This is a genomic window from Streptomyces sp. NBC_00829 (genome assembly GCF_045161795.1).
Taxonomy (GTDB): Bacteria; Actinomycetota; Actinomycetes; order Streptomycetales; family Streptomycetaceae; genus Streptomyces.
Map to the genome: position 1 here is coordinate 4,577,034 of NZ_CP108867.1, position 461,373 is coordinate 5,038,406.

A 461,373-nucleotide genomic window follows, 5' to 3' on the forward strand; every position below is an offset into this window, starting at 1 on the left:
GTCGGCGACTTCGTCAACGACAACGTGATGGTGACGTCCACCGCGGTCTGCGCGCCGACGCACGAGGAAGCGGTCCGCATCGCGGCGGGCGGCGGACTGCACTATCTGCAGTCGCTCGTCTTCCGCTACCACGACACCTTCCCGCGGCCCGAGGGCTTCCCGGTATGGCCGGAGACCCTGCCCGAGTTCAACGAGGAGATCATCGAGCTGCTCATCGCGGAGGAGCTTCTGATCTGCGGCGACCCGGACGAGGTCCTGACCCAGTGCAAGAGGTGGGAGCAGGCGGGGGCGGACCAGCTGTCGTTCGGGCTTCCGATCGGGATCTCGCGTGAGGACACGCTGCAATCGATCCGCCTGATCGGTGAACACGTGGTCCCGAAGATCGACACGGACCCGGTCCACCGCACGACCCGCGCGCGCCAGTCCGCGGGATCGTAGACCGGCGCCACCAGCCTCGCGGGCGTCCGAGGCGCGGTCGTGGTGAGCCCAGGGCCCGGACCTGGCACAACCACCCCGCCGGCGCTTGAGGCGCAGGCGTCCGCGGCGGAGCCCCGGGGGAAACCGGGGACACCCCGGCCACAGAACGGCGGCGGCTTCCCGGACCGCCGTCCCCAGGCTCCGGCCGGGGCGCACGCACGGCAGCGGCCTGCCACGCGCACCCCCGGCCGGAGCCATGAACTGTCAGCGCGCAGAAGGGACACGTCATGCTCGACCACCTCATTCGCTCGGCGACCGTCGTGGACGGCACGGGCGCGCCCGCGTACACCGCCGACGTCGGGATACGGGACGGCCGCATCGCCGCCATCGCCGCCCCCGGAACCCTCGACGAGGAGGCCAGGACCAGCGAGGACGCGTCCGGCCTCATCCTCACGCCCGGGTTCGTCGACCCGCACACGCACTACGACGCGCAGCTGTTCTGGGACCCGTACGCCACCCCCTCCATGAACCACGGCGTCACCACGGTCGCCGGCGGCAACTGCGGCTTCACCCTCGCGCCCCTGAACCCCGACCGCCCCGAGGACGCCGACTACACGCGCCGCATGATGTCCAAGGTCGAGGGCATGTCCCTGGTCGCCCTGGAAGAGGGTGCCCCCTGGAACTGGCACACGTTCGGCGAGTACCTCGACGCCCTGGAGGGCCGGATCGCCGTCAACGCGGGTTTCATGGTCGGCCATTGCGCGCTGCGACGTCATGTCATGGGCCCGGACGCGGTCGGCGGTCAGCCGACCGCCGAACAGCTGGACGCGATGCTCCGGCTCTTCCACGACGCCATGGACGCGGGCGCCTGGGGACTCTCCACCACCCAGTCCTCCACCCACTCCGACGGGGACGGCAAACCGGTCGCCTCCCGCCACGCGAAGCCCGAAGAACTGCTCGCCCTCTCCCGGGCCGTCGCCGAACACGAGGGCACCCAGCTCGAAGCGATCGTCGCGGGCTGCCTGGACCAGTTCGCCGACGAGGAGATCGACCTGTTCGTCGAGATGAGCGCCGCCGCCGGACGGCCGCTCAACTGGAACGTGCTCACCATCGACGCCTCCGTGCCCGAGCGCGTGCCGCGCCAGCTCGTCGCGAGCGAGCGCGCCCGCAAGGCCGGTGGCCGCGTCGTCGCCCTCACCATGCCGATCCTCACCCCGATGAACATGTCGCTGGGCACGTTCTGCGCGCTCAACCTCATCCCCGGCTGGGGCGAGATCCTCTCCCTTCCCGTCCCCGAGCGGATCGAGAAGCTGCGGGACGCGGTCGTACGGGAGGAGATGCTGCGCCGGGCCGACAGCAAGGAAGCCGGAGTCTTCCGCCGCCTCGCGAACTTCGGCCGGTATGTCATCGGCGACACGTACTCCAAGGAGAACGAAGGCCTCGGCGGGCGTGTCGTCAAGGACATCGCCGCCGAGCGCGGCCAGGACGCCTTCCACTGCCTCGTCGAGATCTGCGCCAACGACGGGCTGCGTACGGTCCTGTGGCCCATGCCCACCGACAACGATCCCGCCTCCTGGGAGCTGCGCCAGCAGACCTGGCAGCACGAGGACGTCATGCTCGGCGGCTCCGACGCGGGCGCGCACCTGGACCGGATGTGCGGGGCCCCGTACACCACCCGCTTCCTCGGCGACTGTCTGCGTGGGCGCAGGCTCGTGGGCCTGGAGGAGGCGGTGAAGATGCTGACCGACGACCCGGCGCACCTCTTCGGCCTGCGCGAACGCGGCCGGATCCAGGAGGGCTTCCACGCCGACCTGGTGCTTTTCGACCCGGAGCGGATCGAGGCCGGCCCGGCCACGCTCGTCCACGACCTGCCGGGCGACAGTCCCCGCCTGGACGCGAAGGCGATCGGGATCGTGTCGGTCCGCGTCAACGGCGTCGAGACGATACGGAACGACCAGGTGACGGGCGCCGTGCCGGGCACCGTGCTGCGTTCGGGCCGCGACACGAGGACGGTGAGTACGAAGTGACAGCGCCGCAGCCCCAGAAGCCGCCGCAGAGGCTGTTCATCGGCGGCGAGTGGGTCGAACCCGAGCGCGGGCACTACGAGGTGATCAACCCGGCCACCGAGGAGGTCGTGGGACTCGCGCCCGAGGCGAGCCGCGGCCAGGTGCTCGCGGCGGCGGTCGCCGCCCGTGAAGCCTTCGTGTCCTGGTCCCGTACCGCGCCCGTGGAGCGCGCCCGGATCCTCGACGCCGCCGCCGGCATCATCCAGCGCGAGGCCGAGCCGTATGCCGCGCTGGCCCGCGCCGAGAGCGGTGCGACCATCGCCACCGCGCGCGGCATGCAGGTCGCGGTCGGCGCGGCCCGTTTCCGCCGGTACGCACAGGGCGCGCTGGAACCCGTCGAACAAGGGCTGCCCCCGCAGATCAACCCGGCGGGCCCGATGGGCAGGGCGGGCGTCTTCGGCGCGCTCGCGGTACGCCGGCCGGTCGGTGTCGTCACCTGCATCACCTCGTACAACAATCCCTGGGCCAACCCGGCCGGCAAGGTCGCGCCGGCGCTCGCCATGGGCAACACGGTGGTCGTGAAGCCCGCCCCGCAGGACCCCCTCTCCGTCTACCGGATGGCCGAGGCCCTCGCGGAGGCGGGCGCCCCGCCCGGTGTCGTGAACGTGGTGACCGGCTCGGAACCGGCTGTCGGCGAGGCGGCCGTCGACTCACCGGATGTCGACATGGTCAGCTTCACCGGCTCGACGGCGGTCGGGCAGCGCATCGCCGAGTGCTGCGGGCGCGGGATGAAACGCCAGCTGATGGAGCTGGGCGGGAAGGGCGCGGCGCTCGTCTTCGACGACGCGGACGTGGACTCGGCGGTGAGGGGCATCGGCACCACGTTCTCGTTCTACAGCGGCCAGATCTGTACGGCGCCGACGCGGGTGATCGCGCAGCGCGGCATCTACCCGCGGCTGGTCGAGAAGCTGGCGGCCTATCTGTCGTATCTGAAGGTCGGCGACCCGGCCGAACAGGGCACGGTGGTCGGCCCGGTGATCTCGGCGGCGCACCGGGACCGGGTCGAGTCGTACATCGAACTGGGCAGGAAGGAAGGCGCCCGCCTGGTCGCGGGTGGCGAACGCCCCCCGCTCGACCGCGGCTTCTATGTGGCTCCGACGCTCTTCGCGGACTGCACGAACGACATGCGGATCGTCCGGGAGGAGATCTTCGGCCCCGTGGTTGTGGTGGTGCCCTTCGACGACGAGGAGGAGGGCATCGCGCTGGCGAACGACAGCGACTACGGCCTCATCGACTACGTGTGGTCGGGGGACGTGGCACGGGCGTTCCGGGTCGCCGGTGAGCTGCGCGCCGGCGGTGTCGGCGTGAACACGATCGGCAGGAACATGGAGGCGCCGTTCGGCGGCTTCAAGAAGAGCGGTGTGGGGCGGGACGTGGGCTCGTACGCGCTGCAGGCGTACAGCGAGCTCCAGGCGGTGGTGTGGCCGGGCTGAGCCGGGCCGCCGTGGCGGCACGCCGGTCCGTCTCCGTCGGGACCATCAGCACCTCCCGGGTGAGCGGACGCGTCACCCGGACCGGAGCCGAACCGGCGACTGGTTCCCGCGACTTCCGCGACCCTAACGGTCGCCGAGGAAAACGGGGTTGGTGAAGGCCGCCAGTGGTCCAGGCAGCCCCGGCACCACCGGCGCGCGCCGCACCTCCGCCCGGACATACGTCGCGTACTGGGGCCTCGTCGTCCACTCGATCGTCCCGGCCCCCGACGCCGGCAGCTCCGCCGTGCGCAGCACGCCCTGGTCGGTGACGAAGCGCGCCGAACAGCCCGGCGCGCCGGACACCTCCAGCCGTACCGTCACCGGGGCGTCCTCGTCGACGCGCAGCCGTTCGCCGATCCCCGCGTGTCTGCCGCGCCCGCCGGCCGCCGAGAAGGACAGCGACACCGCCTTCGACTCGGCGACGTAACTCCGTCCCGCCCGGATGCCCTCCAGGATCGCCTCACGGGTCAGATCGTCCGCGAGGACGACGGTCTGCGGGGTGCCGATCGGGTCGGGGTCGCGGTGCGCGTCACTGTTGCCCATCGCAGGGGTCCAGCGCCGCCCGGAACGCGCGGCTGCGACCAGCGTGTTGTCCCAGGCCGCCAGCGAGACCTCGTCATCGGGGGTGTACGCGCCGTTCCACACCTCCACCGCGTCGGCCTCGCCGAAGCCGAACTTCCAGTTGCAGCCGATGCAGGTGGCGTGCGGATGGGCGGGCACGACGAGACCGCCCGCCCGCCGGATCTCGCGTGCGAAGTGCCCGAAACGGTTGTCGCGGGCCCGGTAGCGCCAGTCGACGAACGTCCCCGGGTCGGTCCCGAGCGCGAGGACGTGGCCGTTGCGTGTGGTGACCTCCTCGCCCGTGAGGATCAGCAGGTCGTCGCCCGCCTGATCGGCCCAGTGGGGGTGCGCGGAGTGCGTGTTGTGCTCGGAGCTGTTGATGAAGTCGAGCCCGGCGGCGCGCGCGAGCGCCGCGATCTCGGCGGGCGTGCGCTTCCCGTCGGAGTACCAGGAGTGCAGATGGCAGTCCCCGCGGTACCAGGCACGCCCGCGGCCCTTGGCACGCTCCGGCGGATAGAGGGGCTCGGGGGTGCTGCCGGGCGCGCCGTACCGCAGGGTGACGGTCACCTCGTAGGCGAGCCCCTGCGGCGAGACCGTGTAGGGCCCCAGTGCGATGTGCCACGTACCGGCCTTCACCGGACCCGGGATGTAGCCGGGCGTCGCCTCGTCCGCGCGGATGAAGAACTCCGTGCGCGCCCCGCCCGACCACCCGCGAAAGCCCTTCCCGCCGAGCCCGGTACCACGCTGGTCGAAGATGCCGATGTCGAGTGCGTTGCCGAGGGTGCCGGGCGGGACGACGGGCCGCTCATAGGTGTACGCGACGTGGATCTCGCGAACCCCGCCGGGGACGTCGACCGGCAGATACACGAAGTCGGGCGAGCCGGGCGGCAGCGTGCCGCGCACGACCTTGCCGGGTTCGCCGCTGGTCGGCGCGCCGCCGGCGGGCGCGGCGTTCGCGAAGCTCACGGTGCCCAACGTAATCGCCGCCGCGGCTCCCGTCACGATCAGTCCGCGGCGGTCCATCGCGTGTCGAGGGTGTTCGTCGTCGCACATGCCGTCGGCTCCCCAGGGGTGGTGAGAGGGACAGAAGTGGTGCACTCAAACCCTGGTATTGAGCCGTGAACGGCCGTGCAAGGGAAGGGGGTCGGCGGGTGTCGGCCGACTTGCGGGGGAGGTTTCAGCCGGTCCGCTTCCGCCGCTGCACGATGAGCACGATGACGACGATCAGCGCGACGAGGACGAGCAGCCCGATGACCGCTCCCGCGCCGAAGCCCTTCTTCTTCTTTTTCTTCTTCTTGCTCTTCTTACGGTCCTTGCTGACCGTGGAGGCGTGGGCGGCGGCCTGGGTGTCGGCCTGTGCGGCAGCCTGTGCGAGGGCCGACGACCCTGCTCCCGCCGCCGCGCCGGACGTACGGACGGTCACAGCCGCTGTGGGAGAGGCCGTCGCCTCGGCGGCGGGCGCGCCCGCGAGCAGCGCTCCGGACAGCACCAGTGCGGTGGTGGCGATGCGCAGACGCATCATGGCGTGGAACCTCCCCGTTGTGGCCGAGCCCGGGGGTGCCGGGCTCTCGGCATCTGGCACCGTACGGCATACGTTTGGGCCGCCACCAGAGACGATGACGGAGGTTTCCGTATGCGGATCTCGACCACGATCTTCCTCACGGACGAGACGATCACGCCGGTGCGACTCGCGCGTGAGCTGGAGGAGCGCGGATTCGGCGGGCTCTATCTGCCGGAACACACCCACATCCCGGTGGAGCGCACGACCCCGTACCCCGCGGGCGGCGAACTCCCGCCCGAGTACGGTCGCACTCTCGACCCGTTCGTCGCCCTTGGCCAGGCCGCCGCTGTCACCTCGCGGCTCGGCCTCGGCACGGGCATCACACTCGTCGCCCAGCACGACCCGATCGACCTGGCCAAGCAGATCGCGACCCTCGACCACCTGTCGGGCGGGCGCTTCACGCTGGGCATCGGCTTCGGCTGGAACAAGGAGGAGGCGGCGGACCACGGCGTGGAGTGGACGACGCGCCGCGAACTGGGCCGGGACACCATGGGACTGATGCGCGCGCTGTGGGCGCCGGAACCGACCGGGTACAAGGGCGAGTTCGCCTCCGTGCGGGCGTCCTGCGCCTACCCGAAGCCGGGCGGCGGAGCGCCGCGCACCCTCATCGGAGGCGCGGCGGGCCCGAAGCTCTTCTCCCACATCGCGGAGTACGCGGACGGCTGGCTCCCGATCGGCGGACGGGGACTTACGGAGTCGGTCCCGGCGCTGCGGGCCGCGTGGGAGGCGGCGGGCCGCGACCTTGGTGCGCTGCAGGTGGTGCCGTACGCGGTCCTGCCGACGCCGGGGAAGCTGGCCCACTACGCGGAACTGGGGGTGGAGGAGGTGGTGCTGCAGTTGCCGCCGGGGGACGAGCCGGAGGTGCTGAGGGCGCTGGACGAGTACGGGCAGTACCTGTAGCCGTCGGGCGCGGCGGGCGCCTGAACGGTACGCGCCCCGCCGGCAGGCATCAGCGCGGCGACGGACAGGGCGGCGAGTGCGATGAGGCGTGGCGTCTTCATGTCCCCCGAGCCTGTCGAGGTGCGGGGGCGTGAGGGGGGAGGCACGCGCGAGGCTAGCCCAGAGGGAGGACGCGGGCGCGAGGCTAGCCCAGGGGGAGGACGCGGGCATAGGAGACGGTCAGGGCGGCACCGGCCCGGCACGGTCATGGACGCCGTGACCTCTCTCTGGTCGCGACGCGCTTGGCCGTCGTGGGCGCATGAACAGGCCGGGCGCCTGGTCGACAAGGAAATCGTGGGCGGCGCGCCGGCCGGGCCAGGCACGGTCGCGTCGGGGCCGGGTTCGGACTTGCCGCGGAGGGTGCTTGACGAGTACGGGCAGTCCGTACCGATTGACTTCGGAATACGTTCCGAAGTATGGTCGGGTCATGCTGACGCCTACGGTCACGTTCTCCGAGCTCTCCAAGAATTCGAAGCATGTCGCCGAGAAGCTCGACGAGGCTCACCGGCTGCACATCACGCGCCGGGACGGCGAGGACCTGTACCTCACGACGGCCCGGCACGACCGCGAACGCGAGGAGACCGCCGACATCACGGCCCGTCTCTTCGCCGCTCTGATCGGCTCGGACGGCGGGGCGCGGGCCATACTGCTCGCGCTGCCGTCGGTCTTTCCCTGGGCGCGCCACCTGTCGGACGATGAGATACGGCAATTCGTGCAGGAACTCGTCGACGCGACGAATGACGCCGTCCACCTCGACGTCCATGCCAACCTTCACCGTGTCATCGTCGAATGGCGTGCGACGGCCCGGATTCTGGCCGACCCCGAACTGACCGCGCAGCTCACGCGTCGTCTGCCGGACGAGGACCACGGCGAGGTGGTGGCTCCGTGAGCCCCGAGCGCGGCGATGATGTGGCCCCACCCGCGGCCAAGGGATGGCGCCGGCGGGCGCAGCAGCGGCGGCGGTCAGTACGGCGATCGCGATCAGCCGGTGTGTGGTCATGGTCCTCGAACCTGCCGAAGAGGACGGGCCCGCGCCCGGGAGACGCGCGAGGCTAGCCCAGAGGGAGCAGCGCGGGGTGCGCGAGGAACGCTGACCAGGTGGTGGGGGTGACGGCGAGGTGGGGGCCGCTGGGGTTCTTGGAGTCCCGGATGTGCACGGCGCTGGGGCGTGTGGCGACCTCGACGCAGGCACCTCCCTCGCCGCTGCTGTAGCTGCTCTTGGACCAGTTGAGCTCATTGGTGTTCATCGGTCTCCCAGCATTTTCTCGATCAGGGACAGCGACTCCCGTGGGGTGAGAGCCTGCGCCCGGATAATCCCATAGCGCTCGGCGAAGACGCGGACCTCTTCCGGATCGGTGATCAGCCGAGGGTGCCCGTAGATTTCCGTATACGCGACCTGTTGCCGCCCCTTGGGTGTCAGCAGGATGAACGCGCCATCCAGGCTGGGGTGTTCCTCGCGATCCAGTGGCATCACTTGAAGCTCTACGGTCCGCAGTCGTCCGACGCCCAGCAGTCTGCGCAACTGCTGCCCATGAACAGGGCGCCCACCGATCGGTCGCTTCAGCACGGCCTCCTCCAACACAAAGCTGAAAGTGGGCGCGGGCCATCGTTCGAAGATCTGCTGTCGGGCCAGCCGGTCGGCCACGCGCTTTTCGATGGTCTCTTCGTTAAGCAACGGCCGCCGCTGGGTGAAGATGGCCCGCGCGTACTCCTCGGTCTGAAGCAGCCCAGGCACGGCCTGGTTGCTGTAGTCGTGCAGCGCGACGGCCTCCGCCTCCGCCCGGGCGTAGTCCCGGAACCAGTCCGGATGCCGCGTCCGCGCCTTCGCCTGAGCCTCCCGCACGTCCTCCACCGCCGCCTTGAGCACACCCCCGGCGGCCAGCAACCCATCGGCCCGCACCAGGAAATCGGGCTGAGGCGTCCGTACACCCCGCTCCATCGCGGAGATCAGGTCCTCCCCGCAATGGGCAGCAACGCCCAGCTCGCGCTGGCTCATCGAGGCGTTCTCCCGCAACACCTTGATCTGCTTACCCAGAGCGCTGAAGAGATGCGCTGTCCCGTCCACTTCGGCCGGCCGCTCCGGCCGCTCTTCGGTCATGCCGTACCGCCTTCTCGGGTCACGACCGACCTTCCGTACAGCCCGCCGTCCGTACCCGTACAGTTACCCTGCGTCGCGATCACACTCCTGGTCAGGGTACGGGGAACTGGTCACGCTCGGTGACATGAAATCCGAAACCGTCACCCCCACGGCTGAGTTCACCCAGCGCTTCAGCGCCACCCGCCGGGGCGCCCGCGTGGCCCGCCACCTCGCTGTCCAGCAACTCGACGGCTGGGGCATCCCCTACGGCGGCGACCTCTCCGACTCGGCCGAACTGATCGTCGCCGAGCTGACAGCGAACGCGGTCACCCACGCCCGTGTCCAGGGCCGCGACTTCGAGCTGTGCCTCACGCTCAGCCCGATGACGCTCCGCATCGAGGTCTCGGACGCCCGAGGTGATCGCGAACCGTCCCCGAGGCCGCCCGCCCCCGACTCGGAGACGGGCCGCGGCCTGCTCCTGGTCGACGCGCTGGCCACGAAGTGGGGCACGGCCGACCGCGTCGTGGGCAAGACGGTCTGGGCCGAACTGTCCCGGCGGTGAACATTTCCATCCAGAGGTCGGCCTGTGTACTTTCATCGACCCGTCGGTCATCACCCCGGCCATTGGTGGTTCATCCACGGCGAGGTGAGTTGCTTGCACGTGGGTTAAGTGTGCAGGCGGTGGCCGGGTCTTGAGTGCGGGTGAGATGGGCTTCAGCCGGGGAACTCCAAGCTTTGAGCTCCGAGCCCCCTTTGTGAGGAATGGTTGGTGGATTGAACCCACCCACCCTCCCCAACCCCCGCAGTGCCCACGAGAGTTGACTTTCCGTGTTCAACTTGCCACGCGCTGTCATATGCCTCTAGCGTTCACGGCAATGAACAACCCCGACCGGTGTTAGCAGCACCAGCCGGGGTCTGACCTCCAAGATCGACAAGGACCGATCTCGTGGCTTACCTCAACTCTAGCTGTGCCCTGCCCACCCCCGCGCACCCCATGGCCAGCCCCGGCTACGGCAAGCGCCTCGCCTCCGACGAATCCCCCGGCCGCAGAGGCGACTTCGCACACCTGCCCAAGCGTGAAGCGTCCGTCGCCGCCTTCATCGATCGCCTCCCCGAGGGCGCGGCGATGGATCACAAGACTCTTGCCAAACACATCGCCGACTACGGCCAGGCGGCAATCCGCAGTGCGCTCAAGGCACTTACGAACGCGGGCCATCTGCGCCGGATCAAGGAGAAAGTGGTCCGCGACGACGGGACGCGCTGGGTGACGCGTACGTACTGGTCGCGCACCGCCCGCAGTGCCGAGTGGTGGCAGGAGTTCTGCCGGAGCGTACGAGGCGTGATGCTCGACGCCCTGGACGACGCCCCGGACGGCACTCATGACGACGAGCCGGCCGCCGAGCCTGCCCCGGAGCGCACCACCGCCTACCGGACCCTTGCCGCCCTCGGCCGTACCGACTCCCGGATGACCCTCTCGGCCGCCGACTGTGAGCGGCTGGAACCTCTCGCCGCGACCTGGCTGACGTACGGCGCGAGTGTGACGCACCTGATCCGCGCGCTCACCGACGGACTGCCCGATGCGGTCCACAGCCCGGCGGGGATCGCGAAACGACGACTGGAGGACAAGATGCCGCCCAAGCCCTACCGCGAGCCCGAGACCGTGCTGCACACCGTCATGGTCTGCATGTTCTGCGACACGACCGAGGAGGACGAGCCGCTGATCAACGGCATGTGTGAGGCCTGCCGCAGCGAGGACGAGGACGACATCCCGGCCACGTTCCGCCCCGGGCCCCGTCCGGCAGATGTAGCAGCCCATGCCGACGCTGCACGCATCGCGGCCGGACTGCCGCCGAGGAGTCGCGGATGACCGTGCAGGATGCGCCGGTCAGGGCACCATGGAGGGGAGGAGGCGACGCCATGACCCCCAGGACCACCAAGCCCCAGATGTCCGTCAAGGACTTCGAGGAGCTTGCCCGCCGTGCGCCCGAGTTCGTGCGACTGGAATTCACCAACGGAAAGGTCCAGGTCAAGCCCGTGCCGGACGGCAATCATGGTGAGATCGTCATGTGGCTCATCAGGCGGTGCATGCAGCAGCGGCCGGAGCTGTCGCTGTATCCGGAGCAGGGGCTGAAGGTCGAGGCCCATCGCAAGGGGCGGGCCCGCCCGGACGGCTGCCTGGCTCCTGAGGAGAACTTCGTCGGACAGGGTGAGTGGGCCGAGCCCGGTGGCGTCCTGATGACCGTCGAAGTCACCTCGCGCGATGCGGACACCGACCAGCGCGACCGCGTCGAGAAGCCCGACGGCTACGCGGCCGCCGGTATTCCGGTCTATCTCCTCGTCGACCGTGACGCCTGCTCGGTCACCGTCCACGCCGAACCAGAGGGCGGCTCGTACCGAAGCATCACCACACGCCCTTTCGGCGCCGTTGTCGAGCTCCCCGACCCGGTCGGGATCACGCTGGAGACGCAGAAGCTCAAGGACTACGCCGACTGAATGACGCCTGACGCTGCCGATGCGAGTTGACTACGCGGATGAGTAGCCTCGCCGCTCTCGGCGAGGGACAGCACTTCCGGCGGGCCGCCGCGAGTTGATGCGAGGGGGAGAGGCTGGTCATACGGCCCAGCCTGCGCCCAGCGCCGGGACGGGGCTGCGCCCCAGGGCCGGGACAGGGCTGCGCGCCCCCGGGCCGGGCAGGCCAGCTATTTCCCCGACCCTCGCGCTCGTATGCTCGGCTCATGACCTCTCACCAGCCCGAACCCGCCGCACGCCCCACCGCGAACGCCATGCGCCGCGCCCTCAGGCGCGCCAGGGACGGGGTGGCGCTGGATGTCGCCGAGGCCGCCGTCCTGTTGCAGGCGCGCGGGGACGATCTCGTCGATCTGTGCGCGTCCGCCGCTCGCGTGCGGGATGCCGGGCTGGAGGCCGCAGGCCGCCCCGGGGTCATCACCTACTCCAAGAGCGTGTTCATTCCGCTCACCCGGCTCTGCCGCGACAAGTGCCACTACTGCACCTTTGCCACCGTCCCCGGCAAGCTCCGCCGGGCCGGGCACGGGATGTTCATGTCGCCCGACGAGGTCCTCGACATCGCCCGGCGCGGGGCCGAACTCGGCTGCAAGGAAGCGCTGATCACCCTCGGGGACAAGCCCGAGGACCGGTGGCCCGAGGCGCGGGAGTGGCTGGAGGCCGAGGGGTACGACGACACCCTCGCGTACGTGCGGGCCATGGCGATCCGCATCCTGGAGGAGACCGGGCTGCTGCCGCATCTCAACCCGGGGGTCATGACCTGGACCGACTTCCAGCGGCTCAAGCCCGTGGCGCCGTCCATGGGCATGATGCTGGAGACCACGGCGACGCGGTTGTGGAGCGAACCGGGCGGGCCGCACCACGGGTCGCCGGACAAGGAACCGGCCGTCCGGCTGCGGGTGCTGGAGGACGCGGGGCGCAGTTCCGTGCCGTTCACCAGCGGGCTGCTGATCGGGATCGGCGAGACATACGAGGAGCGTGCCGATTCGCTGTTCGCGCTGCGGCGCATCTCCCGTGCGTACCACGGCATCCAGGAACTGATCCTGCAGAACTTCCGCGCCAAGCCGGACACGGCGATGCGCGGGATGCCGGACGCCGAGCTGGACGAGCTGGTCGCGACCGTCGCCGTGGCCCGCCACATCATGGGGCCTTCCGCCTGCCTCCAGGCGCCGCCCAACCTGGTGGCGGGGGAGTACGCCCGGCTGATCGGCGCGGGCATCGACGACTGGGGCGGGGTCTCGCCGCTGACGCCCGACCATGTCAACCCCGAGCGGCCCTGGCCGCAGATCGAGCTTCTTGCCGAGCAGTCTGCGGCCGTCGGTTTCGAGCTGCGTGAACGCCTGTGTGTGTACCCGGAGTTCGTCGAGCGCGGCGAGCCCTGGCTGGACCCCCGGCTGCTGCCGCACGTGCGGGCGCTGGCCGACCCGCAGACCGGCCTGGCGAAGCAGGACGTCCTCCCGGCCGGTCTGCCCTGGCAGGAGCCCGACGAGGGGTTCACCTCCGCGGGGCGCACCGATCTGCACCGCACGATCGACACGGAGGGCCGGACCTCCGACCGCAGGGACGACTTCGACGAGGTGTACGGGGACTGGGAGGCCCTGCGCGAGGCCGCCGTGCCCGGCATGGTGCCCTCCCGTATCGACACGGACGTCAGGGCGGCCCTGAGCACCGCCGCCGACGATCCGACGAAGCTCACCGACGACGAGGCCCTCGCCCTGCTGCACGCCGACGGGCCCGCCCTCGACGCGCTCACCCGGATCGCGGACGAGCTGCGGCGCGATGTCGTCGGCGACGACGTGACGTACATCGTCACCCGCAACATCAACTTCACCAACGTCTGTTACACCGGCTGCCGTTTCTGCGCCTTCGCCCAGCGGCGCACGGACGCCGACGCCTACACCCTGTCGCTGGACCAGGTGGCGGACCGGGCCGCGCAGGCCTGGGACGTCGGCGCGGTCGAGGTGTGCATGCAGGGCGGTATCCACCCCGACCTGCCGGGCACGGCGTACTTCGACATCGCGCGCGCGGTGAAGGAACGCGTCCCCGGTATGCATGTGCACGCCTTCTCGCCGATGGAGGTCGTCAACGGCGCGACCCGCACCGCTCTTTCGATCAGGGAATGGCTCACCGCCGCCAAGGAGGCGGGGCTCGACTCGATCCCGGGGACCGCCGCGGAGATCCTCGACGACGAGGTCCGCTGGATCCTCACCAAGGGCAAGTTGCCGGCCGCCACCTGGGTCGAGGTCGTGAGCACGGCGCACGAACTGGGCATCCGTTCGTCCTCGACGATGATGTACGGGCATGTGGACCAGCCACGGCACTGGCTCGGGCACTTCCGCACGCTGGCCCGGATCCAGCAGGAGACGGGCGGTTTCACGGAGTTCGTGACGCTGCCGTTCATCCACACCAACGCGCCCGTCTATCTGGCGGGCATCGCCCGCCCCGGCCCGACCACCCGGGACAACCGCGCCGTCACCGCCATGGCACGCCTTCTCCTGCACCCTCACATCACCAACATCCAGACCAGCTGGGTGAAGCTGGGCGCGGACGGCGCTGCCGAGATGCTCCGCTCCGGGGCCAACGACCTCGGGGGGACGCTGATGGAGGAGACCATCTCGCGGATGGCGGGCTCCGGTTACGGCTCGTACCGCTCGATCCGGGATCTCGTCGCGATCGCCGAGGCGGCGGGCCGGCCGGCCCGGCCGCGTACGACGCTGTACGGCGAGGTGCCCGAGGAGCGGGTGAGCGCCGCCGTCGCGTCGGACGGTCATCTCCCGGAGCTGCTGCCGCTGCTGCCAGACTGACCGCATGAGTGCAGGAGGAGCCGCGCGTCTGTCCGTCCAGGAGCTCATCGAGGCCGCCAGACGGGCGAGTTTCGTCGGGCGCTCTGATGAACTGGCCGCGTTCCGCGGCACCTTCGATCTGCCACCGGGAGACGCGAGACGGCGCTTCGTCTTCCACATCCATGGCAACTCCGGCGTCGGCAAGACCTCCCTCGTCCGCGAATTCGCGGAGGCGGCGCGCGAGCGACAGGCGCTGGTCGCCGTCCTCGACGAATCAGCGACCGGGGTGCCGGAGGCGATGGAGGAGCTCTGCCACCTGTTCGCCGGGCAGGGGTACCCGCTCAAGGCTCTCGACAAGCTGCTGGCGACCTATCGCCAGCGCCGGTACGAGGCGGAGTCGGCCGCCGCCACGGCCACCGCACCCGACCCGCAACAGGGCCCCACGGCCGGGTCGCTCGCCGCCGCCCAGGCCGGGCTGATCGGTCTGGGCATGGTCCCGGGTGTCGGCGCGCTCGCCGGAGCCGTGGAACCGGCCCAGGTCGCCCGCGGGGCCACCGCGGTGAAAGCCCTGCTCAGCGCCCGCTTCGGCAAGCAGGAGGACGTGGAACTCGTCCTCGACCCGCTGCGGGTGCTCACGCCGGTGCTGGTCGCCGAGCTGAACCGGGTCGCGGCCGATCTCCCCTGGCTCGCGCTGTTCTTCGACACCTATGAACGCACGGGCCCCTTCCTCGACTTATGGCTGCGCGATCTGATCACCAGCAGGCGCCACGGACTGCTCCCCGGGAATGTCGTCGTCACCCTCTCCGGGCAGCAGCCGCTCGACCCCGCCTGCTGGGCGGACCATGCCGCCTTCGTGGCCGACCTCCCGCTCGCCCCCTTCACCGAGGCCGAGGCCCGCCGGCTCCTCACCGCCAAGGGTGTGACGGACGAGCAGGTCGTACGAGAGGTGCTCACGCTCTCCGGCCGGCTGCCCGTCCTTGTCTCGACCCTCGCCGAGAATCCGGGAGCGGTCGACGACCCCTGTGCCACCGCCGTGGAGCGCTTCCTCAAGTGGGAGCAGGACCCGGTCCGCCGCGCTGCCGCGCTGGACGGCGCGTTGCCGCGCCGGCTCAACGAGGACGTGCTCGGCGCGGCCGTCGAAGGGGACACGGAGGGGCTGTTCACCTGGCTGCGCGGGTTGCCGTTCGTCAGCGACCGCGGGGGCCGTGCGCAGTACCACGACGTCGTACGGGACCCGATGCTGAGGCTCCGGCGCAACAGCTCGCCGGAGAGCTGGCGGGCCGGACACACGCGGCTGGCCCAGGCGTTCGGCGGCTGGCGCGAAGCGGCCGAGGAGGGCCTTGAAGCGGACCAGCGCTGGGGGCAGGACTCCTGGCGGGAGCTGCGTGTCGAGGAGCTGTACCACCTGCTGTGCGCGCGGCCGCGTCCCGCGCTGGCCGCCGCTCTGCGGGACGGGATCGACGCGTGCGACGCGGGCGCCGTCACGGCCCGGCACTGGGCCCGGACCGTCGCCGACGCGGGCGCCGACGGCGACAGCGAGCTGCTGCGGGCGCTGGGAGGCGCTGCGCTCTCGGCCCTGGAGGACGAACGGCGCCGCGGCACAGGGGCGCTGGGCCTGATCCTGGCCAGGCCCGAGCCGGACGAGGAGACACGGGTGGCGGCGCTGGTCGTCCGGGGCCGCGACCACCGCAATCTGGGGGAGTGGCAGGAGGCGCTGCGCGACTACCGGCGGGCGATCGAGCTCGACGCGGACTGCCGGCGGGCGCGGTTCGGACTCGGAGAGACATACCGCCTGGTCGGGCGGTACGACGAGGCACTGGCGGAGTTCGAGCGCGCCCTCGCGCTCGATGCGGCCGACACCTGGTCGCTCGCCAGCCTCGCCCAGACCAAGCATGTGCTGGGCCGCACCGAGGAGGCGCTGGCCGACCTGGACCGGGCGATCGACGCCAGGCCCGGACATGTGTGGGCGCTGGTGCGCAGGGCCCAGGTCCGGCGCGCGCTCGGCGACAGCGAGGGCGCCCTGGCGGACATCGGCCGGGCCCGCGAACTCGACCCGGGGAACGTGTGGATCCTGGGGGAACTCGGCTGGATCCTGCGCCATGCCGGCCGTTACGAGCAGGCGATCGCCCACTTCGACCGGGCGCTCTCGCAGGATCCGGCGTACGCGTGGGCGCTGGGCAGCCGGGCGATGACCAAGCACGCGCTGGGCAGGACGGAAGAGGCGCTGGCGGACCTGGAGAGCGCGCTGGAGCTGGACCCCGGCTACCTGTGGGCGCTGCTGAGGCGGGTCGAGATCCATCGCGAACGCGGTGACACCCTCAGGGAGTTCGTCGACCTCGACCGGATGGTGACACAGGCGCGGTCCAAGGAGTGGGCGCTGTCGCAGCGCGGTTACGCCCATGCGCTGGCGGGACGGTACGAGGAGGCGGTCGCCGACTACGGCCTGGCGCTCGCGCACCATCCTGGGTACGCCTACGCGTATGTCTCGCGCGGCCGGGCGTACGAACGGCTGCACCGCCACGAGGAGGCGCTGGCGGACCTCGACCGTGCGCTGGAGCTGGAGCCCCGGCAGGCTTTCGCGCTCGTGGCGCGGGCAGGGGTGCGACGTGCCCTCGGTGATCTTGAGGGTGAACTCTCCGACCTCGACCGGGCGGTGGAGATCGCCCCGGACAACCAGTCCCATCTGACGCTGCGCGAGGAGGCACGGTGCCGGGCCGGGGCGATGGGGGACGGCGGCCGGAGGCGACTGCCGGACGAGTGAACCGGGCGCCGACCCGACGAGTGATCCCGGCGCCGACCGGACGAGTGATCCCGGCGCGGACCGATCGCCGTGTCCGGTTCGCGGATGGGCCCGTCCGCGAACCGGACACGGCGATCGGTGAACGGTTCACCTACTCGCGTCCGTATCCAAGCGACGTGGCACGCGTCATGGCGATCAGGCGGGGCATTCCGGGCAGCCGGGACGACGCGGCCGTCCTGCGGTGAAGAGTGATTGGATCCGGCCTGATGTACGACCGGCCACTTTCCGTTCCGGTTCTGAAGTGATCTGGCGCGGTCGATTACAGTGCTTCGCCAGGCATACGTTCGATGTCCAGGGAGGGGCGCGCGGTGAGCGCAACAGGTACTGCCGTGTGGGGCCGTGCCGAGCAACAGGACTTCCGCGCCCGGGTGCGCGGTGCCCTGCTCGGCGGTGCCATCGGCGACGCGCTCGGCGCCGGTGTGGCCGCGCTGACACTGGAGGAGATACGCGAGGCCCACGGCGCGGACGGAGTCCTCGACCTGGTGCCCGCCCACGGCCGCCGGGGGGCCGTCACCGCCGCCACCCAGCTCACCCTGTTCACCGTCGACGGGCTCATCCGCGCGCAGGTCCGCCGGGACACCGGCGCCTGGCACCCGCCCACCGATGTGCACCGCGCCTATCTCAGATGGGCCGCCACCCAGCGCGACTGGGGTCCCGACGAACGCCGCAAGGACAACGGCTGGCTCGCCCGCGAGGAGTGGCTCTACACCCGCCGCGGTCCGGCCGGGCCCTGTCTCGTCGGGCTTGCCGACGAGGCCATGGGCACGCTCGAAGCACCCAAGAACCCCACCGCGCGCGACGCGGGCGCGCTGGTGCGCTCGACGCCGTTCGGTCTGCTCGTCGGCTGGGAGCCGCAGCTGGTGTGCCAGCTGGCCGTGGAGTGCGCGGCCCAGACGCACGGCCATCCGACCGCGTACCTCTCGGCCGGGGCCTTCGCCGTCATCGTGCACGGCCTGGCCCGCGGTGAGAGCCTCGACGGGACCGTCCAGCGCGCGCTCGCGCAGCTCGCCGCGCGTCCCGGGCACCAGCCCGTCACAGACGCGCTCAAGCACGCGCTGGGCGCCGTACGGCAGGGCATTCCGAGCCCCGCGAGGATCGCCGAGCTCGGAGAGGGCCACAACGCCGAGGAGGCCCTGGCGATCGCCGTCTACTGCGCCCTCGTCGGCGAGGACATCCGGCACGGTCTGCGGCTCGCGGTCAACCACGACGGCCCCTCGGACACCACCGGCTCCGTCACCGGCGCGCTGCTCGGTGTGCTGCACGGCGAGACGGCCCTGCCGCCGGCCTGGCTCTCCGAGCTGGAGGGGCGGCCCACCATCCTCGAACTCGCCGACGACTTCGCGATGGAGATGACCCAGGGCCCGGCCCTGCACGGCCCCACGGTCTCCTCGACGGGCTGGCTGGCCCGCTACCCCCGCACCTGAGGGAGGGGGAGGGGCGTCGGCGTACGGAGTCGAGCCACCGGCGCAAGCATGAGGGCCGGGCTCCCCCGGGAGCCGGGCCCCTGCGACACAACGAGCGCGTCAGCCGTCCGCGCCCTGCCTAACGCATCAGCTCACCCGCGTTGACGAGCAGCGACTGACCCGTGATCGCCCGCGCCCGGTCCGAGGCGAGAAAGGCCGCGGCCTCCGCGACGTCCCTGTCCGTCGCCAGCTCGGGCAGCGCCATCCGCTCGGTGAGCCGCCCGAGCACCTCGTCCTCGGGCACCTTCTCGGTGTGCGCGGTGAACCGGACGTACGCCTGGACGGGCGGCCCCCACATCCAGCCGGGCAGTACCGTGTTCACGCGGATCCGGTCCGGGCCCAGCTCGCGTGCCAGCGAGTACATCGCCGAGGTCAGCGCCCCCTTGGACGCCGCGTACGCCGCCTGCCACACCTGCGAGGGGGCGGCCACCGCGGACTGCGTCCCGATGATGACGACCGAACCGCCGCGCTCCTTCAGTGCCGGCAGGCAGGCCCGGGTCATCCGCAGGGTGCCGAGCAGGTTCACGTCGATGACGCCCTGCCAGGTGGTGAAGTCCGCGTCCGCCAGCCCGCCGAAGCAGCTGTCCCAGGCGGCGACATGGACGACCGCGTCGATCCGGCCGAAGCGCTCCCGTGCGAGCGCGGCCAGCGCCTCGCACTGGGACTCGTCGGTGATGTCCGTGGACCGGTGGGCCGTGCGCGAGCCGTCGGGGTCGATCTCGCCCGCCGTCTTGGCGAGGTTCGCCTCGGTCCGCGCGCCGAGGACCGCGTTGCCGCCGTCCCGTACGACGGCCGCGGCGATCTGGTGGCCGAGTCCGGCCCCGACGCCGGAGACGATCACGGTCTTCCCCTGCAGCAGCATGGTGGGCTCCTTCGGCAGCCGGCCGTACCTGACGGAGCGTCAGGGTACGGGCCGGGGAATACGGAAGGAAGAGCGCCGACGGCGTCACCGCGCGCCGTGCCGAGCGGCAGGCCTGCCGGCGTGGCATGCCGCGGCGTGTCCTGTTTCGCGCCAGGGGCGGCTGTCCGGGCCGCCTTTCGGCTGCCTCCCCCTCCACAGCTGATGCACCATCAGATAGACCGGAGGGATGACAGACGACACGCGCAGCGAGGTGTACGCGGAACTGGCGGGCGTCGGCCCCTACGGTGTCCGCCCCGGCCACGCCCTGATCACCATGGTCGAACCGCACCCTGGCCATGAGTACGCGTACAACCGCTGGTACGAGGACGACCACTACTACGCGGGAGCCATGGCCATGCCCTGGATGTACGCGGGGCGGCGCTGGGTCGCCACCCGCGACCTGCAACGTCTGCGCTACCCCGAGAAATCCGCGGTGGCCCGGCCCGTCACCGCCGGCTGTTACATCTCCACGTACTGGATCACCGACGGCCGCTACGCGGACCACATGAAGTGGACCGTCGGCATCAACAAGAGGCTGAACCGGGACGGACGGGTCTACCAGGACCGCACCCATGTCTTCACGGCCTTCCAGGACCACGAGGCGACCGTCTACCGGGACGGGGCCGCGGGCCCGCGCGACTATCACGCGCTGGACCACCCGTACGCGGGCCTGGTGGTCGAGGTCATCGACGCGGACGGGCCCGGGCAGCGGGCGGAACTGCTGGAGTGGCTGCGCTCGAAGCATCTGCCGAAGCGGCTCGCCGGCTCCCCCGCGGCGATGGTGACGCTTTTCAGGCCAACTCCCCTGCCCGGTGACCGGATGACCTATGTGAAGCAGGTGGAGGGCGTGGACACCCGGCTGACGCTGCTGTGGTTCCTCGAGGAGGACCCGAGAGAGCGCTGGGAGTCTTCGTTCGCCGGTCTCGACGCGGCGGTCGTCGAATCGGGTCTCGGACGGGTGGAGCTCGTGGCTCCCTTCATTCCCACGGTCCCCGGCACCGACCTCTACGTCGATCAACTGCGCTGAGACGGAGGCGGGTGGGGGGATGGCCGTGGGGGCATGGCCGAGCCCCCTCGGCCGGGACGGCGGACCAGTCGAGAGGGCTCTGATGGGTGGAGCGCTGTGCTGTGTCGTTTCGCTCTGCTGGATGTTGCCCGCTTCACGGTGCGGCTATGCGCACTCCGCGGCGGGGGGCTCAGCCGAGATCGAAGGAGCCGTGCCCCACTTCGTTCACGAAGGCGTTCCACGACCCGGGGACGAAGGTGATCGAGGGGCCCGAGGGGACCTTGGAGTCCCGCACGGCGACCGTCTGCACGACGGGGGACTTGACCTCTACGCATGCGCCGTTCCCTGTGGAGTACGAGGACTTCGTCCAGGTATCCGTGGCGCCCTGAAGGATTGCCATGTTCGCTCCGCTTCGGCAAGTGGTGTGATGTGCGCCAACGTTCTTGCTGGCCTGATCGACGCTACTCGCCGCGATGGGGGTGCGAGTCGGGCATTCACTCGACCGGATGGCATATTCCATGTGACTCTTCCGCCGCGAGGTGGCTGGGGTGTACCGTACGGTCCCCCTCGCGGCCCTGGCCGCTCCGGCGGCCTTGCGGGGTGCCCTTCAGCGGGCGTACTCCTTGGCGATGCCGGCGATGAACTGCCTGGTCTGCTCCACATTCAGAGCCTGGGCGCGCAGATGCTCGTACATGACGCTGTACTTCTGCACGTCGTTGGCCTTCTCCAGATACAGATCGCTCGTGACGCCCTCGATGTAGACGACGCTCGAGTCGGAGGCGTCCGGGAACTCCAGGATCGCGTACTGGCCGTTGATGCCCGGGTGCGCGCCCATCTCGAAGGGCAGCACCTGCACGGTCACGTGCGGCATCTGGGACAGCTCCACCAGATGCTCCAACTGCTCGCGCATCAGGTGCCTGTCACCCACGAGACGGCGCAGCGCGGCCTCGTCGATCACCACCCACAGCCGCAGCGGGGGCTCCGCGTCCTTGATCCGCTCCTGGCGGCGCAGCCGGACACTGACCCGTTTCTCCACGTCGGACGTCCCGCTCTCCGGCAGGGCGCCGGCGATCAGGGCCTCGGCGTACCGCCGGGTCTGCAACAGGCCGGGGACCACCTGGGGTTCGTACACCCGAAGGCTGGCCGCGTCGGTCTCCAGGCCGATGTAGACGCTGTACGGGATGTCGCCGAAGGCGTGCCACCAGCCCTGCTGGCGGGAGTCCTTGGCCATTTGCATCAGCGAGTCGACGATCCGGTGGTCCTCGACCTCGTACACCCCGCACAGGTCGCGGACATCGCGCTGGCTGATGGAGCGGCGGCCGTTCTCAAGGCGACTGATCTTCGACTGGGAGACGAGCAGCCGCTCCGCCACCTCTTCGGCCGTCATGCCCTTCAGTTCCCGGAGCCGACGCAGCTCCTGGCCCAATCGGCGTCGCCTGACGGTGGGGTTGACGTTGGACGCCACGGAAACTGCACCTCCGGCTGCGTAGCTGAGCGTATCTACCGCTCAGCAGACTGCCACCAATGGTCGTGGCTGCGCTGCGAAATGGCTACACAGGCGGCACGCGCGAACGCGCGGAGCAGCCGAAGTCGGCTGCTCCGCGCGTTCCGTGCGGCTCCCGAACCGGGCCATGGGGACGACGGTGCGGCGGATCTGTGGCGCTGCTGTACGTGGTGCGGGTGCTGCTGGTGGTGCCTCAGTGAGCGGCGACGCGGGCCATGCTTCCGTGCCCCGGGTGCATCGACACGGCGGCCGGCTGGCGACTGCCGTTCGGTGCCGCGGGATTACGGCGCGGTTGAGCGGCCGCACCGTTCTGGACGTCCATCACGGCGTGAGCCACGAGGCCGCCCATGGGGTCGTGCCGGATGAGATCCCGCAGACGGGACCTCGAGGAACGCCCTTCGTTCCCGGGGTAGAGGTGCTTGCCGAGTCCGACCGCGTGGGCCAGCGCAGCGAGCGCCGCGGTCCGCGGGTCCGGCGGTACGCCGGTGCGGATCGCACTGTCCAGCCGGGCCCTGATGTCCCGGCTGATCGCCGTGTCCGTCGCCTGGTAGCGAGTCGTCGGCAGCACTCCGCACATCTGGCCCGCCACGGCATGCACCATGCCGCACCGCTCCAGATGCGAGAGGTAAATCTGGCGCAGCCCCAGTCGGGGCCCGCCGATCCAGTGGACGGCCCGAACCGGGCTGCCGCGTCTGCGCAGCAGTTCCAGTGCGGAGTCCAAAGTCGGATCTCCTGTCGGCCGTGGCATCACCACGGCGATACGATCCCCGTCCGGGGCTATCCGTCCTGCCAGAGCCAGCTCCACTAGCTGAGCTCCGGCCAGGCCGAGGTCGAGCGACTGCGGCTGCGCTGTGGTACCCGTGGCCGGGTCCAGAGCGAGCAGTAGAAGCTCTTCCGGAAGTGTTCTGCGGCTCCTGCCCATCCATGCCTCCCCGCGTGGATGAATGACAGGGTGACCCCTCTCACATTGGTCTGTCGAGAGCACCTGGGTACTTTCTGCGGGAACCGGCAGGTATGTCGTTCTCGTCTTAGCACGAAAGCGCCGCTCTCACACAGGACACTGGTAGATGGTTCGGACAACACGGGCTGCCGTTGGACGGCCCGTGTTGCGCGTACGTACGGCGTATGGCGCATGACTCATGGAGGAGGCACGGTGGCGGGCGAGTCCCCCGACAAGTCGGAGCAGCGGAAGTCGTCGGGGGAGACGACTCCGGGTGAACGCGACCCGCGGCTCGCCGTGTTTCGCCAGGCGTCCCCGGGAGCGAATGCCCCCGTGGTGGATCAGGCGACGGCGGTCTTCAAACTGCCGGCGGAGCGGACGGGCGGGCCGGCCGCACGGCCGGACACCGAACCGGACGCTCCGGTTGCCACGGAGCCGGGCGGGGAGTCGGGTTCGGTGGAGAACGACGTGAGGCTGCGCGCGGCGGTGGCTGCGTGGGTCCGCAGCGCGGACGACGGCGCGGACGACGGCGCGGACGAGGGCGGGGCCGAGGCTGCGGACGGGGCTGCGGGCGAACCGGATGGCGATGCGCCGTCCGCGCCGTCGGCGTCCGGGCCGCGCGTCGATGCCGATGCTGCGGTCGATGCCGAGGGCGAGGGCGAGGCCGACCCGGTCGCCGCTGAGGCGTCCGCGGAAGCAAAGTCCGGGTCGGCCGACGCGGACGTGGACGCCGATGACGCGGACGATCCCGCTCCGGTTGAGGAGCCCGCAGCCAGGCCCCGCGTCCAGGCCTCCGCCGGGGCCGAGGAGGCGTCAGCGGACGCGAGCGCGGCCCACACCCCGCCCGCGCCGAGCGCCGAGGCCACCGACGCGGACACGGATGTCCACGCGGATGTCGACGCGGAGGATGACGCGGAGGATGACGCGGAGGACGAATCCGCCGACGGGACCCCGTCGGCCGAGAGCCCCGCCGAGGCTCCCGAGCAGTCGGCCGACTCCGACGAGGCTCCGTCCTGCGAGCCGGACCCCGCCGAGGACAAGCCCGCAGCCGGCAAGGCAGCCGAGGACAAGCCCGCAGCCGGCAAGGCAGCCGAGGACAAGCCCGCAGCCGGCAAGGCAGCCGAGGACAAGCCCGCAGCCGGCAAGGCAGCCGAGGCCGACGCTCCGTCCACCGAGGCAGACCGGACCGACCGGACCGAGGGCAAGCCCGCCCCGTCCGCGGACAGGCACGACCCTGCCGAGAGCAAGGCAGCCGCCGCCGAATCCGCGGAAGCAAAGCCCGCTGCCAAGCCTCCCGTCGACCAGGCCACAGCCGTCTTCAAGACGCCGCGCAAGCCCCCGGTCGACCACCCCACCACCGCGCTCAAGGTGCCTCCGGCCCCCCGGCCCGAAGCTCCCGCCGAGAAGACCAGCACCTTCGTGCCGCTGCGGGGCGACGGCGTGCGTACGCCCGCCCCGAGCAAGCCCGAAGCCTCGGCTGCCGCCCCCGCGCCCGCTCCCGAGACCCCGCAGGCCTCCGCACCGGCCGCGCAGGCCTCCGCGCCCGCCTCCCTCGCCGAGGCCGAGCGCACCAGGCAGCAGCCCATGCCCCCGCTGCCGCCGCTCGATCTGCTCGCCGAGCTGACGAACACTCCGCCGCCGGCCCAGACCCCCGTGCGCACCGTTGTCCGGCGGATCAAGATCTGGACCCCGCTCGTTCTTCTGCTTCTGATCGTCTTTGCGATCGTGCAGGTTCTGCGTCCGCTTCCCGATCCGGAGCTCGCCCTCTCCGCCGGGCAGACGTTCACGTTCAAGGGCGGCAAGCTCGCCATGCCGTGGCCCGACGAGGGCCAGGGCGCCGTCGAGGTCGAGGGCGTCGGCGCTATCGGTACGTACGGAGCCCAGAAGCCTGCCCCGATCGCGAGCGTCGCGAAGACGATGACGGCGTACGTGATCCTTCAGGAGCACCCCATCTCCGGCAAGGAGGTGGGCGAGAAGATCACCGTCGACCAGAAGGCGGAGGACGAGTCCAGGATCGGGGACGAGTCGACGGCACGGATCTCGAAGGGGCAGCAGTTCACCGAGAAGCAGATGCTCCAGCTGCTGATGATTCCGTCCGGGAACAACGCGGCACGTCTGCTGGCCCGCTGGGACTCGACGTCCGAGGCCGAGTTCGTCAAGAAGATGAACGCCGCTGCCGAGAAGCTCGGCATGGCCAACAGCACCTACACGGACCCCAGCGGTCTGAAGGCCACCACCGTGTCCACGCCGCAGGACCAGCTCAAGCTGGCCAAGGCGGTTATGCAGAACGACATCTTCCGCGGCATCGTCAACTCTCCGAACATCGAGATCCCCGGTGTCGACGGCGGCGGCGTGGGAGGACGGATCGAGAACAACAACAGGATTCTGCTGCAGCCGGGAGTGAGCGGCATCAAGACCGGCTCCTCCACTCCCGCCGGCGGGAATCTGCTCTGGGCCGCCAACACCGTGGTCGACGGCAAGCAGCGCCGGATCATCGGTGTGGTGATGGGCGCGCAGAAGGCCGTGCAGCTGATCGACAAGCTGAATCTGGCGGTGGAGAACTACAGCCTCAAGCTGATCCGGGCCGCCCAGGACGGCGTCACCTCGGCGACCGTCGTCAAGAAGGGTGATGTCGTCGGTTACGTCGACGACGGCCTCGGCGGCCGGACCGCCGTCGTCGCCACCAAGGAACTGAAGGCGGTCGGCTGGGGCGGCCTTCAGGTCGACCTCCAGCTCGGCGACGACAGCAACAAGATCCCCCACTCCGCGAAGGCGGGCACCGTCGTCGGCCAGCTCTCCGTCGGCTCCGGCACCGGCAAGGTGACCTCCCCGGTCGCGCTCCAGCGGGACCTGACGGAACCTGGATTCGGCGCCAAGCTGACCCGGCTCGGCTAACCCGGGCAGGCGGCGCGGGCGTCCCGGAGTGCCGGGACGCCCGCGTGCTAGCGTCCCGGGGCAACTTCCGGGCGCCCGGGCAGCGTCCTTGCACATGACAGCGCACGTCGGAGGCAGGCAGGCCGAGGGAGCAAACGGCACAGCCGGGGAAGACGGAGAGAGCCGCAGTGACCACCGCTGAGCCGACACACGCGGACGGCAGCAGCCCGGACAGCGGGCTGCGAATACGTCCGCCCGCGTCCGGTCCGCACGACCCCGGCCCCCTCGCCGACCTCCGCGACCGGCTGAGCCGTCATCCCGTGCTCGTCGCGACGGCGCTGGCCGCGCTCACCCATCTGATCTGGTTCTTCTTCTTCGCCAACAGCGGCGGGGACATCGCGGCCCAGGACGCCTGGGCCGAGTTCGTCGGCCGCCATCCCGACTCCGCGTACAACCTCGCCTGGTACGGCGGGATGCACCCGGTCTCGTACAGCGTCGTCTCGCCGTATCTGATGTCCCTGATCGGCGTCCGCTCGACGATGATGGTCGCCGGTACGGTCTCGGCCGCGCTGACCGCCCTGATCCTGGTCCGCGTCCCCGCCGTCCGCAATCCGCTCGCCTGCGCGCTCGCCGGTGTCTTCGCCTTCCTCTGCAACGCCCTGTCCGGCCGGGTGACGTTCGGCCTCGGCATGATGTTCGCGCTGGGCGCGGTCGCCGCGGTCTTCTGCTGGCCCCACCGCTGGCGCTCGAAACGCTGGGCGAAGGCGGCGGTGGCCGCCCCGCTCGCCGGAATCGCCACCGCGTCGAGCCCGGTCGCCGGTCTGTTCCTCGGTGTCGTCGCGGCGGCGCTGTTCCTGAACCGGCGCCGTCCCGGTGCGTACGCCCTCGGCCTCGCCCCGGTCGTGGTCGTGGCGCTCTCCGCCTGGCTGTTCCCGTTCTCCGGTACGCAGCCGATGTCGTTCTGGTCGACCTCGCTGCCGTTCACCTTCGGGGTGCTGGTCCTCGTTCTCGTACCGAAGGACTGGCGCACGGTCCGCGTGGCGGCGGGCGTCTACACCCTCGGTACGCTGCTGACCTGGCTGATCGACTCCCAGATCGGCTCGAACGTCTCGCGCCTCCCGATGCTCTTCGCGGGCGTGGTGCTGCTGGCTGCGCTGCCGTTCTGCCTGCCGAAGTCCCGGAAGTGGTACGCGCTTGTCATCGTCTTCGCGGGCCTGAACTTCTGGATCGGCTTCAAGGCCGTCGACGACATGGTGCGTACGGCCCCGGCCGCCTCCTGGAACCGCGAGCTCGCGCCGCTGGTCAACCGGCTCCAGCAGGTACGCGCCGAGCGGGGCCGGGTCGAGGTCGTCCCCGCGAGCAGCCACCGTGAGGCATCCGCACTGGCGCCGTACGTCAATCTGGCCCGCGGCTGGAACCGGCAGGCGGACATGAAGCGCAACCCGCTCTTCTACGACGACGACAGGACGCTCACCTCGACCGGCTACCGCGCCTGGCTCGACCGGTGGGCGGTGCACTTCGTGGTGCTGCCGAAAGGGTCGCCCGACTCCAGCGGGGCGAAGCAGGAGGCGGAGCTGGTGCGCGAGGGCCAGCCGTATCTGACGCGGATCTGGAGCGACGCGAACTGGCAGCTGTTCGCGGTGAAGGACCCGATGCCGCTGGCGGACCCGCCGGCGTCCGTGGACCGGGCCGGCGCGGGTGAGCTCACGATCCAGGTCAGGACGGCGGGCCGGGTGCTGATCCGGATCCCGTACTCGCCGTGGCTGAGCATCGTCGACGCGCAGGGCAAGAAGGTGAAAGCCCCGCAGGAGACGGCGGAGTCGAAGCAGCGCGACAAGGACCCGAGGACGTTCGTCAATCTCCACGGCTGCCTGTTCAAGGCGGAGAAGACCGCGGAGGGCGACGAGTGGACCGAACTCCTCGCGCCCGCGCCGGGGGTGTACCACCTGGCGGCTCCGTACCAGCCGCTGCCTCGGGGCACTCCGTGCCCGGATGAACTTCGCTGATCCCCTTACCGGCTGTAACACCTACCTGCGGCCACGGTGCTGCTGCATAGTGGAAAGCCGTGACATACCAGGTAGTTGGTCTAGTGGTTCGGGTGCGACATGAGGTGCGAAGGATGCGGGGGCGACAGCAGGGACTTTCTGCCCGACGGGCGGTGTCCACACTGCGGAACTGTTGCCTCCGGGATCGTGAAACGGCGAGTGCAAGGGGGAGCGCGGGTGGCCGGGAACACGCTGGCGGGACGTGTCTCCCGCCTGTCCCGGACCGGGAAGATCCTGCTGGCGGCGGGAGCCGTTCTGTCGGCCTTCGCCGTGACCGTAACGGCGGTGACGCTGTCGGAAGGTGACTCGGCCGCGACGGGAGCGGGCACGCCCGACAACTACGACCTCGCGCCGGGCGACCTGGGCGGCGCACCGCAGCGGATCGTCCCCACGGCACTGCCCAGCATCACCCCGGCGGCCACGCCCTCACCGGACCCGAGCGACTCGCGCGGCGCGAAGACGCCGGGCGACGCGAAGCCCACGGGTACCTCCCGCCGCCCCTCCTACTCCGCCTGGGCGGGCCCGGGTTGCAGCGGCGGCGGCCTCTACCGCGAGACCGCCCGGTTCAAGGACGGCTTCAACGGCTGGTACACCGTGAGCAAGGGCGGCCACAAGGGCGACGGCTGCGACGGCAGTTTCTCCGCGATACCGATGTCGGGCAGCAAGACCACGGACAACGACAGCAGGGCGACCTGGACGTGGTACGTGGGCAGCGGCTACACGACCTGCTCGGTGGCCGTGGTCGTCCCGGACACGGGCCGCGACGCGGACGTGGCGGGCAGTCCGACGACCTACCGCGTGCTGGCCGATCCCGAGGACGACGAGAGTGCGATCAAGTCCTTCGAGATCGACCAGAGGTCACTGCGCGGAAGGGACAAGGTCGTCCGGAAGATCCCGGTGACCGACCAGCAGGTCGCGGTGCAGATGGTCGACCGCGGGCGGAACCCGGGCCGCGCCGACGGCGAGACCCCGCACCATGCCGCAGCCCAGATGCGGGCGGACTGCCGCTCGTGACCCCGTCAGCGGCCGGCCCCGGAGCGGGCCGCCGCCCGCACGGCTTCGTCGCACTCCTCGCAGGCGAGCCCGGCCCACCGGGGCGCGTGCCAGACGGACGGATCGGGACCGGTGTGCGCAGCTTTCGCCATGGTGGCCGCGGACCGGCCACACATGGTGTGCGCCGTGTCCCAGTGTTCGTCGCCGGCGCCGGGCCAGTGAACCGCGTGCACGCGGACGGGCTGCCGGATGTCGTGGCCGCTCGGACCGAAGTGGTCGTGCTCGTGTGATGCGTCCTGTATCGCTGTGGCGTACTGACTCATGCGGCAGACGATAGGCCGGAATTGAGCTCCGGGAGAGGGGAATGCACACACCGAACTGCCGGTAACCCCATCCGTTTCCATAGCGAGGCCATGAGGCGCCTACCAGCGCTTATCAGCCATGCTGCATAGTGTCAGCCATGGCTTGTCAGGGGTGTGGGCGCGATCACAGAGGTGCGCTCCCGGGGATGCGGTTCGACGGGTGTGCGGTGGACGTGCCGGTGCGGGGTCGGAGGTCGGCCGAGTACGTCGCGGGACGTGTCTCCTTCCTGTCCCGGGTGAGAAGCGCCGTCCTGGGAGCGGCGGTTGCGCTTGTTCTCGGCACGCTGGTGACGAGCATTGCGCTGCTGATCGGTGGTGGCAGCGGGACGGCGAGCGAGCCGGCCCCGGTGGCCGACACCGACTTCGGCGGCCGGCCGAACCTGATCAGCCCGACGAGCCTGCCGTTGTCGGTCCCCACGATCAGCGCGACGTCCGAGGCCGCCCCGGAGCCGGCCCGCGGGCCGGAGACCCGACGGGCAACGCCGCCCGCGAAGCCCGCCGCGCAGTCGAACGGCAGCGGCACCGCTTCACCGTCTCCTGAGCCGCTGACCGCCGCTCCGTCCCCGGACGGGAGCCGGCCCGACAGCAACTGCCCGGACTCGTACGACCCGTACGGCAAGGGCAACGGCTACGGCAACGGCGGCCACCACGGCGGCGCCGGCGGTCGCGACTGCTGGTGAAGGCGGGCCGAGCGGCCCGGGCGGCTGGGGGAGTCCGAAGCGATGGCGCGAAGCCCGGGGCGCGACCCTCCCGCCCGCCCGGGCCTCGGTCATGTGTTCGAGTGGGGGATGGCAGAATTCAAGAGTGACGATGAGCGATGAAGGCCCCTCGGAGCCCGACGCCCCCGATTCCGGGCCTTGGCAGCGCTGGGCCGGCATCCCCGGCGACCTGCTGGCGGCGCGTTCGCTGGTGTACGAGCCGAGTGGGTTCCGCTGCTCACGGCCGGTACCTGAAGCGGAGAGCGCCGAGTACGGGGCATGCGCGTTCACGCTGGACGGCCTCTCGGTGAGGTTCCGCGTGGCCAAGACGACTCCGACGAAAGCCGGTCAGTTCGTCACGGTGTGGGTGAGGTCCGCGAGCAGGCCGATCCGGCCCTTCGACGCGGAGGATGCCGTTGATCTGTGTGTCATCAGCACGCGGGACGACCAGGGGTTCGGTCAGTTCGTCCTTCCGCGGGACGTGCTCTGCGAACGAGGCATCATGTCCCGGAGCGGTGCTGGCGGTAAGCGGGCATTCCGCGTCTATCCCCCATGGGCGACGACCACCAGCCGCCAAGCGCGCCACACACAGATGTGGCAGTTGAACCACTTCCTTCCGCTGCCTGAAGACGGGCCTGTCGACACTGCCCGCGCCCGCGCGCTCTATCACGGCTGAGTCCCTGGTACCCGTTCGCGAGCGGAGCCCGTCTCACGTCCGCGGGGCGTTGGGTGGGACCGAGATGGGCAGCGCATGACGAGCGCCCGGCGGGTTCGAACTGCGACACCCGCTTGAGGAGTTCGATCGGTTGCGGCTACAACCGGCGGATGCCGATGGTGGTGAAGCTCGCGGTCAGACTCCCGTCACCAAACCAGTCGACGGACGCGTGAGCCAGTTGAGTCATCTGGCCTCCCGGTGCTTCTCGTCAGGAGGGAGCCGTGACCAGGCCGGGGTAGATTCTGGCGGTCCGGCCGTTCATGTAGTCGTTGGCTTGGCGGCCGGTCGCGGTCTTGGGGTCGAGACCGGGTATGTGATCCCGGCCCGGTCGAACCGGAAACCCATCTTTGTCGAAGGTCCGGTTCTCGAACATCACCGACACCACGTGATCGAACTTGGGCTCGCTCTCGGTCCCGGCCACGTCCTACCTCCTGCGGTTCAGCGACTGCTTTCGGAGCACGGACGAGGAGCGGCGGGGCATCGCCCCGTCCCCTCGAAGACCATGCGGGAGTGCGCCCAGGGTGCGTTCCGCGCCTTCCACAAGTGATCGGCATCCATCCGCCTGCATGATCATGGAAACGCACGCCACGAGGTGGGGCGATGCGCCGACAGTCATGCCCACGCGGGCGGTGGAGCAACGGCATTGGCCGGCGCCGCCGCGCCGTGCGCGGCGCGGGCGCGCACTACGCAAAGTCATCGGGCTGTGATCCTCATCGCCGACGCCATCGGCGAGCCACACGGCCGACCTCGTAGGCCAGCGGCCCCGGCCTGCCCACGACGGGGCACGGGCAGACCCGGTGTCTAGCGGCGATGCCACACAGGCTCCAGCGCTCGTATCGCATCGCGTCGGGCCTCGACGTCCTTGAAGAACTGGCCCGGGTCGGCCTCGAACGCGGCGGCCAACTCGACGTGCAGCCGGGCCGCGTCTTCGGCGATCTCGTATCCGCAGCCGCCGCACCGGTACCACTCCGAGCCGACCGGGGCAAGACGGGCGGCGCACTGCGGACACTTCACGATGCTCCTATCCGGGCTGGCTGATGCCGCGTAGCAGATCCACCAACCGTCCTAGGTCTGTGTCCCTGCCTGGCCACATTCGGAACACTGCATGATGCCTCCCTCCGTGATGGATGGGTGGTGAACCCGTTCCGGCCGGGATTCCTGGCGAGGTGCTCCGGCCGGAAGGAGGGTCAAGGGGGTGTGCACAGTCGGCCGCGCGGGTGTGTGGTCGCCGAGGTCGAGCCAGATGCCCGCCATATCCCAGCCGCGGGACTCGGCGTACGCGCGGCAGGTCTCGCTCCTACGCTCCGCGCGGGGCGAGACCCGCCGCGGCCTGCTCCGCGTCGGCGCCGCCTACGCCGCCCTCGTCGGATGGCTGTACCAGGATGCCGGCGACCTGGACGGGGCGAGCTTCTGGCGAGGCGTCACCCAGGAAATGGCGATGCGGTCCCGCGACCGCACCTCATCGGTTGCTCGCTCGTCAACCAAGCCCAGGTGCGGACCGACCTCGGCGACGGGCACGCCGTCATCGACCTGTGCGAGGCGGCCCTCGACGACGCCGACCGCCTCGCCCCGAAAGTATGGGTCATGTCCCCTGCACCAACAGGCCCACGTCGCCAGCCTGTTCGGCGAGCGAAGCGCATGCTGAATCCGTTCCGGCGGCGCCGCCCGAGAGGCGCACAACAAGAGGCGCGAGCTGTCCTACCCGGACTGGTGGGGCCGAAGCCGGCCTCACCAGTCCCGGTAGGGCGATGCCCCGCTACGGCGTGCCGGTCTTGTTGAAGCCCTTGTCGAGGTAGGGGTATTGGTCCACGACGAAGCCGTCGTGGACCAGGCGGCCGATGCCGCCCTCGTCGCGCCAGACCTCCGCGGAGGAGCCGAAGGAGAATCCTCCGAACTCCTGGTGGACCTCGTCCGTGTAGACCCGGTAGCGCTGGCCGGGCTGGATGATCGTCCCCGGGGGGAAGGCGTAGGTGTGCCCGGTGGGCTTGCACTCCACGACCCAGCCGGTCAGGTCCTGGGGCGCGCCGCCCTTGTTGAAGATCTCGATGTATTCGTCGGGCTGGCCCGTGCCGTTGCCCAGGTAGCGCAGGTCGGAGATGATCACGTCCGGCTCGTCGAAGGCGAACATACAGACGACCTCGGCGAAGTTGACTCCGCCCTCCGGGCTGCGGAACTGCCGGACGATCTGGCCGCCCCGTTTGAACCCGCTCAGGACCGCCCTGTACTGCTTCCCGTCGATCGTGACCGGCTGAGGGTGGATGAACTCCTGCAGGTCGACGAGATCGTCATCCACGGGACTGCTGCCGGTGCTGTTGGGTGTCTCGTTGTGATGGAAGGCGAAGTTCAGATCGGTCGTGCTGCCGTCCTCGAACATGACGTTGACGGCGAGCATGACGTTGAACTGGCTCGGGCTGACGTTGGTGGGGAGATTGCGGTGCACGAAGGTACCGACGACGAACTCGGTGCCGTCGAGCTGAACGTCCGCGGCCGAACCACGGAACTGGTACCCGCTCTGGGAGCCGCTGCTGCCCCACCTGACGTCTGCGGTGCCCAGCCCGTCGACCGGGGAGATGGCCGGGGTGGTGGATGGGAAGACGCCGGAGGTGACGACGGTGGTCATGGTGTCTGACTCCTGCTCTCTCAGTCCTCGTCCTCGATGACCTCGGCCTTGAGCTTGGCCGGGGGCGCGGTGCCGATCTGGGCGACGCCGTCGGTGTAGCGGCCGGGCTTGGCGCCATCGACGGCTTCGAGACCGCAGGTGTAGACGATGCAGTCCCTGTCCTGGTCGGTCGTGTTCAGGTGCACGTGGTAGGTGAAGGTCAGCGTGCGCCCGTCCTCGCCGACTTTGGCCTGGACGGGCGGCAGGTTGCCGCCTGTTGTCTGGTCCATGCGCTTGTACTGGGCGCCCACCATGCCGTTCCAGCGGAATCCGGTGGGGGCGGTGAAGACGTTCTCCCGTTCACCGGCGTCGACGGTCTCGCTCCAGTTCGGCGTACGGACGCAGACGTTGATGGTGGTGCCGAGGCCACCGGGGGCGTCCTCGACGCCGCCTTCCTGCCACACCACGAGGTCCAGCTTCTGCGCACGGCCCTGTTCGTACCCCCAGTCGTAGCCGTTCGCGTAGTGGTCCTTCTCTCCGCGTGTGCCGTCGCGCGGCGGGTCGGCGGCCGGTCGTCCGGCGAGCGCGTCGGCCCGGCCCTGTTCCTCTCCCCGTTTGTAGGCTTCATTCTTCGCGGACTGCACTTCAGTGGCCATCTCCGAGTCCTCCTGGGGGTGTGATCGAAGCGTGCGGTGAAAGGGGCGGATCACGCCGGCCCGAGGGCGCCGGGCAGGGCCTGGCACCGCATGCTGCGCGGTTCGCGGAGCACGGGACGCCATGAGAGCGGTCTCCGGGAGACGAGGCGCAGGACGCCGCCGAAGGCTTCGGCCGGGGTATTGCGCAGTCGATGGCACGCACCGGGCCGTCATCCACGCCCATGGTTAACCCGAGCGCGCGGGCGGTATACCGGCGTTCCCCCATTTGCAATGCAGAATCGATTCTGTGCCACTTGTTCGAGTGGGGTCGAGGCACGAGGGGCGCACGGATACGGAGCGCAGCGGCTCCGCCCGCTGACGTCGTCGACCCCCGCGGCCGTCTGCCTCTGTCGGACCCCTGCCGTCCCCAGCGGCTCCTCCCTCGTGCGGGTGGAGCGCTCGGTGCGCTGCTCCTGCGGGTGTCGGCCGGCCGGTATGCAGGGGGTGTCAGCGACGGCTAGGAAAGGAGACGGACATGCGGGTGACGAGGCCGTGGAGGGTGGGAGACGCCGACCAGGCGCCCCTGCGACAGCGCCGGGTGGTGACGGCGTGAGGGCGACGGCCGCGGCCCGGACGCGGGAGCCGGTCTCCCCGGACGGGCAGGACCCGCTGGTCACCGCGGCGGGAAACGGCACCGCCGGCTTCTCCGGGGACGGGCGCCCGGCGGTGGAGGCGCAGTTGGCCTTCCCCGCGGATGTGGCCGTGGGCCAAGGCGCTGTCTACATCGCCGACCATGCCAACCACCGGGTGCGCCGGATCGACGGATCCGGGGTGCTGACGACGGTCGCGGGGGACGGACTGCGGGGCTTCGCCGGGGACGGCGCGGACGCGGTGCGAGCCCGCCTGGGTTTCCCGGCCGCCCTCGCGGTCGACGCGGACGGGGGCGTGTTCGTCGCCGACGAGATGAACCACCGGGTCCGCCGGATCGACCCTTCGGGTGTCATCGATACTGTGGCGGGAGACGGCTCCCGCGGCGGTGACGGTGACGGGGGAGCCGCCGGCCAAGCCCGGCTGGACGCCCCCTGTGCCCTTGCCGTGGACGGCGCCGGATCGCTGTACGTCGGGGAAGCGGGCACACCCCGGGTGCGCAGGGTCTGCGGCGACGGAGTCATCAGCACGGTCGTGGCGGCATCCGGACGGTCCGAGGGCGCCGGAGCGGCCGACGCCGGCCAGGCGTTCCTGCCCGCGGGTCTGGCGGCCGACGCGTCGGGTCGGCTGTACATCGCGGACCCGGTGGGTCGCCGGGTGCTGCTGCTGGACACGGAGGGGACCCTCCGGGTGCTGGCGGGACCGCCGGACGGGAGCGCCGGCGCCACGGTGGTCGACTGGAGCGCCCCGTGCGCCGTGGCGGTCGACGCCCAGGGGGCCGTCTACGTCGCCGACATGAACGGCCATCGCGTGTGGAGGCTGGCCGGCGGAGCGGCTCATGTGGTCGCGGGGACGGAACCAATGGCCAGTGGGGCGGTCGAGGCCGGTGACGCGGCCGAAACCGTCATCGGCGCCTCGCTCGCCTATCCGTGCGGTCTGGCCGTGGATCCGGCCGGCCGGCTGCTCGTGGCGGACAACTTCCACCACCGCATCGCGGCTCTGCCCCTCACCGTCGCCCCCTCCCATGACACCGAGCCGGAACCGGACGAAAAGCCGGAACCGGACGAAAAGCCGGAACCGGACGGAAAGCCGGAGCCTGACCGCGAAGCCGACAGCGCTCAGGACGGAGACGGGGCTGCCGCTGCCGCGCCAGCCGCGCGGTTGCTGGTACGCCAGGAGGTCGGGGTGGAAATCCCACGCGGCGGCAGCGAGTTGCTCCACGTACGGGTCTCGTCCACCGACGCCTGGTCCCCCGGGCGCGTGGAGCACCGCTTCACCGCTCCGGCGGGTCTCGTCTTCGACGGCCGTGCGACGTGCGCGTACTACCGCGTGGACGGCTCCGTGATCGCCGCTCCGGAGCCGACGGCAGCGGTGCGAGAGGGCGGCAGGTCGCTGTCCGTGACGGACGAACCTCGCCTGAACACTCCCGGCAACCCCGCGTCGGCCCTGGTGTACACCCTCGGCATCCGGGCCGGGGCGGATGCCGAGCCGGGCCGGTACACCGACGGACGAGCGGTGATCGCGGGCCAGCCGGAAGTGCGCCTGAAAGTGAGCGTTCTCGGGGACGACGAGGACTAGCGAAAACCAAGGCGAGAGCCGGCGCGAGCCCTTGAGCCGTCTGTGGCGGACTGTCCGCCACAGACGGCTCTTTGGCGGACTGTCCGCCACGGACGGCTCTTTGCGATCTCAAAACTACGCATAGAGAGGTAAACGTTTCTGTGGCCCCAGGTCACCCACCTGACCGTCACCCAATGTGACAAGGGGAGCACTATGAGTTAGCTTCCGGAGCGTGATCACGCCGTCCCTCCCGAGGCTCGGGCCCCCTGGCCCCTTCCCCCACGCCCCGCTCGCCCATCCGCTCGACCGTAAATGGCTGCATTACGCGTTCCTGTCCCGGTGTGGACGGCAGGCACTGATCGCCAACCTGTCCGTCCTGGGGTCCTCAGCCGGCGCGGTCTTCGCGGATCCGGGCGCTCCGGCCACCGGGCGGCGCAGCGGCACCGGCACGGCGGCCGAGGGGCAGCACATGGCGATCCTTCTCGTCTACGAGGAGGGATTCGGCTGGAGTTCGACGCAGTTCAACGCCGAACAGCCCGAACTGCCCTGGTCCGCGTTCCGGTTACCGCATCCGCGCGGTGAGCCCGGCACGTTCCGGGTGGCGTCCCGGTCGGCGGCACCGGCGGCCGACGTGCGGCTGACCCGAACCAGCGGGCCGTGCACCTCGCAGTGCGCGCCCTTCGGTGAGGACGAGCACCTGCGGTGGCAGTCGGAGCCCGGCGTCCTGGGTGAGGGCACCCTGCGGCACGGCGACGGCACGGTCACGACGACGGACCTGCTGGGCTATCACGAACGGGTACGCGGCCGGTGGTCCTGGCCGACGCTGGGCGGCTGGGTGTTCGGATTCGTCAACGACCCTTCCGGTCCTGTCGGGTGCGCACCGCCCTCGGCGGTGGTCTTCACCCTGATCCAGCCCACGCGCCCGGCGGACGCGGCCAACGGATCGGTGATGCTGTGGCGCGACGGGCGCATGATCCGTCACTTTCCACGCCGCAACCTGCAGGTCGCGGTCAGCGGCAGCCTGGACCGCGACCGGGTGGCGATGGTGCCGCAGCTGGCCGACGTGCTCGGCACCCCGCCGATGGCCGAGGTGCCCGGCCGGCTGCTGATCACCGCCCGGCTCGGCCAAGACCGTCTTGTCCTGGACTTCCGCTCGCACACGGCGGGACGCATCGCCAACCCGTCCGAGACGAGCCTGCACCCGTTCAGCGTGCACGAGACCCTCGGCCCGTGCACGGTGGAGGGCCGGATCGGCGGACGCCGCATCGGCTTTCGCGCCGAGGGCATCGTGGAGTTCGCCGGGGGTGCCCATGACTGAGACCATGCACGCGTTCACGGGTGCCCGGCTGCTGGACGAGACCGTCACCGCCCTGTCCGACCGGGCGCCGGCCATCCTCGCCGCCGCCGCCGACCAGCTGCGCGGCATCCGGCTCGGCCTGCACTTCAACGACGGCAGCCAAGCCACGCTCACCGCGCGGCACAGCCGTATCGTCGTAGACCAGGACCGCTGCCCGGATCCCGACGTCGAGGTCGTCTTCGACAACCGGGCCATGAATCTGCTGTTCGACCTGCAGCGCCCGCCCGTCGACCAGGCCCTGTCCGGCAGCCTCGACGTCCGCGGCTCCCAGGCGGACACCCTCGCCGTGTGGCGCGCCTTCACGCTGCTGTCGCAGCGCGCGGCGGGCCTGCGCAGCATGCAGGAACTCTGGGGCGCCTACCGCGAGCAGGCCCCCCAGCTGTGGGGCAGCGCGGCACCCGCGGTCCGGGAGCCGGCCGCCGCGCCGGTCGACTGGACCGCGCTGGACTTCCTCGCCCAACGCTCCCCCGAGGACGCGCCCGCTCCGCCCGCGCTGATCGGCGACACCACCGTCAAAGCCCCGCGCCTGCTGTGGGACGGACGCACCAGTACCAGTTGGTCGCTGGAGGACACCGTCGGCGACGCGGACCTCCTGGAGACCATGCGCCGGTGCCGGGCGCGCACCAACGAGGAGATCGACCGGCTGATGCCGGACCGCGAGCCGCGCGCCGAGTTGTACGACCTCATGCGCTCCTACCCGTCGCGGCAGGGCAAGGGCCTGCGCCCCACCCTGACCATCGCGACCTGCGCCGCCTTCGGCGGGCGCCCCGACGACGCCGTACGCGCCGCCGCGGCGCTGGAGCTGTTCCACAACGGCTTCCTCGTCCATGACGACATCGCCGACGAGTCCACCCACCGGCGCGGCCTGCCCACGATGCACGAGGAACACGGTCTGGGCCTGGCCGTCAACGTCGGCGACGGGCTGAACCTGCTCGCCATCGACGCCGTCCTGTCCAACCTCGAGACACTCGGCCTGGCCCGCACCCTCGGCCTCATCTATGAGGCGATGCACATGTGCCGGGAGTCCATCGAGGGCCAGGCCATGGAACTGGGCTGGATCCGCCACGACGTCGTCCCCGAGGCCGACGACGCCTACTTCACGATGAGCACCAAGAAGACCGGCTGGTATACCTGCATCAGCCCGTGCCGCATCGGTGCCGTCTGCGCCGGCGTGACCGACCCGGCCGTACTGGGCCGGTTCGACGAGGCGTTCCGCCTGATCGGCATCGCCTTCCAGATCCAGGACGACATCCTGAATCTGGTCGGCGAGGAGGCCCTCTACGGCAAGGAGCCCCTCGGGGACCTGCTCGAAGGCAAGCGCACGGTGATGCTGATCCACCTCTTCCGCACCGCCTACGCCCACGAGCGCCCCCGCCTCTTCGACGTCCTGCGTCAACGCCGCGTCGACAAGACCCAGCAGCACGCCGAGGAACTCCTCGCCGCCATGCGGCGGCACGGCTCCATCGAGTACGCCACCGACCTCGCCGACCGGCTCGCCGCCGAAGGCATCGCGCACTTCGAAGAAGACCTGCGCGTCATCCCCGAGAACGAAGGCAAAGCCGTCCTGCGGCAGATCGCCCACTACGTCACCTCGAGGCCACTGTGACCACCACCACGACCACATCCCCGTCGGCCGACCCCACCGCCGCCGACCCGCTGACCCCGACCGACCACCAGGCGTTCGCCTTCCTCGGCCAGGTCAACAGCTGTCTGCGCGAGTGCCTGTGCACCCTGGCCAGGCACGGCCTGGCCATCCGCCGACACGGGCCCGCACGGGCCCGCGTCCTGCTCGACACGGTCCGGCCCTGGCCCCCCTACAAGGGTGGCCAGTTCCTCTTCGACCTCATGGAGTGGGAGGACCTCATGATCGACGGCGACCCCCCGCCCCTGCTACCCGTCGAGCGGATCATCTCCACCTGCACCCTGCCCGTGCAGTGGCTCGCCGCCGCCACCGCACCGACGGCCACCGCGACGAAACTGATCCCCGGCCAACGTACCGCCGCCGCGTTCGATCTCCCCCTGCGCCTGCTGGCCACCACGGCCCACGCCGCCCTCCAGGGCGCCGCGAAGGACCTCACGGATCTGCTCGGCACGCCCGCTTCCCCGGACGAGACCGACGACGCCGAGGCCGACAACGGCACCGCACGCGCCGCCGCCCCGGAGGCCGACGCCGACGCCGGGGGCGGCGACGACGAACTGCCGCCCTTGGAAGCGGGTTTCTACCTCTACGAAGACATCATCCTCGGCGCTCTCGCCGTGCTCGGCCCGCTCCTGGCCGACCGCGCACCCGCTCCCACCGCGTCCCCGGCCTAGCTCAAGGCGTCCTCCCTCGGCCGCGACGGCCGATGAGCAAGCCCACCCTCAAGCCCGCCACCGGCGGATCCGCCCACGCGGACAACCCCCCACCACAGAAGGGAAACCCATGGCCACGCAGACCCAGGCCCCCGTCCAGCCGGGAGCCGAGAACAAGCTGTACATCCTCCAGCAGGGCATCGTCGAGGACGCACCGGGAGGGGTGCCAGCCCACCTCAGCTTCGGCATCCTCAGCACCGTCCCGGACCCGGTGAACCCCGGCGATATCACCTTCACCCTCAAGGCCCCCAACGGCTTCGTGTTCACCGGCTGGCTCTCCTGGTCCTACCACGACGTCAACACGCTCCAGGCGAAGGGCAACCTCCAGACCACCCAGGGCACCCTCGCCGAAGGAGGCCGCACGCTGACCTTCACCCACAACCCGTATCTGTCCACCAATCAGGAGTGCCTCGGCTACGCGGCCCAGGTCACCGCCATCGACGGCGTGACGCCAGGCCGCTACACCGACGGCGAGCTCCGAGTGGGCACCGCCAACCCCGTCAAGCTCAAGGGCCGCGTCCTCGGCCCCGACGAGGACTGAACTCCACTGACAGACCAGCCCATCGGTGGCTTCGGCGCTCAGCCCGGAGCCACGCCGACCGCCTCGGCGCGATGATCCGCGGCGGCGGGGGAGACCCCTCGGGCAAGGCCGAGGACTCCGCCCGGATGTAGTGGCACGTGAGTGGCACAGCGCCGTATACGGCGAAGGGCCGGCCCGGGAGGGAAACCCTCCTGAGCCGGCCCTTCATCGTGTGCCCCGGCGGGATTCGAACCTGCGACACCCGCTTTTGCTGTCACCGCAGAGCGGTCTGGACCATCCGGCGGCCAAGCGCCGACTCCAGTAACGGTCGAGGTCTTCCCTGGAGGCAAGCCCACCGGAAGGCCTCAACCGCGGAGAGGCCGTGATTGGAATTGAACCAATGTAAGCCGCTTTGCAGGCGGCCCCCTAACCACTCGGGCACACGGCCGTGACTGTCACGAAACACTGCTGAAGCGACACAGTTGGGCGCCGCTCCACAACGGCGACTTTACGGGGAGCGAGGACCGCCTCGTCAACCGACTGTCCAAATGCTGAACATTGCAGGAGGATGAACAAGCCAACCGGCAAGCATCTGGCCAGTTCCGTGGGTAGTTGTTGCTGTCACCCTTCTGTGGCTGCTAGGAATTATAGCGATCAGACCATGATCGAACCTGCACGGAGCGCTGGTTGCTTTTGTGCACGCACGGGGGAGCTTTTGCATGACATCACCGTCTTCGCGTTGTGTCACCTCCTGTGATGCGCCCGGTTGCAGGCACACCGAGGAAGGGGATTTCGTCTTGACTGCACTGTCCCATTCGTGGCTTCGTAACGTCGACTTGAAGCTCATCGCTGATCAGGTGGGAACCCCGGTTTTCATTTACAGCGAGGCTCAGTTCCGCAAGAATCTGACCCGCGTGAAAAAGGCCGCGGACGATGCGGGGCTCGGCGACAGGGTCGAATTCTATATACCTTTCTTTCCCAACTCCAATCCGTACCATCTCGCACCACTCAAGGACATGGACGGCTTCGGTGTCCTGGTGCAACTGCCCAGCGAGTACCGGATTCTGCGTTCGCACGGATTTGACAAGTTCATCGTCTCTCCCGGGCATGTCTCCGACGAGGAGATCTCCTTCTGGGACAGCACCCGATGTTCCACCTTCCTCGCCAGCCTGGACGAGGTGGCGCACTCCCTCCGCACTCAGGCGCCGTCCATCAGTGTGCGCATCGACTCCCTCGATTCCGGCAAGCCCGGTGTCAAGTACGGGGAATTAGACCGGCTCGCGGCCCTCCTGAAGGAGTACGGACGCGAGCTCGACTGCGTCGAGGTGTACTGCGGCAGCGGCAACTCCCTCGACGACATGGTCCGTACCGTCGAGGAGATGTTCGAGGTCTTCCAGCGGCACTTCCCCACCGCTCGGGGCATCAACTTCGCCGGTGGCCACGGCTTCGACTACGAAGCCCATACCGAGCAGGACAAACACTTCGACTGGGCCCTGTACTTCGCCAAGCTCGCCGACGCGGCCCGCCGCATGGGCATCCCCGAAGACGTGAAGTTCCTCTTCGAGCCTGCTCGCGACGTCCTGGCCGACACCGGCGCCCTGCTGATGTCGGTGGAACGTTCCATCATCACCACGCCGGTGTCCTCCCTGGTCGTCACCGACGGCTGCCGCATGCTCATGCCCTCCGCGCAGCTGCGCAACCGAGGCCACAACACCGCCTTCCTCGACCAGGACATGCGCGAGATCGTCAACGAGCGAGGCATCAGCGCCGCCGTCCGCGGCCGCACCATCCTGCGCAACGACTACCTGCTGCCCGGGGAAGTCCATGTCCCCGACGGGGTCGACGCGACGAGTTTCATGGTCATCTTCGACACCGGGGCCTACTGCGCCACCCAGCACATGGAATTCCTCAACGTCCCGCCGGCCGCCGAGGTCCTCGTGAGCAGCGACGGGTCGATGGACCTGATCACGGCCCCTGGTGACGACCTCGACAAGTGGCGCAACCTCCTGGCCGAGAAGCAGCCGGTCAAGAACTGATCGCCGTGCTCCCGACGGTTGCGGGCGCGCCCGGCGGCCGCCCGTACCCCTCGCCCCTTCTCGTATCCGAATGTCTCGGTCAGGCAGGAGATTGCCATGTCGACATCCCATGACGGGCTGCCGGAGGACGCCAACGGACCCGCCGACGAAGAAGCACCGTACGAGCTGTTCCAGCGGTGGTTCGAGGAAGCGTCGTCCAGTGAGCTGAACGACCCCAACGCGATGGCCCTCGCCACCGCCGGCGCCGACGGACTCCCGGATGTGCGCATGGTGCTGCTCAAGCACCATGATTCCCGGGGATTCGTGTTCTTCACCAACACCACCTCCGTGAAGGGCCGCGAACTCGCGGAGAACATGCAGGCCTCCGGTGTGCTGCACTGGAAGAGCCTGCGGCGCCAGGTGCGTTTCCGCGGGCCGGTCGAGTCCGTCACACCGGAAGAGTCCGACGCCTACTTCGCATCGCGCGCTCGCGACAGCCGCATCGGCGCGTGGGCCAGCCGGCAGTCCAGCCCGCTGGCCGCCCGGAAGCTGCTTGAGGACGCCGTCGAGGCGGAAACCAGGCGCTTCGAGGGCCAGGAGGTGCCTCGGCCCGCGTATTGGACCGGCTATCGCATTCGGCCCGTTTACCTGGAGTTCTGGTCCGATCGGCCGTTCCGGCTCCACGACAGGGTCGTTTTCACCAGGATGAGTTCTCAGGGGCCCTGGGAACAGGGGCGCCTCCACCCCTAGCGGAAGCTAGAGAAGGGTTCTACAGCATGTACTTCACCCACGCCGACGAAGTCTGGTCCGAGCACCCGAACCTGCGGGCACTGACTGCCACGGTCAGTGGCGTCACATCGGCCACGGCCGACACGGCGCAGCTCGGCCGGCTCGCCGAGCGGGTCGAGCTGCGGCAGAACGGCGCGGCCGAGGCCGACATGCCTGAAATCGCGGCATGGCGTGAGGCCTTCTCGCGCATGAGCCTGAAGCCGACTCAGTACCGGTGCGCCTCGGAGGCACTGCTGCGCCGGTACCGCAAAGAAAAGAACCTGCCCAGCCTCCACCCGCTGGTGGACTATCTCAACCACGTCTCCATGGCCTACGCCATTCCCATCGCGGTGTTCGACACCGACAGGATCTGCGACGGAATCACCGTACGACCCGCCACGGGAACCGAGACGTACGAGACGTTCCAGGGATCGGTGGAGAACCCCGGACCGGGTGAGGTCGTCTTCGCCGACGACGACGAAAACGCCCACTCCCGCCGCTGGACCTTCCGGCAGTCCGCGCGCTCGGCGGTCTCCAAGGCCAGCCAATCCGTGCTGATCGTCGCGGAGGCGCATCACGTGTCGGCGGCACGGGACCTGGCCGAGATGGAAACCGAACTGAAGGCGGGGCTGGCCACGCTCGGCGTCGCCCTGGGAGCGTCGACCATCCTTTCCGAAAGTCACCGTCGACTTGAATTCTGACCTCTCGCTGCCCGCCCCCGTAGCGGGGCGGGCAGCGTCGTCCTGCTGGGGAGAAAGGGATTTCGTGAGCACGCCTGGTTATACCGGCATAGCGGAGGGCCTGACGCGCGTGCGGGAACGGATCACCGCCGCCTGCACGCGTTCTGGCCGCGGCCCCGAGGACGTACGACTGGTTGCCGCTTGCAAGACCTTCGACGGCGATGCCGTCCGTGAGGCCATCGCCTGCGGGCAGATGGCATTCGGCGAGAACTACGTACAGGAAGCCAAGGCCAAGTGGCCGGCGCTCAAAGCCGATCACCCCGATACCGAACTGCATCTGATCGGGCCGCTGCAATCCAACAAGGCCCGCGAGGCCGTGGCCCTGTTCGACGTCATCCACTCCCTGGACCGTCCGTCGCTCGCCAAGGCGCTGTCCCGCCAGTGCGAGATCCAGGAACGGCATCCGGTGGTGTTCGTCCAGGTGAACATCGGCGGGGAGCCCCAGAAGTCGGGTGTCCTGCCCCAGGACACCGATGAGTTCATCGAGGCCTGCCGTCACCTCTACGGGCTGAACGTCACCGGCCTGATGTGCATCCCGCCGGCCGGGGAGCCCTCCGAGCCGCACTTCGATCTCCTCGCCAAGATCGCCGCACGCAGTGGGCTCACCGAGCTGTCCATGGGTATGAGCGGTGATTACGCCGCGGCCATCGAACACGGCGCCACATATGTACGCGTGGGCTCCGCGATCTTCGGGAACCGGTCCTATCCGCCCCGCGACCAGTGACCCACCGAGCACGGCTCCGCGCGAGATCAGTACGAAGGGAAGCCCCACGTTGTCCCGCCCAGCCCGCTACGACATCCTCTTCGAACCACTTCGGATAGGTCCCGTCACCACCAAGAACCGCTTCTACCAAGTCCCGCACTGCAACGGTATGGGCCGGGCGTACCCCTCTTCCATGGCCGCGATGCGCGGCGTCAAGGCCGAGGGCGGCTGGGGGGTGGTCTGCACCGAGCAGTGCGACATCCACTACTCCGGCCAGCATCAGCGCGAGCTGCGTCTCTGGGACGAGCAGGACATCCCCGCCCTGGCCCGGACCACCGAGCAGATCCACGAGCACGGCGCCCTGGCCGGTGTGGAGTTGGCGCACAACGGCGGGCACGTGGCCAATCTGGAATCCCGCGCCGTACCCATCGCCCCCAGCGTGGAGGCCACGCGCAGCCTCTTTCCCGGCGCCGCCCGGGCCATGGACAAGAACGACATCAGGGCCTTCCGGCGCTGGCACCGCGATGCGGCGCTCAACGCCCGGCGCGCCGGCTTCGACATCGTCTACATCTATGCCGGGCACAGCATGACCCTGCCCATCAACTTCCTGTCCCGCAGCCGCAACAAGCGCACCGACGAGTACGGCGGCAGCTTGGAGAACCGCGCCCGGCTGCTGCGCGAGCTGATCGAGGACACCAAGGAGGCGGTCGGCGACACCTGCGCCGTGGCCGTCCGCTTCTGCGTCGACGAGATGATGGGCGAGCGTGGCATCACCGCGGACGGTGAGGCCCATGACGTCATCGAACTCCTCGGCGAGCTGCCGGACTTGTGGGACGTCAACATCGCCAACATGGGCCACGACGGTGCGACCGCCCGGTTCGAGCAGGAGGGCTGGCAGGAGAAGTACATCAAGTTCGTCAAGAGCGTCACCACGAAACCCGTCGTGGGCGTGGGCCGCTTCACCTCGCCCGACACGATGGTCTCCATGATCCGCTCCGGCACCCTGGATCTGATCGGGGCGGCCCGCCCCTCCATCGCCGACCCGTTCCTGCCCACCAAGATCGAGCAGGGGCGGTTCGACGACATCCGCGAGTGCATCGGCTGCAACATCTGCCTGGCCTTCGATTCCCTGGGTGCGCCCTTCCGCTGCACCCAGAACCCCACGACCGGTGAGGAGTGGCGGCGAGGCTGGCACCCCGAGACCATCCCGCCCAAGGACACCGACGACACGATCCTCGTCGTCGGCGGCGGGCCCGCGGGACTCGAAGCGGCCCGCGGCCTGGGCCAGCGCGGCTACGAGGTGATCCTGTGCGAGGCCGGCCGAGAACTCGGCGGGCGCGCCACCCGGGAATCACGCCTGCCCGGCCTCGCGACGTACGGCCGTGTGCGGGACTGGCGCGTCGGACAGCTCAAGCGCATGAAGAACGTGCAGGTGCTGCCCGGCAACCAGGTCACGGCCGACCTGGTCCTGGAAGCCGGGTGCTCGCTCGTGGCCGTCGCCACCGGAGCGACCTGGCGGCAGGACGGCGTCGGGCGCCACCACGGCGCCGCGATCCCCGGATCGGGCTCCATCCCGGTGTTCACGCCGGACGACATCATGGACGACCGGCTTCCCCAAGGCCGTGTCGTGGTGTACGACGACGACCACTACTACATGGCCACCGTCATCGCCGAACGCCTCGCGGACACCGGGTGCGAGGTCGTCTTCGTGACCCCGGAATCCATGGTCGCGGCCTTCACCCAGTACACCGCCGAGCAGAAGCGCGTCCAGCGCCGCATCCTCGAACGCTGTGCCGCCGTGCACACGTCCACCACGCTGGCCCGCGTCGAACCGGGCACCGCGCATCTGGCCTGCACCTATACCGGTCGCCAAACCGCCGTGACCGCCGACGCGGTGGTGCTCTCCACCGGCCAGGTTCCCCGGGACTCCCTGTACCAGGAGCTGACCGGTCTGGGGACCGCCGTCCTGGAAGGGGCCGGGGTACGTCGCGTCGTCCGGGTCGGTGACGCCCTCGGGCCCGGGATCATCGCCGCCGCCGTGCACAGCGGCCACCTGTTCGCCCGCACGCTCGACACAGGTCTGACCGACTGGACCCCGTACCGGCGGGAGAACGTCACGCCGGACTGGGATCAGCCCTTCCCCCCGAAAGGTGCCGCCTGATGGGGGCGTTCAAGGAGTTCCTCGCGAAGACCGCCGACGGCCACGTGCTGAGCAGGGAGGAAGCGGCCGAAGCCTTCACCATCATGACGTCCGGCGAGGCGACGCCCTCCCAGATGGGCGCGTTCCTGATGGCCCTGCGCGTCCGGGGAGAGACCGTCGCCGAGATCACCGGCGCGGCCACGAGCCTGCGGAGCAGGATGCGCGCCGTGACCGCACCGGCGGGCGCGGTCGACATCGTGGGTACCGGGGGCGACTCCTCGGGCACGTACAACATCTCCACCTGCGCGGGGCTCATCGTCGCGGGCGCCGGTGTCCCGGTGGCCAAGCACGGCAACCGCGCCCTGTCCTCGCGGTCCGGCGCCACCGATGTGCTCGGCGCCCTGGGGGTACGGACGGCGCTGTCCCCTGCGGAAGTCGAGCACTGCATATCGGCGGCGGGCATCGGGTTCATGCACGCCCCCAACCACCATCCCGCTCTCAAGCACGTCGCCCCCACCCGCGTGGAACTCGCCACGCGCACCGTCTTCAACATCCTCGGACCGCTGCTCAACCCCGCCGGCGTCAAACACCACCTGGTCGGCGTCTACTCCCGGCACTGGGTTGAGCCGCTGGCCCAGGTGCTGGGCGAACTGGGCTCCGAGCACGCACTGGTGGTGCACGGCTCGGACGGTCTCGACGAAGTCACCACCACCGGTCCCACGTACGTCGCCGAACTCGTCGACGGCGTGGTGAAGACCTTCCAGATCACCCCGGAGGAGGCGGGCATCCCCACCGCCCGCCCCGAGGACCTGCGCGGCGGCGACCCCGCACACAACGCGGCGGCCTTGCGGGGGGTTCTGGAGGGGGCTCGGGGCCCGTACCGGGACGTCACCGTCCTCAACGCCGCCGCGGCTCTCGTCGCCGCATCCCACGTCAGCGACTTCAGGCAGGCCGCCGAACTCGCCGCCGCGTCGATCGACACCGGCGAGGCGCGCAACCGCCTCTCCGCCCTCATCAACGCGTCCAACGCCACTACCACCAGGGGCATTCATGAGTGACTTGCTGACCCGCATCGCGGCGTACAAGTGCGAGGAGATCGCCGCAGCCAAGAAGGAGCGGCCGCTCCAGGCGCTACGCGACCGGGCCGAGGCGGCCGAGCCACCGCGGGGCTTCCTGGCCGCCATCGAAAAGCGCCAGGCCGAAGGCCAGTACGCCCTGATCGCCGAGGTCAAGAAGAAGAGCCCGTCCAAAGGGCTCATCCGCGCGGACTTCGACCCGCCCGCCCTGGCCCGCGCCTACCGCACAGGGGGCGCCACCTGCCTGTCCGTGCTGACCGACACGCCTTCGTTCGACGGCAGCCTGGACCACCTCGTCGCGGTCCGTGCCGCCGTCGAACTCCCGGTACTGCGTAAGGACTTCATGCTCGACCCTTACCAGGCCGTCGAGGCCCGCGCCTGGGGTGCCGACGCCATCCTCGTGATGCTTTCCACCGTCGACGACGACACGGCGGCCGCCATCGAAGGCACGGCGCACGAACTCGGCATGGACGTCCTGGTCGAGGTCCACGACGTCGAGGAGTTGGCACGCGCAACCCGCCTGCGGTCCCGGCTGATCGGGATCAACAACCGCAATCTGAAGACCATGGACACCACCCTGACCACAACCGAGAACCTGGGGCCGAAGGTGCCCCAGGACCGGATCGTGGTCGGTGAGAGCGGATTGCGCACCCCGCAGGACCTCAAGCGCATGGCCGCGGTCGGCGTCACCGCGTTCCTTGTCGGCGAGAGCCTGATGCGGGCCCCCGATATCGAGTCCGCCACTCAGGCGCTTCTGGCGCAGTAACGCTGTCTGACTACCGAGGGAGCAGCATCAATGAGTATTGAGTTCCTGATCACCGCGTTCATCATCGTGGTCTCACCCGGAACCGGCGCCGTATACACCGTGGCCACAGGCCTGACTCGCGGACTGCGCATGTCGTTAGTGGCAGCCTTCGGCTGCACCCTCGGCATCATCCCGCACCTGACGGCTGCGATCGCGGGCCTCGCCGCCATCCTGCACACCAGCGCGGTGGCCTTCGAGAGCTTCAAATGGGCCGGTGTCGCCTATCTGCTCTATCTCGCCTGGCAGACCCTGCGGGAGAAGGGCTCGATGAAGATCGACACCGAGAGTGAGCAGACGGACAAGTCGGCGGCCGGGATCACCGGAACCGCCATCCTGATCAACTTCCTCAACCCGAAGCTGTCCATGTTCTTCCTGGCCTTCCTGCCCCAGTTCGTCCCGGCCACCAGCACCAACACGCTCCCGCGCATGCTGGCACTCTCGGCCGTGTTCATGATCATGACGTTCGTCGTGTTCGTGATCTACGGTGCCTTCGCCGCGGCCGTACGCGATCACATCATCACCCGCCCGAACGTGCTGGCCTGGATGCGGCGCACCTTCGCCGTCGCCTTCGTGGGCCTCGGCGTTCAACTGGCCCTCGCCAGCCGCTGACCGTCCGCGTTCGTCGTCTGCTCGCCCACCCCGGGGAACTCTTCCGGGGCGGGCGAATCCACGTAGGGACCCTGTGCGAAATCACTTGTTCATCAAGCTCTGTGGGCTGAGGACGGAAGAGGACGTGGACAAGGCGGTCGAGGCCGGAGCCGACGCCATCGGCTTCATGTTCGCCGACAGCCCTCGGCGCGTAGACGCCACCACCGCCATACGCCTCGCCGAACGTGTCCCGCCCCATGTGATGACCGTCGGCGTCTTCCGTGACCAGCCGGTGAGGGAAGTCCGCTCGCTGGCGAACGTCACCGGCATGCGCGCCCTACAGCTCCATGGACACGAAGGACGTGCTTACTTCACCGAACTCGGGCAGGAAGGATGGACTCTCATCCGTGGAACCCCCTACCGAGAGCCCCTGCCCCGATGCGGACAGATGGGAGAGGACATCCTTCTGCTCGACGCACCGACCCCTGGCGCCGGAGTCCCCTGGGACTGGACCCGCGGGACCTTCCGCGCTCCGGGCTCCGAGTGGCTCTTGGCCGGCGGCCTGACACCGGCCAACGTGGCCGACGCCATCCAGGCCACTCGTCCCTGGGGTATCGATGTCTCCAGCGGCATCGAGCGCACCCGGGGGGTCAAAGACCCTGCCTTGATCGAAGCGTTCGTCAAGGCCGCCCGCGCGGCTTCCTGACACACCGAGGGGACGCCTTGTCCATCCGCTTCCACGACACCAGCGCCCGGCAGATCCGTGACTTCACCCCGCTCGTGCCGGGCTGTGTCTCGATCTACCTCTGTGGCGCGACCGTGCAGGCCGCACCCCATATCGGGCACATCCGGTCGGGGCTCAACTTTGACATCATGCGCCGCTGGTTCACCTACCGCGGCTATGAGGTGACTTTTGTCCGCAACGTCACGGACATCGACGACAAGATCATCGCGAAGGCCTGCGAGCAGGGCCGGCCCTGGTGGGCGATCGGCTTCGAGAACGAGCGGGCCTTCTCCGCCGGCTACGACGCGCTCGGCTGCCTGCCGCCGACCTACGAGCCGCGCGCGACCGGCCACGTCCCCGAGATGATCGAGATGATGCGGGGGCTGATCGACCACGGCCACGCCTATGCGGCCGGCGGCAACGTCTACTTCGACGTGCGCTCCTACGCCGGGTACCTGCAGCTGTCCAACCAGGACCTGGCCGATCTGCGCCAGCCCTCCGGGGAGGGCGAGACCGGCAAGCGCGACCCGCGCGACTTCGCCCTGTGGAAGGCCGCCAAGCCCGGGGAGCCCAGCTGGCAGACCCCGTGGGGCCGGGGTCGGCCCGGCTGGCACCTGGAGTGCTCGGCCATGGCACACAAGTACCTCGGGCAGGCCTTCGACATCCACGGCGGCGGCGTCGACCTGGTCTTCCCGCACCACGAGAACGAGATCGCCCAGGCCAAGGGGTTCGGCGACGACTTCGCCTCGTACTGGGTGCACAACGCCTGGGTGACGATGAGCGGCGAGAAGATGAGCAAGTCGCTCGGCAACTCGGTGCTGGTCTCCGAGATGGTCAAGCACTGGCGCCCCATCGTGCTGCGCTACTACCTCGGCACCCCGCACTACCGCTCGGTGATCGAGTACAGCGAGGACGCCCTGCGCGAGGCGGAGTCCGCCTTCGCGCGCATCGAGGGCTTCATCCAGCGGGTCGTCGAGAAGGCCGGGGGACCGGTCGAGCCGGCAGCCGAGGTACCGCCGGCGTTCGCCGAGGCGATGGACGACGACCTGGGCGTGCCGCAGGCGCTCGCGGTCGTGCACACCACCGTCCGGCAGGGCAACTCCGCCCTGACCGCCGATGACAAGGAGGCTGCGGTGGCCCGGCTCGCCGAAGTCCGGGCGATGCTCGGTGTGCTGGGCCTGGACCCGCTGGATGAGCATTGGGCTGGTACGGGCGACCGGGGCGAGGACCTGCACGGGGTCGTCGACTCCCTGGTACGGCTGGTATTGGAGCAGCGGGAGGCGGCCCGGGTGCGCAAGGACTACGCCACGGCCGACGCGATCCGCGACCAGCTGCAGCAGTCGGGTCTGGTCATCGAGGACACCCCCTCGGGCCAGCGCTGGACGCTGAGGCCGCGCTGAGCCCTTCCGCACCTGTGCCGCCGTCGTTCGCGGTGAGTAAGCACGTCGGGCGGAGCCGGTGCCGGCTCCGCCCGACGTGACTCAGGCCGGAGTGCCTCGCAGCACTGTGCTCGTTTCGGTCAGGCACGAAACCGCGATGGCGCAGCTCGCCACGCTTGCCAGTACGCCGATCAGTGTGTCCGGGCCCGAGGCCCCGGCGGCGACATTCCTCAGGAACATGGCGGCGACGGCCAGTTCGCCGAGCCCGAGCAGGGTGAGCCAGCCGACGCGCACGGCGCGAGGTGTCCTCTCCCCGACCTGTGCCGATCCCAGAAGGGCGGCTCCGCCGGCCAGGGCGAGCAGTGCCACGGCGACCAGGACCGCGTACAGCGCGGTGGCGGAGGTGCTGGCATCGGTGTGGTCGATGTCCGCGGTGTCGGGGTTCAGGAAGGTGAACGCGAACTCAAGCAGGGCGACATACGCGACCTGGACGACCAGCAGCACCGGCACGACCCGCCGGTGGAACACGGTCATCATGCGTTGCTCCTCACGAGATTCCCGTTCTTGATGATCCAGAGTTTGCCCTTGGAGACATGGCTCTTGCGCGAGCTTCTGGTCTTCTTGTAAGCCTCGGCTTTGGAGTATCGCGCCTTGTAGTAGCGGCCGATCTCGCGCCCCTTCCTGTTGTTCTTGAGGTCCATCTCCTTGTCGCCGCCCCTGGACTGGGACTCATGGCGGGTAGCCACCTCGTAGGCCGTCTCGTGATCAATGAAGACCTCCATCAGCGCGTTCCAGTAGCAGTGCCGGAAGGCGTCCCCGGTGCCCTGGAAGAGGGTCCTGTCCGGGTAGAGGTCCTTGGCGTACTGGAGGGCGATCTCCGCCTGGTCGCGGGCCTTGGAGCAGTCCGCGGGCGACTGCCGGGGTTGCGGCACCTGGCTGCGTGAGTCCCGTCCGTTCTGGCACGGAAGTGGCACGCCCCGTGGCCCCCTTGATGCGAACGGTTCTCAGCCCAGAGGCGGCCTCGGGCCACGTTCGACCACACCGGTGAAAGGCGCTCACGAAATAGCCGTTATGTGTAGTTCGCTCTGGCAGAGTCAATGTGTGTGTTCCGGGGTGCACCAAGTCAGGAGCCCCATGCGCCAGTCATCCGGGGAGTGCCATGAGCGACGCACGAGGCGGCTCCGGCCGGAAATGCCGACCAGAGCGCCAGGGACGGTGCTACATCCCCGGCCCCGGACGCGGAGAGTCCGGCTCAGCCGGCCCCCGGCGGGTCGGGCGGAGGACACGTCGCGCCTCCGGGTCCTGACGAGGGGCCGAAGCCAGCGCAATGGCGGACCCTGATCACTGGCCTGCTGATCGCCCTCGTCATGGCCAGCATCATGGTCACGACCTACGTGTCGGCGCAGCACGCCGTGGTCGCCCGCGACCTTCCGTGGGGCGTGACTGGCAGCTCACCACTGACCACAGCCGTCCAGAAACACGTCTCGCTGAAGATCCACCAGTACAAGGACCAAGCTGCCCTGGAGGACGCCGCCAACCGCACCGAGATCTACGGCGGCTTCGTACACAAAGCAACACCGTGGTGATCGCCGAGGCCGCGAGCCTGGTCGCCCCGGCCCAGATGCCCGCCCTCTACGAGCAGGCCGCCAAGGCCCAGGGCAAGCACCTCGCCTTGAAGGTGACCAACAAACTGCCCAAGGAGGACCCGCTTGGCGCCGTCCCCGGCATCGCCATGTTTGTGCTGATGGTGGCGGGCTACCTGGGCGCCACCCTCGCCTGCTCCGCACCCGCACTGCGGCAGCCCCCCTTCGCGTCCTTGCCCTCATGGGCTACACCATCGTCGCCGGCCTTGTCTTCAACGTGATCACCGGTCCGATCCTCAACGCCTACCCGGACGTCGGCACCAACTTCTGGCCTTTGTGGGGAGAGTTCACCCTCATCTGCCTCGCCATCGCGCTCTTCGCGGCAACTCTCCAGAGCCTGATCGGCCCGATGGGCACCCTGCTGACAGTCGTCATCGTCATCTTCTTCGGCAACCCCTCCACCGGCGGCGTCAACGGAACCGCATACCTGCCCGCCTTCTGGGAGGACGTCGGCCCCATCCTGCCCCCGTGGAACGGAGCGACCCTGATCCGCAACACGCTCTACTTCGACGGCAACTCCATCACCCAGCAGCTCGTCGTCCTGAGCATCTACGTCGTCGTCGGAGCCGCACTCGTCATCATTTCCACCTTCGGCCCCGTGCTGTGGTGGCGCCGCACCAAGCGACGCCCGCCCATCAATCCCGACGAACAGACCGGTATCGCCGCCATCCCGCCCGCGTGAGCCAGGCGTGCCGGCTTTCCACGGCCCGCGGCTAGGTCGACCAGCGATGCCCGGCACGGCTGCGCGTCCCTGCTGACGGCCGCTGGCGTCGCTCCGCGCGTCGTGATGGAGATCCTTGGACACAGCCAGATCAGCATCACGATGGATGTCTACACGCACGTCGTCCAGGACACCCAGCGCGAGGCCATCAGCCACATGGACAGGCTGCTGAAACGCCGACGTTGATGTCAGACATGGATGTCAAAGACCCCCAGCCATGATCGGCTGGGGGTCTTTTGGCTGGTGCCCCCGGCAGGATTCGAACCTGCGACACCCGCTTTAGGAGCATGATCATTAGCTCACTCGTCTTGCCTGAACTGGCTTGATGTTTCGCCGTTTTCGCAGTTCATCGGCCTGCTGGGGCAATTCGGGGGGGTGATCTTTCACGATCCTTCGCGGGCCTTCTTTGCCTTGCTGTTCCCATCAGGTTCCCAGCCGAGGGCATGGGGACGGTCTTCGAGAGTTGGCAGAGGTATCTACGCAGGTTCGTCGCCCAGCCGGGTTCGATTGAGCACCGCAGATGCTTTGGGAGGGGTGACAGGCTCGCTCCCTTAGCCCGGGAGTTGAGTCAGTGGCCGTTTCCGCAGGTCAGCCGCCTGACTACAGGCTAGCTCGCGGTCTTCAGCCGGGCCTCGGCGCGGGTGGCGAAGGTGTGTCAGTGGACTTACTCGACCTTGAGGACCGAGTTGAACGACTCTGCGGCGGCGTTGTCCAGTGCGGCATCGTGCCGTTCATCCATCGCATAGCCCAGGGCCCGCCGGGAGAAGGCGTCGTGGACGGACGCGAGACAGAGCTTGCCCTCACCGGTGTCGATCTCCGTCATGTTGCCCCACCACGACACGTCGGGTGCGTTGCGGCCTGCAGGCCGAGTTCGGTCATGATCTCGGCGACGGTCCTACCTCAGTCCGATATCGCCGAGGCCGATGCTCCGGTGCGCTGGTGCTGTGAGCCCGGAAGCAACAGTAGCCCTCGGCGGAGCCCGACGTTCCCAGCGATGACCCCGAGGAGACGGCTGCCAGACGGCGGTTCCCAGCGCGTTCCCATCCGATGTGAAAATTGCCCTCCCTGATCTTCACGGAGGGCCTTTGTGACGCCAGCACGGCCTCTGACCTTGTGTTTCTCTGTGCCCCGGCAGGGCAGCAGACCGGGAATGGGCGTGCTGCGGCTCTCCGGGACGCGGGTAACGGTGGAGGCCATGTTCCCCGTACAGGGGCGGTGACTGCGACCGGGTCAGTCGCCGTGGTAGAGGCGAACTGGATCGATCAGCTGGATGGCGGGGTCGTTCTCGGCGAGGTGGCGCAGTTCGTCGGTGAAGCCGGTCCCGCTGTAGCACTGCAGCCGGGTGACGTCGGTGGCGGTGCCGCGCGCGGTGAGGAGAGCACGGATGTGCTGGAGACGTTCGAGGTGGCCCTTTCCCATGACGTCGTTCCATTTGGCTTCGCCGATGGCGAGCATTGCTTCGCGGCCGCTGTCGGTCTCGCCATGGACCGCGACGTCGACTTCGTGGCTGGTCTTCGCGGCAGGATCGTTGACGGTCCCGCTGGCGACCCTTGTGACCTGCCCGCCGTGGGTTGCGGGGGACGCGTGCCAGCGGGCCCATTCGCGGCAGACCTGTTCGAAGTGCGGTCCGACAACCTTGCTGCGGAAGGTGGACTGGGCGCGGCGCCAGACGGCGGGGGCGCGTCCGGGGCGTTCCAGATCGCCCCAGGCGGGGCGCATGACCGCGTGGTAGAAGGCGATGAGAGGTTCGGCGATGCGGTAGGCGGAGCGGTTGCGGCGGAAGGCGTCGGCCTCGTGGGTGATCATGCCGACGTCCTGGAGGACGCTGAGCGGGTGGGCGAGGTCGGTGGACTTGCGGCCGAGGTAGTCGGCGATGCCGCCGCGTGCGGCGTTTCCGGCGGCGATGGCGGCCAGGACGGAGTGGTAGAGCGCGGTGTCGTGGAGTTCGGGTTCCTCTGCGAGCAGGTAGCGGGCCTCGCGGAAAAGCGGACGGGCGGGATTGAGGACGGCGCGGGTGACCCAGGCGTCGAAGTCGTGGGGCCCGGCGGGGGCGTCGCCCTGGGTGAACTCGCGGCGGTAGGCGGGGGTGCCGCCGACGATGGCGTGGGTGAGCAGTGCGGTGCGCGGGTCGGTGATCTCCCAGAACTCGGCGGCGAGGCGGAAGTCCAGGGTGGGGACGACGAGTTCCAGGCCGGCGCGGCCGCGCAGCGGGGCGTTGCCGGCGAGGAGTCCGCCCATGAAGGACAGGGCGGAGCCGCACAACAGGAGCCGTACGGGGGTGTTGGTGTGCTGGGCGGCGGGGTCGAGGGCACGCTGGATGATCGAGGGGAGGGCGGGGGAGGCCTTGGCGAGGAAGGGGAACTCGTCGATGACCGCGATGGTTGGGTTGCCCCTGTCGGCGATGCGCATGAGTTCGGTGACGGCCTCGTCCCAGTGGGTGAAGCGGAACGGGGTGGGCTGGTCGCGGTGGCGGGCGAGGGCTTCGCCGAACTGGCGCAGGGCGTCGGTTTCGGTGGTCTCGGTGGCGGTGAACATGAAGCCGCCGCTTGCCCGCGTGACGGCGTCCAGGAGGAAGGTCTTGCCCTGGCGGCGGCGGCCGGAGACCACGCCGAGGGTGGCGCGCGGGCCGGGCAGGGCGGCGAAGCGGGTCAGCTCGGCCCACTCGAAGTCGCGGTCGAACATCTCGGCAGGTTTGTCCACGGCACACCTCCATATGGATAGGTGCGCTTATTATATCTGGACTTATTCAAGAGTGGCCTTTCATTCGTGCATGCGTGCCCGGCGTTGTTGGCCCCGGATGGTGGCGAGGGCAGGGATCGGGGCGGGGTGGGCGGAGGTGGTGGGCGGTGGTCACCGCGATCGCGGATCACCGTGGAGGCCGTCTTGCACCTTTGAAGTGCCAACCCGCCAGCGTTCGAACCGGCATCGCTGTCTCGCTGGTCGTGAACGTCGCAGCCGTTCCCTGCAGTCAGCTCACGGCGGACAGGTGATGCGCCCCGGCCGCCTGTCAGGTACGGCGGGATCCCGACGGAAGGCTGCCATTGTCATCGAGTCGGCGACCTCAGGACGCGTGCGGACGTGTCCACGTCCCAGTCCCACCACGGCGCGCGTCAGCGGAGCGCGTCGGCCTGGCCGTGCAGCTGCGCGCGGTTCGCGGCGACCGTCCCGTGTGCCCAGCCCTCCCGGTCCCGGGCGTGGGTCTGGCTGCGGTTGTAGGACAGTTCCGCGAACCATTCGTCCACCTGGTCGTCCACCGCCTCGGCCCGGGAAGCCAGCACCGGCAGCAGCCCGGGCCCGTGGTCTTCGCCTGCCGCCTTGGTGGCCTGTTCGGTCGCCCGGCTCAGCCGCTGGGCGATCCGCGTGGCGTAGGCCGTCAGGAAGGACTGCCGGTAGGAGCGGGTGCGCGACGCTCCGTCACGGTAGGTTCGGCTTCCGGCTGCATGGAGCGCGGACTGTGCCTGCACCAGCAGTGAGGTGTACAGCAGCTCCACCGCCCGGGCGTCGGAGGCGAAGCCGACCACGGTGGAGAAGCCCAGGTTCCGCGACCACACCGTGCGGCAGCGGTTGGCCTCTGCCACCGCCTGCAGCAGGTGCACCTTCGGTTCCTCATACGGGGTGTCCACCCCGACACGCACGCCCCCCGGCACCTGCCGGGTGTCCTGCTCAGCGTCCAGCAGCGCCGCGTTGATGCTGTGCTGGGCCATGAGCTGCTGCGCCTTGGCGGTAAGAGCCTCGGCTTCCTCGGGGAACTCGGTGGACTCGGCCTTCGCCAGCAGCCCGCGGACCTTGGCCAGCACCGGAGCCTCCACACCGCTGCCGCCGGGGGCGGTGCCGGAACCGGCCTCGCACGGGGGCGGCATCAGCTGCGGAATCTCCGGGAGGCCGCTGAGCAGGTCCAGCAGCTCCACCCATGCCCGCCCCAGTACGGTCGGCTGGCACTTCTCGCGGGCGGCCGCACCGGCCAGGTACGCGTCGTCGTCGCCCCACCACACCTCAGCGGACAGGGTTGCCAGTTGGGCTGCCCAGCGCCCGTCCAGGCCCGTGCTCGGGGTCGGGTACGCGCGCTGCTCGGCGGCGATCAGATCGGCCGCGAGTCGCCCGTGCCGCGCCTTGAGTTCACGCCGGGCGGCGCGCACCATATCGGCGGGCTGCCAGCCGCGGTGCCACACCGCGTGCAGTACCTCACTGCCTGCTGCCAGCACCGCGCGGCCCATGCCCGCCTTGGTGAACAGGGCGGCGGCCCGCCCCAGCGCGGCTTCGCGGCGCGCCGTGTCCGCGGGCGGGATGGCACACACCTCGTCCATGGCCTCGTCGAGCAGGTCGGCGACAGTCCGCGGGCCACGCGGACGCGGTACGGACGCCCCGCCGCCCACCCCGCAGAAGGGATCGCCGCAGTCGCAGCCGCCGAACCCGGACGCGGCGTCGAAGGCTCCTTCCTGCTCCGCCCGGGCACGTTGCCGCGCATCGCGCTGCTTCTTCTTCGCACGCCGTCGTTCCTGGTTGCGTTTGCCCACTGCCGTACCTCGTGCTCGCGGAGGTGTTGCCGTCTCCGCACCGAGCGTAGTGGCCAGGGACCGCCCGCTCGCCAACTCTCCTGGGGGTGCGCTTGAATGACCGCATGGCTTTGGTCATGGACGAGGGGACGGTGTACGCGTTCGCCGACGACACCGAGGTCACCGAGGGACGGACCCGGCTCGCCGACGGTGCGGTGATCGAGGCGGAGAGCGAGCCCCGCGGCATCGGCGGCCTGGTGCGGGACGGCTCGGGCGCCGCTCGCGGTGTATGGGTGCAGGTCGTAGGTCGGGAACTGACGGCGGAATGCGACGGCCCGTGCGCCCTGGCGTCAGGACGCTTGTGCCGGCATGCCGTGGCACTCGCCCTGCACGCCGTCGAACGGCGCCTGCCTTGGCACGCCGCACCCGTCGACGACACCCTCTGTGGCCCCGGCGAAGCCCTGGGCGCACTCACCGCCGTGGAGAAGGCCGCGGTGCTGGACCGGCTGCTGGATGCTCGGCCCGAACTGCGCGCGAAAGCCGACCAGTTGGCCGTCCACTTGCTCGCCCCGCGTGCCCGCGCCGAACTAACCGCCCTTCAGGAGGGGACGGCGGCCGAGGTCGAGCAGGCCCTGCGCACCCTGGACAGCGACCATCTGAGCACCGGCTATCGCCCGGGCTTCGGGTACAACGACGTATACGAGGCCGCGAGCTGTCTGATCGAGCCGATCATCGAGCAGTACGAGGCCGATGTCCGTCGCCGTCTGGCGCTGGGCATGCCTGACGCGGCCGAGGCTGTGGCCCTCGGCGTACTCGACGGCCTGGGCGCCTGCGAAGGCGACTACGACGGCGACGAGGTGCTGTGCTACGCCGGGGAGGGTCTCGCCGAGACCTACGGGTACAAGATCCGCGAACTGATGCGCACCGCAGGCCGAGCCGTGGAGTAGACCCTCCCCGCCCTTCATGTGTCTCACCACACAGCCGAGGGCTTGGCGCGGTCGCGGGTTGTTCCGGGATGCTTCCGGCCGACAAGCGACAGCGGAACGAGGAACCCGGTGAGATTCCGGCACGGTACCGCCACTGTGCAGGGGGAGCGACTCCGCCATGGCCACGGACTCGTTCGGCGCGGGATCGAGGAAGCGCCGATCCCGAGTCAGGACACTCACGCCGTCGCACCTCGACGAACCGGGGCGGATTTCCCCGAGAACGGGCCGCCCATGGCGGTCAAGACGTGGGTTGGCCATCAGATCTTAAAGAATGTCCGAAGTGCGAATAATGCGCATTTCGATGTTCCCGGGGCGTTCCCATTGCGCACCTGAAGGCCTTCCAAAGAGGTTCCCTGGAAGGCCTTCAGTGTGCTGACCTGCAATTTTGTGGTGCCCCCGGCAGGATTCGAACCTGCGACACCCGCTTTAGGAGAGCGGTGCTCTATCCCCTGAGCTACGGAGGCGGGGGCTTGATGGAAACCGTGGAGGAAACCCCAGTGGGGTTCGCCATCCCGGCAAGTCAAACGCCCTGGTCAGCTCGCGCCCCCGCACGGTGGGTGCGATGTCCGAGTGGACATTTTCTCCCGCACGTGCCGAGTAGCCGACCGACCGCGGACAGCCTAGCGGATCGTGCTCCGCGGATGCGCCCCCATAAGCTACAGCGGTTCCATGGAGGTTGCAGAAGGCCGCTGACCTGCGACGGGGCTGTTAGGGCGTGCGGCGGGCCGGTCCCACTGGCCGGCTGCTCGGCCCACCCGGGTGTCCGTTCTGTCCCAACGGTTCGGCGTGCGGGCGCCAGCGCCCCCGCAATGGATCGGCGACGACGGTGTGCTCGCCGTCGGAGCGGACCACGACGTTGCAGGGGGCGGGCGGCGGGTGGCCGCCCTGTGTGAGCGGGTTCTCTTCGCCGTCAAAATACCCCCGGGGGTACCCGTGCTAGGCTCGAGTGTATATACCCCCGGGGGTAAATGGCAGCCGAAGGGAGCAACCGCGTGTTCTTCATCGACACCATCGAGACCGAGGGCCTCGGAAACCGCAGCTACCTGGCGGGCGGCGCGCGCACCGCGGTGGTGGTGGACCCGCCCCGCGATGTCGAACGGGTTCTGGAGGCGGCCGCCGCGCGGGGGGTGCGGATATCTCACGTGGTGGAGACCCATATCCACAACGACTACGTCACCGGCGGCCTGGACCTGGCCCGCATTACCGGCGCCGCCTACCTCGTGCCCGCCGCCGCCCGGGTCGGCTTCGCCCGCACACCGGTCGCCGACGGTGACACGGTGAGCGTGGACGGGGGGATCACCCTGCGGGCGATGGCCACGCCCGGACACACCCCGCACCACACCTCCTACGTTCTGCAAGAGCAGGGGACGGTGGCCGCGGTGTTCACCGGCGGGTCGCTGCTGATCGGCTCGGTCGGCCGCCCCGACCTGGTCGAACCACGGCTGACCGAACATCTGGCCCGCGCCCAGCACGCCTCCGTCCACCGGCTCGCCGCCGAGCTCCCCGACGAGACCCCGGTGCTGCCCACCCACGGCTTCGGCAGCTTCTGCTCCTCCTCCCAGTCCGAGGGCGACGCCACCACCATCGGCAAGGAGAAGGTCGGCAACGACGCCCTGGTCAAGGACGTCGACACCTTCGTCGCCGCCCTGCTGGACGGCCTGGAAGACGTGCCCGCCTACTACGCCCACATGGGCCCGGCCAACTCCGACGGCCCCGCGCCGGTGGACCTGACCGCACCCCCGCTGGCCGACGCCGCCGACATCGCCGAACGCCTGGCCGCCGGGGAGTGGGTGGTGGACCTGCGCAACCGGATCGCGTTTGCCGAGGGCCACGTCGCGGGATCGTTCAACTTCGAGGCGGAGGGGAAGATCGCCACCTACCTCGCCTGGATGATCCCCTGGGGAAAGCCCGTCACTCTCCTCGCCCAGTCGCCCGCCCAGCTCGCCGCCGCCCAGCGCGAACTGGTTCGCGTCGGCATCGACCGCCCAGCCGCGGCCGCCACCGGCACCGTCCGTGACTGGATACCCGACGGCCATACCCCGCGCTCCTTTCCGCGCGCCACCTTCGCCGACCTCGCCGCCCAGGACCCCAGCCCTGACGTGGTCCTGGATGTGCGCCGGGACTCCGAACGCGATACGGGCTGGATCGAAGGCTCCGTGCACATCCCGATCCACCATCTCCACCGCCGCTTGGCCGACGTACCGGCCGGGACGGTGTGGGTGCACTGCGCGGGCGGGATGCGCGCGGGTATCGCCGCCTCCCTGCTGGACGCCGCAGGCCGCGACGTCGTCGCCGTCGACGATTCCTTCGACGCGGCGGCCGACGCCAGCCTGCCCCTCACGCCTGGCACCAGCAGCTGAACCGCTGCCTGCCCCCTGCCACCAGAGAATTGGAAGGAAGACGGATGTTCCTCTTCCGTCGCGGCACCGCCCGCGTCACCCCCGACCAGGCCCGTCGGCGCACCACCGACGGCGACGCCGTCCTCCTCGACGTCCGCGAGCAGGTCGAGTGGAACGCCGGCCATGCCCCCGGCGCCGTCCACGCTCCGCTCTCCAGGCTGGTCACCGGTGCCGCCCTGCCGTCTGCGGCCGACGGCCGGCCGCTGGTGGTGATCTGCCGCTCCGGGCACCGCTCCCAGCAGGCCGCCAAACTCCTGGCCGGGCGTGGAGCCGAGGCCGTCGACGTCAAGGGCGGTATGCACGCCTGGGCGTCGTCCGGGCTGCCGGTCGTCGACGAACGAGGAAGCAGCGGCCGGATAGCGTGAGTGTCCTCCTCCTCGCCCTTATCGCCGGAGCCGTCATCGGCCTGGCCCTCGGGGCGCTCGGCGGCGGCGGCAGCGTCCTGGCCGTTCCCGCCCTGATCTACCTCCTCGGCTTCACCCCGGCCGCCGCCACCACCGCCTCGCTGATCATCGTCACCGCCACCTCCGCGACCGCCCTCTACGCCCACGCCACCTCCGGCAACGTCCGCTGGAAGACCGGCGCGCTGTTCGCGGCCGCCGGGATGGTGCCCGCGATCACTGCGGCCACCCTCGCCGCCCGCCTGCCCGAGGCGGTGCTGACCGCCGCGTTCGCCGCGATCGCGGCCCTCGCCGCCCTCAGGATGCTCAAGCCGCCCCATCCCGAGCAGCAGCCCAGGCCCGTCAGACCGGCGCGGGCCGCCGGTGCGGGCGCGGGACTCGGCGCGGTCACCGGCTTCCTCGGCGTCGGCGGCGGCTTCCTAGCCGTCCCCGCCCTCGTAGGCGTCCTCGGACTGCGTATGCGCGCCGCGGTCGGCACCAGCCTCCTGGTTATCACCGTCAACTCCCTCGCCGCGCTCGCCGCCCGCGCCGGCACCAGCACGCCCCTGCACTGGGCGGTCATCGCCCCCTTCACCGGCGCCGCGATCCTCGGAGCCTGGGACGGCAAACGCCTCGCCTCCAAAGTCTCCGGCCCCGCCCTCCAGCGGATCTTCGCGATCGTGCTCCTGGCCGTCGCCGCCCTCATGCTCACCGACGCCCTCCACTGACCTTCCCGCCCGTGACCCGCAACGGCGCTCCGCCGCCACCCTCCCACCAATACCCCCAGGGGTAACTTGATGTCCATAACCGGGCACCGCCGACAACAAGGACGGAACACCGCCTCATGACCACCCCCCGCGCCCTCGACACCGACCAGGCCCGCACCCGCCTGCACGAACTGATCGTCCTGGACGTCCGCACCCCCGGCGAGTACGCCACCGGCCACCTCCCCGGCGCCCTCAACATCCCCCTCGACCACCTCGACCGGGCCCTCCCCGACATCCGCCACGCAGCCCAGCGCGGCGACATCCTCGTCGTCTGCGCCTCCGGCGCCCGCTCCGAGAACGCCTGCAAAACCCTTGCCGCCCACGGCATCACCACCGCCACCCTCACCGGCGGCACCGGAGCCTGGGCAGCGGACGGCAATGCCCTCCACCACCCCGACGGCGCCCGGCGTACCGCGTGGAGCATGGAACGCCAGGTCCGCCTCACCGCCGGCGCCGTCGTCCTGGCCGGCCTCGCCCTCGGCCGCCTGCGCCCCGCCTTCCGCCTCGCCTCAGCGGGCACCGCAGGCGGCCTGGTCTTCTCCGCCCTCACCAACACCTGCGGCATGGCCGCCCTCCTCGCCAAACTTCCCCACAACCGCCCCCACCAGGGCGACCTCGCCGCCACCCTCTCCGCCCTCCGCAACCACTGACCCCACCCGTTCGGATACCCCCTGGGGTACCATGGGGTGGGAACACAAGGCCAGGAGGCACCGGTGAAAGTCGACGACGACTCAGTCAACGCAGTCCTCAACCGCCTGCGCCGCGCCCAAGGCCAACTCGCCGGCGTCATCGCCATGATCGAAGCTGGCCGCGACTGCAAAGACGTCGTCACCCAGCTCGCCGCCGTATCCAAAGCCCTGGACCGCGCCGGCTTCAAAATCGTCGCCAGCGGCATGCGCCAGTGCATGACCAACGCCGACCAGAACCAGGCCCCCATGACCGAGGAAGAACTCGAAAAACTCTTCCTCGCCCTCGCCTGACGCACCACCCCGAACGACCCGGCCGCCACCACGAGCCGGGCCGTCCGCGTACCTGCACTTGCCATGGCACTGCCGCGCATCCCCCATGAGCCCTCCCCGACGCGAGACCCACCAGCCAGACTCGATACCGTGCGCACGGTGACCAGGAAAACGAAGACGCACGCGGAAGACAGTGATGACCGTGGATTGTCGGCGTGGGCGTTCACCGCACTCATGCTGGGCGCCTTCGTAGTCGTAGCGGCGTGCGCACTGCTGGGTGGCTGGGCCGGGCTGACCGGCATCGTGATCACAGCGGTCGTCCTCATCGGCTTCGCCGCCACCCGCATGTAGCGGGCACATGCGCCAACTGGAACCGAGAATACGATTCTCATAAGCGACCATCTGTGAGAGAACGCGGGTGCCCCGGAGATGAGCAGGTTCCGGCAAGTCGCCGCTCGCAAAAGTCCTCTCGGAACCGACATGTTGTGCGACGGGGTTCTGTGAGACTCCAGCCATGGATTTGACGTTCGATCAGGTTGCACTGGCGGTAGAACGTCACAACTGCCCGGACTGTGACGCGGCAGCGCCTGCCGCGCCTGGGCGGGAAGACCGCCGCGAAGTACCAGGGGCTCAGGGCCAACGGTGTGCGGCCCGCCGCCGTGGCCGGCGAGCTCGGCCTGACCGTGGACGAGATGAACAAGATGCTCTTCGGCCTGACTATCACCATGGTCGAGGGCGGCGGCGAGCAGACCGAGCGCGAACCACGGCGCGCGCTGTCCCTGGTGAACTGACGACGCCCGTCCCGCAGCCTTTCAGGCTCGGTGAACGCGACGGCTGGGCCCGTTACGGGCCGCAGCCGTCGTGTGGACATGGGCGGATCAGGGTCGGGCCAGCCCAGACACAGTCTGGGCGTTGCTCCGCCCTTCCAGGTGGATCTGGTGGCTCGTCGCGTTCTGGGCGAGGGAGAAGCCGAGGACGAACACCTTCTGCCGTTCCATCCCGTAGGCGACCATGCGGCGGTTCCAGAGACTCTGGTCGAACTGGGCGTGTACGGACTCGGAGTCTGCGCGGTAGGGGTAGACGAGCTGGTGTGCGAGTGTGGACTGGGGGATCTGCTGGAGCAGTTCGGCGCGATGGAATCCGCGCTCACGGTCGCTCTTGGGGCGTTTGCCGCTGCCGGCTTGACGCAAAGCGCGATCCGCAGGGGTGGTAGTGATGCCGACGGGGACGCGGTGTGTGTGGCCTCCGTGACGGCAGGCGATGCGCAGGACGTGATACCAGCGGCTCTTGGTGATACCGAGGCGGGGCTCCAGCTTGGTGATCGGGACTGGCGCAAGGATGCGGGTGCCGTCGTCGAGGGAGATGCTTTCGGCGACGCGTCCGTCGTTGCACCAGAGCTCGTGGCCGCTCCGGCAGGGCTTGATGTGTTCGTAGAACACGGGAGTCACCGAGCCGTGCTGCTTGTTGATGGCCAGCATTCCCCGGCGAGCCAGGGCGTCGCGGTGGATACCGCGCAAGGCGCCGTCGTAGACGATGCCCATACAGTCCGGCAGGACATCCTTGAGCATGGTGAACTGGCGCACGGCCACGGCTGCTTCGTCCTCGTACTCGCCGCCGGAGACGTAGGCGAAGGAGAGGATGACGCGGGTCCAGTAGCCATCGGACCGGCCCGAGGCGAAGAACCACTTCGTGCCGCGGACCTCCCGTTTGGCCTTCTCTCCATTCTCGTAGTAGACGCGGGCGGCGGGGTCCACGCGGTGGTTGCGGAGCACGCCCGTGCCCTCGTCGACGGTTTCACTCTTTCTTGCTTTCGAGATCGCCCGCGGGACGGTGGCGTCGCCCACGAGGAGCTGTCGGCGCTCCGGGCGGCTCCAGACCTTGGGAACGCCGGAGGGGAAGAGCCCCTGTTCCAGTGCCTGCCTGGCGGCGTAGCTGCGGAATGCTTCTTCGAGTGCGTCGCTGCTCGGGACCAGAAGCTTGTCCACGGCGTCCTGGAACTGGTGGCGTGACGGTGCGTTCAAGGGAAGTGCGGCGGCGGTTCTGCGGCCCAGATGGCGCCGGATGTGCGCACGCACGTTGCGCCATTCCCGCGGTGACGCCAGCAGGCCGACGGCCGACCGTTTCGACTTCGTCACCGGGGTCAAGGCAGCGAGGAGCATGTACACGATCGCCGGGTACTCGCGCGGGCAGCCCACGTTGGCCGGCGGCGGGAGGAGCTCGGCCATCTCGTACAGCAGGGGGTAGTCGAGGCAGTCCTGAACGCGCTGGGCGACGGTGCGCTGGTGGTGGTCGGCGAGCTGGCGCTTGCGGTTGGGCCTGCCCTGCTCGGGCAGTGGGTCACCGAAGATGTCGTCAGGCACGGGGCGGTACTCCGTCGGTGTAGGCGGGATCGCAGCGCCAGTCGTAGCCGATGATGGCGGCGGCGCGGTCGAGGGAGCGAAGGCCGATGCTGCGGGCCGCCTCCTCGATGCGTCCGGTCGCCTCGAATGCGGCGATGGCGGCGGTGGCGGTGATGGAGGCGGGTTTGACGTCGGGCTCATCGCCGAGCCCGACACGGCGCAGGAGGTCCCCGAGGGCGACGCAGGCCCGGGCTTGAAGGGCTGCGTCGGAGGTGGGACGGCTCGAGACTGCGAGGCGCGCCGTTGAGGGCTCTGGGTACTGGGCGCTGACGTGCCGGGCGCGTTCGGCCAGAACGTGCCGCCCCCAGGCATCGAGTCGGCACCAACGTGGCTCGTACTTGCTGGAGCCGTGTATCCACACCTTGCTGTAGGACAGGTCGAGGTCCGCGACGGCGGTGTGGCCGATCTCGCCGCTGTGCCCGCCGGCGAGGGCCAGTGCGGCGGCTGCGGCATGCCGGGTGGGGCGGGTGGTGAAGGAGGCGTGGTGGCGAAGGTCCACGATTTCGTCCTCGGTCAGCGCCCGGACGCCCTCATGGCTGCGGGCGGGGAGAACGATGTCCCTGGTCGGGTCCTGGTCGCTCAGGCCGAGCTCGCGCAAGGTGCGGAAAGCAGCCCGTACGACGCTGCGCCGCAGCAGCCGCGTGGCGACGGCGGCGTCGGAGACGTGACCGTGGCGGCTGTGGCCCTTGGCGTTGACGAAGTCCTCGACCAGCCCGGGCCGGACGTCGCTGATCAACAGCGCGCCTCGCACGGTGGCGTACCGGCCGAGTCGCCTGAACAGCAGGCCGAACTTGTCGAAGGTCTGGACGGACATTTCGTCATGAGCGGCCATGTCCTGCCAGACCTGGAGTACACGGTCGATGCCGTGCGTGAGGGAGAGGTCAGTTCCCACGATGAGCGTCCTCCGATGGGCGGTACCGGGCAGACCGGTTGCTCCGCCCCGATCCGGCGCAGGGTGAGGCGAACGATCTGCTGTGTTCCCTACATGCAACACATTGGGCATGGTTGATCTCCGCGGCAACGTGAAGTGTGCGAATGGGTGAGCAGGGCGCGGCGAAGCCCGTCGGGGGCTGTCGTCGACGGAGCGAAGCCCGCTTACTGAGTGCGCGGCGGGCTGTCGGGAGGGCTGTTGGCAGGCTCAGGCGTCGAGGCCAGAGCGGCGATGATCGTCCGGTAGCCGTCCATGACCGCGAGGAAGCGCTCGCGCGGAAGCGCCGTGATTGCCTCGCTGGAGCCCAGGAACGGGGGAGCCGGGCGGCTGTGGGCTGCCTCGCTCGCCAGTTCCATCTGCCCGTCTTCGCCCTTGCGGATGACCAGGGCGTACTCCAGCCAGTGCACCAGATGAAGCCCACGCTCGATCCGCTTGCTCAATCCACGGGCCAAGTGCTGGGCCAGCACGGCGGCTTCCTGCGGACCGTGCTCGAGCAGCCGGTTGGTGGCCGTGGTGAACCATGTCGACGACCACAGCTCGCCGAGGTGGAGCCGGGCCCGGGCGGAGTCCGCAGACCGCAGCTCCGCCAGCCGTTGGCCGGCGGGGGTGAGAGCGAACTTCTGGCAACCGGGCTCAAGGAGCCCGTTCTGCCTCAGAAAGCCGTGCGCTCCGGCGACGGTCTTCTCGCTGATTCCCATGGCCGCGCTCACTGCGCCGACAGGGGCGCCGTCCCGTTCCTTGTGCTGCAGGCGTGCGGTGACGTCCAGCAGTCCAAGCTGTCGGCGGGGCTCCATCGCCTCGGTCGGCAGGATCCTGGCACGGGTCGACCCGTTGGACGTCCTGCCGCTCATCGGTCCGCCCACAGGAGAGTGCGGGAAGGGTCGTGAGCGAGAGGTTGAAGCCACGCAGATTGGTGCATTCTTGCACAGAAAGTCATGATGGGCCCTCAGTTTGATCAAGGATGTCGTGGCGTTATTCGCCGAGGACCCAATGCGCGATGGGCGTATGCCCTAGCCTGGGGGCGATGCGTGGGCCCTCAGCTGACGTGTCATCGGCGCCGCCAGGGTCTAGTCCCCCTGGCGGCGCCTCTTCGTCTGCGTGATGAAGTGCGGCCGCTACGTATGCGCCTCCAATGGCACCAGTCGATAGGTCGCGCGGCCGAGGAGTGCAACCTGTCCGCGGTCGCACAACGTTCTGATCGTCGAGCGGACCGAATTCGGCGGTGTTTGAGGGCGGCCGCGCTGGACGTGAGCTCGGATTGAGGAGAGCTGGGTCGCCTTTCCGTCGGCAAGGGCTTCAAGAACGAGTGCCCTCACCGTGGGTGCAGCTGCTGGGCCAGCGTCATGTGTCGAGCGGCCCGGGCCGCTGGCCCGCGGTTTGTGCTGGTCCGGCTCTTCGGCTTCAGCCTCGCCCGCGGTGTCGCGGTCAGGCTGAGTGAGAAGTCGCTCGGCGCCGGCGATGATCTCGCGCACCACCGCGAGCCGCTCCGAGGCCACTGTGTGCTCCTGTTCCGCGGCCGCGAGCTCCCGCTCGGCCTCGACGAGGCGCTGGCGCAGTTCGTTCACGTAATACGCAGCCTTGGTGCACGCCTCGTCGGCGGAGACCCACTTGTCTCGTTCGGCGGCCTCGATCTGGCGCAGATGGGCGACAAAGGGGTCCTCTGCATTGCTTGCCCTCGTGTGCACGCTCCGCCTCCCCCTGAGTGATCCACGCACAAGCTAGCGATCCGAAGCTCGCACCGCAGGGGAATGGCGACACTCGAAGCACTTCTTCTCGCTCGCACTTGGCGACACGTCAAATCAAAATGGTCAAACCCCAGTTGAGGGCTCTGGGTTGGCGTTCCTCGGGGGTGCGTCAGTCGAAGGCTACTTCGCCCCAGAGCGGCCTGGGCAGAGCATGCGGCCAATGCGGGCATCACAGAAGCTGGCTCGCCTCCGGTGGCCTGATCCGAGGATGCCCAGCGCCTGCCGGATCCAGATGCGCCCGACCGGCACCCCGGTCGGCCCTCCTGGCGGTCGTGTTGGTTCCCCGAGTGCTCTGTCGGGCCATGCCCCCATCCATGACATCCGACGGGGCGCGATGGCCGCAAAACACCCGGGCAGTCGGCTCTGAAGCTCTATGCTGTTCCGTACTTGCAACATTCGATTGGAGTCCCTGAAGGGATTCCCTACCAGGGAAGGGTCGGGCCCATGGGTGCGTGGGATGATCTCGGCGTGCCCCGGAGCAGCAATGACAAGCAGCCGCGCGACTACGTCGTAGACGGCACTTGGCCCCATGCTGCCCTGGCTCCTGGTGCGCCGGTCAGCGCCTACTACGGCCAGTCCCTCTCCAGGAACCTGGAGCGAGCCATGGCGTCCACCGGGCACACGTTGCGTAGCCTTGCCGAGGCGACAGGCCTTACCCACTCGACGGTCAGCCGGGTTCTCAACGGCAAGGTGATGCCGGACCTGGGTACGCTGGCCCGCCTCGAGGCGGCTTTCGGCTTTCAGCTCTGGCCCGGGCCGGCGGCTCTGCCGCCGAGTCCGCCAAAGCCCTGAGTCGCTGCTTCTTCCGCCGTTCAGCCCGCCGGCGTGCATCCTGAGCGCTGTGCCGCATTCTTTTTCTATGGGCATGTATGCACCGAAAGGGCGGCGTGAGGTCTACCTGCTGTGCTTCGACGGTCGCCAGAGGATCGGCCTCGTTCGGCACGCTGGGAACTCCTTGGATCTTCCGACGGCCGCCTGCGCACCACAGGAGTCCTACCGCGAAGCGGTATGCCGCCTCGTGGACGGGGCGGCGGCCCTGCGCTTCGGTGGGGTTGTGGCACGGCTGGATGTCTCGCACCACGGAGCAGCCGCGCACCGCAAGGTGCGCCTGTTCACGGCGCACGCTGAACGTTCCTGCTCTGCATCGTGGCTGTGGATGCCATGGCGTCAAGCCGTCCGGAGGCTGCCCTCGCTCGGCACTTCGGAGCTTGCGGAATTTGTGGAGGGCTACCTCGAAGGCTGGATCCCGGACGGATGGATCACACTTACTTCAGATCTCCGGCGCTGACGCCTCGCTACCGCCCGACCGTTGAGGCGGTAGCAAGGAGGCTTCGGTAGGAGGCCAGAAAACTGGCGACCTCGCGTAATCGACTGACGCGTATTCTGTGGTGAGTGAGCCGTTGGGATCACCGTGTGTGGTCGCCGGGGGCGTAGTGGCGCCAGGTTCCGCCGGCCTCGGCGGCGAGCTGGGCTGTGGTCTCGTCGTGATAGCCGAGCATGCGGGCGATCACGGGAGCGGGGGCCTGGAGGACCAGGTGGCGGATTGCCGCCGTGCGTCCGCGCTGCGTGGGGAAGCCCAGGCGGCGGAGCCGGAGTTCGAGGGTGTCCGAGGTCATGGGCTGCCCGGCCCGGCGGCCGGGGAACAGCCAGCGGGCTTCGGGGTTGGTGGCGGTCATGGTGTTCGGCCGTTCGTTGAGGTAGGCCAGCATCAGTCCGGCGAAGGGTTCGGGAACGGGGGACGGCGGGTCTCCGAGGCGGACGAGGACCTCACTGTCTTCGTGAAGGATGTCTTCGGTGGTGAGCCGGACGATGCGGGTGAGGGGTTGTGCGTAGAGGAGAACGAACACGGCGGCGACCCGGTCCCGGCACGGGACGTCCTCACGGTTCACGGCCTGCCGCAGCAGCGCGAGGCGCTGGTGCTGGGCGATCGGGGCGGGGTTGCTCGTGGAGCGGTGCGGGACGACGAGGGCGGGTGCGTGCTTGGAGCGCATCGCCCATCGCAGGAAGGCGTGGGTGAGCCGCCGGGCGGTGTAGCCGCCTGCGTACCAGGTGTCGACGTCGGCCTGGGTGCAGTCGGCGAGGCCGCGTCCGCGTTGGGTGAGGTGGTTGAGGAAGGAGGTCGCGAGGCGGATCTTGTCGCGGGCCTGCCGGATCTGGTCGCTGGTCAGCGGGCCGCGGCCGGCCAGAGTGCGCAGGCGGCGCTGGATGTGCCAGGCGGCGAACAACCCCAGCAACCGCCGGTGGTCGGTGTCGCCGACGGCGGGAAGTTTCTCCGTGAGCCATCGCTGGAAGAGCAGCAGCTGCCGGTCGGCCGGGGGCAGGACGCCGGTCTGCATGAGCAGGTCGCGCAGGTAGGCGACCGAGCGCCAGGGGGTGAGCTGGCTCAGTCCGTCGTGGGTGAGCGGGACTTCGCCGTGGGCCAGGGCCCGCAGGTTGCGCTGGACGTGAGGGTGACCGGTCCAGGTCATCCCGCCCCACGGGCGTTGCATCTGCCGCAGGGCGTCGAACAGGGGAAGGAGTTCGGCCCGGACGGATCCGGTGCCATCGTCGAGGAACTCGCGGAGGCGCTCGGTCAGGACACACCGGCCGCAGATCCCGCGCCGGTAGCGCCTGGCCTCCTGGCCGCATTGCTCGCAGAAGAAGTCTCCGAGTCCGCCGCCTCTCGCGAGTTGCACGAGGCGTTCACCCCCGGCACGGCCGAGGTGGCGTGGGCGCGAGGCAAGGCGCCTCGCCGGAGCATCTGCTGGCGCTGGTGGTGCTGCTGAAGAGCTACCAGAAGCCGGGCTATTTCCCGGATCTGGGCGAGGTGCCGGAGTTGGTGGTCGGGCATGTGCGCGATCCGCTGGAGCAGGATGAGAGAGTGTCGCCGCGGCACGATTCGGTGCGTACGGCTGCGCGGCAGCGGGACTTCATCCGTGAACGGATCGGCGTGGCCTACGACGTGGAGAAGGCCCGGGAGGTCGCTGCAGTGGCGATTCGGGAGGCCGTGCAGACCAAGGACAACCCGGCCGACCTGATCAACGTGGCGCTGGAGAAGCTGGTCAAGGCGAGGATGGAGCTGCCCGGCTACAGCACGCTGGACGAGATGGCCTCGGCGATCAGGACCGAGGCGAACGAGGACTTCTTCGCAGCGATCGTGTCGCGGATGGACGAGGTCGACCGCGCCCGGTTGCTGGGACTGCTGCGGGTGCCTGCGGGCGGTCGCAGCAGGTTCGACGAGCTGAAGCGCCCGGCGAAGGCGCCGACGGTCTCCCACCTGCGCGAGCACCTTGCCCACCTGGACAGGCTGGAAGCGATGGGGGCGACGGCGACATGGCTTCAGGGGGTTCCGCCGGGGAAGGTGGAGCACTTCGCTGGGCAGGCGAAGGTGCTGGACGCCGCCGAGATGTCCAAGGTCGGCATGGTGAAGCGGTGTGCGCTGCTGGCGAGTCTGCTGCACATGGCGAAGGTGCGGGCCCGGGACGAACTGGTGACGATGCTGTGCAAGCGCATGGGGTCGATCACGAAGAAGGCAAAGGAGGATCTGGAGAAGATCCGTGAGCGGCACCGGGCGGAGTCCGAGCGGCTGATCGCGGTGCTGGGTGAGGTGCTGGAGGCGGCCAAGGACGCGGTCGGCTTCGACGGGGAGTCGGTCACCATCCCCACCAGTGCCCGCAAGCAGAACGCGGTGCACGCCGAGTGCGGCAAGGCGGTGCTGGAGCGGCTGGAAAAGGCCGGCGGGCTGGCCAAGCTCTCGGAGGACCACGAACTGGTCTCCGCCCACCACGGCGACAACTACGCGCCGCTGATGCGGCGGCACTTCCGCAGCCACCGTAAGGTTCTGCTCGACCTGACCGAGACCTTGTCGATGGTCGCCACCTCCACCGACGACACGGTGCTCCAGGCGGTGGGGTTCTGCCAGGCCATGCGGCACCGCGGCAGCCAGTGGGTGCCGGTGACCTACACAGTCGCCCAGGAGGACGGCACTGAGAAGACGAAGACGGTCTCGGCCGACTTCGCCTCGCAGATGTGGCAGCGCATTCTGTTCGACAAGCGCAAGCCGGGGAAGATCAACCGGCGGCACTTCGAGGTGTGCACGCTCTTCTACCTCACCCAGGAGCTGCGGACCGGAGACGTGGCGGTCATCGGCTCGGAGTCGTACGCCAACCTGCACGACCAGCTGCTGTCCTGGCAGGCGTGCGAGCCGTTGGTTGCCGACTACTGCGAGCAGGCTGGGCTGCCCGTCACCGCCCCGGCGTTCACCGCGGCGCTGAAGCAGAAGCTCACCGCCACAGCCGCGAAGGTGGACGCCGGGTACCCGGACAACGCGGACCTGATCATCGACACCGCGTCGGGGAAGATCGTGCTCACCCCGCGCAAGGGCAAGGACCGCCGCAAGTCCGCGCAGGACTTGAAGGCGGAGATCCTGCGCCGGCTGCCGGAGTGGAGCCTGCTGGACGTGCTCGCCCGCACTGCGTACTGGATCCAGTGGTGGCGGCACTTCGGCCCGGCCTCCGGAAGCGATCCGAAGATCCGCGACAAACTCGCCCGCTATGTCCTGACGGTCTTCTGTTACGGGACGAACGCGGGCCCCGCGCAGGTCGCCCGGCACATGCCGCAGAAGGTCTCGGTGCACGAGCTGTCACTGGCGGGCAACCAGCACATCACCGCGGAAAAGCTGAACGCCGCCTCGGCGGACGTGATCGACATGTTCATTCAGCTCGACCTGGCGCACGTGTGGGGCGATGTCGGCAAGGCCGGGATCGACGGCTCCCAGTACGACACCTGGGAGAACAACATGCTGGCCGAGTCCCACATCCGGTATGGGGGATTTGGCGGCATCTCGATGAGGCACGTGTCCGATACCTATATCGCGCTCTTCAGCCACTTCATCCCGTGTGGCGTGTGGGAGGCGGTGTATCTGTTCGAGGGCCTGTTGAAGAACCAGTCCGAAGTGACCGTGGACATCGTCCACGGGGACACGCAAGGCCATTTGGTTACATGGCACCTTGCCTCTCGTTGAGGGTCAGGGGCGGCCGTTTGAGCCGTTGCACGCGACGGTGGCGGAGGCGTCCATGCGGGTACGAGAAAGGCCAGGAGAACGGGTCACACCGTGTCGAGTTGCTCAACGAGAGCGGCGAGCCGGTCGAGGTGGTCTCCGGTTTCCTGCGGTTCCTCGCGGCCCGGGACTGCTCGCCGAACGCGCTGGTGTCCTACGCGTACGACCTCCGGCACCTGTGGCTCTTCTTCGCCGGCAGCGGCCTGAGCTGGGAACGCTTCGGTCTGCCGGACTCGATCGCGCTGCTGGAGTATCTGCGCTCGGTGCCGTCCCGACGCCCTCGGCGCCGGATGACCCTGTCGGTTGTGACCCTGGATGCGGACGGACCGGCGACCAAGCTTGCGGCGAGCACGGTGAACCGGATTCTGGCGGCGGTGTCCTCGTTCTACGAGTACGCGATCCTGTCCCGGCTGTTGGACAGGGCAAATCCGTTGGAGAAGCGGCCGGACCCGGCGCTCGCGCGAGTCTCCGAGAAACACCGCCCGTTCATGGGCCGGGCCAGCCGACAGCGCCCGGTCCGCCGGGCCGTGCGCGTCAAGACCGTACAGCGGATGCCGCGACCGCTCTCCGACGACCAGGTCCAGGTCCTGCTGGCACAGCTCCGGGGCCTGCGCGACAAGGCGATCGTCCTGCTGATGCTCCACGGCGGCCTGCGACCAGGCGAGGTTCTCGGCCTGCACTTGGTCGACCTGGCCTACGGCAGGCGGCGGGTGGTGGTCCGTCACCGTGACGACCATCCCAAAGGCGCCCGGTCGAAGTCCCGCTACGAACGGGTCGTCGACCTGCACGAGGCAGAGACCCTCGCGGCGGTCAGCGCCTACGTGATGGGCGAGCGCCCGGCCGAGGCCGACAGCCGGCTGGTGTTCCTGATCGGCGCCGCGGCACCCGGTGCCTGGAGGCGCTGAGCTACGACTGCCTGGTGCGGATGTTCTCCCGGGCCGGGATCCGCGAGCCGTGGGTGACCCCGCACGCTCTACGGCACACTCACGCGACCAGCATGTGGGAGGGCGGCATGCGGGAACTGACGCTACAGAAGCGGCTTGGCCATGCCTCTCCGGAGTCGACACGCATCTACACCCGGGTCTCCGATCCGGCCGTCGTCGCCGACTATCACCAGGCGCTCGACCAGCTGGGCCGCGGCGGAGCCGACAAGTGAGGGCCGGACCGGTCTCCACCGCGGCGGCACTCGCGGTGGCACCGCCACGGCCCTGGCGGCCCGCCCGGCACTGTCCCGAGGTCGAGTACCTCGCGTTCTTGAACGGGCAGGACATCCATCCGGGCTACCGCGGCTCCAAGCTGCGACGCTACCGGGTGTTCATGGACGCATGGCCGAGCATGACCGACTGGTTCGCTGCACCGTTGGTGGAACGGGTAGGCAGTCTGCCCGGCGAACCGCACACGGCACCCTCCTTTCCGGTCTCCTTCTATGCCCGCCCCTACCTGCTGTTCCTCGCGCTGCGCGAGTACATCACGTTCGACTACCCGTGGATGCTCGGTGCCGGACAGATCCGGGTCGTGGACCCGGCCGTCGAGATGGGCATCGACCTGGGCACGGCCGCCCTGATCGAGGAAGCCATCGCGCTCGGCTATGCGGCGGGTTCGGCCAGGCAGGCGATGAACTGGACGGTCAGCCGGATCGCTCTGCACTCGGCCTTTCGTGGGCTGAGCACATCACCGAAGAGCACATCGCCGGAGCGCTCGAAGCTGTCCGGCTGTTCAGCGAACGGGAGGACTTGCACCGCTTCTACCCATCGGTGCAGAACTACCGGGACAACGCGTCCAAGCAGTGGATCACCCACCTGTACCAGTTGCAGGTGGTGCTATTCCACCGCGGCCAAGTGGCCACCCCACCACGGAAGTTGATGCCGTCGTGGAAACCGCCGATGGAGCTGCCGCCGACGATGCTCGCCGTCGCACAGAAGTGGCTGGCGGCCCGCAAACTGACCGACGCCCCGTCGACGGTGGACAAGCTGGAGCTCGCGGTGCGCGTGTTCGGCAACTGGCTCGGCGAGAACCACCCCGAGATCACCACCTTCGCCGACGTCACACGGGATCACTGCCTTGGCTGGATCGCCCACATCGCCGAGGCGCCGACTGAAAGGACAGGCAAGCCGCTCGGCGTGATGTCGCGGATCCAGCGGATCTCCGGCCTCTCCCAGTTCTTTCGGGACACTGCGACCTGGCAGTACGCCGACGTGCCCGGCTACACCCTCATCGGCGCGGGCGACGCACCCAAGTTCCCCCAGAAGGTGCCCCGGTTCATCCCCGACCACGAACTCGACAAGCTGATGCCGGTCATCGACGCGATCGCCTGCCCGTTCCAACGCGCCGCCCTGCTGGTGGCCCGCTGGTCCGGGGCCCGCCGCACCGAGATCCAACGGCTCCCGGTCGACTGCCTGGACCGCTACCCCGACGGCACCCCACGGCTGCGTTGTCCGGTCGCAAAACCTACCGAGAGCGGGTCGTCCCACTGCACGAGGACGCCGCCGAGGCCCTGCAAAAGGTTATTGACCTGTGCAGGAACGCACCCGAGCGACCCTTCACGGACGAGCGGACCGGCGAGGAGATCCTCTATCTGTTCAATGAGTCACGGCAAGCTGCTGTCGACCTTCTACCTGTTCGAGACCTCGATCCAGGTCGCCTGCAAGGCCGTCGGCCTCGTCCGCCCAGGTGGCCGAGACGGCACCGGTCGCGGCACCGTCTCGGCCCACCGATTCCGTCACACAGTCTGCACCCAGCTCGCCGAACGCGGCGCGAAGCTGCACACCATCATGAAGGTACTCGGGCACACCTCCGTGAGCATGGCACTCGTCTACGCACAGGTCAGCGACCAGGAAGTACTGCGCGACTACCGGGCAGTCCTCGGACCCGGGGCAACGATCGCCGGACCGGCCGCCGAGGAACTCAGAAACGGCGCTCTGCCAGACGTTTCGATCGATTGGCTCAAGACCAATTTCTTCAAGACCGAACTAGAACTCGGCCGCTGCCTCCGGCTACCCGCCGAAGGCCCCTGCGAGTGCGACCTCTACTTGACCTGCGCGAAGTTCGTCACCACACCCGAATATGCACCACGACTGCGAGCACGACGCGAGGTTGAGATCACCCTCGCCCACGACGCGGCCGAACGCGGCTGGGACCGCGAGGTTGAACGACACCGCTGCACCAGCGAACGCACCGACAAGCTTCTGACTGACCTCGGCCAACCCGCCCATGCCGAAGCGGAGGCCGACGAGTCCAGTGCTTGATGACGCCGCAGTGGGTCTACCTGAGCGGCCCTCGCTCGTCGATGAACACAGTGGGCGTCGACAAGAACACGTCGTCACTCACTGGGCCATAGGCGATGTTGAAAGTGTCCAGCCAGTACGTCCAGCCTCGGATCCCCAGTGCACTGCTGAAGCGGTAGTTGAGCTGCCATCGGACCCATTGACCGGGGGCGAGGCGCACGGCCGGAGGCCGTCGCGGCCGAGGGGGTATGGCGAACAGGGGCTGCACTCGGGGAAGGACTCGCAACCGGCCGTCGGCTTCGCGGAGCTGGACGTCGACCTTGCGCAGGTCTTCCCGGCTGTCATTGGGGGCGAAGCCGTCTCGCTCATGCATGCGACCACGTGCGCGACCGAAGGCGGCGCATGCGTAACGGTGAAGCCGACCGGGGCCGCGTTCCTGCGAGTGGCAGCCTCTCCTCCCCGGGACTGCTTCGTCCAGGACGTCCGTATCCACTGGACTGTAATTTCCACGGCTCCTACCCTCGCCAGCTCGTCGAGCATCGCACTCTATGTCTGATCTTCCTGCCCAGCCGCGAGTGCCTCCAGATGACGCCGGCACAGCCGACGGTCCGAACGACACACCCGAGGAAGATCAACTTGAACTGTCCACATAAAGTCGCTGCCGGTCTTCACCCTCGCTCACCTCCTGGGCTTCGACCTGATGCCCAGGATCAGGAACTGGAAGGGCCTGACCTTCTACCGGCCCAGCAAGCAGACCGAGTACGTGCACATCGAAGCGCTGTTCGGGGAGCCGGGCAAGAACGTCATCGACTGGGACCTGATCGAGTCCCAGTTCCGGCACCTGATGCGGGTGGCCATCTCCGTCCGCGAGGGCGTGATCTCCTCGTCGACGCTTCTGAAGCGGCTGCGCTCCGGCTCGCACAGGAACGCGACCTACACCTCGTTCCGCGAGGTCGGCGTGTGATCCGCACCGTGCAGCTGCGTTATCTGACGGATGCCCCGCTGCGTCGGCGGGTCACCGCGGCCACCAACAAGGTGGAGTCGTTCAACCACTTCTCCCAGTGGGTCGGCTTCGGCAACCGGGGCGTCATCGCCGACAACGACCCCGTCGAGCAGGAGAAGGCGATGAAATTCAACGCCTTGTTGACCAACGCGGTGATCTTCCACAACGCCCTGGACATCGCCGAGATCGTCCGCCAGCTGCTGGAGGAGGGATGGGAGATCGACCCCGAGGACCTGGCCCACGTCTCGCCTTACCTGACCGAGCACATCAAACGGTTCGGCGAGTACAGCACGCACGAGCTCGGCATCCAGCCCGAGGCGTACGAGACGAAGCTGGATGTGGATTTCATTTTGCTCCGTGACCAGGACCGGCCGCCGCGGGCTTCGGCCAAGCCGCCTGAACGAGTCCGGCCGGGTCGGCGTCATCGGGCCATGGACGAGACGCGCGAGCTCATCGAGGACGTGGTGCACGACCTCCTATTGGGCGCATACAGCGGTGTCCTTTCAGTGCGCCGGCTCCGCCGTGGTGCCGGAATGGAGCCTCACAGTCACGGTCACTGTCCGGTGAAGGTGGGTTCTCGCTTGTGCAGGAAGGCCTGCATGCCTTCCTTTTGGTCCTGGGTGGCGAAGAGTGCGTGGAAGGTGCGGCGTTCGAACAGCAGGCCGTCCTGGAGGCCGGTTTCCAGAGCGCGGTTGACGGCTTCGCGGGCGGCGAGGACGGCCGGTTTGCTGTGGGAGGCGATGGTGCGGGCTGTGGCGGCTGCTTCTTCGGCCAGTCGGTCGGCGGGAACCTGCCGGGAGATGAGACCGGCGTGTTCGGCCTCGGCGGCGTTCATGGTGCGGCCGGTGAGGATCATGTCCATGGCCCGGGCTTTGCCGATGAGGCGGGTCAGGCGCTGGGTGCCTCCGATGCCGGGGATGACGCCGAGTCTGATTTCGGGCTGGCCGAAGACGGCGTTGTCGGCGGCGATGATGAGGTCGCACATCATGGCGAGTTCGCAACCACCTCCGAGTGCGTAGCCGGCCACGGCGGCGATCTTGGGGGTGCGAAGGCCGGCGAACGTCTCCCAGTCGGCGAAGTGGTCCTCGGCTGCCATCTGGGTGGCGGTCTTGGGTGCCATCTCGGTGATGTCGGCACCTGCGGCGAAGGCTCGTTCGGACCCGGTGATCACGAAGCAGCCGATGCCGGGGTCGCGGTCCAGTGGGAGCAGCGCGTGGTTGAGTTCGCTCATCAGTTCGCTGCTGAGCGCGTTGAGTACGTCCGGGCGGTTCAGGGTGACGGTGACGACCCGGTCGGCCCGGTTGACGTGCAGAGTGCGGTACTGCGTGTCGGTCATGTCGTGTGGTCCTTCTCAGGAGTCCCAGATGGCGCCGTAGGCGGGGATGCCGAGGCGTTCCAGGCCGTGGACGACCTGCCAGGTGAGTTTCTTGTTGGAGATGCAGATGACGGCCTCGGCACCGAAGTCTTGGTATGCGGCGTAGGCGAGGCGCACCATGTCGGGTTTGCCGTGCTCGTTGGTGTCCCAGATCACTGCGTCTGGCTGGACGGTGAGGATTTCCTCGACGAGGGTGTCGCCGTAGGTTGCGCGGGGGGTGCGGGTGGCCCACACCAGGCGGGAGGGGACCTGGGCGGCCAGCAGGTGGGGCAGGCAGGGGCCGATGCCACTGCCGGTGGCGACGTAGACGACCTTGTGAAAAAGGGTTTCGATGTTGGCGACGCCTGCCGTGGTGATGCCTTTGACCCAGAGGTGGGAGGGCAGGTCGTCGATGAAGGCGCCGGTCCAGTCTCCGGCCCGGGAGATGGTGAGGCGGAATCCGCTCTGCCCGGGTGCGGGCACGTTGGCGAAGGAGTGCCATTCGGTCAGTGGGCTGCGGCTGATGGCGGTCGAGGAGCCGGCGAACGGGGTCTCGCCGTGGTCGAAGCGGGCGATGGCCACGTGGGGTGAGGGGCGCTCGATATGGACGGGTACCTTGCGCAGCCGGAGCCAGGGCAGCGCGATGCTGAAGGTCAGCACGGCTAGGACCCATGTGCCGGGGTCGGTGAGCGGTGCCGCCGCCTGTGCCTGCAGTGACAGCAGGGTCTGGGCCCAGAAGAGGGCAAGAGCTGCCCAGCCACCGAACCGGTGGGTACGTTCGAACAGGTCATGGTGCTGTGAACGCAGAGGGGGCAGCGCGATGACGATCACGGCGATCAGCAGCGCCAGCAGCAGGTAGGAGACGGCAAGCACGTGTGCAGGGGCCCGCTCCGCGGTCAGCATCGCAGTCTGGGCGAGGAACCAGCAGGTGCCGGCGAGTGCGCCGCCGACGTGGAGGCCGCCGAAGTGGTAGACCTTCGCGAGCATCCAGCGGATCCGCAGCGGCCAGTGCAGCGGGGCGGCCGTGGCGATCCGGAAGAGCACGTTGATTACGTACTGCTGGCGGATCAGGACCGTCAGGGCGAAATTCGCCAGCACCAGGTGGCCCGTCGTATGTGCGTTCAGCCCGTCGTCGCCGGCGAGCCGGACAGCGAGAACGATGAGGTTGGCCGTCAGCACGAGGGCGATCAGCCGGTTGTAGTGCATCAGCCGCGGGTGTTTCCACAAGCGCCGCACACGTGAAATGGGCCGGGGAAGCGTGATGTCCTGCGGACGGACCGGAAGTGTCCCGGGAGGCGTCCTCATCGCACGGTCTCCTGAGCCCCGTGGCGCTCGGCCAGGCGCCGAAGGGCCGCTTTGTCGATCTTGCCGCGGCTGGTGCGGGGCAGCTCGGGAAGAATGTGCACCATGTCCGGGACGCAGTAGTAGGGAAGGGCATCGGCCACGGCCTGCCGGGCCGCCGCGGAATCCAGTCCGGCCGGCGAAGCGAAGGAGACCAGGGTCCGGCCATCCAGCTTCAGCGTTGCGGCACGCACACAGCCGGGCAGGCCCTCCAGCACGGCGGAGACCGCGTCCAGCTCGACCCGGAACCCACGGACCTTCACCTGGTCGTCGGTACGGCCGAGGATCTCCAGCTGACCCTCGGCAGTCCAGCGACCCAGATCGCGGGTGCGGAACATCAGCCGCCCGCCACCGAGAAAGGGATCGGCCACGTACCGCTCGGCGGTGAGTACGGGATCACCGAGATAACCGGCGGATATCCCCTCACCACCGGCCCACATCTCGCCGACCTCGCCGACCGGCAGCGGGCGACGCTCCTCATCGAGGATGTAGACGGTGTTGTTGGGGGTGGGACGGCCGATGGTGAGCCGGCCCGCGGAGGGGGTGTGGCGCTGCATCGTGTTGACGATGGTGGTCTCGGTGGGCCCGCAGGAGTTGTAGAACGTGCAGTGCGCCGCCCACCGGTCGGCCAGCTGCCGGGGGCACGGTTCCCCTGCGACGGCGACGACCTTCACCCGATGGCACGACGCGGGGTCGATGCCGCTGAGGACGGTGGGCGTGGAGATCACCACATCTGCTTGGCGAACCGCCTCCGCGATGTCCTTGCCCCGGATGACGAGAGTCGCCCCGTGGCTGAGCGCCCCGAGTATCTCCCAGGCGGCCATGTCGAAAGCGATGTTGAGTATCTGAGCCACGCGCTGTCCCGGACCCATGCCCAGTCCACCCGGCTCGGTGAACAGCAGGTTGCACACATTCCGGTGAGTCACCACGACCCCGTTCGGGGATCCGGTGGTGCCGGAGGTGAACAGTACGTAGCAGCCGTCATCACCCCTGGCGGGCCGGGCCGGAACGAACCGCACCTGCTGCTCGGACAAAGGCTCCGCCATCACCGCATCGACGGCAATCAGCGCCACTCCCTCAACGTCCGGGACCAGATGTGCGTGCTCACCCGCCGTCAGCACCACTCGGGCCCTGGTCGCCGCGACGATGTGCCGCAGCTGCTCGGCCGGCGCGGCGAGCGCATCCTGGGGCACGTACGCCGCCCCCGCCTTCAGCACCGCGAGCAGACCGACCAGCAGCGGAATTCCTCGCCGCGTGAACAACGGCACGCAGTCACCGGGACCCACTCCTGCGGCCTCCAGCACCGATGCCAGCCGGTCGGCCTGACGGTCCAGCTCGCCATAGGTGATCGACTCGCCCAGGAACTCAGCCGCAACCGCCATCGGCCGACCGGCCGCCTGAACCTCGACAGCATGATGAACGCAATCGTAAGGAACCTCCGCGGCCGAACCCCAGCCAAACCTGCGGAACAGCTCCTCCTGACTGGCCTCACCGTGGGGCACCTCCCCTCCAGCACCACAATCACCAGGCTCCGCCAAGCCCACTGCACCCTTGAGTACTTGCTGATCCACCGCTGACCCTCTCCACCGGGAAACGGGCACGACGGCCCGGGGCACACATGCGCCACATGCGCCACATCCGCTACACAGACTCCACAACCTCAGCCCGCCGCAGACCAGATGAATCGGGTCGACGTCATACACCCGTAAGAACTGGTTGACGTGGCAACGGGCCCTGCCACCGGAACGTGGACACCCGAAAAGACCTCGATCTTGATGGTCCAGAAGAACGCGCTCGCGTTGTACCGGTCGAGGCCGGGAGCGACAACCAAGTCCATCGCCACCGATCTGAGGGCCAACACCGAGGCGCTCAGGAACCGGATCCGGGCCGCTGACGGGCCTGGGCTGCAGCAGAGGTGGCGGGCTTGCGCCGACGGGTTCGCGAGCCGAAGGAAGAACGGGACCAACCCCCGAACCAGCCGTTCCGCCCGTGCCGCGTTTGGATGCCGGCCACCCGCTCGCCGCGTACAACAAGCAGCCACTGGCAGCCTCCGGCCGTCGAGCCGCACGTCCTGAATGAGTGGAGCGGGTTCGCGTACGAACCGGTCGGCATCGCCCCCGACCTTGCTGCGGCCCAGGCGTGGGTGAACGAACTCCGGATCGGCGACGACCCGGCCGCGTGATCACCGCTGGTGAAGGCCTCACGTTTCGCGCTCGCAGAAGTGGTCCTTTGTGCGAGCAAGATCAATCACGGGTCGCCAGACCACCGCCGATCCCGGATTCGTTTCTCAGAACCGTTCTCACTCAAAAAATGGGAGTCAACCCGTTCTGAGAATTGCATTGTGCGAAAATCCGAGCCCATGACGGACCCTCAGCAGCCTTCCCCGACCGCCCGGTCGGACGCGGACGACGTCGAACAGCGCGCCTGTCCGAAGTGTGACGCACAGCCCGGCTCGCCCTGCCGCTTCACCCAGGTGCCCCGGCTGAAGAAGGCGCTGCGGGTCCCGGCCCCGGCCGACCGCGGGCCGGGCCGACCGCGGCGGCCGGGCACCCCGCCGCCGGCGCCGATCGACCCGGATCTGCCGAGCGCGGACATCCGTATCAGGTACGCGAGATAGCCGGGCATGAGAGGTGTCCGGTTGATCGGTATCGACTGCGCTCCTGACGGTTTGCCGCCCACGTCGGCGGGAGTGAGCGAGGCCGTGTCTCACGTAATCGACCTCTGGAACTGGGATACTTCGAGGATCGCGGTCAGTCCCTACGATTGCGCAATCCGGTCGCGTAGCCAGGAGTCGACGCCGCTGAGCGCCGTCCTGGCCATTGCCGTGGGGTGGCTCGTGAAGCCGTGGGGTGAGTCGGGGTAGACCCGGAGCTCGACGTCATTGCCGGCCGCTGACAACCGACCTGCCAGCGCCAGGTTGTCTTCCAGCAACACGTCTGCGCTTCCGACGATCAGCAGCGTTGGGGGAAGCCCGCGAAGAACGCCGTAGATGGGAGAGATGTCGGGAACAGTGTGGTCTTCCGCATGGCCGACGTACGCCTGGATGAAGTATTCGTCCGCGATGCGGCGACCGGCCGGGGTTCGTGCACTCAAGTCGTAGGTCCCGAATTGGAGCGCAGCGCCGGTGAATCGGCCAACGGCACCTCTGTCTCTCAGCCGGAGCAGGGTCGCCAAGGCGAGTGTGGCTCCCGCGGAGCTCCCGCCGATCACAAATCGGGACGTTCCGAAGCGGGTATCGGCTTCTTCGACGAGCCAGAGCGCCGCCGCTTCACAGTCGTCGGGTGCCGCCGGCCAGGGGTGCTCAGGGGCCAGCCGGTAGTCGACGCTGACAACGGCGAGGTGCAGGGCGTCTGCGAGCTCGCGGTTGCGTTTGTCTCCTCGCGCTGCGGAGTCCATGTAGAAGCCGCCGCCGTGTATGTCCAGGTAGACGCCCCGCGGCGGACCGTCGATAGGAGTGAAGATCCTGACAGGGACGCGCGCTTCCGCGGCTTCGATCGTCTCTTTGATGGCAGGCGGATCGGCGGCATGAAGAACAGACCTCCTCGTTCGTGCCTCCTTCAGCCCCTCCAGTGTGCTGGGGCCACGGCCTGCCGCCCTCGACTTGTAGAAGTCGCGAGCTTCATCGACCTGCTCCGCGGGCACGTCGGCGAACAGTGCGTCCAGCGCGAATCGCACGCGCCCTCCTCATCACTCGGGTCTCAACTCCACGCTATAGCCGACCTGCGGCGCCGGATCCGCCGCACGCCAGGAAATACCGCAGCCCACCTACGCGTCTTCGGACGGCCCTGACACGGTGGCCGCGCCGCGTCCACCCACACCCGACACCGGCCGATGATCGTTGTCCGGAGCACAGCAACCCTCTTGGCGGTGGCCGTGTTCGTCCAGCAGCCGGAGCGGCGGCCTGTTCAGTTGGCACCTGCCAACCCCCCTCCCGCGCTGGTGATCCACCGGTAGTAGCCCGAGCGGGAGACCTCCAGCACCTGGCATATCCGCTTGATGCCGAACGTCTCGGCGTGGGTGGAGACGAAGTCCCAGGCGGCGGTCTTCACTTCATCTCCCGGGCCAAACAGGCGGCTGCCCGGCGCAGGATCTCCCGCTCGAGCTGCCATTCCTTTTCCGCCTTGGCCATGTCCTTGAACGTCCGCCTGCCGGCCGAAGCCCGCCACAACGCGATCACATCGGACCGGAACTCCGCACTGTACTTCGAGGGCCTTGCCACCTGGGTCTACACCATCCAGGATCAACAAGATCCATTGTCGGGCGTGTCCACATCACGGGGATCGCCTCACGCACCGGCGGACCATAGAAGCGGGCACATCTGCGGGTCTGCGTAGTCCGGGTGCCCGTCCACCGTTCCGACAAGCGAGTCGTTCCCGTGCCGGGCCTGCTCGCCGTTGGGCAGGACGTGGCTGCGCCACATGTTGTCCAGGGGTTGTAGGTGAATCGCCAGCGAACGGCGGGGCGCCGTGCCCTGGTTCGGACCGCTGCCGTGCACCGTCATGCAGTGGTGGAAACTGACCTGGCCCCGCTTCATCCGCGTCGGCCGCACGTCGAACGGATAGCCCTGGCCCACCAGCGCCGCCTCCATCCCGCTCAGATCCTGACTGAAGAAGTCCAGCCCCTCGACGTCCCATTGATGGCTGGCCTCCAGGAATGACACCGACCCGCCGGTCTCGTCGACGTCATGGAAGCCCACCCATGCGGTCAGCATCTCCGCAGACGAACACGACTGCCAGTACTGGCGGTCGGTGTGCCAGCCGACGTTGCCAGGTACGCCGGAGCCGTCGACCGGCTTGTACAACAACTGGTCGTGCCACAGCCTGATGCCCGCGGCCCCGGCCAGAACCGCCGCAGAGGCTCCAATCAGCGGATAGGCGAGCAGCTGTGCCAGCTCGCCTACGCGCTGCGAGGTGTAGTCGTGCTTACGTAGGCTCTCTTTCTGCCCGGGTCCGAAATCGAGCGTCCCGGGAACTTCGGCGTCGTAGTCACGGGCGTAGAAACGCCGCATGCCGCGCTCGGCGGCGTCGAGCACCTCCTCCGGAAGGATCTGCGGAGAGATCCAGTACCCATGCCGCCGATAGAAATCGACGTCCTGGGGGCCGGGCAGCAGAGCCTGTTGCTCTGGGCTGAGAGTGAAATCGTTCATGGGGAGACGCTAGATCGCGCCGACCACGGGAGGCTTGCCGGATCTATCGCATTGTGTGGACAATCTTCAGGTGTCCGTATCGCGGCCGACCGGCCTTCGCGCCGGCTTCCACGCCCAGCTGAGCCAGCCCGCCAGCGGGGTCCGTCACGCCGGAGAACAGTGGGTGTCGGCCCGTTTCCTGATCCACGAGCACACCCATCCGGAATGGGAGCTTTACCTGCAAGTCCACGGCCTGAGCAGGTGGACCGCAGCAGGATGCCAGTACGTCCTGGGTCCTGGGCACATGTTCATGATGGCACCCGGGACCGTCCATCACATGACCGAAGAACACCCCGGGAACCATCACTTCTACTTCGCCGCCATCGACATCGCCGCGGTGTTCGGACGCCACCCAGCCCTCACCGAACAGTGGCGCAACCTGCCAGCCGTCGTGCACCACCCGGGCGCGCGATCCCTCGTAGAACCCTTCGCGCAGTTGGTTCGAGAGCTAACAGTGAAACGCTCGCACCAAGACGAGGGGGTCGCGCTGGCCGCCGACATTCTCATCCTGGAGGCTGGCCGGCTGCTCATGCCCGGCCCGAGCACATCCGAGCTGTCGGTCCACCCTGCTGTCGCTCAGATCCGCGCCCTTCTGGACGGCGAGTTCTCACGCCGATGGCCTCTGGCAGACCTCGCGGAACGCGTCGGCCTCGCACCCACCTACCTCGCGGGACTGTTCGCACGGGAGACGGGTATGCCGCCACATCGATACCTCAACGAGCGCCGCATCGAACGAGCCCGGCAGTTGCTACGTGCCAGCGACCTGACGATCACCGCGATCGGCATCGAGATCGGATTCGGGTCCGGCCAGCACTTCGCCCGAGCCTTCCGTCAGGCCGACGGCTGCACACCCCAGGAATACCGCCGCAGGGGACAGGCATAGCTGAAGCAGCGGTCCAACACGTCACGCTGCGCCGCCGACACATACAACATGGACAGCGGGATGCAGGTTCACGCTTGCGTTCCCTTCGACGCCGAGTCCAAAGGCGGATCCGAGGCGACGGTCCGTATCGCGAAGGCGGATCTGGTGCCCACGACGGCGAACCTGCGCCAGGAGCGCAACGCGTTCGCCGAACTCCCTCGTTGTCCGGGTATCCGGCGTCCGCCGCCGCGGCGGCGTTGCGGAGCTTGTCCTCCAGCTGCCGGCGGAAGAACTGCGCGTCGAACTCGGCGCTCTCGCCCGCCTCGCACAGCCCGACTTCCACCAGTTAGTCGGCCAGCTTCTCCTGAACGGCCTCCCACTCCAGCAGCTGCTCGGACCAGTCGGCGTACTCCTCCGAGCCGACCACCGCGACGTCGCCGCAGCGCAGTTCCTCGGCGAGGTAGGGTGAAGACCATCGCCTCGAAGTGCTAGCGGACTAACTGCCCCGGGCGGGTCTTGTCGACCACCACCTTGCGCCAGTTCTGGGTGGCGAAGGTGATGTCCACCTCCCTGCCCTCCTCGTCGAAGGCGGTGATGTACTCGCCGCACGCCGCCTGGTGCCGCTGGGCATGCGCGAGCACGTCCAGCACCCGCCCGTCCTCCGAGGTGGCGGTAAACTCCAGTTTCTCGGCTAGGTCGAACATCACCGCGCGGTCCCGGCTGATCTGCCCGTACAGCAGCGGCTCCCACAGGTTGCCGTGGTGGGCGGAGACCTTCTCGATCTGCTCGTACTGCTTGGCGAACCCGCCGAACCCATCCACCGTCTTCATCACCTTGGCCAGGCCCCTGGCCTGCGACACCAGGGCCTTCACGAAGACGAGCAGGGCCGGGGAGGCTTTCCCGCCCAGCCGTCGGACTACCTCGTCGGCTGACGCCTCCTCATCCAGCCCCTGAAGGGCCGCCCTCGCCTCGGCGGTCATGTCCGCAGCCTTCGCGAGCGCCAGCTGGGCCGGGCCGTCAGCGTCGATGTCCTTGAGCACGGTGCGGAAGTTCCCGATCAGGGCCTCAGCGATCTCCCGCTCAGCGAGCCGGATCTCCTCCAGCTCCGACTTGGCCTTCTTGATTTTCGTGGCGACGCGCTTGCAGAACATCGTCGCCAGGTCATCACGGCCGCATGCTCGCCTTGTGAACCAGGCACGCGATCAGCGCGAGGCGCTTGACCGGCGTGTAGTCCCGCAGCGCCGGAGAGTCCCCGGCGTCCGCCTCCCCGGCGAAGTCGGTGATCTTCCGTGCGGCAACGCCGTCCATCCACACCGCGCTGTTGCCGAGGCCGTCCAGCCACTCCATGCGCTTGGTCAGGTTCTTGAAGTGCGACCAGCTCGGCCCCTTGGCGGGCTTCTTCAGCCGGTTGAACAGCGTCGTACCGTCCCCGTCGCGCTCCTCCAGCAGCCGCAGCAACTCGGTGCGCTGAAGGGGGCTCATCCTGTCGTGGATGCCCAAGCAGATCGAGGCGTTCACCTCGGTGCGGATCTTCGAGGCCATCTTGTCGAAGGTGGAGAAACCCGGCAGCTCCAGCCCGGCCTCCACGACCTTCTCCAGCGCGATGTTGATCAGGTCCGCCGGCCGGTTCTTCGCTGCGGCCTCCTTGCGGATCGACAGCTCACGATCCGCCGGGCCTCCGCCTGGTCGTACCCCGGCGCCGACCGGACCCGCCCGCCGCGGCGCGAAGCCGCCCGTCTTCCCCATCACCGCAATCGACGACCCGGCGCTGCCCGAGGTGCTGGCCGAGCTGGCGGCGGCGCGGGCGGACGAGATGGACGCCGACACCGTCAACCGCGAACTGTCCACCGCGCGCAAGGCCATCGGCTGGTGGCAGCGCCAGGGCTGGATCATCGGTGACCCGACTATCGGCATCGAGCGGCGGCCAGCACCCCCGGACCGCACCAGGGCCCTGGCCGAGAATCAGATTGCCGCCCTGTGGCGCCTGGACGTCGGGCTGAGGGAGAAGACGTTCTGGAAGATGCTCTACGAGTCGGCAGCGCGGGCCGGTGAGGTGCTGTGCCTGAACGTGGAGGACCTGTACCCGCAGGACAAGCGCGGCAAGATCACCGCCAAGGGCGGCGCGACCGAGTGGATCCACTGGCAGTCCGGCACCGCCCAGCTCCTGCCCCGTCTGATCGCCGGCCGCACCCGCGGGCCGCTGTTCCTGACCGGTCGCAAGGCCCCGGCCGGGACCGCGACGCTGGACGTGTGCGAGGTGGGCTTGTTCCGCTTTGACGGACATCATCGGTGTGGTGTTCAGGCCGCGAGAGCGGCCTCGTAGTCGGCGGGACCGAGGTAGCCCGAGGCTGCTGGAGACGGTGCAAGTTGAACCAGCATTCGATGAAGTCGAAGATCGCCGTGCGTGCTCCGGCCCGGCTGGGCCAGGCGGTGGTGTCGAGCAATTCGCGTTTGATGGTGGCGAAGAAGGCTGTCAGGCCATTGCTGGATGATCACGGTGGCCCACTCGGGGATCGGGCTCAGGCACTGAACCCGAGCCCGAAGCGCAGCCCGGCATCCGCCACGCGCCGGTCGCCGCACATTGCCCGTCCGCGAACTGCACATCCTTGCCGTCGCCCCCGAAGGCGATCGCACCGGCCAGTGGACGTAAGACCCTCACCGAGGGTTTCGCCCACATTGGATGCTGGCCGAAATCCATGGCCCCGTACCCCCGCCGGTACGGGGCCATAAATGATCTTTCGGCTGATCAGTGGTGTGCCGTAAGAGACGCGTTAAGAGAGCGCGGAGCGCCGTAAGGGAAGCGTCAACGGAAACCGCGTCCGGCCGCAAACGCGGTTTCCTCTAACAGTCCGTCCCAGTAGTGCGTCAACCCACTTCATTCAGGAGCTCACGATGGCCGATGTGGCCTTCGTCGTCACCACGATCGCGGTCTTCGCGCTGGTGGCTGTCATTGCCAAGGGGGTGGCAAAGCTGTGACTGCCGAGAACATCGTCGGCCTGGTCGTGGCCGTCGCCCTGCTCGGCTACCTCGTCCTCGCCCTCTTCTTCCCGGAGAGGTTCTGAGCGTCGATGAGCCCGGTTCTTGCTGACGTGCTCCAGGTGACCGCGCTCGTCGCGGCACTCGCGCTGGTGCACCGTCCACTCGGCGACTACATGGCCGCCGTCTACTCCTCCAAGAAGCACCTGCGGGTCGAGAAGTGGATCTATCGCTCGGTCGGAGCCAACCCCAGCGCTGAGATGCGCTGGCCCGCCTATCTGCGGTCCGTCCTCGCGTTCTCCGCGGTGAGTGTCCTCTTCCTGTATCTGCTGATGCGGGTCCAGGACGTCCTGCCGTTGTCGCTGGGCTTCAAGCCGATCAGCCCGGACCAGGCGTTCAACACCGCCGCGTCCTTCGTCTCCAACACCAACTGGCAGTCGTACTCGGGTGAGGTGGCCATGAGCCATGTCACCCAGACTGCCGGTCTGGCCGTCCAGAACTTCGTCTCCGCCGCCGTGGGTATCGCGGTCGCGGTGGCTCTCGTACGCGGCTTCGCCCGCTCCCGCACGGGCGAGCTGGGCAACTTCTGGTCCGACCTGGTGCGCGGTGTCGTTCGCATCCTTATCCCCATCTCCGTGATCGCCGCCATCCTGCTGGTGGCCGCAGGAGCGATCCAGAACTTCGGCGACATCCACGACATCACCACGCTGACCGGCGACAAACAGGCCGTCAGCCCCGGAGCGGTCGCTTCCCAGGAAGCCATCAAGGACCTGGGAACCAATGGCGGCGGCTACTTCAACGCCAACTCTGCCCACCCCTTCGAGAACCCCAACGGCTTCTCCAACCTTCTGACGATCTTCCTGCTGCTCGTGATCCCCTTCTCGCTGCCGCGGACCTTCGGCAAGATGGTCGGGAACGTCAAGCAGGGTTACGCGATCGTGGCCGCGATGGGCTTCATCTGGTTCGCCGGCGTCGTCGCGGTGACCTGGATCGAGTACGCCCACCCGGGCAGCGTCTCGCAGCTCGCGGGCGGCGCCATGGAGGGCAAGGAGCAGCGGTTCGGTGAGGGTCCCTCCTCGCTCTTCGCCGTCTCCACCACGATGACCTCTACCGGTTCGGTCAACTCCTTCCACGACTCGTACAGCGGGCTTTCCGGCGGCGTGCTGCTGCTGGGCATGATGCTGGGTGAGATCGCTCCCGGCGGTGTCGGCTCCGGCCTCTACGGCATGCTGATCATGGCGGTCGTCGCGGTGTTCCTCGCGGGTCTGATGGTGGGCCGGACGCCCGAGTACCTCGGTAAGAAGATCGGCACCCGTGAGATCAAGCTGGCGGCGTGCTACATCCTCATCACCCCGGCGCTGGTGCTGATCGGCACCGCGGTCGCCATGGCCCTGCCGGACGGCAAGGACGCCATGACCAACATTGGTCCGCACGGCTTCTCCGAGGTCCTGTACGCCTACACCTCGGCGTCCAACAACAACGGCAGCGCGTTCGCCGGATTCGGCGCCAACACCGGGTTCTTCAACACGACGCTGGGCCTGTGCATGCTGCTTGGCCGGTTCCTCCCGATGATCTTCGTGCTGGCGCTGGCCGGATCGCTGGCCGAGCAGAAGCCGATTCCGGCCACCGCGGGCACCCTGCGCACCGAGAAGCCGCTGTTCACCGGGCTGTTGGTCGGCGCGATCCTGATCATCACCGGTCTGACGTTCTTCCCGGCGCTGGCGCTGGGCCCGCTCGCCGAAGGGCTGGCGTCATGACCACCAACATCAAGAAGCAGGACGCCATGTCCACTGTGACTCCGACCAGGGCGCCACACAGCGATGTGCCGACCGGTCACAAGCCCGATGCCGGACGTGTCGGGGCGGGTCTGTTCGACCCCAAGCAGCTGATCAAGTCGCTGCCGGACGCGATGAAGAAGCTCGACCCGCGCGTCATGGTCAAGTCGCCCGTGATGTTCGTGGTGCTGATCGGCTCGGTGGTCACCACAGTGCTGGCGCTCAAGGACCCGGCCGACTGGTTCGGCTGGGCCATCGCGGCGTGGCTGTGGCTGACCACGATCTTCGCCAACCTGGCGGAGGCGGTGGCCGAGGGCCGCGGCAAGGCGCAGGCCGACACCCTGCGCAAGGCCAAGACCGACACGGTCGCGCGCCGGCTCGTCGGCACCACCGAGGAGCTGGTGCCCGGCACCGACTTGCGCATCGGCGATCTGGTCGTCTGTGAGGCCGGCGACATCATTCCCGGCGACGGTGACGTCGTCGAGGGTGTCGCGAGCGTCGACGAGTCGGCCATCACCGGTGAGTCGGCTCCGGTCATCCGGGAGTCGGGCGGTGACCGGTCCGCGGTCACCGGCGGTACGAAGGTGCTGTCCGACCGGATCGTCATCAAAATCACGACGAAGCCCGGCGAGACCTTCATCGACCGGATGATCAACCTGGTCGAGGGCGCTGCCCGCCAGAAGACGCCCAACGAAATCGCGCTCAACATCCTCCTCGCCTCCCTCACGATCATCTTCCTGCTCGCGGTCGTCACCCTGAAGCCCTTCGCCATCTACGCGGGTGCCGACGACCAGACCTCGATGATCGTGCTGACCGCGCTGCTGGTCTGCCTGATCCCCACCACCATCGGCGCCCTGCTCTCCGCGATCGGCATCGCAGGTATGGACCGGCTGGTGCAGCGCAATGTGCTGGCGATGTCCGGCCGCGCGGTCGAGGCCGCGGGCGATGTGTCCACGCTGCTGCTCGACAAGACCGGCACCATCACCCTCGGTAACCGTCAGGCCGCCGAGTTCGTCCCGGTCAACGGCGTCACCGGGGCCGAGCTGGCCGACGCCGCGCAGCTCTCCTCGCTGGCCGACGAGACGCCCGAGGGCCGCTCCATCGTCGTCCTGGCGAAGGAGAAGTACGGCCTGCGCGAGCGCCACCAGGGCGAGCTCTCGCAGGCCGAGTGGGTGCCCTTTACCGCCCAGACCCGTATGTCCGGCGTCGACCTCTCCGAGAATGGCGAGGCTCGCAAGGTCCGCAAGGGCGCGACCGGTTCGGTGCTCGCCTGGGTGAAGGAGCGCGGCGGCCAGGTGGCCGGCGACGCCGACCAGGCCGCGAACAAGATCTCCGAAGCGGGCGGTACGCCGCTGCTGGTCGCGGTCGAGGACGACAAGGGCGCCCGGGTGCTGGGTGTCATCCACCTCAAGGATGTCGTCAAGGAGGGCATGCGCGAGCGGTTCGACGAGCTGCGCCGCATGGGCATCAAGACCGTCATGATCACGGGCGACAACCCGCTGACCGCCAGGGCGATCGCGGAAGAGGCGGGCGTGGACGACTTCCTCGCCGAGGCCACTCCCGAGGACAAGATGGCGCTGATCAAGCGCGAGCAGGCCGGCGGCAAGCTCGTCGCGATGACCGGCGACGGCACCAACGACGCACCCGCGCTGGCCCAGGCGGACGTCGGCGTGGCCATGAACACCGGTACCTCGGCAGCCAAGGAAGCCGGGAACATGGTGGACCTGGACTCCAACCCCACCAAGCTGATCGAGATCGTCGAGATCGGCAAGCAACTGCTCATCACCCGGGGCGCGTTGACGACCTTCTCGATCGCCAACGACGTTGCGAAGTACTTCGCCATCATCCCGGCGATGTTCGCTGTGGCCTACCCGGGCCTGGACAAGCTCAACATCATGAACCTGTCCTCACCGGAGTCGGCGATTCTCTCCGCGGTTATCTTCAACGCCCTGATCATCATCGCACTGGTGCCTCTCGCTCTGAGGGGCGTGCAGTACCGGCCGATGAGTGCCGACAAGATGCTTCGCAGGAACCTTGGGATCTACGGCCTGGGCGGGCTGATCGCCCCGTTCATCGGCATCAAGATCATCGACCTTCTCATTTCCCTCATCCCCGGGATCGGCTGATCGCCATGAACAACTCCGCAACGAACACGATCCGTCTGTTGTGGGCCGGGCTGCGCATGCTGCTCGTCCTGACCGTGGTGACGGGCATCCTCTATCCGTTGGCTGTCACCGGCGTCGCGCAGGCTCTGTTCAACGACAAGGCCAACGGCTCCGAGATCAAGTCCGAGGGCAAGGTGGTCGGCTCCGGGCTGATCGGCCAGAGCTGGAACATCAAGGGCACGGACAAGCCGGACCCGAAGTGGTTCCAGCCGCGGCCGTCCAACAGCAATTACGACCCGCTGGCCACAGGCTCCTCGCAGCTCGGCGCCTCCGACCCGACGCTGAAGAAGGCGGTGGAGGACGCCAAGAAGCAGGTCGCCGCATTCAACGAGGTGCCCGAGTCCGAGGTCCCCAAGGACGCGGTCACCGGCTCGGCCTCCGCGATCGACCCGCACATCTCCTCGGAGTACGCGGACATCCAGGTCAAGCGCGTCGCCAAGGCCAACAACCTCGACGTGGCGCAGGTCCAGAAGCTCGTGGAGGGCAACACCGAGGGCCGCACGGCCGGTTTCCTCGGTGAGCCGCACGTCAACGTCCTCAAGCTGAACATCGCACTCAAGGAATTGGCCAAGAGCTGATGGCCTTAGCAGCAACGGGGGGAGTCGGTGGGCCGAGGAACGTCCAACGCTCGCCGGTTCCCGGCGTTCTGACCGCACAGGTCGCACGGACCACATCGATAACAGGAAGGCCGCACACCGATGACCCGGGTGCTGGTGGTGGAGGACGATCCTCAGCTCGTCCGAGCTCTCGTGATCAACTTGCAGGCGCGGGAGTACGGGGTGGACGCCGCCCCCAACGGTGCCACCGCCCTGCGGCTCGCCGCCGCACGCCAGCCGGACGTGATAGTGCTCGACCTGGGCCTGCCCGACATGGACGGCGTCGAAGTGATCAAGGGCCTGCGCGGCTGGACCCGCGTACCGATCCTGGTGCTTACAGCCCGTCGCGCCTCCGAGGAGAAGGTCGCGGCGCTGGACGCGGGCGCCGACGACTACATCACCAAGCCGTTCAGTATGGACGAACTGCTGGCCCGGCTGCGAGCGGCGGTCCGCCGCACGGAGGCCGTGCTACCCGCCAGTGACACGGTGGTGGTCACGACGGACGACTTCACCGTCGACCTGGTCGCCAAGAAGGTCAACCGCGGCGGACACGAGGTGCGTCTGACGCCGACCGAATGGCATCTGCTGGAAATCCTCATCTGCAATCCCGGCCGCCTCATCACCCAGCGGCAGCTGCTGCAGGATGTATGGGGCGCGTCCTACAGCAACAAGACCAACTATCTCAGGGTCTACATGGCCCAGCTGCGGCGCAAACTCGAAGCGGACCCTTCCCACCCCCGGTACCTCATCACCGAGCCCGGCATGGGATACCGCTTCGAGGCGTGAAAACTCTGCACTGCAGCCACCAACCGTAAAGTCGAGAGCATGGGACGCGGAAAACTTCGGATATACCTCGGTGCGGCACCGGGCGTCGGCAAGACGTACGCCATGCTCTCCGAGGCGCACCGGCGCGTGGAGCGAGGCACCGACTGTGTCGTGGCCTTCGTGGAGCACCACGGACGTACCCGCACCGAAGTGATGCTGCACGGTCTGGAGCAGATACAGCGCCGCGAGATCGAATACCGCGGCAGCGTCTTCACCGAGATGGACGTTGACGCCGTCCTCGAGCGACACCCCGCCGTCGCCCTCGTGGACGAACTGGCCCACACGAATATCCCCGGCTCGCGCAACGCCAAGCGGTGGCAGGACGTCGGGGAACTGCTCGCGGCCGGTATCGACGTCATCTCCACGGTCAACATCCAGCACCTCGAATCGCTCGGCGACGTCGTCGAGTCGATAACCGGCGTACGCCAGCGGGAGACCGTCCCCGACGAGGTGGTGCGCCGCGCCGACCAGATCGAACTGGTCGACATGTCGCCCCAGGCCCTTCGCCGCCGGATGGCCCACGGCAACGTCTACAAGGCCGAAAAGATCGACGCGGCCCTGTCCAACTACTTCCGTCCGGGCAACCTCACCGCGCTGCGTGAGCTGGCGCTGCTGTGGACCGCCGACCGTGTCGACGCGTATCTGCAGGAATACCGGTCCGAGCACCGGGTCTCCAAGATCTGGGGCTCCCGCGAGCGCATCGTCGTAGGCCTGACCGGCGGACCCGAGGGCCGTACCCTGATCCGCCGCGCCGCCCGGCTGGCCGAGAAAGGCGCGGGCGGGGAAGTTCTGGCGGTCTACATCGCCCGCAGCGACGGACTGACCTCCGCATCGCCCAAGGAGCTCGCCGTCCAGCGGACCCTGGTCGAGGACCTCGGCGGTACCTTCCACCACGTCATCGGCGATGACGTCTCCTCTGCCCTGCTCGACTTCGCCCGCGGCGTCAACGCCACCCAGATCGTCCTCGGGGTGTCCCGCCGCAAGCCCTGGCAGTACGTTTTCGGACCCGGCGTCAGCGCCACGGTGGCCCGCGATTCGGGCCCGGACCTCGACGTGCACCTGGTCACGCACGACGCCATGGGCATGGGACGCGGACTGCCGGTGGCCCGGGGCGCCCGCCTGGGCCGGTCCCGGATCATCTGGGGCTGGCTGGTCGCCGTGGGCGGCCCGGCACTGCTCACCTACCTGCTGACCAGCCTCGTTCCTGCGATGGGCCTGGCCAACGACATGCTGCTGTTCCTGTCGTTGACGGTCGGCGCCGCACTGCTCGGCGGGCTGCTTCCTGCCCTGGCGTCGGCGGCCTTCGGCTCGCTGCTGCTGAACTACTACTTCACGCCGCCGCTGCACCTGTGGACCATCGCCGACCCCACCAACATCGTCGCCATCGTGGTCTTCTTCGCGGTGGCCGTCGCGGTGGCCTCCGTGGTGGACCTCGCGGCCCGCCGCACCCACCAGGCCGCACGACTGCGCGCCGAGTCCGAGATCCTCTCCTTCCTCGCAGGCAGCGTCCTGCGCGGCGAGACGTCGCTGGGCGCCCTGCTGGAGCGCGTCCGCGAGACCTTCAACATGGAGTCCGTGGCGCTGCTGGAGCGGGAAAGCGACGTCGACCCGTGGACCTGCGCGGGCAGAGCCGCGAACTCCGGCCCGATCGGCCGTCCCGAGGACGCAGACGTCGACATGCCCGTCGGCGACCACATGGCGCTGGCCCTCTCGGGCCGTGTCCTGCCCGCGGAGGACCGCCGGGTGCTCGCCGCCTTCGCCGCCCAGGCCGCCGTCGTACTCGACCGCCAGCGCCTCCAGGACGCAGCCCAGCAGGCTCGCACACTCGCTGAGGGAAACCGGATCCGCACCGCTCTGCTGGCGGCCGTCAGCCACGACCTGCGTACGCCCCTGGCAGGGATCAAGGCTGCCGTCAGCTCACTCAGGTCCGATGACGTGGCCTGGTCCGAGGAGGACCAGGCCGAGCTGCTGGCAGGCATCGAGGAGGGCGCGGACCGCCTCGACCACCTGGTCGGCAACCTCCTCGACATGTCCCGCCTCCAGACCGGCACGGTCACTCCGCTCATCCGGGAGATCGACCTCGACGAGGTGGTCCCCATGGCGCTCGTCGGGGTGCCCGAGGCGAGCGTGGAGCTGGACATACCCGAGACCCTGCCCATGGTCACCGTCGACAAAGGACTGCTGGAACGCGCAGTCGCCAACATCGTCGAGAACGCCGTGAAGTACAGCCCCGAAGACGCACTGGTACTGGTGTCGGCCAGCGCCATGGCCGACCGTGTGGAGCTGCGCGTCGTGGACCGCGGCCCCGGCGTCCCCGACGAGGCCAAGGACCGCATTTTCGAACCCTTCCAGCGCTACGGTGACGCCCCGCGCGGAGCGGGTGTGGGTCTCGGCCTCGCGGTCGCCCGTGGCTTCACCGAGTCCATGGGCGGAACACTGAATGCCGAGGACACCCCGGGCGGCGGCCTCACGATGGTCCTTACCCTGCAGGCAGCACCGGGCTGGCCCCAGACCCGTCCCGACCTCCCAGCCACGGCAACCACGTAGCGGTCGCCCTTCGTGGGAAGGCCCTGCGGCGGGGCCCGCTGAACGACCATGGACAGGGAGGGGTGCTCGGTTTCCTCGGCGCGCCATGGGTCAACGTGTTCCACTTGAACCGGGCGCTGGACCGTCTGCCCGGATAGGAGAAATCGTGCCGCGCGGCAGGCTGCGGGTCTATCTCGGGGCCGCCCCCGGGGTGGGCAAGACCTACGACATGCTCGGCGAGGGGCAGCGCCGCGCCGGTCGTGGCACCGACGTGGTCATCGGGTTCATGGAGGACTACGGACGCCCGCTCACCCGGCAGATGGCCGAGGGCCTGGAGACCGTGCCCCGCAAGAGCATGCCCTACCGCGGCACGACCTTCACCGAGATGGACCTCGACGCCGTCCTCGCCCGTAATCCGCGAGTCGCCCTGGTCGACGAGCTCGCCCACACCAACGTCCCCGGCAGCCGCCACGCAAAACGCTGGCAGGACATCGAGGAGTTGCTCGAAGCGGGCATCGACGTGATCTCCACCGTCAACGTCCAGCACCTTGAATCGCTCAACGACGTCGTCGAGCAGATCACCGGCATCAAGCAGCGCGAGACCGTACCCGACGACGTGGTCCGCCGCGCCGACCAGATCGAATTGGTGGACATGTCGGCCGAGGCACTGCGCCGACGGATGTCGCACGGCAACATCTACCCACCCGAGAAGATCGACGCCGCGCTGGCCAACTTTTTCCGCCCCGGCAACCTCAGCGCGTTGCGGGAGATCGCGCTCCTGTGGGCAGCCGACCGCGTCGAGGAAGTTCTGGTGCGCTATCGCGCGGAACACGGCATCCAGCAGCCGTGGAGCACGCGGGAGCGGGTGCTCGTCGCCCTGTCCGGCGGACCCGAGGGCGACACTCTCCTCCGACGGGGCAAACGGACCGCCTCCCACGGGGCAGGCGGCGAATTCCTCGCAGTCCACGTCGAGCGGGGTGACGGGCTGGCCTCCGCCTCCCCACAGCTCCTGGCTCACCAACGCGCCCTGGTGGAAGATCTCGGCGGCACCTACCACACCGTGATCGGCGACGACCCCGCCGAGGCCGTTCTCGAATTCGCCCGCCAGGCCAACGCGACCCAGATCGTCATCGGCGCCACCCGCCGCAGCCGCCTCAAGCAGATGTTCACCCGCGGCGTGGGCGAAGCGATCATCGAAGGATCCGGCGACGACATCGACGTCTACGTCGTCACCCACGCCGAGGCCGCACGCAGCCGATCCCGGCACTGACTTGACGCGTTACCGGCCGGATGCCGATGTCATCATCGCCACTGGCAAGACCCGCGCCGTGGAGGCGTTCGCCGAACTCGGCCGACTCGTCACGTCAGGTGACGGGACACGTCGTGTTTCCGAGCGCGGCATGCGCCATTGACAGGTCCTCTGCGGGCACCCCACGGCTCGCCGCATCGCGGAACCAACCCGGCAACGAGGTTGGTCGCATTACCAGCGAAGTGCCTTCCCAGCGGTCACCTGCGAGGTGCGTGCCGCTGATCCCTCGCGAAGCACCAAAGAAGCCAACTGGGTTGTTCGGGTTGTACACGTACCGGTTCGTCCCCCATGTGGAGCGGATGAAGACCGGCTCGTGCTCCTCCTCCTGACCCATGCGGCGCAGCCTACCGATCGGCCGGAAGCGTACGTGCGCGCGCAAGCCCCGAACCTGACCTTTCCCCGCCCTCCGGTCACGTGATCCCCTGGGGATTCGCCTCGTGCCCCGTGGCGTGCGGAGTGCTGAGCATATGGCGGGGATCAGCAGCCCGGACGATCGCGGATTCCACCGCAGCCACCCGGTCGGCGAGCAGGCCGAGTGCGGCCACGGCCCGCGTGAGGGGGTCCTCCTCGGGGCCGCCCAGCGCCTGTCGGCGTGCATAGGGGGACTTGATCTCGGCCCAGCGGGCGGCCTGCTTATCGGTCAGGGCGGAGCGCAGTTCGGCGAGCTTGAGGAGGTTGGCCTCGGCGCCCGCAGTGAGGGTCTGGGCCTCGCCCTTGTAGTGGTCGTCGATGACGGCTGCGAGTTCCGAGGCGTTCATGACGGGCACGATGCGCTGGGCGATCTTGTTCATGTTGCGGTACGAGCCCTGGAGCTGGAAGGGCGGTTCGGTGCGAGTGGCGTCGGACTGGGCGGCGGAGGCCATGTACGCCCCGTTGACCGCGAGGACCGTCTCGCGGGCGGTGAGCAGATGCCGCAGTACGGCGAGGATCCGGTCGAGTTCGGCGGGTGCGTACGGGTGCGCGAGCAGGTCGCGGCGGACAGTGGGGTCATCTGCCGCGAGACGGACAAGCACGTCGAGGTCGGCGCGGTCCCGTCCGGCGAGAGGAGCGAGGACCGGGTTGGAGGTGAGGGCGTTCTCGATGAAGCTGAACGCGAAGACGTCCTGCTTCCCGGTCAGGACGTCGCCGAGGTTCCAGACGTCGGCGCGGTTGGCGAGCATGTCTGGGATGCGGAAGCGCTGCCCGGACTCGGTGTAGGGGTTGCCTGCCATGCAGACCGCGAAGCGCTTGCCGCGCAGGTCGTGGCCGCCCAGGGTGCGAGTGGCGTCGCACAGCGGGATGAACTTCTGCAGCAGCTCCGGTGAGGTGTGCTGGATGTCGTCCAGGTACAGCAGGACGTTGTTGCCCGCAGCCAGCGCGAAGTTGATCTTCTCCACCTCCTGGCGGGCTGTGGCGTCCAGGGCCTCGGCCGGGTCGAGGGAGGTGGTGGTGCGGCCGAGGGCCGGTCCGTCGACCTTCACCAGAAGCAGGCCGAGGCGGTCGGCGACGTACTCCATGAGCGTCGTCTTGCCGTAGCCGGGCGGAGAGACGAGCAGCAGCAGACCGCTGCTGTCGGTCCGCTTCGCGTCTCCCACGGCGCCGAGCTGCTTGGCGAGGTTGTCACCGATGAGGGGCAGGTACACCTCGTCGACGAGCCGGTTGCGTACGAACGAGGACATGACGCGGGGGCGGTACTCGTCGAGGCGCAACCGGGTGCGCTCGGCGGTGACGAGCGTGGCGCGCAGCTTCTGGTACGCGCGGAAGCCCGGCGCGACCCGGTCGGCGAAGTCGGCGGTCCGGGCAAGGAAATCGTCGAGTCGGAGTTGCAGGGTGCGGTGGGTGATCCGCGGGTGCGTGCCGAGCAGGCCGCCGACTGCCATCGTCACGGGTGCGTCCACGTCGTGGCGTGGCAGGGCGGGAGTGACCTCGACCGTGACGGCCTCGGCGAGGTCGCCGGGGTCGATGTCCTCGCCGCAGCCGGCCGCGTACGAGAGGAGCCAGCCTTCGACGAGCCGGTGCGCGGCGGCGGCGTCCTGGGCCGCAAGGTGGGCGCTTACGTCATCGTCGTACGGGGACGAACCGACAGCCCGGCGGAACTTGTCGAGCAGGGTACGGGCCGCTGCGCTCGTGGCGAAGGACTCCCCGGAGGACAGCTCCTCGACCAGGTACTCGGCCGCGATGCCATGCCCGTACGGCTGTGTGCCCGGCATGCGGGATGCGAACGCGGCCATCGCGCCGCCCAGTTCGGCCCCCAGTGCGTCGAGTGCCGGGGCGCTGCCGAACATCTCACGCGCCCGGATCAACGAGATCGCCTGACGGGTCCACGTCTGCCGTGTGGACGGTGTCGTCCCGTGTGCCCAGAACAGCTGGGCCGTTGCCCTGGCGGCGGCCGGGTAGCGCAGCAGTCCGGCGTCCTCGCGCAGGCGCAGTACGACGCTGAGGATTGCCGTCGCGTCGTGGTCGTGGACGCCGCGCTCGTATCCCTCGTCGTACGCCGCTTCCGCGGCCTGCCGTACGACGGCGGGCATGTCGCCTCCCGACAGTGCTTCTGCGCCGTGCTCGGACAGCAGCCGCGCGGCGAGGTGTTCCGCCCGGTAGACCTCACAGGACTCGGACGGCAGCGGCTGCGTCCAGTAAGGACGGGTGTCTGTGAACTCGGGGTCGGTGACGGCAGAGCGGTAGTCGGTGCCGGTCAGCGCGAACGCCAGGCCGTCCCCGTTCGGGACGAGGGTGAGTTCCGGCGCCTGCGCGGTGACGGCGAAGCGGTGCCGGCCGAGCCGGATCGTTCCGCCGCCGTCCGCGAACAGCTCGGTGCGGTCGCGCAGTGCCCGTCCCGCCTCCTGACGGGCGGCCTTCAGCCTGCCGTCCAGCTCCTCCGCCCGCGCCTGGTCGCCGAGTGTGCGCAGTTGCTCCGCGGTGTGGCGGACCTTGGCCACCATCGGGTCCGAGGTGAAGTACGTGTTGACCGCGTCGTGGCTGTCCAGGCTGGATGCACGGCGCACGATCGCGTCCAGGACCCGAAGGGCGGAGTCGGCGAGCCGTTCTGCACGCCGGGCGCGGGCGTCCTGAAGTGTCTGCTTGCGCGCCGAGAACGCCTCATAGACCTCGGTGCGCTTCTGAGCGATGTCGGTGAGGAAGTCGTCGTGGTCGGCGAAGCGCGATTCCAGGTTCTCCAGCTGGAGCAGCAGCCGGGCCAGCCGTGCGTCGCAGCTCTCGGGGGAGTCGGCGGCGGCCAGTGCGCCGGTCGCCGACTGCCCGAGCAGTGCGAATTCGGCCGAGAACTCGGCGCGGCCCTCCTGGTCGAGGAGTTCCCGGCGGCGGCCGTGCAGGGTGGCTCGGGCGCGGTTGACACCGCCGAGGACCTCGGCGATTCGCTCCAGGATCGAGGTGCGCACGGTCGCGTCACCGATGTTCAGGGCCGCGACGACCTCGGTGAGCGTCTGCAGTCCGAGGGCCCGCTCTTCGAGGCGTTCCGCGACCGGTCCGGTCTCGGCGACGGTGGCGATCGTCTCGGCGTCGGCGGTGAGTTGCTCGACCTCCGCGTGATAGCCGGCGAAGGCGTCTTCGCGCTGGAGGAAGGCGACCGCGCGCTGTGCGGCGGAGGTGATGTCCGCCTCGACGTCGTGCGCGAGCGCCTCGATGCGCTCGGTGTCCGTGTAGCGCATCTCCTTGAGGGTCATCAGGTGCCCCTGGGATGCGCGCAGTTCGGTGATGCGGGCGATCCACTCTTCCGCGGAGGCGGGTGCCTCGCCGCGGATGCGCCGGACCAGTCGGCCGATCTGCGCGGCGGACTCATCGAGCGCGTCGGCCGCCTGGCGGGTCAGCGTCTGTACGGTCTCGAACTCGTCCAGTACCTGCCCTGCGGTGGCCCGCACGTCGTCCAGCAAAGAGCGCAGATCCCCGGCGTCTGTGTCGCCCAGCCAGTGGTACTGGTCGGCGGTGCGGGTGCAGACCGCGGCCAGAGCCTCGTACAACTCGCCAGTCGGGGTGGTTTCGGTGGCCTGGCGGGCGATGGCCAGGCAGTCGGAGATGCCACGGACCAGGTCGGCGTTGCCGATCCGGGCGAGCGGCCCGGAACCGACGGGCGTGGCGGCCGCGTAGGTGTCGCAGACGTACGGGCTCCGCCAGAGCTGCACCAGGTGTGCGCGGGCCGGCTCGTCGGAGTCGGGGGCACGCAGGACGGCGAGTGTGCCGTCGTCGAAGATGTCGTAACCGCGGCAGGAAAGCGGGCTGGCGACCTCCCTCCGGATCAGGTTGTAGGGCAGCAGCAGGCTGCGGCCCTCGTCCCTGGAGTGGAAGGCATACAGCACGTCCTCGCCGTTCGGGGAGCGCACGGCGCGCTCGAACTCCCAGTCCCCAGTCGCGTCCGCGTCGAACGTCTTCACCGCGCCGGTGGCCAGGCAGTAGCCACCGGGGAAAACGATGCCCTGGTCGTCGGGCAGCCGGCGGCAGGACCGCCCGATGCCGTCGAGGCGCACAACGGACTTCGTGAGGGCGTTGAACACCAGATGGCGCGGGTTGTCCTCCTTGTAGGGGCGGATGCGCAGCAGGATCAGGGTGCCCACGCGGGCGTACGCGACCTCCGCGTCGGCGAGTGACTGCAGCGGCTCGTCGACCGGCTCGCTGTATATCGCCTCGTCCGACTCCGTGTCGTTCTCGCTCTTCACCGTGAGGGTGCCGCCGACCGTCGCGACGAAGAGATCTGCGGCGATGGAGATGTGCGGGTGCCGGCCGAGCACGTGGTCGTCGCGGGTGGTTTCCACCCATGTGACGTCGTGCAAGGGCAGGGAGGAGTGGTCGCGCTCCCCGCAGGCATCGAGGAAGCGTGCCTCTCCGGCCGGAGTCAGCGCCCAGCGCAGGACGCGTATGTCCTCGGCCTTCTCACCGGTGCGGAAAACGGCCAGAAGCCTGTCCTCGACGCGACGCAGCCTGGTCAGACGCGCGCCTTGGTAGTAGCGGCACAGAGCGGCGAATTCCTGTACGAAGTCCGCGTCGTCCAGAAGGCCGGGAGCGGCGTCTTCCGCCAGCCGGTTCAGGTCACGGTCGTAGAGCGTGAAGACGTCGCCGACCGATGTCCGGGGCGTCAGCGCGGCCAAGGCGCTGCACCCGAAGAGCAGTTTGTCGCCGACGACGACGATGTCGCGCGGCAGACAGGCCGTCTCGGTGCTGATGCGCTCGGTGCCGGTCAGGGCAAGCTCGGCGGAACCGAACTCCGCGATACGGGCCGAGTTGAGGGCTTCGGCGCGCCGGGCCAGCTCAATGGCCTGCGCGGCGAGCCGGTCGCGCAGCACCTCGTACGTACCGGCGTCCATGCCACCAGCCATCGGCACCGTTGTCGCCGTCGCCATGGGAATACCCTTCCTGGTTCTCAAGAGTGGGCCTGTGGCCGCCGACCCCCGTTCGGCGGCCACAGGCCCGGTCGGTGCCCGCGCTCAGGCCCTGACAGACCCGTTGAGCGCGGTGAGCGGGGTGTCGGCGAGGCCGAGCTCGCCTGCCTTGTCGAGAAGCTGGTTCAGCTGGGCCGCGGGCGCGACACCGGTGTGCATCAGCTTCAGGAGCAGCGCGGAGACGGTCAGATTCTGCACATCACCGGTGGAGACGGAGCCCAGCACCTTCGTCAGGTCGTCGGTGAAAGACGCGGATCCGTCCAGCCACGGCTTCGCGAGAGCCTGAGCAGTCTGGGAGTGCTCGACGAACCCGTCGATGCTCTTTCCCAGGGAGATGGACTGCACAAGCCGGTCGAAGAAGACGGACTCGCCGCCGACGATGTTGATGTCGGCGTTCTCCAGCCCGGTGGCAAGCACCGTGGCCTGCGCTTCGGCGACCTGCCGTTGTACGTCAAGGCCCGCCAGGCGGATGTCCTTCTCCGCCTCCAGGCGCAGGCGGTACTCCTCGTGCCCGCGCGAGGCGTCGTCGAGGGCGGCCATCGCCGCAGCCTTCTCGGTCAGGCCCTCCGCCTCGGCCTTGAGCTTGTCCCCGATCGCCGCTGCCCCTGCCGCGCCCTTCGCCCGTACCCCTTCAGCCTCGGCCAGCAGCCGGGCCTGCGCAGCTCCGGCTTCCGCGCGGCCGGTCTTCTCTATAGCCACGGCTTCCTTCTCCCGTACCTGCACTGCAGCGAGTCCAGCCGCCGCTGCCTCCGCCTGGATGCCTTCCGCAAGGCGGATCTTGGCGCGGGCGTCCATGTCGGCGGCCTTGCTGCGGGCCTCGGCGAGAGTGAGTTCCTCGGCCGCCCGGTGCACGGCGGCCTGCTCGGCGGCCTCGGCCGCCTTGATGTCCTTGACCAGCTTCTCCTGGGCCTCGGCCTCGGCAGCGATGATCACCGTCTGGCGCTCGCGCTCAGCCTGTTCGACTGCGCGCAGCTTCTTTATGGACTCCTCCTGCTCGGCGACCGTACGGTCCACCGCGACCCGCTCCCGGATGACCTCCGCGATGTCGCGCCGCTCCGCCTCGACCTCCTTGTCTGCGGAGATACGGGTCAGTTCGGTCTCCCGCTCCCGTGCAATGACTTCGAGGAGCCGGTCCTTCTCGATGCGCTCGTTCTCGATGGCGATGACACGTTCGCGGTTCTTCGCGGCGACGGCGACCTCGCGTGCCTGGTTCTCGCGCTGAATGCCGAGCTGCTCCTCCGTGCGAAGGAAGGCGCTCTGCGCACGCAGTCGCTCCTCCTCGACCACCCGGGCCGTCTCGGCCTCTTCCCGGGCCCGCACCGTCTCGATCTCGCGCTTCTGCTTGATCTCGGCGTCGGCCTGGCGGCGCTCCAGCTCCAGGATCGCCTCACGGGCGTCGACGTTCTGGCGGGTGAGCTCCTTCTCCTCGTGGCGCTGGAACTCATTGGTGCGCACGTGCTCGACCGCGGTCAGCTCGGTGATCTTCCGGATGCCCTGCGCGTCCAGGATGTTGGAGTTGTCGAGCTGGGTCATCGGGGTCTGCTCGAGGTAGTCGATCGCCGCGTCCTCCAGGCTGTAGCCGTTCAGATCGGTGCCGATGACCTGGATGATCCGGTCCCGGAACTCCTCGCGCTTGGTGTAGAGATCGGTGAAGTCGAGCTGCTTGCCCACCGTCTTGAGGGCCTCGGAGAACTTCGCGTTGAAGAAATCCTGCAGCGTGGCCTGGTCGCTGGCCCGGGCCGTGCCGATCGCCTGAGCGACCTTGATGACATCCTCGACGGTCTTGTTGACCCGTACGAAGAACGAGATCCGGATGTCGGCGCGGATGTTGTCCTTGCAGATCAGCCCGTCCCGGCCGGTCCGTGTGATGTCGATGGTTTTCACCGAGATGTCCATGACCTCGGCCTTGTGTAGCACCGGCAGGACGACCTGTCCGGTGAAGGTGACGTCGACCTTGCGCATCTTCGACACGATCAGCGCCTTGCCCTGCTCCACTTTGCGGAACAGCCGACTGATCACGAGCAGCATGGCGATGGCGATGAGCAGGACAACGGCGACGAGCAGGCCGATGCCCATGGTGATGGCATCCATGAGAAGTCCTCGGGTGAGAGGTGGAGAAAGAGCGAACGCTCAGGCGGCGGTACGGGGGTCGAGCGCCGTGTCGTAGGGCGCGACCCAGAAGAATTCGCCGGCGTCGTCGTAGGCGTAGAGCAGTGCGGAGCTGCCGTTGCAGAGCGGATCCCGCGTGTCCGGTCGGTCTTGGCGGACCTGCACGACGGCGGTGGAGCCGTCCCGCGCGACGACCTCCGCCTGGCCGAAGGCCGCGTCCACCCGCCCAGTGCGGATGGTGCAGGTCAGCCCGACGAAGTCCCGTCGGGACGGCCCGGGTTCATCGGGGAACAGCTTCGCCAGCGGTCGCACGAGCAGCCGCGTCATGCGCCACGCGAAGATCAGGGAAGCGACGAGCAAAGCCGCGCCGAGCAGATGGAGCAGGGCACTGGACACGCCCGTGCGGGCGAGGAGTACGGAGCCCGTAAAGCTCGCGAACCACGCCAGGGCGATCACCAGCGAGACCGACACCGAAACAGGAACTCCGCCGAGACTCAGCGCGTCGGTGTCCACATCAGCGTCGAAGCTGTCGGAGTCGGCGGCGCCGAGCAGCACAAGCAGCCAGAAGCCGATCACGACCACGAGCGCCGAGGTGAACAGCACCGTGGGGAACCCGACAGCAGCCTCAACGAACTCAGCCATTTGCCATCCCCCCTTATGTGCGGACCACGAGTCACGTCCGCCGGACCATGCAGCTGAGTGCTCCTTTCCGACTTCCGGCAGAAAATCTGTCCCTCCGCCCGGCTCAGCACATCCTGACAGCGCAGCAACCCCGTTCGCATTGCCGTAAACCGGCAATCTTTATGGCTCCTTGATGCCGGTCACCGCCCCTCGGAGCGTGCATGCCACCCTTGACCTCTGCGCGTCAGGAAGTCGTCATCAGCGCGTCAGGAAACGGGGACGAACCATGGCGGAGCAAGGGATACCCGCGGAGTATCTGGTGCCGTCCGCCACCTCGCAGATGGTGGCTTGGGCGCCCTCACGGCGGACCTGTCCGCTGAGCTGGAAACCGCCGCCAGGAACTGGACGATCGCCGCTGCCTCGCCGCCGCCCTGGCCGACTCAATGGGCATCGAGGTCGCCGCCGACCTGAAGGGGGCCTTCTTCCTCTCCGGCGACGTCTCCGCCGGCCTACGGCACCACGTACGAGGGCCAGCCCATCCACTCGGCCGCGGACTTCGCCCCTCTCCTCTTGGCCTCGGCGAACGTCGCCGTCGTCCCTGGCTCCGACTTCGCCGCCCCGGACCACGTCCGCAACTCGCACACGGTCCCGACGGACCGTCTCACCGAAGCGCTGCGCCGTGATGACGCCTTTGCGGAAGGGGGGCTGTTTCTACCGTCAGGTGCCGACCCGAGGCGGTGCGCCATCAGGAACCGGCGTGATCGAACCCAGAGAGCTCAGGCGCGAGTGCCGGCGAAGAGTTCGAGGTGGGCGCAGCTGGGGCAGCGGTAGGCGTTGATCTGCCAGGCGGGCTTCCCCATACGCTTGGCGCCGCCGAACGGGCCTCGTTCGAGAGCTCCTTGGATCCACCGGGCGAAGCCGCGGGAGTGCTGGCCTGCGTCTTCGACAAAGCCGGGTTCGAGGCCGACGGTGCCGCAGTAGGTGCACCGGAAGGTGTTGTTCACGCTTCGGAGTCTAGGCGCGGGGGCAGGCACCGTCGGCGGGCGGGTCAGGCGTTGCCGGCCGCCTTGCGCTGGAAGTACCAGGCGAGGGCGAAGCTGCCGGTGGCGGTCCAGAACAGGGGTGCGCCGAAGGCCCGGTCGAAGGCGGCGGTGAACACGATGCCGATGACGGCCTGCAGAGCGCCCAGGAGGGCGAAGGTTGTGGCGGCGCGGTGGTGGACGGACATGCGTCCTCCCTTGGGTTAGTGAGTCGGGTGTGGGTGCGGCCGGGGAACGATGGGTCTCGCTCCCCGGCCGCGGTGTTATGGGTTCACCTCAGTCGTGGTGGCTGATCAGCAGCCGCCGCGCCAGGGGTAGGCGTACCTGCCGTAGGAGTAGCGCGGGATCCACCACTTGGTGTAGACGCTGGCTCCGACATTGATGTGCAGACACTGGCCTCTTGCCGCCGCCCACTGGGCGATGAACTGGATGGACGCTCCGATGATGGTGATCAGAGCGGCCAGGACACCCAGGACGGGTGCGGCCGGCGGGAACAGGAAGGCCAGCAGGCCCAGGACGGCTCCGGCGATGGTGTACGTCACCCAGCCGTAGCTGCCGATGCGGTACGTCCACCGCTTGTTCGCCACGATCTTGATGGAGACGCCGCCGAAACCGGTGCCCCAGTTCGGGCCCCAGTAGGAGGCGGAGATGCGGCCCCACGAGTAATACTTGGTCCTCGAGCGGCTGAAGCGGCCGTCGAGGTCGGTGCAGTTGACTGGGTCGCCCGAGCAGTACTCGTAGGCGTTGCTGTTGCCGCCGAAGACCGGGTCGATGGACAGGAAGCGTCCGGTGCCCGGGTTGTACAGGCGCGCGCCCATCAGGATCGTGCCCGTGACCGTCTCGGCGGAGCGCTGGTTCTGGCCGAGCCAGCCGTAGCGCGCGGCCGACTGGCCGGTGCGGGCCTGGCCGTACTCGTCGTTGTCGAGCGCGACCGGGGCGATGGCGGTATCCAGGGGCAGCTGCAGGGCCACGTCGCCGTGGGTGTTTGCCAGCTGCAGGACGGTCTGGCCGGTCTTGCCGGTGATGGCGCCGAGCGGGCCGCCGAGGGACTCCACCATGCGGCTGACCGTGCCGGTGGTGTTCTCGGTGATCCAGCGCGGGGTGTCGCCGTCGCCGTCGTAGTGGTTGACCTTCGACTGGGTCTGGGTCCAGGTCGAGCCGCTGCCGGTCTCCACCGTCCAGGAGCGGAGGCGGTGGGCCGCGTCCAGGTTCCAGGTCTGGCGGGTGCCGTTCATGGTCTGCTGGCGGACCAGGTCGTTGGTGTAGTAGCCGATGGTCGCACCGCCCGGCATGGCGGTGGTGCGGCCGAAGGCGTCGTAGCTGTAACCGCTGTTGGTGATGCGGTCACCGCTATCGAAGGTGTTGGTGGTGCTGGTGCCGCCGCTGGTCGGGCAGTCGGCGCCGGGGGTGGCGGCGGCCGTCGTGAGCCCGGTGCGGTTGGCGCGGCTGTCGAAGGTGTACGTCCGGACGGTGCAGACCGTGTCGGCGGTGTCCGCCACCTTCGTCAGCCGACCCGCGGTGTCGTAGGTGTACTCCTGGTCGGACCAGCCGGAGTGGCGGGAGACCTGGCCCATGCCGGTGCGGGCCACGGAGTCGCTGTAGATGGCGACGCCGTCGGAGTCACGGGTGTAGGCGCGCAGGGTCACTTCGCCGCCGGCGTCGCGGACCTGCTTCATGCTGTAGCCGCCGGGCAGCGACTCACTGGCGATGTCGCCGTCCGCCGTGTACGTGGCGCCGAAGGCGCCCGCGACAGAGTCGGTGACCTTGGTGGCCAGACCGCGCGGCTCGGCCGTCTGGTCGTAGGTGTAGGTCACCGAGGACGGGACGTTGTCGCTGACCTTGGTCGGGCGGCCCAGGGCGTCGTACTCGGAGGTGGTGGTGCCACCGTCCGCGTCGGTGTACGAGATCTGGCGTCCGAGCTTGTCGTACGCGCGGGTGACGGTGCCGGCGGTCGGCGAGGTGGTCTTGACGACCTTGCCGGTCTCCGGGTCGTACTCCGTGCTGGCGTCGGGCATCGCCGTGCCCAGGCCACCGGTGGTCTTCGAGGAGACCGGGCGGCCGGCGTCGTCGTACGTGACGGTCACCGTGCGGCTCTGGCCGTTGGCGGTGTCCGTCGTCTTGGCGGTGCTGCCGAAGAAGTCGTACTCGAGTGCGGTGGTGGGCAGCTCGGCCGGCTGGCTGCTGGCGACGGTGCCGCCGGGCGCGACCTGGCAGAGCTGGTCCGCCCACTCCGGGCGGCCCTGGCAGGCGCCGGTGCCGGTGGCCGACCAGTACGTGGAGACACGCGTGGTGGCCGCGGTGGCGGTGCCGCCCGGCAGGATCTGCTTGGCGACGCGGCCCTCGGCGTCGTACTCCGTGACCGTGGTCAGCGCCTTGCCGGTGGCGTCCTCGATGGACTTCACGGGCAGGCCCTTGACCCAGTCGAGTTCGGTCTTGTTGACCTTCTGGTCGCCCTGGACGCTGGGGTGCTCACGCACCTGCACGCCGGTGACCCTGGTGGTCAACTGGCCCTCGACCTTGGCGGAGCCGTCGGTGGGACGGCCCTCGTCGTAGGTGTTGACCAGCCAGGGGCGCGCGGTCACCGAGGTACCCGCGGCGACCAGCTCGGTGGAGCCGGACATCAGGGCCCGGGCGAGGTCCACGCGGCGCAGCGGCTGGAGCTCCTCGATCAGGCGCGAGCCGTCCGCGCTGTAGACGGAGCGGACCGAGAGCAGCTCGGTGCGCTCGGCCGTGGTCAGGCCCGCGATGCCGAGGTCGGCGAGCTGGGCCTGGTCGGCCGGGGTCAGGCCCAGGGCCCGGGACCGGTTGCCCGCCGAGAGTTGGCGGACGGTGTTGCCGAAGCGGTCGTACTCGATGGTGTTGATGTGGCCGCCCGGCTGTGCGGTGTTGACCGGCTGACCCGAGACACCCAGGTAGTGGATGGAGGCCCGCTGGTAGTCCGCCGCCGTCAGGCTGCCACCGCTGTTGGACGACGGGACCGAGTCGGCAGGGAAGATAGCGGTCGCGTCGGTGGGGACCGAGGTCTGGCCCCAGGCCTTCACGTCGGCCGCGCCCATCTTGTACGGGGCGGTGGTACCGGTCAGCGGGACGTCGTAGACGACGCTGGTGGTGGCGGTGCCGTTTGTCTGGGTCGCGCTGCCCGGGGTGAGGGTGGCGCGCTCGGCCTTCAGCAGCATGCCGTCACCGGCGGTGGCGGAGTTGCCCGCCTGGCCGTAGGTGAAGTCCCACGACAGCTCGGTGCTCGGTGTCAGCGAGGTGACGCGTCCCGCGGTGTCGTACGAGTACTGCGTCTGGCTGCCCTGGGACAGCTGCGGGTTCCACTGCTGGCGCAGCTTGCCGCCGGCGTCGTACCGGTAGGTGGCGACGGACTTGGCGGTGGCCGCGGTGGCGTCGGGCCCGGTGGCCCAGAGCTTGATCTCCTTGACCTGGCCGGCGAAGTCGCCGAAGTCGGCGGACGTGGAGGATCCAGTGGCGGTGGTGGTGTCCGCGTAGACGAACTCCAGCACGCGGCAGCCGCGGGTCGCGGAGTCGGCCTCGCACCCGGCCGCGGTGACGGCCGAGGTCGGGGCGATGATCTTGTTCGGGCGGACCGCGGGCTTCCCACCGACCGTGGTGTTCTCCCAGACCGTGGTGGTCGTGGAGTTGCTCAGGCCGTCGATGTAGACGGTCGAGGCGCGCCAGGCCTTGGGCGAGGTGCCCGGGACCGGCACGAAGGTCGTGACCCGGCCCTCACCGTCGCGCAGCGTGAAGTTGCCCGTGAAGCTGCCCGTCAGGGTGTAGTCGGACAGCCATGCCTCGGGGATCCAGCCGTTCTGGTCCTTGTTCGCGGTGAAGTGGTACTTCGTGTCGTCACCGATGACCGAGATGCTCAGCGAGGTGTCGGAGGTCTTGACCAGACCGCCGTACGGGGAGCTCACCTGGCTGCCGGACGCGCCGTACAGCCACTCCTTGCCGAAGATCGCCGCCTGGCCGCCGTCGGCGCCCATCAGCTTCGCCGCGGCCTGCGGGTCACGGGAGGAGGCGGTACGCACCACGGACATGCCGAAGGCGGACGCGTCCTTGCCGGAGAGCGTGAAGTCACCGGTGAGGAAGTTGACCGAACCCGGGCCGACCTCGGTGCTGGCCGCGTCGTCACCGTCACGGTTGACGACGACCTGCAGCGGGTCGGTGGCGCCGGTGGCGGAGTTCGGGCCGGTGAAGTCGGCCTTGATCTGCACCGTGCCGTCAGGATTGACGGTGTCGGTGGCGTTCCACACCAGCGGAGCGTTCTTGCCACCTGTGAGCGGCACCGGCCAAGCCGTCAGCGCCGTGCCGTCGGCCGTGACGTCGTCGGCCGGGATCTGCACCCACGCGTCAGCGTCGGAGCGGCGCCAGGAGAAGGACACCTTGTCGTACTTGGCCGCGTCGGCCTCGGCGACCAGCGGCAGGCGGCGCGCGGTGCGCTCACCGGCGCCCGGCTGGACGAAGCCGCCCGGGCCGGCGTGGAAGCCGTACGAGATTGCCTCGGACTTGTTGTCGGCCTTGTCGACCTGACGCACCTGGAAGGTGTGCGTGCCGTCCTTGTCCGGAGTTACGGTGATCGCCTTGGCCGCAGTCGAGCCGCCGGTGGCCACCTTGGTCCAGGTCACGCCGTCCAGCGACCACTCGAGCCAGTTGTGGTCGGTGCCGTTCGGGGTGACGGTGAAGACACCGGCCTGGCCCACGCCCTTGACCCAAGCCGTCGACGGGTAGTCCGTGGAGCTGATGCCGGTCGGAGCCGAAGGGGCAGAGGCGTCGACCGTGAAGGTCTTCCACGCCGACCAGCCCAAGTTGTAGTGGGTGCCGTCGTACGGGGACGTACGGAACTTGTACGTCTTGCCGTTGGTCAACACACCGGCCGGGACGGTCACCGAAGCGGGCTGGCCCGAGGCCACCCACGGGGACACCAGGTAGTTGCCGACCTGGGTGTCGGTGACGGAGTCGCGGATCTCGAAGGTGCCGTTGACCTTGTCGCCGTTGGCGTCGACGAAGGTGTCACGCAGGACCGGAGTGGTCGAGTTGACCACGTACGCGCCGCCGAAGGAGAAGAACGGGGCGCCCGCCTCCTGCTTCGTGCCGGTGCGCGGACGGTAGTTGTACGTGACCGTCAGCTTCGGGACGTTCGTGGCGGCGTTGGCGGAGTTCACGCGCTTCCACGGGGCGGACACCGACTCGTCGGTGGCTCGCAATCCCATGTTGCCCTTGGCGGCCTTGGCCGAGGCCCACTCCTGCACCAGCGTGCTGACGTTGGCGTTGATCCAGCCGTCAGGGGCGGAGGTGCAGGCGGGGTTGCCCTTGGTCTCCGTCGACGTGGCCTTCTTGGCGGTCCACGACGGCTGCGCGGTCCACCGTGAGGAGGTGGTGGCGGCACCGGTGGACCACACCTCCCACGACTGCGCCGCACAGGTGGTGTTGCCGGAGTGGAAGTTCCACAGGCTCAGGGTGGCGTTGGAGACCAGCGCGTCGGAGATCGGGGCGGTGTTCCAGGAGATGAAGGAACGCGCGGTGCGCCAGGTGCCGTCGGCGTTCTTCGTGCCCGGATTGCCCAGGTCCAGCTCGGTGTCGGCAGACCAGTCGACGGTCTCGCCCTGCTGGACGTAGGTGTCGAAGACGTTGGAGAGCGCCGAGGTCGAGGGGTCGACCGTGACCGGGTACTTCGTCTTCGGGTCCGCGAGGAACTTCGCGTCGGGGGTGACGACCAGGTCGAGGGCGGAGCCCTTCTGGACCACCTTCAGGCCGACCTTGACCCGGCGGGTGTGCTCACCCGAGACCGGCTCCACAGTGGCATCCCACATCACCGGGGCCGGCATGACCGCGGTCTTCTTGTTCCTCTTGTCCGTGAAGAGGACGCTGCCGTCGGCCTGCTGCTTGGCCTTCAGACCCTTGGCCTTCAGCGGCAGCGCGTACGAGAAGCCCTCCGCGGACGGCTTCTTCTTGATCTCGACGAACTGCTCGAAGCCACTGCGGGTCGCCTCGACGACTACGTCCGCGCCCGGCACCGCGTCCTGGTACGTGGCCCGCGTCCCGGCCAGCTTGGGGGCGGGCAGGCCACCCTTCCACTGCAAGGTGATCTGCTGGTCGCCCTCGCCGAGGGTGACCAGGTCGGTGGCCTTGTCGGCCTGCGCGGCGCGCAGAGAGGCCGCCTTGGAGCCGGACTTGCCGGACAGCTTCAGACCGTGCGGGTGAGCCTTGGGGGTCACCACGCCGGTGGCGTCGGTCACCAGGTCCAGGTCGACGTTCTGCCACTCACCGCTAGGGTCCTTGAAGCGGACCGCGCCGGCGGTCAGTTCGGTGGTGAGCGAACCGTCCTTGTTCACCCACGTCGTGGACGTCTCGGTGCGCTCCGCGAGCGCCTCGACCCGCTTGCCCGACAGCCGTGCGGCCACGCGGGCGGACGGGATGTCCGCCGCCTGGGTCACGACCGCCTTCTGCGGAGCGGTGGGCTTGGCACGGTCCGGCGCCGCGATCGCGGCGCTCGTCCCGTCAAGCAAGGTGACGGCCATGGCCAGGGCTATGCAGCCGGCTACGTAGCGGCTGCTCCCCCCGGTCCACGACCGTTCGCGCCACTTGGGCGCGAACGAATGAACCCTCATTAATTCCTCAAGTCTCTGCGGATCCAAACACCGCCTAAAGGCGGTGTAAGAGGAGAACCTAGCGACTCACAAAAGCCGCGATCCACACCAAGCGGACCTAAATGATCTTCCCGGTTCCCCCGTTCGGAGTGGTGTTTATCACCCGGCAATTCGGTTGCCTGTCGACTGTGAACGAGATCCTGATGCCGCGTTAGCGCATTCCCGTCAGTGGGCGAACTGGAAGGCGGATACGCCACATTGCCGAGACCCGGAAGGCTCCTTTCCGCCCCTCGATGCACACGCCAGAGGTCACGATGCGCGCGGCAGCACCGCAACGGTGGGGGCACCAAGCGGAAGGAGAGGCAATTCCGTTCACCTGCATCCGGAAGCCTTCCAGCGTCAAGTAATGCACAGGCAAAGGCGCGACGGCTGGGAAATTTCCCTAGGTTTCTGCCGCCGCGTTGATGGCGTGCTCCTGGGTGCACTGCAGCCGTACACCTATGCGAGTCGCGTGGAGGCGACAGGCCGCAGTCCGACCCATTGCCTGCTTCCGGCAATGAGCCAGGACGGGCCACTGTGGGCGTCCCGGAAGGGCGGCGTAAGGGACGTGTAAAGTTCGACTCGGAGTGCCGGGAAGCCTGGTCGGCGAATAAGGGGCATCTCTCTTCGCAGATCAGGGGGGCCACGGCCATGGCGTACGAGGCTATCATACACGGCGCGCTGCCGCATCGCGGCAGCTTCTCTCACACCGCCGTGCCCGGATTCCGCATTTCGTCCCGCCAGGCATGTGCCGTCGCGGCGACACACCCGTGCAGGCGCGGGTGTGCCCTCTCTCCCGGATACAGCAGCGGTACTGGCTGCGCGCTCCGGCGCTCCCGTACCGGGCGCCCAAGGCGAATCCCCCACGAGCGCTCCCTCACCACGCCCCCCACCGAGACCTGCGGACCTCGTGCTCGCTGTTGCACTCGGGCCCCCGTGATCGCGGTAACCACCACCGGTCCGCTCCGGGCGCCCAACGCCGCACTCCCCGGCATCTAGGAGGCCGTGTCATGGTGGACAACCCCACCGACCCTTTCACCCAGGGCTACGTGGAACTGCTGGCCGGTGCGGCCGAGTCCGGAAGGCGTCTGGGGCGGGATCAGATCGAGGCGCGCAGGCGTCAGGGTGAGCGGGCTGCGGAGGCAGGCGTGTCTTTGCGGTCCTGCATCACTGCCCATCTGGCCGCGACGCGGACGAATTGGCCGCCGCTGCACTCGGGCACTGCCGCGCCCGGTGCCGTCCTCGCAGTCGTCGAACAGGCGATAGACGCCTTCGCCGAAGGGTACGAGCGTGCCCAGCGCGAGGCCGTACGCCAGGAGGAAGCCGACCGCCGCGAGTTCATCGACGACCTGCTCCACGGCCGCAGCCACCTGGGCCGCCTGGCCGACCGGGCCGAACGCTACGGCCTGCTGCTCTCCGGGGCATACGCCGTCGCCGTCGCGCAGGGCGCGGAGCCATACGACGACTTCCACCAGGTGACCCGAGCGGTCGAGCAGGCAGTGCTCGGCCGCTTCGGGAGCCGCAGCATCCTGATCACCACCAAGGACGGCCGCCTGCTGTGCATCGCTCCCGGCGACCAGCCGGACGTGCCGACCTGGTTCGCCAAACACGCATACGCCGCCGCGGGGCAGCGGGGCCGGGTGGCCGTCGGCCGGCCCCAGCACGGCGGCGGAGGCGTCGCCCACTCCTATGAAGAGGCCCTCGCCACGCTGGACCTGGCCGACCGCATGGGCTTCGACGAGCCCCTGCTGCGCGCGGCCGATTTCCTGGTCTTCCCGGTCCTGGCCCGCGACCGCCACGCTCTCGCGGATCTGGTCCGCACGACCCTGGGGCCCTTGCGCACCGCCCGGGGCGGCGCGCAACCGCTGTTGGAGACCCTGCAGGCGTACTTCGACTCCGGCTGCGTCTCCGCGGAGGCCGCCCGCCGGCTCTCGTTGAGCGTGCGGGCCCTGACGTACCGCTTGGAGCGCATCCACCAGCTCACCGGGTCGGACCCGTCCGACCCGATGCACCGCTACACCCTCCAGACGGCCACCATCGGCGCGCGCCTGCTGAACTGGCCGGCCACGGACGATTGACCCGCGCCGGGGCGGCCCGCTCCACACCGGCCTGACGCAGTGCCTCCTCCGACGGCTCGGCGGCCTCCACCTCCCGGACCGGGAGCAGGAATTCTCCACTGGAGCCGACCTCGTTGGCACCGCCCGGTCGGTTCATCGCGGCGGACACTCGTCCGAACAGCCCGGAAGTCCGGTTACGATTCGGCGCCGCCGTGGGCTGTGCGTTCCGGGGAAATCGGGCAGGCGGGGCGCGAGCGTCACCCGTTCCATGTAGACGTCGTGCAGCTCGGAGGCGAGACGGGCAGCCAACGCGTCGTCACCGCAGACAATCATCTGCCCTGCGGGTGCATCGTGTTGAGCCTGCTGAGGAAGAAGTGAGGACACGCCCCCAAGACTCTCCCGGACGGATGGCCCAGTGCACATCTGGGCGCGCAGCGAGTCAGACCGGAATGCGGTGCCAACCACTGAGGTGTGGCCTGCACAGGACCGGGCGGGCCGCCGGGCATGCTGGGCACCGCGCATGCCGCACGCTGGGAGACGCGTATGAAGTGGCTGGTGTCATTGGCCGGAGCCGGGCTGGTCATGTTCGCCCTGCGGGACGTGTTCCACACGCTGTGGCATCCCACTCGTCACGGAGGGATCAGTCGGCGCGTCATGACCGCTCTGTGGAAACTGTCTCAGCGGCTCCCCTTCCGCAACCGTGGGACGGGACTCGCCGGCCCGCTCGCCATGGTGACGGTGGTGGCCATGTGGGCGGGCACGGTGGTTGTGGGATGGGCGCTGATCTATTGGCCCCACATACCTGACGCCTTCTCCTTCGCCGCCGGGCTGGACCCGGCCGAGCACGGCGGCCTGGTGGATGCTCTGTACATCTCACTGGTTACGGTGGCCACCCTTGGACTGGGCGACATCGCCCCGATCGAGTCGTGGCTCCGCATTATCGCGCCTCTGGAAGCCCTCGTCGGATTCGCTCTCCTGACAGCCACCGTCTCATGGGTCCTGGAGATCTATCCGGCACTCACGCGCAGACGGGCACTGGCCTTGCGACTGTCGCAGCTGCAGCGCAACGACCCCTCGCCACTACAGCTCGACTCGCCGCTGGGAACCGCCATCCTGGACAACCTCGCTGCCGAGGTGGCCCGCATCTCGGTCGACTTCGTCCAGTACGCCGAGTCCTACTATTTCCACGACGGCGAGGACCACACGTCCCTGGCCAGCCGAATCCCGTACGCCGCCGCACTCGCCGACCGCGGCAGTGCCGTCGGACATGCGGAGGTACGGCTTGCCGCTTCCTTGTTGACCACCGCGTTGGAGGACCTTGCCCTCATCCTCGACCAGCGCTTCCTGCACACCGGTGGCACAGTGGCCGGCATTTACCGTGCGTACGCCGAAGATCACGGCAGAAGTCAGATCTGAGCGAGGAACCATGGATTCGCCCGTCCTCGACATGGTGCGTGCCAAAGAGGGCGCGTACGGGCAGATGGGGATGCAGCTGGAGTTTGCCATGTCAGGCACTGCTCCCCTGGTACTCCTGTCAGTTACCGGCTTGTGGTGTGGTGAGCACGGTCACGGATGTGTCGTCCGTCGGCGCGATGTCGGCGAGTGTCGTACATACGAGTTCGTCGCCGTAGGGAGTCACCGCGCGTTGCCTGGGAATCGTTGTTCCGTCATGGTGAAGGATCCAGCTCCACGTGAGGGTCCTGATCTCATTAGCTCCCGGCGTTGTGCCCGCCCCCGGCCGCGAGAATGCCCCGCAGACCGGCCCTGCCGAGCATCTCGACTGCCTGTGGAGACGCGTTGGTCACGATCAGGCGCGTTCGCCGGGTTCGCGCGTGTTCGCGAGCGATGAGGAAGACCATGGTGCCGTCACGGCTCAGATGGTCGACGTCCGAGAGGTCGGCCTCCAGGATGTCCGGGAGGCCGCGCAGGCCATCCAACAGCATGCGGGTGGTCCGCTCCGCGGTGCGCAGGTCGATCTGGCCCTGTAGCCGTACGACGGTGGTTCTCTGCGCAAGGAATGTCCGGTGGAGGAACCTGCTCCACCGGCGAGGGGGCTTGTGCGGGGTATGCGGCATCGGATGGCTCCACGGAAAGCGAGCGCCTGCTTGCCGACCAGAATTCCCGGCGCACCTGTGGGCATGTTAAGCGCCATCGGCTCTGGCCGCCTCCGGGCGGGCCGTCGCTCGCCCATCTTCCCTGACGTTGCTGGTCAGGATGACAGGACAGGGAGGGCCCGGGCCGATGGAACGGCGTGCGTTGTTGAGCTGAGTCACCGTGCCAGTGCCGAGCTCCCGGGCAGAGGCCGTCCATCAGCCGGGCCCCCGTCATGAATCATTGCACAGTGCAAACGTGAGTGCACGTGTTCGTACGTGCCCAGCCCGGTCGCCGTGTGCCTACTGTGGTTTGACGGCGGCTTCGACCTCCTGGAAGGTCTTGGGGTCGACAAGCCCTGTGTCTTCGAGGACTTCGAGGTGATCAAGGACGGTCTGGTTGGCCTGGCGTGCGTGACGGCGGATCAGGTCGTTCTGGGTGGCGGCCCTGACTTCGCCGATCGTGGCGAAGATCTTTCCGTGCGAGGCGCGCAGCAGGTTGGCGAAGAGGCGGTCGAATTCGTCGCCGTGGGCGTTGTCCAACTGGGTGACCCAGCCTTGCTGCTCCGGTGTGGCCTCGTTCGGGAGCGCGACCCCGAGGATCTGCGCGTCCTCGCGTACCAGTTGGTCGAGCTTGCTGTGGCCGTCGATCAGGTGCAGTCCTGCTCGCCTCACGGCATCGCTGGAGGCGTGCGTCTGCGCGAGCCGGCCGGCGGGTATCTCCCACAGCCCGGCCTGCCGCACCTTGATGAGGAAGGTCTTGTCCACCTCCGTCACCGGCTGCGGGCCCGCCTGGGACTGGCCGAGGGCGCCGGAGGTGGTGGTGTGGCCGCTGCCGTGCTGAGCGACACCGGCTGTCGTCGGGTCAGCCGATGCTTCGCTGCTGACGCCCCGTATCGCGATCAGGACGGTGGCGACGGCGGCACAGGCCGCAGCGATGATCGCAATCGTCCGCATCGAAGCCTTGGGCCGTGCTGCGCGTCGGTTCGGACGCATGATGCCTCCCGGTTCGGCATTGAAGACTGTTCCTTCATGTCGTCGGGAGCTCGTTGTGGCGGCTGGCACGGCACGCAGGAGTAGATACGCAGGCGAGCACGGAGATGTTCAACGGGCTTTGAAATGGGCGCTCGTCCGGCTCGGCACCGCTGTGATGCGTCTCCCTGATGTGCCCAAGAGAATCAGGACATTCCGACGCCGCGACCATCGCAGGCAACCCGCCTCGACCAGCCATGACAACACCCTTGCGAGCCGGTACACCTAGCCGGCGGACTCGGCGTCGCGTCCGGCCAGATCGCCTGCCGTGAGCGGTGCCGTGTCCGTGGAGCTGTCGAGGTGTGCAAGGGCATCGGCCGCCGCGCGGATGGTCAGCACGCCGAGGCAGCGCCCGTGAGCGTCCAGCACGGGCAGTGCGCCGTGCGGGGAGAGTCTCAACAGCCGTGCGGCTTCAATGACTTCGGTGGAGGCGGGCAGTGTCAGCACCGGCGGTGTCCTGGCGGATACGCCCGCCCCATATGCGCACCGCCGTGACCGCGTCGTGAAGTCGACACCTTGCCGACGCAGTTTGAGGGTATAGATCGTGTCCCGTGACAGCAGCCGGGCGGTGAGCAGGGCGAGGGCGATGCCCACAGCCAGCGGCGGCACGATCGAGAACTGGCCGGTGAGTTCGAATAGGAGCGCCGCGGCCGTGAGGGGAGTGCCGGAGGTGGCGGCGAACACGGTGCCCATGCCGACCAACGCGTATGAGGCGACCGCACCCGCGGTGGAGGGCAGCAGCTGATTCAGCGCGGTTCCGTAGGCGGCACCGAGTGTGGTTCCGACGAACAGCGTCGGCGCGAACACGCCGCCCCCGCCGCCGACCCCCAGGGTGAGGCTGGTAGCCAGAACTTTGCCTGCGAGCAGGAGCAGCAGAATCCTGGTCGCGTAGCCGCCCTCGGCTGCCTTTTCGAGCACCGGGTAGCCAGTCCCGTACATCTCGGGCAGGACCAGCAGCACGAGGCCGAGCAGTACGCCGCCGGCTGCCGGGCGCAGCCATTCCGGGCCGCGCCAGGCCCAGTTGCACACGTCCTCGACCAGATAGAGAGCGTGCGTGAATCCAGTGCCGACCCCGCCGGCGACCAGGCCCAGCGCCGCAAGGAGCAGGTACTGGTTGATGTGGTCGGCGTGAAAGGGCGGCACCCTGAGGAGGGGGGCGCCACCGAAGGCGAGGTGACCGATCGCGGCTCCGGCGGCGCCGGCCGTCGCCGTCGCGCAGAATGCTCTGACACTGCGCACCCCGATGATCAGCTCCATGGCGAAGAGTGCGCCGGCGAGCGGGGTTCCGAGGGTGGCGGCCACGCCGCCCGCGGCTCCGCAGGCCACCAGCAGGCGCACACGGCCGCCGGTGGCTCCTGTGAAGCGACCCAGCAGGGAGCCGAGCGCGGAACCGATCTGGACGATGGGGCCTACGCAGCCGACCGAGCCGCCGGAGCCTATGGTGACGGCGGACGCCCAGGCCTTGACACCCGTGACGGCGGGGTCGATCCGGCCACCGTTGCATTCGACGGCGAGCATTACGTCCGGCACTCCGTGGCCGCGGGAACCCTTGGCGAAGCGAGCGACCAGGGGTCCGTACAGCAGCCCGCCGAAGACCGGGACGAGCAGCACGACGTACGGACCGAGCCAGGGCGCATGAGGGTGTGCTGGCCCGTCGTGGAGCGCGGGATCGGTGCGTCCGGACAGCAGTCGGGTCGTCGTCTCGATCAACCACCGGAAGACGACGGCGCCACCGCCGGCTGCGGCTCCGGCAAGGGGGACGAGCACGCATGCACTCCATGGTCGGGCGAAGCCCCGGGCCATGGAGTGCGGCCGTATCGTTCCCCTCACTCGGCGTGCCTCGGCGGGGTCGGGCCGGATTGCAGATGTACGAAGGGGATCGACTCCCCGGCCCGGCGGAAGCCCTCGATGGAGCCGTCGACGGTGAAGCCCATGAAGCCGCAGAGCCGTTTGGCCAGACGGGGGTGGGCCGTTGCGTACCGGACCATGATCCAGCCGCCCTCCTCGGCGGATACGGAGTGCGCTGTGACGGCGTGATAGCGCCTGCCGACCTGGATCGTGGCCTGGGGAGTGTGGAGCAGGTTCCTGTACCAGTGCGCCGTGGGGCCGAAACCGGAGGCCACGGTCCACGTCCCCTCTCGTGGGTCGTGCTCAACGACTTCGATGACGACCTCGCGGGACGTCCCGGAAACGCGGCCCGCGTGGATGAGCAGAAGCAGGCGCTTACCGAAGAGCGGCCCCAGGCCGATCCGGTACAGGTGCACGGGAAGCCGGGCGACGCTGCGTTTCCAGCCTGTCAGTGCATGAGGCCGGTTCGGTTCGCTGCGCGATGTCATGACTCTTCCTGTCGTGCGCTGTGGTGGGCGGGCGCGTCCGCTTCGGTTCGGGTAACGGGTCGGCGGACACAATGCTTCAGCAGGGAAAGTTTTGCATAGGCTAAAGCTTGCCGAGGAGGGGTAGCGACGACGGGACCGAAGCCTCATTCAGTCCCCGGTTCTTGTCTGCGCTGCGCCGTGCAGGGCCGCCGAGCGGGAGCCGCTCGCACCGCCTGTCACCCCGCAGGAGTTCGCCTTGGCCGAGAAGACATCGCACCGCTTCTCTCTGCTGTACGTCCTGCCGTACGCCGTCATGGCGGTCGTTGCCGCGGTCGACGTCATCGCGGGACCGTCGGTCGGCTTCCTGCCCTTGGTGTCCCTCGGCCCCGCCTTCGCCGGACTTGTCGGCGGGTGGCGGCGCACGGCCTGATCGGAGGGCTCGCCCTCGTTGTGTGTCTGGGGCTCGGGCTGTACGACAACCAACTGTTCGTCGGCCGCCGGGGCTTCTGTGACTGAGCGCTTCATGTGGCGAGTGAGCGCGCGAGTTGGCGACCGGAGTGTCCGGGTGTCGATGGCTCGGGTGAGTTGGCTGGCGTAGTCGTCGGGCATTGGCTTGAGCTGCTGGTAGAACGCTGGCGTCCTGCGCCACACTGTCATCAGCCAGGCGTGAGCTGAGCTGGCCCGGCACGCGGAGTTGTACGTCCGGACGTCTGCGCGAAGCCAACCGTCGCCGCCGCGTCACAAGTCCGATGTGTGGGAGATGGCGCTCCGTAACGGCCGCCCCTCGCGCAGACGTTCCAGGTCTTCGGTGATCTGACGGACCATGCGCGGCACGTTGACCTCCTCGGCCAGGGTGAGCGCCTCGTTGAGCGCTTCGCGGGCGGGGCCGGTGCGCCCGGCTTCGGCCCGTACCTCGCCGAGCAGCAGGAGCATGTGCGCCAGGCCGGCGTGGTCGCTGATGGTGCGGTGGTACGCGACCGAGAACAGCAGGGACTGCTCGGCCTCGTCGTAGCGGCCCAGATCTGCCTGGGCCAGTGCGACATGCCAGTGCACCCAGACGGCTTCCGCCTGCGACTGGGCGAGGGGGAGCGTGTGCTGTGCCACGGCCACCGCCTCCTCGGGGCGCCCGAATTGGCGGTAGGCGTCGATGTAGTGCGCCGACAGCCAGACCAGGTCACCCGCGGTGCCGCTGCTGTTGAACATCGTCTCTGCCGCGGAGTAGCGGTCGAGCGCGTCGTCCGCGCGGCCGAGGTCGCAGAACATGTCCCCGTAGTGTGTCAGCACCCAGCCTTCGAGAGAAGGGTCGCCCATGGTGTGCGCGATCTCCACGGCCCGTTCGTACAGAGCCACGGTCGTCTCCGGGCTGCCGGACTTCCGCCGTGCCTCGGTGAGCTGGATGAGGGCGTTGAGTGCGGCTTCCGGATCCTGCCGGTGGTTCGCGGCATCCACGGCTCCCTGCTCCGTGCTGGCCAGTTCCTCCCATCGGCGCTGGTACCACAGCAGCGGGCGGAGTCCCTCCGCGAGTGCGCCGACGGCCTTCCACGCCCCGGCGTCCCGGGCAGCCGCCAACACTGCCATCACGTTCAGGTCCTCGGCGCCGAACCAGGCCAGCGCGGCCGGGGACGGCCGGTGCGGCGACGAGGGGGGTGCCAGGCTGATGCGGGACGCTTCCACGTACCAGTTCACTATGTTCATGACGGTGCAGTCACGTACCGGCGCGGGGTCCGTCTCTGCCGCCTTCTGGCGGGCGTAGAGGCGCACGAGGTCGTGCATGCGGTAGCGGTCGACATCCTGCGGGGCGGTCTCCAGGAGCTGGGCGTTGAGCAGCCCGGTGATATGGGCATCAGCCGTCGCCACGTCCGCTCCGGTGGCCGCCGCCACCAGGTCCGCGGTGAAGGTCATGCCGGGAACGAGCCCGAGGGCACGGAAGCAGGCGGCAGTGCCGTCCGGCAGGGTTTGATAGCTGATGTCGAGTGAGGCGCGCACTCCGCGTTCCTCATTGTCCAGGTGACTCAAAAGGCGATCCTTGTCCTCAAGGCGCCGCGCCAGGACGCTCAGCGGCCTGCCCTGCATCGCCGGTCCGCTCATCAGCGCCCCGACGAGCCGCAAGGCCAAGGGCAGGCCGCCGACCAGTTCCACGATGCGCAGTGCATTGGCTCTGTCCTCCAGGAGCCCCTCGTCCTCAATGAGCCCAGTGAGTGTGGCCAGCGCCTCGTCGCGCTCCATCGGGCGGAGGGGAACACGCCGTACGCCGTCCAGATTCGGCAGCGATGACCGGCTGGTGATGATGACGGCTGTCGGTCCAGGTTCCTTCGGCAGCAACGCCTCGACCTGGTCCACAGCGGTCGCGTTGTCGATGATCAGCAACGTGGGGCCGACACGGTAGAGCGACTGCAGCAGCTCCTCCCGCTGGCCAGGACTTTGCGGAATCTCGCTCTCCGGGATTCCGAAGGCGTCGAAGATCTGTTGGATCGCGGCGGCGACCGGCACCACGGCCGTCCCCGTACCGCCCAGCTCCACGAAGACGCGGGCGTGGCGGAAGTCGTCGGCCAGGAGATGACCGAGGTGGTTGGCGATCGACGTCTTTCCCACACCGCCCATTCCGTAGACGACGATGATCGTGGAACCGCGTCCGGAGCTGCGCCGGAGCATGCGGCTCAGCCGCGCCAGCTCCGCCTTCCTTCCGCCGAAGTCGGCCAGGAAGCGCTTGAGGTTCGACCGCGCCCCGGAGCCCGGGGCCACGGTGTTGTACGGCCCCTGGGACGTGGGGACCGCAGGCAGCCGTGGCAGAGCGGCGGGGTCCGGCACATCGAGCAGGTCCCATACGCGGGACACACCGTCGACGCCGATCGCGCTCACCCGAGTCACCGGTACGACCGTCAAGGAGGACGGTCCCTCGGGTGTGTGGTGCTCGGTGATCACACCGATGGCGCGGGACGAGGCAGGGGCATCGTGGGCGAACACCAGCGTTCCGGAGATGCCCTGCCACGGGGATCTGCCCGTTCCCGCAGACGCCACCGGCTCCGGTGTCGAGGTGACGCGCAGACCGAGCAGCCCCCGGCGCAGATCCGCTCCCGGCGGGATCACGCCTTCCAGGTGCTCGCTGTCGCGCCTGCGCGGCGTACGACTGCCGACGCCATCGGTCTCCTTGTAGCGGGGGAACCCCACCGCCCAGCATCCGGTGACATTCCGTGTGGCCGTCCGGTCGACCACCGCGAAGCGCACCGGGGCGAAGTCACCCACCGGGAGACCGCCTTCGGCGATCGTCAGCAGCGCGATGTCGTCCTCGGGAGTCTGACCCAGTGCGAGGACCGTCGCTTCGGCCTCGGACTCGTCGAAGAACCGCACGAGCAGCTGTGTGGACTCCCCGGGGCCGACGTTGTGCCCGGCCGTGAGCACAAGCCCGGCCGCCACGAGGTAGCCGGAGCCGACGCTCCACCGCTGCCCTGTCCCCGTCGGGAACCGGCGAAGCACCTCAACTGCCCGTATGGCAAAGGCGTCCGCAGAAACCGTCCCGGTCATCGGCTACGGCTTCTCCGTGCTCGAACGGAACACCTTGACAGACCTGCCGTGGTCGTCGACCGGCGGCTCCAGTGTCACGGTCACCGTCTGCAGCTCCTGGAGGACCTTGCCCTTGTCACCGCCAAGTTCGAGGACCCATAACTTGAGTCCTGCCCTACCGTTCGCCGACCGGGTCACCCCGACCTGGAACTGGAGCTGGATCTGGCCGACAGGAAAATGGATGCCCCCGTCGTCGTTCGTGGACATCGCCGCGAGGATCTCCGCCCGGATCGCCTCGACTACTGCTGCGAGCTCGATCAACTCTGCCGTACCTCCCTGAATCGGTCACATGCGGGTTACCCACGGTCACCGGGCCGATGGGCGGACCGGATCACGCGTCATCCACGCCTGGTCGTACACGGTGAACAGTGCCCATACCTGGACTGGGATCTGCACCAGCACGCGCAGCGCCGCGTACCTCACCCACAGGGCGTGCCCACCGGTACGGAAGAAAGTCAGCGCCGACTCCGCCATCATGAACACGGCAGCCGCCACCGCCGCGTGCGTCAGAGACTCCGCAGTCCACAGCAGGAGCGGAATCACGTACAACAGCGGTGGAACGGCTCCCGTGGCGACATCGAGCGACAGACGGGCTGGCCGCGAGCGCAGCTGCCCCACGAGCCGGGGCAGCTCACGCCAGAAGCTGCGGCTCCAACGCAGTTGCTGCCTCACGTACCTGCCCAGCCGGTCGGGTGCGGTCGTCCATGCCTCCGCCTCGGCGGCGAACCGTGTCCGCAGCCCCGCGCCCAGCAGGAGGCTGGTCAGATAGAGGTCTTCACCGTGGCGGCAGGGAACGCCGAGAAACCGGTGCTCCTGGTAGGCCGGCCACACGGCCTCCAGCGCCGAGCGGCGATACATGGAGAAGGCGCCGGAGCAGCAGAGCACCGCCTCGTCAACCGACTGCCTGGCGCGGTACCCGTCGGCCATCAGGTACTCAAGCGCGCACAGACGGGTGAGGACACCGCCGGTACGACCGTGCAGCACGCCGCTCACCGCGCCCACCTCGGCATCCTCGAAATGCCGTACCAGTGCGGTGACAGCACCAGGGCCGATCCGCGTGTCCGAGTCCACGCACAGCACGAGTGAGCTCCGCCCCAGGACGAACCCGGCGTGCTGGGCACGCCGCTTGCCCCGGTTGTCGGTCAGGCGGACGACGCTCCATCCGGGGCGACCGGCGTTACGTCCGTACACCACGTCGCGTTCGTCGGACCGGGCCGATCCATCATCGACGACGTAGACACGCAGAGGACCCGCGTACTGCGCCGCGGCCACGGCCGACAGGCAGGCGTCGAGCTCGTCGGGTTCCTCATTGTAGGAGGGGATGAGAATGTCGACGGAGGGCCAGGGGCGTGAGCTGTCCTCGGAGCCGGGCCGAAGCCGGACGGGCCGGCAACGGCGCCGCGCGCTTTCCTGCAGCACGCCGACACCGCCGTACGACACGAGCAACAGCACGCAGAACATCGTGAACGTCATAGCCGAGGCCCCCCGTCGCGCGTGATGCCCGCGCCCCACTGCCGGATGACTACGCGGATTCGAGGCTAGAGGACAGCGACGTTGCGCAACAGAGGACGACAATTCGTAGCCGACTTCGGATATCGGGGTATGGGTCCGTCCGCTGCATCGACAACCTGTACGTCCCCCATAGCGACAGCACACCGCAGAGCACGAGCCGTATGTGCGGGACGGCCTGAGCCAACATCAACAACCGGGCAGTACCGGTACCCGGCCCGGCCCGTGCTCAACTCGCCAAATCAAATGCTCAGTCACACGCGTGCTGGCATCGGTGGCCGGGGTGAGCGCCGCCGGGCTGCTGGCCGTGGTCATGCGACAGAGACGGGAGGCCGAGCTCGCCAGTGTGCGCTCGATCGCGGAAGTCGCACAGCGCGTACTGCTGCGGCCGGTACCGCGCAGTGCCGGACATCTGCGCGTGGCCGTCTCATACACCTCGGCGGTCGCCGAAGCACGCATTGGCGGAGACCTGTACGAGGTCGTCGCCTCACCGGACGGGGTCCGGGTGATCGTGGGGGACGTGCAGGGCAAGGGCCTGGAAGCCGTGGAGACCGCAGCCCTCGTGCTCGGCGCCTTCCGCGAGGCCGCACACAACGAACCCGACCTGCGACGGGTCGGGGCACGGATCGAACGGGCGGTGGACAGGGAGCTGCAGGGCGAGAAGTTCGTCACCGCTGTGCTGGCCGAGGTGAGCGGCGACCGAAGCGTCACCCTGCTCAACTACGGCCACCCCGCGCCTGTGGTCGTACGCCCCGACGGCACGGTCCACTTCGCCGCACCACCCCGCAATGCACTGCCGCTCGGCCTCGGCATCCACGGCACGGACGCACCGCGGCCGTACGAGACAGATTTCACGCCCGGCGATCAGCTGCTGCTCTATACCGACGGCGTCACTGAGGCCCGGGACCGCACGAATCGCTTCTATCCCCTCGGTGAGCGAGCCGTCCTGCTCAAAGACCCGGACCCCGAGACAGCTCTTCAGACGCTGCGCCGGGACCTCGTCCAGCACGTCGAAGGCCCCCTCCACGATGATGCGGCCATGCTCCTGCTCCGATACCGAGGGTGGTGACGGAGGTTCTGGTCGGGACATCGGGGTGAAGGCCGAGGCATGGCCGGAGCACGGTAGAAAGGAGGCATGGCCGAGAAAGCGCAGCCCTCACAGGGCATGGATGACGTCGACGCGGTGACCCGTGCGGTGCTGACCGCGTCCCGGCTGCTGGTCGCCGTCTCCGCGCGCTCCCTGGCTGCAGTCGAGGACCGGGTGACGCTGCCCCAGTTCCGGCTGCTGGTGGTGCTGTCCACCCATGGCCCGGCCAAGCTCGTGGAGCTTGCCGACCGCCTCGGCGTCAAACCGTCTACCGCGATGCGCATGGTCGACCGGCTGATCGCTGCCGGCCTGACAGACCGGCAGACCAACCCCGACAACCGCCGTGAAACCGTGCTGCAGCTGACACTCGAGGGCAGCAGGCTCGTCGAGGACGTCACCACCAGGCGCCGACAGGAGATCGCGTCGATCGTGGAGCGTCTCGCCCCCGAACAGCGCGCCACCCTGATCGGTGCGCTGACCGCGTTCACCGAGGCCGGCGGAGAACCGCCCGTACCGGCTGCGGACGGTGGCTTGTACCCGCTGGGCTGGACGGACATGGCCGCGTCGCAGGGCAGTTGAGCCATATTGCGGGCTCGCGTCAGGAACGGGTCCCCTTTCGCTTGCACTGTGCAAAGATGGCGTAATGAGCAGGCTGGGCAGGCTGTCTCTGGAGCGCCGGGATGTCTGGTCGGCACCCGGGATGTCCATGCCGGACAGGAGTCGCTCATGCTCGCCAGGGACTTCGCCAGACCCTGCCACGTCGTCGATCTTCACTGCGATGCCATCGTCGCCGCGCGCATGCTGTGTGCCGGTTCCGAATCCTTCTTGGTCATGGTGGATTCTTCGGGCGAGCCGCATTCCTTCATCCAGGCTCGGGACATCCTCGGACACCTGCTTTCGGACTCCCTGCGAGCAGAGCCAGGGCTGCTCTCTCACGGGGCCGTTCGCGGAAGCCCATGTCGTACGAGCCCTGGCCGGAAAGCGAGTCGGTGACTGGCTCTGCGGGCACGCGGCCGCACTTGCGGTCGTCACGCCGAAGACGCCCCTGACACAGGTCCTGCTGCTCTTGCTGCGGACCGATTCACCCGGGGTCGTAGTGGCTGAACGGGAGGAGGGGGCACCCGGATACACGGCGTCATCAGCGCACAGCTACTCCTGGGGCGTATGGAGCGGACCCTGCTTCAGCCCCTGGGAAGCCGCAATTGAGCCGGGGTCACGGCGCCAATTCCCTGGCACGGTTGTCCGCCCTCGCCGAGCGCCGATGCGCCCGGATCTCGCCGTACGCGACCACCAGTGTCGCCATATTCAGAGGGAAGGCGACGGTTGATGCGATCACCGTGATTCCGGCGGCCCGGGTGAGGCTGGCTGCCAGCGCCGCGCCCAGCAGCGCGGCAGGCAGCAAGCGGCGCCACGTGGGCAGGTCCCGTATGCGCCACACGCGTACGCACAGGATCACGCTGAGCGTCAGGAATGCCACGGCCCAGAGGGCAAGCAGAACAAGGGACAAGGACATCGGCGGATCTCCGAAGCATAGGGAATGGTCGACGGTGAAGCTCCATCCGGTCACGCTCGGAGCGTGCCGCTGAAGCCGCCCGACGCACGGAGAAGCTCGTGCAGCAGGTGGGCCGCTGTGATCACGCCGAGCAGGTGGGTGCCGTCCTTGGCTTTCTCGGCCACGGCGACCAGCGGGCTGCGGACCCGTGCCATGAGCGCGGCCACCTCCAGCGCGGTGTCGTCGGGTTCCGCGATGGGCGGCGGGGACGGGGTGCTGGGGAGGCAGTCGCCGACACTGCGTCCGGCCAGGGCCTGGCACAGGCGGTCGGCGTGCTTCTCGTCGACGACCGCGGCCAGAGTCGGGTCCTCGATCACGTACTCGGGCACCAGGACCTTGACCATCTGGGAGGCGGGCAGGATCGCCTTGGGTTCGCCGCGCTCGTCCAGCACCAGGAGCCCGGGGAGCCGGTGCTCGGCCATCAGCTGGGCCGCCTCCAGTGCGTCGCTGTCGACGGTCACCGATTCGTAGTCAACTGCCAGGTCTCGTGCGCGCACGGCCGGCTCCTCGTCTGCTCGTGATGTCTCTGTTCCCAGCGTCGGTCATTGCCGGGCTCCCGGCGATGACCTTGACGCGACACATACAGCGCGCGTGCCCACCGGCCCTGTTCATTCCCGGCCGTCCCCGGTTCGGTCCGTGAGCCGGTCGACGATGAACGCGGTCAGGACCCCGCCCAGCAGCGCCCACACCGAATGGCGCGGATCGCTTGTGCCGCACGCGAGTGCTGACCCCAGGGCAGCGGCAGAGACGGCACCTGCCACCGCCGCCGTTCTGTTCGTCAGGAACCGCCATTGCTGTCGGGCGGTGCCCGGCCGGCGTATCTCACCGAGTGCGGTGCGGATGACGAGCCCGGCGGCGATGATGCTGCAGGCGAGGGCCGCCTGTGTCCATGTGGTCATCGGTCAGGCCAGGGCGAAGTAGCGCAGCCAGACGTACCCGGCCGAGATCGTCACCGTGACGGCGGTGACGACGAGTCCGTACTTGGTGAACTGCCAGAAGGAGATGGGGGTTCGGTTGCGTTCGGCGATGCCGAGGACGACGACGTTGGCGCTGGCGCCGATCGCGGTGGCGTTGCCGCCGAGGTCCGCGCCGATGGCCAGGGCCCACCACATGACGTGGTTCGTGTCGCCGCCCATCGCCTCGACCAGGTCGCTCGTGATGGGCGCCATGGTGGCGACGTACGGGATGTTGTCGATGATGCCGGACAGCACGGCGGAGGCGCTGAGCAGCAGCATGGAGCCGCCCAGTTCGTTGTCGCCGATGGCGTCGGCGAGGGCGTTGGACACCTCGCCGATGACGCCGGTCTCGATCAACCCGCCGATCATGATGAACAGCCCAGCGAAGAAGGCGAGCGTCGGCCACTCGACCTCGGCCAGCACCTCCCCGGTCTCGGCGGTGGACAGGGCGATGAGCAGGCCGGCGCCCAGCAGCGCGACGACGCTGGGCTCGTAGTGGAGCACCGGGTGCAGGACGAATCCGGCGACGACCAGAGCCAGGACGATCAGGCCCTGGACCAGGAGCCGGGGGTCGCGGATGGCTTCGCGTTCCTCCAGCTCCATCACCTCGGCCGCGCGGTCCTCGCCGTAGACGAAGGACTTGCGGAACAGCCAGCGGCACATGGCGATCAGGACCACGATCAGCAGAGCGGACAGCGGCGCGAGATGGACGAGGAAGTCGTTGAAGGTCAGGCCCGCCCGGCTGGCGATGATGATGTTCGGCGGGTCGCCGACGAGGGTCGACATACCGCCGATGTTGGAGGCCAGGACCTCGGCGATCAGGAACGGGGCGACCGGCAGGGCGAGCCGTTCGCACACCAGCAGGGTGACCGGGGCGACGAGCAGCACGGTGGTGACGTTGTCGAGCAGCGCGGAGGCCACCGCGGTGATCACGATCAGCATGACCATCACCCGGAAGGGCCTGGCCCTGGCTCGCTTCACGGACCAGATGGCCAGGTACTCGAACATGCCGGTCTTCTTCAGCACGCCGACGATCATCATCATGCCCATCAGCAGGAAGATGACGTTCCAGTCGATGCCGCTGTGCTCGGAGTAGAAGGCGGACTCGTCGTCGGTCGCCCTGATCGCCAGCATCAGCCCGGCGCCCCCGAGTGCTGCCGCCACCCGGTGGATCTTCTCGCTGATGATCAGGGCGTACGTGCCGGCGAAGACAACGATCGCGGCCCAGCTCTGCCAGTCGTTCACGATCCTCCGATGAGTCGTTCCAACAGGCGGGCGGCCGTGATGGCGCCCACCAGCCGGGCCTGGTCCCCGTCGCGTTCGATGACGGCGACCAGCGGGGTGTCGGTCCGGGCCATGAGAGCGTGCCGCTGATCGGAGTCGACCACGACCAGCGCGGGCAGCTTGTGCTCGACGAGCAGCTGGGCTGCGTCCACAGCGTTGTCGTCCGTCGAGACGGAGGCGTAGGGCTCCTTGAGGTCAGGCGCGAGCATGGCCGGCCTCCTCGCTGTGGCGAACTTCCGCTGCGTCATTGTCGGCGGGGATGCCCGTCAGGTCCTCGACGTGGAAGAGGCGGGCGATCGGCACGTCCGTGCTGCTGTGGGCGATGATGGAGGCCGCGATGCAGACCGCGATCAGGGTGTACGCCTCCTGACCTTGCGGGATCCCGGACTGCAGCACCAGCAGCCCGTACACCACCGACGCGAAGCCCTTCGGCCCGAACCAGGCCGCGACCAGCTTCTCGCGGCGGTCGAACCGCGTTCCGATGAGCGAGATCAGCAGCGACGCCGGCCGGATGAGCACGATCGCCAGGACCACGGCGACGTACCCGCCGAAGGACAGGTCCCCGAACAGCTGCGGGGTGAGCAGTGCGCCGAAGACCAGCAGGGCCGCGAACTTGGCCAGCTCTGCCAACGCCTCACCGAGCGGCTCGAACGCCGCCTTCGCCTCCGGGGAGGCCGCGGTGAGGACCGCGCCCGCGGAGAAGGCCGCGAGGTAGGGGTTGGCGTGGGTGAGGTGGCACAGCCCGTACAGGATGATCCCGATGGCCAGCGGCAGCAGCGGCTGCAGCTTCGCTTCCGCGCCGAGCAGCCGGAACCGTACGAGGCCCGTGACGAGCAGCGGCAGCACGATGCCGAGGGCGAGGCCGCCTCCCAGCTCCAGGGCGATCTTCCCGAGCGACGCGTGCGCCGGGCCCGCCGTGGGGCCGGCCGCCGCGATGAGAATCAGGACGATCGGCAGGGCGAGGCCGTCGTTGATGCCGCTCTCGACATTGAGCAACTGCCGCAGTTTGGTGGGGACTTCCTTGCGGCCGACGATCGCGGAGGCGAATACCGGGTCGGTGGGCGCGAGTACCGCGCCGACCAGGAACGACGTCGTCCAGTTGAAGCCCACCACGTAGTGCGTGATCAGGGCCATGCCGACAAACGCCAGCGGCATGCCCAGGCCCAGAGCCCGGGCCGGGTTCTTCCAGTTTGCCCGCAGCTTCGGGAAGGAGACGTGCATGCCGTCGGTGAACAGGACCGCGAACAGGGCGAGGTCCGCGGTGACCGCGACGATCTCGCTGTCCGGCGTGATGTGGATCAGGCCGAGAAAGCCGTCACTGACCAGCGCCCCGCCGACGAGGAAGAGCAACGAGGTGGACAGGACGGTACGTGCGGCGAGCCCGGAGAGCAGCACCGCGATGAGCAGTGCGACTCCGAAGACGGCAACGAGCACCATGAGGGTCCCCCGATCGGCAAAGAGAGTTCTCTCGAATTCGCCGACCAGGCTTCCCGGCACACCACGCTGGACTTTACACGTCCCTTACGCGACATTGACAGATCTCCAGCGCGCACCCGCGGCGCCGTCACGTTGCCGGATCCCGGCAGGGATTCTGTGCTGCTCCGTCGCGTGGTTGTCAGGCACGACCGTCCCGCCAAGTCGAGCGCACGACGGATGACCCAGCGCGCTCGGCGTCGCGGCGGTTGAAACGCTCGCACAGGGTCGCCCCGAGAACGAGTCCGTTTCCGCCAATGACGGTCACAGGGACCAGGACCATCCGCAAGAAGTCCGCATCCTCGGAGCGTATTCCGGACAGGGCTGTGACGGGTGGGATCAGCAGGGCCACATACAGGACCAGGGCCGCGATCCCCTTCACCTTGAGTCCGCCAGGGGTGGAATGCCGTCGCATCCACTGCGGCACCCGCCCAGACAGGAATAGCGCAGCCAGTGGCAGCACGATCGCCGACCAGACAGTTATCCACAGCCATGGGAACATTTCCCCTCCAGGGCCGAGTTGGGGACGCGAGCGAGCCGGCCACGCCGATGCAGAGATAGTGCCACCGCCCCCAGCAACCAATCAGTGCCCTGATACGGCAACCCCGCGCTGTCTTGGCTGCCGAGGGCAGATCCTGTTCTTGCCTGCTCTTCCCGCACATGGGCCCCTGCCCGAAGAACATTCCCGTGCCCAGTTGGCGCGCGGCTGGGTTTACGCCGAATCCCAGGTGGCGGGGGTAGGGTGACGGCCCGCGGAGCCTTGACGGGGTGTCAATGCAAGGGCCCGGGCGGACGGTATGCAGCGTGGTGGAAAGGCGACAGGTGACGGTAGGCACGATGGGGGTGCGGCAGTCGCTGTTCACCACGCACCCGGCCCGTACGGTCGTGCTGGCCTTCGCCACCGTGATCCTGGGCGGAACTGTGCTGCTGTCGCTGCCCATTGCGTCCGAGCAGGGGAGCGCGACGGGCTTTGTCACCGCGCTGTTCACCTCCACCTCGGCGGTGTGCGTTACCGGTCTCGTCGTGGTTGACACGGGAACGTATTGGAGCGGGTTCGGCGAGGGCGTGATCCTGGCGCTGATCCAGGTCGGCGGGTTCGGCATCATGGCCCTGGCGTCGCTGCTGGCGCTGCTGATCTCCGGCAAGCTGCGCCTGCGGATGCAGCTCACCGCGCAGGCGGAGACCAAGAGCCTGGGCATCGGTGACGTACGGCGGGTACTGCTCGGTGTCGCGGCGACCACCCTTGCTGTGGAGCTGGCGGTGGGGGCGATTCTCGCGCTGCGCTTCCGGTTCGGTTACGCCAATTCCATCGGTGACGCGGTATACCTCGGGTTCTTTCATGCGGTCTCGGCGTTCAACAACGCCGGGTTCGGACTGCACGCCGACAGCCTGAGCCCCTACGCGCAGGACGCCTGGGTGACGCTCCCCATCTCGGTGGCGGTCATCTTGGGCGGTATCGGCTTTCCGGTTCTGCTGGAACTGCTGCGCCACCGGCACCGGCGGCGTACGACCGGACGGCGCAGGTGGTCCCTGCACGCCAAGCTGACCCTGGTCACCACCGCCGCCCTCCTCCTAGCGGGTGCGGTGCTCACCTGTCTTCTCGAGTGGGACAACCCCGGGACTCTCGGGCCTTTTGACGTCGACGAGAAGCTGCTGAACGGGTTTTTCTACTCCGCGATGAGCCGTACGGCCGGGTTCAACTCCGTCGACATCGGTGCGCTGGACGCATCGACGCTGCTGATGACCTGCATGCTGATGTTCGTCGGGGGCGGCAGCGCGGGTACCACCGGCGGCATCAAGGTAACGACGTTCGCGGTGCTGGCCGCGGCCATACTCGCCGAGGTACGCGGCGAGCCCAGTTCCAGCATCCCGGGACGCCGCCTCGCACCCCACGTCCTGCGGCAGGCGCTGACGGTGGCACTGCTGGGCGTGGGGCTGGTCGTCGCCGGCCACACTCGCGTTGCTGACCGTCACGAAGTCGTCGTTCGAGGCTGTGCTTTTCGAGGCAGTGTCCGCGTTCGGAACCGTCGGCCTGTCCACGGGGATCACCGCCGACTTCACGGTCTCCGGACGGCTGATACTGATCCTGCTGATGTTCGTCGGCCGGCTCGGGCCGGTCACCCTGGTCTCGGCCCTCGCCCTTCGCGAGCGGACCCGCCGCTACCAGCTACCCGAGGAGCGACCTGTCATTGGGTAACTACCTGCGCAATCTGCGCCATCACCGCCGTAAGCGCCTCGCGGACCAGTACGCCCGGCCCGGCCACGACCAACGCGTCGCGGTGATCGGCCTCGGCCGGTTCGGCAGCTCACTGGCCCACGAGCTGACCCGGCGGGGCTGGGACGTCCTGGGCATCGACGCCGACGCCCACCTGGTGCAACAGCACAGCGACACTCTCACCCATGCCGCAGTCGCGGACTGCACCGACCCTGAGGTGCTGCGCCAACTCGGCGTACATGAGTTCTCCCGCGCGGTCGTGGGGATCGGCACCGATATAGAGGCGAGCATACTGATCAGCTCCAACCTGTTGGAGGCGGGCGTTCCCAACATCTGGGCCAAGGCCATCAGCCGCCAGCACGGGCAGATCCTGGAACGGCTCGGCGTGCACCACGTCGTGCTGCCCGAGCACGAGATGGGTGAGCGCGTCGCGCATCTCGTCACGGGTCGCATGCTCGATTTCATCGAGTTCGACGACTACGCCCTCGTCAAGACCGTCGTCCCCGACATCGCCACCGGCGTCCCGCTTGGCCAGAGCCGGGTGCGCAGCAAATACGGCATCACCGTGGTCGGCATCAAGCGACCGGGCCAGGACTTCACCCACGCGACAGCCGAGACCGTGGTCGAAAGGGGCGACGTCATCATCGTCACCGGCAAGACCCAGGCGGTGGAGGCGTTCGCCGAGCTCAGCTGAGACGTACCTCGTCACGGGGCCGGAGGGCGGGCCAGGGGATGGCCTGCCGGCTCTGCGAGAAGCGAGGGCGAACACCGCCAGGAGCCCGTCGGCCGCCCACGCCTCCCCTCAGCTCCAGTTACAGGAGGGCGGGGCCTAACGGCCTCGGGGGAAATTGAGATCTGGGTGTGCTGGCCTGGCGGTTCGGCTGGGGGGTGATCAGCAGGCAGCGTCGCGGACGAGGACGAGCTCGGTGCTCGTCTGTCGGCGGGTGGCCCGCTGGGCGGATCGGTCGGAGACGAGGCCGGCGATCGCGAGGTGGGTCTCGGCGTAGGTGTCGCGCCGTCCGGTGAACCGGCGCAGGGGCGCCCACTGGCGGAGCTCGGCGTTGGTGTGCTCGACGCAGATCCGGGCCGAGGACTGGCGGCGCCTGGCCTCCTGCCAGGCGTACTTGTCGCCGTCGCACGCCTCGTCCGCGGGCTTCTTCGGCGGTGCGCTGACCTGGTCGGGGAACTCCTTGGCCAGCCCCTGGTACCCGGAGTCGACCCGGGCCTTGACCATGGGACGGGTCCGGAACTGCTCGGCGATGCCCTCGGTGCGTAGGGCGGTCTGATCGTGCATGCGGCCCGGCCGGACCGCGCCGGACAGCAGCATGCGGCCCTGGCCGTCGCTGAACGTGGTGGTCTTGATGGTGTTCTGCCTGCGCTTGCCGGAGACGAACGCCCGGCGGCCCGGGCGTCCCGCCTGAGGGCGGCGGACCTGGGTCTCGGCCCCGTCCATCCGCAGCTCGACGCCCTCGGCCTCGGCATAGGCGAAGACGTCCTCCAGGGTCTTCAGCCGCAGTCCCGCCCGGTCGGGTACGGCGAACCCGCGGGCCGCGAGGAGCGGACGGACCTCACGGATGGCCTCGGAGACGGTGGAGCGGTCCACGGCGAAGAGTTCGGCGAGGACCGCGTGCGGCAACTGGTGGCGCAGATGGACCAGGGTGACCAGCAACCGTTCGGAGAAGACCAGCTTCGGCTTGCGCCCAGCCCCTTCCGCCCGCCGGCGCGGGCCACCCCGTGCCGCACGCAACGCGGACTGGCGGGCCGCTTCCCACGGCCTGGCGAGTTCGGCGAACAACTCGCCGAAATGTGCGCGGGAGACACCGGACAGGGCAGGATGGGAACAGACCGCACGGGCCCAGGTCAGCTTCACAACTCACCCAACCCGTGCGGTCCTTCTCATGTCACGGCCCGACCGGGGCGATCACTATTTCCCCCAAGGCCGTAAGGTGAACGAGTGCAGGGCTTCATAGGAGTGGGACAGAGGCGAGTTCGCCCACGCCGGCGCCACCACGGCCGCGCCGATCAACAGCGAATCACTGACCACGTCAGAACGCAGGGCAGCACCCATCTGCGAATCAGCAGACATGAAGGAACGTCTGCCGCATAAGCGGAGATCCCCGCCCGTGGGGCGGGGTCCTGCGGTTCTGGGATGGGCGAATGGGTCAGTGGTTGGCGGTGAGTTCGCCGGTGAGTTTGCCGTGGAGGTCGGCGCTCGGGTTGTTCAGACCGGTGATCTCGACCGTCTTGCCACGTTGGGCGTACTTGGTCTCGATGGCATCCAGGGCGGCCACCGAAGAGGCATCCCAGATGTGCGCGGCGGAGAGGTCGATGACGACTCTCTTCGGGTCGGTGGCGTAGCTGAACTGGCCGACGAGGTCGTTGGAGGAGGCGAAGAACAGCTCGCCGGTGACCCGGTAGACCACGGTGGCTTTGTCGGGGTCGGTGACGGCGGTGACCTCGGCGAGGTGGGCGACGCGCTTGGCGAAGATGACCATGGCGGTGACGGAGCCGACGATGACGCCGACGGCGAGGTTGTGGGTCGCGACCACACAGGCGACGGTGATCACCATGACGGTGATCTCCCCCGCGGGCATCCGCTTGAGGGTCTTCGGGGCGATGGAGTGCCAGTCGAACGTCGCGAACGACACCATGATCATGACAGCGACCAGGGCGGCCATGGGGATGTCGGAGACGACCGGGCCGAAGACGATGCACAGCATCATCAGGAACGCACCCGCCAGGAAGGTCGAGAGGCGGGTCCGGGCGCCGGACACCTTCACGTTGATCATCGTCTGGCCGATCATGGCGCAGCCGCCCATGCCGCCGAAGAAGCCGGTGATGATGTTGGCGATGCCCTGGCCGATGGACTCGCGGGTCTTGTTGGAGTGGGCGTCGGTGATGTCGTCGACCAGCTTCGCGGTCATCAGCGACTCCATCAGGCCGACCAGCGCCATCGCGAACGCGTACGGGGCGATCGTCGCCAGCGTGTCCATCGTGAATGGCACGTCCGGCAGGCCCGGCACCGGCAGGGCCGAGGGCAGGTCGCCCTTGTCGCCTACGGTCGGGACCGCGATGGCCGCGCCGACGGTGATGACGGTAAGGATCACGATGGAGACCAGCGGCGCCGGGATCACCGTGGTGATCCTCGGGAAGAACACCATCAGCGCCAGACCGGCCGTGATCAGCGGGTACACGGCCCACGGCACGTGGGTCATTTCGGGGACCTGCGCCATGAAGATCAGGATGGCGAGCGCGTTGACGAAGCCGACCATCACCGAGCGGGGGATGAACCGCATCAGCTTCGCCACCCCAAGTGCACCGAGGGCGACCTGGAAGACGCCGGCCAGGATGACGGCGGCGATCAGGTAGCCGAGGCCGTGCTCGCGGTTGAGTGGCGCGATCACCAGGGCGACGGCGCCGGTGGCGGCGGAGATCATTGCCCGGCGGCCGCCGACGATCGCGATGGTCACGGCCATGGTGAAGGAGGCGAACAGGCCGATTGCCGGATCCACGCCCGCGATGATCGAGAACGAGATCGCCTCGGGGATCAGCGCCAAGGCGACGACCAGGCCGGCCAGGATCTCAGTACGCCAAACCTTCGGATCGGACAGCCAGTCCGGCTTCAGGCCGCGCAGGCGCGCCGCCGGGGACACAGTGGGTTCAGCAGAAGACAAGGGAACAGAAACCTGTCGTGCTCGGGCAGACCCCATTCGGCAGGCCGGGGGCGTGCGGGAGGACGCGGGAGGCCGGGTCGGCACCCCGCGGACGGCCCCGTGAGCGCGGAGCCGGAAGACCGAGGCGGGACGGAGCAGGCCGACGCGGCCCGACTCACATCCGGGGGCGAAGTGTCACGGCGGACAGGTGTCGGCGCCGGGCGTCATGGGCTCGCGCACGCTTGTCTCCTGCAAGAATCGGATCTTCGCCGGGGGCAACGTCGGCCTCGACACGGCAACGGCGGGGCAGCGGCCGGCCGCCTTCACCATCCGCAACTCTACGTCCTCGCACCTGGCAGCCTCACTACCACGACGGCGGGACCCATCGTCACCCCGGCCGCGGTTGACGACCACCGGACCGTTGGTTTCCCTCTGGGCCATCCCGTGAAGTCGATCAGACGTCGATTGCACCGAGCTGCTGCAGCAGGCCGAGGTCGTCGAAGTTCCACCAGCTCTCCGCAAGCTTGCCGCCCTCGCAGCGGAAGGTGGCGTGGCCGGTCCCCGAGACCTCTCGGCCGGTGGCCCCCATGCCCTGGAACGTGCCCACGTGCCGGCCCTTGAAGGACAGTCGTACGCACACCATGTCACCCTCGGCCATCAAGCCCTCGATCGTGGCCACCGGCTGGAATGCCTCAAGAATCTCCCGGTTCTCGGCCTTGGCCTGCGCGAGCCCCAGGTCGTACGACGATAGCGACGGGTCGTGCTCCCGGTAGTCGGCGGTACACATCGCGTCCACCGCGTCGATGTTCCTCGCGTTGACCACGTCCTCGAAGAAGCTGCGGACCACGATCTTGGGACCACCCCACCTGGTTCGTGATCGAGGCGATCGAGCAGCTCCACCTCGAGCCCTCAGCCGCCCGGCCCCTGCGTTTAAAGCGCCCGGCGCGCCGATTCTGCGGAAAGGCCCGAAGCCGATTCCCCCGGATCATCTCGCTGACCAGATGAAGATGCCCGCGATGTGGAGGCCGGCTTTGAGGATGGTGGCGGTCTTCTCGTAGCGGGTGGCCAGGCCGCGCCAGGGGAATCCGACCTCGCCGTCGGCAAAGCTCTGGGCTGCAATGATGCGCTGAGCGTTCCGAGAAAGAGGGCGGAGCGTTTTCGGCGGCATCCGCAGGATGGCTCTGACCTGGGCTTTTGAGGTTTGCCGCAAGCCCCACGGAGGCGGCTGCGGGACAGTGTAGCGGGTGGGAGATCCATCCCCGCTGGGGTTATCGGCCGTCCGTGGGTGGTACACGGATCTTGACTCCGTCCCGCCCCCCGCATAGCGTCGCCGACGTACTGAGCAGCGCCTGGAGAGGGTCGATCGTGCCGCACCCCGATCCGTCCGTGTGGCCCGCCGAGCGCTCGGCCCTATGTCCCGAGCGTGTCCTCGTCGCTCCGGGCGCTCCCTTCGCCGTCGTGCGCGGGGAGGACGGCGGGCTGCTGTACGCCAACGGGCCGCGGACCCTGCGGGAGTTCGTCGAGGTCGCCTGGGGCTACGGCGACCGGCCGTTCCTGGTGGCCGAGAGCCGGAGTCTGACGTACGGGGAGTTCTTCGCCGAGGCGTGTTCGCTCGCCCGGCGGCTCGTCGAGGTGTACGGACTGTCCCGGGGTGACCGGGTCGTCGTCGGGATGCGGAATCACCCCGAGTGGCAAGTCGCCTTCTGGGCCGCCCAGTTGGCGGGACTCGTGGCCGTCCCGCTCAATGCCTGGTGGGCCGAGGACGAGGTCGCGTACGCGCTCGACGACTGCACGCCGAAACTGCTCCTCGTCGACGGGGAGCGGGTGCCGCGCGTGCGGGCCTGGGCGCGGCGGAACAGGGTGCCCGGGATCGTGTTCCACGGGGAGGCGGAGGCGGGGTTCGAGGTGTACGAGCCCGTCGCCGACCCCGCCGTCGCGCCGCCGCTGGTCGACGTGCGGGCCGAGGACGACGCGACGATCATGTACACCTCCGGGACCACGGGGCGGCCGAAGGGCGCCGTCGCCACGCATCTCGCGCAGGCCGGGGCCGCGTTGCATCCGCGGTTCCATGCAAGTGCCGCCGCCCTTGCGCGCGGGGCCACGCCCGGGCTGGGGCCGTCTCCCGTGGTGCTGATGACCTTTCCGTTCTTCCATGTGGCCGCGTTCACCACGCTGTACTCGATGATGGGCGTCGGCGGCTCGCTCGTACTGATGCGCACATGGGACGCCGAGAAGGCCCTCGCGCTCATCGAGAAGCACCACGTCACCCACTACTCCGGCGTGCCGACCACCGCGCTCCAACTGCTGGAGGGCGCCGGGCGCGCCGGGGCGGAGCTGGAGACGCTCACTCACCTCAACACCGGCGGTGCCGCCGCGCCGCCCGGGCTCGTCGCGCGGCTGACCGCGCGCTACGGGCACCGGATCGAGCCGCGCAGCGGCTACGGACTCACCGAGACCAGCGGGGGCGTGCTCGCCAACTACGGCGATGCCTACCGTGAGAACCCCGGAAGCGTGGGCCGGCCCTCGCCCGCCACCGAAGTGCGGATCTCCGGGCCGGACGGTGGTGAGGTGGCCGAGGGGCAGGTCGGAGAGCTGTGGCTGCGCGGGCAGTCGCTGGTGCGCGGGTACTGGAACGATCCGGAGGCGACCGCTGCCGCGTTCCAGGACGGCTGGTTCAGAACCGGTGACCTCGCGACCGTGCACGACGGGCGGGTCAGCATCGTCGACCGGCTCGCGGACATGGTCGTCCGCGGCGGCGAGAACGTGTACTGCGTCGAGGTGGAGGCGGTCCTGCACGACCACCCGCAGGTCGCCGACGCCGCTGTGCTCGGAGTCCCGCACCCGTTGCTCGGCGAGGAGGTCGCGGCCGTCGTGCAGCTGCACCCCGGCGCCGCCGTGACGGTGGAGGAGCTGCGGGCGCACGTCGGCGAGTCGCTGGCCGCCTTCAAGGTGCCCGCCCATGTCGTCGTCCGGGACGAGCCCATCCCCCGCAATCCGACCGGGAAGATCCTCAAGCGGGAGCTGCGCGGTCCGGTTCAGGAGCAGCTCGGTGGGGGAGCGGCCCGGCAGCCGAGGAGCACGGCAGCGGGGGAGCAACTCAGGAACGCGTGATGCGCACCTTGTAGGTGCCGCGCTCCTCGTGGATCACGGATATGCGGACGCCGTACTTCTCGTCGACGAAGGTCTGGCCAGGCCGGTACGGGGCGTCCGACAGCTCCGCGTGAACATTGGGGCGCCGGGTGCAGCCTCCGCTGTCCTCCAGGCTGTCCGCGACCGTCACCGGTCCCTGGCCCGTGTCCACGTCGGACTTCACGCGGTAGATCAGCACGCCCGGGTTGCACACGGCCTCGTCGTTGCCCGCGCGGGTCCGTACCTCCACCGCGTACCCCGAGTCCTCGCTCAGCGGCACGATCGCCATCTTCGCTCCGCCGGTGGTTGCGAGCGGCGTCAGGGCGTACTCCGTGGTGCCGGGCGCGGACGCGCAGCCGATCTGGTCGGAGTCCAGCCAGCCCAGCTTCCATTTGTGCCAGCCGAGCAGGTCGTTGTTGGCCCCCCAGTCCTCGGACATGATGTCCCAGTGGCCGACGGCGCCGCCGCCTTCCGCGGTGTAGAGGTCGGGCAGGCCGAAGACATGGCCGTTCTCGTGGGGGAGGACGCGGTAGCCCGTCTCGGCGTACGAGCCGGAGCCGTCGTCCTGGCGGCTGTAGACGAAGGACGTGTTGGCGAGCGGCACGCCGTCGGCGAAGGGGGCGTCGGCGTTGCCCGAGAATGTCACCGACAGCACGGTGTCCAGCGCCGAGGGCCCGGCGTTCGGCGTGACCAGTATGTTGACCAGGTCGTACGCGCTGAAGTCCACCCTCGCGTCGGCCTCGGCCACAATGTCCTGCACGAGCTGGCGGTAGCCCGGCTCGTAGGTCGAGCCGCGCTCTATCCCGTACGCGGCGAAGGGCATCGGCATCCGCAGCCAGTCGGTTATCGGCGCGTGCGGGCGGTAGGTGAGGCGTCCGTACGAACTGGTCCGGAACCAGTTCGCCGTCTGCGGGAAGAACTCCGCGAGCCGGTCGAGCGCCCGACCGGGACCCGGCGCGTCCGGGAAGTCGATCATCAGGTTGAGAGCGCTGATCTCGCCGGTGGAACGGGAGTAGCCGGGCGGGGTCGGCATGCCTTCCGACATCTGCACGCCGAGGGACGAGGCGATGCGGCAGGGCCCGAGGCCCGATTCGTCGGCGGCGGCGATCGGTCCCGCCGAGGCGCGGGTGGGGGCGGGAAGCGTGGCGCTCGCGGTGGTGAGGGCGGCGAGTGCGAGAGCCGCGACGGTGGCCAGGGTGCCGAGACGCCGGTGCCTGCCCTTGTGCCCGGCTCCGCCCGCTCTCGCCGCCCCGCGTATGCCGCCTGTCCCGTCCGTCCTCTTGGTCCCGCCCGTCCTGCCGGTTCTGCCGGTTCTGCGTATCCGGTGGCGCCTCGACTGCATGCCATCGCCTTCGGGTCCGCGGCAGCAGGCCGGACCCTGGCTGCGCTCTGTGCGATCAGCCTGTGACGGGTGGTGTGGGGGCGCGCGCCGGGTGAGCCGATCGTGGGAATTTCGCCTGACACTGCATGTGTGACGCAGGTCACATCAAGCTGGGGAAATAACCGGGGAGCGTCTCCCCGTTTGACCTCGTGTCCCCGCGAAACGGGGACAGGCTCCCCGCTTACGCAGTGATAGGTGAGTGATACGGGCAGCGACGAGCAGTGACCGGACTTGAGAGCAGCAACCCGACCCGAAAGGAAGTGGAGCCGTGAGCCCCGCCGACACCGAAGCGCGCCGCGTCACCCGGCCGCGGGCCGACGCCCTGCGGAACCGGGAGCGGATCGTGACGGCGGCGCGCGAGACCTTCGTGGAGTTCGGCCCCGACGTCCCGCTCGACGAGATCGCCCGCCGCGCCGGCGTCGGCAACGCCACGCTCTACCGCCACTTCCCCGACCGCGAGACCCTCATCCATGAGGTGGTCCTCTTCGTTCTCGCCCGCACGACGGAGCGGGCGCACGAGGCGGCAGCCGAGGAGGCGGACGCGTTCGAGGCGCTGCGGCGCTTCACCCACGCGGCCGCCGACGAACGGATCGGGGCGCTGTGTCCGCTGCTGTCCGGTGCGTTCGACAAGGACTTTCCCGATCTGACCCAGGAGCGGACGCGCCTCGAAGCGGCGGTCGAAGGCCTTTTCGCCCGCGCCCATGAGCAGGGCCGTCTGCGCCCCGATGTCGCCGTCGGGGACCTGCTGGTCGCCCTCTCCCAGCTCACCCGGCCGCTGCCGGGCGCCGCGTGCCTGAACGCCGACCGGTTCACCCACCGCCATCTGCAGCTGTTCCTCGACGGTCTCGAAGCGCCCGCGCGCTCCGAACTGCCGGGCGCGGCCGCCACCTTGGAGGACTTGCGCAGCGATTAATCCAGTTGGCTTCGCGGGTCCTTCCTACAACTCTTTGACCACGTCCGTTTTGACCTCTCCGCACCCCTAGGTGGCTCTTCCCATGTCAAAAACAGCCGGTAAGCCCGATATATCGCTATCGCTTCCGGACCCCAGCCGCTGGAAAGCGCTGGTGTTCATCGCCCTCGCCCAGCTGATGGTGGTGCTCGACGCGACGATCGTGAACATCGCGCTCCCCACCGCCCAGCAGGACCTGGGTATCTCTGACGGCAACCGCCAATGGGTCATCACGGCCTACGCGCTCGCCTTCGGCGGACTGCTCCTCTTCGGTGGCCGTATAGCCGACCTGTGGGGCCGCAAGCGCACCTTCGTCGTCGGTCTCCTCGGATTCGCCGCGGCCTCGGCCCTCGGCGGCGCGGCCACCGGCCAGGCCATGCTCCTCGGCTCGCGCGCACTTCAGGGTGCGTTCGGCGCGCTGCTCGCGCCCGCCGCGCTCTCCCTGCTCGCGGTGATGTTCACCGACGCCAAGGAGCGCGCCAAGGCTTTCGGTATCTATGGTGCGATCGCCGGTGGCGGTGGCGCCGTCGGTCTCATCCTCGGCGGCTTCCTCACCGAGTACCTGAACTGGCGCTGGACCTTCTTCGTCAACATTCCCTTCGCGATCGTCGCCGCGGCGGGCGCGTACTTCGTGATCCGTGAGCCGCAGGGCACGCGCAACCGCTCCTCGCTCGACATCCCCGGCGTCGTCCTGTCGACGCTCGGCCTGGTGGCGCTGGTCTACGGCTTCACCCGCGCCGAGTCCGCCGGCTGGTCCGACAGCCTGACCGTGGGCATGTTCATCGCCTCCGCCGTGCTGCTCGCCGCGTTCGTCGTCACCGAGGCGAAGGTCAGGTCCCCGCTGCTGCCGCTGCGTGTGCTGACCGAGCGCAACCGCGGTGGTGTCTACCTCTCGCTGGGCCTCGCCATCATCGCGATGTTCGGACTCTTCCTCTTCCTGACCTTCTACCTCCAGATCGTGAAGGGGTACTCCCCGGTCAAGACCGGGTTCGCCTTCCTGCCGATGATCGCGGGCATGATCACGGGCTCGACCCAGATCGGCGCCCGGCTGATGACCCGTGTCGCGCCGCGGCTGCTGATGGGACCGGGCTTCCTGGTCGCGTCGATCGGCATGCTGATGCTGACCCAGCTGGAGATCGGCAGCTCGTACGCCGCGCTGATCCTGCCGGCGCAGCTGCTGCTGGGCCTGGGCATGGGTACGGCCTTCATGCCGGCGATGTCGCTCGCCACCCACGGTGTGCGCCCGGAGGACGCCGGTGTGGCCTCCGCGATGGTGAACACCTCCCAGCAGGTCGGCGGCGCCATCGGTACGGCGCTGCTGAACACGATCGCGGCTTCGGCCACGACCTCGTACATCACCTCGCACGCCGCCGGCGCGACCGACCCGAAGATGCTCCAGCTCCAGGGCATGGTGCACGGGTTCTCGTCCGCCATCTGGTGGGCGGTCGGGATCCTGGTGGCCTCGGCCGCGATCGCGTTCACGCTGATCAACACCGGGCGTCCGGGGGCCGGTTCGGTCACCGCGGGCTCGGGTGACGGTGCCGAGGACGAGATCAAGGTTCCCGTCGTCGCGCACTGACGTGAGCTGAGAGGTCATTGAGCGGACATGGTCCCACCCGGGGTGAACCCGGGTGGGGCCTTCGGCATGTCCGGCCCCGGCACGCGTCGCCCGGCAGAACGCTGCCCGGGGCCTTCGGCATGTCCGGCCCCGGCACGCGTCGCCCGGCAGAACGCTGCCCGAGGCCGTGCGCCGCCCGGATCTGCGCCGAGCGGGGGGTCAGCGCAGCCAGGGGAGGTCCGCGCCCGAGTCCTGAGGCTGGAGACCCTCGGCCATGATCCGCATGATCTCGCCGAGCTGCCCGACCTGTTCGGGCGTGAGCCGGTCGAACAACGCCTGGCGTACGGCCTCGACATGCCCCGGCGCGGTCCGCCGCAGGATCTCGTGGCCTTCGTCCGTCAGTACCGCGTTCTGGCCGCGCTTGTCCGAGGGGCAGTCCTCGCGGCGGACCCAGCCGTTCTTCTCCAGGCGCGCGATGGCGTGCGAGAGCCGGGAGCGGGTGATCTTGGCGTCGATGGCCAGTTCCGTCATGCGCATCCGGCGGTGTGGGGCCTGGGCGAGCTGGACGAGCAGACCGTAGTAGATGTGCGGCATACCGGCGTCACGCTGGAGCTGGCGGTCGAGATGGTCTTCGAAGAGGGTGGTGGCATGGAGATAGGCGCGCCAGACGCGCTGTTCGTCCTCGCTGAGCCAGCGAGGCTCGGGGCCGCCCCCGCCAGTGGATGCCGTGTTCATATGTCCCACTCTACGAGCCCATTCTTGAAAGTTGAACTATATGGAGCTAGGGTCGATTGTAGCTTGAAACTTCAAGTAGAACGGCAGTCGTCATGAATACACCATCGGCAGCGGAGCGCATGCCCGCCCTCTATCTCTCCCATGGCGCCCCGCCGCTCGCCGACGACGCCCTGTGGCCCGGCCAGCTCGCCGCCTGGTCCGCGTCCCTGCCGCGCCCCAGGGCGATCCTGATGGTCTCCGCCCACTGGGAGGAAGCCCCGCTCGCCCTCGGCGCGACCGAGGCCACACCCCTCATCCACGACTTCTGGGGATTCCCCGAGCGCTACTACCGCGTGCGCTACGACGCCCCCGGCGCTCCCGGACTCGCCGACTCCGTACGGAAGTTGCTGCGTGGCGCCGGCACGCCGGTTCAGGACGTCCCGGACCGCGGGCTCGACCATGGCGCGTACGTCCCGCTGGTGGAGATGTTCCCGGACGCCGATATTCCCGTCCTCCAGGTCTCCATACCCACGCTCGATCCGCAGAAGCTGATGGAGATCGGCCGCAGGCTCGCGCCGCTGCGGGACGAAGGTGTACTGATCGTCGGCAGCGGCTTCTTCACCCACAACCTGGCCGCGCTGCGGTACGCAGGGGTCCCCGGGTGGTCGGCGGAGTTCGACGACTGGGGGCGAGCCGCGCTGGCGGCGGCGGATGTGGATGCGCTGCTCGACTTCGAGCACAAGGCGCCCGCCGGGCAGCTGGCGCATCCGCGGACCGAGCACTTCGCGCCGCTGTTCGTCACGCTGGGGGCGGCCGAGGGGGAGCTTGCGGCTGGGCGGAGCGTGATCGACGGGTTCTGGATGGGGCTGGCGAAGCGGTCGGTCCAGTTCGGCTGAGCCGTACCGGTCAGACCCGCCGGCACCGCCGGGCCCCGTGGGGTCCCCCGGGTCAGGCGCTCAGGCGCTTCTCGTACCAGGCCACATCCCAGTAGCGGCCGAACTTCCGGCCGACCTCCTCGTACGTGCCCACGTGCCGGAACCCGAAGCGCGCGTGCAGCCGCGCCGAGGGCTCGTTCGGCAGGGCGATCCCCGCGTAGGCACAGTGCACGTCCTCGGATTCCAGCGCTTCGAACAGTGCCTTGTAGAGGAGCGTGCCAATGCCCCGGCCCGCTGCCTCGGGCGCGCAGTACACGCTGACCTCGACGGATGTGGAGTACGCGGGCTTGGGGCGGAAGGGGCTGCTCGTCGCATAGCCGAGGATCCCGCGGTCCGGGGCCCTGCCCGCAAAACGGACATCCTGAGCAACCAGAAGCCGGTGCGCGCCGTCTTCAGGGTGGGAGTGCAGCCACGGGCGGCGCTGCTCGGGTGTGAAGGCGGTGGTGTCGAACGTGATGGCCGTCTCGCGCACGTAGTGGTTGTACAGCTCCGTAAGGGGCTCCAGGTCGGCTTCCGTGCCTGCCCTGACCTGCACCTCTGTCGGTTCTTGCGGCACGCGTCCTCCTTCGTGGCCGGACAGGGTACTGCAAGATCACGAAAATCGATGCGGGCCGTGGGAATTCTGTCCGGATTCCAGTCGTTGTTTCCATCGGATGCAGGGCACCCGAGGAGGGTGTCGCGACCAACTCAGTAAGGGAGCTCGCATGGCAACCCGTGCCGTCGCCCGTCGTCAGTCCGACTCCAGTGGGACCGGCAGGGCAAGCAGCGTTCGCGCCGTGGGCGGGGAGATCGCCGACCGCGACCTGGTCGGCATGTACCTCGATGAGATCGCGCGTACGCCACTGCTCGACGCCGCCAAGGAAGTCGAACTGTCCCAGACCATCGAGGCGGGCGTCTACGCCCGGCAGATCCTCGACAAAGAGGTGGAGAGCGACGCCGGCGGGGCCACGCGCGAGGAGCTCGAGGCGCTGGTGGCCGAGGGCGAGCGCGCCAAGGACGTGTTCATCCGCTCCAACCTGCGCCTGGTCGTGGCCGTGGCACGGCGGTATCCGCGCAGCGGACTGCCCCTGCTCGACCTGATCCAGGAGGGGAACGCCGGCCTGGTGCGCGCGGTCGAGAAGTTCGACTACGCCAAGGGCTTCAAGTTCTCGACGTACGCGACATGGTGGATCCGCCAGGCGATCACCCGCTCCATAGCCGACCAGTCCCGCACGATCCGGCTCCCTGTCCACCTGGTGGAGGAGCTGGGACGTATCCGTCGCGTCCAGCGCGAGTTCAACCGGGAGAACGGCCGTGAGCCCGAGGCGGCCGAGGTCGCCAAGGAGCTCGGCTCGACCGCGGACCGGGTGATCGACGTGCTCGACTGGGCGCGTGACCCGGTCAGCCTGAACATGGCCGTGGACGACGCGGGCGAGACACAGTTCGGCGATCTGCTGGAGGACACCTCGGCGATCTCCCCGGAGCAGTCGGTGCTCACGCTGCTGCGCAGCGAGGAGCTCGAGGACCTGATCGGCAAGCTCGACCACCGCACTGCTTCGATCATCCGCATGCGGTACGGCATCGAGGACGGCCGCGAGCGCACACTGACCGAGGTCGGCAAGCAGCACGGCCTGACGCGTGAGCGGATCCGTCAGATCGAGAAGCACGCGCTTCTCGAACTGAAGCGGATGGCTCGGGACACGGGCTTCGACGCGGCGGCGTAGGCCGCACCGGCGCCCCCACAAGCGGACCCCGGCACCCTCCCCCCCCGGTGTCGGGGTCCTTCCCCGTCCGCCGTCCCCGGTGCGCGTCGCGCCGGCGGCTCCCGCCGCTGCCGCCGCCACGCCGTCCCCCTGTCCCTGTCCGCCGTCCCCGTGTCCGCAGTGTCCGGTCGGCGGTCTCCGGTTCGATGCGCGCTGTCCCTTCCCGGACGGTGCTTCCCGGACGGTGCCTCCGCGGTGCCGCGTCGGGCCCCGCTACCCAGCCGCGCGGGTCAGCCGGTTGCCCAGGTCCGTCATGTACTCCACCAGGGCAGGCGGCGTGTGGACCGTGAACTCGCAGTCCACCAGGGCCAGTCGGAGCGCGAGCCACTCCAGTGAGTCCGCCGTGTTCGCCCGGAGCCGGCAGGTCTCCTCGCCCGTTGCGACGGGCGCCCCGAGGGTCTCCGGAAGCCGCGCGGCGACGAACGCCGCAGGCGCCTGGAAGGTGACATCGAGATCGAGCTCCGGCTGGCGGGACATGGAGTGCCCCAGCAGTTGTTCGGCGCTGGCCGTGGGCAGCTCCCGTGGTGTGAAGCGCACGCCCGTGGCGAAGGGTTCGGAGACCCGGTCCACCCGGAACGTACGCCAGTCCTCCCGTGCCATGTCGTACGCGACGAGATACCAGCGGCGGCCCGTCGACACGAGCCGGTACGGCTCCGCCAGCCGTTTCGTCTCCGTCCCGTCGCCCGCCCGGTAGCTGAAGCGGAGCCGCTCCCGTCCCGTCGCCGCTCCCGCGATCACCGTCAGCGTCCGAGGGTCGATCGTCGCGCCGTCACCCCTGGTCAGCGGGATCGTCGCCGCCTGGAGCGTGGTGACCCGGTGCCGCAACCGGGACGGCAGCACCTGCTCCAGTTTGGCCAGGGCCCTCACCGAGGCCTCCTCGATGCCCTCGATGGCATGACCCGCGCCGGCGCGGAGGCCGACCGCGATGGCCACGGCCTCCTCGTCGTCGAGAAGCAGCGGCGGCATCGCGGCCCCGGCCACCAGGCGGTAGCCCCCGATCGCGCCCTTGGTCGCCTCGACCGGATAGCCGAGGTCCCGCAGGCGGTCGATGTCGCGGCGGATCGTGCGTGGGCTGACGTCGAGGCGCTCGGCGAGCTCACTGCCGGGCCACTCGCGCGGGGTCTGGAGGAGGGAGAGCAGATTCAGCAGTCGTGCCGGAGTGTCCGTCATACGTTCCAGGATGCCCGTCATCTAGGACATAGACTGACCTATATGAGTTCTAATTTCTTCCTATGAGTTCACAGTCCGCCGTACCGGATACGGCTTCAGACCGTCGACGCTGGATCGCGCTCGCCATCGTCATGACCGCGGCCTTCATGGACCTGGTCGACGTCACCATCGTCAATATCGCGATCCCGAGCATCGAGCGGGACATGGGAGCGTCGTTCGGCGCGATCCAGTGGATCACCGCCGGATACGCGCTCGCCTTCGCCGCCGGTCTGATCACGGGCGGCCGGCTCGGTGACATCTACGGCCGCAAGCGGCTGTTCCTGATCGGTATCACCGGCTTCACGCTCGCCTCCGCCCTCTGCGGCTTCGCCGCGGACGAGAACATGCTGGTCGCCTCCCGCCTGTTGCAGGGCGCGACCGCCGCGATGATGGTGCCGCAGGTGCTGGCGATCATCCATGTCACCTTCCCGGCGCACGAACGCGGCAAGGTCTTCGGGATGTTCGGCGCGATCATCGGTCTCGGCGCCGTGTCCGGACCGCTGCTCGGTGCGCTGCTGACCCAGTGGAACCTGTTCGGCCTGGAGTGGCGGCCGATCTTCCTGATCAACCTGCCTGTCGGGATCGCGGGACTGATCCTGGGCCGTAAGTACATCACCGAGTCCCGCGCCCCGAAGGCGCTCAGGCTCGACCTGGTCGGTGTCGCGCTGGTCACCCTCGGCCTGCTGATGCTGATCTATCCGCTCACCCGCGGCCGTGAACTGGACTGGCCGCTCTGGGGCCACCTGTGCATGGCCGGCAGCCTGATCGTCTTCGCGGTCTTCGTGGCGTACGAGAAGAGGAAGACGGCGAAGGACGGTTCGCCGCTCGTCGAGCTGTCGCTGTTCAAGGTGAAGAGCTTCGCCGCGGGCATCGCCGTGCAGCTCACCTTCGGCATCGCCTGCGGGATCTTCTTCCTGGTCTGGACGCTGTACATGCAGATCGGGCTCGGCTGGTCGCCGCTGCGGGCGGGGGTTACCGGAGTGCCCTTCTCCATCGCGGTGTCCGCGGCGGCCGGGATGTCCGTGCAGAAGCTGGTGCCCCGCTTCGGCCGCAAGGTGCTTCAGGCCGGTGCGCTGACGATGGCCGCCGGCCTGCTCCTCTACATCTGGGAGGCCGGCCGGTACGGGACGGCGATCCACCCCTGGCAGATGGCGCTGCCGCTCGTGGTGATGGGCGTCGGCATGGGGCTGATCGTGGCGCCGCTGACGGACGCGGTCCTCTCCGATGTGCCGCGCGAACACTCGGGCTCGGCGTCCGGGCTGATCAACACGACCCAGCAGATGGGCAATGCGCTCGGGCTCGGTCTCGTCTCGGTGGTGTTCTTCGGGTCGATCGACGACCGGATGGCCCCGAGTGAGGTCGGCAGGGCGTTCGGGGACGCCTTCCAGGGCTCGCTGTGGTGGGTCGTGGCGGTGCTCGGCGTGATCTTCACGGTGATGTTCGCGCTGCCGAAGCGGCCGAAGCAGCATGTGGAGGGTGCTCAGGCGCAGGAGACGGGGGAGAGGGAGCCGTCGAAGGCCGCGGCGCCGGAGGCGGGCGCTCTGCAGGACGGCGAGTCGCAGCAGGACCCGGAGTCTGTGCCGGCCGGCTGATGCCGCCGAGTCGCGAAGGGCCAGGCGCGGGGACGTCTCCCCGGGCCGGGCCTCTGCGTGTGCCGGTCAGCGCACGTCAGCGTACGCGCGCGCGGAGTTCCATCGCCTGACGCGCGGTCTGCTGCGAGTCGTACACCTCGCACATATGACGGCCGTCCGGGGTCGCCGTGTGCTCCACCTCCCACAGGCTCGTCTCCGTGCCGTCGAGGAGCAGGAACGCGTGCTCGTATAGGGTGAAGCCCGCGTCCTTGCCCTCCACTTGGCACTGACGGCCGAAGACCTGAGTGATGTGGTGGGCGAACGCGGCGCGCAGCAGGCTCGCGGTCTCCTCGCCCGGCCGGTCGGCGTTCTCCGCGCGGCGCAGGACGCGGCGCGCGTGGTCCGCGGAATCGTCGGGGACGTACATCCTCGGGAGCGGGGCGGCCGGCGTCGCCATCAGGCTGGACAGGAGCTCCCAGTCGGCATCCAGATCCGCGTCGAGCCCGGCGTCCGTACTCCAGGGATCATCGCCCCTCGATCCGGCGAAACCCGGGAAACCGGCGGGCAGCCGCGAGGCGGCGAGACGCGCCTCCGACTCCTCGGTGTACAGCTCGTGCAGCTCGGCGCTGTCCCGGCCGGTGTTGTGCACCAGCTCCCACAGGACGATGGAGCTGCCGTCGCTGAGGAGATAGGCGTGCTGGTACGTCGCGCGGTGCAGGGCCGCGCTGTGGTGCGAGGAGTGCAGCGAACTGGCGTGTGCCAGCGCCGAATCGAGCCGCTCGACCGTGGTGTCGGGCAGATCGAAGGAGTTGAGCGCCCGACCGAGGAGTCGCTCGAGGTGCGCCTCGGTTGTCTCGTACGGATCGTTCAAGATGGGTCTCCAGGCCGTCGCCGCAAGTCACATGGTGATTGCTAAACGTAGCCCCTGGGTCTGACAACGCGTCCGGGGTTCGGGAAAACGAAGGGGCTCCGGGGGAAGTTCCCGCTCTGCCGGGAACCGGCATGTCCTGTACGTCAGTCGATGTCGTACAGATCCCGGTAGGAGGGGAAGACGCCGCCGGGTCCCTCGATGCCCCGTGCCGCGAGGACGGCGCGGACGATCGCCCGGGTGACCGTGTCCGCGCCCGCCGCCAGCACCTCGTTGAGAGCGAGGGGATCGGCGTCGTCGAGCGGTTCGGCGCCCGTAGCGAGGGTGAAGACCGTGTCCCCGTCGTTGAGGAGATGCACCGGGCGCACAGCGCGTGCGATGCCGTCGTGCGCCGTGCCGGCGAGCTTCTGCGCCTGGGCGCGGGTGAGACCGGCGTCGGTGGCGACGACGGCGAGGGTGGTGTTGAGCGGGGGCGGGCCGTTCTTCTCGCGTACCTCGGTGAGACGGAGCTGTGCCGCCGCGTGCACGTCGGGGGAGGGAAGGGCGGCGCGGCCCGCGATGTACTGCCCGTACAGTGCGCCCGTCCTCGGATCGAACACCGAGCCCACGGCGTTGGCCACGACCAGCGCGGCGACGGTGATCCCGGAGTCCAGGACGGTACTCGCGGTGCCGACCCCGCCCTTGAGCTGTCCGACGACCGCGCCGGTGCCCGCGCCGACCCCGCCCTCCTCGACGGGCGCGCCCTCGTCCGTACGGGCTGCCGCCTCGACCGCCGCACGTCCGGTCGCGGCGTCCGGCCTGGCCCGGAAGTCGCCGCCGCGCCCCAGGTCGAAGACGCAGGCGGCGGGAACGACGGGCACCACGTGCGAGGGGTCGGGGCCGACGCGGACGCCGCGGCCCTGTTCCTCCAGCCAGGCCATCACGCCCGCGGCGGATTCCAGCCCGTACGCGCTGCCGCCGGTCAGGACGACCGCCTCGACGCGCTGAACGAGATTGCGGGGGTCGAGCGCGTCGGTCTCGCGGGTGCCGGGCCCGCCGCCGCGGACATCCACGGCGGCGATCGCGCCGCCCGCGGGAGCGAGGACGACGGTCGTGCCGCTCAGCGCGCGCTCGCCGGGCACGCGCGCGTGGCCGACGCGCAGGCCCGCCACGTCCGTCAGTCCGCCGTCCAGTCCGTCCGGTGTCTCGTCCGCCCGTGTTTCATGTGCTGCCATGAGGCCCATGCGTACCACGGGACTTGGCGCGCCGCCCGGGCCCTCCCACGTCTCGTCCGTGGCGTCGGTCACGCGGCGCCCGGTGTGCGGGAGGCCAGGGGCACTCCGACGGCGACGGTCGCCGCAGCCACGAGACCGGCGGCGAGGACGGCCCAGCCTTCCGTGAAGGTGCACGCGAGGATGGCCACGGCAGCGACCGGCAGCGTCGGCTGCTGCGCCCTGCCACGCTTTGTGGCGGGGGACGCGCGTGGCGGGTACGGGCCTGCCCCGGCCTGGGAGTCGGAGGTGCGGGGCAGGCGAGTCCGGACGGGGGAGGGGCTGGGGTCTTGATCGCGACCCGATCGCGGGAACCGTGGTGCACGGAGCTGAACGCCGACGTACGGAGGCCAGTGGTCCAGGCGAGCCGCCGGGCGCGGAGGCCGGGGTGGGCAGAAGGCCGAGCGTGGCTGCTCCGGCTCGAACCGAAGGACCGCCGAGCGGGCACGGCGGCACGCGTGCTCTCTCCCTCCCCCTCTCCGCCGTACCCTGAAGGTATGAGCACCGCCCCCGCCCCCGGACCGCGTGATGCGGAGCAGCCGCAGCCGCAGTCCCCGAAGCCGCAGCTGATCTTCGACGATCCGCTGGACCAGCAGTCCTCGGACGATACGGACCGTGGGTGGGGTGAGCGGCCTCTCGCGAGCGGCGACAGCGCCGCCGACCTTGCGCGCTTCCTCGACGAGAAGCCCCCCCACCACATCTGAGCTGTTCCGGCCGGGCGGATGCTGTCGGCAGGCGCCCGCTCTACCTGTCGTGGCCGGAGCCCCGGTGAGCCACCACGGCGTCCCGGATCTCCTTCAGCACCTCGAGCTCGGTCAGTTCGACCACTTCCTTCGCGCCTTCCTTGGCGGCTTCCCGGTCGGCCTTCTTTGCCAGGTACTTGGACATGGGCAGCACCATAAGGAAGTAGACGACGGTCGCGGTGATCACGAAGGTGAGGGTGGCCCCGAGTACGGATCCCCACATGATCCGGATGCCGTCCACCTCGCCGTTCACCACCTTGCAGGTGCCCTTGAGGCAGGAGCTGTACGAGTCGAGCTGCTTGGTGCCGAACGCGCCCACCACGGGGTTGATGATGCCCTTCACCACAGCGTTCACGACCTGGGTGAACGCGGCGCCGATGACCACGGCGACGGCCAGGTCGATCACGTTTCCGCGCATGAGGAAGGCCTTGAAGCCCTCCAGGACGCTGACCTTCTTCTCGCTCACCGCTGAGCCTCTTTTCACATGTGCAGGTCATGGAATCAAACCCTCCGCAACCTACGGCACCGCACGACGGGGCTGTCCACCCCGCATCTGAGAACAGATGACCTGACGATGCGTCAGTACGCTGGGGCTGGGGGCGGTCAACACACCGTCACCGCCAGCCTCGATGTCGCGCCCGCGCCGGCCAGCACGGCCGCGGTGGCACGCGGGACGGACACCACGACCAGCGCGCCCCCGTCCCCGGCCTGCCCTCGCGTCTCCGGAACCGCCGTCACGCGGGCCCCCGCTGCCACCACGCGCGCGTCAGAGGCTTCCCCCGAAGGGGCGCCGCCGGCGGCGATCACATCGACGCGGTCGCCCGGGCGCAGCAGCCGGACCGTCGCCGCGTCGGCGATCCGTACGGGAGCGGACACCATCTCGGCGGCGGGCGGTCGCTCCCGGTGAGCTGCTGCCGCCGCTTCGGTCTCGGCCCCGTCGGCGCCTCGTGAGCCCGAAGCGGCAAGCGCCGCCGCCGTCATGGCGAGACCGGCCGCCAGGGCGCGCCGTCGTCGCCGCAGCGCGCGCCGGAGCTGATGCGCGCCGCCGCGCACTCGCAGCGGTGCGAACGGCGGCACACCGACAGGGTCCGGCGCAGGCGATGCGGGGAGGGGCGAGGACCCGGCAGAAGTGAGGGGCGAGGACCCAGCCGAAGTGAGGGACGCGGACCCAGCCGAAGTGAGGCGCGTGGAGAAGAGCGGAGAGGGCCCGGAGGAAGGGACGGAGGAAGGGGAGAGCGACATGACACGCACCGCCTGTCGTGAGGAGTGGAGTTGAACGACCACTCCTCACGATCCCCTCCGCGCCCGAATCCCGCCGAAGCCTGTGGATGACCGCTGCCCTGTGGACAACTCCCTCACCCCGAACGGAGCCCGGACAACAGGGAGGGATCAGGGCAGTGTTCAGGGCAGTTCGAAACCCGGGTCAATGCCCCCCAGCGCATGAATGCACGGACAGTCCCGGTCCCCATTCGCCGGCAGCCCCGCCACCACGTCGAAAAGCACCGTCCGCAGCCGGTCCACGTTCGCGGCGAAGACCTTGAGCACGTCACCGTGGGAGACGCCCTCACCCGACTCGGCCCCCGCGTCCAGATCCGTCACCAGCGTCATCGACGTGTAGCAGAGCTCCAGTTCACGCGCGAGCATCGCCTCCGGGTGCCCGGTCATGCCGACCACCGACCAGCCCATCTGCGCGTACCAGCGGGACTCCGCGCGCGTCGAAAAGCGCGGCCCCTCGACCACCACCAGCGTCCCCCCGTCCACCGGATCCCAGTCGCGTCCGCGTGCCGCCGCCAGCGCCGTCGTGCGCCCCCGGGGGCAGTACGGATCGGCGGGCGAAACGTGCACGACGTTCGGGATGGTCCCGTCCGGAAGCGGAAGTCCGTCGAAGTACGTCTGCGTGCGCGCGCTCGTCCGGTCCACGAACTGATCGGGCACGAGCAGCGTTCCCGGACCGTACTCCGGCCGCAGCCCGCCCACCGCGCACGGGCCCAGTACCTGTCGTACGCCCACGGACCGCAGGGCCCACAGATTGGCGCGGTAGTTGATGCGGTGCGGCGGCAGATGGTGGCCACGGCCGTGGCGGGGCAGGAAGGCCACCTTCCGCCCCGCGATCTCGCCGAAGAACAAGGAGTCGCTCGGGCTGCCGTACGGAGTGTCGACCTGGACCTCCGTCACATTCTCCAGGAAGGAGTAGAGCCCCGAACCGCCGATGACACCGATCTCTGCGTTCGCGTTGGTCGCCATGCCGGTCACAGTATCCGGACGCGAAAGCACCGAGGAGCCCGCCCCGGCCGTCGAAGAACGCGGCCCGGACTGCCCCCCGAAGCCCCGCCCCGGCCGCCGAAGAACCCGGCCCGGACTGCCCCCCCGAGCCCCCCTGGGCGGTCCCGGTCCTCGCCGTTGATGCCCCCGGACCCGGCCGTGAACGCCGAAGAACCCCGCCGTACGCGACGGCGGGGTCCCTCGAAGCAAAGATCAGCAGGCCCCTCGCGGCGCCCGTACCCGTCAGGCGGCCGAGCTGCCGCTCGACGAGGACGAGGACGAGGAAGAACTCGACGAAGAAGACGTCGACGTCGAGGCCTTCGAGTCGGACGACTTCGAGTCCGACGACTTCGAGTCCGAGGAGTTCGCACCCGTGGACGGCGAGGACGTCGACGCGGGCGAGCTGCTCGACGACGAGCCGCGGCTGTCGTTCCGGTAGAAGCCGGATCCCTTGAAGACAATGCCGACCGCGGAGAACACCTTCTTCAGGTGTCCGTCGCAGCTGGGGCACACGGTCAGGGCATCATCGGTGAACTTCTGCACCGCCTCGAGGCCCTCGCCGCATTCGGTGCACTGGTATTGGTAGGTCGGCACTGTGTCTTCCTCCTGGCACTCTCACTCTATGAGTGCTAACGACGGTCCATAGTGACGTATTCCGCCGGATCAGTCCACTGCTACCGGCACTCGGTGACCCATCCCACGCGCCGCGATGCGCCCGGATGCCCTCGCTGAGAGCCGTGAACGCAGGGCCAGCAGGGTGATCAGGGCCAGCGCGGTGCCCACCAGCGGGACCACGAATCCGGCGCTCGCGCCGTTCGCGTCGGCCAGCCGCCCGGCCACCGTCACGGCTGCCGCCTGGCCCAGCGCCACCGAGCCGGTCAGCCAGGTGAAGGCCTCCGTGCGGGCCGTGGCCGGGACCAGGGACTCGACCAGCGTGTAGCCGCCGATCATGGCCGGACCGATGCAGAGGCCGACGAGCAGACCGAGCGCGCCCAGCAGGGCCACGGAGTGCACCGCCCACAGCGCGGACGCGGCCAGCGTCAGCCCCGCGTACCCGAGCACCATCTGGCGCCGCGGTCCGCTCTTCCAGGCGATGGCGCCGCACGCGATGCCCGCGAGCATGTTGCCCGCGGCGAAGATCCCGTACAGCACGCCGTTGACCCCGGGATTCCCGGTCTCCTCGGCGACGGCGGTCAGTGAGACCTGCATTCCGCCGAAGACCGAGCCGATGCCGAGGAAGGTGACGGCCAGGACGCGTACACCGGGGACGGACAGCGCGGACGTGTGCGACTCGGCGGCCGTGGCGGCCGACCTGACCGGGGGCTGTGTGCGGCTCTGGGCCGCGAAGAACAGACCGCCGGCGAGCGTCAGCGTCGCCTCCGCGATCAGTCCGGCAGCCGGGTGTACACCCGTGCTGAGCGCCGTCGCGAGGACGGGCCCGACGACGAAGGTGAATTCGTCCGTCACGGACTCGAAGGCTGCCGCCGTGGTCATCAGCGGCGAGCCGTCCAGCTTGGCGGCCCAGCGCGCACGCACCATCGGGCCGATCTGCGGCACGGAGGCACCCGTTGGAACGGCCGCCACGAACAGCGCCCACAGGGGAGCGCCCGCCAGGGCGAGCGCGGTGAGCGCGGACACGGAGGCCGCGTGGACGAGCACGCCCGGCAGCAGGACGGCCCGCTGACCGAAGCGGTCCGCGAGCTTGCCGCTCTGCGGTGCGAACAGCGCCATCGAGACGCCGGTGAAGGCGGCGACCGCGCCGGCGCTGCCGTAGGAGCCGGTGGTGTGCTGGACAAGGAGGACGATGCCGATGGTCAGCATCGCGAAGGGCTGGCGTGCCAGGAATCCGGGGAGCAGGAATGTCCAGGCGCCCGGGGTGCGCAGGAGCTGCCCGTACCCAGGACGGTTCTTGACCGTGGCTGCCACGGTCCGTGCCTTTCTGCCGCCTGGTAGCGCTCCCTCGTACGCGACGCACCTGTGGTACGAGGCGTATCTGAGCCGCCGAGAGCTGTCCTCTTGCGCTGAACTGCGGTAGATACCGGGGCCCATCGAGAGGCTCCGCGGCCGCCATACGGTCGCGCCAGCTCTGCGTCAGGCAGAGTTGGTCGATCAGTGTGGCTTTCAGGCTACAGGGGTATTTCGCGATCGAGCCTGCGAAATACCCCACATACCAAGAGGTATGCCTGCGTTTAATCGAGTCTTCCCCGGGTGTTTCCGGCATTTCCGCCGTTTATGCCCGTGCCGAGCCAGTCGGCCAGCTTTCCGCCCTGCCCGACCGCCCGCAGCCGCCGCTCCGCGGCGTCCCGCACCGGGTCCGTCGCCACCACCAGCAACTCGTCCCCGCGCCGCAGCACCGTGGAGGGCAGCGGTACGAAACTCTTCCCGTCCCGTACGACCAAGGTGACCGCGGCCCCGGGGGGCAGTCGCAGCTCCGCGACCTCCACGCCGTGCATCCGTGACTCGGCGGGAATCGCCACCGACAGCAGATGCCCGCGCAACCGCTCCAGCGGTGCCGACTCGATGCCCAGGTCGGCGGCGCCCGAGGCGCGGCCGAGCCGCAGTGCCTTCGCCAGCCACGGCAGGGTCGGGCCCTGGACCAGGGTGTAGACGACGACCAGGACGAAGACGATGTTGAAGACCCGGTCGCTGCCCTCGATGCCGTACACCGTCGGGATGGTCGCGAGGATGATGGGCACGGCTCCGCGCAGGCCGGCCCATGACATCAGGACCTGCTCCCGCCAGGGAATGCGGAACGGCAGCAGACTGAGGAAGACCTCCAGGGGCCGGGCCACCATCGTCAGGACCAGGCCCACGATGATCGCCGGCCAGACGTCGTCGACCAGCTCGTGCGGGGTCACCAGCAGGCCGAGCAGGACGAACATGCCGATCTGCGCGATCCAGCCCAGTCCCTCGGCGAAGCCGCGGTTCGCCGGGGCGTGCGGAAGCCTGGAGTTCCCGAGCACCATCGAGGCGAGATAGACGGCGAGGAATCCACTGCCGTGCGCCATGGCGCCGGCGGCGTACGCGACCACCGCGATGGCCATCACGGCGATCGGGTACAGACCCGACGCGGGCAGTGCCACACGCCTGAGTCCGAAGGCGCCGAGCCAGCCCGCCGCCAGCCCGATGGCCGCGCCGATCGCCAGTTCCAGCAGGATCTTGCCGACCAGGACGTACCAGTCGTCGACCGGTCCGGCCGTGGAGAAGGCCACCACCAGGATCACCACGGGGGCGTCGTTGAAGCCGGACTCGGCCTCCAGCACACCGGTCACCCGCGTCGGCAGGGGCACCCTGCGCAGGACGGAGAAGACCGCGGCCGCGTCCGTCGAGGACACCACCGCGCCGATGATGAGCGCCTGACGCCACTCCAGCCCGACCAGATAGTGCGCACCCGCGGCCGTGACACCCACGCTCACCGCGACGCCGACGGTCGACAGCATGACCGCGGCGGGCAACGCGGGTTCGATCTCCTTCCACTTGGTGCTCAGGCCACCCTCGGCCAGGATCACCACAAGTGCCGCATAGCCGATCACCTGCGTGAGTTCGGCGTCGTCGAACTTGACGTCGAAGATGCCGTCCTGCCCTATCGCGATCCCTATCCCCAGATAGAGCAGCAGGCTGGGGAGCCCGCTTCGCGAGGAGATGCGCACGGCCGCGACGGCGATGAGCAGAACGAGCGAGCAGATGAGCAGGAGTTCGTTGAGCTGGTGGACAGTCAGTGGCCGATCCTTCCCCTCGCGCATACGCGCCGGATCGTTACTCCGGCAGGCGACACTTCGTTACCTTACCTAATCTTTAACGTTTCCTTGACGCTGGAGATCATCTTGTTCGGACGGGGGCCGAGCGCTGCCTTTCCGGTACCGCGTCCGGACGGGTGGAGCGCTGCGCCTATGGTTGCTCCAGCACTCCAGGACCAGCCTGCGCCTCGAAGGACAGCGATGCCCGCCAACACAGCCGCCTCTTCCTCCAAGAAGAAGGGGCGACGCGCCCGCCTGCTCGTGATCGTCCTGGTGCTGGCGCTTGTCGCGGGTGTCGGATATGCGGCGTACTGGAGCATCGGTACCGTTCGTGCCTCCTTCCCGCAGACCTCCGGGACCATCAAGGTCGACGGTCTGAAGGGCCAGGTCGAGGTCAAGCGCGACAACTACGGCATTCCGCAGATCTATGCCGACAGTGACGAGGACCTGTTCCGTGCCCAGGGCTTCGTCCAGGCGCAGGACCGCTTCTGGGAGATGGACGTCCGCCGCCACCTGACGGCCGGTCGGCTCTCCGAGATGTTCGGCTCCGGGCAGGTCGAGACGGACGCCTTCCTGCGCACGCTCGGCTGGCGCCAGGTCGCGCAGCGGGAGTACGACACCAAGCTCTCGCCCGAGACCAAGAAGAACCTCCAGGCGTACGCGGACGGCGTCAACGCCTACCTCAAGGGCCGCGGGGGCAAGGACCTTTCCGTCGAGTACGCCGCCCTCGCCTTCACCAACGACTACAAGCCCGAGAAGTGGACGCCCGTCGACTCGGTGGCCTGGCTCAAGGCGATGGCGTGGGACCTGCGCGGCAACATGCAGGACGAGATCGACCGCTCGCTGCTCACCAGCAGGCTGAGCGAGAAGCAGATCAAGGATCTTTATCCGCCGTATCCGTTCGAGCGGAACAAGCCGATCGTGCAGAAGGGCGGGATCGACTCCGCCACCGGGAAGTTCGATCCGAAGGCCACGTCGTCCGGCACATCCGGCGGCAGTGGCAGTGGCAGTGGCAGCGGCAGCGGCGGTCGCAGTGGCAGTGGCAGTGGCGGTCGCAGTGGCAGCCCGGCGGGCGCCGCCCAGGGCCTCAACTCCCAGCTCGCGGCGGTGTCCAAGACCCTCGACACCATCCCGGCGCTGCTGGGCCCGAGCGGCAGCGGCATCGGCTCCAACTCGTGGGTCGTGGATGCCAAGTACACGACGACCGGCAAGCCGATGCTGGCCAACGACCCGCACCTCGCGCCGCAGCTGCCCTCCGTCTGGTACCAGATGGGCCTGCACTGCCGTACGGTCTCGGCCTCCTGTCAGTACGACACCGCCGGCTACACCTTCTCGGGCATGCCGGGGGTGATAATCGGCCACAATCAGGACATCGCCTGGGGCTTCACCAACCTCGGTGCGGACGTCACCGACCTCTACCTCGAAAAGCTCACTGGCGACCGCTACCTGGTGGGCAGCGAGGAGCGGCAGCTGACCACCCGCAAGGAGGTCATCAAGGTCGCGGGCGGCCCCGACCGGACGATCACGGTCCGTTCCACCGGGCACGGCCCGCTCGTCTCCGACCGCAGTGGCGAGCTGGAGAAGGTGGGCCAGCAGGGCCCCGTCTCCAACTCCGCCCCGGACCGTGGCGCGGGCTACGCGGTGGCGCTCCAGTGGACCGCGCTGGAGCCCGGCAGGTCCATGGACTCGATCTTCGAGATCGACCGTGCCAAGGACTTCACGTCCTTCCGCAAGGCCGCCGAGCACTTCGAGGTTCCCTCGCAGAACCTCGTCTACGCCGACGCCAAGGGCAACATCGGCTACCAGGCCCCGGGGAAGATCCCGGTCCGGGCGGTGGGCGACGGCACGGTTCCCGCCCCCGGCTGGAACCCCAAGTACAAGTGGAAGGGGTTCATCCCCTTCGATGAGCTGCCGTACGAACAGAACCCGAAGCGCGGCTACATCGTCACCGCGAACCAGGCCGTCGTGGACGCCGGGAAGTACCCGTACCTGATCACCAAGGACTACGGCTACGGCACCCGCAGCCAGCGGATCGGCGACCTCATCGAGTCGAAGATCCAAGGTGGCGGCAAGATCTCGACCGAGGACATGCGGGCCATGCAGATGGACAACAGCAGCGAGATCGCCAAGCTGCTGACGCCCTATCTGCTGAAGATCGACATCTCGGACCCCTACGTCCGCGAGGCGCAGAAGCTGCTGGAGGGCTGGGATTACACCCAGGAGCCGGACTCCGGTGCCGCCGCGTACTTCAACGGGGTCTGGCGCAATGTCCTCAAGCTGGCCTTCGGCAACAAGCTGCCCAAGGAGCTGCGGGTCAAGGACGAGTGCCTCAATATGCGCCCGGCCGACAGCAGCGCCCCGGACGACGAGCTCACCAAGCGGGTGCGCGAGTGCGGTCAGCGCGACACCGAATCGGCGCAGCCCAACGGCGGTGACCGCTGGTTCGAGGTGGTCCGCAGCATCATCAAGGACGAGAAGAACGAGTGGTGGCACTCCCCGGCCAGCCGCACGGACACGGCCACCCTCACCCGGGACGAGCTGTTCGCCCGTGCCATGGAGGACGCCCGCTGGGAGCTGACCGCCAAGCTCGGCAAGGACATCACCACTTGGAGCTGGGGCAGGCTGCACCAGTTGACGCTGAGGAACCAGACGCTCGGCATCGAGGGGCCCGGCTTCCTGCAGTTCGTGCTCAACCGCGGTCCGTGGAACCTGGGCGGGGGTGAGGCGGCGGTCAACGCCACCGGCTGGAACGCGGCCGGAGGCTATGAAGCCACCTGGGTCCCCTCGATGCGGATGGTCGTCAACGTCGGCGACTGGGACAAGTCCCGCTGGATCAACCTCACCGGCGCCTCCGGGCACGCGTACAGCGCGCACTACACGGACCAGACCGGCAAGTGGGCGAGCGGGGAACTGCTCGACTGGGCCTACGGCGAGCAGGCGGTCCAGGCCGCGACGGTCGACACGCTCAAGCTCACGCCGTAGTCCGTGTCCGCTGGGTCGGGTCCGCGGTCCCGGCCCCGGTCCCTGCTCAGCGCGGAAAGCGCCTGATCTCCTCGGGCGTCACCACGGCATGGACAGGGTGGTCGTGCGGCTCCTGAGGGACTTGTGCGATCACCTCGTTTGCGTACAGCAGCACCACCAGCGCCGGGTCGGCGCCGGCCGCCGAGAGGCGGGCGAGGACCCGGTCGTACGACCCGCCGCCGCGGCCCAGCCGCATGCCGCGGGTGTCCACCGCGAGCCCTGGAAGGAGCACGGCATCAGCATGCAGGACGGCGTCCACGCCGAGCCGGTCCCCGTCCGGCTCCAGCAGCCCGCGGCCCGCGCGGGCCAGGTGGTCCGCGCCCTCGTACACGCCCCAGTCCAGGTCGTTGTCCGCCCTGAGGACCGGGAGCAGGACGCGCACGCCCCGCGCGCGCAGCGCGTCGAGCAGCGCTCGCGTGCCCGGTTCGCTTCCGATGGAGACATAGGCGGCGACGGTCTTCGCCTCGGCCAATTCCGGAAGATTCAGGGCGTGTCGGGCGAGAACCGTGGCAGCCTGGTCGGCGTCCCCACTGGACAGACGGCTCCGGGCGTCGAGGAGTTCACGACGAATCGCGCTCTTCCCGGACAAGTCACCACTCATTGCGACTTCACAAACCTCTCGTATGCACCTTTATGTGGTGGGAGTTAACCGGAGCCTCATCTTCAGCCCATACTCACCGGATAGGGTCTGCGCATGACTCAGTCGCACTCCAGGATCAGCAAGGCTGTCATTCCCGCCGCGGGCCTGGGAACACGCTTCCTGCCTGCCACGAAAGCCACTCCCAAAGAGATGCTGCCTGTCGTCGACAAGCCCGCGATCCAGTACGTCGTCGAGGAGGCGGTCTCGGCCGGCCTCTCCGACGTACTCATGATCACGGGCCGCAACAAGCGTCCGCTCGAGGACCACTTCGACCGCAACTACGAGCTGGAGCAGGCGCTCACCCGCAAGGGTGACGAGGACCGCCTCAAGAAGGTCCAGGAGTCGAGCGACCTCGCCACCATGCACTATGTGCGCCAAGGCGACCCGCGCGGCCTCGGCCACGCAGTCCTGTGCGCCGCCCCGCACGTCGGCGACCAGCCCTTCGCCGTCCTCCTCGGCGACGACCTGATCGACCCGCGCGACCCGCTGCTCGCGCGCATGGTCGAGATCCAGGAGCGCGAGGGCGGCAGCGTCATCGCGCTGATGGAGGTCGACCCCTCACAGATCCACCTCTACGGCTGCGCGGCCGTGGAGTCGACCGGCGAGAGTGACGTCGTGCGGGTGACCAAGCTGGTCGAGAAGCCCGACCCGTCCGAGGCCCCGAGCAATCTCGCCATCATCGGCCGCTACGTCCTCGACCCCGCCGTGTTCGACATACTCCGGGAGACCGAGCCGGGCCGGGGCAACGAGATCCAGCTCACCGACGCTCTCGAGAAACTCGCCGAGGACGAGAAGATCGGCGGTCCGGTGCACGGCGTGATCTTCAAGGGCCGCCGCTACGACACCGGCGACCGTGGTGACTACCTGCGGGCGATTGTCAGACTCGCGTGCGAACGTGAAGACCTGGGCCCCGAGTTCCGGACCTGGCTCCGCAGCTATGTGACCGAGGAGATGTAGGACCGTGAGCAGCTCGATCTGGTCGGTGGACGACCATCTTGAGGACATCCTCGGCGCGATCCGCCCGCTCGACCCGATCGAGTTGCAGCTGCCCGACGCCCAGGGCTGCGTCCTGGTCGAGGACGTCACCGTCCCGGTCGCGCTGCCGCCCTTCGACAACAGTTCCATGGACGGTTACGCGGTCCGCACGGCCGATGTGACGGGCGCGAGCGAGGAGTTCCCCGCCGTCCTCACCGTGATCGGCGATGTGGCGGCCGGCAACGACGGCCTGCCCACGGTCGGGCCCGGCGAGGCCGCCCGGATCATGACCGGTGCCCCGCTGCCGCCCGGCGCGGAAGCGGTCGTGCCGGTCGAGTGGACCGACGGCGGCGCGGGCGGCGGCGCGGTCACCACGATGCGCCCGGCGGGCCGGGCTCCCGAAGGCGCGAGCGGCGAGGTCCGGGTCCACCGCCCGGCCGAGGCCGGGGCCCATGTGCGCACGCGCGGCAGCGACGTCGAGGCGGGCGATCTCGCGCTGGGCAGGGGCACGGTCCTCGGCCCGCCGCAGATCGGCCTGCTCGCCGCGATCGGCCGCGGCACCGTGCGGGTGAGGCCCCGTCCGCGCGTCGTCGTGATCTCCACCGGCAGCGAACTGGTCCAGCCCGGCGAAGAGTTGGGCCACGGCCAGATCTACGACTCCAACAGCTTCGCCCTGTGTGCCGCCGCCCGCGACGCGGGCGCCCTGTCCTACCGGGTCGGCGCGGTCACCGACGACGCCGAGATCCTGCGTGCCACCATCGAGGACCAGCTGATCCGCGCCGATCTGCTGGTCACCACGGGCGGCGTGAGCGTCGGCGCGTACGACGTGGTGAAGGAAGCCCTCTCCTCGGTGGGCGACGAGGACGAGCCCGGGAGCGGGATCGACTTCCGTACGCTCGCCATGCAGCCCGGCAAACCGCAGGGCTTCGGCTCGATCGGCCGCGAACACACTCCGCTGCTGGCCCTGCCCGGCAATCCGGTCTCCTCGTACGTCTCGTTCGAGCTGTTCGTCCGCCCCGCGATCCGGGCCCTGATGGGGCTGAAGGACGTCCACCGGCCCAAGGCGCACGCGGTGCTCAAGGCGGACAAGGCGCTCTCGTCACCGGAGGGAAGGCGGCAGTTCCTGCGTGGTGCGTACGACTCGGAGTCGGGCACCGTCTCCCCCGTGGGCGGCGCCGGCTCCCACCTCGTCGCCGCTCTCGCCCACGCCGACTGCCTGATCGTCGTCCCGGAGGCGGACACGTCGGTGGAGCCCGGCGCGGAGGTCGAAGTGGTCCTCATCGGCTGACGTGTCTACGGTGGCGGTACCGTGTCTGCCCACACAGGCCCCCAGAGGCCCGGACCGGGAGCGCCACAGCAAATGAGTACGCAAGGCAGGCTGACGCACATCGACGAGGCGGGGGCGGCCCGTATGGTCGACGTCTCCGGAAAGGACGTCACCGCACGCACCGCCCGCGCCAGCGGCCGGGTCCTGGTCTCGGCGCAGGTCGTGGAGTTGTTGCGGGGTGAGGGCGTCCCCAAGGGCGATGCCCTCGCCACGGCCCGGATCGCCGGCATCATGGGCGCCAAGCGCACCCCGGACCTGATCCCGCTCTGCCATCCGCTGGCGGTCTCCGGCGTGAAACTCGATCTCTCGGTTGCGGATGACGCCGTCGAGATCCTCGCGACGGTGAAGACCACCGACCGCACGGGCGTCGAGATGGAGGCCCTGACGGCGGTCTCGGTGGCCGCGCTCACCGTCGTCGACATGGTCAAGGCCGTCGACAAGGGCGCTGTGATCACCGACGTCAGGGTCGAGGAGAAGACGGGCGGCAAGTCCGGGGACTGGAGCCGTTCGTGAAGCCGCCGCCGCGCGCGGGAGAGGTGTACGGGCACAGCCACGGTCCGGCGGCCTCGGACGAGGGCCCGCCGCGGCCCGGAGCGGGCACGGTGGGACGGGCCCTGGTGGTCACCGCGTCCAACCGGGCGGCGGCCGGCGTGTACGAGGACAAGGGCGGCCCGGTCCTTGCCCAAGGGCTGGCCGCGCTGGGCTTCCAGGTCGACGGGCCGCGGGTCGTCCCGGACGGCGATCCGGTCGAGCAGGCCCTGCGGGAGGGGGTGGCCGCCGGATACGACGTCGTCCTGACCACCGGCGGCACCGGCATCTCGCCGACCGACAGCACTCCCGAGGCCACCCGCCGTGTTCTCGACCACGAGATCCCCGGCATCCCGGAGGCGATCCGCGCGTACGGACGCGAGAAGGTGCCCACCGCGGCGCTCTCCCGCGGGCTCGCCGGAGTCGCGGGCCGCACCCTGATCGTCAACCTCCCCGGCTCCACCGGAGGGGTACGCGACGGACTGGCTGTCCTGGAGGCGCTGCTGATCCACGCCGTCGACCAGATCCGTGGCGGCGACCACCCCAGCCCCATCCCCCGGACCCCGTCCGGGGGGACTCCCGGGAGCCCAAGCTGAACGCGCCCTTCTGGCCGGTGGTCCTGGCGGACGGCGACGTGGTCCTCCGCCCGATAAAGCTGCGCGACCAGCGAAGCTGGCGCGAGGTCAACCGCCGCAACCGGGACTGGCTGCGGCCCTGGGAGGCGACGATCCCGCCGCCCGCTCCCGGAGCGCCGCTCGCTCAGCGGCCCACGTACCGCCAGATGGTCCGCCATCTGCGGGCCGAGGCGAACGCGGGCCGGATGCTTCCCTTCGTCATCGAGTACCAGGGCGTTCTGGTGGGCCAGTTGACCGTCGCCGGGATCACCTGGGGCTCGATGTGCTCCGGTCATGTCGGCTACTGGGTGGACCGTCAGGTGGCGGGCCGCGGGGTGATGCCGACCGCCGTCGCGCTCGCCACCGACCACTGTTTCCGTTCGGTGGGACTGCACCGCATGGAAGTCTGCATTCGCCCGGAGAACGGGCCCAGCCGCCGGGTCGTGGAGAAACTCGGATTCCGCGAAGAGGGTCTGCGCCCCCGCTATCTCCACATCGACGGAGCCTGGCGGGATCATCTGGTCTTCGCTCTCACGGCCGAAGAGGTGCCCGAGGGACTGCTCCGCCGCTGGCACCAGGCACGACCGGGGACGTCGCGGGAAATAAAATAAACGTTCGAAATTGATCGGTGTCGACCATGGGGTGATCTGAACAATCACAAAAAAAGTCCGTGATATCAGCCAGATCGTGCGACACACCGGGCCAATTGGCGGATGCCCTCGCGCGAATCCCTCTACGGTGTGATGCGTGAGCAGCAGCGGCCTCATCTATGCAGTCATTGTCGGGGCCTGGGCCGCCTACTTGGTGCCTATGTGGCTCCGCAGGCAGGACGAGCTCAACGAAGCCCGTCCGACGGAACGCTTCTCCACCGCCATCCGGCTGTTGTCCGGACGCGGGGCGATGGAGCGCCGGTACGCCAGGGAGCTGCGGGAGCGCGATGCGGAGCAGGCCGAGCACGACGTCGACCCGGATGCCGCCACGGACCGTTTGAGTTCCGTGGACGTCCGGGCCTTCGCCGCGCCCCCGGACCGTACCGAAGCCCGGATGGACGTCCCGGCGTCCCGCACGGCACCCGATGCGGCGGAGCGGGCCGAGGCGCAGTCCCCGGCCCCCAGGCGTTCGCGCCCCCGACCGAACCGCGCGGCCGCCGAGCGGGCCCGGCGCACCCGGGTCCTGGCCCGCCGTCGGCGCACGACGGTCGTCCTCTTCCTCGCCTTCACGCTCGGGGCGATCGTGGCGGCGGTCGGCGGACTCCACTTCCTGTGGGCCCCCGGGGTCCCGGCCGTCCTGCTCAGCGCCTACATCGTGCATCTGCGCGCCCAGGAGCGGCGGCGCTTCGCGTTCACCATGGACCGGCGCCTGGCCGAGGCCGCGGCGCAGCGGCTGCGCGAGAACCGTCCCCGTCGGCACCAGGCCCCGGCGGCGTCCGTCGCCGAGTCGGACGAGGAGCCCGAGGCGCACCCCGAGCCCGCGTCCCTCCCCGCGCTCTCGCCGCAGGAGGCGGGGCGCCGTGCGCTCGTCGAGCAGACGGACCACGCGGAGTGGGTCGACCAGCAGCGCGAGCGCGGCCCGGCCCGCGGCGACAGCTGGGAGCCCATCCCGGTTCCGCTGCCGACGTATGTCACCGCGCCGGTCGCCCCGCGAGCCACCGGCGGTGTCGATGTCAGTGACCCGGAGACCTGGAGCGCGGCCCGTTCGTCGACGGCGGAGCCGACCCCGGCGCCGACCGTCGAGGAGGAGGCGTCGCCCGGTCGGCGTACGCCCCAGCAGCGCCGTCCGCGCGACCGTGGCCGTACCCCCCTTTTCGATCAGTACGCGAACGAGGACCGGCCCCGCGCCGCCAACGAGTAAGTCCGTGACCAGCGCGGGAACGGATTTCCAAGCACCCCGACGGGGATGCTAGAGTTTCACTCGTTGCAAGGGCCTGTGGCGCAGTCTGGTAGCGCACCTCGTTCGCATCGAGGGGGTCTGGGGTTCAAATCCCCACAGGTCCACAACAACTGACGAAGTCCCGTCCGGTCATCAGACCGGGCGGGACTTCGTCGTTCGTGTATCGCGACAACGGGTGGCCGTTGCGCATGCTGCTCCGACGATTCGGGCTTTTAATGCGGAATGTTCGCTTCGGATTCCTGTCGGGAGAGACGCATGTCGATGGTCGAGCCGCCTGCGAAGCTCTCCCGCGCGTCCGAACCCGCACCCCGCAAGGGCCTGCTGCGGCGTCTCGGCGAGTGGTGCGCCGCGCACTGGGTGATCGTCATCGTCCTCTGGCTGGTCGCACTCGCCGGCCTTCAGGTGCTGCATCGCACATATGGCGGTGAGTACTCCGACAACTTCACTCTGCCCGGGGTCCAGTCGACCGAAGGACTGGACGTCCTGGAGAAGCACGAACCCTCGGCCGGTGGCTACAGCAGCCAGATCGTGCTGAACGACACCGCGAAGCCGCTCACCGAACTCGGCTCCCAGATGTCCACGGTCGTCAGCAGTCTCCAGAAGCTGCCCCACGTCATCGCGGTGACAAGCCCGCTGCCTCCCGCCGGGACGACTCCGCCGCCCCCGCCGCCCGGCCCCAACGTCGGCCCCCTGTCCACCGACGGCTCGACCGCGTACATCACCGTCCGCTTCGACGAACAGCCCTCCACCCTCGAGGACTCGTATCTCGACAGCGTCGACAAGGCCGTCCAGCCGCTGCGGGACGCCGGAGTGGACGTGGAGTACGGCGGCCCGCTGGGCGAGTTGGCACGGCCCGAGCCCGACGACCGGGTCAGCGAGGCGATCGGCTTCGGCGTGGCCATCGTGGTCCTGCTCATCGGCTTCGGCAGCGTGATCGCGGCCGGTGTGCCCCTGGTGACCGCGCTGGTCAGCGTGATCTGCGGGCTTGCCGTGCTCGGACTGATCGCCGCCGCCTTCACCTTCGCGACCGTCTCGCCCACCCTGGCCACCATGATCGGCCTCGGTGTGGGCATCGACTACGCCCTGTTCCTGCTCACCCGGCACCGGCAGAACCTCATGGACGGCGCCGATCCGGTGAGCGCGGCCGGCCGGGCCGTGGCCACCAGCGGCCGGGCGGTACTCGTCTCGGGCTGCACCGTCATCATCGCCCTCGCCGGACTCTCGGTCTCCGGGGTCAGCTTCATCTCCAAACTCGGCGTGGCCGCCGCCATCACCGTGGTCTCGGCGGTCGCCGGCGCGCTCACCCTGGTCCCCGCCCTGCTGGGACTCATCGGCCGGCGGATCGACAAGTACCGGGTCCGCAAGCCGATCGCGGAGACCGACGCGGAACCCGGAGCCGAGGCACACGGAACCTGGCACCGCTACGCGATGCGCGTGGAGCGGCGCCCCTGGCACTTCCTCGTCGCCGGACTGGTCGTGATCGGGGTGCTCGCCATCCCGCTGTTCTCCATCCAGCTCGGCCACATCGGGGACGGCGCCGACCCGAAGTCCTTCACGGACCGCCGCGCGTTCGACCTGATGTCCAAGGCCTTCGGGCCCGGATCCAACGGCCCCATGACCGTCGTCATCGACCAGACCTCGGTGCCCTCGTCCGACCGTTCCGCGCTCGCCTCCCAGGCGCAGAACGCACTCACCAATGTGCCCGGGGCCGCCACCGTCACCCCGCTGAAGCCCACGTCGGACGGCGACGTCCTGGTCGCGACCGTGTACTCGCAGCAGGCGCCCCAGGACGAGAAGAGCACCCAGCTCGACAACCGGCTGGTGGACGACATCCTCCCGGACGCCGTCAAGGGCACCGCCGCCAAGGGCTATCTCACCGGCACGACGGCCGCCCAGGTGGACTTCCTGGACATCGTCTCCGCACGGCTGCCGCTGATCATCTTCGTGGTGGTCGCCCTCGCCTTCATCATCATCCTGATCGTCTTCCGCGGTGTGCTGGTCGCCGTCAAGGCCGCCGTGCTGAACGTCCTGTCGATCGCCGCCTCCTACGGAGTCGTGGTCGCCGTCTTCCAGTGGGGCTGGGGCGGCCCGGCGCTCGGGGTGTCGGGCGACGTGCCCATCGAGAGCTATGTGCCGATGATGATGTTCGCGATCGTCTTCGGCCTGAGCATGGACTACGAGATCTTCCTGCTCTCCCGGGTCCACGAGGCGTGGCTGCGCACCGGCGACGCGAAGGCGAGCGTCGCACACGCCCTGGAGATCACCGCCCGGGTGATCACCTGTGCCGCGCTGATCATGGTCAGCGTCTTCGCGGCCTTCATCATCAGCGACAACATCGTGGTGAAGATGCTGGGGCTGGGCCTCGCCGTGAGCGTGCTCATCGACGCCACCGTGGTGCGGCTGCTGCTCGTCCCGGCGGTGATGACGCTGATGGGCAAGGCCGCCTGGTGGATGCCGAGGTGGCTGGACCGGATCCTGCCGCACGTGGACACCGAGGGCGAACGCGAGTCGGCGGCCGTCAAGAGCTGACCGGCGCGTGCACCGGAGCGTCCAGGACCGGGCCGGTGGGAGGGGACCGGCGGAAGCGGAGTGCCCCCGCCGGTCTGACGGCTCAGGAGGCCTGGGCCTTGTCGTACACGGCCATGGCGTCATTGCCGAAGTACGGTCCGAACATCCGGTTCGGTAGGAAGACGTATCCGAAGCTGTTCACCGAGGCCTGGAGCCCGGTGCCGGTGGCCTCGCTGAACGACGTGAACCAGGGGCCGCCGCTGGAGCCGCCCGTCATGTTGCAGCCCAGGCTGTGGTCCTGCGTTAACAGGAAGTCCTTCGATGAATTCCCGCTGCAGTAGATGAGCTTGGTGCCGTCGTAGGGAGAGGCCGCCGGGAAACCGAAGGCGTACATGGGCTTGTTGTAGCCGCCGTTGAAGCTCAGGCCCTGCGCGCCGACCGTCGCGGCGAGCGTCTGGCCGCCGAGCGGGGCGACGACGGCCGCGCCGACGTCGTAGTTGATGTCCTCGCTCGCCACCCACTGGGGGGTCGAGAGGGTCTGGGTGGCGGACCACTGGCCGTACGGAGCCTGGCCGTTGGTGTAGCCGGGCACGAAGACCCAGTTGGTGTGCCAGCTGCCCTGGTACTTCACACAGTGGCCCGCGGTGATCACCGTGCTGCCGTTCTTGCTGGTCACCGAGTCACCGGAGCAGGACGCCGTACGCCCCTGGAAGGTGAAGAACACCCTTCCGGACGTCTTCGGCACCGCTCCGCCGCCCGTCCACGCGCCCCCGGCCTGCGGGAACGCGGTCGGGCCGACGGACTTGGCCGAGGCGGCCGTCGGGGGGACCACCGTCTCCCTGCCGGCGGGCCTCGCGGGCCTGACCGCGCCGGGAGTGACCTGGATCAGATCGAGCGGGGTGGCGCCGCGCATCCGCTCGGCGGTCCAGAAGCCCTGGGGCTGCCGCTGCTTGAAGACCGTGGGGGCGGGGGAGGGGGCGGGGGCCGCGTCGGCGGAGGTGGCCGACAGCGCCCCGGTGAGCAGTGCGCCGACGGCTAAGAGGATTCCGGCGGCGGTGCGATGGCGTCTCACGCATGTCTCCTTCTGCCGTGCCCGCCCGCGCGTGGTGTCGCACGGGCAGGGTGGGGGATGAGGCGGTGCGGATCGGCGTGCGTGAGGCAGAGTGCCACGGGAACCGTGGATATGTCAGGGGCGCGACAAAGGCCTGGCGTAGCAGCGGCTGTTCTCGTACTCCCGGTAGTGGCCGAATTTGGCGCACGGAAGATAGCCGACGGACAGGTAGAGCGCGATCGCCTCGGGCTGCCTGATGCCCGTCTCCAGAACCATCCGGGTCCGGCCGGCGGCCTTCGCGTCCTCCTCCAGCACGGCGAGAATCCGGCGCGCGAGACCCAGCCCGCGCGCCTCGGGGATCACATACATCCGCTTCAGCTCGGCGTCCCCGTCGCTGTAGCCGTGGTCGTTCTTCTCCTGTGAGCGCCAGCCGCCGGTGGCGACGGGGCGGTCCTGGTCGTCGTAGGCGATGAGGAAGAGACCCCTGGGCGGCTGGAACATCGATGCGTCGAGGGGTGTGGCATCGCCCTCGCTCCCACCGTCGGCGCTGTACCGCTCGACGTATTCGAGCTGGACCTCGTCGTTGAGTTTGACGGCATCGGGGTGGTCGAACGGCGCGGGTCTCACATCCATGCGCACGAGCGTACGGGCAGGCGCGTACCGGCGATGGTGTGGTGGTCGGTAGGGTGCCGGGATGCTCACCGTGACAACCGTGAATGTGAATGGCCTCCGCGCCGCAGCCAAGAAGGGCTTCGTGGAGTGGCTCGCCGACACGGCAGCCGATGCGGTCTGCCTCCAGGAGGTACGGGCCGAGGCGCACCAGCTTCCCGACGAGGTCCGCGCTCCGGAAGGCTGGCACACGGTGCACGCCCCGGCCGAGGCGAAGGGCCGCGCGGGCGTCGCCCTCTACACGCGGCGCGAGCCGGACCAGGTGCGCATCGGTTTCGGTTCGAGCGAGTTCGACGCGAGCGGTCGCTATGCCGAGGCGGATCTCCCGGGCGTCACGGTCGCGAGCCTGTATCTGCCGTCGGGCGAGGCCGGCACGGACAAACAGGACGAGAAGATGCGGTTCATGGGGGAGTTTCTGCCGTATCTGAGCGAACTGAGGGCGCGGGCGGCGAAGGACGGGCGCGAGGTGCTCGTCTGCGGCGACTGGAACATCGCGCACCAGGAGGCCGACCTCAAGAACTGGAAGGGCAACAGGAAGAACTCCGGGTTCCTGCCCGAGGAGCGGGAGTGGCTGTCCCGGGTCTTCGACGAGGCGGAGTACGTGGACGTGGTGCGGGCGCTGCACCCGGACGAGGAGGGGCCGTACTCGTGGTGGTCGTACCGGGGGCGGGCTTTCGACCATGACACGGGCTGGCGGATTGACCTTATCGTCAGTTCGCCTGACCTGGCACGACGGGCCGTGAAGGCGTACGTGGAGAAGGCTTCCAGCCATGTGGAGCGGTGGTCGGACCACACGCCCGTGACGGCAGTGTTCGACCTGTAGCGAGCGGATGAAGGAAGCCCCGCCCATCTGCCACGGAGGCAGCACGCGGACGGGGCCGCTCGGAACTTGCCGGGCCGTGCTCCCACCTCCCAGAAATCGGCCGGATCGTCCAGCCAAGCGCACTGACCGTCCACAGCCCGGTGCCCCGGCACCATCCACCTCCGTTGCCGATGCAAGTCTGCCAAGCGCCGACCCGTGCTGGCCGCGCTGGTCCTACGCGCTGGCCAGGACCTTCCGTACGCCGTCGGTGACGCCCGGCAGGTCACCGGTCGGTGCCGCCCACTGATGCAGGTCGTGTTCGGTCAGGATGACTGGGCCGGTTTCGGCGACGGTAACGGCGAAGTTGAACTGGCGGGTGGTGGTGCCGCCGCTGTTCTCGTAGTCGAAGTGCCCGAGGTAGCGGTCCACGGAGGAGACGGTCAGGCCGGTCTCCTCCCGCGTCTCACGGCGGGCCGCGTCCAGGATGGTCTCCCCGGCGTTCACGTGCCCGGAAGGGATCTCCCACAGGCCGCCCATGAAGTCGTCCGGCTTGCGGCGGACCAGGAGGACGTTGTCGGCGTCGGTGACGACGGCCGCGGCCACGAAGCTGGTGATGCCTTCGGCTTCGGCCTCCTCTGCCAGCGTTCGGGCGAGGTCGGAGGTCACGCTCACAGAAGCTCCTTGTGGTGTTCGCTGACCTTCCTGGCCGCGCTGACGTACTGCTCGGCCAGTTTCAGATCCTGTTCACGGTGCCAGACGGGCAGCTTGATCGTGTGCGTGTGCGCCTTCTCGGCCATGGGGAAATCGTCGGGCCGGTAGCGGCTTCGGGTGTTCGGGTAGGCGGGGAAGAGGTGGGAAGGGTGCTGGTAGAGCGGGAGCTGGTTCAGCGGGCGGGTGGAGCCGGGCAGGTCGAACTCGGTCGCACCTTCCGCTACGAGGGCCTCATGGAACCCGTCGATGGGCAGGCCGCCGAACTGGTCGGGCCGGTAGCTGGCCGTCAACGCGTACCAGGACGACTTCACCCTCTCGGGCATGGGGGTGACCTCCAGCCCGGGTATCTGGCCGAGCTCGCGGGTCAGGTAGGCGGCGATCTCCTCGCGGCCGGCGAGGTAGGCGTCCAGCCGGGTGAGCTGGTCGTGGGCGAGGGCTGCGGCCAGGGGGTGGATGCGCAGCTTGAGGCCGGCCCCGGTGACCGCGTACCGCGCGAGCGGATGGCCTTTTGGGATCTCGTTCCTGGCCCGCTTGTTGTAGTGCGCGAACGTCAGGATCCGGTAGTAGGTGTCGTCGTCGTCGGTGAGGACGAAGCCGCCCTCACCGCCGGACAGGGGCTTGGGACCGTTGAGGGAGAAGGCCCCGGCCAGGCCGAACGTACCGACCTTCTGCCCGCCGTAGCTGGCCCCGTGGGCGTGCGAGCCGTCCTCCAGCAGGTCGAGGTCGCGGTCCTTGGCCAGCGCGGCGAGGTCGGTCATGTCGGCGGGCCTGCCCCACAGGTGGGTGACCATGATGGCGCGGGTGCGGGGGGTGATCAGTTCGGCCACCCGGGCGGGGTCGATGTTGCCGTCCGGGAGCGTCTCGCACAGGATCGGGACCGCGCCGAGCTGGAACAGCGGGGACGCGGTGGCGTGGAAGGTCCAGGCGGGGACGATGACCTCGTCGCCGGGCCGGATGCGGGCGGCCCAGTAGGCGGCGTGCAGGGCCGCGGTGCCGGAGCTGGTGGTGATCGCATGCCGTGCACCGAAGTAGTCCTGGAGGGCGTCCTCCAGGTCCGCGACGATCCCGGACCGGCCGGGGATGGAGACGGCCGAGTCCAGCTGGGCGAGCACCTTCGCGCGGGTCATGTCGTCGATCGGGGGCCAGGTGAAGTGCGGGCCGCCGTTGGTGACGGCCGGGGTGCCGCCGAGGAGGGCGAGGGGGCTGGTCACAGCATCTCCTTGGGGTCGATGTAGCGGCCCGCCGTCTTGGACTCATAGCAGGATGCGATGAACGCGGCGTGGGCCACGTGCTGTTCGGGGCCGGAGACGTTGGGCCGTTCTCCGGCCAGGACCCGGCAGAAGTAGTCGATCTGTGCGGTGGCGACGCTGGGGGCGTACGGGCGGGTCAGTTCTTCCACGACCGTGCCGTCCAGGGCGAGCCGCTGGACCGATCCCTTCGTCAGCACCACCGAGCCGGCCGTCCCGACGACCCGCAGGAACTCCGTCTTCGGCGCCATCCAGCGGGACAGGACGAGCGATCCGTACAGGCCGGAGTCGTAGCCGAGCTGGACGACGGCGGTGTCCTCCGCGTCGTACCCGCCTTCGGGAAGGGCGGTGGCGGAGAACTCCGCGATGACCCGGCTGGGCAGGCCGAAGTACCACAGCAGCAGGTCGATCAGGTGGTAACCCATGTCGATGATGCAGCCACCACCGGCCTGCTTGAGGTCCCCGCGCCATCCGGCGCCGGGATTGGGCGTGTGGAACGAGTAGTGCCCGCCGACCAGGAACGCGGTCCCGATCTGGTCCAGCATCCCGGCCACGCTGGTGTAGATCGGGTTGAACCTGCGCTGGAGCGTCACCATCAGCTCCACCCGCCCGTCGCGGCAGATCCCGGCCAGTTCACGCGCCTCCCCGACGGAGGTGGCGAACGGCTTCTCCTTGAGGACGTGGACGCCACGGGCGGCGCACTCCTCGGTCACCGCGCGTCCGGCGTGGTGGGGGACTGCGACGATCACGAAGTCCGGGGCTGTCTCGGTCAGGAGGTCACGTGCCCGGGTGAAACCGGGCACTCCCAGGGTGTCCGCTCGCTCGTGCAGGATGTCCGGGTTGTTGTCGCATACCGCGACGAGTTCGGCCCGGCTGGAGCCGAGCAGGCCGGGCAGGTGATCCTCGGCGGCCTGATGGCCCAGGCCGATGATCGCAGCGCGTCGTTTCATGCGCGTTCGCCTTCCACTTCGGGGAGGAACGTGTCCCACTTCGGGAGGAACGTGTCGAGGAACGACGAGTACAGCGCCAACTCGGCGTCCAGCCATAGGCGTTAGCTGTAGTCCCGGGGTTGTCCCGCCCGTACGCGCGGTAGCCTGGCCGTCACCGTCGATGATGGGATTGCTCCCGTGGACGACCCGATTCGGCACCCCCTCGCCTATGCCCGCGTCTTACGCGGCTGGTCCCAGAGCGACCTCGTAGCGCGCTTGCACCGCGCTGCCGCGACGCGGCCCGAGGGTCTCCGCTCGGGCACCGACAAGGCCGCCGTCAGCAAGTGGGAGAACGGCCGCAAGAGGCCGAGCATCGAATCCCAGCTCCTGATCGCGGACGCCTTCGACGTGCCGATCTCCCACCTGGAGCGGTATCCGTGGCCCCACTGGCTCCCGGGCCGGGACGACCCGGCGCCGCTCGGGGCGGCGTACACCGTCCAAGCACTTCGAGATGCACAGAGAGCCGCGATGAACCGCGAACGCCGTACCTTCCTGACCTACAGCGCGCTCGCCCTTGCCGGGCTGGCCTCCCAGTGGGCTGCGCTCGAACCCGACCGTCTCACCAGCGCACTCGGCGGGCGCCGCGTCGATGACGAGCTCGTGGACTGGCTGGAGGACACCAGCACCCAACTGACCGCCCTGCCGACCGAGCAGCGCCAGCACACCATCAAGCTGATGGACGCCCACCTCACCACCGTGACCGACCTCCTCGAAGGTGCCCGCTACAGCGAGGTCACCGGCCGCCGCCTGCACCGCCTGGCGGCCTCCCTCTCCAGCACCTGCGGCTGGTACCGCTTCGACCAGGGCCAGCACTACGCGGCCGGCAAGCTCTGGAACGCCGCCCTCACCAACGCACACACCACCCGCGACCGGGACCTCGGGGCCGGAGTCCTGTCCGACTTCGCCTACCAGTCGATCTGGCTCGGCCAGCCCGGATCCGCCGTGGAACCCCTGAGCCAGGCCCTGATCCACACGAGGCATCCCACCGCCCGCTCGCTGCTGCACCTGCGCAGGGCCCGAGCCCACGCCGCTCTTGGGGCCGCTGCCGACTGCCACCGCGACCTCGCCGCCGCCGAGACCGCCCTGTTGACCGACGCGGCCGGTCCCGCACCGGGCTGGTGCCGGTGGATGAGCACGGCTGATCTGGCCGTGGACTCCGGCCAGTGCCTCCTCGACCTCGGCCGGACCGACCAGGCCCGAGCCCGCATCGACGAGGGCCTGACGCTGCTTCCACGTGCCCGGGACAAGACGCGTGGCGTCTTCCGGACCTACGAGGCGCGCAGCCTCCTCCAAGCCCGCGAGGTTGAACAGGCCCTCGTCGTCAGCACCGAGTCATTCGACCTCGCCACCCGCATCGGCGCCGACCGATGCGTCACCCTGGTCCGCGAACTGGCCCCCGCCTTCAAGCCCTATCAGGGGGTGGACGGCGTCCCCGAGTTCCTCGAACGACTCCAAACCGCCTGAGAACTACCTGAGGCCCACGCCACCGCCGGCCTGCGTTGGCTGAAAAGCGCTGCGGAATCTGACCGGAACAACGTCCGCGTGCATGGAGAGCACGAACTCCCTCTCGGCGCATAGGTGAGCCTGGTCCGGCCCGGCGCCCACCATGCCGATGCTGCCGCCGTCGGGCACCCGGACCGATGTGGAGGAGCGCTGGTGACCGTCGAGGACGTCGAGGACCCGGCTGTGTGGGACGACCTGTTCGCCCGTGACGTCGACGAGCGGCCGGTGCAGTTCGTAGGGCCGACGGACACAGACCGCCCGACCTGGGCGGCTTACGAGGTCGGGACGTACCCGCCCGCGACCACGACCACGGCATACGGCGGCCACGTGCCTCAGCCCGCCTCCTGCTCCTGCTCCTGCTCCTGCTCCTGCTCCGTGGGCTTGCGCAGCCGGCGGTCCAGTGCCATCGACACTTCCGCGTCCACCACGCTCTTCGCCAGCGGGCGCAGCTTCTCCACGTCGGCCTCCCGGGTGTGGGCGCTCAGCACCTCGACGAACAGATCCGCCAGCGCGTCCGCATGGTCGCGGACCCGGCGGCCCGCTTCCAGGACCGCCGCGAGCGGCACGCCCTCGCGTACGAGCGCCGATGAGACGTCCAGCAGGCGGCGGCTGATGTGGACGATCTCGTCGCCGTCCGTCGCCAGATAGCCGAGGTCCAGCGCGGCGGCCAGATTCTCCGGGGTGACCTCACCCTCGAAGTAGTCGGCGAGTTCCTCGGGGCTGAGCCGGACCGGGGTCTCCTCGGTGGGTTCGCCGAGGCCGAGTACCTCGCCGACGTCCCGGCCGCTCTCGAAAGCCGTGGCCAGGTCGGCTATGCCGTTCAGCGTGTGCCCGCGCTCCAGGAGCGCGGCGATCGTGCGGAGTCTGGCCAGGTGGTGGTCGTCGTACCAGGCGATACGGCCCTCGCGGCGGGGCGGCGGGATCAGCCCGCGCTCTCGGTAGAAGCGCAGGGTGCGCACCGTGATGCCGGCCGCCTCGGCCAGTTCCTCCATGCGGTACTCGCGTACGTCAGCCACAGGGGCAGCCTATGTTGTACCGCCGGTAACTCGTCGCGCTCCACCCCTACCGCTCGGTATGTCGCTGCCTTACCCTCCCAACTGTGCCAGTGATTGCTGGCATGGTTGTGGCGTGCAGTGGACCTTCGGACGTTCAGCGGGAGAGGCGGCGGCATGGACCAGCACGAGCACGTACGGGTGGCGGTGATCGGATCCGGATTCGGTGGCCTGGGGGCCGCGGTCCGGCTGCGCCGCGAAGGGATCACCGACTTCGTCGTCCTGGAGCGGGCGGACTCGGTCGGCGGGACCTGGCGGGACAACAGCTATCCGGGGTGCGCCTGTGACGTGCCCTCCCACCTCTACTCCTTCTCCTTCGCGCCCAACCCCGACTGGCCTCGCACCTTCTCCGGACAGGAGCACATCCGCGCGTATCTGGAGCATGTCGCCGACACCTTCCGGCTCCGCTCGCACATCCGCTTCAGCCATGACGTGCTGATGATGCGGTGGGACAACGACGAGCTGCGCTGGGAGATCGAGACCTCGAAGGGGACGTTCACCGCCGATGTGGTCGTCTCCGCGACCGGGCCGCTGTCCGACCCGAAGATCCCCGGGATTCCGGGGCTGGCCGACTTCCCCGGCAAGGTCTTCCACTCCGCCCGCTGGAACCACGACTACGACCTGAGCGGCAAGCGCGTCGCGATGATCGGAACCGGGGCGTCCGCGATCCAGATCGTCCCGGCGATCCAGCCGAAGGCCGAGAAGCTGACCCTGTTCCAGCGGACGCCGCCGTGGGTGATGCCGCGGATGGACCGCAGGATCTCCGGGGCCGAGCGGTGGCTGCACCGGCAGCTGCCCTTCACCTCAGCCGCGCGCCGCGGACTGCTCTGGGGCCTCAGGGAGTTGCAGGTCAGCGCCTTCACCAAGCGGCCGAACGAGCTCGGGCTCATCGAATCGCTCGCCAAGGCCGCTATGGCGAAGTCCATCAAGGACCCGGCGCTGCGGGCCAGGCTGACGCCCTCGTACCGCATCGGCTGCAAGCGGATCCTGCTGTCGAGCGAGTACTACCCGGCGCTCGCCCGGCCGAATGTGGATGTCGTCGCCTCAGGGCTCGCCGAGGTGCGCGGATCGACGGTCGTCGCCGACGACGGTACGGCGACCGAGGTCGACGCGATCATCTTCGGCACCGGCTTCCACGTCACGGACCTGCCCATCGCCGAGCGGGTCGTCGGCGCGGACGGGACCACGTTGGCGGAGTCGTGGAAGGACGGGATGCAGGCGCTGCGCGGCTCCACGGCGGCCGGCTTCCCCAACTGGATGACGATCATCGGCCCCAACACCGGTCTCGGGCACTCCTCGATGATCCTGATGATCGAGTCGCAGCTGAACTACATGGCCGACTACATGCGGCAGCTGAAGGTGCTCGGCGGGCGCGTGGCGCTGGCGGTCCGGCCGTCGGCGGTGGGGGCGTGGAACAAGCGGGTGCAGGAGCGGATGGAGCGGACCGTCTGGAAGTCCGGCGGCTGCAACAGCTGGTACCTGGACGCGAACGGGCGCAACACGACGCTGTGGCCGGGGACGACGGGGGAGTTCCGGAAGGCGACGCGGGAGGTCGACCTCGCGGAGTACGAGGTGGTGCGCAGGCAGGTGAAGCCGGTCGCCGGGGAGTCGGTCGCCGTTGTGCCGACGGAGTCGGTCCCGGTGGGCGCCGTCTCGGCCGACGGCGAGGAAGCCTCGGCGGCCGTGGAGTCGGCGGGGGCCGCGCGATGAGTGCTGAGAGCCGCATGCTGACCGCCGTCTCCGCCGACGGATCGCCGATACATGTCGAGGTGCACGGCCCCGACGGTGCCCCGGCCGTCGTGCTGGCCCACGGTTGGAGCTGCTCGACCCACTTCTGGGCCGCCCAGGTACGGGAGCTGGCGGCCGGTCACCGGGTCGTCGTCTACGACCAGCGGGGCCACGGCCGCACCGCGCCCGCAGGCGTCGGTACGGACCTCCTCGCCGACGACCTGGAGGCGGTGCTCGCAGCCGCGCTGGCTCCGGACGAAAAGGCCGTGCTCGTCGGGCATTCCATGGGGGGAATGACGTTGATGGCCGCCTCCCGGCGGGCTGCCTTCGCCCGGCACGCGGCGGCGGTTGTGCTGTGCAGCACGGGCAGTTCGCGGCTGATCGACGAGTCGCTGGTGCTGCCGATGCGCCCCGGGCGGCTGAGGACCCGGATCACGCGCGCGGTGCTGGGGGCACGCGCGCCGCTCGGCCCGGTGACGCCCCTCTCCAGACGCATCCTCAAGTACGCGACGATGGGGCCCGGTTCGGCGCCGGAGCGGGTCGCGGAGTGCGCCCGTATCGTGCACGCCTGCCCGCGGGCGACCCGGGTGGCCTGGGCGCAGATGCTCGCCGGGCTCGATCTCGACGCGGGCGTACGGGAGTTGAGGGTGCCCACGATCGTCATGGCGGGCACGGCGGACCGGCTCACCCCGATCGTGCACGCGCGGCGGCTGGCCGCAGCCCTTCCCCGGTGCCTGGAGCTCGTGGAGCTCGCGGGGGCGGGGCACATGACGCCGGTGGAGGCTCCCGAGGCGGTCACCGCGAAGATCCTTGAGCTGGTGGGTACGTACGTGAACGCGAAGGAGGAAGCCGCATGAGCGGGACGAGCCTGGAGGGACAGGTGGCGGTCGTCACCGGTGCGGCCCGCGGTGTGGGCGAGCTGCTGGCCCGCAAGGTGTCGGCGCGCGGCGCGAAGGTGGCGCTGGTGGGCCTGGAGCCGGACGAGCTGAAGCGGGTCTCGGAGCGGCTGCACGGCGAGAGCGAGCACTGGCACGCTGACGTCACCGACCACGAGGCGATGGCCCGGGTCGCGCAGGAGGTCAAGGAGCGCTTCGGCAAGGTCGACATCGTCGTCGCGAACGCGGGTGTGGCGACGGGCGGTCCGTTCCTGGACTCGGATCCGGTCGCCTGGCAGCGGGTGATCGAGGTCAACCTGATCGGAAGCGCGGTGACGGGACGCGCGTTCTTGCCGGTGCTGCTGGAGAGCCGGGGCTACTTCCTCCAGATCGCGTCGCTGGCGGCGCTGGCGCCGGCGCCGATGATGACCGCGTACTGCGCGTCGAAGGCGGGGGCGGAGGCGTTCGCCCACAGCCTGCGGGCGGAGGTCGGATACCGGGGAGTTCGGGTCGGGGTCGGCTATCTGTCCTGGACGGACACGGACATGGTGCGCGGGGCGGACCAGGACGAGGTGATGCGGGAGCTGCGGGGGCGGCTGCCGTGGCCGTTGAACCGTACGTATCCGCTGGGACCGGCGGTGGACCGGATCGTGGCGGGGATCGAGCGGCGGTCCTCGCATGTGTACGCGCAGTGGTGGCTGCGGGGGATGCAGTCGGTGCGGGGGTATCTGCCCGCGCTGGTCGGGACGGTGGGCGGGCGGGAGATCCGGCACTTCGAGCCCCGGCTCCAGGGAATCGGGAAGGGGCTTGTGGGGGCGGGCGGGGCGGCGGACGAGGCGGCGCGTACGTCGCGCACGGAGCGTAGTTGATCGAAATGCGAGGGATGTCTGGCCGTGCCAGGCTGGTCGAGGCCCAAACCCCCACACCTCACTAGGAGTGAACGACATGGGCATCAAGGACCAGTTCCAGGACAAGGCTCAGGAGCTCTCGGAGCAGTCGGCCAGGGCGAAGCAGGCGATGGGCGGTGCGAAGAACGACCCGTCGGCGCGGGCTTCGCGGGCGCAGAAGCCTGGCCAGAAGAAGCCGAAGTCCACGGACGAATCCATGCAGGAGGCGCAGGACCGGTTCAACCAGGACTATGACGCCTGACGGCTGAGGCCTGACGGCTGAGGCCTGAGGCATGAGGTCTGCGGTCTGCGGTCTGCGAACTGTGTGGCGAAGAAGAGGCGCACCGGTGACGACGGGTGCGCCTCTTCCGCGTGACTTCCGCGTGAGGGGCGGGCTGTCTCCGGCCCGCCCCGATGCGGGGATGCGGAGATACGGGTACCACCCCAGGGCCCTCGCGGCAGCTTCGCGCCGCCCGCGCCCCCACCTCTACAGTGACCGCGGCGGAAGCTTCGGGCGGCGAAGGTCCGGGACGTCCGAGTAGTCCGGGGGCATCGCCGGGGCGTGGGTCTTCAGGAGGTCCAGGGCCAGTTGGATCGCGTCGTCGAGCTGGACATGACGGCCCTCCGCCCAGTCCAGCGGGGTGCGCAGCGCGTCCAGGTCCGGGTCCACACCGTGGTTCTCGATCGACCAGCCGTATGCGTCGAACCACGCCGCGTTCATCGGAACCGTGATCACCGTGCCGTCGCCCAGCCGGTGGCGGCCGGTCATGCCCACCACCCCGCCCCAGGTCCGGCTGCCCACCACCGGGCCCAGGCCGAGGAGTTTGAACGCCGCCGTGATCATGTCGCCGTCCGACGCCGTCGCCTCGTCGGCCAGTGCGACCACCGGCCCGCGCGGCGCGTTCGAGGCGTATGAGACGGGCTGGGCGTTCCGTGTCAGGTCCCAGCCCAGGATCGTGCGGGTGAGCTTCTCCACCACCAGCTCGCTGATGTGACCGCCCGCGTTGCCCCGTACGTCCACGATCAGTGCCGGGCGGGACACCTCCATCCGCAGATCGCGGTTGAACTGTGCCCACCCCGACCCACCCATGTCCGGGATGTGGAGGTAGCCGCACTTGCCGCCGCTCAACTCCAGGACCACCTGGCGGCGTTTGGCCACCCAGTCCTGGTACCGCAGCGGCCGCTCGTCCACCAGCGGGACGATCGCCACCCGCCGTGCGCCCCCCTCGCCCTCGGCCGGCCGGAAGGTCAGCTCGACCGTTGTGCCGCCCGCCGCGGAGAGCATCGGGTACGGGCCCGTGACCGGATCCACCGGGCGGCCGTCCACGTGGGTGAGGACCGCGCCCTCACGGATGCCCGTGCCCGCCAGCGGGGAGCGCGCCTTGGAGTCGGACGAGTCGCCCGGCAGGATCCGGGAGACCAGCCAACTTCCGTCGCGGCAGACCAGGTTCGCGCCCAGCAGGCCCATCGCCCGCTGGTAGTGCGGCGGCCCCTCGTTGCGCCGCGCGGGCGTGACGTACGCGTGTGACGTGCCCAGTTCGCCCAGCACCTCGCGCAGCAGATCCGCGAACTCGTCCGGCGACGCGACCCGTTCGATCAGGGGCCGGTACTGGTCGAGCACCATGTCCCAGTCGATGCCGCACATGCCCGGCTCCCAGAAGTAGGCGCGGATGAGGCGGCCCGCCTCGTCGTACGCCTGTCGCCATTCGGACGCCGGGTCCACCTCGTGCAGGATGCGGCGCATGTCGATGTAGACGGTGGAGTCGCTGTCGCCGGACTCGGTGGCCGGAACCGCCCGCAGATCCCCGTCGTCGACGACCACCAGCCTGCTGCCGTCCCCGCTGACCGCGAACCAGTCGAGATGGTCGACCAGTTCGGTCTTGCGGGCCTTGGTGATGTCGAAGTGCTCCAGGGTGGGGCGGCCCGAGGTGTCCGCGGGGTTGGCGAAGGTCTCGCCCAGCGCCCCGGAGATCGGCCAGCGCAGCCAGACCAGGCCGCCGCCGGCGACCGGATGGAGTGCCGAGTACTTCGAGGCCGACACCGGGAACGGCGTCACCCGGCTCTCCAGGCCCTCGACCTCGACCGTCACGGCGCCCTCGCCGGTCTCGGTGTCCTCAGGGTCCGTCCCGCCCGCCGCCGGACGCCCGTCCGGCAGCAGCGCGAAGGGCGAGGGCGTCGCCGATGACAGCGGTACGAGATAGGGGCGGCAGCCCAGCGGGAAGGACAGGTCCCCGGTGTGCACGTCGTACACCGGGTCGAAGCCCCGCCACGAGAGGAAGGCGAGATAGCGGCCGTCGCGGGTGAAGACCGGATTCTCGTCCTCGAAGCGGCCGTTGGTGACGTCGACGATCGTACGGTCCTTGATCCGGGCCATCTTGATCTGACGCAGCGAGCGGCCGATGCCGGGCTGGGACCAGGTCAGCCAGTGCCCGTCGGGTGAGAAGGCGAGGTCCCGCACGGGCCCGTTGACCGACCGGATCAGCTCGGTGACCTCGCCTTCCCGGGAGCCTTCCGCCCGGGACGTGCCGTCGGTTTCCTCGCTGGTGTCGGTTCCCTCGCCGGTGTCGAGTTCCTCGCCGGTGCCGAGCAGTAGCAGCCGCCCGTCGTGCGAGGCGATCGCGAGGCGTTCCCCTTCGGGGTCCGAGACCAGCTCCTGGACGCAGCCGAGCTCCCCGGAGGCCAGCCGCCTCGGCTCCCGGTCCCCGCTCGCCCGTGGCAGATACGCGATCTCGACGGCGTCCTCGCCGTCCGCGTCCGTCACATAGGCGACCTGGCCGCCGGAGCCGAGCATCTCCGGCTGCCTGACCCGTACGCCCGGGGTGTCGGCGATGGTGCGCGCCGGGCCGTCGCGGTGCGTGAGCCAGTACAGGCTGCCGCGCACCGTGACGGCGCTGGCCCGGCCGGTCGGGTCCACCGAGATGGAGTTCACGTGGCTGGAGGCCGGCACCTGGTAGGTGCGGCGTCCGGCTCGCGGTCCGCCCAGTCGTACCTCCAGCTTGCGCGGCGAGGCGTCCGGTGCCGTCAGATCGTCGACGATCCACAGATCGCCCGCGCACTGGTACACGACTCTGCGACCGTCGCTCGAGGCGTGGCGGGCATAGAAGGCGTCATGATCTGTGTGGCGTCGGACGTCGGTGCCGTCGGGCCGGCAGGAGTAGAGATTGCCGACGCCCTCGTGGTCGGAGAGGAAGCCGATGCGCCCCGACACGAACATCGGGGAGTCCAGATGGCCTTCCAGGTCGGAGAGCAGCCGCTTGCCGTGCAGCCAGAGGCGGCCCGTCGCCCCGCCCCGGTACCGCTTCCACGCGGCCGGTTCGTGCGGCGGCTTCCCGGTGAGCAGCAGGGTGCGCCGTTCCCCTTCGACGTCCAGGACGGCGATGTCGGAGACCGGGCCCCAGGGAAGCTTCGCGCCGGGCGCGCCGTCGGTCGACACGCTGTACGCCCAGGAGAAGTACGAGAACGGCTGGCTGTGCGAGGAGACGGCGAGGATGTGGCCGTCGGGGGTCCAGCCGCAGACCCGGGTGTCGGCCGAGCCCCAGTAGCTGAGCCGCCGTGCGGGCCCGCCGTCGACCGGTGCCAGATGGATCTCCGGGTCGAGACTGCGCCAGGTCGTATAGGAGATGTGGCTGCCGTCGGGCGAGAAGCGGGGATGGCCGATCCGGGTCCGGTCGACGGTGACGCGCCAGGCGCGCCCCGGCCGGTGCCCCGCGGGCACGAGGGGCGCGATCCACAGATCGTCCTCGGCGGCGAAGCACAGCAAGTCGTCGTGCAGATGCGGGAAACGGAGATACGCGACATCGTCACTCACCCCCCAATGCTTTCCGCGCCAAGGGGGTGCGGCAACTTGTGGAGGGGGGTGAACGTCCGCGCGCCGTTCCCTGCAACGGGCTGGCCCGTGACCGACACCACAGCGAAACGATTTCGTTTCGCTGAGGGCCCGGGTTACGGTCTGGTGTACGAAACCGTTTCGTTCGGAACCGGGAATCGAAGGGAGGCCGGCCATGACGCGCAGCCGGCTCACGCCCGAGCGCGAGGCAGAGCTGTACGAAGCCGTGCTCGACCTGCTGCGCGAGGTCGGCTACGACGCCCTGACGATGGACGCCGTCGCCGCCCGGACCCGGTCCAGCAAGGCCACGCTCTACCGCCAGTGGCGGAGCAAGCCGGAGCTGGTCGCGAGGGCTCTGCGCCACAACAAGCCGGTGAGCTTCGCCGACATCGACACCGGCACGCTGCGCGGAGACTTCCACGCGATGCTGGAGCGCACCGACGACTGTCAGATGGCGCAGGACTCCGCGCTGATGCGGGGTCTGGCCCAGGCCATCCATGGCAACCCCGATCTCCACCAGGCCCTGCGTGAGCTCCTGATCGAGCCCGAGATCACCGGACTCGACACGCTGCTGCGGCGGGCCGTGGAAAGAGGCGAGGTCAGCGTGGACAACCGCGCGCTCGACTTCGTCCCGCACATGCTGGTCGGCGCCATCGTCGCCCGGCAGATGATCGAGGACCGGACACCCGACCGGACCTTCCTCACCGACTACTTGGACGCCGTCGTCCTCCCTGCCCTCGGCGTCTGACCCGCAGACCTCTCCGCGTCTGCCCCCGCAGACCTCCCCGTACCACCCAGCACCTCCTGACGCGCGCCGCTCTCGTCGTCGGGCCGGCTCCCCATGCCCTGTTCACCTCACACACGGGAGTACGCCCTCGTGGCCACGTTTCTCTACAAACTCGGGCGGTCAGCCTTCCGGCGCCGCCGTCTCGTAGCCCTGCTGTGGGTGGCGCTGCTGGCGCTCGCCGGGGTCGGCGCGGCCTCCGCGTCCACCGCCACCTCGTCATCGTTCTCGATACCGGGCACCGAGGCCCAGAAGGCCTTCGACCTGCTGGAACAGCGCTTCCCCGGGGCCAGCCCCGACGGTGCCACGGCCCGGGTCGTCTTCAAGGCCCCCGACGGCCGGAAGATGACCGAACCGGCCAACAAGGCCGAGGTGAACAAGGCCGTCGCCGCACTCAGGAACGGCTCCGACCAGGTCAAGTCCGTCACCGATCCGTACGCCGTCAAGGCCGTCTCGAAGGACGGTGCCACGGCCTACATTTCGGTCACGTACAAGGTCAGCTCGATGGAGCTGGCGGACGAGACGCGCGAGGCGCTGAAGAAGACCGGGACAGAGGCGGGCAAGAGCGGGCTGACCGTGGAGATCGGCGGCGACGCGCTGCAGACCGTCCCGGAGACCGGGGTGGGCGAGATCATTGGTGTCGCCATCGCCGCGGTCGTGCTGGTGATCACCTTCGGCTCGCTGGTCGCCGCCGGGCTGCCGCTGCTCACCGCGATCATCGGTGTCGGCATCGGTATCTCCACCATCACCGCGCTGGCGAACGTCCTGGACCTCGGCTCCACCACCTCGACCCTCGCGATGATGATCGGCCTCGCCGTCGGCATCGACTACGCCCTCTTCATCGTCTCCCGCTACCGCGCGGAGCTGGCCGAGGGCCGGGAACGCGGGGACGCGGCGGGCCGGGCCGTCGGCACGGCGGGCTCAGCGGTCGTCTTCGCGGGTCTGACCGTCGTCATCGCCCTGGTCGGCCTCGCCGTCGTCAACATCCCGGTGCTCACCAAGATGGGCTTCGCCGCGGCGGCCACGGTCGTCATCGCGGTGCTGATCGCCCTGACCCTGATCCCCGCGCTGCTCGGCTTCGCCGGCAAGCGGGTCCCGCCCCGCAAGGTCCGCAAGGGCAAGGAGGCGGGCGAGAAGCCGAACATGGGCACCCGCTGGTCCCGCTTCGTGCTGCGCCGCCCGGTCGCCGTGCTCCTCGCCGGTGTGGTCGGCCTCGGCGCGATAGCAGTGCCGGCGGCCTCGCTGGAGATGGGTCTGCCCGACGACGGCGCACAGCCCGTCAGCACCACCCAGCGCAAGGCGTACGACCTGCTGTCCGACGGCTTCGGCCCCGGATTCAGCGGCCCCCTGCTGGTGGTCGTCGACGGCGACAAGGCCACCGCCGACCGGACCGTCAAGGACATCCGGGGTCTCGACGGCGTCGTCGCCGTCACCCCGCCGACCTTCAACAAGGCCGGTGACACCGCGATGGTCACGGTCATCCCGAAGGACCGGCCGTCCTCGGCCGAGACCGAGGACCTGGTTCTCTCGATCCGCGACGGCAGCGGTGACGATGTCCTGGTCACCGGCGCGACGGCGATGAACATCGACTTCTCGCAGAAGATGAAGGACGCGCTGCTGCCCTACCTGGCGCTCGTCGTCGGACTCGCCTTCCTGCTGCTGATGGTCGTCTTCCGCTCGGTCCTGGTGCCGCTCAAGGCCGCGCTCGGCTTCCTGCTCTCGGTCGTCGCCGCCCTGGGCGCGGTCGTGGCCGTCTTCCAGTGGGGCTGGCTGGGCTCGCTGTTCGGCGTCGAGCAGACCGGCCCGATCATGTCGATGATGCCGATCTTCATGGTGGGCGTCGTCTTCGGTCTCGCCATGGACTACGAGGTCTTCCTGGTCACGCGGATGCGGGAGGCATACGTCCATGGGGAGCGGCCCGGCGAGGCGATCGTCACCGGCTTCAAGCACGGGGCCCGGGTCGTGACCGCGGCGGCCGTCATCATGATCGCGGTGTTCTCCGGCTTCATCGGCTCCAGCGAGCAGATGATCAAGATGATCGGCTTCGGTCTGGCGATCGCGGTCGTCTTCGACGCGTTCGTGGTCCGGATGGCGATCGTGCCCGCGGTGCTCGCGCTGCTCGGCCACAAGGCGTGGTGGCTGCCGCGCTGGCTGGACCGGGTGCTGCCCAATGTCGACGTGGAGGGCGAGAAGCTGCACAAGGAGCTGACCGTCGGCCGCGAGGACCCGGACGAGGAACGGGAGTTGGTCAGCGCCTGACGCGGGCGGGAGACGGTCCGCATGTGACGCGGGCGGGAGACGGTCCGCATGTGACGCGGGCGGCCTGACGCGGGCCCGAAGGCCCGCAACACTTCAGGCACCGGACTCCGGGGGCAGCGCTTCGAGCGGCGCGCGCGCCTTCGGATGCGCGACGGCACCGTGGGGACGGGGTCCGTCGCGGCACCCGGTGGCCGTGCTCGTCACCCTTGGGTGACGGGTGCGGCCACCTCGTGTGTGTGGCGCAGGAAGCGGATCAGCGTCTTGGTGTCGAACTGCACGACGGCCACCCCGTCGGGTGTGTGGAACTCGACCACCGCCTGGACCCGGCCGCAGGGCCAGACCTCGACATCCCCTTTGCGGGCGGGTGCGCGCAGCCCGGTCTCCAGCAGATCGCGGGGGAAGGTCCAGGCGCGTCCGCTGGGGAACTCGAAGGAGACCGCCTGCGGGTCCTCGCCCGGATCGTACGAGAGGAGGACGCGGACCGGTCGGTACTGCGGCGCGTCGGTGACGATTCTGGCCAGTGCATGATCTTCGACGGCGGCTACGGACATCGGCCGGCTCCTCACGCTCGCCCTATTCATTATCTAATGTCCCATATTTCAGGCCGTAAGCTCGACTCCTTTTGTGACGGACCTGCTCTTGCGAACGGGTCGCAATAAGCCACTATCATTGAACACTTATTCATCTGTCCGAAGGGGAGACCGCCATGCACGTTCCTGACGGATTCATCGACGCGCCGGTCTCGGTCGCCGCCGGAGCCGTCGCCGCCGGTGCTGTGGCCGTCAGCCTGCGCGGCGCCCGCCGCGAACTGGACGAGAGGACGGCCCCACTGGCCGGTCTGGTCGCCGCGTTCATCTTCGCCGTCCAGATGCTGAACTTCCCCGTCGCCGCCGGCACCAGCGGGCATCTGCTCGGCGGAGCACTGGCCGCGATCCTCGTCGGTCCGTACACCGGCGTGCTCTGCATATCTGTGGTGCTGCTGATGCAGGGCATCCTCTTCGCGGACGGCGGCCTCACCGCGCTCGGCGTGAACATCACCGTCATGGGCGTCGTCACGGTCCTCGTCTCGTACGGGATCTTCCGCGGCCTGGTGAAGGCGCTGCCGCGGGGGCGCCGTACGGTCACCATCGCCTCCTTCGTGGCCGCGCTCGTCTCCGTACCCGCCGCGGCCTGCGCCTTCACCGCGATCTATGCCGTCGGCGGGACCACCGACGTCCCCGTGGGCAAAGTGCTCACCGCGATGGCCGGCGTGCATGTGCTCATCGGCATCGGCGAAGCGGTGATCACCATGCTGACCGTCGGCGCGGTCGTCGCCGTGCGGCCCGACCTGGTCCACGGGGCCCGTGGCCTGGCCGCCCCGCTCAAGCTCCGCGTCGGCGGCGCGCTCGTCGACGCCCCCGCCGCCCACCCCGCTCCCGTCGCCGCCCGCCCGCCCCGAGCGATCTGGGCGACCGGCCTGGTCACCGCGCTCGTCCTCGCGGGCTTCGTCTCCTTCTACGCCTCCGCGAGCCCCGACGGCCTGGAGAAGGTCGCCGCCGACAAGGGCATCGACAAGAAGGCCGAGGAACACGCGTCCAAGGACTCCCCGCTCGCCGACTACGGCGTGAGGGACATCGCCGACCCCCGCGTCTCCGGCGGCCTCGCCGGTGTGATCGGCGTGGGTGTCACGGTCGTCGCCGGCACCGGGATCTTCTGGTCGGTGCGCCGTCGCCAGACGAAGGACGCCGGCCCCGCCCACGTACCGGACGCGGTCTGACATGGGAGCGGGGCACGCGCACAAGCTCTACCGGCACGGGCACTCGCCGGTCCATGAGCTGCCTCCGCACTGCAAGCTCGCCGCCGTCTTCTGCTTCGTGCTCGTCGTGGTCTCCACGCCGCGCGAGGCGGTGTGGGCCTTCGGTCTGTACGCGGTGCTGCTCGTCGCGGTCGCGGCCGCGGCCCGGATCCCCGCGGGATTCCTGCTGCGGCGCCTGCTCATCGAGATCCCGTTCGTGGCCTTCGCGGTGCTCATGCCCTTCGTGGTCCCCGGCGAGCAGGTCCAGGTGCTCGGTCTCTCGCTGAGCGTCCCCGGCCTGTGGGGCGCCTGGAACGTCCTGGCCAAGGGCACCCTCGGAGTCGCCGCCTCGGTGATCCTCGCCTCCACGACCGAGCTGCGCTCGCTGCTGCTCGGCATGCAGCGGCTCAAACTGCCGCCGATGCTGGTGCAGATCGCGTCCTTCATGATCCGTTACGGCGATGTCATCACCGACGAGATGCGGCGGATGTCGATCGCCCGCAGATCGCGCGGGTTCGAGGCGCGCGGTGTCCGGCACTGGGGCGTCCTCGGCAAGTCGGCCGGGGCACTGTTCATCCGCTCCTACGAGCGCGGTGAACGGGTGCATCTGGCGATGGTCAGCCGGGGATACGCCGGGACCATGCCGGTCATCGACGAGGTGACCGCGACCCGTGCCCAGTGGACGTACGCGGCCACCCTCCCCCTGACGGCTCTCGCCGTCTGTCTGCTGGGATGGACCCTATGACCGACCCCATCACCGACCGCCGGACCGACGCCGGCTCGGCGGCTCCCTCCCCTCGGGCGGCCGACGACTCGGCCGCCGCCGGCCGCCCGGCCCCCTCCCTGGAGGTCAGCGGCCTCGCCTACGCCTACCCGGACGGCCACCAGGCCCTCTTCGGCGTCGACCTGACGGTCGCGCGCGGTGAGCGTGTCGCCCTCCTCGGACCCAACGGCGCGGGCAAGACCACCCTCGTGCTGCACCTCAACGGCATCCTGAGCGGCGGCGTCGGCTCGGTCTCCGTGGCGGGGCTGCCGGTCGCCAGGGCCAACCTCGCGGAGATCCGCCGCCGGGTCGGCATCGTCTTCCAGGACCCGGACGACCAGCTGTTCATGCCGACGGTCCGCGAGGACGTGGCCTTCGGCCCCGCGGCGTCCGGCCTGCGCGGACCGGAGCTGGAGGCGCGGGTCGTCACGGCCCTGACCCGGGTCGGCATGGCCGAGTACGCGGACCGGCCGCCGCATCACCTCTCCTTCGGGCAGCGCCGCCGGGTCGCCGTCGCCACGGTGCTCGCCATGGAGCCGGAGATCCTCGTCCTGGACGAGCCGTCGTCCAACCTCGACCCCGCGTCCCGGCGCGAACTGGCCGACATCCTGCGGTCCCTGGACGTCACGGTGCTGATGGTCACGCACGACCTTCCGTACGCGCTGGAGCTCTGCCCGCGCGCGGTCGTCCTCAGCCAGGGTGCGATCGCGGCGGACGGGCCGACGCAGAACCTCCTGGGCGACGAGGAGCTGATGCGGGCGCACCGGCTGGAGCTCCCGTTCGGCTTCGACCCGAAGTCCGTGACAATGGGCGCGTGACCAAGCATCCAGGCGGGACCGCGGCGGCACCGTGAGCGACCACGCCGACCGTGCGGCGCGGTCCTGGACGACGAGGGGCAACGGTCTCGGCGGCGCACCAGGTCCGCCCGTACTCCGACGCGACCCGGGACACCATCGACCTCTCGATCGTGCTGAGCCGATCCGGCAGCTCCGCTGAGCGGGCCCCGGGCAGCCGTGCCGGGCCGGCCCGGTCGGCTCCGGGGGGCTGACCCGCACGTCACGTCGCCCGGGGAGCATTGCACCATGGGGGCATGAGCGGGAGCGGAGCAGCAGGCGCGGTGGATGTCCGGGGCACGGTGGCGGAGGGCTTCGAGCCCGTCCAGGACGCCTTCCTGCGCAACTTCGAACAGCGCGGCGAACGCGGAGCCGCCATCGCCGTCTACCGGAACGGGCGCAAGGTCGTCGACCTGTGGGCCGGGACCCGCGACGTGGACGGGCCCGAGCCGTGGGCCCTGGACACCGCGCAGGTCGTCCGCTCGGCGACGAAGGGCGTCGCCGCCGCCGTCGTCCTGCTGCTCCACCAGCGCGGCCAGATCGACCTGGACGCCCCCATCGGCACGTACTGGCGGGAGTTCAAGGAGGCGGGCAAGGAGCGCACCGTCGTACGCCATCTGCTCTCCCACCGCGCCGGAGTGCCCGTCATCGACCACCCGCTCACCCCGGCGGAGGCGGCCGACGGCATCAGCGGACCTGCCGCGCTCGCGGCCCAGCGACCCGCGTGGGAGCCCGGCACCGACCACGGCTACCACGCCCAGACCTACAGCTGGCTGCTCGCCGAACTCGTGCGCCGCGTCAGCGGCCGGACCATCGGCCGGTGGATCGCCGAGGAGATCGCCCGCCCCCTCGGCCTGGACTTCTGGATCGGCCTGCCCAAGGACGAGGCCCACCGGGTCGGCCGGATCGGCCCGCTTGAGGAGCCCGCAGCGGCCGGCGGACTCAAGCTGCGCCCCAAGCGCGCCGTGTCCGAGGCGTACAGCGACCCCGCGTCCCTCACCCGCCGCGCCTTCGCGGCGATCGACCCGCTGCCCGACGAGAACGACCCCGCCTACCGCGCAGCCGAACTCCCGGCCTCCAACGGCATATCCACCGCCCGCGCGCTCGCCCGCTTCTACGCCTCCACCATCGGCGCGGTCGACGACGGACCCCGCCTCTTCGCCCCGGCCACCCTCACCCTCGCCCGCACCGAGGAGTCGGCGGGCCCCGACCGCGTCCTGGTCGTCCCCACCCGCCTGGGCCTCGGCTTCATGCTGCACGGTCCCGCCTGCCCGCTGCTCGGCCCCGGCTCCTTCGGCCACCCCGGCCGCGGCGGCTCGCTCGGCTTCGCAGACCCCGAGTCCGGCATCGCGCTCGGCTATGTGACCAACGGCCTGCGCAAGGGAGTTACGGCCGATCAGCGGTCCCAGGCCCTGATCCGGGCGGTACGTTCGGCGCTATGAGCAGCCAGACGAGGCGTTTCGAGGGATACGGCGTCCTGATCACGGGCGCGGCCCGGGGCATCGGCGAGGCGACGGCACGGCGGCTCGCCGCCGAAGGCGCCCGCGTCATGGTCACCGACCTGGACGCGGAGCGGGCCGCGAAGACCGCGAAGGACATCGCCGGGGCCGACTCCACGGGCTGCGACGTCGGCGACCGGGCGGCGGTCGAGGCGGCCGTGGGGCACGCCGTCGAGCGCTTCGGCGCCCTCGACGTCCTGGTCAACAACGCCTTCTCGTGCAGCCCCGACACCCCGTTGCTGGAGGACCAGCCCGACGAGACCTGGGGGCGGGACCTCGACACCACCCTGACCGGTGCCTTCCGCTGCGCCCGCGCCGCCCTGCCGCACCTGGCCGCGTCCGGCCGCGGCGCGATCGTCAACATCGGCTCGGTCAACGCCGAGCAGGACTTCGGCAACCACGCCTACAGCGCGGCCAAGGCGGGACTCGCCTCACTGACCCGCACGCTGGCCGGGGACGCGGCTCCCCGGGGAGTGCGCGTCAACCAGGTCAACCCGGGCACGGTCCGCACGCCGTCCTGGGCGGGCCGCGAGGCGAGGCTCGACGCACTCGCCCGCGTCTACCCCCTCGGCCGGGTCGGCGAGCCCGAGGACATCGCCGCCGCGGTCGCGTTCCTGGCCTCGCGCGACGCGGCGTGGATCACGGGCACGACGCTGCGCGTCGACGGCGGGCTGCTCGCGGTGAACACGAGTTTCGCCGACGTCGTCGAGGACGGCTGACGGGCCCCGGCGGGATCAGCAGCCCGTGCCCTGCCGGGCAGGGCCCGCCGCCACGCAGAACTCGTTGCCTTCCGGGGCTCCTGGACAACCTGCGCCGACGCAGCGCTCAGCCCGCCCGGAGCATCAGCCCGATGCCCACCACCATCAGCCCCGCCGCCGCGATCCTCGGTCCCCCGAACCGCTCCTTGAACAACAGCGCCCCGATCGCCGCGCCGACGATGATCGACGACTCGCGCAGTGCCGCGACCGGTGCCAGCGGCGCCCGGGTCTGCGCCCACAGCACCAGCCCGTACGCGGCGATCGACATGGCCGCGCCGAGCAGCCCACGCACCGCGTACGGCCGCAACCGGGCCGGCAGGCCGCCCCGGTGGACGTAGAGCGTGTACGCCGGGATCAGCGTGCCCTCCAGGATCATCAGCCAGGCGATGTAGCCGAGCGGTGTGCCCGAAGAGCGGACGCCGACTCCGTCCACGACGGTGTACGCGGCGATGGACAGACCGGTCGCCAGCGCGGCCAGCAGGGCCGGCCAGTGCGGACGCGTGCCCGAGCCCCTGAATCCCCACAGCGCCACGCCCATCAGGCCCGCCGAGGCGATCGCCACGCCCGCCAGCTGCCAGCCGCCCAGGTTCTCGCCGACGAACACGGCCGCGAGCACGGTCACCACGAGCGGAGCCGTGCCCCGCGCGATGGGATACATCTGGCCGAAGTCGCCGAGGCTGAACGACCGCATCAGAAGCGCCTGATAGCCGATGTGCAGCAGCGCGGAGGCGATCAGATACGGCCAGGCCGCGGCCTCGGGCAGCGGCGAGAAGCAGGCCATGACCGCGCCGATAACCGTGCCGCCGCCGGCGATCAGGGTGAAGGCGACCAGCTGGTCCTCGATGCTGGCCGCGATGGCGTTCCAACTGGCGTGCGTGACCGCGGCCATCAGGACGGCCGCGGCGACGAGAGGTGTCACGCGGTGCGCTCGCGGACGTCCACCAGCGTGCCGCCCGCGTGCGCGATCAGTGCCCTGGGGTCGAGCGGGAAGACCGCGTGCGGGGTTCCGGCCGCGGCCCACACCACGGCGTGGTCGAGCAGCCCGCGGTCGGCCAGCACCCGGGTGCGGGTGACGTGCCCGAAGGGCGGTACGCCGCCGATCGCGTAACCGGTCGTCTCCCGCACGAGATCCGCGTTCGCGCGGCTGACCTTCCCGGCGCCCAGCTCCTGCCGGACGCGCTCGACGTCGACGCGCGATGAGCCGTCCATGAGCACCAGCACCGGCACTCCGTCGGCCTCGAAGACCAGTGACTTGACGATCTCGCTGACGTCGCAGCCGATCGCGGCGGCGGCCTCGGCGGCGGTGCGTGTGGCGTCCGGGAAGCGGCGTACCGGGACCTTGAGACCCAGTTCCCTCAACGCCTCGGCGAAACGGGGATGGGCGTCCGACTCGTGCGTGCTCATGCCCTGCACGCTAGCGGTAGCTGTACGGGCCAAGCGACCGGGTATCCGCGTGACCGGGGGCACGCGCCCGGGTCAGCGGGCGCGCAGCACCTGGGCGACCACCGGACCGGCCGCGTCGCCCCCGTGTCCGCCGGACTGGACGACCGCGGCAGCGGCCAGATCGTCCGCGTACCCGGTGAACCAGCTGTTGGACTTGCCCTGCCCGTCGACCTCCGCCGATCCCGTCTTGGCGCCCTTGTCACCGCCGACACCGGACATGGCGGCCGCTCCTGTGCCGCTCTGCGCGGTGGCGCGCATCATCTGGCGCAGCGCCTGGGCGATCGAGGCCGGAAGCCGCTGCGCGGTGGCCAGTTCACGGTTGTCCAGCGACTGCGGGACGATCACCGGCTGGTGGAACCCGCCGTTCTTGGCGGTGGCGGTGATGGACGCCATGTTGAGCGCGTTCATCGTGACCTTGCCCTGCCCGATGTAGGAGGCGGCGGTCTCCGCGCCGGAGGACTCGGGCACGTTGCCGTCGACGGTGACGATGCCGGTCTGCCAGTCGAGGCCGATGCCGAAGTACTTGCGGGCCGTGTCGCCGAGCGCCCGGTCGGCGATGTCACGGTCGTCGAGCGGCTTGACCGCCTTGATGAAGGCGGTGTTGCAGGAGCGGCTGAAGCTCTGCTGGAGCGTGCCGTTCCTGATCTCGAAACGGTCGAGATTGTGGAAGGTGACGCCCTTCCAGGAGACGTCGGGCGGGCACTCCACCTTCGAGCCCGCCCCGCCGACGACACCGTTGTCCATCATCATGGTCGTGGTCACGATCTTCATCGTGGAGCCGGGCGCCTGCGCCCCCTGAACGGCCGTGTTGAAGCCGCCCGCCGGGCTGTTGGCCACCGCGCGGATCTCGCCGGTGCTCGGCTTCACGGCGACGACGGACGCCTGACCGAACTGCTTCACGGCCTTCTCGGCGGCGGCCTGCACCTCCGCGTCCAGCGTGGTCCGCAGCGTGCCCTCCTTGCCCTTGGTCAGGGTCAGCAGGGTCTGGTCGGGCGTGGCCCGGTTGGTGGACGACACGACGAGCTCGACTCCGGCGGTCCCGCCCGCCTTCTCGCCGTACTTCTTGCGCAGCGAGTCGAGGACCGGGCCGAGCGAGGGGTACTTCTCCTTCGTCAGCTCACGCCCCTGATGGTCCACGGCCTTGATCGGCGGAGCGGATGCCCGGTCGGTCTTGAGCGAGGTGTCCTTCGTCAGCTTGGGGTGCACCACGGCGGGCGCCCAGTCGACGAGCGCCTTGCCGGTGGTCAGGCCACGCACGACGGTCAGCTCGGAGGCGTACGACCAGGGCTTGCTCTGCCCCTCGAACGTCACGGTCGCCCTGACGGTGAACGGCACCTTCGCGCCGACGGCCGTGCCGGGTGTGATCACGGCGGCGGACACCTGCGCCTGGTCGCGATACCCGGCGAGCAGCGGCCGGGCCTCGGCGGCGTTGTTGGTCAACTGCGCTGCCTCGGCGGCGTTCCCCCCGGCCCACGCGGCCAGGAAGTCCTTCGCGGTCCGCTCGACCTCGTCGGCACCGGGCGGCCCGGACTTCCGGGTCCCGGCGGCGGACGTGTTGTCGTTCCCGCCGCCGTCGCCCCCGGTCAGCCCGCTGTACAGGTGGTAGCCGCCGTAGCCCACACCACCGGCCACCACCAGGAATACGCCACCGACGACGGCGACTTTGGCTCCACTTCGCATCGCTGCGATCCCCTCCCCCAGGAGACCGTCCTTGAACGTGTTCAAGGACGGCATCGCCTGCACTCTACGGGACAGGAGAGGCAGGGGAGTTGGGAGTTACCGGACTGCGACGATCGGGCGGAGGGCAGCCGGGCACGGCGGTGGTGCGGTGTGCGGACATGCGGCAGGCGGGGCATTTCCCTGCTTCCGGATCGCGCTCCAACCAGGCGGCGACGCACGGTGCCAGGCGGTCCGCGTCGCGCGCGGAGAGCAGCAGAACGGGCTCCTGGCGGTGGAGTCCCGCGAGGTGACGCACGCCGCCGGGAACTGACTCCGCAACCGCCCGCCGGCACAGCCGGCCCTGCAAGGCGAGCCGGTGCTGCTCTGGACGTGTACAGGCTTCTCAACGGATCGGTCCATCCGGTGCACCATCGACGTTCCGGTCGACTCGGACGTCCAACGGTCTGGGCCGTCTCTGGGCCGTCCAGGGACAGCCGATGACGCCCTCCAGCGACCGACAACGACCACGACGGCTCCGACGCCCGCGGGCGTCGGAGCCGCCGTCGTTACTGCTAGACCCAGCTGTCCAGCCACATCCTGTTCCGCCATTCGTCCATCGGGATCGATGTCCCCGTGTACAGCGGATAGAAGTAGATGAAGTTCCAGATGATCAGCAGTACCAGCACACCCGCGCCGATCGCGCCGATCGCCCGCCGGCGTTCGTCCGAGCCCGGTGGGCCCAGGATCGCGCCGATCATCATGGCGACCGCCAGACACAGGAACGGCACGAACACCACCGCGTAGAACAGGAAGATCGTGCGCTCCTGGTAGAAGAACCAGGGCACCCAGCCCGCGGCGATGGCGCAGGCGATCGCGCCCGCGCGCCAGTCGCGGCGGAAGAGCCAGCGCCACAGGATGTAGCAGATGGCGAAGCAGGCCGCCCACCACAGGAGCGGAGTGCCCAGTGCCAGGACCTCGCGGGCGCACTTGTCCGCCGCGTCCGTCGGGCAGCCGTCGACGCCCGCCTTGGGGTCCTCGTAGAAGTACGAGACCGGGCGGCCGAGCACGATCCAGCTCCACGGGTTCGACTGGTACGTGTGGCCGGATGTGAGGTGGACGTGGAAGTCGTAGACCTCGTTCTCGTAGTGCCACAGGCTGCGCAGCCAGTCCGGCAGCCAGGTCCAGTTCCCGCCCGCGCCGTCCTTGGCGGCCCAGTCCCTGAAGTAGCCCCTGTCGGTGACGATCCAGCCCGTCCAGGACGCGATGTACGTGACGATCGCGACCGGCACCGTCGAGACGAACGCCGGCACCGTGTCCTTCGTGAGCACCGCCTTGTACGGGCGCACCGCGCCCGCCGTACGGCGGGCGCCCACGTCCCACAGGACCGTCAGCAGGCAGAACGCGACCATCACATACAGGCCGTTCCACTTGGTGCCCGCCGCCAGGCCCAGCATCAGACCCGCCGTCAGACGCCAGGGACGCCAGCCCAGGCGCAGGGTCTCGGCGACCGTCGCATCCGGGCGCAGGACCCCGTCCTCGTCCGTCGGCAGCGCCGCCGCGAGCCTTCTGCGTGCCCGGTCGCGGTCGATGAGCAGCGCCCCGAACGCGGCCAGTACGAAGAACATCAGCACCTGGTCGAGCAGCGCGGTGCGGCTCATCACGAAGTGCAGGCCGTCCACCGCCAGCAGCGTGCCCGCCAGGCAGCCCAGGAACGTCGAGCGGAACAGCCTGCGGCCGATCCGGCAGAGCATCAGCACCGACAGCGTGCCGAGCACAAAGACCATGAAGCGCCAGCCGAAGGGCGTGAACCCGAAGAAGTGCTCACCGAGGCCGATGATCCACTTGCCCACCGGCGGATGCACCACATAGCCGGGACTGGACGGGACCGTCACCGCGTCCGGGTTGGCCAGGATCGCCTTGTCGATGTCCTTGGGCCAGCTGCCCTCGTACCCCTGGTTGATCAGCGCCCAGGCGTCCTTGGCGTAGTACGTCTCGTCGAATATCACCGCATCCGGCTTGCCGAGATTCCAGAACCGCACCACGCCGGCGACCAGCGCCACCAGCAGCGGGCCGCCCCAGGCCGCCCAGCGCAGCAGCGGGTTCGCCACCGTCGGCGGGATGCCGAACACCGGCCACAGCCGCTCGGACGGGCGGGTGTACTCGGGCACCAGACGTTCGCGCAGCCCGATCACGTGCCGGGGCGCGTAGCCGAATCTGCGCAGCCGCTGCTGCCAGCCGGGCGGCTGCGGATCGGTGTCCTTGCCCTGCAGGGTCTGTGGCGCGGTACTGGTCACCGCGCCATCGTAGGGAACGCGACTGTGCGAGTCGTGCGTCCGGTCCTGCGAGGATGGCGTCTGTGACAGGAACGCTGGTACTCGCAGGGACGCCCATCGGGGATGTCGGGGACGCGCCGCCCCGGCTCGCCGCGGAGTTGGAGAGCGCCGATATCGTCGCCGCGGAGGACACCCGGCGGCTGCGCGGTCTGACCCGCGCCCTGGGCATCCACACCTCGGGACGTGTCGTCTCGTACTTCGAGGGCAACGAATCGGCCCGTACGCCGGAGCTCGTCGAGGCGCTGGAGAGCGGGGCGCGGGTGCTCCTGGTCACCGACGCCGGGATGCCGTCCGTCTCCGACCCCGGCTACCGACTGGTCGCCGCCGCCGTCGAGAAGGACATCAAGGTCACGGCCGTGCCCGGCCCGTCCGCCGTGCTGACCGCGCTCGCCCTGTCCGGGCTGCCCGTGGACCGTTTCTGCTTCGAGGGCTTTCTGCCGCGCAAGGCGGGCGAGCGCCTCGGCAGGCTCCGCGAGGTCGCGGACGAGCGGCGGACCCTGGTCTATTTCGAGGCCCCGCACCGGCTCGACGACACTCTCGCCGCCATGGCCGAGGTCTTCGGCGCGGAGCGCCGGGCCGCCGTGTGCCGTGAGCTGACCAAGACGTACGAAGAGGTCAAGCGCGGCGGTGTCGGCGAGCTGGCGGCCTGGGCCGCCGAGGGCGTGCGCGGTGAGATCACCGTCGTCGTCGAGGGCGCGCCGGAGACCGGACCCGGCGAGCTCGACCCCGCCGAGCTGGTGCGCAGGGTGCGGGTGCGGGAGGAGGCGGGGGAGCGGCGCAAGGAGGCGATCGCCGCGGTGGCCGCCGAAGCGGGACTGCCCAAGCGGGAGGTGTTCGATGCCGTCGTCGCGGCAAAGAATGTGGATCGCCAGGCTCCCTCGGACGGTAAAGGACTATCGTGAAAGGCAAAGCGCAGACCGTGTCCTGACCCTTTCTGCATGGGAAGACCAAAGACCACTCCATTAATCGACAGGCGCTGATGCGCTCCCGCCGGAACGGGCGTCCACTGGACCAGTGGAGAGGAGCTGGCATGAGTGAGATCACAGGCACCGCCAAGGCCCACGAGGCTTACGCCTTCGCCTGCATGCGCTGCGGGCACGGTTGGGAGCAGTCGTACGAAATAGAGCACCACGTCGACAGCTCGGGCCAGGAATTCGTTGTCTACAAGGCCGGCGGACAGCGGGTGCCTTCTCCGCTCTCGAGCCCGACCTGTCTGAACTGCGGCGGGCATGTCGTGAGGATCATGCGGGCGGGCCAGGTCTCGTCGGTACGCGATCTGATGATGACGGAGTCCGCGAAGAAGCCGGTGGCGTCCGCGGGGCCGCCGGAGGCCGCGCAGCCGGACACGCCGGGAGAGCCGGCACCGGCCGGACAGCCGGGGGAGTCAGCGAGCGGCGAACCTCACCACTGGCACCTCTCCGATCTCCTGCACCCCTTCCACCGCAAGTGAGGCCGGGGGCGCGCGCCTCGTAGGATCGCGCCCATGAGTTCCAAGTCAGCCCCACCGCCGTTGCCCGAGCCTCTCGGGGTGCCGGTCGCCGATTCGCACACCCACCTGGACATGCAGGAGGGCACGGTCGAGGAGGCGCTGGCCAGGGCCGCGGCGGTCGGAGTGACCACCGTCGTGCAGGTCGGCTGCGACATCAAGGGCTCGAGCTGGGCGGCGGAGACGGCCGCGGCGCACGACAGCGTGCATGCCGCGGTCGCGCTGCACCCCAACGAAGCGCCCCGGATCGTCCTGGGTGACCCGGACGGATGGTCACGGCAGGGGGCCCGCGAGGGCGGCGGTGACAGTGCTCTCGACGACGCGCTCGCCGAGATCGACAAGCTCGCCGCCCTCGGCCAGGTGAAAGCCGTCGGTGAGACCGGCCTGGACTACTTCCGTACGGGACCCGACGGAGCCGCCGCCCAGGAGCGCTCCTTCCGTGCACATATCGAGATCGCCAAACGCCACGGGAAAGCACTGGTGATCCACGATCGCGATGCGCACGCCGATGTGCTGCGGATTCTCGCCGAGGAGGGCGCTCCCGAACGGACCGTCTTCCACTGCTATTCCGGTGACGCGGACATGGCCGAAGTGTGCGCTTCCGCGGGCTACTTCATGTCCTTCGCGGGCAATGTGACGTTCAAGAACGCCCAGCCGCTGCGCGACGCGCTCGCCGTCGCCCCGCGAGAACTCGTCCTGGTCGAGACCGACGCGCCGTTCCTCACACCCGTGCCGTACCGCGGACGGCCCAACGCGCCGTATCTCGTTCCGGTCACGCTGCGCGCGATGGCGGCGGTGAAGGGGCTCGATGAGGACACCCTGGCCGCGGCGATCTCCGACAACACGGCGCGCGCCTTTGATTACTGAGCGATAACGGCGCATAGAGTAGCGCGGCGACACAGTGTAGTCGAATCGCTTTGGAGAGTGACCGTCGCTCCGCTATCGTCCCGGCCCGCAAGGTCAAGAGTTGCGGGACCGGACCTTACGGAGCGTCGTGAGTAATGCGCAGGGCAGTCACCGTGCCACGCGTGGCAGTCGCCACGCGGCCCCAGGGGCGGCGGAGCCGTACGAAACGCTCCAGCCGCCCTACGGGACACATGGGCCGTACGAGATGCGCGAGTCCTGTGACGTCCACGGGGCGTACGGGCCGGAAGCCCTGCCGTACGCTCCGGGCGAGCCGGGCGAAGCGCCCGCGCCCGCGTACGAGACGTACACCCCGGTGTACGAGGCGCGCACCCTGGTCTCCGGCGCCCACGGGAGCCACGCGCCGACGCAGACCATGTACACCGCCTACACCCCGACCGTGGCCTCGCTGCCGCGCCAGGGCCCGGCCCCCGAGGACGAGGGAGCGCCCGCCGAGGCCGGGAGCCGCGGCGGGACCCGCCGCGGCTCCCGCCGCCGCAGGACCGGCGACAGGCCCGACGCCTTGCGCAGGCTCATCCCGCAGGCCCTCGTCGTCGCCTTCCTGGCCGGCGGTACCTCCGCCTTCGTCGCCAGCGACAAGGCCGTGCGCCTCACCGTCGACGGCGTACCGCGCACCATGCACACCTTCGCCGACGACGTGCAGGAGCTCCTGGAGGACGAAGGGCTCGACGTCAGCACCCACGACATCGTCGCCCCCGCCCCCGGCTCCGCCCTCATCACCGGGGACGACATCGTCGTCCGCTACGGAAGGCCCGTCATGCTCACCCTGGACGGGCAGCGCCGCCAGGTGTGGACCACCGCCCGCACCGTCGAGGAAGCCCTGCGCCAGCTCGGAGTACGGGCCGAGGGCGCCTATCTGTCCGTCTCCCGCTCCCTGGCGATCTCCCGCGGGGGACTCGCCCTGGACGTGCGGACCGAGCGGACCGTGACCTTCATGGCCGACGGCCGCGAGCGCACCATCCGCACGAACGCGGCGACCGTGCGCGAGGCGCTCGGCGAGGCCGGGATCGCCCTGCGCGGCCAGGACACCACCTCCGCGCCGCCCGGGACCTTCCCCCGCGACGGCCAGACCGTCACCGTCATGCGGATCACCGGCACCCGGGAGGTGCGCGAGGAACCCATCTTCTTCGCGACCGAGAAGACGCGCGACCCCGAACTCTTCGCCGGCACCGAGGTCGTCGTCCGGCAGGGCAGACCCGGCGCGCTCCGGGTCACCTACGGGCTGCGCACGGTCAACGGCGTCAAGGAGAAGCCGAGGAAGATCGCGCAGGAGATCGTGCGGGAGCCGGTCACCCAGCAGGTGAAGGTGGGCACCAAGCCGCTGCCGCGCTCCGTACAGGGCGCTAACGGGCTGAACTGGAGCGCCCTCGCGCGCTGCGAGTCCGGCGGCCGGCCCGACGCGGTCGATCCGTCGGGCAACTACGGGGGGCTGTACCAGTTCGACACCGGCACCTGGCACGCCCTCGGGGGCACCGGGCGGCCCCAGGACGCATCCGCCGCCGAGCAGACGTTCCGGGCGAAGAAGCTCTTCGTGAAACGGGGGGCGAGTCCGTGGCCGCACTGCGGCCGTAGGCTGTATCGGTGAGCACCACAGAGCCCGACGCACTCCTCGGCCCCGCCGACATCCGTGAACTGGCCGCAGCGCTGGGCGTACGCCCCACCAAGCAGCGCGGCCAGAACTTCGTCATCGACGCCAATACGGTCCGCAGGATCGTGCGCACGGCCGGGGTGCGCGAGGACGATGTGGTCGTCGAGGTCGGCCCAGGCCTCGGGTCACTGACCCTCGCGCTGCTGGAGGCGGCGGACCGGGTCGTGGCCGTCGAGATCGACGATGTGCTCGCGGGCGCGCTGCCCTCGACGATCCTGGCCCGGATGCCGGAACGCGTGAGGCGCTTCTCTCTGGTCCACTCCGACGCGATGACCGTCCAGGAGCTGCCGGGCCCGGAGCCGACGGCGCTGGTCGCGAACCTTCCGTACAACGTGGCCGTGCCCGTGCTGCTGCACATGCTGGACCGTTTCCCGACGATCGAGCGGACGCTCGTGATGGTCCAGGCCGAGGTCGCCGACCGGCTGGCCGCTGCTCCCGGCAACAAGGTGTACGGCGTGCCCTCGGTGAAGGCGAACTGGTACGCCGAGGTGAAGCGCGCGGGATCGATCGGCCGGAACGTCTTCTGGCCCGCCCCCAACGTGGACTCGGGGCTGGTCTCGCTGGTGCGCCGGACGAAGCCGATCGAGACGACGGCCACCAAGACGGAGGTCTTCGCCGTCGTCGACGCGGCGTTCGCGCAGCGGCGCAAGACGCTGCGGGCCGCTCTGGCGGGCTGGGCCGGGTCGCCGGCCGCCGCAGAGGCGGCGCTCGTCGCGGCCGGGATCTCCCCGCAGGCACGGGGCGAGGCACTGACGGTGGAGGAGTTCGCACGGATCGCGGAGGCCAAGGCGTGAGCGTCACGGTGCGAGTCCCGGCCAAGGTCAATGTCCAGCTGGCGGTGGGCGGCGCCCGCCCCGACGGATTCCACGACCTGGCCAACGTCTTCCTCGCGGTGTCCCTGTACGACGAGGTGACGGTGAGTCAGGCCCCCTCGCTGACGATCACGTGCGAGGGCCCGGACGCCTCGCAGGTGCCGCTGGACCGTACGAACCTGGCGGCACGGGCCGCGGAACTCCTCGCGGCTCGGCACGGCATCTCCCCCGACGTGCACATCCACATCGCCAAGGACATCCCGGTGGCCGGCGGCATGGCGGGCGGCAGCGCGGACGGCGCGGGCGCCCTGCTGGCGTGCGACGCGCTGTGGGGCCTTCGCTCGTCCCGCTCCGAACTCCTCTCCATCTGCGCCCAGTTGGGCAGTGACGTCCCCTTCAGCCTGGTGGGCGGCGCCGCGCTGGGAACCGGCCGCGGCGAACGCCTGACCGAGCTGGAGGTCGACGGTGGCTTCCACTGGGTCTTCGCCGTCGCGGACGGCGGCCTGTCGACACCCGCGGTCTACGGCGAGTTCGACCGGCTGACCGAGGGCGTCGAGGTCCCGGCCCCCGCCGCGTCCCCCGCCCTGCTCGACGCCCTGCGCACCGGAGACGCGACAGCGCTCGCGGGTGCGCTGGTCAACGACCTCCAGCCCGCCGCGCTCTCCCTGCGGCCCGTGCTGGCCGACACCCTGGGGGCGGGGATGACGGCCGGAGCACTGGCGTCCCTGGTTTCGGGCTCGGGTCCCACGACGGCGTTCCTGACGAAGGACGAGGAGTCGGCGCACTCGGTGGCCGAGGCGCTGCACTCCTCGGGTACCTGCCGCGCGGCGCGGGTGGCCGCGTCTCCGGCGGCGGGCGCGACGGTCCTGTAGCCGCGCTCGGGCAGGCCGGCCGGTTGCGGGTATCGCGCACGGCAGCTTCCCGCACGGCCGTTTCCCGCACGGCTCGGGCGGCGCTTCCCGCAGGGCGCACTCCGGCAGGTACTCAGACCCGCCTGAGTACGTGAGCGCTCACGCCCGGCCGCGCCGCGCGGCACCGTACCTCCATGGGATCAAGTGTTCGTGACCTCGCCGCCGCCACACCGGGCACCCGCGACAGATACGTCGACCTGCTGAGGGTCGCGTCCCTCGGGACGGTCGTCCTCGGACACTGGCTGATGGCCGTCGTCAGCGGGGACGGTCAGGTCGGCAATCTGCTCGCCGTCGTGCCGGAGCTCCAAGTCCTCACCTGGGCGCTGCAGATCATGCCCGTCTTCTTCTTCGTCGGCGGCTTCTCTCACGCCCTCTCCTACCGCTCGCTGCGCCGCAGGCAGCCCGAGGGCTCCGTCTACTCCGCCTTCCTGCGCGCCCGTCTCCAGCGGCTGCTGCGGCCCACCATGGTCTTCATCCTCGTCTGGGGCGTCGCCGCGCTGATCGTGCAACTGCTCGGCGGGGACGGCGGGCTGACCGGCGTCGCCCTGCGGCTCGTCGCGCAGCCGCTCTGGTTCATCGGGATCTATCTCGCGATGGTCGCCTTCACGCCGCCGCTGCTGAGGCTCCACGAGCGCTACGGCTGGGGGGCGTTCGGCCTTCTCGTCGCCGGGGCGGTCCTCGTCGACGTGGCGCGGTTCGCCGTGCACGTGCCCTTCGTGGAGTTCCTGAACTTCGCCTTCGTCTGGCTCGCCGTCCACCAGCTCGGCTTCCTGCGTGCGGACGGCCGCATACGGATTCCGGCTGCCCTCGCCGCCGCCGGGCTGGGCGGCGCCGTCGCGCTCGTCGCACTCGGGCCGTACCCCCTGAGCATGGTGGGGATGCCCGGCGAGAAGGTTTCCAACATGGCCCCGCCCACCCTCGCCCTGCTCTGCCACGGACTGTGGCTCGTCGGCGCGGTGGAACTGCTCCGGGTCCCCGGCACCCGCCTGGTGCAGAAGGCCGCGGTCTGGCGTGCCGTCGTCGCAGCGAACGGCATCGCCATGACCGCGTTCCTGTGGCACCTGACGGCCATGCTCGGCGTGTACGGAGCGATGCTCTGCCTCGGCCTGCCGATGCCCGAGCCCGCCTCGGCCGCCTGGTGGGCGGAGGTTCCGCCGCGGATGATCGTGGCCGGTGCTCTCACCGCGGTGCTGGTCGCGGCGTTCCGCGGCGTCGAACGCCCGGTGAAGGCGGCCCCCGCCACCGGCTCCGGCCCGGTGGCAGCCCTCGGCATCGCCCTCTGTCTCTTCGGCGTCCTCGGGCTGTCCATGGTCGGTTTCGGCGGCATGCTGGAGGGCAGGACGGCGATGCTCGTCGCCGTACGCGTCACGGCACCCGCCGCCGTGGCCATGGCACTAGCGGGCTGGCTGCTGGTCGAACGCGCAGGCCGCGGCAGCGCCGCATCCTAGTGGGCCGCCGCATGTCTCGCGGCGACTAGGCTGGGACGTCGATCCATCCCCCTGTACAGGAGTGAAATGGCCGTCAACCTGGTCAATGTCGAGGCAGTCAGCAAGGTGTACGGAACACGTGCCCTGCTCGACGGAGTCTCCCTCGGCGTCTCCGAAGGGGACCGCATCGGCGTCGTCGGCCGCAACGGCGACGGCAAGACCACCCTCATCCGTATGCTCGCCAAGCTGGAGGAGCCCGACACCGGCCGGGTCACCCAGAGCGGCGGCCTGCGGCTCGGCGTGCTCACCCAGCACGACTCCCTCGACCCGGCCGCGACCGTCCGGCACGAGGTCATCGGCGACATGGCCGACCACGAGTGGGCCGGCAACGCGCGCATCCGTGACATCCTCACCGGACTCTTCGGCGATCTGCACCTGCCCGGCTTCGAGCAGGGCCTCGACACGGTGATCGGTCCGCTCTCCGGCGGTGAGCGCCGCCGGATCGCGCTGGCCAAGCTCCTCATCGCCGACCAGGACCTGATCGTCCTCGACGAGCCCACCAACCACCTCGACGTGGAGGGCATCGCCTGGCTGGCGAAGCATCTGCAGGCCCGCCGTTCCGCGCTCGTCTGCGTCACCCACGACCGCTGGTTCCTCGACCAGGTCTGCACCCGGATGTGGGACGTCCAGCGCGGCTCGGTGTTCGAGTACGAGGGCGGCTACAGCGACTACGTCTTCGCGCGCGCCGAGCGCGAACGCATCGCCGCCACCGAGGAGGCCAAGCGGCAGAACCTGATGCGCAAGGAGCTGGCCTGGCTGCGGCGCGGCGCCCCCGCCCGTACGTCCAAGCCGCGCTACCGCATCGAGGCCGCCAACGAGTTGATCGCCGACGTGCCGCCGCCGCGCGACACGAGCGAGCTGATGAAGTTCGCCAACGCCCGGCTCGGCAAGACGGTGTTCGACCTGGAGGACGTGAGCGTCCACGCCGGGCCCAAGGTGCTGCTGAAGCATCTGACCTGGCAGCTGGGCCCCGGCGACCGGATCGGTCTGGTCGGGGTGAACGGCGCGGGCAAGACCTCGCTGCTGCGCGCGCTCGACGAGGCCGCCCGCACCCAGGGCGAGACCCAGCCCGCGGCCGGGCGGATCACCGTCGGCCGGACCGTGAAGCTGGCGTACCTCTCGCAGGAGGTCGCCGAACTCGACCCGAATCTGCGTGTGCTGGAGGCCGTCCAGCGGGTACGGGACCGTGTCGACCTCGGCAAGGGCCGGGAGATGACGGCGGGTCAGCTGTGCGAGCAGTTCGGCTTCGGCAAGGACAAGCAGTGGACGCCCGTCGGCGATCTGTCCGGTGGTGAGCGGCGCAGGCTCCAGATCCTGCGCCTGCTGATGGACGAGCCGAACGTCCTCTTCCTCGACGAGCCCACCAACGACCTCGACATCGAGACGCTGACCCAGCTGGAGGACCTGCTCGACGGCTGGCCGGGCTCGATGGTCGTCATCTCCCACGACCGGTTCTTCATCGAGCGGACGACGGACCGGACGTTCGCGCTGCTGGGCGACGCCACGCTGCGGATGCTGCCGCGAGGTATCGAGGAGTATCTGGAGCGCAGGCAGCGGATGATCGAGTCCGCCGTCCCCTCGGTCGCCCCCTCCGCCGCTCCGGCCGGCAGGGAGAAGTCCTCGGGCGACGCCCGCGCGGCGAAGAAGGAACTTCAGCGGATCGAGCGACAGCTGAACAAGATGTCCGACCGGGAGACCAGCCTGCACGCCCAAATCGCCGACAATGCCACGGATTTCGAGAAAGTGGCCAAACTGGACGCGGAATTGCGTGAACTGATCGGTGAGCGGGACGAGTTGGAAATGCGCTGGCTGGAGCTCGCCGAAGAGGCGTAGAGAACCCGTGCAGAGCGCGTAACGACCGCATTACGGGCCGGTCCTCCCTTGGGAACAGGGGCGGACCGGCCCCTCGTTCGAGTGGCCTTGAGTGGTAGAAAGAAGCCCCGCTCGAATGACTTGATATAGCGGCATCCATGTCCGAAAACGCTCCTTTCCGGGTCAAGTGCTCGCCGGAATAGCGGGGGAGTCCGGCCGGGCAGCGGACCGTGACGAAGGGGGAAGCGCTGATGACACAGCCGCCAAGCCAGCAAGAGCCGGGGGGCTTCGGAGCTCCTCAGGATCCTCAGCAGCAGGTTCCGCAGCCGCCCGCTCAGCCGCCGCAGACGCCGCCAGCCCCGCAGGGGCCGCCGCCGCAGATGCCGCCCACGCCCCCGGCCGGAGGACCTGCCCCCGGTTACGGCTACCCGCAGCAGCCGCCCACGCAGCCCGGTTACGGCTACCCGCAGCAGGCCCCGGGCCAGCCCGGCCCGTACCAGCAGCCAGGCCCGTACCAGCAGCAGCCCGGCCCCTACGGCCAGCAGCCGGGGCCGTACGGCCAGCAGCCCGGCCCCTACGGCGGGTATCCGGGCCAGCCGCACTATCCGGGCGTGCCCACCCCGCCCTCCGGCGGTGGCGGCAACTTCTTCACGAGCCGGACCGGCATCATCGTCGCCGCGTCCGTGGCCGGACTGCTGGTGATCGGCGGCGGCACCTATCTCGCACTCAGCGGCGACGGCAAGGACGACAAGCCGACCGTCAGCAAGAGCGAGGACCCCAAGCCCTCCGGGTCCGAGTCCGTCGACCAGGGCGACGGCAGCGGTGACGGCCGCCCGGCGGACGACGACCTCAACGCCGGGCGCAAGCCGGGCGAGGCGAAGGTGCTGTTCCTGACGAAGAACGACATCGACCTGCCGCGCAACGGCGCCGAGGCGTTCGGCCCGTGGGCCGCCGGCGACACCGTCGTCAAGGCGATGTACAAGCAGGTCGTCGGGTACTCCGTGGCCGATGGCGCGAAGAAGTGGACCGTGACGCTGCCGGCCGAGGTGTGCTCGGCGGCCACGCAGACCTCCACCGACGGCAAGATCGTCATCGGGGTCAAGGACGGCCTCACCGAGAAGGCCAAGTGCGTCGACCTCCAGATGATCGATCTGAAGACCGGCAAGGCGGGCTGGAAGACGACGATCCCCAAGTCCACCGCCCTCTTCGGCTCGCTCTCCGACTTCACCCTCTCCATCAGCGGCAACACGCTTGCGGCGGGCGGTAGTGGCAACTCGTACGGCTTCTCGATGACCGACGGGCATCAGCTGTTCAAGGGGCCCACGCAAGGCTGCAAGCCGTTCGCGTTCGCCGGCGGCCCCAAGCTGCTGGCGGCATCGAGCTGCCCGACGTCGGACTACAACAAGCCCAAGCAGCAGCTGTCGCAGGTCGATCCGGCCACCGGCAAGGTCAAGTGGACCTACAACGCCCCCGTCGGCTGGGAGATCGACAAGGTCTACTCGACCAGCCCGCCGGTCGTCTCGCTGACCCAGCGTGAGCCCAAGAAGTGGTCGATCGTGGCCCTGACCGACACCGGCAGGCCGCGCTCGCAGATCGTCGGCGGCAAGGACAAGTTCCAGCCCCGCTGCGGCGGAGCGTTCGTGGTCTTCGGCGAGAACCTCGAAGGCTGCACCGGTGTGGCCGCCGACGCCTCGACCTTCTACATGGCGACCGAGACCGCCTACGGCACCGCCAACGAGGTCGTCGCGTTCAGCCTCGACACCGGCAAGGAGAAGTGGCGTTCGTCCGCCGGCGGCAAGCGCAAGATGTCGCCGCTGCGCATGGAGGGCGGGAACGTGCTCGTCTACTTGAACGCCTCGTACGACTCCGGCGGCGCGGTCGCCACGATCGCTCCGACGGGCGGCGCGCCCAAGGTGCTGCTCCAGCACCCGACCTCGACCGCCGAGATCGAGAGCTCCTTCTACTCCGCCAAGCAGGTCTACGTGGACGGGCGGTTCTTCCTCGCCAGCGGTCGCGTCAGCGCGAGCAACGACGCGGAGGAGAAGGAGACGAAGACCATGATGGCCTTCGGCAAGTGACCGCGTCCGAGCCCTCCGTCCGCCTGTCCTTCTCCCGCATCCTTTCGAGGTAAGCACGCCATGACGCAGCCGCCCCCGCCGCCGAACCAGCCCCCGCAGGGCGGCTTCGGCGCGCCCCAGGACCCGCCGCCGGGCGGGTTCGGAGCTCCGACGCCGCCCCCGCAGGGCCCTTCGTACGGTTATCCGCAGACGCCGCCGCCCGCCCAGCCGCCGCAGGGCCCGCCGCCGGGACAGCCCGGCTACGGCTACCCGCAGACGCCGGGTCAGGCCCCCGGCCAGGTGCCCGGCTACGGCTACCCGCAGACGCCGCCCGGCCAGCAGCCGGTCCAGCCGGGCTACGGCTACCCGACGCAGCCCATGCAGCCGCAGTACATGCCTCCCCAGCCGGGCGGCAACGGCGGCGGCAAGAAGCTGAGCGCACAGACGCAGATCATCGTCGCGGCGTCCCTCGCCGTGGTGCTGATCATCGGCGGAGGCATCTGGTTCGCCTCCAAGGACGGCGGCGGCACGAAGGACGAGTCCAGGAACAGCGCGGACGGCGGGACGAAGGGCTCCACCGGCGGCGGCGACGGCGGTAAGGCCGCCGACGGCCCCGGCAAGGAGAAGGCACCCGCCAACACCCGCTCCAAGGTGGCCTTCCAGCTGCCGGAGCCCGCGCGCACCGACACCACCAGCGTCAAGGGCTCCTGGCTCACGGACAAGGCGTACGTCAAGCCCGGCGTGAACTCGCTCACCGGCTACGACGTCGCCAAGGGCACCCCGCTGTGGACCCTCCCGCTCCCCGGCCAGATCTGCGCGGCTTCCCGCCATCTCTCCGAGGACAACAAGGCCGCGATCGCCTTCGAGGCCGTCAAGCGGGCCGCGCCGAAGAACTACGCGCCGTGCACCGAGGTCGGCGTCGTCGACCTGAACACCGGCAAGCTGGTGTGGAGCAAGTCCGTCACCGGCAACCGGTCCGGCGACGAGAAGGCCCGGTTCACGGAGGTCACCCAGAGCGGCACCACGGTCGCCGCCGGCGGCACCGACGGCGGCGCGGCGTTCGACCTCAACAGCGGCGCGGTGCGCTGGAAGCCCACCGTCAACGGCGAGGGCTGCTACGACATGGGGTACGGCGGCGGCCCGGCGCTCGTCGCCGCCCGCAGGTGCGGTTCGTACGACAACCCGCAGGTCATCATCCAGGGTCTGAACCCGGACAACGGCACCCCGGCCTTCTCGTACAAGCTCCCCGCCGGAGTCGGCTACGCGAGCATCGTCTCCACCAAGCCGCTGGTCGTCGCCGCCGACGTCGGTGACACCGGCTCGGGCGGCATCTCGGACTTCTTCTCGCTCGACGACAAGACCGGCGCGCTGAAGGCCAAGATCTCCGCGACGGGCGACAAGTTCCAGGCCAGGTGCGGCTCCACCGAGGTCGAGCAGTGCCAGAAGGTACTCGTGGGCAACGGGAAGCTCTATCTGCCGACCGCCGACCACGAGGGGTCGGGGGAGTACGGAGACACCAACGAGATCGTCTCCTACGACCTCGCCACCGGAAAGCCGACCAGCGACCGTGCGGACGCGGGCGACCGGTACACGATGTTCCCGGTCCGCATGGACGGCGGCAACATTCTCGCGTACAAGGAGCCCCCCTACGACAAGGGCGGCCAGATCGTGAGCATCGACGGCAGCACCTTCAAGCAGACGGTGCTGCTGGAGAACCCGGCCGACAAGGCGGTGCGGGACGCGGAGACCAGCTACAGCTCGGACTACGCCGAGTACCGCTATGCGAATGGCCGGTTGTACCTCGGTGCGGTGCTGATGAGCAAGCCGTCGTCGTCCTCCTCGTCGTTCGGGAAGAAGTACCTGGCTGTCGCCTTCAGCACGGCCGACTGACTCCCGGCGCCGCACGGCGCGAAGTGATCATGGCCCGGCACATTGGATCTCCGATGTGCCGGGCCACGGTCATAAGTAGCCCTGTTTGGCGAAGAATTCGGCACTCTGGGGGGCTTCTGCCACGTTGGGGGCGCGCGATCTCGAACAAGCGTGTAGCTTGCCGGGGCAGAAGGGCCGGGGGGCCAGCTCGCGGGGATGGGGGTTACTCGATGGGCGTGCGGCTCGTGGTGGTCGATGATCACCGACTGCTCGCCGAGGCACTCGCCTCGGCCTTGAAACTGCGGGGGCACCGGGTGCTCGCCGCCGCCGCTCCTGCGGCGGGCGCGGCGGAACTGGTGGTCAGCAGAGCGCCCGAGGTGTGCCTGATGGGCACCGCGACTCCCGCCGAGCCGGGAGCCTTCGACCCGATCGTCACGATCAAACGGGAGCGTCCACAGGTGGCCGTGGTGGTGCTCGGCCCGGTGCCCAGCCCGCGCGGGATCGCCGCGGCCTTCGCGGCCGGCGCCTGCGGGTATGTACGCCACGACGAGCGCATCGAGGGCGTGGAACGCGCCATGGTCAAGGCGCGCGCGGGCGAGGCAGTGGTCGCTCCGGCCTTGCTCCAGGGCGCGTTCGCCGAACTGCTCAACCCGGCCGCGCAGCCCGACGACGAGGGCCAGCGGCTGCTTCAGCTGCTCACCCCGCGCGAGGTCGAGGTACTGGTCCGGGTCGCGGAGGGCGAGGACACCCGGCTGATCGCGGCGGGCATGGGGATCGCCCCGAGCACGGCCCGTACGCATGTCCAGCGGGTGCTGATGAAGCTGGGCGTCGGCTCGCGGCTGGAGGCGGCGGCGCTGGCGGCGCGCACGGGGCTGCTGGACCGCGCCGCGATCGCCTCGCCGCCCGGACCGCCGGGGCAGCCCCCGGGGCCGCGGGCCCCTGCCGGACCGCCTGCCCCGTAGCCGTCACTCCCTGGACGGCCGGGGCCGCCCAAGGGTGCTGTCGCGGCCGTGGAAGGCAGAGGAGCGGGGATCAACATCGGCCTCTGGGCCGGCCTCGGCACGCCGTGTGGCCCGTGGCGCCGGCGTCGTCGCGCTCTGCCGTGACGCGATGGTCGTCGCGCTCTGCCGTGACGCGATGTACGTACGGCCAGAGTCCTTCGGCCAGGAATGCCCGGGTATCCGCTTCGCTGTGTGAAGCCATCGAACCGGAACCCGCGCCCTCACATTCATCAGCTGAACAGTTCTGTTGAGGTTCACTGTTGGATTGTGATCGGGCTGGTAGGCGTGTCCTGAGGTGAGCGCGTACCGCACGTCCATTGACGATGACTGTTGACTTGTGGTTTGTTGTGTTCGATTCTGATTGTTGGGGGCCGAGGGAGATCCAGAGTGAAGAAGACGTCGACCCGGCTCGCTGACGGTCGTGAGCTGCACTACTACGACCGTCGCGACGACGCCGTGCGCGATGCCGTCGACAGGCGGCCCCTCGATACCATCTCCACCAGCGCCGAGATACGCCGCGACCCGCTGCTGGGCGACGCGGTCGCCATCGCCTCGCACCGTCAGGAGCGCACCTACCACCCACCCGCCGACCAGTGCCCGCTGTGCCCCTCCGGGGACGGCCGGCTCAGCGAGATTCCCGCCGCCGACTACGACGTCGTCGTCTTCGAGAACCGCTTCCCCTCCCTCGCCGGTGCCGAGGGACGCTGCGAGGTCGTCTGCTTCACCTCCGACCACGACGCCTCCTTCGCCGACCTCAGCAGGGAGCAGGCCGCACTGGTCCTGGAGGCATGGACCGACCGCACAGCCGAACTCGCCGAACTCCCGCAGGTGCAGCAGGTCTTCTGCTTCGAGAACCGGGGCGCGGAGATCGGCGTGACGCTGGGGCATCCGCACGGACAGATCTACGGCTACCCGTTCGTGACGCCGAGGACGGAGCTGATGCTGCGCTCCGCCGCCGAGCACCGCGAGAGGACCGGCCGCAACCTCTTCGACGACCTGGTGGAACGCGAGCGGGATCAGGGCGTACGGGTGGTGCTGGAGGGCGAGCACTGGATCGCCTTCGTGCCGTACGCCGCGCACTGGCCGTACGAGGTGCACCTGTACCCGCTCCGGCGCGTGCCCGATCTCAGGGCGCTGGACGAGGCGGCGCGCACAGAGTTCCCACAGATCTATCTGGAACTGTTGAGACGCTTCGACCGGATCTTCGGGGAAGGGGAGCCGCCGACGCCGTACATCGCCGGCTGGCACCAGGCGCCCTTCGCCGGAGCCGGCCGCGACGACTTCGGACTGCATCTCGAGCTTTTCACCATTCGCCGGACTTCCGGCAAGCTGAAGTTCCTGGCGGGTTCGGAGTCCGGTATGAGCGTGTTCATCAACGACGTGCCGCCCGAGACCGCGGCCGAGCGACTGCGAGAGGTAGCGAGCGAGTGAGCAAGTACCTGGTGACGGGCGGGGCCGGATACGTCGGCAGCGTGGTGGCGCAGCACCTGCTGGAGGCGGGCCACGAAGTGACCGTCCTCGACAACCTCTCCACCGGCTTCCGCGAAGGCGTCCCGGCAGGCGCGGAATTCATCGAGGGAGACGTCCACGACGCCGCCAAATGGCTGGACTCCTCCTACGGCGCGGTACTCCACTTCGCGGCGTTCTCGCAGGTCGGCGAGTCCGTGGTGAAGCCCGAGAAGTACTGGGCGAACAACGTCGGCGGCACGATGGAACTGCTCACCGCGATGCGCACGGCGGGCGTGCGCACACTGGTGTTCTCCTCGACGGCGGCCACCTACGGCGAACCGGTCTCCTCCCCGATCACGGAGACCGACCCGACCGCCCCGACCAGCCCGTACGGCGCGTCCAAGCTGGCCGTCGACCACATGATCACCGGGGAGGCGGCGGCGCACGGACTCGCCGCGGTGTCCCTGCGCTACTTCAACGTGGCGGGCGCGTACGGCACATGCGGCGAGCGGCACGACCCCGAGTCGCACCTCATCCCGCTGGTGCTCCAGGTCGCGCTCGGCAGGCGTGAGTCGATCTCCGTCTTCGGGGACGACTACCCGACCGCGGACGGCACCTGCGTGCGCGACTACATCCATGTCGCCGACCTCGCCGAGGCCCATCTGCTGGCCCTCGGCGCGGCGAGCGCCGGGGAGCACCTGATCTGCAACCTCGGCAACGGCAACGGCTTCTCGGTGCGCGAGGTCATCGCGACCGCGCGCCGCGTCACCGGACACCCGGTGCCGGAGGTCGTGGCCGCGCGGCGCGGCGGCGACCCGGCGGTCCTGGTCGCCTCGGCGGCCACCGCGCGCGAACGCCTCGGCTGGCAGCCCAGCCGCCCGGATCTGGCCGGCATCGTGTCGGACGCCTGGGACTTCGCCCAGGAGAGGGAGAACACGTCATGAACGAAGGTGTGTGGGCCGCCCCCGGACGGGTGAATCTGATCGGGGAGCACACCGATTACAACGACGGCTTCGTGATGCCCTTCGCGCTGCCGCACACCGTCGTCGCGACGGCCTCACGACGCGACGACGGCCTCCTGCGGCTGCACTCCTCGGATGTCGGGGGCGGCGCGGTGGAACTCCGCATCGGCGACCTCGCGCCCGGGCGCGGCCCCGGCCACTGGACCGACTATCCGGCGGGCGTCGTCTGGGCGCTGCGGGACGCGGGCCATCCGGTGGGCGGGGCCGACTTCCACTTCGAGTCGACGGTCCCCACCGGCGCGGGGCTGTCCTCCTCGGCCGCGCTGGAAGTCGTCACCGCGCTGGCCCTCGACGACCTGTACGGCCTTGGCCTGGAGCGATGGCGGACGGCCCGGCTCTGCCAGCGCGCCGAGAACGTCTACGTGGGCGCCCCCACCGGGATCATGGACCAGACGGCATCGGCGTGCTGCACCGAGGGGCACGCGCTGCACCTGGACACCCGGGACCTGTCGCAGCGCCAGATCCCCCTCGACCTGGCGGCCCACGGCCTTGAACTCCTGGTGGTCGACACCCAGGTCAAGCACGCCCACAGCGACGGCGAGTACGGCAAACGCCGCGCAGGCTGCGAGGCGGGGGCGGCGGCGCTGGGCGTACCGGCGCTGCGGGACGTGCCGTACGAGGATCTGGACGCGGCGCTGGCCCGGCTGGAGGACGAGGAGGTGCGCCGACTGGTGCGCCACATCGTGACCGAGAACCACCGGGTCGAGCGAGTGGTCGCCCACCTGGAGGCGGGCGAGGTCCGTGCCGTGGGCCCGGTGCTCACGGAGGGCCATGCGTCGTTGCGGGACGACTTCCGCATCTCCTGCCCCGAGCTGGACCTGGTGGTGGACACCGGGCTGGCCGCGGGGGCCGTGGGCGCGAGGATGACGGGCGGAGGGTTCGGCGGCTCGGCGATCGTCCTGACGGATGTGTCGGCGTCGGCGACGATCCGGAAGTCGGTGCGGGAGGCGTTCGCGGGGGAGGGGTTCGGGGAGCCGAGGATCTTCACGGCGATCCCGTCGGCGGGGGCGAGGCGGCTGGCCTGACGGCCGGACCGTGTTTCCCGGGCTCCGCCCCCGGTCGCCCAAGGCTCATGGGTGCCCGGCGGCCTTGCTCTCGGGCCCCCGGGCTCGCGCCCCGATCGCGGGGCGGCGGCCCCGGCTTCGGGAAGGGCGGGTTGGGGGACCCGTCACTCCCCCAACCGCTTCGTCAGCACGAACTCCGCCGCCCCCGGCGGATACTCCGCCACCCGCCCCACCACCTCGTACCCCTGCTTCCGGTAGAACTCCGGCGCCTGGAAGGGCGTACCGCGCAACCCGCGTATCGCCGGTGACCGTTCCGCGTTGCTGTTCTCCAGCCGCTCGCCGAGCAACCTGCGCCGATCTTTGTCGACTTCTGCCTCAATACGAAACATGAAGCACACCCTAAACAGCCCGGCCCATCAGTTCTGCAAATAGCCTTCCGCTCCCGGCCCCCGCCCGTACTCTGATGCTCAGCACCGGTGGGGGCCGGTGCTGATCAGGGGGCGAGACAGTCGGGTACGACGCCCGGGGCGGGGTATCAGTCACAGCACGGCGGCGGCCGAGCGACCGCTGTACCACCCCATTTCTCCGGGCGCCGTATCCGCGCCGGTCCGTCCTCCGACACTGGGGGTGTCTGTGGTTCGTATCCGGGTCCTGGTGGTGGACGACCACCGCATCTTCGCCGAGTCGCTCGCTGCCGCCCTCGCGGCGGAGCCCGATGTCGACGTCGCCGCGGCAGGCAGCGGCCCCGCGGCGCTGCGGTGTCTGGAGCGCGCGGCTGCCGACGGGCGCAGATTCGATGTCATGCTCGTCGATGCCGACCTCGGCACCCAGCCGGTGCCCGGCGCCCGCGCCGTCGTCGCGCGTGCCGTGCCGGACAACGGCGAGGAGGGCCTCGTCGACGGCATCTCCCTGGTCGCCGGGGTCCGTTCCGGCCAGCCCGCCATCCGTACCGTCGTGCTCGCCGAGAAGGACGACCCGCGCCGGGCCGCCCTCGCGCTCCAGGCCGGAGCGTCGGGCTGGGTCGCCAAGGACTGTTCGCTCCAGCGGCTGCTCGCGGTGATACGAGGTGTGCTCAGGGATGAGACGCATCTGCCGCCCGCCCTGCTCACGGGCGTCCTGCGGGAGTTGACCGCGGCCCGCAAGCACCGCACCGAGAGCGAGCGGCTGGTCGAGTCGCTCACCCCTCGCGAGCGAGAGGTACTGCGCTGCATGGTCGCGGGCCTGGGGCGCAAAGCCGTCGCCGAGCGCCTCTTCCTGTCCCCGCACACCGTACGTACACATATGCAGAACGTTCTGGGCAAGTTGGGTGTGCACTCCACGCTTGCCGCGGTCGCCCTTGCGCGCCGCGCCGGTGTCGGACCCGTCGACCTAGCCGGGGACGTTGTCGAACGGGGCGGTCAACTGGCGTAGCAGCGCGGCCAGTTCGGCCCGCTGTGCCCGGGACAGTTCGGCGAGGATCGCGCGCTCCTGCGCGAGCAGCCCGGCCAGCGCCTGGTCGGCGCGATCCCGCCCCTCGGGGGTGAGGCGCACCAGGACACCCCGCCGGTCGCTGGGGTCGGGCAGCCGTTCCACCAGGTCTTTCTTGGCGAGCCGGTCGATGCGGTTGGTCATCGTGCCCGAGGTGACCAGGGTCTGGGTCAGCAACTGGCCCGGCGAGAGCTGATACGGAGCCCCCGCGCGCCGCAGCGAGGTGAGCACGTCGAACTCCCACGGCTCCAGATTGTGCTCGGAGAAGGCGAGTCGGCGCGCGCGGTCGAGATGGCGGGCGAGCCGGGAGACGCGGCTGAGCACCTCAAGCGGTTCCACGTCGAGGTCGGGGCGCTCACGGCGCCATGCTGCGACCAGTCGATCGACCTCGTCCTCCATGTCGATCAGTGTAGAGGGTCCCTCGATATGAAGTCTCTTGACATCAAGATATATTCGGGCGCACGCTTGGGCATGGTCGGGCCGGAACATCGTTCCGTTTCGGCGCACCGTTCCAGCAAGGGGGCTCCACCATGCATTCCGAACCGCATTGGGATCCGCAACAGTATCTGCGCCACGCCGGGCACCGCACCCGGCCGTTCGCCGACCTGCTCACCCGAATAACGGAGTTGCCGAACAGCGACCGGCCCGCCCGTATCGCCGACATCGGCTGTGGCCCCGGAAATGTCACGGCACTGCTTGCCGACCGCTGGCCCACCGCCCACATCACCGGCTTCGACCTTTCGCCCGAGATGCTCGCCATCGCCGAGAAGGAACACGCAGGCACCACAGCGGGCGGCGGCTGGCTCGACTTCCGGACCGCCGACGCCGCGCACTGGACGCCCACCGAGCCGTACGACCTGATCGTGTCCAACGCGGCACTGCAATGGGTGCCCAACCACCCGGAGTCCTTCCCCGCCTGGATCGAGGGCCTCGTCCCCGGCGGCACCCTCGCCTTCCAGGTCCCGGGCAACTTCACCTCACCAAGCCACGCCCTCCTCGGCGAACTCTGCGACACCCCGCAGTGGCGCCGACGCCTCGGCGACCACGGCCGCCGCTATGTCCACATACTCGACACCGCCGACTATCTCGGCCGCCTGGTGGACCTCGGCTGCGAGGCAGACGCCTGGGAGACCACGTATCTCCAGCTCCTCACCGGCGAGGACCCGGTCCTGGACTGGGTCAAGGGCACGGCCCTGCGCCCGGTCCTGACCGAACTCGCCGACGATCCCGACTCCGCGGAGGAATTCCTCGGGCAGTACCGCGATCTGCTCCGCAAGGCCTACCCGCCGGGCCCGCACGGCACGGTGTTCCCGTTCCGCCGCATCTTCGCCGTCGCACGAAAGGGACTGTGGCCCACCCAGGCCTGAGGGTCACCGGGATCGAGGCGTACGGCGCGTCTTGAGGAGCGCGGCGCGAAGGTCGTCTGGGACGACAGCCTCCCCGGTCACCGCCGCTTCTACTGCGACGACCCGGTCGGCAACCGGCTCGAATTCCTGGAGCCGGCGGCCATGGGGGCGGCCTGAGCGCAAAGGAGCGCCCCGCCCTGCCGGAAGGACCGGAGAGACGGGGCGCTCCGCGCGGCGAGCGGTGCCGCGCGTCATGGATCAGTACAGCGTGCTGTACGTGCTCCAGCCGCCGCCGATCTTCGCACCGGCGTTGAAGGCGCCCGTGCCGTTGGCGGTGTAGCGGTACAGATCCCCGGCAGCGTTGGCGCCGAGCAGGTCCGCCCGCCCGTCGCCGTCGATGTCGCCCGGGGAGGCCAGCTTGTTGTACGTGTTCCAGCCCGAGCCGATCAGCGACTTCGCCTTGAACGGCGCGGAGGCCACGCCCGTACCCGCGTACAGGTACAGCTTGCCGTCCGTGGCGCGAGCGACCAGGTCGCCGCGGCCGTCGCCGTTGACGTCTCCGGCGCCGACCAGCTTGTTGAAGGTGTTCCAGCCGGTGCCGACCTTGAGGCGCCCGGCGAACGCCGTGCCGGTGCCGTTGCCGCGGTACAGCCACAGCGCGCCGGAGCCGTCGCGGGCCAGCAGGTCGCCCTTGCCGTCGCCGTCGAGATCGCCGGGGCCGGCCAGGAGGTTGTAGATGCCCCAGCCGGTACCGATGGTCTGCAGCTGACCCGAGGTGTGGCTCAGGTTGTACAGGGTGCCGTTGTACAGCTCAAGAATGTCCGCGAAGCCGTTGCTGTCGAGGGACGAGGCGAAGGTGAGCTTCGAGCCCTGGAAGCCGCCGACCTCGCTTCCCTGCCTGCGCGCGCTGAGCAGCCCGTTGTTCGTCACGTAGTACGAGAACAGCGTGCCCTTGGTGTCGAGGCCGAGGAGCTCGTCCTTGCCCCAGTTCGGGATGTTGCCCGCCCCGGCGAACTGCGTCACCGCGTTCCAGCCGGTGCCGCCCTCCACCCGGGGCAGGAACGCGCCCGTGCCGGTGGACTCGTACGTCCACAGCGCACCCGCGGGCGTACGCGCCACCAGGTCACCGAGGCCGTCGCCGCTGCGGTCGTCGAGGCTGAGGATCTGGTTGTAGCCGTTCCAGCCGGAGCCGACCTTGACGCGCGGCTTGAACAGTGCCGGGGAGCCGGGGCTGCCGGAGTAGAAGTACAGCTCGCCGCCCGGGGTACGGGCGAACAGATCGGCGATGCCGTCGCTGTTGACGTCGTTCATGCCGATCAGCTGGTCGTACCCGCCCCAGCCGGAACCGACCTTCACCCGGGCGGCCATGGGAGCTGCCGCTCCCGGCGTGGTCCGGTACAGGTACAGGTCACCCGTCGGCGTGCGCGCGAGGATGTCGCCGCTGCCGTCACCGGTCAGATCACCGGGCGAGAACACCTTGTTGTAGCCCTGCCAGCCCGTGCCGGACCAGATGATGACGGCCTGGTTGGCGGAGCTGCGGTAGGCGGAGAGCCTGCCGTGCGCCGACAGGGTGAAGTGGACCGGGTTGTTCTGCTCAAGACCGGCGACGGAGAAGATGTCCTTGTAGGTCTCGTTGGAGTCCTGGTACACGCCGGCGTCGAAGGGGTACTGCCTCGACGCGTCGCCGTTGGTCGGCGACAGATAGATCTTGCCGTCCTGGCCGCGGTACAGAAGGTCGCTGAAGCCGTCGCCGTCGACGTCGGCGCGCGGCTTGGCGACCGGGACGTCCTCGGCCGCGGCGGCCAGGCGCTGGGCGTCCGCCTTCGCCTTGGGCTTCGGGAGCGTCAGCCTCGGCTGCTCCGTCTTCGGCCTGGTCTGCTCGACCAGCGGGCGTGGGGCAGGAGTGTCGTCCGCCGCCGCGGGCACGGCCAGCAACATGCCGGCCGAGAGGGCGAGGGCGGTGCAGGCCGCGGTCCGGCGGGCGCGTCGTGCACGCATGCCGACGGAACGGCCGGGCTCCACTGAAGACAAAGTCCCCCCCTGGGGAAAATTGGTGGAACCGGGTTGAAGACGTTCGCAGTTGCTCACAAGCGAGTGGCGAACCGATCCCCGGAATGTTCCCGGATTCTATAACCGGGGAATCCTGGACAGGAAGCGCAATACGAGGCCCTTGAGGCGTCAGTTCTTGCGGTGACCTATCAGCCGCGGCTTCTGCTCCAGACCGTCGAGTCCGTGCCATGCCAGGTTCACCAGATGAGCCGCCACCTCGGCCTTCTTGGGCCGCCGTGCGTCCACCCACCACTGGCCCGTCAGCGCGACCATGCCCACCAGCGCCTGGGCGTAGAGCGGGGCCAGCTTCGGGTCGAAACCGCGGGCCTTGAACTCCAGGCCGAGGATGTCCTCGACCTGCGTCGCGATATCGCTGATCAGCGAGGCAAAAGTGCCCGTCGACTGGGCGACCGGCGAGTCACGGACCAGAATGCGGAACCCGTCCGTATACGTCTCGATGTAGTCGAGCAGCGCGAAAGCCGCCTGCTCCAGGAGCTCACGCGGATGCCCCGCGGTCAGCGCGCTCGTGACCATGTCGAGCAGCTGGCGCATCTCGCGGTCCACCACGACGGCGTACAGCCCCTCCTTGCCGCCGAAGTGCTCGTACACCACCGGCTTGGAGACCCCCGCCTTCGCGGCGATCTCCTCCACCGACGTGCCCTCGAATCCCTTCTCGGCGAACAGGGTGCGGCCGATGTCCAGCAGCTGCTCGCGGCGCTCCGCCCCGGTCATCCGGACCCGACGGGCCCGGCGGCTCCCGGAGGGCCGCTTCTTGTCCGTACCGCTGCCGCTACTGCCGTCGATCGCCACGTCGTCAATCATGCCGCGTCGGCCGGCTCACTCTTGCGCCGGGCGTCGATCCGCGACGCATCGGGCCAGCGGACGTCGTACGCCCAGCCCAGCTGCTCGAACCAGCGGATCAGCCGGGCGCTGGAGTCGACCTGCCCGCGCAGCACACCGTGCCGCGCGCTCGTCGGCTCCGCGTGGTGGAGGTTGTGCCAGGACTCGCCGCACGACAGCACCGCCAGCCACCAGACATTGCCCGAGCGGTCGCGGGACTTGAAGGGGCGCTTGCCGACCGCGTGGCAGATGGAGTTGATCGACCAGGTCACATGGTGCAGCAGCGCGACCCGGACCAGCGAACCCCAGAAGAACGCGGTGAACGCGCCCCACCACGACATCGTCACCAGACCACCCACCAGCGGCGGGATCGCCAGCGAGAGAACCGTCCAGTAGATGAAGTCACGGGAGATACGGCGCAGCGCCGGGTCCTTGATCAGGTCCGGGGCGTACTTGTGCTGCGGCGTGCGCTCCTCGTCGAACATCCAGCCGATGTGAGCCCACCACAGGCCCTTCATCAGCGCGGGCAGCGTCTCGCCGAAGCGCCAGGGGGAGTGCGGGTCGCCCTCGGCGTCGGAGAACTTGTGGTGCTTGCGGTGGTCGGCCACCCAGCGCACCAGCGGGCCCTCGACAGCCAGCGAGCCCATGACCGCGAGCGCGATCCGCAGCGGGCGCTTCGCCTTGAAGGAGCCATGGGTGAAATAGCGGTGGAAACCGATCGTGATGCCGTGGCAGCCGATGTAGTACATCGCCACCAGCAGGCCCAGGTCGAGCCAGCTGACACCCCAGCCCCAGGCCAGCGGCACCGCCGCGAGCACCGCGACGAAGGGCACCGTGATGAACAGCAGCAGGGCGATCTGCTCGATCGACCGCTTGCTGTCCCCGCTGAGCGTGGCATACGGGAGATCGGCCGGCGGCGTCTCAGGGGCGTCGTCGAGCAGTTCGGGGCTTGTTGTCATGAGGGTCCCCTGTGGGGTGAGAGCTACATCAGAAGCCGCGTTACGGATGCGTAACCTACGGCATCGTAAGTATGGCAGTGCGGAGGCCCGCGGCAAGAGACCTGTGGATAACGTCAGGGAAATGGACACCTATCCTGGGTGACGTCGGACAGCGCGGTCCGCAGCCTCCAGAACCCTCCAGACGTGCTCAAACACTGCAAGGAGCCGCACCTGTGAGCAGTGCCGACCAGACCCCCACCGCCAGTCCCGAGCTGCGCACCGACATCCGCCGACTGGGCGACCTCCTGGGCGAGACCCTCGTCCGGCAGGAGGGCCCCGAGCTCCTCGACCTCGTCGAGCGGGTGCGCGCACTCACGCGCAGCGACGGTGAGGCAGCAGCCGAGCTGCTCGGCGACACCGGCCTGGAGACCGCAGCCAAGCTGGTCCGGGCCTTCTCCACCTACTTCCATCTCGCGAACGTCACCGAGCAGGTCCACCGCGGCCACGAGATGCGCGAGCGCCGCGCCGCCGAAGGCGGACTCCTCTCCCGCACCGCGGACCAGCTCAAGGACGCCGACCCCGAGCACCTGCGCCAAACGGTCAGGAACCTCAACGTGCGGCCCGTGTTCACGGCCCATCCCACCGAGGCCGCCCGGCGCTCCGTCCTCAACAAGCTGCGCCGGATCGCCGAGCTCCTCGAAACCCCGGTCAGCCCCGCCGACCGGCGCCGCCACGACCTGCGGCTCGCCGAGAACATCGACCTCATCTGGCAGACCGACGAGCTGCGTGTCGTGCGCCCCGAGCCCGCCGACGAGGCGCGCAACGCGATCTACTACCTCGACGAGCTGCACGCCGGCGCCGTCGGCGACGTCCTGGAGGACCTCGCCGCGGAGCTGCAGCGCGTCGGCGTCGAACTGCCCGCGGACACCAGGCCCCTGACCTTCGGCACCTGGATCGGCGGCGACCGCGACGGCAACCCCAATGTCACCCCCGCGGTGACGAGGGACGTGCTCATCCTCCAGCACGAGCACGGCATCACCGACGCCCTCGAAGCCATAGACGGCCTGCGCGGACTGCTCTCCAACTCCATCCGCTACACCGGCGCGAGCGAGGAACTGCTCGGCTCGCTCCAGAGCGACCTGGAACGGCTGCCGGAGATCAGCCCCCGCTACAAGCGGCTCAACGCCGAGGAGCCCTACCGCCTCAAGGCGACCTGCATCCGGCAGAAGCTCGTCAACACCCGCGAGCGCCTTGCCAAGGGCACCCCCCACGAGACGGGCCGCGACTACCTCGGCACCGCCGAACTGGTCCAGGACCTGGCCCTGATCCAGACGTCGCTGCGCGCGCACCGCGGCGGGCTCTTCGCCGACGGCCGCCTGGACCGTACGATCCGCACGCTCGCCGCCTTCGGACTCCAGCTCGCCACCATGGACGTGCGCGAGCACGCCGACGCGCACCACCACGCGCTCGGGCAGCTCTTCGACCGCCTCGGCGAGGAGTCCTGGCGCTACGCCGACATGCCGCGGGAGTACCGGCAGAAACTGCTCGCCAAGGAGCTCCGCTCGCGCCGCCCACTGGCGCCCACGCCCGCGCCGCTGGACGCGGCCGGTGAGAAGACCCTCGGCGTGTTCCACACCGTCAAGGAAGCCTTCGAGCACTTCGGGCCCGAGGTCATCGAGTCGTACATCATCTCGATGTGCCAGGGTGCCGACGACGTCTTCGCGGCGGCCGTCCTGGCCCGCGAGGCCGGGCTGATCGACCTGCACGCCGGCTGGGCGAAGATCGGCATCGTGCCGCTGCTGGAGACCACCGACGAGCTGAAGGCCGCCGACGTCATCCTCGACGGAATGCTCGCCGACCCCTCCTACCGGCGGCTCGTCTCCCTGCGCGGCGACGTCCAGGAAGTCATGCTCGGCTACTCCGACTCGTCCAAGTTCGGAGGCATCACCACCTCGCAGTGGGAGATCCACCGGGCCCAGCGCAGGCTGCGCGACGTCGCCCACCGCCACGGCGTACGGCTGCGGCTCTTCCACGGCCGCGGCGGCACCGTCGGCCGCGGCGGTGGCCCTTCGCACGACGCGATCCTCGCGCAGCCGTGGGGCACCCTGGAGGGCGAGATCAAGGTGACCGAGCAGGGCGAGGTCATCTCCGACAAGTATCTGATCCCCTCGCTGGCCAGGGAGAACCTGGAGCTGACGGTCGCCGCCACCCTCCTGGCCTCGGCGCTGCACACCGCGCCGCGCCAGTCCGACGAGGCGCTGTCGCGCTGGGACGCGGCGATGGACACCGTCTCGGACGCGGCACACGACGCCTACCGCCGCCTGGTCGAGGACCCGGACCTGCCCGCGTACTTCTTCGCCTCCACACCGGTCGACCAGCTGGCCGACCTGCACCTGGGCTCACGCCCCTCCCGCCGCCCCGACAGCGGGGCGGGCCTGGACGGCCTGCGGGCCATCCCGTGGGTCTTCGGCTGGACGCAGTCACGGCAGATCGTGCCGGGCTGGTTCGGTGTCGGCTCGGGCCTCAAGGCGCTGCGTGAGGCCGGTCAGGACACCGTTCTGGACGAGATGCACGAGCAGTGGCACTTCTTCCGGAACTTCATCGCGAACGTCGAGATGACGCTTGCCAAGACGGACCTGCGGATCGCCCGCCACTACGTCGACACGCTCGTCCCCGAGGAGCTGAAGCATGTCTTCGACGCGATCGAGGCGGAGCACGAGCTGACCGTGCGCGAAGTCCTGCGGATCACCGGCGGCGAGCGGCTGCTCGACTCCAACCGGGCCCTTCAGCAGACCTTCGCCATCCGTGACGCCTACCTGGACCCGATCTCCTACCTCCAGGTCTCGCTGCTGGCCCGCCAGCGCGCGGCGGCCGAGCGGGGCGAGGAGCCGGACCCGCTGCTGTCGCGGGCTCTGCTGCTGACGGTCAACGGAGTGGCCGCCGGTCTGCGCAACACGGGCTGAGACGAACGGGGGCGCGCCCCCTACGGCCGGGCGGGCGAAGGCAGGCTCTTCGCCCGTCCGGCCACACCACGGGGAACGCGCGCGGGAGCCGGCTCTTTCCCCGGGGCCGGCTACAACGCGAGGAACGCGCCCATCAGCAGTGCGCCGCCCGCCGCGGCCGTCGCCCAGGCCAGGCGGGTCAGCCGCAGGCCGCCGCCGATCACCAGACCGGCGAGCAGCAGCGCCCCTCCCATCGGGACCCAGGCGTGCAGGGCGCCGGCCGTGCCGGAGAGGACCAGTTCGTTCGTGTCCGGTTTCACCACGACCGGGAGCTTCGCGCCGTTCTTCACCGCGACCGACTTCTCGATCGTCATGCCGCCGCGGATCGCCGGAGGACCTTCGGGGTCGTAGGGGCCGGTACAGGTGTCGTCGCTACAGCGGACGACCGTGATCGTGCCGTGCTCACGGCCCTTCGCGAGCAGGACGTGCTGGGCCGTGCCCCACGACGCCCAGAAGCCCGCCGCCACCAGAAGCAGGGCGACGCAAGCCGTCGCGGCACGGCGGCCGTGGTGGAGCATGCGAGTCCGGTTCACGGCGCGATCCTTGGCCATGTGAACGCGCCCGGTCAAACCGGGGCCCGGTCTTGTCAGGAGTTGTACGTACTTTGTGCCCGCTCCAGGCCCTCGGTCACCAGACACTCCACCGCGTCCGCCGCCCGGTCCACGAAGTAGCCGAGCTCCTTGCGCTCCGTGGAGGAGAAGTCCTTCAGTACGAAGTCCGCGACCTGCATCCGGCCCGGCGGACGTCCGATCCCGAAACGGACCCGGTGGTAGTCCGGGCCCATCGCCTTCGACATCGACTTCAGACCGTTGTGCCCGTTGTCGCCGCCGCCCAGCTTCACCCGCAGCGTGCCGTAGTCGATGTCCAACTCGTCATGGACCGCGACGATGTTCTCGACGGGCACCTTGTAGAAGTCGCGCAACGCCGTCACCGGGCCGCCCGAAAGATTCATGTACGACATCGGCCTGGCCAGGATCACCCGGCGGTTCGCGGGGCCGACCGGCCCGATCCGGCCCTCGACCACCTGCGCCTGTGCCTTCTGCGCGCGCTTGAACGAGCCGCCCATACGCTCCGCGAGCAGGTCGGCGACCATGAACCCGACGTTGTGACGGTTCGCGGCGTAGCCGGGGCCGGGATTACCGAGGCCCACGACGAGCCAGGGAGCGTTCGCGTCGGACATCTGGCCACAGTCTCCTTCGATGCGTACAGCTCGGATGCGTACGGACAGGGAAACGGGGTGGCGGGCCGCGGCCCGCCACCCCGTCAAGCAGAGCAACGCTCAAGCAGCAAAGCTCAAGCAGAGCTTACGGCTCAGGCCTCGGCGGCCTCTTCGCCCTCACCGGCGCCCTCGGCAGCCGGCTCCTCGGCCTGCGCGGCCAGGATCTGCAGGACGACAGTGTCGTCCTCGACCGCCAGGGTGGTGCCCTTCGGCAGCGCGATGTCCTTGGCGAGGATGGAGTCACCGGCCGCCAGGCCCTGGATGGAGACCGAGACGGACTCGGGAATGTGCGTGGCCTCGGCCTCGACCGGCAGCGCGTTGAGCACGTGCTCCAGCAGGTAGGCACCCGGGGCCAGCTCGCCCTCGGTGTGCACGGGGATCTCGACGTTGACCTTCTCGCCGCGCTTCACGATGAGCAGGTCGACGTGCTCCAGGTAGCCCTTCAGCGGGTCGCGCACGACAGCCTTCGGGATGGCCAATTCCTTCGCGCCCTCGATGTCCAGGGCGAGCAGAACGTTCGGCGTACGCAGCGCGAGCAGCAGCTCGTGGCCCGGCAGCGAGATGTGGATCGGGTCGGAACCGTGGCCGTACAGGACACCGGGAACCTTGTTCGCGCGGCGGACGCGACGGGCCGCACCCTTGCCGAACTCGGAACGGATCTCGGCGGCGAGCTTCACCTCGGACATATGCACTCCTCGTATTCGCAGAAAAATCTGGTGGCGGTCACCCGGCCACGACAGGCCTGCTACGAAGAGCGCGTCGATAACGGACCGCCGTACCGGTAGGTACGGCCTCCCTCGCCGAGCAACCCGGGCAGTCTACTGGAGTCGCCCCGGCCACCCAACTCGATCAAGAACCGCGTTCAGAACATCACGGATGTTCGGACCCGCCGAGTCCGAACCGTGCGCCGCGCCCTCGACCGGCACCGCCGGACCGAACCGAGCCTCCGTGGACCGCACCTCGCTCCGTGGACCGCACCTCGCTGTCCGCCCTGCCCACCGCCTGCACCGGGCCGTGCGGCCTGCCACAGCCTGTACCGAGCCCGGTCCACCGCGTTCAGCCGCGCCAACTCCTCGTTGGACAGCCTCAACTTCTGCCGGTCGTTCAACTTCGGGTGAACCAGAGGCAGTTCCCAAGCATGAGCTGGGGCCGCACCCTGACGGACGCGGCCCCAGCTCACCTACCTGCCTGCCTGCTACGCCTGCTCCTCGAAGAGGCTCGTCACCGAACCGTCCTCGAACACCTCACGCACCGCGCGCGCGATCGTCGGCGCGATCGACAGCACCGTGATCTTGTCCAGCTCCAGGTCACCCGGGTCGGGCAGCGTGTTCGTGAACACGAACTCGCTCACCTTCGAGTTCTTCAGACGGTCCGCGGCCGGCCCCGACAGGATGCCGTGCGTCGCCGTCACGATCACATCCTCCGCACCGTGCGCGAACAGGGCGTCCGCCGCGGCGCAGATCGTGCCACCCGTGTCGATCATGTCGTCGACGAGCACACAGACACGGCCCTCGACCTCGCCCACGACCTCATGCACCGTCACCTGATTGGCAACGTCCTTGTCACGGCGCTTGTGCACGATCGCCAGCGGCGCGTCCAGCCGGTCGCACCAGCGGTCCGCGACCCGCACCCGGCCCGCGTCCGGAGAAACGACGGTCAGCTTGTTGCGGTCCACCTTCGCGCCCACGTAGTCCGCGAGGACCGGCAGCGCCGACAGATGATCCACCGGGCCGTCGAAGAAGCCCTGGATCTGGTCCGTGTGCAGATCGACCGTGAGAATCCGGTCGGCACCCGCCGTCTTCAGCAGATCGGCGATCAGCCGGGCCGAGATCGGCTCACGGCCACGGTGCTTCTTGTCCTGCCGCGCGTAGCCGTACGACGGGATGATCACGGTGATGCTCCGGGCCGAAGCCCGCTTCAGAGCATCGATCATGATCAGCTGCTCCATGATCCACTTGTTGATCGGAGCCGTGTGGCTCTGAATCAGAAAGCAGTCCGCCCCGCGGGCCGACTCCTGGAAGCGGACGTAGATCTCGCCGTTCGCGAAGTCGAAAGCCTTCGTCGGCACCAGGCCCACACCCAACTGGTGCGCGACCTCCTCGGCCAGCTCGGGGTGGGCGCGGCCGGAGAAGAGCATCAGCTTCTTCTCGCCGGTCGTCTTGATCCCGGTCACAGCACTGTCTCCTCAGACGTGTCTCTGGCCTCGGTCGTACTGAACGCGAGCCAGCCGAATTTGTGTGCACGTATCACGGTACGCCGAGTCCGACGCACCTGTTTCCGGTCAGTTCCCGTCGACGACCGGTTCCGTTGCCGCCTGAGCAGCCTGCGCCGCAGCGCTCCCAGGGCGCTTGCGAGCCACCCAGCCCTCGATATTCCGCTGCTGGCCACGAGCCACGGCCAGCGAACCGGCAGGCACGTCCTTCGTGATGACCGAACCCGCCGCGGTGTACGCGCCGTCCCCGACCGTGACGGGCGCCACAAACATGTTGTCCGAACCCGTCTTGCAGTGCGAACCGATCGTCGTGTGGTGCTTGGCCTCACCGTCGTAGTTCACGAACACGCTCGCCGCGCCGATGTTCGTGTACTCGCCGATCGTCGCATCACCGACATAGGAGAGATGCGGCACCTTCGTACCCTCACCGATCGTCGCGTTCTTCATCTCGACGTACGTACCGGCCTTCGCCTTCACACCCAGCTTCGTACCCGGACGCAGATAAGCGAAAGGCCCCACCGACGCCGACTCACCCACCACGGCCGACTCCGCCACCGTGTTGTCCACCCGCGCGCCCGCGCCCACCACCGTGTCCTTCAGGCGCGAGTTGGGGCCCACCTCGGCACCCTCCGCCAGATGCGTCGCACCCAGCAGCTGCGTACCCGGATGCACGATCGCGTCCCGCTCGAACGTCACCGTCACATCGACCAGCACCGACGCCGGTTCGACGACCGTGACACCCGCCATCATCGCCCGCTCGAGCAGCCGCTCATTGAGCAGCTTCCGCGCCTCGGCCAGCTGGACACGGTTGTTGATCCCCAGAATCTCCCGGTGATCACCCGCGACGGACGCGCCGACCCGGTGACCCGCCTCCCGCAGTATGCCAAGGACGTCCGTCAGATACTCCTCGCCCTGGCTGTTGTCCGTACGCACCTTGCCCAGCGCATCCGCGAGCAGCTGCCCGTCGAAGGCGAAGACCCCGGAATTGATCTCCCGGATCGCGCGCTGCTCGTCGGTGGCGTCCTTGTGCTCCACGATCGCGGTCACGGCACCGGTGGCGGCGTCCCGCACGATCCGGCCGTAGCCGGTCGAGTCCGGCACCTCGGCGGTCAGCACGGTCACGGCGTTGCCGTCGGCGGAGTGCGTCGCGGCGAGCGCGGTCAGCGTCTCGCCGGAGAGCAGCGGGGTGTCGCCGCACACGACGACCACGGTCCCCTCGGGGGTCCGGCCGAGCTCATCGAGCGCCATCCGGACGGCGTGCCCGGTGCCGTTCTGCTCGGCCTGATAGGCGGTGCGGGTGCCGGCGTACTGCTCGGTGAGGTGGCCCTTGACCTGCTCACTCGCATGGCCGACCACGACGACGAGGTGCTCGGGGTCCAGCTCGCGTGCAGCGGAGACGACGTGTCCGACGAGCGAGCGCCCGCAGATTTCGTGCAGGACCTTGGGTGTCTTCGACTTCATACGGGTGCCCTCACCCGCTGCGAGGACGACGACGGCTGCCGGGCGGTTGGCGCTCACGGGAATGCCCTTCGGCTTCGGGTGGTGGACATCCGAAGGATACCGGGGGGTTTCGCCGGGGAAATAAGGGCGGGTCCTGACCGCACAGGTCAGGACCCGAACAGTGGCTCCGCCGGCTGGATTCGAACCAGCGTCTCAAGGCTCCAAAGGCCTGCGGGATGCCGCTACCCCACGGCGGATCACTCCCTCAGACCTTACCGGAGCTGCCCAAGTGGTCGAGCCGCGCGTAGCAGGCTGCCGCTATGCCCGCCCACCATCCTTCGATGCGGCGGTACAGGTCGGCGCCCTGCGATACGCGAACCACGAGGCAGCCTCGGTAGCCCTCGCCGACGTTCTTCCGCACGGTCTTGGGGTTGTGCTTTTTCAACGTGGTCTTCTGCAACGTGGCAACGTCGACTTGTGCTACGTCGGCCCAGTAGCGCTCAGATGCCGGCACGTCTGCGGATTCGTGGATCATCACCCGGAAGCGCAGGCGTTCCGGCTCCACGCCGAGGAGACTGAGCCATGCCAGGTAGACGCGGATGACGTCCACGTCGCTGTTGATGAACGTGACGTTCTCGCGGCGGTCGTAGGGCTTGTCTTTGGTGCCTTCCGCCCAGTAGAGGGCGACGCCAGCCATGAAGAGTTCCCGGCTGCTCACATGACCGATCTCGCGTTGAGCATCGGCCTTGGTCCGCCGACGCTGGTCGTCCCGTATCGCGAGCTCGTGCTCCCAGCGCTTGTCTGAAGCCAGCTTCGCCTGCTCGGCCGGCGTTCGTTGGGCCGGCGGCTTCGGCAGGTCCCGCACCCAGAGCGAGATCGAACTCTTCGAGCACCCCAGCTCCACCTGGATGCGGTCGTACGTCATGCCCTGAAGCCGCAGCTCCCGGGCCTTCTCCCGCAGGTCGTCCTTCGCGTTCGGGCGGTTCGTCCACTCCGGTGGGGGCTCTCCCTCCAGCAGCCGGTTCAGGATGTCGTTGTTGCCGACATGCAGCCGGTCGCGGATCTGGCGGCGGCTGAGGCCCTCCCGGCGCAGCGTGACCGCCCGCTCGCGAAGGGCCTCGAAGTCGGTGTACTTGGCGTGTATGTCCGTCATACGAAAAGCCTCGTCCGGAATTCGGACGTCCGGATCGAAAGTCCGCTCGATTCACCGGATCGGGCGATCGCCGTCTGATTCGTACGTGTTCGAACCCCTTCCGTGCTGCCGCACTCCCCGAAAATGAGTCGCGCCCGCCCGTAGGCTGGAAGACATGACCGTAACGGGGGCACACCAGGACGGCACGGGCACGAGCGCCCGTACGTGGCTGTGGTGGGGAAGACGGCGCAGTGCCGCACTGGACGTGGGGCTCGGGCTGGTCTCCGCCTTTGAGTGCGCTCTGGAGGGTGTGGGGTTCGCGGACAAGGCCGCGATTCCCGTGCCGTTCGGAGTGCTGTTCGGGCTGGTCGTCGGGTCGGTGCTGGTGCTGCGGCGGCGGTGGCCGATCGCCGTGGTGCTGGTGTCGATCGCGACCACGCCCGCCGAGATGGGCTATCTGATGGGCGTCGTCGGGCTCTATACGCTCGCCGCGTCCGACGTTCCGCGCCGGATCACCGCGACGCTCACGGGCATGTCGCTGGCCGCGACGCTGATCGTGACGTTCGTACGGGTGCGCCAGGACGTGTCGTCGGCGGGCTTCGATCCGGAGCCCGGCGCCTGGTACGTACCGTCCATGGCGGGCTTCATGTCGCTGGGTCTGACCGCGCCGCCGGTGCTGTTCGGTCTCTACATAGGGGCGAGGCGCCGGCTGATGGAAAGTCTTCGCGAGCGCGCGGACAGTCTGGAGCAGGAGTTGTCGCTGCTGGCAGACCGGGCCGAGCAGCGGGCCCAGTGGGCGCGTACGGAGGAGCGGACCCGGATCGCGCGGGAGATGCACGATGTCGTGGCGCACCGGGTGTCCTTGATGGTGGTGCACGCGGCAGCGCTGCAGGCGGTGGCGCTGAAGGATCCGCAGAAGGCCGTGAAGAACGCGTCCCTGGTGGGGGACATGGGCCGGCAGGCGCTGACCGAGCTGCGGGAGATGCTCGGGGTGCTGCGGGCGGGGGACGGCGAGCTGCGGTCGGCGGGGCCGGTGCCGTTGGCTGCCGTGGGCGCCGCGGCTGCGGCGGCTGCCGCGGCGGCGGCCGAGGACGGTCCTTCGCTGTGCGATCTGGAGGGTCTGGTCGGGCAGTCCCGGCAGGCGGGGATGGTGGTGGAGCTCGCGGTCCAGGGGGAGGCGCGGGGCTACGCGCCGGAGGTCGAGCAGACGGCGTACCGCGTGGTCCAGGAGGCGCTGACCAATGTCCACAAGCATGCGGCGGGCGCGAAGGTTTTGGTGCGGCTGGCGCATCGTGATGCCGAGGTGGCCATGCAGGTGGAGAACGGCGCACCGGATGCGAGCGGCGCGGGCGCGGCTGCGGCGGGGCTGCCGAGCGGCGGTAACGGCCTGGTGGGGATGCGGGAGCGGGTGCTGGGGCTGGGCGGGGTGTTCGTGTCGGGGCCGACGGACACGGGGGGTTTTCGGGTGTCGGCGGTGCTTCCGGACCGCGAGGGGTATCCGGAAACGGTCTGAGGCGCGGGTCGGCTGTGCCGTTGGCCCGGCCGGGTGCCGGGGCCTCGGGCGGGGCGGGTCGGTTCAGCCCAGGGCCAGGCGGGGCGGTTGCATGCCGGTGACCAGGGTCGCCAGCGCCTGGTCGACGTCAGGGCCGAGGTACCAGTCGCCGGTGTGGTCGAGGCTGTAGACCCGGCCTTCCGTGTCGATGGCCAGCACTGCCTGGTTCTCGCCCTCCTCGCCGAGGGGGGCGATCTCGGTGTCCAGTGCCCGGCCGAGGTCCGCGAGGGTGCGGGCGAGGTGGAGCCCGGCCAGCGGGTCGAAGCGTACGGGTGTGGGGGCGGTCTGCCGTCCTGGGCCGGGTGCGGTGATGCGCAGCCCGCCGAACTCCGCCCATGCTTCCACGGCTGCGGGGAAGACGGTGTGCCGGTGGCCGCCTGGGGAGACGTGGGCGCGCAGGGAGTCCGCCCAGTGTTCGGCGAGTTTGATGTCCCGGCGGCCGGGCTGCCAGCCCGCTTCGCGCAGGGCCGCGTCCACGGCGACCGGGAACCTGGTGGTGCTGAGGTGGTCGGTCATCGTTGCCGTGTCAGCCGTTCTCGGGTGCGGTCGGGGCGACGGGGCGTACCCCGAAGTGGTCGAGCATCGCCGTACAGGATCGGCAGGGTGGTGCGTAGCTGCCGTGGAGGGGGTCGCCGTCCTCGCGGATGCGGCGTGCGGTCAGTTTCGCCTGTTTGAGCGTGCGTCTCGCTTCGCCTTGGGTGAGGGGTTTTCGCTGGGCCCGTTTGGAGCGTTGTGCTTCGGCGGCGGTGAGGTGGCGTGAGAGCAGGATCGCCTCGGGGCAGCGGCCGGTGAACCGTTCGCGTTGTCCGCTGGTGAGGGTGTCGAGGAAATCCTTGACGAGCGGGTGGAGGACGGGCGGCTGGTCCGCCTTGCCTGCGGTGCACGTGAGGGTCTCGCCGCGTACGGAGAGTGCCGCCGCGACGGCGGGCAGGATTCCGTCCCGGCGGTGACCCAGTGCGGGTGGCTGGTGTGCTTCGGCGGTGCTCCAACTGAGGCGTGGATCACCCGAAGTGCTTGGTTGCGCTGCGTGCATGGTGCGTTTGTCCCCTCCCTGCACCCCCCGAGTTGCGGGACAGCCTGCCAAATGCGACGCCTGGTACGGAAGCTGGGGCGCTCAAGCGTGTCGCGGCTTCGGCGGTGGGTCACTCGAAGGTGACGGATGGTGATGGAAGCGGAGGGTCGGTTCCCCCTGTTGCACCACCGCATAGGCTGTCCTGGACGAGCCGGAACGCAGCAGGGGGCATACCGCCATGACGACAGGTCGGCAAGGGCTGGGGGCACCTCCCGGCTCCCAGGCCGGGGGACAAGCCGCGGCACCGAACGCGGCCTACGCCGGGCAGGTCGTGAACTTCCCGGACCCGGTCCGTGCCTCTCGCCATCCGCGGGGTGTGCGGATGGGCGAGTCGGGCCACCCGGACTTCTCGCCGTACGCGCGTGCCGCCGCTGAGATCGCCGAGCCCCCTGAGGGGTTCGGTGTCGACGAACTGCGGTTGACGGACTATGTGTCGGCGAATGCGGCGCTGCACGCCGACGGCCATGCGCTGTGGGACACGATTCCCGCGGTGGCGACGCCGCACGGCTGGACGTGGCATCACGTGTCGGGCACGCGCCGTCTTGAGCTGGTGCCGGTCGAGGTAAAGGCGTTGCTGCGCCACCACGGTGGTCTTGCGACGACTCCGGTGGACCAGGGCAAGCGGGGCACCCGGCCGTTGCAGGAGACCAGGCCGGCGCACTTCGGGCTGCCCAAGGGCGCGGTGTCGGTGTCGGAGCCGCAGCTGCTGAGCGTCGAGGAGGATCTGGGCTACCGGCTTCCTGGGGCGTACCGCTCGTTCCTGAAGGCGGCGGGCGGCTGTGCACCGGTCGGGGCGGCGCTCGACGCGGAGCTGGGGCTGCTGGTGGACCAGCCGTTCTTCACGGTGCGGGACGAGGCGGCGGTCAATGATCTGGTGTACGTCAACAAGTGTCTGCGGGATCACCTGACGAAGGACTATCTGGGCGTCGCGTTCGTCCAGGGCGGGATCCTTGCGGTGAAGGTCAAGGGTTCGGCGGTCGGCTCGGTGTGGTTCTGCGCCTATGACGACGCGCGGGACCGGGATGGGTGGAGCGTGCAGGAGCGCGTGGAGCGGCTGTTGCTGCCGTGCGGTGACGACTTCGACGCGTTCTTGCAGCGTCTGGCGGGTAATCCGCCGGAGCTGGAGACGGTGGCGAACTTGATGGTGGACGGCGGCTTCGCGCGTGCTGTCCCGGTTTCGGGCGAGGGGTGACGGTCCGATGGTGACGTTCGCGCAGGCGCAGGAGCGCGCGGAGGAGTGGGTCAACGGCGATGTGCCCGCGTATCAGCACCGTGAGGTGCGGGTGCGGGAGTTCGAGCTGGGGTTCGTGGTGTGGGCGGAGGACCGCGAGGGCGGTGCGCGTTCGGACGGCGGGCAGCAGCGGCTGGTGATCGCCCGGGACAGCGGTGAGGCGACGCTGTGGCCGGGTCTGCCGGTGGGTGAGGTGATCCGCCGGTACGAGGAGGAGTACGGCGTGCAGGAGGAGACGGCGGCTCCGGAGCCGCCGCAGCGCATCGACCTGAATCAGACGTCGTTCCTGTTGAGCCCGCCGGAGTGGCTCCAGGAGGCGGCGGACAAGCTGGGTATTCCGGATCGGCGTTCGGGGGCGGGGACTTCGGGCGGGGCGTCCCCTTCCCCTTCCCCTTCCCCGGCTTCGTCCGCGTCTTTGGGTTCGCCTTCGGATGCGGCGCCGTCAGACGCTCCGCCGTCGGACGCTCGGCCTTCGGGTGCGTCGCCGGGTGCGGGTGCGGACTGGTCGGCGCCCGCTGCCGCTTCGGGAGGTGTGGGCTCGGCGGCCGGCTTCGGTTCAGGCTCCAACGCCTCGCAGGCGGGCGGGAGTTCGTCCGCGTCCGGACCGGCGTGGCCGGAGGCCGGTTCCTCGGCGGGTTCGCCAGGGGCGGGCGCCTCGCAGGGCGGGTCGGGTTGGCCGAGCGCCGGCGGCGGGGACTATGAGCCGACGGCTTCCGAGGGCGTGCCCTCGACGCCGTCCGGGGCCACGCCGTGGACGGACATCAGTGCGGCCGGTCCCGACGACGCGTCCGTGCCGCTGCCCGCCACGGTCTTCGCACCGCCGATCTCGGGGTCGGACGAGGACGACGCCCCGCCGTCGGTCTCGGTTGCGGACGCGCCGACCGCCCTGATGTCCGGCGGCAGCCAGCTTCCGCGCACCACGGTCGCGCCGGCGCTGAACCAGCCGGGTGGGCTCGTCGGTCAGCCCGCCGCCGGCGGTCCGGTCAATCCTGCAGCGCCCGGTGGTCCCGCGGGTCCGAGTGCCGGTGACATAGCGGACGCGGCGACGAGCAAGGCGCACGTACCGCCGCGCGGGTCGCGCGGCGGGAGTTCGACGCCTCCGCCGCCGCCCGGCGCCCCCGGTACGCCGGGTGCCCGGCCGGGCGCGACACCGCCGCCGCCGGGTGCTCCCGGTGCTCCGGCGGGCGGTTACCTGCCGACGCAGCTCGTCTCACAGCTCGGCCCCGAGGGCCCGCAGCCGCCTGCGGCTCCGGGTGCGCCTGGTGTTCCGCAGCCGCCTGGTCCGCCTGGTTCTCCCGGTTCTCCTGGTGCGACTCCGCCTCTTGGTGGCGGTGTTCATCATGCGGCGACGGTGCTTGCCGGTCCTCCGGTGGGTCCGGGTGCGCCTCAGCCTCCCGGTCCGCCTGGGGCCCCGGGTGCGCCTGGTGTTCCGCAGCCGCCTGGTGCGCCTGGTTCTCCTGGTGCGACTCCGCCTCTTGGTGGCGGTGTTCATCATGCGGCGACGATGCTCGCCGGTCCTCCGGTGGGCCCGGGTGCGCCCCAGCCCCCCGGCCCGCCCGGTGCTCCCGGTGGTCACGTACCGCATGGGCCGCAGCCGCCGCACGGCGGTCAGCCGCCCGCGTACGGCTATCCGCAGCAGTCGTACGGGATGCCGACCGTCGGCCCCGGCTACCAGGCGGTGCTGCGCTATCGCGCGCCCGACGGCTCCGAGGCCCAGCTGATCCGCCGTTCCGCGCCGGGCACCCCGCACCCGGAATGGCAGATCCTGTATGAGCTGCGTGCCCTGAATGTGCCGCCGCAGCAGGTGCTGGAGCTGCACACGGAGCTGGAGTCATGTGAGCTGCCCGGCGGTTACTGCGCCCGGATGATCCGGGAGACATGGCCGCAGGTGCGGATCACGTCGGTCGCTCCGTACGGCAGGGATCACGCCAGCCGTCAGCAGGGCATGCAGCATCTGCTGACCCACCAGGGCGAGTTGCACCAGGTCGCGGACGGCCCGGCACGGCCCGCTCCGGTTCGGGCGCCGTTGCCGCAGGTCCAGCCCGCTCCGCCGGTCCCGCCGCAGGCCATCGCGCAGGAGCTGGTGGGCGCGTTCGGCCCGCAGGGCATCTGCCGGTTCGACCAGCGGGCCGTCTCGCGTCAGGGGGTGCCGGAGATCGTGGCGGCGACCCTGGTGTGGGCGGGTCTGCCGGGCGACTTCAACCCGTTCTTCTGGGCTCAGCCGGCTCAGCCGGTCGTTCCGACGCTTGCGGAGCTCGCGGTGCAGCGGCAGGTACAGCCCGCGTCGGACGCGGGTTCGTATCTGGTGGTCGGCAGTGACTTCGGCCGGGCGATCTGCGTCCAGTACGGCACCGCGCACATCGTGGCGGTGCCGGTGGAGTCAGGTCCCGGCGGTCAGCCGATGGCGCCGCAGTTCGTGAACAGCGGTCTGCCGGAGTTCGTGCGTTCTCTGGCGCTGCTCGGCCGTATGTGGCGGCTGCGATTCAACCTCAACCCGGAGCAGGCGGGCCGCTGGACGGTCGACTTCCAGGCGCAGCTCGTGGCCCTGGACCCGGCGGCGCTGGCGTCGCCGGATAGCTGGTGGTCGGTGCTGCTCGAGCAGATGTGGGACGGACTGCTCTAGCGGGTGAGGCGGGACCACCGGGGCGCCCGGTCTGCTGCGGCAGGCCGGGCGCCCTGCTGTTTGCCCGAGCGTCGCCTTGTCCATCACGGGCCGAATGCCGCAATTCCGACTCCTTTCGGCGAATGGCGCATCCTTGACCGGTACGGATGGGTGGAGTGTCGCGTTATGAGCACTTCACTTCGATCCAGCAGGATGTGCGCCAATCGCGTGTTGTGTCGGAGAGAGGCATGAAGGATGAGTGCTGCATCGGTGTCACCTCACGGTTTCGTCGCCGTACGGGGCCGTGGCTACCGCGTGGAGGAGACCGACGCCTTTGTCACCTCCCTGTCCCAGGACCGCGACGACGCCTGGGAACGCGCGGCGCGCCTCACTGTCCTGGGGAAGGAGATGGAGGCGGAGGTGGCCGCTCTCCGCGAGGTGGTGTCCGCGCTCGCCCCGCAGACGTACGAGACCCTCGGCCGCCGTGCCCAGTACCTGTTCGCGCTGGCCGCCGAGGAGTCCGAGGAGGTGCGCACCTCCGCCCGGACGGAGTCCCAGGCTCTGGTGGACGCGGCCGAGGAGGCGGCTCGTCGGCTGCGTGAGGCGGCCCGTGAAGAGGCCGACGCGGTGCGGGCGGAGGCCGAGTCGGGCTCCCAGGAGGTCCTGCTCGCCGCGCAGGCCGCGGCGGACGGGATGCGCATCGAGGCCCGCCGCGAGGTGAAGGAGTGGCGCGGCCAGGCTGTGGGCGTCTGGAAGGAGATGCGCAGCCGGGGCGAGGGCATTCTGGCCGACCTGGAGAAGGGGCAGGCGGAGCGCTGGGAGGCGGCCGAGCGCGAGATCGGCGACCGCGAGGCGGAGTTGGACGCCCGGCACGCCGGACTCGCCGTCGCCGCGGAAGCCGCTCTCGCGGAGGCCAAGCGCACCTTCGCGGAGACGCAGGAGTGTGCCCGTCACGGCCTGGAGGATGCGCAGGCGCGGGCGGCGGAGCTGATCTCCGGGGCCCAGGTCCATGCGGAGCGGATCGGAAGGGACACCGAGCGGGTGCTGCGGGAGCACGAGGAGCTGCGCGAGGAGATGGACGCGCACATGGCGCACATCCGTAACAGCCTGACGGCTCTGACGGGGCGTGCGGCGGCGGAGGGCTGAGCCGGAGGGCGCTCGTCGCGGGGGCAGGGTGAGATGTGTCATCCATTGCCGTCGCATGGTCGTCACATGGGCAAATCTTGATCACCTTCTTCTAGGGTCGGAGTCTGTGCTGCGCGCGGACAACGGGGGATCGCATGGGCGACGGCAAGGGTGACGGCAAGGTCCTGGAGATCGACACGGCGGACATCAAAGCGACGGCGCCTGTCTTTCATACGCAGGGCCAGAATCTGAGCAAGGCGTTGACGACGCTGGTCACGACTCTGGACGGTCTCGGGGCGCCCTGGGGGGACGATGAGCAGGGCAAGGAGTTCCACCAGGCGTATCACCCCCAGCAGAAGGCGGTCGAGCGGGCCGCGGGCACCCTTGTGCTCGGTCTGGTGAGCATCCATGAGGCGATGGTGGACATGGCGGACGGGCATGTCGACAACGAGGCGCTGATCGCCGGGATGTTCACCAAGGTGAAGGCGGAGATCGATGGCGGCGACGGGGGCGCCCGGTGAGCATCGAGGACGAAGCCAAGGATCTTCTCCTCAAGCTGGGTATGTGGTGGCCGGACGCCAACTCCGGCACGTTGCGCAGCGCTGCCGACGCGTGGCGGGCGTTCGCCGATGCCGTCGACGATGTGCGTACTCCGGTCAACAATGCGGCGATGTCGCTCATCCACAACAACAAGGGTGAGGCGATCGGTGCGTTCAAGGTGTTCTGGGAACGGTATGCCAAGGGTGAGAGCGCGGGCTGGCTGAGCGATCTGGCCAAGGCTGCGCGCAAGATGGCGGAGGCGCTGGACACGTTCGCCGACGCCGTGGACGACGCCATCAGCAAGCTCTGGACGCAGATAGGCATCGACGCCGCGATCATCGCGGGCGGTATTGCGTTGGCGTTCTTCACCGCGGGCGCCGCGGCGGGTGCCGCTGCCGTGGCGACCGAGGCTCTCATCGAGTTCGGGGCCACGATGGGCATCGCCGTTTCCGCCACGGTCGCCGAGATCGCCGCGGGCGCCCTGGTCGCCGCGGCGTTCGGGGGTGTGGAGTCGGTGACCATCGACCTGGCTGTCGCGCAGCCGCTGAAGATCTCCACGGGGTTGCAGGACGGCTTCAGCCTGGACGAGGTCAATGCCGCGGCCAAGGACGGGATGCTGTTCGGTGGTGCGTTCGGCGCGGGCGGCGGGGTGCTGAAGGCCGGTGTCGAGGGGAGCTTGTTCGGCAAGTTCAACGAGGTGCCGCTGATGCTGCGCCCGCCGACTCTGCGGCCCGGTCTCGTCGAGTTGGGGCCGGCGGCACGGCGGGCGGAGAGGACTCCGTGCGTCGGGGAGCCGATCGACGTGGCCACCGGCGCCATGCTGATGACGCAGCGGGACCTCACGCTCCCGGCGTCGTTGCCGCTGGTCTTCGAGCGTACTCATCTGTCGACGTACCGGGCGGGGATGTGTTTCGGTCCCACGTGGGTCTCCACGCTGGACGAGTGCATTCAGCTCGACTCCGAGGGCGTGGTGTTCGCCGCCGCGGACGGTATGCGGCTGGTCTATCCGGTGCCGCGGGCGAGCGAGCCGGTCCTTCCCGTCAAGGGTGTCCGGTGGCCGCTGGAGTGGGACGGCAAGCCCGACGGCGTCATGACCATCACGGACCCCGCCTCCGGGGTCGTACGGAGCTTCAGCAGCCCGGTTCCCTCGGACACCCTCGGCACGGTCCACCTCCCCCTGGACAGCTGGCAGGACCGCAACGGCGCCCGCATCGATGTCGAGCGCACGGCCGACGGAATACCCACGGCGCTGCGTCACTCGGGTGGCTACTACCTGGCCGTCGACACCGAGGGGCCCCGTATCACCGCGCTGCGCCTGCTCGACGAGAGCCCCTCACGGTACGAGCCGGCGCAGTCCGATGGCCGCGGTACCGTCGTGATGCGCTACGGCTACGACGAGGCGGGCCATCTCGCCGAGGTCGTCAACTCCAGCGGCAGGCCTCTGCGTTTCACCCATGACGAGCTGGGCCGTGTCACCAGCTGGACGGACCGCAACGGCACGTGGTTCGCGTACGTCTACGACAGCCGTGGCCGGGTCGTGCGGACCGAGGGCAGTGACGGCTTCCTCTCAGGGGCTCTCGCCTACGACGACGCGTCGCGTACGACGACCTACACCGACTCGCTGGGCCATCGGTCGACGCACCGCTACAACTCCGAGGGCCAGGTCGTCGAGGAGACCGACCCACTCGGCCACACCACCCGTACCGAATGGAACCACCGGGGCGACAAGCCCGTCTCGGTCACCGATCCGCTGGGCCGTACGACACGCTACGACCATGACGAGGCGGGCAACCTCACCACGCTCACCCTGCCGGACGCGTCCTGTGCGCGGGCCGCGTACAACAGCCTCGGCCGGCTTACCGAGGTGGTGGAGCCGGGCGGGGCGACCTGGCGGCACACGTACGACGAACTCGGCAACCTGCTCACCACGGTCGATCCGCTCGGTGCCGAAAGCCGGTGCGCCTACGACGAGTCGGGGCATCTGTCGGCCCTCACGGATGCCCTCGGCCACACCCGCTCCGTCACATCGAACGCCGCCGGTCTGCCGGTGGCGCTGACCGACGAGCTGGGTCATGTGACGGCGGCACGCCGTGACAGCTTCGGCCGGGTCGTGGAGGTGACCGACCCGCTGGGCCACGTCACCCGCATGGGCTGGACCACCGAGGGCAAGCCGCAGTGGCGCGCGTATCCGGACGGCACCCGGGAGACGTGGACCTGGGACGGAGAGGGCAACCTCCTCACCCACACCGATCCCGCGGGCCAGATCACGCGATACACCGCAACGCACTTCGACGTTCCCGCCACGCGCACGGACCCGGACGGGACGACGTACGGCTTCGGCTACGACACCGAGCTGAGGCTGACCGGGGTCACCAATCCGCAGGGGCTGACGTGGTCGTACGCCTACGACGTGGCGGGGCGTCTCGTGACGGAGACGGACTTCAACGGCCGGACGCTGGCGTACGCGCACGATGCGGCGGGCGGCGTCGTGTCGCGTACCAACGGCGCGGGCGAGGCGCTCCACTACACGCGTGACGCGCTCGGCCGTGTGACCGAGCAGCGGACCGAGGAAGGTGACGTCACCACCTACGCCTACGGTCCGACGGGTCATCTGGTCCACGCCGCCCATGCGGACGCGGAGGTCGCTGTCGAGCGGGACGCTCTCGGCCGCACGCTCGCGGAGACCGTCAACGGCCGTACGACCAGCTATGCCCACGACGTCCTCGGTCGGCGGACCCGGCGGGTCACCCCGTCCGGACTGACCTCGCAGTGGAGCTACGATCCGGCGGGCCGCTCCACCGCACTCCGCTCCGAGGCCGGAGAGCTGGCCTTCACCTACGATGCCGCGGGCCGCGAGACGGAACGGCGCCTGGGCAGCGACGTCAGCCTCAGCCAGACGTGGGATGCGGCCGACCGCCTTGCCACACAGTCCCTGGTGGTCCGCTCGGAGGAAGCCGACCGGCTCCTCCAGCACCGTGCCTACGCCTGCCGGGAGGACGGCTACCTCACCGAGATCCGCGAGCTGACCTCGGGCACGCGCAGGTTCGAACTCGACAGCATGGGCCGCGTCACGGGTGTCCGGGCGCACGGCTGGACGGAGACCTACGCCTACGACGCGGCGGGCAATCTCGCCCACGCAACGGCCCCCGAGCACGAGTCCGCGGGCGACCGCGCATTCGAAGGCACCCTCATCCGTCGCGCGGGCCGCACGACGTACGAGCACGACGCGCAGGGCCGCCTCATCCGCAAGACCCGCAAACTCCTCAACGGGCAGCAGCGCGCCTGGACGTACACCTGGAACGCCGAGGACCGCCTGACCGGGACAGTCACCCCGGACGGCGAGCACTGGCGGTATATCTACGACCCGCTCGGCCGCCGCACGGCCAAGCTGCGTCTCGCCGACGACGGGTCGGTCGCCGAGCGCACGGACTTCGCCTGGGACGACACGCGCCTGGCGGAGCAGCGCGGACCCGACGGCAGGGTCACCACCTGGGACTACGCCCCGGGCACCCATCGCCCGCTCACCCAGACCGACCACAAGCCCCTGGTCCGGGAGCCGGGTGCATCGCTCCTCTCCAAGCTGGCGGAGGACACGTCGGGCGACTACGGCACCCGCTTCCACGCCGTCATCACGGACGCCGTCGGCACCCCGGCCGAACTGGTCTCACCCGACGGTGAACTGGCCTGGCAGCGCCGGACGACGCTGTGGGGCACGGGTTTGCCGGCGCCGACGGATTCCGTGTCGGTGGACTGCCCGCTCCGTTTCCCGGGCCAGTACGCAGACGCCGAAACGGGCCTGAACTACAACCACTTCCGCTACTACGACCCGGAAACCGCGCGCTACCTCAGCCCCGATCCGCTGGGTCTGGAGCCGGCCCCGAACCACCACGCCTACGTTGCGAACGCGCTGGGCTGGATCGATCCCCTCGGGCTTGCGGCACGAGGGCCGAAGGACCCGCTGGACCTTGGCCAGGGGTATCGAGGGCGATTGGACAAATGGCAGGAGGGGATGAAGGGTACGGACTTTGAGATCCACGTATACGACAAATCTGGCCGTGAGGTAGGTATTTTCGGCAGCGATGGCTGGTTCAACAAGCACGGTACGGCAGCAGCAGACGTCGAAGTGCCCCCAAGCGTCGAGAATGCGCTGAAGGGGAGAGCTGTCGACACCATGCGCCTGACCGGACGCATCGGTCCGAAGGGGACCGAGGACATCTCTGGAGACAAATGGCAGCGCCCTCGTCTCGCATCGGAAGGTTGCAAATGAAATTCGTGACAGCGGAATGGGATTCGGAGATGAGTGGGTTCAGCCTGGACCCGAGTCCCTATCTCGCCGAGCTCCCGCAACTGCGAGACGCGCTGCCGACAGGTGCCTGGGCCTTCGCCTCCGATGCGGAGCACTACAGAATGCGCAGCAGTCGGTGTGTGAAGGATCTCGAATTGGCCGGGATCTCCGTGCCGACGGACAAGAGCGGGGACCTTGTTCTTGAATTCGCCCCCAACCAGTGGAAGCACGAATCCGGCCTTCGGATCCGATACTTCGGAGTCTCCCACTTCTCGATCGACTACGACCAGACAATCGACTGGATGCAGGCCGATACGGTGCTGCTCGACGAAATCCTTCCGCGGGAGGACGGTTGTCTCCACGAAATCGCGCTGGCAGACTCTTCGATCACCGTTCATTGCCGGGATCTTGAAGCCGTGTGGGGGACCGCGTAACGAATGGGTACTGGATGTGCCCGCGGACGCGCCAGTTGCGCGCTGCCCGTGATGTCGCCGAGTCGCTCGGGAAGGTGTAACGGGAGCGAAATTCGAGACGCTGGCGGCGCGCTCTGGCATCTCGTCGTTCGGGATCGTCAATCGGAGTCGTCGAGGACCGGGAAGCGTCTCGGTGCCACGAACAGCAGGACCAGGAGCGACAGAGCCGCCGCCGCTGCCGCGCCCACGTAGACATAGTCGACCGCCGCGTCCACCGCGCGGCGCAGGTGGTCCGCCGCCGCGGCCGTCATCGACGCGGGGTCGGCCAGGGCGTGCGAGACCCTGTCCAGGTCGCCCGCGCTGCCCAGACGGGCCGCCAGGACCCCGTTGGCGACGGCGCCGAACAGGGCGGCACCGATGCTCTGGCCGACCTGGCGGCAGAAGAGTACGGACGCCGTTGTCGTGCCCCGTTCGGCCCAGCCCACGGTCGACTGGACGCCGACGATCAGTGGGAGCTGGAAGAGGCCCAGCGCGCCGCCGAGGAGCAGCATGAGGAGTGCGGGTTGCCAGGGGGCGCCCGGGTAGGGGAGCAGGGGGAACACCGCGAGGACCAAGCCCGCCAGGGAGATGCCGATGATGGCGGTCTGCCGGAAGCCGATGCGGGTGTAGAGGCGGTTCGACAGGGCCGCGCTGACCGGCCAGCTCAGCGTCATCACGGAGAGCACGAAGCCCGCCGCGATCGGGCCGAGGCCGAGGACGGACTGGGCGTACGTCGGCAGGAAGACGGTCGGGGCGACCATCAGCAGGCCCAGGGCGCCGAGCGCCAGGTTCACCGCCGCGATGGTGCGGCGGCGCCAGACCCAGCCGGGGATGACCGGTTCCGTGGCCCGCCGTTCGATGACGACGACGACGGCGACGAGGACCGCGGCGCCGCCGAGCAGGCCGAGCGAGGGTGCGGACAGCCAGGGCCAGGCGATGCCGCCCTGGACGAGCGCGGTCAGCAGAAGGGTGCCCGCGGCGAAGACGGCCAGCGCGCCGGGCCAGTCGATGCGGGGGCGGGCCGCGGGCCGCGTACGGGCCGGCTCGCGCAGATGGCGGACGACCAGCCAGAGCGCGACCGCGCCGACGGGCAGGTTGATCAGGAAGATCCAGCGCCAGTCGGCGTACGAGGCGAGCAGACCGCCGATCGCGGGCCCGGCGACCGCCGAGAGGGCCCACACGGTGGACAACCTGGCCTGGATCCTGGGGCGTTCCTTGAGGGGGTAGAGGTCGGCCGCGATGGTCTGCACCGTGCCCTGGAGGGCTCCGCCGCCCAGTCCCTGTACGACCCGGAAGGCGATCAGCGCGGCCATGTTCCAGGCGGCGGCGCACAGCAGGGAGCCGAGGAGGAACAGCAGGATGCCGCAGACCAGGACGGGCTTGCGGCCGAAGGTGTCGGAGAGCTTTCCGTACACGGGGAGTGTGACGGTGACGGCGAGCAGATAGCCGGAGAACAGCCAGGAGAACACGGAGAATCCGCCGAGCTCGCCGACGATCTGCGGTACGGCCGTGGACACGACGGTGCCGTCGAGCGCGGCGAGCGCCATGCCGAGCATCAGCGCGGCGACGACGGGACCGCGTCTCGGCGGGGCACCGCCCGTGGGCTCGGTTGTCGCGGGTATGCCCTCGGTCCCGGCCTTACCGGTGCTGCCTGGGCTCCCGGCTTTCCCGGAGCCGCCCGTACTGCCGCCGCCGCTGCCCACCTCTAGATCCTTTCACTCTGCACGTATTTCCCGGGACACCTTCTCACTTGAGCCTCACGCAAGGGGAGGGTGCAGGCTCGGGCTGTGCCAGTCCACCCAGAGGTGTAGTCCCCCTAGGGGCTCTCGTTTGGATCTTGCCGGGCTCGCGTGCCCTGGTGTCGCGCCTCGCCGCGTTGTCGTCGGTCGGCATGGCTCCGCCATGCCTCCCTCCTCCGCCTTGCGATCCACGGCACCAGACCCCGCTCACCAATCCGGCCTGATCCAAACGAGAGCCCCTAGGGGCTGCTCCTTACTGAGAGCCGGGGGACGTTCGTCCCGGGGGACGAGGAGGAGCCGGTGGTCGACTCCTTAGCTTGGTCCTACGGCCGCAGTTGGTGCCCGCACCACCGGGAGGTGGGGAAAACCCCCGGTCGAAGACTGCACTGCGCACCAGCGCGCCGGACCGCTTGCCTCGACAGACTCGAAGCCGTACCCGAATCCTCATCCGGTTCGTGCACGGCGACACCCGAATATCACCGACTTAGGAGACATACCGTGACAACGGCTGTGACCACTCCCCAGCACGGGGCCACCGGAGGGCGTACGGCCGTCGCCGCGCGAGGGCGGCAGGTCGTCAAGGCGTACGGCTCCGGGGAGACCCGTGTCGTCGCCCTCGACCACGTCGATGTCGACATCGCCCGCGGCGGGTTCACCGCGATCATGGGCCCCTCCGGCTCCGGCAAATCGACCCTGATGCACTGCCTGGCCGGGCTCGACACCGTCACCTCCGGTGCGATCTACCTCGACGAGACCGAGATCACCAAGCTCAAGGACAAGAAGCTCACCCAACTGCGCCGGGACCGGATCGGTTTCATCTTCCAGGCCTTCAACCTGCTGCCGACGCTCAACGCCCTGGAGAACATCACGCTCCCCATGGACATCGCCGGCCGCAAGCCGGACGCCGGGTGGCTCAACCGCGTCGTCGAGACCATCGGCCTGTCCGACCGGCTGGGGCACCGGCCCACCCAGCTCTCCGGCGGCCAGCAGCAGCGTGTCGCGGTGGCCCGCGCGCTCGCCGCCCGCCCCGAGATCATCTTCGGTGACGAGCCGACCGGAAACCTCGACTCCCGCGCCGGCGCCGAGGTGCTCGGCTTCCTGCGCCGCTCGGTCGACGAGCTCGGGCAGACCATCGTGATGGTCACGCACGACCCCGTCGCCGCCTCCTACGCGGACCGGGTCCTCTACCTCGCCGACGGCCGGATCGTCGACGAGATGTTCCGGCCGACCGCCGACGCCGTACTGGACCGTATGAAGGACTTCGACGCGCGGGGGCGGACGTCGTGACCGTACTCAGGACCTCCCTGCGCAACTTCTTCGCGCACAAGGGGCGCATGGCGCTCTCGGCGGTGGCCGTGCTGCTGTCGGTGGCCTTCGTTTCGGGGACGCTCGTCTTCACCGACACGATGAATGCGACCTTCGACAAGCTCTTCGCGGCGACCGCCTCCGATGTCACCGTCAGCCCGAAAGGCGCCGACGACAACGACGGCCCCCGCACCGGGCGTCCCGAGTCGCTGTCCGCCTCGCTCGTCGAGAAGGTCGCAGGGGCCCAGGGCGTGAAGTCCGCCGAGGGCGGCGTCTCCTCGATGAGCGTGACCGTCGTCAACTCCGAGAACAAGAACATGGGTTCCAGCAACGGAGCCCCGACGATCGCCGGCAACTGGACCCGGAACGACCTCAAGGCCATGGAGATCACCTCCGGCCACGCCCCGCGCGGCCCCACCGAGGTCATGGTCGACGCCGACACCGCCGACAAGCACCATCTGAAGCTCGGCGACGCACTGCGGACCATCACCTTCAGCGGCGATGTCACCGCCAAGATCTCCGGCATCGCCTCCTTCAAGGTCACCAACCCCGGCGCGGCCGTCGTCTACTTCGACACCGCCACCGCACAGCGTGAACTGCTCGGCAAGGAAGGCCTGTTCACCCGGATCTCCGTCACCGCGGCGGACGGCGTCAGCGACGAGCAGCTGAAGGCGAACGTGGCCCGGACACTGGACGCGCCCCTCAAGCTCCAGACGGCCAAGGAATCCGCCGAGGCCGACCGCCAGGACGTCGGATCCTTCCTCGACGTGATGAAGTACGCGATGCTCGGCTTCGCCGGGATCGCCCTCCTCGTCGGCATCTTCCTGATCGTGAACACCTTCTCGATGCTGGTCGCCCAGCGCACCCGCGAAATCGGCCTCATGCGGGCCATCGGCTCCAGCCGCAAGCAGGTCAACCGTTCCGTCCTCGTCGAGGCGCTGCTCCTCGGCGTCGTCGGCTCCCTCGCGGGCGTCGCCGCCGGAGTGGGCCTGGCCGTCGGGCTGATGAAGCTCATGAGCTCCATGGGCATGGAGCTGTCCACCCAGGACCTGACGGTGAAGTGGACGACCCCGGTCGTCGGACTCGTCCTCGGCATCGTCGTCACCGTCGTCGCCGCCTACGTCCCGGCGCGCAGGGCCGGCAAGGTCTCCCCGATGGCTGCGCTGCGCGACGCCGGTACGCCGGCCGACGGCAATGCCGGCCGCCTACGGGCCGCGACAGGCCTGCTGCTCACCGGTGGCGGCGCCGCGGCGCTGCTGATGGCCACCCGGGCGGACAAGGCGGGCGAAGGCTCCATGATCCTCGGTCTGGGCGTGGTTCTCTCGCTCATCGGCTTCGTCGTCATCGGCCCGCTGCTGGCAGGTGTGGTGGTACGGGCGATCAGCGCGGTCGTCCTGCGGATGTTCGGCCCGGTCGGCCGGCTCGCGGAGCGCAACGCACTGCGCAACCCGCGCCGTACGGGAGCGACGGGCGCCGCCCTGATGATCGGCCTCGCGCTGGTGGCGTGCCTGTCGGTGGTCGGCTCGTCGATGGTGGCATCGGCCACGGACGAGCTCGACAGGTCGGTCGGCGCGGACTTCATCATCCAGTCCACCAACAACCAGGGGATCGTGCCGCAGGCGCAGCGGGCCATGACGAGGACCGCCCACATCGCTCATGTCACCCAGTACAAGGAGGTCATGGCCAAGCTGACCTCCCCGGACGGCAGGACCGAGGACGAGGGAGTGATCGCCGCCGATCCGAGTTACGCGCAGGATCTGCGCCGTGAGACCGTCTCGGGCGAACTCTCCGCGGCGTACGGGAAGAACGCGATGTCGGTGGGCGACGGCTACGCCAAGGAGCACGGCATCAAGGTCGGCGACACGATCAAGGTCGCCTTCAAGAACGGCCGGACGGCCGAGCTGAGGATCGCGGCCATCACGTCCGACGACACGAACGTCGACAAGGGCGCGATGTACACGAACATCACGACCGCGGCGCAGTACGTCCCGGCCGCCAAGATGCCGCCGAACGTGCTCATGTTCGCGACGGCGCAGGACGGCAGGGAGACGGAGGCGTACACCGCGCTGAAGGCGTCCCTCGCCCAGTACCCGCAGTACAAGGTGCAGAACCAGACCGACTTCAAGCAGGACCTGAAGGACCAGGTCGGCCAGCTGCTGAACATCGTCTACGGTCTGCTGGCACTCGCGATCATCGTCGCGGTGCTGGGCGTGGTGAACACCCTCGCCCTGTCGGTGGTCGAGCGCACCCGGGAGATCGGCCTGATGCGCGCCATCGGCCTCTCGCGCCGCCAGTTGCGGCGCATGATCCGCCTTGAATCGGTGGTCATCGCCCTCTTCGGCGCCCTTCTGGGGCTGGGGCTCGGGATGGGCTGGGGCACCGCGGCCCAGAAGCTGCTCGCGCTCGAAGGTCTCGGCATCCTGGAGATCCCCTGGCCGACGATCATCACGGTGTTCGTGAGCTCGGCCTTCGTGGGACTGTTCGCGGCTCTGGTCCCGGCGTTCCGGGCGGGCCGGATGAACGTACTGAACGCCATCGCCTCCGAATAGGCGGGGGCGGGACGGCGGAGAGTTGCCAGAACGTACCTTCAGGCGGTCAGGGATCACCGATACCTCGGCGGCTGATCACTCCGGCCCCGGTTCGCCTTCGCGGCGTACCGGGGCCGGTCCCCGTTCTGCCCGCGCCGGCTCCCGTCGCAGCAGTACGTAACCCCCCGCCGCCGCCTCGAAGACGTACCGCGCCTCGGGGTGCAGGTGGTGGGCGTACGCCCGGGGGTTCGGGAAGTCGCCGCCGGTGCTGTCGAGCGCGATGTAGTCCGGCCTCTCGCCCTTCGCCGAACCGGCCCAGAAGACCCGGCACCGGCCGGTGAGCCGGCTGATCGGCCCGACGTTCGCCTCGACGGTGGCCCCGTCCGGGATCCGGCTCAACAGTTCCTCCCGGGCGGCGACTTGGGGTCCCTTGCGGTACGCGGCCGGGTCGGAGAGCGCCGCGAGGGGGAGTGCGGTGCTCAGCGCGAGCGCGGCGGCGGCCGTACAGGCGGGCAGGTGGGCCGCGTACGCACGCAGCCAGGGCCGCGGGCTGCGGCGGGTTGTACCGACGGCGTCCGCAAAGGCGAGCGCGAGAGGCGGCATCAGCACCGCGCTGTAGTGCCAGTCCGTCGACCAGTAGTGGGGCTCGGCGGAGAGAAAGCGCCAGCCGAGGGTGGGCAGCGTGGCGAGCAGCAGGGGGGAGCGGACGGCCAGCAGACCGGTGGTCGGCAGCAACAGCCAGGCGACGGTGCGGAGTTTGACGCCGACGGCGGTGGTGAGCGGGCTGTCGCCGCCGACCTTGTCCCAGTAGTCGTACGCCCCCGTGGTGTTGAACGCCGGTATGACGAGAGTGAACGTGGCCAGGGCCGCGGCGATCCCGAAGGCGGCGACGGCGAGCGCGCAGGGGACGGCGCGCGGTGCGGTACGGCGGGCGCGCAGCGCGACGACGACCGCGAGGGCGGCCGTCGTGATGCCCAGGTCCTCCTTGACCACGACCAGCGGCAACGCCCACAGCAGCGCGGCACGGTGCCGCCCGCGCAGGACCGCCTCCAGCGAGAACGCGATCAGCGGCACGGCGAAGCAGATCTCGTGAAAGTCGAAGTCGACGGCCCGCTGGATCCCCCAGGACAGCCCGTACGCGACCCCGGTCGCGATCCCCGCCCCGCGCCCGAGAAGCCGGACGGCGGCACGGGTGACGGGGATCGCGGACAGCGCGAACAGGGCGGACTGGGCGACGAGCAGGGTGAGGGGGGAGGGGAAGACCCGGTAGGCCGGAGCGAGCAGGGCGGTGACGGGGCTGAAGTGATCCCCGAGTATCAGCGCGCCGGGTCCTTTGAGATCGGTGACGGGGGCGTGGAGGTGCGCATAGGCACGGACGGCCTGCTCGAAGATCCCGAGGTCCCAGGAGCGGGTCTCCATGCGCCGGAAGCGGAGCACGGAGACGGTGGCGTAGGCGAGGAAGAGGACACCGGCGAGGAGAAGGGGATACGGATCGCGACGCTCCGGCGCCGGTACGCGCGGCGGCAGCTCGGTCGTGGTCCGGGCGGGGGGCGGCACGAGGAGAGCTCCGGGCACGGCGGGTGACCTTCGGTCGGCGGCGGGTTGAGGGGGTGGGGGGCGCTCGCGCGTGGGGGTGGGTGCGAGGCGGCCGTGGAGTGGTCACCCTGGGCCAGGGGGCGTCGGCGGTCACTCCCGGTGGTGGCTTCACGGGCGTCCGCACCCGGGGCCGTAAACGCCGGGGAGGGTCCGTGCCGGGTCGGCTCCTGCGGCGGCACCGTTCCCGTGCTGCCGCCGGGGTGTTGGGGCGCCGGGCGGACGTCTCGGAGTCGGCGGGAGCCCCCCGGGTCCTCCCCTCCGCGGTGAAGCCGCCGGAGCTCGGGGCGTGGGGGCGTCAACCCCCGCCACAACCTCCCCCCGCCAGGGGCCCGTTGGCGCGGCTCCTGGTTCCGGAAAGGGGCGGGGTGGGGCACAACCCGCCCGCCCTCACGGCGACGGCGCATCCGACGAGCCCGTCACCAGCGGCGTCGGCGACACTGTCGAAGGCGTCACCGTCGGCAGCAGCCCCGGCCCCGACGGAGTACCCGCCTGCACCCCCGTCGGAGGCTCCGACGGCGGCTCCCTCGGCGGCTCCTTCGACGACCCGCCCGGCAGCCCCTCCGGCGGCCCGGACGACGAGGCCGACGGCCGCCCCGACGGCGAGGCCGGCGGAGGCAGGGACGGAGTGACCGGCGGCTCCGAGGGCGGCTGAGTCGACGGCCCGTCCTCCGGCGACCGCATCGTCGAGGGCACCGGTGACATCGGCGTCACCGGCCCCGTCGGACGGGGCGACCCCAGCCTCACCACCGCCACCGCCCCCGTCGCCGCCACCGCGCACACCAGCGACGCCGCCAGCACCGCGACCCTGCGCCGTCTGCGCAGCCCCCTCGCCGCCACTTTGGCCATCGGCTCGGGAGCGACGAGCCCCGCGCCGTCCGCCGCGGCCCGCTTGAGCGCGGCGGCCAGGGCCTCGTCGCCCCGTTCGGGAAACTCAGACACCGTGCTCCTCCTCCTCGGAGATCAGGTGGGGCCGCAGCGCGGCTCTGGCGCGGGACAGATGGGTTTTGACCGTGCCTGCCGAGATCCCGGTTTCCGCTGCCACCTGGTCGACGGTGAGATCGCACACGTAGTGCAGGACGGCCACCCGCCGCTGCCGGTCGGAGAGCTGTCGCAGGGCTGTGACCATCGCGACCGTGCCCGGCTCCGGTGCGGGAGCCGCGTCCGGCAGCCCGCCCTCGCGCAGCCGCCAGGCCTCAGCGGCCCGGCCGCGGCGCCGCCGGCGGCTGATCGCGAGGCGCCAGGCCACGGTCCGTATCCAGGCCTCGGGACCGGCGTCGCGCTCCAGACGGCCGCGCCGGGCCCAGCCCCGTACGAATGCCTCCTGGACCACGTCCTGGGCCTCATGAAGATCGCCCGTCATCAGGTACACCTGTCCGACCAGCTTGTTCACGGAGCGCGCGTAGAACTCCTCGAACTCCTCCTCGGTCAATGCGGCTCCCGGTGCGTGGACAGATCTCACTGCCTATACGCGCCGGGCGGTCCGTTCGGTTGACAGGGCGGCGCACATCACGTGGGGAGGATTCCGGACGCGGCTGTCACAGGCGCGTCGTACGCTGGAGACCCCCGGCCCGTTCGACGTGTCGGGCGGTTCGCGTTGCCCACCCCCGCCAGACCCCGCCCCGGATGGAACTTCATGAGCCTGCACGGTCTGCTCGATGCCGTCGTACGTGACCCCGCGCTCGCGGAAGCGGTGAAGGCTGCGGGTGACGGCCACCGTATGCACGTCGACCTGGTCGGCCCGCCCGCCGCGCGTCCCTTCGCGGTGGCCGCGCTGGCGCGGCAGGCCGGGCGCCCGGTGCTGGCCGTGACCGCGACCGGGCGGGAGGCCGAGGATCTGGCGGCGGCGCTGCGCTCGCTGCTGCCCGAGGAGGGGATCGCCGAGTACCCCTCCTGGGAGACCCTGCCGCACGAGCGGCTCTCGCCCCGTTCCGACACGGTGGGGCGCAGGCTCGCGGTGCTGCGCAGGCTGTCCCACCCGTCGAAGGACGACCCGAGCGCGGGCCCGGTCTCCGTCGTGGTCGCACCGATCCGTTCCGTGCTGCAGCCGCAGGTCAAGGGGCTCGGCGAGCTGGAACCGGTGGCGCTGCGCACCGGGCAGCAGGCCGATCTGAACGAGATCGTGGACGGGCTGGCGGCCGCGGCGTACTCCCGGGTCGAACTGGTCGAGAAGCGCGGCGAGTTCGCGGTCCGCGGCGGCATCCTCGATGTCTTCCCGCCGACCGAGGAGCACCCCCTTCGGGTGGAGTTCTGGGGCGACGACGTCGAGGAGATCCGGTACTTCAAGGTCGCCGACCAGCGCTCGCTGGAGGTGGCCGAACACGGTCTGTGGGCGCCGCCGTGCCGGGAGCTGCTGCTCACCGAGGACGTGCGCCGAAGGGCCGCGGCGCTCGCCGAGAAGCACCCGGAGCTGGGTGAGCTGCTCGGCAAGATCGCCGAGGGGATCGCGGTCGAGGGCATGGAGTCCCTGGCGCCGGTCCTCGTCGACGACATGGAGCTGCTGCTCGACGTGCTGCCCCAGGGTTCCATGGCGGTGGTGTGCGACCCGGAGCGGGTGCGCACGAGGGCCGCGGACCTGGTGGCGACGAGCCAGGAGTTCCTGCAGGCGTCGTGGGCGGCGACCGCGGGCGGCGGAAACGCCCCGATCGATGTCGGCGCGGCCTCGCTGCGGGGCATCGCGGACGTACGGGACCGGGCGCGCGAGCTCGGCATGATGTGGTGGTCCGTCTCCCCCTTCGCCGCCGACGAGGAGCTGGCGGACGACACGGTCAAGCTCGGCATGCACGCCCCGGAGAGCTATCGCGGCGACACCGCGCGGGCGCTCGCCGACACCAAGGGCTGGCTGGCGGACGGCTGGCGCACGGTGTTCGTCACCGAGGCGCACGGCCCCGCGGCCCGTACGGTCGAGGTGCTCGGCGGCGAGGGCATCCCGGCCCGGCTCAACCCCGGTCTCGCCGAGATCACCCCGTCCGTCGTCCATGTGGTGCGCGGCTCCATCGACTTCGGCTTCATCGACCCCGGTCTGAAGCTCGCGGTGCTGACCGAGACCGATCTCTCGGGCCAGAAGGCGGCCGGCAAGGACGGCCGGCGGATGCCGGCCAAGCGCCGCAAGACGATCGACCCGCTCACGCTGGAGGCGGGCGACTACATCGTCCACGAGCAGCACGGCGTGGGCCGCTACATCGAGATGGTGCAGCGCACGGTGCAGGGCGCGACCCGTGAGTATCTGCTCGTGGAGTACGCGCCGGCCAAGCGCGGCCAGCCCGGCGACCGGCTGTACATCCCCACCGACCAGCTGGAGCAGGTCACCAAGTACGTCGGCGGCGAGGCCCCGACGCTGCATCGCCTCGGCGGCGCGGACTGGACGAAGACGAAGGCGCGGGCGAAGAAGGCGGTCAAGGAGATCGCCGCGGACCTGATCAAGCTGTACAGCGCCCGCATGGCGGCGCCCGGCCACGCCTTCGGCGCGGACACGCCCTGGCAGCGTGAGCTGGAGGACGCCTTCCCGTACGTGGAGACCCCCGACCAGCTGTCCACGATCGCCGAGGTCAAGGAGGACATGGAGAAGACGGTCCCGATGGACCGCCTCATCTGCGGCGACGTGGGCTACGGCAAGACGGAGATCGCGGTGCGGGCCGCGTTCAAGGCCGTCCAGGACGGCAAGCAGGTCGCGGTCCTCGTTCCGACGACGCTGCTCGTGCAGCAGCACTTCGGCACCTTCTCCGAGCGGTACTCCCAGTTCCCGGTGAGCGTGCGGGCGTTGTCCCGTTTCCAGTCCGACACGGAGGCGAAGGCGACGCTGGAGGGGCTGCGGGACGGCGCGGTGGACATCGTCATCGGCACCCACCGGTTGTTCTCGTCCGAGACCAGGTTCAAGGATCTCGGGCTGGTGATCGTCGACGAGGAGCAGCGGTTCGGTGTCGAGCACAAGGAGCAGCTGAAGAAGCTCCGCGCCAATGTGGATGTGCTGACGATGTCGGCCACCCCCATTCCCCGTACGCTCGAAATGGCGGTCACGGGCATCCGCGAGATGTCGACGATCACCACCCCGCCGGAGGAGCGGCACCCGGTGCTGACCTTCGTCGGTCCGTACGAGGAGAAGCAGATCGGCGCGGCTCTCCGCCGTGAACTGCTGCGCGAGGGCCAGGTCTTCTACATCCACAACCGGGTCGAGTCCATCGACCGGGCGGCGGCGCGGCTGCGGGACATCGTCCCCGAGGCGCGAATCGCCACGGCCCACGGTCAGATGTCGGAGTCGTCGCTGGAGCAGGTCGTGGTCGACTTCTGGGAGAAGAAGTTCGATGTACTCGTCTCCACGACGATCGTGGAGTCGGGCATCGACATCTCCAACGCGAACACCCTGATCGTGGAGCGCGGCGACAACTTCGGACTGTCGCAGCTGCATCAGCTGCGCGGCCGGGTGGGCCGTGGCCGCGAGCGCGGTTACGCCTACTTCCTCTACCCGCCCGAGAAGCCGCTCACCGAGACCGCCCACGAGCGCCTCGCCACGATCGCGCAGCACACCGAGATGGGCGCGGGCATGTACGTCGCCATGAAGGACCTGGAGATCCGCGGCGCGGGCAACCTCCTCGGCGGCGAGCAGTCCGGCCATATCGCCGGAGTCGGATTCGACCTGTACGTACGCATGGTGGGCGAGGCGGTCGCCGACTACCGCGCCTCGCTCGAAGGCGGTGTGGAGGAGGAGCCCCCGCTTGAGGTCAAGATCGAGCTCCCGGTCGACGCGCATGTCCCGCACGACTACGCCCCGGGCGAGCGGCTGCGTCTCCAGGCGTACCGCGCCATCGCCTCGGCGAACACCGAGAAGGACATCCTGGCGGTCCGCGAGGAACTCACCGACCGCTACGGCAAGCTCCCCGAGCAGGTCGAGAACCTCCTGCTGGTGGCGGGCCTGCGGATGCTGGCGCGCGCCTGCGGGGTGGGCGAGATCGTGCTCCAGGGCCCGAACATCCGCTTCGCGCCGGTGGAGCTGCGGGAGTCGCAGGAGCTGCGTCTGAAGCGGCTGTACCCGCGCACGGTCATCAAGCCGGCGATCCACCAGATCCTGGTGCCGCGCCCGACGGCGGGCAAGATCGGCGGGAAGCCGGTCGTGGGCCGTGAACTACTGGCGTGGACGGGGGAGTTCCTCACGACGATCCTGGGGTCCTGACCTCGGGTCCGGTCAGTCCGACGCGGCCCTGAAGGTCAGACCGGTCAGAGCGCGGAAGGCGTCCTCCCGGGGCACTGCTCTGCATCGGGCTTCACCACCGGACTGAAGCCCGATGCACCGCGATGAGCCCAGATAGCCTACGCAGGTGAACAGACTCGGGGCCCCCATATCGCGCACGCTCACCGGCGGCCTCACCGCCCTGGCCACCGCCGCACTCCTCACCTCCTGCGACGGAACCGGGCTGCCCGGTGACCCCGAACGCACCGCCTCCCAGACCGCGTCCGCCACCGGAACGAGCCCGCTGGCCAACCCGGAAGGGACCAGGCCCGGCCTGGCCCCGATCGCCTCCGAGCAGGACCGGGCCGCCGCCCGCCGGCTGATCGAGAAGGTGGCCACCAAGGGCCGCGGCCCCAAGACGGGTTACTCCCGCGACCGCTTCGGCCACGCCTGGATGGACACGGCCGACGGCGTCCCGCTCGCCCGGAATGGATGTGACACCAGAAACGATCTGCTCACCCGTGATGGCAGCGATCTGCGCTACCGCTCCGGCTCGGACTGCGTCGTCATCGCGATGACGCTCAACGACCCGTACACCGGCACGGTCATCGACTGGAAGAAGCAGGCGGCCTCCGAGGTCCAGATCGACCATGTCGTACCGCTCTCGTACGGCTGGCAGATGGGCGCGGCCCGCTGGGACACGGCGAAGCGTCAGCGGCTGGCGAACGACCCGCTGAACCTGCTGCCCGTCCAGGGCCGGGCCAACAGCTCCAAGAGCGACTCGGGCCCCGCGTCCTGGCTGCCGCCGAGCAAGCCCATCCGCTGCTCCTATGCGGTGCGGGTGGCCCAGGTGGCGGTCAAGTACGCGCTGCCCGTGACCACCGCGGACAAGGAGACGATGCTCGCGCAGTGCGGCGGCTGAGCGCCGCGAAACGAGAAGAGGCAGCCCGGGGAAGGCGGCCCCTTCTGCGCTTCGCGGCCATCGCCCATCGCGCCCTTTCACGCATCGCGCGTCAGAGCTTGAGTTCCCACATGGAGGCTTTGTACGAGATGCCGGGGCTGACCTCGACCGTGAGCGTCCTGGCGTCGGCCGGGGTGTCGAAGGCGAACGTCAGCGTGGCCTTCTTGCCGGGCAGGAGCGATTCGGTCAGGCCGCGGCCGGCCTTCTCGTCGAAGATCCGCTCGGCCTTGGCGCCGTCCTTGCCCGTGCGGGCATCGGCGGCCAGCAGCGCGCCGTCGAACTTCTCCTTGCCCGCGTTCTCGATGACGACCGTCACCAGGTAGGCCTTGTTGCCCTTGGTGTGGCCGGCCGCGAACTCTCCGGGGGTGTACGCCGTGGCCTGCGAGACGGTCACCTTCAGGTCGTCGTCGTAGATCGAGGTGTCGCCGGCCTCCAGGAGGTCGGTGGCCTCAGGCTTGTCGGTCGGGTCCGCGCCTTTTGTGGCGCCGCTCGTGTCACCGGCGGCTTTGGCGTTGCTGCCCGCGGCCGGCTCCTTCGACGAGGTGGCGTTGCTGGTCGCCTTGTTGATCTCGTCCACCGCGTCGCCCACCAGCTTGAACGTGATGACCGCACCGACCACCGCGAGGATCAGCGCGACCAGGCCGAGGATCGCACCGGTGGTGGTCGCGCCCTTGTTGGCGGCCTCGCCGCGCTTGACCCGGCCCCGGCCCGACAGGCCGAGGATCAGGGCGAGCAGGCCGAGGATGCCGGACAGCCAGAAGAAGAAGGGGATCAGGCCCGCGAGGGTGCCGATGATTCCGAGCACCAGCGCCGCCGTGCCCAGCCCGTTGCGCGCCGACTGGGGGCCCAGGGTGTGGGGAGCGAAGCCGTAGGGGTGCCGAGGGTCGTACGGAGTCTGGTGCATGGAGCGGGACATGGGGGTGGCCCTTTCCGGACGTGGAATGTGTCGGGACCTGGCGTGTAGCGAACCCGTGAAGCGCCGCCGCGTGGCGACGAGTCAATGACAGCAGAGGCTGTGAACCGAGTCAACGCGATTCGCGAATTCGAGATTTACTCATACTGTGAAGTGATGTCTCCCCTTCGCGCCGCTATGATCGGTGCCACAGCAGACGGATCGGCGCGTAACCGATCAGCGGGTACGGATGAGGGAGTCAGCCAAGTGGCGGAGAACGCAAGCGAGGTGACCGCCGCCGAGATCGCCCGGCTCGCGGGAGTGGGACGCGCCGCGGTCAGCAACTGGCGGCGTCGGCACGCCGATTTCCCACGGCCCGTCGGCGGCACCGAGACCAGCCCCTCCTTCGACCTCGCCGAGATCGAGCACTGGCTGCGCGACCAGGGCAAACTCGCCGAAGTCCCGTTGCGTGAACGGGTCTGGCAGCAGCTCGTGGGCCACCCCTTTGGCCCTGTTGCCGCCCTGGTGCGGTCGGGCTGCGCCCTGCTGCTCGTACGCGACCGGCACCCAGCCTGGCTGGAGTTGGCGCAGGTCTCCGACGAACGGATGGCGGCACGGCTTCCGGCGGCGCTGGACCAGGTACTGACGGCACGCTTCGGTGAGGACACGACGGCGCTGTTCGGCGGCCTGTTCACACCTGCGGCCTCCGGCGGTGATCCGGCCCCGCTCCGGGACTCCGTACCGCTGCTGCGCGCCGTCGCCGAACTCGCCGCCGAACTGGGCGCGCGTCAGGCGTTCGAGTTTCTGCTCGGCCGTCACCTCGACGCCAACCCCCGGCAGTACACCCTCACTCCGCCCGGCCCCGCCGCGCTGATGGCGGCGCTCGCCGGGCCCGCCCTACGGTCCGTGCTCGACCCCGCGGCGGGCACCGGCACCCTGCTTCGGGCCGTCGAACGCCCCACGGCCCTGTCCGCGCAGGACGCCGACCCGGACCTCACCGCGCTCACCGCCCTGCGCCTGGCCCTGCACGGCGACGCGAGTGTCAGCGCCCGCGCCGGGGACGCCCTGCTCGCCGACGCCTTCGGGCAGGGCGCGTTCGACGCCGTCCTGTGCCATCCGCCCTTCAACGAGCGCAACTGGGGCCACGACGAACTCGCCTACGACCAGCGCTGGGAGTACGGCTTCCCGGCCCGCACCGAGTCCGAACTGGCCTGGGTCCAGCACGCGCTGGCCCGGCTGCGCCCCGGCGGAACGGCCGTCCTGATGATGCCGCCCGCCGCCGCGTCCCGCCGCTCGGGCCGACGCATCCGCGCCGGACTCCTGCGCCGTGGCGCGCTGCGGGCCGTCATCGCGCTGCCCGCCGGCGCGGCGCCCCCGTACGGGATCCCGCTCCACCTCTGGGTGCTGCGCAAGCCCGACGCCGGCCGGCCGGCCCCGCCCGAGCTGCTGTTCGTCGACACCGCGGAGCTGGCTGGGTCGGGCGGGGGCCGTGACAAGCTCGACTGGCAGGCCGTCCACACCGCCGTCCTCGACGCCTGGGGACCCTTCGAGCGGCAGGGCAAAGCGGAGGAGCAGCCCGGGGTCAGCCGCTCGGTCCCCCTCATCGAACTCCTCGACGACGACGTGGACCTGGCCCCCGCACGGCACCTGCCGCCCCCGGCGGCGGGCGGCGGCACCGACGAACTGCTGCGGGTACGGGACCGGCTCACCGAGATCCTCCGGCTGACCGGCGAACTCACCCCGGTGCCCGCACCACGGACGGGGCCCGCGCCCCGGCCCGCCACCTCCGTCGGCGAACTGGCCCGCGCGGGCGCGCTGGTGCTGCGCTCGGGCGGCTCCGGCTCCGCCCCGGCGGGCCACGCGCCCGTGCCCGTCCTCACCGAGCAGGACGTCTTCGCCGGTACGGCGCCTTCCGGCACGCTCCCCGAAGGCCCGCAGGAAGCGCCCGTGAGCGTCGAGGAAGGCGATGTCGTCGTGCCCGTACTCGGCGGCGGAACCGTCGTACGCGTCGTCGACGCCGCCACCGCGGGCGCGGCGCTCGGCCGCAACCTCCAGCTGCTGCGCCCCGACCCGGCCGCGCTCGACCCGTGGTTCCTCGCCGGCTTCCTGCGCGGCACCGCCAACAACCGGCAGGCCAGCAGTTTCGCCTCCACGGCGACCCGGCTCGATGTGCGCAGACTCCAGCTTCCCCGGCTGCCGCTCGCCGACCAGCAGCGCTACGGAGAGCGTTTCCGCGCGCTCGCCGCATTCGAGGACGCGCTGCGGCAGGCGGGAAAGCTGGGGGAGCAGCTGGTGCAGGGTCTGTACGACGGGCTGACGTACGGCAGCGTCGGGGCGTGACAGGTTTCGACAACGGTTCGGCACACCCCTGGAGCAGTTGTCCTTGGCGGTGTATACGCTCGTCCTCGGATACCGCCTCGTCCCCAGGCATTCAGGAGCGCCAATGCACGGCCCCGGCTACCCGCCTCAGCAACCGAAGCGCGACACACCCGCATTGGTGATCGTGCTGCGCGTGCTCTTCTCGGCCCTTCCGCTGCTGAGCTGCGGCGTGCTGTCGTGGGGCACGATGCTGCGGGTCGCGCTGCTGACTCGCCGCCCGCGCGACTGGGTGCTGTTCGCGGTGGTGTTCCTCTCGACTGTCGCCTGCTTCGGCGCCTTCATGTCGGACCCCACGAAGGGTCTGACCATGACCCGGTCCAACGTCGCCCTCGGTACCTTGCTCGGCGTGGCCGTCGCCGCCATGGCGTACTTCCTCTACGCGGACATCACGCACGTCCCCACACGGCCGGCGCAGCAGTACCACGGCCCGACGACGCCCCACGGCCTCCCGCCGCAGTCCCCGCCAATCCAGCAGATGCCGCCCGCGACGGCCACGCCCGGCTACAGCCACCCGCCTGTCCCGCAGCAGCAACAGGCGCACACGAGCGCCCCCTCCGGCACGCCCCGCATCGATCAGGTCCGCGCCGAGCTCGACGAGCTCAGCGACTTCCTCCGCAAGGGACATGACGGGGGACAGGACCACGGCCAGGACTGGGGCCGCGACCAGGGGCAGGGCCGGTGAACGGACGCGTCATCGCGAGCCGTTACGAGCTCTCGACAATCATCGGCCAGGGCGGCATGGGCCAGGTCTGGACGGCGTACGACCGCCGGCTCGACCGCCGCGTCGCCGTCAAGCTGCTGCGCCCCGACCACATGGCCGCGGCGACGGCGGCCGAGGACATGCGCCGCAGGTTCGTGCGCGAGTGCCGGGTCACGGCCCAGGTCTCGCACCCGGGCCTGGTCACCGTCCATGACGCGGGCAACGACAACGAAGACCTCTATCTCGTCATGCAGTACGTCGAGGGCGCCGACCTCGCCGACCATCTCGCCGAGCACGAGCCGTACCCGTGGGAGTGGGCCGTCTCGGTCGCCGCGCAGCTGTGCGCGGTGCTCGCGGCGGTGCACGCGGTGCCGATCGTCCACCGCGACCTCAAGCCGCGCAATGTGATGGTGAAGCCCGACGGCGCCGTCACCGTGCTCGACCTCGGTGTCGCCTCCGTCCTCGACGTGGACACCACGCGCCTGACCCACACCGGCTCGCCCATCGGGAGCCCCGCCTACATGGCGCCCGAGCAGGCGATGGGCGGCGCGGTCGGTCCGTACACCGACCTGTACGCCCTCGGGGTACTGCTGCACGAACTGCTGAGCGGGAACGTCCCGTTCGCGGGCCCCACCGCTCTCGGTGTGCTGCACCGCCATCTCTACGAGCCGCCGCTTCCGGTCCGTCAGATGCGCCCCGAGATACCGGAACAGCTCGAAGCGCTCGTCCTGCGGCTGCTGGCCAAGGACCCCCAGCACCGCCCGTCCGGCGCGCAGGACGTCTACGAGGCGCTGGTGCCGCTGCTGCCGGGCCGGGGTACCCCCGGAGGGCCCCTCGATCCGACCCGGCCCTTCCTGCGCCCGCACGCCCCCTGGCCGGACCGTGCCGCCACCCCGACCCCGCCGGTCACACGCCCGGCCCCGCCCGCGCCCCGGCCCGATGTGGCCGGCGCTGTCGACGAGGTCAAGCGTCTGCTCGGTGAGGGCAGCATCACCCAGGCCGTCGACATCCTCGGCGGGATCCTCCCGACGGCGGCTGCCGAGCACGGCGAGCACTCCCCGGTGGTTCGGATCCTGCGCAAGCAGTACGCGACGACGCTGATGGACGACGGCCAGTACCGCCGGGCCCTGCCGGAGTTGCGCCGGCTCGCCGACGACCGGGCCGCCGAGTCCGGCCCGGCCGACCCCCAGACGCTGCAGTTCCGCTACGACGCTGCGCAATGCCTGGAGCAGCTGGGGGAGGCGGCTGCCGCGCTCGCGGAGTACCGCGCCGTCCTGCCGTACTACGAGGGCCACCGCTCGGGCGTCGCGGACGCGGCGCGCGCCTTCGGCGTCCGTCATCGCATCGGCAACCTGCTGCTGGCGGTGGGAGACCACACAGCCGCGCGGGAGCAGCTCCAGCGCCTGCTGTATGACGTGGAGCGGGCCTACGGGCCGTATCACGCGCTGTCGGTCGAACTGCGGCGAGCGCTTGACCGGCAGCGGCAGTTCCACGGCGGGTGACGCCCGCGTGTGGGGCCGGACGGGATCCTGTTCCTATCTTCTGACGTGGCGCCAGAATTACGACTCCGTATCTGATGAGGGGACGGAACGGACTCGCCCGTTTAGTCCCTCCCGGTCCGTGTAGCGTGCGCGCGTTCGAATACTCGTTCCGTCTTCAAACAGCCCATGGCCACGCCGCCTCCCGCGTTCGCACCAGACCCCCAGCAGGTCCCCCCGCCCGTCGCGCCGGCGACTCCCGTCAAGAGCGGCAAGGGCAAGAAGGTGCTCAAGGTGATCGCGCTTCTCGTGGCCGCGGTCGTCGTGAAGTTCGGTATCTCCTACTTCTTCAACTCGCCGGTGCACGCCGAGGCGGGCGACTGCGTCCAGGTGACCGGAAGTGACACCGACCCCGACGTGTCGACGAGGGACTGCGGCGACAAGGACGCCAACTACAAGGTCGTCAAGGTCGTCGACGACACCTTCGACGTGAAGGCCTGCGGCTCCAGCGGCGAAGCCGCCCTGGCGCAGCAGTGGGAGCAGGAGAAGTTCGTCCTCTGCCTGGCGCCGGTCAAGTAGGACGCCACGCACCGCCGGTCGGGCGCGTCGCGCGCCCGACCGGCAGCGGCAGATCCCTCGCTGCATCCGCGCGTAGCCCTGAGCGCTCACCGTCTCGAACGGCAGCCGGACCGTCGTCGCCGTCCCGGTGTCCGCGTTCGACGATCCGAGCGCGGTCACCTTCTGGCCGCCCGACGCGCGGCGCGCCAGCCGGGCTACGGGCGGGTCAGCGCACGGCCCGCGAAGTCCGGCGCCGTGTCCGCCGTACGCATCGCGCTCGGCGACGAGGTCTGCTGGACCTGGTAGACGCGGGTCTGGTTGTCGGCCGTACGGAAGGTGTACGCCCAGACCGGACCGGCCGAGTTGGTGTACGTGAACGCGGTCGGCTCGGTGGCCGACGTCTCGAACGAGACCTTCTGCCAGGTGCGCCAGGCGCCGGAGCCCTGCGTGGTCTCGCCGGTGCTGTAGACGGAGCCGTCGCTGCCGCGGACCACGAGCTCGGTGAGACCGGTCAGCGGCGAGATCACCGCGCTCGGCGAGCCGTCGGCGGTGAGGGTGACGGGGGCGCCGTTGTCCTGGGCGGCATCGCCGAGCCCGCTCCACTCGCCGTAGGCGCTGCCTTCGGCGGACTGGGCGGCGGTCACGACCTTGCCGAGACCGTCCGTGGCGAAGACGCGGATGCGGTAGCCGGGGTAGACGACCGCGGTCGGGGTGCCGGTGACGGACTGCGCGCCGAGCGCCGACCAGGAGGACAACGTCCCGGCCTCCTTGAACAGCGCGGTGCTCAAGGCGCCGGAGGGCTTCTTGCCGAGGAGCTGGATGCCGTCGCGTACGGTCACGGCGGTGAAGGGACCGGTGAAGCCGGATCCCGCGAGCGGTTTCCAGCCCATGAAGTCCACATTGGCGCGCTGCTGGATGCGGTACCAGGGCTTGCCGTCGGCGTCCGCGGCGAACTGCACCAGGAGGCCGGAGGGGGTCTTCGCGGTCACGGCGTGCTGCGCCATCGCACCGGCCAGATCGATCCAGCCGCCCCAGTCGGCGCTGGACTTGGCGGCCTGGTTGCGCTGCCAGACGCTGCCGGAGGTGTTGTGCGCGGAGACGACGACACGGCCGTCGGTGTGCTCGGCGAGCGAAGGCTGTCCGGAGAAGGCCTCGTTGCCGGAGATCGTCGTCCACTGGACGTCGTTGGTGTTGGAGGCGTCCGGCATCCGGCCGTGCACCAGGCGGCCGATGCTGTCGGTGTACGCGAACTCCAGGGAACCGGCCGACGACTGCATCACCGAGGCGCGGCTGTAGTTCTCCAGCGCGGCGGACGGCGAGGCGGGGGTGTGGTTCACATCGATCCGGCAGGCGTCGGGCGCGCCGGAGACGGAGGTGAAGGCGGCCCAGCCGCTCGCCTCCAGCTGCTTGTTGTAGACGGGGAAGTCCCGGATGCCCTCGTCGAAGCGGTAGTAGGCCACCGCGCCGCCGCCCTTGACCCGGAAGAGGGTGTCGCCGCCGAAGGAGGTGATCGTTTTGGAGTCGCTCCAGTCCGCCGCGGACTCCAGGACGTGCCGCTCGAGCCAGCGCTGGCTGGTCATGTCGTAGCGGGAGCGGTAGAGCTTGCCGTCCGTCTTGCCGCGGCCGTAGATGACGCCCTTGTCGGCGGCGTAGATCGCGTCGTAGCGGTCCCAGCCCATGTCGACGATCCGGCCGCTGCCGGTGACGAAGTCCCCCGCGGCCGCGTCGTACTTGTACCAGCGCAGCCCGCCCGTCGTGCCGGCCAGCGTCCAGATGTAGCCGCCGCGGTCGATGGTGATCTCATCGGACTTGTCGGCGGCCTTGAACTCCGTGAAACCCGAGCTGATCTTCTTGTGGTGCACGTCCCATGTCGCGGAGGAGCTGATGCGGTGGGAGTAGTGCAGGCCGTCCGACTTGATCCCGTAGAACGTGGCCGCGGGGCCCGCCATCATCTGGCCGTAGCCGGTCCAGGTGGTGTCGATGACGCTGCCGTTCGGCACGGCCGCACCCGTCAGCGGGGTGGGCATGTCCTGCCTGCGAAGCTTGCCGGCCGTGTCGAGGGTGTACGTCGGACCGGTGGTGGCGCAGATGACCGGCGCGGCGGCGGCCTGTGCCGGGCCGGCGGGGAGCGCCACGAGCAGCGGGAGGGTCACGGCGAAAGCGGCGGCAAGGGCTGAACGTCTAATGTGTGTACGGGGTGAAGTCCTCATCATGGTCTGGACGTTAGGCGTCGTCAGGTGAACGCTGCGGTGGCCTTCACATGAACAAGATCCACTGGAACGCCAACTGCTGATGAACAGTCAGTACGCTTGTCACGCAAGCCTGTTGCTCGTGAATCACCTGCCGTCGCGGCGCATCCGGGTGCGGACCACGGGCATCAGGGCGACCGTGAGCAGCGCCAGCAGGCCCGCCGATCCGATCGCCGCCCCGGCCTTGAGGCCGGGCGGCCCGAACGAGCACTCCACCGTCGTCGAACCTCCGTCGAGCGGTACGGAGACGAGCCCGAGGTAGGAGGCTGCCGGATTGCCGTTGCAGCTCCAGCCGGCGATCCGGGGTGCGGCGAGCACCGCCGTCCCCCTGGTGCCGGGCGGGAGCTCGGCCCGTACGCCGCTGTCCGTGACCTTCACCGACACGGCTCCGGCCGACGTCAGCCTCTCCACGGCGGCGGCGAGCTTCGCCCTGTCCAGGCAGCCCAGAGTCGTACGCGGAGTGCCTCTGCTGTAACTCACCTTCTCGCCGGGCGAGTTCACCGTGCCGAGCGAGGTGAGCGCGGCCCGCCGCTTGGGTTGCCCGCCGCGCAGCATCACCTGGTCCCCGTCGCCGAGCCTTGCCCCGCCGGTGTAGTTCGGCGCCCACAGGAAGACCTCGCTGCCCACCGGGCAGGAGCCGCCGACCGGGGAGCCGTAGACCTTCGAGCCGAGCAGCAGCTCCTGGTTGCGGAAGGGGTTCCAGCCGTAGCGGCCCGTCGGCCCGGAGGTCCGTACGGTCACCAGCGGAGGCGTCCTGCCCGCCCGGATCACCTCCGGGCGGCTTCCGGCGCCGGTGCGGACCCGTGCGCGGACGGAGAAGATGGCGTCGGTGACCGGATTGTCCAGGGACTGCACACTGCGGCCGTTGGACGTCCAGCCCGCGCCGAGTGCGGCCAGCGTGCGCGTGTACACATCGGGGGTGTGACTGCTGTAGTACGAGCCGCCCTGTCCGCCGACGAGGATCGGGTCGTTGCCGGTGATCTGGTCGCGGCCCGGGTCGGTGCGGTAGCCGGGCCAGCCGTCGGCGCCCGCCACGGCCGCCGCCCGCTCGCTGTGCGGCTCGCCCCAGGCCGGGTAGTCGTCCAGCCTGCCGAGCCGCTGCCGGTCGGCGTAGGCGGCGGTCGCCGCGGCCTGCCCGACCAGCGCGCCGCTCAGCAGCAGTGCCGCGACGACGGTGTACTTCCCGCGCCGGGCCAGCAGCAGCCCGCCGATGACCGCGGCGACACCGGCCGCGAACAGGGGGAAGGTCCAGGCGGTGACCAGCTCGCTGGTGGATGCCCCGAGCGCGATCACCGCGACGACGGCGCCGCCGCCGAGCAGGGCGCGCCGCCCCGGCCAGTCGTACGAGAGACAGATCCAGGCGGTGATCACCAGGATGCCCGCGAAGACGAAGGTCTGCCGGTACGGGCTGCCGTTGGGCGTGGCGAACACATGCCACACCAGATGGGTCGGACCCCACTGCAGGGACACCAGCGTCGCCGCCGCGAGCCCTGTCCACAGCCACCGCTCCCGCCGGGGCACCGCGCTGTTGAAGGCGAGCGCGCAGGCGAGCAGCAGCGCCCCGCTGCCCAGGAAGACCGCGGGAGTGAAGAAGCTGTACGTCGCAGGCAGGGTGCGGGCGAACACATCGCCCCAGCCCGCAGGCGCGAACTCCTTCGTCCACCCCGGGTAGGCGTGCCGGGAGCCGAGGAAGACGGGGATCAGCACGGGTGTGGCCAGCGCGATCCCGAGCAGTACGGTCCTGGCCGCCCACAGCAGCGTCCGTATCCGCTCCTGTACGCCCCAGCCCGCCAGCAGCAGCCGGACGGCGAACACCAGCGCGGCCCCGATGGTGGCCATGTAGGCGGTGTAGAAGTTGGCGGTCCACACCACCGCGACGACCACCGGGCCGAGGACGGGCCGGCGTGCCGTGCGCGCCCACTCGCCGACCAGGCACATCAGCGGGAAGGCGACCAGGCCGTCCATCCACATCGGGTTGTACGACGCCTCGACGACCGACCAGCCGCACAGGGCGTACGACGCGCCCAGCACCGCCGCCATCCACCGGCGCCCGCCCTGGTGCAGCGTGAGCAGCAGCCAGGTCATCGCGGCCGCGGCCGTGGCCATCTTCAGCAGCGTGACCACATAGACGGCCAGATCGATCTCGTCCCGCGGAAACAGCCCGACCAGCAGCGAGTACGGGCTGGTCAGATAGGTCCCGAGGTCGGGCAGGAAGCTGGTGCCGTAGCCGGACTGCCAGTTCAGCAGCAGTCCTCCGTCGGCCCGCCCGTGCAGCAGATCCCACAGATGCGCATGGAACGGCACAAACTGATTGCCGAGGTCGTTCACACTGCGGGTGTGCGGTCCGAAGGGGAAGCTGCGGGCGACGGCGTCACCGGCGCACACCGCTCCCACGGTGATCAGGGCGGCGAGGGCGGCTGCGCGGCCGCGCGCGGATGGGGGAGTCCACATGATTCCTCGAATATGCCAGTACCGATCGTGAAAATATCCCGAGTGAAGCCCAGTTCACGAAATGGTCGCCTACGCGTCATGTGAGGAATCAGTCTCGGACATTCGGGTGGGATGGTGTGCTTCCGTGCTGATCTCGATAGTCGTGCCGTGTTTCAACGAAGAGGAGATCATCGGCCGCTTCCATGAACACGTGACCGCGGAAATGTCCCTGCTCGGACAGGAATTCGAGCTGGTCTATGTGGACGACGGAAGCCAGGACCGGACGCTCCCTCTCCTTGAGGGGATCGCCCTGGCCGACCCCCGTACCCGCTATGTCTCCTTCAGCCGGAACTTCGGCAAGGAGGCGGCGATGCTGGCCGGCCTCCAGCATGCCGACGGCGATGCGGTGGTCATCATGGACGCCGACCTCCAGCACCCGCCGGAGCTGGTCAGGCGCATGCTGAAACTGCACGAGGACGGCTTCGACCAGGTCATCGCCCGGCGCACCCGCAAGGGCGACCGGGTCACCCGGACCGTCACGGCCCGCGCCTATTACTGGCTGATCAACCGCCTGGTCGATGTGGAACTGGTCGACGGCGTGGGGGATTTTCGGCTCCTTTCCCGCCGCACGGTCGACGCGATCCTCGAACTCACCGAGTACAACCGCTTCTCAAAGGGCCTCTTCGCCTGGGTCGGATTCCGCACCACGACCTTCGAGTACGAGAATGCCGTACGCGAACAGGGCCGCTCCAAGTGGAGTTTCGGCAAACTGCTCAACTACGGCCTCGACGGGCTCCTCTCCTTCAACAACAAGCCGCTGCGGGCCGCCGTCTATCTCGGACTGGCACTGGTCACGCTCGCCATGGCGTACGCCGCCTGGATCGTCGGTGTCGCCCTGGTGAACGGCGTCGACACCCCCGGGTATGTCACCCTGCTGGTGGCGGTCACCGCACTCGCCGGCGTACAGATGCTGATGCTCGGAGTGGTCGGCGAGTACGTCGGCCGTATCTACTACGAGGTGAAGCGGCGACCGCACTTCCTGGTGAAGGCCACCAACGCCGGCCTTCCGCACCAGCAGGAAGGAGAGCGGCGTACTCGCACAGGGGAGCTCGTAAGACGATGACGGTCCGGGGCCAGATGGTCAGATTCGCCCTGGTGGGGGTGGTGAACACCGGGACGTACTACGGCCTGTACCTGGCCCTTCTGACCTGGCTGCCGTATGTGGCCGCCCATGTGATCGCCTTCCTGATCAGCATGGTCGGGTCCTTCTTCCTCACCTCGTACTTCACCTACAGGACCCGGCCGACCTGGCGGAAGTTCGTGCTCTTCCCGCTCACGAACGCGGCCAACTTCGTCGTCACCACCAGCGGGGTCTATCTGCTGGTGGACGTGCTGCACCTCAGTAGCCGCTACGCCCCGCTGCTGGCGGCGGGGGCCGCGGTCCCGATCACCTTCGTCGTCTCCCGGACCATCATGCTGCGGCCGGAGCCGATGGCGGCCCGCGAGAGGCAGGCACCGGTCAGCACCCGTCGGTGAGACCGCGGGGGGCGGCCGACGGTCGCCCCCCGCAGTCGCGTTGGGCAGGGCTACCGTGGCGCGGGCAGCGAGCGCGCGCTGAACGACGACGTCTGCTGGGCGGCGTAGAAACGCGTCTGGTTGTCCGCCGTACGGAAGCTGTAGGCCCACGTCGGGCCGCCGGCGTTGGTGTACGTGACCGCGGTCGGCTCGGTGGCCGAGGCCTCGAAGCTCTCCTGCTTCCAGGTGCGCCAGACACCGGAACCCTGGCTGGTCTCTCCTGTGTTGTAGACGAAGTCGTCGGCCGCGCCGCGCACGACGATCTCGGTGAGACCCGTCAGCGGGGAGATCACGGCGCTGGGCGAACCCTTGACCGCGAAGTCGCCGACCTGGCTCCACTCGCCGTACGCCCCGCCCTCGGCCGACTGCGCCGCGGTGACGACCTTGCCGTTCTGGCCGGTGGCGAAGACGCGCGCGCGGTAGCCGGGGTAGACGACGACGGACGGCGTGCCGGTGACCGTCTGGGCACCCAGCGAGGTCCAGGCCGACAGCGTCCCGTCGTCCTTGAACAGGGCGGTGGACAGGGTGCCGTCGGTGTTCCTGCCGATGAGCTGGATGCCGTCCCGCACCGCCGTGGTGGTGAAGGACCCGGTGAAGCCGGAGCCGGCGAGCGGCATCCAGCCCATGAAGTCGGCGTTGGCCGCGGTCTGGATGCGGTACCAGGGCTTGCCCCCGGCGTCGGCGGCGAACTGCACCAGCAGCCCGCCGGACGTCTTGGCGGTCACCGCGTGCTGCGCCATCGCGCCCGCCTGGTCGCTCCAGTTCGCCCAGTCCGCACTGGACTTGGCGGCCTGGTTGCGCTGCCAGACGCTGCCGGAGGTGTTGTGCGCGGTGACGGCGACGCGGCCGTCGGCCTGCTCTGCGAGCGAGGGCGTCCCCGCGAAGGCCTCGGTCCCCGAGACGGTGGTCCACTGCACGTCGTTGGTGTTGGAGGCGTCCGCCATGCGGCCGTGCACCAGACGGCCGATGTTGTCGGTGTACGCGAACTCCAGCGAGCCGGTCGAGGACTGCAGCACCGCGGCGCGGCTGTAGTTCTCCAGCGGCACCGACGGCGCGGCCGGGGTGTGGTTGGTGACCAGGCTGCAGTTGTCGGGCCTGGAGGTGACGTTGGGGAAGTTCTGCCAGCCGCCCGCGGCCACCTGCTTGGCGAGAACCGGCCAGGTACGGGTGTTCTCGTCGTAGCGGTAGTACAGAGCCTCGCCGCTGGTCCGCACGGCCACCAGGGTGTCGCCGCCGCCCGCGGTGAGGGTCTTGAAGTTGCCCCAGGCCGCGGAGCCGACGAGGACGTGGCGTTCGATCCAGCGCTGGCTGGTGAGGTCGTAGCGGGAGCGGTACAGCCGGCCGTCGGCGGCGCGCCCGTACAGGACGCCCTTGTCGCCGGCGGTGATCAGGTTGTAGCGGTCCCAGCCCTTGTCGAGGACCTTCAGGGAGCGCAGGCCGCCACCCGTTCCGATGGTCGCGTCGTACCGGTAGGCGTAGAGCTGGCCGAGGTTGTCGGCCACATACAGCCAGCCGTCGCGGTCGACGGTGGCCTGCTCGCGGTCCGCGGCGTTCGCGAGCCAGCCGAGGGCGGTGCTGATCCTCTTGGGGTTGATGTCCCAGGTGCCGCTGTCGGTGCGGTGGGCGTAGTACGTGCCGTCCGACTTGAAGGCGTAGAACTCCCCGTTCGGTCCGGCGAGCACCTTGCCGTAGGCCCCCCAGCCCGCGCCTGCCGTGCTGTATGCCGAGAACGTGGAGCCGGTCAGCGGCGTTGCCATCGTGTACTGGAGCAAAGACCCCGACGCGTTGACGACGTAGGTCTTGCCGCCCGGCGCGCAGGTCGCCGACTCGGCCGCGTGCGCCGTACCCGGCATCGCTATGAGCAGCGGCAGAGCGGCGGTGGCGGCCGCCGCGGTGAGTGCGCGCCGCTTCGATGGAAAGATGAACCTCATTCAAGCCTCAACTGTCGTTCCGTCAAATGAGCCTGCATGGCTACCTCTTGAGGCTCCGAGGCGGAACCCCCCCCTGGCGACCATGAACATTACGGGTGATCACGGGCTTCGTGATCACGGACGGATAACGGCCAGATGAATGGTCTACACAATCAGTCGACATGGTCATCACAAACAGTCAGGATCTTCCTGCTCATTCGCTTCTGTCCTGTGGGGGACCGCCGGTGTACCGGAGACTCGCGCGCAATTTCCTGATGACCAGGCTGCGCGGCAGCAATTGGTTCAAGGTCATCGGCGTCGCCGGAGCCCTGGTGATCGCGGTGGGCTCGCTCGCCGTCGCCGGCGCGGGCTTCCCCCTCTTCCCGGGGGATCCTGCCGCCGCGAAGGGCCCCGGCCAGCGCTGGGGCAGTGCCGAGGGCCGGAGTCACATCGCGAGCGGTTCCGGCAATACCGAGGCCCCCCGATCGCTGCGCTCCAAGTACCCGCTCAGGAGCCCGGCTTCGGCCAGACCCGCCGCCGGGCGCAACACCGCCGAGGTCGTCGCGCCGCCCGCGCCCAAGGTCAAGGGCTTCGACCGCGGGACCAGCCGGGAGATCGTCTCCGAACGCGACGCGCGCAGCCGCATGTACGCCAACGAGGACGGCACGCGCACCAGCGAGCTCTCCACAACCCCCATCAACTACCGTGACGAGCACGGTACCTGGCAGCCCATCAACACCGCACTGACCCGGCAGGAGGGCGGCTGGGTCAACGCCGCCGACTCCGTCGGCCTGCGCATCGCCGAACGCGCCGACGCGCCCCGGCTCGCCGCCGTCACCCTTCCCTCGGGTGAGTCCTTCGGCTACGGACTGAGCGGCGCCACCGCCGCCACGGGCACCGCCGAAGGAAACCGCGTCGCGTACGAGAAGGTCCTGCCCGGCACCGACCTGTGGCTCGACTCGCAGGCGGGCGGGGTCAAGGAGACCCTCGTCCTGCGCTCCGCCGACGCCCCGAGCAGCTTCGTCTTCCCGCTCAGCCTCAGCGGCCTCACCGCGCGCGCCGGTGAAGGAACGATTGTCCTCGCCGACGACGAGGGCCGCACCAAGGCCGTGATCCCGGCCGGCTTCATGGAGGACGCCAAGGGCGCCGTCTCGCACGCCGTCCGCTACGAACTTCTCCAGCAGGGCGGCGGCCAGGCCCTGAAGGTGACCGCCGACGCCACCTGGCTCGCCGACCCGGCCCGCGCCTTCCCGGTCCGTATCGACCCCTCCGTCGACACCACCGCGGCCTCCACCTCGATGTACGTCAGGAGCGGCGGAAGCTCCGTCGTCGGCTCCAGCGAACTCCAGGTCGGCAAGGGCCCGTCCGGCGCCACCTACTCCTTCCTCGGCTTCCCCGGCCTCGACGAGGAGCTGCGCCGCCACCGCATCTTCGGCGCGCAGCTGCAGATCGTGAACTTCGACTCGGCCTCCTGCAAGCCGCGTTCGGTCTCCGTGCACCCGGTCACCGAGTCCTGGACGGCCGGCACCGGCACCTCCTACCCCGGTCCCGCGGTCGGCGGCTCGCTCGCCTCGAAGTCCTTCGCGTACGGCTACATCGGCTTCGGTCAGTCCCAGTCCGCCTGCCCCGCCGCGGGCGAACTCTTCGACCTCGGCAAGGGCGGCCGCGACCTGGTGCAGCGCTGGGTGGACGGCACCCAGCCCAACCACGGTCTGTCCCTGCGCGCTTCGGCCTCCGACTCGCTCGCGTTCAAGAAACTGACCGGCCACTCGACGGCGAACCCGCCGAAGCTGTTCGTCACGCACTCGCCCTACAGCGCCGCCTACTCCTTCCCCAAGCCCGTCCCCGACCCGCCGGTCCTCCAGAACCAGGCCGGCAAGGTCAAGGTCACCGTCACCAACAAGGGCGCGGAGACCTGGACGCCGGGCACCTACTACCTCGCGTACCGTGCCTTCAACTCCAAGGGCAAGCTGGTCACCCAGCAGCGCGCCGCCAACCTCACCGGCAATGTGGCGTACGGCGCGAAGACCACCCTGGACGCGACCATCAAGGCGCTCCCTCCGGGCGCTTACATGCTCGACTTCACGATGGTGCGCCAGGGCGGCAAGGTCTTCACCGACGAGCAGGTGCCGCCCGGCCGGCTGACCCTCCAGGTCTTCGACATCGCCCCGGTGGTCAAGGAGCAGTTCCCCGGGAACGGCTACCAGGCGCAGACGCTGACCCCGCAGCTGTGGGCGAGCGGCGTGGACATCGACGCGCCGCCCGGCTCCGCGCTCCGGTACAAGTACGAGATCTGCGAGGCGGACAAGGACGGCAAGCCGACCGGCTGCACCACCTCCGCCTACCAGACCAGCTCCGCCTATCCCGTCCCGGCCGGGCGGCTGAAGTGGGGCAAGACCTATCTGTGGCGCGGATTCGTCAAGGACGCCTCCAACGAGGTGCCGACCGCGCAGATCGCCCTGGTGGCCGCTGTCCCGCAGCCCGAGATCACCTCCCGACTCTCCGAGGCGCAGGGCAAGGAGTTCGACCCGAACGTCGGCAACTTCACCTCGGCGGCCATCGACGCGCCGATCACGGGTGTGGGCCCGGAGCTGACCCTCGTGCGGACGTACAACAGTCTCGACCCGCGCCGTGACCTCGCCTTCGGCGCCGGCTGGTCGACCCGCTACGACATGCGGCTCACCCCGGACGACGACGGCACCGGCAATGTCGTCATCCGCTACCCGGACGGCCAGGACGTCCGCTTCGGCAAGAACTCCGACGGCACCTTCGCTCCGCCGCCGGGCCGGTTCGCCAAGCTGACGTACGACTCGACGGCCAACACCTACAAGCTGCAGGACAAGTCCGGAACGACCTATGACTTCAGCACCACCGGTCTGCTGATAAAGATCACTGACCAGTACTCCAACGCTGTCACCTATACGTACAGCTCAGGAAAGCTGGCGACCGCGGCAAACGCGCGCAGCAATCGTTCGCTGACCTTCACCTGGACCGGCGCGCATGTGACCAAGGTGTCCACGAACGCCGTCGACGGGGCCCCGCTGAGCTGGAACTACACCTACACCGGCGATCTGCTGGACAAGGTCTGCGACCCGGAGGGCGGCTGCACGCAGTACACCCACGGCTCGGGCAGCCACTACGGCACCACCGTCCTCGACTCCCGGCCCCAGTCCTACTGGCGGCTCGGCGAGGACGAGGGCGCGGCGGCCAACAGCACCATCGAGGCCAACCTCGGCAAGGACCGCGGCACCTACTCCAACGTCACTCTGGGCGCGGCTGGTGCGATCACCGGTGACCCCGGCACCGCGGCCGGCTTCAACGGCACGACCTCACGCGTCGACCTGCCCACCGGGACCCTGAAGAAGAGCCGTGACGCGGCCGTCGAGGTCTGGTTCAAGACCATCGCCACCGGCCTGGGCGGGCCGCTCGTCGGCTACCAGAACAAGGCGTGGGGCACCACGCCCACCACCGGCGTCCCGACGCTGTACGTCGGCACGGACGGAAAGCTGCGCGGCCAGTTCTCGACCGGCACCGTCGCCCCGATCACCGACGTCACCAGGAACGTCAACGACGGCAAGTGGCACCACGCCGTCCTGTCGGCCTCCGGCTCCACACAGAGCCTGTACCTCGACGGCAAGCTGTCCGGCACCATCACCGGCAAGCAGCTCGTGCAGGGCGACCTGACGTACAACCAGATCGGTGCGGCCAACGCCACCACCCCCGCCTCCTGGCCGGGCTGGGGCACCGCCGGCGCCAAGTCCTTCGCCGGCACCATCGACGATGTCGCCGTCTACCACCACCCCCTCGGCTCCGCGGCCGTCGCCGGCCACTACCGCGAGGGAACCCGCACCGCGGACGTCCTGAAGAAGACGACGCTGCCGTCCGGCCGCATCGCCTCCGAGGTGCAGTACGACACCACCCGGGACCGCGTCGAGGAGTACACGGACCGCAACGGCGGCACCTGGAAGATCGGCACCCCCGCGGTCTTCGGCAACGACAAGGACCTGCGGCGCACCGTCGAGGTGCGCGACCCGATGGACGCCCCGTACTTCTACGAGTACGACGGCATGACCGCGCGGATGCTGCGCTACGGCGAGCCGATGGCGCTCGGGGCCCGTGAACCTGCCGCCCCCTCGCCCTCGCCTTCGGGCAGTACACCTCCGGGTGAGGTCTGCACCGAGCCCGACCCAGGCGATCCGGCCTTCTGTACCCACCCGATCGGGGGCGGTGGCAGCGAGCCCGACTTCATCCGGTACCCGCTCGACGGTGTCGCCATCCGTTCCTTCGGCTATAACGACAATGGCTTCCAGACAGAAATCACCAGCGAGAACGGTGACACCGTCAAGCTGGGCTATGACGACCGCGGCAATGTGACCAGCCGCACCACCTGCCGGGCCAAGGACAACTGCCAGACCTCGTACACGACGTACCCGGCATCGACCGGCGACTTCGACCTGAAGGCCGATCAGCCATCCGAGACCCGCGACGGCCGCTCGTCCGGGCCGACGGACAACCGCTTCCGCACCCAGTACACGTACAGCACGAGCGGTGCGCTGGCCACCCAGACAGCGGCCGACGGCGGCAGCGTCAGGAACACCTACACGACCGGCATCGAAGGGGCCATCGGTGGCGGCAACACGCCGACCGGGCTGCCTCTGACCACGACCGATCCGCGCGGCAAGATCACCCGGTACCAGTACTTCAAGAGCGGTGACCTGGCACAGGTGACTCAGCCTTCAGGCCTGGTCACGAAGTTCACCTACGACGCGCTCGGCCGCAAACTGACCGAGACCGTGGTGTCGGACGCCCAGCCCACCGGCACGACCTCGAACTTCACCTATGACAAGCTCTCCCGGGTCGTCTCCAGTACGGAGCCGGTGGCAACGAACGTCATCACACTCGGCAAGCACCAGCAGAAGACGGTCTCGACGTACGACGCCGACGGCAATGTGGTGCGCACCGAGGTCAGTGACGTACTGGGCGGAGATCCGTCGCGTGTCATGACCTTCGAGATGGACGACCACGGCCGCGCCGAGAAGGCGGTCGATGCCGAGGGCAGCGAGACGACCTACACCTACGACATCCTCGGCAACAAGACCTCGATGGTCGACGCCAACGGCAACAGGTTCTCGTATGTGTACACCGCCCGGAACATGATGGCCGAGACGCGGCTGCACGACTGGGACGACGACGGCGGTGACGACGACTACACGGTGCTCCAGTCCTACGCGTACGACATGGGCGGCCGGGTCGCCCGGCACACCGACACCATGGGCCGGACCCTGAGATACGAGTACTACGGGGACGACCTGGTCAAGTCCATAACTCTGAAGGACTTCCGCAACCCCGACGGCACCAAGCGCGACATACTCGTCGAGTCCAACACATACGACGGCGCCGGAAACGTCCTCACCGAGACGGCGAACAACGGCAAGCTGGTCACGCAGTACACCTATGACGCGGTCGGCCGTCAGAAGTCCGAGGTCACGGACCCGACCGGGCTCGGACGCCGGACCACCAACACCTACGACCTCGCCGGCAATGTCGAGACCATCACATCCAACGGTGCGCCCTCCAATGTGCCGTGGCCGACCAGCGTCACCCCCGAGACCGTCCGCTATGTCTACGACGACGCGGGCAACGCCAAGCAGGAGATCGTCGAGAACGGTTCGGACCCCCGCACCACGGTCTACGAGTACGACCAGCGGGGCCTGATGAAGGCGAAGACGGACCCGGCGGGCAACCGCACCGACTACGCCTTCGACGAGCTCGGCCGGCCTCTGTCGGTCACCGCGCCCGCCGTCCAGACCGAGTCGAACGGCTCCGCGCCCGTCTCCTCGCGCCCCACCACCTACAGCGGCTACGACACCTTCGGAGCCGTGACCGAGTCGGTGGACGCGCTCGGCAACACCAACCGCACGATCTACGACAAGCTCGGACGGGTGCTCACGAGCTCCGCGCCGTCGTACACGCCTCCCGGCTCGACCGAGACCCTCACCCCGGCCACCAGCAACGCGTACGACTCGCTGGGCAATGTCGTGGAGCAGACCGACCCGCTGGGACGCGTCACCAAGTTCACGTACGACCGCCAGAACCGGATGACCGTCAAGGACGAGCCGGTCGGTACCGGCGACGATCGCGCCCAGTGGAAGTACACCTACACCCGCACCGGTGAGGTCCTCACGGTCACCGACCCGAACGGGTCCCGCGCCGAGACGACCTACGACGACCTCGACCGTCCGGTCACCACCACGCAGATCGAGCGCAAGCCGCTGCCCGGGGCCTTCACGACCCGCAACGACTACGACGACGCGGGCAACGTGGTGAAGCAGACCGCGCCGGGCGGCGGTGTCAGCCAGTTCACCTATGACGCGCTCGGCCAGATGACGCGGATGGTCGCCCCCTCCGGCGTCTCCACCCAGCTCGGTTACGACATGAGCGGCCGCGAGGTTCGCCGGGTGGACGGCCTGGGGCGCACGTCGGCCAAGTACTACGACGGACTGGGCCGGCTGAGCCGGGACACGGACCTCGATCCGGTCGGCAACCAGCTGCGCGAGGTGGGCTACGGCTACGACAAGGCCGGCAACCTGACCTCGTCGACCGACCCGCTGAACCGGGTCACGACCTACACCTACGACGCACTGAACAGGCTCACCAGCCAGACCGAGCCGGTCTCGGCGGGCAAGTCCATCACCACGTCCTTCGGCTACGACGCGCTGGGCAACCGCACCCGCTACACCGACGGCCGCGGCAACAGGACGATCTACACGGTCAACACTCTGGGTCTGTCCGAGTCGGTGATCGAGCCCTCCACGGCGCGCGACCCCTCACCCGAGGCCCGCACCTGGACGACGGCGTACGACAAGGTCGGCCAGGCGGTGAAGATGACCGCGCCGGGTGGTGTCGTCCGCGAGCGCGACTACGACAAGGCCGGACAGCTGGTCCGCGAGAGCGGCACGGGCGCCGAGGTGGCGACCCCGGAGAAGACGTTCCAGTACGACCCCGCCGGGCGGCTCACCAAGGCGTCGTCCCCCAAGGGCGACAACACCTACGCGTACAACGACCGCGGCGCGCTGCTGAAGGCGGACGGGCCGTCGGGCAAGGCGGAGTACGAGTACAACAACGACGGCCAGCTCGTCAGCCGCACCGACGCGGCGGGCACGGCGGTCTTCGGCTACGTCAAGCAGCAGCTGAACTCGGCGACGGACCCCCTCACCGGCGTGGCCCAGAGCTACGGCTACGACGGCGCCGGCGCCGTCAAGCAGATCAACTACGGTGCGGGCCAGTCGCGTTCGTTCACGTACGACAATCTGGGCCGGCTCGACACCGACACGGTGAAGAGCAGCGGCGGAGGCACGGTCGCCTCGACCGACTACGGCTACGACACCGACGACCACATGACGTCGAAGAAGACGGTCGGAACCGCCAAGGCCGGCGAGAACACCTACGGCTACGACGACGCGGGCCGACTGACCTCATGGACCGGTGACGGCCAGACCACCCAGTACGACTGGGACGACAGCGGCAACCGGATCAAGAACGGCGCCAAGACGTCCACGTTCGACGAGCGCAACCGGCTGCTGTCCGACGGGGACTACACCTACGACCACACCCCGCGCGGCACGCTGGCCACCCGTACCAGCTCCGGTCTGACGGAGAACTTCACCTTCGACGCCTTCGACCGCATGACCAAGGCGGGCGAGTCGGGGACGCAGTACACCTACGATTCCCTGGACCGTGTGGCCTCCCGCAACGGCGCGGACTTCAGCTACGCGGGCCTCGCGCCGGACCCGGTGAAGGACAACTCCTCCACCTACGGCCGAGGCGCGGCGGACGAGCTCATGTCGGTCGCGGAGGGCACCGGCCCGGCGCAACTGACCGTCACCGACAAGCACGGCGACGTGGTGGGCGACATGTCCCCGACGAACGGCGCGGCGGCCTCGCTGACCGGGTCGACGGCGTACGACCCCTTCGGCAAGAAGCTCGGCGCGTCGGGCGTGTCCGGCAACGCGGGCTACCAGGGCGACTACACCGACCCGGACACCGACCAGGTGAACATGGGGGCGCGCTGGTACGACCCCGGCACGGGTGTCTTCGACTCGCGGGACTCCTACACCTACGCCTCGGGCGCGTCGGTCCTCGCCAACCGGTACACGTACGGCGCCGGTTCGCCGATGGACTTCACGGACCCGGACGGGCACTGGCCGAGCTGCGGCTGGTGCAAGAAGGCCGGTAACTGGATAGGCAAGAAGGTCTCGCAGGGCGCGAGCTATGTCTACAAGGGCGCCCGCGCGGTCAAGAACGGCCTCATGTACGCCGTCCGCCATCCGATGTCGGCGCTGAGGTACACCTTCAACTTCCTCGGCAAGGCCGCGAGTTGGGCCTATGAGAAGTCCGGCCTGAAGTCGGTGGTGAATGGCATCGCCTCCGCGGCCAAGTGGGTCGGTCAGAAGACCGGGATCACACAATGGGCGCGGGAAAAGGCGGCCGAGGCGCGCAGAGCCGCCTACCGGGCCAAGGAGTACGTCACGCAGAAGGCCAAGGCAGCGGCGTCCTATGTTGCCAAGCACAATCCGATCCCGGAGATCGTGGCCGCGACGAGGCCGCTGCTGGCGGTGGCCAAGGCGATCGTCACGGCCGATCCGAACCTTCCGGCGATCCTGGTCTCCGCCACCCGCGACGTCATCGCGGACGTCGCGAAGGCCACGGACGCGATCCGCGACGCGGTGGTCGAGCAGGTCGGCAACGTCGTCGAGAACGTCGCGAACGCGGTCGACTGGGGCGCGGTCTGGGAGGGCGTGAAGACCGTCGGCAATGTGGTCGGCGAGGTCACGGGCTTCAACGACATCAAGAACTGCGTGACCAAGGGCGACATGGAGGCCTGCGCCTGGGCGGTCGCGACGGTGGCGGGCATGGCGCTCGGCGGCGCGGGAGCGGGCCTGGTCCGGGCGGCGAAGGCCGGGCGGATGGCGGCGAAGGCGGCGAAGTACGCGGACAACATCGCGAAGGCGGCGAACAAGGTCGAGAAGGCCGAGGAGGTGGTCGACAAGGTCGAGACGGCGGTCGAGTGCGTGCAGCTCGCCTCGGACCTGGTCGGGAACAGCTTCGTCCGGGGCACCGAAGTGGTCATGGCCGACGGCTCCCGCAAACCGATCGAGAAGGTCGAAGCCGGCGACGAGGTGATGGCCACCGACCCGACGTCCGGGAAGACCTCCAAGCAGGAGGTCACCGCGACGATCGAGGGTAAAGGCCTGAAGAAGCTGGTCCGGCTCACGGTCGACACGGACGGCGACAAGGGCGAGGCCACTGAGAAGATCACTGCCACGCTGGGCCACGCGTTCTGGGTCCCGTCGCTCGGGAAGTGGCTGAAGGCCGGCGAACTGAAGCCGGGCCAGTGGCTGCAGACGGGCAGCGGCTCCTGGGTCCAGGTGGAGGCGGTCCAGGCGTGGACGCAGCAGGCGACGGTCTACAACCTGAGCGTCGACAGCGCGCACACGTACTTCGTGGCGGCGGGCCAGACGTCGGCCCTTGTACACAACTGCGGTACCGGCAAGGGAACGCGAGGCGCGACGGGGAAGTTCAAGCCCACGGTCACCGTGCACAGGGCCCAGGGCAACTGGAACATGGACGACCGGATCTCCGAGGCGACCGGGCTGCGTGACGAAGCGGCGCGGGCGGCGACGGGCAAGGCGAAGAGCCGTACGTACACCGCTGCTGTGAACAGGAAGAACGGCGACATCGCAGTAGGCTGCTCGGGCAACGGAAGCTGTGCGGAGCCGAACATCCTCAACCACACCGGCTGGGACGCGGACGATGTCACCTTCACCCGGGCGGTTCGCAGAGAGGACATCGGCGACGGAATGGGGAAGGTCTTGCAGGAGAAGGAGATCTGTGTGGTCTGCCAGGGCAATTACCCACCAGGGAATTTCGTCCCCGGAGTCCTCTACGACCCCAAGGGTCCCTGGATGATCGGCAAGCCATGAGGGCCTCGCTCCTTGAATTGGCGCGCCATGACTGGGCCGGTCTGCGGTGTGGGTGCAGGGAGTCGGGCGCGCACCTGCCGGAGACCTTCTCCAAGCTCCTCGAAGCCGGGGCGATCGAGGAGACCGTGGGGCACAGGCTGGACGGCCACCTGGAAGAGCAGTCGATGCTGTTCCAGGTGGCACCCCACGCCGTTCCGGTGGTCCTGGCAGCGCTCCAGGAAGATTTGCCGAGGTTCGTCAGGAGCCATCTGCTGACCGTGCTGTGGCGGCTGGTGACGGGGGAGTCCCACCGCAGCGAGGCGGAAGCGGGTCTTCCCGACCTCGAAGAGGACTGCTGTGCGGCGGCACGGGAAGGGATCTGGCAGCTCTACCAGGAGGCAGCCTCCGGAGACGTGGAGACGGCGCTCGACATCCTTGAGTTTGTGGATCTCGACGAGCAGCGCTTCGAATACTTCCGGTCAGCCCTTGCCGCCCGCCTGAAGCGACACCAGCCGTAGCGGCGGCGGTCCGTCGCTTCACGTACCACAATCCGCCGCCGAATCGTTGGTCGAACCAGTGGCCCAGACCCCCTGGACTGCCTACCATCGATCACCGCAGGGTCCTTGTGCACCGCCGCACAATCTCGCCGGGAGGCTCCTTTGCACCGCCGTCGTCGCACCGCGCTCATCCTCTCCGCCGCTCTCCTCTGCGCCGCGCCCCTCATCGCGGCGTGCGGCAGTGACGCCCACCCCGGCGCCGCGGCCATCGTCGGCGGGGAGCGCATCGAGGTCGCCACCGTCCAGGCGCAGGTGAAGGACTCGCGCACCGCGCAGGCGAAGTCGGCGCAGGCCGCCCAGCTCATCAAGGACAGCGGGCAGCTCGGCCGCGCCAAGCTCTACTACCTGATCGTCGACAAGGTCGTCCAGCGTGCCGCCGACGACGCCGGGGTCAAGGTCAGCCGCAAGGAGATCCAGGACAGCCGCGCCGCCCTGGAGAAGCAGGTCGGCGGCGAGGAAAAGGTGGCCGCCATGTATCTCCAGCAGCGGGGTGCCGCTCCCGGCGAGGTCGACGGCGTCGTACGCCGCGACCTCCTCGTCAACAAGATCGCCATGGCTCTGGGGGCAGGGAACAACCCCGAGGGCCAGCAGAAGCTGAACCAGGCCTACACCGCCGCCGCCAAGGCGCTGCACATCGAGGTGAACCCCCGCTACGGCGCCTGGAACGACCAGAAGCTGGAGCTGGGCGACTACAAGGCCCCCTGGATCACCCAGGTCACCAAGCAGCCGCAGTCCGGCGAGGCCGGTGCGTAGCGGGAGGTAGGTTCGAGGGGTGACCACAGAAGCACCCGTCGCCCCCGGCCGAATCGTCCTTCTCACCGCCAGCCACCGCGTCGCGCCGGGGCTGCTGTCCTGGCCCGCGTGGCAGACGCTGCACGGCGCCGACCAGGTGCTCTGCGCCGACGCGGGGCATCCGCAGCTGCCGTACCTGCGCGAGGCCGGTGTCGAGGTGGAGATCGCCGCGCCCACCGCCCAGGAGCTCGTCGACGTCTGCGCCGGGGGTGCCTCCCAGGCCGGAGGCTCCGGGGGAGGACGTACCGTCGTCGTCCTGCCATCCGGCGAGGGCGACCGGGCCCTGACCGACGGGCTCGCCCGGCTCGCCGGGTCCGGGCGGGTCCAGATGCCGGACCTGGAGCTGCTCCCCGGCTCGTACGACCTGCCCGGCGCCCGGCTCCTCGACCTGGTGCAGGTCATGGACCGGATCCGGCGGCAGTGCCCGTGGTCCTCGCAGCAGACCCACAAGGGGCTCGCCAAGTACGCCATCGAGGAGGCGTACGAACTGGTCGAGGCGATCGAGGACGGCGACCGTGACGAGCTGCGCGAGGAGCTCGGTGACGTACTGCTCCAGGTCGTCTTCCACGCCCGCATCGCTCAGGAGGACGAGGAGGAGCCGTTCTCCGTCGACGACGTCGCCGCGACGATCGTCGAGAAGCTGATCCACCGCCACCCCCATGTCTTCGGGGACGAGCGCGCCGAGACGCCGGAGGAGGTCAAGGAGCACTGGCTGCGCACGAAGGCGATCGAGAAGCAGCGCGACTCGGTGACCGACGGTGTCCCGCTCGGCCAGCCCGGTCTGGCACTGGCCGCCAAGCTCGCGAGCCGAGTCCGCACCGCCGGTCTCGACATCCCGCTGCCCGCCGGTGACGGCATCGGCTACGACCTGCTCGCCCTCGCCGCCGGCGCCGAGGCCTCGGGCACCGACCCGGAGGCAGCCCTGCGGGCGGCGGCCCGCGCCTACCGGGACGCGATTCTTGTCGCAGAGTCCGTCGAGGGGCAGACGTGAGCGCTCAGCCCGAGTTGTTCACCTGGGAGTTCGCCACCGACCCCTATCCCGCGTACGCCTGGCTGCGCGAGCACGCCCCCGTGCACCGCACCCGGCTCCCCAGTGGGGTCGAGGCATGGCTGGTGACGCGGTACGCCGACGCCCGGCAGGCCCTGGCCGACCAGCGGCTGAGCAAGAATCCCGCGCATCACGACGAGCCCGCCCACGCCAGGGGAAAGACCGGCATCCCCGGTGAGCGCAAGGCCGAGCTGATGACCCATCTGCTCAATATCGACCCGCCGGACCACACCCGGCTGCGGCGCCTGGTGTCGAAGGCCTTCACCCCGCGTGTGGTCGCCGAATTCGCCCCCCGGGTACAGGAACTGACGGACCGGCTGATCGACACGATCTTTGAGAATCAGCACAGCGCGGAGAAGGGGAAGGCGGACCTCATTCACGAGTTCGCCTTCCCGCTCCCCATCTACGCCATCTGCGACATGCTCGGCGTCCCGCGCGAGGACCAGGACGACTTCCGCGACTGGGCCGGGATGATGATCCGGCACGGCGGAGGGCCGCGCGGCGGAGTCGCGCGTTCCGTGAAGAAGATGCGTGGATACCTGGCCGAGCTGATTCACCGCAAGCGCGAGGTTCCGGGCGACGATCTGATCTCGGGGCTCATCGAGGCGTCGGACCACGGGGAGCACCTCACCGAGAACGAGGCCGCCGCCATGGCCTTCATCCTGTTGTTCGCGGGGTTCGAGACGACCGTGAACCTCATCGGGAACGGCGTGTACGCGCTGCTGCGCAACCCGGAGCAGCGCGAGCGGCTCCAGGCGTCCCTCGCGGCCGGCGAGAGCGGGCTTCTTGAGACCGGTGTCGAGGAACTGCTGCGCTACGACGGGCCCGTGGAGCTCGCGACCTGGCGGTTCGCCACCGAGCCGCTCGTCATCGGCGGGCAGGAGATCGCGGCGGGGGACCCCGTGCTCGTCGTACTCGCCGCCGCCGACCGGGACCCCGGGCGGTTCGCCGGGCCGGACACTCTCGATCTCTCCCGGCGCGACAACCAGCATCTGGGATACGGGCACGGCATCCACTACTGCCTCGGTGCGCCGCTCGCCCGGCTGGAGGGGCAGACCGCGCTCGCCACGCTCCTGAGGAGGATGCCGGACTTGCGGCTTGCGGGCGATCCGGCCGATTTGCGGTGGCGTGGAGGGTTGATTATGCGTGGATTGCGCACTCTGCCCGTTGAGTTCACTCCTCGACAGAACTGACGATCTGTCAGGATCGTAACTTTCACGTGATCTCCGCTGCATCCACTTGTGACTCAACAACGATTGCGACTACGTTCACCGTCGTCTCAGCGGTCACAGGGCGAAAGGCAACGCATGCGTTCCGGGAATGGTCGGCATCGCCGACCCCGTCAGGCTCCGGCCATTGTCGTCGCGGCAGGGGTGACGGGATCGGCCATCGCGATCCCTCTTCTCGGGGCAGGTTCGGCCTCCGCCGCCGACGCCTCCACATGGGACCGGGTCGCCGAGTGCGAGAGCGGCGGCATGTGGAGCGCCGACCTCGGCAACGGGTACTACGGCGGGCTCCAGATATCCGAGGAGATCTGGCAGAACTACGGCGGCACGGACTATGCCGCACGCGCCGACCTCGCCAGCCGCTCCCAGCAGATCGCGGTCGCCGAGAGGGTTCTCGACGCGCAGGGCCCCGAGGCGTGGCCCGGCTGTGCGGCCATGGCGGGGCTGCGGAACGACGGCGCCGTGACCGGCGTCGACCCGGGGGCCGGCACGACCCTGCCGCTGCCGGGCGCCTCCACCGCGCCGACCGCGTCCACGCTGTCGGCGAAGCCCTCGGACGGCGCGACGGGAACGGCGCCACCGAAGGGCGCGACCGGCGAGGCCGCCGATACGGCAGGCTCCGCCGAGGCCGCCTCGTCCGCCACGACGGGCGACGATCAGGACTCCGAGAGCGCCGGCGGCAAGCACCGCGGCGAGGCCGCCACGGAGGGTGTGCAGGCGGACGCTGTGGACGATGAGCGCGAAGCGGGGCGCCACGCTTCGCGCAGTGACGGTCCGACACGGGATGAAGCGGGCGAAACGGACAAGGGTGGCTCTGAGGGTGCCGAGCCGGGCGAGTACACGGTCCGTGCGGGCGACAGCCTTTCCGCGATCGTCGACGAGCAGGAGCTCGACGGCGGCTGGACCGCCCTCTATGCGGCGAACCGGGCGACCGTGGGCACCGACCCCGACCTCATCATCCCTGGCCAGAGCCTGGATCTTGATCTGGAGCCGAGCTCGAAGTAGGTATCGAATCGAGGGCAGTTCGCTGCCTTATGTCCGATTCTGCGCAAGTGAGACAAGGGTCTCTTTGCCCCAACTGACGTATCTGCCCCGACAGAATCACCCATTCCGCCCGCCACCTGCATAAACGTATATGTCCCCCCGGGCGGGATGGGCGTTTTCTCCCCGATGTTCCGTCTTTGAACATCGGGGAGAGCTGTGTCTACGGTCTGTACCGCTCGCCATCGCGGGCACCGCTGACCGTCACGCCGAATCCTGCCGTCGGTCGGGGGGAGTAGTCGACGCGCAAAGCGCCGAAGGCAGGAGCGGGGGACCCAAGGTAAGTGCCGGCCCAGGCCGTTGAGAGATCGACGGCTCCGACCGGCTTGGGGTGAAGTCGCACGCAAGGACGTGCGACCGGGCAACTCACTTGGCCCGAACCCGACAGCTCACCTCGTAGGCGTCGGTGAGGAGATGTCCCATGCTGTTCTCCACCAAGGGCAAGCACCGCCGCCCGTCCAGGGCCACCCGTATCGCCACGCTCGCCGGTGTCACCGGTGCGGCCGTCGCCGCCCCGCTGCTCGGAGCCACCTCGGCCTCCGCCGCGACCGGGTCCGAGTGGGACGCCGTCGCCCAGTGCGAGTCCGGCGGCAACTGGTCGATCAACACCGGCAACGGCTTCTACGGCGGCCTGCAGTTCACCAACTCCACCTGGGCCGCCTTCGGCGGCACGGCCTACGCCTCGCGCGCCGACCTCGCCTCCAAGGCCCAGCAGATAGCCATCGGCGAGAAGGTCCTCGCGGGCCAGGGCAAGGGCGCCTGGCCGAGCTGCGGCGTCGGTCTGTCCAACGCCGCGTACGAGGGCGGCTCCGCGCAGCCCGCCGCCAAGCCCGCCCCCGAGCGCGCCGAGGCCCCCACCACCCGCTCCGCGCGCCCCGCCGCTCCGGCCAAGTCCGCGACGCCGGCCAAGGGCGTCAAGAAGGGCGACGGCGAATACACGGTGAAGTCCGGTGACACCCTCGGCTCCATCGCCGCGGACAAGAAGGTCAAGGGCGGCTGGAAGAAGCTGTTCGACCTGAACAAGGACATCATCGACGACGCCGATGTGATCTACCCGGGCCAGCGGCTCCACCTGAGCTGACCCGAGGAGCGGGAGTCGAAGGACTCCGGTGGACCCGGCGGACCACCGGCCCCGACGAGCTCCCGCCCCCAGCCACCCCGGTCCGGCGCGCTGTCCCCCGCACGCGCCGGACCGGGGTTCCTCTTTGTCGCCCGCGTTTGTTACTCGCGCGTAGTTCATGCGCCGTATGTCCGGTGCCATACGTCTTCCCACCGTTTTTCGTCCCAGGGGGCGGGCATCGGGCGGCGTACGCGGCGGAGCCGGTTAGGCTCATGCCGCAAGGCCAAGAGACCCTGCACTCCAAGCGTCACATCCCAGAAGGAGATGCTCGTGCCGTCCATCGACGTCGTCGTAGCCCGGGAAATCCTGGACTCCCGAGGCAACCCCACGGTCGAGGTCGAGGTTGGCCTCGACGACGGCAGCACGGGCCGTGCTGCTGTTCCGTCCGGCGCCTCCACCGGTGCGTTCGAGGCTCTTGAGCTCCGCGACGGTGACCAGAACCGCTACCACGGCAAGGGCGTGGAGAAGGCCGTCCTCGCCGTCATCGAGCAGATCGGCCCGGAGCTCGTCGGCTACGACGCCACCGAGCAGCGCCTGATCGACCAGGCGATGTTCGACCTGGACGCCACCCCGGACAAGTCCTCGCTCGGCGCCAACGCCATCCTCGGCGTCTCCCTCGCCGTGGCGCACGCCGCCTCCGAGGCCTCTGACCTGCCGCTCTTCCGCTACCTCGGCGGCCCGAACGCGCACCTGCTGCCCGTTCCGATGATGAACATCCTGAACGGCGGCTCGCACGCCGACTCCAACGTGGACATCCAGGAGTTCATGATCGCCCCGATCGGCGCGGAGTCCTTCTCCGAGGCCCTGCGCTGGGGCACCGAGGTCTACCACACCCTCAAGTCCGTCCTGAAGACCAAGGGCCTGTCGACCGGTCTGGGCGACGAGGGCGGCTTCGCGCCGAACCTCGAGTCCAACCGCGCCGCCCTCGACCTCATCCTTGAGGCCATCAAGCAGGCCGGCTACGTCCCGGGCAAGGACATCGCGCTCGCGCTCGACTGTGCCGCGTCCGAGTTCTACAAGGACGGCTCGTACGAGTTCGAGGGCAAGTCCCGCTCGGCCGCCGAGATGACCGAGTACTACGAGGAGCTCGTCGCCTCCTACCCGCTGGTCTCCATCGAGGACCCGCTGTTCGAGGACGACTGGGCCGGCTGGAACGTCATCACCGAGAAGCTCGGCTCCAAGGTGCAGCTGGTGGGCGACGACCTGTTCGTCACCAACCCGGAGCGCCTGGCGCGCGGCATCGAGGAGAACTCCGCCAACGCGCTGCTCGTCAAGGTCAACCAGATCGGTTCGCTGACCGAGACCCTGGACGCCGTGGAGCTCGCCCAGCGCAGCGGCTTCAAGTGCATGATGTCCCACCGCTCCGGTGAGACGGAGGACGTCACCATCGCCGACCTGGCCGTCGCCACCAACTGCGGCCAGATCAAGACCGGCGCCCCGGCCCGCTCCGAGCGCGTCGCCAAGTACAACCAGCTGCTGCGCATCGAGGAGATCCTCGACGACGCCGCGGTGTACGCGGGCCGCTCCGCGTTCCCCCGCTTCAAGGACTGACGCCCCGGAGCCGGGCGTTCCCCGCTTCAAGGGCTGAGCAGCCCGTCGTCCGTACGTCCCCGCACTCGGTCCCGTACCGTGTGCGGGGACGTACGTACGTATCGGGGAGGCGGGACATGGCCGGGAAGGACCGCGATCGGTTCTCCACCGCGACCAGGATTCGGCTGCTCGGTGAGCAGACCGCCGCCCGGGTCTACCGTTCCCAGAACCGCCGCCAGGCCCGCCGCTCCCGGCTGACCGGCCGTGCGGCCTTCCTGGTGCTGGTGGTCTGCTCGCTGGTCGTGGCGCTTGCCTATCCGATGCGGCAGTACGTGTCGCAGCGCGGGGACATCGCCGACGAGCAACGCCGAATGGCGGATGCCGAGCAGAAAGTCGAACGGCTGAGGGACGAGAAGGCGCGGCTCCAGGACGACCAGTACGTCCAGCGTCTGGCCCGCGAGCATCTGCACTTCGTGCTTCCGGGCGAGAGCGGCTACACCATGATCGATCCCGAGGCCGCCGAGCAGCGCCGTACGGAAGAGGGGGCGGCCGACCGCCCCTGGTACTCGAACGTCTGGGACGGCGTCGACAGCGCCGACCGCAGGTAGAACCGCAGAATTGAACTAGGCAGGCATGGAAACCCCTCCACCCACCACCGCACACACCGAGCCGACCGACGCGGACATCGCCGCGTTCAGGGAGCAGCTCGGACGCCCGCCGCGCGGGCTGCGCGCGATCGCCCACCGCTGCCCGTGCGGGCAGCCGGACGTCGTCGAGACCGCGCCCCGGCTCCCCGACGGCACGCCCTTCCCGACGCTGTACTACCTGACCTGCCCGCGGGCCGCTTCGGCTATCGGCACGCTGGAGGCCAACGGCGTCATGAAGGAGATGACCGAACGCCTCGCGAGCGATGCGGAGCTGGCCGCCGCGTACCGCGCGGCCCACGAGGACTACATCGCGCGCCGTGACGCCATCGAGGTGCTGGCGGGGTTCCCCAGCGCAGGCGGCATGCCCGACCGGGTGAAGTGCCTGCACGTCCTGGTCGGCCACTCGCTCGCGGCGGGCCCCGGCGTCAATCCGCTGGGCGACGAGGCGATCGCGATGCTGCCCGAGTGGTGGCGCAAGGGCCCCTGCGTCACGGCGTGCGAGGTCCCTCGTGACGAGGCCGAAGCGCGCGAGGACCGCGCGGAAGCGGACCGAGCGGAAGCGGACCGCGCGGAAGAAGCAATAGTGGACCGCGCGGAAGAAGGGGACGAGAAGTGACCCGGGTCGCCGCGATCGACTGCGGTACGAACTCCATCCGGCTGCTCGTCGCCGACGCCGACCCCGACACCGGGGAGCTTGTCGAGCTGGACCGGCGGATGATCATCGTCCGGCTCGGCCAGGGTGTGGACCGGACCGGACGGCTCGCCCCCGAGGCGCTGGAGCGCACGTTCGCGGCCTGCCGCGAGTACGCGGCGGTGATCAAGGAGCTCGGTGCCGAGAAGCTCCGCTTCGTGGCCACCTCCGCCTCGCGCGACGCCTCGAACCGGGACGACTTCGTCCGGGGCGTGCTGGACATCCTGGGCGTTGAGCCCGAGGTGATCACCGGTGACCAGGAGGCGGAATTCTCCTTCACCGGCGCGACCCGGGAGCTGCCGGGCCATGAGGAGCGCCTGGTCGTGGACATCGGCGGTGGATCCACCGAGTTCGTCGTCGGCCGCGAGCACGTGGAGGCCGCGCGGTCGGTGGACATCGGCTGCGTACGGCTGACCGAGCGTCATGTCCGCAGCGATCCCCCGGCCGCCGACGAGGTCGCCGCGATCCGCGCGGACGTCGCGGCGGCGCTCGACCACGCCGAGGAGAGCGTCCCGATCTCCGACGCCCGTACGCTCGTCGGTCTCGCCGGTTCGGTGACCACGGTCGCCGGGATCGCGCTGGGTCTCGGCGCGTACGACTCGAAGGCGATCCACCACGCGCGGATCTCCTACGAGCGGGTCGCCGAGGTCACCTCGATGCTGCTGAGCGCCACCCATGACGAGCGGGCGGCGATCCCCGTCATGCACCCCGGCCGGGTGGACGTCATCGGCTCAGGGGCGCTCGTACTGCTCGCGATCATGGAGCGGACGGGGGCGCGGGAAGTGGTCGTCAGCGAGCACGACATCCTCGACGGGATCGCCTGGTCGGTCGCCTGAGACCGGGTCAGCGGTCCCCGCGAGACGAAGTTCGTGAAGTTCTTCACAAGGAAAAGGGGCCTGATGGGGGCTGTGGAGGGCCGAAAGGCCCTTCCGGCTCGTCCATCGGGCCCAAGGGCGCCGATTCCCCGCCGTGCGGGGTGCGTTACGCGGGTGTGAAACGAGGCTGCGGTTCACCGCGGAGAGGTCCTTTCGGGCCAGCTCACGAGGGGTGGAGGACGTCCGTTCCGTCAGGGTGGTTCCCTTGCCGCACCATGACCTCGGTCACGTGGGTCGCGCAGTGTAGCAGAGGTGGGTCGACACCTTGTGAAGGGGCTCACGAGCACCCCCTCCGAGGGGGGTGGATACTCGATGGCATGAGCACCACGGAGCGTCCCAGGATCCTCGTTGTAGGCGGTGGGTACGTAGGCCTGTACGCAGCTCGACGCATTCTGAAGAAGATGCGCTACGGCGAGGCGACCGTCACGGTCGTCGACCCGCGCTCGTACATGACGTACCAGCCCTTCCTCCCCGAAGCTGCTGCCGGCAGCATCTCGCCTCGGCATGTCGTCGTCCCGCTGCGACGCGTGCTGCCCAAGGCCGAGGTCCTCACCGGCCGAGTCACGACCATCGACCAGGACCGCAAGGTCGCGACGGTCTCGCCGCTGGTCGGCGAGGCGTACGAGCTGCCGTTCGACTACCTGGTCGTCGCGCTCGGAGCGGTCTCCCGCACCTTCCCGATCCCCGGCCTCGCCGAGCAGGGCATCGGCATGAAGGGCATCGAGGAGGCCATCGGCCTGCGCAACCACGTCCTGGAGCAGCTCGACAAGGCCGACTCGACGACGGACGAGGACGTCCGCCGCAAGGCGCTGACCTTCGTCTTCGTGGGCGGCGGCTTCGCCGGTGCGGAGACCATCGGCGAGGTGGAGGACCTGGCGCGCGACGCGGCCAAGTACTACACCAGCGTCAAGCGCGAGGACATGCGCTTCATCCTGGTCGACGCGGCCGACAAGATCCTTCCCGAGGTGGGCCCGAAGCTGGGCAAGTACGGCAAGGAGCACCTCGAGGGCCGCGGCATCGAGATCTACCTGTCGACATCGATGGACTCCTGCGTGGACGGCCACGTGGTGCTGAAGAACGGCCTGGAGGCCGACTCCAACACCATCGTGTGGACCGCCGGTGTGAAGCCGAACCCGGCGCTGGCCCGCTACGGTCTGCCCCTCGGTCCGCGGGGCCACGTGGACACCGGCACGACCCTTCAGGTCCAGGGCACCGACTACATCTGGGCCGCGGGCGACAACGCGCAGGTCCCGGACATGGCGGCGCGCAAGGCCGGAGTCGAGAACGCCTGGTGCCCGCCGAACGCGCAACACGCGCTGCGGCAGGCGCGGGTGCTCGGCGACAACGTGATCTCCGGTATGCGGGGCTTCCCGCAGAAGGAGTACAGCCACGCCAACAAGGGTGCGGTGGCCGGGCTCGGCCTGCACAAGGGCGTCGCGATGATCGTCATGGGCAAGATGAAGATCAAGCTGCGCGGGCGGCTGGCGTGGTACATGCACCGCGGCTACCACGGCATGGCGATGCCGACGTGGAACCGTAAGATCCGGGTCTTCGCGGACTGGACTCTGGCGATGTTCCTCAAGCGTGAGGTGGTCTCGCTGGGCGCGATGGAGACGCCGCGCGAGGAGTTCTACGAGGCGGCCAAGCCGGCTCCGGCGGCGTCCGCGCCGGCCCCGGAGAGGGCGAAGGCCTCCTAGGGCCTCTCGTTTGGAGCCCCGGCACCCCGACGAAGGGGCCGCCCGCCATCCGTGGTGCGGGCGGCCCCTTCGCCGTGCGCGGAGGGTTTTCCCACCCGCCCGCTCTTGAGCCGGAAGTCCCGGTGCCTCGGGCGGGGCAGCCGCGCGCCGCAGCCGGCTCTCCTGGCCCGGCCGCCCGGCCCCCAGCCCCGGCCCCCGGCTCGTGGCCCGGGTGGCCGCTGTCCTTCCACGGCGGCGACGGCCATGTCCCCTGCGGCGCCGGGCCGCGCGCCGTCGGGCGAAGCGCGGCCCCCGGCACCGACCCCCCGCGGGCCGTGTGCTCCGAGTGCCTGCGGCCGGCCGGCCGCAGGGCGTGGCCGGGCCCGACCGACCCCCGTCGCACGGGGCGCCCCGAGTGGCCGGTCCACGCCGACGCGCCCGCGCACGCGCGGGCAGGAACTCCCGATATGTGCCGAGTGCAGATAAATTGCTTGGGCATTGCGCGATGCAGGGAAGCCCTCACAGTGGTCCGATTGTTCCCTGGAGTGCACCGCGCCGCCCCACCGCGGCGTGGTGCCGGAGCATTTCTGGGATCCATCGTCACGGAGGTGTGCGCCATGGGCGACGCCGCGCTGCGGCTGACCACTCTTGCCGAGGAGTTGCTGGGAGCCCCGCTCCCGGTCCGTATCCGGGCCTGGGACGGTACCGAGTCCGGGCCTCCAGGCGCTCCCGTGCTCGTCGTCCGGCATCGGCGCGCCCTGCGCCGACTGCTCTGGCGGCCGGGTGAGCTCGGGCTCGCGCGGGCCTGGGTGGCCGGGGAGATCGACGTCGACGGCGATCTGTACGCCGTGCTCGATCTGCTCGCCGGGATCGTCTGGGAGCGCGGCGACGACGGCCTCGCCGTCCACCCCCTGCGCGACCCGCGTCTGCTTGCCGCCGCCCGCGGGCTGCTGAAGCTCGGCGGCGCCCTGCCGCCCCCGCCCCCGCCCGCCGAGGAAGTCCGCCGGCGCCCCGGGCCGTTGCACACCAAGCGGCGCGACAAACGGGCCATCAGCCACCACTACGACGTGGGCAATTCCTTCTACGAGCTGGTCCTCGGGCCGTCCATGGTCTATTCGTGCGGGTACTGGAAGGACGGCGGCACCCTCGAAGACGCCCAGCGCGACAAGCTCGACCTCGTCTGCCGCAAGCTCGCGCTCCGGGACGGTGACCGGCTCCTCGACGTCGGCTGCGGCTGGGGCTCCATGGCTGTCCACGCCGCCCGTGAGTACGGAGCCCGGGTCATCGGCGTCACCCTCTCCCGCGAACAGGCGGCCTACGCCCGCAAGCGCATCGCCGAGGAGGGGCTCACCGACCGGATCGAGATCCGCGTTCAGGACTACCGGGACGTCAGGGACGGTCCGTACGACGCCATTTCCTCCATCGGGATGGCCGAACACGTCGGCGAGGTGCGGTACCACGAGTACGCCGAACAGCTCCTCTCCCTCCTCGGGTCCGGCGGCCGGCTTCTCAACCATCAGATCGCGCGCCCTCCCGAGCGGGACGAATCCTCCTACCGGCTCGACGAGTTCATCGACCGCTATGTCTTTCCCGACGGGGAGCTCACGCCGCTCGGCCGTACCGTCACCTCCCTCGAAACGGCGGGCTTCGAGGTGCGCGACGTCGAGTCGATCCGTGAGCACTACGCCCTCACCCTGCGCCGCTGGGTCGCCAACATGGAGGGCGACTGGCGCCGGGCCGTGCGCCACAGCTCGCCCGGACGCGCCCGCGTCTGGCGGCTCTACATGGCCGCCTGCGCCGTCGCCTTCGAGCGCAACAGGATCGGCGTCAACCAGATCCTCGCCGTGAAGTCGCCCGAGAGCGGGGAGTCCGGGATGCCCTTGCGGGCCCGCACCTGGAACTGAGCGGCACCCGTACGGGAGGGTGCACCACCCCTGCCCGGAACCTTCCTGGAGCCGAGCGGCGGGACAGCGCCGAGGCCCCCGCGACCGGTACCGGTCGCGGGGGCCTCGTGCGGGACGGGGTCCGTACTACTCCGTCTTGATGGCCGTCAGCATGTTCAGCCTCGCGGCGCTGCGGGCGGGCCAGAGCGCGGCCAGCACCCCGACCACTCCGGCGAGCAGCAGGAAGATCCCGATCCGGTCCCACGGCATGACCAGCACATAGCCCGGAATCTCGTTGCGGATCGTCTCGCCGATCGCCCAGGCGAGGAAGGTCCCGAGGCCGATGCCGATCACCGCGCCGAAGACCGAGATCACCACCGCCTCCAGGCGGATCATGCGCTTGACCTTGCGGCGGTCCAGTCCGATCGCCCGCAGCATGCCGATCTCCTGCTGACGCTCGAACACGGACATGGCGAGGGTGTTGACGACACCCAGTACGGCGATGATCAGAGCCATCGCGAGCAGCCCGTACATGATGTTCAGCATCGTGTTGATCATGCCGCCGTACATGTTCCGGATGTCCTGCCGGTCCTTGATGCTCATCGCCGGGTTGTCGCCCAGCGCGTCCACCACCGCCTGCTCGTTCGCCTTGGTCGCGCCGCCGTCCATCGTCACCCAGATCTGGCGGATGTCCGGCTTGGCCTCGTACGGAGCGACGGCCGCGGTGGACAACAGCACCGGCGACAGGAACTCATTGCCCTCGTACACCGCGCCGATCGTCAGCTTCTTGGTGGTGGCCTTGCCGCCGTCCTTGCCGCCGTCCTTGTCGTCGCCGAACGTCACCGGCACGATGTCCCCGGCCTTCCAGCCGTTCGGCTTCGCGATGACCTCGGCGACGGCTATCTGGCCCTTGCCGAGCGTGGACATCGAACCCGAGACCGTCCTGAAGTCGATGACCTTCTCCACCGCGCCGGGGGTGACGGCGGAGGCGGCGTGCCATGTGCCCTTGATCGCCAGCGAGGTCGCCTGCTGCGCGGAGACCGCGCCGACGCCCTTCGCCTTCTCCAGCGCGGTCAGCGCCGACTTGTCCAGCGCACCACCGCCGGCCATCGTCACCATGTAGTCGGCCCTGATGATGTCCGTGGTCGCCTTGTCCACGGCCCGGCCCATCGTGACGCCGAGCACCGAGAGCCCGGTGACCAGGGTGAGGCCGATCGCCAGCGCGGAGGCGGTGGCGCCGGTACGGCGGGGGTTGCGGACCGCGTTCTGTCCGGCGAGCTTGCCCGACACTCCGAACACCCGGTTCAGCAGCGGACGGGCCAGAGCGATCACGGGACGCGACAGCAGCGGGATCAGCACGATGATGCCGATCAGCGACAGGAACGCACCGCCCCCGATGAGCGTCCGGCCGTCCTTGCCCATCGCCGCGCCGCCCAGGATCGCGGCCGCGCCCAGCAGTGTGATCACGCCGCCGATGGAGTTGCGCACGACGAGCGACTTGGTGCTCGCCACCGCGTGCACGCTGCTCATCGCCGCGACCGGCGCGATCTTCGCGGCCCGGCGGGCCGGCAGCCACGCGGCGAGCACGGTGACCAGGACGCCGACGGCGACCGCGGCGACGACCGCGGTGGGCGAGACGATCAGCGGGCCCGCGGGCACCTTCGCGCCGAAGCTGCTCATCGCCGAACGCAGCCCGCTCGCCAGGCCGATGCCGATGACGAAGCCGATGACGGAGGCGATCGCGCCCACGACCAGCGCCTCGAGGATGACGGAGCGCTTGACCTGGCGGCGGGACGCGCCGACGGCGCGCATCAGCGCCAGCTCCCTGGTGCGCTGGGCGACCAGCATGGTGAAGGTGTTGGCGATCAGGAAGATGCCGACGAAGAGGGCGATGGCCGCGAAGACCAGAAGCATCGTGTTGAGGCTGGACAGGCCGGCCTCGATCATCCGCGCTTCGTCGTCGGCGAGCTGCTTGCCGGTCTGCGCCTCGGCGCCCTTGGGCAGCAGCGGCTTTACCGCGGCCAGGATCTTCTGGTCGGAGGCCCCGGCCGCGGCGGCGATGGTGACGTCCTTGAAGTAACCCGGCTGCAGGTACAGCTTCTGCGCGACGGCGGTGTCGAACAGGACCAGGCTGCCGCCCGCGTTGACCGCGCCGTCCTCGGTGGTGAAGACGCCGGAGAGCGTGTACTCCTTCACCGGGCCGTTGGTCGCCACCCGCACGGTGTCCCCGACGTCGTACTTGCCCTTGGCGGCGGAGTCCTGGTCGAGGGCGATCTGGCCGTCCTTCGCAGGCCCCGAGCCGTCGGTGAAGGTGTACGCGGAGTCCTTGCCGTCCTTGCCGGGGGCGAAGTTCCCGCCGGTGTTGGACCAGCCGTTGCCGATCAGTTTGCCGTCCTGGTCGGCGACCCCGGCGAAGCCGGAGACCCGGCCGGTGGCACCGGCGACCCCGTCCAGGGACCGGATCTTCTCCAGGGTCCTGGGGTCGATGCCGGCGTCCTTCTTGCCGTCGTTGCGGATGACGTAGGTGGTGACGGAGACCGCGACGTTGTCGTAGCTCTTGGCCGACTGCTTGCGGTAGGCGTTGCCGAGGGTGTCGGTGAAGACCAGGGTGCCGGAGACGAAGGCCACGCCGAGCATCACGGCGAGTACGGTCATCAGCAGCCTGGCTTTGTGCGCGAGCACATTGCGCAGAGCGGTACGGAACATGTGTGTCAGTCCTGTGGTGAGAGCCGGGGATCTACGGCCGGTGGTGTGCGGTTCAGCGCCGGGTCAGCTGGTCCGGCCCTTGGCGTCGAACTCCTTCATCCGGTCGAGGACCCCGTCGGCGCTCGGGCTGAGCATCTCGTCGACGACCCGGCCGTCCGCCAGGAAGATCACCCGGTCGGCGTAGGAGGCGGCCACCGGGTCGTGGGTGACCATGACGACGGTCTGGCCCAGTTCCCGTACCGAATTGCGCAGGAAGCCCAGCACCTCGGCGCCCGCGCGCGAGTCCAGGTTTCCGGTCGGCTCGTCACCGAAGATGATCTCCGGCTGGGAGGCGAGGGCACGGGCGACGGCGACGCGCTGCTGCTGGCCGCCGGAGAGCTCGGTGGGGCGGTGACTGAGCCGGTCCCGCAGGCCCACCATGTCGATGACCTGCTCCAGCCACTGCTCGTTGGGCTTGCGGCCCGCGATGTCCATGGGGAGCGTGATGTTCTCCAGCGCGCTGAGCGTCGGCAGCAGGTTGAACGCCTGGAATATGAAGCCGATCTTGTCCCGGCGCAGCTGGGTCAGCTGCTTGTCCTTGAGCGACCCGAGTTCGGTCTCACCGATCCGTACGGACCCGGAGCTGAAGCTGTCGAGGCCGGCCACGCAGTGCATCAGCGTGGACTTGCCGGAGCCCGAGGGGCCCATGATCGCGGTGTACTCCGCCTGTCGGAAGTCGACGGTGACCCGGTCCAGCGCGACCACCTGGGTCTCGCCCGCTCCGTACACCTTGGACAGGTCCGTGGCGCGGGCGGCCACTGCGGTGGCGCGGTGAGCGATGGGGGTGGTGGTCACGAGGAGGGCTCCTGTCGGGGTGTGCGGTGGGAACGAGACCATCCTGTCCGCCGCCCGGCCGGGGATCGTCAGTCCCGATGCCCGTTGTCGGGGCCCACTTGGGTCGGACCGGGCCGCAGGATCGTCCTCCTTTGGGATGACGGTGTCCCTGAGAAGCGCCGAGGGGCAGGGCCGTTGAGCAGGCCTTGCGCAGAAGCGGTCACCGGGCGGCGACTTTCCGTCAATCCCATGGGGGCGGGGCGGCGGTCACCGGCCGCGTACGGCGCGTGTGAATGCGCCTTTTCCTGCACTGACGCACCCTCAAGAGTCAATGAAACAGGACAACATCGGGCCATCGGGCCGCTGGCCGGGGGATCTGCCCGGATAGGCTCAAGTGCCAACGCGGACCGCGCGTCATGCCCGGATGGTGGAATGCAGACACGGCGAGCTTAAACCTCGCTGCCCCTCGGGGGCGTACCGGTTCGAGTCCGGTTCCGGGCACTCCCACAGCACTCCGGGACGCGTCTCGCTCCCCTTGTCCGCACCCTCTGCCCACGCCCCCTCCGGCCCTTCGCCGCAGCCGCAGCCGCGCGTGACGAGTGCCTCGGTCTGCCTGCGTCCCCCGTCGCGACAGGCCGGGGCTCTTCGCTTACGGCTCGATCCTGATACCGGCGTCCCGTGCGAGGGCCAGGGCCAGTTCCATCGCTCCCGGTCCTTGCACGGTGGCGCCCTTCAGGTGTTCGGCCCCGCCGACGTCCAGCAGGGTGCAGTTCTCGAAACGGACGCGCTGCATCTGGACGTGGGCGAACTGGCCGCCGGTCAGGTTGCAGCCGGTGAACAGGACGTCGCGCATCTCGGCCCGCTGGAAACGGCCTGCGTGAGGGTGCAGTTCTCGAAGACGACACCCCTGAGGTCAGGGCATCGTCCCAGGTCAGATGGGGTTCCGGAAGCGGTTCGAGTCCGGTTCCGGGCACTCCCGCAGCACTCCGGGACACGCTTCGGCCCCCTGTTCGACCCTTCCTCTCTCCCCTCCACGCGCCGCTCTCATCGACCCGTTGTCTCCCCCGTCCGGCCCCTTCACCGCCGGGCGGGGAACGCGCCGAGTGGCGACCTCCAGAACCGCCCGCCGCCCGCGGAGGGCCCTTGGGACAGCGACCGCGCGACGCGCCCTCCGCCCGCCGGACCTGAGAGGGACTGTCACGATCGTGGAAAGATCCTCCCCGAGCACTAGGGTGTTCCCTTTGCCTTCGCATTACGCTGGCGGCAAGGCCGCGCTGGGTGGCCATGGAGGAGTGAGATGAGGAGCAGCAACCCGGTCTTCTCGCGACGGGGGTTCAGCCGCGACAACGGCTACGCGGGGTTCAACGCGCAGCAGCCGCAGGCCGGGGGCCCCGCCGTAGGAACCAACCCCTACGCCCAGGGCGCGGGCAACCCGTACGCCACCAACCCGTACGCACCGGCGGACACGCAGCTCGGCGCCCCGGCGCCGGCGCGGACCAACGCCATGACGATGGACGACGTCGTCTCGCGCACCGCCATCACGCTCGGCGTCGTCACCCTCGGTGCGATCCTCGCCTGGGCGGTCCTGCCCGTCTCGGCCACCAGCTACGGCCTGGCCATCGGCGCGGCCCTGGTGGCTTTCGTGCTCGCGATCGTCCAGTCCTTCAAGCGGACGCCGTCGCCTGCGCTGATCATCGGCTATGCCGCGTTCGAGGGCATCTTCCTCGGCGTGATCAGCGAGATGTACAACAGCGTCTGGTCGGGTGCCCCCTTCCAGGCGGTGCTCGGCACCATGGCGGTCTCCGGCGCCACGCTCTTCATGTACAAGGCCCGCTGGATCCGCGTCACCGCCCGGTACGCCCGGATCGGTATGACCATCGCGCTCGCGTTCATCGTCGTGATGGTCGTGAACATGCTCCTGGTGGTCTTCGACGTCGCCGGAGACGGCGGCCTGCGCAGCTTCGGCCCGATCGGCGCCATCGTGGGCATTCTCGCGATCCTGATCGGCTGCTTCTTCCTGACGCTGGACTTCAAGCAGATCGAGGACGGCATCGCATACGGCGCTCCGCGTGAGGAGAGCTGGCTGGCGGCCTTCGGCATCACGATGTCGCTGGTCTGGATCTACCTGGAGATGCTGCGCCTGGTCGCGATCTTCAGCGGCGACGACTAGAACGGACGCGGGGCCCTGCCCCGCTGCCGTACGGACACACAGAGGGCCCGGCGAGATCGTTCGCCGGGCCCTCTGGGCTGCGGCCTCCCGGGCCGTCGCGGGCGTGACGACGTGACGAAGGGCCCGTCCGGTGTGGCCGGCGGGCCCTTCGGCGTCTCGGGACCTGGGGCCTGTCGTGGGGATCCTGCCGGGCGCGCGTGCCATGGCACCACGGATCCGGACTGATCCAGGAGACAGGTCCTAGAGCAGTTTGCGCGCTGCGCGCCTCAGGTCGTACTCATGGATGATCGCTTTGGCGTGTCCGTAAGCGAGATTGTGCTCGCTCCGGAGCCAGCTGACCTTCTCTTCGAAGCGGAAGAGGGATGGGCCTTCGTCCACGGCACGAATCCAGTCGGATACTTCACGACCTGTGCAGTGGGGGATGCGGGAGAGCAGATTTCGATGGGTCTCTTCGGAGAAAGCTTGGGACATCGGCGCCTCCGGACGCGTTGCGCGTGTGCTCCTTCCCGCCACCGTGCCTGAGGGTTCGCGTATTGGCAACAGTGCGGGGGCGGCGCGTAGGGTCGCGGGGTGCTTGATACGAGTGAGCTGACGGCCTGCGTGGACGGGTTCGCCGACCGTCTGCGGGCCGCTCCGCAGAGTCGGCTGAAGAGGGGCGCGGCGGCCGAAGGGCTGGCGCTGGCCAGGGAGTTGGCACTGCGCGCCCAGCGGATCGAGGCGCCGGGGAGCGAGCTGTTGATCATGCCGGACGCGGGTCTGTTCGCCGTTGCTGATCAACTGTTGGTGGCGGGCCGAGATTTGGCCGAAGCACTGAGAACGGCCCCGTCCGGAACCATGTCGGAGGTGGACGAGGCCGTGGGGCTGGTGGGGGCCGCGATGGCCCGGTCCGGGCTGTAGGGCCGAACCCGGGGCTGCCGGCTCCCGGGGGCTGAGGGCTGCCGCGGCCTGGGCGATGGCTGCGAGGACGCCGGCCGGGCGATGGCTGCGAAGACGCCGGCCGGGCGATGGCTGCGAAGACGCCGGCCGGGCGAAGGCTACAGAGAGGCGATCACGCGGTCCGCGAGGATGTAGACGCTTTCCTCGCCGCACGCGAAGGTCAGGGCGTACGCGCCCGAGACGCCGGAGCCGCCCAGCAGGACCGGGGCATCGCCGGTGCGCAGCGCCTCGGCGAGGCGTTCGGCGGTCTCGCGGTGGCCGGGGGTCATACAGAGCGTCGTACCGTCCGCGAAGACGTACACGTCGAGCGTGCCGAGCGGCCCGGGGCGCACGTCGGCAAGCTCCGTGCGGGTCTCGGCCAGCGCTTCGAGGCGGGCCACGGTGCGCTCGTGGTCAGTGGCGACCGGGGTCTGGACCGGGACGAAGTCCGGGTGGGAGGGGTGGCGGCGGCGGGCCGCGGCCAGCTCGGGGGAGTCCTCGGCGAACTCCGTCACCTCGGGCAGGTCCGCCAGGTCGTCGAGTGCCTCGACGGCCTCCAGGTCCATCGCCTCCAGACCCACGAAATCGCTCTGGCGCGGAACGTAGAACGGCGGGAGCTCGTCGCCCGGTGCAGACAGGCCGCCCAGCAGCGAGGGGGCGTCTGCGGCGTCACGCGACTCCTGCGCGGCCCAGAAGGCCCGCGCTTCGGCCAGCTCGCGCTCGCGTTCCTCGGCGAGCGCCTCGGCGACGGCAGCGCGTATCTCGGCGGCAGGGGTGGGACGGGCATGCGGCACGGCGGCGCCACGGCCGGTGCCGTGCGCCACGGACAGCTCGCTGCGCAGGGCCGTGACCTGCCTGCGGAGCCCATGGGCGGCGTGCAGGGCAGCGGCGCCCACGGCGGTGGCGGCGGCCGTGGTCAGCAGCAGGGCAAGAGACAGAGCGCTCACTGACGTACTCCCGGTTTCAATCGATCCCCCGACTTCCTACATCAGCTTGCGGGGAGCCCGCGCCTCCTGTCAGTGCATTACGTCACGAATTGGACAGGACTTTGGGTCTGGCGTTTAGGGCGAAAAGGGCTTTGAGCTGGGGGTATGGCTCTCCCCCAGGAGCTAGGTCACATCCTGGGGGAGATTCAGTCACGAACTGGGTTCCACGCGGGGCCGAAACTGCTCGGCCGAGACGTTTCGGTGCGCTTGGTCGCGTTTCGTTTCGCGTTCGCTGCGGGCAGGTGCCGCCCTCGTGCCTCGGGCGACCCCTACCCTCCGCGGCCGCTCAGCTCAGCCGCGCTGTGTTGCTGGTCGCGTTTCGTTTCGCGTTCGCTGCGGGCAGGTGCCGCCCTCGTGCCTCGGGCGACCCCTACCCTCCGCTGCCGCTCAGCTCAGCCGCGCTGTGTTGCTGGTCGCGTTTCGTTTCGCGTTCGCTGCGGGCAGGTGCCGCCCTCGTGCCTCGGGCGACCCCTACCCTCCGCTGCCGCTCAGCTCAGCCGCGCTGTGTTGCTGGTCGCGCTTTGTTTCGCGTTCGCTGCGGGCAGGTGCCGCCCTCGTGCCTCGGGCGACCCCTACCCTCCGCTGCCGCTCAGCTCAGCCGCTCGATGACCATCGCCATGCCCTGGCCGCCGCCCACGCACATGGTCTCAAGACCGAACTGCTTGTCGTGGAACTGGAGGCTGTTGATCAGCGTGCCGGTGATCCGGGCGCCGGTCATGCCGAAGGGGTGGCCGACGGCGATGGCGCCACCGTTGACGTTGACCTTCTCCAGGTCCAGGCCGAGGTCCCGGTAGGAGGGGATCACCTGGGCGGCGAAGGCCTCGTTGATCTCGGCGAGGTCGATGTCGCCCGCGGTCAGCCCCGCGCGCTTCAGCGCCTGCTTGGAGGCCTCGACAGGGCCGTATCCCATGATCTCGGGGGAGAGGCCGGAGACGCCGGTGGAGACGATCCGGGCCAGCGGGGTCAGGCCGAGATCGCGCGCCTTCGTGTCGGACATGATCACCAGGGCGGCGGCGCCGTCGTTGAGCGGGCAGCAGTTGCCGGCGTTGACGAAGCCGTCGGGCCGGAAGACGGGCTTGAGGCCCTGCACGGCCTCCAGGGTGACGCCCGCGCGGGGGCCGTCGTCCTTGGAGACGACGGTGCCGTCCGGGGTCGTCACAGGGGTGATCTCGCGCGCCCAGAAGCCGTTCTTCAGTGCTTCCTCGGCGAGGTTCTGCGAGCGGACGCCGAACTCGTCCATGTCCCTACGGGTCACGCCCTTCAGGCGCGCCAGGTTCTCGGCGGTCTGGCCCATCGCGATGTACGCGTCGGGGACGAGGCCGTCCTCACGCGGGTCGTGCCACTCGTCGGCGCCGTGCTCGGCGACGGAGGCGGTACGGGCCTCGGCCTCGGCGAAGAGGGGGTTGTGCGTGTCCGGAAGGCTGTCGGAGTTGCCCTTCACGAAGCGGGACACCATCTCGACGCCGGCGGAGATGAAGACGTCGCCCTCACCGGCCTTGATGGCGTGCAGCGCCATGCGGCTGGTCTGGAGGGAGGACGAGCAGTAGCGCGTGACCGTACAGCCCGGGAGGTGGTCCATCCCCATCTGTACGGCGACGATACGGCCGAGGTTGTACCCCTGCTCACCGCCTGGCAGACCGCAGCCGAGCATCAGGTCGTCGATGTCCTTGGGGTCGAGCTCGGGGACCTTGGCGAGGGCGGTCTGAATGATCGTGGCGGTCAGGTCGTCGGCACGGAGGTCCTTCAGGGAGCCCTTGAAGGCCCGGCCGATGGGGGAGCGGGCGGCAGAAACGATCACGGCTTCGGGCATCACGGCTCCATGAGGGCGAGGCGGGTCGGGGGAACTGTCTGGGAAGTTACCCGTACGTACGGCTTGGGTCACGGGGAGGGGCGTGTGATGAGGGCCTCTTTTCTAAGCGAGCGCTCAGTCGAGGGTGCGGGTGGGTGTCCCCACACCTCCCAAGGGTCCCTCGGCGTCGAGAGCCCCCGAAGCAGCTGCTTCGCACCGAGAGCGAGGGACCGGCCGTCCGACCGGCCGCGCCCGCACACGGAGCCGTCACGCCGGGGAGGGGCCGTGCCGTTTGCCGCCGACGCCGAGGAGTCGACCCGACGGGGTTGGTACCGGGATCGTGGTGTCCCTGGGCAGGGGCGTTGGTGGTCGCTGCCCGGTGGGTGGTCCCTGGGCGAACCCGTAGGGCCGGGCCTGCGCCGCTTCCGCCGGGGAGGGTCCGTGCAGGGTCGTCCCCGCAGGCGATCGGCGGCGGACGCCGGGTGATCAATGCGGACGGCCCGTTGGCCGCCGACGCCGAGGAGTCGACCCGGAGGGGACCCGGAACCCGCACCCCACGGCATCGGGCACGCCCGAACCCGCACCCCACGGCACCGGGCACGCCGACCCCGAACCTGGGCAGCCCGCACCCCCCAGACCCGCCCGCTACGCCCGCCTCGCCTCCGTCGTCGGCTCCGGCTCCGGCCTCGGCGGTTGCGGGGACGGTTCCGGGAGGCGGCGGCGTCTGCGGTACTTCAGCAGCGCCCAGGGGGCCCTCGCGGCCGTGACCTCCGTGCCCGCCTGCTTCGCCGCCGTCGCCGCCGCCTTCGCCACCGGCAGCATGTCCTCGTGGCGGTCCGCCTCCAGGCGGTCCGACTCCGGCCAGACCCCCAGCACCGCGCACACCGTCGGCAGCATCGCCATCGCCGCCGTCGCGTAGCCCTCCGCCGACGGGTGGTAGTTGTCGGCCCCGAACATCTCCCGCGGGTTCGCCGCGAACTCCGGCCCCAGCATGTCCCCCAGCGACACCGTCCGGCCGCCCTGCTCCACCACCACGATCGTCTGCGCCGCCGCCAGTTGCCGTGACACCCGGCGCGCCAGGAAGCGCAGCGGCTGGTACACCGGCTCGATGGTGCCCAGATCCGGGCACGTCCCCACCACCACCTCCGCCCCCGCCGTCCGCAGCCTGCGCACCGCGGACGACAGATAGCGCACGGACCGCGTCGGCGGCATCCGGTGGGTGACGTCGTTCGCGCCAATCATGATCATGCAGATGTCCGGCGTCCGTGCCCGGTCCGCGAGCAGCAGCGTCACCTGCCGTTCCAGGTCGTCGGACTGGGCCCCCGGCAGGGCCACGTTGCGGACCTCCACCGCCCGCTCCGCGACCGCCGCCAGACCGGACGCCAGCAGCGCCCCAGGCGTCTGCCCCGCCCGCCGTACGCCCTGCCCCGCCGCCGTCGAGTCCCCCAGCACGCCGAGGACCAGCGGATTGCTGCGCCCGAAGGTCAGCCCGTACAGGCCGTCCCCGCGCGGCGGCAGCGGCGCCGTGCCCCCGCCCACCGAGCGCTTCGCCAGTTGGACCTCCGCGAGCACGAGCCCCACCGCCGCCGCTCCGAGCAGGCCGATACTGCCCCCGCCGTACGCCGCGCCTGCCGCGATGCGCCGAGCCACCCTCGCCCTCGACACAGTCCCAGCCACCTCCTCGTAGCTCTGCTTCGGTCATCAGCTACCTGCCCCGTGGCGACCGTCGCCCAATCACCCGCCGCTCCGCATACGCTGGCCGCATACCTACGGAGATCCCGGAGAACATTGTGCGCATCCACCACTCGATGATCAGTCTCGTCGGCAATACCCCGCTGCTGAAGCTGAACAGCGTGACCGCAGGCATTCAGGCGACCGTCCTCGCCAAGGTCGAGTACTTCAACCCCGGCGGGTCGGTGAAGGACCGTATCGCCCTGCGCATGATCGAAGCGGCCGAGGAGAGCGGGGCCCTCCAGCCCGGCGGCACGATCGTGGAACCGACCTCGGGCAACACCGGTGTCGGACTCGCGATCGTGGCCCAGCAGAAGGGCTACAAGTGCATCTTCGTCTGCCCGGACAAGGTGTCCACGGACAAGATCAATGTGCTGCGTGCCTACGGCGCCGAGGTCGTGGTCTGCCCCACGGCCGTCGACCCCGAGCACCCCGACTCGTACTACAACGTCTCCGACCGCCTGGTCCGTGAGACCCCCGGAGCCTGGAAGCCCGACCAGTACTCCAACCCGAACAACCCGCGCTCGCACTACGAGACCACCGGTCCCGAGCTGTGGGACCAGACGGACGGGAAGATCACCCACTTCGTCGCGGGCGTCGGCACCGGCGGCACGATCTCCGGGACGGGCAACTACCTCAAGGAGATCAGCGGCGGCAAGGTAAAGATCATCGGCGCTGACCCGGAGGGTTCCGTCTACTCCGGAGGCTCCGGCCGCCCCTACCTCGTTGAGGGCGTCGGCGAAGATTTCTGGCCGACCGCGTACGACCCGACCGTGACCGACGAGATCGTCGCCGTGTCCGACAAGGACTCCTTCCAGATGACCCGCCGCCTCGCCAAGGAGGAGGGCCTGCTCGTGGGCGGCTCCTGTGGCATGGCCGTCGTCGCCGCGCTGCGTGTGGCGGAGGGCCTCGGCCCGGACGATGTCGTGGTCGTCCTGCTGCCCGACAGCGGCCGCGGCTACCTCTCCAAGATCTTCAACGACGAGTGGATGGCGGACTACGGCTTCCTGGAGGGCTCCGGCCCGTCCGCGAGCGTTGCCGACGTCCTGCGCGACAAGGAGGGCGGCAAGATCCCCAGCCTGGTCCACATGCACCCGGAGGAGACCGTCGGCGAGGCGATCGAGGTCCTGCGCGAGTACGGCGTCTCCCAGATGCCGATCGTGAAGCCCGGCGCCGGCCACCCGGACGTGATGGCCGCGGAGGTCATCGGCTCCGTCGTCGAACGCGAACTGCTCGACGCGCTCTTCACCCAGCGCGCCTCCCTCGGCGACCCGCTGGAGAAGCACATGAGCGCGCCGCTCCCGCAGGTCGGCTCGGGCGAGCCGGTCGGCGACCTGATGCAGGTACTGGGCGCGGCGGACGCGGCGATCGTGCTGATCGAGGGCAAGCCGACGGGTGTGGTGAGCCGTCAGGACCTGCTGTCGTTCCTCGCCAAGGGCGGCAAGTAGCCGGGTACGCACACGGTTTCGCACAATCGGTACGTGCGCGTCACGTTCGCGCAGCACCCGCTTAACACGCGTCCTGCACAGTGGTTGATGTCGGCAGGGGGACCGGGCAGGGAACCCGGCCGGCACTCACAGCGGCGTCTAGGACCTCCGGAGCGGCTCCCGGGCCTCCCAAGACGCCTTGGACGCGCGACCGGCCCTGACCCGGGACCGTGTCCCACGCGGGGACCGCCGTCGTCCCGCCCCCCGGGGCAACCCGGGGGTGCGGCGGTTCCCGCTTTTTCCTTTGTGTGGCTCGGACTTCGTCCGAAAGACCCTAGTCCTCCCAGTCGGACTTCTCGCGGCCCTTCCGCATCCACGGCCACCCCCGCGCCGCATGCACCGCGTTCACCCCCACGATGCCGAGCCAGGCCACGATCAGGCCTTCCAGATTCGCCTGCACCACGGCGATCGCCGACAGCGGGATCGCCAGGATCAGCGAGATGATCGCGAAGCCGAAGCGCTCTCCGAAGTTCGCCTCCGCGGACTGCGGCGGGCGGGCGCCGCGGGCGACCACCATCTGCTGTTCTGCCATCTGGCGGCGCACACGGCGGTCCACTGTGCCGTCGAGCCGCTGCTCGACCTTGTCCAGAAACGATTCGACGAGCGCGGACTCGTACTCTTCCCCCAGTTCACGACGGGCGTGAAGGGTGGCATCGAGCTCCTTCTTGAGCTCAGGGTCGCGGGCTTCCATGCCGTTTACGCTACGGGTGGCGGGCCGTCCAGTCAGTGGGGGTAGCCCCCCTGTCCATCCGTAGGGGTAGCCGCAGGAGCGCCGCCGGGATGCCGGCTCCGCGAGAGGCCGCGTGCTGCCTCGCTCCGTCGTTAGCCACGTCCTGCGGGTCCTTCCTGTCCCGTTCACCGCCGTGGAGGAGCCGTTGAGGAGGCGCTTGCTCATCGCTTCGAATTTGATCACCCTTCGCCCCTTGCCCGTCCTGCATATAGTCATGCAGAGTTCTTGGTAGCTGAATAAGTTGTCACTGTTCCGGGGTAGGTCACTGGTACGGATGCCCGGAAGGCAAGACGAACCGTCCGAAAGGAGGGGTTTGCGCGTGATGTCGTCCCGCATGGTGGACTCGTCCACCGCCATCGTCGTCCTCGACGGGCAGAGCCTCCCGGTCGCGGACATCGTCCGGCTGGCCGACGGCACGGCACGGCCCGTTCCCGGATCCGAGGCGATGAAGCGCGTCGGGGCCGCCTGGGAGGCCGCGCGCGAGCTCGCCGCCTCCGGCCGCGTCTACGGCCGCTCCACCGGCGTCGGCGCCAACCGGAACGAGAACGTGCCCACCGAGGCCGCCGCCGGCCACGGACTGCGGCTGCTGCGCTCGCACGCCGGGGCGATCGGTGAGCCGGTGCCCGCCCGCGAGGTCCGCGCCATGCTCGCCGTCCGCGCCAACCAGCTCCTCGCCGGAGGCGCCGGACTGCGCCCCGGCGTCGTCACCGCCCTGTGTGAGGCGCTGGAGAGCGGGGCGCACCCCCTCGTCAACGAATTCGGCTCGGTCGGTACCGGAGACATCGCCGCCCTCGCCCAGGTGGGCCTCGCACTCGCCGGCGAACACCCCTGGCAGGACGGTCCGCCCCCCGAGGCGCAGGCCCTCGACAACAACGACGCCCTCGCCCTGATCAGCTCCAACGCACTCACCCTCGGCCAGGCCGCCCTCGCCCTCGACGGGCTGCGCGCGCTCGTCTCGGCCACCGAACTGGTCGGCGCCCTCTCGCTGCTCGCCGTCGACGGCTCCTACGAGGCGTTCGCCGAACCGGTGCACGCGGCCCGCCCGCACCCCGGCACCTACGCCGTCGCCGCCCGCATGCGGCAGCTGCTCGGTGCCCCCGAGCGGCCCACCCCGCCGCTCGGCCGCATCCAGGACCCCTACGGCTTCCGCTGTCTGCCGCAGATCCACGGACCCGCGCAGGACGCGGCGGACGCCCTGGAGCGCACCCTCGCCGTCGAGATCAACGCAGCCGCCGAAAACCCGCTGATACGGCCATCCGACATGGCCGCCTACCACCACGGCGGCTTCTACATGGCCCAACTCGCCCTGGACCTGGACCACTTCCGGCTCGCCATCACCCAGACCGCCCGGCTCTCCACCTCACGGCTCTCCGCCCTGAACGAACCCGCCTACACCCGGCTGCGGCCCTTCCTCGCCGACAGTGAGGCCGCCAGCTCCGGCGTGATGATCCTGGAGTACGCCGCGGGCGCGGCCCTCGGCGATCTGCGTGCGTTCTCCGCGCCCGCCTCCCTCGGCCACGCGGTACTGTCCCGGGGCGTCGAGGAACAGGCCAGCTTCGCCTCGCTGGCCGCGCGCCAGACGCTGCGTGCTCAGGGCGCGTACCGGCTCGTCGTCGGCTGCGAACTCGTCGCCGCCGTACGGGCGTTGCGCCAGCGCGGACTGCGGCCCGAGCCCGCCCTCCCGGTGGGCAGGGCCTTCGAACTGGCCGAGACCGTGCTCGACGAGGAGTTCGCCGACCGGCCGCTGACCGAAGATGTCACGGCCGCGGCGGCGCTGCTCGACCGGTTCACGGACCTGATGACCGATCTGACGAGGGGGACGGTATGAACGACAGCCCTGCCGCACGACTGCAGCAGCTTTTCGAGGGGCACCGGCTCACCCCGACCCAGCGGCGGATCGCCCACAGCATGGTGCGCCGGGCCGCCGACGTCCCGTTCCTGTCCAGCGTCGAGCTGGCCGAGGTCGCCGGGGTCAGTCAGCCCTCGGTGACCCGCTTCGCCGTCGCGCTCGGCTTCGACGGCTACCCGGCGCTGCGCAGGCATCTGCGGGAGGTCGCGCCCGCCGAGGCCGAGTCGGGCCAGGAGACGTACAACGAGTACCAGCAGGCCGTGCAGGCCGAGATCGAGAATCTGCGCCATCTCTCGGAGCTGCTCACCGACCCGGAGCCGGTCGAGCGCGCGGGCCGGCTGCTCGCCGCGTCCCGTCCGCTCCCCGTGCTCGGTCTGCGGGCAGCCTCGTCGCAGGCCCGCGGCTTCGCGTACTTCGCGGCCAAGGTCCACCCGGATGTGCGGCTGCTCGACGAGGGCGGCACGATGCTCGCCGACCGCATCGACGCGGCCCGCCGCGCCGGGGCGAGCGCCCTGCTGTGCTTCGCGCTGCCGCGGCACCCCAAGGAGGTCGTGGAGACGCTGGCGCACGCGCGCTCGGTGGGGCTGAGGGTGGTGACGGTCGCGGATTCGGCCTTCGCGCCGGTGGCCGCCCACAGCGACCTGCTGATCCCGGCCGCGGTCGGGACGGGCCTGGTCTTCGACACGGCATGCGCGCCGATGCTGCTCGGCCGGGTGCTCCTGGAGGCGATGTGCGACGACCTGCCCGATGCGCAGGCGCGGCTGGAGGAGTTCGACGCGAGGGCGGCGGCGCGGGGCCTCTTCGCGGAGTAGCCCGGCGCGGTGCGCTCCGGCGCTGGCCGGGTTCTGGCGGCGGGCCGGTTTCGCTGCCGGCGCTCCCGGACGTCGAGCCGGGGGACGCCGGGCTGACGGACGCCGGGTGCCGGGTCCGGGCGGTAGTGCCGTGAGCCGGGCACGCGGCGTACCGGGGAGACGTGGCGCCGGGCACGTGCTCCCCGGACGCCGAGCGCCGGGCGCGCTCCATCGGGAGCCCGCCCGGCGCTCGCGCGGGTCTTCAGACCTCCAGCTCGAGTTCGATCGCCTTCAACTGGTGCCGGGCCATCGCCAGGTTCGCGCGGTCCTTGTCGAGTGCCAGGTACAGGAACAGGCCATTGGTGCCCCGGCCCTTCATCAGACGGATCAGGTGGTACTGCGAGCCGAGGGTGATCAGGATGTCCTCGATGCTGTCCTTGAGCCCGAGCTGCTCCATGGTCCGCACCTTGGCGCGCACCACATCGGTGTTGCCCGCCGCCGCGACGGACAGGTCGAGTTCCTTGCCGCCGCCGACCGTGCCCAGCGCCATCCCGCTGGTGTAGTCGACGAGCGCGGCGCCGAGGGCACCTTCGATGACTGTGGTGGCTTCCTTGAGAGCGCGTTCGGTGTTCGCCATGAGATGCGCACTTCCTTTCCGTCTGGTGGTTGTTCGCGGTGGTGTGTCGGTCATGGGTCAGGTGTTCTCCGGTCGTTCGAGGGCGCCGTCCACCAGCTCGCCGATGCGGGCGGAGGAGCGGCGGGCCTCGAGATGGAGCCGCCCCACGTTGATGCGTGGCTCGGCCAGGAGGGTGAGGACGGCCGAGGAACCCGCCGCGTAGGTCGCGACATGTCCCCGCTCGCCCCGGACCAGTAGCTCGCGGAAGCCCCCCTGCCCCGTGGCCTCGGTCAGCCGCACTGCGACACCGAGGGCGGCGGCGGTCAGCGCCGCGACGCCCTCCGCCTCCGCGGTGTCGGCCGCCAGCACGAGACCGTCCGTGCTGGCGGCCAGTGCGCCGGTGAGCTGCGGCACTCGCATCCGCAGCCGTTTCAGTTCCCTCAGCACATCGGCCTCGGCCGTCATGAGCTGTCTCCTCTCGGCGCGCAGTCGCAGCGCGCGCCTCATGACGGTGCGCAAAGGACCTGGTGGACGTAGCGGCGCGTCACAGGGTTGCCTCCAGTGCGTCACGGAGTCGGCGGAGCAGGGCGGAGTCGAGGACGGACGGGGGCTCGAAGGCCTCGGGAGGCGGTCCGGGGTCGTCGGGTGCCCTGTTCTCGCCGGGCGTCTCGATGAGCCCGTCGGCGGCCAGCCTGCGCACCTCGATCAGGGTGTTGAAGGCAGGGCGCCCCAGTTCGCGGGCTATGGCGGCCGGGGTGCGCACGCCGTCGGCGAGGTCGAGCAGCGCCTGCCTGCGGGGGCTCAGCGCCCGCCCCGCGCAGCGCGGGTGGGGCACGACCGGGGCCGTGTCGACCGCGGGATGGGGCCACACGGCGTCCAGCAGCCGACTGCGCCGCCGGGCCTCGCGTTCGACGACCTGGGTGGGCACCGGCCGCACTCTGCCGATCCAGTGGGCGACCCCGTAGCGGAACCGGGTCGGGCCGCTGCCGGGCGCCAGCGCGAAGTAGGCGGCGTCGAAGAGTGCGCCGAGGTGGCAGATCTCCAGCTCCCCGCCGGCCACTTGGCCGCTGTCGACGAGGAAGCGGGCGACCTGGCGGCGCGATCCCGCCTGTGCGACCGCGTCCGCCCAGCTGTCCGGCCGCAGCCGGCCGCCGGCGGTGAGCAGGACATCGAGTCCGGGGGCGTCGGGAGCCTCGGCGTGCACGACCTGGCCGTCGGCGAGGTACAGCGCGCCGTGGTCGCGTACCAGCACTCCGGTGGCCCGCTCGTCCGCGAGTCTGACGAGCATCGGGGACACGGCGGCTCTCATCCGAGCACCAGCCCTTCGGCGAGCTTCTGGAGGCGCAGCCTGGCCAGGGCGAGATTGCCGAGGTCCCGGTCGAGCCACAGATGGAGGAACACGCTGCTGTCGAAGGTCGTGGCGACGAAACGCACCACGTGGTAGCCGGTGCGGGTGGTGACGATCAGGTCCTCGACGGGCGGGCCGTCCTTGCCCTCGCCGGTATCGCCGCCCGCGGCCGGCTGTTCGGGCGCGAAGGCGGCGTACTCGGTGGCCATCCTGGCCAGTTCGGCCGTCTCCGCCGCGGTGGCCTCGTGGTCGTTGCCCGGCGACTCGCCGACTGTGCCGAGTGCGAGCCCGCTGATCCAGTCCACGATGGATGCCCCGCGCGCGCCCGGCACCAGCATGGCTTCCAGCAGACACTCGTCGATTCCGGGCACGCGGCTTCCCCTCTCCGCCCACTTGAGCGCCGCGCACCGATGTGCGGCAGTGACGGGGAAGTTACGCAACGTTGCGACCTGAAGGGGGAGTTGGGGCATTTTCCATCGGAACATGCCCTCGGCCCGCTAGGGTCCGCCCATCGCCGCCTGCTCCTGAAGACTCATGACCGGGCCGTTCGGCATGCCCGCACGCATCAGCAGCCAGGAGGGGTTCAGGGAGCGGTCAGGGCGTTGGCCTGTGCGCCGCCGGACTCGGCGACGATTTCCGCGAGGCTCTGCGGGGCCCGTACGGTCGCGAACCGGGTCGCACCGCTCCGGCCGGCGATGAATCCGTGGATCCCGGGCCGGGGAAGGCTGTTGTAGCCGTAGTGGTTGGAGAAGTAGTACGCGCCGGTGTCCAGTGCCGCGATCACGTCGCCCGGCTCCAGCAGGGGCAGCGGGCGCGCCGTGGCGAGCAGATCGCCCGCGAAGCACGCGGGCCCCGCGATGTCCTGCACGACCTCGGGGCCGCTCTTGGGCCGCCCCTCGGAGTCGTAGGCGGCGATACGCAGCGGCCAGGAGGCCGGGTCGTACACGGTGCGGGTGGCCACCTGGACGCCCGCGTGTGTGACGGCGATGGGCCGGCCACCGGCGGTCTTGGTGTACTCGACCCGGGCGAGGACGAAGCCGTGCTTGGCGAGCAGGGAGCGGCCGAATTCGGTGACCAGGCCGTAGCGCCCGTCCAGCAGCCCGGGGGCCTGCTCCTTCAGGCGGTGTGCGTACTCGGCGAAGGTCGGGGTCTGCTCGTCGGAGGTGAAGTTGACGGGCAGGCCGCCGCCGATGTCGACGGTGTCGATCTGCTGCCGTCCGGCCGCCGCGTTGATCTCCTCGGCGAGCTCGTACACCGTGCGGATGCCCTCGGCGATGAGGCCGAGGGGCATGCCCTGCGAGCCGGAGTGGGCGTGCAGCCGGGTCAGCCAGGGGTGGTCGAGGAAGGCGCGGACGACCCGCTCACGGGCACCGGCGTCGCGCAGCGCCACTCCGAACTTCGATGTCGGGCTCGCCGTGGACAGTGCCTCGATGGCGCCGACGCCGACCTGCGGGTTCACTCGCAGGCCGAGCGGGGACGAGGTGGCCGTGGACGACATGAGGGCGTCGATCCTCGCCAGCTCCTGCGGATTGTCGGCGTTGACCGCGATGCCGAGCCTCAGGGCCTCGCGCAGCTCGGCGGGGGTCTTGGCGGGGGAGTCGAGGACCGTGCGGCCGGGGTGTACGCCGGCGGCGCGGGCCAGCGCGAGCTCGCCGGCGCTCGCGACCTCGGCTCCGAGACCCTCCTCGCGCAGCAGCGCCACGACGGGGACCAGGGGCGCGGCCTTCACGGCGAAGGCGTGCAGCACCGGTGCGTCGGTGACGGCGGCGAAGGCGTTCCGCAGCCCGGCGGCGCAGGCGCGGATGCCGGCGACGTCGAGGAGGGCCGCGACCGGCTGCCCCTCGGTGAGGAGACCCTGCTCCACTGCCGCGCGTACGGCCCGATCACGACGGTCGGAAGGCATGTGTGCCAGCCAATCATCCGGGAGGCGGCGCCGCAGCTGTTGACTAAGACTATTCAGACCATCAGGATGTGAATAGAACAACCAACATCGACGGTCGCAGTCGCGAGGAGGCATCGCCATGTCAGGACCCCGCCCCGTACGGGCATCGCGCGGTACGGAACTGAGCGCCCTGGGATGGCAGCAGGAGGCCGCCCTGCGCATGCTCCAGAACAATCTCGACCCCGAGGTCGCCGAGCACCCCGACAAGCTCGTCGTCTACGGCGGCACCGGCAAGGCGGCGCGTGACTGGCGCTCCTTCGACGCGATGGTCCGCACCCTGCAGACGCTGAAGCAGGACGAGACGATGCTCGTCCAGTCGGGCCGTCCGGTCGGCGTGATGCAGACGCACGAGTGGGCGCCGCGTGTGCTCATCGCCAACTCCAACCTCGTCGGCGACTGGGCGAACTGGGAGGAGTTCCGGCGGCTGGAGGCCCTGGGTCTGACCATGTACGGCCAGATGACCGCGGGCTCCTGGATCTACATCGGCACGCAGGGCATCCTCCAGGGCACGTACGAGACCTTCGCCGCCGTCGCCGCGAAGAAGTTCGGCGGCACGCTCGCGGGGACGATCACGCTGACCGCCGGCCTCGGCGGCATGGGCGGCGCCCAGCCGCTCGCCGTGACCATGAACGACGGCGTCGCGATCTGTATCGACGTCGACCCCCGGGCCATCGAGCGCCGGATCGAGCACCGCTACCTGGACGTGCGCGCGAACTCCCTGGAGCACGCGCTCCAGCTCGCCGTCGAGGCCCGCGACGCTCGCAAGCCGCTCTCCATCGGCCTCCTCGGGAACGCCGCCGAGCTGCTGCCGCGGATGCTCGCCGAGGGCGCGCCGATCGACATCGTGACCGACCAGACCTCGGCCCACGACCCGCTCTCCTACCTGCCCCTCGGCGTCGACTTCGACGACATGGCCTCCTACGCGGCGGAGAAGCCCGCCGACTTCACACAGCGCGCGCGGGAGTCCATGGCCAGGCACGTCGAGGCCATGGTCGGCTTCATGGACGCGGGCGCCGAGGTCTTCGACTACGGCAACTCCATCCGCGGCGAGGCCCAGCTGGCCGGATACGACCGGGCGTTCGCCTTCCCCGGCTTCGTCCCCGCCTACATCAGGCCGCTGTTCTGCGAGGGCAAGGGCCCCTTCCGCTGGGCGGCGCTGTCCGGCGAGGCGTCCGACATCCACAAGACCGACAAAGCGATGCTCGAACTCTTCCCGGAGAACGAGTCGCTGCACCGCTGGATCAAGATGGCCGGCGAGCGCGTCCACTTCCAGGGCCTGCCCGCCCGTATCTGCTGGCTCGGCTACGGCGAGCGCGACCGCGCGGGCGAGCGCTTCAACGACATGGTGGCCTCCGGCGAGCTGGCTGCCCCGCTCGTGATCGGCCGCGACCACCTGGACTGCGGCTCGGTGGCCTCCCCGTACCGCGAGACCGAGGCCATGCTCGACGGCTCGGACGCGATCGCCGACTGGCCGCTGCTCAACGCCATGGTCAATGTCGCCTCCGGCGCCTCCTGGGTCTCGATCCACCACGGCGGCGGCGTCGGCATGGGCCGCTCCATCCACGCGGGCCAGGTCTCGGTGGCGGACGGCACGAAGCTGGCGGGCGAGAAGATCCGCCGCGTGCTGACGAACGACCCGGGCATGGGCGTCATCCGGCACGTCGACGCGGGCTACGACATCGCCGAGTCGGTCGCGGACGAGCAGGGCGTCCGCGTCCCGATGCGGGAGGGCGACGCGTGACCTCGTCGCACGATGGGAGTTCCCCCGCCCCGAGCGGGGGCGGGACCCCCGGCGCGCCGTCCTTCCACGCGATGTGGGCCGATCTCGCCCCCATCGGGCGGGACGCGGGGACCCGTGGTTACCGCCGGCACGCCTGGACCGCCGCCGACTCCGACTGCCGGGCGTGGTTCCGGGCCCAGGCCGAGACGCGCGGTCTCACCTACGAGGCGGACCGCAACGGCAACCAGTGGGCCTGGCTCGGTGACCCCGCGGCCGGGGACGCCGTCGTCACCGGGTCGCACCTCGACTCCGTCCCCGACGGGGGCGCCTTCGACGGCCCCCTCGGCGTGGTCTCCTCCTTCGCCGCGCTCGACGAACTGCGGGGCAGACAGGCGCGGTTCACCCGGCCGCTGGCCATCACCAACTTCGGCGACGAAGAGGGCGCGCGCTTCGGGCTCGCCTGTGTGGGCTCCCGGCTCGCCGCCGGGCAGCTGACCCGTGAGGCCGCGCACAGCCTGCGGGACGCCGGCGGCGTCACCCTCCCGCAGGCGATGGAGGCGTCCGGGTACGACCCGGACGCCATCGGGGCCGACCCCGAGCGGCTCGCCCGCATCGGCGCGTTCGTCGAGCTGCATGTCGAGCAGGGCAGAGCGCTCGACCTGTCCGGCGACCGCGTCGGGATCGCCTCCGCGATCTGGCCGCACGGCCGCTGGCGGTTCGACTTCCGCGGCGAGGCCAACCACGCCGGTACGACCCGTCTCGTCGACCGCCGCGACCCGATGCTGACGTACGCCGAGACCGTCCTCGCCGCCCGCCGCGAGGCCGAACTCGCGGGCGCGGTCGCCACCTTCGGCAAGATCTCCGTCGAGCCGAACGGCGTCAACGCCATCCCCTCGCTGGTCCGTGGCTGGCTGGACTCGCGCGCCGCCGACCAGGCCGCCCTCGACACGGTCGTCACCGCGATCGAGCGGGCCGCCCGGGAGCGGGCCGCCCGGGACGGCGTCGATCTGAGCGTCGTGCGGGAGTCCTTCACGCCCGTCGTGGAGTTCGAGCACGCCCTGCGCGACGAAATGAACAAGATCCTCGGCGGGGCGGTCCCCGTGCTCGGCACGGGCGCGGGCCACGACGCGGGTATTTTGTCCGGTTCGATCCCGACCGCCATGCTGTTCGTACGGAACCCCACCGGCGTCTCGCACTCACCGGCGGAGTTCGCCGCCGAGGACGACTGCGTCGCCGGTGTGCTCGCACTCGCCGACGTACTGGAGGGCCTCGCGTGCAGGTGACGTACTGGGCGGAACACGCCTGGCTGGAGACGAACACCGAGCCCGGCGTGGCGCTCGATGTGAGCGACGGCCGGATCACGGCCGTCCGCAAGGGGGTCGAGGCCCCGCCCCAGGGCGCGACCGTACTGCGCGGCCTGACGGTCCCGGGCCTCGCGAACGCGCACTCGCACGCGTTCCACCGGGCGCTGCGCGGGACCGTGCAGGTGGGCTCGGGGACGTTCTGGACCTGGCGGGAGGTGATGTACCAGGTCGCCTCACGGCTGACACCGGAGTCGTACCACGCGCTGGCCCGCGCGGTGTACGCGGAGATGGCGCTGGCCGGGATCACGGCCGTGGGCGAGTTCCACTATCTGCACCACGCGCCCGGCGGCGTCCCGTACGCCGACCCGAACGCGATGGGCGAGGCGCTGATCGAGGCGGCTGCGGACGCGGGCATCCGGATCACACTGCTCGACACGGCGTATCTGTCGTCCGGCTTCGGCGAGGCCCCGAACGACCACCAGCTGCGGTTCTCCGACGGGACCGCGGACGCGTGGGCGGAACGGGCCTCCCGGCTCAAGGGCCGGGAGCACGCGCTGATCGGCGCGGCGATCCACTCCGTACGGGCCGTACCGGCCGCGCAGCTGGCGACCGTGGCCGAATGGGCCGCGGCGCGGAGCGCGCCCCTGCATGTCCACCTCTCGGAGCAGACCGCGGAGAACGAAGCCTGCCTGGCGGCCCACGGCTGCACGCCCACCCGCCTCCTCGCCGACCACGGCGTGCTCGGACCGCGCACGACCGGCGTCCACAACACGCACCTCACCGACGAGGACATCGCGCTGCTCGGCGGTACGTCGTCGGGCACCTGCATGTGTCCGACGACGGAACGCGACCTCGCGGACGGCATCGGGCCCGCGGCGGCGCTCCAGAAGGCGGGCTCCCCGCTGTCGCTAGGCAGCGACAGCCACGCGGTCATCGACCTGCTCGAAGAGGCGCGGGCGATGGAACTGAACGAACGCCTGCGCACGCGCACCCGTGGCCACTGGACGGCCGCGGCCCTGCTCCGCGCGGCGACCTCGGACGGCCACGCGGCCCTGGGCCGCCCCGATGCCGGCCGCCTTGAGCCCGGCGCGCTCGCCGACTTCACCACGGTGGCCCTGGACTCGGTCCGCACGGCGGGCCCGGTGCCGAGGCTGGCGGCGGAGACGACGGTGTTCGCGGCGTCGGCCGCGGATGTGCGGCATACGGTGGTGGGAGGCCGTCATGTCGTGCGGGACGGTGTGCACGCGGAGGTGCCCGATGTGGCGTCGGCGCTGTCCGCCGCGATCGCCTCACTGCGGGACTAGTCCGGACACGCCCACGGACGGGACTGGTCCGGACACGCCCACGGACGGGACTGGTCCGGACACTCCCACGGAGAGGAACCCATGAGCACCACCCTGATCACCAACATCCGCAGCCTCGTCACCAACGACCCTGCCCTCGGCGATGCCACCCCTCTTGGCCTCCTCCCCGACGCCGCCGTCGTTCTCGACGGCGACCGCGTCGCCTGGGTCGGGCCCGCCGCCGGAGCGCCCGCGGCCGACGAGGCGGTCGACGCGGGCGGCCGGGCCGCGATCCCCGGGTTCGTCGACTCGCACTCCCACCTCGTCTTCGCCGGCGACCGCACCCAGGAGTTCAACGCCCGCATGTCCGGCCGGGCCTACTCCGCCGGCGGCATCCGCACCACCGTCGCCGCCACCCGGGCCGCAACCGACGAGGAACTGAGCGCCAACGTCGCCAGGTACATGGCCGAGGCCCTGCGGCAGGGCACGACCACCTTCGAGACCAAGTCCGGCTACGGGCTCACCGTCGAGGACGAGGCCCGCGCCCTGCGGATCGCCGCGTTCCACACCGACGAGGTCACCTACCTCGGCGCCCACATCGTCTCGCCCGACTACGCCGACGACCCGGCGGCCTATGTCGCCCTCGTCACCGGCGAGATGCTCGACGCCTGTGCTCCGTACGCACGTTGGGTCGACGTCTTCTGCGAGAAGGGCGCGTTCGACGGCGACCAGGCGCGCGCGATCCTCACCGCAGGCAAGGCGAAGGGCCTGCACCCGCGCGTCCACGCCAATCAGCTCGGCCACGGACCGGGCGTACAGGTCGCCGTCGAACTCGACGCGGCCTCCGCGGACCACTGCACGCATCTGAGTGACGAGGACGTCGACGCGCTCGCCAACAGCTCGACCGTCGCCACGCTGCTGCCCGGTGCGGAGTTCTCCACGCGCGCGCAGTGGCCGGACGCCCGCCGACTGCTCGACGCGGGCGCGACCGTGGCGCTGTCCACGGACTGCAACCCGGGCTCGTCGTTCACCTCGTCCGTCCCCTTCTGCATCGCGCTGGCGGTACGGGACATGGGGATGACCCCGGACGAGGCCATCTGGTCGGCGACGGCGGGCGGTGCCGCCGCGCTGCGCCGCACGGACGTCGGCCGCCTCACGCCCGGAGCCCGCGCCGACCTGGTGCTCCTCGACGCCCCGAGCCATGTCCACCTCGCCTACCGCCCCGGCGTGCCGCTCGTCTCGGACGTGTGGCGTCAGGGCAAGAGGTGCCGGTAACTGCCGCGGTGCTCCCGCAGGCAGTCGGCGAAGGACTGGTAACTGCCGCGGTGCTCCCGCAGGCAGTCGGCCAAGCACCGGGCCGGGCGGCCCGCGCGCCGCGGCAGCGTGTCGCGGACCACGGTCATCGCGCCCGCCGCGCTGCGCCGCACGGACGTCGTCCACCCCGCGCCGGTCCGCGCTAACTCTCCTTGTCCGTCGGCCCGGTGCTCGGCGGTCCGGCTTCCGGCGGCCTGGGGGCTTCTGCGGTCGGGCTCGGGGCCGAGGTTTCGGTCGGGCTCCCGGCCGGGCTTGCCGTGGGGCCGGGAGGCGGGCTGCCGGCCGGACCGTCGGCCAGCCCCGCCGTCGCATCGGGGGCGGGCTCCGATTGGTCCTTGTGCGCGAGCGCGTTCATGATCAGCAGCGCGCCCGCCGCCAGCGCCCACACGCCCAGAAGCAGCGGGGTCAGCCACGCGGTGAACGGCCCGGCCAGCGAGATCACCGCCACGGCGAGGCCCGCCCAGGTGAGCCAGGCCGGTATCGCCTGGGTCTCCTGACCCGCGCGCCAGAGCCCGAACAGCATCACGGCCGCGCCCACCATCGAGGCGATCATCGCTCCGTACGCCACATTGAGCAGCAGGATCGAGATCAGCGCGGTCCCCGGGGCGACCGGGAAGGATTCGGAGTGGTTCGCCGTGATGCCGAAGATGTTCCCGGCGAGCGCCCCGATCAGGAGAAAGGCGGTGAAGACCGTGCCGCCCACCAGCACCAGGTGGGAGCGGTTGCCCGCCAGTCGGGAGAGTGCGACCAGGAAGAACAGGAAGAGCAGGCCCGCCACCAGCAGGATGTAGGCGGTGGCCTCCGCGGTGTCGCGGTTGCCCTCCTGGACGTAGTAGAAGAAGGCGCTCCTGAGCGCGCCGCTTCCCCCGGTGCCTGGTGTGTCCCACCAGAGGATCTGCCCGGTGATGAGCAGCGCTCCCGCCACCATCCCGGCGATACCCGGCCACAGGTCCCGGTGCTGGACGGGTTCTGCGCTCTGCGACGCCATCATCGTGGCCTCCCACGCGGACATCCCCGAGCAAGGGTGGTTTCATCTCATTTTGTCACCTCCTGCAGGGACGGCACGGCGGGCGTGGCACGGAGGGGGCGGCGGTCGAGGTGGCCCTGGGCGGTCGCTGAACCGCGCCTGCCGGAGCGCCGGCCCCGGCATCGCCCGAGGGCCCGGGGCCGCGCGCGCCCCGCGGCGCAGGCTCCCGCAGCGCCTCGGGTCCGCGGTCTGCCCGTCCCGGGCCCCGCTCGCCTCAGCCCCGTGGCCGTACCGGCAGCTCCTGCACACTGTTGCCGACGAAGCTCGCGTGTCGCGGCAGCTCCGCCTCCTCGATCGCCAGATCCAGCCGGGGGAAGCGTGTGAACAGCTGCTCCAGCGCGATCGTCGCCTCCATCCGCGCCAGCGGGGAGCCCAGGCAGTAGTGCGGGCCGTGGCCCAGCGACAGATGCCGTGCGCCGCCGCTCCTGGTGATGTCGAAGCGGTCCGCGTCCGGTCCGTGCGCCGAGGGGTCGCGTCCGGCCGCGGAATAACCGGCGAGCACCGGCGTGCCCTTGGGGATCAGCGTGCCGTCGACGGTGAGGTCCCGGGTCGGGTAGCGGAACGGGAAGAAGCTCACCGGGCTGTCCCAGCGCAGCGTCTCCTCGACCACGTCCGACCAGGCCGCCCTGCCGGACCGCACCAGCTCCAGTTGGTCCCGGTGCCCGCACAGCGCGCGCACCGCGTTGGTGATCAGGTTCAGCGTCGTCTCGTGCCCCGCAATGATCATCAGGAGCAGGGTGCCGATGAGCTCGTGCTGGCTGAGCCGGTCGCCGTCCTCCTCGCGAGCGGCGATCAGCGCGCTGGTCAGATCGTCCCCGGGATGCGCCGCGCGGGTCGCGGCGACCGTCCCGAGCACCGCCACCAGCTCGCGGTTGGCGGCCATCGCCTCCTTGGGACCGATGGACGTGCTCACCACCTGGTTCGACAGATGGTGCAACCGGTCCTGGTGCTCGGCGTCCACGCCGAGCAGTTCACAGATGACACCCATCGGCAGCGGCAGCGCGAAGTGGCTGCGCAGATCGGCGACGCCGCCGCCCTGCGCCGCCGCCTCGTCCAGGCCGTCGAGGAGCTGCGCGGTCACCGTCTCGATCCGCGGCCTCAGCTCCTCCACACGGCGGGCGGTGAACGCCTTGCTCACCAGCGACCGCAGCCGCCGGTGGTCCGCGTCGTCGGCGGTCGTCATCCCCTGCACGGTCGCGAAGGTCCTCAGCGGCCAGCCGTCGGGGATCCGGCCGTCGCGCAGCGCGGCGAAGTGCTCGGCGCCCTTGGCGACATCGGGGTGGGCGAGGAACTCCTTGAGCGCGTCGTGGCCGAGCACGGCCATGCCCTCCACGTCGCCGGGGAGCACGACGGAGGCGACCGCGTTGCGGGCGAGCAGCCGGGCGTTGTCCGCGTGCGGGCAGCCGCCGGCCGGGTCCATCCGGTGCGGGGTGTCACCTGAGGTGGTCAACTGCGCTCTCCTGACTGAGAGACGGACATGGGCGCTGACGGGCGTACGGAGGGCAGCTGCGGATCCGTGAACCGCACCGGAAGCGCCGCGAGTCCCTTGCTCCAGGGCGACTTGACCCATGCCAGCTCGTTCTCCGGCACCGCGAGCTCCAGATCCGGCAGCCGGTGGCGGATCGTGTCCACCGCGGTGCGGGTGATCAGCCGGGCAGGGTCCTGCGCCGGGCAGGTGTGCGGTCCGGCGCCGAACGCCAGATGCGAGCGGTTGCCGGTCACCGGGACCCCGTCGGGGGGCAGCACTTCGGGGTCCTGGTTGGCCCCGGCGAGGCCGAGGAGCAGCATGTCCCCGGCCCGGACCCGCTGTCCGGCGAAGTCCAGGTCGCGGGTGGCGTAGCGCGCGGGGAAGTTCTGGGTGGGCGGGAAGCGCCACAGGACGAGGTCGAGGGCGTCGTCCACGCTGAGGTGCCCGCCGGTCAGCGAGGAGCGGAAGGCCGGGTCGCAGAGCAGGATGCGCAGGGTGGTGGCGATCCAGTTCACGGTGGTCTGGTTCCCGGCGACGAACATCACCACCAGGTTGTGCAGGACCTCTTCGTCGGTGAGCCGTGCGGGATGGTGCAGCAGGGCCGAGGTGATGTCGTTGCCGGGACAGCGCCGTTTCTCGTCGATCAGCGTGAGCAGGATCGCGCCCATCCGCTGGCCGGCGTTGACGGAGTCCGCGTTGGCGACGACCATGCCCGCGATGGCCTGCACCAGTTGCTGGCCGGTCTGTTCGTCCACCCCGAGCAGACCGGTGATCACCTGCATCGGCAGCTTGCGGGCGTAGTGCGGCACGAGGTCGGCCGTGCGCCGCTCGGCGAACGAGGCGATGAGCTGCTCGGCCGCCGCCCGTACGCTGCGGCGCAGTTCGTGCCCGTTGATCCCGGCGAGCGCGTCGGAGACGGCCGCCCGCATCCGTCGGTGCTGCTGCCCGTCGGCGAACAGCAGCGCGGGCCGCCAGCCCACGAGGGGCAGGATCGGCGAGTCCGGGGGCACCCGGCCCTCACGCAGCAGGCGCCAGCGGCGCGGGTCGTGCGAGAAGTCCTGCTCCTCGCGCGTCAGCCGGAGCAGTTCGCGGTGGCCGAGCACCAGCCATGCCTCGATGCCGGGCGCGACCGTCACCGGCGCGACCGGGCCGTGCTCGCGGCGCAGTTCCTCGTACAGCGCGGGCAGTGCGTCGCCGTCGAGATCCGGACCGTACAGCGCGGTGGCCGCCGGGCAGCGGCCACCGGGTCCGGCCGCCCGGCGTGGCGGCGGCGGGGGGTGCAGCGTGCTCATGAGGTCTCCGTCGCGGCGTTGATGAGATGGCTGACAAGGGCGATCAGTGCCCGGACGGAGGAGCGCGCGTCACGGGCGTCGCAGGCCACCAGCGGGGTGTGGGGGAGCAGGTCGAGGGCTGTCCGCAGATCGTCCTCGTGGTGCTGCGGACTGCCCGGGAAGACATTGACCGCCACCGCGAACGGCAGATCGAGATCCTCCAGATTGCCCAGGGCGTCGAACGACGCGGACAGATCGCGGGTGTCGACCAGCGCCAGCGCGCCGAGCGCTCCTTTGGCGAGATCCCGCCAGGCGGGCAGGAACCGCTGCTGGCCGGGGGTGCCGAAGAGATAGAGCACCAGGTCGCCGTCGAGGGTCATCCGGCCGAAGTCCAGGGCGACGGTGGTGGTCGTCTTGGCCCGGTCCCCGCCGGTGTCGACGCGCGCGCCCGCCCGGGTCATCACCGCCTCGGTGAACAGCGGCTTGATCTCCGAGACCGTGCCGATCAGCGTGGTCTTGCCGACCCCCAGCGGGCCGACGACGAGGATCTTCGCCGCGCCCGCGACGCTGGACGTGACGTACTTTCCCGACGGGCTCGCCTGGTTCGGCTGTCCCGGCTCTGCGCCCGACACCCTGCCGGGGGCGTCAGAGTCGGCTTTCGAGGCCATGGAGGACCTTTCTGAGCATGGTCACATCGGCGCGTTCGGCCGGCGGAATGGGCGGGCGGATCACGATCAGGCCCCACTCGACGAGGTCGGCCAGGAGCACCTGCACCACCGAGGGCGGCTGGCCGAGGTGCGCGGCCACCTCGGCGACCGAGAGCAGACCCTGACAGTGCGACAGGATCGTGTGGTGCTCCGGCTGGAGGGACGCGGGGAAGGCGGCGTCCGTGGCCATCACCAGGGTCTCCCAGGACAGCGGCTCGCTTCCGGTGTCCGCGCGTCCGCCGGTGATGACATACGGACGGACCGCCGACGTCGTGCGTTCCTCCGGGCGGTCCGTCATGACGACGGGGTCACCGGATCTCGCGGCTGGCTGCTCAGATGCGCGCCGATCTTCGCCACGAGCAGCTGCATCTGCTGGGCGACCAGGCCCACGTCGGCCTCGGTGTCGGTGGCCACGCCCAGGTGCGCGCCCACTCCGGCGTGGGTGAACAGCACGAATCCGTGCTCCGACTCCAGCATCAGCTGGCGCACCGCGGCGCCGCCGCCGAACAGCAGCGCGGCGGTGGAGCGTCCGGTCATGGTCATGGCGGCGCAGGCCGCGGAGAGCGCCTCGGCCTCACCGACGCTCAGCGAGGCCACCGGTCCCGAGAGGTTGTCGGCGGACGCGTGTCCCAGCCGCAGTCCGTCCTCGGAGACGACGACGGCATGCCGGACGCCCGGGATCTCGGTCAGCGGGCGCAGCATCCAGCCCAGGTCGGGAAGTCTGGTTATGGTCCCGGTCACGGCCGGCCTCCATCGTGCTCGTCGGGTGCTTCGGGGTCCTGAAGGGCCGCGCGACCCCGTCGCGATCCGGACACGACGCTGGCGATCGACGCGCGCGCCGCCTCCGGGGTCCAGGGGGACGAGGGTTCGGGGGCCTGCGCGGGCTGCGGGTGGTGCAGGGCCTGCTCGGCCGCGGCCTCGGTGGCGGCGCCGCGCCGGCTGCGGCGGCGGGGGAGCGCGCCGGGCGGGGCCGGCTGTGTCTCGGCGAACTCGGACGCGCCTCCCGCGAAGCCGGTCCGCGCTCCGGCCGCGCCTCCCGCGCTCCCCGGCCCGGTGCCCTGCTCCGGGGCCTCGGCGGCCCGGGGCGGGCCCGCGATGTGCGACAGCGGCTCCGTCAGCAGCCGGTACGGCACGAAGGCCACCGCGCGCGTGCCCCCGTACGCCGAGGCGCCCGTCAGCTCGACGTTGAAGCCCAGCTCCCGGCTCCACCGCCCCACACAGGCCAGGCCCAGCCGGGGAACCGCGCCGAGCCGTGCCAGGTCCAGTTCCTCCCGCAGCTGTCCGGTCGCCTGCTGGAGCACGTCGGGCGGCATGCCCAGGCCAGCGTCGTCGATCTCCACCACCGCTCCGGCGCCCACCTCCCGGACCGTGACCACGACCTGGGTGCGGGAGGGGGAGAACACCGTGGCGTTCTCCAGCAGTTCGGCGATGGCATGCATCAGGCCCTCGACCGCGGGCGGCACCACATAGAGCGTCTGACCGCCGTGTACCTCGATCCGGCCGAACTCCACGATGCGGGACTGCGCGCCCCGGACACAGTCGTAGAGCGAGACCGGCTGCGTCTCGCGGCGGGCCGGCCAGATACCGCACATCACCAGCAGGGTCTGGGCCTTGCGGGTCATCTGCGAGGCCGCGTGGTCGGCCTTCATCACCTCGGCCATCAGCCGGGCATCGTCGATGGACCGCTCGACGCGGTCGAGCACCTGCTGCTGGACCGTGGCCATCGCGTGCATGTTCCGGGCGACGGACTCGAAGGCCGCCTGCACCGAGTCCCGCAGCGCGCGCTCCCGGCGGACCGCCACGTCGGAGCCGAGCGCCGCGACGACCGAGGCGAGCGCCCTGGCGAAGTCCTCGCCGGTGTCGGCGTCGGGGGCGAGAGGCCCGGGAATCCGGTCCAGCCGCTGTCCCGTGCGCACCCGCTCGGCGATCGCGGGCGCCCGTACCGCCGCGAGATGGGCGACTTCGGCCCCCCGTGCGGCGGCGAGGGCCTGCTCGCGGGCGTGCCCGGCGCGCTCGGCCCTCAGCTGCCGCGAGAGCAGAAGCACCCAGGCCAGGAGCAGTACGGCGGCGGCCACGCAGCCGCCCGCCAGCATCTGCCGCCACTCGGCGCCGGTCCAGCCCACCAGTGCGGCGGCTGCGGCGGCGACGGCCACGGCGAGCGCCCACCACAGGCCGCCTCCGGTTCTCGGCGCGCTCGTCATGACGGCCTCGACAGGACGATCTTGCTGACCATGACCACGGAGACAGAGCCCTTCCAGGACACGCCGAACTCCCGCGGGGGATCGGGAGCAATCAGATCCTACGATCAACAGAGCCGCGTTCGAATGTCAGTTGTGCAACTCCTGCCCCAGGGAGCCCCGCCCCCATCCGCCACTCGAACACCGTCCGCATCCCCCTTTCTGTCTCCTTCACGGATCCGTCACAAGAAGGGTGACGATCCCTATCCTGTGGCGATTTCGGTCGGTACCGTCCTACTCGGGGACACGCTCATGGGGCGGGACCGGGGGTCGAGTTGAGCGATGCACGCAGTGGTGTCCGCATTCGTGTGATGAAACCGGATGAACTGGGCGAGACGGAGATCGAGGCGTGGCGTGGGCTGCGCGACAAGAGCGACGCGCCGGCCAATCCCTTCATGGAGCCCGAGTTCACCCGGGCCGTCGGCCGCGTGCGGCCCGCCGCCAGGGTGGCGGTCCTGTGGGAGGACGGCGAGATGGCCGGCTTCTTCCCGTTCGAGCGCGGACCGCTCGGCCTCGGCCGGGCCGTCGGCCTGGGGGTCTCCGACGCCCAGGGCGCGATCCTGCGCCCCGGGCCGGCGATGGCCCCCCGCGAACTGCTGCGCGCCTGCGGCCTGTCCACGTGGGAGTTCGACAACCTGGAAGCGGGCCAGCAGCTGTTCCGGCCGGCCTCCGCGGAGGAGTTCGCCTCTCCCGTCATCGACGTCGGCGCCGGATACGCCGCGTACGAACAGGTGCTGCGCGCCCAGTCGCCCAAGTTCCTCAGGACGACGCTGGCCAAGGAGCGCAGGCTCGGACGGCAGGCGGGGGAGCTGCGCTTCGTCTTCGACGAACGCGACCCGGCCGCGCTGCGCACGCTCATGGAGTGGAAGTCCGCGCAGTACCGCAGGACCGGCCGCAGGGACCGCTTCGCCAAGGAGTGGATCAACACCCTGGTCCGGCAGCTCCACGAGACGCGCACCTCAGGCTGCTCAGGCGTCCTGTCCGTGCTGTACGTCGCCGACCGTCCGGTCGCCGCGCACTTCGGGCTGCGCTCACGCACGGTGCTGTCCTGCTGGTTTCCGGCGTACGACCCGGAGTTCGCCAAGTATTCGCCGGGTCTGATCCTCCACCTGCGGATGGCCGAGGCCGCCGCCGCGGACGGCATCGGGCTGCTCGACCTCGGGCGCGGGGCATCGGAGTACAAGGACTCGCTCAAGACCGGGGAGCTGCGGGTCTTCGAGGGCGCGGCGGTCCGGCCGGGCCTCGGAGCGGTCCTGTACCGGCTGCGCCGCGAGCCCTCGCGCCATGCCCACCGCTTCGTACGCAACCGGCCACGGCTGGCCGGATTCGCGCAGCGGACGCTGAAACAGGTAGGCAGGCTCCGAGGTCACTGACCAGACTCCGAAGCCACCTACAGTACGAAGACAGGCGGGGGAGAGCGCGGCGAGTGGAGCGAAGGGGCGCGCATCTGTCGGGTCGCCGGACACCCCCGGCGCCCCGGAGGAGAACCGAGCCGCGAGGAGGACGCAGCCATGGACAGCACACCGCGCAGATCAGGCACTTCGCACCAGGCCGGAAGCGCACCGCAGCCCGCCGACGCACCGAACGGACCACGCCTCGCCGAGCTCAAGGTCACCGAGCTGGACCTCGAAGGGCCCGACGGCGCCGTCCTGAGCTTCGGCCCGGCCCTGCCCGGTGGCCCTCCCGTCCGAGGCGGCGACGTCTACACACTCGTGCGGCTGCGCGGCCGGCCCGTCGCCACCGTCGTCTGCCGCATCCCGCCCGGCAAGGACCCGGCCGACTCCGTGGCGGCCACCGCACGCGCGAAGCTCGCGGGCCGTGAGCCGCCCGCCCCGCCGCCTCCGGGCGATCTGCCCCGGACGAGCGTCGTCGTCGCCACCCGGGAGCGCGCCGACCAGCTCGCCCGGGCGCTGGACTCGCTCCTCGTCCAGGACCACCCGGACTTCGAGGTCGTCGTCGTCGACAACGCGCCCGCCACGAGCGCCACCCAGGACCTTGTCGAGCGCAAGTACGGCGAGTGCGTGCGGTATGTGCGCGAGTCGGTGCCCGGGCTCGCGATCGCCCACAACCGGGGGATCGCCGTAGCCGACGGTTCGGTCATCGCCTTCACCGACGACGACGTCATCGCCGATCCGCACTGGCTCACCGCGCTGAGCGCCCCCTTCGCCGCCGACCCGGGCCTCGGCTGCGCGACCGGTCTGATCCTGCCCGCCAGGCTGCGGACACCGGCGCAGATCCTCCTGGAGAGCCACGGCGGCTTCGCCAAGGGCTTCGAGCCGCGTGAGTACGACCCGGCGCGCCCGCCCGCCGACCAGCCCCTCTTCCCGTTCACCGCAGGCAGCTTCGGCTCCGGCGCCAACATGGCCTTCCGGGCCGACGCACTCAGGGCCCTCGGCGGCTTCGACCCCGCCACCGGCACCGGGACCCCCGCCAGAGGCGGCGACGACCTGTACGCCTTCGTCAGCGTCCTCGCCGCCGGACACCGGCTGCGGTACACCCCCGACGCGCTCGTCTGGCACCACCACCGCGAGACCTGGCAGGACCTTGAGAACCAGGCGTACGGCTACGGCGCCGGTCTCACCGCCTGTCTCACCGCCCTGCTCGTGCGTCGCCCCTCGCTGCTGCCCTCGCTGCTGCGGAGGCTGCCCCGCGGCCTGGCGCACGCCCGCACGATCACCGCGCACCGGGAGGCCGCCGGAGCCGCCGTGCCAGGGGAGCACGGCGCCCAGGACTATCCCTGGCCGCGCAGGCTGTCGCGCCTTGAGCGCCGGGGCATGCTGGCCGGGCCGTTCGGATACGCGAAGGCACGGCGGCGGGTGCGGGGCGTACCGCTCCCCTGGGACCGGCCGCGGCGTTCCTGGAGGGCCGGATGACGGCACCCCGGATCCCGGTCCTGCTCTACCACGCCGTGATGGAGGACCCGCCCGACTGGATCGCCGAATTCACCGTCACCCCGAAGGACTTCGGCGCCCAGCTGGACGCGATCGTGGACAGCGGCCGTACCCCGGTCGGGATCAGCGCGCTCGCCGGTCACCTCGCGGGCGCGTCCCCGCTGCCGGACCGGCCCGTCGTCCTCACCTTCGACGACGGTTTCGCCGATCTGCCGGGCCCCACCGCCGAGGCGCTGGCCGCGCGCGCCCTGCCCGCCACCGCGTACCTCACCACCGGCGCCATCACACCGGGCCGGCGCAGTCTGCTGCCGCCCGCGCCGATGATGTCGCTCTCCCAGGCGCCGCTCCTGGAGCAGTACGGCATGGAGGTCGGCGCGCACACCGTGACGCATCCGCAGCTGGACACGCTGCCGTCCGAGGCACTCCGGCGTGAACTGCGCGAGCCCAAGGCCGTTCTGGAGGATGTGCTCGGCCATGAGGTGGCGCATCTGGCCTACCCGCACGGCTACAACAGCCGGGCCGTCCGCAGTGCCGCCCTCGCGGCGGGTTACGCCTCGGCGGTCGCCGTGCGGCACGCCCTGAGCTCGGAGACCGACGAGGCCTACCGCATCGCCCGCCTCATCCTCCGCCGCGGCCACACGGTGGCGGACATCGAGGCGTGGATGGACGGGCGGGGAGCGCCGGTCGCGCCCTTCCCCGACTCGCTTCCCACGATCGGGTGGCGGCTCTACCGGCGCGCCCGCGCGGCCGTCAAGGGTCCGGTCTTCGCGGGCTGACGGGTGGCAGGACCCCGCCCCCAGGGCCTCTCGTCTGGATCTTGCCGGCTCTGATCCCGACGAAGGACCCCAGTCCGTACGGTCATGGCCTGACCTGGTGGAAGTACGGGTCGGACACGGCCTTCCTCAGGCTCTTCCAGGACGCGTCCCTGGCCAGGGAGAGATCGCAACCGGGCCCGGAGTCGCGGTAGTTCCACTGCAGCGCGGCCCTCACCCCGTCCAGTTCCTTCATCACGCGCGGCACCTGGGCGTACCACTGCGCCTGCGCTTCGGGCTCCGACGGGTCGTCCGCCGTGCCGAACTCCGAGAGCATCAGCGGCTTGTCCTTGGAGAGGTGCTCGCGGATCCAGTCGTGCGAGGCCGTCTGCGTCTGCTCGAAGCTCTGCCACCGCGCCTTGTGGCAGCGGTAGTAGTTGTACTGGTTGTAGCCGATCCAGTCGACGTACGCGTCGCCCGGATAGAGCTGGGTGAACAGTTCGCTGTGGCCGGTGTAGCCGGTGATGATCCAGGTCCACACCGCGTTGGTGACCCCCAGCTCACGGAACCGCTCGTGGATGTGCCGGTAGGCGGCGACGTACTCGGCGGGTGTGCCGTTGGCGGGGGTGCGGGTGTCCATCTCCAGGTCGAAGGAGAGGAAGAGCGGCTTGCCGTACGCCTTGATCCGCCGCGCCTGGACGTCGATCACGCCGCGGTCGAGTGCCCCCTCGGCGATCCGCTTCCAGCTCGGCTGCTGGGCGGGGGTGCCGTTCCACCACTTGCTCTCCCAGGACAGCAGCAGCATCCGGTCCTTGCCGACGCGCTGCTCCTGATCGGTCAGCAGCTGTCCTTCCTGGCTGCCGAGCGACATGTCGTGGTAGGCGTACACGATGTCCAGCGTGCGTCCGATGCGCTGCTCGTAGGCGAGGACCTTCTGTTCGAGGTCGGGTTTGTTGTGCCGTACGTACGCGCCGAACCAGGCCCCGCAGCGGGGCACGAGCAGCTTGGTCGGGCGGCATTCCGGGCTGTGCGCCGAGGGGTTGGAGCCGTCCGAGCCGGACGACTCCGTGAGGGCGAGTAATCCCACGAGCAGCACGCCGACCACGGCGGTGGACACGGCCCACAGCCGCCGCCGGTCGTGCGGCCCGCGATGGATGCCTGGCGCCCACGGAAGGGGGCGTCGGGGAAACCTCACAGAGCTGAACCTTTCTGTGGCGGCGAGGACGCGCGCGCGGTCGGTGTCCGGCCGGGCAGCTGCGGACAGCAGGCGGCGAGCATCGTCACAAGGGTGAGCAGCACAAGGACCCGCAGGCCGCTGAACACGTGCGCGGCCATCAGCGCGGTGGCGCAGATGATCGTCGCGCTGACGCTCAGAAGGCCGGTCAGGACGAGCTGTTCGAGGCGGTCGGAGTCGCGTGCGAAGTCGGGGTCCCAGCTCTCGACCGGGCCCACGGCCCGGCGGCGTCCGAGGGCGGGGCCGCAGACACGCAGGACGGCGGCGCCGGGACCGGCCAGCAGGAACACGGCGACGGGCGCGGCCCGCAGCGGCGATCCGGCGGCCAGCGCGGTGGCGCCGATGGCGCACCAGCCCGCGAAGGGCGGCAGCAGCCGGAGGGCGAGCGACTGGGGTCTCATGGGGTCCTCCTCGCGGAACTGCCGGGACCGGCCGTCTTGTCGGAGCTGTCCGTGCCGTCTGTGCCGTCTGTGCCGTCTGTGCCTTCCGTGCCTTCCGTGCTGTCCGTGCCGTCCGTGGGCCTCAGCTCGTAGACGACGCCTGCGCTGTTGCGGCCGACCTGCTGGAAGAGCGGTGAGGCGGCGACGGAGCTCTCGATGCTCCGCAGCTGTTCGCCGGTGAGCATGCCGTTCATCTCGGAGTTGGCGATCTGCCCCTGGGTGAGCAGGAAGTACGCCCGGCCGGGCGGTTCCACCGAGGCCATGTCCCGGGCCAGCGTCGTGGCCGGGTCCTTCAGGATGTCCTCGACATGACTCTTCGCGTCGTCGAGGAACCAGTAGTGCCGCACATTCCAGTACGAAGCGTATGCGAGCGGGTAATTGCGATGGGCGGCAACGACAAGAGAGCCCTCGGGCGCACGGTCGAATACCTGCCGGACCAGCGCGACCTCCTGCGGCGGGAAGTAACTGAGCCGGTCCTTGCCCGAATAGCTCGGTACGAACGCCGCCGTGAGCGCGAGCAGAGCCACCCCGGGAAGTACCGCGCGCAGGCCGCTCACGGACCGCGGCGCTCCGTGTCCGCCGGGCTCGGAGGCCAGCGGCCGTACATCGGGCAGCAGCGCGGCAGCCGCGAAGAAGCACGCGCCGGGCAGCATGAACAGCAGCACCCGGAAGATCATTTCGCTGCCGTAGTCGTTGGCGACCAGCATCAGCAGCGGGACCGCGCCCAGCAGCAGCAGCGGCCGGGCACGGTGGCGCAGCACCCGCCGGCGCAGCACCCCGGTCAGCGCGAGCAGCAGCACGGAGGCGGAGAGCAGCCGCGAGACCCAGGAGACGATCACGGGCCCGGTGCCGGTCGGCGTGGAGCCGTACCCCGTCTCCAGGTTGTGGCCGACATCGCCGAAGGAGTCCACCATCTCCGGCACCGCCTCCCGCAGGAACGGCAGCGACGCGGTGAGGTTCCAGGCGAGAAAGACCAGCAGCAACGTGATCAGCAGCGTCCAGTCGCGGTAGCGCCGGGTCACCAGCAGAACGCCGAGACCGGCCACCAGCATCACCGGGGTGAGCTGGTGGGAGATGACGATGGCCGTGATCAGCGGGACGAGCAGCGCGGTCCACACCGCCTGCCTGCCTCTGCGGCCGCGGCCCGGCCGCTCGCCACGGCGCAGGACGACCGCGATGACGCCGAGACAGAGCGCGAGGGCGAGCGACTGAGGCGAGAAGTAGTCCTGGCCCACCCAGTTGGCGACCTGGAAGAGCCAGACCGCGGTCCAGATGAGACGCCGGTCCTGGGTGAACGTGCGGTAGATCAGCAGCAGCGGCGCGAGCAGCATCAGACTGGAGACCAGCGGCCACCAGGCCATGTACATCGCGGCGTTCTCGACGCCGGTGAGCTTCACCAGAGCGGCCTGCGCGGCGAAGAACCCGGGCCACTGGTCGTACACCGCCATGTCGCCGAGCTGATCGCCGCGTTCGAGGCCGCCCGCGGTGAGCAGATGCTCGATGACGGCGTCGTGCTTCCACGCCCAGGAGTACAGCGGGGTGGGGTAGACGAGCGCCTGGGTGGCGCGCTCGATGACGATCAGTCCCACGGTGTACGCCAGCGCCCAGCCGTTGGCGCGCAGCGGATCGCGAACACAGACCCAGAAACCCGCGGTCAGCGAAGCGAGCGCGACCCAGAAGACCGCGGGCAGCGCCCCGACGAGCCCGAAGTCGCCGAGGTGCGAGGTGTCGGTGGCGGACACGGTGTACACCCACAGGGCCATGGCGACGGCCAGCGGGGCGGCGAGCCGCAGCGGCAGCGACCAGCGCGTGTGGTCGGCGGTGGGCAGATCGGCGAGATCCATGGCTGAGTCACTCGTGGCCCGCTGCTGGGGGGTGGCCGCAGGTCTCCCGGCTTCGGTGGCTGGCTGGTGCACGCTTGTCCCCCCGGTGGTTCAGTTCCGTGCCGGCGCCGAACGCGCCGCGCGTATCCAGATGAGTGCCAGTGCCGCGCAGGTGAGGAGCAGTTGGAGCGGGAGCGCGACGGGAGCGAGAGATCTCTGCAGGGCCCAGCCGCAGACCGCGAGCAGCCACAGCGCCCCCCACTGTGCCGCGACCGGCAGTCCGACCGCCCGCCCGATCGCCAGCACCGCCACCAGGGCGAACAGTTGGCAGAGGGTCGGCAGCCAGCGCAGCAGCGGCTCCGGGCCGTCGAGGCCGGCCGCCGACGCGAGGAAGCGGGCCAGCGTCTCGTACCACGCGCCCTCCACCGGCTCCGGTTCCCAGCCGAGGACCGCGGGCGCCGTGTGCAGGGCCGCGAAGGTGACCAGCATGCCCGCGCCGAGCAGCGCCGGGCGCGGCCGGAGCAGCGAGACGGCCGCGCTGTGGACGACGATCAGCAGCACCCCGGCGGTGAGGGTGACCGGTGGCAGCGCCCTGAGCAGCTGGGTGCCGGAGAGCTGGTCCATGGTGATGTCCGGGGCCCGCAGGAGCGGCACCCAGAACAGCACGGCCGCGAGCCCGAGGACCAGCCAGAGTGCCCCGGCCAGCCGTCCCTCGCCCGGAACGGACACCGGCTCCCCGCCCGCACGTCCGGACTCCTCGTCCGCGCGGGCCGCCGGATGCTGCAGGTAGACCGGGAAGCCGAAGGCGGGCGTGGCCGTGTCGTCGTGGACACCCCGCAGATACGCGGTCTGCTGGGCCCAGTCCTTGCCGTGCTCCTTGGCGTACTCCTCCGCCGCCTCCGCGCGGCGCTCGGCGGCCCGGCGCGCCCAGGTCGTGCCGTACTCCTCCTCCCGGGGGCCGCGGCGGCGCACCAGCCGGCTCAGCAACGCCGGCCGGGGCTCGCGGCCCGACAGCGCGGCACGCAGCCCGGGGGCGGACACCGCCGCCATCAGCGTCATCGACAGCAGCACCGCCCAGCCCGCGCCGGAGATCCCGGTCGGGCCGAGCAGGAGCGCGGCGCTGCCCAGCACGAGGGCGCACATCGTGCCCTGGAGTGCGGCGAGCATGCCCGTACGCCCCTGGACGCGCAGGACCCCGATGTACAGCTCGACGACGACCCGCGGCAGCGCGGCGGCGGCCAGCAGCCGCAGCACGGTGGTGCCGTGCTCGGCGTAGGCGTCGCCGAAGGGGGCGAGGATCTGGGGGGCGAGGACGACCAGGAACAGCACGACGGGCACCAGCAGCACGGTCATCTGGCGCAGCGCGCCGCGCACTCCGGCGGCCAGTGTCTCCGGGCTGTGGGAGGCGTGGGCGGTCAGCGAGGAGGCCATGTTGATGGCCATGAACTCCATCGTTCCGCCGACGGTGTACGCGATGTAGAAGAAGCCGTTGTGGGTGGCGTCGAAGCGGACCGCGACCATCACCGGCAGCAGATTGATCATCGCCAGCGAGAACAGCGAGCCGACCGAGTCACCTGCGAGGAAGCGGCCGATCTCGCGCAGCGGCGGCGGCTCGCGGTCACGGTCGGCGGCGGCCTGCCGGGGGATGAGCCTGCGGAAGATCAGCCAGCCGAGCGGGAGCACCGACAGGGCTATGGCCGCGGCCCAGGAGACGAAGATGCCCAGCACCGGCAGGGCGGTGGCGAAGGCGGCGAGCAGCAGCAGTTTGCCGATGGAGAAGGCGGCGTTGCCGACCGGCACCCATATGGCCTTGCGCAGGCCGGTCAGCACCCCGTCCTGCAGGGTCAGCAGCGCCCAGGCCACGCAGGAGGCGATGAACAGCAGGCCGGGCCCGAGCCCGCCGAGTGGCGCGTACGAGGGACCCCACAGGTCGAGCGTGAACAGAAAGCCCACCGAGGCGAGGCAGACCACGAGCGAGCTGGCGGCATAGGCCCGCCAGACCAGCGGTCCGGTGGCCCGCCCTGCCCGCGGTACGTACCGCACCACCGCGCCGATCATGGTGGTCGCGGTGAGGGAGGCCAGCAGCCGCATGGCGGCGATGGCGGCCGAGCCCTCGCCGACGGCGTCCTCGGTGTAGTAGCGGGCGGCCACCAGCCAGAAGCCGAGGCCGAGCGCGGCGGAGACGCCGGTGGAGAGCATCAGCGCGTAGGCGTTGCGGAACATCGAGTCGCCGCTGGCCTCCGCGCCCGCCGCCGCGTCCGCCCCGGTCACGTCCGGGGCGGGCGGCTCGGGCGGGGGCGCGGAGTCCGCGGGCCTGCGCAGCCGGGTGGTGTCAGACACCGTGCTCGCCCCACGCGGGCGGCACCGCGTCCCAGGCCGCCGAGGGCGGCCTGGCGGGCCGGGCGCCCAGTTCGGTGAGGACGGATATGGCGGTCTCGGCCTTGAACGGGTCTACGGGCAGCGCGTGCCGGGCGAACCAGGCGGCCGGCTCCGGCGCGGGCGACGGATCGGTGAAGACGTCGCCCGCGTACACGTCGAGGGGCGGGTCGTAGAGATAGCCGACGCCGATACGGCGCCGGGCGAGCGCGGCGATGGCCGCGTCGCGGTCCTCCACCAGCAGCGGTACCCGGAACAGCGGCTGCGCGGGGCCGGGCCGGGGCAGCGCCCACCGGGTGGCGGACAGCCGCCGGACGCCCTCCAGGTGGCCGGCCAGCCGGTGATCGAGGCGGGTCAGCAGCCGCTCGGTGCGCCGCAGCCGCAGCCCGCCCGGTCTGAGCCGGTAGTCGTGCATGTCCACCCGTATCCAGGAGTGGAAGTCCGCGAGCGCGGGGGCCGCGGACATCGCCTGCTTGAGCTCACCGGGCCGCAGCTCCATGCGGATGTCCTCGCGCTCCTCCAGGCCGAGCAGCCGCAGGGCGGCGCGGGCCGCCCCGATGAGCCGCAGTCCGCGCACGCCCGCCTCGGCGTACGGCCGCAGGGCGTAGGCCAGCTCCGCCGACAGCCGCGCGGGCCACAGGAGTTCGTCCCGTGCCCGCTCCAGTCCGGCCCGCAGGCCGGGGTCGGCGACGGAGAGGAACCCGCCGGTCTTGGCGCCGGTGTGCTTGGAGAGGCTGAAGACGGACGCGTCGCCGAAGCTCCCCACCGGCCGCCCCGCCACCTGGCTGCCGATGGCGTGCGCGGCGTCCTCGATCAGCGGGATGCCCAGGCCGTCGCAGCGGGCGCGCAGTTCGGGGGCCGGATCGGGAGTGCCGTAGAGATTGGTGGTGAGCACGGCGGACAGCCCGCGCCAGAGGGACTCGGGCACGGCCGCCATGTCGAGGGTGCCGTCCTCGGCCCTCAGCGGCGCCTGGACGGGACGCAGTCCGGCGGCGAGCAGCACAAAGAAGATGACGTCGTCGTTGACCGGCGACATGAGCACCCGCCCACCGGGCGGGCACCAGTGGCGCAGCGCCACATAGAGCCCCAGACGGCATGACGGCACATACAGACATTCCCTGCCCAGGCGGCGGCGCATCAGCGCTTCCAGTGGTGCGAACGCCGTAGGACAGCCCTCCCCAAGAGCCATGTTGTCCCCCCACTTGCCCCGCGCTCAATGTGGACCAATCGGGACTGCCCCGTCAATAACGGGGAAGGGCCCGTTCCTTGATGGAACGGGCCCTTCCAAGTCACGGACGGGGGCTGCGCGGCGCGTCCCGCTGCCGGGTGCGGCTACTCCTCGACGGTCAGGGCCTTCCTGAGGCTGACCAGGGTGCGGGACAGCAGCCGGGACACGTGCATCTGCGAGATGCCGAGCTCCTCGCCGATCTCCGACTGGGTCATGTTGGCGACGAAACGAAGGGAGAGGATTTTACGATCCCGTGGCGGAAGGCTTGCGATCAGCGGCTTGAGCGACTCGATGTACTCGATGCCTTCGAGGCCGTCGTCCTCGTAGCCGATCCGGTCGGCCAGCGCGCCCTCGCCGTCGTCTTCCTCGTGCTGGGCGTCCAGCGAGCTCGCGGTGTAGGCGTTGCTCGCCGCCATGCCCTCGGCGACCTCGTCGCGGGACAGGCCGAGCCGCTCGGCCAGCTCGTTCATGGTGGGGGCGCGGTCGAGCCGCTGGGCGAGCTCGTCGGTCGCCTTCGCGAGGTCGATGCGCAGCTCCTGGAGCCGGCGCGGAACCCGTACCGACCAGGACGTGTCGCGGAAGAAGCGCTTGATCTCGCCGATGATGGTCGGCATCGCGAAGGTCGGGAACTCCACGCCACGGCTGAGCTCGAAACGGTCGATCGCCTTGATCAGGCCGATGGTGCCGACCTGGATGATGTCCTCCATCGGCTCGCTGCGGGAGCGGAAGCGGGAGGCGGCGAACTTCACGAGCGCCAGGTTGAGTTCGACGAGCGTGTTGCGCACGTACGCGTACTCGTGCGTGCCCTCTTCGAGGGATTCGAGCCGCGCGAAAAGCGTCTTCGACAGGGCTCGTGCGTCCAGCGGCCCGACCTGGTCGAAGGGCGGGATCGCCGGGAGGCCTTCGGGGCGGTCCGGGCCCGCGGACGGATCCGTCGCGGGGCCGGGGAGTGCCGACTGCGCGGTGGGGGTACGCGTTTCGTCGAGCCGGGGTGACATGGTCTCCTCCATCGTTCTCGGCATATGGCTGCCGATGCCCATACATGTGCTGCGGTGAGCGGCGCCTCCGAAGCCGGCCGTCGTCGGGTGTGTCCCTACTAGCCCTACCTGCTAGGGGCGGACGGTTGCAAGTGTCATATATTCCTTTTGTACCTTCTGGGGTATAGGTCGGCTGGCCCCTCGGCGTACGGAAGGCGTACTGTTCGACCGGAGTCAGCGCCGTCTTCGACGGTGTTGTGCATGCACGGCGGCACAGTGGACGATGCGGTGGACATCACGCGATTGCGCGGTGATGAGGCGGCGAACGACACGGCGAAGAGGGACGGGCATGGACCGCGCGACGGTCGGCAGCGCAAATCGGGGCCGACTTCAGGTCGAGGCTCGGACCGAGGGCCGCAGCGAGGTGGTCAAACCGGTGGGTGAGTTGGATCACCACACCGCCGAGCTGCTGCGCGCACCCTTGGACGACGCACTCGAACAGGGCCGTACACGGCTCGTCATCGACTGCTCACAGCTGGAATTCTGCGATTCCACCGGACTCAACGTGCTGCTCGGTGCCAGGCTGAAGGCGGAAGCGGCCGGGGGAGCGGTCCATCTGGCCGGAATGCTGCCCGTGGTGGCGAGGGTTTTCGAGATCACGGGAGCCGAGGCGGTCTTCACCGTGCACGACTCCCTTGAACAGGCCCTTTCCGGCTGATCGACCTGATCGGCCCACCCCTGTTGTCCCTGTCACGCACACCGTGACGGTGCAGTGGGTGTTGTCACGATTCGGCAGGGCAGGAGAACCCCGGCAGATCGTTGACAGCTCAGCACTGTGAGTACCGAAGTAATGGCGAACCGGTGAATCGGTGAGGTGAAGCGCTGATGAGCACCACCCGGCAGCAGCCGCCGGGCGACCTCGGCCCCGAGCGGAATGTCGCCGCCGACTCCTCCGGAGCGCGCGGCGTCGTCCGCTCGCTTGCCCTGGGCAGCGCCAGCGGCATCGTGCCGCTCGCCCGCGACTTCACCCGCCAGGCGCTGTACGACTGGGGCTGGCTGCCTGCCGCCACGGCCGACCGGCGGGCCGCCGCCGAGGACGTGCTCCTGGTCGTCTCCGAGCTGGTCACCAACGCCTGTCTGCACGCGGAGGGCCCCGAGGAACTGAGGGTCGGCTGCGACGGCAAAGTGCTGCGCCTGGAGGTCACCGACCGGGGCACGGGACAGCCCGCGCCACGCACCCCGCACCGGGCCGGACGTCCCGGCGGGCACGGCATGTTCATCGTCCAGAGGCTCTGTCTGGACTGGGGGGTTCTGCGGATCCCCGGCGCGTCCGGCAAGACCGTATGGGCGGAGCTCGCGGCACCCTAGGGTCCTTCGTCGGATCGAGCCCGGCAGGATCCAAACGAGAGGCCCCAGGGCCTTCGCGCCTGGGTACGGCAGGTTTTGAATCTCTTGTGGAGCACGTCAATACGGCGTGCTCTTTGTCTTCCCTCCCCAAGGTCCCCGGCGTACCTTGAGCGCCCGATCTGATGTGCCGTCAGTAACTTCGGCGGCTTCGGGTCGTCTTCCGGCAGCAACTTCCGGCATGAGGGGAACTCAAGGTGTCGTACCAGAAGCGGACAGCTCTCGCGCTGGCAGCAGCGGTGGCGGGCTCGGTGGTGCTGATGGCCGCCCCTGTCGCCCATGCCGACGTGGTGGACGTCGACTACCAGTGCCAGACACCGATCGGACCCAAGGGCGCGGTGTCACCGATCGACATCAAGGCCGTCAAGAGCGGCAGCGGCTACCAGCTCACGATGTCCTTCCAGAAGGGAGTCTCGTCCAGCCCGGTGGAGCTCGGCAAGGGCGCGATGAAGCCAAGCGCGCTGATCAAGCTCGGAGGCACGGGCGAGGGCACGGTCGCGGTCACCGGACCGGCGAACGCGGCGGCGATACCCGCCAACACCCCCATCAAGATCAGTGACTTGTCGGGTACGTACACCCCCAGGAAGAACGGCAAGGTCACCTTCACCGCGGGCGTCCTGACGATCAAGGCGCTCGGTACAACGACGACCTGCACCCCCAAGAACAACCCGAAGCCGTCCCTCGAACTCGATGTCACCGGCGCGACGGGCTCCCAGCCCACACCGTCCGGCGGCGGCGAACTGCCCAGGACCGGCCCGCTCGACTCCGCACTCGCGCTCGGCACCCTCGGCGGCACCGTGCTGCTCTCCGGGGCAGCCGGGGTGCTCTGGCTGACCAGGCGCGGCCGGCGGACCGCGAGCTGACCCGTGCGCACGCCCCCACTGTTCGCCGCCGTCGTGGCCGTGCTGGTGTACGCGCTGTGCGTCCCGTCCGCACGGGCGCAGGAGATCTGGACGGCGGAGCCCGGCGGCCGGAGGCCGTACGTCTATCTGGAGGGCCTGCCCGGCACAGTCCTGGAGGACACGCTCTCCGTGACGAACCCCGGCGCCGAGCCGCTCACCGTCCGGCTGCGCCCGGCCGACGCCTACAACACGACGACCGGCGCGCTCGCCGTCCGCGGCGCGCGCCGGTCCAAGGGCGCGGGCACCTGGATCACCCTCGCCTCCACAGAGGTGACCGTCCCCCCGCGCACCCGCGCCGAGATCCCCTTCTCGGTCACCGTCCCCACAGCCGCGCTGCCCGGCGAACACCCCGGCGCGATCATGGCTCGATCCGGCGGGCGGGAGGCGGGTGTACGGATCCATCTGCGCGTCAGCGGCCCCACGCTGGCCGCCTTCACGGTCGAGGACGTGGACGTCGCGGACGGAGCCATCCACTACACCCTCGTCAACCGGGGCAACACGGCCCTGAGCCCACGCCTGACGATCCGGGCCGACGGCCTCTTCGGCGAGGTGATGCGCCGTGCGCCCCGCACGCTCCCGGTGGAACTGCTCCCGGCCCAGCGGATCACGCTCACCGAGAAGTGGCCGGACCGTCCCGCCTTCGACGCGGTGACGGTCCATATCGAGGCCACTGCCCCGGGAGCGGCCCGGGCCACCGCGTCGGCCCCGGCGCGCTTCGTGCCCTGGGGGAGGGCGGCGGGAGCGGGAGCCGGACTGCTCGTGGCCGCGGCCGGGGCGGTGCGGTTCGTACGCCGCACATCACGCGGGCAGCCGGAACGCGGCCATGACGACGAACAGGCGGACAGCAGGCGCGAGTTGACGGGAGCAGCCACGTGAGGGCCAAGGCCGGACGGAAAGTGGCGGCGCTTCTGGCGGCGCTCGGGCTCGTACTTCTGCCGCTCCACGGCGCCGCCGCCTATACGCGACCCGACGTCAAGCTCTCCCGAACCCAGGCGGGCAGGGGCGGCGACATCACCGTCAGCGGCAGCGGATGGCGGCCCGGCGCGCTCCTGATGCTGCTCGTCTGCGGGCAGGCCGCGCCCGGCAAGGGCGTGATCGGCGGCACCAACGCCTGCGCCAACGCCGACGGCCGTGCCGTCACCACCGACGCCCAGGGCTCCTTCAGCAAGAGGATGCCGGTCGCCGAACCGCCGAAGCCCTGCCCCTGTGTCGTGCATGTGGCGACCGTGACCGGTGAACAGACCGCCGTGGACGCCCCGTTCGTCGTCGCAGGGCACCCCGTCGCGCCCCTGCCGCGGCCCGCCGGCGGCGGAAGACTCGCCGTGCTCGCCGCCACCAGGCTCGAAGGCGACTCCGGCATCCTCGTCTTCTTCGGCGCTCCCGCTTCCCGCAGGCTCGAATTCACCGTCGGCAACCTCGGCGCCGAGCCCGTGAAGGACCCCGTCTTCGAGATCGGCACCGCACACGGCGTCTTCGCCCCGCAGTGGGAGGAGCGGCAGTGGCGCGGCACCATCGCCCCCGGCGGGAAGGTGCTGGTGAAGCTGCCCGTCCAGCTGTCCGCCGGGGCACACGGCGACTACGGGATCTCGGTGAAGTACGGCACCAAGGTCCTGGCCGAACAGCCGTGGGGCGTCGGCCGCCCCTGGGGCGTCACGATCTTCTGGATTCTCCTCGCCGTCGTCGTGCCCGCCGCCGTGTTCCGTATCGGCATGGCGGTCGTCGACCGGGTCCGCCCGCAGGGCAACGGCCGCCACCGCACGGGCCCGCTGGCCGCCCTGCGACTGCCGGCGTTGCGACTGCCTGCGTTCCGCCGCCCCGGTTCCCGCCGTACCGGGGCGCCCGCGACGCCGAAGAGCACCACGACCACCACGGCCGCTCTGCCGTGGTTCACACCTGACTCCGCACCGTCAGAGAACCGGTCCACGACGAAGGGACATTCGTGAGCACGCAACGGAGGATGAGCGCGGCCGGGGTCGCGCTGATGCTCGGCGGCGCGGGGATCCTGCTGGCCGCAAGCCCCGCCCAGGCAGCCGAGGTCTCGTACAGGACGGAGTGCATACCACCGCCCATCTCGGGCCTGCCGGCCGTCCAGGGCACCACGAAGGTGCAGATCACCGCGCCGGCCGAGGCCAAGGTCGGCGACGAGGTCGAGGTGGTCTGGAAAACGGTCGAGGCCGCGTCCAAGAACCCGGACGTCCTCGACCTGGAGAAGGACACCGTCAAGCCGACCGGAACCGTCACGGTGGGAGGCGCCGGCTCGGGCGAGCTGAAGATGGAGGGGCCGCGGCAGAATCCGCCGATCCCCAAGAACAGCCCGATGGTGCTGCCCGACATGAAAGGGAAGCTGAAGCTGGAGAAGGCGGGCGAGATCACGCTGACGCCCGGCGCGTACAACATCAACGTCTCCAAGCCGATCTCGACGGACACCAAGTGCTCGCCGAAGGAGACGGTCCCGGTCGCGGCAAGGATCAAGGTGACGGAGGGCTCGGGCAACTCGGGCGGTACGACGACGTCCGGTGGTACGACGACATCGGGCGGTACCACGACGAACGGCGGTACGACCTCCGCGGGCACCACCGGCGGCGCGACGACCTCCGGGGGCACCGCCTCCGGCGGCACGACCGCCGGCGGGGGCGGGCAGAGCGACTTCCCCGGCAAGGAGGTCGCCGTCACCTTCGCCTGCAAGTCCCCGGGGCCGGCCGGCATCAGTTCCAAGGTGACGATCAACGCCAAGAAGAACGGCGGCAGTTACGACCTGGTCGTCAAGACGGCCAAAGGCGTCATGAACAGCCCGGCAGCGCTCCCCGCCGGCGCGCTCAAGCCGTCCATGGCCGTCGTCGTCGGCGGCGCCGACAAGGGCACCGTCCCCGTCACCGGACCCGCCAACAAGGATCCGCTGGAGCAGGGAAAGCCGGTCGACCTCGCCGACATGACCGGTACGTACAAGCCGGGCGCCGGCGGCAAGTCCACCCTGAGCCCCGGCACCCTGACGATCGACGTCACCCTCGGCGGCCAGAAGATCAGCATCCCGTGCACGGTCAAGGGCACGGCCCAGGCGTCCCTCGAACTCGACACCACGGCCCAGCCGGGCGGCGCGGCGGGCGGTGACTCCTCGTCCGGAGGGTCGCCGGGCGGCGGCTCCGCGGGCACCGACGGCGGCCTGGCCCAGACGGGCGCCGAGAACGACGGCGCCCTGCGGGCCCTGGCACTGGTCGCGGGCACAGTGATCCTTCTGGGGGGCGCGGTCTTCACGTTCACCCCGTGGCGGAGGCTGCGCGGAACGCGCTAGGCACCGCGCGCCGGACACGGCGAAGGGCCGCCGCACCGAATCCGGTGCGGCGGCCCTGGCGCGTGTACGGGCTGCGTGAGCGTGTACGGGCTACGTCAGTGGACGTCGCCCATCTGCTCCTCGACCTTCCTGCGGTACATGAAGATCGCGACACCGGCCACGGCGGCGAGCGCCGCCTGCATGGCGATGATGCCGGTTCCGTTGAGGTCGACACCCGCGAGGGAGAGCAGACCCGTGGAGCAGTCACCGGCGGTGACCGCGAGGAACCAGACACCCATCATCTGGCTCGCGTACTTCTGCGGCGCCATCTTGGTGGTGACCGACAGGCCCACCGGCGAGAGGCACAGCTCGGCGATCGTCTGGATCATGTAGATCGAGACCAGCCACATCGGACTGACCTTGGTGCCGTCGCCGGCCATGCCCATCGGAACGATGAAGACGAAGAAGGATCCACCGACCAGGACCAGGGCCATCGCGAACTTCACGATCGTGCTGGGCTCCTGGTTCCTGCGGGCCAGCCACAGCCACAGCCAGGCGAAGACCGGCGCGAGCGCCATGACGAACAGCGGGTTCAGCGACTGGAACCAGGTGGCCGGGAAGTCGAAGCCGAACAGGGTGTCGCCGGTCTTGGCGTCCGCGAACAGGGACAGCGTGGAGCCACCCTGGTCGTAGATCATCCAGAAGACGGCGGCGGCGACGAAGAACCAGATGTAGCCGCTCATCTTCGACTGCTCGGTCCTCGTCAGGCTCTTGTCGAGCTTGATACGGACCAGGACGGCGACCGGGATGATCAGGCCGGCCAGGGTCAGCGGGACGAGCGCCCAGTTCAGGGTGTACATGCCCATCGCGACGACGGCGCCGTAGAACACGGCCACAAGGGTGGTGACCAGCGCGGTCCTGGCCAGGATGCTCCTGCGCTCCTGGGCGTCGAGCGGGTTCGGGACGATGCTGCTCTTCTCGCTCAGGTTCCGGGTGCCGATCAGGAACTGGGCGAGACCCAGGCCCATGCCGACAGCGGCGAGAGCGAAGCCGTAGTGCCAGTTGTGCTTCTCGCCGACGGTGCCGATCACCAGCGGCGCCACGAAGGCACCGAGGTTGATGCCCATGTAGAAGATCGTGAAGCCGCCGTCGCGGCGCGGGTCGTCCGGACCGTCGTAGAGGTGGCCGACCATCGTGGAGATGTTGGCCTTCAGCAGACCGGAGCCGACCGCGACGAGGACGAGGCCGACGAAGAACATCGCCTGACCCGGTGCGGCGAGCGACAGATGGCCCGCCATGATCACGAAGGCGGCGATGGTGACCGTCTTGCGGGCACCCCAGACGCGGTCACCGAACCAGCCGCCGGGCATGGCCATCAGGTAGACCATCGAGACATAGACGGCGTAGATGGCCGACGCCGTGGCGGCGGACATCGCGAGGCCGCCGCCCTGGCTGCCGGTCGCCGCGTCGGCGCCCCCGGAGACCAGGTAGAGCACGAGAAGGGCGCGCATGCCGTAATAGCTGAAGCGCTCCCACATCTCGGTCATGAAGAGAGTGGCCAGGCCGCGGGGGTGGCCGAGGAAGGTCTTCGCGGCAGCGGAGCCGGCGGAGTCCTTCGTCAGGCTGGACGCCATTGGGTCGTTCCTTGCTTGTTCGGGACGCGGTGCTTTGTGAGCGGTACGCGCCCGTTGGGGGGTGGCCGGAACCGGTGAGCGAGCCGTCCCACCCCACGCCCGAGGGGTTCGCTCCGTGGATCGGAGGAGGGACAGCCCGCATCGGGATCCACGCCCGTCGCGCTATGGCGCGCTCACGGCCCGGCCCGCAGGTCGTTCACTGTCGTCGAGGCCGGCAACCCGGCCTCGCACAGAGAGGAGACCCCTGGCTCGTGTGACGGGCCAAAGGTCCCCATGATGTACATCAGGCGTCTGGTCACCATACGACATGACACCACGTCATATGGAAGGACTTGAGAGATGGATCACAGGTGTTCCTGGAACCGGCTGCCTTGAATCGAAGGTCATAGTCATGATCGCACCCCTGACCCGCAGGGCTTGTCGATCACGCACCGGCGTGTACCTCTTGCGGACTACCATCACCTCATGACCCGTGTACTGCTCGCCGAGGACGACGCGTCCATCTCGGAGCCGCTGGCCCGCGCCCTGCGCCGGGAGGGTTACGAGGTCGAGGTGCGCGAGGACGGCCCGACCGCGCTGGACGCCGGGCTGGCGGGCGGCGTCGACCTCGTCGTCCTGGACCTCGGGCTTCCCGGCATGGACGGCCTGGAGGTGGCGAGACGGCTCCGTGCCGAGGGCCACACGGTGCCGATCCTGGTCCTGACCGCCCGCGCGGACGAGGTGGACACCGTGGTGGGCCTGGACGCCGGAGCGGACGACTACGTCACCAAGCCCTTCCGGCTCGCGGAACTGCTCGCCCGCGTCCGCGCGCTCCTGCGCCGCGGCTCGACGGAACCGGCACCGGCGCCGGCGACCCACGGCGTACGGATCGACGTGGAGTCGCACCGGGCATGGATGGGCGACGAGGAACTGCAACTCACGGCGAAAGAGTTCGATTTGCTGCGCGTCCTGGTCCGCGACGCGGGCCGGGTGGTCACCCGGGACCAGTTGATGCGCGAGGTCTGGGACACGACGTGGTGGTCCTCGACGAAGACGCTGGACATGCACATCTCCTGGCTCCGCAAGAAACTGGGCGACGACGCGGCGAACCCGCGGTACATCGCGACGGTGCGGGGCGTGGGTTTCCGCTTCGAAAAGAGCTGACCTGCTGCGAGCGGCGCGAGCGGCCACCACGGCGCGGGCCGCGGTGGCCGCTTCGCGGGCGTACGGGGCCGCCCGGACCCGTTCCGTCCGGGACGGGTCCATTCGGGACCTTTCTCGCGTTCGCGGTTACCGTGGCGGGGCGGTGGTCCCTTGGCGCCCCGAGGCACCCGCCCCGGGGCCGTCATGCTGGGGAGGGTCCGTGCAGGGTCGTCCCCGCAGGCGATCGGCGGCGGACACCGGGTGACCGATCCGGTCGGCCAGGTTGCCGCCGACACCGAGGAGTCGACCCGGAGGGGGCCAGGAACCCGCACCCCAGGCACCGGGCACCCCCGAGCCCGGCGGGTCCGTACCCCACGGCCGGGCCGCGCAACGTACCCCAAGACCCGCACCCCGCACCCCCGGAGCGCACATGCGTCGACGACTGATCAACTCCACCCTCGCCGTCGTCCTCGTCGTCATCGCCGTCTTCGGCGTCTCCCTCGTCCTCGTCGAGACCCGCACCATCTCCAGCAGCGCCCAGGAGAGCGTCGACTCCGAGGCCCTCCGCCTCGTCAGCATCGTCGACAGCCGGCTCATCGGTGGTGAGCCCGTCAATCCCGACATCCTGGCCGAGCAGAGCGGTGCCAAGCGGTACGCCCTCATCGACATTCCCGGCCGCGATCCCATCGAGATCGGCAAGCGTCCCGACGGCAGCGTCATCCGCGGTGTCGCGGACGGCGAGCGGGGCGAGAGCGTCACCGTCGAGGAATCACGGTCCGCCGTGACCCGCGAAGTCGGCCGGACCCTGCTGATCATCGGCGGGGTCGCCCTGCTCGCCGTCATCGCCGCCGTTCTCCTCGCCGTGCGCCAGGCCAACCGTCTCGGCTCGCCCCTCACGGACCTCGCCGAGACCGCCGAGCGCCTCGGCTCCGGCGATCCGCGCCCCCGCCACAAGCGCTACGGCGTCCCCGAGCTCGACCGGGTCGCCGATGTCCTTGACGCCAGTGCCGAGCGCATCGCCCGCATGCTCACCGCGGAACGCAGGCTCGCCGCGGATGCCTCGCACCAGCTCCGTACACCGCTGACCGCGCTGTCCATGCGGCTGGAGGAGATCACCCTCACCGACGACCCGGACACGGTCAAGGAGGAGGCGAGTATCGCGCTCGCCCAGGTGGAGCGGCTCACCGACGTCGTGGAGCGACTCCTGACGAACTCCCGGGACCCCCGCACCGGCTCCGCCGTCGTCTTCGACCTCGACGAGGTCGTCAAGCAGCAGCTGGAGGAGTGGCGCCCCGCCTACCGCAGCGCGGGCCGCGCCATCGTCTGCTCGGGCAGGCAGGGCATGCGGGCGGTCGGTACGCCGGGTGCCGTCGCCCAGGTGCTCGCCGCGCTGATCGAGAATTCGCTGATGCACGGCGGCGGAACCGTCGCCGTGCGGACCCGGGTCACCGGCAACCAGGCCGTGGTGGAGGTGACCGACGAGGGACCGGGCGTCCCGGCCGATCTCGGCGCGCGGATCTTCGAGCGGACCATCAGCGGCCGTAACTCGACGGGCATCGGCCTGGCCGTGGCCCGGGACCTGGCGGAGGCGGACGGCGGCCGGCTGGAACTGCTCCAGCAGCATCCACCGGTCTTCGCGCTGTTCCTCAGCCGCGTGGCCCGCAGCCGCAAGGACGACCCGCCCACGGTCCGCTAGCGGCCTCGGGGCGAGGGCCCGGCGCCACCGGCCCACAGGCGTGTATCACCGGGCCACAGGCGCTCAGCGCCACGAGGGCAAATCCGCCGACCGGCACTGGGCCGAAAGAGGGGCTCAGCGCCCGACCCGGTCCGGCGCCGCCCGCCGCTGCCCCAGGAACGATTCAGCTGTCTCCACGGCCTCGCGCGCCGGCAGTGCCCGGAAGACCCAGGTGCGGTACGACCAGAAGCGGAACAGCGTCGCGATGGCGATGCCGAGGAACTTGAAGATGTTGCTCTGCAGCGGGCTGTCCCAGCCGAAGCCGTATGTCGCCGCGTACAGAATCCCGTTCTCGATCACCAGGCCGACCACGCTGAACAGCAGAAAGAGCGTGAGCTCCTTCGTACGGCCGCTCTTGTCGCGGTCGCGGTAGGTGAAGTACCGAAAGCCCACGTAGTTGAAGGCGATCGCCACGACCGTGGCCAGGATCGAGGCCCGCACCACGGGGATCTCGGTCGTGTGCCGCACGACATTGAAGACCACGAGGTTGACGAGCAGGCCTGCCCCGCCCACCGCACCGAACTTGGCGACTTCGCGCAGGAGCTGGTCGAGCTGCCCGCGCAGCGCCCCGCCTCGTTCACTCATAGTGAGAGTTCAGCCCCATCGTTTCGGCAGCGTCAACCTAGTCATGCTAACCATCCACCCCCGGAGTTGCCTGTGGACGGTGGCAATGGTGTGGCGAGGCTGTGACACGGTCGACGGCGCCCAGCCCCCCGCGGGCGGCGGAGGGCTCCGGGGCGGCGGATACCCTAGGAGGGTGACGTTCCCGGTAGTCGGCATGGTCGGCGGCGGTCAGCTCGCCCGTATGACCCACGAGGCGGGCATCCCCCTCGGCATCAGATTCAAGCTTCTCAGTGACACCCCGCAGGACTCCGCGGCCCAGGCGGTCGGCGATGTCGTCATCGGCGACTACCGCGACCTGGACACGCTGCGTGAGTTCGCGCGGGGGTGCGACGTGCTCACGTTCGATCATGAGCATGTCCCGATCGAGCACCTGCGGGCGCTGGAGGCGGACGGCATCCCCGTCCGCCCGGGGCCCGACGCCCTGGTCCACGCGCAGGACAAGGGCGTGATGCGCGCGAAGCTCGACGAGCTCGGCGCGCCCTGCCCGCGCCACCGCATCGTCACGGACCCCGCCGATGTGACGGCGTTCGCGGAGGAGGGAGACGGCTTCCCCGTCATCCTCAAGACCGTGCGCGGCGGCTACGACGGCAAGGGCGTCTGGTTCGTGCGTACGCAGGCCGATGCCGAGGCCCCCTTCAAGGCGGGCGTCCCCGTCCTCGCCGAGGAGAAGGTCGACTTCACCCGCGAGCTTGCGGCGAACATCGTCCGTTCCCCGCACGGCCAGGCCGTTGCCTACCCCGTCGTGGAGTCCCGGCAGGTCGACGGCGTCTGCGACACGGTGATCGCGCCCGCGCCGGAGCTGGACGGCGAGCTGGCCGGCCAGGCCCAGGAGCTGGCCCTGCGGATCGCCAAGCAGCTCGGCGTGGTGGGCCATCTCGCGGTCGAGCTGTTCGAGACGGCCGACGGCCGCATCCTCGTCAACGAGCTGGCCATGCGCCCGCACAACTCCGGCCACTGGACCCAGGACGGCGCGATCACCTCGCAGTTCGCGAACCATGTGCGCGCGGTGCTCGATCTCCCCCTCGGGGACCCGAGGCCGCGCGCGAAGTGGACCGTCATGGCGAACGTCCTCGGCGGGGACTTCCCCGACATGTACGCGGCCTATCTGCACTGCATGGCCCGCGACCCGCAGCTCAAGATCCATATGTATGGCAAGGACGTCAAGCCCGGCCGCAAGGTGGGTCACGTCAACACCTACGGCGACGATCTCGACGACGTGCTGGAGCGCGCCCGTCACGCAGCCGGCTACCTCAGAGGAACGATCACCGAATGAGCCCTGTCGTTGGCATTGTCATGGGGTCCGACTCCGACTGGCCCGTCATGGAGGCCGCCGCTCAGGCCCTGGACGAGTTCGAGATCCCGTACGAGGTCGATGTCGTCTCCGCGCACCGGATGCCGCGCGAAATGATCGCGTACGGCGAGGGGGCCGCCGACCGCGGCCTCAAGGCGATCATCGCGGGCGCCGGGGGAGCCGCCCACCTTCCGGGCATGCTCGCCTCCGTCACCCCGCTCCCGGTGATCGGCGTCCCCGTGCCGCTGAAGTACCTCGACGGCATGGACTCGCTGCTGTCGATCGTGCAGATGCCCGCGGGTGTGCCCGTCGCGACCGTCTCGGTCGGCGGCGCCCGCAACGCCGGCCTGCTCGCCGCCCGCATCCTGGCCACGCAGGACGCTGAACTCCTCGTCCGTATGCGGGAGTTCCAGCAGGAGCTGAACGACCAGGCAACGGACAAGGGCAAGCGGCTCCGGGCCAAGGTCGCAGGTGCGGAGTCGTTCGGCTTCGGGAAGTAAGAGGCATGGACTTCCTCAGCCAGGCGCACGAGCTTCTCGCCTCCCACCCGGTCGTCGACGGCCACAACGATCTGCCCTGGGCGCTGCGCGAGCGCGTCCGCTACGACCTGGACCGCCTCGACATCGCTCACGACCAGCGGGGCCAGCTGCACACCGACATCCCGCGGCTGCGCAGCGGCAGGGTCGGCGCACAGTTCTGGTCCGTGTACGTGCGGGCTGGCATGGCCGGCGACGACGCGGTCAGCGCGACCCTGGAACAGATCGACGGGGTGCGCCAGCTGCTGGAGCGCTACCCCGCGGACCTGGCCGTCGCGCTGACGGCCGACGACATGGAGAAGGCGCGTGGGGAGGGCCGTATCGCCTCGCTGATGGGCGCCGAGGGCGGCCACTCCATCAACAACTCGCTGGCCACCTTGCGGGCGCTGTACGCACTGGGCGTGCGGTACATGACCCTCACCCACAACGACAACGTCGCGTGGGCGGACTCGGCCACGGACGAGGAGGTCGTGGGCGGCCTCTCCGCCTTCGGCCGTGAGGTCGTCCGGGAGATGAACCGTATCGGCATGCTCGTCGACCTCTCGCACGTCGCCGCGTCGACGATGCATGACGCGCTCGCCACCTCGGTCGCGCCGGTCGTCTTCTCGCACTCCTCGGCGCGGGCGATCTGCGACCACCCGCGCAATGTGCCCGACGACGTGCTCGCTCTGCTGCCGGCCAACGGCGGCGTCGCGATGGCCACGTTCGTGCCGAAGTTCGTCCTGCCCGCGGCCGTCGTATGGACCCGGGCGGCGGACGAGAACATGCAGGCGCACGGGCTGCACCACCTGGACACGACGCCGACGGCGATGAAGATTCACCAGGAGTTCGAGGCGGCGAACCCCCGTCCGGTGGCGACGGTCGCGACGGTCGCCGACCATCTCGACCACATGCGCGAGGTGGCAGGCATCGACCACATCGGCATCGGTGGCGACTTCGACGGGACGGCCTTCACGCCGGAGGGGCTCGATGATGTCGCGGGCTATCCGAACCTGATCGCGGAGCTGCTCGGCCGCGGCTGGTCCGGATCCGACCTCGCGAAGCTCACCTGGGAGAACGCGGTGCGCACGCTGCGCGCCGCGGAGGACGTCTCCCGCGGCCTGAGCGCCGAGCGCGGTCCGTCCAACGCGACGATCGAGCAGCTCGACGGCTGAGCGCGGCCGACGGGGGGTACGGGGAGGCGTCCCCGTACCCCCCGTCGGCCGCAGCAGCACACCAAGACCCCAATTGGGGTGTTGCGCCGGCTCCTGCGCCTGATCCCAACTGGGGATGAGGCAGAGCGAGTCACAACAACAGGCATGATGGCAGTTACCTAGTTCAATAGGAGAGGCTGGGCGACGAGTCCGGAGCCGAACTCGTCGTCTGGCCTCATCCATTTTCGGGGGGTTTTCATTGTTCGAAGGAGCACCAACAGTAACTCTTCGCATAGAGATCTATGTACGTACTGGGCCCGGTCGCTGGGGGTGGCGAACGGCCGGACCGGAATACCCGGACACCCCCGAATGCATTCGGGCAGAGAGTCAGTTGGTCCGGGCTCTGTTCACATACTCCGCAATGGCGGCGCGCCTGATGTCCGCTGAGGTAACCCGGTTTCGGATGGTGGCGCATTCCATCGCTCACGGCGGACTCGTTGGGCATGTTGAGTGGGGCCGTTCTTCCGAGACCGGTCGGCTCGTCCCGGCGGCCGAGCACTGGACTCACTGGGACACGGCGTTGGTGGCGGCATGACCGCCCGTCACTTCGTCATCGGCCGTGAAGACCCCGAGGATGCGTTCACCGACAGCCCGCGGTGACCAGGCTTAGAGGGTCTACCTCACCGACCGCACGCCCGAGCTGGACCCGCCGACTGAGCTTGGTTTCGGGCCGATCGCGGTGACCGGCTACGGGCGGGTTGCCCGAGACGCGCGGAGCCCCGCCGTACTTCCTTCGCGGGGGGTGCGGCGGGGCTTTCGCCGTTGGTCTACTGAGTGCAGAGAGAAGCCCCACCATGCCCTAGCACAGTGGGGCCGCTGTGAACTGGCGCGGGGTGGCCAAGGGTCAGACAGTGCCGAACTCTCCAGCCTTGACGCCCGCCACGAAAGTTGCGAACGAGCCAGCGGGGAAGCCCAGAACCGGACCGCTCGGGCGCTTGGAGTCACGGACAGGGACCACGCCGCGCGAGGCGACGAGGTTTGTGGCGACCTCGATGCAGTTGCCGCCGTTATTGCTGTATGAGGACTTGAACCAGCGGGGAGAGTCAGTCGTGGTCGTCACGGGGTGCCCTTTCGTACCTGATTGATCATGGCCACGGATGCCACCTGGGAGAGGGCTTCGGCCTGTAGCTGATGGTAGGCGGTCAGCATGGGAAGTACCGTCGTGCTTTCGCGGTCTAGGTGTCCCTGCGCCTGAGACTCGGCGTAGGCGACCACGGACCGATCCGGCAGCGTCAGGAGGTTGACCGGCAGGTCAAACGGTCGACGCTCGCCCATCTCGAACGGCGCAACCTGTACCACGATGTTGGGATGCTCGGCGTACTCAACAAGACGTTCCAGTTGGGCGCCCATCACGTCAGGGCCGCCGACCTGTCGACGAACGCAGCTTTCGTCCATCACTACGAGCATCATCGGAGGCCGGGACCGCGCGAGGGCCGCTTGCCGATCCGCCAAGAAGGAGACGCGCGCATCGGCCTGGTCGGGTGTGATGGAACCCCGCCGTACGGCGCTGCTCGCTAACACCCGTGCGTACTCCTCTGTCTGCAACAATCCTGGGATGATCCCGATTTCGTACAGTCGGATCTCCACGGCACGGCCCTCATGCCCCACGTACTCCGGGAACCCCTCCAGCAGGCTGCCGTGCCGGATCTCGCGCCACTGACGCTCGAACGTGTCTGCGGTCTCTCCAGTACCAAACACAACGTCAGCACTGCGCGAAAAACGAAGAGTTGGCATCTTGCGGCCAGTTTCAACCGCGGAAATATGCGTGCTGGAATATCCCATCTGTTCGGCGAGATCCTCTTGTTTCCAGCCGCGTGCTTCGCGTGAGGTGCGTAAGCGTGCTCCGAAGGCTGCCTGAGGTGAGCTGTCCGGGTTCAGCTCTTTACGGTTCAAGACGCGTTCACCAACCTTTCGTCCGATCCTGACAGGTTGAAGGGTTCCCGACTGTAGGTCACGCTGAACTGCCTTGGTAGTGGAAGCGCTACGGAGAGGAGCAGCGGTGCTTGGAAATTGCGTTCTCCCGAACGGACAGGAACCACCACACGTCTCGGCCCCCGCCGAGCGTGCGAGCGCCAAGCGGCACCAAGCTGACGAGCGCTGGCGGCAGTCGTGAAGTTCCTAGCGGTCCGGCTCGTCCTCGCGGCAGGGGCCGCGGAAGTGCACTTACGGCGGCACTTCGCCCGGATCATGTGGGCACTCACCCCGCACCCCGAGAGTGACGAGCCGTTCGCCGACCTGCAGCGCATCGAATCGGACCCCGAGTACCGCGCGCTGTTCCTCGCGGGGCTGGACGCTGCGATTGTCCAATGTGAGGGAGAGCGCACGGCCGACCTACGACAGATTGAAGCGGCAGCCGATCAACTTCGGAACCTGGTCCGCACCGACAACGGCGAGCGTGCCGCATGACCGATGTTGAGTACGTCGCCGAGGTGTACGAGGGCGATGCTGTGGCGACCGCCCATCTCGTCGAGTGCGTTGCTCCGTCCCGCCGGCTCGCGCTCCGATGGCTCCGCGGGCAAGCGCTCCGATTCGCGGGAGCGCTGGACCCCGATCCGTACGCCGAGTGGGTTCCGCCCCTCGCGCTTCAACCAGTGACGTAAGCCGAGCGGGACGCACCCGCCGAGCTGCGCGCATGGGCCGACAACAACAAGCACCGAACCCCGAAGGACAAAAGATGAAGCGCTTAGCCGAATTCAGCGGCGTACTGCTCATTGTGATGATCAGTGTCTCAGTCGGTTTCGTACTCGGCTCAGTGCTGACATTTCAGTAGGCCCAACACCCATGGCGGCCATTCGGGTTAGGGCCGTGCACAACCCCCGAACTCCCATCCCTGCCGGACGTACTGAATTCGAGGCCCCCCTTACTCAATTCGGAATCCTGGCAGGGGTGGGGCTCAGTCCCGCCTTGGTAGGTCAATGCTGGAAAGGTCGAGTTGCCGAGGCGGGTAAGCAAGTGCCGTGACACCAAAGCGAAAGGACACCGGTTATGAAGCCGTGGATTCTGAGCGAGTGTGACCACCAGTGGGCGCAATGGAGCGGTAAGCAGCGCTGCGTGAAGTGTGGTGCGACGCAGTAACCAATGAACGGGGAGGGGGCCGGTCGGCCGGTTCCCTCCCTACTAGCGATTGAGGAGCACATGAGCGAGCGCGTCCAGTGGGAAGAACTGCCGTCCGAACTTCGCAATGCGGTCGAAGCACGTACCGGCCCCGTGATCACGTCGGAGAACGTGGCCGAGGGGCTGAACTGTTCGGTGGCGCTGGTAGTGCACACCCGGACCAGTGGCCCGCTTTTCCTCAAGGGCGTTCGCACGTCCGACGCTGCCGGAATGGTCGGTTTGCGTTGCGAGGAACAGATCAATGAAACGGTCGCCGGTATCAGCCCCACCATTCTCTACCGCTTCGAGGTGGGCGGCTGGTTCTGCCTGGCGTTCATCTACGTTGACGGCCGACACGCGGACCTGAGCCCCGGTACGGAGGACCTGGCAGCAGTCGCCTTCACCATGGGGAGGATGCAACAGCTCATCTTCAATGAGCCGTTGCCGTTCGGGCGCTTCACGTTCACTGCCCCTCAACTCGCTGAGCGGTTCGCGAAATTTCTGAACCCTGGCGAGGCGGCAGCGCTCAAGGGAACGAACTTGCTACACACCGACGCCAACCCGCACAACATCATGATTGGGGACGACTGCGGAGATGCTTACGTTGTGGACTGGGCCATGCCCGCAATTGGCCCCGCGTGGGTTGACCCGGCGTATACGGCTGTGCGATTGATGGAATGCGGGCAGACACCTTCTGACGCGCTGGGATGGCTGGGCGGATTCGCCAGTTGGCGGCAAGCCGACCCGAAGGCCGTTGAAGTCTTCGTGAACGCCACTTGCCGACACTGGACGGCAACCGTTGGCGAGAAGGGTGCAGAGCCTAGCAACGCCCGATTCCGGCACTTGCTCGGCTTCCCGGCATGAGGCACCCAGCAGGCGTCCAGCTCCCCTCCGTAGACGGCCACGCACCCCGTGACCGGTCCTCACGTCACCCCGTCCGCCTTTCGTTCCCCATAGCAGATGGGCGGGGCTCCGCCTCTTGGAGAGCGAACGCTGAGAGGATTCCCTCACCAGGTGTCATAGGGGTGCCTGTTGGAGCCCAAAGGAGCACACGACATGTCGGCAACCCAGGTGACACAGGCTCTTATCCTCGCGGGTGGCCAGGCGACCCGTATGCGGCCGTACACAGACGACGCACCCAAAGCCATGGTCCCGGTAGCCGGGGCCCCCATCGTCGGCTATCAACTGGCGTGGATCGCTGAGCATGGCGTGAAATCCGTAGTGATCAGCGGCGGGTACAAGCACGAGATGATTTCGGATTACGCGGGCGACGGCTCGCGCTTCGGCGTCGAAATCAGGTACGCCATCGAGAATGAGCCATTGGGCCGTGGTGGCGGATTGAAGTTCGCCGCGCGTCGGCTGGCCGACCCTGACGCGCCGTTCTTCGTGCTCAACGGCGACGTAATCAGCACCTTCTCATTGGCGGACCTTTCCGCCTACCACAACCAGCACAACGGGGCCGTCACGGTTGCACTCTCTCCGTACCGGTCGAACTGGGGCGTGGCCGACCTGGGCGACGGAGACCGCATCCGGGGCTTCGTCCAGTCACCGGAACTGCCCTACTGGATCAACGCGGGAATCTACGTATTTAACCCCGAAGTAGTCACCATGCTCCCCGACAAGGGAGACCACGAAGACAGCACCTTTCCCCAGCTCGCTAAGGAAAGTCGCCTAATCGGCTACCGGCTGTCCGGCTACTGGCGCGGGATCGACACCGTGAAGGACGTAATGGAAGCGTCCAAGGAAGTCCGGAATACCGGAGGAGTGCTGGCCCCGGAGTTCCAGACGACAGACCCCAACATCTGAGCCGTGGGCCACCGTCGGCCCATGGAGTCGAAGGGACACGAAAACCGTGATCAACGCGAACGAGGTAATCGGAAGCCATAACTTTCTGTTCATCACCTTCGACTCATTGCGCTACGACGTAGCGCGGGCAACAACGCATGGTGGCCGAACTCCCAATCTGGAAAGCGTGCTTCCTGACGGGTTATGGGAAGAACGCCGTACACAAGGGTCTTTCACGCTTCCCGCGCATACGGCGTTCTTCTCCGGCTTCCTGCCGGTCCCTTCCGGCCCGGAGCGTCCGGGTAGGTTGCTTGCCTGCCATGCGATGCGCGGGACCACAATCAAAGACCGCACCTTCGTATTTGACGCGCCCGACATCGTCACGGGCCTGTCCGGCTTGGGGTACCGCACCGTGTGCATCGGCGGCGTCGGCTTTTTCTCCAACCAAACGAAGCTGGGCCGAGTCCTGCCCGGACTGTTCCAGGAGAGCCACTGGAGCCCCCAGACGGGCACCGACGATTCCCAGTCCACCGGGCATCAGGTGGACATCGCCCTGACCGTGCTCAACGAACAGCCCTCCGGGCAACCGCTGTTCCTCTTCCTGAACGTCTCGGCGACGCACACCCCCCACCATGTGTACCTGCCGGGGGAGACGGCGGATTCGTGGGAGAGCCAGTGCGCCGCCCTGGCCTACGCGGATTCCGAGCTCGGCCGACTCTTCGCGACCATGCCGGATCTCGGTCCGTGGCTCGTGCTCATGTGCGCCGATCACGGGGAAGCGTTCGGCGAAGACGGCCACCACGGTCACGGAATTGCCCATCCGTCCGTGTGGAGCGTCCCCTACTCGGAATCGGTCATGCCCGCTGCTGGGTAGCCGTCCGATCCCCCGAAACGGCCCCGTCCGTGTGCTGCCCCCGTGGCGCATGGGCGGGGCTCGCGTTAGTCGTGCTGGTGCTCGTCCTTGCGGACCGGCTCGACGGACTCGGCAACGTACGTCCCTCGCTGCGGTACGACGAACACCAGCCCATCAGCCACGGTAAGTCAAGAGCGTTCGGGTCCGCGTAGACCCTCCACGACCGCGCACGGTCGTCCGCGTCCAGCGCCCTCGCACCGAGCGCCAGCACGTCCTTCTCCGCCGCGTCGAGGTCGCTCACGGTCAGGTCCAGATGGAACTGCTGCGAGGCGTCCGGTGCGGGCCACTTCGGCGGTACGAAGCCGGGCGCCGCCTGGAAGGCCAACCCGGTGCCCGCCGCGCCGGTCAGGGAGACCCAGCCGTCGCCGTCGCTCTCGGTCCGACCGCCGAGCAGCTCCGCGTAGAAACGACCGAGTGCCACGGGGTCCGGACAGTCCAGGACGACGGTCCCCAGCGTTGCGATGGCCATGGTTGCCTCCTTGAGAGAGTTACCGTTGAAACGGCTCAACCAGTAACGGTTACTTCATGCTCCCGTATCGGAGGTAACGTCGCAACCATGAATGAGAGGGCATCCGCACCCGGCGGTCTCGCGCTGGTCGAGGCCCTGGTGAACACGCTCGACGTCGAGACCGGCACGGACTCCCTCGACACGGCCGAGGGCCGCGCCGCCTTCGGTCTGACCGAGGGGGAGGTGCCGGACGCCCGTGAACTCCGCGAGGCGCTCCGTGCGGCCTGTCTCGCCCACGCCGGCCACCGGGCCGGGGGCCGCTCGCCCGCCGAACTGGACCGCCTGCTCGCGGCGGCCCCGCTGTACGTCACGGTCGCCGAGGACGGCACGGCGGCGCTGCGCCCCACGGCTCCGGCGACGCTCGTCTCCCGTATCGCCGAGGCCCTGGCGTCGTCGGCCGCGGACGGGACGTGGCCGCGTCTGAAGGCGTGCGAGGCCGAGGACTGCCGGTGGGCGTACTACGACCGCAGCCCTGCCGGCCGCCGCCGCTGGTGCTCGATGTCGGTGTGCGGCGCCCGCGCGAAGATGCGCACGTACAGGGCGCGGCGCGCGCCGGCGACGGACTGAGGCCGCGCGCGCCTCACGGCGTCGGCCGCGCGCAGGAAGCCGTCGGCCGGGCCCCCTCTGCCGAAGCCGCTGGTGAGCGGCGCGGAGCGTACTCAGGCCCGCGGGCGGCCCATCGCGCGGTAGGTCCAGCCGGCCTCGCGCCACTTCGAGGGGTCCAGCGCGTTCCGGCCGTCCAGGATGTGCCGGCTCGCCGTGACCGCGCCCAGCTCCGCCGGGTCCAGCTCGCGGAACTCGCGCCACTCCGTCAGGTGCAGCACCACGTCCGCGCCACGCACCGTCTCCAGCACCGACTTCCCGTACCCAAGGGTGGGGAAGAGCCGTCGCGCGTTCTTCATGCCCTTGGGGTCGTAGACCGTGACCTGGCCGCCCTGGAGATGGATCTGGCCCGCGACGTTCAGCGCGGGGGAGTCCCGTACGTCGTCGGAGTCCGGCTTGAACGTCGCGCCGAGCACGGCCACCCGCTTGCCGAGGAAGGAGCCACCGCCGACCGCCTCCCGCGCCAGCTCCACCATGTGCCCGCGCCGTCGCATGTTGATCGAGTCGACCTCCCGCAGGAACGTCAGCGCCTGGTCCGCGCCCAGCTCACCGGCGCGCGCCATGAAGGCGCGGATGTCCTTCGGCAGACAGCCGCCGCCGAAGCCGATCCCGGCCCGCAGGAACTTCGGCCCGATGCGCTCGTCGTGGCCGATCGCCTCCGCGAGCTTCACGACGTCTCCGTCGGCCGCCTCGCACACCTCCGCCATGGCGTTGATGAAGGAGATCTTCGTCGCGAGGAAGGAGTTCGCGGAGGTCTTCACCAGTTCGGCGGTCGGGAAATCCGTCACCACGAACGGTGACCCTTCGGCGACGGGCGTCGAGTAGACCTCGCGCAACAGCTTCTCCGCGCGCTCGCTCTCCACGCCGACGACGATCCGGTCGGGGTGCAGGGTGTCCTTGACGGCGAATCCCTCGCGCAGGAACTCCGGGTTCCATGCCAGCTCCGCTTCCGCGCCGACCGGGGACAGCTCGGCGAGGACTCCCGCGAGCCGGGCCGCGCTGCCCACCGGCACGGTGGACTTGCCGACGACCAGCACCGGCCGCTTCAGCTGCGGTGCGAGCGAGGCGAAGGCGCGGTCGACGTACGACATGTCACAGGCGTACTCGCCGTGCTTCTGCGGTGTGTTCACACAGACGAAGTGGATGTCGCCGAACTCCCCGATCTCCTCCCAGGAGGTCGTGAAGCGCAGCCGCCCGCTCGACCCCTCGATCCCCGCGACGTGCCGGGCGAGGAGCTCTTCGAGTCCGGGCTCGTACATCGGGACCCGGCCGGCCGAGAGCATCTCGATCTTCTCGGGCACGACATCCAGCCCGAGCACCTCGAACCCCAGCTCTGCCATGGCCGCGGCGTGGGTGGCGCCGAGATATCCGGTGCCGATCACGGTGATCTTGAGGGCCATGCGGTGCTCCATCGAATAGCGGGCTCGTACTGCGAGCCCGAGCATAACCGGGCCTTCACCAGGGCAGGTTTCGCGCTGTCGCCAAGGTCACGTATGCCTCAGGGCGGCGGGCCCTTTAAAATTAGGTTACTTAACGGTAGTTAGCGTTCCCTTGGGGAGTGAGAACCTTGGCCGGATCGACCGGTAACTCGGCATTTGACCTGTACCGCCCGTCCGAAGAGCACGACATGCTCCGAGACGCGATCCGCTCGCTCGCCGAGGCGAAGATCGCGCCGTTCGCCTCCGAGGTCGACGAGCAGGCCCGTTTCCCGCGTGAGGCCCTGGACGCGCTGGTCTCCGCCGACCTGCATGCCGTCCACGTCCCCGAGGAATACGGCGGCGCCGGCGCGGACGCGCTGGCCACTGTGATCGTCATCGAAGAGGTCGCGCGGGTCTGCGCCTCCTCCTCCCTGATCCCGGCGGTGAACAAACTGGGCTCGCTCCCGGTGATTCTCTCCGGCTCGGAAGACTTGAAGAAGAAGTACCTCGGCCCGCTGGCCAAGGGCGAGGGCATGTTCTCGTACTGCCTCTCCGAGCCGGACGCGGGCTCGGACGCGGCGGGCATGAAGACGAAGGCCGTACGCGACGGCGACTTCTGGGTGCTGAACGGTGTGAAGCGCTGGATCACCAACGCCGGTGAGTCGGAGTTCTACACGGTGATGGCCGTCACCGACCCCGAGAAGCGTTCCAAGGGCATCTCGGCGTTCGTCGTCGAGAAGGGCGACGAGGGCGTCTCCTTCGGCGCCCCGGAGAAAAAGCTCGGCATCAAGGGCTCCCCGACCCGCGAGGTCTACCTCGACAACGTCCGCATCCCCGCGGACCGCATGATCGGCGAGGAGGGCACGGGCTTCGCCACCGCGATGAAGACCCTGGACCACACCCGCATCACGATCGCGGCCCAGGCCCTCGGCATCGCCCAGGGCGCGCTGGACTACGCCAAGGGCTACGTCCAGGAGCGCAAGCAGTTCGGCAAGCCGATCGCCGACTTCCAGGGCATCCAGTTCATGCTCGCCGACATGGCGATGAAGCTGGAGGCCGCGCGTCAGCTCACCTACGCGGCGGCGGCCAAGTCCGAGCGCGTCGACGGCGACCTGACCTTCTTCGGCGCGGCGGCGAAGTGCTTCGCATCCGACGTCGCGATGGAGGTCACCACGGACGCGGTCCAGCTGCTCGGCGGCTACGGCTACACCCGTGACTACCCGGTGGAGCGCATGATGCGCGACGCCAAGATCACGCAGATTTATGAAGGCACGAATCAGGTCCAGCGGATCGTGATGGCAAGGAACCTGCCGTAACCGCAGCGCAGTTCACACACAGAGGCACCCTACGGGGTGCCTCTGTCGATTCTGTTCGCCCGTGATTGCGCCCGTCGCGGGCTTCGCCGGTGGCTGTCGCCCTCGTCGTCGGCGTGGCGAGCGTCATCTTCGGCATCCCGGGCTCGCGTACGCGCCGGACCTGGACGCAGAAGCCGAACTCGCCGCGGCCAACCGCGCTTTGCAGGATCGTCGACCGCCGCACAGGTCGGCGGGCCGGGCACCGGAGCCGTGGTGGTCGGCAGCGCGGGCATCGTCCTGTCCGCGCTGCCGATGTTCACCCGCGAGATCCGGACCCTGAGCGCCCCTCGTGCACAGGGCGGGCCGGCCGTTTCAGCGGCACCTGCACGGGAGTCAGCGGTCCGAGGTGACCGTGACCTTCTCGTCGTTCTTCAGCTGGTCCACCAGCTGCTTCACCTTGGCCTTGTCCCAGACCAGGTTCCCGCCCCGGCTGCCCGAGATCGGCATGTTCATCGATGTGCCCTCGCCGCCCGTGACGCCCTTCATCGCGAAGAACATCTGGCCCAGCGACCACAGGCTCATGTCCTTGTCCACGATCAGCGTGTCCAGGCCCGCGCCCATCGTCGGATAGAGCTTGAACGGGTTGAGGATCGTGCTCGGCGTCGCCGTCTGGCTGGCCAGGGCCGCGAGGAACTTCTGCTGGTTCTTCGTACGGTCCAGGTCGCTGCCCGCGAACGCGTACCGCGTCCGCACGAACGCCAGCGACTGCTCGCCGTCCAGGGTCTGCTTGCCGGCCTTGAAGTCCGCGCCGGAGTTCTTGTCCTTGAAGGCCTTCGGGATGTCGATCTCGACACCGCCGATCGAGTCCACGATGTTCGCGAAGCCCGCGAAGCCGATCTCGACGTAGTGGTCGATCTTCAGGCCGGTGTTGTGCTCGACCGTACGGACCAGCAGTTCCGGGCCGTCCTCGGCGTACGCAGCGTTCAGCTTGGTGCGGCGGCCCTTGGCCGGGAAGAGCTTGCCGGATTCCGAGCCCTTGAACGAGGGGATCTCGACGTCGGAGTCGCGCGGCAGCGAGATCAGGGTCGGGCCGTTGCTGCCGTCGTGCAGGATCATCATCGAGTCGGTCCGCTTGCCCTCGGCCGAACCCGTGTGGAGCTTCTTCTTCTCGTCGGCCGACAAGCCCTCACGGCTGTCGGAACCGACGATCAGATAGTTGGTGCCCTCGCCCGCACCCGGGCGCTCGATGACCTTGGAAAGGTCGACCTCGCGCTTGAGCTTGGAATCGGCCCAGAAATATGTGCCGATCGTCACGGCGAGCAGCGCCACGACCAGCACCAGCGAACCTATCTTCAGTCGGCGGCGCCAGTCCGGAGCCGCACCGCCACGGGGCGCGCCGCCGCCGTGCGGCGGAGCGCCGTTGCCGCCGCCGTCGCCTCCGTAGACCTGGCCCGTGTTGTAGCCGCTGTCGTACGCCTGCTGGTCGTAGCCGGCGTCGTACCCACGCGACTGCTGCGGCGGGACCCCGCTGTGCTGCGGAGGCGCCGGGCGCTGGACATGGCGCATCACGCGGGCGCCGTCGGGCTGCGAGCCTGCGCCGCCGTAGCCGGCTCCGTTGCCGTTGCCGTTGCCGCGGTCGTCGGACCATCCATCGGGCCAATCGTTCATGCCGACAGTGTGCAGGGGCGCCGCCGTTGCATACAGGGCGGGTGGGAAATAGGACCGGGGCTGTTGCGAAGCTGATGCAATGCATCGGTCCGGTATGCCCCGCATAAGGTGGACGGCATGACAGTTCAGGCCCAGCATCCGGAGTCCGAGATTCCGGGTAAGTCCACCGCGGCGTCCCGTACCACCCTCAGTCACATCATGACCGGCAGTGACACCAATCTCCTCGGCACGGTGCACGGTGGCGTGATCATGAAACTGGTGGACGACGCCGCGGGAGCGGTCGCGGGCCGCCACTCCGGTGGGCCGGCGGTCACCGCCTCCATGGACGAGATGGTTTTCCTGGAGCCGGTCAGGGTCGGAGACCTGGTGCATGTGAAGGCCCAGGTGAACTGGACGGGACGGTCCTCCATGGAGGTCGGCGTCCGGGTACTGGCCGAGCGCTGGAACGAGTCGACGCCCGCCACGCAGGTCGGCAGCGCGTATCTCGTCTTCGCGGCGGTCGACGGGGACGGCAAGCCCCGCCGCGTACCGCCGGTGATCCCCGAGACGGAGCGGGACCAGCGGCGCTACCAGGAGGCGCAGATCCGGCGTACGCACCGGCTGGCGCGGCGGCGCGCGATCAAGGAGCTGCGGGAGAAGCGCGCGGCGGAGGGCATCGAGGACTGAGGGCCCCCGGGACTGACGGCATCGAGGACTGAGCGCGCCGGGACTGACGGCATCGAGGACTGAGGGCGCCGGGACTGAGGGCATCGAGGACTGAGGGCGGGGGCACCCGGGCTCGGGTGCAAGAGGGCCGCGGCCCGGTGTCAGGCGTTACGGGCACACCACCTGATCACCCTTCACCGCGCCGAACTCGCCCTGGTTGCTGTCCTGTGCCCGCACCGCCGTCACCCGCCGGTAGTCCGTCCCCGCCGTCACCCTCATCGTCGGCCCCTGTCCCTTCACCGCCCGCAGCTCGCACCCCGGCAGCGCCGCCGCCAGCGACTTCGCCGAGCGGTCCCAGCGCGGGTCGTACGTCACCAGGGTGCGCCGGACCTCAGGGCCGCCGGCGCTCAGCGGCCCGCGGGTCGTGTTGAAGCCGGTGGCCCGCAGCGCCGCGTCGACCCTGCGGCCCAGACCGTCGGTGCGCGTCCCGTTGTAGACCTGCACCCGGATCTGCTGCGGCGACACCTCCACCGTCGTGGCCGGGGCCCGCTTCGGCCGGACAGGCGCCAGCGGCCTGTCCTCGCGGACCATCCGGAAGAGCTTCGACGCCTTCGCCTCGTCCCACTGCACCGTGGAACCGATGCCCGCCACCGGGAGGCTGGGGTTCCCGACCGGCACCGACGTGAACTCCGAGGAGGCCGCCGTGAAGCCCTTCATCGCCTTGCTGAGGGCGAGCAGCTCCTGCGTTCCGAAGCCCTCGTCGGCCCGTACGGAGCTGAGCACCGTCGAGCTCACCTCGCGCAGCATCACCGGGTTCAGCAGCACCCCGCTGCCCGTCGCCCGCTTGATGAGTGCCGCGAGAAAACGCTGCTGGCGCTGCATCCGGCCCAGGTCGGCCGCCCCGTCGACATGGCGTGAGCGCACGTACTGGAGCGACTGCCCGCCGTCCAGCTCGTGGGTGCCCACGCCCAGATCCAGGCCGGTGTACGAGTCCTTCATCGGGCGGGCCGTGCAGATCTCCACCCCGCCGAGCGCGTCCACGGTCTTCATGAAGCTCGTGAAGTCGACCTCCAGATAGTGGTCGATCTTGACCTTGGTCATGTGCTCGACAGTCCGCACGGTCAGGCTCGGGCCACCCTCCGCGTACGCCGCGTTCAGCTTCACCGCATGCGCACGATGGTGTTTGCCGGTGGTCCCGTCGGTGTGCTCGGGGATCTCCGCGTAACTGTCGCGCGGCAGGCTCACCACACTCGCGCGCTCCCGGTCCCGCGAAATGTGCACCAGCATGATCGTGTCGGTGCAGTGACAGGGCGCGCCACCGAGCCGGTACTTCTCCTTCTCCCGCTTGGTGATCTTGTTACGGCCGTCCGTTCCGACGAGCAGAAGGTTCATGCCGTGCCCGGACACGGGCCGGTTCTTCATGTCCTTGAAGGGATCCACCCGGCCGATGCCGGTGTCCAGGCTGGTCACCACCGCGTGCCCGATGCCGCCCGCCCCGAGTACCAGCACCGAGAGCGTGGTCGCCACCCGCATGCCCCAGCGCGGTCGCTCGACGGGCCGGCTGTTCCGGCGCGGGGCGTTCGGCAGGGGACGGCGGGAGCGGGGCGGCGTGGGCATGGGGGGACACCTCCGCGAGTGACAGGGGGAATCCCGCACACCGTAGGCCCGTACGATCTGCGCCCCGGGGCACCGCCCCGCCCGCCGCGCGTCCGTGTCCCCCGTTCGCGGTAACGTGGCGACCGATGAACGCCATGCCCCCAGTCTCCGTGATCATGCCTGTCCTCAACGAGGAGCGGCATCTGCGCAACTCGGTCCGCCACATCCTCGAGCAGGAATACGGTGGCGAGATGGAGGTGGTGATCGCGCTCGGCCCCTCCACGGACCGGACCGACGAGATCGCCGCCGAACTCGTGCGGGAGGACCCCCGGGTCCACACCGTCCCCAACCCCACCGGCCGCACCCCGGCCGCGCTGAACGCTGCCATCAAGGCATCCAGTCACCCGATCGTGGTACGCGTCGACGGGCACGGCATGCTGTCGGCGAACTACATCGCGACCGCGGTCCGCCTGCTGGAGGAGACCGGCGCGCAGAACGTCGGCGGCATCATGCACGCCGAGGGCGAGAACGACTGGGAGCACGCCGTCGCCGCCGCCATGACCTCGAAGATCGGCGTCGGCAACGCCGCCTTCCACACCGGCGGCACCGCGGGCCCGGCCGAAACCGTGTACCTGGGTGTGTTCCGACGCGAGGCGCTGGAGCAGCAGCGCGGCTACAACGAGGAGTTCATCCGCGCCCAGGACTGGGAGCTGAACTTCCGCATCCGCGAGGCGGGCGGCCTGATCTGGTTCTCGCCGGAGCTCAAGGTCCAGTACCGTCCGCGGCCCTCCGTCCGGGCGCTCGCCAAGCAGTACAAGGACTACGGCCGTTGGCGGCACGTCGTCGCCCGCTACCACCAGGGCTCCATCAACCTGCGCTACCTCGCACCGCCGGCCGCCGTCTGCGCGATCGCCGCGGGCGTCGTGGTCGGCGCGGTGCTCACCCCCCTCGGCTTCGTCGTCCCGGCGGGCTATCTGGCCGCCGTCACCGCCGGTTCCCTGCCCGCGGGCAAGGGCCTGCCGCTCAAGGCGCGCCTGCAGATCCCGGTCGCGATGGTCACCATGCACATGTCGTGGGGGTACGGCTTCCTGACCAGCCCGCGCGCGCTGGCGAAGAAGGTCATCGCCAGCCGTCGGCCGGCCGTGAAGACCGCGTCCGCCTGACGTCCGTACGCATACGAGGAGCCCCGGGCGAATGCGCCCGGGGCTCCCTCGTACGGATGGCGGAACTACCAGGTGAAGCCGGGCTGTACCTCCATGCACGCGGTGTCGTCGCTCCCGTTGAGCGCCCGCGCCGACGTCGGTGTCTTGTTGTCCTGCGGAGCCGCCTTCGGGAGGGTGTCGCCCTGCCGCCAGTCCGCGCCGACGATCAGTGTGATGCCCGTGACGTCGGTCGACTTCTTCACCGAAGTCAGCGGAATCCCCAGCGACTTGGCGACGGCCTGTGCGTCGCCCTCCAGTTCGGCGTTGGAGAACCGGATGACCGTCTTCTCCTGCGGATTGACCGTCGAATCGGCCCGCGCCCGGGAGAAGCCCTTGGCGGACAGGAGCCCCGCGACGGCGGTCGCCCGGCGCTTGGCGGGCGCTCGCCCGGCGCCGCCGGTGCCGTTCTGCACCGTCACCGCGATCTCGCCGGGCGCCGCCGCCGGGTCCTTGGACACGGCGGGCGCGGTGGTGGCCGGCTTCTTCCTGGGCGCCTTGCCGTCCAGCGGGATGTCATCGCGGACCATCCGGAACAATTGCTCGGCGTCGCCCGCCTTGGGCTCGACCTTGCCGCTGAAGCCGGCCTTCTGGGAGTACACGTTGGGCATCGTCGTCATGGTGATCCGGTCGGTCGGGACGCTCTTGAGCTCCTCGCCGAGGTCGTACAGCTCCTTGACCGAGCCGATGCCCTTGTCGACGGTGAGGGCGCCGATGGCGGCCTCGGCGAGGCTGCGGAGCTTGCCCGGGTCGGTGAGCTTGGTGTTCCTGCGCAGCTCACGGACCATCGAGTTCATGTACATGTGCTGGGCGTGGGTGCGGGCGAGGTCGGTGCCGTCCTCGAAGCCGTACCGCGTCCGCAGCCACTGCAGGGCCTGCTCGCCCTTGACGGGGTGCGTTCCCGCCGGGAGCTTCAGCCCGGAACCGTGGCCCTTCCTGTCGCGCGAGTAGACGTTCTTCGTGACACAGACCGGTACGCCGCCGATGGCGTCGGCCATGGAGACCACACCCGCGAAGTCGATCATCATGAAGTGGTCGATGGTGATGCCGGTGAGGTTGTACCAGGTGGCCACCGTGCAGCCGGGCCCGCCACGTCCGAGCGACTCATTGGTCAGCGTCAGGCCGGTCGCCGCGAACGACTTGCCGGAGGAGTCCTTGCACGTGGGTATCTTCAGCACGGTGTCGCGCGGCATGCTGATCACCGAGATGTTGCTGCGGTCCGCCGAGACGTGCAGCAGCATCTGTACATCCGCCAGCGGCGGTGCGCCGAAGGTGTCCCTGGCGCCGCCGAGCTCCTGGTTCGCCTTGGAGTCCCGGGCGTCCGAGCCGATGAGCAGGATGTTCAGTGGAGTCTGACCGGCGGCGTTGGCCTCATGCTTGCGCATCTCGTCGCCGAGGTTCAGATCGTCCTTCTTGAGCTTGCTGTTGAGGTGCTCGTAATAGAGGTATCCGGCGCCGGCCGTGCCGAGTATCAGCAGCGACAGCACGGACGCGACCCAGCGCAGTACGCGCCGTTTGCCAGCTTTTCCGTGCCGTCTCGGCCCGCCGCGCCGGTGACCGGGCCCGGAGTCGTCGCCCGGGTCCTCGTCCGTCGTGGCGGCCTCGGACTCATACCCTTCGCGGTCCTCGGGCCCGCCCTGACGGCCGACCCGTGGTCTGCGGCCGCTGCCCGCCCCCTCGCCCTGCTCCCCGTACAGACTGTCGTCCCAGCCCAGGTCACGCGCCCCCTGGGCGCGGTCCGGCGCCCTCTCCCCCCGCACGCTCTTCTGTCCCACCCCGGGTCCCCCCTGTCGTTCGGGCGCACCGCATGACCCGGTACTACGGGGTCACTTGGCGCACACCTGTTTGTCCGCTTCGACCTTCTGCACACCCTCCGGCGCCTTGGCCGGACCGGTGATGGGCACCCCTGCGCCCTTGAAGTCGGCGCCGAGGGTGAGAGTCATCGGCTCACGTCCCACGGCGTTCTTGGTCCCCTGCTTCAACGCCGTCGCAGGCAGTCCCATCAGGTCCGCGAGCTTGCGGGCCTGATCGGCCTGGTTGGGCGCGTACGTCAGCGTCGTCGTGGCGAGCTTCTGCGGTGCGTTGCCCTCATTGCTCGACTTCAGTACGCCCTTCTCGTTCTGCAGCCAGGTCAGGGTCGTCAGCGCGGCCCCCTGGGTGGCGCTGCCGTTGAAGACGGCGACACGCACCTGGGACGCTTCCGCCCTCGGCCCCTTGAGCAGAGCCTGCTGCTGGTTCTTCGCGTCCTGCTCCTTCTGCTTCACCTCGGTGAGTGAGGTGTCGTTCTGGATCATCGAGAACAGCGGCTTGGCCTTGCTCTCGTTGAGCAGCACCGTCGCCTTGTCCGTGTTGTCGACCACCGGCAGGGTCGCGAAGGTGATGTTCTTCGGATCCACCTTCGACAGCTCCAAGCCGAGATCGCGGAGCCTCGTGATCTTCCCTATTCCGGTGTCGACGGTGAGCGCCTTGGTGGCTGCCTCGGCCAGGTCCCACAGCTTGGGGGGGCTGGAGAGGGTGTCGCTCGACTTCATCTTCCGGATCAGCGAACTCAGGAACTGCTGCTGGATCTCGATCCGGCTGAGGTCGCCGCCGAAGCCCACCGAGTGGCGCGTACGCACGAACGCAAGCGCCTGCTCACCCTCGATGACGTGTTTTCCGGCGGGGAGGTTCAGTTTCGAGTCCTTGTCGTTGATGTCCTTCGCGAGGCAGACCTCGACACCGCCGACCGCCGTGGTCATCGACTTCACCGCGTTGAAGTCGGCCATCATGAAGTGATCGATCTTGATCCCCGTGATCTTGGTGACCGTCTGCATGGTGCAGCCCGGGTTGCGGCCCGACTGGCCGAGGCTTTCGTTGAACCGGGTCCTGTTCGTGCCGCCTATGACCTTGTTGCCCTCGGGCGTCTTGGTCTCGCAGTCCGGGATGTCGGTGATGAGGTCACGAGGGATGGACAGCGCGGTCGCGTTCGTCCGGTCCTTGGAGACATGGAAGAGGATCGTGGTGTCGGCGTGCCCGACGCTGTTCTTGTCGCCGTAGCCCGCGTTGCCCGCGCCGGAGCGCTTGTCCGTGCCGATGAGCAGGATGTTGACGGCCTGGTCCTTCTTGAAGCCGCCGGTGCCCGCGCCCGCGACGTCGACCGTGTTCAGGTTCGAGTCGAAGTGCCGGTAGATGGCGTACGCGGCGGCCGAGCCGGCGACCAGGACGAAGGCCATCACGCCGCCCGTCCACAGAAGCGCCTTCTTCTTGCGCGACTTGGGCTGCTTGCGCTTGCGGCGGCCCGCCGTGGGGGGATTGGTACCCCCGGAGGCGTTACCGGCACGGCGCGAGCGCTGACCCGGCACCTCTCGGCCAGGGGCAGTGCCCGCCCGGCCGGGGGCAGCGCCCTGGCGGCCGGGAGCCGCGGCCCGCCGGCCCTGCGGACCTCTGGGGGCAGGTGTTCGCGGACCGGCACCTCTCGACGGGGACGACTGCGGTGCGGATCGATCCAGTCGCAGTTCGTAATTGCCGGTCTGCGGGTTGAGTACCCACTGGTCGGCGGGGTCGATCTCGTCCGCCCGCCCACGGCTTTGCGCATCCACGGTTGCTTGAGTCCTCCGTCGGTGCCACGCGAGGCGCCTCCCCCGAAGGGCGCTCGGTCTTTCGATGCAGTAGTGCGCGACCCAAGGTCGTAAGCCCCGGATCGCGTCACACTATCCGCCAACTTCAACGATGAGCGACGTCCGTGACAAATTCCACGCCCCTTACAACCGGGCATTCCGCGCATTCTTCATGGACTGTCGACTTCTGCTTGGCCCTCCCTTTACTCGCACATGCCCGCGGCGGCGTTCGTGCCGGTGAACGTCGGCGCCGGAGTCGGGCTCGCGGAGTCGCCGTCGGACGGCTTCTTGTCCTTCGGTACGCCCCCCTTTTCGGGGGCGACCGAGACGGGCTTGTCCTCGCGCAGCCGCTTGAAGAGTTGGTTCGCGTCCGGCTGAACCAGCTCGTCGCGATTCGGGTCCGCGCTGTACGGCTGCCGGGGCACCGTTAGAAATTGCACCTTTTCAGTCGGTACATGGCGGATTGAGCGGGTCAGATCGTACAGGTCCCTCAGCGAGTCGAGGCCCGGGTCCGTGGTCAGCGACTTGGTGGCCGCGTCCAGCACGGGGTAGAGCCGCGTCGGATTGAGCAGTACGCCGTTGCTCTGCACCTTCTTGACCAGCGCGCCGAGGAACTGCTGCTGACGCTCTATGCGTTCGGTGTCGCTGCCGTTGCCGATGGACTTGCGGGCCCGTACGTACCCGAGAGCCTGCTCGCCGTGCAGCGTCTGCTTGCCGGCCTTCAGCTTGAGGTGGGCGTCGGTGTCGTTGATCGGCTCCTTGAGGCAGACCTCGACACCGTGCACCGCGTCGACCATGCCCTTGAAGCCGCTGAAGTCCACCACCATGTGGTGATCGATCCGGACGCCGGTGAAGCCTTCGACGGTACGGATGGTGCAGCCCGCGCCGCCGAACTCGAACGCCCAGTTGAACTGGGCGAACTGCTCCCTCGTGCGGGTGCCGTCCGGCTGGCGGCAGCTCGGGATGTCGACCATCAGGTCGCGCGGGACGGACATCGCCGTCGCGCTCCGCCGGTCCGCCGCGATGTGCAGCAGGATCGCGGTGTCGGAGCGCTGGCTGCCGCCGTCGCGTCCGTACTTGCTGTTGCCCTTGCCGGAGCGGCTGTCGGAGCCGAGGAGAAGGATGTTCTGGGCGTCGAGTACGACCTGCTTGGGACGTTCCTTCTCGTACGTCTCCAACTCGGCGGCCGCGGTCGTGTCGGTGGTGATGTTGGCGTCGAGCTTGCGGTAGAACCACCAGCCGACCGCGGCGGAGGCGAGCAGAACGAGGGAGGTGCCGAGGGCCGCCCAACGGAGCCAGTGGTGCTTGCGCTTGGGGGCTTCGGCGGCGGGGTCGGCCTCAGCCTCGGCCTCCGGGTCGGCCTCGGCCTCCGGGTCGGGGTCGGCCTCGGCCTCGGGGTCGTCGGGCGTACCGGACTCGGCGGTCGGGCCTGTGCCCGATCCGGCCTTCGAGGCCGCGCCCGCGCCGGACCCGTCATCCGCGTCGGCGCCCGGGTCCGAGCCTGCCCCCGGGTCCGCGTCGGCGCCCGGCTCTTTGGCGGCCGGTCCGGGCTCGATGTCCCCTGCCGCGCTGTCTCCCGCGGTCCCGCCTCCCGTCGTACCGTCCTCCGGCAAGCCGTCCCTCGGCGTTCCGCTCTTCACCGGCTGGTCCTCGGCCCGGTCGTCCGGCCCGGCGGGCGTGCCAGCACTGTCCGTCACGTCTGCGTCCATCCTTCATGGCGTCGGCGGCGCGCTGGGTCGCCGATCGCAGGACTAGACGGCTGGACCTCACGCTTGGTTGTGTGTTGAAACACGCGTATCGCCGATCATCCACCGGAGTTGACCCCGGAGCCCGGGGGCTCGGCCCGGGTGTGCGCCACACGGGTGGACTTCACAGGGGTCACACAGCGGTGTTGGTGACGCGCTCGTCCGTGACCCGCTTGTGGAGGTTCTCCGGGGACAACTCGCCGAGGTTCCTGCACAGCACCACCGACCCGCCGGCCGCGAGCGGCGCGAACAGCCCGGCGGAGAGCCCTTCCCAGGTGGCGTACGAGTGTCCCGTCAACAGTCGCGAACCCGGCGCCAGGCCCAGCTCGGCCGCGTCCGCGCGGGCCTGTTCCACCAGGCCGGCGCCGCTCAGCTCCCGGCCGCCGACGACCAGCGCGGGCGCGTCGGGATCCACCGGCGCGTACGGCGCGAAGCGGTCGCCCTGTCCCGGCACCTCCACCGCGTAGTCGGCGAAGCCCACGGGCGGCTGGGGGAATCGTCCGCCCAGCGGGCGCAGCGCGAGCGCCACCCGCTCGCCGGTGCAGGCGCGCGCCTCCTCCAGGGTGTCCGGCCCGCTCACCACCAGGTCCGCACCGGCCGGATCTCCGCCGGCCTCGACGCACACGCCGACGGAGGAGCAGGCCAGCAGCCAGACCGCGCTCTGCCAGTGCGCCGGGAGCAGCAGCGCGAGCCGGTCGCCGGGCGCGGCGGCCAGATCGCCCTGGAGCAGATTTGCCGTCTTGGCCACCCAATTGGCGAAGGTGGCGACGGACAATTCGACGCGCTCACCGGTGGCGTCGTCGTAGAAAGTGACCAAGGGGCGCGCCGGGTCCGCGGCGAGCGCGGATCGCAGCAGGTCGGCAGGGGTACGGTCGCTGGCGTTCACCCGCGCAAGGGTACGCGGCGGGCGGGGTGACCGGCCGCCGTACCGGTGAAGGGGTCCACCGGTCGGACCGATGCGCGCCGCCGGTTTCCCGGGGAGCGGAGTCGGTGGCTCCCACCCAGCATTTTCGTATGCGTGGATTCCTTGCTTCTTCGATCGGCGTCGCGTGCTCAGCCGCGCTGGTGCTTCCGCTCTCGCTGCCCTCGGGAGCGGTCGCCGCAGTGCCCCCGGCGCCTGACCTGCCCGGTTCGACCCAGTCGCTGCGGCTCGCGGCGATCGGGGGGAAGACCACGAACCGGTCCTTCAGCCCGGCGGCGGAACAAGGATTGACCCGGCGTGAGGTCAGACCCTTCTCGCTCGTCGGTGTCGTCTGGGACGACGTGCACGCCGAACTGCACGGCACGGTCCAGGTGCGCACCAGGGCGGCCGGCTCCGGCCGGTGGTCGGGCTGGCAGGACATCGAGACGCACAACGAGGAGCACGGGGCGGACCCGGGCACGGCGGAGGGCGGCTCGGACCGGGTGCGCGGGTCGACGGTCCCGCTGTGGGTGGGCAGCTCGGACGGAGTGGAGGTACGCGTCCGGGCGGAGACGGCGGAGACGGCGGAGAGGGTGGACGAGGGGGAGGCAGCCGAACCGGCTCCGCTGCCCAAGGGGTTGCGCCTCGAACTCGTGGACCCGGGCCAGGAGCCCGAGCCCGCATCGGGCAGCAGCCGGGCGGTGACGTACGCGTCGGGGAAAGAGGACGTACTCCCGGCCCTCTCCCTGGCGGAGACCGAGGCCCAGGCGGGTGTGTCGCGTACGGCGGCGCTGGGGCTCATGGCGGCTGCGAAGCCGTACATCGGGCCACGTCCGCGCATCATCACCCGCAAGGGGTGGGGTGCCAGCGAGTCGCTGCGCGAGAGGGGCTTCGTCTACACCAAGTCCGTGAAGGCGGCCTTCGTGCACCACAGCGTCACCGGAAACAGTTACACCTGCAAGCAGGCACCCTCCGTCCTGCGCGGTATCTACCGCTACCACGTAGTGAGCAGCGGATGGCGCGACATCGGCTACAACTTCGCCGTCGACAAGTGCGGAAACATCTACGAAGGACGTGCGGGTGGAGTCGCCAAGGCGGTCCTCGGCGCGCACACCCTGGGTTTCAACACCAACAGCATGGGCATCGCCGTGCTCGGTACGTACAGTCGCTCAACTCCCGCCCCGGCCGCGGTGACCGCCATCGCGAAGCTGACGGCCTGGAAGCTCGGACTGTTCGGCGCCAACCCGCGCGGCAAGGTGGTGCTGAAGTCAGGAGGCAGCGGGAAGTACAAGAAGGGCAGGAAGGTCACCTTCAACGTCATCTCCGGTCACCGGGACGGGTTCATCACCGAGTGCCCGGGAAGCCGCCTCTACAGCAAGCTCGGCACCGCCCGCAGCGCCTCGGCCAAGTACCAGGGCCGTGGCTGACGGGAAGCCACCGACCCACTGCATACACTGCCGGTCTCGAAACGAGTGACCATGCCGGCCCCAGCAGGAAGCAGAGACGACAAGGTGACAGAAGCGATCCTCCTGGTCGGCGGCAAGGGCACCCGGCTGCGTCCGCTCACCGTCAACACCCCCAAGCCGATGGTTCCGGCGGCGGGCGTCCCGTTCCTCACGCACCAGCTGGCGCGGGCGAAGGCGGCCGGCGTCGACCACATCGTGCTGGCGACGTCGTACCTGGCGGAGGTGTTCGAGCCGTACTTCGGCGACGGCTCCGCTCTCGGTCTCCACCTGGAGTACGTCACCGAGGAGGAGCCGCTCGGCACGGGTGGCGCGATCCGCAACGTGGCGTCGCGGCTGCGGTCGGGCCCCGAGGATCCGGTGCTGATCTTCAACGGAGACATCCTGACGGGACTGGACATCGAGGCTCTCGTGGCCACGCACCAGTCGTCGGGCGCGGACGTCTCGCTCCATCTGACGTGTGTGGAGGACCCGCGGGCCTTCGGTCTGGTCCCGACGGACGCGACCGGACGGGTGCGGGCGTTCCTGGAGAAGCCCCAGACGCCCGAGGAGATCGTCACCGACCAGATCAACGCGGGGGCGTACGTCTTCCGCCGCTCGGTCATCGACACCATCCCGACGGGCCGGCCGGTCTCGGTCGAACGGGAGACGTTCCCCGACCTGCTGTCGTCCGGCGCGCATCTGCAGGGCATGGTCGACTCCACGTACTGGCTGGACCTCGGCACGCCCCAGGCCTTCGTCCGAGGCTCGGCCGACCTGGTCCTGGGCCGTGCTCCTTCCCCGGCGGTCCCGGGCCGCTGCGGCGACCGTCTCGTCCTGCCGTCGGCCTCGGTGGCCGCGGACGCGAAGCTGACCGGCGGCACGGTCGTCGGCGCGGACGCGATCGTCGCCGCGGGCGCCCGCGTGGACGGGAGCGCTCTCCTTGAAGGCGCGGTCGTGGAGGAGGGCGCGGTGATCTCCTCGTCGCTGATCGGCGCTGGCGCGAGGATCGGTGCCCGCACGGTCCTGTCGGGCGTGGTGATCGGCGACGGTGCGGTGGTGGGCGCCGACAACGAACTCCGCGACGGCGCGAGGGTCTGGTGCGGTGCGGTGCTCCCGGCGTCATCCGTCCGCTTCTCCTCGGACCAGTAGGCCCGTACCCGGCTCGACCGGAACCTTCGGCCCGCCGGAGTACCGACCTGGCCGCGCGGCGGTCCACCCGGCCCCGCCGGCGTCTGAGGCGCGGGGTGCGGGAGCGGAGCCCTGGTCACCGGGAGGGGAGCCTGGTGACGGGGAAGGGGCGGGGGCACAGCCCGCTTCGGGCGCCCCGGACCCGTACCCTCATACACCGTGGCAGGCCGCTTCCCACCCAACCCACCCACCCGCCCCACCCGCACCACCGTGCGTGGCGGCCACACCCCCGTGCCCGCCGTCACCGTCCCGCGCCAGTCCACCGCCGCCCGCACCCGCCGCTGGACACCCCCCGGCCCGCTCGACCTCGGGCTCGTCCTCGGTCCGCTGCGCCGCGGCCCCGCCGACCCGACCTTCCGGACGACCCCCGACGGCTCCGTCTGGCGCGCGTGCCGGACACCCGCCGGGCCGGGCACGCTCAGGGTCGCGCTGCGCGGCGGCGCGGCCGAGGCCGAGGCATGGGGCCCCGGCGGGGACTGGCTGCTGGAGCAGTTGCCCGCTCTGCTCGGCGAGAGCGACGACCCCGCCGCCTTCACCCCGCGCCACCGTCTCGTCGCCGCGTCCCAGCACCGCCGCCCCGGCTTGCGGCTGACGCGGACCTCGCTCGTACTCGAGTCGCTGATCCCCTCGATCCTGGAGCAGAAGGTCACCACGGACGAGGCGTACCGCGCCTGGCGGCTGCTCGTACGGAAGTACGGCGAGTCCGCCCCCGGCCCGAACGACCGGATGCATGTCATGCCCGAGCCCCGCACCTGGGCGCTGATCCCGTCCTGGGAATGGCATCGCGCAGGTGTCGACAACAAACGTGCCTCGACGATCCTGCGCGCCGTCCGCGTCGCCCGCCGGATGGAGGAGGCGGCGGATATGGAGCCGCGACAGGCCCAGGAGCGGCTGGAGCTGATCCCCGGCATCGGGCCCTGGACCTCTGCCGAGACCATCCAGCGCAGCAACGGCGCACCCGACGCGGTGACCGTCGGAGACCTCCACCTGCCGGGCATCGTCGGCTACGCGCTCGCGGGCGACCGCAACGCCGACGACGAGGCGATGCTCGAACTGCTGGCCCCTTACGCGGGCCAGCGCCACCGCGCCGCCCGGCTCATCCTGCTGAGCGGCCGGACGCCGTCGCGCCGCACCCCGAAGATGCCCCGCGGTGACATCGGCAGGCTCTGATCCGCGAGCCCGGATGCGGGATGGGGTGTTCCGGGCGCTCAGCGGACCTCGATGAACGCGGATGCCTCCCGCACCGGACGCTCCTTCGGCGGCGCCGCCGCGTGCCCGACCGCCACCGCGCCCATCGGGTCCCATCCGGCGGGCAGCCCCAGTACGTCCCGTACGACCTCGCGGCAGAACATCGTCGACGACACCCACGCCGAGCCGAGCCGCTCGCCCGCCAGCGCCACCAGGAAGTTCTGCACGCCCGCGCCCGCCGCGACCACGAACATCTCGCGCTCGGCACTGTCGCGCCGGGCGTCGCCGTAGTCGTGCGAGCCGTCCATGACCAGGCACGGCACCACCAGATACGGCGCCTTGCGCAGCACATCCCCGCGCCGGACCCGCTGGGCGATGGACTCCTCGCTCTTGCCGTCGCGCCGCAGATCAGCGATCCACGCGTCCCGCATGGCATCCAGCAGCCCGGTCCGCGCCGCTTCCGACTCCAGCAGGACGAACCGCCACGGCGTCGTGTGATGCGGTGCCGGCGCCGTGACGGCAGCAGCGACCGCCCGCCGCACCGCTCCCGGATCGACCGGCTCGTCGGTAAACTCCCGGACGGTGCGCCGCTGGGCGACCGCCTCCCGTACCGCTTCGGACGTCCCCAGCCGGAACATGTCGTCGGCCGCGCTGCGCACCATCGCCCGCGCGCCCTCGCCGTCGGACACCAGATGCGGCAGTCCGCGCACCACCGCGACCGGCAGCCCGTGCGCCTTTCCCTTGACCAGGTCGCCCGCCGCGGCGAGCTCGTCCGCGGTCGCGACGACGGTCGCGCTCAGCGCGTTGCCGTGTGCGTCGGTCCCGCCCCGCAGGTCGTCCAGCACCCGCACGCCGTCCGCGCCGATCGCGACATCGGTCAGCCCCTGGCGCCACGGCCGCCCGAAGGTGTCGGTGACGATCACTCCGACGTCCACGCCCAGCGTCTCCCACAGCCCCGTACGGATGGCCCGCGCCGAGGCGTCGGGGTCGACGGGCAGCAGCAGCACGGTCCCGGCGGGGGTGTTCGAGGCGTCGACGCCGGCCGCGGCCATGATCAGGCCCTGCCGGTTCTCGACGATACGAAGGGGGCCGCGCCGCGCCACCACCCGCACCGTCTCGGCGTCGATGGCCGCCTCGCGGTCGTCGGCGGCGACGACCCGTCCCTCCGCCTTGCTCACGATCTTGGACGTGACCAGGAGGACGTCGCCGTCCGCCAGCCCCGGCTCCGTGGCGGCGATCAGTTTGGCGATGTCGTCGCCCGTCCGGACCTCGCCGAGACCGGGGAGCGCCCAGACGCGATAGCCGGGCGCCGCCGCGGGCGAGCTCACGCCCGTACCTCCTCGGCCAGTGCCAGGGCCTGGCGTGCCATCTCGGCCGACGCGTCCACGTCCGTCATCAGCAGCGGAACGGCCCGGCAGCGGATCCCCGCCGCTTCGACGTCGGCCACGGCGCCCGCGTCGACGGTGTCGACCAGCCAGCCGTCGAGCAGCCCGGAGCCGTAGTGCTGGGCGACCGCCGTGGCCGTCGCCTCCACGCCCACCGCTGCCAGCACCTTGTCCGCCATCCCGCGCACCGGCGCGTCCCCGACGATGGGGGACAGGCCCACGACCGGGACGCCGGCGTCGGCGATGGCCTCGCGGATGCCGGGCACGGCAAGGATGGTGCCGACACTGACGACGGGGTTGGACGGCGGGAAGAGGATCACGTCGGCGGCGGCGATGGCCTCGAGGACGCCCGGTGCCGGCTTCGCCTGGTCGGCGCCGACGGGCACGACCGCCTCCGCGGGCACGGACGCCCGCAGCTTCACCCAGTACTCCTGGAAGTGGATGACCTTCTTCTCGCCGTCCACCTCCACGGCGACATGGGTCTCGACGCGGTCGTCGGACATCGGCAGCAGCCGCACGCCGGGATTCCAGCGGGCGCAGAGCGCCTCGGTGACGGCGCTGAGCGGATAGCCCGCGGAGATCATCTGCGTACGGACGATATGGGTCGCGAAGTCCCGGTCGCCGAGGCCGAACCACTCGGGGCCCACGCCGTAGGCGGCGAGCTCCTCCTTGACGCGGAAGCTCTCGTCCGTACGCCCCCAGCCCTGCTCCTCGTTGATGCCACCGCCGAGGGTGTACATCACGGTGTCGAGGTCGGGGCAGACCTTCAGTCCGAACAGATGGATGTCGTCACCGGTGTTGCCGATCACCGTGACGTCCGCTTCGGGCGCGGCCTGCTGCAGACCGCGGAGGAAACGGGCGCCGCCGATGCCGCCGGCCAGAACCACAATGCGCATGGACAGCAGTCTGTCAGGCGGGTACGACGTCCTGGGCGGCCGGGGAGCACTGAGCGGTGTGCATCGGCATCTCGGTCAGACCCGGGTAGTAGACGTGCAGGGAGACGGCCGGTTCGAGCGAGTCATTGATCACCTCGTGCACATAACCGGGCGCGAACACCCGCTGTGCTCCGGCGGCGAGGGGCCGGGACGTCTGCTCGGTGCGCTCGGTGAGCTCGCCGTCGAGGACGGTCAGCACGCCGGAGGACAGTCCGTGGTCGTGCAGCCCGCTGCCCTGGCCCGGCACCCACGAGAGCAGCCACACCTCGTAGCCGGGACCCGTGCGCAGCCGGTGGTACCAGCGGGTGGTGGCGTCGTACCGCACGAGGTGGGCCCACTGCGCACGGTCCTCGGAGATGGAGCGGGCCAGGCCGACGAAGTCGGCGACGGTGGCCGGGTGCTCCCGGGCAGGCTGGAGGAGGTGCTGTACGGCGAGGATGTCGCCGGCGATCTGGAGGTCGCTGTCGCTGTTCATGGGTGCGGTGGTTCCTCGGCAGAGAACGTGCAGTGCAGGGGGACGCAAAGACATGCGGGCTGTGATCTGAGCTACATGCGAAGAGATGCTGGAGCGCTACGGCATCAACAGCTGGAACAGCAACAGCGCGCCTGGACAGCGCTGCGGAACCCACGGAGCGGGGTCGCGGAGTGCGCTGAGGTCACTGGCATGGGATCAAAGGTGGCGGGTGCCGTCTCTATTTGTCAACTCAATGCCCGATTTGGCGGCATTGTTTCACCTCATCCGGTTGCTCCGGCCGGAGAAAGGTTTGTGCATCCGCGGTCGTGGAGACATGGCGCAGCAACCGCGCTCGCAAACGCCGTTGCGGTCCCGTGATCGGACTGTGATCCGGATCGCTTATATGGCTCGATCGCAACAAGATCGAACCTTTCGACGTCTCCTCCGGCGAGAGGGGGGCATGGGGCAGGCCGCTGGCATGTGTCAGGTTTTTGATGATTTGAACACTTTCCGCATAGCCTTGGTTCCGCAGAGTGAATACCGGGCCCAATAGCAGATCTCGGCTTGACTGGCCCGGATCCACGCACTTGTAATTTCACTCGTGTCGTTTGGCCGAAAAGGGCAACGACAGCATCACGGGGACGCAAAAAAACAGACGAGGGGCGCACATGACCGAGCTGTTCGAACAACTGCTGGTCGAGGACGCGGACGAGGAACTCGGCTGGCAGGAGCGCGCGTTGTGCGCCCAGACCGATCCCGAGTCCTTCTTCCCCGAGAAGGGCGGATCCACCCGCGAGGCAAAGAAGGTCTGCCTCGCCTGCGAAGTCCGCTCGGAATGCCTCGAGTACGCCCTCGCCAACGACGAGCGCTTCGGCATCTGGGGCGGACTGTCCGAGCGCGAACGGCGCCGGCTCAAGAAGGCCGCCGTCTGAACGCCGCAGTGATACCCGAGGCCCGACCAAACACCACAAGTACGGACGTAATCAACGGTCCGCCGACTGCATCGTCACCGCAGTCGGCGGACCGTTCGTGTACCAGCCGTTAGTGTGGGGCCCCGTCCGAGACGCTCCAACGCCCCTACGGGGCGAACCCCCCGGCCGGAGGGCCCGTACCTCAATGTCCGCCACCGAAGCCGCGTTCGCACCCGCGCACCCGCCCGAGTTCCCGCGGCACGTCGTCACCGCCGTGCTCGTCTCCCACGACGGCGCACGCTGGCTCCCCGACGTCCTCGCCGGACTCCTCGGCCAGGAGCGTCCCGTACAGAACATCGCCGCCGCCGACACCGGCAGTGCCGACGACTCCGCGCGGCTGATCACCGAAGCGCTCGGCGCCGAGCGCGTACTGCACCTCGCACGCCGCACCGGCTTCGGCACCGCCGTCGAGGAAGCGGCCCGCACCGCGGGCGTCCTCACCCCCGACGACCTGCCCTATCTGAAGCGGCCGAGCGGCTGGGACCCGGCCAGCAGGACCTGGCGCGACGACGCGTACGACATGCCCGAACTCCCCCACGGGGAACCGGTCCAGTGGCTCTGGCTGCTCCACGACGACAGCGCGCCCGCACCCGACACGCTCGCCGAACTGCTGCGCGTCGCCGACTCCGACGAACACGCCGCCGTCATCGGCCCCAAACTCCGCGGCTGGTACGACCGCAACCAGCTTCTCGAAGCGGGCGTCTCCATCGCGAACAGCGGTCGCCGCTGGACCGGACTCGACCGCCGCGAAACGGACCAGGGACAGCACGACCAGATCCGCTCCGTCCTGTCCGTCTCCTCCGCCGGCATGCTCGTCCGCCGCGACGTCTTCGAACAACTCGGCGGCTTCGACCGTCGGCTGCCCCTGATGCGCGACGACGTCGACCTCTGCTGGCGTGCCCACGCCGCCGGCCACCGCGTCCTCGTCGCCCCCGGTGCCGTCATGCGGCACGCCGAGGCCGCAGCCCGCGAACGCCGCACCGTCGACTGTGCCGGCCGTTCCGTCGCCAGCCCCCACCGCGTCGACAAGGCCGGCGCCGTCTACACCCTCCTGACCAACGCACGCGGCATCGCCGTCCCCTACGTTCTGCTGCGCATCGTCCTCGGCACCCTGCTGCGCACACTCGCCTACCTCGTCGGCAAGGTGCCGGGCCAGGCCGTCGACGAAGTCATGGGACTCTTCGGCACCCTGCTGCGGCCCGAGCGGATCATCGCCGGACGCCGCAGGCGCGCCAGAGAAGGCGGCGCGGTCGAAGCGGGCGAACTGCGTCCGCTCTTCCCGCCGCCCGGCGCGACCGTGCGGGCCACCGTCGAACAGGTCGCCGGCCACTTCGGCGGCGGCTCCGACGCCGACTCCGGAGGCTCACGCCACGGCGCCGTCGAGTCGGGACCCGGCGGGGACGACGCGGACTTCCTGGAGATCGAGCAGTTCGCACGTCTGAAGAAGATCGCCCGCAAGCCGGGCCCCGTCCTCTTCGCCATACTGCTCCTCGTCTCGGTCGTCGCCTGCCGCGCCCTGTTCGGCGGCGGAGCCCTCGCGGGCGGCGCCCTGCTGCCCGCCCCCTCCGACGTGTCCGACCTCTGGTCCCGCTACGCCGACAACTGGCACCCCCTCGGCAGTGGTGGCACCCAGACAGCGCCCCCCTACCTCGCGGTGCTCGCGGCCCTGTCCACCCTGTTCCTCGGCTCCACCGGCCTCGCGCTCACCGTCCTGCTCGTCTGCTCGGTCCCGCTCGCCGGACTCACCGCCTACTTCGCCTCGCGCCCCATCGTCGAGTCCCGGCTGCTGCGCGCCTGGGCGAGCATCGCGTACGCCTTCCTGCCCGCCGCGACCGGAGCGCTCGCGACCGGCCGCCTCGGCACTGCCGTACTCGCGGTCCTGCTGCCACTCATCGCCCGGGCGGGCGTCGCGGCCCACGGCCTGCGCGCCACCGGCACCGCGCGCGGCAGCTGGCGAGCCACCTGGGCCTACGCCCTGCTCCTCACCCTCGCCATGGCGTTCACGCCCATCGTCTGGCCCATCGCGGTCGTCCTCGGCATCGGCGTCCTCGTCCTGCGCCGCGACGACATCACGGCGTACGGACTGCGCTTCCTCGCCGCCGTCGGTACCCCGCTGGTCGTTCTCGCGCCCTGGTCGCTCACCCTGCTGACCGGCCCGTCGGGGTTCCTGCGCGAGGCCGGACTCGCGTTCGGCAGCGGGTCGGCCTCCGCGCTCGACCTGCTCGGCATCAGCCCCGGCGGCCCGAAGGCCGCGGGCGGCTTCCTGCTCATCGGCATCGTGCTCGCCGCCCTCGCGGCCCTGCTGCGCGGCGAACGGCAGTTCGCCATCCGCTCCTCCTGGGCCGTCGCCCTTGTCGCGCTGGTCTTCGCGGTCCTCGCCAACGGCTCCGGCTGGGCGGGGCCCGCCACCCTCGTCTACGGAATCGCCCTTCTCGCCGCCGCCGTTCTGGGCGCCGAGGGCGGACGCACCCGCGTCGCCGCCCAGAACTTCGGCTGGCGCCAGCCCGCCGCCGCCCTGATCGCGCTCGCCGCCGGCCTCGCACCCGTCCTCGCCGCCAGCAGCTGGATGTTCACCGGCGCGGCGGGCCCGCTGGAGCGGCGCGACCCCGTCCAGGTTCCCGCGTTCGTGGCCGAGGAGAGCGACACCCGCGACCAGCCGCGCACCCTCGTCCTCGGCGGCGCCTCCGCCGCGAAGGTCTCGTACACCCTGGTACGCGGCTCCGGTGGCCGTCTCGGCGACGCCGAACTGACCGAGGCGGCCGGCAGCGACACCCGCCTCGACAAGATCGTCGCCAGCCTCGTCGCCGGCTCCGGCGCCGACCAGACCCGTGAGCTCAGCGGTTTCGCCATCCGTTACGTCCTCGTACGCGACGGAGCGCCCCGCCAGACCAGCCGCGTCCTCGACGCCACGCCCGGCCTGAACCGGCTCAGCCAGCTCGACGGCAGCGCACTGTGGAGCGTGGACCGCCAGGTCGCGCGAGCCACCATCGTCACCGGCAAGGGCGACCCGCTGCCCGTCGCGTCCGACGCCGTCGAAGCCCATGCCAAGATCCCGGGCGGGGCGTCGGGGCGTGTCCTGCGCATCGCCGACCGTGCGGACGACGGCTGGCAGGCCACGCTCGACGGCCGCGTCTTGAAGAAGACGGTGGTCGACGGGTGGGCCCAGGGCTTCGAGCTCCCCGCCGAGGGGGGCCGGCTCGACCTCACGTATGACGATCCCGCCACCCATACCGCCTGGCTCTGGGCGCAGAGCGCGTTCGCGCTGGTGCTGCTGGTGCTCGCCCTGCCGGGCAGGCGGCGGGAGGTCGACGACGACCTGCCCCAGGAGGAGATCGCCGTACCCGCGCAGGCGGTGGAGGGCGAAGGGCGCCGGGCGCGCAGGCTGCGCGCGCAGGCGGAGGCGGAGGCGGACACGGACGCGGAGTCCGCACCCGACGAGGCCGAAGGCGAAGGGGGATACGCGGATCCGTACGCCCAACTCCTCGTGGACCAGGACGCCTTCGCGGGGCAACAGCGGCAACGGCAGCAGGGGCAGTCGTTCGACCAGGAGCCGTTCGATCAGCAGCCGCTTCAGGACCAGGCGCCGTACGCCGTGGTGCCCCAGCAGCAGTACGGCGAGTGGGACGCGCAGTCCTACACGGACGCCGGATACACCGCGCCCTATGGCAGCGACCAGCACCAGAACGGCGTGTACGGCGAAGGCCAGTACCAGCAACAGCCGCACACGCCCGATCAGTACCAGGACCAGTACCAGAACCAGTACAAGGACCAGTACCAGGGCCAGTACGGGACCACGGCCTACGGCGAGGGGCAGCACTACCAGGAGGGGCAGCAGTACGACCCCTACCTGTACGGCGGCGAGAACGACCAGCCCCCCGGACCGAACGGCAGTCCCGGCAATCCCGGCAACGTGACGCGAGGCGAGTCAGAGTGAAGCGCACCACCATCTCCCTGCTCGCGACCGCTACCGCACTCGCCGCCGTCACCGGCTTCGCCGCGCTCATGACACCCGGCGGCGACACGGCGGCCGAAGCGAAGGCCCCGGCACGGCTGCCCGTGGAACGCTCCAGCCTGCTCTGTCCCGCACCGAGCGGCTCGGAGGTGGCGGAGACCGACTACACGTCGTTCACGCCTGCGGGAACGGCCGGTCCGGGCGGTACGGGCGGTTCCGGGAGTCCGGCCAAGGAAGGCTCGGCCAAGGAGGGCTCGGCCGAACTGAAGCCGTCGGCCGCCCTGGCCGACACGGAAACCGAGCCGAAGAAGGACACCACGAAGGCGGGCGGCGCCAAGAAGGACGGCGCGGCGAAGAAGCCTGCCGACACGAAGAAGCCCGCCAACACGAAGAAGCCGGTGGCCGACAAGCCCGTGCTGGCGCTGAAGGAACCGGGCAAGCCCGTCGCCGCCAAGGCCGCCGGAGGCGACGCGCCCGCGCTGGTCGGCACCGCCACCGGCCGACTCGCCCCCGGCTGGGCCGCCCAGCAGACGACGACGGTCACCGCGGGCGCCGCGCGCGGCCTGCTCGGTGTCAGCTGCACCGGCCCCGACACGGACTTCTGGTTCCCCGGCGCGTCCACGGCCAAGGACCGGCAGGACTACGTCCACCTCACCAACCCCGACGCCACCCCGGCCGTCGCCGACATCGAGCTGTACGGCAAGGACGGCGCGCTCAAGACCACGCTCACCGAGGGCATCGCCGTCCCGGCCGGAGCCAGCGTCCCCGTCCTGCTGTCCACGCTGACCGCGGACCCCGCCGCCGACCTGACGGTCCATGTCACCACGCGTACGGGCCGCGTGGGAGCGGTGGTGCGGGCTGCCGACGAGAGGGCGGGCAGCGACTGGCTGAGCGCCTCGGCCGACCCGTCCGGCACGGCGGTGCTGCCCGGCATCCCGGCGGACGCCACGTCGGTACGCCTGGTGGCCTTCGCGCCCGGCGAGGACGACGCCGACCTCAAGGTGCAGCTCGCCGGCCCGGGAGGGACGATCACCCCCGCCGGTCACGAGACGCTGCACGTGAAGTCGGGGATGACGGCGAGCATGGACCTGCTGGACGTCACCAAGGGCGAGGCCGGTTCGCTGATCCTCAGCCCGTCCCAGAGCGGCCGGCCGACCCCGGTGGTGGCGGCGCTGCGGGTCGTACGCGGCAAGGGCGACAAGCAGGAGGTCGCCTACATCCCGGCGACCGCGCCGGTGGGCGAGCGGGCGAGCGTCACCGACAACCGCGCGAAGGGCTCGACGCTCTCGCTGACCGCCCCGGGCGCCACGGCCCAGGTCAAGGTCACGGCGTCGGCGGGCACGGGCGGCGGCACCCCAGCCGTCAAGACGTTCACGGTCAAGGCCGGCACGACGCTCGCGATCACCGGCCCACCGGTGCCGGCCGGCCTGAAGGGCTCGTACGTGCTCACGGTCGAGACGGTGTCGGGCGGCCCGGTGCACGCGTCGCGCACCCTGGCGCTGCCGCGGGACGGGATCCCGATGTTCACGGTGCAGACGATGCCGGACGACCGGGGGATGGTGGCGGTGCCGGAGGCCAAGCAGGATCTGTCGGTGCTCGACGACTGAGTGGCGCGGCGGGGCTGGGGGCGGCGTGCGGCGCGAGACGAAGCTTCCCGGCCCGGCGTGTGAGGTCCGTCGGCCGAGCCCCGTCAGGTGACGTCCGCTAGCAGGCAGCCGACGACGAATGGATCGCGACCGACGGTCAGCAAGAGACGACTGACAATTTCCGACCTCTGTCAGTCGCCGGTTGCTTGCTGTCGGTCACTTGCTGTCAGTCCTGCCCATACCGCGGATCCACCGACTCCGGCGCCAGACCGAGCAGCTCTGCCACCTGTTCCACGACCACCTCGTGCACCAGCAGCGCCCGCTCGTCACGATTTTTTGTCCGAATCTCGACGGGTCGCCGGTACACCACGATCCGTGCCGGCTGTCCCTTCTCCGCGGGCGCCGAGCTGCCCAGCGGCACCGTTTCCTCCGGCGTGCCCGGTACGTCCAGGACGAGGAAATCCACGTCGGCCAGCTGCGGCCAGCGTCGTTCCAGTCGTTCCACCGAGTCCTGCACCAGGTCCCGGAAGGACTCGGCGCGGCTCGCGGCCAGGGGCACCTGGGGCGGGGCGACCGGCCCGCGCATGCCGCGGCCGTGTCGGTCGCGACGGCGCGGCCGTGGCTCGGTCGGGCGGGGCGGTACGGGACTGTCCATCACTGACGCAGCGTAGCCCTCCGGGGCGCGCAGACGATCGCGTGCGCGCGCCGGGTCGACAGCTTGTCGTTAGTTGAACATTCCAGCCGAGCTTGGGCCCGATTGCCTATCTTCCTGCGATCGCCGATCGCATCATGATTGACCTCTTTTACGCCAAGTCTTGACCGGATCACCGGCGGTCGTCGCTCGCACGCCTCTCCTCCCGCGCAGGTCAGGCCAGTTGCTCCGGGAGGCGTTATGGCGGATGCGGCAGCACGACACGGTGGGGTGACCCGGTGGAGAGTCGTCGCAGCCCGCTCAAGAGTGCGGTACCGTCCAACGTCGTGAGCCCTGTACGTCGCTGTTCGCGCACCGCGTGCGGCCGCCCCGCCGTCGCGACACTGACGTACGTCTATGCCGATTCGACCGCGGTCCTCGGCCCGCTCGCCACCTATGCCGAGCCCCACTGTTACGACCTGTGCGCCGAGCACAGTGAGCGCCTGACCGCCCCGCGCGGCTGGGAGGTCGTGCGGCTCACCGACGGCTCCGCTCCGTCCCGCCCCAGTGGTGACGATCTTGAGGCGCTCGCCAACGCCGTCCGGGAGGCGGCGCGCCCTCAGGGGCGGACGGCCGAGGCCGGCGGACCGAGCGGCCGGCGGCCGGCGGACCCGATGGAGGTCGCGCGCCGCGGCCATCTGCGGGTGCTGCGCTCCCCCGACTCCTGAGCCCCTTCCTGTCCCTCCGGCCTCGCTCCCTTGTGGCCTCGCTCCCTTGTGACCTCGCACCCGACCGCGTATCCGCGACGGATCGACCGTAGGGCCGGACCGGACCGGAGACCGGGACGGCCGTGTCCCGGCCCAACCGGCGTACATCGGGGCCGCGTTGACGTCCCGCGCGCCGCCGAACGGCGGGGTGCGGCGATCAAGCGGCTACCGAGGGAGGCCACTCGACTCCTGAGCCGGCCGTTCCCCGAAGATTTGTGCAGGTAGTTTGGGGCGTCCGAAGAGACTTCAGGAGGGTTGGCCCGTGACTGCTGATCTGTCGCAGATCGTGAAGGCGTACGACGTCCGCGGGGTGGTGCCGGATCAGTGGGACGAGGCGCTGGCCGAGCTGTTCGGGGCGGCCTTCGTCCAGGTGACGGGCGCGGACGCGATCGTTGTCGGCCATGACATGCGGCCGTCGTCCCCCGGCCTCTCCGGGGCGTTCGCCCGCGGCGCCGCGGCCCGCGGTGCGGACGTCACACTGATCGGGCTCTGCTCGACCGACCAGCTCTACTTCGCTTCGGGACACCTCGGACTCCCGGGCGCGATGTTCACCGCCTCGCACAATCCGGCGCAGTACAACGGCATCAAGATGTGCCGGGCGGGTGCGGCGCCGGTGGGCCAGGACACAGGCCTGGCGGACATCCGCGCCCTGGTCGGGTCCTGGACCGACGGGGGAGCGCCGGAGCCTGCTGCCGAGCCCGGCTCGGTGACCGAGCGGGACACGCTGGAGGAGTACGCGGCATATCTGCTGTCGCTGGTGGACCTGTCGTCGATGCGTCCGCTGAAGGTCGTCGTGGACGCGGGCAACGGAATGGGCGGCCACACGGTCCCCACGGTGTTCGCATCGCTGCCCCTCACCGTCGTACCGATGTATTTCGAGCTCGACGGCACGTTCCCCAACCACGAGGCGAACCCCCTGGACCCGGCGAACATCGTCGACCTCCAGGCCCGAGTCCGGACCGAGGGCGCGGACCTGGGTCTCGCCTTCGACGGGGACGCGGACCGGTGCTTCGTCGTGGACGAGCGCGGCGAGGGCATCTCGCCTTCGGCGATCACGGCCCTGGTCGCGGCGCGCGAACTGGCGAAGCACCCGGGCGGAACGGTCATCCACAACCTGATCACCTCGTGGTCGGTCCCGGAGGTCGTCCGCGAGAACGGCGGCACGCCGGAGCGCACGAGGGTCGGTCATTCCTTCATCAAGCAGGAGATGGCCCGCACGGGAGCGATCTTCGGCGGCGAGCACTCGGCGCACTACTACTTCCGCGACTTCTGGAACGCGGACACGGGCATGCTGGCGGCCCTCCACGTACTGGCGGCCCTTGGTTCGCAGGACGGCCCGCTGTCGGCGCTGGTCGAGCAGTACGACCGTTATGCGGGCTCGGGCGAGATCAACTCGACGGTCGACGATCAGGCGGCCCGCACGGCAACGGTGAAGGCGGCGTACGCATCCCGCGAGGACGTGACGATCGATGAACTGGACGGCCTGACGGTCTCGGCCCGGGAGTGGTGGTTCAACCTCCGCCCGTCGAACACGGAACCGCTGCTGCGCCTGAATGTGGAGGCACGGGAGGAGCCGATGATGGCAAAGGTGCGGGACGAGGTGCTGGAGATGGTCCGGGGGGCGTGAGCCCGGTGGTCCATGCGGCGCGAAGCTGCCGCCCGGGGTCGTGGGGATATCACGTGCCCCCACATTTCAGTGCGGGGTGGGCGACCCGAGACCGGAGGGTCTCCGGGCGCCGGGACCAAAGCGCCGGCCCGCCCGCCCCTGGTTTCGGGAAGGGGCGGGCGCGGGGAGAGGGCCCCCGTATCCACAGAACGCGCCGCACCCCTCCCCCCAGCGGTACGCTGACGTGGCCTGATCCGCGTCACCGCGACCGCGTGTTCGACACGTGCCCCGCGACCGCGACCCCGCGCCGTACCAGCCATGCCTTGCCCGAAGGGACACCCCGAACATGCCGCTCCAAGCCGGCCTCCTGGAGATCCTCGCCTGCCCGGTCTGCCACGCCCCCCTCAGCGACCGGTCGGCGGCCGACACCCCCGAGCTGATCTGCACCGGCAAGGACTGCGGCCTCGCGTACCCGGTACGGGACGACATCCCCGTCCTTCTCGTCGACGAGGCACGCCGCCCGGCCTGACCCATTCCCCGCACGGCGATCGGAGGCCCCACCCCATGCTCGACGAGTCGCTCCTCGACGCCCCGGAAGCCCTGGCCCGCGCGGACCGCCGAGGACTGCTCAGAGGCGCCGCCGAGGCAGGGGCGCGCGTGCGCACCGCCGCCCGGCACGCCGCCGAGGCCGGTATCGCCGAGCTCAAACCCGAGGGCCGCCCGCGCGCCGTCCTCGTCGCGGGCCCCGGGACCGCTGCCACCGGCGTCGCCGATCTGATCGGGGCACTGGCCGGCGCCTCCGCCCCGGTCACCCGGCTTCACCCCACCGGCGTCGCCCCCGCCGCAGGCGCCCTGCTCTGGGCGCTGCCCGGCTGGGCCGGCTCCGTGGACCTCCTGCTGATCGCGACCACCGACGGAAGCGAGCCCGGCCTCGCCCTCCTCGCCGAGCAGGCGTACCGACGAGGCTGCACCGTCGTCGCCGTCGCCCCCCAGCGCTCCCCGCTCACGGAGGCCGTCGACGGCGCGCACGGCCTGGTCGTCCCGATGGCCACACCCCCGAACGAGATGTACGACGAGACACAGGCCGCCGCGAGCCCCGGCGCGCTCTGGGCGCTGTTCACTCCGCTGCTCGCCCTTCTCGACCGCGTGGGCCTGCTCGAAGCGCCCCCGGAGATCCTCGCCAAGGTCGCCGACCGCCTCGACCAGGCAGCCGAGCGGTGCGGCCCGGCCATTGCCACGTACAGCAATCCGGCGAAGACGCTCGCCGCCGAGCTCGCCGACAGCCTTCCGCTGATCTGGACGGAGGGCCCGGGCGCGGCGCCGGCGGGCCGCCGGTTCGCCGCCGTACTGGCGGAGCTGGCCGGCCGCCCCGCTCTCGCCGCCGAGCTTCCCGAGGCGCTTCCCGCCCACGGGGTGCTCCTCGCGGGCGACTTCGCTGCCGGGGCCGACCCCGAGGACTTCTTCCGGGACCGCGTGGAGGAGCAGCAGGCCCTGCGCGCCCGTGTCGTCCTGCTGCGCGACCGCCCCTCCGGCGGCCTCACCGCCGCACCCGCCGCCCGCGAACTGGCACTCAGCCACGACACCCCGATCAGCGAACTCGAACCGGACGAGGGCACCGACCTGGAGTCGATCGCCGAGCTTGTCGCCGTCACCGACTTCGCGGCTGTCTATCTGGCGCTCGCGGCCTCGGGCGACCACGAGTAGTCCGAGTCCGAGTGCGGGTCCGAGCACTGCCTGCCGTGATCCGCGCACCGCGAACCAAGAACCGCGAACCGCTTACCGCCCACCCCGAACCAAGAACTGCTTACCGAGAACCGCTTACCAAGAACCGCTCACCGAGAACCGGGAAGTACGAACACCATGGACCGCCTCTCCAACACGGTGCGCCCCTACGCCTGGGGGTCCACAACTGCCATTCCCGAGCTTCTCGGTATCGCCGCCACCGGCGAGCCGCAGGCCGAGATGTGGATGGGCGCCCACCCCGGAGCCCCCTCGCGCGTCACCCGTGACGACGAGGAGCGGCCGCTCTCCGATGTCATCGCCGCCGACCCCGTACGGGAACTGGGCGCCGCGGCCGTCGAAACCTTCGGCCCGCGTCTCCCCTTCCTCCTCAAGATCCTCGCGGCCGGTGCCCCGCTCTCCCTGCAGGTCCACCCGAACCTCGCCCAGGCGCAGGAGGGTTACGCCGCCGAGGAGAGCGCGGGCGTCCCCATCGACGCCCCGCACCGCAACTACAAGGATGCCAACCACAAGCCCGAACTGATCTGTGCGCTCACGCCCTTCGACGGCCTGTGCGGTTTCCGCGCCCCCCTGGAGGCCGCCGAACTGCTCGCCGCCCTCGACGTGGACTCGCTCAAGCCGTACGTCGACCTTCTCCACGCCCACCCGGAGGAGGCCGCGCTCCGCGAGGTCCTGACCGCGCTCCTGAGCGCCGACCCGAACGAGATGGCGGCCACGGCCGGCGAGGCTGCGTCCGCCTGTGACCGGCTCGGGGGCTCGTACGCCCCGTACGCCCAGATCGCTCACCACTTCCCCGGCGACCCGGGCGTCATCGCGGCCATGCTGCTCAACCACGTCCAACTCCAGCCCGGCGAGGCCCTGTTCCTCGGCGCCGGAGTCCCGCACGCCTACCTCAGCGGCCTCGGCGTGGAGATCATGGCCAACTCCGACAACGTGCTGCGCTGCGGCCTCACGCCGAAGCACGTGGACGTTCCCGAGCTGCTGCGTATCGTCCGCTTCGAGGCGAGCGACCCGGGCATCCTGCGCCCCGAGGCATCGCCGTCGGGGGAGGAGCTCTACGACACCCCGACCGACGAATTCCGGCTCTCCCGCTACGTTCTCGCGGCCGGCGCCTCACCCAGCGACCTCACGGCCGCCACCCCACAGATTCTGCTCTGCACATCGGGAACGGTCCGCGCGGGCGAACTCACCCTCGCCCCGGGCCGGTCCGCCTTCATCCCGGCGGGCGAAAAGGCCGAAGTGTCCGGGGCCGGCACGGTCTTCCGTGCCACCGTGGTGGTCTGACGCACCGCTGCCGCCCCGTGCTGCAACAATGACCCACCGCAAAGGACGGGCAAAGCCCGGGACGGCGTACGAAGGGACAGCAGGGACACATGAGCGCTTCAGGCGGTACAAGAGCGATCGTGGCGGCACTTGCCGCCAACCTCGCGATCGCGGTGGCGAAGTTCGTGGCGTTCCTCTTCAGCGGCTCGTCCTCGATGCTCGCCGAGAGCGTCCACTCGGTCGCCGACTCCGGCAACCAGGGCCTGCTGCTGCTCGGCGGCAAGAAGGCCCAGCGTGAGGCGACCCCGCAGCACCCCTTCGGCTACGGCCGCGAGCGCTACATCTATGCCTTCCTCGTCTCCATCGTCCTCTTCTCGGTCGGTGGCATGTTCGCCCTCTACGAGGGCTACGAGAAGATCAAGGACCCGCACCCGATCGAGGCCTGGTACTGGCCGGTCGGCGTGCTCGTCTTCGCGATCGTCGCCGAGTCGTTCTCGTTCCGTACGGCGATCAAGGAGTCCAACGAGATCCGCGGCGCGCTCTCGTGGAAGGAGTTCGTCAGGCGGGCGAAGGCCCCCGAGCTGCCGGTGGTGCTCCTGGAGGACCTGGGCGCACTGATCGGTCTGGTCCTGGCGCTCGGCGGCGTCGGCATCGCCCTGGCCACGGGCGACGGCGTCTGGGACGGAATCGGCACCCTCTGCATCGGCACCCTGCTCATCGTGATCGCGCTCGTCCTCGCGGCGGAGACGAAGTCTCTGCTGCTGGGCGAGGCGGCCGGCACGGAAGTCGTCGAGCAGATCAAGGTGGCCCTGGTGGACGGCGATGTGGTCACCGGCATCATCCACATGCGTACCCTCCACCTCGGCCCGGAAGAACTGCTGGTCGCGGCGAAGATCGCGGTCCGGCACGACGACACGGCGGCCGAGGTCGCTGCCGCGATCAACGCCGCCGAGGAGCGCATCCGGGCCGCCGTGCCGATCGCGCGCGTGATCTATCTGGAGCCCGACATCTACAGCGAGTCGGCTGCCGCGGCGGGCGTCAACCCGGCCAAGTCCCCGGGCGGACCGGGCCCGGACGCGGCCCACTGAGCCTCCGGGACCTCGGAGGCCTCCGGGATCTCCGAGATCTCCGGGACCTCTGAGGCTGGTGCCACGGGAGGACAGTGCGACAGGCCCCGGACTGGGACGTCCTCCGGGGGCCTGCCGCCCAGCAGTTGGCGCGCGAAGCGGCCTTCGGGGGGATACGGCTACTGAATGTCACGCAGTACGGCGAGCCCTGCCCCCTCCTCCGCTGCCGCCGGCAGCCGCTCGCGGAAGTCGGCCTCCGTGCCGGCCCCGATGACCTCCGCCCCCGCCCCGACAAGCACCGGCTCAGGCTCCGGCTCAGGCTCCGGCTCCGGTCCCGCCCCGCCCGGACCGGTGGCCCCAGCGCCCGCCGTGCGCCCTCCACACCTCCCCTACCGCCCACGCCCGCCGTGCCACTGATGCCCGCCGTGCCCGCTGGAACGAGAGCCTCGGCAGCGCGGGTCGTCCGCCCCGCAACACGGAGGCACGGCACCAAAACCACGGACGGCCCACCCTTCACAGGGCCCTCAAACCATGGATCTGGCCGGAACCCAGCCATGGGTGGGCTGGGGTCCGCTCCGGCGATCGGTGTAGATTCGTGACCAGAGTCAGACGTCGCTGCTGATGGCGGTCGGGCGGTTCCCTCCCGGAACCGGCCGAGGGAGAGAGGGCCTCCGACGGACTGCACTGCGAGCGCCCGGGCATTCCTGTGTCCGCCGCCGCAGAGCCAGCCGTACCCACCCTCGACCCACACCACGAGGAGCAGCTCGTATGTCGACTGTCGCCACTGGCCAGGACTTCAAGGTCGCCGACCTTTCCCTCGCCACCTTCGGCCGCAAGGAGATCACTCTCGCCGAGCATGAGATGCCCGGCCTGATGTCGATCCGTAAGGAGTACGCCGCCGCCCAGCCGCTGGCGGGTGCGCGGATCACCGGTTCGCTGCACATGACGGTGCAGACCGCCGTGCTGATCGAGACCCTGGTCGCGCTCGGCGCCGAGGTCCGCTGGGCCTCCTGCAACATCTTCTCCACCCAGGACCACGCCGCTGCCGCCGTCGCGGTCGGCCCCGAAGGCACGCCGGACGACCCCCAGGGCATCCCGGTCTTCGCCTGGAAGGGCGAGACGCTGGAGGAGTACTGGTGGTGCACGGAGCAGGCGCTGACCTGGCCGAACACCCCCACCGGCGGCCCGAACATGATCCTGGACGACGGCGGTGACGCCACCCTTCTCCTCCACAAGGGCGTCGAGTTCGAGAAGGCCGGCTCGGCCCCGGACCCGTCCACCGCGGACAGCGAGGAGTACGGGCACATCCTGACCCTGCTCAACCGCACCCTCGGCGAGAGCCCGCAGAAGTGGACCCAGCTCTCGTCCGAGATCCGTGGTGTCACGGAGGAGACGACGACGGGTGTGCACCGTCTGTACGAGATGCACCGTGACGGCACCCTCCTTTTCCCGGCGATCAACGTGAATGACGCGGTCACCAAGTCGAAGTTCGACAACAAGTACGGCTGCCGTCATTCGCTGATCGACGGCATCAACCGGGCGACGGACACCCTGATCGGTGGCAAGACCGTGGTGGTGTGCGGTTACGGCGATGTGGGCAAGGGGTGCGCGGAGTCGCTGCGTGGCCAGGGCGCGCGGGTGATCATCACCGAGATCGACCCGATCTGCGCGCTGCAGGCGGCGATGGACGGCTACCAGGTCACCACCCTCGACGAGGTTGTCGACAAGGCCGACATCTTCGTCACGACCACCGGCAACAAGGACATCATCATGGCCGGTGACATGGCCAGGATGAAGCACCAGGCCATCGTCGGGAACATCGGCCACTTCGACAACGAGATCGACATGGCCGGTCTGGCGCAGCTGCCGGGCATCGTCAAGGACGAGGTCAAGCCGCAGGTGCACACCTGGACGTTCCCCGACGGCAAGGTGCTGATCGTGCTGTCGGAGGGCCGTCTGCTGAACCTGGGCAACGCGACCGGCCATCCCTCGTTCGTGATGTCGAACAGCTTCGCGGACCAGACGCTGGCCCAGATCGAGCTGTTCACCAAGCCCGAGGAGTACCCGACCGATGTGTACGTGCTGCCCAAGCACCTCGACGAGAAGGTCGCCCGGCTCCACCTCGACGCGCTCGGCGTGAAGCTGACGACCCTGCGCCCGGAGCAGGCCGCCTACATCGGCGTCGAGGTCGACGGCCCCTACAAGTCCGACCACTACCGCTACTGATCGGCTGCCGAGCCACCCTCGCCGGCTTATCAGCAGCTTCTCAGCAACAGGTACCAGCGGTACCAGGCAGGCCCCCGCACCCCCGTGTCGGGGGCCTGCCCCTTACCGTCCCCTGAACGGCTCCGGCTCCACGGCAAGAGCCTCACCGCCCAAGGACACCTACGCCCCATGCCCCGCGGCCGCTATTCGCTCCACGACGTGCACGATCACTCCCCCCTCGGCGAAGAACACTTCCAGTGCGCCCCCGGCCCCTCCGGCTGGCGTTACGTCTCGCAGATCACCGCCCCCTCCGGTGATCACGCCGGCTCCGTCGACCTCGCACTCGACGAACTCGGCCGCCCCATCCGTCTTGAACTCCACGCAGGCGGCTGGCAGGTACGCGGCGCCGCTCTGGACGGCGTCACCTGGGTCCGTACCGACCCCGCTGGCGCTCACGCCACCGAAGGCAATGTCCGCGCCCACGCCTTCACCGGCATGTCCCCGGCCTTCCTTGTCGCCACCGCACGTCTCCTTCGCCTCACCCCCGATTCCCCTGCAACGCGGGTCCGCCTCGTCGCCTTCACGGATCCCGTGCTGGCTCCCCGCACCATCGATCAGTCCTGGGCCCTGATGAAGAGTGAAGCGCATGCCACTGACAGTGGCCCCCTGACCGTGGACGAATACCAGGTCAACGCCCTGGACACGGGCGAGCAGCACACCGTGCACATCGCCGGCGACGTGGTCCTCGCGGCCCCCGGCATCGAACTCGAGAACCTCGAGAGCCCGCCGTCGGTCTTCCCCTGACGACCTGCGTGTCTGCCGGCTCGTCGGCACTCGGCGGCGCCGACCTGCGCCCCGACCCGGGCGGCCACCCGCGGCCCACGACCCGCGGTCCACGAGCGCGACGCGGCCGGCGTGGGCCTATGCGGGCGGAGCGAATCCCGTCGCCGTCGGAATCTCGGCCGCTGCTCCTGCTCCTGCCCCTGCCCCTGATTCGGTCCGTGCCGCGGGCCCGGATTCGGGTTCGGCGGCTGCTGTCCCCGCAGGCGAAGGAGTCGCGACACGAGCGCCCAGTGGCTCACCGCCCCCAGTCGCCCGCGCGGTGGCTCGGTCCCCGGCCTCAGCGCCGCCGGGGACGGGAGCGCCCCAGGGACCGACAGCCCCAGGAACCGCCGGGACCGCCATCCCCTGCCGGCCGTCGGCCCCGCCTCGCGACCCGAAGGCCCGCCGTGCGTCCCGGGCCTGCCGCTCGTTCACCACAGCCGCCAGATAGGCGGCCGGCGGTACCCCCTCCGGCGCCGGAGTCCCCGTGCACCCCGCCAGATCACCGGCCAGCCGGATGGCCATCGACCAGTTCACCGCAGGGTCCAGCTGCCTCATCCGCGTCAGGTACTGACGTATCGCGAGCCACAGGTCATCCGGCACCCCGGACAGATCCAGTTCGGCGAACCGCCCCACGAGCCACGACGGCGGAGGCGGCACCGCCATCCCCCGCGCAGCAGGCACTCTCTCCCGCACCACCAGCGTCCCCGCGAACACATCCCCGATCCGCCGCCCCCGCGCCGACACCAGCGAAGCGATACACGCGACGACCCCGAACGTCACCAGGATCTCCACCACGCCCATCGCTCCGCGTACCAGCGCATGCCGGAACCTGATCGGCCCGCCGTCGTCGCGCACCACCCGCAGCCCGCACGCGAGCTTTCCCAGCGAGCGCCCATGGCTGAGGGTCTCCACGGCTATCGGCGCCCCGACCAGGACCAGCAGAAATGTCGCGATCGACACGGCCATGACCGCCGCCTCGTCAAGCGACGCGGTCGCCAGCGTCAGCCCGATCGACACCATGAGATAGACGGCGAACACGACCACGAGATCGATCACCACCGCGAGCGCACGGCTCGGCAACTTCGCCGGCCTCAGACCGAGTACGACCGCATCCCCCGTCACAAGCGCACTCACTGTTGCCCGCCCTTCGCCTTCGGTCTTCCCTGCCCCTTGATTCCTCAGTCTGCCAAGCTGACCCGCAGCGCGCCGCAGTAGTACGAACGTACGCACCCAGTGCCTGGAGCAGCAGCCGACCATGGACCTCGATGTCTTCGTGACCGCCCACCGCGCCGAGTGGGACCGCCTGGACCATCTCCTGCACCGGGGACGGAGTCTCACCGGCGCGGAAGCCGACGAACTCGTCGCCCTCTACCAGCGCACGGCCACCCACCTCTCCCTGATCCAGTCGAGCGCCCCGGACCCGATGCTCACGGGCCGACTCACCCAGCTCGTGGCTCGTGCCCGTTCCACCGTGACGGGGACGCGTCGCGCCACCTGGCGCGACGCGGTCCGCTTCCTTACGGCCGGCTTCCCGGCGGCCGTCTACCGGTCCCGTCACTGGTGGATACCGACAGCCGTCCTCTCCACCGTCCTCGCCGCGATCATCGGCTGGTGGATCGCTGCCCACCCAGAGGTCCAGTCGGCGATCGGGGCCCCGGACGAACTCCGTCGGCTGACGCGGCCCGGTGGCGAGTACGAGACGTACTACTCCAGCCATCCCGCGGCCTCCTTCGCCGCCCAGGTCTGGACGAACAACGCACAGGCCGCCGCCATGTGCCTGACCCTTGGCGCGTTCCTGTGCCTCCCGGTGATCTGGATTCTCTTCCTCAATGTGCTGAACCTGGGTGTCGGCATCGGACTGATGTCGTCGGCAGGCCGCCTCGACACCTTCCTCGGACTCGTTCTCCCGCACGGCCTGCTGGAACTGACCGCCGTATTCGTCGCCGCCGGCACGGGCCTGCGCCTCGGCTGGACGGTCATCGACCCAGGCCCACAGTCCCGACGCACAGCCCTCGCCCAACAGGGGCGCGCGGCCATCGGCATGGCGATCGGCCTTGCCCTCGTCCTGTTTGTCTCCGGAGTGATCGAAGGCTTCGTCACCCCCTCGGGCCTGCCGACCTGGGCGCGCATCGCTATCGGTATCGCCGCTGAGCTGGCCTTTCTGGTGTACGTATACGTCCTGGGCGGCCGAGCGGCCCGAGCGGGCGACACGGGCGACCTAGGAGCCGATGACCGGAGTGCCGAACTCCCAGCCGCTGCCTGATGTGCAACCACCTGTTCTGACCTGCTAGTCTCCTCTCCGCCCACAAAACCCGTTGACACGGGACGAGTGGGGAGGTAGATTCAAACGGTTGCCTCGAACTGGACAAGTCCGGGTGCAACCGTTAGCGTCTCTCTAGCTCTCAACGGAAATTGAATTTCCGCAGAGCCTCCGATTTGAAATCCGGATCACGAAGGTCGATTAGGTCGGCCGAAATGTTTCTGATAAAGTCGGGCCAGTCGAAAGACGAAAGGCCTTCCAACGGCCACTGGATTCGAATTCCTCACCGGAAACGGAACGGAAACAGAGTCTGGTAGGGTTGGAAACGCAAGACCGAAGGGAAGCGCCCGGAGGAAAGCCCGAGAGGGTGAGTACGAAGGAAGCGTCCGTTCCTTGAGAACTCAACAGCGTGCCAAAAGTCAACGCCAGATATGTTGATACCCCGTCTCTGCTTCGGCAGGGCGTGGTTCCTTTGAAAGTCCTATTCTTGGCCCTTTGGGCGGGTAGGCAATTGACACAGCGAGGACGCTGTGAACAGTCGGTCTTATTCCGACCGGCTGTTCCGCTCTTGTGGTGTTCATCCCGATTACGGGAAAACATTCATGGAGAGTTTGATCCTGGCTCAGGACGAACGCTGGCGGCGTGCTTAACACATGCAAGTCGAACGATGAAGCCCTTCGGGGTGGATTAGTGGCGAACGGGTGAGTAACACGTGGGCAATCTGCCCTTCACTCTGGGACAAGCCCTGGAAACGGGGTCTAATACCGGATACCACTCTTCCTCGCATGGGGAGGGGTTGAAAGCTCCGGCGGTGAAGGATGAGCCCGCGGCCTATCAGCTTGTTGGTGGGGTGATGGCCTACCAAGGCGACGACGGGTAGCCGGCCTGAGAGGGCGACCGGCCACACTGGGACTGAGACACGGCCCAGACTCCTACGGGAGGCAGCAGTGGGGAATATTGCACAATGGGCGAAAGCCTGATGCAGCGACGCCGCGTGAGGGATGACGGCCTTCGGGTTGTAAACCTCTTTCAGCAGGGAAGAAGCGAAAGTGACGGTACCTGCAGAAGAAGCGCCGGCTAACTACGTGCCAGCAGCCGCGGTAATACGTAGGGCGCAAGCGTTGTCCGGAATTATTGGGCGTAAAGAGCTCGTAGGCGGCTTGTCACGTCGGATGTGAAAGCCCGGGGCTTAACCCCGGGTCTGCATTCGATACGGGCTAGCTAGAGTGTGGTAGGGGAGATCGGAATTCCTGGTGTAGCGGTGAAATGCGCAGATATCAGGAGGAACACCGGTGGCGAAGGCGGATCTCTGGGCCATTACTGACGCTGAGGAGCGAAAGCGTGGGGAGCGAACAGGATTAGATACCCTGGTAGTCCACGCCGTAAACGTTGGGAACTAGGTGTTGGCGACATTCCACGTCGTCGGTGCCGCAGCTAACGCATTAAGTTCCCCGCCTGGGGAGTACGGCCGCAAGGCTAAAACTCAAAGGAATTGACGGGGGCCCGCACAAGCAGCGGAGCATGTGGCTTAATTCGACGCAACGCGAAGAACCTTACCAAGGCTTGACATATACCGGAAAGCATCAGAGATGGTGCCCCCCTTGTGGTCGGTATACAGGTGGTGCATGGCTGTCGTCAGCTCGTGTCGTGAGATGTTGGGTTAAGTCCCGCAACGAGCGCAACCCTTGTTCTGTGTTGCCAGCATGCCCTTCGGGGTGATGGGGACTCACAGGAGACTGCCGGGGTCAACTCGGAGGAAGGTGGGGACGACGTCAAGTCATCATGCCCCTTATGTCTTGGGCTGCACACGTGCTACAATGGCCGGTACAAAGAGCTGCGATGCCGTGAGGCGGAGCGAATCTCAAAAAGCCGGTCTCAGTTCGGATTGGGGTCTGCAACTCGACCCCATGAAGTCGGAGTTGCTAGTAATCGCAGATCAGCATTGCTGCGGTGAATACGTTCCCGGGCCTTGTACACACCGCCCGTCACGTCACGAAAGTCGGTAACACCCGAAGCCGGTGGCCCAACCCCTTGTGGGAGGGAGCTGTCGAAGGTGGGACTGGCGATTGGGACGAAGTCGTAACAAGGTAGCCGTACCGGAAGGTGCGGCTGGATCACCTCCTTTCTAAGGAGCATCTAGGCCCTGTCAAAGGGGTCCAGAGCCATAACGCAGGCGAATGTTCTGCGGTGGTTAGCTCATGGGTGGAACGTTGACTATTCGGCACGGTTGGTTGGGATCACTAGTACTGCTTCGGCGTGGAACGTGTGTCTTCGACTGGTCGTGCCGGGCGCGCTGTTGGGTGTCTGAGGGTGCGGACGTGGAAAGTCTGCGCCTTCGGGATGCCGGTCCCAGTGAACTCGCCTGATGGGGTGGGGTGATGGGTGACTGGTCGTTGTTTGAGAACTGCACAGTGGACGCGAGCATCTGTGGCCAAGTTTTTAAGGGCGCACGGTGGATGCCTTGGCACCAGGAACCGATGAAGGACGTGGGAGGCCACGATAGTCCCCGGGGAGCCGTCAACCAGGCTTTGATCCGGGGGTTTCCGAATGGGGAAACCCGGCAGTCGTCATGGGCTGTCACCCGCTGCTGAACACATAGGCAGTGTGGAGGGAACGAGGGGAAGTGAAACATCTCAGTACCCTCAGGAAGAGAAAACAACCGTGATTCCGGGAGTAGTGGCGAGCGAAACCGGATGAGGCCAAACCGTATGCGTGTGATACCCGGCAGGGGTTGCGCATGCGGGGTTGTGGGATCTCTTTTTCACGGTCTGCCGGCTGTGAGACGAGTCAGAAACCGTTGATGTAGGCGAAGGACATGCGAAAGGTCCGGCGTAGAGGGTAAGACCCCCGTAGCTGAAACATCAACGGCTCGTTTAAGAGACACCCAAGTAGCACGGGGCCCGAGAAATCCCGTGTGAATCTGGCGGGACCACCCGTTAAGCCTAAATATTCCCTGGTGACCGATAGCGGATAGTACCGTGAGGGAATGGTGAAAAGTACCGCGGGAGCGGAGTGAAATAGTACCTGAAACCGTGTGCCTACAAGCCGTGGGAGCGTCGGACATCAAGCTTGCTTGGTGTCTCGTGACTGCGTGCCTTTTGAAGAATGAGCCTGCGAGTTTGCGGTGTGTTGCGAGGTTAACCCGTGTGGGGAAGCCGTAGCGAAAGCGAGTCCGAATAGGGCGATTCAGTAGCGCGCTCAAGACCCGAAGCGGAGTGATCTAGCCATGGGCAGGTTGAAGCGGAGGTAAGACTTCGTGGAGGACCGAACCCACCAGGGTTGAAAACCTGGGGGATGACCTGTGGTTAGGGGTGAAAGGCCAATCAAACTCCGTGATAGCTGGTTCTCCCCGAAATGCATTTAGGTGCAGCGTCGTGTGTTTCTTGCCGGAGGTAGAGCACTGGATAGGCGATGGGCCCTACCGGGTTACTGACCTTAGCCAAACTCCGAATGCCGGTAAGTGAGAGCGCGGCAGTGAGACTGTGGGGGATAAGCTCCATGGTCGAGAGGGAAACAGCCCAGAGCATCGACTAAGGCCCCTAAGCGTACGCTAAGTGGGAAAGGATGTGGAGTCGCAGAGACAACCAGGAGGTTGGCTTAGAAGCAGCCACCCTTGAAAGAGTGCGTAATAGCTCACTGGTCAAGTGATTCCGCGCCGACAATGTAGCGGGGCTCAAGCGTACCGCCGAAGTCGTGTCATTCACGCATATATCCCCAACGGGAGTGTGGATGGGTAGGGGAGCGTCGTGTGCCGGGTGAAGCCGCGCCGGAAGGCAGTGGTGGACGGTTCACGAGTGAGAATGCAGGCATGAGTAGCGATACACACGTGAGAAACGTGTGCGCCGATTGACTAAGGGTTCCTGGGTCAAGCTGATCTGCCCAGGGTAAGTCGGGACCTAAGGCGAGGCCGACAGGCGTAGTCGATGGACAACCGGTTGATATTCCGGTACCCGCTTTGAAACGCCCAGTATCGAGCCCATTAATGCTAAGGCCGTGAAGCCGCCCTGATCTCTTCGGAGTTGAGGGGAGTGGTGGAGCCGCCGGCCCAAGGTGGTAGTAGGTAAGCGATGGGGTGACGCAGGAAGGTAGTCCAGCCCGGGCGGTGGTTGTCCCGGGGTAAGGGTGTAGGCCGTGTGATAGGCAAATCCGTCACACATGGGGCTGAGACCTGATGCCGAGCCGATTGTGGTGAAGTGGATGATCCTATGCTGTCGAGAAAAGCCTCTAGCGAGTTTCATGGCGGCCCGTACCCTAAACCGACTCAGGTGGTCAGGTAGAGAATACCGAGGCGTTCGGGTGAACTATGGTTAAGGAACTCGGCAAAATGCCCCCGTAACTTCGGGAGAAGGGGGGCCATCACTGGTGAGAGCACTTGCTGCTTGAGCTGGGGGTGGCCGCAGAGACCAGCGAGAAGCGACTGTTTACTAAAAACACAGGTCCGTGCGAAGCCGTAAGGCGATGTATACGGACTGACGCCTGCCCGGTGCTGGAACGTTAAGGGGACCGGTTAGTCACATTTCGGTGTGGCGAAGCTGAGAACTTAAGCGCCAGTAAACGGCGGTGGTAACTATAACCATCCTAAGGTAGCGAAATTCCTTGTCGGGTAAGTTCCGACCTGCACGAATGGCGTAACGACTTCTCGACTGTCTCAACCATAGGCCCGGTGAAATTGCACTACGAGTAAAGATGCTCGTTTCGCGCAGCAGGACGGAAAGACCCCGGGACCTTTACTACAGTTTGATATTGGTGTTCGGTTCGGCTTGTGTAGGATAGGTGGGAGACTGTGAAGCGGCCACGCCAGTGGTTGTGGAGTCGTCGTTGAAATACCACTCTGGTCGTGCTGGATGTCTAACCTGGGTCCGTGATCCGGATCAGGGACAGTGTCTGATGGGTAGTTTAACTGGGGCGGTTGCCTCCCAAAGGGTAACGGAGGCGCCCAAAGGTTCCCTCAGCCTGGTTGGCAATCAGGTGTTGAGTGTAAGTGCACAAGGGAGCTTGACTGTGAGACCGACGGGTCGAGCAGGGACGAAAGTCGGGACTAGTGATCCGGCGGTGGCTTGTGGAAGCGCCGTCGCTCAACGGATAAAAGGTACCCCGGGGATAACAGGCTGATCTTCCCCAAGAGTCCATATCGACGGGATGGTTTGGCACCTCGATGTCGGCTCGTCGCATCCTGGGGCTGGAGTCGGTCCCAAGGGTTGGGCTGTTCGCCCATTAAAGCGGTACGCGAGCTGGGTTTAGAACGTCGTGAGACAGTTCGGTCCCTATCCGCTGTGCGCGTAGGAGTCTTGAGAAGGGCTGTCCCTAGTACGAGAGGACCGGGACGGACGAACCTCTGGTGTGCCAGTTGTCCTGCCAAGGGCATGGCTGGTTGGCTACGTTCGGAAAGGATAACCGCTGAAAGCATCTAAGCGGGAAGCCTGCTTCGAGATGAGGACTCCCACCCCCTTTGAGGGGTTAAGGCTCCCAGTAGACGACTGGGTTGATAGGCCAGATGTGGAAGCCCCGCAAGGGGTGGAGCTGACTGGTACTAATAGGCCGAGGGCTTGTCCTCAGTTGCTCGCGTCCACTGTGTTGGTTCTGAAACAACGAACTGTCGAGTCCCCATGGCCGGGACTCCGGTGAACAGTTTCATAGTGTTTCGGTGGTCATTGCGTTAGGGAAACGCCCGGTTACATTCCGAACCCGGAAGCTAAGCCTTTCAGCGCCGATGGTACTGCAGGGGGGACCCTGTGGGAGAGTAGGACGCCGCCGAACAATCATTGTGGGAAAGCCCCGCACCTTCTGGTGCGGGGCTTTTCTGCGTTCAGGACCGGCCGGCACGAAACCACGTTGCCGCCCGCGGCGACGGCCGGTCACGGTCGGGCTCTGTTCTTCTGCGCGCGGACAATCTGGCGGTCTCCGGCAACGCTCGTGGTCGGTGGCCTGTCCACGTCAGGGATGTCGGGCCGCTGGAGAGGCGCCTTTTGGCCACTGCTTTTGAGCTGCAACGCTCACAGCGGGGTTTCATGATCTGCCCCCGCCCCTGGTGAGTGAGCGGCAGGCGGGGGAGGCACATCGCCACCAGAAGGAAGCGGGCTGGTACCTCTCCGGGGTACGGCTCCCTGAACCTTTCAGAGTCGGCCGGCAGCCTTGAGCGCGAGGTATGCGTCTGCTAGGGCAGGCGCAAGATCGTCAGGAGCGGCATCGACGACGGTGACGCCGTGGCGTTGAAGCTGCTCTGCGGCTCGGCGGCGTTGAGCCTGGGACTGGGTGGCGGCTGCGGCGTCGTACACGGCATCGATGCCGCCTCGCGACGAGGACATCTGCTGGATGTGCGGGTCGGCCACCGAGGCCACGAGCACGGTGTGCCGTTGGGTGAGCTGAGGGAGGACGGGGAGCAGTCCTTCCTCGATGGGGGCTGCGTCGAGGCTGGTGAGCAGCACGATCAGGGATCGGCGCGGGGCGCTGTTCAGCGCGGTCGCGCTGAGGCCGCGGGCGTCCGTTTCGACGAGCTCGGGTTCCAGCAGGGCGAACGCGTTGACCAGGGCAGGAAGGAGATCGCCGGCTGAGCGCCCCTGAACCTGGGCACGTATGCGGCGGTCGTAGGCGAGGAGGTCCACGCGGTCCCCCGCGCGTGAGGCCAGCGCGCTGAGGAGCAGTGCTGCGTCCATGGCTGCGTCGAGGCGCGGTACGTCTCCGACTCGGCCGGCGGAGGTGCGTCCGGTGTCGAGGACGACGAGGATGTGGCGGTCGCGTTCGGGGCGCCAGGTACGTACGGCGACCGTGGTCCGGCGCGCGGTCGCGCGCCAGTCGATGGAGCGGGTGTCGTCGCCGGGGACGTAGTCGCGGAGGCTGTCGAACTCGGTTCCCTGGCCGCGGATCAGGACGCTGGTGCGGCCGTCGAGCTCGCGCAGTCGGGCCAGCCTGGACGGCAGGTGCTTGCGGCTGGTGAAGGGCGGCAGTACACGGACCGTCCAGGGGACTCTGTGGTTCCCCTGGCGGGCGGCGAGGCCCAGCGGTCCGTACGAGCGGATGGTGACCTGTTCCGCGTGGCGGTCGCCCCGGCGGGTGGGGCGCAGGACTGTGGTGAGGCGCCGGCGTTCCCCCGCGGGCGCGGTCAACTTGTGGCGGGAGGCGGCCTGCTCGGTGCCGGTGATCCAGCTGCTCGGGGGCCAGGCGTCACGGAGGTGGGCGCGCAGGCGTCGCCTGGAGGGATTGGTGACGGCGAGCTGGACCTCGGCACGGTCACCGAGTCGAACTGATGTATCACCGCTTCGAGTGAATCGGAGCGTTCGCACTGGCGCGGCGAGGGCGTAGTCGCACAAGATTGCAAGGGAGAGAGGCGCGTTCACAGCGAGCATTCCGGCCCAGCTGGGGGCCAGGATGCCTACGAAGAGAGAGCCGAGAGCGGCGAGAAGCGCGGCGCGTCCGGTGAGGGCCATGGGGAGGCGCCTCAGCGGGGGACGGGGACGTGGCTGAGGATCGCGGTGATGACGGAGTCGGTGGTGACTCCCTCCATCTCCGCTTCGGGCCGCAGCTGGATCCGGTGGCGCAGGGTGGGCAGGGCCAGGGCTTTCACGTCGTCGGGGATGACGTAGTCGCGTCCGGTCAGCCAGGCCCAGGCGCGGGCGGTGGAGAGCAGAGCAGTGGCGCCTCGGGGGGACACGCCGAGGGTGAGTGAGGGGGAGTCACGAGTGGCACGGCAGATATCGACAACGTAACCCGCGATCTCGGCGGAGACAGAGGTCTTGGCGACCGCGGCACGGGCCGCTTCGAGGTCGGCTGGGCCGGCGACGGGGCGTACCCCCGCCGCTCCGAGGTCCCGGGGGTTGAAGCCTTCCGCGTGCCTGGTCAGGACGTCTATTTCGTCCTCGCGGCTGGGCAGTGGGACGGTCAGCTTGAGAAGGAACCGGTCCAGTTGGGCTTCGGGGAGGGGGTAAGTGCCTTCGTACTCAACCGGGTTCTGGGTCGCGGCCACGAGAAACGGGTCGGGGAGCGGGCGCGGGGTGCCGTCGACCGTGACCTGGCGCTCTTCCATTGCTTCGAGGAGCGAGGACTGCGTCTTGGGTGGTGTGCGGTTGATCTCGTCGGCGAGCAGGAGGTTGGTGAAGACGGGCCCTGGCTGGAACGAGAACTCTGCGGTGCGGGCGTCGTAGACAAGAGAACCGGTGACGTCGCTGGGCATCAGGTCAGGAGTGAACTGGACGCGCTTGGTGTCGAGTTCGAGGGAGGCCGCGAGTGTGCGGACGAGGAGCGTCTTGGCGACGCCCGGAACACCTTCGAGGAGCACATGACCGCGGCACAGCAGAGCCACGACGAGTCCGGTGACAGCGGGGTCCTGGCCGACCACGGCCTTGGCGATTTCGGCGCGCAGGGCCTCCAGGGAGGCGCGGGCGCGGTCCGAGTTCACGGCTGTCTCGGGGGTCGGGGCGCTCATGAAGTGCGTACCTCTCTTTCAAGGGCGTCGAGTTGGTCGGCCAGGCGGATGAGAGCGGTGTCGTCGGCAGGAGCCGGGCCGAAGAGCAGGCCCATGAGGTCTCGCTCTCCGGTAGGGAGATGTGCGGAGATCGCGGGGAGCAGCGCTTCGGGGGAGTTGGCTTCGACAGGGGGGACACCGAGCAGTGGGGCGATGCGTGTGCGGGTGGCGGAACGGAGGGCGGCGGCCGCGCGGTCGCGGGCGTTCACCTTGCGGTAGAGGCGGGCGCGGCCCTCGGTGGACTCGGAGGCTCGGATGGCCACGGGCAGCCGTTCGGTGACGAGGGGGCCAAGCCTGCGGGCACGCCAGATGGCGGCCAGGACGGCGGCGAGGGCGAGCTGAAGAGTGCCCCATAGCCAGCCGGAGGGGATCAGTTCGAGGAAGGTGCTGCTGGTGTCGCCGTCAGTGTCCTGTGCGGCGGAAGTGTCGCCGAGTGAAGGGAGGTACCAGACCAGATGGGTGCGGGAGCCCAGGAGTTGCAGTGCGAGGGAGGCGTTGCCGTGCTCGTCCAGGCGGTCGTTGAAGAGGATGTCGGGGGAGCCGAGCAGGACGGTGTCGCCCTTGCCGGGGTTGTCGAACCGGAGCAGGGTGGGCAGTCCGTCGCTGAGGTAGCAACGGTCGGCGCCGGGCTTGTCGGTGCTGTAGCGCTCACCGCCGAGGTCGGCGTTGCCCGCGCTGCGGGCGGCGGGGAACGAGCACTGAGGGGTGCGCGCCGAGACGGATACCGGGGACTCGCTGCGGACTCCCGGGGCCAGGGTGGCGAGCGAGAAGGGTCCTGCGGAGAGGAGGACCGCGCGGCCTCCAGAGTCGGCCGTCGCGGTGCGGAGCGTGCGCTGCTGTCGCTCCGTCAGCAGGTCGGGTGCGGTGACGAGAAGGGTGCTGTCGGGGCCGGCCGCGGACGTGGCTTCGTCGAGGGTCGTGACCACCCGCGTGTCGACGCCGTGGCCCTTGAGGAGTTCGGCGACGGCACGGCTGCCGTACTGGTCCGCCGAGCGGGGGTCGAGGCGGCCGTGCTGTGCCCCGGAACGCAGGGCGGCCATGGTGATCCCGGCGGCGATGAGGATGACGATGACGAACAGCAGGCCCCGGGTGCGGGTCCACACCTGACGTTTCGTGGGGGCCGTGGAGGTGGAGGTGAGAGAAGCCGTGGTCATTCGGCTGCTCCCAAGGCTGTGCCGCTCAGTTGGGGCTTGGCGCGCTCCAGTTCGAGATCGAGATCCCGCAGGCGCAGATATGTCTGTCGGTCGGCGGTGCGGCCGCCGTATGTGACGTCGTCGAAGTCCCTGGCGGCGGTGCGGAGGCCGGCGGCGTGGGAGGGAAGGGAGCGCCCGGCTTCGGCGGCAGCCTCGTCGGCGGTACGGCCGGGGTGGGGTTCGAGCAGGGTCCGTTCCTCCAGTGAGCGGACGATGGCCCGCATGCGTTCCTGGACGGCCTGGTTCCAGCGCCCTGCGGCGGCGTGGGTCTCTGCGGCCGCGCGGTGTTCGGATGCGCTTCGGGTGCTGTCGTCGAAGAGGGTGTCCGCCGAGCCGGGCGGGCGGTGCGGTGTGCCAAGACGCCACCAGAGGGCGACGATCAGGCCGATGACGATCAGGATGATGACGAGAAGCCCGAGCGGGCCACCGGGAGCGGCGCCGGACGCGGAGTCGAAGATGCCGCCCACCCAGTCCCAGAAGCGGTCGAGGGCGCGCTGGAGGAGGCTCGGGTCGTTCTCGTGGTACATCGGCTTGGACAGTTCGTGTTCCGCCGCCTCCCGGGCGGGGACGCGCGGAGTGTCCACTGGTACGTCGTCGCCCGCGCGGATCAGCAGCCGCACCGTGATTCCGCCCCCCGCGGTGGACACCGCATCAGCTCCTGAAGGAGTCGTGGCCCGACGGCTGAGAGCCGTAGCCGGGGACGCCGGCGGCCCGGGCGAGTTCGAGGTCGAGGGCCTCGCGGCGGATGCGCTGGTCGACGTAGAGGAGGACCGTCACACCGGCGGAGATCGGGTAGGTGATGGACGACGCGATCACCGAGCCGATGCCGGTGATGATCAGGAACGGCCAGCCGAAGTCGGGATTCTCACCGGAGAACAGATCGCTGAAGCCGCTTCCGTCGACCGCGAACGCGATCAGGCTGAACGGTATCGCGATGATCATCGATACCAGCAGAGTCAGCAGCAGCGTCAGCGCCAGGATTCCGAGGGTTCGCCACCAGGCGCCCTGGACCAGCTTGGCCGAGCGGCGCAGGGACGCGATGACGCCTTGACGCTCCAGCATCAGAGCGGGGGAGGCAAGGGCGAACCGGATCATCAGCCAGAGAATGACCGCACAGGCCGCGAGACCTGCCATCACGGAGAGCGCGATTCCCCATCCGCCGCCGAGGAGCAGGCCGGGAAGGACCGCCGCGGTCATGATGCCGGCGCTCATCAGCGGCAACAGCAGGGTCAGACCCAGCAGTTGAAGGAGCCGGGGCCGTGCCTCGTGCCAGGCATCGGAGAGGGTCACCGGGCTGCCCAGCACCGAGCGGCTGATCACTACGGTAAGCAGTGCCGTGGTGAAGAGCGTGGCGACGAGGGTGATCACCAGCGCCGGTCCCAGCCCGAGCAGGCTGGACTGCAGCGAGTCCACAGACTGCCTCAGAGTCTCCGACGGACTGGCATCCGGGTCGACCTCCGGGGGGTCGGGAAGCACATAGCGCTCGACGAGGATGTTGCAGATCTCGGAGATCACCGAGACCGCGATCGTCACGCCCAGCACTGTGCGCCAGTGGGCGCGCAGCGTGGACACGGCACCGTCGAGGATCTCTCCGACGCCGAGAGGGCGCAGCGGGATGACGCCGGGTTTGGCCGCGGCGGGCGGCTGGCCCCAGCCGCCGCGTGGCTGACCGCCGCCCCAGCCCCCCGGCGGCGGGGCGGGAGTGCGGGGCGCGTCCTGTGCCGTCGGCGCCGACCACTGTCCAGGGGGCGGTTGCTCCTTGGACCACGTCGAGGCGGGGCCGCTCTCGCCGACCGGCTCGACCTGATGCGGCGCACCGGAGCCCTGGCCGTCGGAGGGGGCAGATCCGGGCGAGGCCCAGCCCGGAGTGTCGTTCACGGTCGTCCACCTCATGGATTGGTCGCAGGACCGGCTCGTCGAGTCGGCTCGTTCACGGTGCCAGCCCCCATGGCGGGACGGCGGGCTGGCAGCCATCGTGCCACGCGTGGGTCGCTGGTGGGCGGGGCGCCGTATCTCCTTCGCACCTTCTTTGTCGGTGGCTCACGGGGCAGACTGGGCGGATGGCTGATCAGTACGTACAAAACCCGGTCGACAGCGAGCCGCCCATGCTTCCGGCGCTGCGCTGGGACGAGCCGCCGGAAGGGCCCGTACTGGTGCTGCTCGACCAGACGCGGCTTCCCGCCGAGGAGGTCGAGCTGGTCTGCACCGACGTGCCTGCCCTGGTGCGGGCGATACAGACGCTCGCCGTTCGCGGGGCGCCGCTGCTGGGCATCGCGGGTGCGTACGGGGTGGCGCTCGCCGCCGCCCGCGGCTACGACGTCGAAGAGGCTGCGGAACTGCTTGAGCAGGCGCGGCCCACCGCGGTGAACCTGGGATCCGGCGTGCGGCGCGCGGCGGCCGCATACCGGGCGGCGGCGGGCAAGGGAGCGGATGCGGAGCAGGCGGCGCACGCGACGCTCGCGGCGGCCAGGGCGCTGCACGAGGAGGATGCCGAGGCGAGCGCGCTCATGGCCGAGCATGGGCTCGTGCTGCTCGACGAACTCCTGCCGGGCGGCGGACACAGAATTCTGACCCACTGCAACACCGGAGCTCTGGTCTCCGGCGGGGAGGGCACCGCGTTCGCCGTGGCTCTCACGGCGCACCGCGCGGGACGGCTGCGGCGGCTGTGGGTGGACGAGACGCGGCCGCTGCTGCAGGGGGCACGGCTGACCGCCTATGAGGCGGCGCGGAACGGAATGCCGTACACATTGCTCACGGACAATGCCGCGGGATCCCTCTTCGCGGCGGGAGAGGTGGATGCCGTACTGATCGGTGCCGACCGGATCGCCGCCGACGGATCAGTGGCGAACAAGGTGGGGAGCTACCCCCTGGCCGTGCTCGCGAAGTATCACCACGTTCCGTTCATCGTGGTCGCGCCGACGACGACCATGGATCTGGGCACGCAGGACGGGGCTTCGATAGAGGTCGAACAGCGATCTGGACAAGAAGTGACGGAGGTCACATCGCCACACGCAGTGATGGCTGGGGAAGCGGGTGCCGGGCTGCCGGTCGCACCGCTGGGAACCCAGGCGTACAACCCGGCGTTCGATGTAACGCCGCCGGATCTGGTGACGGCGATCGTCACCGAGCAGGGAACGTTGTCCCCGGTCACAGGGGGCGGAATTGCGGAGCTGTGTGCCAGTTCACGCCAGGTAACGATTAGCTAATGGGATGATGTCGAATATGAAGGGACGAGTCCTTGTCGTCGACGACGACACCGCACTGGCCGAGATGCTCGGGATTGTGCTGCGTGGTGAAGGTTTCGAGCCGTCGTTCGTAGCGGACGGTGACAAGGCGCTTGCCGCGTTCCGCGAGGCCAAACCGGACCTTGTACTGCTCGACCTCATGCTGCCCGGACGGGACGGCATCGAGGTGTGCAGGCTGATCAGGGCCGAGTCCGGCGTGCCGATCGTGATGCTCACCGCCAAGAGCGACACGGTGGACGTGGTGGTCGGCCTGGAGTCAGGGGCCGACGACTACATCGTCAAGCCGTTCAAGCCGAAAGAGCTGGTTGCCCGGATCCGGGCACGGCTCAGGAGGTCGGAGGAGCCGGCGCCCGAACAGCTGGCGATCGGGGATCTGGTCATCGATGTGGCCGGTCACTCCGTCAAGCGGGACGGGCAGTCCATCGCTCTGACCCCGCTGGAGTTCGATCTCCTGGTGGCGCTTGCCCGCAAGCCGTGGCAGGTGTTCACCCGCGAGGTGCTGCTGGAGCAGGTGTGGGGCTACCGCCACGCCGCGGACACCCGGCTGGTGAATGTGCATGTACAGCGGTTGCGTTCCAAGGTCGAGAAGGACCCTGAGCGCCCGGAGATCGTGGTGACCGTCCGTGGTGTCGGTTACAAGGCCGGGCCGAGCTGACATGCCCCGAGGCAGCGTTGCTCCGAAGCCCGGGGAGCCGGGAGTCCGTACGGGGCGGGCTGCCGGACCGGGGCGTGAGCCCTCGCGATTCGGCCGTCTGTTCCAGGGCGGACGGCTGCCCCAGGACAGTCTGCCGACAGGGCCTGTCCTGAGGTTCGTCATGCGCTGGGTGCGCCGTCTGCTGCTTCCGGCTGTGCGCCTGTGGCGGCGGAACATTCAGCTCAGGGTGGTCGCGAGCACGCTGCTGATGTCGTTGGGCGTGGTGGTGCTGCTGGGCTTCGTCGTCATCGGCCAGGTGCGCAACGGTCTGCTCGACGCCAAGGACAGGGCCGCCCAGAGCCAGGCCGCAGGCGGCTTCGCCGTGGCCCGGGAAAAGGCGAACGAGCCCGTCGGGCCCGACGGCGCCGCTGCCGACGGCAGGACCGCCAGGAGCTCCTGGCGGTCCGACCTCGTCGAGCAGCTCGCCAGTGGTGGTCAAGGCGCGTTCAACGTGGTGGCGCTGAGCGCCGACTCCGAGGACGCGGGCTCGAGCCGAGGCCCGAGGACCTCGGGGAGCGTCGACTTCGCGAGCATTCCCCAGGACCTGCGGGACGCGGTCGACCAGGGGACCGGGACCTTCGAGACGTACGTCCGGATCAAGTACAACAACGGCGAGCACGACCCCGAGCCCGGGCTGGTCGTCGGCACGCGGCTGAACGACATCGAGGGCAATCCGTACGAGCTGTACTACCTCTTCCCGCTGGCGCAGGAGGAGCAGTCGCTCAACCTGGTCAGAGGGACCCTCGCCACCGCCGGGCTGTTCGTGGTCGTCCTGCTGGGAGCCATTGCCTGGCTCGTCGTGCGGCAGATCGTGACGCCCGTGCGCATGGCGGCGGGAATCGCCGAGCGGCTCTCCGCGGGCCGTCTCCAGGAACGGATGAAGGTCACCGGCGAGGACGACATCGCCAGACTCGGCGAGGCCTTCAACAAGATGGCGCAGAACCTCCAGCTCAAGATCCAGCAGCTGGAGGAGCTCTCCCGGATGCAGCGGCGGTTCGTCTCGGACGTCTCGCACGAGCTGCGCACCCCGCTGACGACCGTGCGGATGGCTGCCGACGTCATCCACGAGGCCCGCAGCGACTTCGACCCGGTCACGGCGCGCTCCGCCGAGCTTCTCGGGGATCAGCTCGACCGGTTCGAGTCGCTGCTCGCCGACCTGCTGGAGATCAGCCGCTTCGACGCCGGCGCGGCCGCTCTGGAGGCCGAGCCGATAGACCTGCGCGAGGTCGTACGGCGGGTGATCGGCGGAGCCGAGCCGCTGGCCGAGCGCAAGGGCACCCGGATACGTGTGATCGGCGACGAGCAGCCGGTCGTGGCCGAGGCCGATGCCCGTCGTGTGGAGCGTGTGCTGAGGAACCTGGTCGTCAACGCCGTGGAGCACGGCGAGGGCCGGGACGTGATCGTACGGATGGCGGTGGCCGGCGGAGCCGTGGCCGTGGCCGTACGGGACTACGGCGTGGGGCTGAAGCCCGGGGAGGCGACCCGCGTCTTCAGCCGCTTCTGGCGAGCCGACCCGGCGCGGGCGCGGACCACCGGCGGTACCGGACTCGGACTGTCCATCGCGGTCGAGGACGCCCGGCTGCACGGCGGCTGGCTGCAGGCGTGGGGCGAGCCCGGTGGGGGCTCGCAGTTCCGGCTGACGCTGCCGCGTACGGCAGACGAGCCGCTGCGCGGATCGCCGATACCGCTGGAGCCGGAGGACTCGCGGCAGAACCGCGAGCAGGCCCAGTCCGCTCTTCCCAAGACGAACGGGCACCGGCTGACGTCCGTGCCCGTTCAGCCGGTGACGGACCGGGCGTCCCTGCCCGTGCCGGCGCGTGCCTCGGTACCGCCCCCCTCGGCCCCGTCCGGTGTGGATCCGGCGGCGCTGCCGGGCAGCGGTGCCAGGGTGGTGGCGCGCCCGGCGGGGGAGCGCCTCGACGATTCGGCAGCACAGATTTCTTCGGACCGGGAGGACACGACTCGTGGGCGCTGATCCCCGTCGCCGAGGCCACAAAGGCCGCCGAGGCGCGCTCACGGCCTCCGCGCTGCTCGGCTGCAGCGCGGTGCTGCTGGCGGGGTGTGCCTCGATGCCCGACAGCGGTGACATCCACGCGGTGAAGGCGTCGCCGCGCGGGGACTCCCAGGTGCGGGTGTACGCCGTGCCGCCGCGGAAGGGCGCGACTCCCGCTGAGATCGTCACAGGCTTCCTGGAAGCGATGACCAGCGACGACTCCAATTTCGCCACCGCCCGGACCTATCTGACGGCGGAGACGTCCCGGACGTGGCGGCCGGAGGCGGGCACCACGGTGCTGGCGGCGTCGCCGGACGCGGGACAGGGAACAGCCGGCCGCGAGGACAACCCCGGCATCAGCTATCCGCTGCTGGGCAAGCAGATCGCCACGGTGGACTCGCAGCACGCGTACCAGCCGATGACGCCCACCGAGTACAGCCCCCGGATCCATCTGTCTCAGCAGAGCGGCCCGGACGGCAGGGAATGGCGGATCGACAACCTGCCGCCGGGTCTGGTGCTCGGCGCGTCCGACTTCCAGCGCAACTACCGTTCGGTGAACAAGTACTACTTCGCCTCCAGGTGGAGCACCCTGGTGGCCGATCCGGTCTACATCCGTCAGCGGCTGGATCCGGTGACCCGGATGGATCCCGTCACGCAGTCGGTCAAGGCGCTGCTGGACGGGCCGTCGAACTGGCTGAGGCCGGTCGTCGAGACGCCCTTCCCGACGGGTACCGCGCTGAAGGCGGGCACGAAGTCGCTCGCCTTCGACGACCGGAACGCGCTGAAGGTGCCGCTCAACGAGAAGGCGTCCAACACGAGCCGCCAGCAGTGCACGAAGATGGCCGCGCAGATTCTGTTCACGTTGAGGGATGTGACATCCACCCAGGTCGGCCAGGTCGAACTGCGGCGCGCGGACGGCTCGCAGCTGTGTGTGCTCAACAGCGGCCAAGCTGAGGTGTACGCACCCGGCCATATCTCGGTCGGCCCGGTGAACCAGTACTTCGTCGACAGCAAGAACCGGCTGGCGAAGCTGTCGGGTGCTGCCAAGGAGATAAGCGCGCCGGAGAACGTGCCGGGTCCCTTCGGCGACGGACGGCTGGCGATGAGCACGGTCGGGGTGGCTCATGACGAGCGCACCGCGGCGGTGGTCTCGAAGGACGACAGCCGTCTGTACGTCTCGTCCGTCATGCAGGACGGCGACCTGGGCGCGGCCGTGGTCCAGAGCAGGGGCAACACTCCCTTCAACCGTCTCTCGGCACCCAGCTGGGACGGCCGGAACGATCTCTGGATCGCCGACCGTGACCCGGCGCGTCCGGCGCTGCTGCGACTGGTGGGCGGCACGGGGACCCCCCAGCAGGTCAAGATCGTCCCTGGTCTCGACGGCGCGCGGATCGAGTCGCTGAGGGTTTCCGCGGACGGTGTGCGCATCGCGCTGCTGCTGACGAAGGACGGGAAGACCACCCTGAAGATCGGACGCGTGGAGCGCACAGGCCCCAAGGACAATCCGGTGGTCTCCGTCGCGGAACTGCGGCCCGCCGCGCCACAGATGGAGACGGTGACGGCCGTGTCCTGGGCGGGACCGAGCAGGCTCGTGGTGGTCGGCAAGGAGTCCGGCGGTGTCCAGCAGGTGCGTTATATGCAGACGGACGGCTCGAGTTCGGACACGAGTGTGCTGCCGGGACTGAACCGGGTGAAGGCGGTCGCGGCGTCCGACGACGAGAGCCGCCCGCTGGTCGCGTACTCCGAGGACGACGGCATTGTGCGGCTTCCGGCAGGGGCCAATTGGCAGACACTGGTCAAGAACGGCTCGGCGCCGGTCTACCCCGGGTAGTGCTGCGCGGGGTGCCGCTTGCGTGCCTCCCCCGGGCAGCGGGGATGCCCGGCGGCCCTCGCCGCTGCCCGCGGGGGAGGGCCAGCCCTGCTCGCGGGGGGAGGGCCGGCCAGTCCTGAACGGCCCTGGAAGTGCCCGGGCGGGCCGGGGAAGGCGCTTTGAGCCACCCTGGGACCTAGTTGTCCACAGGGGTGGCCCAAGGCTCCAGCGGTTGGCACAGTGGTTGCCATGCGGGGCTGGTGGCAGGAGATCTCCGGTCTGGTGCTGCCGGTCGCCTGCGCCGGCTGCGGCACCGCTCGTACGCAGTTGTGCGAGGAGTGCGCGCTGACGCTGTACGGCAGCGCGGCGCGTCGGGCGAGGCCGTTGCCCGAGCCCGATGGGCTGCCGGTGGTGCATGCAGCAGCTCCGTACGCCGATGCGGTGCGGGCCGTTCTGCTGGCGCACAAGGAGCGCGGCGTCCTGGGGCTGGCCCGGCCACTGGGTGTCGCGATCGCCGGGGCGGTGCGGGCGGGCATGCCACGGGCCGTGCGGGGTACCGGGCCCCTGTTGCTCGTACCTGTGCCGTCGGCGCGCCGTGCGGTCAGGGCGCGAGGGCACGATGCGGCGAGACGGATGACGCAGGCCGCAGCGGCGGAGCTGCGGCGTACGGGAACGGAGGCCAGGGCACTGCCGGTGCTGCGGCAGCGGCGTGAGATCGCCGACCAGTCGGGTCTCACGGCCCGTGAGCGGGTGACGAATCTGGCGGGGGCACTGGAGGTCGTCGCCGGTGGCGGACGGCTGCTGGAGGGCGGCCGGGCGGTGCTGGTGGACGATCTCATGACCACGGGGGCTTCGCTGGCGGAGGCGGCCCGCGCGCTCCAAGCCGTCCCCGGGCTGTCCTTTCCCGCATTCGTACGGCTGAGTGCGGCGGTTGTCGCGGCACCTCCGCAGTCTTTCGGAATAAACCGGAACTGACAGAGAACTTGCATCGTTGCAGGTAGTGAGAGACGAAAATCGCCTCAATGGACGTACGCGCTGGTAGCGGGTGCCGACACCCGTCCGAGCGAGCTATGTTCGGTTGTGAGGAATGGCGATTGCCGTGCCTCACCGCCAATGCACTGCTGTGCTTCCGGCCAGGCATTCGGGAGTGTGAAAACCTCGAATGTGGTGGGGTGGGGATCTTGTCGACTGGGGAGGAGGAGGTGAAGTCGCCAAGTCCGAGGCTCCGGTGATCACCGGGGTCTGGTGCAAGAGGGAAATGCTCCGCAGCCTGCGAGCGGGCGGAGCTATCCGGGAACGGAGTTCTGCGTGGACATCGTCGTCAAGGGCCGCAAGACCGAGGTGCCCGAGCGGTTCCGCAAGCACGTGGCCGAGAAGCTGAAGCTGGACAAGATCCAGAAGCTCGACGGCAAGGTGATCAGCCTGGACGTCGAGGTGTCCAAGGAGCACAACCCGCGGCAGGCCGACCGTTCCGACCGCGTGGAGATCACCCTCCACTCGCGAGGCCCGGTGATCCGGGCGGAGGCGGCGGCCGGCGACCCGTACGCGGCACTCGACCTCGCCACCGGCAAGCTCGAGGCCCGGCTGCGCAAGCAGCACGACAAGCGCCACAACCGCCGTGGAAACGGCCGCATTTCGGCATCCGAAGTTGCAGATGTCGTTCCCGGCGTCGCCGAGTTGAACGCCAACGGACGGCCCCTCACCGAAGAGGCGCCGCAATCCATTCCCACCACCATGATCGGCTCGCTCGAAGTGCAGGGCGAGGGGCCGCTGGTGGTTCGCGAGAAGATCCACACAGCAGCACCGATGACCCTTGACCAGGCTCTCTACGAGATGGAGCTGGTGGGGCACGACTTCTACCTCTTCGTCGACTCCGAGACGAAGCATCCCAGTGTCGTCTACCGGCGGCACGCATATGACTATGGCGTCATCCACCTGGAGTCCGACCCGCTGGCCGGATCCGAGGCGGGCGGGGCCGGAGGTGCACTCGGCGGCTGACGGCCGTCGGCAGGCAAGTGGTGCCCCTGGAGCGCCGTGTGCGCCCCCAGGGGCACCCCCGTGCGACCACAGGGTCACCGCTCTGCCGGTCAGGCATGAAAGCATGGGCGTCCCAGGCCAACCGCTGCACCCCGTACTGAGGTTGGCGGACCAGACATGATCTTCAGGCCGCGGCCTTCAGGGGGAGGAACGATGGCGGACAGCTTCGGGCCGGTTCACGGCGACGCAGGCGATGTCGGCACCGCACTTGCGGAAGACGGCGCGGACCCCGGCGGCTCCCGAAAGGAGCCGATCAGGGTGCTTGTGGTGGACGACCATGCCCTGTTCCGGCGCGGGCTGGAGATCGTCCTCGCACAGGAAGAGGACATCCAGGTCGTCGGTGAGGCGGGCGACGGCGCCGAGGCCGTCGACAAGGCCGCCGACCTCCTGCCCGACATCGTGCTGATGGATGTCCGGATGCCCAAGCGCGGCGGCATCGAGGCCTGCACGTCCATCAAGGAAGTCGCCCCCAGCGCCAAGATCATCATGCTGACGATCAGCGACGAGGAGGCCGACCTCTACGACGCGATCAAGGCGGGCGCCACTGGCTATCTCCTCAAGGAGATCTCCACCGACGAGGTGGCCACGGCGATCCGAGCCGTGGCCGACGGCCAGTCGCAGATCAGCCCGTCGATGGCGTCCAAGCTGCTCACCGAGTTCAAGTCGATGATCCAGCGCACTGACGAGCGCCGGCTGGTGCCCGCGCCCCGGCTGACCGACCGCGAGCTCGAAGTGCTCAAGCTCGTGGCGACGGGGATGAACAACCGCGACATCGCGAAAGAGCTGTTCATCTCCGAGAACACCGTGAAGAACCACGTCCGCAACATCCTGGAGAAGCTTCAGCTCCACTCCCGCATGGAAGCCGTGGTCTACGCGATGCGGGAGAAGATCCTCGAGATCCGGTAGGAGGCAGGCCGCACCGGACCCGGGACGGTCGGGACCAGGGGGCGGTCACGAGACGGCCTTGACCAGATCCGCGGTCAGCTCGGCGCGGTCGAGCCGTTCGATCCGTACCGCATCGCAGCCGACCCACTCCGCGGCCTCGCGCAGTGCCTGCGCCATGGGAGCCACGGCCTTCGGGCTCTCCAGGGACACCTGGCGCGCCACCAGAGTCGTGCCCTCGCGGGCGGGGTCGACGCGGCCCAGGAGCTTTCCGCCCGCGAGCAGGGGCATCGCGAAGTAGCCGTACACCCGCTTGGGCTTGGGGACGTACGCCTCAAGGCGATGCGTGAAGCCGAAGATCCGTTCGGTGCGTGCGCGCTCCCACACCAGTGAGTCGAACGGCGAGAGCAGCGTCGTACGGTGGCGGCCGCGCGGCTCGGCGGGGAGCGCCTGCGGGTCCGCCCAGGCGGGCTTGGACCAGCCCTCGACCGTGACCGGTACCAGTCCGGAGTCGGCGACCACCGCGTCGAACTGCTCGCCCTTCAGACGGTGGTAGTCCGCGATGTCCGCGCGGGTGCCGACGCCGAGCGACTGCCCGGCGAGCCGGACGAGCCTGCGCAGGCATTCCGTGTCGTCCAGCTCGTCGTGCAGATACTCGTCGGGGACGGCCCGCTCGGCGAGGTCGTACACCCGCTTCCAGCCGCGCCGCTCGGTGCACACCACCTCGCCGTACATCAGGGCGCGCTCGACGGCGACCTTGGAGGCCGACCAGTCCCACCACTCCCCGCCGTTCTTCGCGCCACCCAACTCCGTCGCCGTGAGGGGGCCTTCGGCGCGCAGCTGTTTGATCACCGTGTCGTAGGCGCCGTCCGGAAGATCGTGGTTCCAGTGCGGGCGGGCGCGGTAGGCGCGACGGCGGAAGGCGAAGTGGGGCCACTCCTCAACGGGGAGGATGCAGGCCGCATGGGACCAGTACTCGAAGCTGTGGCCGCCCGTCCAGTACGCGTCCTCGACGGTTTTGCGGCCCACGGCGCCGAGGCGGGCGTACGGAATCAGCTCGTGCGAGCGCGCCAGCACCGAGATCGTGTCCAGCTGGACGGCTCCGAGATGCCGCAACACGCCGCGCACCCCGCCGCGCCGGTCGGGCGCGCCCAGGAACCCCTGGGCGCGCAGCGCGATGCGGCGGGCTTCGGCTGCGGACAGTTCGGCGGTCGGCGGCGGCAGACTGGTCATGCTCCGCACCCTAGACGGCGGCACTGACAACCGGCCCGCGCCGCCGGAGCGCGCGGGCCCGCCCACAACCCGGGGCGCCCGCCAGCAAGCCCGTACCAAGCCCAGCAAGCCCGTATCAAGCCCCACAAGCCCGCGCCCGCCGAAGCCCCGTCCCCGCCCCCGTGCCCGCGCTCAGGACGGACAGGCCCCCGCGCCCAGAAAGTCACCGCCCCCGCGCTCAGGACGGACAAGCCCCGCGCTCAGGGGCGGGCAAGGCCCTGCCCCCTGAGCACGCGCCCGGCAAGCCGCGCCCCTCACCTCCGGGACGGCAGATACGGATGGGTGCTCGGCAGCCCCAGGTCCGACGGAAGCAGAGCACCCACCCAGACGTCCCTGAGTGTGTCCTTGTTCAGCAGCGCCGCCCGCAGCTCCCCCTCGACGGTGAACCCGGCCCTCTGGGCGACGCCCCGCGAACCCTCGTTGCCGACCTCCGCCCGCCACTCCAGGCGCGTCGTACCCAGCCTGGTGAATGCCCAGTGCGCCACCGCGCCCACCGCCTCCGCCATCACTCCCCTGCCCCGGTGCTCCTTGCCCGTCCAGTAGCCGATCTCCCAGGTTCCCGAATAGGTACGCAGGGTGACCGCGACCGACGCCATGAGCGGACCGCCCCCGCGGGGCAGCACCGCGAACGTGCACATCGTCCCCGTGCGCCAGCCCTCCGGAACCATGTGGCCGGTGAACTCGGCCGCGTGATGCCGTTCGTAGGGCGAGGGGACCGTCGTCCATCGTTGGATGTCGGGATCCTGACAAGCCTCCCAGACCGCGTCCGTGTCGTCGGTGGTGAAGGTCCGCAGCAGCAGGCGTTCGGTGGTGAGGGTGATGGGCTCCATGCCCGGATTCTGGTCAGGTACACGAAAGGATGCGAGTACTTTTCGTACCTCACCGGCACCTTCCGTGCGTCCCGAGCGTTGTCCTTGCGGGTAACAGCAGCCCTGGCTGACGGCGGACCTCCCGACCCGGCGGGGTCCTCGCTTACGATGGCCGTTGCGGTGGGGCCTACCTGCCGTGCCCGCGCCAGTGTCCATAACACGACCCAGTGCCAGGCCCGATCGGCAAGGAGACCAGCCTCAGTGTCCGTCTTCAACAAGCTCATGCGTGCAGGCGAAGGCAAGATCCTGCGCAAACTGCACCGCATCGCGGACCAGGTCAACTCCATCGAAGAGGACTTCGTCAACCTCTCCGACGCCGAGTTGCGGGCCCTCACCGATGAGTACAAGGAGCGGTACGCCGACGGTGAGAGCCTGGACGACCTGCTTCCCGAGGCGTTCGCGACCGTCCGCGAGGCCGCCAAGCGCGTCCTTGGACAGCGCCACTACGACGTACAGATGATGGGCGGCGCCGCGCTGCACCTCGGGTACGTCGCGGAGATGAAGACCGGTGAGGGCAAGACCCTCGTCGGCACGCTCCCCGCTTACCTCAACGCGCTCTCGGGCAAGGGCGTCCACCTGATCACGGTGAACGACTACCTGGCCGAGCGCGACTCGGAGATGATGGGCCGGGTGCACAAGTTCCTGGGCCTGCAGGTTGGCTGCATCCTCGCCAACATGACGCCCGCGCAGCGTCGCGAACAGTACAGCTGCGACATTACGTACGGAACGAACAATGAGTTCGGCTTCGACTACCTGCGCGACAACATGGCGTGGTCCCAGGACGAGCTCGTCCAGCGCGGCCACAACTACGCGATCGTCGACGAGGTCGACTCGATCCTCGTGGACGAGGCCCGTACGCCACTGATCATCTCCGGTCCCGCCGACCAGGCCACCAAGTGGTACGGCGACTTCGCCAAGCTGGTCACGCGCCTGACCAAGGGCGAGGCGGGCAACCCCCTCAAGGGCATCGAGGAAACCGGCGACTACGAGGTCGACGAGAAGAAGCGGACCGTCGCCATCCATGAGCCGGGTGTCGCGAAGGTCGAGGACTGGCTGGGCATCGACAACCTCTACGAGTCGGTGAACACTCCCCTCGTCGGCTATCTGAACAACGCCATCAAGGCCAAGGAACTGTTCAAGAAGGACAAGGACTACGTCGTCATCGACGGCGAAGTCATGATCGTCGATGAGCACACCGGCCGTATCCTCGCCGGCCGCCGCTACAACGAGGGCATGCACCAGGCGATCGAGGCGAAGGAAGGGGTGGACATCAAGGACGAGAACCAGACCCTCGCCACGATCACCCTGCAGAACTTCTTCCGCCTCTACGGCAAGCTCTCCGGCATGACCGGTACGGCCATGACCGAGGCCGCCGAGTTCCACCAGATCTACAAGCTGGGCGTCGTGCCGATCCCGACGAACAAGCCGATGGTCCGCAAGGACCAGTCCGACCTGATCTACCGCACCGAGGTCGCGAAGTTCGCGGCGGTCGTCGACGACATCGCCGAGAAGCACGAGAAGGGCCAGCCGATCCTCGTCGGCACCACGTCGGTCGAGAAGTCCGAGTACCTCTCCCAGCAGCTCAACAAGCGCGGCATCCAGCACGAGGTCCTCAACGCCAAGCAGCACGACCGTGAGGCGACGATCGTCGCCCAGGCCGGCCGCAAGGGCGCGGTCACGGTCGCGACGAACATGGCCGGCCGTGGTACTGACATCAAGCTCGGCGGCAACCCCGACGACCTCGCCGAGGCGGAGCTGCGCCAGCGCGGCATGGACCCGGTCGAGCACGTCGAGGAGTGGGCCGCGGCCCTGCCCGCCGCGCTGGAGCGCGCCGAGGCGGCCGTCAAGGCCGAGCACGACGAGGTGACCGACATCGGCGGCCTCTATGTGCTCGGCACCGAGCGCCACGAGTCGCGGCGCATCGACAACCAGCTGCGCGGCCGTTCCGGCCGTCAGGGCGACCCCGGCGAGTCCCGGTTCTACCTCTCCCTGGGCGATGACCTGATGCGTCTGTTCAAGGCGCAGATGGTCGAGCGCGTGATGTCGATGGCCAACGTCCCCGACGACGTCCCGATCGAGAACAAGATGGTCACGCGCGCGATCGCGTCGGCCCAGTCGCAGGTCGAGCAGCAGAACTTCGAGACGCGTAAGAACGTCCTGAAGTACGACGAGGTCCTCAACCGGCAGCGCGAGGTCATCTACGGCGAGCGCCGCCGCGTCCTTGAGGGCGAGGACCTGCACGAGCAGGTGCGTCACTTCATGGACGACACCATCGACGCCTACATCCAGGCGGAGACCGTCGAGGGCTTCGCCGAGGAGTGGGACCTGGACCGGCTGTGGGGCGCGTTCAAGCAGCTCTACCCGGTGAAGGCGACCGTCGAGGAGCTGGAGGAGGCGGCCGGCGACCGGGCCGGGATCACCGCCGAATTCATCGCCGAGTCCATCAAGGACGACATTCACGAGCAGTACGACGAGCGTGAGAAGCAGCTCGGCTCGGACATCATGCGTGAGCTGGAGCGGCGCGTGGTGCTGTCCGTCCTGGACCGCAAGTGGCGCGAGCACCTCTACGAGATGGACTACCTCCAGGAGGGCATCGGTCTGCGGGCGATGGCCCAGAAGGACCCGCTCGTGGAGTACCAGCGCGAGGGCTTCGACATGTTCACCGCCATGATGGAGGGCATCAAGGAGGAGTCCGTCGGCTATCTGTTCAACCTGGAGGTCCAGGTCGAGCAGCAGGTCGAGGAGATCCCCGTGCAGGACTCGGCGGAGCGGACCTCGCTCGCCAAGGAGGACGCGGTTCCGGCCGGAGCCTCGCGTCCGGAGATCCGGGCGAAGGGCCTGGACGCCCCGCAGCGGCCCGACCGGCTGCATTTCTCGGCTCCCACCGTGGACGGCGAGGGCGGTGTCGTCGAGGGCGACTTCGACAGCGACGGCGGGCCTGCCCGTTCCGAGACGGACGGGATGACGCGTGCCGAGCGCCGCAAGGCGCAGAAGCGCAGCGGAGGCCGCCGCAAGAAGTAACCCTGAGCGCTGCTCTGTTGCGAACGGCCGGGCCGGACACCGATTGCGGTGTCCGGCCCGGCCGTTTGTTCAGGGCCTCCTGTTCAGGCCCCTTTCGCTCAGGGGCTCGCCGGGACGCGCCCCAGGCCGAGGCGGCGTGCGCCCCGGGTCATCGCCTGGGACATCCTCGACGGCATCGAGTCGGGGGCGGGGACGGTCACGGGCCGCACCCGGCCGTTGTGGATGGCGGTGATCCGCCAGCCGTTCTCGGTGTTCACGACCACGATCGTCTGGCGGGACAGGCGGCGCTTGGGGAGCCGGGAGCGCCACGGCATCAGTACGGACGCGGTGCCATGGACGATCGCGACGTCGGGCGTGACGTAGCGGATGGCCTCGATCTCGCCGACCAGCGCGGAACCGGTGAGGACCCCGCGGAAGAGCTTGTCGTGGTTGGCCTGATGCTCGGTGCGGCCCACGGCGCGTGTGCCGTCGTACGAGACGTAGTCCGAGTCCTCGGTGAAGCAGGCGCCGAACGCGACCGCGTCGCCCTCGGTCCATGCCGTCATGAAGCGCTCGAAGAGGTCCTTGATGCGACCGTCGCTCTGGTTCTGCCGGGTACTCATTGCTCTGCCCTCCGGGTGTTATCCTTACGATCAACGAAACTTACGATACCAGAAAGATTCGAATGTCGAAAGAAGCGTACATAGAGAGAGTCGCTCAGCAGCTCCGGTCGCTGCAGCAGAGCTTCGACGCGTTCGACGAGGCGGCCGCCGCCCGGCTCGGGGTGAACCGCACCGACCTGCGCTGTCTTGACCTGGTACTGGGTGCGGGACCGCTGTCGGCCGGTGAGCTGAGCACCGCGCTGAAGTTGAGCCCGGCCGCGACGACGACGGTCATCGACCGCTTGGAGCGCGCCGGGCTGGTTGCCCGGACGCGCGACGCGGCCAACCGGCGGCGGGTGCTGGTCACTGCCACGGACGCGGCGGGGGTCGCCGAGGCCGAGGTGTATCTGCCGGTCGGCGCGGCTGCGGCGGAGGCGCTGGGCCGGTACGACGAGGAGCAGCTCGCGACGATCCTGGACTTCCTGAAGGTGGCCCGGGAGGTGCAGGAGGGGCAGGCGGCAAGGCTCGGGCTGGCGACCGGCTGACGGGTCGACGGGCCGAGGGTGCCGGCCGCTCCTGCCGGCACGCCGGCCCTACCCGCACGCCGGTCCGCACCCGGGACCGTGGCGCGGCCGGCGGCCGGCGGCCGGCGTGCGGGAGCGGGGGTTCAGCCGGCCGGCTATTCGGACGCCACCGCGACGCGTTCCCCGCCGACCTCCACCGCGGCGCAGCGCCAGCGCTGGTCCGCGCCCTGCTCCAGGCGGAAGGCCATCGCGCTGACCCGGTCGCCCGAGCCGATCCTGGCGAAGGCCTCGATCACTCCCGGGCCCGGATGGTATTCACCGCAGTGCCGGATGACGGGCGTCACACGCTCCGCCGGGCGCAGCGGGGCTCCGGGAGCCAGCCGTACCAGTTGCTCGTACGCCTCGCCGATCGTGTGTCCCAGCATCCAGTGGACCGGCCGCCGACCGCTGAGCACCGCGAGCAGGCGGTCGGCGAACCAGTAGTGCGGCTTGTGCTGCCGCCGTGCGCGCGCCATCGCCGCCTGCGCCACCACGGCGGGACGGCGCTGGTCGTGCCGCCCTGCGGGCCGGGTCGTGTTCATGCGGATCGCCCCCGATGTGCCGGGCCCGGGCCGATACCGGGCGGTAACTTCAGTGGTGATCTTCTACGGGGCCGAAGCGGACCGCCGCAACAGTCGGGCACGTCGGCCCGGCCCGGGGAACAGTTCACCTATCTGGGTGACGAGAGGCCCTCTCGCGGCGTCGCAGGCGGGCGCGGGGCAGGTGGAGGTGGACGGTGCGCGAGGCCGGGAGCGGGGGCCCGAAGGGGGACCTCGCACGTATCCTGAGGGCGTCTCCGACTACGAAAGCGGTCAGCCATGCGCGTGTACGTCCCCCTGACCCTCCCCGGTCTCGCCGAGGCGCACAAGGCGGGCGAACTGGGCCCCGGGCCGCTGACCGCCTACGCCGTGACTCCTGGACTGCGCGAGTGGTACGTCTCCGACGACATCGAGGAGCTCGAGTACGCCGCTTTGAACCGGGCCGCCGCGGCCTCGCTGCGGCTGCTGGCGGGGGACCCGGACGCGGTCCGGCGCCGGGTCGTCGTGGCCCTCGACGTACGGGACCAGGACGCGGTCGCCGACCCCGACCGGGTGCTGGTCGAGAGCGCGCTCGGCGAGGTCCGGGTGGCCGCCGCGGTGCCGCTCGCCAAGGCGGCGGCGGTGCATGTGGACGCCGACGACGCGATCGGAGACGTGAGCGCGGCCGCGGCCGCGCTGGGCGCGGCGGACCAGGGCGACGACGACGCGCAGTTCACGGTGGACGGCGCGGAGGACCACGAGCTGCTCTGGTACGGGGTGCAGGAGATCCCGAACCTCATCGGCTGAAGCCGTCGGCCGCAGGCACGGGCGAGGCCGTGGGTCCGGCGCACGGGCGGCCCGTTGTCAGACCAGGCCGGTACGGTTTCCGTATGGGGAAGCACACCACGCATCTGGTCTGGGACTGGAACGGCACGCTGCTCGACGACATCAAGGCGGTCATCGGGGCGACGAACGCGGCCTTCGCGGAGATCGGCCTGGAGCCGATCACGCTGGAGAGCTACCGCGAGTTGTACTGCGTGCCGATCCCCCTGTTCTACGAGCGGCTGATGGGCCGGCTGCCGACGGACGCCGAGTGGGTGGTCATGGACGAGGCCTTCCACCGGCACTACGGCGAGCACCGGATCGGGTGCGGGCTGACCGAGGGTGTCGAGGAGCTGCTGCGGGAGTGGAGGCTCGCCGGGCGCAGCCAGTCGCTGCTGAGCATGTACGGGCACGAGGAGCTGGTCCCGGTCGTACGCGGCTACGGCATCGAGAGCCACTTCATACGCGTGGACGGGCGGACCGGGCCGTCCGGGGGCACGAAGGCGCTGCACATGGAGCGGCACCTCGCTGCGATGGCCGGTGTCGCCGCGCCGGAGCACACGGTGGTGATCGGGGACGCGGTCGACGACGCGGTGGCGGCGGCGCACGTGGGAGCGCGTGCGGTGCTGTACACGGGCGGGTCGCACAGCAGGGTGAGTCTGGAGTCGGCGGGGGTGCCGGTGGTGGACAGCCTGGCGGAGGCGGTGGAGGTCGCGACGCGACTGGTGGCGTAGGCCGGGCTCGGGCTGCCCCCTCGCCCGGGGTCGGCCACCGCCGCCCCGGGCAGCCCCGACCGTTCACCTCACCCCAGCGGCGCGTGCTTGCGCAGTACCGTCAGGAACTCCCGCATCCACGCCGAGTGGTCCGGCCACGCGCGTGACGACACCAGGGTGCCGTCGACCACCACTTCCACGTCCTGGAAGCTCGCGCCGGCCGTTTGCATGTCCAGTTCCAGGGCCGGGTACGCGGTGACCCGGCGGCCCTCCAGGCTGCCGATGGCCGCCGTCAGCAGCGGGCCGTGGCAGATCTGGGCCACCGGTCTGTCGGAGTCGAAGAACGACTTGATGATCTTGCGGAGCTCGGGGTCGTTGCGCAGATACTCCGGGGCCCGGCCGCCCGGGATCACCAACGCCGCGTACGCTCCGGGGTCGACCTCCGAAAAGGCCAGGTCCGCGGGCCAGGTATAGCCCGGCTTCTCGGTGTAGGTGTCGAATCCCGGCTCGAAGTCGTGCACGACGAACCGCAGCTGCTTGCGCGCGGGGGCCGCGATGTCGACGTCGTATCCCTCCTCGCGCAGACGCTGGTAGGGATAGAGGACCTCGAGGGCCTCGGCCGCATCTCCGGTGACGATCAGGATCTTGGCTGTCATGGCTGCTCCCGGTGTCGGGCTGTCGACGGTGCCCCTGCCGACGGTGCGGGGCCGGCTGTCGACGGTGTCCGTGTCGTCACCGCCAACCTGCACCGCGGAGGGTTGTTTGCCAAGAGGTGGCCTGTGTCGCTGTCCAGAGTGTCAAACTTCTGGCCCTGCTTTTGTACACATAAGGCTCATGACGGGGCGGGGGGGCAGGGCGATAGCCTGGACCCGTGATCAGCGCGATACGCCGTGGGGGCAGCGAAGCCCCCGGCCAGCGCCCGGTGCGCCACAGCGCCCGGGCGATCGTTGATCATCCCGTCCCGGCCCTGCTGCCAAACTTGGCCAATATCGGCTCGGACATCTCTCACTGCGGCATAACGTCGACTCAGAGCGGACACCCCGCGTCGTGGCGTTGCGTCGCTTTTTCTTTCACCTACGTCACGCAATGGCGCGCGACAGGAGCCAGAAGACATGCAGACCAAGCTGGACGAAGCCAAGGCCGAGCTGCTCGCACGGGCTGCCCGCGTAGCTGAGAACAGCCCGGTCGGGGGGCACCTTCCGACTGGGGCAGAACACGGGAAGAGTCCTGACCGGGACACCGTGCTCACGTACCTCCAGCGCTACTACCTGCACACCGCTCCCGAGGACATCGCCGACCGCGACCCGGTCGACGTTTTCGGCGCGGCACTTTCCCACTACCGGCTCGCCGAGAACCGTCCTCAGGGGACGGCCAACGTGCGGGTCCACACCCCGACCGTCGAAGAGAACGGCTGGACCTGCAGCCACTCGGTGGTCGAGGTCGTCACCGACGACATGCCCTTCCTGGTCGACTCGGTCACCAACGAGCTCTCCCGCCAGGGCCGCGGCATCCATGTCGTGATCCACCCGCAGGTCATCGCCCGCCGCGACGTCACCGGCAAGCTCATCGAGGTGCTGCCGCGCGAGGCGAACAGCAAGGACCTGCCGCACGACGCACTCGTCGAGTCGTGGATCCACGTCGAGATCGACCGCGAGACCGACCGGGCCGACCTCAAGCAGATCACCGCCGATCTGCTGCGCGTCCTGTCCGACGTCCGCGAGGCCGTCGAGGACTGGGAGAAGATGCGCGACTCCGCGCTGCGCATCGCCGAAGAGCTGCCGAGCGAGCCGACCGCCGACGATCTGCGCGACCAGGACGTCGAAGAGGCGCGCGAGCTGCTGCGCTGGCTCGCCGCCGACCACTTCACGTTCCTCGGCTACCGCGAGTACGAGCTCACCGAGACCGACGCACTGGCCGCCGTGCCCGGCACAGGCCTCGGCATTCTCCGCTCCGACCCGCAGCACAGCACCGACGAGGCGCACCCCGTCAGCCCCTCGTTCAGCCGGCTGCCCGCCGACGCCCGTGCCAAGGCGCGCGAGCACAAGCTGCTGGTGCTGACGAAGGCGAACAGCCGCGCGACCGTGCACCGCCCGAGCTACCTCGACTACGTGGGCGTCAAGAAGTTCGACGCCAACGGCAATGTCATCGGTGAGCGCCGCTTCCTCGGCCTGTTCTCCTCGGCCGCGTACACCGAGTCCGTGCGCCGCGTCCCGGTCATCCGCCGCAAGGTCCAGGAGGTCGTCGAGGGCGCGGGCTTCGCGACCAACAGTCACGACGGCCGCGACCTGCTCCAGATCCTGGAGACCTACCCGCGCGACGAGCTGTTCCAGACCCCGGTCGACGAGCTGCGCTCCATCGTCACCTCCGTCCTCTACCTCCAGGAGCGCCGCCGGCTGCGGCTGTACCTGCGCCAGGACGAGTACGGCCGCTACTACTCCGCGCTCGTGTACCTGCCGCGTGACCGCTTCACCACCGATGTCCGGCTGCGGCTGACCGACATACTGCTGGAGGAGCTGAACGGCCGCACGCCGGTCGACTTCACGGCCCTGCACACCGAATCGGTGCTGTCCAGGCTGCACTTCGTCATCCGCGTCCAGCCCGGCACCGAGCTGCCCGACCTCACCCCCGCCGACCAGGACCGCATCGAGGCCCGGCTCGTCGAGGCCGCCCGCTCCTGGGCCGACGGCTTCGCCGAGGCGCTGAACGCCGAGTGCGGCGAGGAGCGCGCGGCCGAGCTGCTGCGCCGCTACGGCCACGCCTTCCCCGAGGGCTACAAGGCCGATCACTCGCCCCGTGCGGCCGTTGCCGACCTGGTCCACGTGGAGCAGCTGACCCACTCCGGCAAGGATTTCGCGCTCTCGCTGTACGAGCCGGTCGGCGCGGGCCCCGGCGAGCGCCGTTTCAAGATCTACCGCACCGGCGAGCAGGTCTCGCTCTCCGCGGTCCTGCCGGTGCTCCAGCGCCTCGGCTGCGAGGTCGTGGACGAGCGCCCGTACGAGCTGCGCTGCTCGGACCGTACGAGCGCCTGGATCTACGACTTCGGTCTGCGCTTCCCGCACGCCACGGGCAACGGCGACTACCTCGCCGATGATGCCCGCGAGCGGTTCCAGGACGCCTTCGCGGCCGTGTGGACCGGCGAGGCGGAGAACGACGGATTCAACTCCCTCGTCCTCGGCGCCGGTCTGAGCTGGCGGCAGGCGATGGTGCTGCGCGCGTACGCCAAGTACCTGCGCCAGGCCGGTTCGACGTTCAGCCAGGACTACATGGAGGACACCCTCCGTACCAACGTCCACACCACCCGGCTGCTGCTCTCCCTCTTCGAGGCCCGGATGTCCCCGGAGCGCCAGCGCGGTGGCACCGAGCTGACCGACGCCCTGCTCGAAGAGCTCGACGGTGCGCTCGACCAGGTCGCGAGCCTGGACGAGGACAGGATCCTGCGGTCCTTCCTCACCGTCATCAAGGCGACGCTGCGCACCAATTTCTTCCAGAGCGCCGGCGCGGGAGGCGACAAGAGGGGCCAGGCCGCCGGCGCCTCGCACCACAGCTATGTGTCGATGAAGTTCGACCCGCAGGCCATCCCGGATCTTCCGGCGCCCCGCCCGGCGTACGAGATCTGGGTCTACTCCCCGCGCGTCGAGGGTGTGCACCTGCGCTTCGGCAAGGTGGCGCGCGGTGGTCTGCGCTGGTCCGACCGGCGTGAGGACTTCCGTACCGAGATCCTTGGCCTGGTCAAGGCACAGATGGTCAAGAACACCGTGATCGTGCCGGTCGGCGCGAAGGGCGGCTTCGTCGCCAAGCAGCTTCCGGACCCTTCGGTGGACCGGGACGCCTGGCTCGCCGAGGGCATCGCCTGCTACCGGATCTTCATCTCCGCGCTGCTCGACATCACGGACAACATGGTGGCGGGCGAGGTCGTGCCGCCGGCCGACGTCGTGCGCCACGACGAGGACGACACCTATCTCGTCGTCGCCGCGGACAAGGGCACCGCGTCCTTCTCCGACATCGCCAACGAGGTCGCGGTCTCGTACAACTTCTGGCTCGGTGACGCCTTCGCCTCGGGCGGCTCCGCCGGTTACGACCACAAGGGCATGGGCATCACCGCCCGCGGTGCGTGGGAGTCCGTCAAGCGGCACTTCCGCGAGCTCGGCCACGACACCCAGACCGAGGACTTCACCGTCGTCGGCGTCGGTGACATGTCCGGTGATGTTTTCGGCAACGGCATGCTGCTCAGCGAGCACATCCGGCTGGTCGCGGCCTTCGACCACCGGCATATCTTCATCGACCCGAACCCGGACGCGGCGACCTCGTACGCCGAGCGCCGCCGCCTGTTCGAACTGCCCCGCTCGTCCTGGGCCGACTACGACAAGGAGCTGCTGTCGGCCGGCGGCGGCATCCACCCGCGTACGGCCAAGTCGATCCCGGTCAACGCGCAGCTGCGCGCGGCGCTCGGCATCGAGGCCGGTGTCGCCAAGCTGACGCCCGCCGATCTGATGAAGGCGATCCTCCAGGCCCCGGTGGACCTGCTGTGGAACGGCGGCATCGGTACGTATGTCAAGGCCTCCGCCGAGTCCAACGCGGACGTCGGCGACAAGGCCAACGACGCGATCCGCGTCAACGGCGAGAACGTGCGCGCCAAGGTGGTCGGCGAGGGCGGCAACCTGGGGCTGACCCAGCTCGGCCGGATCGAGTTCGACCGCAACGGTGGCAAGATCAACACCGATGCCATCGACAACAGCGCGGGCGTGGACACCTCCGACCACGAGGTGAACATCAAGATCCTGCTCAACGGCCTGGTGGCGGACGGCGACATGACCGTCAAGCAGCGCAACAAGCAGCTCGCCGAGATGACCGACGAGGTCGGCGCGCTGGTGCTGCGCAACAACTACGCGCAGAACGTGGCCCTGTCCAACGCCGTCGCCCAGTCGCCTTCGCTGCTCCACGCCCACCAGCGCTTCATGCGCAGGCTGGGCAGGGACAGGCACCTGGACCGGGCGCTGGAGTTCCTGCCGGCGGACCGGCAGATCCGTGAGCTGCTGAGCGCCGGCAAGGGCCTCAGCCAGCCGGAGCTGGCCGTGCTGCTCGCCTACACCAAGATCACGGTGGCCGACGAGCTGATCGGGACGGACCTGCCCGACGACCCGTACCTGCGCCGGCTGCTGCACGCCTACTTCCCGCAGGCGCTGCGCGAGAAGTTCCCCGAGGCGATCGACGGGCATGCGCTGCGCCGCGAGATCGTCACGACGGTGCTGGTCAACGACACCGTGAACAGCGGTGGCTCGACCTTCCTGCACCGCCTGCGTGAAGAGACGGGCGCGTCGACCGAGGAGGTCGTGCGGGCGCAGACAGCCGCACGGGAGATCTTCGGACTCGGCGCGGTGTGGGACGCGGTCGAGGCCCTCGACAACAAGGCCACGGCCGACGTCCAGACCCGTATCCGGCTGCACTCGCGCCGTCTCGTCGAGCGCGGTACGCGCTGGCTGCTCGGCAACCGGCCGCAGCCGCTGGAGCTCGCCGAGACCATCGGCTTCTTCGCCGAGCGGGTGGAGCTGGTGTGGGCCGAGCTCCCGAAGATGCTGCGCGGCGCGGACCTGGAGTGGTACCAGAGCCTCCTTGAGGAGCTCACCGAGGCGGGCGTCCCCGAGGTGCTCGCGCTGCGGGTCGCCGGGTTCTCCTCCGCGTTCCCGACGCTGGACATCGTTGCGATCGCGGACCGCACCAAGAAGGAGCCGATGGCGGTCGCCGAGGTGTACTACGACCTCGCCGACCGGCTGTCCATCACACAGCTGATGGACCGGATCATCGAGCTGCCGCGGGCCGACCGCTGGCAGTCCATGGCCCGTGCCTCCATCCGTGAGGATCTGTACGCGGCGCACGCGGCGCTCACGGCGGACGTGCTCACCGTGGGCAACGGCAGCTCGACGCCCGAGGAGCGGTTCACGGCATGGGAGGAGAGGAACGCGGCGATCCTGAGCCGGGCGCGTTCCACGCTGGACGAGATCCAGGGATCGGACACGTTCGACCTGGCGAACCTGTCGGTGGCGATGCGGACGATGCGGCAGCTGCTGCGGACGCACAGCTGACGCGGCCGGCCGTATCCGCCCGGTAGCCGGTTGGCCGCCGTCGCGGGCCGGGCGGGAAGTGCGTGCCCTCAATCGCCGGAGGGGCCCGGTTTCGGGCCCGTCCGGCGATTGAGCGTTCTGCTCAGCCAGCCCGAGGAGCGCGGGTCCCTCGCGGCGCGTTCGATGCGGGCCACCGTCGCCGTCAGCGGCTTGGGCAGCCACTCGTCGAAGTCGCGTACGTCGCGTCCCGCCGCGCGTGCGCACCGCGCGGCCACGTCCTCGGCGGTCGGCCGGTCCTCGGGGCGGGCGGCGAGACAGGCCGTCAGCACCTCGCGCAGTACAGCCGGGTGTCCGCCGAGGTCCGGGGGCTCGCGGTCGGTGCCCGCGATCCGGGTGGCGACGACCAGGCCGCCGCCTTCCCCGTACGGATGGCTCCCGTCGGCGGCCTCGGCGGCGAGGAGCCCGAGGGTGAACACATCGGACGCGGGTGTGAGCTGCTTGCCCAGTGCGTGCTCGGGCGACATGTACTTGGGCGTGCCGACCATCCGCCCCACCGTGGTCAGCGAGGCCGTGCCGATGGCCCGTGCGATGCCGAAGTCGAGCAGCCAGGGCCCTTCCGCGGTGAGCAGCACATTGCCGGGTTTCACATCCCGGTGGATGACACCGGCCGCGTGCACGGCGGCCAGGGCGTGCGCCGCGCAGGCGGTCAGCTGGAGCACACACGCCAGCGGCAGCGGCCCGTGCGCGCTCAGGGCGTCGTCGAGCGGCAGCCCCGGGACGAAACGGGTGGCGAGCCAGGGCAGCGGCGCCTCGGCGTCATGGTCGACGACGGGCACGACATGGTGGCCGTGCACACGGCGGGCGGCCTCGACCTCGCGCGCGAAGCGCTGCCGGAAGTTCTCGCTCTGCGCGTGCTCGCGGCGGATCAGTTTGAGTGCGACGGGCCGTCCCTCGGCGGTGCGGGTGAGGAAGACCGTGCCCATCCCGCCCTCGCCGATCCGTGCTTCGAGCACATACCCGGCGATCTCCTCCGGGTCGTCCGCGCGCAGCGGTTCCAGCCCTCTGGTCCGCATCCCGGCCCCCCTTGGCGTGCTCCTGCCGATCGGCGGGGAGCCTATCGCGCGGCCGTGGCCGCCCACAGCCGACGGCACGACAGCAGTGCGGCGGCCAGCAGCAGTCCGTTGCGTACGACCATGAGCAGCAGCCCGAGCCGGGTGCCGCCCAGCACATCGTCGTACAGGACCGGGTAGACGAGGGCGCTCACGGCGGCGGCGGGCAGCATCAGCAGGGCGACGGGGCGCTGGGTGGTGTGCCGGGTGGTGAGGCAGACGGCGGCGAGCCCGAGCAGCCAGACCATGTACTGCGGGCTGATCACCCGGCTGGTGACGGTGAAGAGCAGGGTGGCGGCGAAGGCGGCGTCGTAGGGCGTGGCCGGTGTCCAGCGCAGCGCCCGGACCCGCCACAGCAGCAGCCAGCACAGAGCGGCCACGCTCAGCATCAGACTCAGCTTCGTCATGCTCGGGACGTAGGGGCCGACGAATTCGAAGGCGCCGTACTGGTAGCGGACCGAGCCCGGCCAGCCCGTGGCCCGCGCGATCTGGAGGACGGTTCCGCCGAGCGATTCGATCTGGACGCCCCTCGCGCCCTGCTGGCGCAGAAACTCCAGGGTGTGGGTGAAGCCCAGCAGCAGCGCGCCGAGCAGCGCGGCGACGGTCGTGGCGGCGGCCGGCCAGGCCGAGCGGGTCGTGCGTCCCGGAGGCGTGCCCAGCAAGGTCAGCATCGGCCAGACCTTGATCATCGCGCCCAGTCCGGCCAGTGTCCCGGCGAGGTGGGGGCGTCGGTGCACGGCCAGCAAGGCGAGTACGGCGACGGCGGTGACCTGGACGTCGTAGCGCGCGTACGGGAGGTGCAGCAGCAGCGGAAGTCCGCACACCCACAGCCAGGCGCCGGGCAGACCGGCTCGGGCGAGTGCGAGGGTGATCACCGCGTCGGCGGCGAGGGTGAGGGCGACGAAGGCCTGGAAGTACGTGAGCCAGGGCAGCGCGCCGGGGGCGAGGAAGACGACCGCGGCTCCGGGCGGGTACTGCCAGGTGACGTCGTCCAGCGGGAACGCGCCCTGGACGAGCTGTTCGTACCAGCGCCGGTAGAGGGTGTGGACCTCGCCGGCGACGCCGCTGTCGCCGACCCGGTCGACGAGGAGAAGACCGAGCATTCCGACGCGGGTGGCCGCCCAGGCCGCGGCGAGCGCGGCGGCTCGCTGGGGCCGGGTGCGGGAGCGGCCGGTGCCGGGGAGGGTGATCCCCGGCACCGGGGGGAGGTCGAAGGGGGGTGGGGGCGGGCCGATCCGATGGGTCGTCATCGACCGGAAGTTTAGGACGCTTTGGAGTGTTTTCCGTTATTTCTTCTTGGTGAAGTCCTCATATGCGGCGACGACCTCGGCGGCGGGGCCGTCCATCCGCATCGTTCCGGACTCCAGCCAGATCGCCCGGTCGCAGGTCTGGGTGATGGTCGCGTTGCTGTGGCTGACCAGGAAGACCGTGCCGGCTTCCCGGCGCAGCTCGGTGATGCGTTCCTGGCTGCGGCGCTGGAACCTCGCGTCGCCGGTGGAGAGCGCCTCGTCGATCAGCAGCACGTCATGGCTCTTGGCGGCGGCGATCGAGAAACGGAGCCGGGCGCCCATGCCCGAGGAGTAGGTGCGCATGGGGAGCGAGATGAAGTCGCCCTTCTCGTTGATCCCCGAGAACTCCACGATCTGCTCGTACCGTTCCTGGATCTGCTCCCGGCTCATCCCCATGGCCAGGCCGCCGAGGACGACGTTGCGTTCGCCCGTCAGATCGCCCAGCAGGGCAGCGTTCACGCCGAGGAGGGAGGGCTGGCCGTGGGTGTAGACCTTGCCCCGGGTCGGCGGGAGCAGCCCCGCGATCGCCTTGAGCAGGGTCGACTTCCCGGAACCGTTGGAGCCGATCAGGCCGACGGCCTCGCCCTTGTACGCGGCGAAGCTGACCCCCTTGACGGCGTGCACCTCGCGGACGCCGGGGGACTTCCTGCGGGAGACGATGCGGCTGAGTGCGGAGGTGGCGCTGCCCTTGCCGGAACGGGCGCCGTGGACCTTGTACGTGACATGGACGCGGTCGACGACGACTGTCGGGACGCGGTCGTCGGGAACGCTCCCGGCCTGCGGGCGCCGCGAGGACGGTGTGGCCGCCTCGGCTCGAACCTTCCCGGCGTGCGGGGTGCGCCCGTCCTGCCGGGCCCGCACCGGCTGTCCTTCGTGGGTGTGGATCATCCTGGCGTCAGACACGGCCGTACTCCTCCTCTGCCTTCCAGAAGTAGATGAATCCGCCGACGCCGAGAATCAGCGACCAGCCCAGGGCGATGGCCCAGACGTGCGGGGGCAGCTGGGCGGCGGTGTAGCTCTCGATGAGCGCGTACCGCATCAGATCGATGTACACGGCGGCCGGATTGCACTCCAGGGCCACCATCACCGCATGCGGCACCTGGTCGTGCTTGAGCACCTGGTTGATGCTCCACATCACGCCCGAGACGTACATCCAGGTGCGCAGGAGGAAGGGCATCAGCTGGGCGAGGTCGGGGGTCCGGCTGCACAGCCGCGCCATGATCATCGAGACGCCGGTGTTGAAGACGGCCTGGAGCAGCAGGGCGGGTACGGCCAGCAGCCAGGTGAGCTTGGGGAACTCCCCGAAGCACATGAGGATCACGACCAGCGCGCCCATGGAGAAGAGCAGCTGCTGGAGCTGGAGCAGGACGTAGGCGATGGGGAGGCTGGCGCGCGGGAAGTGCAGGGCCTGAACGAGGCCGATGTTGCTCCGTACGGCGCCGCTGCCGCTCATGATCGAATTCGAGGTGAAGGTCCAGATGAAGACGCCCGTGACCAGGAACGGGACGAAGTCGGGGACACCACCGCGGGTGCCGAGCAGTACGCCGAAGATGAAGTAGTAGACCGCCGCGTTCAGCAGCGGGGTCATGATCTGCCAGACCTGGCCGAGCTTCGCCCGGCTGTACTGCGCGGTGAGGCGGGCGGTGGCGAACGCCACGATGAAGTGCCGCCTCGACCAGAGGCCGTGTATGTAGGCGGGCAGCGTCGGCCGCGCCCCGCTGACCGTGAGCCCGTGGCGGGCGGCAAGCTCTCCGAGGTCCTCCGGCGGTGCGGGAGGGGCGATCGTCCGGGTGCTCACAGGGGCAGCCACTTTCGACGGGGCGGACGGGAGGTAGCGATGGGACGGACCCGTATCGTCGCTACGGTGAGAGTAGGACGCAGTTCCGTCGCAACGCAACCGTCTCGTCGTGACGGTAGGATCCGGTGCATGACCACGGACCCGGGAACCCCACGTCGCGCTCCCGCGGGAGCCGCAGTGCTCCGGGAGGACGTGACCGACGCGATTCGCTCCGCCGTCTTCGAGGAGCTGGCGGCGGTCGGCTTCGCGCGGATGTCGATCGAGGGGATCGCCCGGCGCGCGGGTGTCGGCAAGACGGCCGTCTACCGGCGCTGGAAGTCCAAGCTGTCGCTCGTGCTCGACCTGGTCTCGGCGTTCGCCGCACAGGGGCTCCCCGCGCCGGCCACGGGTTCGCTCTACGGAGACGTACGAGCCCTGCTGGAAGTGGCGTCGCACGCGCTGCGCCACCCGGTGGCCTCCCAGGTGATCCCGGACCTGCTGGTGGAGGCCGCGCGCCACCCGGAGATCTCGGACGCGATCAAGGCGGCCCTGCTGGACGGTCAGCAGGGGGTGGCCGCGGTCGTGGTCCGCGATGCGGTGGCCCGCGGTGAGCTTGCGGAGGGCGCCGACCCGGACCGCGCGCTGGACCTGATCGTGGGACCGCTGTACTGGCGGCTGGTGGTGGTGCGCACCGCGCTGCCGAAGGGGTACCTGGACGAGCTGGCGCGGTCGGCGGTGGCGGCGCTGCGGGCGTGAACCACCCGCAACCCCGTCCCGCCCCTTCCCCGGCCGGGGCTCTACTTCACCGCGCCCGCCATCACTCCGGTCACGAACTGCCGCTGGAACGCGAAGAACACCGCGAGCGGGATGATCATCGAGACGAACGCGCCCGGCGCCAGTACGTCGATGTTGTTGCCGAACTGCCTGACCTGCCGTTGAAGCGCCACCGTGATCGGCGCGCTCTCCGAGTCCGCGAAGATCAGGGCGACCAGCATGTCGTTCCACACCCACAGGAACTGGAAGATGCCCAGCGACGCGATCGCCGGGCCGCCCAGGGGCAGCACCACCCGGGTGAACAGACGGATCTCGCCCGCGCCGTCCAGCCGGGCGGCCTCCAGCAGCTCCCTCGGGATCTCCGCGAAGAAGTTCCGCAGCAGGAAGATCGCGAAGGGCAGGCCGAAGGCCACATGGAAGATGATCACGCCGATCGTCGTCTCGAAGATGCCGATCTCGCCGAACAGCTTCGAGACCGGCACCAGTGCCACCTGCACCGGGACCACCAGCAGCGCCACCACCGCGATGAACCACCAGTCGCGGCCGGGGAACTCCATCCAGGCGAAGGCGTAGCCGGCCAGCGAGCCGATGACCACCACCAGAAGCGTCGCCGGGACGGTGATCAGGACGCTGGAGAGCAGCGAATCGGTGATCGCCTCGTTGTCCAGCAGCCGGGAGTAGTTGTCGAAGGTGAGCTGGGCGGGCGCGCTGAACACCTTCCACCAGCCGCTCTCGCCGATGGCGGCCGGGCTCCTCAGCGAGGACAGCAGCAGCCCGAACGCCGGGATCAGCCAGAACAGCCCGACCAGCACCAGGAAGACGCGCATCACGCCGCCCCCCGCGTGTGCCGCGATCCGTGCGGGGAGGGAGCGTTTCGCCTTCACCGCACCGTCGGCCGTGGTCATCGGCGTGCCTCCCTTCGTATGCGCCGGATGTTGAAGGCCATCACGGGGATCACCAGCAGCAGCAGGAGTACGGCGATGGCGCTGCCCAGGCCCGGATTCGAGTCGGTGCCGAACGAGGACCGGTAGAGCTGGAGCGCCAGGACGTTGGCGTCGTCCTGGGCGGATCCGGGCGCGATGATGAAGACCAGGTCGAAGATCTTCAGCACATTGATCATCAGGGTGACCAGCACCACCGCGAGTACGGGTGCCAGCAGCGGGACCGTGACCCTGCGGAAGACCTGCCACTCGTTCGCGCCGTCCACCCGGGCCGCTTCGAGCAGTTCACGCGGCACACTGGCGAGCCCCGCGGCGATCAGCACCATCGCGAAGCCTGCCCACATCCACACGTAGCCGCCGATGATCGCCGGGGTGACGAGCGAGGGCCCGAGCCAGTTGACGCCGTTGTACGGCTCGCGGAAGTTGTCGGCGGGCAGCCGCAGCAGGGCGCCGTCCGCCGACGCCGGCAGCGTGAACGTGCCGTCCGCGCCCGCCCGGGCCGAGGCGACCACCTTGCCGTCCTTGACCGCCTCCACCTTGATGCCCTTGAGGCCGAGCTCCTTCGCGTCGATGGTGTTCGGCCTGCCGCCGCCGCCCTTGGTGAAGTCCAGCCACGCGGTCCCGGTGATCTTTCCGTCGTCCGGCTTCGCCGCCCGCGCGGGCTTCGCGTCGGACGGCATCTTCGCCGGCGCCACACCCACCAGCGGAAGGAGCACGTCCTTGCCCGCGGTGACCGGCTCCTCGGTGACGAACGCCCCTGCGCCGCCCGCCTTGAGCGGATGCACCGGCAGCGGATGCGCCTTGGGGAATCCGGCCGACTCGGCGAAGGTGTCGTGCACGCCCACCCAGACCGCGTTGGCCACCCCGCGATCCGGATCCTGCTCGTACACCAGCCGGAAGATGATGCCCGCCGCGAGCATTGAGATCGCCATCGGCATGAAGACGATCAGCTTGAACGCCGTGCCCCAGCGGACCCGTTCGGTGAGGACGGCGAAGATCAGACCGAGCACCGTCGAGACGGTCGGAGCGACCACCACCCAGATCGCGTTGTTCTTGACCGCGGTCAGGATGGAGTCATCCGTGAAGATCTCCCGGTAGTTGTCGAGCCCGGCGAAGGCGCTGCCGGACTGGTCGAAGAAGGACCGGTGGAGGGAGTACCCGATCGGGTAGACCACGAGCGCGCCCAGCAGCACCAGCGCGGGCAGAAGGAAGCCGACCGCCACCGCTTTACGTGTGCCTGTCACGCTCTTGCGCTTGTCGGCGGGGGGCGCCGGACGCGCCGGACCCCCCGCGGTCGCCGCGGAGGTCACCGCGTCAGCTCTTGTACGCCTTGGCCGCGTCCGACTCCAGCTTCTGCTGGGCCCCCGCGACATCCTTCGGGTTCTTCAGGAAGTCCTGCAGTGCCTTCCACTCACCCTTGCCGGGCGTGCCGCCGAACGACTGGGGCATCTGGTCCGACATGTCGAAGCGGAAGCCGTCGCCCGCCGCGATCAGGGCCTTGGCGATGCCGCGCTGCACATCATTGGGATACGCCGACGGATCCAGCGACTTGTTCGGGGAGAGGAACCCGCCCGCCGAGGCCGAGATCGCTGCCGCTTCCGGCGATGCCAGAAAGGTCAGCAGCGCCTGCGCGCCCGTGCTGTCCTTCAGCGCCACGGCCGCGTCCCCGCCCGTCACGACCGGAGCCGTCGAGCCGACCGCCGGGAAGGGGAACACCTTCGCGTCCGTGCCGATCCTGGCATCGGTCTGCGCGATGTTCACGGCCACGAAGTCGCCCTCGAAGACCATCGCGCCCTTGGGCTGGTCACCCCCGCTGAAGGACTGGGTGACGGAAGCCGGGAACTCCGTCTGGAGCGCGCCGTCCGCGCCGCCGGATATCAGCGCGGGCTTGCCGAAGAGCTCGGCGAGCGTCGTCAGCGCGGTCTTCACCGACGGATCGGTCCACTTGATCTTGTGCTGGGCGAGCTGGTCGTACTTCTGCGGACCCGCCTGGGAGAGATAGACGTTCTCGAACCAGTCGGTGAGCGTCCAGCCATCGGCACCGGCCACGGAGACGGGGGTGACACCCGACGCGGAAATCGTCTCGGCCGTCGCCAGGAACTCCTTCCAGGTCTTCGGCTCCTTCGCTCCCGCGTTCTGGAACACCGCGTTGTTGTACCAGACGAGAGACTTGTTCGCGGCCTTGTAGTAGACGCCGTACTGGGTGCCGTCCACCGCGCCCAGGTCCTGCCAGCCCTTGGAGTAGTTCTTCGTGAGCTGCGCCTTGGCCTCCGGGCCGACCGGCTTGGCCCACTTGCGCTGCACGGCCTGCTGGATCGCGCCGACCTGGGGGAGCATCGCCACATCGGGGGGAGCGCCGCCCGCGATCTTCGTACCAAGGAAGTTGACGATCGGATCCTGGGCCGGCACGAAGGTGACCGTGGCGCCCGTCCGCTTCTCGAACTCCTTGAGAACCTTGGTGAAGTTCTCCTGTTCGGGGCCGCTCCAGACCGCCGCGACCTCTAACTTCTGGCCGTTCAGCCTGGGTAGCCGGAGGCTCGAAGCGGGCTCCTTGCTCGTGCTCCCGTCCGGTTTCTTCGAGTCGTTGTCCCTGTTGTCGCCGCAGCCGGCGATGACGAGCGCGCCGATGGCGGCGACCACCGCTGCTGCCCTGCCCGTACGAAGAGTTGTGCGCATCACTGCCCCGTCTCTTCTGTGCGCGATCCCGTGCGCTGTCCCGAGCGCCTTCCTGTGCCCGACAGGTGTACGCCCGGTGCCGGGGTGTCGCAATAGCGCACCAGGCGTCAACAAGCCTTTCGTGATGGCCTTGTGACGGGATGTCCTGTCAATGAGGGGGGCAGTGCGGACGGTCAGGGGTGGGCCGGGGAGAGCGGAGGAACGGGCGCGGCCTCCACCGATCGCGCGGCTCGCTCAAGCGCACTGGCGAGCAGCGCCAGGTCGGTCGGACCGTTGCCCAGTTCACGAACGGGCCTGCGGGCCGGGGGATCGCCCATCCGCTCCCATTCGAGCGGCACCACGGTGGGACGCAAGGTCGCCGTACGGGGTATGCGGCCCGTCACCCGGCCGCCCTGGAACGGCGTCACCCGGCCGTCCGGATGCCCGAGCCTGCCCCGCCCCGGAGCGGGATCCTCGGGGCCCGGCGCGGTCGGCCGTGCGTCGAGCACGATACGCAGCCGGGCGCCCTGAGCCAGTTCGGTGTCGGCCGTACGGTCGGGGCGCGCGGACGTCGCCACCAGATGGACGCCGAGCCGCTCGCCGTCACGGGCCACCGCATCCAGCGCGCGGACGACCGAGCCCGCGGCAGGCCGTCCCATGCTGCCGAGCGCCGGGGCGACCAGCGCGTCGAAGTCGTCCACCAGCACGACGAGCCGGGGGAGCGGGGGCAGGACCTGCGCCTGCGTACGAGCGCCGGGGCGCAGCCGCAGCGTTCCGCTGGAGGGGGAGTCCAGGTCACCGCGCTGCTCGGCGGTGCTCGGTGGGCGCTGGCCCGCCCTCTGGTCCGCCGGCTCCCGCAGGCTGTGCCACTCGGCGAAGCCCACGCTGCCGAGCAGCTCGGAGCGCCGCTTCAGCTCGGCGCCGAGAGCTTGCGCGAAGGCCCGCATCCGGACCGGGTCGGACGCCACCAAGTGTTCGGTGACATGCGGCAGTTCGGTACAGGCCGCGAGTCCTTCGCCGCCCGCGCCGTCCACCAGCAGCAGGCCGAGCCGGTCGGGGCGGTCCGCGGCGGCCAGGGAGGCGGCGACGGAGCGCAGCAGTTCGGTACGGCCGCTGCCCGCCGGACCCTCGATCATCAGATGCGGGCCCTCCTCGGTCAGATCGACGCTGAGCGGGCCGCGCGGGCTCGCTCCGAGCACCACGGTGCCGTCGCTCGCCGATGCCCAGCGCGCCAGCAGCGACGCCGGAGTGGCGCGGGCCAGCTCCAGCTCGTCCAGGAGCCGCGCGGACAGAGGCAGGGTCGCGGCCCTGCCGGGGTGCGTGCCCGAGCCCTCGGAGCGCAGCGGCGCGAGAGCCCGGCCGAAACGCTCGGCCCAGGGAGCCGAGACCGCGTCCACCGCGCCGACCGTGCCGTGGCCGACGGGCTGCCCGCCCGCCACACGCATCAGCCGCAGCGCGGTCGCCACATCGCCGCTGAGCAGGGCGACCGCCCCGCACTCTCGGAAGGCGAGCGAGGCCGCGCAGGCGGACTCATAGGTCGCGGCGACCGGGGAGAGGGGAGAGGCCGCCTGTGTCTCGGCCAGACAGATCAGATGGATCCCGGCCGCCTGACCGGCTTCGGCCAGCCGGGCGGTCGTCTCGCGGAGCACGGCCGATCCCGGGTCACCGTCGAGGACGAGGACGGTCCGGGGCCCCTCGTACCGCCCGGCGGCCTCCGTGACGGACTTGTGGTCGGCGCTCGCCCAGCCGGGGCCGAGCGGGCCGTCGTCCAGCCTGCGGGTGAGCTCGGCGGTACGCGCCACGGCCTGGTCGCGGTCGTATGCGAGCAGGAGCCGGCAGTCCTGACCGTGAGCCGGGCGCAGGTGCGGCAGCCAGCCGAGCCAGGCCCACTCCGCCCGGCGCTCCTGAAGACTCCTGGCCCGGTCCGTGCTGATCAGCACGATCTCCAGATCCAGCGGGGAGTGGAGCGCGGCCAGCTGGGCCACGGCGGACCGGGCGAGACCCGCAAGCCGGGCCCTGGGGCCGGCGAGCCCGAGCGAACCGGCCTCGCGCAATGCGACCGTCACCGGCACCGACGGCAGCTCGGCCCGGTCGGCTGTACCGAGCCGCAGCACGAGCGACTCGGGGTGTGCGGGCCCGCGCTCCCACAGCCGGGGTCCGGGGCCGAGCGCGGTGAGCAGGACGGCGGCCGGGTCCGGCCAGGTCTCGACCAGAGGGGCGGCCCAGACCGGCGGCCCGGGCTGCGGCGGGAGCTCGGGGACCGTCTGGTCCCGGCCCCCGGCAAGCCGCCGCGCCCAGGCGCCTATGCCTCGTCTGCGGACGGTGCCCTCGGCCAGCCGGGTCCCGTGGGCGGGGGTGGCATGCCCCTTCGGCCCGCCTGCCGCGGCCCGGCCGGGCGTCCCCGACGTCCCGTCGTGGGTGTCGTCCGCCCTGGAGTGCTCGGCGTCGCCGGGTGCGCCACTTCGCGAGCCGTACGCGGGGGGCGGGTCGCCGTGGCCGGTGGTGCCGACCGGGGCCCCGGGGGCGGGGTCGTACTGAGCGGGCACACGGTGCGCGTGAGGGGCAGAGCCCGCCCGGGGTCCGGCCGTGGGGGCGCCGTCGGGCGCGGGGGAGCTGTCTCGGGAGCCTTGGGAGGCCCAGCTGGGGACCCTCTGACCGCCCGAAGCCGGGGTGTCCGACTCGGTGGCGCGCCCGCCGGAGGCGCCCGCGGCCGGACCCCGGGCGGACTCCGCACCGACGGATCCCGCACCCGAGGCCCCGGCACCACCGGCTGCCGCGGCACCGGACCCGGCGGCGCCCGGTTCCGGGGCCGGGGCACCTGTTTCCGGGGTACCTGTTACCGAAGCAGCTGTTCCCGGGGCACCGGTGCCGAATCCGCCTTCCGGCGGCGCCTGGTCCGGCCGGGAAACCCGCAGATGCCCCTCGCCGTCCGGCGTCGTGCCCAGCGACGGTGCCCCTTCACCGGGGGCGACTCTGAGTGTCGACTCGCCCAGCCGCAGCAGCGCCCCCGCGGGCAGCCGCACGGGACGCGCGCCCACCGCCGTGCCGTCGAGGGTCGTGCCGTTCGTCGAGTCGAGGTCGGCGACCGTGACCCGGCCGTCCTCGGCGACCGTGACCGCGCAGTGCAGCCGTGAGACGTCCGGATCGTCCAGCGGCACGTCCGCTTCGGCGGAGCGGCCGATGCTGATCCTGCCGCCGTGCAGCAGATGGACCCCGCCCGCGTCGGGCCCGGCGACCACATGGAGCTGGGCCGATGCGTCGGCCCACGGGGATTCGTCCTCGCCGGGGACCTGGAGTGAGAGCACCGCGCCGTCCACCAGCGGAGGCTCGCCCAGCGTGCGCCGCTGAGCGTCGAGCCGCTCCTGCCCCGCGTACAGCACGACGGAGCCCGAGACGTCGGGGCCGCAGACCGCAGCCGACAGTGCGGAGGCCACGGCGGCCAGTACCGTCCCGGCGGGTGCGGTGATCAGAACGTCGCACGCGCGCGTCGGGGAGGTCTGACCCGCGAGGGAGCTGTCCGCGGCCGCGGACTGCCCGCTGCGCGGCGCGAGGACAGTGAGCCGGATGTGCATCGCCGTCAGCAATCCCTTCTGCGCGGGGTGCCCGGCAGGGAAGCCGCCCTGTGATCCCCACCCGGCAGGTCGGCACGGACGCGAGGCTCCCTCCCCCACGACTCCGTGCTGAGGGCATCCTCGCACCTGCCACTGACAACACGCCCGGGGGCCACCGGTAAGTGATCTTGAATGGTCGGCTCTGGACGTAAAAATGGCTGGTTGGGGTCTGATCCGGAAGCCGTAGTGATGTGCACTGCACCCGCGTTCGGCAACCATACGTACGACTGTGACGTCTTCCCCTCGAACAGCGCCGGGCGGGCGACCGGGCGTACAGCGGAAGAGGAGCCACCGGCGACCCGTCCGGCGGCACTAAAGTGGGTCGGACACCCGCGCCGGGAACAGTGGCACGGGACCACGCAAGGACCACGATCAGCAGGGAGCACATGACGTGCGGCCGGTAGGCAGCAAGTATCTGCTCGAGGAACCACTCGGGCGCGGGGCCACGGGCACCGTCTGGCGGGCCAGCCAGCGGGAGACCGCGGGCGCCGAAGCGGCCGTCGCCGGTCAGCCGGGCGAGACCGTCGCGATCAAGGTCCTCAAGGAGGAGCTGGCGAACGACGCGGACGTGGTGATGCGCTTCCTGCGCGAGCGCTCCGTCCTGCTGCGCCTGACCCACCCGAATATCGTGCGCACCCGTGACCTGGTCGTCGAGGGTGATCTCCTCGCCCTTGTCATGGACCTCATCGACGGCCCCGACCTGCACCGCCACCTGCGCGACAACGGTCCCTTCACCCCGGTCGCCGCCTCGCTGCTGACCGCCCAGATCGCCGACGCGCTCGCCGCCAGCCACGCCGACGGCGTCGTCCACCGCGACCTCAAGCCCGCGAACGTCCTGCTCAAGACCGACGCCGACGGCCAGATGCACCCGATGCTGACCGACTTCGGCATCGCGCGCCTCGCGGACTCCCCGGGCCTGACCCGTACGCACGAATTCGTCGGCACACCGGCTTACGTCGCGCCGGAATCCGCCGAGGGCCGCCCCCAGACCTCCGCCGTCGACATCTACGGCGCGGGCATCCTGCTGTACGAACTGGTCACCGGCAGGCCACCGTTCGCGGGCGGCACCGCGCTCGAGGTGCTCCACCGTCACCTCAGCGAGGAGCCCCGGCGTCCCACGACCGTTCCCGAGCCCCTGTGGACCGTCATAGAGCGCTGCCTGCGCAAGGAGCCCACCCAGCGGCCCAGTGCCGAGAACCTCGGACGGGCCCTGCGCACGGTCGCCGCCGGCGTCGGCGTGCACTCCACGCCCGCGCAGGTGGACGCCGCGCTCGGGGTCGCCGCGCTGCTCGCGCCCGACCCCTCACCGGCCACGGTTCCCGGAATGCCGGGGGCGGCCGACCCGACGCAGGTGCTGCCCAGCAATGCCGGGTCGTACGACCCCAACGCCGCGACCAGCGTCATGCCGACCGGCGGGGCGAACACGGGCGACGCCGACCCGACCGCCATGATGCCTCCGGTACCTCCGGGCCCGCCGCGTGGGGAGGACCCGCACCCCTGGCAGTCCCAGCTCCAGGCGGCCCGCGACCGCAACGAGCAGACGCAGGTCCAGTACCTCGATCCGAGCCAGGACCCGCTGCGCCGGCGCCCCCAGCGCCAGCAGCCTCCGCAGCAGCAGTACCCGCCGCAGGGCAGGCCCCAGCAACAGCGCCCCCAGCAGCAGCCGTACGCCCCGCAGTCCCAGCAGTACCCGCCGCAGCATCAGCAGCAGCGGTACGCACCGCCCCCGCCGCAGCAACAGCAGTACGCGCCTCCGCAGCAGCCGCCGCCCCAGCAGCCCACGCCGCGTCAGGCCAGGCAGCCGCGCCAGCCCAGCCCCAACCGGATGCGGATCCCCGGCCTCGGCTGCCTCAAGGGCTGTCTGTTCACGCTGGTCCTGCTGTTCGTGGCGGGCTGGCTGGTCTGGGAGCTGACCCCGCTCCAGGACTGGGTCGCGCAGGGCAAGGGCTACTGGGAGGCCATCGGCGACGGCATCTCGAAGGTGTCCAACTGGATCTCGGATCTCGGCAGCTCGGACCCGGGCACCTCGAACCCCGGCACCGGTTCGGGCGCCGGACAGTAGCGACTCAGTAGCTTTGTCGACTTCTGGGGGCGGATTTACCCCGCAGAAGTGAACGTTGGCGCCATCCGGGGCACACAGCCCCCGATGGCCCGCGTACGTTACTCAGGTGCGCCTCGCGTGTCCCCGTCGGCCACGGTGCCCGGCCTGCCTTTCGGTCCGGGAGTCCGGGGGTCATCCCCCGGGCAGACACAGCGGGCAACGCCAGCCGCTGAGGGAGCAGTCTTGGCACGGAATATCGGCAGCCGGTACACGGCCCACCAGATCCTGGGGCGGGGCAGCGCCGGCACGGTGTGGCTCGGCGAGGGCCCCGAGGGGCCCGTCGCCATCAAGCTGTTGCGCGAGGACCTCGCGTCCGACCAGGAGCTGGTCGGACGCTTCGTACAGGAGCGCACCGCCCTGCTCGGACTCGACCACCCCAAGGTCGTCGCCGTCCGCGACCTCGTCGTCGACGGCAACGACCTCGCGCTCGTCATGGACCTGGTCCGCGGCACCGATCTGCGCACCCGCCTCGACCGGGAGCGCCGCCTCGCCCCCGCGGCGGCGGTCGCGATCATCGCTGATGTCGCCGAGGGCCTCGCCGCGGCCCACGCCGCCGGGGTCGTCCACCGTGACGTCAAGCCGGAGAACATCCTCCTCGACATGGAGGGCCCTCTCGGCCCCGCCGGATCCCACCCGGCGCTGCTCACCGACTTCGGCGTCGCCAAGCTGATCGACACCCCGCGCCGCACCAAGGCACTGCGGACCGCGGGCGGACAGACCCCCAGCCCTCCCGGCATCATCGGCACGCCCGACTACATCGCCCCCGAGATCGTCGAGGGCCTTCCGCCCCGAGCCGCGGTCGACATCTACGCTCTCGCCACCGTGCTCTACGAGCTCCTCGCGGGCTTCACGCCCTTCGGCGGCGGCCACCCCGGCGCGGTCCTGCGCCGCCATGTCACCGAGACCGTGGTCCCGCTCCCGGGCATCCCCGACGAGCTGTGGCAGCTGATCGTCCAGTGCCTGGCCAAGGCCCCGGCCTCCCGGCTGCGCGCCTCGGAGCTCGCCGCCCGGCTGCACGACCTGCAGCCCCTGCTGGCGGGCATGCCGCCGCTGGATGTCGACGAACCGGACTCCGAGCCCGAGCCGGAGCCTTACGAGGACACGGGTCCCGCCGCCGCGGGCGAGCCCCGCCGCCGGGGCGCCGTGCCTCTCGTCCCGGGCGCGGCCCCCGCGGACCCCAACCGTGACACCCACACCTCGATGCGCGTCCCCGCGCCGGACGAGCTCGCGGGCGGCGCACGCGGCACCGCCCGCGCGCCCCGCAGTCCGGGCCAGCGCCGGCCCGGCTCTGCCCGCCATAAGTCGGGCGCGGTCCGCAAGCGCCGGATCACCCTGGGCGTCGTGGCGCTCGTGGTGGCGGTGGCGGTGGGGGTCGGCGGCTGGCTGGCCACGAGCGACGACGGCACGGTCGCGCCCCCGCAGGACTCGAAGCAGTCGGCGCCCACGGAACCCTGAGCCCTCGCCCCGGCGTCCCGACCGTCCTCGCCCCGGCCTCCCGGCCGTCCTCTCATCGGCGTCCCGAACCGTCCTCTCCCTGGCCTCCCGACCCCGCGCTCCGGGCGGAGGGGGAGACTGTGCGGACACTCCTCGGGGTCGGGGTGTCGTGCCCACCCGTTACGCTGGACGCGTGGCAGTCGTCGATGTATCCGAAGAGCTGAAGTCCCTCTCCTCGACCATGGGGTCGATCGAGGCCGTCCTGGACCTCGAGAAGATGAGGGCAGACATTGCCCTGCTCGAGGAGCAGGCCGCGGCCCCGTCCCTGTGGGACGACCCGGAGGCGGCGCAGAAGATCACCAGCAAGCTTTCGCACCTCCAGGCCGAGCTTCGCAAGACCGAGGCCCTCCGCGGCCGGATCGACGACCTGAGCGTGCTCTTCGAGCTCGCCGAGGCGGAGGACGACGCGGACACCCTCGCCGAGGCCGAGTCCGAGCTCACCGACGTGCGCAAGGCGCTGGAGGAGATGGAAGTCCGCACCCTGCTCTCCGGCGAGTACGACGAGCGCGAGGCGCTGGTCAACATCCGGGCCGAGGCCGGAGGCGTCGACGCCTCCGACTTCGCCGAGCGCCTCCAGCGCATGTATCTGCGCTGGAGCGAGCGCCACGGCTACTCCACCGAGGTCTACGAGACGTCGTACGCCGAGGAGGCCGGCATCAAGTCGACCACCTTCGTCGTGAAGGCGCCGTACGCCTATGGCACGCTCTCCGTCGAGCAGGGCACACACCGTCTGGTGCGTATCTCGCCGTTCGACAACCAGGGCCGTCGCCAGACCTCCTTCGCCGGCGTCGAGGTGCTCCCCGTCGTCGAGAAGACCGACCACGTCGAGATCGACGAGACCGAGCTGCGCGTCGATGTCTACCGCGCTTCCGGCCCCGGCGGCCAGGGCGTCAACACCACCGACTCCGCGGTGCGGCTGACCCACATCCCGACCGGCATCGTCGTCTCCTGCCAGAACGAGCGCTCGCAGATCCAGAACAAGGCGAGCGCGATGAACGTCCTGCAGGCCAAGCTCCTTGAGCGCCGCCGCCAGGAGGAGCAGGCCAAGATGGACGCCCTCAAGGGCGACGGCGGTAACTCCTGGGGAAACCAGATGCGTTCGTACGTCCTTCACCCGTACCAGATGGTCAAGGACCTGCGTACGGAGTTCGAAGTGGGCAATCCCCAGTCGGTACTTGACGGTGAGATCGACGGCTTCCTCGAAGCCGGAATTCGCTGGCGCAAGCAGCAGGAGAAGTAAAACCTCTCTTTGTCGACAAGGGAACTGCCTCCTCCGGGGCGGCAGTTCCCTTTTATGTCACAGTTGCTTCGGTGCAGGTCAGGCAACCGCCTCATACCGGACATCGCACGCGCAACGACCTTGACGCGTCCGCGAAAAGTGGGAAGGCTGGCGCGCGGCATGCGTATCTCTGGGGTGCGTGTGAACGGGGGAGAGTTCAACCCCCCGCGGTCGCAGCCCCGGACGCTGCTCCATTGACGATGAGCTACTGGGGGTAGCAGCCTGATGAACAAGAAGACGCGGATCCGTGTGGCGCGTATAGCCGCCGGCGTGGTGATCGCCGCCGGCGCGTCGCTGACCGCCGCGGGCGCCGCTTCAGCCATTGGTGCCGACATCAACGTCGGTCCCCTCGGGGTTTCGGCCAACGCCAATGGCAAGGCCAACGCGAACGGCATCGACGCCGGCCTCGGTGTCGACGCGCCCACCGGCGATCCGACCGTGATCCCGACGGATGTCCCCACGGACATTCCGACCGACGTCCCGACGGACAAGCCGACCGGCAAGCCGACCGGCAAGCCGACCGGCAAGCCGACGGACAAGCCGACCGGCAAGCCGACGGACAAGCCCACTGGCAAGCCGACGGAAAAGCCCACTGGCAAGCCGACGGACAAGCCGACCGGCAAGCCCACCTCGGACCCCTCCGAGGACCCGACGAACCCGGGCAACGGCAACGGTTCCAACGGCGACGCCGGCACCTGCACCGTCGACCTCGACGGCGCCGAGTGCGCGGACAACACCGACACCGACAGCGCCGGCTCCAAGCCCGTCGAGCAGGGCAAGGCCAAGGAGGAGCTGGCGGAGACCGGTGCCGCCGGGACCACCTTCCTGCTCATCGGTGCCGCGACGATGATCGCCGGTGGCATCGGCTTCCGTATGCTGCCGCGTCTCGTCGGTGGCGGTCGCACGATCGCCTAGGCGACACAGCGCCTGGCACGGCTGGCTGAGCGGTGCACACGAGAAGGGCCCGGGGGCTTGCCCCGGGCCCTTCTCGTGCGCCTGAAAGTGTCTGAAGGACGGTTTACGCGGTTTACGCGGTCTGGTGCGCGGCGAGCAGTGCCACCGCGGCGATCAGCACCACGAGCAGGGTCAGCAGAGCCACCGGGCTCAGGCCGCCGAAGGGGCCTTCCTGCTGCAGCCGCTCGCGGTTGGCCCGGCAGACCGGGCAGCGACCCTCAGTGACCGGGGCCGCGCAGTTGGCGCACACCAATCGGTCGTAGGTCATGCGCTCTCCTCCTCCCGCGCGCCGGAGCCGCAGGCGCGGACCGTAAGCACAGTTCTCTCCTGACAACGCTCAAGGAAACGCAACCGTTCCCCTACCACTGTGCCAGCTCTCGCGCTTTTCGGCGCGCCCCGCCGGATTACGCCCGTTCCATTACCGGACAAAATGCGCAACCCGCGACGCCGACTGCGAGCCCCAGTCCGCTTCGCGTAGTGTCACGCACACCTACTCCCGGCCGACCGTGGTGCACCCGTGATCCGATTCGACAACGTCTCCAAGACTTACCCCAAGCAGAGCCGTCCCGCCCTGCGCGACGTCTCGCTCGACATCGCCAAGGGGGAGTTCGTCTTCCTCGTCGGCTCGTCCGGTTCCGGCAAGTCGACCTTCCTGCGGCTGGTTCTGCGCGAGGAGCGCGCCAGCCAGGGTCTGGTCCACGTCCTCGGCAAGGACCTGGCCCGGCTCTCCAACTGGAAGGTGCCGCACATGCGCCGCCAGCTGGGCACGGTCTTCCAGGACTTCCGGCTCCTGCCGAACAAGACCGTCGCCGAGAACGTGGCGTTCGCGCAGGAGGTCATCGGCAAGCCGCGCGGTGAGATCCGCAAGGCGGTCCCCCAGGTCCTCGATCTCGTCGGACTCGGCGGCAAGGAGGGCCGGATGCCCGGTGAGCTCTCCGGCGGTGAGCAGCAGCGCGTCGCGATCGCGCGGGCGTTCGTCAACCGCCCCATGCTGCTGATCGCGGACGAGCCGACCGGAAACCTCGACCCGCAGACCTCGGTGGGCATCATGAAGCTGCTGGACCGGATCAACAGGACCGGTACCACCGTGATCATGGCGACCCACGACCAGAACATCGTCGACCAGATGCGCAAGCGCGTCATCGAGCTCGAAAAGGGCCGTCTCGTCCGCGACCAGGCACGCGGCGTCTACGGCTACCAGCACTGAAAGGACGCCATGCGCGCCCAGTTCGTCCTGTCGGAGATCGGCGTCGGTCTCCGCCGCAATCTCACGATGACCTTTGCCGTCATCGTCTCCGTGGCCCTTTCGCTCGCCCTGTTCGGCGGTGCGCTGCTCATGAGTGAGCAGGTCAGCACAATGAAGGACTTCTGGTACGACAAGGTCAACGTCTCGATCTTCCTCTGCAACAAGAACGACGCGTCGACCTCTCCCAAGTGCGCCAAGGGAGCCGTAACCGCCCAGCAGAAGACGCAGATCGAGGGCGATCTCAAGAAGATGGACATCGTCGCGAGCGTCCATCACGAGGGTGCCGAAGAGGCGTACAAGCACTACAAGGAGCAGTACGGGGACACTCCGATCGCCTCCACCATCACGCCGGACCAGATGCAGGAGTCGTTCCGCGTCAAGCTGGACGACCCAGAGAAGTTCAAGGTGGTCGCGACCGCCTTCGCCGGCCGGGACGGCGTGCAGTCCGTCCAGGACCAGCGCAACATCCTGCAGAACCTCTTCGACCTCATGAACGGTATGAGAGTCGCCGCCCTCTGCGTGATGGGCCTGATGCTGGTCATTGCGATGATGCTGATCGTCAACACCGTGCGCGTTTCGGCGTTCAGCCGCAGGCGTGAGACCGGCATCATGCGGCTCGTGGGAGCGTCCAGCTTTTACATCCAGATGCCGTTCATCATGGAGGCGGCCTTCGCCGGGCTTCTCGGCGGCGGTGTGGCCTGCGTCATGCTGCTGCTGGGCCGGTACTTCATGATCGACCACGGGCTGGCACTGTCCCAGAAGATGCAACTCGTCAACTTCATAGGCTGGGACGCGGTTCTCACCAAGCTGCCCCTGGTTCTCGCGATCGGCCTTCTTATGCCCGCCATTGCGGCATTCGTCGTTCTGCGCAAGTACCTCAAGGTGTGACAAGCACCCCTGGCGTCGTGCGGCCAACGGCCGTACGACGCCTTTCGCTTGTCCTAGAGTGGTCGCCATGCCGGGCCCTGAGTTCCGCCGTCGGCCCCGCCGCATCGGCCGCGGGGCGGCCCTGACATTGGTGTTCGCCATCGTTCTCGCCACTGCCGCAGCCACCAACGGCCTGCCGCGCGACCACGAGAAGGAGCCTGCTCTCTCCGCTACCCGCTCGGCCGCCGTGACCGTCCGTGACAATGTCGCCCGCGCCGCCGCCGAGGCGGTGGCCGACGGCAAATCCGGCACGGAGGCGGCCGAGGAGGTCGTCAGCCGCAGCGGCGACCGCTGGGGCGCGGTGTACGACAAGAAGGAGTACGAGGAGTTCGAGCAGGCCCTCGACGGCGAGTACACCGGTGTCGGTCTCACGGCGAAGCGCGCCGCCGGCGGGCAGGTTCAGGTGGCCCGGGTCCAGCACGGCGGCCCCGCCGACAAGGCGGACATCCGGGCCGGAGATCTGCTGCGTACGATCGACGGCCGCCCGGTCGCCAAGCGTCCCGTCACCGAGGTGGTGGCGCTGCTGCGCGGCGGCGACCGCACCAGCGTCTCGCTGGGGCTGGAACGCGATGGCCGGGCGTGGACCGAGAAGCTGATGCGCACCACCCTCACCACCGAGGCGGTCACCGTCCGGCGACTGGGGGGCGGCGCCGTTGTGATCAAGGTGGTGTCGTTCACCAGGGGCTCGGGCGCGCGGGTGCGCGAGGCGGTCCAGGACGCCCCCGCCGGCGCCGGCGTCCTGCTGGATCTGCGCGGCAACGCCGGCGGCCTGGTCGCCGAGGCTGTCAGCGCGGCCTCGGCCTTCCTGGACGGCGGTCTGGTCGCCACCTACGACATAAGGGGCGAGCAGCGCGCGCTGTACGCCACCCCCGGCGGAGACACCGAGCGGCCCGTCGTCGCACTCGTCGACAGCGGCACGATGAGCGCGGCCGAGCTGGTCACCGGGGCGCTCCAGGACCGTGGCAGGGCGGTCACCGTCGGCTCGCGCACCTTCGGCAAGGGCTCGGTCCAGATGCCCAGCCGCCTTCCCGACGGCTCGGTCGCCGAGCTGACCGTCGGCCACTACCGCACACCGGCCGGTCACAGCGTCGACGGCAGGGGCATCACCCCGGACCTCACCGCGAGTCAAGGGGCCGAGGAGCGGGCCAAAACGGTATTGAGTGGCCTCGGGGGTGGGTCGTAGTGCGAAAATGTCCGCACTATGGCTAAGGAAACAGGGCGCAAGCTGATCGCGCAGAACAAGAAGGCGCGGCACGACTACACGATCCTCGACACCTACGAGTGCGGTCTCGTGCTGACGGGTACCGAGGTGAAGTCGCTGCGTCAGGGGCGGGCCTCACTGGTGGACGGCTTCATCCAGATCGACGACCACGAGGCCTGGCTGCACAATGTGCACGTCCCCGAGTACTCCCAGGGGACGTGGACCAACCACAGCGCGCGGCGCAAGCGGAAGCTGCTGCTGCACCGCGCCGAGATCGACAAGCTGGAGTCGAAGGCGCAGGAGAGCGGTCACACCATCGTGCCGCTGGTGCTGTACTTCAAGGACGGCCGGGCGAAGATCGAGATCGCGCTGGCCAAGGGCAAGAAGGAGTACGACAAGCGCCAGACCCTGCGCGAGAAGCAGGACCGGCGTGAGACGGACCGGGCGGTCTCCGCGGTGCGCCGCCGTCAGCAGGCCTGACCCGGCCTGCCGCACCGGCCCGCAGGAATACGCTGGCACCCTCGGGCGTTGGTCACGTACGATGGCACCTGCACCTCACAGCGGGTGCGCGTTTTGAAAAATCAACATGGGGATGATCGGTTTCGACAGCGGCTGTCGAAGCAGGGGAAGCGAGCCGAGGAAGCGGCAATGATCTCGTAAACCATATGTCGCAAACAACAAGTGCCGATAACAAGAGCACTCAGTTCGCCCTCGCTGCCTAAGTAGCGACTAGCGAACTTGTCAGCCCGGGGCTGTTCCCGACCCGGATCCTGGCATCAGCTAGGGAACTAAACCTCTAAGCCCGGTCACGGGGAGTAGAGGGAAATCAAACAGTGACTGAGCCCGTCGGAGACTTGTCCGCGTGATCTCCGGGGCCGAGAAAATCGCAGCGGACTGCGCTCGGAGAAGCCCTGATTCTGCACCGTTGGACGCGGGTTCGATTCCCGCCATCTCCACTCATCCCATGTGAGACGAAGGCCCGGCTGTCGTGACAGCCGGGCCTTCGTCATGGGCGCGTGGGCTTGTGGGCTCGTGCGCGCCCGGTCCGTCCGGGTCGTCAGGCCGGCGGCTGATAGCCGGTCAGCGTGCCGAGCAACTGGTCCATCTCGGTGCGCCAGATGCGGTGCACATTCATCCGGGTCGGCTGCGCCTGACCGGGCAGATGGAAGCGGAACGAGCTCCAGACGGCATTGCGCTTGATGTCGCCGATCATTCCCTGGACCTCGGCCGGGGTCAGGGCGAAAGCGATCTCCCGCGGGCGGTTGCTCATCCGGCCAGCCTTGTGCACGACCACGGCCTGATCGGTCACGGTGACGAAGTAGTACGTCAAAAAGGCCTGGCCTATCAGACCGAGCATGCTCATCAGCCACACGCTGGGGCCCGCGACGGCCTGGATGGTGACGATCGGCCGGTCGCCCGGATTGGCCTGGGCGATGGCCGCCGCCACCTGCTGCTGAATGGTTGCCTTCTTCATGGCCATGGGCCCTCCCCGGAGCGGAACGTAAGCCCCCGGATCGGGGGCGGTGCAGCGTATCGCCCTGCCCTCACGGGGCGGCCTTCGGGGGGTGCATGTCAGGAACGTTGTGGCCGGGCCGCCGACAGCAGCAGTGCCGCCGTGGCCGCCGCGACGGGCACCACGTAGCCGTGCACCGTGCCCAGGTGCTCCGCGGCCCACCCGCCGGTCGCCGAGCCGGCCGCGATACCGCCGAGGATCGCGGTGACGGCGAGTGACATGCCCTCGTTGAGACTGCTCGGCGGGGTCAGCCGCTGGACCAGGGTCATTCCGGTCACCATCGTGGGAGCGGTCGCCGCACCCGCCAGCAGCAGGGCTCCCGCGAGGACCGGGGCCGAGCCCGTGCGGGCGGCGAGCAGGGGCAGGGTCATCAGCGCGGTCATGGCCCCGAGGCAGGCCGTCAGCCGGCCCCGCAGACTGCGGGCGGGACGTACCGATCCGTAGAGCAGCCCGGCAGCACAGGACCCCGCGGCCTGCAACCCGAGCAGCAGGCCTGCCGCCGGGCCGTTCAGGTGAGCGATGGTGGTGACCTCCAGCGAGCCGAAAACGGCTCCGGTGGCGAGGAAGACCGCGAGCAGCGCGGCCATGCCCTTCGTCCGCAGCGGGGAGCGTGCCCCGGGAGGGCGGGCGGCGACCGGCGGTTCGGTGGCGCGCTGGGCCGTGAAGATCAGCACGCCGGTCACCATCAGGACCGCGCCCGCCAGGGTCCCCGCCTCCGGGAAGAGAGCCGAGCACAGGAGCGCTGCGAGCACCGGCC

Annotated in this window: 376 protein-coding genes, 5 tRNA genes, 3 rRNA genes, 1 other RNA gene, 9 pseudogenes and 2 riboswitches (2 of these 396 running past the window's edge); of the genes and pseudogenes, 224 read left to right on the forward strand and 170 right to left on the reverse strand. The window is 69.7% G+C overall.

From position 1 onward, the window contains the following. The 3 genes from OG293_RS20195 to OG293_RS20205 form a co-directional block, all read left to right on the forward strand. Positions 1-438, forward strand: partial view of an LLM class flavin-dependent oxidoreductase gene (locus OG293_RS20195; protein WP_406000178.1) — the 3' end only. Its footprint begins 687 nt before the window's first position; only the last 438 of its 1,125 coding nucleotides appear in the window; its start codon lies beyond the left edge, outside the window; the stop codon is at positions 436-438. Between the two features lie 266 nt (positions 439-704). Continuing rightward, on the forward strand, positions 705-2,444 hold the full coding sequence (locus tag OG293_RS20200) for an amidohydrolase family protein (RefSeq protein WP_406000179.1): 1,740 nt from the start codon (positions 705-707) through the stop codon (positions 2,442-2,444). Further along, complete coding sequence (locus tag OG293_RS20205; RefSeq protein ID WP_406000180.1) at positions 2,441-3,916, forward strand: aldehyde dehydrogenase family protein; 1,476 nt, start codon at positions 2,441-2,443, stop codon at positions 3,914-3,916. Before OG293_RS20200 ends, OG293_RS20205 begins: the two co-directional genes overlap by 4 nt. 123 nt (positions 3,917-4,039) lie before the next feature. Here the strand turns inward: OG293_RS20205 and OG293_RS20210 are convergent, their stop codons facing one another. Together OG293_RS20210 and OG293_RS20215 are read right to left on the reverse strand one after the other, a co-directional pair. Next, a complete protein-coding gene (locus tag OG293_RS20210; RefSeq protein ID WP_406000181.1) occupies positions 4,040-5,569 on the reverse strand; it encodes a CehA/McbA family metallohydrolase in 1,530 nt (509 codons plus the stop codon). A gap of 124 nt (positions 5,570-5,693) precedes the next feature. After that, positions 5,694-6,038 (reverse strand): hypothetical protein, encoded by a 345-nt coding sequence (locus tag OG293_RS20215; RefSeq protein WP_406000182.1) that lies wholly within the window; start codon positions 6,036-6,038, stop codon positions 5,694-5,696. A 111-nt stretch (positions 6,039-6,149) separates the two neighbouring features. Here OG293_RS20215 and OG293_RS20220 point away from each other — a divergent pair, with 111 nt between their 5' ends. Beyond that, complete coding sequence (locus tag OG293_RS20220; RefSeq protein WP_406000183.1) at positions 6,150-6,977, forward strand: LLM class F420-dependent oxidoreductase; 828 nt, start codon at positions 6,150-6,152, stop codon at positions 6,975-6,977. Positions 6,978-7,443: 466 nt separating this feature from the next. Next, on the forward strand, positions 7,444-7,905 hold the full coding sequence (locus OG293_RS20225; protein ID WP_406000184.1) for a prevent-host-death family protein: 462 nt from the start codon (positions 7,444-7,446) through the stop codon (positions 7,903-7,905). Between the two features lie 163 nt (positions 7,906-8,068). Here OG293_RS20225 and OG293_RS20230 read toward each other — a convergent pair whose 3' ends face one another. Further along, positions 8,069-8,263: a DUF397 domain-containing protein gene (locus OG293_RS20230; RefSeq protein WP_406000185.1), complete on the reverse strand. Its 195-nt coding sequence runs from the start codon at positions 8,261-8,263 to the stop codon at positions 8,069-8,071. Continuing rightward, positions 8,260-9,114: a Scr1 family TA system antitoxin-like transcriptional regulator gene (locus OG293_RS20235; RefSeq protein ID WP_406000186.1), complete on the reverse strand. Its 855-nt coding sequence runs from the start codon at positions 9,112-9,114 to the stop codon at positions 8,260-8,262. The genes OG293_RS20230 and OG293_RS20235 overlap by 4 nt, the downstream gene beginning before the upstream one ends. Positions 9,115-9,238: 124 nt before the next feature. Here OG293_RS20235 and OG293_RS20240 point away from each other — a divergent pair, with 124 nt between their 5' ends. The 6 genes from OG293_RS20240 (at position 9,239) to OG293_RS20265 (ending at position 18,623) form a co-directional block, all read left to right on the forward strand. Continuing rightward, a complete protein-coding gene (locus tag OG293_RS20240) occupies positions 9,239-9,655 on the forward strand; it encodes an ATP-binding protein (protein WP_406000187.1) in 417 nt (138 codons plus the stop codon). A 384-nt stretch (positions 9,656-10,039) separates the two neighbouring features. Beyond that, on the forward strand, positions 10,040-10,960 hold the full coding sequence (locus OG293_RS20245; protein ID WP_406000188.1) for a hypothetical protein: 921 nt from the start codon (positions 10,040-10,042) through the stop codon (positions 10,958-10,960). A gap of 50 nt (positions 10,961-11,010) precedes the next feature. Beyond that, entirely contained in the window at positions 11,011-11,586 is a 576-nt protein-coding gene (locus tag OG293_RS20250; protein WP_406000189.1) for a Uma2 family endonuclease, read from the forward strand. Positions 11,587-11,828: 242 nt separating this feature from the next. After that, a complete protein-coding gene (locus tag OG293_RS20255) occupies positions 11,829-14,420 on the forward strand; it encodes a bifunctional FO biosynthesis protein CofGH (protein WP_406000190.1) in 2,592 nt (863 codons plus the stop codon). Between the two features lie 4 nt (positions 14,421-14,424). Then, positions 14,425-17,160, forward strand: coding sequence for a tetratricopeptide repeat protein (locus OG293_RS20260; RefSeq protein WP_406000191.1), 2,736 nt, complete (start codon positions 14,425-14,427; stop codon positions 17,158-17,160). Positions 17,161-17,507: 347 nt separating this feature from the next. Beyond that, positions 17,508-18,623: an ADP-ribosylglycohydrolase family protein gene (locus OG293_RS20265; RefSeq protein ID WP_406000192.1), complete on the forward strand. Its 1,116-nt coding sequence runs from the start codon at positions 17,508-17,510 to the stop codon at positions 18,621-18,623. A 118-nt stretch (positions 18,624-18,741) separates the two neighbouring features. Here OG293_RS20265 and OG293_RS20270 read toward each other — a convergent pair whose 3' ends face one another. Next, positions 18,742-19,524, reverse strand: coding sequence for an SDR family oxidoreductase (locus tag OG293_RS20270; protein ID WP_406000193.1), 783 nt, complete (start codon positions 19,522-19,524; stop codon positions 18,742-18,744). A gap of 226 nt (positions 19,525-19,750) precedes the next feature. Here OG293_RS20270 and OG293_RS20275 point away from each other — a divergent pair, with 226 nt between their 5' ends. Continuing rightward, entirely contained in the window at positions 19,751-20,590 is an 840-nt protein-coding gene (locus tag OG293_RS20275; protein WP_406000194.1) for a hypothetical protein, read from the forward strand. A gap of 169 nt (positions 20,591-20,759) precedes the next feature. Here OG293_RS20275 and OG293_RS20280 read toward each other — a convergent pair whose 3' ends face one another. From OG293_RS20280 to OG293_RS20290, 3 genes are all read right to left on the reverse strand, one after another. Next, positions 20,760-20,969 carry a DUF397 domain-containing protein gene (locus OG293_RS20280; protein WP_406000195.1) on the reverse strand — a complete coding sequence of 70 codons (210 nt, stop codon included), beginning with the start codon at positions 20,967-20,969 and terminating at the stop codon, positions 20,760-20,762. Between the two features lie 207 nt (positions 20,970-21,176). Then, a complete protein-coding gene (locus tag OG293_RS20285; protein ID WP_406000196.1) occupies positions 21,177-22,034 on the reverse strand; it encodes a helix-turn-helix domain-containing protein in 858 nt (285 codons plus the stop codon). 232 nt (positions 22,035-22,266) lie between these two features. After that, entirely contained in the window at positions 22,267-22,995 is a 729-nt protein-coding gene (locus OG293_RS20290) for a GPP34 family phosphoprotein (protein WP_406000197.1), read from the reverse strand. Between the two features lie 210 nt (positions 22,996-23,205). Here OG293_RS20290 and OG293_RS20295 point away from each other — a divergent pair, with 210 nt between their 5' ends. The 3 genes from OG293_RS20295 (at position 23,206) to OG293_RS20305 (ending at position 28,946) form a co-directional block, all read left to right on the forward strand. Further along, the gene (locus OG293_RS20295; RefSeq protein WP_406000198.1) at positions 23,206-25,908 is read left to right on the forward strand and encodes a serine hydrolase; all 2,703 of its coding nucleotides are present in this window, start codon (positions 23,206-23,208) and stop codon (positions 25,906-25,908) included. Between the two features lie 167 nt (positions 25,909-26,075). Next, positions 26,076-27,893 carry an MFS transporter gene (locus tag OG293_RS20300; RefSeq protein WP_406000199.1) on the forward strand — a complete coding sequence of 606 codons (1,818 nt, stop codon included), beginning with the start codon at positions 26,076-26,078 and terminating at the stop codon, positions 27,891-27,893. 216 nt (positions 27,894-28,109) lie between these two features. Beyond that, positions 28,110-28,946: an adhesin gene (locus tag OG293_RS20305; RefSeq protein WP_406000200.1), complete on the forward strand. Its 837-nt coding sequence runs from the start codon at positions 28,110-28,112 to the stop codon at positions 28,944-28,946. Between the two features lie 5 nt (positions 28,947-28,951). Here the strand turns inward: OG293_RS20305 and OG293_RS20310 are convergent, their stop codons facing one another. Next, entirely contained in the window at positions 28,952-29,248 is a 297-nt protein-coding gene (locus OG293_RS20310; RefSeq protein ID WP_406000201.1) for a hypothetical protein, read from the reverse strand. Between the two features lie 185 nt (positions 29,249-29,433). Between OG293_RS20310 and OG293_RS20315 the strand changes: the two genes are divergently transcribed. Together OG293_RS20315 and OG293_RS20320 are read left to right on the forward strand one after the other, a co-directional pair. Next, entirely contained in the window at positions 29,434-29,967 is a 534-nt protein-coding gene (locus OG293_RS20315) for a hypothetical protein (RefSeq protein ID WP_406000202.1), read from the forward strand. A gap of 130 nt (positions 29,968-30,097) precedes the next feature. Beyond that, positions 30,098-30,661, forward strand: a complete 564-nt coding sequence (locus OG293_RS20320; protein WP_406000203.1) for a MepB family protein — start codon at positions 30,098-30,100, stop codon at positions 30,659-30,661. A 247-nt stretch (positions 30,662-30,908) separates the two neighbouring features. Here the strand turns inward: OG293_RS20320 and OG293_RS20325 are convergent, their stop codons facing one another. After that, a complete protein-coding gene (locus tag OG293_RS20325; RefSeq protein ID WP_406000204.1) occupies positions 30,909-31,121 on the reverse strand; it encodes a hypothetical protein in 213 nt (70 codons plus the stop codon). Positions 31,122-31,501: 380 nt separating this feature from the next. Beyond that, on the reverse strand, positions 31,502-31,714 hold the full coding sequence (locus OG293_RS20330; RefSeq protein WP_406000205.1) for a hypothetical protein: 213 nt from the start codon (positions 31,712-31,714) through the stop codon (positions 31,502-31,504). Between the two features lie 280 nt (positions 31,715-31,994). Between OG293_RS20330 and OG293_RS20335 the strand changes: the two are divergent. Further along, a pseudogene (locus OG293_RS20335) lies at positions 31,995-32,339 on the forward strand (Twin-arginine translocation pathway signal); the annotation flags it as partial. Between the two features lie 117 nt (positions 32,340-32,456). Here the strand turns inward: OG293_RS20335 and OG293_RS20340 are convergent. Together OG293_RS20340 and OG293_RS20345 are read right to left on the reverse strand one after the other, a co-directional pair. Further along, complete coding sequence (locus OG293_RS20340) at positions 32,457-33,320, reverse strand: choice-of-anchor K domain-containing protein (protein ID WP_406000206.1); 864 nt, start codon at positions 33,318-33,320, stop codon at positions 32,457-32,459. 20 nt (positions 33,321-33,340) lie between these two features. Continuing rightward, positions 33,341-33,955, reverse strand: a complete 615-nt coding sequence (locus tag OG293_RS20345) for a hypothetical protein (RefSeq protein WP_406000207.1) — start codon at positions 33,953-33,955, stop codon at positions 33,341-33,343. A gap of 588 nt (positions 33,956-34,543) precedes the next feature. Between OG293_RS20345 and OG293_RS20350 the strand changes: the two genes are divergently transcribed. The 5 genes from OG293_RS20350 (at position 34,544) to OG293_RS20370 (ending at position 40,389) form a co-directional block, all read left to right on the forward strand. Then, positions 34,544-36,160, forward strand: coding sequence for a serine/threonine protein kinase (locus OG293_RS20350; protein ID WP_406000208.1), 1,617 nt, complete (start codon positions 34,544-34,546; stop codon positions 36,158-36,160). A gap of 211 nt (positions 36,161-36,371) precedes the next feature. Beyond that, entirely contained in the window at positions 36,372-37,457 is a 1,086-nt protein-coding gene (locus OG293_RS20355; RefSeq protein WP_406000209.1) for a hypothetical protein, read from the forward strand. Continuing rightward, the gene (locus OG293_RS20360) at positions 37,450-39,102 is read left to right on the forward strand and encodes a polyprenyl synthetase family protein (RefSeq protein WP_406000210.1); all 1,653 of its coding nucleotides are present in this window, start codon (positions 37,450-37,452) and stop codon (positions 39,100-39,102) included. Before OG293_RS20355 ends, OG293_RS20360 begins: the two co-directional genes overlap by 8 nt. Next, on the forward strand, positions 39,099-39,809 hold the full coding sequence (locus OG293_RS20365) for a hypothetical protein (RefSeq protein ID WP_406000211.1): 711 nt from the start codon (positions 39,099-39,101) through the stop codon (positions 39,807-39,809). The genes OG293_RS20360 and OG293_RS20365 overlap by 4 nt, the downstream gene beginning before the upstream one ends. Positions 39,810-39,918: 109 nt before the next feature. Beyond that, the gene (locus OG293_RS20370) at positions 39,919-40,389 is read left to right on the forward strand and encodes a hypothetical protein (protein WP_406000212.1); all 471 of its coding nucleotides are present in this window, start codon (positions 39,919-39,921) and stop codon (positions 40,387-40,389) included. 356 nt (positions 40,390-40,745) lie between these two features. Here OG293_RS20370 and OG293_RS20375 read toward each other — a convergent pair. After that, positions 40,746-40,816, reverse strand: a tRNA-Cys gene (locus OG293_RS20375). A 409-nt stretch (positions 40,817-41,225) separates the two neighbouring features. Between OG293_RS20375 and OG293_RS20380 the strand changes: the two genes are divergently transcribed. The 10 genes from OG293_RS20380 (at position 41,226) to cysS (ending at position 51,327) form a co-directional block, all read left to right on the forward strand. Next, positions 41,226-42,404, forward strand: a complete 1,179-nt coding sequence (locus OG293_RS20380) for a hypothetical protein (protein WP_406000213.1) — start codon at positions 41,226-41,228, stop codon at positions 42,402-42,404. 96 nt (positions 42,405-42,500) lie between these two features. Then, the gene (gene pdxH, locus OG293_RS20385; RefSeq protein WP_406000214.1) at positions 42,501-43,133 is read left to right on the forward strand and encodes a pyridoxamine 5'-phosphate oxidase; all 633 of its coding nucleotides are present in this window, start codon (positions 42,501-42,503) and stop codon (positions 43,131-43,133) included. 26 nt (positions 43,134-43,159) lie between these two features. Beyond that, on the forward strand, positions 43,160-43,852 hold the full coding sequence (locus OG293_RS20390) for a B3/4 domain-containing protein (protein WP_406000215.1): 693 nt from the start codon (positions 43,160-43,162) through the stop codon (positions 43,850-43,852). 64 nt (positions 43,853-43,916) lie between these two features. Next, positions 43,917-44,615, forward strand: coding sequence for a YggS family pyridoxal phosphate-dependent enzyme (locus tag OG293_RS20395; RefSeq protein WP_406000216.1), 699 nt, complete (start codon positions 43,917-43,919; stop codon positions 44,613-44,615). Positions 44,616-44,664: 49 nt separating this feature from the next. Further along, on the forward strand, positions 44,665-46,755 hold the full coding sequence (locus tag OG293_RS20400; protein ID WP_406000217.1) for an FAD-dependent oxidoreductase: 2,091 nt from the start codon (positions 44,665-44,667) through the stop codon (positions 46,753-46,755). Next, positions 46,755-47,792, forward strand: a complete 1,038-nt coding sequence (gene trpD, locus OG293_RS20405) for an anthranilate phosphoribosyltransferase (RefSeq protein ID WP_406000218.1) — start codon at positions 46,755-46,757, stop codon at positions 47,790-47,792. Before OG293_RS20400 ends, trpD begins: the two co-directional genes overlap by 1 nt. Next, positions 47,785-48,576, forward strand: a complete 792-nt coding sequence (gene trpC / locus OG293_RS20410; protein WP_406000219.1) for an indole-3-glycerol phosphate synthase TrpC — start codon at positions 47,785-47,787, stop codon at positions 48,574-48,576. Before trpD ends, trpC begins: the two co-directional genes overlap by 8 nt. Before the next feature lie 30 nt (positions 48,577-48,606). Beyond that, positions 48,607-49,224: a LysE family translocator gene (locus tag OG293_RS20415; protein WP_406000220.1), complete on the forward strand. Its 618-nt coding sequence runs from the start codon at positions 48,607-48,609 to the stop codon at positions 49,222-49,224. A 73-nt stretch (positions 49,225-49,297) separates the two neighbouring features. Then, on the forward strand, positions 49,298-49,909 hold the full coding sequence (locus OG293_RS20420) for a phosphoribosylanthranilate isomerase (protein ID WP_406000221.1): 612 nt from the start codon (positions 49,298-49,300) through the stop codon (positions 49,907-49,909). Between the two features lie 17 nt (positions 49,910-49,926). Then, the gene (cysS, locus tag OG293_RS20425) at positions 49,927-51,327 is read left to right on the forward strand and encodes a cysteine--tRNA ligase (protein ID WP_406000222.1); all 1,401 of its coding nucleotides are present in this window, start codon (positions 49,927-49,929) and stop codon (positions 51,325-51,327) included. A gap of 81 nt (positions 51,328-51,408) precedes the next feature. Here the strand turns inward: cysS and OG293_RS20430 are convergent, their stop codons facing one another. Continuing rightward, the gene (locus OG293_RS20430; RefSeq protein WP_406000223.1) at positions 51,409-51,843 is read right to left on the reverse strand and encodes a hypothetical protein; all 435 of its coding nucleotides are present in this window, start codon (positions 51,841-51,843) and stop codon (positions 51,409-51,411) included. Further along, on the reverse strand, positions 51,840-52,280 hold the full coding sequence (locus OG293_RS20435; RefSeq protein ID WP_406000224.1) for a DUF6973 domain-containing protein: 441 nt from the start codon (positions 52,278-52,280) through the stop codon (positions 51,840-51,842). Before OG293_RS20435 ends, OG293_RS20430 begins: the two co-directional genes overlap by 4 nt. Before the next feature lie 393 nt (positions 52,281-52,673). Here OG293_RS20435 and OG293_RS20440 point away from each other — a divergent pair, with 393 nt between their 5' ends. The 4 genes and pseudogenes from OG293_RS20440 to OG293_RS20455 form a co-directional block, all read left to right on the forward strand. Then, on the forward strand, positions 52,674-52,892 hold the full coding sequence (locus tag OG293_RS20440; RefSeq protein WP_406000225.1) for a hypothetical protein: 219 nt from the start codon (positions 52,674-52,676) through the stop codon (positions 52,890-52,892). Continuing rightward, positions 52,886-53,170 (forward strand): hypothetical protein, encoded by a 285-nt coding sequence (locus OG293_RS20445; RefSeq protein WP_406000226.1) that lies wholly within the window; start codon positions 52,886-52,888, stop codon positions 53,168-53,170. The genes OG293_RS20440 and OG293_RS20445 overlap by 7 nt, the downstream gene beginning before the upstream one ends. Next, the gene (locus OG293_RS20450; RefSeq protein WP_406000227.1) at positions 53,131-53,631 is read left to right on the forward strand and encodes a hypothetical protein; all 501 of its coding nucleotides are present in this window, start codon (positions 53,131-53,133) and stop codon (positions 53,629-53,631) included. Before OG293_RS20445 ends, OG293_RS20450 begins: the two co-directional genes overlap by 40 nt. Positions 53,632-53,676: 45 nt before the next feature. Further along, positions 53,677-53,856, forward strand: a pseudogene (locus OG293_RS20455) (tyrosine-type recombinase/integrase); the annotation flags it as partial. 478 nt (positions 53,857-54,334) lie between these two features. On the opposite strand, the gene OG293_RS20460 reads toward OG293_RS20455, so the two are convergent. The 3 genes from OG293_RS20460 to OG293_RS20470 all read right to left on the reverse strand — a co-directional run bounded on the left by OG293_RS20460 (position 54,335) and on the right by OG293_RS20470 (position 58,184). Continuing rightward, positions 54,335-54,493, reverse strand: coding sequence for a hypothetical protein (locus OG293_RS20460; protein ID WP_406000228.1), 159 nt, complete (start codon positions 54,491-54,493; stop codon positions 54,335-54,337). A gap of 407 nt (positions 54,494-54,900) precedes the next feature. Next, entirely contained in the window at positions 54,901-56,352 is a 1,452-nt protein-coding gene (locus OG293_RS20465) for an ATP-binding protein (RefSeq protein ID WP_406003654.1), read from the reverse strand. Positions 56,353-56,780: 428 nt separating this feature from the next. Further along, positions 56,781-58,184, reverse strand: a complete 1,404-nt coding sequence (locus OG293_RS20470) for a DUF2786 domain-containing protein (protein WP_406000229.1) — start codon at positions 58,182-58,184, stop codon at positions 56,781-56,783. 104 nt (positions 58,185-58,288) lie between these two features. Between OG293_RS20470 and OG293_RS20475 the strand changes: the two genes are divergently transcribed. Next, on the forward strand, positions 58,289-59,110 hold the full coding sequence (locus OG293_RS20475) for a hypothetical protein (protein WP_406000230.1): 822 nt from the start codon (positions 58,289-58,291) through the stop codon (positions 59,108-59,110). Between the two features lie 94 nt (positions 59,111-59,204). Beyond that, a riboswitch (cobalamin riboswitch) is annotated at positions 59,205-59,327 on the forward strand. A 210-nt stretch (positions 59,328-59,537) separates the two neighbouring features. Here OG293_RS20475 and OG293_RS20480 read toward each other — a convergent pair. Next, positions 59,538-59,613: transfer RNA gene (locus OG293_RS20480), tRNA-Arg, on the reverse strand. A 528-nt stretch (positions 59,614-60,141) separates the two neighbouring features. Here OG293_RS20480 and OG293_RS20485 point away from each other — a divergent pair. The 7 genes from OG293_RS20485 (at position 60,142) to OG293_RS20515 (ending at position 64,445) form a co-directional block, all read left to right on the forward strand. Beyond that, positions 60,142-61,509 carry a rhodanese-like domain-containing protein gene (locus OG293_RS20485; RefSeq protein WP_406000231.1) on the forward strand — a complete coding sequence of 456 codons (1,368 nt, stop codon included), beginning with the start codon at positions 60,142-60,144 and terminating at the stop codon, positions 61,507-61,509. A gap of 44 nt (positions 61,510-61,553) precedes the next feature. Further along, positions 61,554-61,913: a rhodanese-like domain-containing protein gene (locus tag OG293_RS20490; protein WP_406000232.1), complete on the forward strand. Its 360-nt coding sequence runs from the start codon at positions 61,554-61,556 to the stop codon at positions 61,911-61,913. Beyond that, a complete protein-coding gene (locus OG293_RS20495; RefSeq protein WP_406000233.1) occupies positions 61,910-62,656 on the forward strand; it encodes a sulfite exporter TauE/SafE family protein in 747 nt (248 codons plus the stop codon). The genes OG293_RS20490 and OG293_RS20495 overlap by 4 nt, the downstream gene beginning before the upstream one ends. A gap of 116 nt (positions 62,657-62,772) precedes the next feature. Next, positions 62,773-63,345 carry a rhodanese-like domain-containing protein gene (locus OG293_RS20500; RefSeq protein ID WP_406000234.1) on the forward strand — a complete coding sequence of 191 codons (573 nt, stop codon included), beginning with the start codon at positions 62,773-62,775 and terminating at the stop codon, positions 63,343-63,345. A 63-nt stretch (positions 63,346-63,408) separates the two neighbouring features. Further along, positions 63,409-63,675 (forward strand): metal-sensitive transcriptional regulator, encoded by a 267-nt coding sequence (locus OG293_RS20505; protein ID WP_266475519.1) that lies wholly within the window; start codon positions 63,409-63,411, stop codon positions 63,673-63,675. Positions 63,676-63,813: 138 nt separating this feature from the next. After that, complete coding sequence (locus OG293_RS20510; RefSeq protein ID WP_406000235.1) at positions 63,814-64,005, forward strand: hypothetical protein; 192 nt, start codon at positions 63,814-63,816, stop codon at positions 64,003-64,005. A gap of 221 nt (positions 64,006-64,226) precedes the next feature. After that, the gene (locus OG293_RS20515) at positions 64,227-64,445 is read left to right on the forward strand and encodes a hypothetical protein (RefSeq protein WP_406000236.1); all 219 of its coding nucleotides are present in this window, start codon (positions 64,227-64,229) and stop codon (positions 64,443-64,445) included. A gap of 87 nt (positions 64,446-64,532) precedes the next feature. Here OG293_RS20515 and OG293_RS20520 read toward each other — a convergent pair whose 3' ends face one another. From OG293_RS20520 to OG293_RS20535, 4 genes are all read right to left on the reverse strand, one after another. After that, the gene (locus OG293_RS20520; RefSeq protein ID WP_406000237.1) at positions 64,533-66,014 is read right to left on the reverse strand and encodes a hypothetical protein; all 1,482 of its coding nucleotides are present in this window, start codon (positions 66,012-66,014) and stop codon (positions 64,533-64,535) included. Continuing rightward, positions 66,007-66,945 carry a hypothetical protein gene (locus OG293_RS20525; protein WP_406000238.1) on the reverse strand — a complete coding sequence of 313 codons (939 nt, stop codon included), beginning with the start codon at positions 66,943-66,945 and terminating at the stop codon, positions 66,007-66,009. Before OG293_RS20525 ends, OG293_RS20520 begins: the two co-directional genes overlap by 8 nt. Positions 66,946-67,148: 203 nt before the next feature. Beyond that, positions 67,149-67,835 (reverse strand): hypothetical protein, encoded by a 687-nt coding sequence (locus OG293_RS20530; protein ID WP_406000239.1) that lies wholly within the window; start codon positions 67,833-67,835, stop codon positions 67,149-67,151. A gap of 264 nt (positions 67,836-68,099) precedes the next feature. Next, positions 68,100-68,669, reverse strand: coding sequence for a hypothetical protein (locus tag OG293_RS20535; RefSeq protein ID WP_406000240.1), 570 nt, complete (start codon positions 68,667-68,669; stop codon positions 68,100-68,102). 504 nt (positions 68,670-69,173) lie between these two features. Between OG293_RS20535 and OG293_RS20540 the strand changes: the two genes are divergently transcribed. Together OG293_RS20540 and OG293_RS20545 are read left to right on the forward strand one after the other, a co-directional pair. Beyond that, the gene (locus OG293_RS20540; RefSeq protein ID WP_406000241.1) at positions 69,174-69,521 is read left to right on the forward strand and encodes a helix-turn-helix domain-containing protein; all 348 of its coding nucleotides are present in this window, start codon (positions 69,174-69,176) and stop codon (positions 69,519-69,521) included. 67 nt (positions 69,522-69,588) lie between these two features. Next, positions 69,589-70,017 (forward strand): hypothetical protein, encoded by a 429-nt coding sequence (locus tag OG293_RS20545; RefSeq protein WP_406000242.1) that lies wholly within the window; start codon positions 69,589-69,591, stop codon positions 70,015-70,017. Positions 70,018-70,135: 118 nt separating this feature from the next. Here the strand turns inward: OG293_RS20545 and OG293_RS20550 are convergent, their stop codons facing one another. After that, positions 70,136-71,404, reverse strand: a complete 1,269-nt coding sequence (locus OG293_RS20550) for a hypothetical protein (RefSeq protein WP_406000243.1) — start codon at positions 71,402-71,404, stop codon at positions 70,136-70,138. A 32-nt stretch (positions 71,405-71,436) separates the two neighbouring features. Here OG293_RS20550 and OG293_RS20555 point away from each other — a divergent pair, with 32 nt between their 5' ends. The 5 genes from OG293_RS20555 to OG293_RS20575 all read left to right on the forward strand — a co-directional run bounded on the left by OG293_RS20555 (position 71,437) and on the right by OG293_RS20575 (position 77,012). Further along, the gene (locus OG293_RS20555) at positions 71,437-73,731 is read left to right on the forward strand and encodes a Tn3 family transposase (protein ID WP_406000244.1); all 2,295 of its coding nucleotides are present in this window, start codon (positions 71,437-71,439) and stop codon (positions 73,729-73,731) included. Positions 73,732-73,829: 98 nt separating this feature from the next. Beyond that, positions 73,830-74,672: a tyrosine-type recombinase/integrase gene (locus OG293_RS20560; protein ID WP_406000245.1), complete on the forward strand. Its 843-nt coding sequence runs from the start codon at positions 73,830-73,832 to the stop codon at positions 74,670-74,672. 20 nt (positions 74,673-74,692) lie between these two features. Beyond that, a complete protein-coding gene (locus tag OG293_RS20565; RefSeq protein WP_406003655.1) occupies positions 74,693-74,923 on the forward strand; it encodes a tyrosine-type recombinase/integrase in 231 nt (76 codons plus the stop codon). Then, on the forward strand, positions 74,920-75,630 hold the full coding sequence (locus tag OG293_RS20570; protein ID WP_406000246.1) for a hypothetical protein: 711 nt from the start codon (positions 74,920-74,922) through the stop codon (positions 75,628-75,630). The genes OG293_RS20565 and OG293_RS20570 overlap by 4 nt, the downstream gene beginning before the upstream one ends. Positions 75,631-75,650: 20 nt before the next feature. Beyond that, a complete protein-coding gene (locus OG293_RS20575; protein WP_406000247.1) occupies positions 75,651-77,012 on the forward strand; it encodes a tyrosine-type recombinase/integrase in 1,362 nt (453 codons plus the stop codon). A 16-nt stretch (positions 77,013-77,028) separates the two neighbouring features. On the opposite strand, the pseudogene OG293_RS20580 reads toward OG293_RS20575, so the two are convergent. Then, a pseudogene (locus tag OG293_RS20580) lies at positions 77,029-77,501 on the reverse strand (hypothetical protein). 190 nt (positions 77,502-77,691) lie between these two features. On the opposite strand from OG293_RS20580, the pseudogene OG293_RS20585 reads away from it, so the two are divergent. Beyond that, positions 77,692-78,221, forward strand: a pseudogene (locus tag OG293_RS20585) (Tn3 family transposase); the annotation flags it as partial. Positions 78,222-78,547: 326 nt separating this feature from the next. On the opposite strand, the gene OG293_RS20590 reads toward OG293_RS20585, so the two are convergent. Genes OG293_RS20590 through OG293_RS20600 form a run of 3 tightly spaced genes read right to left on the reverse strand, consistent with a single transcriptional unit; the run spans position 78,548 to position 82,191 of the window. After that, the gene (locus OG293_RS20590) at positions 78,548-79,330 is read right to left on the reverse strand and encodes an enoyl-CoA hydratase-related protein (protein WP_406000248.1); all 783 of its coding nucleotides are present in this window, start codon (positions 79,328-79,330) and stop codon (positions 78,548-78,550) included. A gap of 15 nt (positions 79,331-79,345) precedes the next feature. After that, complete coding sequence (locus OG293_RS20595; RefSeq protein WP_406000249.1) at positions 79,346-80,653, reverse strand: hypothetical protein; 1,308 nt, start codon at positions 80,651-80,653, stop codon at positions 79,346-79,348. Next, positions 80,650-82,191: an amino acid adenylation domain-containing protein gene (locus tag OG293_RS20600; protein WP_406000250.1), complete on the reverse strand. Its 1,542-nt coding sequence runs from the start codon at positions 82,189-82,191 to the stop codon at positions 80,650-80,652. The genes OG293_RS20595 and OG293_RS20600 overlap by 4 nt, the downstream gene beginning before the upstream one ends. Before the next feature lie 500 nt (positions 82,192-82,691). On the opposite strand from OG293_RS20600, the gene OG293_RS20605 reads away from it, so the two are divergent. Together OG293_RS20605 and OG293_RS20610 are read left to right on the forward strand one after the other, a co-directional pair. Continuing rightward, positions 82,692-82,871 (forward strand): hypothetical protein, encoded by a 180-nt coding sequence (locus OG293_RS20605; protein ID WP_406000251.1) that lies wholly within the window; start codon positions 82,692-82,694, stop codon positions 82,869-82,871. A gap of 177 nt (positions 82,872-83,048) precedes the next feature. Further along, entirely contained in the window at positions 83,049-83,306 is a 258-nt protein-coding gene (locus OG293_RS20610; RefSeq protein WP_406000252.1) for a hypothetical protein, read from the forward strand. A gap of 140 nt (positions 83,307-83,446) precedes the next feature. Here the strand turns inward: OG293_RS20610 and OG293_RS20615 are convergent, their stop codons facing one another. From OG293_RS20615 to OG293_RS20630, 4 genes are all read right to left on the reverse strand, one after another. Then, on the reverse strand, positions 83,447-84,364 hold the full coding sequence (locus OG293_RS20615; RefSeq protein WP_406000253.1) for an alpha/beta hydrolase: 918 nt from the start codon (positions 84,362-84,364) through the stop codon (positions 83,447-83,449). 230 nt (positions 84,365-84,594) lie between these two features. Then, positions 84,595-84,738, reverse strand: coding sequence for a hypothetical protein (locus OG293_RS20620; RefSeq protein WP_406000254.1), 144 nt, complete (start codon positions 84,736-84,738; stop codon positions 84,595-84,597). Beyond that, entirely contained in the window at positions 84,735-84,908 is a 174-nt protein-coding gene (locus tag OG293_RS20625) for a hypothetical protein (RefSeq protein ID WP_406000255.1), read from the reverse strand. The genes OG293_RS20620 and OG293_RS20625 overlap by 4 nt, the downstream gene beginning before the upstream one ends. Positions 84,909-84,974: 66 nt before the next feature. Beyond that, on the reverse strand, positions 84,975-85,835 hold the full coding sequence (locus OG293_RS20630) for a phytanoyl-CoA dioxygenase family protein (protein WP_406000256.1): 861 nt from the start codon (positions 85,833-85,835) through the stop codon (positions 84,975-84,977). Between the two features lie 163 nt (positions 85,836-85,998). Between OG293_RS20630 and OG293_RS20635 the strand changes: the two genes are divergently transcribed. After that, complete coding sequence (locus tag OG293_RS20635) at positions 85,999-86,757, forward strand: AraC family transcriptional regulator (protein ID WP_406003656.1); 759 nt, start codon at positions 85,999-86,001, stop codon at positions 86,755-86,757. 467 nt (positions 86,758-87,224) lie between these two features. Here OG293_RS20635 and OG293_RS20640 read toward each other — a convergent pair whose 3' ends face one another. Both OG293_RS20640 and OG293_RS20645 read right to left on the reverse strand, forming a co-directional pair. Then, the gene (locus OG293_RS20640; protein ID WP_406000257.1) at positions 87,225-87,887 is read right to left on the reverse strand and encodes a hypothetical protein; all 663 of its coding nucleotides are present in this window, start codon (positions 87,885-87,887) and stop codon (positions 87,225-87,227) included. A 13-nt stretch (positions 87,888-87,900) separates the two neighbouring features. Next, positions 87,901-88,218: a hypothetical protein gene (locus OG293_RS20645; protein ID WP_406000258.1), complete on the reverse strand. Its 318-nt coding sequence runs from the start codon at positions 88,216-88,218 to the stop codon at positions 87,901-87,903. Between the two features lie 10 nt (positions 88,219-88,228). Between OG293_RS20645 and OG293_RS20650 the strand changes: the two genes are divergently transcribed. The 8 genes from OG293_RS20650 (at position 88,229) to OG293_RS20685 (ending at position 98,869) form a co-directional block, all read left to right on the forward strand. After that, entirely contained in the window at positions 88,229-89,059 is an 831-nt protein-coding gene (locus OG293_RS20650) for a hypothetical protein (protein WP_406000259.1), read from the forward strand. Positions 89,060-89,708: 649 nt separating this feature from the next. Further along, positions 89,709-89,798, forward strand: a complete 90-nt coding sequence (gene kdpF / locus OG293_RS20655; RefSeq protein WP_066946098.1) for a K(+)-transporting ATPase subunit F — start codon at positions 89,709-89,711, stop codon at positions 89,796-89,798. Between the two features lie 6 nt (positions 89,799-89,804). Beyond that, positions 89,805-91,469 carry a potassium-transporting ATPase subunit KdpA gene (kdpA, locus tag OG293_RS20660; RefSeq protein ID WP_406000260.1) on the forward strand — a complete coding sequence of 555 codons (1,665 nt, stop codon included), beginning with the start codon at positions 89,805-89,807 and terminating at the stop codon, positions 91,467-91,469. Next, positions 91,466-93,613 (forward strand): potassium-transporting ATPase subunit KdpB, encoded by a 2,148-nt coding sequence (kdpB, locus tag OG293_RS20665; RefSeq protein ID WP_406000261.1) that lies wholly within the window; start codon positions 91,466-91,468, stop codon positions 93,611-93,613. The genes kdpA and kdpB overlap by 4 nt, the downstream gene beginning before the upstream one ends. Before the next feature lie 5 nt (positions 93,614-93,618). Continuing rightward, a complete protein-coding gene (gene kdpC / locus OG293_RS20670) occupies positions 93,619-94,230 on the forward strand; it encodes a potassium-transporting ATPase subunit KdpC (protein WP_406000262.1) in 612 nt (203 codons plus the stop codon). Between the two features lie 120 nt (positions 94,231-94,350). Beyond that, positions 94,351-95,034 (forward strand): response regulator, encoded by a 684-nt coding sequence (locus OG293_RS20675; RefSeq protein ID WP_406000263.1) that lies wholly within the window; start codon positions 94,351-94,353, stop codon positions 95,032-95,034. Between the two features lie 39 nt (positions 95,035-95,073). Next, the gene (locus OG293_RS20680) at positions 95,074-97,620 is read left to right on the forward strand and encodes an ATP-binding protein (RefSeq protein WP_406000264.1); all 2,547 of its coding nucleotides are present in this window, start codon (positions 95,074-95,076) and stop codon (positions 97,618-97,620) included. Positions 97,621-97,765: 145 nt separating this feature from the next. After that, complete coding sequence (locus OG293_RS20685) at positions 97,766-98,869, forward strand: universal stress protein (RefSeq protein ID WP_406000265.1); 1,104 nt, start codon at positions 97,766-97,768, stop codon at positions 98,867-98,869. 94 nt (positions 98,870-98,963) lie between these two features. On the opposite strand, the gene OG293_RS20690 is transcribed toward OG293_RS20685, so the two are convergent. The 7 genes from OG293_RS20690 to OG293_RS20720 form a co-directional block, all read right to left on the reverse strand. Then, positions 98,964-99,242: a hypothetical protein gene (locus OG293_RS20690; RefSeq protein WP_406000266.1), complete on the reverse strand. Its 279-nt coding sequence runs from the start codon at positions 99,240-99,242 to the stop codon at positions 98,964-98,966. Between the two features lie 76 nt (positions 99,243-99,318). Next, a complete protein-coding gene (locus OG293_RS20695) occupies positions 99,319-104,235 on the reverse strand; it encodes a DNA repair ATPase (protein ID WP_406000267.1) in 4,917 nt (1,638 codons plus the stop codon). 84 nt (positions 104,236-104,319) lie between these two features. Then, the gene (locus tag OG293_RS20700; protein WP_406000268.1) at positions 104,320-106,365 is read right to left on the reverse strand and encodes an SPFH domain-containing protein; all 2,046 of its coding nucleotides are present in this window, start codon (positions 106,363-106,365) and stop codon (positions 104,320-104,322) included. 39 nt (positions 106,366-106,404) lie between these two features. Further along, positions 106,405-107,025 carry a hypothetical protein gene (locus OG293_RS20705; protein ID WP_406000269.1) on the reverse strand — a complete coding sequence of 207 codons (621 nt, stop codon included), beginning with the start codon at positions 107,023-107,025 and terminating at the stop codon, positions 106,405-106,407. 755 nt (positions 107,026-107,780) lie between these two features. Beyond that, positions 107,781-108,008, reverse strand: a complete 228-nt coding sequence (locus OG293_RS20710; RefSeq protein WP_406000270.1) for a hypothetical protein — start codon at positions 108,006-108,008, stop codon at positions 107,781-107,783. A gap of 44 nt (positions 108,009-108,052) precedes the next feature. Next, entirely contained in the window at positions 108,053-108,232 is a 180-nt protein-coding gene (locus tag OG293_RS20715; protein ID WP_406000271.1) for a hypothetical protein, read from the reverse strand. A 105-nt stretch (positions 108,233-108,337) separates the two neighbouring features. Then, positions 108,338-114,565 (reverse strand): RHS repeat-associated core domain-containing protein, encoded by a 6,228-nt coding sequence (locus OG293_RS20720; protein ID WP_406000272.1) that lies wholly within the window; start codon positions 114,563-114,565, stop codon positions 108,338-108,340. 1,118 nt (positions 114,566-115,683) lie between these two features. On the opposite strand from OG293_RS20720, the gene OG293_RS20725 reads away from it, so the two are divergent. Together OG293_RS20725 and OG293_RS20730 are read left to right on the forward strand one after the other, a co-directional pair. Further along, positions 115,684-116,751, forward strand: a complete 1,068-nt coding sequence (locus tag OG293_RS20725) for a PucR family transcriptional regulator (RefSeq protein WP_406000273.1) — start codon at positions 115,684-115,686, stop codon at positions 116,749-116,751. 522 nt (positions 116,752-117,273) lie between these two features. Continuing rightward, the gene (locus OG293_RS20730; RefSeq protein WP_406000274.1) at positions 117,274-118,146 is read left to right on the forward strand and encodes a potassium channel family protein; all 873 of its coding nucleotides are present in this window, start codon (positions 117,274-117,276) and stop codon (positions 118,144-118,146) included. Positions 118,147-118,439: 293 nt separating this feature from the next. On the opposite strand, the gene OG293_RS20735 is transcribed toward OG293_RS20730, so the two are convergent. The 4 genes from OG293_RS20735 to OG293_RS20750 all read right to left on the reverse strand — a co-directional run bounded on the left by OG293_RS20735 (position 118,440) and on the right by OG293_RS20750 (position 122,188). After that, on the reverse strand, positions 118,440-118,805 hold the full coding sequence (locus OG293_RS20735) for an STAS domain-containing protein (RefSeq protein WP_406000275.1): 366 nt from the start codon (positions 118,803-118,805) through the stop codon (positions 118,440-118,442). Between the two features lie 318 nt (positions 118,806-119,123). Next, positions 119,124-119,816 carry a DUF4142 domain-containing protein gene (locus OG293_RS20740; RefSeq protein ID WP_406000276.1) on the reverse strand — a complete coding sequence of 231 codons (693 nt, stop codon included), beginning with the start codon at positions 119,814-119,816 and terminating at the stop codon, positions 119,124-119,126. 261 nt (positions 119,817-120,077) lie between these two features. Then, on the reverse strand, positions 120,078-121,619 hold the full coding sequence (locus tag OG293_RS20745) for a chloride channel protein (RefSeq protein WP_406000277.1): 1,542 nt from the start codon (positions 121,617-121,619) through the stop codon (positions 120,078-120,080). Between the two features lie 59 nt (positions 121,620-121,678). Continuing rightward, on the reverse strand, positions 121,679-122,188 hold the full coding sequence (locus tag OG293_RS20750) for a nitroreductase family deazaflavin-dependent oxidoreductase (RefSeq protein WP_406000278.1): 510 nt from the start codon (positions 122,186-122,188) through the stop codon (positions 121,679-121,681). Between the two features lie 292 nt (positions 122,189-122,480). Between OG293_RS20750 and OG293_RS20755 the strand changes: the two are divergent. After that, positions 122,481-122,674: pseudogene (locus OG293_RS20755) on the forward strand (hypothetical protein); the annotation flags it as partial. A gap of 231 nt (positions 122,675-122,905) precedes the next feature. Here OG293_RS20755 and OG293_RS20760 read toward each other — a convergent pair. Genes OG293_RS20760 through OG293_RS20770 form a run of 3 tightly spaced genes read right to left on the reverse strand, consistent with a single transcriptional unit; the run spans position 122,906 to position 127,201 of the window. Continuing rightward, positions 122,906-125,689, reverse strand: coding sequence for a tetratricopeptide repeat protein (locus OG293_RS20760; protein ID WP_406000279.1), 2,784 nt, complete (start codon positions 125,687-125,689; stop codon positions 122,906-122,908). 3 nt (positions 125,690-125,692) lie between these two features. Further along, entirely contained in the window at positions 125,693-125,989 is a 297-nt protein-coding gene (locus tag OG293_RS20765; protein ID WP_406000280.1) for a trypco2 family protein, read from the reverse strand. 45 nt (positions 125,990-126,034) lie between these two features. Beyond that, a complete protein-coding gene (locus OG293_RS20770) occupies positions 126,035-127,201 on the reverse strand; it encodes a glycosyltransferase (RefSeq protein ID WP_406000281.1) in 1,167 nt (388 codons plus the stop codon). Between the two features lie 301 nt (positions 127,202-127,502). On the opposite strand from OG293_RS20770, the pseudogene OG293_RS20775 reads away from it, so the two are divergent. Continuing rightward, positions 127,503-128,306: pseudogene (locus OG293_RS20775) on the forward strand (PP2C family protein-serine/threonine phosphatase); the annotation flags it as partial. A 66-nt stretch (positions 128,307-128,372) separates the two neighbouring features. After that, positions 128,373-128,903 carry a MarR family winged helix-turn-helix transcriptional regulator gene (locus OG293_RS20780; protein WP_406000282.1) on the forward strand — a complete coding sequence of 177 codons (531 nt, stop codon included), beginning with the start codon at positions 128,373-128,375 and terminating at the stop codon, positions 128,901-128,903. A gap of 634 nt (positions 128,904-129,537) precedes the next feature. Here OG293_RS20780 and OG293_RS20785 read toward each other — a convergent pair. The 6 genes from OG293_RS20785 to OG293_RS20810 all read right to left on the reverse strand — a co-directional run bounded on the left by OG293_RS20785 (position 129,538) and on the right by OG293_RS20810 (position 133,553). Then, entirely contained in the window at positions 129,538-129,891 is a 354-nt protein-coding gene (locus OG293_RS20785) for a hypothetical protein (protein ID WP_406000283.1), read from the reverse strand. Further along, complete coding sequence (locus OG293_RS20790) at positions 129,888-130,373, reverse strand: CBS domain-containing protein (RefSeq protein WP_406000284.1); 486 nt, start codon at positions 130,371-130,373, stop codon at positions 129,888-129,890. Before OG293_RS20790 ends, OG293_RS20785 begins: the two co-directional genes overlap by 4 nt. Before the next feature lie 111 nt (positions 130,374-130,484). Then, a complete protein-coding gene (locus OG293_RS20795; protein WP_406000285.1) occupies positions 130,485-130,775 on the reverse strand; it encodes a hypothetical protein in 291 nt (96 codons plus the stop codon). Positions 130,776-130,778: 3 nt separating this feature from the next. Next, complete coding sequence (locus OG293_RS20800) at positions 130,779-132,077, reverse strand: SLC13 family permease (RefSeq protein WP_406000286.1); 1,299 nt, start codon at positions 132,075-132,077, stop codon at positions 130,779-130,781. Continuing rightward, positions 132,074-132,325 (reverse strand): CBS domain-containing protein, encoded by a 252-nt coding sequence (locus OG293_RS20805; protein WP_406000287.1) that lies wholly within the window; start codon positions 132,323-132,325, stop codon positions 132,074-132,076. Before OG293_RS20805 ends, OG293_RS20800 begins: the two co-directional genes overlap by 4 nt. Then, complete coding sequence (locus OG293_RS20810) at positions 132,312-133,553, reverse strand: cation:proton antiporter (RefSeq protein ID WP_406000288.1); 1,242 nt, start codon at positions 133,551-133,553, stop codon at positions 132,312-132,314. Before OG293_RS20810 ends, OG293_RS20805 begins: the two co-directional genes overlap by 14 nt. Before the next feature lie 873 nt (positions 133,554-134,426). Here OG293_RS20810 and OG293_RS20815 point away from each other — a divergent pair. The 3 genes and pseudogenes from OG293_RS20815 to OG293_RS20825 form a co-directional block, all read left to right on the forward strand. Next, positions 134,427-135,455 (forward strand): annotated as a pseudogene (locus OG293_RS20815) (potassium transporter TrkG); the annotation flags it as partial. 142 nt (positions 135,456-135,597) lie between these two features. Beyond that, positions 135,598-135,786 carry a potassium transporter TrkG gene (locus tag OG293_RS20820; protein WP_406003657.1) on the forward strand — a complete coding sequence of 63 codons (189 nt, stop codon included), beginning with the start codon at positions 135,598-135,600 and terminating at the stop codon, positions 135,784-135,786. Next, complete coding sequence (locus tag OG293_RS20825; protein WP_406000289.1) at positions 135,779-136,498, forward strand: potassium channel family protein; 720 nt, start codon at positions 135,779-135,781, stop codon at positions 136,496-136,498. The genes OG293_RS20820 and OG293_RS20825 overlap by 8 nt, the downstream gene beginning before the upstream one ends. 198 nt (positions 136,499-136,696) lie before the next feature. On the opposite strand, the gene OG293_RS20830 is transcribed toward OG293_RS20825, so the two are convergent. The 4 genes from OG293_RS20830 to OG293_RS20845 form a co-directional block, all read right to left on the reverse strand. Further along, the gene (locus OG293_RS20830) at positions 136,697-137,674 is read right to left on the reverse strand and encodes a transposase family protein (protein ID WP_406000290.1); all 978 of its coding nucleotides are present in this window, start codon (positions 137,672-137,674) and stop codon (positions 136,697-136,699) included. A 292-nt stretch (positions 137,675-137,966) separates the two neighbouring features. Beyond that, complete coding sequence (locus OG293_RS20835; RefSeq protein ID WP_406003658.1) at positions 137,967-139,457, reverse strand: SulP family inorganic anion transporter; 1,491 nt, start codon at positions 139,455-139,457, stop codon at positions 137,967-137,969. Between the two features lie 454 nt (positions 139,458-139,911). Further along, complete coding sequence (locus tag OG293_RS20840; protein WP_406000291.1) at positions 139,912-140,304, reverse strand: ester cyclase; 393 nt, start codon at positions 140,302-140,304, stop codon at positions 139,912-139,914. Positions 140,305-140,442: 138 nt separating this feature from the next. Beyond that, entirely contained in the window at positions 140,443-140,625 is a 183-nt protein-coding gene (locus tag OG293_RS20845; protein WP_406000292.1) for a hypothetical protein, read from the reverse strand. Between the two features lie 197 nt (positions 140,626-140,822). Here OG293_RS20845 and OG293_RS20850 point away from each other — a divergent pair, with 197 nt between their 5' ends. Further along, positions 140,823-142,568 carry a class I adenylate-forming enzyme family protein gene (locus OG293_RS20850; RefSeq protein WP_406000293.1) on the forward strand — a complete coding sequence of 582 codons (1,746 nt, stop codon included), beginning with the start codon at positions 140,823-140,825 and terminating at the stop codon, positions 142,566-142,568. Here OG293_RS20850 and OG293_RS20855 read toward each other — a convergent pair. Beyond that, positions 142,555-143,928, reverse strand: coding sequence for a M6 family metalloprotease domain-containing protein (locus OG293_RS20855; protein WP_406000294.1), 1,374 nt, complete (start codon positions 143,926-143,928; stop codon positions 142,555-142,557). The genes OG293_RS20850 and OG293_RS20855 overlap by 14 nt on opposite strands. Before the next feature lie 307 nt (positions 143,929-144,235). Between OG293_RS20855 and OG293_RS20860 the strand changes: the two genes are divergently transcribed. Both OG293_RS20860 and OG293_RS20865 read left to right on the forward strand, forming a co-directional pair. Next, positions 144,236-144,880: a TetR/AcrR family transcriptional regulator gene (locus OG293_RS20860; RefSeq protein WP_406000295.1), complete on the forward strand. Its 645-nt coding sequence runs from the start codon at positions 144,236-144,238 to the stop codon at positions 144,878-144,880. Between the two features lie 82 nt (positions 144,881-144,962). Then, positions 144,963-146,495, forward strand: coding sequence for an MFS transporter (locus OG293_RS20865; protein ID WP_406000296.1), 1,533 nt, complete (start codon positions 144,963-144,965; stop codon positions 146,493-146,495). Between the two features lie 198 nt (positions 146,496-146,693). Here OG293_RS20865 and OG293_RS20870 read toward each other — a convergent pair whose 3' ends face one another. Next, complete coding sequence (locus tag OG293_RS20870; protein WP_406000297.1) at positions 146,694-147,218, reverse strand: MarR family winged helix-turn-helix transcriptional regulator; 525 nt, start codon at positions 147,216-147,218, stop codon at positions 146,694-146,696. Between the two features lie 83 nt (positions 147,219-147,301). Between OG293_RS20870 and OG293_RS20875 the strand changes: the two genes are divergently transcribed. Continuing rightward, positions 147,302-148,084, forward strand: coding sequence for a dioxygenase (locus tag OG293_RS20875; RefSeq protein ID WP_406000298.1), 783 nt, complete (start codon positions 147,302-147,304; stop codon positions 148,082-148,084). Positions 148,085-148,136: 52 nt separating this feature from the next. Here OG293_RS20875 and OG293_RS20880 read toward each other — a convergent pair whose 3' ends face one another. After that, a complete protein-coding gene (locus OG293_RS20880) occupies positions 148,137-148,679 on the reverse strand; it encodes a GNAT family N-acetyltransferase (protein ID WP_406000299.1) in 543 nt (180 codons plus the stop codon). A 148-nt stretch (positions 148,680-148,827) separates the two neighbouring features. On the opposite strand from OG293_RS20880, the gene OG293_RS20885 reads away from it, so the two are divergent. Then, the gene (locus tag OG293_RS20885) at positions 148,828-149,826 is read left to right on the forward strand and encodes an RNA polymerase sigma factor RpoD/SigA (RefSeq protein ID WP_406000300.1); all 999 of its coding nucleotides are present in this window, start codon (positions 148,828-148,830) and stop codon (positions 149,824-149,826) included. Between the two features lie 252 nt (positions 149,827-150,078). Here the strand turns inward: OG293_RS20885 and OG293_RS20890 are convergent, their stop codons facing one another. Further along, positions 150,079-151,035, reverse strand: coding sequence for a helix-turn-helix transcriptional regulator (locus tag OG293_RS20890; RefSeq protein WP_406000301.1), 957 nt, complete (start codon positions 151,033-151,035; stop codon positions 150,079-150,081). 62 nt (positions 151,036-151,097) lie between these two features. Between OG293_RS20890 and OG293_RS20895 the strand changes: the two genes are divergently transcribed. Beyond that, positions 151,098-152,666: an MFS transporter gene (locus OG293_RS20895; RefSeq protein WP_406000302.1), complete on the forward strand. Its 1,569-nt coding sequence runs from the start codon at positions 151,098-151,100 to the stop codon at positions 152,664-152,666. 76 nt (positions 152,667-152,742) lie between these two features. Here the strand turns inward: OG293_RS20895 and OG293_RS20900 are convergent, their stop codons facing one another. Further along, positions 152,743-153,516 (reverse strand): DUF6227 family protein, encoded by a 774-nt coding sequence (locus tag OG293_RS20900; RefSeq protein WP_406000303.1) that lies wholly within the window; start codon positions 153,514-153,516, stop codon positions 152,743-152,745. Between the two features lie 143 nt (positions 153,517-153,659). Further along, complete coding sequence (locus OG293_RS20905) at positions 153,660-154,727, reverse strand: P1 family peptidase (protein ID WP_406000304.1); 1,068 nt, start codon at positions 154,725-154,727, stop codon at positions 153,660-153,662. Between the two features lie 533 nt (positions 154,728-155,260). On the opposite strand from OG293_RS20905, the gene OG293_RS20910 reads away from it, so the two are divergent. Further along, positions 155,261-155,467 carry a hypothetical protein gene (locus OG293_RS20910; RefSeq protein WP_406000305.1) on the forward strand — a complete coding sequence of 69 codons (207 nt, stop codon included), beginning with the start codon at positions 155,261-155,263 and terminating at the stop codon, positions 155,465-155,467. Positions 155,468-155,507: 40 nt separating this feature from the next. Here the strand turns inward: OG293_RS20910 and mscL are convergent, their stop codons facing one another. The 6 genes from mscL to OG293_RS20940 all read right to left on the reverse strand — a co-directional run bounded on the left by mscL (position 155,508) and on the right by OG293_RS20940 (position 161,511). After that, positions 155,508-155,972 carry a large conductance mechanosensitive channel protein MscL gene (gene mscL / locus OG293_RS20915; protein WP_406000306.1) on the reverse strand — a complete coding sequence of 155 codons (465 nt, stop codon included), beginning with the start codon at positions 155,970-155,972 and terminating at the stop codon, positions 155,508-155,510. Positions 155,973-156,109: 137 nt separating this feature from the next. Further along, positions 156,110-156,583 (reverse strand): hypothetical protein, encoded by a 474-nt coding sequence (locus OG293_RS20920; protein ID WP_406000307.1) that lies wholly within the window; start codon positions 156,581-156,583, stop codon positions 156,110-156,112. Positions 156,584-156,907: 324 nt separating this feature from the next. Further along, entirely contained in the window at positions 156,908-157,750 is an 843-nt protein-coding gene (locus OG293_RS20925; RefSeq protein ID WP_406000308.1) for an S-methyl-5'-thioadenosine phosphorylase, read from the reverse strand. Between the two features lie 261 nt (positions 157,751-158,011). Then, positions 158,012-158,362, reverse strand: coding sequence for an FmdB family zinc ribbon protein (locus OG293_RS20930; RefSeq protein WP_406000309.1), 351 nt, complete (start codon positions 158,360-158,362; stop codon positions 158,012-158,014). 69 nt (positions 158,363-158,431) lie between these two features. Next, positions 158,432-159,694: an MFS transporter gene (locus tag OG293_RS20935; RefSeq protein WP_406000310.1), complete on the reverse strand. Its 1,263-nt coding sequence runs from the start codon at positions 159,692-159,694 to the stop codon at positions 158,432-158,434. 263 nt (positions 159,695-159,957) lie between these two features. Continuing rightward, complete coding sequence (locus OG293_RS20940) at positions 159,958-161,511, reverse strand: potassium/proton antiporter (RefSeq protein ID WP_406000311.1); 1,554 nt, start codon at positions 161,509-161,511, stop codon at positions 159,958-159,960. A 195-nt stretch (positions 161,512-161,706) separates the two neighbouring features. Here OG293_RS20940 and OG293_RS20945 point away from each other — a divergent pair, with 195 nt between their 5' ends. After that, complete coding sequence (locus OG293_RS20945; RefSeq protein WP_406000312.1) at positions 161,707-164,487, forward strand: penicillin acylase family protein; 2,781 nt, start codon at positions 161,707-161,709, stop codon at positions 164,485-164,487. 46 nt (positions 164,488-164,533) lie between these two features. Here OG293_RS20945 and OG293_RS20950 read toward each other — a convergent pair whose 3' ends face one another. Further along, positions 164,534-165,127, reverse strand: a complete 594-nt coding sequence (locus tag OG293_RS20950) for a 5-formyltetrahydrofolate cyclo-ligase (protein ID WP_406000313.1) — start codon at positions 165,125-165,127, stop codon at positions 164,534-164,536. A gap of 93 nt (positions 165,128-165,220) precedes the next feature. Here OG293_RS20950 and galU point away from each other — a divergent pair, with 93 nt between their 5' ends. From galU to OG293_RS20990, 8 genes are all read left to right on the forward strand, one after another. Beyond that, positions 165,221-166,123 (forward strand): UTP--glucose-1-phosphate uridylyltransferase GalU, encoded by a 903-nt coding sequence (gene galU / locus OG293_RS20955; RefSeq protein WP_406000314.1) that lies wholly within the window; start codon positions 165,221-165,223, stop codon positions 166,121-166,123. Between the two features lie 4 nt (positions 166,124-166,127). Beyond that, complete coding sequence (gene glp / locus OG293_RS20960; protein WP_406000315.1) at positions 166,128-167,429, forward strand: gephyrin-like molybdotransferase Glp; 1,302 nt, start codon at positions 166,128-166,130, stop codon at positions 167,427-167,429. Between the two features lie 72 nt (positions 167,430-167,501). Further along, on the forward strand, positions 167,502-167,981 hold the full coding sequence (gene moaC / locus OG293_RS20965) for a cyclic pyranopterin monophosphate synthase MoaC (RefSeq protein WP_406000316.1): 480 nt from the start codon (positions 167,502-167,504) through the stop codon (positions 167,979-167,981). A gap of 89 nt (positions 167,982-168,070) precedes the next feature. Beyond that, positions 168,071-168,592, forward strand: a complete 522-nt coding sequence (locus OG293_RS20970; protein ID WP_406003659.1) for a molybdenum cofactor biosynthesis protein B — start codon at positions 168,071-168,073, stop codon at positions 168,590-168,592. Between the two features lie 17 nt (positions 168,593-168,609). Then, positions 168,610-169,221 (forward strand): GNAT family N-acetyltransferase, encoded by a 612-nt coding sequence (locus tag OG293_RS20975; protein WP_406000317.1) that lies wholly within the window; start codon positions 168,610-168,612, stop codon positions 169,219-169,221. Positions 169,222-169,357: 136 nt separating this feature from the next. After that, a complete protein-coding gene (gene glpR / locus OG293_RS20980) occupies positions 169,358-170,461 on the forward strand; it encodes a gephyrin-like molybdotransferase receptor GlpR (RefSeq protein WP_406000318.1) in 1,104 nt (367 codons plus the stop codon). 69 nt (positions 170,462-170,530) lie between these two features. Continuing rightward, a tRNA-Ala gene (locus OG293_RS20985) sits at positions 170,531-170,604 on the forward strand. 151 nt (positions 170,605-170,755) lie between these two features. Beyond that, complete coding sequence (locus OG293_RS20990) at positions 170,756-173,029, forward strand: MMPL family transporter (RefSeq protein ID WP_406000319.1); 2,274 nt, start codon at positions 170,756-170,758, stop codon at positions 173,027-173,029. 82 nt (positions 173,030-173,111) lie between these two features. Here OG293_RS20990 and OG293_RS20995 read toward each other — a convergent pair whose 3' ends face one another. Together OG293_RS20995 and OG293_RS21000 are read right to left on the reverse strand one after the other, a co-directional pair. Then, the gene (locus OG293_RS20995; RefSeq protein WP_406000320.1) at positions 173,112-174,080 is read right to left on the reverse strand and encodes a trypsin-like serine peptidase; all 969 of its coding nucleotides are present in this window, start codon (positions 174,078-174,080) and stop codon (positions 173,112-173,114) included. Positions 174,081-174,194: 114 nt separating this feature from the next. Next, complete coding sequence (locus OG293_RS21000) at positions 174,195-174,692, reverse strand: GNAT family N-acetyltransferase (RefSeq protein ID WP_406000321.1); 498 nt, start codon at positions 174,690-174,692, stop codon at positions 174,195-174,197. A 61-nt stretch (positions 174,693-174,753) separates the two neighbouring features. Here OG293_RS21000 and OG293_RS21005 point away from each other — a divergent pair, with 61 nt between their 5' ends. After that, positions 174,754-175,551 (forward strand): exodeoxyribonuclease III, encoded by a 798-nt coding sequence (locus OG293_RS21005; protein WP_406000322.1) that lies wholly within the window; start codon positions 174,754-174,756, stop codon positions 175,549-175,551. Between the two features lie 213 nt (positions 175,552-175,764). Here the strand turns inward: OG293_RS21005 and OG293_RS21010 are convergent, their stop codons facing one another. Genes OG293_RS21010 through OG293_RS21020 form a run of 3 tightly spaced genes read right to left on the reverse strand, consistent with a single transcriptional unit; the run spans position 175,765 to position 178,438 of the window. After that, positions 175,765-176,202, reverse strand: a complete 438-nt coding sequence (locus OG293_RS21010) for an NUDIX hydrolase (protein WP_406000323.1) — start codon at positions 176,200-176,202, stop codon at positions 175,765-175,767. Next, positions 176,199-177,452: a DegT/DnrJ/EryC1/StrS family aminotransferase gene (locus OG293_RS21015; RefSeq protein WP_406000324.1), complete on the reverse strand. Its 1,254-nt coding sequence runs from the start codon at positions 177,450-177,452 to the stop codon at positions 176,199-176,201. Before OG293_RS21015 ends, OG293_RS21010 begins: the two co-directional genes overlap by 4 nt. Continuing rightward, entirely contained in the window at positions 177,449-178,438 is a 990-nt protein-coding gene (locus OG293_RS21020; protein ID WP_406000325.1) for a Gfo/Idh/MocA family protein, read from the reverse strand. Before OG293_RS21020 ends, OG293_RS21015 begins: the two co-directional genes overlap by 4 nt. Before the next feature lie 177 nt (positions 178,439-178,615). Here OG293_RS21020 and OG293_RS21025 point away from each other — a divergent pair, with 177 nt between their 5' ends. Then, positions 178,616-179,941, forward strand: coding sequence for a helix-turn-helix domain-containing protein (locus OG293_RS21025; RefSeq protein ID WP_406000326.1), 1,326 nt, complete (start codon positions 178,616-178,618; stop codon positions 179,939-179,941). Positions 179,942-180,312: 371 nt separating this feature from the next. On the opposite strand, the gene OG293_RS21030 is transcribed toward OG293_RS21025, so the two are convergent. Beyond that, the gene (locus tag OG293_RS21030) at positions 180,313-180,972 is read right to left on the reverse strand and encodes a MerR family transcriptional regulator (RefSeq protein ID WP_406003660.1); all 660 of its coding nucleotides are present in this window, start codon (positions 180,970-180,972) and stop codon (positions 180,313-180,315) included. A 177-nt stretch (positions 180,973-181,149) separates the two neighbouring features. On the opposite strand from OG293_RS21030, the gene OG293_RS21035 reads away from it, so the two are divergent. From OG293_RS21035 to OG293_RS21050, 4 genes are all read left to right on the forward strand, one after another. Then, a complete protein-coding gene (locus tag OG293_RS21035) occupies positions 181,150-182,742 on the forward strand; it encodes a flavin-containing monooxygenase (protein ID WP_406000327.1) in 1,593 nt (530 codons plus the stop codon). Continuing rightward, a complete protein-coding gene (locus tag OG293_RS21040) occupies positions 182,739-183,617 on the forward strand; it encodes an alpha/beta fold hydrolase (RefSeq protein WP_406000328.1) in 879 nt (292 codons plus the stop codon). Before OG293_RS21035 ends, OG293_RS21040 begins: the two co-directional genes overlap by 4 nt. Beyond that, entirely contained in the window at positions 183,614-184,504 is an 891-nt protein-coding gene (locus OG293_RS21045) for an SDR family oxidoreductase (protein ID WP_406000329.1), read from the forward strand. Before OG293_RS21040 ends, OG293_RS21045 begins: the two co-directional genes overlap by 4 nt. A 76-nt stretch (positions 184,505-184,580) precedes the next feature. Continuing rightward, the gene (locus OG293_RS21050; RefSeq protein ID WP_406000330.1) at positions 184,581-184,784 is read left to right on the forward strand and encodes a hypothetical protein; all 204 of its coding nucleotides are present in this window, start codon (positions 184,581-184,583) and stop codon (positions 184,782-184,784) included. 225 nt (positions 184,785-185,009) lie between these two features. Here OG293_RS21050 and OG293_RS21055 read toward each other — a convergent pair whose 3' ends face one another. After that, positions 185,010-188,330 (reverse strand): S41 family peptidase, encoded by a 3,321-nt coding sequence (locus OG293_RS21055; protein ID WP_406000331.1) that lies wholly within the window; start codon positions 188,328-188,330, stop codon positions 185,010-185,012. A gap of 193 nt (positions 188,331-188,523) precedes the next feature. On the opposite strand from OG293_RS21055, the gene OG293_RS21060 reads away from it, so the two are divergent. Then, positions 188,524-189,096 (forward strand): TetR/AcrR family transcriptional regulator, encoded by a 573-nt coding sequence (locus OG293_RS21060; RefSeq protein ID WP_406000332.1) that lies wholly within the window; start codon positions 188,524-188,526, stop codon positions 189,094-189,096. Between the two features lie 129 nt (positions 189,097-189,225). After that, positions 189,226-191,391 (forward strand): MMPL family transporter, encoded by a 2,166-nt coding sequence (locus tag OG293_RS21065; protein ID WP_406000333.1) that lies wholly within the window; start codon positions 189,226-189,228, stop codon positions 191,389-191,391. A gap of 200 nt (positions 191,392-191,591) precedes the next feature. Here the strand turns inward: OG293_RS21065 and OG293_RS21070 are convergent, their stop codons facing one another. Then, entirely contained in the window at positions 191,592-191,942 is a 351-nt protein-coding gene (locus OG293_RS21070; RefSeq protein WP_406000334.1) for an SsgA family sporulation/cell division regulator, read from the reverse strand. A gap of 155 nt (positions 191,943-192,097) precedes the next feature. Here OG293_RS21070 and OG293_RS21075 point away from each other — a divergent pair, with 155 nt between their 5' ends. From OG293_RS21075 to OG293_RS21095, 5 genes are all read left to right on the forward strand, one after another. Beyond that, positions 192,098-193,147, forward strand: coding sequence for an energy-coupling factor ABC transporter permease (locus tag OG293_RS21075; protein ID WP_406000335.1), 1,050 nt, complete (start codon positions 192,098-192,100; stop codon positions 193,145-193,147). Position 193,148: 1 nt separating this feature from the next. Then, the gene (cbiQ, locus tag OG293_RS21080; RefSeq protein ID WP_406000336.1) at positions 193,149-193,910 is read left to right on the forward strand and encodes a cobalt ECF transporter T component CbiQ; all 762 of its coding nucleotides are present in this window, start codon (positions 193,149-193,151) and stop codon (positions 193,908-193,910) included. Next, entirely contained in the window at positions 193,907-194,746 is an 840-nt protein-coding gene (locus OG293_RS21085; protein WP_406000337.1) for an energy-coupling factor ABC transporter ATP-binding protein, read from the forward strand. Before cbiQ ends, OG293_RS21085 begins: the two co-directional genes overlap by 4 nt. A gap of 272 nt (positions 194,747-195,018) precedes the next feature. Further along, a complete protein-coding gene (locus OG293_RS21090) occupies positions 195,019-196,203 on the forward strand; it encodes a serine hydrolase domain-containing protein (protein ID WP_406000338.1) in 1,185 nt (394 codons plus the stop codon). After that, positions 196,200-196,979 (forward strand): SDR family NAD(P)-dependent oxidoreductase, encoded by a 780-nt coding sequence (locus OG293_RS21095; protein ID WP_406000339.1) that lies wholly within the window; start codon positions 196,200-196,202, stop codon positions 196,977-196,979. Before OG293_RS21090 ends, OG293_RS21095 begins: the two co-directional genes overlap by 4 nt. A 106-nt stretch (positions 196,980-197,085) precedes the next feature. Here the strand turns inward: OG293_RS21095 and OG293_RS21100 are convergent, their stop codons facing one another. The 4 genes from OG293_RS21100 to OG293_RS21115 all read right to left on the reverse strand — a co-directional run bounded on the left by OG293_RS21100 (position 197,086) and on the right by OG293_RS21115 (position 202,414). Continuing rightward, positions 197,086-197,937, reverse strand: coding sequence for an EamA family transporter (locus OG293_RS21100; RefSeq protein ID WP_406000340.1), 852 nt, complete (start codon positions 197,935-197,937; stop codon positions 197,086-197,088). Then, on the reverse strand, positions 197,934-198,422 hold the full coding sequence (locus OG293_RS21105; RefSeq protein ID WP_406000341.1) for a YbaK/EbsC family protein: 489 nt from the start codon (positions 198,420-198,422) through the stop codon (positions 197,934-197,936). Before OG293_RS21105 ends, OG293_RS21100 begins: the two co-directional genes overlap by 4 nt. 72 nt (positions 198,423-198,494) lie before the next feature. Further along, the gene (locus tag OG293_RS21110; RefSeq protein ID WP_406003661.1) at positions 198,495-200,141 is read right to left on the reverse strand and encodes a penicillin-binding transpeptidase domain-containing protein; all 1,647 of its coding nucleotides are present in this window, start codon (positions 200,139-200,141) and stop codon (positions 198,495-198,497) included. Between the two features lie 551 nt (positions 200,142-200,692). Beyond that, positions 200,693-202,414, reverse strand: coding sequence for a dolichyl-phosphate-mannose--protein mannosyltransferase (locus OG293_RS21115; RefSeq protein WP_406000342.1), 1,722 nt, complete (start codon positions 202,412-202,414; stop codon positions 200,693-200,695). 53 nt (positions 202,415-202,467) lie between these two features. Between OG293_RS21115 and rsmI the strand changes: the two genes are divergently transcribed. From rsmI to galK, 15 genes are all read left to right on the forward strand, one after another. After that, the gene (gene rsmI / locus OG293_RS21120) at positions 202,468-203,355 is read left to right on the forward strand and encodes a 16S rRNA (cytidine(1402)-2'-O)-methyltransferase (protein WP_406000343.1); all 888 of its coding nucleotides are present in this window, start codon (positions 202,468-202,470) and stop codon (positions 203,353-203,355) included. Between the two features lie 128 nt (positions 203,356-203,483). Beyond that, complete coding sequence (locus OG293_RS21125; protein ID WP_406000344.1) at positions 203,484-203,903, forward strand: hypothetical protein; 420 nt, start codon at positions 203,484-203,486, stop codon at positions 203,901-203,903. 33 nt (positions 203,904-203,936) lie between these two features. Continuing rightward, complete coding sequence (locus OG293_RS21130) at positions 203,937-204,806, forward strand: TatD family hydrolase (protein WP_406000345.1); 870 nt, start codon at positions 203,937-203,939, stop codon at positions 204,804-204,806. 244 nt (positions 204,807-205,050) lie between these two features. Further along, positions 205,051-206,448, forward strand: coding sequence for a ubiquitin-like domain-containing protein (locus tag OG293_RS21135; protein WP_406003662.1), 1,398 nt, complete (start codon positions 205,051-205,053; stop codon positions 206,446-206,448). Next, on the forward strand, positions 206,445-207,305 hold the full coding sequence (gene rsmA / locus OG293_RS21140; protein ID WP_406000346.1) for a 16S rRNA (adenine(1518)-N(6)/adenine(1519)-N(6))-dimethyltransferase RsmA: 861 nt from the start codon (positions 206,445-206,447) through the stop codon (positions 207,303-207,305). The genes OG293_RS21135 and rsmA overlap by 4 nt, the downstream gene beginning before the upstream one ends. After that, the gene (locus OG293_RS21145) at positions 207,302-208,195 is read left to right on the forward strand and encodes a 4-(cytidine 5'-diphospho)-2-C-methyl-D-erythritol kinase (RefSeq protein WP_406000347.1); all 894 of its coding nucleotides are present in this window, start codon (positions 207,302-207,304) and stop codon (positions 208,193-208,195) included. The genes rsmA and OG293_RS21145 overlap by 4 nt, the downstream gene beginning before the upstream one ends. 173 nt (positions 208,196-208,368) lie before the next feature. Beyond that, complete coding sequence (locus tag OG293_RS21150) at positions 208,369-209,682, forward strand: acyltransferase (protein WP_406000348.1); 1,314 nt, start codon at positions 208,369-208,371, stop codon at positions 209,680-209,682. Positions 209,683-209,748: 66 nt separating this feature from the next. Next, the gene (locus OG293_RS21155) at positions 209,749-211,554 is read left to right on the forward strand and encodes an ABC-F family ATP-binding cassette domain-containing protein (protein ID WP_406000349.1); all 1,806 of its coding nucleotides are present in this window, start codon (positions 209,749-209,751) and stop codon (positions 211,552-211,554) included. A 230-nt stretch (positions 211,555-211,784) separates the two neighbouring features. Continuing rightward, positions 211,785-213,611 (forward strand): PQQ-binding-like beta-propeller repeat protein, encoded by a 1,827-nt coding sequence (locus tag OG293_RS21160; RefSeq protein WP_406000350.1) that lies wholly within the window; start codon positions 211,785-211,787, stop codon positions 213,609-213,611. 60 nt (positions 213,612-213,671) lie between these two features. Next, on the forward strand, positions 213,672-215,480 hold the full coding sequence (locus OG293_RS21165; RefSeq protein ID WP_406000351.1) for a PQQ-binding-like beta-propeller repeat protein: 1,809 nt from the start codon (positions 213,672-213,674) through the stop codon (positions 215,478-215,480). 209 nt (positions 215,481-215,689) lie between these two features. After that, positions 215,690-216,421: a LuxR C-terminal-related transcriptional regulator gene (locus OG293_RS21170; RefSeq protein ID WP_406000352.1), complete on the forward strand. Its 732-nt coding sequence runs from the start codon at positions 215,690-215,692 to the stop codon at positions 216,419-216,421. 106 nt (positions 216,422-216,527) lie between these two features. Then, complete coding sequence (locus OG293_RS21175) at positions 216,528-216,656, forward strand: hypothetical protein (protein ID WP_406000353.1); 129 nt, start codon at positions 216,528-216,530, stop codon at positions 216,654-216,656. A 191-nt stretch (positions 216,657-216,847) separates the two neighbouring features. Continuing rightward, positions 216,848-217,891 (forward strand): galactose-1-phosphate uridylyltransferase, encoded by a 1,044-nt coding sequence (gene galT / locus OG293_RS21180; protein ID WP_406000354.1) that lies wholly within the window; start codon positions 216,848-216,850, stop codon positions 217,889-217,891. Then, positions 217,888-218,853 carry a UDP-glucose 4-epimerase GalE gene (gene galE / locus OG293_RS21185; RefSeq protein ID WP_406000355.1) on the forward strand — a complete coding sequence of 322 codons (966 nt, stop codon included), beginning with the start codon at positions 217,888-217,890 and terminating at the stop codon, positions 218,851-218,853. The genes galT and galE overlap by 4 nt, the downstream gene beginning before the upstream one ends. Continuing rightward, complete coding sequence (gene galK / locus OG293_RS21190) at positions 218,850-219,956, forward strand: galactokinase (RefSeq protein WP_406000356.1); 1,107 nt, start codon at positions 218,850-218,852, stop codon at positions 219,954-219,956. Before galE ends, galK begins: the two co-directional genes overlap by 4 nt. Before the next feature lie 143 nt (positions 219,957-220,099). Here galK and OG293_RS21195 read toward each other — a convergent pair whose 3' ends face one another. Next, on the reverse strand, positions 220,100-220,324 hold the full coding sequence (locus tag OG293_RS21195; RefSeq protein ID WP_406000357.1) for a hypothetical protein: 225 nt from the start codon (positions 220,322-220,324) through the stop codon (positions 220,100-220,102). A 244-nt stretch (positions 220,325-220,568) separates the two neighbouring features. Between OG293_RS21195 and OG293_RS21200 the strand changes: the two genes are divergently transcribed. Continuing rightward, a complete protein-coding gene (locus tag OG293_RS21200; protein WP_406003663.1) occupies positions 220,569-221,345 on the forward strand; it encodes a LuxR C-terminal-related transcriptional regulator in 777 nt (258 codons plus the stop codon). On the opposite strand, the gene tamR is transcribed toward OG293_RS21200, so the two are convergent. Then, complete coding sequence (gene tamR / locus OG293_RS21205; protein ID WP_108149161.1) at positions 221,304-221,801, reverse strand: MarR family transcriptional regulator TamR; 498 nt, start codon at positions 221,799-221,801, stop codon at positions 221,304-221,306. The genes OG293_RS21200 and tamR overlap by 42 nt on opposite strands. Positions 221,802-221,932: 131 nt before the next feature. On the opposite strand from tamR, the gene OG293_RS21210 reads away from it, so the two are divergent. Further along, the gene (locus OG293_RS21210; RefSeq protein WP_406000358.1) at positions 221,933-222,769 is read left to right on the forward strand and encodes a trans-aconitate 2-methyltransferase; all 837 of its coding nucleotides are present in this window, start codon (positions 221,933-221,935) and stop codon (positions 222,767-222,769) included. After that, positions 222,754-222,925, forward strand: a pseudogene (locus OG293_RS21215) (glyoxalase); the annotation flags it as partial. The gene OG293_RS21210 and the pseudogene OG293_RS21215, both read left to right, overlap by 16 nt. A gap of 81 nt (positions 222,926-223,006) precedes the next feature. Here OG293_RS21215 and OG293_RS21220 read toward each other — a convergent pair. The 3 genes from OG293_RS21220 to OG293_RS21230 form a co-directional block, all read right to left on the reverse strand. Further along, a complete protein-coding gene (locus OG293_RS21220) occupies positions 223,007-224,746 on the reverse strand; it encodes an FG-GAP repeat domain-containing protein (protein WP_406000359.1) in 1,740 nt (579 codons plus the stop codon). A 180-nt stretch (positions 224,747-224,926) separates the two neighbouring features. Next, positions 224,927-225,619, reverse strand: a complete 693-nt coding sequence (locus OG293_RS21225) for a TetR/AcrR family transcriptional regulator (protein ID WP_406000360.1) — start codon at positions 225,617-225,619, stop codon at positions 224,927-224,929. Further along, positions 225,616-226,596, reverse strand: a complete 981-nt coding sequence (locus OG293_RS21230; protein ID WP_406000361.1) for an acyl-CoA desaturase — start codon at positions 226,594-226,596, stop codon at positions 225,616-225,618. Before OG293_RS21230 ends, OG293_RS21225 begins: the two co-directional genes overlap by 4 nt. 212 nt (positions 226,597-226,808) lie before the next feature. Between OG293_RS21230 and ppc the strand changes: the two genes are divergently transcribed. Next, the gene (ppc, locus tag OG293_RS21235; RefSeq protein ID WP_406000362.1) at positions 226,809-229,538 is read left to right on the forward strand and encodes a phosphoenolpyruvate carboxylase; all 2,730 of its coding nucleotides are present in this window, start codon (positions 226,809-226,811) and stop codon (positions 229,536-229,538) included. 110 nt (positions 229,539-229,648) lie between these two features. Here ppc and OG293_RS21240 read toward each other — a convergent pair whose 3' ends face one another. The 7 genes from OG293_RS21240 to OG293_RS21270 all read right to left on the reverse strand — a co-directional run bounded on the left by OG293_RS21240 (position 229,649) and on the right by OG293_RS21270 (position 235,601). Next, a complete protein-coding gene (locus OG293_RS21240; protein WP_406003664.1) occupies positions 229,649-230,095 on the reverse strand; it encodes a hypothetical protein in 447 nt (148 codons plus the stop codon). Positions 230,096-230,163: 68 nt separating this feature from the next. Then, the gene (gene pth, locus OG293_RS21245) at positions 230,164-230,757 is read right to left on the reverse strand and encodes an aminoacyl-tRNA hydrolase (protein ID WP_406000363.1); all 594 of its coding nucleotides are present in this window, start codon (positions 230,755-230,757) and stop codon (positions 230,164-230,166) included. A gap of 131 nt (positions 230,758-230,888) precedes the next feature. After that, positions 230,889-231,482 carry a 50S ribosomal protein L25/general stress protein Ctc gene (locus OG293_RS21250; protein ID WP_406000364.1) on the reverse strand — a complete coding sequence of 198 codons (594 nt, stop codon included), beginning with the start codon at positions 231,480-231,482 and terminating at the stop codon, positions 230,889-230,891. Positions 231,483-231,991: 509 nt separating this feature from the next. After that, complete coding sequence (locus OG293_RS21255; RefSeq protein WP_142217565.1) at positions 231,992-232,969, reverse strand: ribose-phosphate diphosphokinase; 978 nt, start codon at positions 232,967-232,969, stop codon at positions 231,992-231,994. Positions 232,970-233,077: 108 nt separating this feature from the next. Beyond that, complete coding sequence (gene glmU / locus OG293_RS21260; RefSeq protein ID WP_406000365.1) at positions 233,078-234,526, reverse strand: bifunctional UDP-N-acetylglucosamine diphosphorylase/glucosamine-1-phosphate N-acetyltransferase GlmU; 1,449 nt, start codon at positions 234,524-234,526, stop codon at positions 233,078-233,080. Positions 234,527-234,630: 104 nt separating this feature from the next. Further along, a tRNA-Gln gene (locus OG293_RS21265) sits at positions 234,631-234,705 on the reverse strand. Between the two features lie 8 nt (positions 234,706-234,713). Then, positions 234,714-235,601, reverse strand: a complete 888-nt coding sequence (locus tag OG293_RS21270) for a hypothetical protein (RefSeq protein WP_406000366.1) — start codon at positions 235,599-235,601, stop codon at positions 234,714-234,716. Between the two features lie 154 nt (positions 235,602-235,755). Between OG293_RS21270 and OG293_RS21275 the strand changes: the two genes are divergently transcribed. After that, the gene (locus OG293_RS21275) at positions 235,756-237,093 is read left to right on the forward strand and encodes a sensor histidine kinase (protein WP_406000367.1); all 1,338 of its coding nucleotides are present in this window, start codon (positions 235,756-235,758) and stop codon (positions 237,091-237,093) included. A 63-nt stretch (positions 237,094-237,156) separates the two neighbouring features. On the opposite strand, the gene OG293_RS21280 is transcribed toward OG293_RS21275, so the two are convergent. Continuing rightward, positions 237,157-237,648, reverse strand: coding sequence for an SUKH-3 domain-containing protein (locus tag OG293_RS21280; protein ID WP_406000368.1), 492 nt, complete (start codon positions 237,646-237,648; stop codon positions 237,157-237,159). Between the two features lie 10 nt (positions 237,649-237,658). Further along, entirely contained in the window at positions 237,659-238,165 is a 507-nt protein-coding gene (locus OG293_RS21285) for a YwqJ-related putative deaminase (RefSeq protein WP_406000369.1), read from the reverse strand. A gap of 217 nt (positions 238,166-238,382) precedes the next feature. Between OG293_RS21285 and OG293_RS21290 the strand changes: the two genes are divergently transcribed. From OG293_RS21290 to OG293_RS21315, 6 genes are all read left to right on the forward strand, one after another. Continuing rightward, positions 238,383-239,396 (forward strand): SMI1/KNR4 family protein, encoded by a 1,014-nt coding sequence (locus tag OG293_RS21290; RefSeq protein ID WP_406000370.1) that lies wholly within the window; start codon positions 238,383-238,385, stop codon positions 239,394-239,396. Positions 239,397-239,403: 7 nt separating this feature from the next. After that, positions 239,404-242,058: an SUKH-4 family immunity protein gene (locus OG293_RS21295; RefSeq protein ID WP_406000371.1), complete on the forward strand. Its 2,655-nt coding sequence runs from the start codon at positions 239,404-239,406 to the stop codon at positions 242,056-242,058. 234 nt (positions 242,059-242,292) lie between these two features. Next, positions 242,293-243,183 (forward strand): cellulose-binding protein, encoded by an 891-nt coding sequence (locus OG293_RS21300; RefSeq protein WP_406000372.1) that lies wholly within the window; start codon positions 242,293-242,295, stop codon positions 243,181-243,183. A gap of 134 nt (positions 243,184-243,317) precedes the next feature. Beyond that, entirely contained in the window at positions 243,318-243,683 is a 366-nt protein-coding gene (locus tag OG293_RS21305; RefSeq protein WP_406000373.1) for a hypothetical protein, read from the forward strand. A 41-nt stretch (positions 243,684-243,724) separates the two neighbouring features. After that, the gene (locus tag OG293_RS21310; protein WP_406003665.1) at positions 243,725-247,969 is read left to right on the forward strand and encodes a DUF6531 domain-containing protein; all 4,245 of its coding nucleotides are present in this window, start codon (positions 243,725-243,727) and stop codon (positions 247,967-247,969) included. Continuing rightward, a complete protein-coding gene (locus tag OG293_RS21315) occupies positions 247,966-248,421 on the forward strand; it encodes a hypothetical protein (RefSeq protein ID WP_406000374.1) in 456 nt (151 codons plus the stop codon). The genes OG293_RS21310 and OG293_RS21315 overlap by 4 nt, the downstream gene beginning before the upstream one ends. 137 nt (positions 248,422-248,558) lie before the next feature. On the opposite strand, the gene OG293_RS21320 is transcribed toward OG293_RS21315, so the two are convergent. Further along, a complete protein-coding gene (locus tag OG293_RS21320) occupies positions 248,559-250,142 on the reverse strand; it encodes an MFS transporter (protein ID WP_406000375.1) in 1,584 nt (527 codons plus the stop codon). Between the two features lie 534 nt (positions 250,143-250,676). Between OG293_RS21320 and OG293_RS21325 the strand changes: the two genes are divergently transcribed. Both OG293_RS21325 and OG293_RS21330 read left to right on the forward strand, forming a co-directional pair. After that, entirely contained in the window at positions 250,677-251,465 is a 789-nt protein-coding gene (locus OG293_RS21325; protein WP_406000376.1) for an ABC transporter ATP-binding protein, read from the forward strand. Next, positions 251,462-254,032 carry an ABC transporter permease gene (locus OG293_RS21330; RefSeq protein WP_406000377.1) on the forward strand — a complete coding sequence of 857 codons (2,571 nt, stop codon included), beginning with the start codon at positions 251,462-251,464 and terminating at the stop codon, positions 254,030-254,032. Before OG293_RS21325 ends, OG293_RS21330 begins: the two co-directional genes overlap by 4 nt. 75 nt (positions 254,033-254,107) lie before the next feature. Here OG293_RS21330 and OG293_RS21335 read toward each other — a convergent pair whose 3' ends face one another. Then, positions 254,108-255,586 (reverse strand): DUF2079 domain-containing protein, encoded by a 1,479-nt coding sequence (locus tag OG293_RS21335; RefSeq protein WP_406000378.1) that lies wholly within the window; start codon positions 255,584-255,586, stop codon positions 254,108-254,110. Between the two features lie 307 nt (positions 255,587-255,893). Here OG293_RS21335 and OG293_RS21340 point away from each other — a divergent pair, with 307 nt between their 5' ends. Then, positions 255,894-256,259 (forward strand): hypothetical protein, encoded by a 366-nt coding sequence (locus OG293_RS21340; protein WP_406000379.1) that lies wholly within the window; start codon positions 255,894-255,896, stop codon positions 256,257-256,259. Between the two features lie 279 nt (positions 256,260-256,538). On the opposite strand, the gene OG293_RS21345 is transcribed toward OG293_RS21340, so the two are convergent. Next, complete coding sequence (locus OG293_RS21345; protein WP_406000380.1) at positions 256,539-257,036, reverse strand: SigE family RNA polymerase sigma factor; 498 nt, start codon at positions 257,034-257,036, stop codon at positions 256,539-256,541. A gap of 204 nt (positions 257,037-257,240) precedes the next feature. Here OG293_RS21345 and mfd point away from each other — a divergent pair, with 204 nt between their 5' ends. Beyond that, complete coding sequence (gene mfd / locus OG293_RS21350; protein ID WP_406000381.1) at positions 257,241-260,771, forward strand: transcription-repair coupling factor; 3,531 nt, start codon at positions 257,241-257,243, stop codon at positions 260,769-260,771. Between the two features lie 145 nt (positions 260,772-260,916). Continuing rightward, positions 260,917-261,690, forward strand: coding sequence for an HNH endonuclease family protein (locus tag OG293_RS21355; protein WP_406000382.1), 774 nt, complete (start codon positions 260,917-260,919; stop codon positions 261,688-261,690). 91 nt (positions 261,691-261,781) lie between these two features. Here OG293_RS21355 and OG293_RS21360 read toward each other — a convergent pair whose 3' ends face one another. Then, on the reverse strand, positions 261,782-262,645 hold the full coding sequence (locus OG293_RS21360; RefSeq protein ID WP_406000383.1) for a DUF4352 domain-containing protein: 864 nt from the start codon (positions 262,643-262,645) through the stop codon (positions 261,782-261,784). A gap of 264 nt (positions 262,646-262,909) precedes the next feature. Here OG293_RS21360 and OG293_RS21365 point away from each other — a divergent pair, with 264 nt between their 5' ends. From OG293_RS21365 to OG293_RS21380, 4 genes are all read left to right on the forward strand, one after another. After that, a complete protein-coding gene (locus OG293_RS21365; RefSeq protein ID WP_406003666.1) occupies positions 262,910-264,961 on the forward strand; it encodes an N-6 DNA methylase in 2,052 nt (683 codons plus the stop codon). 103 nt (positions 264,962-265,064) lie between these two features. Then, positions 265,065-265,682 (forward strand): hypothetical protein, encoded by a 618-nt coding sequence (locus OG293_RS21370; protein ID WP_406000384.1) that lies wholly within the window; start codon positions 265,065-265,067, stop codon positions 265,680-265,682. Continuing rightward, on the forward strand, positions 265,679-267,202 hold the full coding sequence (locus OG293_RS21375) for a protein kinase domain-containing protein (protein WP_406000385.1): 1,524 nt from the start codon (positions 265,679-265,681) through the stop codon (positions 267,200-267,202). Before OG293_RS21370 ends, OG293_RS21375 begins: the two co-directional genes overlap by 4 nt. Before the next feature lie 165 nt (positions 267,203-267,367). Beyond that, positions 267,368-267,757, forward strand: a complete 390-nt coding sequence (locus tag OG293_RS21380; protein ID WP_406000386.1) for a hypothetical protein — start codon at positions 267,368-267,370, stop codon at positions 267,755-267,757. 194 nt (positions 267,758-267,951) lie between these two features. On the opposite strand, the gene OG293_RS21385 is transcribed toward OG293_RS21380, so the two are convergent. Next, positions 267,952-269,889: a tachylectin-related carbohydrate-binding protein gene (locus OG293_RS21385; protein WP_406000387.1), complete on the reverse strand. Its 1,938-nt coding sequence runs from the start codon at positions 269,887-269,889 to the stop codon at positions 267,952-267,954. Between the two features lie 183 nt (positions 269,890-270,072). Continuing rightward, positions 270,073-272,436 (reverse strand): YfhO family protein, encoded by a 2,364-nt coding sequence (locus OG293_RS21390; protein ID WP_406000388.1) that lies wholly within the window; start codon positions 272,434-272,436, stop codon positions 270,073-270,075. 124 nt (positions 272,437-272,560) lie between these two features. Here OG293_RS21390 and OG293_RS21395 point away from each other — a divergent pair, with 124 nt between their 5' ends. After that, positions 272,561-273,538, forward strand: a complete 978-nt coding sequence (locus OG293_RS21395) for a glycosyltransferase family 2 protein (RefSeq protein WP_406000389.1) — start codon at positions 272,561-272,563, stop codon at positions 273,536-273,538. Beyond that, the gene (locus OG293_RS21400; protein WP_406000390.1) at positions 273,535-273,951 is read left to right on the forward strand and encodes a GtrA family protein; all 417 of its coding nucleotides are present in this window, start codon (positions 273,535-273,537) and stop codon (positions 273,949-273,951) included. Before OG293_RS21395 ends, OG293_RS21400 begins: the two co-directional genes overlap by 4 nt. Before the next feature lie 50 nt (positions 273,952-274,001). Here the strand turns inward: OG293_RS21400 and OG293_RS21405 are convergent, their stop codons facing one another. Further along, positions 274,002-275,921, reverse strand: a complete 1,920-nt coding sequence (locus tag OG293_RS21405) for a tachylectin-related carbohydrate-binding protein (RefSeq protein ID WP_406000391.1) — start codon at positions 275,919-275,921, stop codon at positions 274,002-274,004. A gap of 254 nt (positions 275,922-276,175) precedes the next feature. On the opposite strand from OG293_RS21405, the gene OG293_RS21410 reads away from it, so the two are divergent. From OG293_RS21410 to OG293_RS21470, 13 genes are all read left to right on the forward strand, one after another. Beyond that, on the forward strand, positions 276,176-285,883 hold the full coding sequence (locus OG293_RS21410) for a polymorphic toxin-type HINT domain-containing protein (RefSeq protein WP_406000392.1): 9,708 nt from the start codon (positions 276,176-276,178) through the stop codon (positions 285,881-285,883). Then, positions 285,880-286,380 carry a hypothetical protein gene (locus OG293_RS21415; protein ID WP_406000393.1) on the forward strand — a complete coding sequence of 167 codons (501 nt, stop codon included), beginning with the start codon at positions 285,880-285,882 and terminating at the stop codon, positions 286,378-286,380. The genes OG293_RS21410 and OG293_RS21415 overlap by 4 nt, the downstream gene beginning before the upstream one ends. A gap of 141 nt (positions 286,381-286,521) precedes the next feature. After that, positions 286,522-287,172: a SurA N-terminal domain-containing protein gene (locus OG293_RS21420; protein WP_406000394.1), complete on the forward strand. Its 651-nt coding sequence runs from the start codon at positions 286,522-286,524 to the stop codon at positions 287,170-287,172. A 19-nt stretch (positions 287,173-287,191) separates the two neighbouring features. Next, on the forward strand, positions 287,192-288,202 hold the full coding sequence (locus tag OG293_RS21425; protein WP_406000395.1) for a nucleoside triphosphate pyrophosphohydrolase: 1,011 nt from the start codon (positions 287,192-287,194) through the stop codon (positions 288,200-288,202). Continuing rightward, positions 288,199-289,452, forward strand: coding sequence for a cytochrome P450 (locus tag OG293_RS21430; RefSeq protein ID WP_406000396.1), 1,254 nt, complete (start codon positions 288,199-288,201; stop codon positions 289,450-289,452). The genes OG293_RS21425 and OG293_RS21430 overlap by 4 nt, the downstream gene beginning before the upstream one ends. A gap of 114 nt (positions 289,453-289,566) precedes the next feature. Then, positions 289,567-290,490: a transglycosylase family protein gene (locus OG293_RS21435; protein ID WP_406000397.1), complete on the forward strand. Its 924-nt coding sequence runs from the start codon at positions 289,567-289,569 to the stop codon at positions 290,488-290,490. Between the two features lie 278 nt (positions 290,491-290,768). Then, a riboswitch (cyclic di-AMP (ydaO/yuaA leader) is annotated at positions 290,769-290,944 on the forward strand. 3 nt (positions 290,945-290,947) lie between these two features. Continuing rightward, a complete protein-coding gene (locus OG293_RS21440) occupies positions 290,948-291,607 on the forward strand; it encodes a transglycosylase family protein (RefSeq protein ID WP_406000398.1) in 660 nt (219 codons plus the stop codon). Positions 291,608-291,910: 303 nt separating this feature from the next. Beyond that, positions 291,911-293,197, forward strand: a complete 1,287-nt coding sequence (eno, locus tag OG293_RS21445) for a phosphopyruvate hydratase (protein WP_406000399.1) — start codon at positions 291,911-291,913, stop codon at positions 293,195-293,197. Positions 293,198-293,313: 116 nt separating this feature from the next. Next, a complete protein-coding gene (locus tag OG293_RS21450) occupies positions 293,314-293,784 on the forward strand; it encodes a septum formation initiator family protein (protein WP_406000400.1) in 471 nt (156 codons plus the stop codon). A 25-nt stretch (positions 293,785-293,809) separates the two neighbouring features. Continuing rightward, the gene (locus OG293_RS21455) at positions 293,810-294,439 is read left to right on the forward strand and encodes a DUF501 domain-containing protein (protein ID WP_406000401.1); all 630 of its coding nucleotides are present in this window, start codon (positions 293,810-293,812) and stop codon (positions 294,437-294,439) included. Beyond that, positions 294,436-295,350, forward strand: coding sequence for an exopolyphosphatase (locus tag OG293_RS21460; RefSeq protein WP_406000402.1), 915 nt, complete (start codon positions 294,436-294,438; stop codon positions 295,348-295,350). Before OG293_RS21455 ends, OG293_RS21460 begins: the two co-directional genes overlap by 4 nt. 356 nt (positions 295,351-295,706) lie before the next feature. Then, positions 295,707-297,086, forward strand: a complete 1,380-nt coding sequence (locus tag OG293_RS21465) for an NAD(P)/FAD-dependent oxidoreductase (protein ID WP_406000403.1) — start codon at positions 295,707-295,709, stop codon at positions 297,084-297,086. A gap of 596 nt (positions 297,087-297,682) precedes the next feature. Next, a complete protein-coding gene (locus OG293_RS21470) occupies positions 297,683-298,969 on the forward strand; it encodes a class I SAM-dependent methyltransferase (RefSeq protein WP_406000404.1) in 1,287 nt (428 codons plus the stop codon). A gap of 126 nt (positions 298,970-299,095) precedes the next feature. Here OG293_RS21470 and OG293_RS21475 read toward each other — a convergent pair whose 3' ends face one another. Continuing rightward, complete coding sequence (locus OG293_RS21475) at positions 299,096-301,654, reverse strand: ABC transporter permease (protein ID WP_406000405.1); 2,559 nt, start codon at positions 301,652-301,654, stop codon at positions 299,096-299,098. A gap of 63 nt (positions 301,655-301,717) precedes the next feature. After that, positions 301,718-302,488 (reverse strand): ABC transporter ATP-binding protein, encoded by a 771-nt coding sequence (locus tag OG293_RS21480; RefSeq protein ID WP_406000406.1) that lies wholly within the window; start codon positions 302,486-302,488, stop codon positions 301,718-301,720. A 397-nt stretch (positions 302,489-302,885) separates the two neighbouring features. Between OG293_RS21480 and OG293_RS21485 the strand changes: the two genes are divergently transcribed. Continuing rightward, a tRNA-Leu gene (locus OG293_RS21485) sits at positions 302,886-302,968 on the forward strand. Between the two features lie 148 nt (positions 302,969-303,116). Here OG293_RS21485 and OG293_RS21490 read toward each other — a convergent pair. Further along, complete coding sequence (locus OG293_RS21490; RefSeq protein WP_406000407.1) at positions 303,117-303,320, reverse strand: hypothetical protein; 204 nt, start codon at positions 303,318-303,320, stop codon at positions 303,117-303,119. Positions 303,321-303,764: 444 nt separating this feature from the next. Between OG293_RS21490 and OG293_RS21495 the strand changes: the two genes are divergently transcribed. Continuing rightward, entirely contained in the window at positions 303,765-304,637 is an 873-nt protein-coding gene (locus OG293_RS21495; protein WP_406000408.1) for a Bax inhibitor-1/YccA family protein, read from the forward strand. 240 nt (positions 304,638-304,877) lie between these two features. Here the strand turns inward: OG293_RS21495 and OG293_RS21500 are convergent, their stop codons facing one another. Continuing rightward, positions 304,878-305,108, reverse strand: a complete 231-nt coding sequence (locus OG293_RS21500; protein WP_406000409.1) for a DUF4287 domain-containing protein — start codon at positions 305,106-305,108, stop codon at positions 304,878-304,880. A 99-nt stretch (positions 305,109-305,207) separates the two neighbouring features. Here OG293_RS21500 and OG293_RS21505 point away from each other — a divergent pair, with 99 nt between their 5' ends. Further along, the gene (locus OG293_RS21505) at positions 305,208-305,534 is read left to right on the forward strand and encodes a hypothetical protein (RefSeq protein ID WP_406000410.1); all 327 of its coding nucleotides are present in this window, start codon (positions 305,208-305,210) and stop codon (positions 305,532-305,534) included. A gap of 137 nt (positions 305,535-305,671) precedes the next feature. Here the strand turns inward: OG293_RS21505 and OG293_RS21510 are convergent, their stop codons facing one another. From OG293_RS21510 to OG293_RS21520, 3 genes are all read right to left on the reverse strand, one after another. After that, positions 305,672-306,499 carry a hypothetical protein gene (locus OG293_RS21510; protein ID WP_406000411.1) on the reverse strand — a complete coding sequence of 276 codons (828 nt, stop codon included), beginning with the start codon at positions 306,497-306,499 and terminating at the stop codon, positions 305,672-305,674. 628 nt (positions 306,500-307,127) lie between these two features. Further along, complete coding sequence (locus OG293_RS21515) at positions 307,128-308,348, reverse strand: acetyl-CoA C-acetyltransferase (protein WP_406000412.1); 1,221 nt, start codon at positions 308,346-308,348, stop codon at positions 307,128-307,130. 624 nt (positions 308,349-308,972) lie between these two features. Continuing rightward, positions 308,973-309,977, reverse strand: a complete 1,005-nt coding sequence (locus tag OG293_RS21520) for an SGNH/GDSL hydrolase family protein (protein WP_406003667.1) — start codon at positions 309,975-309,977, stop codon at positions 308,973-308,975. 140 nt (positions 309,978-310,117) lie between these two features. Between OG293_RS21520 and OG293_RS21525 the strand changes: the two genes are divergently transcribed. Next, positions 310,118-311,506, forward strand: coding sequence for a cystathionine beta-synthase (locus tag OG293_RS21525; RefSeq protein WP_406000413.1), 1,389 nt, complete (start codon positions 310,118-310,120; stop codon positions 311,504-311,506). Positions 311,507-311,819: 313 nt separating this feature from the next. Here the strand turns inward: OG293_RS21525 and OG293_RS21530 are convergent, their stop codons facing one another. Then, positions 311,820-312,236, reverse strand: coding sequence for a hypothetical protein (locus tag OG293_RS21530; RefSeq protein WP_406000414.1), 417 nt, complete (start codon positions 312,234-312,236; stop codon positions 311,820-311,822). A gap of 361 nt (positions 312,237-312,597) precedes the next feature. Here OG293_RS21530 and OG293_RS21535 point away from each other — a divergent pair, with 361 nt between their 5' ends. Further along, positions 312,598-314,103, forward strand: a complete 1,506-nt coding sequence (locus tag OG293_RS21535; protein WP_406003668.1) for an aromatic amino acid ammonia-lyase — start codon at positions 312,598-312,600, stop codon at positions 314,101-314,103. After that, complete coding sequence (locus OG293_RS21540; protein ID WP_406000415.1) at positions 314,100-314,936, forward strand: MurR/RpiR family transcriptional regulator; 837 nt, start codon at positions 314,100-314,102, stop codon at positions 314,934-314,936. The genes OG293_RS21535 and OG293_RS21540 overlap by 4 nt, the downstream gene beginning before the upstream one ends. 241 nt (positions 314,937-315,177) lie before the next feature. Here the strand turns inward: OG293_RS21540 and OG293_RS21545 are convergent, their stop codons facing one another. The 5 genes from OG293_RS21545 to OG293_RS21565 form a co-directional block, all read right to left on the reverse strand. Next, positions 315,178-315,552 carry a hypothetical protein gene (locus OG293_RS21545; protein ID WP_406000416.1) on the reverse strand — a complete coding sequence of 125 codons (375 nt, stop codon included), beginning with the start codon at positions 315,550-315,552 and terminating at the stop codon, positions 315,178-315,180. A gap of 57 nt (positions 315,553-315,609) precedes the next feature. Beyond that, on the reverse strand, positions 315,610-316,038 hold the full coding sequence (locus tag OG293_RS21550; protein ID WP_406000417.1) for a roadblock/LC7 domain-containing protein: 429 nt from the start codon (positions 316,036-316,038) through the stop codon (positions 315,610-315,612). Between the two features lie 37 nt (positions 316,039-316,075). After that, a complete protein-coding gene (locus OG293_RS21555; protein ID WP_406000418.1) occupies positions 316,076-316,819 on the reverse strand; it encodes a transcriptional regulator in 744 nt (247 codons plus the stop codon). A 17-nt stretch (positions 316,820-316,836) separates the two neighbouring features. Continuing rightward, positions 316,837-317,250, reverse strand: a complete 414-nt coding sequence (locus tag OG293_RS21560; RefSeq protein ID WP_406000419.1) for a hypothetical protein — start codon at positions 317,248-317,250, stop codon at positions 316,837-316,839. 212 nt (positions 317,251-317,462) lie between these two features. Continuing rightward, entirely contained in the window at positions 317,463-318,782 is a 1,320-nt protein-coding gene (locus OG293_RS21565) for a diaminopimelate decarboxylase (protein ID WP_406000420.1), read from the reverse strand. A gap of 118 nt (positions 318,783-318,900) precedes the next feature. Between OG293_RS21565 and hutU the strand changes: the two genes are divergently transcribed. From hutU to hutI, 4 genes are all read left to right on the forward strand, one after another. Further along, positions 318,901-320,562 (forward strand): urocanate hydratase, encoded by a 1,662-nt coding sequence (gene hutU / locus OG293_RS21570; protein WP_406000421.1) that lies wholly within the window; start codon positions 318,901-318,903, stop codon positions 320,560-320,562. Positions 320,563-320,633: 71 nt separating this feature from the next. Further along, on the forward strand, positions 320,634-321,824 hold the full coding sequence (locus tag OG293_RS21575; RefSeq protein ID WP_406003669.1) for an allantoate amidohydrolase: 1,191 nt from the start codon (positions 320,634-320,636) through the stop codon (positions 321,822-321,824). Next, positions 321,815-323,149: a formimidoylglutamate deiminase gene (locus OG293_RS21580; protein WP_406000422.1), complete on the forward strand. Its 1,335-nt coding sequence runs from the start codon at positions 321,815-321,817 to the stop codon at positions 323,147-323,149. The genes OG293_RS21575 and OG293_RS21580 overlap by 10 nt, the downstream gene beginning before the upstream one ends. Positions 323,150-323,230: 81 nt before the next feature. Continuing rightward, the gene (hutI, locus tag OG293_RS21585) at positions 323,231-324,403 is read left to right on the forward strand and encodes an imidazolonepropionase (protein WP_406000423.1); all 1,173 of its coding nucleotides are present in this window, start codon (positions 323,231-323,233) and stop codon (positions 324,401-324,403) included. Here the strand turns inward: hutI and OG293_RS21590 are convergent. The 8 genes from OG293_RS21590 to OG293_RS21625 all read right to left on the reverse strand — a co-directional run bounded on the left by OG293_RS21590 (position 324,382) and on the right by OG293_RS21625 (position 331,116). Then, positions 324,382-324,555 (reverse strand): hypothetical protein, encoded by a 174-nt coding sequence (locus OG293_RS21590; protein WP_406000424.1) that lies wholly within the window; start codon positions 324,553-324,555, stop codon positions 324,382-324,384. The two genes, hutI and OG293_RS21590, sit on opposite strands and share 22 nt — an antisense overlap. 29 nt (positions 324,556-324,584) lie before the next feature. Continuing rightward, positions 324,585-325,454 carry a hypothetical protein gene (locus OG293_RS21595; protein ID WP_406000425.1) on the reverse strand — a complete coding sequence of 290 codons (870 nt, stop codon included), beginning with the start codon at positions 325,452-325,454 and terminating at the stop codon, positions 324,585-324,587. A gap of 229 nt (positions 325,455-325,683) precedes the next feature. Then, a complete protein-coding gene (locus OG293_RS21600; RefSeq protein ID WP_406003670.1) occupies positions 325,684-326,889 on the reverse strand; it encodes a cytochrome P450 in 1,206 nt (401 codons plus the stop codon). Between the two features lie 26 nt (positions 326,890-326,915). Then, positions 326,916-328,229: a cytochrome P450 gene (locus tag OG293_RS21605; RefSeq protein ID WP_406000426.1), complete on the reverse strand. Its 1,314-nt coding sequence runs from the start codon at positions 328,227-328,229 to the stop codon at positions 326,916-326,918. Next, a complete protein-coding gene (locus tag OG293_RS21610) occupies positions 328,226-328,876 on the reverse strand; it encodes a GTP-binding protein (RefSeq protein WP_406000427.1) in 651 nt (216 codons plus the stop codon). The genes OG293_RS21605 and OG293_RS21610 overlap by 4 nt, the downstream gene beginning before the upstream one ends. Next, positions 328,854-329,213: a DUF742 domain-containing protein gene (locus OG293_RS21615; protein WP_406000428.1), complete on the reverse strand. Its 360-nt coding sequence runs from the start codon at positions 329,211-329,213 to the stop codon at positions 328,854-328,856. The genes OG293_RS21610 and OG293_RS21615 overlap by 23 nt, the downstream gene beginning before the upstream one ends. Continuing rightward, on the reverse strand, positions 329,210-329,656 hold the full coding sequence (locus OG293_RS21620) for a roadblock/LC7 domain-containing protein (RefSeq protein ID WP_406000429.1): 447 nt from the start codon (positions 329,654-329,656) through the stop codon (positions 329,210-329,212). Before OG293_RS21620 ends, OG293_RS21615 begins: the two co-directional genes overlap by 4 nt. Further along, entirely contained in the window at positions 329,653-331,116 is a 1,464-nt protein-coding gene (locus tag OG293_RS21625) for an ATP-binding protein (protein WP_406000430.1), read from the reverse strand. Before OG293_RS21625 ends, OG293_RS21620 begins: the two co-directional genes overlap by 4 nt. 347 nt (positions 331,117-331,463) lie before the next feature. Here OG293_RS21625 and OG293_RS21630 point away from each other — a divergent pair, with 347 nt between their 5' ends. The 3 genes from OG293_RS21630 to OG293_RS21640 all read left to right on the forward strand — a co-directional run bounded on the left by OG293_RS21630 (position 331,464) and on the right by OG293_RS21640 (position 334,819). Next, positions 331,464-332,525, forward strand: coding sequence for a GNAT family N-acetyltransferase (locus tag OG293_RS21630; protein WP_406000431.1), 1,062 nt, complete (start codon positions 331,464-331,466; stop codon positions 332,523-332,525). 138 nt (positions 332,526-332,663) lie between these two features. Next, a complete protein-coding gene (locus tag OG293_RS21635; protein ID WP_406000432.1) occupies positions 332,664-334,025 on the forward strand; it encodes a glycosyltransferase in 1,362 nt (453 codons plus the stop codon). After that, positions 334,022-334,819, forward strand: coding sequence for a polysaccharide deacetylase family protein (locus tag OG293_RS21640; protein ID WP_406000433.1), 798 nt, complete (start codon positions 334,022-334,024; stop codon positions 334,817-334,819). The genes OG293_RS21635 and OG293_RS21640 overlap by 4 nt, the downstream gene beginning before the upstream one ends. 82 nt (positions 334,820-334,901) lie before the next feature. Here OG293_RS21640 and OG293_RS21645 read toward each other — a convergent pair whose 3' ends face one another. From OG293_RS21645 to OG293_RS21670, 6 genes are all read right to left on the reverse strand, one after another. Next, positions 334,902-335,912 (reverse strand): glycoside hydrolase family 26 protein, encoded by a 1,011-nt coding sequence (locus tag OG293_RS21645; protein ID WP_406000434.1) that lies wholly within the window; start codon positions 335,910-335,912, stop codon positions 334,902-334,904. Between the two features lie 74 nt (positions 335,913-335,986). Further along, positions 335,987-336,430: a hypothetical protein gene (locus OG293_RS21650; protein ID WP_406000435.1), complete on the reverse strand. Its 444-nt coding sequence runs from the start codon at positions 336,428-336,430 to the stop codon at positions 335,987-335,989. After that, a complete protein-coding gene (locus tag OG293_RS21655) occupies positions 336,427-338,313 on the reverse strand; it encodes a glycosyltransferase (protein WP_406000436.1) in 1,887 nt (628 codons plus the stop codon). Before OG293_RS21655 ends, OG293_RS21650 begins: the two co-directional genes overlap by 4 nt. Before the next feature lie 90 nt (positions 338,314-338,403). After that, positions 338,404-340,632: a lipopolysaccharide biosynthesis protein gene (locus OG293_RS21660; RefSeq protein WP_406000437.1), complete on the reverse strand. Its 2,229-nt coding sequence runs from the start codon at positions 340,630-340,632 to the stop codon at positions 338,404-338,406. Further along, on the reverse strand, positions 340,625-341,806 hold the full coding sequence (locus OG293_RS21665; protein WP_406003671.1) for a DegT/DnrJ/EryC1/StrS family aminotransferase: 1,182 nt from the start codon (positions 341,804-341,806) through the stop codon (positions 340,625-340,627). Before OG293_RS21665 ends, OG293_RS21660 begins: the two co-directional genes overlap by 8 nt. Positions 341,807-342,000: 194 nt before the next feature. Further along, entirely contained in the window at positions 342,001-342,906 is a 906-nt protein-coding gene (locus tag OG293_RS21670; protein WP_406000438.1) for an RNA polymerase sigma factor SigF, read from the reverse strand. 316 nt (positions 342,907-343,222) lie between these two features. Here OG293_RS21670 and OG293_RS21675 point away from each other — a divergent pair, with 316 nt between their 5' ends. The 6 genes from OG293_RS21675 to OG293_RS21700 all read left to right on the forward strand — a co-directional run bounded on the left by OG293_RS21675 (position 343,223) and on the right by OG293_RS21700 (position 348,468). Next, positions 343,223-343,591 (forward strand): STAS domain-containing protein, encoded by a 369-nt coding sequence (locus OG293_RS21675; protein WP_406000439.1) that lies wholly within the window; start codon positions 343,223-343,225, stop codon positions 343,589-343,591. Between the two features lie 167 nt (positions 343,592-343,758). Next, positions 343,759-344,241 carry an ATP-binding protein gene (locus OG293_RS21680; RefSeq protein ID WP_406000440.1) on the forward strand — a complete coding sequence of 161 codons (483 nt, stop codon included), beginning with the start codon at positions 343,759-343,761 and terminating at the stop codon, positions 344,239-344,241. Between the two features lie 233 nt (positions 344,242-344,474). Continuing rightward, complete coding sequence (locus OG293_RS21685) at positions 344,475-345,140, forward strand: peptidase (RefSeq protein WP_406000441.1); 666 nt, start codon at positions 344,475-344,477, stop codon at positions 345,138-345,140. A 3-nt stretch (positions 345,141-345,143) separates the two neighbouring features. Continuing rightward, the gene (locus tag OG293_RS21690) at positions 345,144-346,055 is read left to right on the forward strand and encodes a hypothetical protein (protein ID WP_406000442.1); all 912 of its coding nucleotides are present in this window, start codon (positions 345,144-345,146) and stop codon (positions 346,053-346,055) included. Continuing rightward, on the forward strand, positions 346,052-347,122 hold the full coding sequence (locus OG293_RS21695) for a neocarzinostatin apoprotein domain-containing protein (RefSeq protein WP_406000443.1): 1,071 nt from the start codon (positions 346,052-346,054) through the stop codon (positions 347,120-347,122). Before OG293_RS21690 ends, OG293_RS21695 begins: the two co-directional genes overlap by 4 nt. Positions 347,123-347,136: 14 nt before the next feature. Beyond that, positions 347,137-348,468, forward strand: coding sequence for a hypothetical protein (locus OG293_RS21700; protein ID WP_406003672.1), 1,332 nt, complete (start codon positions 347,137-347,139; stop codon positions 348,466-348,468). 95 nt (positions 348,469-348,563) lie between these two features. Here the strand turns inward: OG293_RS21700 and OG293_RS21705 are convergent, their stop codons facing one another. Continuing rightward, positions 348,564-350,081 carry a peptide MFS transporter gene (locus OG293_RS21705; RefSeq protein WP_406000444.1) on the reverse strand — a complete coding sequence of 506 codons (1,518 nt, stop codon included), beginning with the start codon at positions 350,079-350,081 and terminating at the stop codon, positions 348,564-348,566. 465 nt (positions 350,082-350,546) lie between these two features. Between OG293_RS21705 and OG293_RS21710 the strand changes: the two genes are divergently transcribed. Together OG293_RS21710 and OG293_RS21715 are read left to right on the forward strand one after the other, a co-directional pair. Continuing rightward, positions 350,547-351,224 carry a response regulator transcription factor gene (locus OG293_RS21710; protein WP_406000445.1) on the forward strand — a complete coding sequence of 226 codons (678 nt, stop codon included), beginning with the start codon at positions 350,547-350,549 and terminating at the stop codon, positions 351,222-351,224. A 409-nt stretch (positions 351,225-351,633) separates the two neighbouring features. After that, entirely contained in the window at positions 351,634-352,899 is a 1,266-nt protein-coding gene (locus tag OG293_RS21715; protein WP_406000446.1) for an ATP-binding protein, read from the forward strand. Positions 352,900-353,013: 114 nt separating this feature from the next. On the opposite strand, the gene OG293_RS21720 is transcribed toward OG293_RS21715, so the two are convergent. Beyond that, positions 353,014-353,523 carry a GtrA family protein gene (locus OG293_RS21720; RefSeq protein WP_406000447.1) on the reverse strand — a complete coding sequence of 170 codons (510 nt, stop codon included), beginning with the start codon at positions 353,521-353,523 and terminating at the stop codon, positions 353,014-353,016. A 193-nt stretch (positions 353,524-353,716) separates the two neighbouring features. Here OG293_RS21720 and OG293_RS21725 point away from each other — a divergent pair, with 193 nt between their 5' ends. The 3 genes from OG293_RS21725 to OG293_RS21735 are packed head-to-tail and all read left to right on the forward strand — an operon-like array spanning position 353,717 to position 356,543. After that, the gene (locus OG293_RS21725; RefSeq protein ID WP_406003673.1) at positions 353,717-354,835 is read left to right on the forward strand and encodes a 5-(carboxyamino)imidazole ribonucleotide synthase; all 1,119 of its coding nucleotides are present in this window, start codon (positions 353,717-353,719) and stop codon (positions 354,833-354,835) included. Next, the gene (gene purE / locus OG293_RS21730) at positions 354,832-355,353 is read left to right on the forward strand and encodes a 5-(carboxyamino)imidazole ribonucleotide mutase (RefSeq protein ID WP_406000448.1); all 522 of its coding nucleotides are present in this window, start codon (positions 354,832-354,834) and stop codon (positions 355,351-355,353) included. The genes OG293_RS21725 and purE overlap by 4 nt, the downstream gene beginning before the upstream one ends. 5 nt (positions 355,354-355,358) lie before the next feature. Continuing rightward, entirely contained in the window at positions 355,359-356,543 is a 1,185-nt protein-coding gene (locus OG293_RS21735) for a dipeptidase (protein ID WP_406000449.1), read from the forward strand. 883 nt (positions 356,544-357,426) lie between these two features. Here the strand turns inward: OG293_RS21735 and OG293_RS21740 are convergent. Both OG293_RS21740 and OG293_RS21745 read right to left on the reverse strand, forming a co-directional pair. Next, positions 357,427-357,642 (reverse strand): DUF397 domain-containing protein, encoded by a 216-nt coding sequence (locus OG293_RS21740; RefSeq protein ID WP_406000450.1) that lies wholly within the window; start codon positions 357,640-357,642, stop codon positions 357,427-357,429. Further along, entirely contained in the window at positions 357,639-358,475 is an 837-nt protein-coding gene (locus OG293_RS21745; RefSeq protein ID WP_406000451.1) for a Scr1 family TA system antitoxin-like transcriptional regulator, read from the reverse strand. The genes OG293_RS21740 and OG293_RS21745 overlap by 4 nt, the downstream gene beginning before the upstream one ends. A gap of 216 nt (positions 358,476-358,691) precedes the next feature. Here OG293_RS21745 and OG293_RS21750 point away from each other — a divergent pair, with 216 nt between their 5' ends. The 5 genes from OG293_RS21750 (at position 358,692) to OG293_RS21770 (ending at position 362,334) form a co-directional block, all read left to right on the forward strand. Then, complete coding sequence (locus tag OG293_RS21750; RefSeq protein ID WP_406000452.1) at positions 358,692-358,988, forward strand: hypothetical protein; 297 nt, start codon at positions 358,692-358,694, stop codon at positions 358,986-358,988. Beyond that, positions 358,985-359,182 (forward strand): hypothetical protein, encoded by a 198-nt coding sequence (locus tag OG293_RS21755; RefSeq protein ID WP_406000453.1) that lies wholly within the window; start codon positions 358,985-358,987, stop codon positions 359,180-359,182. The genes OG293_RS21750 and OG293_RS21755 overlap by 4 nt, the downstream gene beginning before the upstream one ends. A 535-nt stretch (positions 359,183-359,717) precedes the next feature. Further along, positions 359,718-360,539, forward strand: coding sequence for an aminoglycoside phosphotransferase (locus tag OG293_RS21760; RefSeq protein WP_406000454.1), 822 nt, complete (start codon positions 359,718-359,720; stop codon positions 360,537-360,539). Between the two features lie 192 nt (positions 360,540-360,731). Continuing rightward, positions 360,732-361,481, forward strand: coding sequence for an NDP-sugar synthase (locus OG293_RS21765; RefSeq protein WP_406000455.1), 750 nt, complete (start codon positions 360,732-360,734; stop codon positions 361,479-361,481). 46 nt (positions 361,482-361,527) lie between these two features. Then, on the forward strand, positions 361,528-362,334 hold the full coding sequence (locus OG293_RS21770) for an STM4013/SEN3800 family hydrolase (protein WP_406000456.1): 807 nt from the start codon (positions 361,528-361,530) through the stop codon (positions 362,332-362,334). A gap of 178 nt (positions 362,335-362,512) precedes the next feature. Here the strand turns inward: OG293_RS21770 and OG293_RS21775 are convergent. Next, a pseudogene (locus OG293_RS21775) lies at positions 362,513-362,842 on the reverse strand (VOC family protein); the annotation flags it as partial. 87 nt (positions 362,843-362,929) lie between these two features. Here OG293_RS21775 and OG293_RS21780 point away from each other — a divergent pair. Further along, complete coding sequence (locus OG293_RS21780; RefSeq protein ID WP_406000457.1) at positions 362,930-363,448, forward strand: CGNR zinc finger domain-containing protein; 519 nt, start codon at positions 362,930-362,932, stop codon at positions 363,446-363,448. Positions 363,449-363,540: 92 nt separating this feature from the next. Here OG293_RS21780 and OG293_RS21785 read toward each other — a convergent pair whose 3' ends face one another. Continuing rightward, positions 363,541-364,884: a UDP-glucose dehydrogenase family protein gene (locus OG293_RS21785; RefSeq protein WP_406000458.1), complete on the reverse strand. Its 1,344-nt coding sequence runs from the start codon at positions 364,882-364,884 to the stop codon at positions 363,541-363,543. A gap of 158 nt (positions 364,885-365,042) precedes the next feature. Here OG293_RS21785 and OG293_RS21790 point away from each other — a divergent pair, with 158 nt between their 5' ends. Next, positions 365,043-366,218 carry an acyl-CoA dehydrogenase gene (locus OG293_RS21790; protein ID WP_406000459.1) on the forward strand — a complete coding sequence of 392 codons (1,176 nt, stop codon included), beginning with the start codon at positions 365,043-365,045 and terminating at the stop codon, positions 366,216-366,218. A gap of 372 nt (positions 366,219-366,590) precedes the next feature. Here OG293_RS21790 and OG293_RS21795 read toward each other — a convergent pair whose 3' ends face one another. Next, positions 366,591-367,865, reverse strand: coding sequence for an LCP family protein (locus tag OG293_RS21795; protein ID WP_406000460.1), 1,275 nt, complete (start codon positions 367,863-367,865; stop codon positions 366,591-366,593). A gap of 117 nt (positions 367,866-367,982) precedes the next feature. On the opposite strand from OG293_RS21795, the gene OG293_RS21800 reads away from it, so the two are divergent. Continuing rightward, the gene (locus OG293_RS21800) at positions 367,983-368,531 is read left to right on the forward strand and encodes an acyl-CoA thioesterase (RefSeq protein WP_406000461.1); all 549 of its coding nucleotides are present in this window, start codon (positions 367,983-367,985) and stop codon (positions 368,529-368,531) included. Between the two features lie 147 nt (positions 368,532-368,678). On the opposite strand, the gene OG293_RS21805 is transcribed toward OG293_RS21800, so the two are convergent. Beyond that, positions 368,679-370,043: an LCP family protein gene (locus OG293_RS21805; RefSeq protein WP_406003674.1), complete on the reverse strand. Its 1,365-nt coding sequence runs from the start codon at positions 370,041-370,043 to the stop codon at positions 368,679-368,681. Between the two features lie 209 nt (positions 370,044-370,252). Here OG293_RS21805 and OG293_RS21810 point away from each other — a divergent pair, with 209 nt between their 5' ends. Further along, positions 370,253-371,269 (forward strand): glycosyltransferase family 2 protein, encoded by a 1,017-nt coding sequence (locus tag OG293_RS21810; RefSeq protein WP_406000462.1) that lies wholly within the window; start codon positions 370,253-370,255, stop codon positions 371,267-371,269. Between the two features lie 65 nt (positions 371,270-371,334). Here OG293_RS21810 and OG293_RS21815 read toward each other — a convergent pair whose 3' ends face one another. The 4 genes from OG293_RS21815 to OG293_RS21830 form a co-directional block, all read right to left on the reverse strand. Continuing rightward, a complete protein-coding gene (locus OG293_RS21815) occupies positions 371,335-373,080 on the reverse strand; it encodes an LCP family protein (RefSeq protein ID WP_406000463.1) in 1,746 nt (581 codons plus the stop codon). A gap of 51 nt (positions 373,081-373,131) precedes the next feature. Then, complete coding sequence (locus OG293_RS21820) at positions 373,132-374,883, reverse strand: LCP family protein (protein WP_406000464.1); 1,752 nt, start codon at positions 374,881-374,883, stop codon at positions 373,132-373,134. 221 nt (positions 374,884-375,104) lie between these two features. Continuing rightward, on the reverse strand, positions 375,105-376,610 hold the full coding sequence (locus OG293_RS21825; RefSeq protein WP_406000465.1) for an LCP family protein: 1,506 nt from the start codon (positions 376,608-376,610) through the stop codon (positions 375,105-375,107). A 169-nt stretch (positions 376,611-376,779) separates the two neighbouring features. Further along, positions 376,780-377,532 carry a TIGR03089 family protein gene (locus OG293_RS21830; RefSeq protein WP_406000466.1) on the reverse strand — a complete coding sequence of 251 codons (753 nt, stop codon included), beginning with the start codon at positions 377,530-377,532 and terminating at the stop codon, positions 376,780-376,782. Between the two features lie 128 nt (positions 377,533-377,660). Between OG293_RS21830 and OG293_RS21835 the strand changes: the two genes are divergently transcribed. From OG293_RS21835 to OG293_RS21845, 3 genes are all read left to right on the forward strand, one after another. Then, on the forward strand, positions 377,661-378,974 hold the full coding sequence (locus OG293_RS21835) for a peptidoglycan recognition protein (protein WP_406000467.1): 1,314 nt from the start codon (positions 377,661-377,663) through the stop codon (positions 378,972-378,974). 51 nt (positions 378,975-379,025) lie between these two features. After that, positions 379,026-380,141, forward strand: coding sequence for a sugar phosphate nucleotidyltransferase (locus OG293_RS21840; protein ID WP_406000468.1), 1,116 nt, complete (start codon positions 379,026-379,028; stop codon positions 380,139-380,141). 198 nt (positions 380,142-380,339) lie between these two features. Next, a complete protein-coding gene (locus OG293_RS21845) occupies positions 380,340-381,350 on the forward strand; it encodes a DNA-3-methyladenine glycosylase family protein (protein WP_406000469.1) in 1,011 nt (336 codons plus the stop codon). Between the two features lie 38 nt (positions 381,351-381,388). On the opposite strand, the gene OG293_RS21850 is transcribed toward OG293_RS21845, so the two are convergent. The 3 genes from OG293_RS21850 to OG293_RS21860 are packed head-to-tail and all read right to left on the reverse strand — an operon-like array spanning position 381,389 to position 384,163. Beyond that, a complete protein-coding gene (locus OG293_RS21850; protein WP_406000470.1) occupies positions 381,389-382,696 on the reverse strand; it encodes a coenzyme F420-0:L-glutamate ligase in 1,308 nt (435 codons plus the stop codon). Continuing rightward, complete coding sequence (cofD, locus tag OG293_RS21855; protein WP_406000471.1) at positions 382,693-383,649, reverse strand: 2-phospho-L-lactate transferase; 957 nt, start codon at positions 383,647-383,649, stop codon at positions 382,693-382,695. The genes OG293_RS21850 and cofD overlap by 4 nt, the downstream gene beginning before the upstream one ends. A 13-nt stretch (positions 383,650-383,662) precedes the next feature. Continuing rightward, positions 383,663-384,163, reverse strand: coding sequence for a cysteine dioxygenase (locus OG293_RS21860; RefSeq protein WP_406000472.1), 501 nt, complete (start codon positions 384,161-384,163; stop codon positions 383,663-383,665). Positions 384,164-384,810: 647 nt separating this feature from the next. Between OG293_RS21860 and OG293_RS21865 the strand changes: the two genes are divergently transcribed. The 3 genes from OG293_RS21865 (at position 384,811) to OG293_RS21875 (ending at position 390,672) form a co-directional block, all read left to right on the forward strand. Further along, positions 384,811-385,074 (forward strand): WhiB family transcriptional regulator, encoded by a 264-nt coding sequence (locus tag OG293_RS21865; RefSeq protein WP_023541320.1) that lies wholly within the window; start codon positions 384,811-384,813, stop codon positions 385,072-385,074. A 184-nt stretch (positions 385,075-385,258) separates the two neighbouring features. Beyond that, entirely contained in the window at positions 385,259-389,047 is a 3,789-nt protein-coding gene (locus tag OG293_RS21870; protein WP_406000473.1) for a glycosyltransferase, read from the forward strand. Beyond that, a complete protein-coding gene (locus tag OG293_RS21875) occupies positions 389,044-390,672 on the forward strand; it encodes a DUF5719 family protein (protein WP_406000474.1) in 1,629 nt (542 codons plus the stop codon). The genes OG293_RS21870 and OG293_RS21875 overlap by 4 nt, the downstream gene beginning before the upstream one ends. Positions 390,673-390,877: 205 nt before the next feature. On the opposite strand, the gene OG293_RS21880 is transcribed toward OG293_RS21875, so the two are convergent. After that, positions 390,878-391,306: a metallopeptidase family protein gene (locus OG293_RS21880; protein WP_406003675.1), complete on the reverse strand. Its 429-nt coding sequence runs from the start codon at positions 391,304-391,306 to the stop codon at positions 390,878-390,880. A 275-nt stretch (positions 391,307-391,581) separates the two neighbouring features. On the opposite strand from OG293_RS21880, the gene OG293_RS21885 reads away from it, so the two are divergent. The 8 genes from OG293_RS21885 to OG293_RS21920 all read left to right on the forward strand — a co-directional run bounded on the left by OG293_RS21885 (position 391,582) and on the right by OG293_RS21920 (position 400,734). Beyond that, on the forward strand, positions 391,582-392,010 hold the full coding sequence (locus OG293_RS21885; RefSeq protein WP_406000475.1) for a DUF3499 domain-containing protein: 429 nt from the start codon (positions 391,582-391,584) through the stop codon (positions 392,008-392,010). Positions 392,011-392,311: 301 nt separating this feature from the next. Then, positions 392,312-393,676, forward strand: a complete 1,365-nt coding sequence (locus tag OG293_RS21890) for a phosphomannomutase/phosphoglucomutase (RefSeq protein ID WP_406000476.1) — start codon at positions 392,312-392,314, stop codon at positions 393,674-393,676. Positions 393,677-394,001: 325 nt separating this feature from the next. Then, positions 394,002-394,184: a Trm112 family protein gene (locus OG293_RS21895; protein WP_406000477.1), complete on the forward strand. Its 183-nt coding sequence runs from the start codon at positions 394,002-394,004 to the stop codon at positions 394,182-394,184. 35 nt (positions 394,185-394,219) lie between these two features. Beyond that, complete coding sequence (locus OG293_RS21900; RefSeq protein WP_406000478.1) at positions 394,220-395,359, forward strand: SIS domain-containing protein; 1,140 nt, start codon at positions 394,220-394,222, stop codon at positions 395,357-395,359. A gap of 156 nt (positions 395,360-395,515) precedes the next feature. Then, on the forward strand, positions 395,516-396,679 hold the full coding sequence (gene manA / locus OG293_RS21905) for a mannose-6-phosphate isomerase, class I (RefSeq protein ID WP_406000479.1): 1,164 nt from the start codon (positions 395,516-395,518) through the stop codon (positions 396,677-396,679). Between the two features lie 89 nt (positions 396,680-396,768). Next, a complete protein-coding gene (locus tag OG293_RS21910; RefSeq protein WP_406000480.1) occupies positions 396,769-397,746 on the forward strand; it encodes a cation diffusion facilitator family transporter in 978 nt (325 codons plus the stop codon). A gap of 747 nt (positions 397,747-398,493) precedes the next feature. Further along, positions 398,494-399,951, forward strand: coding sequence for an adenosylhomocysteinase (gene ahcY, locus OG293_RS21915; RefSeq protein WP_406000481.1), 1,458 nt, complete (start codon positions 398,494-398,496; stop codon positions 399,949-399,951). A gap of 168 nt (positions 399,952-400,119) precedes the next feature. Beyond that, entirely contained in the window at positions 400,120-400,734 is a 615-nt protein-coding gene (locus OG293_RS21920; protein ID WP_406000482.1) for a hypothetical protein, read from the forward strand. 117 nt (positions 400,735-400,851) lie between these two features. On the opposite strand, the gene OG293_RS21925 is transcribed toward OG293_RS21920, so the two are convergent. After that, entirely contained in the window at positions 400,852-401,889 is a 1,038-nt protein-coding gene (locus tag OG293_RS21925; RefSeq protein ID WP_406000483.1) for an RDD family protein, read from the reverse strand. A gap of 121 nt (positions 401,890-402,010) precedes the next feature. Here OG293_RS21925 and OG293_RS21930 point away from each other — a divergent pair, with 121 nt between their 5' ends. The 4 genes from OG293_RS21930 (at position 402,011) to rrf (ending at position 408,772) form a co-directional block, all read left to right on the forward strand. Continuing rightward, entirely contained in the window at positions 402,011-403,018 is a 1,008-nt protein-coding gene (locus OG293_RS21930; RefSeq protein ID WP_406000484.1) for a stage II sporulation protein M, read from the forward strand. A 596-nt stretch (positions 403,019-403,614) separates the two neighbouring features. After that, positions 403,615-405,140, forward strand: a 16S ribosomal RNA gene (locus OG293_RS21935). A 304-nt stretch (positions 405,141-405,444) separates the two neighbouring features. Further along, positions 405,445-408,569: ribosomal RNA gene (locus tag OG293_RS21940) — 23S ribosomal RNA — on the forward strand. 86 nt (positions 408,570-408,655) lie between these two features. Beyond that, positions 408,656-408,772, forward strand: a 5S ribosomal RNA gene (gene rrf, locus OG293_RS21945). The 16S, 23S and 5S rRNA genes sit together here, the layout of an rRNA operon. Positions 408,773-409,128: 356 nt before the next feature. On the opposite strand, the gene OG293_RS21950 is transcribed toward rrf, so the two are convergent. The 5 genes from OG293_RS21950 to OG293_RS21970 are packed head-to-tail and all read right to left on the reverse strand — an operon-like array spanning position 409,129 to position 414,544. Next, positions 409,129-410,439 (reverse strand): DUF58 domain-containing protein, encoded by a 1,311-nt coding sequence (locus OG293_RS21950; protein WP_406000485.1) that lies wholly within the window; start codon positions 410,437-410,439, stop codon positions 409,129-409,131. Positions 410,440-410,450: 11 nt separating this feature from the next. After that, positions 410,451-411,434 (reverse strand): AAA family ATPase, encoded by a 984-nt coding sequence (locus OG293_RS21955; RefSeq protein WP_406000486.1) that lies wholly within the window; start codon positions 411,432-411,434, stop codon positions 410,451-410,453. Beyond that, positions 411,431-412,627, reverse strand: a complete 1,197-nt coding sequence (locus OG293_RS21960) for a DUF4350 domain-containing protein (RefSeq protein WP_406000487.1) — start codon at positions 412,625-412,627, stop codon at positions 411,431-411,433. The genes OG293_RS21955 and OG293_RS21960 overlap by 4 nt, the downstream gene beginning before the upstream one ends. Then, entirely contained in the window at positions 412,624-413,313 is a 690-nt protein-coding gene (locus tag OG293_RS21965) for a DUF4129 domain-containing protein (RefSeq protein WP_406000488.1), read from the reverse strand. The genes OG293_RS21960 and OG293_RS21965 overlap by 4 nt, the downstream gene beginning before the upstream one ends. A 4-nt stretch (positions 413,314-413,317) precedes the next feature. Next, complete coding sequence (locus tag OG293_RS21970; protein ID WP_406000489.1) at positions 413,318-414,544, reverse strand: hypothetical protein; 1,227 nt, start codon at positions 414,542-414,544, stop codon at positions 413,318-413,320. 182 nt (positions 414,545-414,726) lie between these two features. Here OG293_RS21970 and mtnA point away from each other — a divergent pair, with 182 nt between their 5' ends. From mtnA to OG293_RS22005, 7 genes are all read left to right on the forward strand, one after another. After that, entirely contained in the window at positions 414,727-415,872 is a 1,146-nt protein-coding gene (gene mtnA, locus OG293_RS21975; protein ID WP_406000490.1) for an S-methyl-5-thioribose-1-phosphate isomerase, read from the forward strand. 4 nt (positions 415,873-415,876) lie between these two features. Next, positions 415,877-416,566 carry a two-component system response regulator MtrA gene (gene mtrA, locus OG293_RS21980; protein ID WP_351232597.1) on the forward strand — a complete coding sequence of 230 codons (690 nt, stop codon included), beginning with the start codon at positions 415,877-415,879 and terminating at the stop codon, positions 416,564-416,566. A 1-nt stretch (position 416,567) separates the two neighbouring features. Beyond that, positions 416,568-418,580, forward strand: a complete 2,013-nt coding sequence (gene mtrB, locus OG293_RS21985) for an MtrAB system histidine kinase MtrB (protein ID WP_406000491.1) — start codon at positions 416,568-416,570, stop codon at positions 418,578-418,580. After that, positions 418,570-420,429, forward strand: a complete 1,860-nt coding sequence (locus tag OG293_RS21990) for an LpqB family beta-propeller domain-containing protein (RefSeq protein WP_406000492.1) — start codon at positions 418,570-418,572, stop codon at positions 420,427-420,429. Before mtrB ends, OG293_RS21990 begins: the two co-directional genes overlap by 11 nt. Positions 420,430-420,657: 228 nt before the next feature. After that, positions 420,658-421,383, forward strand: coding sequence for a ComF family protein (locus tag OG293_RS21995; RefSeq protein ID WP_406000493.1), 726 nt, complete (start codon positions 420,658-420,660; stop codon positions 421,381-421,383). Between the two features lie 333 nt (positions 421,384-421,716). Next, on the forward strand, positions 421,717-422,406 hold the full coding sequence (gene hpf / locus OG293_RS22000) for a ribosome hibernation-promoting factor, HPF/YfiA family (protein ID WP_406000494.1): 690 nt from the start codon (positions 421,717-421,719) through the stop codon (positions 422,404-422,406). 192 nt (positions 422,407-422,598) lie between these two features. Beyond that, entirely contained in the window at positions 422,599-423,351 is a 753-nt protein-coding gene (locus OG293_RS22005) for a response regulator (RefSeq protein WP_406000495.1), read from the forward strand. Between the two features lie 45 nt (positions 423,352-423,396). On the opposite strand, the gene OG293_RS22010 is transcribed toward OG293_RS22005, so the two are convergent. Beyond that, positions 423,397-424,560, reverse strand: coding sequence for a winged helix-turn-helix domain-containing protein (locus OG293_RS22010; RefSeq protein ID WP_406000496.1), 1,164 nt, complete (start codon positions 424,558-424,560; stop codon positions 423,397-423,399). A 293-nt stretch (positions 424,561-424,853) separates the two neighbouring features. Beyond that, positions 424,854-425,429 (reverse strand): GNAT family N-acetyltransferase, encoded by a 576-nt coding sequence (locus tag OG293_RS22015; RefSeq protein WP_406000497.1) that lies wholly within the window; start codon positions 425,427-425,429, stop codon positions 424,854-424,856. 240 nt (positions 425,430-425,669) lie between these two features. Here OG293_RS22015 and secA point away from each other — a divergent pair, with 240 nt between their 5' ends. Then, on the forward strand, positions 425,670-428,489 hold the full coding sequence (gene secA, locus OG293_RS22020; protein WP_406000498.1) for a preprotein translocase subunit SecA: 2,820 nt from the start codon (positions 425,670-425,672) through the stop codon (positions 428,487-428,489). A 98-nt stretch (positions 428,490-428,587) separates the two neighbouring features. On the opposite strand, the gene OG293_RS22025 is transcribed toward secA, so the two are convergent. After that, entirely contained in the window at positions 428,588-429,091 is a 504-nt protein-coding gene (locus OG293_RS22025; RefSeq protein WP_406000499.1) for an SgcJ/EcaC family oxidoreductase, read from the reverse strand. Positions 429,092-429,153: 62 nt separating this feature from the next. Here OG293_RS22025 and OG293_RS22030 point away from each other — a divergent pair, with 62 nt between their 5' ends. Beyond that, on the forward strand, positions 429,154-429,615 hold the full coding sequence (locus tag OG293_RS22030) for a MarR family winged helix-turn-helix transcriptional regulator (RefSeq protein ID WP_406000500.1): 462 nt from the start codon (positions 429,154-429,156) through the stop codon (positions 429,613-429,615). A 134-nt stretch (positions 429,616-429,749) separates the two neighbouring features. Here OG293_RS22030 and OG293_RS22035 read toward each other — a convergent pair whose 3' ends face one another. Beyond that, complete coding sequence (locus OG293_RS22035; RefSeq protein WP_406000501.1) at positions 429,750-430,175, reverse strand: Rv3235 family protein; 426 nt, start codon at positions 430,173-430,175, stop codon at positions 429,750-429,752. A gap of 276 nt (positions 430,176-430,451) precedes the next feature. On the opposite strand from OG293_RS22035, the gene OG293_RS22040 reads away from it, so the two are divergent. Both OG293_RS22040 and OG293_RS22045 read left to right on the forward strand, forming a co-directional pair. Further along, positions 430,452-430,958, forward strand: coding sequence for a DUF6912 family protein (locus OG293_RS22040; protein ID WP_406000502.1), 507 nt, complete (start codon positions 430,452-430,454; stop codon positions 430,956-430,958). An 83-nt stretch (positions 430,959-431,041) separates the two neighbouring features. After that, positions 431,042-431,707 (forward strand): HAD family hydrolase, encoded by a 666-nt coding sequence (locus OG293_RS22045; RefSeq protein ID WP_406000503.1) that lies wholly within the window; start codon positions 431,042-431,044, stop codon positions 431,705-431,707. A gap of 68 nt (positions 431,708-431,775) precedes the next feature. Here OG293_RS22045 and OG293_RS22050 read toward each other — a convergent pair whose 3' ends face one another. Continuing rightward, on the reverse strand, positions 431,776-432,342 hold the full coding sequence (locus OG293_RS22050; protein ID WP_406000504.1) for a DJ-1/PfpI family protein: 567 nt from the start codon (positions 432,340-432,342) through the stop codon (positions 431,776-431,778). Positions 432,343-432,798: 456 nt separating this feature from the next. Here OG293_RS22050 and OG293_RS22055 point away from each other — a divergent pair, with 456 nt between their 5' ends. Next, positions 432,799-437,766 carry an NAD-glutamate dehydrogenase gene (locus OG293_RS22055; RefSeq protein ID WP_406000505.1) on the forward strand — a complete coding sequence of 1,656 codons (4,968 nt, stop codon included), beginning with the start codon at positions 432,799-432,801 and terminating at the stop codon, positions 437,764-437,766. Positions 437,767-437,834: 68 nt separating this feature from the next. Here OG293_RS22055 and OG293_RS22060 read toward each other — a convergent pair whose 3' ends face one another. Genes OG293_RS22060 through OG293_RS22075 form a run of 4 tightly spaced genes read right to left on the reverse strand, consistent with a single transcriptional unit; the run spans position 437,835 to position 441,941 of the window. Then, positions 437,835-438,818 (reverse strand): serine/threonine-protein kinase, encoded by a 984-nt coding sequence (locus tag OG293_RS22060; protein ID WP_406000506.1) that lies wholly within the window; start codon positions 438,816-438,818, stop codon positions 437,835-437,837. 41 nt (positions 438,819-438,859) lie between these two features. Continuing rightward, the gene (locus tag OG293_RS22065; protein ID WP_406000507.1) at positions 438,860-440,104 is read right to left on the reverse strand and encodes a glycosyltransferase 87 family protein; all 1,245 of its coding nucleotides are present in this window, start codon (positions 440,102-440,104) and stop codon (positions 438,860-438,862) included. Positions 440,105-440,140: 36 nt separating this feature from the next. Further along, positions 440,141-441,046, reverse strand: a complete 906-nt coding sequence (locus OG293_RS22070; RefSeq protein ID WP_406000508.1) for an ABC transporter ATP-binding protein — start codon at positions 441,044-441,046, stop codon at positions 440,141-440,143. Continuing rightward, the gene (locus OG293_RS22075; protein ID WP_406000509.1) at positions 441,039-441,941 is read right to left on the reverse strand and encodes an ABC transporter permease; all 903 of its coding nucleotides are present in this window, start codon (positions 441,939-441,941) and stop codon (positions 441,039-441,041) included. The genes OG293_RS22070 and OG293_RS22075 overlap by 8 nt, the downstream gene beginning before the upstream one ends. Positions 441,942-442,070: 129 nt before the next feature. Between OG293_RS22075 and OG293_RS22080 the strand changes: the two genes are divergently transcribed. Beyond that, entirely contained in the window at positions 442,071-442,676 is a 606-nt protein-coding gene (locus OG293_RS22080) for a TetR/AcrR family transcriptional regulator (protein ID WP_406000510.1), read from the forward strand. A 41-nt stretch (positions 442,677-442,717) separates the two neighbouring features. Here the strand turns inward: OG293_RS22080 and OG293_RS22085 are convergent, their stop codons facing one another. The 4 genes from OG293_RS22085 to OG293_RS22100 all read right to left on the reverse strand — a co-directional run bounded on the left by OG293_RS22085 (position 442,718) and on the right by OG293_RS22100 (position 449,862). Then, positions 442,718-443,599, reverse strand: a complete 882-nt coding sequence (locus tag OG293_RS22085) for a carbohydrate ABC transporter permease (protein ID WP_406000511.1) — start codon at positions 443,597-443,599, stop codon at positions 442,718-442,720. Beyond that, positions 443,596-444,879, reverse strand: a complete 1,284-nt coding sequence (locus tag OG293_RS22090; protein WP_406000512.1) for a carbohydrate ABC transporter permease — start codon at positions 444,877-444,879, stop codon at positions 443,596-443,598. Before OG293_RS22090 ends, OG293_RS22085 begins: the two co-directional genes overlap by 4 nt. Before the next feature lie 70 nt (positions 444,880-444,949). After that, the gene (locus tag OG293_RS22095) at positions 444,950-446,311 is read right to left on the reverse strand and encodes an ABC transporter substrate-binding protein (protein ID WP_406000513.1); all 1,362 of its coding nucleotides are present in this window, start codon (positions 446,309-446,311) and stop codon (positions 444,950-444,952) included. A gap of 173 nt (positions 446,312-446,484) precedes the next feature. Next, positions 446,485-449,862 (reverse strand): FtsK/SpoIIIE domain-containing protein, encoded by a 3,378-nt coding sequence (locus tag OG293_RS22100; protein ID WP_406000514.1) that lies wholly within the window; start codon positions 449,860-449,862, stop codon positions 446,485-446,487. Positions 449,863-450,292: 430 nt separating this feature from the next. Here OG293_RS22100 and OG293_RS22105 point away from each other — a divergent pair, with 430 nt between their 5' ends. From OG293_RS22105 to OG293_RS22120, 4 genes are all read left to right on the forward strand, one after another. Further along, the gene (locus OG293_RS22105; RefSeq protein ID WP_406000515.1) at positions 450,293-451,963 is read left to right on the forward strand and encodes a serine/threonine-protein kinase; all 1,671 of its coding nucleotides are present in this window, start codon (positions 450,293-450,295) and stop codon (positions 451,961-451,963) included. A gap of 222 nt (positions 451,964-452,185) precedes the next feature. Next, entirely contained in the window at positions 452,186-453,457 is a 1,272-nt protein-coding gene (locus OG293_RS22110) for a serine/threonine-protein kinase (protein ID WP_406000516.1), read from the forward strand. Between the two features lie 172 nt (positions 453,458-453,629). Further along, positions 453,630-454,736, forward strand: a complete 1,107-nt coding sequence (prfB, locus tag OG293_RS22115; RefSeq protein ID WP_406000517.1) for a peptide chain release factor 2 — start codon at positions 453,630-453,632, stop codon at positions 454,734-454,736. 264 nt (positions 454,737-455,000) lie between these two features. Beyond that, a complete protein-coding gene (locus OG293_RS22120) occupies positions 455,001-455,690 on the forward strand; it encodes a hypothetical protein (protein ID WP_406000518.1) in 690 nt (229 codons plus the stop codon). Between the two features lie 112 nt (positions 455,691-455,802). Here the strand turns inward: OG293_RS22120 and OG293_RS22125 are convergent, their stop codons facing one another. Then, the gene (locus OG293_RS22125; RefSeq protein WP_324974771.1) at positions 455,803-455,997 is read right to left on the reverse strand and encodes a hypothetical protein; all 195 of its coding nucleotides are present in this window, start codon (positions 455,995-455,997) and stop codon (positions 455,803-455,805) included. Positions 455,998-456,246: 249 nt separating this feature from the next. Here OG293_RS22125 and ftsE point away from each other — a divergent pair, with 249 nt between their 5' ends. From ftsE to ssrA, 5 genes are all read left to right on the forward strand, one after another. Then, positions 456,247-456,936, forward strand: coding sequence for a cell division ATP-binding protein FtsE (ftsE, locus tag OG293_RS22130; RefSeq protein WP_406000519.1), 690 nt, complete (start codon positions 456,247-456,249; stop codon positions 456,934-456,936). 9 nt (positions 456,937-456,945) lie between these two features. Then, positions 456,946-457,863, forward strand: a complete 918-nt coding sequence (gene ftsX / locus OG293_RS22135) for a permease-like cell division protein FtsX (protein ID WP_406000520.1) — start codon at positions 456,946-456,948, stop codon at positions 457,861-457,863. A 67-nt stretch (positions 457,864-457,930) separates the two neighbouring features. Beyond that, the gene (locus OG293_RS22140) at positions 457,931-459,085 is read left to right on the forward strand and encodes a S41 family peptidase (RefSeq protein ID WP_406000521.1); all 1,155 of its coding nucleotides are present in this window, start codon (positions 457,931-457,933) and stop codon (positions 459,083-459,085) included. An 18-nt stretch (positions 459,086-459,103) separates the two neighbouring features. Next, the gene (smpB, locus tag OG293_RS22145; protein ID WP_406000522.1) at positions 459,104-459,583 is read left to right on the forward strand and encodes an SsrA-binding protein SmpB; all 480 of its coding nucleotides are present in this window, start codon (positions 459,104-459,106) and stop codon (positions 459,581-459,583) included. A gap of 108 nt (positions 459,584-459,691) precedes the next feature. After that, positions 459,692-460,062: a transfer-messenger RNA gene (gene ssrA / locus OG293_RS22150) on the forward strand. 98 nt (positions 460,063-460,160) lie between these two features. Here ssrA and OG293_RS22155 read toward each other — a convergent pair. Together OG293_RS22155 and OG293_RS22160 are read right to left on the reverse strand one after the other, a co-directional pair. Next, complete coding sequence (locus tag OG293_RS22155; protein ID WP_406000523.1) at positions 460,161-460,583, reverse strand: hypothetical protein; 423 nt, start codon at positions 460,581-460,583, stop codon at positions 460,161-460,163. A 92-nt stretch (positions 460,584-460,675) separates the two neighbouring features. Continuing rightward, on the reverse strand, positions 460,676-461,373 hold the 3' portion of the coding sequence (locus OG293_RS22160) for an MFS transporter (protein WP_406000524.1). It continues 568 nt past the right edge of the window; 698 of the gene's 1,266 nt are visible here — the last part of the coding sequence; its start codon lies beyond the right edge, outside the window — the gene reads right to left on this strand; its stop codon occupies positions 460,676-460,678.

Excerpts from the sequence above, each read along its gene's own strand:
- OG293_RS20200 (WP_406000179.1), top strand. The coding sequence starts at position 705 with ATGCTCGACCACCTCATTCGCTCGGCGACCGTCGTGGACGGCACGGGC.
- OG293_RS20210 (WP_406000181.1), bottom strand. The coding sequence starts at position 5,569 with ATGTGCGACGACGAACACCCTCGACACGCGATGGACCGCCGCGGACTG.
- OG293_RS20215 (WP_406000182.1), bottom strand. The coding sequence starts at position 6,038 with ATGATGCGTCTGCGCATCGCCACCACCGCACTGGTGCTGTCCGGAGCG.
- OG293_RS20220 (WP_406000183.1), top strand. The coding sequence starts at position 6,150 with ATGCGGATCTCGACCACGATCTTCCTCACGGACGAGACGATCACGCCG.
- OG293_RS20225 (WP_406000184.1), top strand. The coding sequence starts at position 7,444 with ATGCTGACGCCTACGGTCACGTTCTCCGAGCTCTCCAAGAATTCGAAG.
- OG293_RS20230 (WP_406000185.1), bottom strand. The coding sequence starts at position 8,263 with ATGAACACCAATGAGCTCAACTGGTCCAAGAGCAGCTACAGCAGCGGC.
- OG293_RS20235 (WP_406000186.1), bottom strand. The coding sequence starts at position 9,114 with ATGACCGAAGAGCGGCCGGAGCGGCCGGCCGAAGTGGACGGGACAGCG.
- OG293_RS20240 (WP_406000187.1), top strand. The coding sequence starts at position 9,239 with ATGAAATCCGAAACCGTCACCCCCACGGCTGAGTTCACCCAGCGCTTC.
- OG293_RS20250 (WP_406000189.1), top strand. The coding sequence starts at position 11,011 with ATGACCCCCAGGACCACCAAGCCCCAGATGTCCGTCAAGGACTTCGAG.
- OG293_RS20255 (WP_406000190.1), top strand. The coding sequence starts at position 11,829 with ATGACCTCTCACCAGCCCGAACCCGCCGCACGCCCCACCGCGAACGCC.
- OG293_RS20260 (WP_406000191.1), top strand. The coding sequence starts at position 14,425 with ATGAGTGCAGGAGGAGCCGCGCGTCTGTCCGTCCAGGAGCTCATCGAG.
- OG293_RS20270 (WP_406000193.1), bottom strand. The coding sequence starts at position 19,524 with ATGCTGCTGCAGGGGAAGACCGTGATCGTCTCCGGCGTCGGGGCCGGA.
- OG293_RS20275 (WP_406000194.1), top strand. The coding sequence starts at position 19,751 with ATGACAGACGACACGCGCAGCGAGGTGTACGCGGAACTGGCGGGCGTC.
- OG293_RS20280 (WP_406000195.1), bottom strand. The coding sequence starts at position 20,969 with ATGGCAATCCTTCAGGGCGCCACGGATACCTGGACGAAGTCCTCGTAC.
- OG293_RS20290 (WP_406000197.1), bottom strand. The coding sequence starts at position 22,995 with ATGGGCAGGAGCCGCAGAACACTTCCGGAAGAGCTTCTACTGCTCGCT.
- OG293_RS20295 (WP_406000198.1), top strand. The coding sequence starts at position 23,206 with ATGACTCATGGAGGAGGCACGGTGGCGGGCGAGTCCCCCGACAAGTCG.
- OG293_RS20310 (WP_406000201.1), bottom strand. The coding sequence starts at position 29,248 with ATGAGTCAGTACGCCACAGCGATACAGGACGCATCACACGAGCACGAC.
- OG293_RS20315 (WP_406000202.1), top strand. The coding sequence starts at position 29,434 with ATGCGGTTCGACGGGTGTGCGGTGGACGTGCCGGTGCGGGGTCGGAGG.
- OG293_RS20320 (WP_406000203.1), top strand. The coding sequence starts at position 30,098 with ATGAGCGATGAAGGCCCCTCGGAGCCCGACGCCCCCGATTCCGGGCCT.
- OG293_RS20340 (WP_406000206.1), bottom strand. The coding sequence starts at position 33,320 with ATGACCACCGTCGTCACCTCCGGCGTCTTCCCATCCACCACCCCGGCC.
- OG293_RS20345 (WP_406000207.1), bottom strand. The coding sequence starts at position 33,955 with ATGGCCACTGAAGTGCAGTCCGCGAAGAATGAAGCCTACAAACGGGGA.
- OG293_RS20360 (WP_406000210.1), top strand. The coding sequence starts at position 37,450 with ATGACTGAGACCATGCACGCGTTCACGGGTGCCCGGCTGCTGGACGAG.
- OG293_RS20370 (WP_406000212.1), top strand. The coding sequence starts at position 39,919 with ATGGCCACGCAGACCCAGGCCCCCGTCCAGCCGGGAGCCGAGAACAAG.
- pdxH (WP_406000214.1), top strand. The coding sequence starts at position 42,501 with ATGTCGACATCCCATGACGGGCTGCCGGAGGACGCCAACGGACCCGCC.
- OG293_RS20390 (WP_406000215.1), top strand. The coding sequence starts at position 43,160 with ATGTACTTCACCCACGCCGACGAAGTCTGGTCCGAGCACCCGAACCTG.
- trpD (WP_406000218.1), top strand. The coding sequence starts at position 46,755 with ATGGGGGCGTTCAAGGAGTTCCTCGCGAAGACCGCCGACGGCCACGTG.
- trpC (WP_406000219.1), top strand. The coding sequence starts at position 47,785 with ATGAGTGACTTGCTGACCCGCATCGCGGCGTACAAGTGCGAGGAGATC.
- OG293_RS20415 (WP_406000220.1), top strand. The coding sequence starts at position 48,607 with ATGAGTATTGAGTTCCTGATCACCGCGTTCATCATCGTGGTCTCACCC.
- OG293_RS20430 (WP_406000223.1), bottom strand. The coding sequence starts at position 51,843 with ATGATGACCGTGTTCCACCGGCGGGTCGTGCCGGTGCTGCTGGTCGTC.
- OG293_RS20440 (WP_406000225.1), top strand. The coding sequence starts at position 52,674 with ATGGCCAGCATCATGGTCACGACCTACGTGTCGGCGCAGCACGCCGTG.
- OG293_RS20450 (WP_406000227.1), top strand. The coding sequence starts at position 53,131 with ATGGGCTACACCATCGTCGCCGGCCTTGTCTTCAACGTGATCACCGGT.
- OG293_RS20460 (WP_406000228.1), bottom strand. The coding sequence starts at position 54,493 with ATGACGGAGATCGACACCGGTGAGGGCAAGCTCTGTCTCGCGTCCGTC.
- OG293_RS20465 (WP_406003654.1), bottom strand. The coding sequence starts at position 56,352 with ATGTTCGACCGCGACTTCGAGTGGGCCGAGCTGACCCGCTTCGCCGCC.
- OG293_RS20475 (WP_406000230.1), top strand. The coding sequence starts at position 58,289 with ATGGCTTTGGTCATGGACGAGGGGACGGTGTACGCGTTCGCCGACGAC.
- OG293_RS20490 (WP_406000232.1), top strand. The coding sequence starts at position 61,554 with ATGTTCCTCTTCCGTCGCGGCACCGCCCGCGTCACCCCCGACCAGGCC.
- OG293_RS20500 (WP_406000234.1), top strand. The coding sequence starts at position 62,773 with ATGACCACCCCCCGCGCCCTCGACACCGACCAGGCCCGCACCCGCCTG.
- OG293_RS20530 (WP_406000239.1), bottom strand. The coding sequence starts at position 67,835 with ATGAGCGGCAGGACGTCCAACGGGTCGACCCGTGCCAGGATCCTGCCG.
- OG293_RS20540 (WP_406000241.1), top strand. The coding sequence starts at position 69,174 with ATGGGTGCGTGGGATGATCTCGGCGTGCCCCGGAGCAGCAATGACAAG.
- OG293_RS20545 (WP_406000242.1), top strand. The coding sequence starts at position 69,589 with ATGGGCATGTATGCACCGAAAGGGCGGCGTGAGGTCTACCTGCTGTGC.
- OG293_RS20565 (WP_406003655.1), top strand. The coding sequence starts at position 74,693 with ATGTTCTCCCGGGCCGGGATCCGCGAGCCGTGGGTGACCCCGCACGCT.
- OG293_RS20575 (WP_406000247.1), top strand. The coding sequence starts at position 75,651 with ATGGAGCTGCCGCCGACGATGCTCGCCGTCGCACAGAAGTGGCTGGCG.
- OG293_RS20590 (WP_406000248.1), bottom strand. The coding sequence starts at position 79,330 with ATGACCGACACGCAGTACCGCACTCTGCACGTCAACCGGGCCGACCGG.
- OG293_RS20595 (WP_406000249.1), bottom strand. The coding sequence starts at position 80,653 with ATGAGGACGCCTCCCGGGACACTTCCGGTCCGTCCGCAGGACATCACG.
- OG293_RS20605 (WP_406000251.1), top strand. The coding sequence starts at position 82,692 with ATGCCGGCCACCCGCTCGCCGCGTACAACAAGCAGCCACTGGCAGCCT.
- OG293_RS20610 (WP_406000252.1), top strand. The coding sequence starts at position 83,049 with ATGACGGACCCTCAGCAGCCTTCCCCGACCGCCCGGTCGGACGCGGAC.
- OG293_RS20630 (WP_406000256.1), bottom strand. The coding sequence starts at position 85,835 with ATGAACGATTTCACTCTCAGCCCAGAGCAACAGGCTCTGCTGCCCGGC.
- OG293_RS20640 (WP_406000257.1), bottom strand. The coding sequence starts at position 87,887 with ATGTTCTGCAAGCGCGTCGCCACGAAAATCAAGAAGGCCAAGTCGGAG.
- OG293_RS20645 (WP_406000258.1), bottom strand. The coding sequence starts at position 88,218 with ATGAGCCCCCTTCAGCGCACCGAGTTGCTGCGGCTGCTGGAGGAGCGC.
- OG293_RS20650 (WP_406000259.1), top strand. The coding sequence starts at position 88,229 with ATGCCCAAGCAGATCGAGGCGTTCACCTCGGTGCGGATCTTCGAGGCC.
- kdpA (WP_406000260.1), top strand. The coding sequence starts at position 89,805 with ATGAGCCCGGTTCTTGCTGACGTGCTCCAGGTGACCGCGCTCGTCGCG.
- kdpB (WP_406000261.1), top strand. The coding sequence starts at position 91,466 with ATGACCACCAACATCAAGAAGCAGGACGCCATGTCCACTGTGACTCCG.
- kdpC (WP_406000262.1), top strand. The coding sequence starts at position 93,619 with ATGAACAACTCCGCAACGAACACGATCCGTCTGTTGTGGGCCGGGCTG.
- OG293_RS20675 (WP_406000263.1), top strand. The coding sequence starts at position 94,351 with ATGACCCGGGTGCTGGTGGTGGAGGACGATCCTCAGCTCGTCCGAGCT.
- OG293_RS20680 (WP_406000264.1), top strand. The coding sequence starts at position 95,074 with ATGGGACGCGGAAAACTTCGGATATACCTCGGTGCGGCACCGGGCGTC.
- OG293_RS20690 (WP_406000266.1), bottom strand. The coding sequence starts at position 99,242 with ATGGGTCAGGAGGAGGAGCACGAGCCGGTCTTCATCCGCTCCACATGG.
- OG293_RS20695 (WP_406000267.1), bottom strand. The coding sequence starts at position 104,235 with ATGGCGACGGCGACAACGGTGCCGATGGCTGGTGGCATGGACGCCGGT.
- OG293_RS20700 (WP_406000268.1), bottom strand. The coding sequence starts at position 106,365 with ATGGATGCCATCACCATGGGCATCGGCCTGCTCGTCGCCGTTGTCCTG.
- OG293_RS20705 (WP_406000269.1), bottom strand. The coding sequence starts at position 107,025 with ATGGCTGAGTTCGTTGAGGCTGCTGTCGGGTTCCCCACGGTGCTGTTC.
- OG293_RS20715 (WP_406000271.1), bottom strand. The coding sequence starts at position 108,232 with ATGTCCGTCCACCACCGCGCCGCCACAACCTTCGCCCTCCTGGGCGCT.
- OG293_RS20720 (WP_406000272.1), bottom strand. The coding sequence starts at position 114,565 with ATGGCCGTCACCTTGCTTGACGGGACGAGCGCCGCGATCGCGGCGCCG.
- OG293_RS20725 (WP_406000273.1), top strand. The coding sequence starts at position 115,684 with ATGGTGGACAACCCCACCGACCCTTTCACCCAGGGCTACGTGGAACTG.
- OG293_RS20730 (WP_406000274.1), top strand. The coding sequence starts at position 117,274 with ATGAAGTGGCTGGTGTCATTGGCCGGAGCCGGGCTGGTCATGTTCGCC.
- OG293_RS20735 (WP_406000275.1), bottom strand. The coding sequence starts at position 118,805 with ATGCCGCATACCCCGCACAAGCCCCCTCGCCGGTGGAGCAGGTTCCTC.
- OG293_RS20740 (WP_406000276.1), bottom strand. The coding sequence starts at position 119,816 with ATGCGTCCGAACCGACGCGCAGCACGGCCCAAGGCTTCGATGCGGACG.
- OG293_RS20750 (WP_406000278.1), bottom strand. The coding sequence starts at position 122,188 with ATGACATCGCGCAGCGAACCGAACCGGCCTCATGCACTGACAGGCTGG.
- OG293_RS20760 (WP_406000279.1), bottom strand. The coding sequence starts at position 125,689 with ATGACCGGGACGGTTTCTGCGGACGCCTTTGCCATACGGGCAGTTGAG.
- OG293_RS20770 (WP_406000281.1), bottom strand. The coding sequence starts at position 127,201 with ATGACGTTCACGATGTTCTGCGTGCTGTTGCTCGTGTCGTACGGCGGT.
- OG293_RS20780 (WP_406000282.1), top strand. The coding sequence starts at position 128,373 with ATGGCCGAGAAAGCGCAGCCCTCACAGGGCATGGATGACGTCGACGCG.
- OG293_RS20795 (WP_406000285.1), bottom strand. The coding sequence starts at position 130,775 with ATGACCACATGGACACAGGCGGCCCTCGCCTGCAGCATCATCGCCGCC.
- OG293_RS20805 (WP_406000287.1), bottom strand. The coding sequence starts at position 132,325 with ATGCTCGCGCCTGACCTCAAGGAGCCCTACGCCTCCGTCTCGACGGAC.
- OG293_RS20810 (WP_406000288.1), bottom strand. The coding sequence starts at position 133,553 with ATGGTGCTCGTTGCCGTCTTCGGAGTCGCACTGCTCATCGCGGTGCTG.
- OG293_RS20845 (WP_406000292.1), bottom strand. The coding sequence starts at position 140,625 with ATGCCGCCGAAAACGCTCCGCCCTCTTTCTCGGAACGCTCAGCGCATC.
- OG293_RS20855 (WP_406000294.1), bottom strand. The coding sequence starts at position 143,928 with ATGCAGTCGAGGCGCCACCGGATACGCAGAACCGGCAGAACCGGCAGG.
- OG293_RS20865 (WP_406000296.1), top strand. The coding sequence starts at position 144,963 with ATGTCAAAAACAGCCGGTAAGCCCGATATATCGCTATCGCTTCCGGAC.
- OG293_RS20875 (WP_406000298.1), top strand. The coding sequence starts at position 147,302 with ATGAATACACCATCGGCAGCGGAGCGCATGCCCGCCCTCTATCTCTCC.
- OG293_RS20885 (WP_406000300.1), top strand. The coding sequence starts at position 148,828 with ATGGCAACCCGTGCCGTCGCCCGTCGTCAGTCCGACTCCAGTGGGACC.
- OG293_RS20890 (WP_406000301.1), bottom strand. The coding sequence starts at position 151,035 with ATGACGGACACTCCGGCACGACTGCTGAATCTGCTCTCCCTCCTCCAG.
- OG293_RS20895 (WP_406000302.1), top strand. The coding sequence starts at position 151,098 with ATGAGTTCACAGTCCGCCGTACCGGATACGGCTTCAGACCGTCGACGC.
- OG293_RS20905 (WP_406000304.1), bottom strand. The coding sequence starts at position 154,727 with ATGGCAGCACATGAAACACGGGCGGACGAGACACCGGACGGACTGGAC.
- OG293_RS20910 (WP_406000305.1), top strand. The coding sequence starts at position 155,261 with ATGAGCACCGCCCCCGCCCCCGGACCGCGTGATGCGGAGCAGCCGCAG.
- OG293_RS20925 (WP_406000308.1), bottom strand. The coding sequence starts at position 157,750 with ATGGCGACCAACGCGAACGCAGAGATCGGTGTCATCGGCGGTTCGGGG.
- OG293_RS20940 (WP_406000311.1), bottom strand. The coding sequence starts at position 161,511 with ATGCGCGAGGGGAAGGATCGGCCACTGACTGTCCACCAGCTCAACGAA.
- OG293_RS20945 (WP_406000312.1), top strand. The coding sequence starts at position 161,707 with ATGCCCGCCAACACAGCCGCCTCTTCCTCCAAGAAGAAGGGGCGACGC.
- OG293_RS20950 (WP_406000313.1), bottom strand. The coding sequence starts at position 165,127 with ATGAGTGGTGACTTGTCCGGGAAGAGCGCGATTCGTCGTGAACTCCTC.
- galU (WP_406000314.1), top strand. The coding sequence starts at position 165,221 with ATGACTCAGTCGCACTCCAGGATCAGCAAGGCTGTCATTCCCGCCGCG.
- moaC (WP_406000316.1), top strand. The coding sequence starts at position 167,502 with ATGAGTACGCAAGGCAGGCTGACGCACATCGACGAGGCGGGGGCGGCC.
- OG293_RS20990 (WP_406000319.1), top strand. The coding sequence starts at position 170,756 with ATGTCGATGGTCGAGCCGCCTGCGAAGCTCTCCCGCGCGTCCGAACCC.
- OG293_RS21000 (WP_406000321.1), bottom strand. The coding sequence starts at position 174,692 with ATGGATGTGAGACCCGCGCCGTTCGACCACCCCGATGCCGTCAAACTC.
- OG293_RS21005 (WP_406000322.1), top strand. The coding sequence starts at position 174,754 with ATGCTCACCGTGACAACCGTGAATGTGAATGGCCTCCGCGCCGCAGCC.
- OG293_RS21020 (WP_406000325.1), bottom strand. The coding sequence starts at position 178,438 with ATGAAACGACGCGCTGCGATCATCGGCCTGGGCCATCAGGCCGCCGAG.
- OG293_RS21030 (WP_406003660.1), bottom strand. The coding sequence starts at position 180,972 with ATGGAGGAACTGGCCGAGGCGGCCGGCATCACGGTGCGCACCCTGCGC.
- OG293_RS21035 (WP_406000327.1), top strand. The coding sequence starts at position 181,150 with ATGGACCAGCACGAGCACGTACGGGTGGCGGTGATCGGATCCGGATTC.
- OG293_RS21040 (WP_406000328.1), top strand. The coding sequence starts at position 182,739 with ATGAGTGCTGAGAGCCGCATGCTGACCGCCGTCTCCGCCGACGGATCG.
- OG293_RS21045 (WP_406000329.1), top strand. The coding sequence starts at position 183,614 with ATGAGCGGGACGAGCCTGGAGGGACAGGTGGCGGTCGTCACCGGTGCG.
- OG293_RS21050 (WP_406000330.1), top strand. The coding sequence starts at position 184,581 with ATGGGCATCAAGGACCAGTTCCAGGACAAGGCTCAGGAGCTCTCGGAG.
- OG293_RS21060 (WP_406000332.1), top strand. The coding sequence starts at position 188,524 with ATGACGCGCAGCCGGCTCACGCCCGAGCGCGAGGCAGAGCTGTACGAA.
- OG293_RS21070 (WP_406000334.1), bottom strand. The coding sequence starts at position 191,942 with ATGTCCGTAGCCGCCGTCGAAGATCATGCACTGGCCAGAATCGTCACC.
- OG293_RS21075 (WP_406000335.1), top strand. The coding sequence starts at position 192,098 with ATGCACGTTCCTGACGGATTCATCGACGCGCCGGTCTCGGTCGCCGCC.
- cbiQ (WP_406000336.1), top strand. The coding sequence starts at position 193,149 with ATGGGAGCGGGGCACGCGCACAAGCTCTACCGGCACGGGCACTCGCCG.
- OG293_RS21085 (WP_406000337.1), top strand. The coding sequence starts at position 193,907 with ATGACCGACCCCATCACCGACCGCCGGACCGACGCCGGCTCGGCGGCT.
- OG293_RS21090 (WP_406000338.1), top strand. The coding sequence starts at position 195,019 with ATGAGCGGGAGCGGAGCAGCAGGCGCGGTGGATGTCCGGGGCACGGTG.
- OG293_RS21095 (WP_406000339.1), top strand. The coding sequence starts at position 196,200 with ATGAGCAGCCAGACGAGGCGTTTCGAGGGATACGGCGTCCTGATCACG.
- OG293_RS21105 (WP_406000341.1), bottom strand. The coding sequence starts at position 198,422 with ATGAGCACGCACGAGTCGGACGCCCATCCCCGTTTCGCCGAGGCGTTG.
- OG293_RS21110 (WP_406003661.1), bottom strand. The coding sequence starts at position 200,141 with ATGCGAAGTGGAGCCAAAGTCGCCGTCGTCGGTGGCGTATTCCTGGTG.
- rsmI (WP_406000343.1), top strand. The coding sequence starts at position 202,468 with ATGGCGTCTGTGACAGGAACGCTGGTACTCGCAGGGACGCCCATCGGG.
- OG293_RS21125 (WP_406000344.1), top strand. The coding sequence starts at position 203,484 with ATGAGTGAGATCACAGGCACCGCCAAGGCCCACGAGGCTTACGCCTTC.
- OG293_RS21130 (WP_406000345.1), top strand. The coding sequence starts at position 203,937 with ATGAGTTCCAAGTCAGCCCCACCGCCGTTGCCCGAGCCTCTCGGGGTG.
- OG293_RS21135 (WP_406003662.1), top strand. The coding sequence starts at position 205,051 with ATGCGCGAGTCCTGTGACGTCCACGGGGCGTACGGGCCGGAAGCCCTG.
- OG293_RS21150 (WP_406000348.1), top strand. The coding sequence starts at position 208,369 with ATGGGATCAAGTGTTCGTGACCTCGCCGCCGCCACACCGGGCACCCGC.
- OG293_RS21155 (WP_406000349.1), top strand. The coding sequence starts at position 209,749 with ATGGCCGTCAACCTGGTCAATGTCGAGGCAGTCAGCAAGGTGTACGGA.
- OG293_RS21160 (WP_406000350.1), top strand. The coding sequence starts at position 211,785 with ATGACACAGCCGCCAAGCCAGCAAGAGCCGGGGGGCTTCGGAGCTCCT.
- OG293_RS21165 (WP_406000351.1), top strand. The coding sequence starts at position 213,672 with ATGACGCAGCCGCCCCCGCCGCCGAACCAGCCCCCGCAGGGCGGCTTC.
- OG293_RS21170 (WP_406000352.1), top strand. The coding sequence starts at position 215,690 with ATGGGCGTGCGGCTCGTGGTGGTCGATGATCACCGACTGCTCGCCGAG.
- galK (WP_406000356.1), top strand. The coding sequence starts at position 218,850 with ATGAACGAAGGTGTGTGGGCCGCCCCCGGACGGGTGAATCTGATCGGG.
- OG293_RS21195 (WP_406000357.1), bottom strand. The coding sequence starts at position 220,324 with ATGTTTCGTATTGAGGCAGAAGTCGACAAAGATCGGCGCAGGTTGCTC.
- tamR (WP_108149161.1), bottom strand. The coding sequence starts at position 221,801 with ATGGAGGACGAGGTCGATCGACTGGTCGCAGCATGGCGCCGTGAGCGC.
- OG293_RS21210 (WP_406000358.1), top strand. The coding sequence starts at position 221,933 with ATGCATTCCGAACCGCATTGGGATCCGCAACAGTATCTGCGCCACGCC.
- OG293_RS21220 (WP_406000359.1), bottom strand. The coding sequence starts at position 224,746 with ATGCGTGCACGACGCGCCCGCCGGACCGCGGCCTGCACCGCCCTCGCC.
- OG293_RS21225 (WP_406000360.1), bottom strand. The coding sequence starts at position 225,619 with ATGATTGACGACGTGGCGATCGACGGCAGTAGCGGCAGCGGTACGGAC.
- OG293_RS21230 (WP_406000361.1), bottom strand. The coding sequence starts at position 226,596 with ATGACAACAAGCCCCGAACTGCTCGACGACGCCCCTGAGACGCCGCCG.
- OG293_RS21240 (WP_406003664.1), bottom strand. The coding sequence starts at position 230,095 with ATGCTCCACCACGGCCGCCGTGCCGCGACGGCTTGCGTCGCCCTGCTT.
- pth (WP_406000363.1), bottom strand. The coding sequence starts at position 230,757 with ATGTCCGACGCGAACGCTCCCTGGCTCGTCGTGGGCCTCGGTAATCCC.
- OG293_RS21250 (WP_406000364.1), bottom strand. The coding sequence starts at position 231,482 with ATGTCCGAGGTGAAGCTCGCCGCCGAGATCCGTTCCGAGTTCGGCAAG.
- OG293_RS21270 (WP_406000366.1), bottom strand. The coding sequence starts at position 235,601 with ATGACGGACATACACGCCAAGTACACCGACTTCGAGGCCCTTCGCGAG.
- OG293_RS21275 (WP_406000367.1), top strand. The coding sequence starts at position 235,756 with ATGACCGTAACGGGGGCACACCAGGACGGCACGGGCACGAGCGCCCGT.
- OG293_RS21280 (WP_406000368.1), bottom strand. The coding sequence starts at position 237,648 with ATGACCGACCACCTCAGCACCACCAGGTTCCCGGTCGCCGTGGACGCG.
- OG293_RS21285 (WP_406000369.1), bottom strand. The coding sequence starts at position 238,165 with ATGCACGCAGCGCAACCAAGCACTTCGGGTGATCCACGCCTCAGTTGG.
- OG293_RS21290 (WP_406000370.1), top strand. The coding sequence starts at position 238,383 with ATGACGACAGGTCGGCAAGGGCTGGGGGCACCTCCCGGCTCCCAGGCC.
- OG293_RS21295 (WP_406000371.1), top strand. The coding sequence starts at position 239,404 with ATGGTGACGTTCGCGCAGGCGCAGGAGCGCGCGGAGGAGTGGGTCAAC.
- OG293_RS21300 (WP_406000372.1), top strand. The coding sequence starts at position 242,293 with ATGAGTGCTGCATCGGTGTCACCTCACGGTTTCGTCGCCGTACGGGGC.
- OG293_RS21305 (WP_406000373.1), top strand. The coding sequence starts at position 243,318 with ATGGGCGACGGCAAGGGTGACGGCAAGGTCCTGGAGATCGACACGGCG.
- OG293_RS21310 (WP_406003665.1), top strand. The coding sequence starts at position 243,725 with ATGTGGTGGCCGGACGCCAACTCCGGCACGTTGCGCAGCGCTGCCGAC.
- OG293_RS21315 (WP_406000374.1), top strand. The coding sequence starts at position 247,966 with ATGAAATTCGTGACAGCGGAATGGGATTCGGAGATGAGTGGGTTCAGC.
- mfd (WP_406000381.1), top strand. The coding sequence starts at position 257,241 with ATGAGCCTGCACGGTCTGCTCGATGCCGTCGTACGTGACCCCGCGCTC.
- OG293_RS21360 (WP_406000383.1), bottom strand. The coding sequence starts at position 262,645 with ATGTCCCGCTCCATGCACCAGACTCCGTACGACCCTCGGCACCCCTAC.
- OG293_RS21370 (WP_406000384.1), top strand. The coding sequence starts at position 265,065 with ATGCACGGCCCCGGCTACCCGCCTCAGCAACCGAAGCGCGACACACCC.
- OG293_RS21380 (WP_406000386.1), top strand. The coding sequence starts at position 267,368 with ATGGCCACGCCGCCTCCCGCGTTCGCACCAGACCCCCAGCAGGTCCCC.
- OG293_RS21390 (WP_406000388.1), bottom strand. The coding sequence starts at position 272,436 with ATGTGGACTCCCCCATCCGCGCGCGGCCGCGCAGCCGCCCTCGCCGCC.
- OG293_RS21400 (WP_406000390.1), top strand. The coding sequence starts at position 273,535 with ATGACGGTCCGGGGCCAGATGGTCAGATTCGCCCTGGTGGGGGTGGTG.
- OG293_RS21405 (WP_406000391.1), bottom strand. The coding sequence starts at position 275,921 with ATGAGGTTCATCTTTCCATCGAAGCGGCGCGCACTCACCGCGGCGGCC.
- OG293_RS21410 (WP_406000392.1), top strand. The coding sequence starts at position 276,176 with ATGACCAGGCTGCGCGGCAGCAATTGGTTCAAGGTCATCGGCGTCGCC.
- OG293_RS21415 (WP_406000393.1), top strand. The coding sequence starts at position 285,880 with ATGAGGGCCTCGCTCCTTGAATTGGCGCGCCATGACTGGGCCGGTCTG.
- OG293_RS21435 (WP_406000397.1), top strand. The coding sequence starts at position 289,567 with ATGCGTTCCGGGAATGGTCGGCATCGCCGACCCCGTCAGGCTCCGGCC.
- OG293_RS21440 (WP_406000398.1), top strand. The coding sequence starts at position 290,948 with ATGCTGTTCTCCACCAAGGGCAAGCACCGCCGCCCGTCCAGGGCCACC.
- eno (WP_406000399.1), top strand. The coding sequence starts at position 291,911 with ATGCTCGTGCCGTCCATCGACGTCGTCGTAGCCCGGGAAATCCTGGAC.
- OG293_RS21450 (WP_406000400.1), top strand. The coding sequence starts at position 293,314 with ATGGCCGGGAAGGACCGCGATCGGTTCTCCACCGCGACCAGGATTCGG.
- OG293_RS21455 (WP_406000401.1), top strand. The coding sequence starts at position 293,810 with ATGGAAACCCCTCCACCCACCACCGCACACACCGAGCCGACCGACGCG.
- OG293_RS21465 (WP_406000403.1), top strand. The coding sequence starts at position 295,707 with ATGAGCACCACGGAGCGTCCCAGGATCCTCGTTGTAGGCGGTGGGTAC.
- OG293_RS21470 (WP_406000404.1), top strand. The coding sequence starts at position 297,683 with ATGGGCGACGCCGCGCTGCGGCTGACCACTCTTGCCGAGGAGTTGCTG.
- OG293_RS21475 (WP_406000405.1), bottom strand. The coding sequence starts at position 301,654 with ATGTTCCGTACCGCTCTGCGCAATGTGCTCGCGCACAAAGCCAGGCTG.
- OG293_RS21490 (WP_406000407.1), bottom strand. The coding sequence starts at position 303,320 with ATGCGCGACGTCCTGTTCACCGGCTGCAACCTGACCGGCGGCCAGTTC.
- OG293_RS21495 (WP_406000408.1), top strand. The coding sequence starts at position 303,765 with ATGAGGAGCAGCAACCCGGTCTTCTCGCGACGGGGGTTCAGCCGCGAC.
- OG293_RS21500 (WP_406000409.1), bottom strand. The coding sequence starts at position 305,108 with ATGTCCCAAGCTTTCTCCGAAGAGACCCATCGAAATCTGCTCTCCCGC.
- OG293_RS21515 (WP_406000412.1), bottom strand. The coding sequence starts at position 308,348 with ATGCCCGAAGCCGTGATCGTTTCTGCCGCCCGCTCCCCCATCGGCCGG.
- OG293_RS21530 (WP_406000414.1), bottom strand. The coding sequence starts at position 312,236 with ATGGAAGCCCGCGACCCTGAGCTCAAGAAGGAGCTCGATGCCACCCTT.
- OG293_RS21535 (WP_406003668.1), top strand. The coding sequence starts at position 312,598 with ATGTCGTCCCGCATGGTGGACTCGTCCACCGCCATCGTCGTCCTCGAC.
- OG293_RS21540 (WP_406000415.1), top strand. The coding sequence starts at position 314,100 with ATGAACGACAGCCCTGCCGCACGACTGCAGCAGCTTTTCGAGGGGCAC.
- OG293_RS21545 (WP_406000416.1), bottom strand. The coding sequence starts at position 315,552 with ATGGCGAACACCGAACGCGCTCTCAAGGAAGCCACCACAGTCATCGAA.
- OG293_RS21550 (WP_406000417.1), bottom strand. The coding sequence starts at position 316,038 with ATGAGGCGCGCGCTGCGACTGCGCGCCGAGAGGAGACAGCTCATGACG.
- OG293_RS21555 (WP_406000418.1), bottom strand. The coding sequence starts at position 316,819 with ATGCTCGTCAGACTCGCGGACGAGCGGGCCACCGGAGTGCTGGTACGC.
- OG293_RS21565 (WP_406000420.1), bottom strand. The coding sequence starts at position 318,782 with ATGCCTTCCGACCGTCGTGATCGGGCCGTACGCGCGGCAGTGGAGCAG.
- hutU (WP_406000421.1), top strand. The coding sequence starts at position 318,901 with ATGTCAGGACCCCGCCCCGTACGGGCATCGCGCGGTACGGAACTGAGC.
- OG293_RS21575 (WP_406003669.1), top strand. The coding sequence starts at position 320,634 with ATGTGGGCCGATCTCGCCCCCATCGGGCGGGACGCGGGGACCCGTGGT.
- hutI (WP_406000423.1), top strand. The coding sequence starts at position 323,231 with ATGAGCACCACCCTGATCACCAACATCCGCAGCCTCGTCACCAACGAC.
- OG293_RS21595 (WP_406000425.1), bottom strand. The coding sequence starts at position 325,454 with ATGTCCGCGTGGGAGGCCACGATGATGGCGTCGCAGAGCGCAGAACCC.
- OG293_RS21600 (WP_406003670.1), bottom strand. The coding sequence starts at position 326,889 with ATGGACCCGGCCGGCGGCTGCCCGCACGCGGACAACGCCCGGCTGCTC.
- OG293_RS21605 (WP_406000426.1), bottom strand. The coding sequence starts at position 328,229 with ATGAGCACGCTGCACCCCCCGCCGCCGCCACGCCGGGCGGCCGGACCC.
- OG293_RS21610 (WP_406000427.1), bottom strand. The coding sequence starts at position 328,876 with ATGGCCTCGAAAGCCGACTCTGACGCCCCCGGCAGGGTGTCGGGCGCA.
- OG293_RS21615 (WP_406000428.1), bottom strand. The coding sequence starts at position 329,213 with ATGACGGACCGCCCGGAGGAACGCACGACGTCGGCGGTCCGTCCGTAT.
- OG293_RS21625 (WP_406000430.1), bottom strand. The coding sequence starts at position 331,116 with ATGACGAGCGCGCCGAGAACCGGAGGCGGCCTGTGGTGGGCGCTCGCC.
- OG293_RS21630 (WP_406000431.1), top strand. The coding sequence starts at position 331,464 with ATGAAACCGGATGAACTGGGCGAGACGGAGATCGAGGCGTGGCGTGGG.
- OG293_RS21635 (WP_406000432.1), top strand. The coding sequence starts at position 332,664 with ATGGACAGCACACCGCGCAGATCAGGCACTTCGCACCAGGCCGGAAGC.
- OG293_RS21640 (WP_406000433.1), top strand. The coding sequence starts at position 334,022 with ATGACGGCACCCCGGATCCCGGTCCTGCTCTACCACGCCGTGATGGAG.
- OG293_RS21650 (WP_406000435.1), bottom strand. The coding sequence starts at position 336,430 with ATGAGACCCCAGTCGCTCGCCCTCCGGCTGCTGCCGCCCTTCGCGGGC.
- OG293_RS21655 (WP_406000436.1), bottom strand. The coding sequence starts at position 338,313 with ATGGATCTCGCCGATCTGCCCACCGCCGACCACACGCGCTGGTCGCTG.
- OG293_RS21665 (WP_406003671.1), bottom strand. The coding sequence starts at position 341,806 with ATGCGCCGCCGCCTGGGCAGGGAATGTCTGTATGTGCCGTCATGCCGT.
- OG293_RS21670 (WP_406000438.1), bottom strand. The coding sequence starts at position 342,906 with ATGGAGGAGACCATGTCACCCCGGCTCGACGAAACGCGTACCCCCACC.
- OG293_RS21675 (WP_406000439.1), top strand. The coding sequence starts at position 343,223 with ATGGACCGCGCGACGGTCGGCAGCGCAAATCGGGGCCGACTTCAGGTC.
- OG293_RS21680 (WP_406000440.1), top strand. The coding sequence starts at position 343,759 with ATGAGCACCACCCGGCAGCAGCCGCCGGGCGACCTCGGCCCCGAGCGG.
- OG293_RS21700 (WP_406003672.1), top strand. The coding sequence starts at position 347,137 with ATGAGCGCGGCCGGGGTCGCGCTGATGCTCGGCGGCGCGGGGATCCTG.
- OG293_RS21705 (WP_406000444.1), bottom strand. The coding sequence starts at position 350,081 with ATGGCGTCCAGCCTGACGAAGGACTCCGCCGGCTCCGCTGCCGCGAAG.
- OG293_RS21710 (WP_406000445.1), top strand. The coding sequence starts at position 350,547 with ATGACCCGTGTACTGCTCGCCGAGGACGACGCGTCCATCTCGGAGCCG.
- OG293_RS21715 (WP_406000446.1), top strand. The coding sequence starts at position 351,634 with ATGCGTCGACGACTGATCAACTCCACCCTCGCCGTCGTCCTCGTCGTC.
- OG293_RS21720 (WP_406000447.1), bottom strand. The coding sequence starts at position 353,523 with ATGAGTGAACGAGGCGGGGCGCTGCGCGGGCAGCTCGACCAGCTCCTG.
- OG293_RS21725 (WP_406003673.1), top strand. The coding sequence starts at position 353,717 with ATGGTCGGCGGCGGTCAGCTCGCCCGTATGACCCACGAGGCGGGCATC.
- purE (WP_406000448.1), top strand. The coding sequence starts at position 354,832 with ATGAGCCCTGTCGTTGGCATTGTCATGGGGTCCGACTCCGACTGGCCC.
- OG293_RS21735 (WP_406000449.1), top strand. The coding sequence starts at position 355,359 with ATGGACTTCCTCAGCCAGGCGCACGAGCTTCTCGCCTCCCACCCGGTC.
- OG293_RS21755 (WP_406000453.1), top strand. The coding sequence starts at position 358,985 with ATGACCGATGTTGAGTACGTCGCCGAGGTGTACGAGGGCGATGCTGTG.
- OG293_RS21760 (WP_406000454.1), top strand. The coding sequence starts at position 359,718 with ATGAGCGAGCGCGTCCAGTGGGAAGAACTGCCGTCCGAACTTCGCAAT.
- OG293_RS21765 (WP_406000455.1), top strand. The coding sequence starts at position 360,732 with ATGTCGGCAACCCAGGTGACACAGGCTCTTATCCTCGCGGGTGGCCAG.
- OG293_RS21780 (WP_406000457.1), top strand. The coding sequence starts at position 362,930 with ATGAATGAGAGGGCATCCGCACCCGGCGGTCTCGCGCTGGTCGAGGCC.
- OG293_RS21785 (WP_406000458.1), bottom strand. The coding sequence starts at position 364,884 with ATGGCCCTCAAGATCACCGTGATCGGCACCGGATATCTCGGCGCCACC.
- OG293_RS21795 (WP_406000460.1), bottom strand. The coding sequence starts at position 367,865 with ATGAACGATTGGCCCGATGGATGGTCCGACGACCGCGGCAACGGCAAC.
- OG293_RS21800 (WP_406000461.1), top strand. The coding sequence starts at position 367,983 with ATGACAGTTCAGGCCCAGCATCCGGAGTCCGAGATTCCGGGTAAGTCC.
- OG293_RS21805 (WP_406003674.1), bottom strand. The coding sequence starts at position 370,043 with ATGCGGGTGGCGACCACGCTCTCGGTGCTGGTACTCGGGGCGGGCGGC.
- OG293_RS21810 (WP_406000462.1), top strand. The coding sequence starts at position 370,253 with ATGAACGCCATGCCCCCAGTCTCCGTGATCATGCCTGTCCTCAACGAG.
- OG293_RS21825 (WP_406000465.1), bottom strand. The coding sequence starts at position 376,610 with ATGGACGCAGACGTGACGGACAGTGCTGGCACGCCCGCCGGGCCGGAC.
- OG293_RS21835 (WP_406000467.1), top strand. The coding sequence starts at position 377,661 with ATGCGTGGATTCCTTGCTTCTTCGATCGGCGTCGCGTGCTCAGCCGCG.
- OG293_RS21840 (WP_406000468.1), top strand. The coding sequence starts at position 379,026 with ATGCCGGCCCCAGCAGGAAGCAGAGACGACAAGGTGACAGAAGCGATC.
- cofD (WP_406000471.1), bottom strand. The coding sequence starts at position 383,649 with ATGCGCATTGTGGTTCTGGCCGGCGGCATCGGCGGCGCCCGTTTCCTC.
- OG293_RS21860 (WP_406000472.1), bottom strand. The coding sequence starts at position 384,163 with ATGAACAGCGACAGCGACCTCCAGATCGCCGGCGACATCCTCGCCGTA.
- OG293_RS21865 (WP_023541320.1), top strand. The coding sequence starts at position 384,811 with ATGACCGAGCTGTTCGAACAACTGCTGGTCGAGGACGCGGACGAGGAA.
- OG293_RS21870 (WP_406000473.1), top strand. The coding sequence starts at position 385,259 with ATGTCCGCCACCGAAGCCGCGTTCGCACCCGCGCACCCGCCCGAGTTC.
- OG293_RS21880 (WP_406003675.1), bottom strand. The coding sequence starts at position 391,306 with ATGGACAGTCCCGTACCGCCCCGCCCGACCGAGCCACGGCCGCGCCGT.
- OG293_RS21895 (WP_406000477.1), top strand. The coding sequence starts at position 394,002 with ATGCCGCTCCAAGCCGGCCTCCTGGAGATCCTCGCCTGCCCGGTCTGC.
- OG293_RS21900 (WP_406000478.1), top strand. The coding sequence starts at position 394,220 with ATGCTCGACGAGTCGCTCCTCGACGCCCCGGAAGCCCTGGCCCGCGCG.
- manA (WP_406000479.1), top strand. The coding sequence starts at position 395,516 with ATGGACCGCCTCTCCAACACGGTGCGCCCCTACGCCTGGGGGTCCACA.
- OG293_RS21910 (WP_406000480.1), top strand. The coding sequence starts at position 396,769 with ATGAGCGCTTCAGGCGGTACAAGAGCGATCGTGGCGGCACTTGCCGCC.
- ahcY (WP_406000481.1), top strand. The coding sequence starts at position 398,494 with ATGTCGACTGTCGCCACTGGCCAGGACTTCAAGGTCGCCGACCTTTCC.
- OG293_RS21920 (WP_406000482.1), top strand. The coding sequence starts at position 400,120 with ATGCCCCGCGGCCGCTATTCGCTCCACGACGTGCACGATCACTCCCCC.
- OG293_RS21930 (WP_406000484.1), top strand. The coding sequence starts at position 402,011 with ATGGACCTCGATGTCTTCGTGACCGCCCACCGCGCCGAGTGGGACCGC.
- OG293_RS21950 (WP_406000485.1), bottom strand. The coding sequence starts at position 410,439 with ATGGCCCTCACCGGACGCGCCGCGCTTCTCGCCGCTCTCGGCTCTCTC.
- OG293_RS21955 (WP_406000486.1), bottom strand. The coding sequence starts at position 411,434 with ATGAGCGCCCCGACCCCCGAGACAGCCGTGAACTCGGACCGCGCCCGC.
- OG293_RS21960 (WP_406000487.1), bottom strand. The coding sequence starts at position 412,627 with ATGACCACGGCTTCTCTCACCTCCACCTCCACGGCCCCCACGAAACGT.
- mtnA (WP_406000490.1), top strand. The coding sequence starts at position 414,727 with ATGGCTGATCAGTACGTACAAAACCCGGTCGACAGCGAGCCGCCCATG.
- mtrA (WP_351232597.1), top strand. The coding sequence starts at position 415,877 with ATGATGTCGAATATGAAGGGACGAGTCCTTGTCGTCGACGACGACACC.
- mtrB (WP_406000491.1), top strand. The coding sequence starts at position 416,568 with ATGCCCCGAGGCAGCGTTGCTCCGAAGCCCGGGGAGCCGGGAGTCCGT.
- OG293_RS21995 (WP_406000493.1), top strand. The coding sequence starts at position 420,658 with ATGCGGGGCTGGTGGCAGGAGATCTCCGGTCTGGTGCTGCCGGTCGCC.
- OG293_RS22005 (WP_406000495.1), top strand. The coding sequence starts at position 422,599 with ATGGCGGACAGCTTCGGGCCGGTTCACGGCGACGCAGGCGATGTCGGC.
- OG293_RS22010 (WP_406000496.1), bottom strand. The coding sequence starts at position 424,560 with ATGACCAGTCTGCCGCCGCCGACCGCCGAACTGTCCGCAGCCGAAGCC.
- OG293_RS22015 (WP_406000497.1), bottom strand. The coding sequence starts at position 425,429 with ATGGAGCCCATCACCCTCACCACCGAACGCCTGCTGCTGCGGACCTTC.
- OG293_RS22025 (WP_406000499.1), bottom strand. The coding sequence starts at position 429,091 with ATGAGTACCCGGCAGAACCAGAGCGACGGTCGCATCAAGGACCTCTTC.
- OG293_RS22030 (WP_406000500.1), top strand. The coding sequence starts at position 429,154 with ATGTCGAAAGAAGCGTACATAGAGAGAGTCGCTCAGCAGCTCCGGTCG.
- OG293_RS22035 (WP_406000501.1), bottom strand. The coding sequence starts at position 430,175 with ATGAACACGACCCGGCCCGCAGGGCGGCACGACCAGCGCCGTCCCGCC.
- OG293_RS22040 (WP_406000502.1), top strand. The coding sequence starts at position 430,452 with ATGCGCGTGTACGTCCCCCTGACCCTCCCCGGTCTCGCCGAGGCGCAC.
- OG293_RS22045 (WP_406000503.1), top strand. The coding sequence starts at position 431,042 with ATGGGGAAGCACACCACGCATCTGGTCTGGGACTGGAACGGCACGCTG.
- OG293_RS22050 (WP_406000504.1), bottom strand. The coding sequence starts at position 432,342 with ATGACAGCCAAGATCCTGATCGTCACCGGAGATGCGGCCGAGGCCCTC.
- OG293_RS22055 (WP_406000505.1), top strand. The coding sequence starts at position 432,799 with ATGCAGACCAAGCTGGACGAAGCCAAGGCCGAGCTGCTCGCACGGGCT.
- OG293_RS22060 (WP_406000506.1), bottom strand. The coding sequence starts at position 438,818 with ATGCGGACCAGAGGGCTGGAACCGCTGCGCGCGGACGACCCGGAGGAG.
- OG293_RS22065 (WP_406000507.1), bottom strand. The coding sequence starts at position 440,104 with ATGACGACCCATCGGATCGGCCCGCCCCCACCCCCCTTCGACCTCCCC.
- OG293_RS22080 (WP_406000510.1), top strand. The coding sequence starts at position 442,071 with ATGACCACGGACCCGGGAACCCCACGTCGCGCTCCCGCGGGAGCCGCA.
- OG293_RS22085 (WP_406000511.1), bottom strand. The coding sequence starts at position 443,599 with ATGACCACGGCCGACGGTGCGGTGAAGGCGAAACGCTCCCTCCCCGCA.
- OG293_RS22095 (WP_406000513.1), bottom strand. The coding sequence starts at position 446,311 with ATGCGCACAACTCTTCGTACGGGCAGGGCAGCAGCGGTGGTCGCCGCC.
- OG293_RS22100 (WP_406000514.1), bottom strand. The coding sequence starts at position 449,862 with ATGCACATCCGGCTCACTGTCCTCGCGCCGCGCAGCGGGCAGTCCGCG.
- OG293_RS22120 (WP_406000518.1), top strand. The coding sequence starts at position 455,001 with ATGAACAAGAAGACGCGGATCCGTGTGGCGCGTATAGCCGCCGGCGTG.
- OG293_RS22125 (WP_324974771.1), bottom strand. The coding sequence starts at position 455,997 with ATGACCTACGACCGATTGGTGTGCGCCAACTGCGCGGCCCCGGTCACT.
- ftsX (WP_406000520.1), top strand. The coding sequence starts at position 456,946 with ATGCGCGCCCAGTTCGTCCTGTCGGAGATCGGCGTCGGTCTCCGCCGC.
- OG293_RS22140 (WP_406000521.1), top strand. The coding sequence starts at position 457,931 with ATGCCGGGCCCTGAGTTCCGCCGTCGGCCCCGCCGCATCGGCCGCGGG.
- smpB (WP_406000522.1), top strand. The coding sequence starts at position 459,104 with ATGGCTAAGGAAACAGGGCGCAAGCTGATCGCGCAGAACAAGAAGGCG.
- OG293_RS22155 (WP_406000523.1), bottom strand. The coding sequence starts at position 460,583 with ATGGCCATGAAGAAGGCAACCATTCAGCAGCAGGTGGCGGCGGCCATC.